This window comes from Pseudomonas sp. LB3P31 (assembly GCF_054897945.1).
Genome location: NZ_CM142710.1, coordinates 3,459,174 through 3,920,546, shown reverse-complemented (window position 1 = coordinate 3,920,546; position 461,373 = coordinate 3,459,174). Strand labels below are relative to the sequence as shown.

Below are 461,373 nucleotides of genomic sequence, written 5' to 3'. Positions count from 1 at the left end.
GGCTTCCTGATCTGCTACGACCTGGAATTCCCGGAAAACGCTCGACGCCTGGCCCTGGCCGGTGCCGAGTTGATCCTGGTGCCGACGGCGAACATGATTCCCTACGATTTCATCGCCGACGTCACGGTGCGCTCCCGGGCCTACGAAAATCAATGCTACGTGGCCTACGCCAACTATTGCGGGCACGAAGGCGATATCCACTACTGTGGGCAAAGCAGCATCGCCGCACCAGATGGCAGTCGCGTCGCTCAGGCCGGTCTCGATGAAGCCCTGATCGTCGGCGAGCTGGACCGGCAGTTGATGCTCGACTCTCGCGCCGCCAATCGCTACCTGATCGATCGTCGTCCCGAGCTTTATAGCGACCTGAACAAGCGCTGATCCACCGTTATCCGCTAGCATTAGCGCTTCTCTGTACTGGAAGTGCTCATGCCTGCGCCGAATCCCTCTCGCCCCCACACTGAAACCCTGGCCAACGGCCTGCGGGTGACGCTGCGTCATGCGCCGCATTTGAAGCGCTGCGCCGCCGTGTTGCGAGTGGCTGCGGGCAGTCACGACGTGCCGCTGGCCTGGCCAGGGCTGGCGCACTTTCTCGAACACCTGCTGTTCCTGGGCACCGGGCGCTTTCCCGCAGACCAGGGGTTGATGGCCTACGTGCAAGGGCATGGCGGGCAGGTCAACGCGCGGACTAACGAACGCACTACCGACTTTTTCATTGAACTGGCGCCGCAGGTTTTCAGCGGTGGGCTGGAGCGTCTGTCAGACATGCTCGCTCTGCCGCGTATGGATCTGGACGATCAGTTGCGGGAAAGGGAAGTGCTGCACGCGGAATTTGTCGCCTGGTCGCAGGATGCCACAGCCCAGGAGCAATTCACGCTGCTGAATGGACTGTCGGCGACTCATCTGTTGCGGGGGTTTCATGCGGGCAACCGCGACACGCTGGCGGTTGAGCAGCCCGAGTTCCAGCAAGCGCTGCGAGGCTTTCACCAGCGTTTTTATCAAACCGGGCAGATGACACTGAGCCTAGTCGGCCCGCAGGGCATTGAAGAGTTGCGGGCGTTGGCCGAAGCGTTTGACTTGGGAATTGTCAGGAGTGAAAAAGTCGAGCAGACGGCACCTGCTGCCTTGATGGCATCTGCGCACAATAGTTATCAACAGGCCGATGAACATCGCCTGCACATGCTATTCGCCCTAGAGGCGCCGCCCGACTCGTCGCCTGAGGTGTTGGCGTTTCTGTGTCATTGGTTGAATGCAGCCAAATCCGGTGGGCTGCTGGCCGAGCTACGCGAGCGTGGTATTGCTGAACAGCTTAAAGCTGCCCCGCTGTATCAATTCGCCGGGCAGGCGCTGTTGCACCTGGCGTTTACCACGACTGAACCGGCGTCAGTCATTCGCGAACCACTGCTGGATTGGCTGGGCTTTTTTGCCACGCAACAGCATCAGCCTCAATGGCGCGAAGAATACGCTGCCTTACTGCAATGCCAGCAGCGAGTCAGCAGCGCCCTGCGCCTGGCCCAATTGGACAGCGAACAAGCTGTTGAACCAGATCCCTTGGCGCTTCAGGAAATCCTCACGCAAATGGGAGCTGTGGATAACTTCAGCGGGGCATGGCAGCTACCCACTCCCAACCCTTTTTTGCGCACAGAGACTCCAACGCCCAGTGCCGGACTGATTCGCGGCCAGACCAGCAAGCATCGCGGCCTGCGCACCTTCGCCCAGGATCGCTTGCGCAGTCGTCGTGAACAGTCGGCCATGCAGTTCAGTCAGGCATTGCCAGATAATACCGATGAAGGTGCGATTCATCTTCGCTGGCGATTGGCAGCCAGGCCGCAGCGCAAACTTCAGGTGCAGCTGGAACAGCGCCTGCTGAACTTGCGCGAAGACGCGCGACAAGCAGGTGTGGACTTCTCTTTCAGCGCATCAGGCAATCAGTGGTTGCTGAAAATGACCGGCCTTCAGGACCCCATGCCCACCATCCTTGATCATGCGCTGAAAGAACTGACGAATAGCGAGTCCAATTTCCCACAGGTCGCGCCCGGTAGCCTGCCACTGATACCGATTCGACAGTTACTTGCAGCGCTGCCGGAGCACTACCTTGAGCAGGTCGCAGAGTCGGACGACCTGCACCAGCTCTGGTCGACAGCGCGCTGGGACGGCCTGGCGACCGGCCTGTCCACTCACACGCAGACAGCAATGGGTCCGGCCTTGAGCCGCGTACCAGGCATCGCCGACACTCAACCGGCACCGCCCCCCTCGTTTAGCACCCGGCACCTGTGGACAACTATCGAAACTGACTCCAGCGAACATGCCTTGTTGCTGTTCTGCCCAGTCGCGACGTCTGAGCTCGCCGATGAGGCCGCCTGGCGCTTGCTCGCGCATTTGTTCCAGACGCCCTTTTACCAGCGACTGCGCGTGGAACTGCAACTGGGATACGCGGTGTTCAGTGCGCTGCGGCAGGTGCACGGACAGGTCGGGATCGTGTTCGGGGTGCAATCGCCAAACGCAGTTCCCCACGAGCTGCTCAAGCACATCGAGACGTTTCTCAGCGAATTTGCGGCGATGATCGAAGGCGTCGACCAGGCAACCTTCGTCACCCAACGACAGGCATTGGCTGATCAGTTCGACATCAGCGTACTGGCGCCAGCACAGGCCAGCGAATGGCTGTGGCAGGCCAAGCTGGCTGTCCACTCGTCGGATTATCTGGAGCAGTTGCCCCGAGCGATTCTGGACATCGATCGCGAGACTCTGCTCGATGCGGCACGTCGCCTGAATCAGGCCGCAGGCGGTTGGCGCTGCCTGGCCAGCGCGGCCGCTCCCGGTATGCCGTGGCAAGTGGCAAAATGATCATTACCGGGGTTGCAATGAGCTTTCTCAAAGTTTCACAGGCAACAGTTCTGTAATTTTGAGTAACATAGCCACCTAACTATCTGAACATCTCCGGCTGGAGGTGGACTATATGTATAGATCTGAACGTCCCAACCACCTGAAGGAGCACTCCCATGTCCTGGTCCAAACCTGCTTACACCGACCTGCGTATCGGCTTTGAAGTCACCATGTACTTCGCCAGCCGCTAAGCTTTTTTCGCGGTATAGCGCCTCGGTCCACCGAGGCGTTTTTATTTTCGGATTGAAATGACGGAGCGGCCATGTTTGTCCAGATTCTAGGTTCCGCCGCCGGCGGTGGTTTCCCCCAGTGGAACTGCAACTGCGCAAACTGTGCTGGCTTTCGCGACGGCAGCTTGAAGGCAACCGCGCGCACCCAGTCGTCCATCGCGATTTCCGATGACGGCGTGAACTGGGTCCTGTGCAACGCCTCGCCAGACATCCGCGCCCAGCTCCAGAGCTTCGCGCCGATGCAACCGGGCCGCGCACTGCGTGACACGGGCATCAGCGCAGTCATCCTGATGGACAGCCAGATCGACCACACCACCGGCCTGCTCAGCTTGCGCGAAGGCTGCCCGCATCAGGTCTGGTGCACGGACATGGTCCATGAAGACCTGAGTACCGGTTTCCCGCTGTTCACCATGCTGACCCACTGGAACGGTGGGCTGAGCTGGAACCGCATCGAGCTCGAACAGAGCTTCACCATCGCGTCGAGTCCGAACCTGCGCTTCACCCCATTGCCGTTGCGCAGCGCCGCGCCGCCTTACTCGCCACACCGCTTCGATCCGCACCCGGGCGACAACATCGGCTTGATCGTCGAGGACCTGAACACCGGCGGCAAGTTGTTCTATGCGCCAGGCCTGGGCAAGGTCGATGCAGCGTTGCTGGAGATCATGGCTGACAGTGACTGCCTGCTGGTGGATGGCACGATGTGGGATGACGACGAAATGCAGCGTCGCGGCGTGGGCACTCGCACCGGTCGGGAAATGGGCCATCTGGCGCAGAACGGCCCGGGTGGAATGCTCGAAGTTCTGGAACAACTGCCAGAGCCGCGCAAGGTGCTTATCCACATCAACAACACCAACCCGATTCTGGATGAGGATTCGCCGGAGCGGGCGGAGCTGGTGCGGCGTGGGGTTGAAGTGGCTTATGACGGTATGAGTATTGTGTTGTAGCTGCTGGCGTCATCGCGGGCAAGCCTTGCTCCCACAGGTGCCACACTGCCTGTGGGAGCTAGAACCACTCAACCTGTGGGAGCAAGGCTTGCCCGCGATGACTCCAGACCAGACACAACAGAACCCACCGGTTGTACCCGGAGACCCGAAATGACTGACACCCCGCTGTCCCCCACAGAATTCGAAGCCGCCCTGCGCGCCAAAGGCGCCTACTACCACATTTACCACCCCTACCACGTGGCGATGTACGAAGGCCGGGCGACCCGCGAGCAAATCCAGGGCTGGGTCGCCAACCGCTTCTACTATCAGGTGAACATCCCCCTGAAAGACGCGGCGATCCTCGCCAACTGCCCGGACCGCGAAATCCGCCGCGAGTGGATTCAACGCCTGCTCGACCACGACGGCGCGCCCGGTGAAGACGGCGGCATCGAGGCCTGGCTGCGTCTGGGCCAGGCCGTTGGCCTCGACCCCGACCAACTGCGCTCCCAGGAACTGGTTCTGCCCGGCGTGCGTTTCGCCGTCGACGCCTACGTCAACTTCGCCCGCCGGGCCAGCTGGCAGGAGGCCGCCAGCAGCTCGTTGACCGAACTGTTCGCGCCACAGATCCACCAGTCACGCCTCGACAGCTGGCCGCAGCATTACCCGTGGATCGATCCCACCGGCTACGAATACTTCCGCACCCGCCTGGGTCAGGCGCGGCGCGATGTCGAGCATGGGCTGGCGATCACCCTGCAGCACTACACGACGCGGGAGGGCCAGGAGCGCATGCTGGAAATTCTCCAGTTCAAACTGGACATTCTTTGGAGCATGCTCGATGCCATGAGCATGGCCTACGAACTGAACCGACCGCCGTATCACAGCGTGACCGACCAGCGGGTCTGGCATAAAGGAATCACCCTATGAGTTTTGATCGCAGCAAGACCCCCACTTGGCGTCCGGGCTACCGTTTCCAGTACGAACCGGCGCAGAAAGGCCACGTGCTGCTCTACCCCGAAGGCATGATCAAGCTAAATGACAGCGCCGCCTTGATCGGTGGTTTGATCGACGGTGAGCGTGATGTGTCCGCGATCATCGCCGAACTGGACGCGCAGTTCCCCGGCGTGCCCGAGCTCGCTGAAGACATCGAGCAATTCATGGAGGTCGCCCGTGCTCAGCACTGGATCGAACTTGCCTGATCCCCTGTCAGACAAGTTACCGCCCAAACCTGAAATCGGCCTGCCGCTGTGGCTGCTCGCGGAACTGACCTACCGCTGCCCGCTGCAATGCCCCTACTGCTCCAATCCCCTGGATTTCGCCGAGCAAGGCAAAGAGCTGAGCACCGAACAGTGGATCAAGGTGTTTCGCGAAGCGCGGGAAATGGGCGCTGCGCAACTGGGCTTTTCCGGGGGGGAACCGCTGGTCCGCCAGGACCTCGCCGAACTGATCGCCGAAGCGCGCAAACTGGGCTTCTACACCAACCTGATCACCTCGGGCATTGGCCTCACCGAACAAAAGATCAGCGACTTCAAGAAAGCTGGCCTGGACCATATCCAGATCAGCTTCCAGGCCAGCGACGAGCAGGTGAACAACCTGTTGGCCGGCTCGAAAAAAGCCTTCGCGCAGAAACTCGAAATGGCCCGGGCAGTGAAAGCCCATGGTTACCCGATGGTGCTGAACTTCGTAACCCATCGGCACAATATCGACAAGATCGACCGCATCATCGAGCTGTGCATTGCCCTCGAGGCGGATTTCGTCGAACTCGCGACCTGCCAGTTTTACGGTTGGGCTCAGCTCAATCGAGTTGGCCTGTTGCCGACCAGGGAACAGCTGGTCCGCGCCGAACGCGTCACCAACGAATACCGCGCCAAACTGGAAGCCCAAGGGCATCCGTGCAAACTGATCTTTGTCACCCCGGACTACTACGAAGAACGCCCGAAAGCCTGCATGAACGGCTGGGGCAGCATCTTTCTTACAGTCACGCCGGATGGCACCGCACTGCCCTGTCACGGTGCCCGACAGATGCCGGTGCAGTTTCCCAACGTGCGCGATCACAGCATGCAGCACATCTGGTATGACTCGTTCGGCTTCAACCGTTTTCGCGGTTACGACTGGATGCCCGAGCCGTGCCGCTCGTGTGATGAGAAAGAAAAGGACTTCGGCGGCTGTCGCTGCCAGGCCTTCATGCTCACCGGCGACGCGAGTAACGCCGACCCGGTGTGCAGCAAGTCGGAACATCACGGCGTGATCCTCCAGGCCCGCGAAGAAGCCGAGCACGCAACCCAGACCATCGAACAACTGGCCTTTCGCAATGAACGAAACTCACGCCTCATCGCTAAAAGCTGAACCCTTCAGCGCCGCCAAAGCAGTCGCCGCCGGAGTCGACTTCGCCGAGCTGCAGCTCGGGGCGCACGGCCTGTTCTGGAACGAATATCGCCCGGAAGACGGCGCCTGCCGCATCTGGCACTGGCGCGACGGTCAGGCCCACTGCCTGACGCCGAACGGTTTCAGCGTGCGCAGTCGAGTCTACGAATATGGCGGCGGCGCGTTTTGCCTGACCGATGACGGGGTCGTTTTCGTCAACGAGGCCGATCAGCAACTGTATCGGCAATCGCTCACGGACGAAGTGCCAGTGCTGCTGACTGCGGGTGAATGCCGCTATGGCGACCTTAAGTTTGCCAATGGCCAGGTTCTGGCTGTCGAGGAGAACCAGGACCAGCATCGGTTGGTGGCCATCGATGTGGCTGACGGCACTCGTCACCTGTTGGTCGAAGGTGCTGACTTCTACGCTGCGCCGACCGTGAGCCATAACGGCCAGCGCCTGGCGTGGATCGAATGGAGTCGACCGCATCAGCCATGGACCGCAACTCGCCTGATGGTCGCCGAACACGACAGCGATGCCGCTTTCAGCCTAGCGCGCTGCGTAGCGGGTGAAGGTGTTGAAGAATCACTCCAGCAACCTCGATTTGACGACAGCGATCGCCTGTTCTGCCTGACCGATCGCGCCGGTTACTGGCAACCCTGGGCCGAGTCCGATTCAGCATTGCGCCCGCTGTCCGCCGTGGCAGCCGATCATGGGCCAGCACCCTGGCAGCTCGGCGGCTGTACCTGGTTGCCTCTGGGCGCAGACAGCTACCTCGCCAGCTGGACCGAAAACGGCTTTGGCAAGTTGGGCCTGGCCGGTACTCTCGATGAAGATTTCACCGGCGACTACAGTCGCTTTCGCCATCTCGCCATTGATGAGCAATACATCTACTGCATTGCCGCCTCGCCGATCAGCCCATCCGCCGTGATCGCGATCGACCGCTGCAGCCACGCGATCAAGGTGCTGGCGGGAGGCGTAGCGCCGCTGCCGGCCGAACAGATCAGCGTTCCACAGACCTTGCGTTATCCCAGCGGATCGGGCGAAGCCCACGGCTTCTTCTATCCGGCGATGACAGGTGACGCCAAGCCGCCCCTGGTGGTGTTCATCCACGGCGGCCCGACCTCCGCGTGCTATCCGATGCTCGACCCACGAATCCAGTATTGGGCGCAGCGCGGCTTCGCCGTGGCCGATCTGAATTACCGTGGCAGCAGTGGCTATGGCCGGGCATATCGTCAGGCGCTGCATTTGAGCTGGGGCGAGGTCGATGTCGAAGACGCTTGTGCAGTGGTGTCTTATCTGGCCGATAGTGGTTTGATCGACGGTGACCAGGCGTTTATCCGCGGCGGCAGTGCCGGTGGCTACACCACGCTGTGCGCGCTGGCGTTTCACCAGGTGTTCCGCGCCGGCGCCAGCCTTTATGGGGTCAGCGACCCCGTGGCACTTGCCCGCGCGACTCATAAATTCGAAGGCGATTACCTCGATTGGCTGATCGGCGATCCGCTACAGGATGCTGAACGCTACGCCGCACGCACCCCGTTGCTGCATGCGAGCAACATTCAGGTGCCGATGATTTTCTTCCAGGGCGAACTGGATGCCGTAGTCGTACCGCAGCAGACCCGGGATATGGTCAAGGCCTTGCAGGACAATGGCATTCTGGTTGAAGCGCATTATTACCCGGATGAGCGCCACGGCTTTCGCAAGGCGGCCAACCAGGCACATGCGCTGGAACAGGAGTGGTTGTTTTATCAGCGGGTAATGGAGCTGGATATCTGAAAACCGCAGCGTTCGTGGCTCGCCCCCTGTAGGAGCGAGCCTGCTCGCGATAGCAATCTACCCTACACCACCAATCTCAACGCTTGGCGATGATATAAACCGCATGCACGATCCCCGGAATGTAACCGCACAACGTCAGCAGAATGTTCAACCAGAACGCCCCGCCGAATCCAACCTGCAGGAACACGCCCAGTGGCGGCAACAGAATGGCAATGATGATTCGAATGAAATCCATGGGTCAGCTCCTGATTTAAGTCGGCTCCTGTGAGCCACACACCTAATCGACCCGCGCCGCTCGTCAGGGTTCACTACGGACTGCACGCCCGCCCCCTGGCACTTTTCTGCAGACAAAGAAAACCCCGCCGAAGCGGGGCTTTGCAGACTGTTTCCCTGACATCCATTTCGCTCCGCCGTCCTGGCAGAATCCTACGTGTCCGTGTTGTTGCTTTGCGCTTCCTGCGCGACGTCCATGTGAAGTAGATTAGCTCTGGATCCAATTTTCGCCTAGGGCAAATTGGCAGCACGTCATGTAAGCAAATGCTTACATGACGTTACACTCTTAAAACTGTGCCGCGTCCAGCAGGAACAACGACTCGCTGCCAGCCTTTACCGAAGCGCTCAACGAATGAATACGCGGCAGCAGGCGGGCGAAGTAGAAACGCGCGGTGCCCAGCTTGCTCGCATAGAAATCGTCCTGGCTTTCTTTGCCCAATGCAGCCTTGGCCATCAGTGCCCACATGTAGGCGTATGCCACGTAACCAAAGGCTTGCAGGTATTCCACCGACGCCGCACCGATTTCGTGCGGGTTGTTTTTGGCCCGATCCAGCAGCCACGCAGTCAGTTCATCGAGAGTGGTCACCGCGTCGTTCAGCGGCTTGGTGAATTCCGCCAGGTCAGCGCTGGCAGTCGCGGTGAAGTGACGGATCTCGTCGGCGAACAGGTTATAAAACGCCCCGCCAGTGCCAACAATCTTGCGCCCGACCAGGTCCAGCGCCTGAATGCCGTTGGTGCCTTCGTAGATCTGGGTGATACGCACGTCACGCACCAGCTGCTCCTGGCCCCACTCACGAATGTAGCCATGGCCGCCAAACACCTGCTGGCCATGCACGGTCGTTTCCAGACCCAGGTCGGTGAGGAATGCCTTGGCCACTGGCGTCAACAGCGCCACCAGGTCTTCCGCACGCTTGCGCGTAGTTGGGTCTTCGCTGAACTTGGCAGTGTCGAGTTGCATGGCGACGTAAGTGGAGAACGCACGACCGCCTTCGTTCGAGGCTTTCATGGTCAACAGCATGCGACGCACGTCCGGGTGGACGATGATCGGGTCAGCTACTTTGTCCTTGTTCTGCGCGCCAGTCGGCGAACGGCTCTGCAGACGGTCGCGAGCGTACTCGACGGCGTTCTGGTACGAGCGCTCACCAGTTGCCAAGCCCTGGATGCCAACGCCCAGTCGCTCGTAGTTCATCATCGTGAACATCGCGGCCAGGCCCTTATTGGGCTCGCCAACGATGTAGCCAACCGCCTCGTCGAAGTTCATCACGCAGGTCGCGGACGCCTGGATGCCCATCTTGTGTTCGATCGAACCGCAATTGGCCGGGTTACGCGCGCCCAGGCTGCCATCGGCATTGACCATGAACTTGGGCACCAGGAACAACGAGATACCTTTCGGTCCCGCCGGTGCGTCCGGCAGTTTGGCCAGCACCAGGTGGATGATGTTCTCGGTCAGGTCGTGTTCACCGCCCGTGATGAAAATCTTGGTGCCGCTGACTTTGTAGGAACCGTCGGCCTGCGGTTCGGCCTTGGTGCGGATGATCCCCAGGTCAGTACCGGCGTGCGGTTCGGTCAGGCACATGGAGCCTGCCCAGACACCGGCATACATATTTGGCAGGTAGGCAGCTTTCAGCGCTTCGCTGGCGTGGGCGCTGATCGACAGGCAGGCGCCCGCGGTCAACATCGGGTACAGGCCGAACGCCAGGCTGGCCGAGTTGACCATCTCTTCGACTTGCGCCGAGACCGCCTTGGGCATGCCCATGCCGCCGTAGGCCGGATCACCACCGACACCGACCCAACCACCCTCGGCGTAAGTCTGATAAGCCTGTGGGAAACCTGCCGGCGTGGTGACGGCACCGTCCGCCCAATGGCAGCCTTCTTCGTCGGCCGCACGGCTCAGTGGCGCGACACTTTTGCTGGTGACCTTGCCGGCTTCTTCGAGAATGGCTTCCACGGTTTCTGCATCGACGGTGTCGGCCAACGCCGGCAGCTGGGCCCAGAGTTTAGCGACCTCGAACACTTCATTGAGGACGAAGCGCATATCGCGCAGGGGCGCTTTGTAGTCAGCCATGGCAAACCTCGCAGGATCTATACAGTTGAATCACAGAAATGATTTTCGGATGATTCGAGTGTAACCCAACAACTTTTACGACACATAGGGTCAGCACATGACCGTTTTGTAATTTTTAGTCATCGAAAGCAGCCATCGCATACCCCCGTAGGAGCTGCCGAAGGCCGCGATCTTTTAAAATCTACAGCGCAAACAACTCCGCCGGCAACCTCATCAGACAATCACTACCCGCTTCGATAGCCGCCCGATGCGCCCCCGTTCGCGGCAGCAACCGCTTGAAGTAAAACTCACTGGTCGCCAGCTTGCCCCGGCAGTAATCCGCGTCGCCGCTGCCCTCGTCAAGCTGGGCCTGGGCCACCAGGGCCATGCGCAGCCATAGATAACCAAGGATGATGTAACCGCTGTACATCAGGTAGTCCACCGAAGCGGCGCCGACTTCGTCGGGGTTTTTCATCGCAGCCATGCCGACCTGAGTGGTCACCTCACCCCACTGCCGATTCAACTCGTTAAGTTGCGCCACGTAGCTGGACAGCTGCGGATGTGCGGCGTTGGCGGCACAGAACTTGTGCACGACTTTGGTAAAGCCCCGCAGCAGCTTGCCCTGGCTGCCAAGCACTTTGCGCCCCAGCAGGTCCAGCGCCTGGATGCCATTGGTGCCTTCGTAGATCGGCGCTATCCGGCAGTCACGCACCAGCTGCTCCATGCCCCATTCCCGAATAAACCCGTGACCGCCGTACACCTGCATGCCGAGGTTGGTCACTTCCAGGCCGGTATCGGTCATGAACGCCTTGCAGATAGGCGTCAGGAACGCCAGCAAGTCCTCGGCTTCCTGCCGCACCGTTGAATCTGCGCTCAAGTGCGCGGCGTCCAGCAGCTGCGCGGTGAAGTAGGTGAGTGCGCGGTTGCCTTCGTTGAAGGCTTTCATGGTCAGCAGCATGCGCCGCACATCCGGATGCACGATGATCGGATCGGCCGGTTTGTCCGGTGCCTTGGGGCCGGTCAGCGAGCGCATCTGCAGGCGGTCATTGGCGTACTTGATCGCACCCTGGAAGCTCGCCTCCCCCAGACACAGACCCTGCATCCCGGTGCCGAGACGCGCATGGTTCATCATGGTGAACATGCAGTTCAGGCCCTTGTTCGGCTCCCCGATCAGGTAGCCTGTGGCGCCATCGAAATTCAGCACGCAAGTGGCCGAGGCCTTGATGCCCATCTTGTGCTCGATCGAGCCGCAGGAAACGCCGTTGCGCGCGCCCGCGTCGCCGTTAGTATCGGGCAGGAACTTGGGCACGATGAACAGCGAGATGCCTTTGGTACCGGCCGGCGCATCCGGCAGTTTCGCCAACACCAGGTGAATGATGTTGTCGCTGAGGTCGTGCTCGCCGGCCGAGATGAAGATCTTGCTGCCGGAGATCGCATAGCTGCCATCCGCGGCAGGCACGGCGCGGGTCTTGATGATGCCCAGGTCCGTGCCGCAATGAGCTTCGGTCAGGCACATGGTGCCCGTCCACTGGCCGGCGGTCAGTTTGCTCAGGTAGGTGTGTTTCTGTTGTTCGGTGCCATGGGCGTGGATCGCCGACATCGCACCGTGGGTCAGCCCAGGGTACATGCCCCAAGATGTGTTGCTGGAGCCGACCATCTCGCTGATGACCAGCCCCAATGAACTGGGCAAGCCCTGGCCGCCATACGCTGGATCAGCCGCCAGACCATGCCAGCCGCCCTCGACATATTGCGCGAAGGCTTGCTTGAAGCCGGCAGGTGTCGTCACCACGCCATTGTCAAAATGGCAGCCTTCTTCGTCACCGCTGCGATTGAGCGGCGCGAGCACGTTCTCGCAGAATTTCGCGCCTTCTTCGAGGATCGCATTGACCATGTCCGGGCTGGCGTCAGTAGCACCGAGCGCCGCGTAGTTGCTGTGAAAGTCGAACACGTGATCGATCAAAAAGCGCATGTCGCGCAGGGGAGCTTTGTACTCGGGCATGGTCATTTCTCCGGCAGCAGATGACTCAAACCTACCGCCGACGAACCGCCCAGACAATCACAGTGCAGACGCTGAATGCGCCATCATCACTCAATTCGTAGCGGTGTCCATGCGCACCGCGCCGCGACGGTTCTGCCCGAAGGCCACCACGCAGTTGCGCCCGGCACCCTTGGCACTGTAGAGCGCTTCGTCAGCCGACTTGAGCACACGTTCCGGGGTGCGCTGCTCCAGCCGTTCGGCGACACCGATGCTGACAGTCACCGACACGCTTGATGCGGCTGAACCGGCGCGACGCTGGCGCCCTTGCTGATCGTCCTGAGGGCGGCTGTCCGGGTTGCGCAGGTGAATGTTGTAGGTGGCGATGGACTCGCGGATGGCTTCCAGGTGCGGCAAGCACTCCTCGAGGGTTTTCCCGGCGAACACCAGGGCAAACTCTTCTCCGCCATACCGATACGCCCGGCCACCCCCACCGACTTTCGACAGCTTGCTGGCGACCAGCCGCAGCACCTGATCGCCGACATCGTGGCCATAGGTGTCGTTGAATTTCTTGAAGTGATCGACGTCGCTCATCGCCAGCACGTAATTGCGCCCCAGGCGCTGCATACGTTCGTTCAGGGCGCGACGACCAGGCAGCCCGGTGAGCTCGTCGCGAAAAGCCATTTGATAGGCTTCATGCGCCACCGCTGCGGCGATCATCAACATCACCTGGCTGCACATGATGTTGAGGGTGAAGGGCAGGATGAAGGTCTTCGGCAACATCCAGAACAACCCGAGCAAGCCCACCAGTTGCGCGGCGTGCAAGGGCCTGGGATGACGCCAGTACTGCCAGGCCAGCAGCCCGAAGGCCGCGATGAACACCGGGTACGCCAGCTGGATCAGGCTCATCCACTCGCCATGCAGCGCCGGCCAGCGGATTTGCGCCAGCCACATCAGCAACGCCTGGGGATAACTTTGCTCCAGTCCCAATGCGACACTGCCGACCGCCAGCAATACCGCAAAGCGCGCCACCATGTCCTGGAAGAGATGAGTGCGCTCCTGCCAGGCGGCAAACACGCCGAACAGCAACGGCAGCAACAGGCAGCACAAGTGAAAAACCACCGCCGCGTCATCGCGCACCTTGCCGTTGTCGCGGTAGTAATCGGTCTGCGTGTCGAGCAGGTAGTAGGCGATGTACACCGTCAACATCAGGAACAATTCGCGCTGGCGCCGGTAGACCGCGCAGTAGGCACCACCGAGCAGCAGCACCAGGGTTGGCAGCACGTTGAACAGCGAGGTGAAAAAGACGTTGAGGTCCTTGACATACGCAGCCGCAAGCCCCGCCAGCAACAGCAGCAATGAGGGCAGGAAATGACTGAAACGTATTGCGGAAGCACGCGGCAAGGGAGGGTTCCGGCCAGTTTAGAGATGATGTCACTGTGACTTCATCGATGAAAGTCAAACACAGATTCGGCCGACATGTCATATGGCCACCCCCTGTAACGGCCCCGCCTCTACATTTCTTTATGGGAAACATGAAATATTTGTTTGCCGCGAATCACAGACGAAAAAAAACCGCCACACCCAAAGGCGCAGCGGTTTTTTCCAGCAACTTCGCTAAGGCTTAGTAGCCCAGTGCGAAGTTCTCTTCTTTCATGTCCATCAAGTTGTTCGCGCCCGACAGCATGGTCACCACGTGAGTGCGGGTACGCGGCAGGATGCGCTGGAAGTAGAAGCGCGCAGTCTGCAGCTTGGCGGTGTAGAACGCCTCTTCGGAGGTGCCGGCAGCCAGTTTTTCGGCAGCCAGGCGCGCCATGTCAGCCCAGAAATAGGCCAGGCAGGCGTAACCGGAGTACATCAGGTAGTCCACCGAGGCCGCGCCCACTTCTTCGCGGTCCTTCATGGCGGCCATGCCGACTTTCATGGTCAGCTCGCCCCACTCTTTGTTCAGTGCAGCCAACGGGGTGACGAACTCTTGAACAGCTTCGTTGCCTTCGTTGGTCTGGCAGAACTTGTGCACGATCTTGGTGAAGCCTTTCAGAGCCTCGCCTTGGGTCATCAGGACTTTACGGCCCAGCAGGTCGAGTGCCTGGATACCGGTGGTGCCTTCGTACAGCATCGAAATGCGGCTGTCGCGAACGTTCTGCTCCATGCCCCACTCGGCGATGAAGCCGTGGCCGCCGTAAATTTGCACGCCGTGGTTAGCGGATTCGAAACCGACTTCAGTCATGAAGGCTTTGGCGATTGGCGTCATGAACGCCAGCAGCGCGTCGGCTTTTTTCTTCTCTTCTTCGTCCACGCCGTACTTGACGATGTCGACCTGCTTGGCGGTGAAGTAAACCATTGCGCGGTTACCTTCAGCGAAGGCCTTCATGGTCAGCAGCATGCGACGTACATCAGGGTGCACGATGATCGGGTCAGCAGCTTTTTCCGGCGCTTTCGGGCCAGTCAGCGAACGCATTTGCAGGCGATCACGCGCATATTTCAGGCCGCCCTGGAAGCCGATCTCGGCGTGGGCCAGACCTTGCAGTGCGGTGCCCAGACGTGCGGTATTCATAAAGGTGAACATGCAGTTCAGGCCTTTGTTCGCCGGGCCGATCAGGTAACCGGTGGCCGCGTCGAAGTTCATCACGCAGGTAGCGTTGCCGTGGATGCCCATCTTGTGTTCCAGGGAACCGCAGGTCACGGCGTTGCGCGCGCCGACGGTGCCATCTTCGTTCGGCATGAACTTCGGCACGATGAACAGCGAAATGCCTTTGGTGCCAGCAGGTGCGTCCGGCAGACGTGCCAGCACGATGTGGACGATGTTGTCGGCCATGTCGTGTTCACCGGCCGAGATGAAGATCTTGGTGCCGGAGATTTTGTAGGAACCGTCGGCCTGAGGTTCGGCCTTGGTGCGCAGCATGCCCAGGTCGGTACCGCAATGCGGTTCCGTCAGGCACATGGTGCCAGTCCATTCGCCGGACACCAGCTTGGTCAGGTAAGCCTCTTGCTGCTCAGGCGTGCCGTGCTCGGAAATAGTGTTCATCGCGCCATGGGACAGGCCTGGGTACATGCCCCACGACCAGTTGGCTTCGCCGACCATCTCGCTGACTGCCAGACCCAGGGACTCCGGCAGGCCTTGGCCGCCATGCTCGACGTCATGAGCCAGGCTTGGCCAGCCGCCTTCGACGAACTGCTTGTAGGCTTCCTTGAACCCAGTCGGGGTCTTAACGCCGGATTCGCTCCAGGTGCAGCCTTCGGTGTCACCCACGCGGTTCAGCGGAGCCAGCACCTGCTCACAAAACTTGGCGCCTTCTTCGAGAATGGCGTCAACCATGTCCGGAGTTGCGTCTGCGCAAGCCGGAAGGCTCGAATAGTGCGCTTCGTAGCCGAGCAGCTCGTCACGAACGAAGCGAATATCACGCAAGGGGGCCTTGTAGTCAGGCATAGCGATAAACCTCTGCTGATGTAACCGGGGATGAACGACCGCGTGGATTTGTTGTGGCGGTCAAACAGTTGTTTGAAACATACGTTTACGACCAAATCTTGTCAAGCGCCGATCTTTTGCCGTTCGTCATCGTGGCAGTACGGCTCTGCAACACGCAGCTGTATGCGGCGGCTGACGGATTAACCCGAGCTAGAGGAAAGATTAGTTGAGCGAGAAGGACTTAGACACGAAAACGCCGCGAACAGGCGCGGCGTCAGGAGGGCGTAAATAAACAATGAGTTCAGGCGTAGGTGTCGATCAACGTGCCGAGCATTTCATCGGATGCCTTGGCGACCTTCATGCCCAGTTCGGCTTGATGCTTGCCTTGGGACATCTCGATCAGGTTGCTGGCCACGTCCGAGACTTGGCTGCTATCGACCGCACGCAAACGACCGGCCTGAATATCCGAGGACTGGCTGATCGCCGAACGTTCGAGGGTGTTGTTGGCGATCTGGCCGGCGGCCTGGTCGACTCGGTTCTGCCCGGTCTGAATGGTGCTTAGCCCGGCATAAAAAGCGCTGTTACCTGAGATTTCCATGGGAAGACTCGTCCTTGTGAAGGATCAACAATTGCCATTGAAGCAGACCCACGGGCAAAAGACCCGACAAAAACACTAATGGCACAGTGCCTTGTCATAGGCAAAAACTAGTCAAGCAGATCCAGTTGCAGATGCTCGGCGACGGCCTCTGCGGTCACCAGCTTGAGTTTTGGTACTCGTCCGAGGCACGGCGCCGGGATTCGTTCGGCCAGCGTCGCGAGGTTTTCCTCCAGACGCGAAGTCTTCGAGTCGATGATATTGGCGACCCAGCCCGCCAGTTGCAGACCATCCCGGGCAATCGCTTCTGCCGTCAACAGCGCGTGATTGATGCAGCCCAGACGTACGCCCACCACCAGGATCACGGGTAGGTTCAGCGCCTTTGCAAGGTCGGACAGATTGTCCTGGTCGGCCAATGGCACGCGCCAGCCGCCGGCCCCCTCGATCAGGGTGAAGTCGGCCTGCATGTCCAGAATCTGCCGCATCGGCGTCAGCAGCGATTGCACCGTCAGTGCCACGCCTGCTTCCCGGGCCGCCAGGTGCGGGGCGATGGCTGGTTCGAAAGCGACCGGATTGACCTGCACATAGGTCAACGGCAACGAACACTCCGCCAACAGCGCCAGCGCATCGGCGTTGCGCAAGCCCTTGGGCGTCACGTCGCAGCCGGAAGCGACCGGTTTGCCGGCTGCCGTACTCAAGCCCGCCGACCGCGCGGCATGCAGCAAGCCGGCGGCTACGGTGGTCTTGCCCACATCGGTGTCCGTACCGGTGATGAAATAGGCTGCGCTCATAAGGGTTTCTCCAGCACTGCGTAGACCACTTGATAAGTCGCCGGCAGACCTTCGGCCTGACGAAACTGCTCATAGGCCTCGATCAAGCCGAGGATTCGCGCCCGACCGGTTAAACCACCCGGTCGGCCTGGGTTTAGATTGTGTGCACCTAACGCCTTGAGTTCATGGGTCAGGCTGCGCACATCCGAGTAGTGCAGCACGTGCGCACGGGTTTGCAGGCTCGCCACGCGCAGGCCGCTGACTGCGCACAAATGCTCATATATACCCAGCTCGCGGAAGCGATTGACGTGCACCATGCCATCCACCCGGCGCCAACTGTCCCGCAACTCGAACAGCGTGCCCACACACAGACTAGCAAACGCGAAAATGCCTCCCGGTTTCAGTACCCGATGGGCTTCACTGAGCACCGCTTCAAAGTCCGCGCACCACTGCACCGCCAGGCTGGAGAAGATCAGGTCACAGGTCGAATCCTGCAGCGGCAGGCACTCTGCGTCACCGGCAATGAAATGTATCGCGCCACCCAGTGGCCGGGCATGAGTCAGCATGCCTTCGGCGATATCCAGCGCCACACCCTGACCGGCGCTGTAGCGCTCTCCCAGCGCACGACTGAAATAACCGGTGCCGCAACCCAGGTCCAGCCAGCGCTCGGGTGAAAAACCTGCAGGCAAGCGGCTCAATAGCTGGCTGCCGACATCGCGCTGCAACTCGGCCACGCTGTCGTAGGTACCTGCCGCCCGGGAAAAAGAGGCCGCCACCTGGCGCTTGTCCGGCAAACCGCCGAACAGGTTCGGGAGGGAAAGATCAGTCATCACTGCACTCATGCAAGAAAGCCTGGATCGCCCCTGCCACTCCATGAGGGTCTTCCAGAAGAAACGCGTGACCGGCCTGTTCAATCAGACCGATTTCCACATCCGGCAACAACGCCAGCAAATCGCCTGCCGCTTCCGCAGGCACCAGCCCATCCAGGCCGGCGAACAGGTGTAATTGCGGGCCGCGAAATGCCTGCAATGCCTGGCGGGTGTCCAGTTGGGCGAGCAGTTCCAGACCGCTCATCAATACTCCTGGCGAGCTGTGCGGCGCGCCACCCAGCAATAGTCGCGACAGACCGCGGGGGTCTTCGGCGCCTTGGGCGCACAGCAGCGAAAAACGCTTCAGCGTCGTTCGCGGATCATCGCGACAGCCGGCCAGGAATGCATCGAATGTTTCACCGGGCATCGCGCTGGGCCATTGTTCATGGGCGACAAACGAAGGATTACTCGCCAAGGTGATCAGCCCGCAGCAGCGATCACCGCGCCGCGCCGCCAATTCCGCGGCCAGCATGCCGCCCAATGACCAGCCGCCCAGCCAGGCGTCCTGGGCCACAGTGGAGTCGAGCTCATCCAGCCATTCTTCGAGATCGGCTGATTCCAGCTCCGGCAGCGGTTCGATTTCGACCCGCAGGTGCTCATCCAGGCCCTGCAAAGCGGCAGCCAATGGCTCCAGCGGTGAAATCCCAAGACCCCAGCCCGGCAGCAGAATCAGTCGATTACGCATGGTTTGGCTCCGGTCCCAGTTGTTGAAAACAATCTGCCAGCGTGTTTAACAATAGCTGCACCTGCGCCTCGCTGTGCGCAGCGGTCAGGGTCACCCGCAGCCTGGCGCTTCCGGCGGGCACGGTGGGTGGACGGATAGCAGTCACCATCAGCCCGCGCTCGCGCAGCATCTGCGACAGCTGCACCGCGCGACCGGCGTCGCCAATCATAATCGGCTGGATCGGTGTGAAGCTGTCCATCAACCGCAGACCGATCTGCTCGGCACCGTGGCGAAACTGACTGATCAGGGTTTTCAGGTGCTCACGCCGCCAGTGTTCACTGCGCAGCAGTTCCAGGCTTTTCAGGGTGGCACAGGCCAGCGCTGGAGGCTGACTGGTGGTGTAGATGTAGGGGCGCGCGAACTGGATCAGGCTTTCGATCAGCTCTTCGCTGCCGGCAACGAACGCTCCCGCCGTGCCAAAGGCCTTGCCCAGGGTGCCGACCAACACCGGCACATCGTCCTGGCTCAGACCGAAATGCTCGACGATGCCGCCGCCATTGGCGCCCAGCGGGCCAAACCCGTGGGCATCATCGACCATCAGCCACGCGCCTTTGGCCTTGGTTTCCCGCGCCAGCGCTGGCAGATCTGCGATATCGCCGTCCATGCTGAACACCCCGTCGGTCACCACCAAGGTGTTGCCGGTGGCCTTTTCCAGGCGCTTGGTCAGGCTTGCGGCGTCGTTATGCAGGTAGCGATTGAAGCGCGCGCCGGACAGCAGGCCGGCGTCCAGCAATGACGCGTGATTGAGCCGGTCTTCCAGCACCGTATCGCCCTGCCCGACCAACGCGGTCACAGCACCGAGGTTGGCCATGTAGCCGGTGGTGAACAGTAAGGCGCGGGGACGACCGGTCAGGTCGGCCAAGGCTTCTTCCAGCGCATGGTGCGGACTGCTGTGACCGATCACCAGATGCGAAGCGCCACCGCCTACGCCCCACTTCAAGGCGCCAGCACGCCAGGCTTCGATCACCTGCGGGTGATTGGCCAGGCCCAGGTAATCGTTGTTGCAAAACGCGAGCAGCGGCTGGCCGTCGACCACCACTTCCGGGCCCTGGGGGCTTTCGAGCAGGGGGCGCTGGCGGTAGAGGTTTTCGGCACGACGGGCAGCAAGACGTGCGCAGAGATCAAAAGACATGCAGGCCTCGGAGTTCTAATCACAAATTTCATTGTGAACACACCCCCTGTAGGAGTGAGCCTGCTCGCGATGAGGCCGGAACATTCAACATTGACGTTTAATGTTCTGACGCAATCGCGAGCAGGCTCACTCCTACAGGGTTTGGCATTTCAATCAGGGGAATCAAACAGCCGCGTTGTAGAACTGCTCGCTGCTCTTCTGCTCCACCAACGCCTGCTCGATCGCCGCCTGGTGCACTTCATCCGCGTGCTCTTCACGGGCTTCCGGCAAGATCCCCAGGCGCGAGAACAGTTGCATGTCCTTGTCAGCCTGCGGGTTGGCGGTGGTCAGCAACTTGTCACCGTAGAAAATCGAGTTTGCACCGGCGAAGAACGCCAGGGCCTGCATCTGCTCGTTCATCGCCTCACGGCCAGCGGACAGGCGCACGTGGGATTGCGGCATCATGATGCGCGCGACGGCCAGCATGCGGATGAAATCGAACGGGTCGATGTCCTCGGCATTTTCCAGCGGCGTGCCGGCAACCTTCACCAGCATGTTGATCGGCACCGACTCAGGATGCTCCGGCAGGTTGGCCAGCTGGATCAGCAGGTTGGCACGGTCATCGAGTGACTCGCCCATGCCGAGGATGCCGCCGGAACAGATCTTCATCCCCGAATCACGCACGTAGGCCAGGGTCTGCAGGCGCTCGCCGTAGGTACGGGTAGTGATGATGCTGCCGTAGAACTCCGGCGAGGTGTCGAGGTTGTGGTTGTAGTAGTCCAGGCCAGCCTGGGCCAGCGCCTCGGTCTGGTCCTGATCGAGCCGGCCGAGGGTCATGCAGGTTTCCAGGCCCATGGCTTTCACGCCCTTGACCATCTGCAGCACGTACGGCATGTCCTTGGCCGAAGGATGCTTCCAGGCCGCGCCCATGCAGAATCGGGTCGATCCGATCGCCTTGGCGCGAGCAGCCTCTTCGAGGACCTTCTGCACTTCCATCAGCTTCTCTTTTTCCAGCCCGGTGTTGTAGTGACCGGACTGCGGACAATATTTGCAATCTTCCGGGCAGGCGCCCGTCTTGATCGACAGCAGGGTCGAAACTTGCACCCGATTGGCGTCGAAATGCGCGCGGTGCACCGTCTGCGCCTGGAACAGCAGGTCATTGAATGGCTGCACGAAGAGTGCTTTGACTTCGGCCAAAGACCAGTCATGACGCAGGTTTGCAGTGGTGCTGGCGCTCATGGGCATTTCCTTGTTTTATGCTTGGCAGGCGCTGGGGCATGGAATAACCACAGGCGCGACACGGATGTTTGGCATATTTAAGGAAGAGCGATGCGCTGTCAACCACGTTACGATGGTCCGGTTTACATCTGGTTAAAAAACAAACAGCCTTGTTTGCTATGTCAGGAAGAGGTCGACGAGGCAGTGCCGATCTGCATGGCGTGCGAAACCGAGCTGCCGTGGCTGGGCGAGCAATGCCAGACCTGCGCCCTGCCCCTGCCCTCACCCGGCATGACCTGTGGGCAATGCCTGAAGCAACCACCGGCCTTCGAACAAGTTGCAGTGCCCTGGCTTTACGACTTTCCGGTCGACACCTTGATCACTCGCTTCAAACACAGCGCGAAGTGGCCATATGGGCGCCTGCTCGGCGAACTTCTCGCACAATTCCTGCAGCATCGCTACGACGAGCACATGCCACGGCCCGCTGTGCTGGTTCCGGTGCCCATGGCCACCCGTCGCTTGCGCCAACGGGGCTTCAACCAGGCAGTGATGCTGGCCAAGTGGCTTAGTGCAATTCTTGAGATAAGGTGCGATGAAAAGCTGGTCCTGCGGGTTCAGGACACCAGTGCACAGCAGGACCTGAAGGCTGATGCGCGGAAAAAAAACCTCCGCAATGCCTTCGCCCTGGCACCGGACGCGACCGTCAAAGGCCTGCACCTTGCACTGGTGGACGATGTGCTGACCACCGGCGCCACGGCGCACGCCCTGGCTCGTCTGCTGCTGAATGCTGGCGCAGCACGAGTCGACGTCTACTGCCTGGCGCGCACCCCCAAACCCGGCACAGCGCACAAAACCCCGTAGGAGCTGCCGCAGGCTGCGATCTTTTGATCTTGTTTCAAAGACAATGAAGATCAAAAGATCGCAGCCTGCGGCAGCTCCTACAGTGATCAAGGATCACCTAACTTGACTACCAGGCGCCGAGCCGCCAACGTCCATCCCATCGCCACAACCCTAAGCCGATGCCATGTCTCTGCCCACCTTGTTGTCCCAGCACATCGTCCGTCGCCCGCAGCGCATCGCCTTGCTGCAACACATCGCCGAACAGGGCTCCATCACCCGCGCCGCAAAAAGCGCAGGCCTGAGTTACAAGGCTGCCTGGGACGCCATCGACGAGCTGAACAACCTTGCGCAGAAACCCCTGGTGGAGCGCAGCGTAGGCGGCAAAGGCGGCGGTGGCGCCAGGCTGTCCAGCGAAGGTGAGCGTGTGCTGCGCTTGTATCAGAAGTTGCAAATCCTGCAGGCCCAGGTGCTGGAGACTGCCGAGGAAGCCAGCGACCTCAACCTGCTCGGGCGCCTGATGCTCAGGACCAGCGCGCGCAACCAACTGCACGGCAAAGTCGTCGCCATCGAATCCCAGGGCCGCAATGATCGCATCCGCCTGGAACTGGCCGCAGGCCTGGTGATCGATACGCAGATCACCCACGACAGTACCTTGCGCCTGGAGCTGCAAATTGGCACCGAAGTGGTCGCCTTGATCAAGGCCGGGTGGCTCGAGTTGCTGGGCGTGGATCAGCCGGCAACTCCCGGCGCCAATTGCCTGCAGGGCAAAGTCGAAGAAATCCTCGACGCCGAGGATGGCCCAAGTGAAGTGCGCATCAGCCTGCCCAACGGCCAGACCCTCTGCGCACTGGCCGAGCCGCTCCATTTGCGAACTTTGTGCCTGGCAGTCGGCAAACCGGTCCAGGTGCAGTTCGCCCCATCTAACGTTTTGCTGGGTACACCTCTCTGAAACATAAGCGTCATTAATGCGCTTTAAGGTGGCTGCAAAATCCTGCAGGGAGCCTGATGTGAGCCTATTAAAAGAAAACCAGTCCACCGACCTCGAAAAAATGGTCGGTCTCAGCCGTCGTGGCTTCATCAGCGCCGGCGCCCTCTGCGGCGCGGCCATGTTCATGGGCGGCAGCCTGCTGAGCCGCAGCGTGCTGGCTGCCAGCGTCAGCGCCGGGAACAGCACGCTGCTGGGTTTCGACAGTATTGCCGCCGCCACCAACGACGCCATCAGCCTGCCACCGGGTTACAAGTCCTCGGTGCTGATCAGCTGGGGGCAGCCGCTGCACAAGGACGGTCCGGCTTTCGACCCGAGCGGCAATGGCAGCGCCGAACATCAGGAACTGCAATTCGGCGACAACAACGACGGCATGAGTCTGTTCGAGTTTCCAGGCGAGAAAGATCGCGCGCTGATGGCTATCAACAACGAATACACCAACTATCGCTACCTCTACCCCCACGGCGGCATGCCGCAATCGGCGGCCGACGTGCACAAGGCTCTGGCCTGTGAGGGCGTGTCAGTGATCGAAGTGCAGCGCAAGGACGGCCAATGGCAGTTCGTCCAGGGCTCGCGCTACAACCGCCGCATCCATGGCAATGCACCCATCAACCTGAGCGGTCCGGCGGCCGGCCACGCCCTGGTGAAAACCAGCGCCGACCCGCAGGGCAAACATGTCCTCGGTACGTTCCAGAACTGTGCCAATGGCAAGACGCCATGGGGCACCTACCTCACCTGCGAAGAAAACTTCACCGACTGCTTCGGCAGCAGTGACGCCGAGCAGAAGTTCGATGCCGCGCAGAAACGCTACGGCGTGGTAGCCACCAGCAAGGAGATCAACTGGCACCCGCACGATGCGCGTTTCGACATGGCCAAGAACCCCAACGAACTCAACCGGCATGGCTGGGTGGTGGAGATCGACCCGTTCGATCCGCAATCGACTCCCCAGAAGCGCACCGCGTTGGGCCGCTTCAAGCATGAAAACGCCGCTCTGGCAGAAACTGCCGATGGCCACGCCGTGGTGTACATGGGCGATGACGAGCGTGGCGAATTCATCTACAAGTTCGTCAGCCGCGACAAGATCAATCACAAGAATGCCAAGGCCAACCGCGACCTGCTCGACCACGGCACCTTGTATGTCGCACGTTTCGACGCCGGCGACAGCAACCCCGATCATCCCAAGGGCCATGGCGAATGGATCGAGTTGACCCATGGAAAGAACGGCATCGACGCCAGTAGCGGCTTCGCCGACCAGGCCGAGGTGCTGATCCACGCTCGTCTGGCCGCCAGCGTAGTGCATGCCACCCGCATGGACCGTCCGGAGTGGATCGTCGTCAGCCCCAAGGACGGCCAGGTCTATTGCACCCTGACCAACAACGCCAAGCGTGGCGAAGACGGCCAGCCGGTGGGCGGGCCGAACCCTCGGGAGAAGAATGTCTACGGGCAGATCCTGCGCTGGCGCACCGACCGGGACGATCACGGCTCGAAAAGTTTTGCCTGGGACCTGTTCGTCGTTGCAGGCAATCCTGGGCTGCACGCGGGTACGCCGAAGGGTGGCTCATCGAACATTACGCCGCAGAACATGTTCAATAGCCCGGACGGCTTGGGCTTCGACGACGCTGGCAGGTTGTGGATTCTCACCGACGGCGATTCGAGCAATGCCGGTGACTTCGCGGGCATGGGCAACAACCAGATGCTCTGCGCCGACCCGGTAACGGGCGAAATCCGCCGTTTCATGGTTGGGCCGGTTGGTTGTGAGGTGACGGGCATCAGTTTCTCGCCGGACCATAAGACTCTGTTTGTCGGGATCCAGCATCCGGGAGAGAACGGCGGTTCGACCTTTCCCGAGCATCTGCCGAACGGCAAGCCACGGTCTTCGGTGATGGCAATCAGCCGGGAAGATGGCGGAATCGTCGGCGCCTGATAAATCGCCTTCGCGAGCAAGCCCGCTCCCACATTGGATCTTCAGTGAACACTCAATGTGGGAGCGGGCTTGCTCGCGAAGGCGCCCGCCCAAACAACACACAGCTCAACCCACCCCCTAAACCAGCCCCGTCTGCGCTACCATGCTTGGCCGGACGCGGCAGCCTGCTGCGCGCAGGAGTCAGCATGGCCCACCCGTTTGCAACGCTCACCCCAGATCTCGTGCTCGATGCCGTCGAAAGCATCGGCTTTCTCAGCGACGCCCGCATCCTCGCCCTCAACAGCTACGAGAACCGCGTCTATCAGGTCGGTATCGAAGACAGCGAACCCTTGATCGCCAAGTTTTACCGTCCGCAGCGCTGGACCAACGAAGCGATCCTCGAAGAGCACCAGTTCACCTTCGAACTCGCCGAGTGCGACGTCCCTGTAGTTGCACCGATGGTCCACAACGGTGCCAGCCTGCACGAGCACAATGGTTTTCGTTTCACCCTGTTCCCCCGCCGTGGTGGCCGCGCGCCGGAGCCGGGCAACCTCGATCAGCTGTATCGCCTGGGCCAGTTGCTCGGGCGCCTGCACGCGGTCGGCGCGACCAAGCCCTTCGAACATCGAGAAGCCCTGGGCGTGCAGAACTTTGGGCATGCCTCGCTGACCACCTTGCTCGAAGGCAATTTCATTCCCAAAAGCCTGCTGCCCGCCTACGAGTCAGTCGCCCGCGACCTGCTCAAGCGCGTCGAAGAGGTCTACAAGGCCACACCGCACCAGAACATCCGCATGCACGGCGATTGCCACCCGGGCAACATGATGTGCCGCGACGAAATGTTCCACATCGTCGACCTCGATGACTGCCGCATGGGCCCTGCGGTGCAGGACATCTGGATGATGCTCGCGGGCGATCGCCAGGAATGCCTCGGCCAATTGTCCGAGCTGATGGATGGCTACAACGAGTTTCACGACTTCGACCCACGAGAACTGGCGCTGATCGAACCGCTGCGGGCGCTGCGCCTGATGCACTACAGCGCCTGGCTGGCCCGGCGCTGGGATGACCCGGCGTTCCCCCATAGCTTCCCGTGGTTCGGCACGGAACGATATTGGGGCGATCAGGTGTTGGCGCTGCGTGAGCAATTGTCGGCGCTTAACGAAGAGCCTTTGAAGCTTTTTTGATTCATTCTATTTTTCTGTGGGATTGGGCCTGTGGGAGCAAGGCTTGCCCGCGATTGCGTTCGTGGAGTTTCCCTGAGAAACCGCGGCGCACCGATCGCGGGCAAGCCTTGCTCCCACAAGGGATCGGCATATTCCGACAAATCTCCTTACAATCCCCCTCTTTGTTAGCTGCCTAAGCAAGGATTCTGCATGCAAGTCGCCAACCCGCGTCGCGGGTACATCCTGGGCCTGAGTGCCTACATCATCTGGGGACTTTTCCCGCTCTACTTCAAAGCCATCGCCAGCGTACCCGCCGTGGAGATCATCATCCACCGGGTTCTCTGGTCGGCACTGTTCGGCGCCATGTTGCTGATGGTCTGGAAACATCCGGGCTGGTGGCGCGAACTGCGTGACAACCCCAAACGGCTGGCAATTCTCGCCCTGAGCGGCACCCTCATCGCAGCCAACTGGCTGACCTACGTCTGGTCAGTCAACAACGGACGCATGCTCGAAGCCAGCCTGGGCTACTACATCAACCCGCTGATAAACGTGCTGTTGGGCATGCTGATCCTTGGCGAGCGCTTGCGGCGCATGCAATGGCTGGCGGTGGGCCTGGCGGCAGTCGGCGTGGCCCAGCAGGTATGGCAAGTTGGCAGCTTGCCGTGGGTGTCGCTGGTGCTGGCATTGACCTTCGGCTTCTACGGCTTGATCCGCAAGCAGGCACCGGTCAAGGCCCTGCCCGGTCTGGTGGTCGAAACCTGGATGCTGGTGCCGATTGCAGTTGCCTGGTTGCTGTTCAACCCCGGGGCCAGCAGTGCTCAAGCCGAATTCTGGACTACCTCCGAAGCTTGGTGGCTGGTGGCTGCCGGGCCGGTGACGCTGGTGCCGTTGGTATGTTTCAACGCAGCCGCACGACACTTGCCCTACACAACGCTAGGCTTCCTGCAGTACCTGGCCCCGACCCTGGTGTTGCTGCAGGCCGTGCTGTTATTTGATGAGCACCTGTCATCCAGCACCCTGGTAGCGTTCATGTTTATCTGGGCGGGACTGGCGGTTTACAGTGTCGATGCGGTAATCAGCATGCGTCGGCGCAGCTGATCAAAAAACATACAAACTTCTGCAGGCCACGGCCCTATTGGCCTGCAAGCAACTACCCCAAGGTTATCCACAGCGTGATCCCCGGCGATTGTGCGCAAGTTATTGAAACTGCTGGTTTTTTGATCACCTTCTGAAGAAGCCCAGCCCGCCTGGGCTGGCGGCTGGTCTCTACAGGTTATCCACAGGCAGGTGCACGTTTAACTTGGATAACCTTTTCAAGGCTCGCTGCGCAGTACCAGCTCCACCATCAAATCATCCGCCAGGGTTTCCAGGCGCGACTGCAAAACATCCAGTGACAGGGTCAGCGGCACCGCGAGAATCGCCTCGGCGTGGAACAGCGGCTCGCTGCTCATGGGTGCAGGACGCACTTCGGTGACCAGTCGTTCGAGATTCACCCCCTGCTCGCTGAGCAACCGCGTGATGTCTCGTACAATACCCGGACGATCATTGCCTACCAGCTCCATGGCGATGGGCTTCCAGGTGCAGGACTGCTCAATGCCACTTTCGGCGATCAGCACGCGAATGCCGTGGGCGGACAACGCCTGCAGGGCACCGACCAGCTCGTCGTAGGCTTCGGCCGGCACCCCCACGCGAAGAATCCCGGCGAACTGCCCGGCCATCCGCGACATTCGGCTTTCCAGCCAGTTACCACCATGCTCGGCAATGCACTGGGCGATGCGCTCGACCTGCCCAGGCTTGTCCGGCGCGAAAACCGTGAGTACGAGGTGGTCCATGGCGCAGTCCTCTTTTGTTATGGAACAGGAAGTATAGGCAAGGGATGTTGCTGCGTTGACCTGCCGACGCCATCGCGAGCAGGCTCACTCCTACACTGATCGCGCGAGCCCCTGTAGGAGTGAGCCTGCTCGCGATTGCATCACCGCCGAAAAAGTTGCCCGCAACAAATCGTGTACAACTTTTTATATTTAACTGGAACAATCCATCACTTTTTTGAGAACATCCCGTTCCCCGACGCGACCGCAATGCGTCATGGGGTCGCAGAACGACGTAATTAGTCTAATTTTCACAACCGCAATTCATCATGTAGTATGCCGCAGCGCGCACTACATAACGTTGGATCGATGTCTGCCAAGGCGCAATCGCAACCCTGAAAGCCCCGTCAGCAAGGCCTTAAGCCGTTGATTGGACCACCCCAGCCGCCCGCAATGGCATGTACTGGTAGACGGGTTTGTGGTTTAAATGGCCAGAGGCTTCATTGTCATAATTGAAGAGCTGAAAAGCGAAATAGCTGAGCAGAGTGAGGCAAGCAATGACTGAACACGTTCAAGTCGGTGGCCTGCAGGTCGCCAAAGTCCTGTTCGACTTCGTTAACAACGAAGCCATTCCCGGTACCGGCCTCACCGCCGACCAGTTCTGGGCCGGTGCCGACAAGGTCATTCATGACCTGGCGCCGAAGAACCAAGCCCTACTCGCCAAACGCGATGATTTCCAGGCTCGTATCGATGGCTGGCACCAGTCCCGTGCCGGTCAACCCCATGACGCCGTGGCCTACAAAGCCTTCCTGCAAGACATCGGTTATCTGCTGCCAGAAGCGGCCGATTTCCAGGCGACTACACAAAACGTCGATGACGAAATCGCCCGCATGGCCGGCCCGCAGCTGGTAGTGCCGGTAATGAATGCCCGCTTCGCGCTCAATGCCTCGAACGCCCGCTGGGGTTCGCTGTATGACGCGCTCTACGGTACCGACGCCATCAGCGAAGCTGACGGTGCGGAAAAAGGCAAAGGCTACAACAAGGTTCGCGGCGATAAGGTCATTGCCTTCGCCCGCGCTTTCCTCGACGAAGCGGCCCCCCTGGCTGCCGGCTCCCACGTCGATTCCACTGCCTACAAGATCGTTGACGGCAAGCTGGTGGTCGCTCTCAAGGGCGGCAGCAACTCCGGCCTGCGCGACGACGCCCAGTTGATCGGCTTCCAAGGCGATGCCTCGGCACCGACTGCAATCCTGCTGAAACACAACGGCCTGCATTTCGAAATCCAGGTCGACGCCAGCACCCCGGTCGGCCAGACCGACGCTGCCGGCATCAAAGACATCCTGATGGAGGCCGCGCTGACCACCATCATGGACTGCGAAGACTCCGTCGCTGCTGTCGATGCCGATGACAAAGTGGTGATCTACCGCAACTGGCTCGGCTTGATGAAGGGCGACCTGTCGGAAGAAGTGTCCAAGGGCGGCAAGACCTTCACCCGCACCATGAACGCCGACCGCACCTACACCGGCGTCGACGGCAAGGAACTGAGCCTGCACGGTCGCTCGCTGTTGTTCGTGCGCAACGTTGGTCACCTGATGACCATTGATGCCATCCTCGACAAGGACGGCAACGAGGTACCAGAAGGCATTCTCGACGGTCTGGTGACCTGCCTGGCCGCCACGCATAGCCTCAACGGCAATAACTCGCGCAAGAACAGCCGTACCGGCTCGGTCTATATCGTGAAGCCGAAGATGCACGGCCCGGAAGAAGCCGCGTTCACCAACGAGCTGTTCGGGCGCATCGAAGACGTCCTCGACCTGCCGCGCAACACTCTGAAAGTCGGGATCATGGACGAGGAGCGCCGCACCACGGTTAACCTCAAGGCCTGCATCCAGGCGGCTGCCGAGCGCGTGGTGTTTATCAACACCGGCTTCCTCGACCGCACCGGCGATGAAATCCACACCTCCATGGAAGCCGGCCCGATGGTGCGCAAGGCCGACATGAAGGCTGAGAAATGGATCGGCGCCTACGAGAACTGGAACGTCGATATCGGCTTGAGCACCGGCCTGCAAGGTCGTGCACAAATCGGTAAAGGCATGTGGGCAATGCCTGACCTGATGGCGGCGATGCTCGAACAGAAAGTCGCTCACCCGCTGGCCGGTGCCAACACCGCCTGGGTTCCATCGCCAACCGCAGCTGCGCTGCACGCGCTGCACTACCACAAGGTCGACGTGTTCGCGCGTCAGGCCGAACTGGCCAAACGTGCGCGCGCTTCGGTGGACGACATCCTGACCATCCCGCTGGCCGTCAACCCGAGCTGGACCCCGGAGCAGATCAAGAACGAACTGGACAACAACGCCCAGGGCATTCTCGGCTACGTGGTGCGCTGGATCGATCAGGGCGTGGGTTGCTCGAAGGTGCCGGACATCAATGACGTCGGCCTGATGGAAGACCGTGCAACGCTGCGAATCTCCAGTCAGCACATCGCCAACTGGTTGCGCCATGGCATTGTCACCGAAGAACAAGTGATGGAAAGCCTCAAGCGCATGGCGCCGGTGGTTGACCGTCAGAACGCCAACGATTCGCTGTACCGCCCACTGGCACCGGACTTCGACAGCAACATCGCCTTCCAGGCGGCAGTCGAACTGGTGGTCGAGGGCACCAAGCAACCGAACGGGTATACCGAGCCGGTGCTGCATCGCCGCCGCCGTGAGTTCAAGGCGAAAAACGCGCTGTAGAGCTAGGTGCTGAACCTCAATCCCTCGGAGTTAAAAGACCGGGGGATTGTTGTTTCAGCCTCCCCGAAACAGGATTACTTCATGTGACGCATGGCATTCGCCCTGACGTAACTGGTTATTCTCGACGCATTCATGAACAACGCGAGGCCCAGGATCGTCAGGCCCAAGGCGAATAGCTTCTCGCCACCAATAGGCTCGTCCAGCACATACCACGACGTGATGATGCCTGATATCGGAACGATCACCGACAACGGTGCCACCTGACTGGCCGGATACTTTCTGATCAAGCGGTTCCACGCCCAGTAACCGAATATCGTCGCCACATAAGCCTGGAACAGGATCGATAGCAGCACCGGGGTTTTGAGGTCGGTAAACAGCGCCTCGAAGGGAACAGTGCCCTTGACCCAGTAGGTCATCAGATACAACGGAGGCGTCGCATAGAGACTCGACCAGACAACAAAGGAAAAGATATTGCCCACTTTGCATTTCTTGACCAGCACATTGCACAGACTCCAACACAAGGCTGCCAGCAGGACCAGCAACAGACCCATGTTTTCAGCATTGCCCTCGGTAACATGCACGATGAACAGGAGCCCAACCAATGCCATGAGGATACCCGTCACGTGAATCGGCGTCATTTTTTCTCCAAATAACACCACACCCCAGATAACCGTAAAGAACGCACTGAATTGCAAAAGGAGAGAGGTCACGCCGGCACTTACCCCGAGAAACATGCCGTAATTCATTAACCAACACATCCCAACACCGAATAACAATCCGTAAACAGCAAGAATGGGGGAACTGACATTTTCTGGTTTCTTGACAAAAAATACCAACGGCAAGGCGCAGAAGGTGAATCGTAGGGCTGTCAGCATGAAAGGGTCCATACCGTCGAGACCGATATCAATGACCGAAAAGTTACTGCCCCACATGATCGTCACCGCAAAAATCAGGACGAGATCGCGAACATCCATTTTTATCACGTAGCACCCTTATTGTTATTTTCGAGCCCACTCATCCATATATATCGACCGTTCGGAGGGTATCGCTATTAATGGCAGGGAAATTATTAAACTGATGTGAGCTGCAGCTCTGCTGCTGACCGACGAACGCACGAACGCACGAACGCCAAGTATCGAACTCAGATTTCAATATTTTGTGGCGGACTTCAATTTATAAATGGGCGATCACTTGAAGGCCCAACTCTGCAGGTCGAAAAAGATAACTGAAGCTGAATAAGTAATGTACCAGTTATTTGTGAAGGGTTATTACTAACATCATTAAACAGTTTTATTGCGATCAGCGCATTTCAGACACAATATATAACAACCCGCAAGCGGGAGAGTCACACGACAAAGTGTCACTATTCAATACCCAGCTCATGCTTTACCAGCGCTAACAAGCGCTCGGTATCAATAGGCTTGAGCAAGAAATCCACCACACTGAGATGCATTGCGGCAATCGCATCCTTCACGTCCGCATCTCCGGAAACAATAATGAACGGCATTGCCGCCCGAACAGACTCGCGTACCTGGCGGATAAGGTCCAGGCCGTCGACACTGCCCATCCGCAGATCGGTAATCACCAAGCCAATCGAGGGTTTCTCGCTAAGCATCTTTAGAGCGGTTTCGCCACTGGCTGCGGTCATGCAGCGAATACCATCCAGTGCCAGAATTTCCGACAATAATTCACGTGCGTCTTTGTCATCATCGACGATCAGCACCCGTTGAGGTGGCAGATCGGGTTCGAGCATGACCGCACTCAGCGCCTCGCGCTCGGCGTCACTCAGGATATCGTGGTCGGACATGGCTTTCTCAAAGGTTTCAAATCGTTCCTGGCCCACTCGTGAGACATCGCCAGGCAGGTGTTCAATGTGCACTTCGTCGGATTTATTTCCAATAGCCAAGGGGTGGGACTTTTCCCACGTTCGCGTGGGAATCTTCCGATAATTTTACAGGCAGTTGCCTACCTAGACTTACGTCCAATGGGCACCCTGCGCGCAGGGGCCGACCATGGCCGAGTCATCCGACAACAACAATTCAAAAAAGATTGCGGTAATGGTCATGAGTAAAACGGACGCCTTCACCCAGGCAGGGAAAACCGCGGTGTTGCAAAACATCCAGGGTACTTTGCAGTTTCTGCAGCGCTTCCCGCCATTCAATCAAATGGAACACGCGCACCTCGCGTACCTGGTCGAGCAATGCCAGCTGCGTTTCTATGCCCCAGGCGAGAGCATCATCAAGCCCGCCGATGGTCCGGTTGCGCACTTCTACATCGTCAAACAGGGTCGGGTCGTGGGCGAACGCCCGCATACCGCCAAGGGCGGAACCGAAACCACCTTCGAAATCACCGCGGGCGAGTGTTTTCCCCTCGCCGCACTGTTGGGCGAGCGTGCGACGCGCACTGAACACCTCGCCGCCGAAGACACCTTTTGCCTGCAGCTGAACAAGCTCGCGTTCATCAAGCTGTTCGCGCTTTCCCACACCTTCCGTGACTTTGCCCTACGCGGCGTCAGCAGCCTGCTGGACCAGGTCAACCAGCAAGTCCAGCAAAAAGCCGTGGAGACTCTGGGCACCCAGTACTCGCTGAATACCCGCCTGGGTGAACTGGCCATGCGCCACCCGGTGACCTGCAGCCCGATCACCCCGCTGCGCGAGGCCGTGACCCTGATGCACGAGCAGCAAGTCGGCAGCATAGTCGTGGTCGACGAGCAGAAAGCCCCCCTGGGTATTTTCACCCTGCGCGACTTGCGCCACGTGGTCGCAGGCGGCACCAACGACTTCAATGAAGCCATCGAAGGGCACATGACCCGGGCGCCGTTCTATCTGTCTCCGGACCACAGCGCGTTCGATGCCGCGATTGCCATGACCGAGCGGCACATTGCCCACGTTTGCCTGGTCAAGGACCAGCGCCTGTGCGGAGTGGTATCGGAGCGCGACCTGTTCTCCCTGCAACGGGTCGACCTGGTGCACCTGGCCCGGACTATCCGCAGCGCTCAGCGCTTGGAAAGCCTGGTCGCGCTGCGCGGCGAAATCGGCCAACTGGTGGAGCGCATGTTGGCCCACGGCGCGTCTTCAACCCAGATCACCCACATCATCACCCTGCTCAACGATCACACTGTGTGCCGGGTGATCGAACTGACACTGGCTGAAAAAGGCGACCCGGGCGTGCCATTCAGCTGGCTGTGTTTCGGCAGCGAAGGCCGTCGTGAACAGACGCTGCACACCGACCAGGACAACGGCATCCTGTTCGAAGCTCGGGACGCTGCGCACGCCGCAGAAATACGCGGCAAGTTGCTGCCCATCGCTCAGCAGATCAACCAGAGCCTGGCGCTGTGCGGTTTCACCCTGTGCAAGGGCAACATCATGGCCGGCAATCCCGAGCTGTGTTTGTCCCGGGCTGAATGGGCGCGGCGTTTCTCGGCGTTTATCCGCGAGGCGACTCCGGAGAATCTGCTGGGCTCAAGCATCTACTTCGACCTGCGCGTGGTCTGGGGCGACGAACAAGGCTGTGAACAGCTGCGCAGGGGAATTCTCGATCAAGTCGCCGACAATCGCCTGTTCCAGCGAATGATGGCGGACAACGCACTGCGTAACCGCCCTCCCGTAGGACGTTTCCGTGAGTTCGTGCTGGCGCGCAAGCATGGCGAAAAGGCCACCATGGACCTGAAAGTGCAGGGGCTTACACCTTTCGTCGACGGCGCCCGGCTGCTGGCGCTGGCCAATGGAATAGAAGCAAACAACACCCAGGAACGCTTCCGCCAGTTGGTCGCGAAAGAAGTCATCGACCGCCTGGACGGTGCGGCCTACGAAGAGGCGTACCATTTCATTCAGCAAACCCGCATGCAGCAACATCAACTACAGACCCGGGAGAACTTGCCTTACTCCAATCGGGTCGATCCTGAGAGCCTCAATCACCTTGACCGGCGGATCTTGCGTGAATCCCTGCGCCAGGCCCAGCGCCTGCAGAGCAGCCTGGCCCTGCGGTATCAGTTATGAGTCTGTTTTCCTGGTTACGCACAGCAGGCCCGGTGCTGTCCGGCGAACTGCTACAACGCCTGGAGCGCCTGCCAGCGATAATCGGGTTGGGCGAATGCAGCCTGCGCGAGCAACGCTGGGTGGTGCTGGATCTGGAAACCACCGGGCTGAACCTGAACAAGGATCGAGTGCTGTCGGTCGGGGCGGTGGTGATTGAGGACGGGGCCATCGACTTCAGTCAGCAGTTCGAACGAACCCTGCAATGCGCCGACATGAAACTGGCCCCCAGCGTGCTGATACATGGCTTGGGGCCCAGCGCAATCGCAGCCGGCAGCGATCCGGCGCAGGCGCTGCTCGAGTTCATGGAATTCCTGGGTGACAGCCCGGTGCTGGCCTTTCATGCGCCCTTCGATCAGCACATGCTCGGCCGAGCGTTGAAAGATCATCTGGGCTACAAGTTGCAGAATCCGTTTCTGGATGTAGCGGACATCGCACCGCTGTTGTGCCCCCAGGCGCAGATCCGCGAGGCGGGCCTGGACGAGTGGATCGACTGGTTCAAACTCGAAGTGTTCGAGCGCCACAACGCCAGTGCCGATGCTCTGGCCACGGCCGAATTGGCACTGATCCTGTTCAGCCGGGCGCGGCAACAGCAGATACACAGCCCGTTGAATCTGCAGCAGCGCTTGAGTCAGTGGAAGCGGCGGCAGCGAACACACTCCTTCTAAAGTCACGCCGTCCCGTGTAGGAGCTGCCGCAGGCTGCGATCTTTTGATTTTGGAAATCAACGTCAAAAGATCGCAGCCTTCGGCAGCTCCTACAGGGTCTTACGACAAACTCCCACCCGACCAGCGCCAATTGCTTACCTCCCCCGCCTCTGCCACAATCGCGAACAATTCTCGTTAGATAACACTTCCCAATCGGTGATGCTGCGTGTCGTCAGTCCCAAGCCCCCACAGTGAGCTAGTCGGTGCGCTCTATCGCGACCACCGCAGCTGGCTATTGGCCTGGCTTCGACGCAATGTCGCCTGCCCACAAAGGGCCGAAGACCTCAGCCAGGACACCTTCGTGCGGCTGCTGGGCCGCGATCAGCTAAACGAACCCCGCGAACCCCGGGCCTTTCTGGTGGCGATTGCCAAGGGCCTGCTGTTCGACTATTTCCGCCGCGCCGCCCTGGAACAGGCGTACCTGACCGAACTGATGCTGATTCCCGAAGACGAACACCCTTCGGTGGAAGAACAGCAAATGATCCTCGAAGACCTCAAAAACATCGATCGCCTCCTTGGCAAACTCTCGAGCAAAGCCCGCGCAGCATTCCTCTATAACCGTCTCGACGGCCTGGGCCACGCGGAAATCGCCGAGCGCCTTGGAGTATCGGTGCCACGCGTGCGGCAATACCTGGCCCAGGGCATCCGCCAGTGCTACATCGCCTTGTACGGTGAGCCGCTATGAGCCCGGTCAGCTCCAAACCGGTCTCGGCGCAAGTACTGGACGCAGCGATTGCCTGGCAGCTGACGCTGGATTGCGCCAACCCGGTAGAGCGCGAAGAGTTCGCAAAATGGCACGCTGCCCATGAGGAACACGCTCGGGCGTGGCGCCAGCTGGGCATGCTCGACCAGCGCTTCAGTATCGCCAGTGGCCCGGCCCGCGCCGCGTTGCTGCAATCGCGTGAAGGCATTCGCCGCCGCGTGCGCAAGCTCGGCAGCGGCGTGGCGAGCATCGTCGCGGTGATTGGCCTGGCGTTGTTTGCCGGCGAACGCTATCTGCCGCTCGACTACTGGCTGGCCGATCAACGCACGGCCACTGGCGAGCAGCGCACCCTGCACCTGAGCGATGGCACCGTCATCAACCTCAATACTCACAGCGCCGTGGACGTGCGCTTTGATGAGAAACAGCGCCGGGTAATTCTTCAGGACGGGGAAATACTGGTTGAAACCGGCCATGGCGATAGCCGGCCATTCATCGTCGAAACCCGCGAAGGCAGCCTGCGCGCACTGGGCACAAGATTCCTGGTCAAGCGCGAAGAGGATGGCACGCGCCTGAGCGTGTTGCAGTCAGCAGTTGCCGCCCATCCGCAGGCGAGTCCCGAAGAGCAGATTTTGCGCGAAGGCCAGCAAGTGTTGATGCGCAACAACGGGCTCGGCCCGATCATCGCCCTCAACCTCGACGCCGACGCCTGGACTCGCGGAATGCTGGTGGTGGACAACGCGCGACTGGAAGACCTAGTGCATGAGCTGGGTCGCTATCGACCGGGCTATCTGGGCGTGTCGCCCGACATTGCAGACCTGCGGATCACCGGCAGTTTCCCGTTGAAGGATACCGACAAGGCGTTGCGCGCATTACTGCCAACGCTGCCGGTGCAGATCGAGCAGCATACGCAGTGGTGGGTGACGGTGGCCAAGGCTGACCTCAAGCCCTGAAACCGGTGCTGCCTGTCAGGCCGCTATCGCGGGCAAGCCTTACTCCCACAGGTTTTATGCACCACCACAATCCTGTGAACAACGAAAATCCTGTGGGAGCAAGGCCATGCTCCCCCAGGTTCCAGGTAACACCACTATCCTGTGAACAACGAAAATCCTGTGGGAGCAAGGCTTGCCCGCGATAAGGCCGTCCGACTCGCCACAAAAGCTGAATCAAAATTATTTCCACCCACCCCTATCACTTTTGGATTCTCGTTCGGCACCTAGGCAATTGAGAAGTATTCCCTTTCAGGAGCCACTGTATGTCCCGTTCGCTAGTCACCTTGCTGCGCCCCAGTCTGCTGGCCCTCGCCATTGCCCTGAGTGCCCCGCTGGCCAGCAGCCAACTGATGGCTGCCGAGCAGGCTTCCAGCGTGCGCACCTACAACCTGCCGGCCGCGCCATTGGCCAGCACCCTCAACCAGATCGCCAGCCAGGCTGGCCTCGCGTTGTCGCTTAACCCTTCCCTCGCCGCCGGCAAAACCTCGGCACCGGTCCAGGGCCAGTACGACGCCACCGCCGCCCTGCGCGAAGCCTTGCGCGGCACCGGCCTGCAACTGGAGCAAAGCAGCGCGGGCACCTACAGCCTGGTGGCCGTGCCTGAAGGCGTGATGGACTTGCCGACGACCAACGTGACAGGCGTGGAAAACACCGAAAGCGCCTGGGGCCCGGTCGATGGCTACCTGGCTACCCGCACCGCCGCCGGCACCAAGACCGACACCGCTCTGGTCGAAGCGCCGCGCTCGATCTCGGTCGCCACGCGCCAGCAGATGGACGACCGCAACGTGCAAAACATCGACGATGCCGTGCGCTACATGCCCGGGATCGTCGCCAGCAGCTACGGCAGCGACACCCGCGCCGACTGGTTGCGCGTGCGCGGCTTCGAGCCGACCCAGTTCCTCGATGGCCTGCCGCTGCCCAAAGGCGTGTACGCCAACCCGAAACAGGAAACCTGGAACCTCGATCGCCTTGCATTGCTGCGCGGTCCAGCCTCCTCCGTGTACGGCCAGACCCCGCCAGGCGGCTTGCTGGACATGGTCAGCCGCCGGCCCAGTGCCGAGTCGAGCAATCAAATCAAGGTGGAGTATGGCAGTGACAATCATCGCCAGATCAACTTCGTTAGCACCGGCAAGATCGATGAAGAAGGTCAGTTTCTCTACGGCCTCAGCGGTGTCATCCGCGACAGCGGCACGCAGATCGACCACGTCGATAACAAGCGCTACAACATCGCACCGAGCCTCACCTGGAATATCGACGACGACACCAAATTCACCCTGCTGACCCAATTTACGCGCGACGATACCGGCATCACCAGCCAGTTTCTGCCGGTACAGGGCACCAAGATCCACTCGCCTCTGGGTGATATCTCCCATCACAAGAACCTGGGCGATCCGGACTGGGAATACTACGACCGCACCTACTACGCCCTGGGCTACGCCTTTGAACATCGTCTGAACGATGTCTGGCAGTTCAAGCAAAACCTGCGCTACACCAAGTCGGACCTGTCGTTCCAGGCGCTCACGCCGGGCGCCTACCCATTCACCCAGGTGGATGCCGAAGGCAACGTCGGCCGTTCGAGCACCATTGTCGATGAAGACATCAGCCAGTTCGCCGTGGACAACAACTTCCAGGCCGATTTCGCCACGGGTGATGTGGGTCACACCCTGTTGATCGGCCTCGATCACCAGCGCACCAACACCAACTACACCTCGATCTTTGGTGACGGTTTGACCACCAACGTCAACAACCCGATCTACGGCCAGCCGATCGTGCGGCCGCCGCGCTCCGATGCGTTCTACGACTACGATCAAAAGACCTACCAGACCGGCCTGTACGTGCAGGACCAGATGTTCATCGATCAATGGCGCCTCACCCTGGGCGGACGCGAAGACTGGGTGCATACCGGCACCAAATTCTTCAACAAGGGCGATGCCACCAACACCGAGCGCGACAAAAATTTCAGCGGCAACGCGGCGATCAGCTACGTGTTCGATAACGGCATCGTGCCCTATCTGTCGTATGCCGAATCGTTCCAGCCAACCAGCAATGCCACCGCCTCCCCCACCGATTCGATCAAGCCTACCGAAGGGCAGCAATGGGAACTGGGTATCAAATACCAACCGCCGGGCAGCAACACGCTGCTGACTGCAGCGGTGTACAACCTGACGCAGAAAAACGTATCCGTCACCACCACCAACGCCGACAACGTCTCGATCACCAGCCAGACCGGTGAAGTGAAAGTCAAAGGGCTGGAACTGGAAGCCACCTCCGACGTGACCGAAAACCTCAAGGTCATCGCCGCGTACACCCTGGCCAAATCCGAAGTGCAGGACGGCGCATTCAAGGGCAATCGCCTGCAACTGATGCCCAATCAACAAGCTTCGCTGTGGACTGACTACACCTGGCACACCGGCGCCCTGGACGGCTTTGGCGTCGGCGGTGGCGTTCGCTACACCGGCAATACCTATGGCGACCAGGCGAACACCGAACTGGGCAAGGCGGACGCCTACACCGTATTCGACGCTGCAGTTCACTACGACCTCGGCCGCCTGGACAACAGCCTCAAAGGCGCGTCCCTGGCTCTGAACGCGACCAACCTGTTCGACAAGGACTACATCTCCACCTGTGACAGCTTCTACTGCTACTACGGCGACCAGCGCAGTATTGTCGCCAGCGCTACCTACAAGTGGTAACGGTTTGACCTGACTCACCCCAAGACCCGGGCCGTCCTTCAAGGACGGCTTTGGTATTTCTGAAGGTCTGCAAATGAAGAGTAAAACCATCCGCCGCTGGTCTCTCGTCCACACCTGGACCAGCCTGATATGCACCGTGTTCCTGCTGATGCTGGCAGTCACCGGCTTGCCGTTGATCTTTCACCACGAGATCGACCACCTGCTGGGCGACGCCCCTGAGCTGAAAGAAATGCCTGCCGATACACCGCAACTGAACCTGCAGCAGCTGGTGCTGGCGGCGGAAAAACATCGTCCTGGCGAAGTCATGCAGTACTTCGGTTTCGACGAAGACGAGCCCAACGGCGCGATCGCGATCATGGCGGCCACTGCCGGTACCGAGCCCAACTCGTCCCACACCTTCATGCTCGACGCCCGTACCGGCGAAGCGCTGGAAATGCCATCGGCCAACGGCGGTTTCATGATGTTCATGCTGCGCCTGCACGTAGACATGTTCGCCGGGCTGCCGGGCAAGTTATTGCTGGCGTTCATGGGTTTGTTGTTCGTCGTCGCGATTGTGTCCGGCACCGTGTTGTACCTGCCGTTCATGCGTCGTTTGAAATTCGCCACCGTGCGCCAGGACAAATCCACCCGCCTGCGCTGGCTCGACTTACATAACCTGATCGGCGTCGTCGCCCTGACCTGGATGCTGGTGGTCGGCGTCACCGGTGTGATCAGCGCCTGCGCCGACCTGCTGATCGCCGCGTGGCGCGCAGAGGCACTCGGCGCGATGATCGCCCCCTATCGCGATGCACCGGCGCTGACGCAGCTCGCACCGGCCACCCGCCTGCTCGATATCGCCAAGGAAGTCGCGCCGGGCATGCAACCGGACTTCATCGCCTTCCCCGGCACACGGTTTTCCAGCGAGCACCATTATGCGGTGTTCATGAAAGGCAGCACGCACCTGACCTCTCACCTGCTGACACCGGTATTAATTGACGCCAGCACCCTGCAAGTCACTGCGGTGGCTGAACGACCCTGGTACATGGACGCCATGGGCATGTCGCAACCGCTGCACTTTGGTGATTACGGCGGCATGCCGATGAAGATCCTCTGGGCGACCCTGGATGTGCTGACCATCATCGTGCTCGGCAGCGGCGTGTACCTGTGGCTGGTTCGGCGCAAGGCGGCAAAAACCATCCTGGAAACTGCGGAGGCTCAGGCATGAGGCCGCGTCAGTCGAACTTCTGGAAAGTCTTCGCCATTCCCACTGTCATCGGCCTGTTCACCGCTGCCGGGTTGTTTGCGGCGTTGCTGGGGGATGGTGTGTGGGATGCATTGAGCTGGCTTGGCCTGGGCATCCCTGCCGCCTTCGCCCTGCGAGCCCTCCTGCAACGCCGATAACCCGGCACACCGCGTAGGAGCTGCCGAAGGCTCGGGCCGCGATCGGACGATCTTTTGACTTTGACTTTCAAGATCAAAAGATCGCAGCCTGTGGGAGCAAGGCTTGCCCGCGATGGCCGTGTCTCAGTCACATCAATTTCGGATGTGCTACCGTCATCGCGGGCAAGCCTTGCTCCCACAACGCCCCGACACCACCACCGACCGAGACACCGCCATGTCCACCCCGAGCATGACCCTCTACCACAACCCACTCTCCCCCTTCGTGCGCAAAGTCATGGTGCTGCTGCATGAAACCGGTCAACAGGACCGCGTCGCCCTGCACAACTGCGTACTCTCCCCAGTCGACCCAGACCCAACCCTGATCAACGACAACCCCCTGAGCAAAATCCCGGCCCTGCGCCTGGCCGACGGCACCATCATCCACGACAGTCGGGTGATCCTCGACTACCTGGACCATCAACACGTTGGCAACCCGCTGATCCCCCGCGAAGGCTCAGCCCGTTGGCGTCGCCTGACCCTGGCCTCCATGGCCGATGGCATCATGGACGCGGCCGTGCTGACCCGCTACGAACTCGCCCTGCGCGCCCCGGAAAAACACTGGGATGAATGGCTCGACGGCCAACGCGACAAGATCCGTCGCGCGCTCGCGCTACTGGAGACAGACGCCATCGCCGAGCTGACCAGTCATTTTGATGTGGCGGCGATCAGTGTGGCTTGTGCCCTGGGCTACCTGGACCTGCGCCATCCGGATCTGGCGTGGCGCGACGAAAATCCTCAATTGGCAGCATGGTATTTCGAAGTCAGCCAGCGACCTTCAATGCTGGCGACTATGCCGAAGGTTTAGATTTTCGCTGGAGGTAATGGCCTCAAAGATCGCAGCCTTCGGCAGCTCCTACAGGATGGGCTCACAACGTAGGAGCTGCCGAAGGCTCGGGCCGCGATCGGACGATCTTTTGATCTTCGCACCATGACCCTAGCAGTTCTGATAGTTGGCAAACGCTGAAAATACTTCGATGCTGTTGGCTCAGCTCCATCGACCTGTCTCGGAGTTTCAGTCAATGCCTACGCACTCACGCAATACAATCTTGCTGGCAACCGATCAACAGCGATCGGTGTTGAACGCTCTAAACACGCAAGGGCCTCATCCCATCGCTTACTCACCTTACGGTCATCGTCCAGCTGAAAATGGCTTGCTCAGCCTGCTCGGGTTTAACGGCGAACCGCCGGACCCACTGACTGGGTGTTATCACTTGGGGAATGGGTATAGGCAGTTCAATCCGGTGTTGATGCGGTTTAATAGTCCGGATAGCTGGAGTCCGTTTGGAGAGGGAGGGCTGAACACGTATGTGTACTGTGGGGGAGAACCAATTCTAAGGTTTGATCGAAACGGCCATAAATGGGGCGTAATTGCAGCGCCATTGCGAACTATGGGTTTTAGAAAATCAAGCAAACTAAAACTTTATAACGCATTTGAAAACAACCCATCAAGTTTCAGAGTAACACCAACGAGATTTTTTAATCGCGCTGCACCCAACATGGACGTGAAATTAAATTCCGCAAATCAATCTAATTTTCAAATACAGGGTTCACTCTCAAGCTTGGAGTATATCCAAGAAACCAATAAGCTGTATCTAAATAGAAGCATAACTACTGACAAATTTACATTCACAACCAAAATCCGAATAAACTCAAAAATGCAGTCCTTTGGACCTGAAAGTTTGCATACACTAACCCCACAACAGGGTTTGAATCGAGCAGACTCTCAATGGATTAACGCAATAAAAAATAAAATGAACGACTCGAAATATCTATTACAAAGTGCTGAAGTCGAAAAAATTTTACACCCGATTGTTGGGAGCAACATAGCCAGAAATCGAATGTTAAACGAACAAAAACAACGGATTAGAGACGCAGAAAATGCAAGATACAAAAATAGCAAGCGATACAAACGAGACAGAGAAGAGTATTGGGCGAATAAAAGCGGCTTTTAGAAATAAATATAACTGAGTAATAAGGGGGCCGTAATAAGGGACCGAAATGGGGACAGATTTATTTGATAAATCTGTCCCCGAGTCTTCATACCCCGCTATGCTCTACCTCGCTCGACTACCGCTAACCGGAAACAACCTAGCAATCAGAACCGCCAACTGCCTCCCCTCCCGCTGATCCTCCCGCAACCCCAACGACTGGCTCATTCCACCACCCCAATATCAAAATCCAAAGGCTTCGCCGTCCTCTGCCCAACCCCATACCAATCCAGCTTGCGCGTCAGCACCATAAACACTCCCAACAATCCGAACAGCAGCAACGACCCCATCAACAGGGCGTAATCCTCGGCAGTCAGTAACCCATAAAGCAGCCCGTACAACGCCGCCAATCCCAGGGAAAAGCTCAACCCATGTCGCACGCTGCGCAGCACATGACAAACGTAAAAGCCGATTAACAACACACACCCACTGGCGGACAACAGATACGCCAGGGCAAAGCCGATATGCTCTGACAGCGACAACAGCAGCAAGTAGAAAAACGCCAGAGCCACCCCCACCAACGCGTACTGCACCGGATGCACCGCCAGGCTTTTCAACACTTCAAACAGGAAGAAGCCGGCGAAGGTCAGGACGATAAACAGCAGGGCATATTTGATCGCCCGATCGCTTTTCAGGTACTGGTCCACAGGGTCGATGAAACTCACGCCGAAGCTGCGGCCATTGAAGGCCTCGCACCCAGTGCCGGACACACAAGCGTCCAGGGCCTCGTGCAGGTTGGTGGAGAAAAACGAAGTCTGCCAACTGGCGGTAAAGCCGCGATCATCAACTTCGCGCTGAGCCGGCAAATAGTTGCCAATAAAGCTCGGATGCGGCCAGTTGGCGGCCAGTGACACCTTGCTAGTCTTGCCCACGGGGAGGATCTGCAACTGACCGGTGCCTTGCAACTTCAGGTCGAAACCGAAGGCCAGTTCGGAGGTTTGCGTGGTGTCCAGCCTCGGCAGGGTCACGTGCACGCCCTCCCCCAACCATCCCACTTGGCTGCCAGGCACGAAATCCAGGGTCTGGCCATTGAGCTGCAGCTTCAATGCATTTTCGATACCGCGAATGTCGCTGATGCCAACCGCCAGGAATGGCTGGTCGAACTGGTAGTCGGCGAAGTTTTCCTTGATGCCCAGTTGCGCAGGGATCGAAAAATGGCCGTTGATGCGATTGTCGGCATGAAACAGCCGGGCCTCATAGATGCCCCTGGAGCGCAGTTCAGTCTCTACCTTGCCATCGAGCTCGAAGCGCTCCGGCAGGAAATACAGGCGACCGCGTTCTTCACCTAGCTCCTGATAGCGTTGATTGGTTTTTTCGTTGAGCTTCCAGGTGCGTACTACCTTGCGATACGGCACCACCATCAACGGTCCGCTTACTTGCTGGTGATAACTGGAACTGCGTGCGATGTCTTCGAGCACGCCGTCGCGCAATTCCTGGCGGTCCTGAATCAGACCGTTGATCATCATCAGCGGGATCAGCAACAACAAAATCAGCAGGGCAATGGCCCCGATTTTCAAAGTCAAATTTCGGCTCATGGGACTCTCCCTGTTTGGATGGGGAGAGTCTGCAATCGCTATATGGTGCTTTTGTGGGGGAACCATGGAGATTATGTGGAGACTGAATCCCTGTAGGAGTGAGCCTGCTCGCGATTCGGTCCTAAGCCAGCCGCAATACCACCTCAACCCCACCCTCAACATTACCAATCGACAATATCCCGCCATGTAACTCGACCACTTCTTCGACAAAGTTAAGCCCGAGGCCCGTACTCTTGCGCCCACTGTCCGGCCGTGGCAAAGAGTAAAAACGCTCACTCAATCGCGGCAACGCATAGTCGGGAATGGCCTCTGCCTGGTTGAACAATTTGAATTCGACCTGATCCCCGAAGCGCGCGGCGCTGATCCGCAGCACTCCACTCGAGGGAGTGAAATCCAGCGCATTTTCCAGCAGATTAGCCAACGCCTGACGCAACAGAAACGGCTCGCCGGTCAATGCCAGATTCATGGGAATCGCTTGTTCAATATGCAGCCGCTTGACTTCGATGCGCGCGGCCTGAGCTTGCAATAACTCATCGACCAAACCCGCCAACGGAACGGCCACCCGTTCCTCCAGCCCCTGACGCTGCTCAACCTGAGCCAGACTGAGCAATCTTTCGATCAACTGCTGCATGCGCACGCTTTCGCTGTCGATATTGCTGACGAACCGCTGCTGCTGAGCCGGCGGCATCTCGCCCTGAAGCAACTCCGCTGCTCCACGAATCGCCGCCAGCGGGCTCTTCAACTCATGGGTGAGCGTGTGCACGTAACGCTCCACGTACGCCTTGCCCTCCAGCTGCGTGCGCATGTGCTCGACCGCCGTGGCCAACTGCTCCATTTCGCCGCCACGATAATGCGGCACCTCGACCCTTCGGCCTTCGCTCACCGCCTGGGCATAAGCGGTGAGCCGTCGCAGTGCAGCGCTCAACCACCAGGACAACAGCGCGCCAAACAACAATCCAAGTCCAATCAGCCCAGCGCCGTAGCCGAGCAACCGACGCTCGGTGCGATCCACATACGGCTGCAACGAGCTGTTGGGCTTGGCCACAGTGACCACGCCGATGATCTGGCCGTTGTCGCGGATCGGCGCAGCGACGTGCATGACCGAAGAACTCGGATCATTTGGATCGCTGCGACTGGAACGCGCCCCGTACTCGCCGCGCAGGGTCAGCAACACATCGTTCCACTGCGAGTAGTCCTGACCCACAGCAACTCCGCTGGAGTCCAGCACGACCATGCCTTTGGCGTCAGTCACATAGATGCGATGGTTCACCTGATTTTTCGCCAGCCCCCAGATGCTCGCCTGCGGCTGCCGCTCGCCGTAGGCCTTGAGCAATTCGGGCCAGCGGTTCTGGTTCAGGGTGCCGGCCTTGAAGTCATCGCGCAGGATCTCGGCCATCAGGTTCGCCGTGTCCACAAGCGTTTCCTCGGTGGATTGGCGCACGCCGGGGCGGATCTCCTCCATCACGGTGTTGAGCACGAAGTAGCCGGTCAGGCCGATGAACAGCACGTAGACCAGGAAAATTCGGATCCCCAGCGACATCAGCTGCGTCCCGGACTGTAGCTGTAACCGAGGCCGCGATGGGTCTGGATCGGTTCGGCCTCAGCGTTCACCAGACGCAATTTGGCGCGCAGGCCCTTGATGTGGCTGTCGATGCTGCGCTCGTAACCAGCATCAGCTGCCACACCCAGCGCATCGAGCAATTGCTCACGGCTGAAGACCCGCTCGGGTTGTTCCAACAGGCATTGCAGCAGGCGGAATTCGTGTCGAGTCAGGCTCAGAGTTTGATTGCGATAGCTAATCTGCACGCGTTCGCTGTCGATGCGAAACGGCGCTGAAGAGGTTTCAGGCAATGCCCGCGGCAGCATGCGTTTGAGAATCGCCCGGACTCGCGCCGTCACTTCCCGAGGGCTGAACGGTTTTACCACGTAATCATCGGCGCCGATTTCCAGGCCAACCACACGGTCGATCTCAGCATCTCGAGCGCTGAGGAAAATTACCGGCACTTCGCTGAAACGCCGCAGTTGCTTGCAGGTTTCAAAACCACTGATGTCAGGCAGGCCGATGTCCAGAATGATCAGGTCGGCCGGGGTTAGACGCTGATGCTCCAGCGCCGCCGCGCCCAGGCTCACCCAGGTCGTGGTGAAGCCCTCGCCCTGCAAGGCGAAAACAAGGGTGTCGGCAATTGCGGGTTCGTCTTCGACAATCAGGATATGGGGCATGGCGTCCGAGCCTGGTGTTTGGGTGGGCGAACGGTGACTCAAGGCTGAATCGACGTCAATCCGACTGAGTTAATTTGCGTAGGGTCTGTAGTAACTAGCAGTTCAGATAGTAGGCAATGGCTGAAAAAGGACAGATGCTGAAGGAACAGCTTTTTGGACCTTGCTCGGAGCTCAGTCGATGTCTACTCCTTCACGCAAAACGATACTTCTGGCAACCGATCAACAGCAGTCGGTGTTGAACGCCCTCGACGCGAATCAACCCCACCCCGTTGCGTATACACCCTATGGCCACCGTCCACGGGAAAACGGCTTGCTCAGCCTGCTCGGGTTTAATGGCGAAATGCGCGACCCACTGACCGGGCATTATCATTTGGGGAATGGGTATCGGCAGTTTAATCCGGTGTTGATGCGGTTCAATAGTCCAGATTCTTGGAGCCCGTTTGGAGCAGGAGGATTAAATGCTTACGTGTATTGCTTCGGCGAACCGGTACTCAAGCGTGATCCTACTGGACATATGCCCTTTAAGGGGCTCATGAAAGCTATAAAAAAGGATCTGGGCATCAAGCCAAAAGGAAAAAGTAAACAACTGGCTAAAGCAGATCCCGAGCCGACAACAAACCTTTACCGCCCCGCTAACCAATCGAATAGAAACATGCTCATTTCACATCCCGACGATATAAAAGGTTCAGCGAATCATAAACAATGGCTCAAATCACAAGAAACAAATAGAAAAAAAATCCAGGCGATAAAATCAACAGACGAACCACTATCTGAGCCGCACAGCAGCAAACACCTCCATAAAAAGCAGGGACCCAACTCTGAGCCGTCACTCGACGACTATCTCAAAACTGTGCCCGACGAGGAGCTCGATCTCGTCTACAAAGAATTGATTGAGTCCACAAGAGATGCTCGATTTCCAAGTGAGTTGAAGATTTTACAGGCTATGGAGAACGAATCGTTAAACCGCGCCATCAGACGCTCTACTTAGGCTCCCTGGAGAATACACATGTTGGTGCCATTAGAATTATCAATCTCAACAATCGGGCTTATCCGCCGTAAAACGCCGAGCCGGATTCACCGCCGCACCAAACTCACGCAGCGCCTTCGCCCCAATCAACAACGGATAGTTGAAGCTACTGCGATCCGTCAGATTGACCTCAACTGTACGCTTGACGTTACCCAGGCACAGTTCCAGATCCACCACCGGTCGCTTGGTCGGCGCAGCGGACTCATCATCATCCGCATCTTCTTCCGAGCGGGTCTTGATCTTGCTGATACGCGCGATCTTGTGTTCGTAGACCTTGTTACTCGCATCCTTGGTGGCGAGGCGGAAACGTACCCACTCGTCACCGTCGCGGGTAAATGTCTCGATGTCCTTGGCCGACAGCGATGCAGTCAGGGCGCCGGTGTCCATCTTGGCCTTGAGCACTTCACCGCCGATTTCCGGCAGCGCGATGTATTCGTAGCGACCGTAGAGGGTCGGCTCGGCGGCCATGATCGGCAGGGCTACAAGGGACAGCAGTGCGAGGAGGGATTTCAATTAGTGGGCATCCTTGAAGGGTGGGCAGCGCAATTTTAGACAGCCAGCGAGGAATTCGTTCGTTCTTCAGATCCCTGCGCGAGCAAGTCCGCTCACACAGGGTCGAAAAGGACCAGCGCACCGACGCCTTGCGCGCCGGGCGCCGCTGAATCAGCTACCGGTGCCGGCGCCCCAGATTCCGCCCAGGCTTTGTAGCAGCGAACCACCAACGCCCTGTTGACCCAGATACTGCAGGATCACCGGTGCGAACTGGCCGATCATGCCGGTGTCCATGCCCAAGGCGCTGAAGGCGTTGTTCAGGTCGTTGGTGTCCTTGACGTTGCCGAGGGCATTGTCCAACCCCGCAGCCTTGCCGTTCGAGCCGAGCAAACCGGCCAGCGCGCCCAGTTCACCGCCGCCAGACAACTTGTCGATCCCCGGAACGCTCTTGGCCAGTTGCGAATAGTCGGTCGAACTCAGTTGGTTCTTCGCCAGCCCCAGCATCGCCCCGGTCCCGCCAACAGCTTGCTGAGGCGTCACGTTCAACTGGCTAAGCGCGCTGAGCAGACCGGCTGTTTCCGATGTCGGTGCAGCTGCAGCGGCCTTGTCACCGCCCTGCATCCCGGAAATGGCATTGGCCGCATCGTTCAGGTTGAACTGAGCGAAGACCGGGCTGGCCGCCAGACTCATCAGGGACGCCAGTACAAAACCACGTGAAATCTTCATTCAGACATCCTCTTGTGCCATGAAGCGGCCGAACAAGCGGTCGCACAGTTGCCGATTTGACCTCGCAACAGCGGACATGTTCCTCAGGCATGTGCCCTTTTTCAACCCCTCATCGCAACTCAGACCAACCACGGGCGGACAATTGTGATCTCGAAAACCTATAAGTAATAGGTTGCAAACTTCAACAAAGTCTAAACAACTGTCAACTATGACAGTAGCCGCATCAAATCGGTTTGTTCAATATCGAAGACGCAGGTACATCTACAGAGGTATGCATCGATGTTCACGTACAGCTATGAAGTTTTTTATAAAGACACTCCGGAAAACAAACACCGTGGCTCTATCAAAGCCAATACACCCACCGAAGCGAAGGAGATGCTCAGAGCCAAGTACCACGCCTACCCCATCGAAATTAATTTAACGCCCAATCGAGTTGATGACGACGTTGCTGCATTTGTAGTCAATAATGGCTCAGGGATCTGCAGGCCTGGTTTTTTGGATCCAGACGCACCGCTGGCGGTTTTCCCAAAATGACCACCCTCACACAATCTTGATTAAATATTCGTTAGCTGACATCCGAAATTAAAATTATAATTAAAACGGCGACCCTGGGGCCGCCGTTTTTTTTTGCGTTAAGCCTTACGCCGCACTAAACAACTTATGCGGATCAATCACAAACTTCTTCGGCACACCCGCATCAAACTCGCCATACCCACGTGGCGCATCGTCCAGGCTAATAACCTCTACACCAACGATGTCGGCAATATGAATGCGATCCCACATGATCGCCTGCATCAGCTGGCGGTTGTACTTCATCACTGGTGTCTGGCCGGTGTGGAAGCTGTGGGATTTCGCCCAGCCCAGACCGAATCGAATGCTCAGGCTGCCCATTTTTGCAGCGGCATCGACTGCACCAGGATCCTCGGTCACGTACAGGCCCGGGATGCCGATTTTGCCGGCAACACGCACCACGCCCATCAGCGAGTTGAGCACAGTGGCCGGAGCTTCGTGTTTCACCCCGTCATGACCATGACCACGTGCTTCGAAGCCAACGGCGTCGACGGCGCAGTCCACTTCAGGCTCACCCAGCAATGCGGCGATCTGTTCGTGCAGCGGGGTATCCAGGGACAGGTCGGCGATTTCGAAACCCTGGGCCTTGGCGTGCGCCAGGCGGACGGTGTTGACGTCGCCGATGATCACTACCGCAGCACCCAGCAAGCGAGCTGATGCAGCAGCAGCAAGTCCAACCGGCCCGGCACCCGCGATGTAAACGGTGCTGCCAGGGCCCACGCCGGCAGTGACAGCGCCGTGGTAGCCGGTCGGCAGAATGTCGGATAGGCAGGTCAGGTCGCGGATTTTTTCCATCGCGCGATCGCGATCAGGCAGTTTCAGCAGGTTGAAGTCTGCGTACGGCACCAGCGCGTATTCCGCTTGGCCACCGGTCCAGTCGCCCATGTCGACATAACCATAGGCGCCGCCTGGGCGCGCCGGGTTGACGCTGAGGCAGACGCCGGTGTGCATTTCCTTGCAGGAGCGGCAGCGCCCGCAAGCCACGTTGAACGGTACGGACACCAGGTCGCCGATCTGCAGGTTCTCGACGTCGCTGCCCTTTTCGATCACTTCACCGGTGATTTCGTGACCCAGCACCAGGCCGGTTTGCGCAGTGGTACGCCCGCGCACCATGTGTTGATCGGAGCCACAGATATTGGTGGAAACCACACGCAGGATGACAGCGTGGTTGATCTTTCTGCCGCGCGGGTCCTGCATTTTCGGATAGTCGATTTTCTGTATTTCGACTTTGCCGTTGCCGAGATACACCACACCACGATTGCCAGACATGCTTTCACCTCGCTGTTGTTTTTATGTAGCGGTCGCGTCGTCATGGAGCGGCGGCGCGTTGATTGCTCGGGTTATTGCCTGTGTCTCTTTACGTTGTATTTGAGGGCCTCATCGCGAGCAGGCTCGCTCCCACAGTTGATCTTTGGTGTGACCGGGATTCGCGGGCAGACGCAAATCCCTGTGGGAGCGAGCCTGCTCGCGATGGCGATCTAAAGAACGACGGTTCTGTTCGCGTTGAGAAACACCCGCCGCTCAATGTGATACCCAACAGCCCGCGCCAGCGTCAGCCCTTCAATATCGCGCCCCTTGGCGATCAGGTCTTCCGGATAATGACTGTGATCCACCGCCTCCACGCCCTGGGCAATGATCGGCCCCTCATCAAGGTCGTTGTTGATGTAGTGCGCGGTCGCGCCGACCAGTTTCACGCCCTTGTTATAAGCCTGGTGATACGGCTTGGCACCCTTGAAACCGGGGAGCAGGGAGTGATGGATGTTGATCGCCTTGCCATCAAGTTTGCGGCACAGCTCCGGAGAGAGGACCTGCATGTAGCGGGCAAGAATTACCAGCTCCGCGCCGGACTCTTCGATCACCTGCCACACCTGCCGCTCTTGGGATGGCTTGTCATTCGGGTCCAGCGGGAAGTGGTGATACGGGATCTGGTGCCAGTCGGCCAACGGCTTGAGGTCGGGGTGGTTGGAGACCACCGCGGCCACATCCATGGACAGCTGACCGATGCGCTGGCGGTAGAGCAAATCGTTGAGGCAATGATCGGCCTTGGAGACCATGATCACTACTTTCGGCCGGTAATTCGGCGCCGTCAGTTCGAAGAGCATGCCGAAGGCTTCACCACGTTCCTGCAACCCGGCGCGGAATGATTGTTCATCAAAGCCGTCAGGCTGGCGGAATTCCACCCGAATGAAAAAACGCCCGGAAAGGCGATCGTCGAAGGAGTGGTGTTCGGTGACGTAGCAGCCCTGCTCGAACAGAAAGCGCGTCACCGCGTCCACAGTGCCGAGGACGCTTGGGCAGTCGGCGGTCAGAATCCATGTGTCTGGGGCGCGGCTCATAGTGCGGTGACTCCTGTTGAATCGGTAATGAAAACACCCCCCTGTGGGAGCGAGCCTGCTCGCGATGGACGTGAACGATGACGCGTAAATTCTGATTTAACGCGTCGCCCTCAAGTCCTTCGCGAGCAGGCTCGCTCCCACACGTGATCGCCTCCATGGCGGGGTTGATCAAGCCTGAACGCTAAGGCCGTACTCGGCCGCCGCATCCTGCAACCACAACCACCAGTAATCCGAGAAGCTGCGGCGGATCAGCAGTTCCCAGGTGTCTTCGGCGGTGTGGCGGATCACCAGTTGCGACTTGGCGAACACCGTGCCGACGGCCTTGCCCACCGGAAAGCTGTTGGGATGCACGTCGTAGCTGGTGGACTTCATCAATACCTGGCGCACGTTCGGGCCGCTCAGTTCGAGGATCTGCTGGCCGCCGCTGACGTTGACGATCTGGATGTGCAAGTCGCCCAGCGCTTCGCGAAGTTTTTGCTCGGCGGCGAACTCTTCACCGGTCGGCACGATCAGCAACCATTCATCCGGGCCCATCCACTGCAGGCTGGTTTCGCCTTTGACGATCACGCTCAGGGCGCCTGGCAATTCAATGCCGAGGGCCTTGTGCACGCCGGCGCAAAACGCAGGGTCGTGGCCGTCGCCACGAATGGTCAGGTGGCCGAGAAGTTTTTTCTCACGCACGATCACGCCGGCGTTCTTGCGGCCCTTGCCGACCAGGCTGGCGAGGTCGGCATGGTGCAGCGACGACTCGGCCTTGGCGCCGGTGGTTGGGCGTTGTTGGTACACATTGGCTGTGGTCATAAAGCACCTGTTCCTGAATTAGGACTACACGCCTGTGGGAGCAAGGCTTGCCCGCGATTGGGGCGACGCGGTTCGGCTGAGACACCGCGTCATCGTTCATCGCGGGCAAGCCTTGCTCCCACAGGGGCTGTGTGATTAAACGTTCTGGCGCTCGCCTTTCGGATCGAAGAACACCGAAGAAACAATTTCCGCCTCGATCACGCTGCCATCCGCCAACGGCGCGAATACCCGTTCGCCCATGCGGCCCAGGCCGCCCTTCACTACGCCCATGGCAAACGAATAGCCCAGGGAGTTGTGCAGGTAACTGGAAGTCACGTGACCCACCATGGTCATCGGAATCGCCTGCTTGGTGTTGAACACCAGTTGCGCGCCCTCCGGCAGCCACTGGGTCGGATCGATCGGCTTGAGGCCCACCAGCTGTTTACGCTGGTCACGCACACAGTCTTCGCGGTTCATGCCTCGCCAGCCGATCCAGGAGAACGGTTTGGTGCGGCCTACGCACCAGCCCATGTTCAAGTCATCCGGGGTCATCGAGCTGTCGGTGTCCTGCCCAACGATGATGAAGCCCTTTTCGGCCCGCAACACGTGCATGGTTTCGGTGCCGTACGGTGTCAGGTTGTACTGCTTGCCGGCTTCGACAATTTTTTCCAGCACGCCCATCGCGTAGTCGGCCTGCACGTTGACTTCGTACGACAGCTCACCGGTAAACGAAATCCGGAATACCCGCGCCGGCACGCCACCGACCAGGCCTTCTTTCCAGGTCATGAACGGGAAGGCTTCGTTGCTCAGGTCGATATCGGTGACCTGGCTGAGCAGCTTGCGGCTGTTCGGCCCGGACAGGGTCATGGTTGCCCAGTGATCGGTCACGGAAGTGAAGTACACCTTCAACTCCGGCCATTCAGTCTGCGAGTAGATTTCCAGCCATTGCAGTACCCGTGCGGCGCCACCAGTGGTGGTGGTCATGACGAAATGGTTGTCTGCCAGACATGCAGTTACGCCGTCATCGAACACCATGCCATCTTCTTTGCACATCAGGCCGTAACGCGCCTTGCCCACATCGAGCTTGGTCCAGGCGTTGGTGTAGATGCGGTTGAGGAACTCACGGGCGTCCGGGCCCTGGATGTCGATCTTGCCCAGGGTCGAAGCGTCCAGCAGGCCGACGCTGTCGCGCACGGCCTTGCATTCACGCTTCACCGCAGCGTGCAGGTCTTCGCTGTTTTTCGGGAAGTACCATGGACGTTTCCATTGGCCGACATCTTCAAATTCGGCGCCGTTTTTCACGTGCCAGTGATGCAGTGCAGTGAAACGCACTGGCTCGAAGATGTGCCCACAGTGACGACCGGCCACGGCGCCAAAAGTCACTGGCGTGTAGTTCGGGCGGAACATGGTGGTGCCCATCTGCGGGATGGTCACGTTCAACGAACGGGCGGCGATAGCCAGGCCGTTGACGTTGCCCAACTTGCCCTGGTCGGTGCCGAAGCCCAGCGCGGTGTATCGTTTGACGTGCTCTACCGACTCGAAACCTTCACGGGTCGCCAGTTCAATGCCGCCAGCCGTGACGTCGTTCTGGAAGTCGACGAATTGCTTCGGCGCACGGGCGGAATTTTTCTCGTGAGGCACCTGGAACAGCGCCAGGGTCGGCTCTTCGAGGCGGCTCAGGGCTTTCGGCAAGGTGCCTTCAACCACACCAAAACCCGCTTCGCTGGCAGCACGGGCGCCGCCTTCAAAACCATCGGCCAGGGAATCACCAAGACCGTAGACGCCATTAATACCACCGACGCAAACGCGTTTCTGCGGCGCTTCGCCCGGTACAAAACCGAGGATGTCTTCGCGCCAGGTCGGCTTGCCACCCAGGTGCGAAGCCAGGTGCACCACCGGGCTGTAGCCGCCGGAGCTGGCAACCAGGTCGCAGTCCAGCCATTCCCCGGGGCTGCTGACTTTATGCCCTTTGACGTCGATCGCGGCAACTCGGGCCGCGGTAACGCGCTTGGTGCCACGGGCCTCAATCACGGCACTGCCGGTGAGAATGCGAATGCCCTTGGCGCGCGCTTCTTCCACCAGCGCACCGCGCGGGTTGCTGCGGGCATCAGCGATTGCCACGACTTGCAGGCTGGCGTCGAGCCAATCCAGCGCTACGCGATACGCGTGATCATTGTTGGTCGACAGCACCAGCTTCTTGCCTGGGGCCACGCCATAACGGCGCACGTAGGTCGAAACGGCGCCGGCGAGCATATTGCCCGGCACGTCGTTGTTGCCGTAGACCAGCGGACGCTCATGCGCTCCGGTCGCCAGCACCACACGCTTGGCGCGAACGCGGTGAATGCGCTGACGCACCTGGCCAATCGGTGCACGGTCGCCGAGGTGATCGGTGAGGCGTTCGTGAATCGTCAGGAAGTTGTGGTCGTGGTAACCGTTGACCGTGGCGCGCGGCAACAGCAGCACGTCCGGGGTGTTCTTCAGTTCGTCGATGACGCTGGCGATCCACTCCACAGCCGGCTTGCCGTCGAGGCTTTCGCGGGAGTCGAGCAGGCTGCCACCGAACTCTTCCTGCTCATCGGCGAGGATCACGCGGGCACCGCTGCGCGCGGCGGCCAACGCGGCGGCCAGGCCAGCAGGCCCACCACCGACGATCAGCACGTCGCAGTGCTGGTTCATGTAGTCGTAGGTGTCCGGATCGTTCTCAGTCGGCGAGCGGCCCAGGCCTGCAGCCTTGCGGATGTACTTTTCGTAAGTCATCCAGAACGATTGCGGGTACATGAAGGTTTTGTAGTAGAAACCCGGCGGCATCAGCTTGCCGCCGACCTTGCCGAGGATGCCCATCATGTCGTTGTTGACGCTCGGCCAGCCGTTGGTGCTGGTGGCGACCAGGCCTTGGTACAGCGCTTGTTGCGTGGCGCGCACGTTCGGAATCTGGGTGGCTTCGGTAGCGCCGATCTGCAGCACTGCGTTTGGCTCTTCCGCGCCTGCAGCAAAGATGCCGCGCGGACGCGAATACTTGAAGCTGCGACCGATAATATCCACCCCGTTGGCAATCAGCGCAGCGGCCAGGGAGTCACCTTCAAAACCTTTGTAGCTCTGGCCGTTGAAGGTGAAGCTGAGGACTTTGTTGCGGTCGATTCGTCCGCCATTGGACAGGCGATTGATCTGGCTCATACCTTCTCTCCCAGAGCCGTGGCGGCCGCTTTCGGGCTGTCGGTCTTGTCGGTGAATTGTGGCTTGGTGCCGATCTTGTAGGTCTCGAGGATCTCGTAGGTCACAGTGTCGCGAGTGGCATTGAAGTACTGGCGGCAACCGGCGACGTGATCCCACAGCTCGTGGTGCAGGCCGCGAGGGTTATCGCGGAAGAACATGTAGTCGCCCCACTCCTCGTCGGTGCAGGTCGTCGGGTCCAGTGGACGCGGAATGTGCGCCTGGCCGGATGCGTGGAATTCCTCTTCGGAGCGCAGCTCGCCGCAGTGAGGACAGAAGATATGCAACATGGGGATTTCTCCTGTTAGTGGGCAACCGCAGCAGCGCCGTGTTCATCGATCAACGCACCGTTGTGGAAACGGTCGATGGAGAAAGGTGCGGCCAGCGGGTGCATTTCACCCTTGGCCAGACTCGCGGCAAATACGTTGCCCGAGCCAGGTGTAGCCTTGAAGCCGCCGGTGCCCCAACCGCAGTTGAAGAACATGTTCGGCACCGGGGTTTTCGAGATGATCGGGCAGGCGTCCGGGGTGGTGTCGACGATGCCGCCCCACTGCCGGTTCATGCGCACACGGGACAGCACCGGGAACATCTCGACGATGGCCTGGATGGTGTGCTCGATCACCGGGTACGAACCACGCTGGCCGTAGCCGTTGTAGCCGTCGATACCGGCGCCGATCACCAGATCGCCCTTGTCGGACTGGCTGATGTAACCGTGTACGGCGTTCGACATGATGACGCTGTCGATGATCGGCTTGATCGGCTCGGACACCAGCGCTTGCAGCGGGTGGGACTCGATCGGCAGGCGGAAACCGGCGAGCTTGGCCATGTGCCCGGAGTTACCGGCCGTGACCACACCGACGCGCTTGGCGCCGATGAAACCCTTGTTGGTTTCAACGCCGATGCATACGCCGTTTTCCTTGCGGAAACCGATCACTTCGGTCTGCTGGATCAGGTCCACGCCCAAGGCGTCAGCGGCACGGGCAAAGCCCCAGGCCACGGCATCGTGACGGGCCACGCCGCCACGGCGCTGAACGGTTGCGCCCATTACCGGGTAGCGGGTGTTCTTCGAGCAGTCGAGGTACGGGATCTCGTCGGCCACTTGCTTGGCATCGAGCAGTTCGCCGTCGACGCCGTTGAGGCGGTTGGCGCTGACCCGACGCTCGGAATCACGAATGTCCTGCAGGGTGTGGCACAGGTTGTAGACGCCGCGCTGGGAGAACATCACGTTGTAGTTCAGGTCCTGGGACAGGCCTTCCCAAAGTTTCATCGCGTGTTCGTACAGGTGCGCCGACTCGTCCCACAGGTAGTTGGAGCGAACGATGGTGGTGTTGCGCGCGGTGTTACCGCCGCCCAACCAGCCTTTCTCGACCACGGCCACGTTGGTAATGCCGTGTTCCTTGGCCAGGTAGTAGGCGGTCGCCAGACCATGCCCGCCACCGCCGACGATGACCACGTCATAGACCTTTTTAGGGGTCGGCGTGCGCCACATTTTCTGCCAGTTTTCGTGATGGCTGAGGGAGTGTTTGAAGAGGCCGAAGCCCGAATACCGTTGCATAGTCATTTACTCCAAAACCGCGCTCAGCGATAAACCGGGAAGTCCGCGCACAAGGCCGTCACTTGCTGCGCGACATTGGCCTCGACATCGGCGTCGCCGAGGTTGTCGAGGATGTCGCAGATCCAGCCGGCCAGCGTCACGCACTGGGTCACCTTGAAGCCGCGAGTGGTCACCGCCGGGGTGCCGATGCGCAGGCCGGAAGTCACGAACGGCGACTGTGGATCATTCGGAACAGCGTTCTTGTTGACGGTGATGTGGGCGCGACCGAGTGCTGCATCCGCTTCCTTGCCGGTGAGGCCCTGACGAATCAGGCTGACCAGGAACAGGTGATTATCGGTGCCGCCGGACACTACATCGTAGCCGCGATTGATAAACACGCCGGCCATGGCCTGGGCGTTGTCGATCACTTGTTGTTGATAAGCCTTGAAGCCTGGCTCCAGCGCTTCCTTGAAGCACACTGCCTTGCCGGCAATCACGTGCATCAGCGGGCCGCCCTGGGCACCCGGGAACACGGCCGAATTGAGCTTCTTCTCGATTTCTTCGTTGGACTTGCACAGGATCAGGCCACCACGTGGACCGCGCAGGGTCTTGTGGGTGGTGGTGGTGACCACGTCGGCGTATGGCAGCGGGTTCGGGTACAGGCCGGCTGCGACCAGACCAGCGACGTGGGCCATGTCAACGAACAGCAAGGCACCGACTTTGTCGGCGATCTGACGGAAGCGCGGGAAGTCGAGAGTCTTCGAGTAAGCAGAAAAACCGGCAACGATCATCTTCGGCTTGGATTCAACGGCCAGGCGCTCGACTTCGTCGTAGTCGATCAGGCCGGTCCTGGTGTCGATGCCGTACTGCACAGCGTTATACAACTTGCCCGAGGACGACACTTTGGCGCCGTGGGTCAGGTGACCGCCATGGGCCAGGCTCATGCCGAGAATGGTATCGCCGGCGTTCAGCAGGGCCAGGTACACGGCGCTGTTGGCCGAGGAGCCGGAGTGCGGCTGGACGTTTGCGTAATCGGCGCCGAACAGTTGCTTGGCGCGTTCGATGGCCAAGGCTTCGACTTTGTCCACGTGCTCACAGCCACCGTAGTAGCGCTTGCCCGGATAACCTTCGGCGTATTTGTTGGTCAGGCCGCTGCCTTGCGCTTGCATCACGCGCTTGCTGGTGTAGTTCTCCGACGCGATCAGCTCGATATGATCTTCCTGACGTTGCTCCTCGGCATTCATCGCCGCCAGCAGTGCATCGTCGTAACCCTGGATCTGGTCTTGCTTGCTGAACATCGCGTCTCTCCCAGCGGCATCTGTGCGCCATTCGTCTCGGTGAGGCACAGCGTTTCGGCAGTGCCCTTTGATAGCGATGGTATGACCGGCGCAGACAGGTCAAATGCCTACGGACGCCACGCAAAGGTGCGTTTACGACATGCATCCTGAGAGCGACCTTTAATCACCGGTGAAGCAACCGCAAAGCACTGAATTCGCGCGGCCTATGTAGGAGCTGCCGAAGGCTGCGATCTTTTGATTTTTGCTTTTTAAAAGATCAAAAGATCGCAGCCTTCGGCAGCTCCTACAGGGGCTAGGTGGCGATTTGGCGGACGAGTAACAGGATGAGGAAATGCGCGGGATAGAGTGCATACGCCCAACGCCGCATCGGCGGTGGTTGCAGGTGTCGGGCATGTCGCAACAGCAACAGCCCCAGCAATGGCGCAATCAGGCAAGCCGCCATACCCAAGATCGCCGCACTGTTGCCGAACAAGGCCGCCGGATACAGCACCTGCCACTGATTACCCGCCAGACACACCAGCCCCGGCAACAGGCTGAAATACCACGTCCGCTTAAACACCAGTAGCATCGCCAACGGTAGCAGCACTCCGAAGAGCCCGAACATCAGCCGGTCCGAGAAAAGCGCCCCCAGCACCAACGCACCCGCGCCGAGCAGTCGTGATGCCACTGCCGGGCACTGCCAGCCCCGCGCCACCAGCAGCCCCAGCACCAGCGTCGGCATCACGTTCAACGTGTCGGGATCGGGCATGAACAAGCGATATGGAATCTCGCTGATAGCACTGAACAGCAGCAACCACAGCAGATAACGCCATTGAGTGCCGGCGGTGGTAGACCCCACTCGCGCCAGATTGGCGGCCATCGCCAGACAGAACCAGGGGAAGGCCAACCGCCCTGGCACAAACAGCAGATCAACGGAGTAGCCGACATATCGCAGGTGATCGAGCACCATGCTCAGAAGCGCCAGCCACTTCAGCAGATCGAGTGCACCGTCGCGCCGAGTCATGTGCATAATTGTCCGCCAAGCCTGTATTTTTCTGACAGCAACATCCCGTGTGCTCCCCGGACGATCTTCGGTAAAGTGCGCACCATCATTGACCACGAAGCTCTTCACCATAAGAGCCTCGATCACGGAAGCCGGCCATGACCGACAAGAGCCAACAATTCGCCAGCGACAACTACTCCGGTATCTGCCCCGAAGCCTGGGCCGCCATGGAGCAGGCCAACCACGGCCACCAGCGCGCCTACGGCGACGATGAATGGACCGCGCGTGCATCCGATCAATTCCGCAAACTGTTCGAAACCGACTGTGAGGTGTTCTTCGCCTTCAACGGCACCGCCGCCAACTCCCTGGCCCTGTCGTCGCTGTGCCAGAGTTACCACAGCGTGATCTGCTCGGAAACCGCCCACGTCGAAACCGACGAATGCGGCGCGCCAGAATTTTTTTCCAACGGTTCCAAGCTGTTGGTAGCACGCACCGAAAACGGCAAGCTGACCCCGGAGTCAATCCGCGAAGTCGCGCTCAAGCGCCAGGACATTCACTACCCGAAACCGCGTGTAGTCACCCTGACACAGGCCACCGAAGTCGGCAGCATCTACACCCCGGAAGAAATCCGCGCCATCAGCGTCACCTGCAAGGAACTCGGCCTGAACCTGCACATGGACGGCGCGCGGTTCTCCAATGCCTGCGCCTTTCTAGGCTGCTCGCCTGCGGACCTGACCTGGAAAGCCGGCGTGGATGTATTGTGCTTCGGCGGCACGAAAAACGGCATGGCTGTCGGCGAGGCGATTCTGTTCTTCAACCACAAGCTGGCTGAAGACTTTGACTATCGCTGCAAACAGGCTGGCCAGCTGGCTTCGAAGATGCGCTTCCTCTCGGCCCCGTGGGTCGGCATCCTGGAAAACGACGCCTGGCTCAAATATGCCCGCCACGCCAACAGCTGTGCGCAATTGCTGGCTGAATTGGTCAGCGATATTCCAGGCGTGGAACTGATGTTTCCGGTGCAGGCCAACGGCGTGTTCCTGCAACTGTCGGAACCGGCCATCACCGCACTGACCGCCAAGGGCTGGCGCTTTTACACCTTCATCGGCAACGGCGGCGCTCGGTTCATGTGCTCGTGGGACACTGAAGAAGAGCGCGTACGCGAATTGGCTGCAGACATCCGCGAAGTGATGTCGCGCTAACCCTGATATCGAAACCCTGTGGGAGCGGGCTTGCTCGCGAAGGCGGAGTGTCATTCGACATCAATGTTGACTGATCCGACGCTTTCGCGAGCAAGCCCGCTCCCACAGTGGGCTAAGGCTGTGCTTTAGAACTCGATCCGCACATCGCCCTTCGGCACGCTGCAGCACGACAGGATGAACCCCTCCGCTTCGTCTTCCTCGGTGATCCCGCCGTTGTGGTCCATCTCCACCTCGCCCCCTAGCTTCAACACTTTGCACGTGCCGCAAATTCCCATCCCGCACGCCTTCGGAATCAACAGACCAAGCTTGGCCGCCGCCGCATGCACGGTTTCCCCCGGTGCCACACGAATGCTCTTGCCGGAGGAAATGAACTCCACCTGATGCAGGTCCGCCAGGTCGACGTCCGGTGCGTCGGCGGCGATTTCCGCCTGCTCCACCGCATCCGCACGGGCTTCCGGTGGCGTCGCGCCGAACGACTCCTCGTGGTAACGCGACATGTCGAAACCCGCAGTCTCGAGCATGCGCTTGACCGCATTCATATACGGCGTAGGGCCGCAGCAGAACACTTCGCGCTCGAGGAAGTCCGGCGCCATCAGTTCCAGCATCTTGTGGTTCAGATACCCGCGATACCCGGCCCAGGGTTCACCCAGGCCATGCTTCTCGCAGATCAGGTGCAGGTTGAAGTTATCGATCCGCGACGCCATGTGCTCCAGTTCGCGGTGGTAGATGATGTCTTTCGGCGAACGGGCGCTGTGGATAAACACCATGTCGACATTGGCGTTGGTGTCATAGAACCAGCGCGCCATCGACATCACTGGCGTGATGCCCACGCCACCGCTGAGGTACAGCACCCTCGGCGCAGTGAAGTCCATGGCGTTGAACAGCCCGACCGGCCCGTGCACCGCCAGCTCCTGACCTTCATGCAGTGTGTCGTGCAGCCAGTTCGAGACCTTGCCGCCTGGCACGCGCTTGATAGTCACCGAGAAGCTGTAGGGTACCGACGGCGAGCTGGAAATGGTGTACGAACGCATGATCGGCACGCCTTCGACTTCCAGCTCCAGGGTGACGAACTGCCCCGGCTTGAAGAAGAACAGAATCGGCTGATCGGCCATGAAACAGAAGGTGCGCACGTCCCAGGTTTCCTGGATGACTTTGACGCAACGGACGATGTGTCGACCATTGGCCCAGGTCTGGGTGGTTACCGGATTCAGGAAGCTGTTGGACATGCTGTTCTCCGTAGCCGTGTGTCGGCCTTATGTTGGCGATTCTGCGTATAGCGCGAACCACCCATTTACCTATCTGCGACATTCACATACTTATCGCGACCAGCCCCCAACTACCGGGGGTTACGCGTCGGGAACAGATTGGGACATGTCGCCCATGGATAAGGTTCTGGCGGGCGCCGGCCCCACACTCGCTTCAACAGATACACGCTGTTTGTGTCTTGCGTAGCAACCGTATCAGCCACTATTTCGCCGGCCACACAGAATGGCCATGAGGATCTAATCGATGGACGTCACCGCAAAAATCAGCCTGGGCGATCCGCTGGAACCCGCACGCAAGGCCACCGCACAGATGCTGCAAGAGCGCGAACGCACGTTCTCCCTGCCGCAGCCGTTTTACTCTGACGAGCGGCTGTTTGATATCGACATGCAGGAAATTTTCCAGAAAGAGTGGTTGATCGCCGGCATGACCTGCGAGATCCCGACCAAGGGCAACTACCTGACCCTGCAGATCGGCAAGAACCCGATCATCGTGATTCGCGGTGCCGAGGGCGTGGTCCATGCCTTCCACAACGTCTGTCGCCACCGCGGTTCGCGCCTGTGCACCAGTGAGAAAGGCAAGGTCGCCAAGCTGGTGTGCCACTACCACCAGTGGACCTACGAACTGGACGGCCGCCTGCTGTTCGCCGGCGCCGAGATGGGCTCTGATTTCGACATGAAGCAGTACGGCCTCAAGCCAGTGAACGTGAAGACTGCGGGTGGCTACATTTTCATCAGCCTGGCGGAAAACCCGCCGGCCATTGATGACTTCCTGTCGACGCTGAACCATTACATGGAACCGTACGACATGGAAAACACCAAGGTGGCGATCACCACCACCTTGATGGAAAAGGCCAATTGGAAGCTGGTGCTGGAAAACAACCGCGAGTGCTACCACTGCAACGCGTCACATCCGGAACTGCTGAAAACCCTGCTGGAATGGGACGACGTCACTGACCCGCGCGCCGACCAGGCCTTCAAGGACCACGTCGCCGCCTCCGCCGCTTCCTGGGAGGCCGAGAAGATTCCCTACGCCCACGCCAGCTTCGGCCTGCGTAACCGCATCGTGCGCATGCCGCTGCTCAAGGGCACCGTGTCGATGACCCTCGACGGCAAACAGGGCTGCGCCAAACTCATGGGCCGCATCAAGAATCCGGACCTGGGCTCGATGCGCATCCTGCACCTGCCGCACTCGTGGAACCACTGCATGGGCGACCACATCATCGTGTTCACGGTCTGGCCGATCAGCGCGCAGGAAACCATGGTCACCACCAAGTGGGTCGTGCACAAGGACGCAGTTGAGGGCGTGGATTATGACGTCGACCGCATGCGTCAGGTGTGGGATGCCACCAATGACCAGGACCGTCGTCTGGCGGAAGAGAACCAGCGCGGGATCAACTCCACGGCGTATCAGCCTGGGCCGTACTCCAAGACTTACGAGTTTGGTGTGGTGAATTTTGTGGACTGGTACAGCGAGCGGCTGCTGAACAACCTCGGTGCTGAACCCGCGCCATACCTTAAAGGTGTCCCTGTTCAAGGTTAATCAAGATCAAAAGATCGCAGCCTGCGGCAGCTCCTACGGGTTCTTTGTGTATCCGATAAATCAGCGGTGCACACGATCCCTGTAGGAGCTGCCGCAGGCTGCGATCTTTTCGGCCACAACACTGACCCCAGCTAGAACTGTACGAAATATGATCTATTCCGTTCAGGCCTATACGCAGCGTGCCTTCGAGCGTTCAGCAAACAAGTTATCCACACTTCCACCCACAGCAATTGGGGACAAGTGGAAATTTTTCGCCTGCCCCCCTTAAAACTTTCAAGATAATCCGTGAGTTATCAACAGGCTAGGCCTAGAACTGAACATGATCACTTATTGATCAAAAATCTGGAGACCAAGGATTGCGCGGCATACAACGGATGACGAACAGCTTATCCACAGAAGCGCCAACAGGGACTGGGGACAAAATAGGGTCGTACTCATCATTTCATCCACAATAGGATTTCTGAAATATCATTAAAATCGAGTCACCTCTTGCGTGCCCCCAGCACCACTATTCCTTATGTTGCGAGCCTCAACATTCACTTCGCTCAGAGGGACGTCTGAAACAGCTTCAGGTGCCCTGGTAAACCTGCGTTTCACAGCCCCCGTGAGCGCATTCAAGCCACTTACTTCCTTGACTGACTCAAACGCCATGCGCGGCAGCGAGGGTCCTGTAGTCCGAGACTCCGCCAACAATTGCCTTCCCTGATGAAAGGCCTGACCGAGCCCACCTTTGAACGTAAAAACTTGGCTAACTACATTACCCCCGCTACCTATGCCCGCAGTCAGGGTGGGTACGGTGGCGCCGAGAGCGCTCGGAATTCCCAGTGGACGAGATGCCAAACCGATAACGCCGCCCCAGAACTGCTCCCTGTTAGCAGTCTGTACATTTTGGGGCAAAGGAGTTTTGTTGACATATTTAGCGAATGCCGTTCTGAATATCGCTCCAACGGCAAAGACGCCCCCCAGCATTGTGCCGACTACCTGCCCTGCAACAGGTACGATGGACCACCACCTGCCAGTGGGATCAACCCGATTAACTGGTGACCCACCGCAGTAGCAATAGCTATTGATGCCTCCTTTACCAAACGGGCTCAACCTGTCCGAACTATGGAAGCGCATCAGCACCGGGTTATACACACGGTGACCATTCCCCAAGTGGTACCAGCCAGTGGTCTGTTCCTTAATCTGCCCATTGAATCCGAGGCAAGTTCCACCCGGCAGCCGGCGAGTTTGCGATCCGTAGGCTGTGTAGGTGAATTGATTGGGACCACAGCGATCAAGCTCAGCGAGGATGCTTTGCTGCAGGTCGGTGGCCAGCAGCAACGTTCGCGGCAGGCGCAGATCTACTGATGGATCGTGCTTGGTTTTAGGGGCCATTGGCGAATTCCTGGATCCTGATAGGGTTGGAACCACCCTACCAAACGGCTCGCGTCGGCAACACTAGCAGTTCTGCTAGTGGCCCCGGCCTCACGTAGCAGCTGCCGAGTCCCGCGAGGCTGCGTTCGAGGACACCGTTCTCGCCAGCGTTTGCGGCCGTTTCCCTGTCGGACGCAGCCTCGGGGGGCTCGGCAGCTGCTACAGAAGTGTTACGGCCCTAGCGAACTACACCTTCTTCGATGAGCAGCTTGAGGATCGCCTCAGCGCCGGCTTGCGCACTCAGGCCCTTGAGCACCTGCCCGCCCCCACCACTGGCCTTGGCCGTTGCAGCTTTCATACGATCAGCACCGCTCTTGGCCTTGATCACCTTCAAGCGTTTCGGCCGGGGTTTCGCCGGCTGCAGGGTGGCAACTGCGAGCAACTCATCGTCGATCACCTCGACATCATCAGCCTGCAACCCCCCCCGCCGCGCCGGGCCGTAGGCGCTCTGACGAGGTTTCGGCGCAGCGTTATCCACAGTCGCCAGAAACGGCAAGCGCACCTTCAGTCGCCGACGCTGACCGCGCGGCAATGCCTGGAGCACCAGCGCAGAATTACCGTCTATGGATTCAACCTGCGCCAGCCCCACCACCAGCGGCCAGCCGAGGCTTTCCGCAAGCAGGAACGGCAGCATGCCCGAACCTTCGCCGGTTTCCGCCTGGCTGCCGGTCAGCACCACTTGTGCCCCAGCTTCGCGCAAATACGCGGTCAGCGCCGGCAACGCATCGGCGCCTTCCGGTTGCTCCAGCACGTGCAGCTGCTCCAGCCCCATGCCCAGATAAGCACGCAAGGCCGGCTCGCCGACGTCGCCGGCATGCAGCACCTGCAAGTTATCCCCAGCCAGTTGTAAACCCAGTTCGACCGCCCGCGCATCCTGCTCCGCGCGACGTGGCCGGCCGGAGGTCGGGTGGGCGCCAATGGACACCAGGCTGATGATTTTTGTGCTCATGACCGTTTTTCCTTCCCTTAAGCCGCATCGCGCTTGGCGTCGTTGCGATAAGCCGCTACCGCATCGATCAAGGCTTGAAGAATCTCGGCACTCTCGCCGATCACCGACAGGTCGGCTCGTTTGATCATGTCGCAACCAGGGTCGAGGTTGATCGCCACCACCTTGTCGCAGGCGCCTATGCCTTGCAGGTGCTGGATCGCCCCAGAGATGCCCACTGCCACGTAGACCCGCGCCGTGACCCAGGTGCCGGATGCGCCCACCTGACGATCGCGTGCCATTAAGCCATCATCTACTGCCACACGGGAGGCGCCTTCGGTGGCGCCGAGCGCTTCGGCGGTCCTGTGGAAAAGTCCCCAGTCCCTGACGCCGTTGCCGCCGGAGAAGATAAATTCGGCTTCAGCCATGGGAATTGCTGCTGGATCGACCGCTACCGCGCCCAGATCCTCAATACGCGACAGGCTGCGCGCCACGGTTGTGGATAACTCCACGGGCAAGGCTTCGTGACGGGTCTCGCTGACCGGTTCGGCGCATTCGACTGCGGCCAGAATCACGCGCGCAACCGGACGTGCGAGGTCCTGCAGGCCAGCGCCGGCGCGGCCGATGCACTCCTGACCCTTGACCTGCCAGACCCGCGTCGCCGGGCGTTCGCCCAAGGCTGCGGCGAAGCGGCGGCCGAGTTCTCCACCGCCAGTCCGGCTGTCCGGCAGCAACCAGTGACGCGGATTGAACTGGTTATCCACAGCCCGCAGGCCCTGCACCCGTTGTTCCGGTGCATAACCGCTGAACTCCTCGCCATCGAGCACCAACAGGCGATCGACGCCGGCAGTGGCGAAAGCGTTTTCCTTGTGTTCGCCGAAGACCACGGCCAATACAGTACCCTCTTGGCCGGCCAGTTGATGCGCCAGGCCGAGCAGGTCGCGGTCATGGCTGCTCAAGCGGCCGCCGACCATGTCCGGCACCACGCTGATGTAGAACGTCGGTTGTGGCACCTGGTGCAGCGGCAGTTGCACTTCAACAGCCGCGGACCGTTTGGTCGCACCGCCCTGCTGCGCGCCGCTGCGATCGATGCGCTTGAGACCGTTGGGGCCGATAAATCCGATCCCGTGCGGATTCTTGCGGATGACCCCGTTAGGCCCCATCCAGCTGTGTTGCGCCGGCTGCATGGCCGCGTGCAGCGGATGCAGGCGGTTGCGGGCGATCCATTCAGCGCGCGGATCGCGGCGGATAATGTCGCTCATCAGTGGGCCTCCGCAGGTTCTTCACGTTTGACCGGGGCATTCGGTTTGCTCGGAGCCGAGTCTTCGAGCAAAGCGTCGGCCACCAGTTCGGCGATGTCCTTGATCAGCGGACGTGGTTCGACCACGCCTTCGAGCATCGCGGTGCACTGCGGGCAACCCACAGCCACCAGTTCGGCACCGGTTTCGCGGATGTCTTCCATGCGCATGTCGGGAATCCGTTGTTTCCCTGGGATGTCAGTGATCGGCGCACCGCCTCCGCCGCCGCAGCAGCGCGAACGGAAGCCGGAGCGTTGCATCTCTTTCACTTCAATTCCGAGGGCGCGCAGTACTTCACGCGGCGCCTCGTATTCGCCGTTGTAGCGACCGAGGTAGCACGGGTCGTGATAGGTCACGCTGCTGCCTTTGTGCTGGCCGAGGCTGAGGGCGCCAGCGCCGATGATTTCTGCCATGTAGGTGCTGTGATGCTGCACGAGGTAGTTGCCGTCGAAGGCGCCGTACTCGTTTTTCAGCACGTGAAAACTGTGCGGGTCGCAGGTGACGATGCGGTTGAAGCTGTATTTGGCCAGAGTCTGGATGTTGCGCTTGGCCAGCAACTGGAAGGTCGCTTCGTCGCCCAGACGCCGGGCCACGTCACCGCTGTCGCGCTCTTCAAGGCCCAGCACGGCGAAGTCGACCTTAGCTGCTTTGAGCACTTTGACGAAGGCGCGCAGGGTGCGCTGGTTGCGCATGTCGAAGGCTCCGTCGCCGACCCAGAACAGCACGTCGACGGATTTCTTTTCGCTGAGCAGGTTTAGGTTCAAATCCGCCGCCCAGTTCATCCGCCCACCCGGGGCAAAGCCGCCCGGGTTGTCGGTGGCGATCAGGTTTTCCAGGACTTCGGCACCCTTGTTCGGGGTCGCGCCTTTTTCCAGGGTCAGGTGACGGCGCATGTCGACGATGGCATCGACGTGCTCGATCATCATCGGGCATTCCTCGACGCAGGCGCGGCAGGTGGTGCAGGACCACAGGGTTTCGGCGTCGACCAGACCGTTGACGATCGGTTGATGAGGATTACCGGCGTGCTCACCGACGGGCTTACCTGGATACGGGCTGCCGGCGAACTTGGCATCGGTGCCCCCAGCCAGGCCGACCACCATGTCCTGGATGAGTTTTTTTGGGTTCAGCGGCTGGCCGGCGGCGAAGGCCGGGCAGGCTGCTTCGCACTTGCCACACTGCACGCAGGCGTCGAAGCCGAGCAACTGGTTCCAGGTGAAATCCTTGGGTTTTTCCACACCCAGCGGCGCGCTTGGGTCGTTGAGGTCCAGCGGCTTTAAGCCAGTGGAACGACCACCCCCAAAGCGCTCGGCGCGACGGTGCCAGGCCAGGTGCAAGGCACCAGCGAAGGCGTGCTTCATCGGCCCGCCCCAGGTCATGCCGAGGAACAGTTCCGATACGCCCCACAGCACGCCAACCATCAGGATGGCTGCCAACACCCAACCGCCGAAGTCCTGCGGCAGTATGCCTGCCACCGGAAGGGTCAACAGGAAGAAGCTCGCCGAGAACGCCAGCAGGCTTTTCGGCAGGCGCATCCACGGCCCTTTGGACAAACGAGCCGGCGGGTTGCGCCGGCGCAGGTACATGAAGATCGCGCCGCCGAACATTACTGCCGACGCAATCAGCAAAGCAAAACCGAGGATGCGACTGTGCAGGCCGAGACCGTGCACCAGTAGCGCCAGGACGATCGACGCCACCGCACCACCCGCCGTGGCCACGTGGGTGTTGGCGATGTATTTGTCCCGCGCCACCACATGGTGCAGATCGACCATGTAGCGCTTGGGCATGGCGAACAGGCCGCCGATCAGGTCAACCTTGGAGGCTCGACCTCGACGCCACATGGCCACCCGCCGAAACGCGCCAAGGACAGCGAGGCCCAGGGCGGCGAACAGCAGGATTGGAAGAAGGGTGTTCAACATAGGTGAAGCTCCCACCGATACAACTTGAAGACGCGGTCGGTGTAAGAGCTGCCGCAGGCTGCGATCTTTTGATCTTTGGAAATCGCGACATCTAAGATCAAAAGATCGCAGCCTTCGGCAGCTCCTACAGGGGGTTAGCCAGGCTTAGAAATCCTTGCACAACCGCAACGCGTCATAGATCGCCGCGTGCACGTTGCGCTGCGCCACACAGTCGCCGATGCGGAACAGCAGGTAGCCCTCGCCACTCTGCTCCAGGCACGGCTGCGGCTTGATCGCGAACAAGGCTTCGACGTCGATCTGGCCCTTGTTGCGCGAGGCTTCCTTCAGCGCGTAGTAGATCTCCTCGTCCGGACGCACGCCGTTTTCCACAACCACCTGGTCCACCACCCGCTCCTCTTTGGCGCCGGTGTATTCGTTTTCCAGCACCGCCACCAGCTTGTCGCCTTCGCGGTAGACCTTCTCCAGCATCATGTCGCCGGTCATGATCACTTCTTTCGGGTACATGCTGCGGTAGTAGGTCGGGAACGATGTGCCGCCAATCGCCACGCCCGGCTTGATGTCGTCGGTGACGATCTCGACCTGGCTGCCCTTGTCTGCGAGGAAGTCGGCGGTCGACATGCCGGTGAATTCACAGATGGTGTCGTACACCAGCACGTTCTTGCCCGGTGCAACCTTGCCATCCAGCACGTCCCAGCTGCTGACCACCAGGCCTTCAGCCGCACCCCAATGTTCGTTCTGTTCGAGGAATGGATGACCGCCAACAGCGAGCACCACCACGTCCGGACGCAGGTCGAGAATGGTCGGAGCATCGGCCGCCACGCCCAGGCGCAGGTCGACTTTCAAGCGCGCCAGTTCCAGCTGGTACCAGCGGGTAATACCGGCGATCTGGTCGCGCTGCGGCGCTTTCGAAGCCGTGGTGATCTGCCCGCCGATGAATTCTTTTTTCTCGAACAGGGTCACGTCGTGGCCACGTTCGGCGGCTACACGCGCAGCTTCCATCCCGGCAGGACCGGCCCCCACCACCACCACCTTGCGTTTGACCCCGGTAGTCTTTTCGATGATGTGCGGCACGCCCATGTATTCACGGGAGGTCGCGGCGTTCTGGATGCACAGCACATCCAGGCCTTGATACTGCCGGTCGATGCAATAGTTGGCGCCGACGCACTGCTTGATCTGGTCGATCTGGCCCATCTTGATCTTGGCAATCAGGTGCGGGTCGGCGATGTGCGCGCGGGTCATGCCGACCATGTCGACGTAGCCGCCTTCCAGGATACGCGTCGCCTGGTTCGGGTCCTTGATGTTCTGCGCGTGTAGGACAGGGGCCTTGACCACTTCCTTGATACCGGCGGCCAGGTGCAAAAATGGCTCCGGTGGATAACTCATGTTCGGGATCACGTTGGCCAGGGTGTTGTGAGTGTCGCAACCCGAGCCCACCACACCGATGAAGTCCAGCATGCCGGTGTCGTCGTAGTACTTGGCGATCTGTTTCATGTCCTCGTGGGACAAGCCGTCCGGGTGGAATTCGTCACCGCACAAACGGATGCCGACGCAGAAATCGGGGCCGACTTCGGCGCGCACGGCTTTTAAAACTTCGAGACCAAAGCGCATGCGATTCTCGAAGCTGCCGCCCCATTCATCGGTACGTTTGTTGACCCGCGGGCTCCAGAACTGGTCGATCATGTGCTGGTGCACGGCCGACAGTTCGACCCCATCCAGGCCACCGGCTTTGGCGCGGCGCGCGGCCTGGGCATAGTTGCCGATCACCCGCCAGATTTCTTCCGGCTCGATGGTCTTGCACGTGGCACGGTGCACCGGCTCACGCACGCCGGACGGCGACATCAGAGTCGGCCAGTTAAAGCCGTCCCAGCGCGAGCGGCGGCCCATGTGGGTAATCTGGATCATGATCTTGGCGCCGTGCTTGTGCATGGCGTCGGCGAGGTTCTGGAAGTGCGGAATAATGCGGTCGGTGGACAGGTTCACCGAGCTCCACCACTCCTGCGGGCTGTCGATGGCTACCACGGATGAACCGCCGCAAATCGCCAGGCCGATCCCGCCCTTGGCTTTCTCTTCGTAATACTTGACGTACCGATCGGTGGTCATGCCGCCGTCGGTCGCGTAGACCTCGGCGTGCGCCGTGCTGAGCACACGGTTGCGGATGGTCAGTTTGCCGATCTGGATCGGCTGGAACATTGCTTCGAAAGCCATGGCGGGGTCCTCGTCTTACAACGGCTTGACGGTGAACAAACCGTCTTCGTGGCCTTCTTCGGAGCCACCGTAAACCTGTTCGGCAACCGTGCGGATATTGCTGCCGCGGGCTTGCAGAATCTGGTCCATGGCGCCGGCAAACCAGCCGGTGAACATGTAGTCAACTTTGCGCCCGACTTTGCCGTACACGTAGACGAATGCCGAGTGTTCGAGCTTGACGCTGGCGGTGCCTTTGTCGAGGTCGATGTCCTGAATCTTGAACAGGCCCCAGCCGCGTTGCGACAAGCGTTTCATGTAGTGCTCGAACACCGCGACGCCTTCCAGGCCGTGGCACTCGGCTTCTTTTTCACACCAGTGCCAGGCGGATTTGTAGCCGGCCTTGTAGAGGATTTCCGCGTAGGCGTCGGCGCCCAGCACTTCCTCGATACCGATGTGGTTATTGACGAAGAAATGGCGCGGCACGTACAGCATCGGCAAGGCGTCGGAAGTCCAGACACCGGTCTCGCTGTCGACTTCGATAGGCAATTGCGGGGCGATCTTGGCCATGGAAAATTAACTCCAGAAAATTCGTGATCAGTGCGAAACAAAGCTTTTGCTTTGCTTTGCTTTTATAAACAAGCCGTGTGAATGACTTTGGAGCCGTAGCGAGCACGTCGAGAGCAAGGAAGGACCGGAGCGACAAGCGAGACAGTACGAGACGTACGGCGAGTTTGGCGCGAGGACCTGACGCAGCTATCGGCGAGCGGAGTAGGCTCCAGAGTTATTCACTCGCCCCAGACGTCCTTGAGGACATTGACCCAGTTCTCGCCCATAATTTTGCGCACCACGCGCTCGGAATGGCCGCGCTTGAGCAGGGTTTCGGTCAGGTTCGGGAACTCGCCGACTGTGCGGATGCCCAGCGGGTTGATGATCTTGCCGAAGCTGGTCAGGCGGCGGGCGTAGCCCTTGTCGTGGGTCAGGTATTCGAAGAAATCCTGGCCATGGCCCTGGGTGAAGTCGGTGCCGATGCCGATGGCGTCTTCGCCGACGATGTTCATGGTGTATTCGATGGCTTCGGCGTAGTCGTCGATGGTCGAGTCGATGCCCTTGGCCAGGAACGGCGCGAACATGGTCACGCCGACAAAACCGCCGTGATCAGCAATAAACTTGAGCTCTTCATCGGACTTGTTGCGGGGGTGAATCTTCAAACCCGACGGCAGGCAGTGCGAGTAGCACACCGGTTTTTTCGATTCGAGGATGACTTCTTCGGAAGTTTTGGAGCCGACGTGGGACAGGTCGCACATGACGCCAACACGGTTCATCTCGGCGACGATTTCCCGTCCAAAACCCGACAGGCCGCCATCGCGCTCGTAGCAGCCGGTGCCCACCAGGTTCTGGGTGTTGTAGCACATCTGCACGATACCAACGCCGAGCTGCTTGAACACCTCGACATAGCCGATCTGGTCTTCGAAAGCATGGGCGTTCTGGAAGCCGAACAGGATGCCGGTCTTGCCCTGCTCCTTGGCCTTGCGGATATCGGCCGTGGTGCGCACCGGAATCACCAGGTCGCTGTTTTCGCGAATCAACTTCTGGCTGGCGGCGATGTTGTTGACGGTGGCCTGGAAGCCCTCCCACACCGATACGGTGCAATTGGCTGCGGTCAGGCCGCCCTTGCGCATGTCTTCGAACAGCTCACGGTTCCACTTGGCGATAATCAGCCCGTCGATAACGATACTGTCGGCGTGCAATTCGGCTGGGCTCATCAGGCTGTCCCCTATTGTCGATTCATACGCCGAATCGTGTGTCGGCGCTTTGGGGCCAGCATATGCCTGAGTACCGGGACAGCCGGGTGCAAAAACGACAGGGGAATTGCCGAAAGCGTCAATCCGCGACAAAGGGTCGTTGCCAGGCCAGATCGTGCGCCTGTTCAAGCCCGTTCGCTTGCGCCAGAATCCGTGCACGACGCAATGCTCACTTGGCTCTATTGGAATAAGGGACGGCAGCGCAATGAAAATGATCTTTCTGGTTCTGGCATTGATCGCCACGGGCGTGCACGCGGAAGAAGAGTCCGAGATCACCCCCTGCGACGCTGTCGAAAACGACGTCCAGACCCTCGAGTGCTCGGTCTATGGCCGAACCACCGCCGAAGACCTGCTCAAGGAAAACTACCAGACCCTGGCCGAGCGCATGCAAACGCTCTACGGCAAGAACCCGGCCCAGCTGGCAGACATCACCGCAAAAATCAAAGCGGCGCAGCAGCAATGGCTGAAGACCCGGGACGCCGACTGCGCGGTCGAAGCTTTCCCGGCGACGACAGGCAGCAAAGCCTTCACGATCGCGCAAAATGATTGCGTGGCGCGGATGAGTGATGAACGGTCGGAGTTTCTGGAGTCGATTGGGCAGGAGTGAGGCTCTGAATCGGGGCAATATGCCGATACGCTTGATTGCTTGGCCTTTGCGGAAATATAAGTAAAGATTTGAAAATCTTATAAAAGACTTATATTCTTCCATGAACAGTATTCACTGGACCCGCAAAGCCGTTAAGCAGCTGTTGAAATTGCACTCCAGCCATCAAGTTCAGGTCCGTGACGCTGTCACGATCCTGGCTTGCATGCCGGATGTGAACAATGTCAAAGCGCTGGTTGGACATGAATTCGCTTACCGACTGCGAGTGGGTAATTATCGGGTCATGTTCGACTGGGATGGCGCAATCAAGGTGGTCAGTATCCAAGAGGTCAAGAAACGCGATGAACGCACCTACTGAGGTTCAAATCATCAACGACGCGGATGGCAACCCCGCTTTCGTAGTCATCCCATACGCCCAATATGTCGCGCGCAAGATTGAACCTGACCTCATTCCCCACGAGGTAGTCAGTCGTATCGTTGACGGCGCGACGCCGATTCGTGCCTGGCGTGAGCATCTGAACCTCACCCAGGATGAAGTAGCCAAACGCATGGGTATCACCCAGCCGGCCTTCGCCCAGCAGGAAACCGTTGCCAAGCCTCGAAAGGCGACCCGAGAAAAAATCGCTGCGGCGTTTGGAATACGCGCCAACCAACTCGAACTGTAGATAGGCCTGCGTAGGAGCTGTGTAGGAGCTGTCGAGTGCAACGAGGCTGCGATCTTTTGATCTGACAATAAAGACACCCAAAACTGGTGGAGGAACCCGCCCCACCAGCCACCCCCTACCCAATCACTTCGAGAACCACTGGATCGCCGAGGACAGTCGACCACGCTGTAGCACTCAAGCCGTGACTTCACCGCGAGGCTGCGCCACCATCACACCTCATCGACTGAAAGGACCTGAAATGAAAATCTGCGGCATTGAAATCAAAGGCAGCGAAGCCATCATCGCCGTCGCGTCCCTCGATGATCAGGCACTGAGCCATCTGCCCCTGGCCACCAAGAAGATCGCCCTGGACGATGATGACGAAGCGGCGAACGTCAAAGTGTTTGCCGCGCACGTGGCGTCGCTTGTTCGGGAGAATTCCATCGACCGGATCGTGATCAAAAAGCGCAGCAAGAAAGGTGAATTTGCCGGTGGACCGACCACATTCAAGATCGAGGGCATTTTCCAGCTGCTGGAGAGTTGCGAGGTGACGCTGCTGTCGCCACAGACAATCAACGCGCAGGCGAAGAAGCACAATTTTGAACTGCCGGGGACGCTGAACAAGTATCAGCATGAGGCGTACAAGGCCGCGTGTTCGGCCTTGGTAAAAAAATAGGTTTTATACTGTAGGAGTGAGCCTGCTCGCGATTGCGGTGGCTCAGTCGACATCGATATGAATGATCCACCGCAATCGCGAGCAGGCTCACTCCTACAGGGGTTCTCGGGTGTTTATGCTTTTGCGGTACGCCTGTCTTCCCGCGGACACCGCTCATACTTCGCCCGATAACTTCGGGTGAAATACGACGGCGACTCAAAACCGCACGCAATGCTCACTTCCAGCACGCTCATGTCCGTCTGGCGCAACAACTGCCGCGCCTTCTCCAGGCGCAGGCGCAGATAAAAATTGCTCGGCGTGTCGTTCAGGTGCAAGCGAAACAAGCGTTCCAGCTGCCGCCGCGTGACCTTGATCGACTCCGCCAGCGCCAGGGTGCTCAGCGGCGGCTCGCTGTGCTGCTCCATCTCACCGATCACCTGCACCAGTTTCTTGTTGCGAATGCCGTAGCGACTGGCGACTTCCATGCGCTGGTGGTCTTTGCGCGGGCGGATGCGCCCGAGTACGAATTGTTCGCTGACCTCGATCGCCAGCTCCGGACCATGGGCCTGGCTGATGAGGTCGAGCATCAGGTCGATTGAGGCCGTGCCGCCCGCCGAGGTGATGCGCTTGCGATCGATCTCGAACAACTCCTGGGTGACGCTGAGCTGTGGATAAGATTCCTTGAACGCATCGATCGCTTCCCAGTGCAGAGTCAGCCGATGGCCGTCGAGCAGGCCCGCCTCGGCGAGGACAAAACTGCCGGTATCGATGGCGCCCAGGGTCACGCCCTCACCGTCCAGCCGCCGCAGCCAGTGTTCAAGCGCCGGGGTGGCGAATTTCAGCGGTTCGAAACCGGCGACCACCAACAGCGTCGCACCCTTGCTCAGCGGCTCCAGCGCCGCATCGGCGTTCACTGACATGCCATTGCTGGCCAGTACCGCCCCTCCGTCGGCACTCAGCACGTGCCAGCGATACAGCTCGCCACGAAAGCGATTGGCGACCCGCAGCGGTTCGATGGCCGAGATGAAACCGATGGCGGAAAAACCCGGCATCAACAAGAAGTAGAAATCCTGGGACATGGAGCGCACTCGACTGACAGATAACGTGAGGGCGGGAAACGTGTGGACGTTGATACGCCAGTTGTCTGCGGCATTCAAGAGCACAGGTCGCTCCAGTGCAAGAGCTGGTCGCCGTAGTGCGCGTTGACCGGGGCCGAGCTGCGTAACTTGGCATCACCGGCACATAGATACCGGAACCCACAATAACGTCTGCCGAGGAACCCGACATGAAACGACTGATCAGCAGCTGCGTTCTTGCACTTAGCGGTACCGCCTTGTTAAGCGCAAGCGTCATGGCGGCCGAACCGGCGTCCTGCCAGAACGTGCGCATGGGCGTGGTGAACTGGACCGACGTGATCGCCACCAGTGCCATGACCCAGGTCCTGCTCGACGGCCTCGGCTACAACACCAAACAGACCAGCGCGTCCCAGCAAATCATCTTCGCCGGGATTCGCGACCAGCGCCTGGACCTGTTCCTGGGCTACTGGAACCCGCTGATGACCCAGACGATTACTCCATTTGTCGACGCCAAGCAGGTCAAGGTGCTGGAAGCGCCAAGCCTGAAAGATGCCCGCGCGACCCTGGCCGTTCCGACTTACCTGGCAGACAAGGGCCTGAAAACTTTTGCTGATATCGCCAAATTCGAGAAGGAACTGGGCGGCAAGATCTACGGCATCGAGCCAGGCTCGGGCGCCAACACCCAGATCAAGGCGATGATTACCAAAAACCAGTTCGGCCTCGGCAAGTTCCAGCTGGTGGAATCCAGCGAGGCCGGCATGCTCGCGGCGGTGGATCGCGCCGTGCGACGCAAGGAAGCCGTAGTGTTCTTCGGCTGGGCGCCGCACCCGATGAACGTCAACGTGCAGATGACCTACCTCACCGGCAGTGAAGATGCCCTGGGCCCGAACGAAGGCATGGCCACGGTCTGGACCGTCACTGCGCCGAACTACTCACAGCAATGCCCGAACATCGGCCGCTTGCTCAGCAACCTGACCTACTCCGCCGAGGACGAGAGCCGGATGATGCAGCCGCTGCTGGATCACAAGGACGCCTTTGAATCGGCCAAACAATGGCTCAAGGATCACCCCCAAGACCAACAGCGCTGGCTCGAAGGCGTCACCACCTTCGACGGCAAACCGGCGGCTGAAAACCTCAAACTGACCAGTAAATAAACCCTGATTTAACCGCCGAATCGCAGCCCGGCCGGGCTGCGAACGGAATCATCACGCCTGCAAGGAACCCGCCTCATGAATCACGACGTCATCATCACCTGCGCACTCACCGGTGCTGGCGACACGACCGCCAAGAGCCCACACGTGCCGGTCACCCCGAAACAAATCGCCGCCGCTGCAGTGGAAGCCGCCAAGGCCGGCGCCACCGTGGTCCATTGCCACGTGCGCAACCCCGAAACCGGCAAGTTCAGCCGTGACGTCGCGCTGTACCGCGAAGTGATGGAGCGCATCCGCGAGGCGGACGTCGACATCATCGTCAACCTCACCGCCGGCATGGGCGGCGATTTGGAAATTGGCGCTGGCGAGAACCCGATGGAGTTCGGTCCCAATACTGACCTGGTCGGGCCGTTGACTCGACTGGCGCACGTCGAAGCGCTGCTGCCGGAAATCTGCACCCTCGATTGCGGCACCCTAAACTTCGGCGATGGCGACACCATTTACGTGTCCACCCCCGCGCAACTTCGCGCCGGCGCCAAACGCATCCAGGAGCTGGGGGTGAAGGCCGAGCTGGAAATTTTCGACACCGGCCACCTGTGGTTTGCCAAGCAGCTGATCAAGGAAGGCTTGCTCGATGATCCGCTGTTCCAGCTGTGCCTGGGCATTCCATGGGGTGCACCGGCGGATACCACCACCATGAAAGCCATGGTCGACAACCTGCCGGCCAATGCGGTCTGGGCCGGCTTTGGCATCGGGCGCATGCAGATGCCGATGGCGGCACAAGCGGTTCTGCTGGGCGGCAACGTGCGGGTCGGGCTGGAAGACAACATCTGGCTGGACAAGGGCGTGCTGGCGACCAATGGCCAACTGGTCGAACGCGCCAGCGAGATCCTCAGCCGCCTGGGTGCGCGGGTCCTGACGCCGGCAGAAGGCCGGGCAAAAATGGGCCTGACCAAGCGCAGCTGACGCCAAATATCCCCCCGTAGGAGCTGCCGAAGGCTGCGATCTTTTGACTTTGGCTTTTAAAAAACAAGATCAAAAGATCGCAGCCTTCGGCAGCTCCTACGGGGTTCACCGAATACTTTCAGGGAATCGCCATGACGTTTATCACCGAAATCAAAACCTTCGCCGCCCTCGGCAGCGGTGTCATCGGCAGCGGCTGGGTATCCCGCGCCCTCGCCCACGGCCTCGACGTAGTGGCCTGGGACCCGGCGCCCGGCGCCGAAGTTGCCCTGCGCAAACGCGTCGCCAATGCCTGGGGCGCCCTGGAAAAACAAGGACTAGCCCCTGGCGCGTCGCAAGACCGCCTGCGCTTTGTCGCGACCATTGAAGAGTGCGTTCGCGACGCCGATTTCATCCAGGAAAGCGCCCCTGAGCGGCTGGACCTGAAACTCGAACTGCACAGCAAAATCAGCGCGGCGGCCAAACCCGACGCCCTTATCGGCTCCAGCACTTCGGGCCTGCTACCCAGTGAGTTTTACGAGAGCTCGACCCACCCGGAACGCTGCGTGGTCGGGCACCCGTTCAACCCGGTTTATCTGCTGCCCCTGGTGGAAGTGGTGGGCGGAAAAAACACTGCTCCCGAGGCCGTGCAGGCGGCGATGAAAGTCTACGAATCCCTGGGCATGCGGCCGCTGCATGTGCGCAAGGAAGTGCCAGGGTTTATCGCCGACCGTTTGCTTGAAGCGTTATGGCGAGAGGCGCTGCACCTGGTCAACGACGGCGTGGCAACCACCGGCGAGATCGATGATGCGATTCGCTTTGGTGCGGGGTTGCGCTGGTCGTTCATGGGCACGTTTTTGACTTATACCCTGGCAGGCGGCGATGCGGGCATGCGCCATTTCATGGCGCAGTTCGGTCCGGCATTGCAGCTGCCGTGGACCTACCTGCCGGCGCCGGAGCTGACGGACAAGTTGATTGATGATGTGGTAGATGGCACCAGTGATCAGCTGGGGACACATAGCATTTCGGCGCTGGAGCGCTATCGTGATGATTGCCTGCTGGCGGTGCTGGAGGCGGTGAAGACTACCAAGGAGAAGCATGGGATGGCCTTCAGCGAATAACCCCCCTACTGATCGTTCCCACGCTCTGCGTGGGAATGCCTCAATGGACGCTCTGCGTCCGGTCTTGGGACGCGGAGCGTCCGGGGCTGCATTCCCACGCGGAGCGTGGGAACGATCATGACCTCAGGATTTGATGACATGCCCAAACTGACCACCTACCAAACCACAATTATCCCCGACTGGGTCGACTACAACGGTCACCTGCGCGACGCTTTCTACCTGCTCATCTTCAGCTACGCCACCGACGCCCTCATGGATCGCCTCGGCATGGACAGCAGCAACCGCGAGGCCAGCGGCAACTCGCTGTTCACCCTCGAACTGCACCTCAACTACCTGCACGAAGTGAAGCTCGACGCCGAGGTTGAAGTGCGTACGCAGATCATCGGCCACGACAGCAAACGCCTGCACCTCTATCACAGCCTGCATCTGGTGGGTGATGACAAGGCGCTGGCTGGCAATGAGCAAATGCTCCTGCACGTCGACCTCGCCGGCCCGCGATCGACCCCCTTCAGCGCCCACACCCTGGGCAGGCTCCAGGCGATCGCCGCTGAACAGACCGACCTGCCTGCACCCGACTACATAGGCCGAGTGATTGCCCTACCCGCAAAAAAATAATCAGGAGATCGCCATGAACACCGCCACCGCTGTTGCCGACTTCCGTACCTATCCATTAATCAGCGCGTTGACCGCCGTGCACTCCCTGGCGGACCGGGTTCAAGTGATCTGGGCTGACGCACGCATCAGCCCTTTCCATCACCAGTGGCTGCGGGACAACTGTCCGTGCCCGCTGTGCGTCTACACCGTGACCCGCGAACAAGTGCTGGAAATCGTCGACGTAGCCGAAGACCTCAAACCCGGCGCAGCGCGCATCGATGCCGACGGCTGCCTGTTTGTCGATTGGCAGGATGGCCATCTCAGCCGCTTCGATCCTGGCTGGTTGCGCGCCCATGCCTATGACGACGATTCCCGTGCCGAACGCCGGGCCGGCAAACCTAAAACCAGGCTGTGGCGCAGTGATCTGCAGCTGCCGGTGTTCGAGTATTCAGCGCTGATGGATGACAACGACGCGTTGCTGAAATGGCTGCTGGCGGTGCGTGACATCGGCTTGACCCAAGTCCGTGGCGTGCCCACCGAGCCGGGGTCCCTGAAGCTGATTGCGCAACGGATTTCCTTCATCCGCGAGAGCAACTTCGGCGTGCTGTTCAATGTGCAATCCAAGGCTGATGCCGACAGCAACGCTTACACCTCATTCAACCTGCCGTTGCACAGCGACTTGCCGACCCGGGAGCTGCAACCGGGGCTGCAGTTTCTGCATTGCCTGGTGAATGACGCTGAAGGTGGCGAGAGTATTTTCGTTGATGGTTTTGCCATTGCCGATGCGTTGCGCGAGGAAGATTCGCAAGCGTTCGCGGCGCTGTGCGAGATCCCGGTGGAGTTTCGCAACAAGGACCGGCATAGCGATTACCGCTGCCTGGCACCGATCATTGCTGTGGATGCGTTGGGACAGGTCACGGAGATTCGCATGGCGAACTTTTTGCGTGGGCCGTTTGATGCCTCGGTGGAGCAGATGCCGAGGCTTTATCGGGCGTACCGACGCTTTATTGCGATGACTCGCGAGCCTCGGTTCAGGCTGATGCAGAGGCTCAATCCCGGTGAGCTGTGGTGCTTTGATAACCGTCGCACCCTTCACGCACGCAATGCGTTCGACCCTGCAACGGCCGCCCGGCATTTTCAGGGGTGTTATGTGGATCGGGATGAATTGCTGTCGCGGATCCTGGTTTTACAAAGGTAGACCGCGTCATCGTTCGTCGCGGGCAAGCCTTGCTCCCACAGATTTAATGTCAATCACAAAACCCAGGATAGGCCCACTCCTGTGGGAGCAAGGCTTGCCCGCGATGGGGCCCGGACAGACAACACACAAGGCAAAAAAAACCCCGATCAAGCCGTGACAGGATCGGGGCAGAGGTGGGTACTGTTGAGGAGCCGCCGTGCGAGGGTGACCAAACCTTCGTGAAGCCAGCTGAACCCAGTTTGCCCGCTCCCCTGTCGATCCAGTTAGCCGAAAACGACCTGTTCATAGGTATCGCGGCCATCATGACAAATCGCCCTTGCCGCCACTCCACGCCCCTACCAGAATCGAGCCACGACACCGTTCCCTGAAGAAGGATTGCGTCATGATGTACGCTGATTTGATTGACCAGGAAGACCTGTTGGGCCAGTTGAAGTCATTGGGCTTTCAAGTGCCGAGCGGCGCTACCGCCGAGCAGGCTTGCGAGTGTGCAGTGCGGGGCTTGAACGATGAACGGGCGATGACGCTGCGGACTATGGTCAAGCAGATGTACACCAGCAGCGCGACTATTCTGCCGGCTGTGCGTCAGGCGATCGACAGGCAGTTACTGCCAGCGTTAGCGGCGTATCAGCAGACCCGTAGTGCCTGACAGGACGCCATCGCGGGCAAGTCTTGCTCCCACAGTTTATAATCCTTGTGGGAGCAAGGCTTGCCCGCGATGAAGGCGACTCGGTTTAGAGCCTTACACTGGCAAAAGTCGACTCATTACGCGCCTGACTCAACGCCGACAACGGCCCCGACAATGGTGACAACACCAGCGCCTGCGGCAGCGGCATCATCGCCACCTGCTGCGTAGTGTTGGAACCAACGCGTTCATCACGCGGTGGGATGCCGAAGTACTCGCGATAGCACTTGGAAAAGTGCGGAGTGGAAACAAAGCCGCACACCGAAGCCACTTCGATGATCGACATCGGCGTCTGCTTGAGCAACTGCCGGGCGCGGATCAGGCGCAGTTTCAGGTAGTAACGCGACGGCGAGCAATGCAGGTATTTCTGGAACAACCGCTCCAGCTGACGCCGGGAAACAGCGACATACACCGCCAGCTCGTCCAGGTCGATCGGCTCTTCCAGATTGGCCTCCATCAACGCGACGATTTCCTGCAACTTCGGCTGGTTGGTGCCAAGCATATGTTTGAGCGGCACGCGCTGGTGATCCTGCTCGTTGCGGATGCGCTCGTAGACGAACATCTCCGAAATCGCCGCGGACAGTTCACGCCCATGATCACGGCTGATCAGGTGCAGCATCATGTCCAGCGGCGCAGTGCCGCCGGAGCTGGTGAACCGGTTACGGTCGAGGGTGAACAAGCGGGTGCTCATGGCTACGCGCGGGAAAGCTTCCTGCATCGAGGCCAGGCATTCCCAGTGCACGCTGCAATCAAAACCGTCCAGCAGACCGGCGCAAGCCAGGGCCCAGCTGCCGGTGCAGACCGCGCCGAGACGACGCGACTGACGCGCCTGGCTCTGCAGCCATGACACGTGCTCGCGGGTAACGGTGCGCTGAATGCCGATGCCGCCGCAGACAATGATGGTGTCCAGCGCGGGCGCCTTGTGCATGGAGCAATCGGGAGTGATCTGCAGGCCGTCACTGGCCCAGACCTGACCGCCATCAACAGTGAGTGTGCTCCAGCGATACAGCTCACGGCCGGACAACTGGTTGGCCATGCGCAGCGGTTCAACTGCGGACGCCAGGGAAATCAGCGTGAAATTGTCCAGCAGCAAAAAGCCGATGGATTGAGGCGCACGGTTCTGGGGTTGGGCCCCGGAGTTGAACGTCGTCATCGCGGTATCTCCTCACACAAAGCGGGTGATGGCCTCAGGCGGAGGCTCTTGTTATTGCCATCAATCTCGCGTGGGAGACGGGCTTTGTAATGACAGAGCAATTGCCATGCCTAAATTTGAATGCGCGTTCAATAACTCCTGAAAACGACGTCGGAATATGTCCGGATGCTTCTACAAAAGGACGCGCGGAGAGTAGGGATTTAAAGTGCCATCAGGCGGGGCTGGGCACTGCTGCGCTGGGGGGTGAGCAAATCGGTAGCACTTGTGGGAACGGCGCCGCGGGTGGTTGGAAAAGAGTGTCACCACAGGCACGGGTGACGAGTGGTCGATCGGTACCTCGGTTATTTGATGGACTTATCTGTAAGCGACGCGCCATAAGGTGGCGCGCGCAGAATAGAGTGTTCACTTAGCGCGCAGTTTTGACTGGTCTGACGTCATCGCGAGCAGGCTCACTCCTACAGGTGAGCGCGGTCCCTGTAGGAGTGAGCCTGCTCGCGATAGGGTCGACTCGGTATCAACACTCCACCGCACTAACCGCCAACCCACCCCGCGAAGTCTCTTTATATTTGTCATGCATATCCGCCCCGGTATCACGCATGGTGCGGATCACCCGGTCCAGCGAGATAAAGTGCTGCCCATCCCCGCGCAACGCCATCTGCGCCGCATTGATCGCCTTCACTGCCGCAATCGCATTACGTTCAATGCACGGCACCTGCACCAGCCCACCCACCGGGTCGCAAGTCAGGCCAAGGTTGTGTTCCAGGCCAATCTCCGCCGCGTTGCACAGTTGTTCCGGTGTGGCGCCAAGAATCTCCGCCAACCCCGCTGCCGCCATGGCGCAAGCCGATCCGACCTCACCCTGGCAACCGACTTCCGCACCGGAAATCGAAGCGTTCTTCTTGCACAAAATCCCAACCGCCGCCGCGCTGAGGAAGTAATCGACCACATTGGCTTCAGTCACCACTTCGCTGAACTTCATGAAGTAATGCAGCACCGCCGGGATGATCCCCGCCGCGCCATTGGTCGGCGCCGTGACCATGCGCCCGCCCGCAGCGTTTTCCTCGTTGACCGCCAGGGCGAACAGGTTGACCCATTCCATGGCACTCAGGGTCGAGCCGATCACATTCGGTTTGCCCAGTTCCTGCAGGCTGCGGTGCAACCTGGCCGCCCGCCGCCGCACGTTCAGGCCGCCGGGCAGGATGCCTTCGTGCTTGAGGCCCTGCTCTACACAATCCTGCATGGCTCGCCAGAGTGTCATCAGGCCGGACCGGATTTCGTCTTCGCTGCGCCAAACCTTCTCGTTGGCCATCATCAGTTCGGCCACTCGCAGATTGTGTTTCTGGCACAGGCTCAGCAACTCGACCGCACTGGAAAAATCATACGGCAGCACAGTGCGGTCCATGTCCACCACGCCGCTGCTGGCCTGCGCTTCATCCACGACAAAGCCACCTCCGACCGAATAGTAGGTATCGCGATGCAGCTCGCCGGCATCACCCTCGACGATCAGGGTCATGGCGTTGGGATGAAATGGCAGGTTTTCGTCGATCAAGCGCATGTCCCGGGCCCAGATGAACGGCACCGGCAAATGACCATCGAGCAACAACTGTTCGGTTTCGCGCAGGGTGGCGATGCGAATGCCGATTTGCGACGGATCGATCGCGTCCGGCCACTCACCCATCAAACCCATGATCACCGCATTGTCGCTGCCGTGACCGATGCCGGTGGCGGACAGCGAACCATACAGCTGCACTTCCACGCGCCGCACCTGCTCCAGCAGCCCTCGCTCACGCAGGTTCTGGACGAACAGCGCGGCGGCACGCATGGGCCCTACGGTATGCGAACTGGAAGGGCCAATGCCGATTTTGAACAGGTCGAAAACGCTGATAGCCATTACTGCCGAACTCCTGGATATGCCCAACTCCAGGCGCAAAAGCGCCCAGTGACGAAGCTGCTACGCTGAAGCTGCAATCCGCCGATATGGCTGCATCATCAAGCTTTTACCCGGTCGTTCGACGTCTCGAACCGACGCACTCTTGTCCAGCAACGCCGCGAGTCGCCAACGCTACGGTTTCGCCGTTTTTTTGCGGCGCAGCGGGACAAACAGGGCTGAAAAAAGCTGTAAACGACGTCACCGACACTGGATGCGACCATCCCTGTACTGGTTACGACGCCCCCTGTAGGCGTCAGATTTTCACTGGTACATGATCGTATCGACTCGATTGCAAGGCGCCGTGGTAGAGCTCTCTCAAAACGCCATCCAACCGCAACCTATAAGTGCGGTGGTCCAGTCGGAACACTGCCAAAAAAAACACCAAGGAGTCAGTCAATGAAAGGTTCCCCGTCGTTGTTGTTGGCCGCCATGCTTAGTCTGCCGGTTCTGGCACAAGCTGCAGAACCGGCCCAATGCAGCACCGTAAACTTCTCTGATGTCGGCTGGACCGACATCACCGTCACCACCGCGACCACCAGCGTCGTGCTCGACGCACTGGGCTACAAGACCAAAACCACGATGATCTCGGTCCCGGTGACCTACAAGTCTCTGGCCGACGGCAAGAACATGGACGTGTTCCTGGGTAACTGGATGCCGACCATGGAGAACGACATCAAGGCCTACCGCGATGCCGGCACTGTGGAAACCTTGCGCGCTAATCTGGAAAACGCGAAATACACCCTCGCCGTCCCCGAAGAGTTGTATAACAAGGGTCTGAAGGATTTTGCCGACATCGCCAAGTTCAAGAAGGAACTCGACGGCAAGATCTACGGCATCGAACCGGGTAACGACGGCAACCGTCTGATCCAGAGCATGATCGACAAGAACGCCTTCGGCCTTAAAGACGCCGGCTTCAAGGTGGTCGAGTCCAGCGAGGCAGGCATGCTCTCGCAAGTCGATCGCGCCCAGCGCCGCAACACCGCCGTGGTGTTCCTGGGCTGGGAACCACACCCGATGAACACTCGCTTCAAGATGAAGTACCTGACCGGAGGCGACGACTTCTTCGGCCCGAACTTCGGCCAGGCGACCATCTTCACCAACACCCGCAAGGGCTACGCCCAGGAATGCAGCAACGTCGGGCAGCTGCTGAAGAACCTGGTGTTCACCCTCGACATGGAAAGCACGTTGATGGGCAACGTCCTGGACGACAAGCAGAAGCCTGACGCGGCCGCCCGAGCCTGGCTGAAGAATAATCCACAGGTGCTCGATACCTGGCTCGCTGGCGTGACCACCATTGACGGTAAACCAGGCCTGGAGGCCGTGAAAGCCAAACTCGCACAGCCTTGAGTTCAGGAGCATCGCTTATGCCGGGCAGGCTTGCCTGCCCGGGCTGTTATTTCCTTGCATGCGGACGTTCAATACCATGCTGATTGATCAGAAAATCCCTTTAGGCCAGTACATCGCGGGCTTCGTCGAATGGTTGACGCAACATGGCGCCAACACCTTCGACGCAATCGCCGTGTCACTGGAAACGATGATCCACGGCGTGACTTTTGCGCTGACCTGGTTCAACCCGCTGGCATTGATCGGCCTTATCGCCCTACTCGCGCATTTCATTCAACGAAAGTGGGGCCTGACGGTGTTCGTCATCGCCTCCTTCCTGCTGATCCTCAACCTGGGGTACTGGCAGGAAACCATGGAAACCCTGGCCCAGGTGCTGTTCGCCACCCTGGTCTGCGTGGTCATCGGCGTGCCGTTGGGCATCGTCGCCGCGCACAAGCCGATGTTCTATACCCTGATGCGTCCGGTGCTCGATCTGATGCAGACCGTACCGACCTTCGTTTACCTCATTCCTACCCTGACCCTCTTCGGGCTGGGTGTGGTCCCGGGCCTGATCTCCACGGTGGTGTTCGCGATTGCCGCGCCGATCCGCCTGACCTACCTGGGTATCCGTGATGTTCCCGCAGAATTGATGGACGCCGGCAAAGCCTTCGGCTGCTCGCGCCGTCAACTGCTCGCACGCATCGAGTTGCCCTACGCCATGCCCAGCATCGCGGCCGGCATCACCCAGTGCATCATGCTGTCGCTGTCGATGGTGGTGATCGCCGCACTGGTCGGCGCCGACGGCCTGGGCAAACCCGTGGTCAACGCACTGAACACTGCTGATATCGCCCTGGGCTTCGAAGCGGGCCTGGCGATCGTATTGCTGGCGATCATGCTCGACCGTATCTGCAAACAACCCGACGCCAAGGTAGGGGGTGACGCATGAGCATTATTCGCTTCGAAGACGTCGACGTAATCTTTTCCAAGGACCCGCGCGAGGCGTTGAAACTGCTCGACCAGGGCATGACTCGCGACCAGATCCTGAAAAAAACCGGGCAGATTGTCGGTGTGGAAAAAGCCAGCCTGGACGTGGAAAAAGGTGAAATCTGCGTGCTGATGGGCTTGTCCGGTTCCGGCAAATCCAGCCTGCTGCGTTGCATCAACGGCCTCAACACCGTCAGCCGCGGCAAGTTGTTCGTCGAGCATGAAGGCAAGCAGATCGATATCGCTTCCTGCACCCCGGCAGAACTGAAAATGATGCGCACCAAGCGCATCGCCATGGTGTTCCAGAAGTTTGCCCTGATGCCCTGGCTGACGGTGCGCGAGAACATCAGCTTCGGCCTGGAAATGCAGGGCCGCCCGGAGAAGGAACGCAAGAAACTGGTCGATGAAAAACTCGAACTGGTGGGCCTGACCCAATGGCGCAACAAGAAGCCCGATGAGCTGTCCGGCGGCATGCAGCAGCGTGTCGGCCTGGCCCGCGCGCTGGCGATGGATGCCGACATCCTGCTGATGGACGAACCCTTCTCGGCACTCGACCCGCTGATCCGCCAGGGCCTGCAGGATGAATTGCTGGAACTGCAAAGCAAGCTGAACAAAACCATCGTCTTCGTCAGCCACGACCTCGATGAAGCGCTGAAGCTCGGCAGCCGCATCGCGATCATGAAAGACGGTCGCATCGTCCAGTACAGCAAGCCGGAAGAGATCGTGTTGAACCCGGCAGACGATTACGTGCGCACCTTCGTCGCCCACACCAACCCGTTGAACGTGCTGTGCGGCCGCAGCCTGATGCGCACGCTGGACAACTGCAAACGCATCAACGGCTCGGTATGCCTCGACCCGGGTGGCGATTCGTGGCTGGACCTTGCCGAGGGCAACACCATTAAGGGTGCCCGCCAGAACGGGGCGAGCATGGACCTGCAGAACTGGGTGCCCGGTCAAGCGGTGGATGGCCTGGGACGTCGGCCAACGCTGGTGGACTCCAATATCGGCATGCGTGACGCGCTGCAGATCCGCTATCAGACGGGCAACAAGCTGGTGCTGCACGACAACAATCGGGTGGTGGGGATTCTTGGCGACAGCGAGCTATATCACGCGCTGCTCGGCAAGAACCTGGGGTAAGGCAACAGACACAAAAACGCCGCGAAAGGATCGCGGCGTTTTTGTTTACAGAGAAGATCAAAAGATCGCAGCCTACGGCAGCTCCTACAGGGGAACGCAATCCAATGTAGGAGCTGCCGAAGGCTGCGATCTTTTGAAGGGCAACGCGGTGTCACTGAGACACCGCAGCACTTCACAACTCAGCTATAAACCCGGCCAAGGAGCTGCCGATGGCTTTCAAACTGATCGAGCACGTCACGGGTGATCTGATCCTGGGTGAAACCCATCAAGTCGTAATCCTGGCTGCCGTTGTGCAGGTACACCTCGGCGCGGTAGTAACGTGCTCGCGGTTCCTCGGCACTGTCAGCCGCGGCCGTGTCACTCGCCCCCGCCAGATAACCATCGAGGCTCACTTCGTAGACAAACGGATTACCTTCTTCCATCTCGATCCGCAGGCCCATGCAGCGCTTGGCCTTGCCCAGCAAGGTCTGCACCTCCAGACCCTGACCACGCAACAGAACCGCCGCTTCTTCCAGCGCCGGGGTCACCTGCTTGTCCATGAAACGCTGGACGATCGACTGGTTCGGCTGCAGATCCAGCTGCGTCAGGCGCTCGCTGAAACCACGACGCCCACGTGCTGCAAGTTCCGCCTGCTCCTGTTCGATCTGCACGTCCTGGCGCATGGCCTTGTGCAAGCCGAACATGAAGAACACCAGCACCACCGAGAACGGCAGGCCCGCCAGCACCACCATGGTTTGCATGGCTTCGAAGTTACCGGCAAACAGCAGGCCGATGGTCACCAGGGTGATCACCGCCGACCAGAAAATCCGCAGCCAGTGCGGCGCATCCTCGTCGACATTGCCGCCCTTGCACGACAGGTTGGCCATCATCACCGCGCCGGAATCCGCCGGGGTCAGGAACAGCACGAAACCGACGAAGATCGACACGCCGATCACAATCTTCGACGCCGGGTAATGCTCAAGCAATTGGTAAATCGCCATCGACGGCTGTTCCAGCGCCGTCTTCCCGAGCTCCACCGCCCCATGGTTCATCACCAGGTCCAGGGCCGAGTTACCGAAAATCGACAGCCACGCCAGGGTGAAGCCCAGGGGAATCAGCAGCACGCCGGCGACCAGTTCGCGCACCGTGCGCCCACGGGAAATACGCGCGATGAACATGCCCACGAATGGCGCCCAGGAAATCCACCAGGCCCAGTAGAACAGGGTCCACAGGCCCATCCAGCGTTCGGTTTTCTCGGCGCTGCCTTCGTACACATAGAGGTCGAAGGTTTTCAACACGATACCGTTGAGGTAGTCACCGAGGTTCTGCACGAAGCCATTGAGCAGGTGCAGAGTCGGGCCGAACAGCAGGACAAAAATCAACAGGCCGCTGAACAGGACGATGTTCAGGTTGGACAGGCGGCGGATGCCGTTTTCCACACCCGACACGGCAGCGATGGTCGCCACGGTGCTCATCACGATGATCACGATCAGCAGGTTGGTGTTGCTGTGTTCCATGCCGAACAGATTTTCCAGCCCCGAGGATACTTGCAGCGAACCGATCCCCAGGTTGGTGACCAGGCCCAGCAGGGTCACGAACATGCCGAAGCCGTCCACCGCATGACCGGCCGCGCCCTTGACCCAGCGCTCACCCACCAGTGGATACAACGCCGAGCGCAACGCCAGCGGCTGATTATGCCGATAGGCGAAATAAGCCACGGCCAGACCGACCAGCGCATAAATCGCCCAGCCATGCAGGCCCCAGTGCAGGAACGTCAGCTGTACGGCCTGACGTGCTGCCATGTTGCTGCCGGCCACGCCTTCGGGCGGGTTGAAGTAGTGATCCAGCGGCTCGGATGCACCGAAGTACAACAGCGAGATGCCGATACCCGACGAGAACAGCATTCCCGCCCAGGCGCCATAGCTGAAGTCCGGGGTATCGTCCTTGCTGCCCAGCTTGAGTTTGCCATAGGACGAGAACGCCAGGCCGATGACGAATATCAGGTAGGCGGCAATCACCACCATGTAGTACCAGCCGAAGCTGCGGGACAACCAGGCCTGGGCGATGCCGAGCAGTCTGCCGGCCTCTTGCGGGGCGATGATCAGAATGGCGGTCAACAACAGGATCAGCGCGGTAGAGGTGTAGAACACCCAACCGTTGACCGTCACCTTCTCGGGCGGGGTCTTTATAAGAGAGGCAGAACTCATGGCACAGATGCTCCGGGCAGTGCGAGAGAAGAACACAAGGCAAAGCGGTACCCGACCAATCGGTTAGTTGGCAGCCGACCAGCGGGTGATATAAAGACACCCCGAAAATGCCGGAAAGCCCGCAAGCACCGGGGCGCGCAGGTTTCGAGCGGATTTGGATGTCGGATTGTCGCCATCTGCATGTAGGAAAAATCTGAAAACAGCGACGATTTGTCGCAGAGCTTATTCTTTGTTGATTGAACGTTCAATCAAAACAAAATAGACTGGCCCTCAATCCGATAGACGTTCGCCGTCTGCCGGAAGGCCTAAGGAGATGTGCAAGATGCCCAAGGTCGGTATGCAACCCATCCGCCGTCAGCAATTGATCGAAGCCACTTTGCTGGCCGTCGATCAGGTCGGGATGGGGGACGCCAGCATTGCGCTGATCGCCCGTTTGGCCGGTGTCTCGAATGGCATCATCAGTCACTATTTTCAGGACAAGAATGGCCTGATCGCCGCCACGATGCGGTATCTGATGAGCGTCCTCAGCGAGAACGTCACCGCGCGCCGATTGGCGCTGACAGATGACAGCCCACGGGCGCATCTGCAGGTGATCATCGAAGGCAACTTCGACGCCAGCCAGGTCAATGGCCCGGCAATGAAAACCTGGTTGGCCTTCTGGGCCACCAGCATGCACCAGCCGTCTTTGCACAGGTTGCAGCGGATCAACGATCACCGCCTGTATTCCAACCTGTGCTGCCAGTTCCGCCGTGTATTGCCGCTCGATGACGCGCGCAGTGCAGCCCGAGGCCTGGCAGCCCTGATTGACGGTTTGTGGTTGCGCGGCGCGCTGTCGGGAGACGCGTTCGACACCGAGCAGGCGCAACAGATCGCTTACGAATACATGGATATCCAATTGGCCAAGCAGGTGAGTTAGAGCACACATAACCGCTCAACCCCTGAACTGCTACTGAACAGCGTTGCCACAACCTTATGGGACTGGCTTCACCTCAGTGCTTACCGCCAACCCACTTATGCTCTTGCGAGGACTTTATGGCCCGTTTCGAACTGCAAAAACTCTACATTGATGGCGGCTACAGCGACGCCAGCAGCGACGCTACTTTCGAAGCCATCAACCCGGCTAACGGTGAAGTCCTCGCAAACGTCCAGCGTGCGACCAAGGAAGACGTGGAACGCGCGGTAGTCAGCGCCGAAAAGGGCCAGAAAATCTGGGCCGCGATGACCGCCATGGAGCGTTCGCGCATCCTGCGTCGCGCCGTCGACATCCTGCGCGAGCGCAACGATGAACTGGCCGCCCTGGAAACCCTGGACACCGGCAAGTCGTTCTCCGAAACCAAGTATGTCGACATCGTCACCGGCGCTGACGTGCTGGAGTACTACGCTGGACTGGTTCCGGCCATCGAAGGCGAGCAGATCCCGCTGCGCGATACCTCTTTTGTCTACACCCGTCGCGAGCCGCTGGGCGTCGTGGCCGGTATCGGCGCGTGGAACTATCCGATCCAGATCGCCCTGTGGAAATCCGCCCCGGCCCTGGCAGCCGGCAACGCGATGATCTTCAAGCCAAGCGAAGTCACTTCCCTGACCACGCTGAAACTGGCCGAGATCTACACCGAAGCGGGCCTGCCGGCTGGTGTGTTCAACGTCCTGACCGGCAGCGGCCGTGAAGTCGGCACCTGGCTGACCGAGCACCCGCGCATCGAAAAAATCTCCTTCACCGGCGGCACCGACACCGGCAAGAAAGTGATGGCCAGCGCTTCCGCGTCTTCGCTCAAAGACGTGACCATGGAACTGGGCGGCAAATCCCCGCTGATCATTTTCGACGACGCCGACCTCGATCGCGCCGCCGACACCGCGATGATGGCCAACTTCTACAGCTCCGGCCAGGTCTGCACCAACGGCACTCGCGTGTTTGTCCCGACTCACCTGAAAGCGGCTTTTGAAGCCAAGATCGCTGAACGCGTAGCGCGCATCCGCATCGGCAACCCGGAGGACGAGAACACCAACTTCGGTCCACTGGTGAGCTTCGCCCACATGGAAAGCGTGCTGGGCTACATCGCCAAGGGTAAGGAAGAAGGCGCTCGCGTGCTGTGCGGCGGCAGCCGTCTGACCGAGGGTGATTTCGCCAAAGGCGCATTCGTGGCACCGACCGTGTTCACGGACTGCACCGACGGGATGACCATCGTTCGCGAAGAAATCTTCGGCCCGGTGATGGCGATCCTGACCTACGACACCGAAGAAGAAGTGATCCGTCGTGCCAACGACACCGACTTCGGCCTGGCTGCCGGCATCATCACCAAGGACCTGAACCGCGCTCACCGCGTGATTCATCAACTGGAAGCCGGTATCTGCTGGATCAACGCCTGGGGCGAGTCCGACGCGAAGATGCCGGTTGGCGGCTACAAGCAGTCCGGTGTTGGCCGTGAGAACGGCATCAGCTCGCTGAACAACTTCACTCGCATCAAATCGGTACAGGTTGAGCTGGGCGATTACGCCTCGGTTTTCTAAAGCTCCCGATAGGCGTCGCCCGTGATGCCGTCATCGCGGGCAAGCCTTGCTCCCACAGAATTGAGGAGTGCCTCAGGTTTGTGGACGACACCACATCTGTGGGAGCAAGGCTTGCCCGCGATCGAGTGCGAAGCACTCGCCGAGGCCTGACCTGAACCAACTTCAAAGAGGGTGCATTTATGTCCCAAGAATTCGATTACATCATCATCGGTGCCGGCTCTGCCGGTAACACCCTGGCGACCCGTCTGACTGAAGACGAAGGCGTCACCGTCCTGCTGCTCGAAGCTGGCGGCCCGGACTATCGCCTGGACTTCCGCACGCAGATGCCGGCAGCCCTGGCGTTTCCGCTGCAAGGCCGTCGCTACAACTGGGCCTACGAAACCGATCCTGAGCCATACATGGACGGTCGCCGTATGGAATGCGGTCGCGGCAAGGGCCTGGGTGGCTCTTCGCTGATCAACGGCATGTGCTACATCCGCGGCAACGCGATGGACTACGACAACTGGGCCAAGCTGCCAGGCCTGGAAGACTGGGATTACCTGAACTGCCTGCCGTACTTCCGCAAGGCGGAAACCCGTGACATCGGCGCGAACGACTACCACGGTGGCGAAGGTCCGGTCAGCGTGACCACACCCAAAGCCGGCAACAACCCGCTGTTCCACGCGATGGTTGAAGCAGGCGTGCAGGCCGGTTACCCACGTACCGAAGACCTCAACGGCTACCAGCAGGAAGGTTTCGGCCCGATGGACCGCACCGTGACGCCGAACGGCCGTCGCGCCAGCACCGCTCGCGGTTATCTGGACACGGCCAAGAAGCGCTCGACCCTGACCATCGTCACCCACGCCCTGACCGACAAGATCCTGTTCGAAGGCAAGCGTGCTGTTGGCGTGCGTTACCTGATCGGTGCTGCCGAAGAACGTGTTGAAGCCCGTGCCCGCAAGGAAGTGCTGCTGTGCTCCGGCGCGATCGCTTCGCCGCAGATTCTGCAACGCTCCGGCGTCGGCCCGGCCGAGCTGCTGAACAAGCTCGAAATCCCGGTGGTCCACGACCTGCCAGGCGTCGGCGAAAACCTGCAGGATCACCTCGAGCTGTACTTGCAATACTCTTGCACCCAACCGGTCTCGCTGTACCCGTCGCTGCTCTGGTACAACCAGCCAGCCATCGGTGCCGAATGGCTGTTCAACGGCACCGGCATCGGCGCCAGCAACCAGTTCGAAGCCGGCGGTTTCATCCGTACCCGTGAAGACTTCGATTGGCCGAACATCCAGTACCACTTCCTGCCGGTCGCGATTAACTACAACGGCAGCAACGGCGTGAAAGAGCACGGTTTCCAGGCACACATGGGTTCCATGCGCTCGCCAAGCCGTGGTCGCATCCAGGCCAAGTCCAAGGATCCGCGCGAGTACCCGAGCATCCTGTTCAACTACATGGCCACCGAGCAGGACTGGCAGGAATTTCGCGACGGCATCCGCCTGACCCGCGAAATCATGCAGCAGCCGGCGCTGGATCAGTACCGTGGCCGCGAAATCAGCCCGGGCATCGAAGTGCAAACCGATGAGCAGCTGGACCAGTTCATCCGCGAACACGCCGAAACCGCGTTCCACCCTTCCTGCTCGTGCAAGATGGGCACCGACGAGATGGCGGTGGTCGATGGCGAAGGTCGCGTGCATGGCCTGCAGAGCCTGCGAGTGGTCGATGCTTCGATCATGCCGATCATCACCACCGGCAACCTCAACGCACCAACGATCATGATCGCCGAGAAAATCGCCGACAAGATCCGCGGTCGCCAGCCGCTTCCGCGCAGCACGGCTGATTACTACGTGGCCGGTGATGCACCGGTGCGTGGCAAGCCGATGCGGGATGTGACCCTTACTGCTCAGTAAGACACAACACCGAGGCGCTGCCTTCGCGAGCAAGCCCGCTCCCACAATGGATCTTCAGTGAACACAAATTATGTGAACACCCTAAATCCACTGTGGGAGCGGGCTTGCTCGCGAAGGGGCCCGTCCCAACGACACATCTGCTCCTGATACACCTACCAATCCCGTCGCACCCTTGATCCCACCCCCCGCACAGGCCTAATCTAGCGCCACGCAAACGTTTCACCCCCTCCGCCACACCGCTGCACCGCCACTCCATACCAGGGAGGTCCCCGAATGTTCGATTTCCACCCCCAGCTCAAGCAGCGCTTCGCCGCCTTGCGCACGGGCGCTGAATTCTTTTCGCTGCGATATGTGCGCGAGTCCGGCCAATACCTGTCAGTGCGCAAGAACGTTGCCGAACCGCCAAGCCTGAGTCGTGACGAAGGGGCGATGCTCACCGCGCGCGTCAACGGAGTCGAAGCCTATGCCGCGACCAACGACCTGTCGCCCCAAGGCCTGCAAGCCGCGCTCGACAAAGCCGAGCAACAAGCCCGGCAGCTTAAGCCCCACGCCTTGCTCGACCTGCGCGAACAAGCAGTCTCCAGCGATCGCGCCGATTACTTTTCGCCCAACCTCGACCAGCCCTTCCCGTCCCTAAGCGACTGCTACCAGCTGCTTGGCGCCGAGTCCGCCGCCGTACCCAAGGATGAACGGCTGGTGAGCTGGCAGGTGAGCATCGGCATCACCCATGTCGAGCAGATCTACCTCAACAGCGCCGGTGCCGAGTTGCGCCAGGCCCAACGTTTCGTCTACCCGGGCCTCGACGTCACCGCCTACGATGGAAACGACAGCCAGACCCGCAGCCTGGGCCGCGAGAACTTCGGCCAGCAGGGTGGCGCCGACGTAATCAGCCGCTGTGGCCTGGTGGGTGCCGGCCCGCAAGTCGCCGATCAGGCCCTGCAACTGCTGCTGGCACCCAACACCCCGCAAGGTCCGCGCGACCTGCTGTTGATGCCCGACCAGATGATGCTGCAGATCCATGAGTCTATCGGTCACCCGCTGGAACTGGACCGCATCCTCGGTGATGAACGCAATTACGCCGGCACCAGCTTCGTCAAGGCCGAAGACTTCGGTCACCTGCAATACGGTTCGAAGCTGCTCAACGTCACCTTCGACCCAGACATTCCCGAACAACTCGCCAGCTACGGGCATGACGACGATGGCAGCGCCGCGAGCAAACAGTTTTTGATCAAGGAGGGCTTGCTGCTGAAGCCACTGGGCGGTGCACTTTCGCAATTCCGCTCCGGCATGGAAGGCGTTGCCAACAGCCGCGCCTGCGGCTGGAATCGCCCGCCAATAGATCGCATGGCCAACCTCAATATCGAGTCCGGCGATCAACCGCTGGAGCAACTGATCGGCAACATCGAACACGGCATCCTGATGAGCACCAACCGCTCCTGGTCGATCGACGATGCGCGCAACAAATTCCAGTTCGGCTGCGAATGGGGCCAGTTGATCGAGAACGGCGAACTCAAGGGCGTGGTGAAAAACCCGAACTACCGGGCGATTTCCGCGCAATTCTGGAAAAACCTCAGCGCCGTGGGCGACGCCAGCACGTTCAAGGTGCTCGGCACTCCTAACTGCGGCAAGGGCGAACCGAACCAGGTGATCCGCGTTGGCCATGCTTCACCCGCCTGTGTGTTCAGTCATGTCGATGTGTTTGGAGGAGACGCCTGATGAGTACGTCCATAAATCAGGCCCAGACGTTCAAGGCATTGGTGACCTGGCTGCGCGAGGCCATTCGCGAGCCGGAACAGTTCACCCTGAGCTACGCCGCCGAGTCCTCGGCCTTCGTGCGTTTCAACCATGGCAAGGTGCGTCAGGCTGGCCAGGTGCAGCAGGCGAGTGTCGGTTTCAAACTGATCAACCAGGGTCGCCACGCCGACCTCGACATCACTCTATCGGATGACCCGCAGGTGGATATCCAGCGTCTGGCCGAAGGCCTGCAACAGCTGCGCGAAACCTTGCCGCTGCTGCCGGAAGATCCGTACCTGCTGCTCAACTTCAATGGCTGGCAGAGCAACAACGTCCAGGATCATCCGCTGCCGGATACCGCCCAGGCCGTGGCTGAAATCACCCAGGCAGCGCGAGGCCTCGACCTCGTCGGCTTTTACGCAGCTGGCCCGATCAGCCGCGGTTTTGCCAGTTCTTCGGGAGCGTTTGGCTGGCATCAGGCGAACAGCTTCAACTTCGACTTCAGCCTGTTCCACCAAAACGGCCAGGCGGTGAAAGCCAGCTACGCCGGGCATGACTGGAGCAGCGAAGGGTTTGCCAAGCGCTTCCAGCAGGCCCGCGAGCAGCTGGAGTTTCTTGGTCGTCCGCTGCGCACCCTGGCGCCGGGGCAGTACCGCGCCTACCTGGCTCCGGCGGCGCTGGAAGAAATCATCGGTATGTTGAGCTGGGGCGGTTTTTCCGCGCAGTCGATTGCCAGTAAAAGCAGCCCGCTGCAGAAGCTCTACGCCGGTGACTTGGCGTTCAGTCCGCTGGTGTCGCTGGAAGAAAAAGTCAGTGGCTCGTTGAGCCCGGCGTTTTCCGGTGAAGGGTATCCGCGCAGCGATCTGAAGCTGATCGTTGAAGGCCAGGCCGGTGAGCAATTGGTCGGCTCGCGCAGCGCCGCCGAATACGGCCTGACGGCCAATGGCGCTGGTGGCGGTGAATCGCCCAGTGCGGTGAACATGGCACAAGGGACCTTGCCGGATGCCGACATTCTCGAGCAGCTGGGTACGGGCCTGTACATCAGCAACCTGTGGTACCTCAACTACTCGGATCAACCCAACGCGCGCATGACCGGCATGACCCGGTTTGCCACATTCTGGGTCGAGAACGGCGAGATCCAGGCGCCAGTGAGCACCATGCGTTTTGATGACACGGCCTACAGTTTGCTCGGCTCGCAGCTGGAAGCGTTGACTGAAGAGCGGGAACTCCTGCTGTCGGCCAGCACCTACAGTCAGCGCGCGACGGCTTCGGCGTTGTTGCCGGGGGCGCTGATCAGCAAACTGACCTTGACCCTGTAAAAGCATCGCGGGCAAGCCTTGCTCCCACAGGATTGAGGTTGCCGCAGGACCTGTGGGAGCAAGGCTTGCCCGCGATGAATTCACCACGGACCACCCGCCTTACACTGACAAGAGGTCCCATGCCCAACCGCCAACCTCTCGACCCCGTCACCGCCCGCTGGTTGCCGTGGGTCGTGGCCATCGCCTTTTTCATGCAGTCCCTCGACGGCACTATTCTCAACACCGCCCTGCCCGCCATGGCCCGCGACCTGGCGGAAGATCCGTTGCGCATGCAAGGCGTGATCATCGCCTACATGCTAACCGTGGCCCTACTGATCCCCGCCTCTGGCTGGATCGCCGACCGCTTCGGCACCAAGAAAATCTTCTTCGGCGCGATCCTGCTGTTCAGCCTCGGCTCATTGCTCTGCGCGCTGTCCAGCAGCCTGGGCATGCTGATCGGCGCCCGGGTCATCCAGGGTCTCGGCGGTGCGCTGATGCTGCCGGTCGGGCGCTTGGTGGTGCTGCGCGCCTATCCGCGCTCGGAGCTGGTGCGTATCATGGGCTTCATCACCATTCCCGGTTTGCTCGGTCCATTGCTAGGGCCGACAACGGGTGGCTGGATGGTTGAGTACCTGTCCTGGCACTGGATCTTCCTGCTCAACCTGCCAGTCGGCGTCATCGGCTGCTACGCGGTGTGGAAATTCATTCCCGACCTGCGCGGCACCGAGCGCACCCGTTTCGACAGCCTCGGTTTCCTGCTGTTTGGTGCGGCCATGGTGCTGATCACCATCGCCATGGAAGGCCTGGGCGAATTGCACCTGCCGCATTTGCGCGTGATGTTGCTGCTGTTCGGCGGCATGGCCTGCCTCGCGGCGTATTGGCTGCGGGCCGGGCATATCGACAATCCGCTGTTTGCGCCGTCGCTGTTCAAGACCCGGACCTTCGCCGTGGGCATCCTCGGCAACCTGTTCGCCCGCCTCGGCAGCGGCGCATTGCCCTTTCTGGTGCCGCTGCTGCTGCAAGTGGCACTGGGTTACTCGCCGTCCCAGGCCGGTATGAGCATGTTGCCCCTGGCCGCTGCAGCCATGGTCGCCAAATCGGTGGCACGGCCGCTGATCGAACGTTTGGGCTATCGCATCGTACTGACGGGCAACACCCTGGCACTGGGGATAATGCTGGCAAGCATGGGCCTGGTCAGTGAGCAGACGCCCTATTGGTTACTGCTGGGGATGCTGGCGATCCTCGGAGCGATCAACTCGCTGCAGTTCACCGCGATGAATACCGTGACCCTGATCGACCTCGACGACGCCAGCGCCAGCAGCGGTAACAGCTTGCTGTCGGTGGTCGCGCAATTGTCCCTGAGCCTTGGCGTTGCCTGCGCTGGTGCGCTGCTTGGCGGGTTCACGGCAGAAGTCGGAAACGATGGTGTGGATACGGTACTGGGAGCCTTCCAGCTGACCTTTGTGACCGTTGGAATCATGGCGATGCTGGCCGCGACGATCTTCTCGCAACTCTCCAAGGATGACGGACGGCGTGTCAAACGTCCGGAACAACACATCGAACCTTAGGGCCAATGGCCACGGGACTGATACACTGCGCGACATTTTGTTTTGCAGGCCAGTCCCGTGACCACCATCGCCACCGCTTTTAATACTTTGCCGCTGTCCGCCGCCATGCTGGCTAACCTCGACTCCCTCGGTTATGCCCAGATGACGCCGATCCAGGCGCAAAGCTTGCCGGTGATCCTCAAGGGGATGGACCTGATCGCCCAGGCCAAGACCGGCAGCGGCAAGACCGCCGCCTTCGGTGTCGGCCTGTTGAACCCGATCAATCCGCGCTTCTTCGGTTGCCAGGCGCTGGTCATCTGCCCGACTCGCGAGCTGGCTGACCAGGTCGCCAAGGAAATCCGTCGCCTGGCCCGTGCCGAAGACAACATCAAGGTCCTGACCTTGTGCGGCGGCGTGGCTTTCGGCCCGCAGATCGGCTCCCTGGAGCACGGCGCGCACATCATCGTCGGCACCCCGGGCCGTATCCAGCAGCACCTGCGCAAAGGTTCGCTGATCCTGCATGGCCTGAACACGCTGATCCTCGACGAAGCCGACCGCATGCTCGACATGGGTTTCTACGACTCCATCGAAGAAATCATCGCCCAGTGCCCGGAGCGCCGCCAGACCCTGCTGTTCTCGGCCACTTACCCGGTAGGCATCAAGCAGCTCGCGTCGAAATTCATGCGCAACCCGCAGATTGTGAAGGCCGAAGCCTTCCACGACGACACGCAAATCGAGCAGCGGTTCTACGAGATCTCCCCTGAAGAACGCATGGACGCCGTGGTCAAGGTCCTCGCGCATCACCGCCCGGCTTCGTGCGTGGCGTTCTGCTTCACCAAGCAGCAAGTGCAGGAAACCGTTGATCACCTGACCTCCAAAGGCATTTCCGCCGTCGGCCTGCACGGCGACCTGGAACAGCGTGATCGCGACCAGGTACTGGCGATGTTCGCCAACCGCAGCACTTCGGTACTGGTTGCCACCGACGTCGCCGCGCGCGGCCTGGACATCGACGCACTGGACATGGTGATCAACGTCGAGCTGGCCCGTGACTCGGAAATCCACATTCACCGAGTTGGCCGTACAGGTCGTGCTGGCGAGAAAGGTATCGCGATCAGCCTGGTGGCGCCGTCCGAAGCGCACCGTGCCCAGGCCATCGAGCAACTGCAGAAGTCGCCGTTGAGCTGGGATCAGCTGGACAACCTCAAATCCCAGGGCGGCGCACCACTGCTGCCGGTGATGAGCACCCTGGTGATTGGCGCTGGTCGCAAGGACAAGGTTCGCCCGGGCGACATCCTCGGCGCACTGACAGGTGATGCGGGCATTCCGGGGGCCCAGGTTGGCAAGATCGCGATTTTCGATTTCCAGGCCTATGTGGCAGTCGAACGCGGCATCGCCAAACAGGCGTTGCAGCGCTTGAACGACGGCAAGATCAAAGGCCGCTCGCTGCGCGTGCGTATCCTGTAAAAACGACGCAATTCCCCCTGTGGGAGCGAGCCTGTGGGAGCAAGGCTTGCCCGCGATGGCGGTGCCACATCCGAAATTGAAGTGACTGACACACCGCAATCGCGGGCAAGCCTTGCTCCCACAGGTCTTGCTCCCACATTGGTTATGTGGTGAAACAGAGAGGACACCGTTTTGCGCTCTACCGAAGTCGTGATCATTGGCGCAGGCGCCGCAGGTTTGATGTGTGCGCTGACCGCCGCCGGGCGCGGGCGCGAGGTCCTGTTGCTGGACCACGCCAACAAGGCCGGCAAGAAAATCCTGATGTCGGGCGGCGGACGTTGCAATTTCACCAACATGTACACCGAACCCAACAACTTCCTGTCGCAGAACGAACACTTCTGCAAATCCGCACTGGCGCGCTACACCCAGTGGGACTTCATCGGCATGGTCGCCAAGCACGGCGTGCCGTATCACGAGAAAAAACTCGGCCAGTTGTTCTGCGATAACAAATCCAGCGACATTCTCGAGATGCTGCTCAACGAGTGCGACCAGGTCGGCGTCAGCCTGCACCTGGACACCTCGATCCAGACCATCGAGAAGCTCGAAAGCGGCTATCTGCTGGACACCACAATGGGCCAGGTAAGCTGCCAGTCCCTAGTAATTGCCACCGGCGGCCTGTCGATTCCAACCTTGGGCGCTACCGGCTTCGGTTATCAGGTCGCCAGGCAATTCGGTCACGAGTTGCTGCCGACCCGCGCCGGCCTGGTGCCGTTCACCATCACCGATCAGCTCAAGGAACTGTGCACCGAGCTGTCCGGCACTTCGGTGGATTGCCTGGTGAGTTGCAACGAGCAGAGTTTCCGCGAAAACATCCTGTTCACTCACCGCGGCCTCAGCGGTCCGGCGATCCTGCAGATATCTTCGTTCTGGGAATCGGGCGACACGGTTGAGATTAACCTGATGCCCGATCACGACGTGCCAGGCTGGCTGCAACAGCAGCAAACCGAACGTCCGAACAGCGAGCTGAAGACTTTGCTGGGGGAAATCTTCACCAAGAAGATGGCCAACCTGTTGGCGGATAACTGGTTTGTGTCCAAGCCGATGAAGCAATACACCCATGCGGAAATTGCCGACATCGCGGAAAAGCTGGCCAGCTGGAAAGTGGTTCCGGCCGGGACTGAAGGTTATCGCACGGCCGAAGTGACCTTGGGCGGAGTCGACACCCGCGAGGTTTCGTCGAAGACCATGGAATCGCTGAAAAGCCCGGGCCTATATTTTATTGGCGAAGTGCTTGATGTTACCGGCCACCTGGGCGGCTTCAACTTCCAGTGGGCCTGGGCTTCCGGCTACGCCGCCGCGCAATACGCCTGACCAAGTCCCCCTGTAGGAGCTGCCGAGAGAAACGAGGCTGCGATCTTTTGATCTTAATGATCAAGATCAAGATCAAAATCAAGATCAAAATCAAAAGATCGCAGCCTTCGGCAGCTCCTACGGGGACCGCGCTCTGCCGGACAAGGAACAGATTTTGCTGTCAGATGTGATCGACGCCATTGCGTCGACGTCATTACTGGCTCAATTTAGCGTCATTGCCTCGGAAGGCCTCCGCACTTCATGTCATCAAGCTCATTTAGTCAGTCATTGCGTCGCCTCTGGGCGCTGGATAAATTCAGCTACAGCGTGCGGGTGTTCATTGCCCTGACCGGCAGCATGGCGCTGTGCTGGTATCAGGATCAGATGGGCCTGCTGATCCCGCTGTTCCTCGGGATCATCGCCAGCGCCCTGGCCGAAACCGATGACAGCTGGCAAGGCCGTCTCAACGCCCTGGCGGTGACGCTGGTGTGCTTCAGCGTCGCCGCACTCTCGGTCGAATTGCTATTCCCCTACCCCATCGTCTTCGTCTTCGCCCTGGCACTGGCCAGCTTCGGCCTGACCATGCTCGGCGCCCTGGGCGAACGCTACGGGGCGATTGCCTCAGCGACCCTGATTCTGTCGGTCTACACCATGATCGGCGTGGACCAGCGTGGCGGCGCAGTGACCGATTTCTGGCATGAACCGCTGTTGCTGGTAGCCGGCGCTGCCTGGTACGGCCTGCTCTCGGTACTGTGGCAGGCGATGTTTTCCAATCAGCCGGTGCAACAAAGCCTGGCGCGGTTGTTCCGCGAGCTGGGTTTTTACCTGAAGCTGAAATCGTCGCTGTTCGAGCCGATCCGGCAGATGGACGTGGAAGCCCGTCGCCTGGAACTGGCCCAGCAGAATGGCCGGGTGGTGGCAGCCCTGAACGCCGCCAAGGAAATCATCCTGCACCGGGTCGGCAATGGTCGCCCGGGCTCGAAAGTCAGCCGTTACCTGAAGCTGTATTTCCTCGCCCAGGACATCCACGAGCGCGCCAGCTCCTCACACTACCCCTACAACGCCCTGGCCGACGCGTTCTTTCACAGCGACGTGCTGTTTCGCTGTCAGCGCCTGCTGCGCCAGCAAGGCAAAGCCTGCCGCGCCTTGGCCGAATCGATCCAGATGCGCCAACCGTTCGTCTACGACGCCAGCTTTGCCGAAGCACTGAGCGACCTGCACGCCTCGCTCGAACACCTGCGAGTGCAAAGCAACCCGGCCTGGCGCGGCCTGTTGCGTTCGCTGCGAGCGTTGGCTGCGAACCTCGGCACGCTCGACCGCCTGCTCAGCGATGCCAGCAACCCCGACGCCCTGGCCGACGCTACCGACAGCAGCCTGCTCGACCGCTCGCCCCGCAGCCTCAAGGACGTCTGGATTCGCCTGCGCACGCAGCTGACACCGACCTCTCTGCTGTTCCGTCACGCCCTGCGATTACCCCTGGCGTTGAGCATCGGCTACGGCATGGTGCATTTGATCCACCCGTCCCAGGGCTACTGGATCATCCTCACCACGCTGTTCGTCTGTCAGCCGAACTACGGCGCCACTCGCCGCAAACTCGGCCAGCGGATCATCGGCACTGCGATTGGCCTGACCGTGGCCTGGGCGCTGTTCGACCTCTTCCCCAATCCGTTGGTGCAGTCGTGCTTCGCGATTGCCGCCGGGGTGGTGTTCTTTATCAATCGCACCACCCGCTACACCCTGGCAACCGCCGCGATCACCCTGATGGTGCTGTTCTGCTTCAATCAGGTGGGTGATGGCTACGGCCTGTTCCTGCCGCGGCTTTTCGATACCTTGCTCGGCAGCCTGATCGCCGGCCTCGCGGTATTCCTGTTCCTGCCCGACTGGCAGGGCCGCCGTCTGAACAAGGTCCTGGCCAATACCCTGACCTGCAACAGCATTTATCTGCGCCAGATCATGCAGCAATACGCCGCGGGCAAAAGCGACGACCTGGCGTATCGCCTGGCCCGGCGCAATGCGCATAACGCCGATGCGGCGCTGTCGACGACGCTGGCCAATATGCTGATGGAGCCTGGGCATTTCCGTAAGGAGGCCGATGTTGGCTTCCGTTTCCTGGTGCTGTCGCACACCTTGCTCAGTTATCTGTCAGGGCTGGGCGCGCACCGTGAAACGCAGCTGCCGACCGACGTGCGCGAACAGTTGATCGAGGGTGCCGGCGTCAAGCTGGCCGCCAGCATCGACGAGATCGCCCAGGGCCTGGCCAGCAAGACGCCGATCGCGATTCAGAGTGACGAGGAAGAGGCATTGGCCAATGAGCTTGAGCTGATGCCGGACGAGATCGATGAGGGGCAGCGCCTGGTGCAGACTCAATTGGCATTGATCTGCCGCCAGCTCGGGCCGTTGCGGACCTTGGCGGCGCATTTGATCAAGGACAGCAGCGAGGCTTGAATTGTGGGTGCCTGGGCTGGCCTCATCGCGGGCAAGCCCGGCTCCCACAATGTCCGTGGTGTATGAACAGTTTGTGTCCACCTGAAACCCTGTGGGAGCCGGGCTTGCCCGCGATGAGGCCGGAAGCTTCACCATAAAAACAGCTCCCAACCCTACATCCCATGCTGCCTGAACAGCCGCTCATAACTCCCATCCGCCTTCATCGCCGCAATCGCCCGATCAAACCCGGCAACGATCTGTTCATGCCGCGGGTTCTTCAGGCTGACCAGGATGTGCAGGCTGTTCTCGCTCAAAGGCTTGGGCAAAAACTCTACGGCGTTACGCACTTTGGCGGACTCGCGCGACAGGTAATAGCGCGCCACGAACTCATCTTCCAGAGTCAGTTTTACCCGGTCGGCGGCGAGCATGCGCACCGCCATCGCAAAGCTGTGGACCGGGACTTTCTGCAGCGATGCATCGTCATCGAACACCTTCGAATAGGCATAACCGCGCACCACCGCGATCGGGTAGGTGTGCAGTTGCTGCAGATTGTTGTATTCGATGGGCGCATCCTTGCGCTTGAGAAAGCGCACACGGTTCAGCAGATACTCACCGGAAAACTGCCCGATCCGGGTGCGTTCATCGTTGTACCAAGCATTGATCAGCACGTCGTAGCGGCCTTCCCCGACCCCCAGCAAGGCCCGCGCCCACGGCACTTGCTCGAAATCGCTGGCATAACCGGCGCGGGCCAACGCAGTGCTGACAATGTCCGTGGCCAGCCCGCCGTTAATCAGCGTGGCATCGGTAAAAGGCGGCCAGGCATCAGCCACCAGCCGCAATTTTTCCGCCGCCGCATCCTGAAACAGCAGCAGCAGTCCAATCAGGGCAAAGGCTCGATGCACTCGCGGCATGCTGGAAAATCCTTGGCGGGCGGGCGGTCATCGAAGATTACACAAACCGGACTGGGCCGCACGAATTGAATGATGGCATTTTGGCCTTTGTCACAGATTTCCTTGTCATCAAGACATCTTCCGCCCAGGCGCTTAGTATCAGAGCGATGTTGATCAAGGAATCTGAAGATGACAGTTGAATGGGTCTGCAAACACCACAGCGATCTGGGCAAAGAGCAGCTATACGCCATTCTGCAACTGCGGGCGGAAGTTTTCGTCGTCGAGCAGAAATGCGTGTACCAGGACATCGATGGCCAGGACCTGGAAGGCGACACCTGCCACCTGATGGCCTGGAACGAGGACCGCCTGGTGGCCTACCTGCGCCTGCTGGATCCGGAGCTGCAGGGCGGTGATGTGGTGATCGGCCGGGTCATCATTGCGCCCCAGGTGCGCGGCACCGGGCTGGGACATGAGCTGATGGCGCAGGCGCTGAAACAGGCGCAAAAGCGCTGGCCGGATATGCCGATCTATCTGTCGGCGCAGGCGCATTTGCGGGGGTATTACGGGGCGTATGGGTTTATCGTGGCGGGAGAGGAATATGTGGAGGATGGTATTCCACATATAGGTATGCGGCGACCTTGAGGGACCCATCGCGAGCAGGCTCACTCCTACATTGGATCTTCACTGAACACGGATTTTGTGAACGACCGCGATCAGTGTAGGAGTGAGCCTGCTCGCGATGACGTCATTTCCAGCACCACCTGATCAGGGATATTCCAGCACCGCTTTAATCTGCTGCAAATTACCCTCAATCCACCCCCGGTCTATCGCCCCCCAATCCCGAATCCGATAACCCCCGGCATGATTGCGCGCGCCCTCCTCCTGCTCGAATTCGCAGACAATGTCGAGATCGGCCAATGCCGCAATAGTGTCCTGCGCCGTGCGCCGGGGCATGCCCGTCGCTTCGGTCAGCGCCGGGACGCTGCTGGCCAGGCCGCTGTCGATCAGGTAGGCCACGTACAGGCGGCGGTAGAAGCTGGTTTTGGTCTTGCTCACGTTCGGTCCTTGTTATTTGGAAGATCAAAAGATCGCAGCCTCCGGCAGCTCCTACGTTGGAATGCGTTCCACGGTAGGAGCTGCCGGAGGCTGCGATCCGTTGATCTTCATTGCATATCCCGCCACGTCAGATACACCCGCAGATCAAACTCCACCTGGTGATACCCCGGCAACATGTGTTCGCACAACTTGTAGAACGCCTTGTTGTGATCCGATTCCTTGAAATGCGCCAATTCGTGAACCACGATCATCCTCAGGAACTCTGAAGGCGCTTCCTTGAATAACGCGGCTACCCGGATCTCTTTCTTGGCCTTGAGCTTGCCGCCCTGCACTCGGGAAATGGTGGTGTGCAGTCCGAGGGCGCGATGGGTCAGGTCCAGACGGTTGTCGAACAGCACCTTGTCGATCGCCGGAGCATTGCGCAGGTATTCCTGCTTTAGGTCCAGGGCATAGGTGTACAGCGCCTTGTCGCTCTGCACTCCGTGTTTTTCCGGGTAGCGCTTACTCAGGTAGTCGCCCAGCCGCCCCTCGGCGATCAGCTGGCGAATCTGGTCCTGCAAAGCGGCGGGATAGGCCTGGAGGTATTTCAACGCGGTCATGGGCGAGGCAACATCAATCACGAACAGGTCACCAGTGTAGCGAATTCACCGGAGCAGCGCGTCCCAGTCGAATGGCTGGACGAATGCGCCGACGTCCTCGGCCATCATCGGCCGCGCCACCAGGTAGCCCTGTACGTACGCGCATCCATGAGTCTGCAGCCATTCATATTGCGCAACGGTTTCCACGCCTTCGGCGATGACCAGGATCCCGTACTGGCGGCACAGCTCAATCACATTGCTGACCAGCGCCGCATCACGCGATGACTGGGGCAACCGCGCGATTACATGTCGATCAATTTTCAACGTATCCAGCTCCAGGTCGCGCAGATGCGCCAGCGAGCAGGCACCGGAACCGAAATCATCCAGCGCGATCCGCACCCCAAGGTTGCGCAGCAGGTGCAGTTGCTTGCGGGTTTCCTCGGGGTTCTGTGCCAGCGCCTCCTCGGTGATCTCCACTTCAAGATGCCGCGCTTGCAAGCCATGGCGCTCCAGCACCTGACGCAATTCGGTGACCAGATTCGGCATGCCGAACTGCGTGCTGCTCAAACTGACACCCAGTACCAGGTCTTCGGCAAACAGGGTTTCCCACGCCTTGCGCTGGCCCGCTCCGCGCTGGTAGATCCAGCTGCCCAGGCGACTGATCAGCCGCGCTTCTTCCAGCAACGGCAAAAACAACCCTGGCGGCACATCGCCGACACTCGGATGCTGCCAGCGCAACAAGGCTTCGAATCCGCGGATCTGCCCGCCGTCAATCGCCACCTGAGGCTGGTAGACCAGATTGAAATCACGGTTCTCGATGGCGTCGCGCACACTCTCTTCAAGCATCAATCGCGACCGCGCACGGCCATTCATTTCGTGGTCGTAGAAGCGATACTGCTGGCGCCCGGCCCGCTTGGCTTCGTACATGGCAATATCCGCCGCGCGCAGCAGACCATCGAGGCTGGAGCCGCAATCCGGAAAGGTAGCGATGCCGATGCTGGCACCCAGCGCCACATCCAGCCCGTCGATCTGCTGGCAGACCGACACCCGCTCGATGAGCTTCTCGGCAATCCTCGCTGCCTGCTCGGGAAACTCCAGGTCAAGTAGCGCCGTGAACTCGTCGCCGCCCATCCGCGCGAGAATATCAAGGGGCTGCAAGCAGGCCTTCAATTGCTCGGAAACCCAACGCAGCACCCGATCCCCGGCGTCATGGCCAAGAGAATCGTTGACCCGTTTAAAGCCATCCAGGTCCAGATACAGCAGCACCCACGCGCTATCGGAGCGCTCGCCACGCAGCAGCAGGTTTTCAACGGTTTGATAAAAACCCCGGCGGTTGAGCAACCCGGTCAGGGGATCGGTGATGGCCTGGAATTCCAGCTGCTGATGCAGGTGGCGCACCACCGACATGTCGAGCACCGTCACCACCATCGCGTGCTGCTCCGCGGGCAGTGGCGCGCAGGACAGGGCAACCGGCACCTGCTGATTGGGTGCAGTGCGCAGCACCGCATCGTGCAGGCGCAGGGTTTCACCCCTCTTGTAGCCAGCCAGCAGATCGGAATCCGCCCATAGCGCAATGTGTGGTTTCTGCAGGAAATCCAGGAACTCCTTGCCCTGCAGTTCCTGCACGGTGGCGCTGAGCATTCGCGACATGGCCGGGTTGGCAAAACGAATCAGGCCCCCCTCATCGACCACCAGAATGCCTTCGGCGGCGTTATCCAGCACGGATGCGTTGAAGGCGCGGGCGAGCTCCAGGTCATGGCTGAGGCGCTGCAGGGCACGACGATTGCGTTGATGTTCAAGGAGTGCATGGACTTTCGGCTTGAGGATCTGCGGATCGAATGGCTTGAATAGGTAATCCACCGCACCGCTGGCATAGCCCTTGCGCACGGCGTCCTGGGACTGCTCGTTGGCAGTGAGGAAAATGATCGGCGTCAGGCGAGTGCGCTGGCTGCCACGCATCAGACGCGCTACTTCGAAGCCGTCCATGCCGGGCATCTGCACGTCCAGCAGCACCAGATCGACGTCATGTTCGAGCATCAGGCCAAGCGCTTCGAAACCCGAGGCAGCGGTCATGACTTGCCAGTCCTGGCGCTCCAGCAACGCACGCATGCTGACCAGATTCTCCGGGTAATCGTCGACGATCAACAGGATTGAATGGCCGTCACCTGGCGTAAGTTGCCCGCGTTCCATGCTGCTTCTCTTCGTTCGGGGAGTCAGGCCGGTTTCTTGTCAAAACCGGACAAACCAAGCCATCACTCTAGACCTGGATCCAGGAAAGCAGTAGGTGTCAGAGCGCCATCATGTAACTAAAGCGTAAATTCGCCGACTAACGGTCACGGCTGCAGGCCGCTAAAACCGGGGGAGATGGCCTTTTAACAGGATTTTGACGTCATCCATCTGTCAGTTTTGCGTTAACAACGCCGCTTTCTACGCTTATAAAGACCGCCTCCAAGGTGCGTGCTAGAGCGTCTGGTACGTGCGTGCAGCAAAATTTGTGGAAGCTTTGTCTATGATCGATCTCGCAACCTGGAACCTCAGTGTTCCCGTCGGCAACCCGCCCTACACCGTAGAAACGGCAAAACTGGTGAAGGGCTTCAAGGATCAATACTTCCATTCCGACACCGGCACCTTGTTCTTCTGGTCACCGGTGACCGGCTCCCGCACCGAAAACGCGAAGTACCCGCGCACCGAACTTCGTGAGACCTACAGCAACGGCACACTACGCAATTGGCTATACCCCGACGCCGACAACTCCCTGCGCGCTACCCTCGCGGTGAACCAGGTGCCCAGCTCGGGCAAGCTGGTGATCGGCCAGATCCACGCGTATGAAAGCCAGAAACCGATGGTGAAACTGGAGTACCAGTACAAAACCAAAACTCAGTCGGGAAACATCGTCGCCAAAGTGCGCATGCACCCCGATGACGGCGAAGGTCGGGTGATCACCGTTGCGACCGGCATCAAACTTGACCAGCAGTTCTCCTACCTGATCCACCTCAGCCCCGGCGGAGCACTAGGCATCAGTGCGGCAGGCTATCAATGGGATACCAACATCAGCGCCACGTGGCGGGTTAAACCGCTGTACTTCAAGGCGGGGGTTTATGTGCAGGACAATACTGGCTACAAAAGCGAAGGGGCGAAGGTCACTTTCAGCAAGCTGGATATTGATCACGACAAGTAAGCAGCCTTCTTGATCAATCCCAAGAGCGCAACCATGCCGCATCCTGTAACCGCTGCCGAGCCCGCGAGGCTGCGTTCGAGGACTAAGTCCTCGCCTGCTGCCGGCCTGGTCGCGCACCAAAATGTGCACTTACACAACGCCAATCACTCCATTAGCATTTTTGTAGGACGATCTGCACCTCATCCGCGCAATTGCCCGCTACAAAATGTCATGGAGACTCGCCCGATGCACCGAAGCCGTAGCTTGCTTGCCCTCACTCTGGGTAGCCTCATACTGTTAAACCCAGCCATCGCCGCACCGTCGCAGCCGAACATTGATGGCGTCCGCCAAGCCGACATCAAAGCCGGCAACGCCTGGGTCGAAATCAACAAAACGGCCTTCTAACATAATATTCGTACCCTGCAAACAGTTCTCGCCGACCAGTCAAAACTCTGCGCTGTGCTCAAGGCCGACGCTTATGGTCACGGTATCGGCCTGCTTGCTCCGTCCGTGATCGCCTTGGGTGTGCCGTGCGTGGGTGTTGCCAATAATGCAGAAGCCAGAGCCGTGCGTGATAGCGGCTTCAGCGGACAGTTGGTCCGTGTTCGCACCGCTGGCCTGTACGAGTTGGAGGGCGCCCTTCCCTATAATCTGGAGGAGTTGGTGGGGAATCTGGACTTCGTGATGCATGCCAGCTCGGTTGCACAAAAACACGGCATCCCACTGGTCGTACATCTGGCTTTGAACAGCGGGGGAATGAGCCGCAATGGAGTGGACCTAACCACACCCGAAGGTCGCCATGACGCTGTCGCCATTACCCAGGTCCCGAACCTGGAGGTACGGGGGATCATGACCCACTTCCCCTTCGAGGACAGTGCCGACGTGCGCACAGGCCTTGCAACCTTCAGCAAGCAAGCGGCTTGGCTGATACAGGAAGCTCAGCTTGATCGCAGCAAAATCACCCTGCACGCAGCCAACTCCTTCGCCACTCTTGAAGTACCGGAGTCGCACCTGGACATGGTTCGGCCTGGCGGAGCGCTATTCGGCGACACCACCCGCACCGAGTACCAGCGCGTGATGCAATTCAAATCCACAGTCGTCTCGGTCAACGCGTACCCAAAAGGCAGCACTGTCGGCTACGACCGCGCCCACACCCTGACCCGGGACTCGAAACTGGCCAACGTTACTGTGGGCTACTCAGACGGCTATCGCAGCGCATTCACGGACAAAGGCCACGTGTTGATCAACGGTCATCGCGTGCCCGTGGTGGGCAAAGTGTCGATGAATACGCTGATGGTCGACGTCACCGACATGAACGATGTCAGAGGCGGCGACGAGGTGGTGCTGTTCGGAAAGCAAGGTGATGCCGAAATCACCCAGGCCGAAATCGAAGACGTCACTGGTGTGCTGTTGGCGGAGCTTTATACCTCGTGGGGCTCCTCGAACCCGCAGGTGCTGGTCGATCATTAGCCGCGCATCGCGCGCAGGACCATGGATTTCAGACACTACGACACCCGCAGCTATGCGGATTCTAAGGCTCTTTGATATGTGCGCCAAACCGAGAAATACGGCCAACGTCGACTATTTGATCTGTTTATTCTTGCCACATCATCCTGCAACGATCCTGCTGTCCGGTTGCAGCCATCAGGTTCGCCGCTTATAGTTCGTCCCGTCATCGACAGCAGTCGGCGGCAGGGTTTCGCAGCCCTTACGATACGTGTAGTTACCGAGCATCATAAAAAGCAACGACGGTCGCTTCCCAGCCCGTAGTCCGTTTTATGGTGGCTGTGTGTGGGAGACCTTCGGGTCTGCCGGGTTCCTCGTATCCTCGGTCTGCGAACCCGCACACAGCTACCACCCGATTCGTTTCGCAGCGAATGGCAGTAGCTCTTCCTATAGATTCGAGGAGCTTCATGACAATTAACAATCCGCCCCGCCGCTTCACCCCCATGTCCCAATTCACCACCGACTATCCCGTCCTGCTCATCGACAGCGACGCCCCGCTACGCGAGCTCCACAATTGCGTTAGCGAACGACTGAATGCAGTTCTTCATTATCTACACTTGATGGCTTGCACCAGTCAGCCCGACTGCACCGAAAACGACGTCAATACTGTGACCAACGTGGCCAGAATCCTGCTTCAGGATGTGAGCGATATTTTCCGCGTGATTGAACAGCGCGGGCTTGATATGGCCGACGAGCGATAATCGATATTTAAATACAAAAACCCGCATCGCTGCGGGTTTTTCTTAATTATAAAATCTCTATCTGAGCATCTGCTTTCCCACCCGCAGCTGCTGGTCGATCAGTACTCGCGCAACGCGCAGCGCAGATAGATCTGTCAACAATATAAAACGGGGCCAACCCGGCTTATGTAATCTTTTTGTTCAAGTCGATCACGACAGGTTTGCGCCTGAGCCTTGGGGTTATCGACTCATTCAGCGCCATTAGGCGTCCTGCATCCCATTCAGTTTGCATATCCGAAAACAGCTCACTGTCTATACGGTGTCGATTGGTTTCCAGCGCGCCAGTCATTGCCTCGGCAATCCGCTCAATAATTACCGCCGGCCTATCGACCGCACAATGCTTGCGACCAAATTCAATCAACTGCTGTCGGTCTGGATAAGTTTTTACTTTGTTCATCTTGATGGCCAAGGTGCGATCCACCAACGACCGTCCGGACTTGGGGTTGTAGTTCTGGTAAACCGTCGTAGTAGTCACATCAAAAACGGGGGCCAGGCGTACAGACTCCAGCGCCTCGGGATGGGTGTAGATCACACCGAAATTCTTCAAATGTGCGTCACCATTGCGAACCATGACGGACAGACAGACCGAGGAAAAAAACCGTTCAAGTTCACGGACCGGTTCGCCGTACCGGCACACCTGACCAATGACAGCCGCCAGCGTCTCATAGCTCTGGGAGTACTTGTAGTTGTCGTGGGGGTCTTTGTTCAGACTCAGTAAAACTGCCATGTCTTCAAACCCAAGCCGACCGGACGCAGTCAGGTCGAACCGCTCCATAACAAACAGATCACCACTTTCAGAAAGCCAGAAGGGCGGGGTTTCCAGGCCGGCAAGACGCGCGGCTTCCAGGCAGAGAAATTCGTTCTGAGCGAGATGTGCGTACTCGTCAGCTCCCGACTTAACAATCAGGTCGGAGCTGAGCATGGTTTTTCGGCCACCCGCCAGCTTGTCCAGATCCGGCACCAGTACTTTAGGCTGCACGCCCGAGATACCCGACTCGAAGTAAGTATCAACAAGGAAGTCGAAGACACCTTGTGAGGTATTGGACGACAGGATTTCTTGTAGCCCAACCTGAGCCCGGACGGCGGCTGATGCCTCTGCCGGATTTTGATAAGTGAGGCGTCCGATCTGATTTCCACCTATCACCGATAGCAGGCGCATCTCATCCACTTGCATGTGCTTGGCCATGCGACGCTTAATCTGATCGGCCAGAAAACCCTCAGGCACGTTCATATCGAATATCGGATGCAACACGTTGCTGACAGAAGGTGTTGGGTCATAGGGCATGACCAGCGAGACCTCGCGCTTCGCATCCGCAGACGTGTAGGCATACGAAAACTGAGATCCTCTGGAAAGCACGCCCGATTGCCCTTGGGGGGTCATCACGTTGAGCAGTTTGACCTTACTCATAGTGCTCTACCAAATCAGAGAGAGATTTGAGGTCTATTCGTTTGTCGACAATTTCGAGCGCCATGCCTAACGCCGAAATTACTCTGAACAAGGTGTAAATGGCGACATTCTCCCCAGCTTCCAGGTCAATAATGGTTTTGCGGTTACAGTTGGCCTTGTCCGCTAGCTGCTCCTGGCTGAAGCCTTTGGCGCGACGCAACGCACGTATTCTCTTGCCGAGTGCCGGCGGGCTCAGGATAAGCATAATGTTACCTATATCGGACTTTTGACTATTCCTAGGCGATTATGTCCCCTATAACGGACATTTAAATGACCTTTCGTCAGAGAAATTACAGGACAAAAAAAACCCGCATCGCTGCGGGTTTTTTTAGATGCCAACTGAAGCCCAGGCTTAATTGACCTTGGCGTTCAGCTCACCCTTCAGATAACGCTGATACATCCCTTCCAGGGAGATCGGCTTGATCTTCGAAGCGTTGCCTGCGGTACCGAAGGCTTCGTAGCGAGCGATGCACACGTCGCGCATGGCGATGACGGTGGCGCCGAAGAATTTACGCGGGTCGAATTCGCTCGGGTTGGTGGCCATCAGGCGACGCATCGCGCCGGTGGACGCCAGGCGCAGGTCGGTGTCGATGTTGACCTTGCGCACGCCGTGCTTGATGCCTTCGACGATTTCTTCAACCGGTACGCCGTAGGTTTCTTTGATGTCGCCGCCGTACTGGTTGATGATCGCCAGCCAGTCTTGAGGCACCGAAGACGAACCGTGCATCACCAGGTGGGTGTTCGGGATGCGTTTGTGGATCTCTTTGATGCGGTCGATGGCCAGCACGTCGCCGGTAGGTGGCTTGGTGAACTTGTAGGCGCCGTGGCTGGTGCCGATGGCGATGGCCAAGGCATCGACCTGAGTGCGCTTGACGAAGTCAGCGGCTTCTTCCGGATCGGTCAGCATCTGGCTGTGATCCAGCACGCCTTCGGCGCCGATGCCGTCTTCTTCGCCGGCCATGCCGGTTTCAAGCGAACCCAGGCAACCCAGCTCGCCTTCAACCGAAACGCCACAGGCGTGAGCCAAGGCTACGGTTTGTTGAGTTACGCGGACGTTGTAGTCGTAGTCGGTCGGGGTCTTGCCGTCTTCGCCCAGGGAACCGTCCATCATCACCGAGCTGAAGCCCAGTTGGATGGAGCGCTGGCAGACGTCAGGGCTGGTGCCGTGATCCTGGTGCATGCACACCGGGATGTGCGGGAACTCTTCGATGGCGGCCAGGATCAGGTGACGCAGGAACGGTGCGCCGGCGTATTTGCGAGCACCGGCCGAAGCCTGGACGATCACCGGGGAGTCAGTCTTGTCAGCGGCTTCCATGATGGCGCGCATCTGCTCAAGGTTGTTGACGTTGAAGGCTGGAACGCCGTAGCCGAATTCGGCTGCGTGGTCCAACATCTGGCGCATGCTGATAAGTGCCATTGTGTGTGTCTCTCCCGGTTTGGGTCGTTAATCGTGCCAGCCTGCCGTAGCGGCGGCGGCTATTCAAGTTATTGCAGATCGGGGGTTAGTCCGGGCTGCGAATTCGGTGTTACGCAGACCCCCTGTAGGAGTGAGCCTGCTCGCGATAGCAGTCTGGCATTCAACAGTGCAGCGACTGTCGGACCGTTATCGCGAGCAGGCTCACTCCTACATTGGATCTGTGGTGTGTCAATTACGGCGCTTTACACCCACGGCCAATCAAATCATTGGTGGCGACCCAGTAAACCAGGCCTTCCTCACCTTTCATGTGAAACGCCAGCATGTCGTTGCTATACAGCGCACCCGACGCACCCGGCTCCTGCTTCAGGCGGTAGACCTGATCGGCGCCGCCCAGGCGAACGTCGACTGCCTCACGGCTCGGATCGGTAAACCGCCATAGCACCTTGGCCTGGCTGTCGCAGGTCCAGGTTGTCCAGCTGTCTGTCGATTCGGCAGGCGTGAACAGGTTGAAATTCGAACAACCTGCCAGCAATGCCAGCGCCGTAATGGCGATAAAACCTTTCATCCGCGTTCCTCGACCGACGACATGCGCCGCCAGCCCTGGGTAAAGAGTCAGACCCATCAAGGGCAACCACGTTCCTTGGCCGGGGTCTGTGTCTCATATTTGTCCAGGCCATCAGGCCCGGAACGCTTGTTGATCACCGGGTTGGTTTCGGCTTGCCAGTCAGCCTGGTAGCAGCCTTTTTCCACCTCGGACGGAGCAGGCTCCGGCTTGGCTTTCGGGTTACTCCCGCAAGCCGCCAGCGACACCGCGACGATCAATAGCGCTAACGTCTTGACCATGTGAACACTCCCTTTCCTGGTCAACTGAGCCTACTCAGGCCTTGGCCCGGCTTTCCAGGACTTCAACAGCCGGCAGCACCTTGCCTTCGACGAATTCGAGGAACGCACCGCCGCCGGTAGAAATGTAGGAGATCTTGTCGGCAACGCCATACTTATCGATCGCCGCAAGGGTGTCGCCACCGCCGGCGATGGAGAACGCCGAGCTTTCAGCGATGGCCTGGGCCAGCACCTTGGTGCCGTTACCGAACTGGTCGAATTCAAATACGCCGACCGGACCGTTCCACAGGATGGTTTTCGAGGACTTCAGCAGTTCGGCGAAGTTCGCCGCAGTCTGCGGGCCAATGTCGAGGATCATATCGTCGGCCGCGACGTCGGCAATCAGCTTGACGGTCGCCGTCGCGCTCTCGGCAAACTCCTTGGCCACCACCACGTCCACCGGCAACGGCACGCTGACCTTGGCGGCGATTTCACGAGCGGTGTCCAGCAGGTCCGGTTCGTAAAGGGACTTGCCGACCGGATGACCGGCAGCAGCGAGGAAGGTGTTGGCAATGCCGCCGCCGACGATCAGCTGGTTGCAGATCTGGCTCAGGCTGTTGAGCACGTCGAGTTTGGTCGAGACCTTGGAGCCGGCAACAATGGCAGCCATTGGCTGAGCCGGGGCGCCCAGGGCTTTGCCCAGTGCGTCCAGTTCGGCGGCCAGCAACGGGCCAGCGGCCGCGACTTTGGCGAACTTGGCCACGCCATGGGTCGAACCCTCGGCGCGGTGAGCGGTGCCGAAGGCATCCATCACGAACACGTCGCATAGGGCAGCGTATTGCTGGGCCAGTTCGTCAGCGTTCTTTTTCTCGCCCTTGTTGAAGCGCACGTTTTCGAACAGGACGATGTCGCCAGCCTTGACGTCGACGCCACCCAGGTAATCAGCTACCAGCGGCACTTCGCGGCCCAAGGCCTTGCTCAGGTAGTCGGCGACTGGCTTGAGGCTGTTCTCGGCCGAGAACTCACCTTCGGTCGGACGGCCAAGGTGCGAGCAGACCATCACGGCCGCGCCTTTTTCCAGGGCCAGCTTGATGGTCGGCAGCGAGGCCAGGATACGCGCATCGCTGGTGACAACACCGTCCTTGACTGGGACGTTGAGGTCTTCGCGAATCAGTACGCGCTTACCTTGCAGATCGAGGTCGGTCATCTTCAACACGGTCATGGGTCGCATTTCCTGAGTTACGGCTTTTGAGAAGCAGAGAGTGGCGAAGCTGCTTGCAGATAGTGTTCTGCAACGTCCAGCATTCGGTTGGCAAAACCCCATTCGTTATCGAACCAGGCCAGGATGTTCACCAGCTTGGGGCCGGAAACGCGGGTCTGACTCGCATCGACGATCGCCGAATGTGGGTCGTGGTTAAAATCACAGCTGGCGTGCGGCAACTCGGTGTAGGCCAGAAGCCCCTTGAGCGGGCCGCTGGTGGCCGCCTCGCGCAGGATCCGGTTGATCTCGGTGGCATCGGTGGCGGTGGCAGTCTGCATCGTGATGTCGAGGCAGGACACGTTCACCGTCGGCACCCGCACGGCTTTGGCCTGAATTCTGCCGGCAAGTTCCGGCAGCAGGCGTTCGATGCCACGCGCCAGACCAGTGGACACCGGAATCACCGACTGGAACGCCGAACGGGTGCGGCGCAGGTCTTCGTGGTGATAGGCGTCGATCACTGGCTGATCGTTCATCGCCGAGTGAATGGTGGTGATCGACACGTAATCCAGGCCGATAGCCTTGTCCAGCAAGCGCAACAGCGGCACGCCGCAGTTGGTGGTGCAGGACGCGTTGGACACCAGCAGCTCGGCGCCGGTCAGGCAATCCTGGTTCACGCCATAGACGATGGTAGCGTCGACATCCGCCTCGCTGGCCATCGGCTGGGAAAACAGCACTCGCGGTGCGCCAGCATTGAGGAAACGCTGGCCGTCTTCGCGGGTGTGGTAGGCACCGGAGCATTCGAGCACCAGATCGACGTCCAGCGACGCCCAATCGATGCCTTCGGGGGTGGCACTGCGCAGGACCTTCACGCAGTTGCCATTAATATGCAGACAATCGCCGTCGACTTTCACTTCCCCGGGAAAACGCCCGTGGGTGGAGTCGAAGCGTGTCAGGTATTCGATGCTGGCCATGTCCGCCAGATCGTTGATCGCGACAATTTCAAACCCGGCCTTCTCGCCTCGCTCGAACAACGCACGCAAGACGCAACGACCAATGCGGCCGTAGCCGTTGAGTGCAACTTTGTAGGGACGCGGTTGGGGCATGGGGTTCTCGATAAGCTCGCGTTAACAACACAACCCCTGTAGGAGCTGCCGAGTGAAACGAGGCTGCGATCTTTTGATCTTTATAAGATCAAGATCAAAAGATCGCAGCCTTCGGCAGCTCCTACAGGGATCGCGGCGGTCCAAAACCGCCGCGTTGCGTCTTAGTCTTCCAGCAGCTCTTCAGCCTGACCCAGGATGTTTTCCAGGGTGAAGCCGAACTCTTCGAACAAGGCTGGCGCAGGCGCCGACTCGCCGTAGGTGGTCATGCCGATGACGCGTCCTTCCAGGCCCACGTACTTGTACCAGTAGTCCGCGTGCGCGGCTTCGATGGCGATACGGGCGCTGACCTGCAACGGCAGAACCGATTGCTTGTAGTCGGCATCCTGGGCATCGAACACGCTGGTGCAAGGCATCGATACCACACGCACGTTGCGACCTTGGGCGGTCAGCTCGTCGTAAGCCTGAACCGTCAGGCCCACTTCCGAACCGGTGGAGATCAGGATCAGCTCAGGCTCGCCCACGCAATCTTTCAACACGTAACCGCCACGGGCGATAGCGGCGATCTGGCCGGCATCACGTTCCTGATGCTGCAGGTTCTGACGCGAGAAGATCAGCGCCGAAGGGCCGTCCTTACGCTCGATCGCCAGTTTCCAGCACACCGCCGATTCCACGGCATCGGCTGGACGCCAGGTGTCGAGGTTCGGCGTGCTGCGCAGGCTGGTCAATTGCTCGATCGGCTGGTGAGTCGGGCCGTCTTCGCCCAGGCCGATGGAGTCGTGGGTGTAGACGAACACCACGCGCTTTTTCATCAGCGAGGCCATGCGCACGGCGTTGCGTGCGTATTCCATGAACATCAGGAACGTCGCGCCGTAAGGCACCAGGCCGCCGTGCAGGGCGACCCCGTTCATGATCGCGCTCATGCCGAACTCGCGAACGCCGTAGTACACGTAGTTGCCGCTGGCGTCGTCGGCGGTAACACCTTTGCAACCTTTCCACAGGGTCAGGTTGGAACCCGCCAGGTCAGCGGAGCCGCCCAGCAGTTCAGGCAACAGCGGACCGTAGGCATTCAGGGCGTTCTGGCTGGCTTTGCGGCTGGCGATGGTTTCGCCCTTCGCAGCAACTTCAGCAATGTACTCGTCTGCAGCAGCGGAGAAGTCGAGTGGCAGATCACCGTTGAGACGACTCATCAACTCAATCGCCAACGCCGGGAATTCTGCGGAATAATCGTTGAAACGCTTGTCCCACTCGGCTTCGGCAGCCGCACCGGCTTCCTTGGCGTCCCACTCGGCGTAGATGTCAGCCGGAATTTCGAACGGACCGTGGTTCCAGTTCAGCGCGGTGCGAGTCAGTGCGATTTCCGCATCACCCAAAGGAGCGCCGTGGCAGTCTTCTTTACCCTGCTTGTTCGGCGAACCGAAGCCGATGGTGGTCTTGCAGCAGATCAGCGTCGGCTGCGCGCTTTTGCGGGCAGTCTCGATGGCTGTCTTGATTTCTTCAGGGTCGTGACCGTCGACGTTGCGGATCACCTGCCAGTTATAGGCTTCGAAACGCTTTGGCGTGTCGTCGGTGAACCAGCCTTCGACTTCGCCGTCGATGGAAATGCCGTTGTCATCGTAGAAGGCGATCAGCTTGCCCAGGCCCAAAGTACCGGCCAGGGAGCCGACTTCGTGGGAAATGCCTTCCATCATGCAGCCATCACCCAGGAACACGTAGGTGTGGTGGTCGACAACGTTGTGCCCTGGACGGTTGAACTGCGCCGCCATGACTTTTTCTGCCAGGGCGAAACCCACGGCATTGGCCAGGCCTTGGCCCAATGGACCGGTGGTGGTTTCAACGCCCGGGGTGTAGCCGAGTTCCGGGTGGCCCGGAGTGCGGCTGTGCAGCTGGCGGAAGTTCTTCAGGTCATCGATCGACAGGTCGTAGCCGGTCAGGTGCAGCAGCGAGTAGATCAACATCGAGCCATGGCCGTTGGACAGCACGAAGCGGTCACGGTCGGCGAACGATGGATTGCTCGGGTTGTGCTTCAGGTAGTCACGCCAAAGTACTTCGGCGATATCCGCCATACCCATAGGGGCACCGGGATGGCCGCTGTTGGCTTTTTGCACAGCATCCATGCTGAGGGCACGAATGGCGTTGGCACGCTCACGACGGCTGGGCATCGCTGTTCTCCTGCGGGTTCTGAATCGAGAGTGAATAAAACGAATCGGAAAAAAGGCGAGCATTTTCCCTCACCGACCGGCCTCGGGGCAATGACAGATAGTCATCTGAGGACGTTTTTCCCACGCCAGGCAGTGGTTTCGGTGGGTGAAACCTTTCCGCTGCAGGTTTGTAGACTAAAGCAGGCGGCTGGAAGTGCCATCTATCGAGCAATATCAAAACTTTTTGATATTGCTCTTGCGATGCTTTCGACCCGTGATTAGACTGCCGGCCTTATGAATTTACGCGTGCCATCCATTCAACATGACGACTGCGATGAGTTGGCGGCCCTTTGCAAGGCCGGCGGCGATCCTTTGCGTCTGAATGTGTTGCGCGTGCTGGCCAACGACTCGTTTGGCGTGCTGGAGCTGGCGCAGATCTTCGGCATGGGTCAGTCGGGCATGAGCCACCACCTCAAGGTGCTGGCCCAGGCCGACCTGGTGGCGACACGCCGTGAAGGCAATGCGATCTTCTACCGTCGTGCCCTGCCCCACACCGACCTGCTGGGCGGAAAGCTGCATGCCGCCCTGCTCGAGGAAGTGGATAACCTGACCCTGCCTGCCGACGTGCAATCGCGGATCGGTCAGGTGCACGGGCAACGTGCCGCTGCCAGCCAGGATTTTTTCTCACGGGTTGCGGAGAAATTTCGCGCCCAGCAGGACCTGATTGCCGGCCTGCCGCAGTACCGCGACAGCGTCGTGGCACTGCTCGACAAGCTGGGTTTCGCCGAGAGCGCCACGGCCATCGAAGTCGGCCCCGGTGACGGCGCTTTCCTGCCGGAACTGGCACGTCGTTTCATGCACGTCACGGCACTGGATAACAGCCCGGCCATGCTCGAACTGGCGCGCCAGGTGTGTGAGCGCGAAGCCTTGGCCAACGTCAGCCTGCAGCTCGCCGACGCATTGAACGGGGTCAGCCTGACAGCCGACTGCGTAGTACTGAACATGGTGCTGCACCATTTTGCCGCACCGGCCGATGCTCTCAAGCACATGGCCGTTTTGCTGAAACCAGGCGGTAGCCTGTTAGTGACAGAGTTATGTAGCCACAACCAGAGTTGGGCCAAGGAGGCCTGCGGTGATCTCTGGTTGGGGTTTGAACAGGACGATCTGGCCCGTTGGGCCACCGCTGCGGGACTCGCTCCCGGGGAAAGCCTCTATGTAGGCTTACGTAATGGTTTCCAGATTCAGGTCCGCCACTTTCAGCGGCCGGCTGGCGACACTCACCATCGGTAAATTCAGGAAAACATCGAGATGAGCGAATACTCCCTCTTCACCTCCGAGTCCGTGTCTGAAGGGCATCCGGACAAAATCGCCGACCAGATTTCTGATGCGGTGCTGGACGCAATCATTGCTGAAGACAAGTTCGCCCGCGTGGCGTGCGAGACTCTGGTGAAAACGGGCGTGGCGATCATCGCCGGCGAAGTCACCACCTCGGCCTGGGTTGACCTGGAGCAGATCGTTCGTGACGTAATCACTGACATCGGCTACACCAGCTCCGACGTCGGTTTCGACGGCGCGACCTGCGGCGTGATGAACATCATCGGCAAGCAGTCCCCTGACATCAACCAGGGTGTTGACCGTGCCAAGCCTGAAGATCAGGGCGCCGGCGACCAGGGCCTGATGTTCGGCTACGCCAGCAACGAAACCGACGTGCTGATGCCAGCACCGATCACCTTCTCTCACCAGTTGGTGCAGCGTCAGGCTGAAGCCCGCAAATCCGGCCTGCTGCCGTGGCTGCGTCCGGACGCCAAGTCCCAGGTTACCTGCCGCTACGAGAACGGCAAGGTCGTCGGTATCGACGCCGTGGTGCTGTCGACCCAGCACAACCCTGAAGTGTCGTACAAAGACCTGCGCGAAGGCGTGATGGAGCTGATCGTCAAGCACGTACTGCCTGCCGAGCTGCTGCATAAGGACACCCAGTTCCACATCAACCCGACTGGCCAGTTCATCATCGGTGGCCCGGTGGGTGACTGCGGCCTGACCGGTCGCAAGATCATCGTCGACACCTACGGCGGCATGGCCCGTCACGGTGGCGGTGCGTTCTCCGGCAAGGATCCTTCGAAGGTTGACCGTTCCGCGGCCTACGCCGGTCGTTACGTGGCCAAGAACATCGTCGCCGCGGGCCTGGCCGAGCGTTGCGAGATTCAGGTTTCCTACGCAATCGGTGTAGCCCAACCTACTTCGATCTCGTTGAATACCTTCGGCACCGGCAAGATCAGCGATGACAAAATCATCAACCTGGTGCGTGAAGTGTTCGACCTGCGTCCGTATGCAATCACCACCATGCTCGACCTGCTGCACCCGATGTACCAGGAAACCGCAGCCTACGGCCACTTCGGCCGCACGCCGGAAACCAAGACCGTGGGCGACGATACCTTCACCACGTTCACCTGGGAAAAAACCGACCGCGCCGACGCCTTGCGCGCTGCTGCTGGTTTGTAAGATTTTCCCGGCGGCACCCAAAGCCCTGCACGGTTCGCCGTGTGGGGCTTTTTGTTGCCTCAAGATCGGAAGATCAAAAGATCGCAGCCTTCGGCAGCTCCTACGGGTGTACGCGATCCCACTGTAGGAGCTGCCGCAGGCTGCGATCTTTTGATCCTGCTCTTCGCAACACGCTGAACAAATACCGACATTCTCAAGAGCGAAAACTGACTAATCTCCAACCACCCCTACTGAGCAAGGACGCTCACGATGCGCCTGTTGATTGCTGTTTTTCTGACCCTCCTCTCCCTCAACACCCTCGCCGCCCAATGCCCCGACTGGCCGCTCGCCCGTGCCCAGGACGAAATCACAGCCCTGCAAAAACAGATCGACCTATGGGACGACAGCTATCATCGCCTGGGCCAGTCCATGGTTGCCGATGAACTCTACGATCAAGCCCGCGCGCAACTGACGACGTGGCAGCGATGCTACAACCTGGGCAGTTCGGCTGATCCCTTGCGCACCGCAGCTGGCACGATTCCCCACCCCATCCCACACACAGGTCTGGCAAAACTCAGTGACGGCGCCGCCGTCGAAGACTGGCTGAACGGGCGTAGCGATGTCTGGATTCAGCCCAAGGTCGACGGCGTGGCAGTCAGCCTGGTGTACCAAAACGGCCTACTGGTGCAAGCGATCAGTCGCGGCAACGGAGTTCAGGGCAAAGACTGGACCGCCCCGGCGCGGCAGATTACCGGGATCCCTCAACAGCTCTCGAAGCCGCTGGACCTGGTGGTGCAGGGTGAACTCTACTGGCGGCTGGACGGTCACATTCAGGCCAGTGCCGGCAGCCTCAATGCCCGGGGCAATGTGGCCGGGCTGATGGCCCGCAAGCAACTGAGCCCGGAGCACGCCGCAGGCATCGGTCTGTTCGTGTGGGACTGGCCAGAGGGCCCGGCGAATCTGCCTGCGCGCATCGCCGCTCTGGATGAACTGGGATTTGCCAGCACGGCGCCCTTCAGTCACCCGATCGGCGACTTTGCCGAAGTCGAACGCTGGCGTGATCGCTGGTATCGCTCGGCCCTGCCCTTTGCCAGCGACGGTATCGTCCTGCGCCAGGACCAGCGCCCTTCTGCAGATCGCTGGCAAGCCAAGGCACCCTACTGGATCGTTGCCTGGAAATATCCGTTCGCCCAGGCGCTGGCCGAAGTACGCAAGGTCCACTTCAATATCGGTCGCACTGGCCGGATCACTCCGGTGCTGGATGTGGCACCGATACAGCTCGATGACCGGCAGATCAGGCGGGTCAGCGTTGGCTCCCTGGCCCGTTGGGAAGCGTTGGACATCCGTACCGGCGACCAGGTTTCCATCAGCCTGGCCGGCCTGACCATCCCCAGGCTGGACGGAGTGGTATTGCGCAGCGTCGAGCGTGCGCATCTGGAAGTCCCAAAGGCAACGGACTATCACCCACTCAGTTGCTGGCAGCCGACCACAGGATGCGAAAGCCAGTTTCTCGCGCGCCTGACCTGGCTCAGCGGCAAGCAGGGATTGGCCATTCCCCACGTCGGCCCCGGCACCTGGGAGAAACTTCTCGAAACAGGCCGCTTGAACGGTCTGCTGGATTGGTTGACCCTCGATGCTCAAGAGCTTGCTAACATTAACGGTTTCGGCGAGCGCAACACGGCTCAGCTTTTAGACGGCTTCAACAACGCGCGACAGCGTCCCTTCGCTCGTTGGCTACAAGCGTTGGGCATGCCGCCAACCGGTCAGGTAAAACTGGCTGAATCCTGGCAGGCCCTGGCGCAACGCGAAACTGAACACTGGCAGGCCGAAGCCGGCATCGGCCCGGGACGCGCGGCGCAATTGAGCGCATTTTTCCGCGACCCGCAGGTCCTGGCCTTGAGCGAAACATTACGTATGGCGGGAGTTGACGGTTTTTAGCGGCCGGCTCGTCCGCGCATACGGGAACCCAAAGGTGTCGATCCGGCTCTAACAGCCCATCGTCACTGTGACCGATTGCTTATGCACATGGAGCATCTATGAAATTTCTTTCCCCGCTCGCCCTGCTGACTCTTTGCAGCGTGATGGCCGCTCCACTGATGGCTGCTGAAGAGGCTCCCGGCCTGACCGGTTGCGCTGCCAAGAAGCAAGGCATCATCAATCAGATCGAACTGGCCAAGTCTCACGGCAACGCGGAACAGCAGGCTGGCCTGGAAAAAGCCTTGAGTGAAGTCACAGCGAACTGCACCGACGCGTCGCTGAAGAAAGAGCGGGAGAACAAGGCTCTGGACGCCAAGCACGAAGTGAGCAAGCGCCAGGCGGATCTGGACAAGGCCATGAAGAAGGGCGACCCGGAGAAGATCAACAAACGTAAGGACAAACTCGCCGAGTCGCGCAAGGAATTGCAGGAAGCGCTGGATGTGTTGGATAAGTAAGTTTCAATAATGACTGGAGGTTTCGGTTGTCCCCACTGACGTTATCGCGAGCAGGCTCACTCCTACAGTGAACGAATTCCACCTGTAGGAGTGAGCCTGCTCGCGATGACGTCAGTCAGGACACTGCATATCAATGATCCCGAAACTCTTTATGACAGGCACTACAGGCATCTTCAACCTTCTGCACCGCCGGCCCCAGGTTGCTGGCCTTGTAGGGTTGAACCTTGCTCGCAATCACCAGCTCACCGGTGGCGGCTTCAAGGGTGCGGGCCATTTCCTGAAAACGTGCCTGCTTCTGCCAGACTTCATCCTTGGCGCTGGTGTGATCTTCTTCGCGCACCTGGGGAAAATGCTTCCAGGGCTCATGGGACAACGCATCGAGTTTCACGGCACCGTCGGCGAATTTCGCGCCATCGAATGGAATGCGTCCGCGCAGCATGCCCCCCAGGTCTTCGCCGGTCTTGAGCATCTGTTTGAAGATCGCCTTGCGCTGGCCCAGCGGCGAATTCGGGTCGACGCCGCCACAAGCAGTCAATGTCAGGCAGGCCAGCAATACAACGGAAAGTCTTTTAAGAATCATGGTGGCTTCAGGTCACGGGAACGGCGGCCAGTATCCTCGCGTCATCGGTAAAGACCAATAGCCCTATTATCAATATGGGTTGTTCGGGCGCATGGAGCACTCAAACAACCGGCAAAGGAATTACTCCATGATCAGCTGCATCAAGGCATGGCGCCCTCGCCTGTCCTGGACCCTACCGATGGTAGCCGTGCTCGCTGGCTGCACCGGCGGCGAGAGCACTCCACCGAAAACCCACGCGTTGGCGACTTACTCCAGTGCCACCTGGGAGGCCCTGCCAACGGTGTCCGATAGCGACCTGATCGCCGGTTTCGGTTCGTGGCGCAGTGCCTGCACCAGACTTAAGGCCGACGCGGTCTGGGGCGCGACCTGCGCAGCCTCCGCCAACGTGCAGCCAACGGCCAGCGAAATCCGCGGATTCCTCAAGCAACATCTGGATGTCTACGGCCTGCGTGCCGCCAACGACAATCCCAACGGCCTGATCACCGGTTATTACGAACCGGTCTACCCCGGCAGCCTGACCCAGACCACAGTCGCGAATATTCCGGTGTACGGCGTGCCGGAGGACATGATCATCGTCTCGCTGGACAGCATCTACCCCGAGCTCAAAGGCAAGCGCCTGCGCGGACGCCTCGAAGGTCGAGTGCTCAAGCCTTACGACGATGCTGCAACCATAGAGACCAAAGGGGTCAAAGCGCCCGTCGTGGCCTGGCTGACCGACCCGATGAACCTGCAATTCCTGCAGATCCAGGGCTCGGGTCGCATCCAGCTGGATGACGGTCGCCAGCTGCGCATTGCCTACGCCGATCAGAACGGTCATCCGTATCGGCCGATCGGGCGCTGGCTGGTGGAACAGGGCGAGCTGAAAAAAGAAGACGTGACCATGGGCGCCATCAGTGATTGGGCCAAGGCCAACCCGGCGCGCATCCCGGAACTGCTGGGCAGCAACCCGAGCTACGTGTTTTTCACCCGCAACCCGGACAGCAACGAAGGCCCGCGCGGCTCGCTTAACGTTCCGCTAACAGCCGGCTACAGCGCGGCAGTGGATCGCAAGGTGATTCCGTTGGGCAGTCTGTTGTGGTTATCCACCACTCGCCCGGACGGTACGGCGCTGGTGCGGCCGGTAGCGGCCCAGGACACGGGCGGCGCGATTGCCGGCGAAGTGCGTGCGGATCTGTTCTGGGGTACTGGCGAAGCGGCCGGGCAACTGGCTGGAGATATGAAACAGCAGGGGCAGATATGGATGTTGTGGCCGAAGGGGGCGGCGTTGCCGCAGGTGCCTCAGGTGGCTGATAATCCCTGAAGGCTCTAAAAGATCGCAGCCTCGTTTCACTCGACAGCTCCTACACAGCTCCCTGTAGGAGCTGTCGAGGGCACCGAGGCTGCGATCTTTTGACCTTATGCCGACACCACAAACAAACTCACAATCAACCCCATCCCCACAAACCACACCAGCGACCGCAAGATCGCCCAGTCCGCCAGATAACAAATGATGTAGAGCAACCGGCTGGTAATGAACAACACCGACAGCACATTGATCGTCACCAGCTCCGCATTGCCCGCCAGGTGCGCCACGATCACCGCCGCAGCAAATGCCGGGGTTACTTCGAAGCTGTTCAGTTGCGCCGCATGGGCGCGCCGACCCAGACCATTCAACGAGTCGAGAAAATCCCGGGGATCATGGTTGTCTTTCAACCTGTACCCACCACTGATCTTGGCCACGCCCACACACAGGTAGGGCAGGAAAATCGCGATCAAGATGCACCACAGAGCAACCGTCATAAAGCAGTCCCTTTTCAAGTTCCAGAATTGTTTTCAGCGTTAAAACTTCATCACCAGTATGCCAATCATTACCAGCCCACAGGCTAAGAGCCGCAGTCGGCCGAAAGGTTCTTTCAGGTAGCGCATGCCGAACAGCACCACCAGGATTACGCTGATCTCGCGCAATGCCGCCGCTTCGGCAATCGAGCCCAGCTGCATGGCCCATAGCATCAGAGCGTAGCTGAACAACACGCAGAATCCGACCGCCAACCCCAACCACCACTGTTCACGCCAGAACAGCATGAACGCCGGCCGCTTGCTTACCAGCGCCAGCAGCGGGAAAGGCCAGGCGCTGATCAACGTGACCCAGACCAGGTAATCCAGCGGATGTGACCAGCGCCGCAACGCCTGGCCATCGATGAAGGTGTAGCAACCAATGCACAGGCCGATCAACGCCACCACCGGCAGCATCGACCAGGGCAGACGCGCCCCGCCCCCACCCTGCCACAGAAGGCAGAGCATGCCGATCGGGATCAGCAAAATGCCGAAGATCTGCTGATGCGTCAGCACCTCCCCGGCGAAAATCAGGGTCAGCGCCAGCACCACCAGCGGCGACAAACCGCGCATCAGCGGATACACCAGCCCGAGATCGCCGACCAGATAAGCCTGGATCAACAGATAACGATAAAGCAGCTCGAAGGCCGCCGATGCCAGAATCCACGGCCAGATCTCCAGCGGTGTCAATTTGAAGATCACGACCCTGTAGCAGCTGACGAAGCCTGCGTTCGGCTACTACAAGAACCGGGCCGGGGCGATATAGCCGAATGGGCACTCTACTGGCAATGCCACCACCTGCCGTGATGAGCCTGCGCCAGCGGCACAGGCCGGGCATCACTGATTACTTTTCAGGCTTTTGCGGATCAGGCTGCTGATCCGCACCCTGTTTCGGCGGGCCACTCTCGCTGCGGATTTGCGCATGACTGAGTAGCGCAAAGATAAAGCTGCCGCCGATGATATTGCCTGCCAACGTCGGCCCGGCAAACACCATCCAGAAATCACTCCAGGACAACTCGCCGGCAAATACCAGGTATGAGACCTCGGCCGACCCGACCACGATGTGAGTGAAATCCCCCAGCGCCATCAGGTACGTGATGAGGATAATGATCCACATCTTGGCGCTTTCCATCGAAGGAATCATCCAGACCATGGTGGCGATCATCCAACCGGAAACGATGCCTTTGGCGAACATCTTACTGGCATCGTTCTCCATGACCTTGCGCCCGATATCGAGGAAAGCCAGGTCGGTCTTGGTGTCGAAAATCGGCAGGTGCAGCATGACGTAGGCGACCAGCAGCGTGCCACACAGGTTGCCTACCAGCACCACGCTCCATAGGCGCAGCAGCCGTCCGAAATTATTCAGCGTGGGCTTGGTCATCACCGGCAGCACGGCCGTCAGAGTGTTTTCGGTAAACAGCTGCTGGCGGGCGAGGATCACCGCGAGGAACCCGGCGCAGTAGCCGAAGCTGGCGATCACCTTGAAGGCTTCGCCGTCCGGCAGACGGGAGTTGAGCAAGCCCATGGCCATTAGCGACAGACCCATGGTCAGGCCGGCGGCGAGGGCTGACCACCAGAGTGCAGCGACGCTGCGTTCCAGCTCCTGATCACCCTGGGTGCGGATGATTTCGTGCAGCACCGCGGCGCGCGGCGGCTGGTTCTTGTCGACGTCGTGTTTTTCCTGGGCCGAGAGATTCGGGGTCTTGCCGTCTTTTTGAGTGTCCATAGAGCTCCGAAACCGGTGACGTGAGATGTAGATACGACATGCGCGTTTCGGAGCTGTTCACTGACCTCGGCAGATCATTCCCTGTGGGAGCAAGGCTTGCCCGCGATGGGTTCACCTCGTTTCCCCGGTGTGGCCGATGACGCCATCGCGGGCAAGCCTTGCTCCCACAGGTTGCTCCCACTCGTTGCTGCCAAAGATGGGTTTGTCCTAATCCTGGAATTGGTCTTTGACGTACAGGATCTCGGTGCGGCCGTGGGGCGCAGGCAACCCGTCTTCACCCAGGTTGACGAACACCATCTTCTCAACCGTCAGGATGCTTTTGCGGGTGATTTTGTTGCGCACTTCGCAGGTCAGGGTGATAGACGTACGGCCGAACTCGGTGGCGGTAATGCCTAGTTCGATGATGTCGCCCTGACGCGAGGCGCTGACGAAGTTGATTTCGGAAATGTACTTGGTGACCACGCGCTGATTGCCCAACTGGACGATGGCGTAGATCGCCGCTTCTTCGTCGATCCAGCGCAACAGGCTGCCGCCGAACAGCGTGCCGTTGGGGTTCAGGTCTTCGGGTTTTACCCATTTGCGGGTGTGGAAATTCATATTCACTCCTGAGCGTCTTGCCGAATGATGGTTAGCATCATGGCAGAGCCCGGGCTAGAGCTCTATTCACCATCGACTATGGGGTCGATTACCGTTCAGACATTGACCTGCAGAAAGGCTTTGGAAGATCAGCATAGCCCGCTATAATCGCCTCCGTTTCAAAACGGTAAAGATCCATTGCTACCGTTTTCCCGCCACCTGTCCGAGGGGCGCTGCAGCAGGTTCAACCTGTCAGGCTCGGATGGGGCGTTGCCTGGTCACCGCGACCGGACACTAAACGCACAACGGCGCCCATTCGCATACATTACGAATGGAGGCTCTTCATGAGCGCTGTTATCACGCCTGCAGATTTTACCGATTACAAAGTCGCCGACATGTCCCTGGCTGCCTGGGGCCGTCGCGAAACCATTATCGCCGAATCGGAAATGCCAGCCCTGATGGGTCTGCGCCGCAAGTACGCCGGTGAGCAGCCGCTCAAGGGCGCGAAGATTCTCGGCTGCATCCACATGACCATTCAGACTGCCGTGCTGATCGAAACCCTGGTTGCCCTGGGTGCCGAAGTGCGCTGGTCGTCCTGCAACATCTTCTCGACTCAGGATCAGGCCGCTGCCGCTATCGCCGCTGCCGGCATCGCGGTTTATGCCTGGAAAGGCGAGACCGAAGAAGAGTACGAGTGGTGCCTGGAGCAAACCATCCTGAAAGATGGCGCGCCATGGGATGCCAACATGATCCTCGACGACGGCGGCGACCTGACCGAGCTGCTGCACAAGAAGTACCCGGCGATCCTCGACCGCGTCCACGGCGTGACCGAAGAAACCACCACCGGCGTTCACCGCCTGCTGGACATGCTGGCCAAAGGCGAGCTGAAAATCCCGGCCATCAACGTCAACGACTCGGTGACCAAGAGCAAGAACGACAACAAGTACGGCTGCCGTCACAGCCTGAACGACGCGATCAAGCGCGGTACTGACCACCTGCTGTCCGGCAAGCAAGCGCTGGTCATCGGTTACGGTGACGTGGGCAAAGGCTCCGCTCAGTCCCTGCGTCAGGAAGGCATGATCGTCAAGGTTTCCGAAGTCGATCCGATCTGCGCCATGCAGGCCTGCATGGACGGTTTTGAGCTGGTTTCGCCGTTCCTCGACGGGATCAACGACGGTACCGAAGCAAGCATCGACAAAGCGCTGCTGGGCAAGATCGACCTGATCGTGACCACCACCGGCAACGTCAATGTCTGTGACTCGAACATGCTCAAGGCTCTGAAGAAGCGCGCTGTTGTCTGCAACATCGGCCACTTCGACAACGAAATCGACACGGCTTTTATGCGCAAAAACTGGGCATGGGAAGAAGTGAAGCCACAGGTGCACAAGATCCATCGCACAGGCGCTGGTGCATTCGATGCCCAGAACGACGACTACCTGATCCTGCTGGCCGAAGGCCGTCTGGTAAACCTGGGCAACGCCACTGGCCACCCGAGCCGCATCATGGACGGTTCGTTCGCCAACCAGGTTCTGGCGCAGATCTTCCTGTTCGGCCAGAAGTACGCCGACCTGTCGCCAGCCCAGAAAGCCGAGCGCCTGACTGTGGAAGTACTGCCGAAGAAACTCGACGAAGAAGTGGCCCTGGAAATGGTCCGCGGCTTTGGTGGTGTTGTGACTCAACTGACCAAGCAACAGGCTGATTACATCGGCGTGACTGTTGAAGGTCCGTTCAAGCCGCACGCTTACCGCTACTGATCGGTCCTGCTGCCTGCTCTCCCTGTGGGAGCGGGCTTGCTCGCGAATGCGGTGTGTCAGTCGATATCAATGTTGAATGTCACACCGCATTCGCGAGCAAGCCCGCTCCCACATGGGATGTGCAAGCCTCACAGGTTTACGTGTTTCCAAGGATATGACCATGTCCCAAGACCGTCGCTACAGCTTCGAGTTCTTCCCTACCAAGACCGACGCTGGGCATGAAAAGCTGCTCGCCACTGCCCGTCAGCTGGCTACGTACAACCCCGATTTCTTCTCCTGCACCTACGGCGCGGGCGGTTCGACTCGTGATCGCACGATCAACACCGTGTTGCAGCTCGAAAGCGAAGTCAAAGTCCCGGCCGCTCCGCACTTGTCGTGCGTTGGTGACAGCAAGGACGACCTGCGCGGCCTGCTGACCCAGTACAAGGCTGCCGGCATTACCCGTATCGTTGCCCTGCGCGGCGACCTGCCTTCGGGCATGGGCATGGCGAGCGGCGAATTGCGTCACGCCAATGACCTGGTTGAATTCATTCGTGAAGAAACCGGCGATCATTTCCACATCGAAGTGGCTGCTTACCCGGAGATGCATCCGCAAGCACGCAACTTCGAGGACGATCTCGCCAATTTCGTGCGCAAGGCCAATGCTGGCGCCGACAGCGCGATCACCCAATACTTCTTCAACGCCGACAGCTACTTCTACTTCGTCGAGCGCGTGCGGGCACTGGGCGTGAACATCCCGATCGTGCCGGGCATCATGCCGATCACCAACTACAGCAAGTTGGCGCGCTTCTCCGATGCTTGCGGTGCGGAAATCCCGCGCTGGATTCGCAAGCAGCTGGAAGCCTATGGCGACGACACTCGGAGTATTCAGGGCTTTGGCGAGCAGGTCATTACCGAGATGTGCGAACGGTTGCTGCAAGGTGGAGCGCCTGGGTTGCACTTCTATACGTTGAACCAGGCTGAGCCGAGCCTGGCGGTGTGGAATAACCTGAAGTTGCCGCGTTAAGTAAAAAGCAAGATCGAAATAAAAGGCAAGATCAAAAGATCGCAGCCTTCGGCAGCTCCTACGCCGGGTTTGTTTAATCCCTGTAGAAGCTGCCGAAGGCTGCGATCTTTTGCTTTTAACGCCCTTTTATTGTGCGTCAATCCACGGAGATAGAGCTTCTCGATCCAGTTTCTGGCTCTTTCCGGTTTCTCGTCGTAATCTCAAGCCATGCCTTTGATCTCACAGTTACTGACGGTGATTTTATTCACGTGCCTGAGCTTTACAGCTCGGGGCGAGAAACTGCGCATTGTCACCGAGCCTTGGGCACCTTATGTGTACGAGGAGAACGGCAAGGCAATGGGGCTGGACTATGAAACCACCGACATTGTCTTCCAGCGCCTGGGCATTGAAGTGCAATGGCAATTCCTGCCCTGGAAGCGTTGCCTGTCGATGCTGGAGCAAGGCCAGGCGGACGGGGCGCTGGACATTTTTCACAGTGACGAGCGCGACGCCACCCTGCTCTACCCCAGCGAGCCGCTGTCGCAAGTACAATTCGTGATGTTCTACGCCAACGCCCGCCCTCACCCGTTCAAATCTCTCGAAGCGCTGCGTGGCCTGACGATTGGCACCTCGCCGGGCTACCTGTACAGCCCCGATTTCAGTGAATCGACACTGTTCACTAGGGAGCCGGCGCCCAGCCACGAGGCCAACTTCGGCAAATTGGTACGGGGGCGGATCGATCTGTTGATCACCGACCGCCGAGTGGGCCAGCACCTCATTGACGAATTGAACATTCGCGACCAGATCACCGAAAACCCATTGATTATCAGTGAACAGAGCCAATATCTCGCAGTGCGCCGCAATGCGGGCATGGATTTGCTGGTGCAGCGTTTCGGTGCCGAACTCAAGCGTTTCAAGCGCGAGCCCGCCTACGCCGAGTTAAGCGCCCGCTACGGCGCCGGACCGGCCAGCGCGATGCCCGCGAACGGCGTCACCGCCGCCAGCGGAAAAACCGTTGAGCAGCAGGAAAGCAGCGCTCAGTGATTGCTCTGTTATACTCCCGCCTTCCCGCCAGGCTCACGCCCGGACGCTCGGAATTGTTCAAGGCATCTCGACCCCGCTACAGCGCAGCTTTCAGCCCGCGCGAGCGCTCCAGACGAGCTTTTCAAACCCAGCAGGACCGGACGGGATTGCGTTCCTCTTAAACGCCATTCGCGCCAGGCAAGACTCCCATTGGGCCAAGCCCTAACTAAAACAGGATTACTCATGTCCTTTGCTTCCCTCGGTCTCTCCGAGGCTTTAGTCCGCGCCATCGAGGCGGCGGGCTATACCGAGCCTACTCCGGTGCAACAGCGGGCCATTCCCGCCGTGTTGCAAGGTCGCGACCTCATGGTTGCGGCACAGACAGGTACTGGTAAAACCGGCGGCTTCGCCCTTCCGATCCTGGAGCGGTTGTTCCCTAACGGTCACCCGGACAAATCCCAGCGTCACGGCCCGCGCCAACCGCGCGTACTGGTCCTGACCCCTACTCGCGAACTCGCGGCCCAGGTTCACGAGAGCTTCAAGGTCTATGCCCGTGACCTGAAGTTCGTCAGTGCCTGCATTTTCGGCGGCGTCGGCATGAACCCACAGGTTCAAGCCATGTCCCGTGGTGTCGACGTGCTGGTGGCCTGCCCTGGTCGCCTGCTCGACCTCGCCGGTCAAGGCAGCGTCGATTTGTCCCACGTGGAAATCCTCGTGCTGGACGAAGCCGACCGCATGCTCGACATGGGCTTCGTGCATGATGTGAAGAAGGTCCTGGCTCGCTTGCCGAGCAAACGTCAGAACCTGCTGTTCTCGGCGACCTTCTCCAAGGACATCACCGATCTCGCCGGCAAGCTGCTGCACAACCCGGAACGCATCGAAGTCACTCCGCCGAACACCACGGTCGAGCGCATCGAACAACGCGTATTCCGCCTGCCTGCCAACCACAAGCGCTCGTTACTGGCTCACCTGATCACCGCAGGCGCCTGGGAACAGGTCCTGGTGTTCACCCGCACCAAGCACGGAGCCAACCGCCTGGCCGAGTACCTGGACAAGCATGGCCTGAGCGCCGTCGCGATCCACGGCAACAAGAGCCAGAACGCGCGCACCAAAGCCCTGGCCGATTTCAAGGCCGGTGAAGTGCGCATCCTGGTTGCCACCGACATCGCCGCTCGCGGCCTCGACATCGACCAACTGCCACACGTGGTCAACTTCGAACTGCCGAACGTCGACGAAGATTACGTGCACCGTATCGGCCGTACCGGCCGTGCCGGTCGTTCGGGCGAGGCGATCTCGCTGGTTGCCCCCGACGAAGAAAAGCTGCTGAAAAGCATCGAGCGCATGACCCGGCAGAAAATCGCCGACGGCGACCTGATGGGCTTCGATTCCAGCGCTGTGGAAGCCGAGAAACCTGAAGTTCGCGAGCGTCCGGATGTGCGTAACCCGCGCAACCCACGTGGCCCGCGCGGCGATGGTCCGAACGGCGGCGGCGGTGGTGGCGGTCGTAAAGACAAGGGCAAGGACAAGGGCGGCAAGGAAAAACCTGCCGCCGCTGCCCGCGGCGAGCGTCCGGCACGTGAACACAAACCACGTGAAGGCACTCCAGCTCGCGAGCAACAGCGCCCGGCACCTCGTGCTTCCGCTGACCGTGCCCCGGACGAGTTCCTCGACGACGATGTGGATAACTTCGGCAATCGCGTTGACTACGTTCCACAGGCCAAGCCAGCCCAGGGCCGCGGTCGTCGTCCAGGTGCCCCGGCACCCGGCGCGGCAGCCGGCGCAGGTGCTGGTGCTCCACGCAGTGGCGGCAAACCTCAGGGTCGTCAGAGCGGTCCGCGCAGCAGCGACGGCGCTACCACCGGCACTCCGCCGGCCAAGCGCAGTGGCCCACGCAGCGGCGCTCCACGTGACGGCCAGGCCCGTCGCGAAGAAGGTCGCAACCGACGCCCGGCACGTGATGAGCAGCCTCGCTCGGAACCAGCCGTGCAGAACCCGCGTGGCCCGGCCCCGAAGATCATTCACAAGGAGTCGAAAACCGATCGTTTCCCGACACCTGAACAGCTTGATCAATTGCCAGGCCGTCCACGCGGTGAGAAACCTGCGCTGCTGACTCGCAATCGCTGAGTTGACGCTGCAATAAAAAATGCCCCGGATCTCAAGATTCGGGGCATTTTTGTTTCTGAGGTAACACTATTCCTCAAACCACCACAGATCCCCCTGTGGGAGCGGGCTTGCTCGCGAAGGCGGTGTGTCAGGCAACCAAATTTTGACTGAGAAACCGCCTTCGCGAGCAAGCCCGCTCCCACAGGGGATTGCATTGGTTGTTCAGAATTTACAAGGCAACAAAAAACGCCCGCGATCGTGAGATCGCGGGCGTTTTTGTTTAAGCGGCGAAAATTACTTCGCTTTCACGCCTTCAAACGAGATGTACAGCTCAACTGCGTCAGACTTCGGACCCAGGTCTTTCTGCTTGCCGAAATCGGAACGCTTGATGCTGGTGGTGCCTTCAAAGCCGGCACGGTAGCCGCCCCATGGATCCTTGCCTTCACCCAGGAAGGTGGCCTTGACCACGATTGGCTTGGTCACGCCCAGCAGGGTCAGGTTGCCCGTCACGTCAGCAGTATTTGCGCCGGTGGACTTTACGCTGGTGGAAACGAAAGTGGCTTTGCTGCCGTCGAGGAAATCTTTGCTGGCAATGTGCTTGTCACGTTCAGCGTGGTTGGTGAATACGCTGGCGGTGTTCACATTGAACTCGATCTTGCTGTCTTCAGGCTTGGCCGCATCGAAGCTGAACTTGCCGTCGATGTCCTTGAAGGTACCGGTAATGAAGCTGTAGCCCAGGTGGCTGATCTTGAAGTCGACGAAGGCGTGCTGACCTTCCTTGTCCACTACATAATCAGCTGCCATCACGTTGCCGGACAGCAGGGCGGAACCGATTGCCAGAGCGGCGAGAGTCTTTTTCAACATGCTTTCTATTCCTTTGGAGTCGAGGTTGAACTTCAGGCTTTGCGGCCGAGCATTCGAGTCAGGGTCGCATCACGGTCAATAAAGTGGTGCTTCATTGCTGCCAACGCATGAAGGCCGGAAAAAATTACCAGCGCCCATGCCAGGTACAGATGAATCACACCGGCGGTATCTGCCTGGTCCGGTAGCCCGGAGACCAGTGCAGGCACTTCAAACAAGCCAAACACCGGAATCCCGACACCGTCTGCGGTGGAAATCAGGTAACCGGCAATCATCACAGCGAACAAACCGACATACAGGAACGAGTGGCCAAACTTGGCGCCAAGGCGCGTCATGCGGCTGTAGCTTTCCAGGGTAGGCGGAGGTGGGCTGATGAAACGCCAGAGCACCCTCAACAGCATGACTGCAAACAACACCAGGCCAATGCTTTTGTGCAGGTCCGGCGCGTCTTTGCGCCAGAGGCTGTAGTAGTCCAGGTCGATCATCCACAAGCCCAGCGCAAACAATCCGAAGACCGCCAGTGCCACCACCCAGTGAATGAAGACGCTGATCCAACCGTAGCGCGAAGAAGAGTTACGTAGCTGCATTGCCCAAATCCTGTGAGAACTGCGACCAAGACTAACGACTTATCTATCGAATTAAAGCCGAAAATTTCGCTTTGAAATATCGAGAAATACGATGATCAGTGTGAAATAGGCGTGTTAAGGAAAGATTAAAGGACAAAGTGTGGCGGCATGTTAGTGCCTAGCTGGTTAAATTTGTCGAGCTGTTGGGACCCATCGCGAGCAGGCTCACTCCTACAGAGGATTCTTGGTGCTCGCAAGAACGTGCCTGACACGCAACCCTGTAGGAGTGAGCCTGCTCGCGATAGCTTTCTGAAAGGCAAAAAAAAGCGCGACCCTGGAGCCGCGCTTCTATGCACCACCAGGCTACTGAGCCTTGGCTTCAGTAGTAGCAGCCGGTTTGGCCGCTGGCTTCTTGGCCGGCTCAGCCTTCTTCACCGGAGCTTTCTTGGCCTCGGTTTTAGCCGCAGGCTTCTTCACCGGCGTCTTGGTCGAGGCCTTCTTCGCTGGCTCGGCTTTCACCGGCGCCCCAGGCTTCGCTGCTTCCACCGGCGCTGGTGCAGGCGTCGGTACCGGAGCGGGGGTTGGCGCAGCCGGAGCAACGGGCGCTGGCGCCTTCACTGGCTCAGGCTTCTTCTCTTCATCGCCACCACCAAACAAATTGGTGAAGAAGTTGCCCTTCTTCGCCGCAACCGCACCCGCCGCCGCAGCAGCAGCCACCGGCACAACCTTCGCCGGTTCAAACGACTTGCCTGCCGCCAGGTCTTCAACCTGACTGGCTGCGCGCTGACCCGTACGCAAGGCGCCTTCCAGGGTGCCCGGGTACAAGGTGTCGGTGTGTTCGCCCGCGAAGGTTACGCGCTGCAGCGGGCGCTCCCACAGGCGCCAGTATTTGCTGATCTGACCAGGACCGAAGGCCAGGTAGGCGCCGCCCATGGATGGGTCGGTGCTGTAGCGGCGGATTTCATAACCGGTGAACGAGCCGCGGGCCTGTGGATAAAACGCGTGCAGGCGGATCAGCACCTGATCGACCATCTGTTTGTCGCCAAAAGCCTGCATCACGCGGGAGTTGTCGCCGGACAGGTTGATCACCACGTTGGCGCCACCCTTCAATGCCGGCTCGACCCACAACATGCCGAGGCCGGTGTTGCTGTAGATCTCACCGGACATGCGCGCCTTGCTTTCCCACACCGGCGTCTTGAATTTCAGCATGATCTGGTCGCGCCAGCCGTAGTTGGTGCCCTTGATCGCGCCCATGTGCTGGGCGTCCATCGCCGGGGTCATCTGAATCTTGCTCAGCGCGCGCAATGGCACTGCTACCACCACGTAGTCAGCCTGATAACCAACGCTGCCGACCTTGACGGTCACGCCGTCCTTGTCCTGGAGGATGGCCGACACCGGGGAGCTGGTTTTGATGGTCTTCAGCTGCTTGACGAACGCCTGTGCCAGCACCGGGCTGCCACCGAGCAAGCGCGAAGCGCGCAAGTCACGATCGGAGACGCCCAGGTACACACGGCTCTGTTGTGCGAAGTACAGCAGCGACAGGCGCGACGGTTCGTCGTAGCGGGTACGAATTTGCTGGTTGATCAACTGGCGCGCCGTAGGTGGCAGCGACAAGCGGTCAAGCCAGTTGGATACGTTGATCTGATCCAGGGCGTGCAGGGTGCTGTTCGCCGACGGGTTCTGCGGGTCTTCGATTGAGCGCGCCAGGTCGTCCACGGTCTTTTCGTAGCGTTTGAGCGCTTCGGCAGTGGTCGGATCCTTGGTCGCCAGGTCGGCCGAGGTGTAATACACGCCGTCGATCAGGTAACCAGGAATGCGCACGAATTCCGGGGCCGGCGTGGTGCCGAGCTTGAAGGTCGAGACGTACTTGTTCAGCACCGGCTGGGTCTTGTCGTTGCCGATCCACTCACTGGTGGCCATGCCCGAGCGACCGCCCAGGGCCGGCTTGGCTTCCAGCAGGGTGACCTGCCAACCCTTGTTTTGCAGTTCGTAAGCAGCCGTGAGGCCGGACAGCCCGCCGCCGATCACGATCGCTGTTTTATCCTTGGCCAGCGCAGACACGCTGAACAGCCCCAACATCACCAGCGCACAGGCGCGCAGCCAACCAGCAGACATTCAGCGAACTCCGGAAATACACGAGGGAAAACAGTTATGCGAGTCAGACGACTCAAGGAACGGCGAAGAATACGTCAGCCATCAAATGGCCGCCAGCGACGTCTATCGCCCCACTCAATGTAGTTCAATTGCCGCAATGGGTTGTTCCGCGGCGAGCCATTGCATAGGCTTGCGCGATTGTGTGTCCGCGTTTGTCACGGACTGCCTCGAGGAGACTGAACATGGGCCTGAATAATCAGTGGATGCAACGCGATCTCGCCGTGCTGTGGCATCCGTGCACCCAGATGAAAGACCACGAACAGCTGCCGCTGATCCCGATCAAGCGCGGTGAAGGCGTGTGGCTTGAGGACTTCGAAGGCAAACGTTACCTCGATGCGGTCAGCTCCTGGTGGGTCAACGTATTCGGCCATGCCAACCCGCGCATCAACCAGCGCATCAAGGATCAGGTCGATCAGCTGGAACACGTGATCCTCGCAGGCTTCAGCCACCAGCCGGTAATCGAGTTGTCCGAGCGCCTGGTGAAGATGACACCCGAAGGCCTGACCCGGTGCTTCTACGCCGATAATGGTTCGTCCTGCATTGAAGTCGCATTGAAAATGAGCTTTCACTACTGGCTCAACCGCGGCCAGCCGAATAAAAAGCGTTTTGTCACCCTGACCAACAGCTACCACGGCGAAACCATGGCGGCGATGTCGGTGGGCGACGTGCCGCTGTTCACCGAAACCTATAAGGCGCTGCTGCTGGACACGATCAAGGTGCCCAGCCCGGATTGCTACCTGCGCCCCCAAGGTATGGGCTGGGAGGAGCACTCGCGCAACATGTTCGCCGCCATGGAGCAGACCCTGGCCAAGCACCACGACACGGTCGCGGCGGTGATCGTCGAGCCGTTGATTCAGGGCGCTGGCGGCATGCGCATGTATCACCCGGTGTACCTCAAGCTATTGCGTGAAGCCTGTGATCGGTATGGCGTGCACCTGATCCACGATGAAATCGCCGTGGGTTTCGGCCGCACCGGGACGATGTTTGCCTGCGAACAGGCGGGCATCCGTCCGGACTTCCTGTGCCTGTCCAAGGCCCTGACCGGCGGATACTTGCCGTTGGCGGCCTGCGTCACCACGGAAGATGTCTATAGCGCGTTCTACGACGACTACCCGACCCTGCGCGCCTTCCTGCACTCCCACAGCTACACCGGCAACCCGCTGGCCTGTGCGGCGGCGTTGGCAACCCTGGATATTTTCGAAGAAGACAACGTCATCGAGAACAACAAAGCCTTGGCACAGCGCATGGCTACCTCCACAGCACACCTGGCCGATCACCCGAACGTTTCGGAAGTGCGCCAGACCGGCATGGTCCTGGCCATTGAGATGGTCAAGGACAAGGCCACCAAAGAAGCCTATCCGTGGCAGGAGCGCCGTGGCCTCAAGGTGTTCCAGCATGCGCTGGAGCGCGGGGCCTTGTTGCGCCCCCTGGGCAGCGTGGTGTATTTCCTGCCGCCGTACGTGATCACTCCTGATCAGATAGACTTTCTGGCGGAAGTGGCCAGCGAAGGGATCGACATTGCGACGCGTGATAGCGTCAGCGTGTCGGTGCCGGAGAACTTCCACCCGGGGTTTCGTGATCCGGGTTGATTGGTTTCCCTTGGGCTTGCAGGTGCCTGGTCCGCCGTCTTCGCGAGCAAGCCCGCTCCCACAGGAGTAACGCATTCCAATGTGGGAGCGGGCTTGCTCGCGAATGAAGCCACCACCGATTCAGCTGATTAAATACTTTCCAGAGACCAAGAATGAGACTGTCCCGCTTCTTTACCGACGCCCCCCTGAGCATTGGCGAGCACGAATTGCCCGAGGCCCAGGCGCACTACATCAGCCGCGTGCTGCGCATGGCGGAGGGTGATGCGCTGCAACTGTTCGACGGCTCGGGCCTGGAGTTTCGCGCCCGGCTGGCAGAGGTCGGCAAGAAGCGCGTGGTGGTGCAGGTCGATGAAAGCTTCGAAGGCCAGATCGAGTCGCCACTGCAGATCCATCTCGGCCAGGGCCTGTCCCGCGGCGAGCGGATGGATTGGGCGATTCAGAAAGCCACTGAACTGGGCGTCAGCGAAATCACCCCGATCTTCACCGACCGCTGCGAAGTCCGCCTCAAAGACGAACGCGCTGATAAACGCCTGCTGCACTGGCGCCAGGTGGCGATCAGCGCCTGCGAGCAATGCGGGCGGTCGAGAGTGCCCGTGATTCATCCGCCGCAGCTGTTGGCTGATTGGTTGAAGCAGACTGAAGCCGAGTTGAAGCTGGTGCTGCACCCGGTGGCCGAGCCGCTGGTGAGTCATGCGAAGCCGGGCACGCTGGCATTCCTGATTGGCCCCGAAGGCGGGTTGTCGGATGTCGAGGTCGAACAGGCCAAAGGCGCGGGTTTTCATGCTGCGCGGCTGGGTCCGCGGGTGCTGCGTACCGAGACGGCGCCGGTGGTGGCACTGGCGGTGGCTCAGCAGCTTTGGGGGGATTTCTAACATCAAAAGATCGCAGCCTGCGGCAGCTCCTACAGTAGAGCGCACTCCCCCGTAGGAGCTGCCGCAGGCTGCGATCTCTTGATCTTGCTTTTGATTTTCTAGTCACAACACATAAAACAAGATCGCCACGAAGTGCAGCAAACTCCCCGCAATCACAAACAAATGCCAGATCCCATGGGCATGCCGCAGCCGATGGTCCAGCGCAAAAAAGATGATCCCCACGGTGTACAACACCCCGCCCGACGCCAGCCAGGCGAAACCGGTAGTGCCCAGCGCCGCCATTAATGGCTTGACCGCCACCAGCACGATCCAGCCCATCACCGCATAGATCACGATCGACAGCACCCGTGCTTCCGAGCGCGGCTTGATCTCCTGCAGGATGCCGATCACCGCCAGGCCCCAGACGATCCCGAACAGTGTCCAGCCCCAGGGCCCGCGCAGGGTCACCAGGCAAAACGGCGTGTAGCTGCCGGCGATCAGCAAATAGATCGAAAAGTGATCAACTTTCTGCATGATCGCTTTTTTGTGCCCGCGCACGCTGTGGTAAACGGTCGAGGCGCTGTAGAGCACCAGCAAGGTGAAACCATAGATCGCCACGCTGACGATCTTCCACGGACTGCCGTCCATGCTGGCAATCACCAGCATCCACACCACACCGATAAACGCGGCTACCGCCCCGACCAAGTGCGTCCAGGCGTTGAGTTTTTCCCCGTGATACATGTATTGCCTACCTCGAAATCCACTGCGACAGTGCGCAAGGCTCAGGCTTGAAGCCTGAAAGCGCAATGATTCAGACCGCATCATCGGCATTAAAAATCCGCTACGTGTGCATTCCTACACACTGCTGTAGGACCATTCGACGCCTTCCTAGGAGGGTTCCCACAGCGCTTTCAGGTTGCCCCTCAGACACGCCGGGCCTAACGTTACAGTTCGATGACAACTCATCGATCGGGTGTAAAAACCCGCACCTATGCGGCACCGGACGCAGCAACGGAGATCGACATGTCCACAGCCATTTTTCAGCACCCCGACACCCAATCAGTCACGCCCTATGCCTCAATGGGCTCGAAAAAACTCCACGAAGCGGCCGACCGCGCGCTCAATCATTACTTGAACCCACCCAACGAGGAAAAGACCTCAGCCCAACCCGCCACACTGTTTGTCGTCGCCCCCGATGTCGATTCCTCGAAACTGCTGTCGATGGCGCGCGACAGCCTGGCATCGGCCAGCCTGCTGGTCAGCGATTTTGTGGGGTACCTGGAGGGCTCCCAGCGCCACACAGCCCTGGCCATCCAGCAAATCATCATGCTGGCGGAGTTGGCGGTGAATCGGGTGGCGGACAGTGCGGATGGGCCGCTCTCTGCGAGCAGTCTGTAGTTGGTGTATTGGCAGGACTGACGCCATCGCGGGCAAGCCTTGCTCCCACAGTATCTGAGTAGGGCTGATAACTTCATTCACCTGCAGAAACCTGTGGGAGCAAGGCTTGCCCGCGATGGCATACTTCAGACCAACCCAGCAGCTACAAGTAACTCTTCCAGCGCCAGCAAGTCCGGCACCTTGGCTACCTGATCCCCGACTTGCACCGCCGCCTGCTCCAAAGGACATAAAGGCACATCGACATAGCTCAGCTGACTATCGAGCTTGCACGACCGCGGAATGCCCTGGACCAGAAGCGCGATAAATTTCAGCTCGGCGCGTCCTCCCAGTGCGTTGAGAATCACGATCCGCACCCGCTCGCCCATGACGATTTTCTGGCCACACGCAGACTCGAAGCTGAGCAAGTGAATCTGCCGGTTGCGCCACCCTACCCGCCCCAGGTACCAAGGCGGCGTATCCAGGTCGAAGGCGCCAGGCTGATAGTCGATCAGTTCGGCGACCGCCACGTTGGGCAGGATGAGGTTGCGATCGGCCAAGGGCAGCAGCAGCCCAATGAGGTTGCTGGTGCGGTGTTCAAGCATGGGGTTTGCTCCAGTGCGCGATGCTTTCGAGCAGCACCGATTCCTGATAAGGCTTGCCAAGGTAGTCGTTGACGCCAATCGCCATGGCGCGGTCGCGGTGCTTCTGCCCGGTGCGTGAAGTGATCATGATGATCGGCAGATGCCGCGTGCGTTCATCGGCTCGCACTTGCGTGGCCACCTCGAAGCCATCCATGCGCGGCATTTCGATATCCAGCAGCATCAGATCGGGCAGGTGCTCTTCGAGCAGTGCCATGGCATCGACTCCATCCTTGGCGGTCAGCACATTCATGCCGTGGCGTTCGAGCAGACGACTGGTGACCTTGCGCACGGTGACCGAGTCATCGACCACCAGGACCAGCAATGGTTTGTGCGGCTCGGGCTCGGCTCCGTGCACTGCAGTCTGGCGCGGTAGCCGGGCCTGCATGGCGCGGATCGGCGCCAGCAGGTCCAGAATCAGCACCACCCGGCCATCACCGAGGATCGTCGCTCCGGACAACCCCTGGACGGCGGCGAATTGCGCACCCAGGCTCTTGACCACGATCTCCCGGGTGCCAGCCATGGCGTCGACCTGCACGGCGATGTGGCGTTCGTTGCACTGCACCAGCAACACCGGCAGTGGCAGGTTTTGCCCCAGCAGTTTCGGACGGCCGCTGGTCTTCAGCAGCTCGCCGAGGTAGCACAATTCATAGTGCTGCCCGGCGTATTTATAGGTCGGCGGATCCAGGCGGTAATGGCCTTCGAGTTCGTTGGGCAGAACCCGAACGATACCGTCAATGGTGTTCAACGGAATCGCATACTGGTCTTCAGCGCATTGCACCATCAGCGCCCGGTTAACCGACACGGTGAACGGCAGGCGAATGCGAAAATGCACACCCTGCCCCGAGACCGAGTCAATGATCATGCTCCCCCCCAGTTGCCGGACCTCTTCGTGGACCACGTCCATGCCCACGCCGCGCCCGGAAATCTGAGTGATTTTTTCCGCCGTGGAAAACCCCGGCTGAAGGATGAATTGCAGTACGTCGCGGTCGCTGATATCGCTGTCGGGCGCCAGCAAGCCACGCTTGATCGCCTTGCGGCGCACCGCGTCCAGCGGCACGCCAGCGCCGTCGTCGCGGATATCGAAAATGATATCCCCGCCCTCGCGTGACAGGTCCAGGGTGATGGTGCCCTGCGCCGGTTTGCCCGCTGCAATGCGCACCTCGGCAGACTCCAGACCGTGGTCGACGGCGTTGCGCAGCATGTGCTCAAGCGGCGCCGCCATGCGTTCAAGAACGTTACGGTCCATTTCGCCTTCGGCATTGCCAACGATGAACTGCACGTCCTTGCCCAATTCGCTGGAGACCTGGCGAACGATGCGCTTGAGGCGCGGCATCATCCGTTCGAACGGCACCATGCGCGTGCGCATCAGGCCTTCCTGCAATTCGGTATTGATGCGCCCCTGCTGCTGCAGCAGGTTCTCCGCATCCTGATTACGCCGGTCGAGGGTTTCCTTGAGATCGAGCAAGTCGGAGGCGGACTCGAACAGCGCTCGGGACAGTTGCTGCAACTGCGAGTGGCGGTCCATCTCCAGCGGATCGAACTCCTCGTAACCCAGGTGCTCGGCGTCCACCTGCTGGCGGCTGAGGATTCGTCCCTGGGTTTCCGTATCGAGGCGGCGCAACTGGTCGCGCATGCGCTCGATGGTGGTTTCCATTTCGCTCAAAGCCACCCGCGCATCGCTGACCTGCTGCTCGATGCGCCCGCGAAAAATCGACGTTTCTCCCGCCAGGTTGACCAGATCATCCAGCAGCTCCGCCGAGACCTTGACCATGTCGGCGCCGGCGTCAGGCTGCAGTGCCGGTGGTTCCGGCTTGAGTAATGCGGGGGCAGGAACAGGCTCTTCCAGTACCGTCGGGTGACTGCAGTTGCGGATCGACTCGATCAACTGATCCGCTGGCGGCAGGCGCTGGCCGGCCCGGGCCGCGTCGAGCATTTGCGCCAGTCGGTCATGGCTGCTCTGCAACAGCCCGAACATCGCAGGAGTCGGTTTCAGTGCGCCCGCCGACAACCCTTCGTAAAGAAACTCCAGCTCATGGGCCAGGTCACCGATCGGCGCGATTTCGACCATGCGCGCGCCACCCTTCAGGGTGTGCAAATCACGCAGCAGGTTTTCCACTTCCTGGCGATTCGCCGGCTCGGCCTGCCAGCGCACCAGGGCCGCGCCGGAGTTTTCGATGATGTCGAAACCTTCTTCGAGGAAGATTTCCAGTAGCTCCGGATCATGGCCTGGAGAGTCGATCATCAGGGGCGTTTCAGCCGCTTCGGCACTACTGAGATTGTTCTGGCGAAACTCGCGGATGGCCTCGATCAGCTCGCCTGGATCGCTCAGCGGCTGGTGGTCGCCTAGCTGCTCAAGCATTTGCGCCAGGCGGTCATGGCTGCGTTGCAGCAACTGCGCCAGCCCATCGTTGTGGTGGTAGCGGCGGTCCACCAGGCCTTCATACAGACCTTCGAGCTCATGAGCCAGATCACCGACTGGCCCGACTTCGGCCATCCGCGCTCCGCCCTTGAGGGTGTGCAGGTCACGCTGCAGCGACATCAGCGGCGCGGCGTTGTCCGGCTCGCCCAACCACCGGTGCAGCGCCTGGCCCGAGCTTTCGAGGATATCCAGCGCTTCTTCGAGGAAGATCGACACGATCGCGTCGTCTGGATCAAGCCGCGATTCGGACTGCGCCAGTTCCGCAGTGGCGCTGCCCAGCTCGCGAATGCTCAGGGTGCGGCTGCCGTCGCTGCGAATCAGGCCGGTCGCCGATGGGTCCAGGCTTTCATCCAGCAGGCCCCGCAAGGCGCGCACGCGCTCTGGCTGCGGGCTGACTTCCTGGCCCGCAGCCAGCTCATCGAGCATGTTGATCAGCGCTTCGTGGGCACTTTGCGCCTCGCGGAAAAACCCCGGGCTGACCGCCAGGCTGCTCTCCTCGACCGCACCGTACAGATCGAGCAAGGCTTCACACAGCTCATCCACCGGGTGCAGGTCGGCCAGGTGTGCGCCCTCGCCCAATGTAGTCAACTCGTCCAGCAGCGCGCTGAGCTCCTGACGCTCGCCGGGGTGTTGCTGCCACCGTTGCAGCAGGCTTTCGGCGTCCAGCAGGATATCCATGCCTTGGGCGAGGAAGTTGTTGATCAGTTGCGGATCACGCTTGATCCGCAGTCGATCATGGGGCGCGCTCATGAGGGTTTGCAGGCGCTCGGCCAGCAGCGCCTGGGCGCGCTCGATCAAACTACGTGCGCCAGGAATCTGCGCCAGCGGGTCGTTCCTGAGCTGACGCAGGCCTAGCCGGAACAGGCCTTCGGCTTCCAGCAGCAGCTCGACTTCATCCAGGTCCAGCGCGATCAGGTGCGCCTTGTACTCGCGGGCCAACTGATCCAGCGGCGCCGCGAGTTCGGCGATCGGCAGCACGCCGGCCATCGAGGCGCTGCCCTTGAGGGTATGCAAGGCGCGCTGCAGTTCATCACTGGCCTGCAACGGCACGTGCTCGGCGGCCTGGTCGAGGAAGCGATTGATGCTGCCCAAATGGGTTTCTGCTTCGTTGCGAAATATCTCAAGGAGCAGCGGATCCAGGGCCGCGACGTCCTGCACGTCTTCTTCCGCCGGGGCTGGATCGCCCTTGGCCAACGCATGCGCTCGGGCAGCCAGATGGTCGACATCATTGCGCTGGCGCTGCGCATCGTGGGCGAATTCCGCGACCAGCTCCGGCAACAGGTCCAACACATCGGCCAACAGTTGATGCACTGCAGGCCCTGGCTGAACACTATGTTCGAGCACTCGGTTGAGCAGGTTCTCCACTGCCCAGGCCAACTCGCCGAGGATCAGCGCCCGAACCATGCGGCCGCTGCCTTTGAGGGTGTGAAAAGCCCGGCGCAGCTCACTCAGCGTGGATGTATTGCGGGGGTCGGCGACCCAGCGCGGCAGATATTCCTGGAGGATTTCCAGCACTTCTGCGGTTTCTTCGAGAAACACTTCGCGCAGTTCATCGTCCACCGGAGGTTCGCCCGGCGGCGGCGGTAGCAAGCTGCCGGGCGTGTGCAGCGCCGGCGGATTCACAGCGGACACCGGGGCGGCCAGGACATCCGCGAGGGTCTGCACCACGTCCGGGCCACCGAACGCCTGCAGTTCCTGCATTAACTGCGCTTCAGTCGGGTTCGGCGCCTCTTCAAGCAGCTGTGCATGCCCGGCGCTGGGGAGAAAACCCAGTGCGGCCAGGCCCTTCTGCGCCACATCCAGCACCTGCTCCCCGGACGACTCGGGGTCATCGCTAAGACGCTCCAGGTAATATTCGATGCTGGTCATCACGTCGGCCAGGCTGTCGAGCTCCTGCCAGCCGGGCTGCCCCGGATCCAGCAACAGATGCTCGCGGATGAACTGGTTGCATGCCTCGACCAGGCTGGCCGCACGGCTCAATGGGATCATCGCCAGTGCGCCGCGGATCTGCGTCAACAAAGCCGGCAGGGTCTGCAAGTGCTGGCGGTCCCAGTCAGCGTCGATGTAGTCGACGATCATGTCCTTGGCCTGCTGCAGGCAGATGCGCGCTTCGCGGATGACGATCTGGTGAATCTGCGTCAGGTCGGTGGTGGGCAGGCGGCTGTCCTCCTGGCTTTCCGGCTCCAGATTGCCAACCATGCCGGCCAGGTTCGCTTCGACGTAGAGCAAGGCGCCGGCGACGTCCATGAGGATGGCGTCGCTGGGTTCGCGTTGGCCCTGGGCCAGGCTCAGCACCACCGCCAGCTGATCGATGATGACCTTGCGCGGCTGGCCAAAACCCAAAACCGCCAGGGTGTCGGCGATCTGCCGCAGGGGTGACAGCAGGCTGTCGAGATCGGCAATGTGCTGGCGGTCGCTGCGCACGAACAAGTCCAGGCCTTCCTTGACCCGCACCAATTCCTCGCACAGCGCCACCAGCACTGAACGCATGGCGTCGCGGTCGGGACCGGCCAGCCGGGCGCGCTCTTCATCAACCATTGCGCTGTCGGGCAACGCGTCCTCGAGGGAGTAGCGATCTTTCATGGTCTGCATGCGCCCTGTGGGGTGTTCGGCCTTGGCAATGTAGAACAGCAAACTCTTGAGCAGCTCTGGCGGTGCCGGTTGATTGATGCCGCGCATGCCCTCTTCGAGCAGGCGCTTGAGTTGCTTGTCAGCGTCCTTGAACAGGCTGCGCAGCGCCGGGCTGTTGCCGATCGCACCACTGCGCATGCCTTCCACCAACGCTGACGCCACCTGCCATAATGGGCTGAGCGGCGCCTGACCGCAGATGCCTTCAAGTCGTGCAAACACCTTGGCCAGATACCCTAAGTGAGTGTCATCATCCTGTTCACGCATTAAGCCAACCAGTGCCATTTGCAGCATCTGCCGCAACTTGCGTAACACATTGGCAAATTCCGCCGGCTCCAGCAGTGCAAGCGCTTCTTCGTCCAGCGCTGGCAGCTCCGGTAGTTGCGGGCTGAACAGGCTGGTCTCGGACAACAGGCTCTCGCCCCGAGCGCTGCGCAAATCGTTGATCAGTGGCAGCACCACCAGCGGCAAGTCGCGGCGCGCACCTTGCACCCGGTCGAGATACACCGGTAGTTGCGCCAGCGCCTGCAACAGCAAATGCATCGCTTCATCGCGATGGCTCACGCGGTTGTGCTGCAAGGCCTGGGTCAGCTGTTCCATTTCCTCGGCCAGCAGCGCCGCACCGTAAAATTCGACCATCTGCAAACTGCCGTGAACCTGATGAATGCAGGCCAGGCATTCGGCGAGTGCGTGGGGCGTCTGCTCTTCGTCGATGGCCATGCTCTCCAGGTGGAGCGCCGCCTGCCTCAGCGTTTCGGCAATCTCGCCCTTGACCCACTCGAGGGCCACATAGTCGTGACGATCACCCATAACCACTCCACTCAAAAAAAGCCTGCGCCTGCACCGCTCTATATTTTATCAGCAGCCTGCGCACTCGCCGCCGGCAAGGTAAAACCGGACACAGAGCGCCGCAGCTGGCTGGCCATCTTTGCCAGGTTGCCGATGCTTTCGGCGGTGGCAGTGGAGCCGGACGATGTCTGTGAGGTGATCTGCTGGATCACGTTCATCGTCAGGGAAATCTGTCCGGCGGAAGACGTCTGCTGCTGGGCAGCGTTGGAAATACTCTGGATCAGTGCCGCGAGCACCTTCGACACGCCTTCGATTTCCTCCAGGGCCACCCCGGCATCCTGCGCCAGGCGTGCACCGCGCACCACTTCGGTGGTGGTCTGCTCCATGGAAATGACCGCTTCATTGGTGTCGGTCTGAATCGCCCTGACCAGGGTCTCAATCTGTCGGGTCGCCGCAGATGAGCGTTCGGCCAGGCGCTGCACTTCATCGGCGACCACCGCAAAACCGCGCCCGGCGTCACCCGCCATCGAGGCCTGGATGGCCGCGTTCAAGGCGAGGATGTTGGTCTGGTCGGCGATGTCGTCGATCAGGCTGACAATGTCGCCGATTTCCTGGGAGGATTCGCCAAGGCGCTTGATCCGCTTGGCGGTGTCCTGGATCTGCTCGCGAATATTGTCCATGCCATGGATGGTGTTATGCACCACCTCGTTACCCTTGTTGGCGATTTCCACCGAACGCTCGGCCACTGCCGAAGACTCGGCCGCGTTGGCCGACACCTGGTCGATGGACTGGGCCATGTCGTTGATGGCGGTGGACGCTTCAGATATCTGCTGGGCCTGATGTTCCGAGGCCTGTGCCAGGTGCATGGCGGTGGCCTGGGTTTCCTGTACGGCGGCCGCTACCTGCCCGGCAGTCAGGTTGATGGTTGCCACCAGGTCGCGCAGTTGGTCCACGGAGTAATTGATCGAGTCGGCAATGGAGCCGGTGAAGTCTTCCGTCACCGAGGCCGTTACCGTCAGGTCGCCGTCGGCCAGGTCTTCGATCTCGTCGAGCAGACGCATGATCGCGTTCTGATTGCGCTCGTTCTTCTCGGCGGTCTCACGCAGCTGGCGATTGGTTTCGCGCACCATTACCAAACCGATCAGGATGATCGAGGCCAACGCCAGCAAGCCCAGGACGTAACCACCGATGGTGTAGGTGTGACGCCCGCCGGCGAGGTTTTCAAAACCGTTGGCCAGGTGCGAGGCTTCGTCCAGCAGGGTTTGCGACAGGCTGAAGATGTTGGTGGCCGATTCGCGGACCTTGAACAGCTCCGGCGAGGTTTCGAGAATTTCGTCGACCGAGCCCGAGACGAATTCAAACAGCTCGGAAATCTCGACCAGCCGGGCCCGGGCATCGCGGTCCTCGACCTGGCTGACTTTGAGCGCCGGATTACCCTGCAGCATGCCCGTGAGTACCAGGCCAAAGCGTGCTGCATCACGGCCAAACACGTCGGCGGCCTGTTGCGAGTTTTCATCCCCGGACAGCACGGTATTCACCGCACCGAGGATTCGCTCGGCCAGCAGCGATTGACGTTGAGCCATCGCGACCTGGGCGGCTGGGGCGCCGCGTTGCAGCAAAATTTCAACGACTTTTTCGTATTCGACCTGCAACTGCGGGACGGTCTCGGCCAGGGTCGCGGCAACCTGGTGCAGCGACAAAACGGTCTGCTCACTGGTGAGAATGGCGTCGGTATTTTTTAGCAGGCGCTCCCAATCCAACTGCACCGCACGCATTTCCGGGCGCACGGCGGACGGCGCGGGGGGCAGCCCGGTGGACGGGTCGCCTTGCTTGAGATAGCTCCAGCGCTGGGCGAAGTCATTGCGCGCATCGCTGAGCAGCTTGAACGCAGCGGACTTGCCGGCGGCCGCCTCGGTAGCATTCTTGGCGATGCGCTGGGACAGCACCCGCAGCTCGCCGGCGTGGCCAATGTACTGTTTGTCGTACGTGGCCTGGGTGTTGAGGTACGCGAAATTGGCGAACAACAGCATGATGAAGATGATCAGCGCGATGAACAGCACGATGATCTGCGAGCGGCTGCGCGACCCTTCCATTGGCTTGCCTGTTTTTGCTTTTATCATCGGTCCTCGCCTGTTAACCAACCTCTATAACCCGCCGCAGATCCCCTGTAGGAGTGAGCCTGCTCGCGATGGAGTATCAGTGACATTGACGTAGCTGACACACCATCGCGAGCAGGCTCACTCCTACAGGGTTCAGTGTTTACAAAGCCACGTGCATAAAAGCCTGCGACTGCGCCAACGCAAACGGGCTGAACACCTGCCAGTCCTGCTCACGCTGAAACCGGCCCTGGATGAACGGCGCAATCGGCCCGCTCAAATTATCCACCGTCGCCAGGCTGCCTTGGGCAAAATGCTGCAGGCCGAACACCTCATCCACCATCAACCCGGCGAACACCTCGCCGTGTTCCACCACCAGCACCCGCCGCTGCTTGCGCACCGCCGACAGCTCAAGGCCGAAGAACCCGCAGATATCCATGATCGGCAGCAAGCGCCCGCGCAAGTTGGCCACACCCTTGACCCAGGGCTTTACCCCGGGCAACTGAGTGAGTCGCGGTTCGTGCAGGACTTCGCTGATTTCGCCCATGGGCGCAACATACCAGTGCTCGCCCAGACGAAAACCTATGCCGCTCCAACTGTCCTGCCGGGTGGGCTGGGACGGTAGATCCGCTGCCAGCACTCGGCAGCGCTGATCGATCTGCAGCAACAGTTCGAAGGCAGTCAGCGATTCGCTCATGGCCCGACGATCAACCGGCCAGCACTTTATTAAGGGTTTCGATCAGAGTGTCTTCGTCGACCGGCTTGGTCAGGTAATCCCTGGCGCCCTGGCGCGTGCCCCAGACCTTGTCGGTTTCCTGATCCTTGGTGGTGATGATGATCACCGGGATGTGTCCGGTTTCCGGGTCCTTGGTCAGCTGCCGGGTGGCCTGGAAGCCGTTGAGGCCGGGCATGACGATGTCCATCAGTACCGCGTCAGGTTTTTCCTGGCGAGCCAGGGCCACGCCGTCGGCGCCGTTTTCGGCTTTCAAGACTTCATGACCGTGCTTTTCCAGCATGCCGGTCAGTTTGTACATTTCGGTCGGCGAGTCATCGACGATCAGAATTCGTGCCATGGTCTTCCCCATTCTTGTCGGCGCCGGGCCCGCTGGCCGAGCGTCACTGTGCGTATCCTACTGCGGCAAAACGGCGGCAAACCCCGGAACATGGGCCTGGATCGCGTTCAGCAATTCTTCCTTGCTGAAAGGCTTGGTCAAAAACTGGTCGGAGCCGACGATGCGTCCCTTGGCCTTGTCGAACAGCCCGTCCCTGGACGACAGCATGATCACTGGCGTGGACTTGAACGCATGGTTGTTCTTGATCAGGGCACAGGTCTGATATCCATCCAGGCGCGGCATCATGATGTCGACAAAGATGATGCCGGGGTGGTTGTCGACGATCTTCGCCAGCGCATCAAAACCATCGATGGCGGTGATGACCTCGCAGCCCACGTTTTTCAACAAGGTTTCGGCGGTGCGGCGAATCGTCTTCGAATCGTCGATCACCATGACTTTCAAGGCGCTGGAACGCTGATCCATATTTGCTCTACCGTCGCCTTTGCGAATCAAATTGTCCGTTTTCGGATCTTCTCGGGCTCGAAACCCTTGATGCTCAAGGGCCAAGCCTTTTTAGCACAGTCTCCAAATCCAATCTATCGGCCGACGGAGGCAGTGGTTTTTCCTTGACCGCAAACACGCCCGGCGCCACTCTGACGCCACTTTTATATAGCCCTGCGACCCGATCCAATGTGGGAGCGAGCTTGCTCGCGAAGGCGGCGTGTCAGCCAATTCAAGTGGTGACTGACACACCGTATTCGCGAGCAAGCCCGCTCCCACAGGGAATCGGCATAGCCCCCCAAATTCGAGGAATAACCCATGAGCGTTCGCGTCGGGATTGTCATGGATCCCATTGCCGGCATTTCCTATAAAAAGGATAGCTCGCTGGCCATGCTGCTGGCCGCACAGAAGCGCGGCTGGGAACTGTTCTATATGGAGCAGCGCGATCTGTATCAGGGCGAAGGTGAAGCCCGGGCGCGGATGCGCCCGCTGAAAGTCTTCGCCAACCCGGAAAAATGGTACGAGCTGGAAGCCGAAACCGACGCGCTGCTGAGCGATCTGGATGTGATCCTGATGCGTAAGGATCCGCCGTTCGACATGGAGTTCGTCTATTCTACCTACCTGCTCGAGCAGGCAGAGCGCGCCGGCGTGCTGATCGTCAACAAGCCGCAAAGCCTGCGCGACTGCAATGAAAAGCTGTTCGCCACGCTGTTCCCGCAGTGCACGCCGCCGACCGTGGTCAGCCGCCGAGCCGACGTGCTGCGCGAATTCGCTACCAAGCACGGCGATGTGATCCTCAAGCCGCTGGACGGCATGGGCGGCACCTCGATCTTCCGTCATCGCGCGGGCGATCCGAACCTGTCGGTGATCCTCGAAACCCTGACCGCGCTGGGCACCCAGCAGATCATGGGCCAGGCCTACCTGCCGGCGATCAAGGACGGCGACAAGCGCATCCTGATGATCGACGGCGAGCCTGTGGATTACTGCCTGGCGCGGATTCCGGCAGCCGGCGAAACCCGCGGCAACCTGGCAGCCGGTGGCCGTGGTGAAGCCCGTCCGCTCAGCGACAAGGATCGCTGGATCGCTGCCCAGGTGGGCCCGACCTTGCGCGAGAAAGGCCTGCTGTTCGTCGGCCTGGACGTGATTGGCGAGCACCTGACGGAGATCAACGTCACCAGCCCGACCTGCATTCGCGAGATCGACAATGCCTTCGGCACCGACATTGGCGGCCTGTTGATGGATGCGATCGAGAAGAAGCTGCAGGCGGTCAGCCTCAAGCCGCAAGCTTGAAGCACGCGACATACAGCTTGTCGCTTGTAACTTGAAGCTTGAAGCTAAAAACCAACATTGCGTTATCATGCCGGGCCCGTAAAAACGCGATGTTGGTTTTTTTGCCATGACCCTCCCGTCCGATCTGCCCGCCGAACTCGCCCACCGTGGTGTACGCCCGGCCGATCGCCTCGGATTTACCCTGTTTCTCGCGGCATTGATTCACCTGGCATTGCTGCTGGGCGTCGGCTTCAGCATGGTCGAGCCCAAACAAATCAGTAAAACTCTGGAAATCACCCTCGCCACCTTCAAAAGTGAAAAGAAGCCCGAGAAAGCCGATTTCCTTGCCCAGGAAAATCAACAGGGCAGCGGCACCCTGGACAAGAAGGCGATTCCCAAGACCACCGAGGTCGCGCCGTTCCAGGACAACAAGGTGCAGAAAGTCACGCCTCCGCCAGCCGCCAAACCTGAAGTTCAGGAAGCGCCGCCCAAGGCTGCGGTGACCACTGTCGCACCCAAGCCGAAAAAAGCCCCGGCAAAAACCGAAGCGCCCAAGACCGAGGCCAAACCCAAGGTGGCCGCGCCGACGTTCGACAGTGAGCAGCTGTCCAGCGACATCGCCAGCCTGGAAGCGGAACTGGCCAACGAACAACAGCTGTATGCCAAGCGCCCGCGCATCCACCGCCTGAGCGCCGCCTCGACCATGCGCGACAAGGGCGCCTGGTACAAGGATGAATGGCGCAAGAAGGTCGAGCGCATCGGCAACCTGAATTACCCCGACGAAGCCCGGCGCAAGCAGATCTACGGCAATTTGCGCCTGATGGTCTCGATCAACCGCGACGGCTCGCTGTATGAAGTGCTGGTGCTCGAGTCTTCCGGGCAGCCGCTGCTGGACCAGGCGGCCCAGCGCATCGTGCGGCTGGCAGCGCCGTTTTCCCCCTTCACCGGCGACCTCTCGGACATCGACCGCCTGGAAATCATCCGCACCTGGAAGTTCGCCCGCGGCGACAGGTTGTCCAGTAATTGACCACCGCAAATCCCCTGTGGGAGCGGGCTTGCTCGCGAAAGCGGTGTATCAGATAGCAATGATGCTGGCTGATCCACCGCCTTCGCGAGCAAGCCCGCTCCCACATTTGATCCGCGTGTACTGCCAAATTACGGCATCCCCAGCTTGTCAGTTCGCCCCTCCAACGCCACACTAGCGCTCATGAAAAACGTCAGCCCCAGCTACCTCAAGCATCATTTCCTGATCGCCATGCCGCACATGGCCGACCCGAACTTTGCCCACACCTTGACCTATATAGTCGAGCACACGGCCAATGGTGCCATGGGGCTGGTGGTCAACCGTCCGCAAGACCTGAGCCTGGCCGATATCCTCGAGCAATTGCGCCCCGATATCGAACCTCCAGCGCTGTGCCAGCATGTGCCGATTTTCATCGGCGGCCCGGTGCAGACCGATCGCGGCTTTGTCCTGCACCCTTCAGGGCAGAACTACCAGGCGACCGTTGATCTGGAAGGCGACCTGTCGCTGTCCACTTCCCAGGACGTGCTGTTCGCAATTGCCGACGGAGTCGGTCCGGCGAAAAGCGTGATTACCCTCGGTTACGCCGGCTGGGAAGCCGGGCAGCTGGAGTCCGAACTGTCCGACAACGCCTGGCTGACCTGCCCGTACAATGCCGACATCCTGTTCAACACCAGCAGCGAACTGCGCCTCGAAGCTGCGGCCCGGGACCTGGGGATCAACCTCAGCCTGCTGACCAGTCAGGCGGGGCACGCCTGATGGCCTTGCGGTTGATTCTCGGGTTTGACTACGGCACCAAACAGATCGGCGTTGCGGTCGGCCAGGTGATTACCGGCCAGGCTCGCGAGCTGTGCACCCTCAAGGCGCAGAATGGCATTCCCGACTGGAACCAGGTCGAAGCCCTGATCAAGGAGTGGAAGCCCGACGCGGTCGTGGTCGGCCTGCCTTTGAACATGGACGGCACGCCCAGCGACATGTGCTTGCGTGCGGAAAAATTCGCCCGCCGCCTCAATGGCCGCTACAACCTGCCCTTCTATACCCACGACGAACGCCTGACCACCTTTGAAGCCAAAGGCGAACGGCGTGATCGGGGCGGACAAAAAGGCAGTTACCGCGACAACCCAGTCGATGCGATCGCCGCCGCCCTGCTGCTGCAAGGCTGGCTCGACGAAAACGGCGCGCTGTTCGAATCCCAATCCTGAAGAGCCGCCATGCGACTCTCTTAGCTGCAACCCGGGCCACCGCTCAAGCAGAATCTGGCCCGGGACCAAGAAGGAGCAACCATGAGCCTACCCAATCCCGTCGAACTGATCAGCCAGATGGCGACCCGTCTCAAGGCGCACCTGGAACATCGCGGCATCAGCGAACCGCGCTACATCGGCATTCGCACCGGCGGAGTCTGGGTCGCCCAGGCCTTGCTCGATGAATTGGGTTGCGACGCGCCCCTGGGCACCCTGGACGTGTCCTTCTACCGTGATGACTTCAGCCAGAACGGCCTGCACCCGCAAGTGCGCCCTTCGGCGCTGCCTTTCGAGATCGAAGGCCAGCACCTGGTGCTGATCGATGACGTTCTGATGAGCGGCCGGACCATCCGCGCCGCCCTCAACGAGCTGTTCGACTACGGTCGCCCGGCCAGCGTGACGCTGGTCTGCCTGCTGGACCTGGACGCCGGCGAGCTGCCGATCCGCCCGAACGTGGTCGGTGCGACTCTGTCGCTGGCCGCCCATGAGCGGGTGAAACTGTCTGGCCCTTCGCCGCTGGTGCTGGAACTGCAAGACTTCGACCTTTAATTCGCCCTATTGAGAGTCCCCCTCGCGATGACGCCTCCAGACACCAAGCGCCCGCTGCAGCTCAATGATCAGGGCCAGCTGCGCCACTTCCTCTCGCTCGACGGTTTGCGCCGCGAGTTGTTGACGGAAATCCTCGACACCGCCGACTCGTTCCTCGAAGTCGGCGCCCGGGCGGTGAAAAAAGTCCCGCTGCTGCGCGGCAAGACCGTGTGCAACGTGTTCTTCGAAAACTCCACCCGCACCCGCACCACCTTCGAACTCGCCGCCCAGCGTCTGTCGGCAGACGTTATCACCCTGAACGTGTCGACCTCGTCGGCCAGCAAGGGCGAAACCCTGCTCGACACCCTGCGCAACCTCGAAGCCATGGCCGCCGACATGTTCGTCGTGCGCCACGGTGACTCCGGCGCGGCGCACTTCATCGCCGAGCATGTGTGCCCGCAGGTCGCGATTATCAATGGCGGCGACGGCCGTCATGCCCACCCGACCCAAGGCATGCTCGACATGCTGACGATCCGTCGGCACAAAGGTGGTTTCGAAAACCTGTCGGTAGCCATCGTCGGCGACATCCTGCACTCGCGGGTCGCGCGCTCGAACATGCTCGCGCTGAAAACCCTTGGCTGCCCGGACATCCGCGTGATTGCGCCAAAGACCCTGCTGCCGATCGGCATCGAGCAATACGGCGTGAAGGTCTACACCGACATGACCGAAGGCCTGAAAGACGTCGACGTAGTGATCATGCTGCGCCTGCAGCGTGAGCGCATGACCGGCGGCCTGCTGCCGAGCGAGGGCGAGTTCTACCGCCTGTTCGGCCTGACCACCGCGCGCCTGGCCGGGGCCAAGCCGGATTGCATCGTCATGCATCCGGGCCCGATCAATCGCGGGGTGGAGATCGAGTCCGCAGTGGCCGATGGCCCGCACTCGGTGATCCTCAACCAGGTGACCTACGGGATCGCCATTCGCATGGCCGTGCTGTCCATGGCCATGAGCGGGCAGACTGCCCAGCGCCAATTCGAGCAGGAGAACGCCCAGTGAAGCTCAGTATTCTCGGCGCCCGCGTGATTGATCCGGTCAGCGGGCTGGATCAAGTCACCGATATCCACGTTGAAGCCTGCAAAATTATCGCCCTGGGCGCCGCTCCTGCCGGTTTCGTCGCGGTCGATACCATCGACGCCCAAGGCCTGGTGGCCGCGCCTGGCCTGGTCGACCTGAATGTCGCCCTGCGCGAACCCGGCTACAGCCGCAAAGGTTCAATCATCAGCGAAACCCGTGCGGCGGCTGCCGGCGGCGTGACCAGCCTGTGCTGCCCGCCCAAGACCAAACCGGTGCTGGACACCTCGGCCGTTGCCGAACTGATACTCGACCGTGCCCGCGAGGCCGGCAACACCAAGGTGTTCCCGATCGGCGCCCTGAGCAAAGGCCTGGACGGTGAACAGCTGGCCGAGCTCGTTGCCCTGCGCGATGCCGGTTGCGTAGCTTTCGGCAACGGCCTGGAGAGTTTCCGCAATACCCGCACCCTGTGCCGGGCATTAGAATATGCAGCGACCTTCGACCTGACGGTAATCTTCAACTCCCAGGACCATGATCTGGCCGAAGGCGGCCTGGCCCACGAAGGCCCGACCGCAAGCTTCCTCGGTCTGCCGGGGATTCCGGAAACCGCAGAAACCGTGGCCCTGGCCCGGGACCTGCTGCTGGTCGAGCAAAGCGGCGTGCGTGCGCACTTCAGCCAGCTCACCAGCGCACGTGGTGTAGCTCTGATTGCCCAGGCTCAGGCGCGCGGCCTGCCGGTGACCGCCGATGTCGCTTTGTACCAGCTGATCCTGACGGACGAAGCGCTGATCGATTTCAGCAGCCTTTATCACGTCCAGCCGCCGCTACGGACTCGTGCCGACCGTGACGGCCTGCGCGAAGCGGTGAAATCCGGCGTGGTGTCGGCTATTTCCAGCCATCACCAGCCCCATGAGCGTGACGCCAAGCTGGCGCCATTCGGCGCCACCGAGCCGGGCATCAGCAGCGTCGAGTTGCTGCTGCCGCTGGCGATGACACTGGTTGAGGATGGTTTGCTGGACCTGCCAACACTGTTGGCGCGCCTGAGTGCCGGTCCGGCCGAGGCATTGCGCCTGCCGGCGGGCAAGCTGGCGGTAGGTGGGCCGGCGGATATCGTGCTGTTTGACCCAGCGGCCTCGACTGTGGCCGGGGAGAACTGGCTGTCGAAGGGTGAGAATTGCCCGTTCATTGGGCACAGTTTGCCGGGGGTGGTGCGGTATACGCTGGTGGATGGGCGGATTAGTCACCAGGCGTAACACCGAGTTGCCCCAATCGCGAGCAAGCTTTGCTCCCACAGTGGTTTTAGATCCTTGTCGGACCTACTGTGGGAGCAAGGCTTGCCCGCGATGACTTACTGGAAAGCGCCGCGATTCTGCGCGTTGCGCACCGACACCTGGTCATTCAAGGTCCAGAAGTCATACAGCACCCCTATGAAGAACAACCCACCCGTCACCAGGTACAACAACCCGCTGATCCATTTGCCCTGATACATCCGGTGCACACCAAACACACCAAGAAAGGTCAGCAAAATCCACGCAACGTTGTACTCGATCGGCCCCGCAGTAAAACGCAGGTCCGCTTCGCGATCCATGGCCGGAATCAGAAACAGGTCGATCAGCCAGCCAATCCCAAGCAGTCCAAAGGTGAAAAACCAGATCGTCCCGGTCACCGGCTTGCCGTAATAAAACCGGTGGGCGCCGGTAAAACCAAGGATCCACAGCAGATAGCCGATTACCTTGCTGTGGGTGTTCTGGTTGGGAACTGGGTGTTGATAGGTATTCATGAATGACCTCGATTCACACGATAGATAAATATTCTTTAATTCTTTGTGACTTTTTTACGCGTGGCCGACGTATGGCAAATGTTATCCTGTCGCTCGCTAAAGTCTTGTCGCATAAGGCATTTGTTATTTGCCTGACGTACATCTGCGGCCAATTTGGTTCCCTTGAGACTTCGGCGAATCGACCAACGGGTCCGGAATGGACAAAAAAGCTGTTATAAAGTTGCGCGCTAACCAATATAGAGCCCTGCCGAATGCGTCCATTTTTCAAGACATGGCTAACCATTTGCCTTTTGATGCCACTGGCCGCCCACGCCACCAATCGTGAGCAACGTCTTCCTAACGTTAATGGTTACACCCCGAAATCCCACGCTTCTGCTCCTTCGAGCAAAAGCAAAAAGACCGCTCCAACACTGACCAGCAAAAGCAGCCTGGTTCCGCCGATGGCGAGCAAGGAAAGCAGCAACGTGCTCAGCCGTGCGGTGAATGTGCTCGGTACCCCCTATCGTTGGGGCGGTAGCAGCCCAAGTAAAGGGTTCGATTGCAGCGGCCTGGTGAAATACGCGTTCAACGACGCGACATTTGACCTGCCTCGCACCTCGAACGCCATGGCCAGTGGTCATGGCGAGAAGGTCGATCGCAACGATCTGAAGCCTGGCGATCTAATTTTCTTCAATCTCAAGAGTCGCCGGGTCAATCACGTTGCCATCTACCTGGGTAACGACCGCTTTATCCACGCACCGCGTCGTGGCAAGTCGGTGAGTATCGATACTCTGAAAAAACCGTATTGGGAAAAACACTACGTGGTTGCCAAGCGGGTTCTGCCGAAAGAACAGAACGCGTTGCGGGTTGTTCAGCGCTGATTCGACGCAAGATCAAAAGATCGCAGCCTTCGGCAGCTCCTACAGGGATACGCGTCCTCCTGTAGGAGCTGCCGCAGGCTGCGATCTTTTGACTTTCAGCCTTCAGAAATTATCCGGCGACCGCGCCTTCTCCCGCGCATGCTCACGGCTGATCAGCCCCTTGCTCACCAGCTCCTTCAAGCACATATCCAGCGTCTGCATCCCCAGATTGCCCCCGGTCTGAATCGACGAGTACATCTGCGCAACCTTGTCTTCCCTGATCAGGTTACGGATCGCCGACGTTCCCAGCATGATCTCATGTGCCGCGATCCGTCCGCCGCCGATCTTCTTGATCAACGTCTGCGACACCACCGCCAGCAACGATTCCGACAGCATCGAGCGCACCATCGATTTCTCTTCACCCGGAAACACGTCCACCACCCGGTCGATAGTTTTAGCCGCCGAAGTGGTGTGCAGCGTTCCAAACACCAGATGCCCGGTCTCCGCTGCCGTCAGCGCCAGGCGGATGGTTTCCAGGTCGCGCATCTCCCCCACCAGAATGACATCCGGATCCTCGCGCAATGCCGAGCGCAGGGCCGTGGCAAAGCTGCGGGTATCGCGGTGCACTTCACGCTGATTGATCAGGCATTTACGCGACTCATGGACAAATTCGATAGGGTCTTCGATGGTCAGGATATGGTGATGACGATGGTTGTTCAGGTAATCGATCATGGCCGCCAGCGTGGTCGACTTGCCGGAACCGGTAGGCCCGGTGACCAGGACCAGGCCGCGCGGGGCATCGGTGATCTTGCGAAACACCTCGCCCATGCCCAGGTCATCCATGCTGAGCACCTTGGAGGGGATGGTTCGAAACACCGCCCCGGCCCCACGGTTCTGGTTGAAAGCATTGACCCGAAAGCGCGCCACTCCGGGTGCATCGAAGGAAAAGTCGGTCTCCAGGTGCTTCTCGAACTCCACGCGCTGGGTGTCGTTCATGATCGCGTATATCAGCTCCTGCACCTGCTTGTGGTCCAGCGCAGGCAGGTTGATGCGGCGAACATCGCCATCGACCCGAATCATTGGTGGCAGGCCGGCGGACAAATGCAGGTCGGACGCGCCCTGTTTGGCGCTGAAGGCCAGCAGCTCAGTGATATCCATAGCGCTCCTCAATTCCAGTAGAATGCCGCCAACCTCAGAACCGCCGGCGCCTCTTGAATGTCCACGATAGCAGACAACATCGCTCAGGTTAGCTCGCGCATCCGTGCCGCCGCCCAAGCCGCTCACCGCGACGAGCATAGTGTGCAACTGCTCGCCGTGAGCAAGACCAAGCCTGCCCAAGCCCTGCGCGAAGCGCATGCCGCCGGGATTCGCGACTTCGGCGAGAACTATCTGCAGGAAGCCCTGGGCAAACAGCTCGAATTGGCCGACCTGCCCTTGATCTGGCACTTCATCGGCCCCATTCAATCGAACAAGACTCGCGCTATCGCCGAGCATTTCGCCTGGGTGCATTCCGTGGATCGATTGAAAATCGCACAACGCCTGTCCGAACAGCGTCCCGCCGATTTGCCGCCACTGAATATCTGCATCCAGGTCAACGTTAGCGGTGAAGCCAGCAAATCCGGTTGCACCCCTGAAGATCTGCCGGCGCTGGCCCAGGCCATCAGCCAATTGCCGCGCATCAAGTTGCGTGGGTTGATGGCGATTCCCGAACCCACTGACGACCGCGCTGCCCAGGACGCTGCCTTTGCTGCCGTTCAGCAACTGCAAGCCAGCCTGGGTCTGCCGCTCGACACACTTTCCATGGGCATGAGCCACGACCTCGAGTCGGCCATCGCTCAAGGCGCCACCTGGGTCCGTATCGGTACGGCCCTGTTTGGCGCCCGTCATTACAGCCAGCCTTGACGGCTTTCTTTATAAGGACCTGACATGAGCAAGACTCGTATTGCCTTTATCGGTGCCGGTAACATGGCCGCCAGCCTGATCGGCGGCCTGCGCGCCAAAGGTCTGGAAGCAGCGCAGATCCGCGCCAGCGATCCGGGCGCGGAAACCCGATTGAAAGTGACTGCCGAACACGGTATCGAAGTCTTTGCCGACAACGCCGAGGCCATTCAGGACGCCGACGTGGTCGTACTGGCGGTCAAACCCCAGGCGATGAAGGCCGTGTGTGAAGCGATTCGTCCGAGCTTGAAACCAGATCAACTGATCGTGTCGATTGCCGCCGGCATCACCTGCGCGAGCATGAACAATTGGCTCGGTGCCCAGCCAATCGTGCGCTGCATGCCCAATACTCCGGCGCTGTTGCGTCAGGGCGTGAGCGGTTTGTTTGCCACCGCAGAAGTCAGTGAGGAGCAGCGCCAGCAGGCGCAGGAGCTGCTGTCTGCTGTCGGCCTGGCCCTGTGGCTGAATGAAGAGCAGCAACTGGACGCAGTGACCGCCGTGTCCGGCAGCGGCCCGGCTTACTTCTTCCTGTTGATCGAAGCGATGACCGCCGCCGGGGTGAAACTCGGCCTGCCAGCAGATATCGCCGCCCAGCTGACCTTGCAAACCGCGCTGGGCGCCGCGCACATGGCAGTCGCCAGTGATGTCGACGCGGCCGAACTGCGCCGTCGCGTCACGTCGCCGGCAGGCACCACTGAAGCTGCAATCAAATCGTTCCAGGCTGGCGGCTTCGAAGCGCTGGTAGAAAAAGCACTTGGCGCCGCTGCGTACCGCTCGGCCGAGATGGCAGAGCAACTCGGTCGCTAATCAGCTCTCATAAAGGAATCAACAATGCTCGGACTCAATGACGCTGCCGTTTTCATCATCAAAACCCTGGGCAGCCTGTACCTGCTGATCGTGCTGTTGCGCTTCATCCTGCAACTGGTCCGGGCAAACTTTTATAACCCGCTCTGCCAGTTCATCGTCAAAGCCACCCAGCCGCTGCTCAAGCCGCTGCGCCGGGTCATCCCGAGCATGTTCGGGCTGGACATGTCGTCGCTGGTATTGGCGCTGATCGTGCAGATGGTGTTGATCGCGGTGATCCTGTCGCTCAAAGGCTTCATGGTCGACTGGGTGTTGCTGGTGCCTTGGTCACTGATTGCACTGTTCTCGCTGTTTTTGAATATTCTGTTCTACGCGATGATCATCAGCGTGATCCTGTCCTGGGTCGCCCCTGGGAGCCACAATCCGGGCGCCGAGCTGGTCGCGCAGATTACTGAACCTGTACTCGCCCCGTTTCGCCGGATCATTCCGAACCTGGGCGGCCTCGACATCTCGCCGATCTTTGCGTTTATCGTAATCCAGCTGCTGCAAAGCTGGCTGATCCCGCGCCTGGCCTACTTTGCGCTGATGCCGCAGGGGTTACTTGGGTTGATCTGAGACCGCGTTATCGTTCATCGCGAGCAGGCTCACTCCTACAGGCGGACGCGCTCCACTGTAGGAGTGAGCCTGCTCGCGATGAATGCACCCCGGTACATCTGAATGTAATCAGCGCCGGCCTTTGCTTGCCGCTAACCCCACCGGTCTTTAGACTTACGCCTCATTTCAACGAGAGCAGGGTCGATGCCAACTGCCTTTCCCGCCGATTCTGTTGGTCTGGTGACGCCGCAAGTGGCGCACTTCAGCGAACCCCTGGCCCTGGCCTGTGGCCGTTCGCTCCCAGCCTATGACCTGATCTACGAAACCTACGGCACGTTGAACGCCTCGGCGAGCAACGCCGTGCTAATCTGCCATGCCTTGTCCGGACACCACCACGCGGCCGGCTTTCACAGCCCCGACGACCGCAAACCCGGTTGGTGGGACAGCTGCATCGGCCCCGGCAAGCCGATTGATACCAGTAAATTCTTCGTGGTCAGCCTGAACAACCTGGGCGGCTGCAATGGTTCCACCGGCCCGAGCAGCATCAATCCGGACACCGGCAAGCCATTCGGCGCCGACTTCCCGGTACTTACCGTGGAGGACTGGGTGCACAGCCAGGCGCGTCTGGCCGACCTGATCGGCATCGGCCAATGGGCCGCCGTAATCGGCGGTAGCCTGGGCGGCATGCAGGCGATGCAATGGAGCATCACCTACCCTGAGCGCATCCGGCATTGCCTTGCCATCGCCTCGGCGCCCAAGCTGTCGGCGCAAAACATCGCGTTCAACGAAGTGGCGCGCCAGGCGATCCTCACCGACCCCGAATTCCACGGCGGTTCGTTCCAGGAAGCCGGCGTGATCCCCAAACGCGGCTTGATGCTGGCTCGGATGGTCGGGCACATCACCTACCTGTCCGATGATTCCATGGGCGAGAAATTCGGCCGCGGCCTCAAGAGCGAAAAGCTCAACTACGACTTCCACAGCGTCGAGTTCCAGGTCGAAAGCTACCTGCGTTATCAGGGCGAGGAATTCTCCGGGCGGTTCGACGCCAACACCTATCTGCTGATGACCAAGGCCCTGGATTACTTCGACCCTGCGGCGAATTTTGAAGATGACCTGGCGAAAACCTTCGCCAACGCCCAGGCCAAGTTCTGCGTGATGTCGTTCACCACCGACTGGCGCTTCTCCCCTGCCCGTTCGCGGGAGTTGGTAGACGCGCTGATGGCGGCCAAGAAAGACGTGTGCTACCTCGAGATCGACGCTCCGCAAGGCCACGACGCCTTCCTGATTCCGATCCCGCGTTACCTGCAGGCGTTCAGCAACTACATGAACCGAATTTCGCTTTGAGGACATCATGAGAGCCGATCTGGAAATCATCCAGGAATGGATCCCCGCCGGCAGCCGCGTGCTCGACCTCGGTTGCGGCGACGGAGAACTGCTGACCTGGCTGCGCGACAACAAGCAGGTCACCGGCTATGGCTTGGAGAACGACCCGGACAACATCGCTGAATGCGTGGCCAAGGGCATCAACGTCATTGAGCAGGACCTGGACAAGGGCCTGGGCAACTTCGCCAGCAACAGTTTCGACATCGTGGTCATGACCCAGGCGTTGCAGGCGGTGCATTACCCGGACCGGATCCTCGACGAAATGCTGCGGGTCGGCCGCCAGTGCATTATTACCTTCCCCAACTTCGGCCATTGGCGCTGCCGCTGGTACCTGGCGAGCAAGGGCCGCATGCCGGTTTCCGATTTCCTGCCATACACCTGGTACAACACGCCAAACATCCACTTCTGCACTTTCGGTGACTTTGAAGAGCTGTGTCGCGAACGTGAAGCCAAGGTCATTGATCGGCTTGCCGTGGATCAACAGCATCGCCACGGGTGGGCCAGTAAGCTATGGCCTAATCTATTAGGTGAAATCGGCATCTACCGCGTCAGCAGCCCAGGGCTGCAAGACCACAAGATTGCGGTGTGACACACGACATTTCGAGGAGAACCAACATGGGTCGTCTAGCGCTGTTTGTACTTACTGCCTGCCTGAGCATGACAGCCATGGCCGCTGAAACCATCAAGGGTGACCGCCAGGAGAAATTCGGCGACGTGACGGTGCACTACAACACCTTCAATTCCACCTTCCTGACCCCGGACATCGCCAAAGCCGCAGAGCTTACCCGCAGCAAAAACCAGGGAGTGATCAACGTCTCGGTGCTCAAGGACGGCAAACCGCAGATGGCCCAGGTCAGCGGCACCATCAAGGACCTGACCAGCCAGAGTGTGAAGCTGAACTTCCGCCAGATCACCGAACAGGGCGCGATCTACTACATCGCGCAGTACCCGGTGGATCAGCAGGAAGTGCGCACCTTCGAAATCAAGGTGCAGAACGGCGATAAAATCAACACCATCAACTTCAACCAAGAGCTTTTCCCCGGCCAATGATGAACTTCACCCAACTCGTACTGGCCAGCCACAACGCCGGCAAACTCAAGGAACTCCAGGCCATGCTCGGCGACTCGGTGCAATTGCGCTCGATCGGCGAGTTCAGCACTGTCGAGCCTGAAGAAACCGGCCTGTCCTTCGTCGAGAACGCCATCCTCAAGGCCCGCAACGCTGCACGCATCTCCGGCCTGCCAGCCCTGGCGGACGACTCGGGCCTGGCGGTGGACTTTCTTGGCGGTGCGCCGGGTATCTATTCAGCGCGCTACGCTGATGGCCAGGGCGACGCGGCGAACAACGCCAAGCTGCTCGACGCCTTGAAGGAAGTGCCAGAAGCCGAGCGCGGCGCGCAGTTCGTCTGCGTCCTGGCACTCGTGCGTCACGCTGACGACCCGTTGCCGATCCTCTGCGAAGGCTTGTGGCAAGGGCGCATTCTGACCCAGGCGAGCGGCGAGCACGGGTTTGGCTACGATCCGCTGTTCTGGGTCCCGGAACGCGACTGCTCCAGCGCCGAGCTGAGTCCAGGCGACAAGAACCAGATCAGCCACCGCGCCCGTGCAATGGATCTGCTGCGCCAGCGTTTGGGCTTGAAATGACCCACGACTCCTCTGCGTCGCCGCTGATCTACGGCGGCGCCGCACAATCGCCTAGGGCTGCGCTTCCCGTGTTGCCGCCCCTGGCGTTGTACATCCACATTCCGTGGTGTGTACGCAAATGCCCTTATTGCGATTTCAACTCCCACGCGGCCAGCCCGGTGCTGCCGGAGGAAGAGTATGTCGATGCGTTGCTGGCCGATCTCGATCAGGACTTGCATGCAGTCTACGGCCGCGAGCTGAGTTCAATTTTCTTCGGCGGTGGCACGCCAAGCCTGTTCAGCGCCGCTGCTTTGGGTCGCCTGCTCAAAGGCGTCGAGCAGCGCATAACGTTTGCCAGCGACATCGAAATCACCCTGGAAGCCAACCCCGGGACGTTCGAGCAAGAGAAATTTGTTGCCTACCGTGCGCTTGGCATCAATCGCCTGTCGATCGGCATCCAGAGCTTCCAGGAACAGAAACTCAAGGCCCTGGGGCGGATTCATAACGGTGACGAAGCCTTGCGTGCCGCCGGGATGGCGCGCCAGGCCGGGTTCGACAACTTCAACCTGGACCTGATGCACGGCTTGCCCGATCAGTCCCTCGACGATGCGCTGAGCGACCTGCGCCAGGCCATCGCCCTGAAGCCGACCCACTTGTCCTGGTACCAACTGACGCTGGAGCCGAACACGGTGTTCTGGAACCAGCCGCCGACTCTGCCCGAAGACGACACGTTGTGGGACATCCAGGAAGCGGGCCAGGCATTGCTGGCCGAGCACGGTTACGCGCAATACGAAGTTTCGGCGTATGCCCAGACTGGCCGCGCCGCGCGGCACAATCTCAATTACTGGAGTTTCGGCGACTTCATCGGCATTGGTGCCGGCGCCCACGGCAAGCTCAGTCATCCGGACGGGCGCATCGTGCGCACCTGGAAGACCCGCCTGCCCAAGGATTACCTCAACCCGGCGAAAAAAAACTTTCAGGCCGGCGAGAAAACGCTGACCAACGAAGAGCTGCCGTTCGATTTCCTGATGAACGCCTTGCGCCTGACTGATGGCGTTGAATCGCGGCTGTACCCGGAACGCACCGGCCTGTCTCTGGAAAGCCTTGCTGATGGCCGGCTGGAGGCAGAACAAAGTGGCTTGTTGCAGGTCGAACCGTCACGCCTGGCAGCCACCGAGCGCGGCCAACTGTTCCTCAATGACTTGCTGCAGAAATTTCTGAGCTGATTTCGGACCTAAGGAAAATCCATGGATTTTGTACTCGACCTGCTAGCCACGGTATCTCGCTGGAGCCGCAGTAACCTATCGGAAATCGCCCTGGCGCTGGTGGGTTGCCTGCTGGTGTTGTTTGGTGCGGATTTCAAAGGCTGGGTCGAGCAACGCCTGGGCAGCGTCGCGGGCGCCTTGCGCGTGCCGATGATGGCCCTGCTGTGCATGGTCGGAAGTGGTGCTGCGCTGATTTATGCCACGCCGTGGATCATCAAGGGCTTGAGCCAGTTCAACAACTACAGCCTGGCACCGGTGCTGGTGGTGGTGCTGGTGTTGATTGGCGTAGTAGCTGACCGCCGCTAATTTAGACACCACACAAAACAAATGTGGGAGCGGGCTTGCTCGCGAAGGCGGTGTGTCATTCAACTTGATGTCGACTGACACACCGCCTTCGCGAGCAAGCCCGCTCCCACATTTTGGTTCAGCGTACGGCTCAGGACTGCTTTTCGAACTTCAGATCCCACACCCCATGCCCAAGTCGTTCGCCGCGGCGTTCGAACTTGGTGATCGGCCGCTCGGCCGGGCGTGGCACGCATTTGCCGTCTTCGGCCAGGTTGCGATAACCCGGCGCGACATTCATCACTTCCAGCATGTATTCAGCATAGGGTTCCCAGTCGGTAGCCATGTGCAAGACTCCGCCGACCTTCAACTTACTGCGCACCAGCTCAGCGAACGACGCCTGAACGATCCGGCGCTTGTGGTGACGGCTCTTGTGCCATGGATCCGGGAAAAACAGCATCAGGCGATCGAGGCTGTTGTCGGCGATGCAGCGGTCAAGCACCTCGATCGCGTCGCAATCGTAGACCCGCAAGTTGGTCAGGCCCTGGGTCAGCACGCCATTGAGCAGCGCGCCGACACCCGGACGGTGTACCTCGACGCCAATGAAATCCTGCTCCGGCGAAGCCGCAGCCATTTCCAGCAGCGAATGGCCCATGCCAAAACCGATTTCCAGCGAACGCGGTGCCGAGCGACCGAACACCTGATCGAAGTCCACCGGCGAGTCAGCCAGCGGCAGGACGAACAGCGGCGTGCCCTGGTCGAGGCCTTTTTGCTGGCCCTCGGTCATGCGCCCGGCGCGCATCACAAAACTCTTGATGCGGCGATGTTGGCGCTCTTCGCCTTCTTCCGGCTGGATAGGCGTTTCGTTTGATTCAGTCATCAATGGCTCTTACTTGATCAGACCATCCAGCGGCGAGGAGGCGCTGGCATAGAGTTTTTTCGGCATGCGACCGGCGAGGTAGGCCAGGCGGCCCGCGACGATCGCATGTTTCATGGCTTCGGCCATCATGACCGGCTGCTGGGCGTGGGCGATGGCCGAGTTCATCAGCACCGCCTCGCAACCCAGCTCCATGGCGATAGTGGCGTCGGAGGCGGTACCCACACCGGCATCCACCAGCACCGGGATCTTGGCTTCTTCAAGAATGATCTGCAGGTTGTACGGGTTGCAGATCCCCAGGCCCGTGCCGATCAGCCCGGCCAGCGGCATCACCGCGATAACGCCGATTTCCGCCAGCTGACGGGCAATGATCGGGTCATCGCTGGTGTAGACCATCACGTCAAAACCTTCCTTGACCAGCACTTCGGCGGCCTTGAGGGTTTCGATCACGTTGGGGAACAGGGTTTTCTGGTCCGCCAGCACTTCAAGCTTCACCAGATTGTGGCCGCCGAGCAGCTCACGGGCCAGGCGACAGGTGCGCACGGCCTCGGTCGCATCGAAGCAACCGGCGGTGTTGGGCAGGAAAGTGTAGCGATCCGGCGACAGGACTTCGAGCAGGTTCGGTTCGCCCGGGTTCTGGCCGAGGTTGGTACGGCGCACGGCAAACGTGACGATCTCGGCACCCGAGGCTTCGATGGCCAGACGGGTTTCTTCCATGTCACGGTACTTGCCAGTGCCTACCAGCAAACGCGACTGGTAAGTACGACCGGCCAGGACGAAGGGCTTGTCGCTACGAACGATGCTCATGGGAAATCCTCTGTAGGGGTGAGGTTCTTGCAGAATTCTGTGCCCGTTCAGGCCGTGGAACTAGCCGCCGCCGATGGCGTGTACCACTTCGACGTTGTCGCCGTCGTTCAGCGTGGTGTCGGCATGCTGGCTGCGCGGGACGATATCCAGATTGAGTTCGACCGCCACCCGGCGTCCGGTCAGTTCCAGACGGGTCAGCAGGGCCGCAACGGTTTCACCGTCGGGCAATTCAAGGGATTCGCCGTTCAACTGAATGCGCATGCCGCAAGCCACCATCATTTTTAGGGGCTGGCATTCTAGCCCGATCAGTCAGATCGACCCAAGCCATTCGTCTTGAAATGCAATCCCTCCCGTAGGAGCTGCCGCAGGCTGCGATCTTTTGATCTGGCTCTTTTAAGATCAAAAGATCGCAGCCTGCGGCAGCTCCTACGGGAATCGGGACAATTCAGGTGAGTCGCCAGGCGGCGAGGCCAAGACACAGCCAGCCCACCAGGAACGCCAGCCCGCCAAATGGCGTGATGATCCCGAGCTTGCTGATACCCGTCATGGTCAACACATACAGGCTTCCGGAAAACAGCAGAATGCCGATGGCAAAAGACGCGCCGGCCCAGGTAGCCAGGCGTCCCGGTATCTGCGCGGCCAGCAGCGCCACGCCCAGCAGCGCCAGGGTGTGCACCAGTTGATAGGTCACGCCTGTATGAAAAATCGCCAGATACTCAGGTGTCAGGCGGTTTTTCAGGCCGTGGGCAGCGAAGGCGCCAAGGGCTACGCCGGTAAAGCCGAAAAAAGCGGCCAGCATCAGAAAGCCACGCAGCATGAGAACTCCAGTCAGACTCGATCAACAGGGTCTGTATAATGGCCCGCTCAACGGGTTCGGCCAAGCCATCTCTATGCTGCGTTTATTTCTAAGACGATTCACCAAGGCCGTGCTCTGGTTCGCGGGCGGCAGCGTATTGCTGGTACTGATTTTTCGCGTGGTGCCACCACCGGGGACGGCCTTGATGGTCGAGCGCAAGGTCGAATCCTGGTTCGACGGCGAGCCGATCGACCTGCAGCGTACCTGGAAACCCTGGGATGAAATCTCCGACGACCTGAAGGTCGCGGTGATTGCCGGCGAGGATCAGAAATTCCCCGAACACTGGGGCTTCGACTTCGGGGCGATTCAGAAAGCCCTGGCTCACAACGAGTTGGGTGGATCCATTCGCGGCGCCAGCACCCTGAGCCAGCAGGTTTCGAAGAATCTGTTCCTGTGGTCCGGCCGCAGCTGGCTGCGCAAGGGCCTGGAAGCCTGGTTTACCGGGCTGATCGAGGTGCTGTGGCCCAAGCAGCGGATTCTTGAGGTGTACCTCAACAGTGTTGAGTGGGATGAAGGCGTATTTGGCGCTGAAGCGGCGGCGCGGCACCACTTTGGTGTCAGCGCCAAGGGCCTCAGTCGCCAGCAGTCGAGCTTGTTGGCAGCTGTGCTGCCCAACCCGCGAGTCTGGAGCGCGAGCCACCCGACCAACTACGTCGCGCGCCGCGCCGGCTGGATTCGCCAGCAGATGAGTCAGCTGGGGGGTGACAGCTACCTCCTAGGGCTGAACGATTCGCGCAGGGTGCCTTGGGCTCCGTAAGCCTCAAAATCACAAGATCGCAGCCTTCGGCAGCTCCTACAGGTGTACACATTCCACTGTAGGAGCTGCCGAAGGCTGCGATCTTTTGATCTTCCAAACAAAAACGCCCCGATCAATGATCGGGGCGTTTTTTACTGCCGGGCGCGGAAATTAAGCCGCAATCGACAACTTCAGCTTATTCATCGCACTCTTCTCAAGCTGACGAATACGCTCGGCCGACACGTTGTACTTCTGCGCCAGGTCATGCAGCGTGGCCTTCTCTTCAGCCAACCAGCGCTGATAGAGAATGTCGCGACTGCGGTCGTCCAGCACTTCCAGTGCTTCGTGCAGGTTGTGGTTGGAGTTGTCGCTCCAGTCGGCATCTTCCAGTTGACGAGCCGGGTCGTACCGGTGGTCTTCCAGATAGTTGGCCGGCGATTGGAAAGCACTGTCGTCGTCCGCTTCCGCAGCCGGGTCGAAGGCCATGTCATGGCCGGTCAGGCGACTCTCCATCTCACGCACTTCCCGCGGCTCAACGCCGAGGCTTTCCGCCACACGGTGGACTTCCTCGTTGTTCAACCAGGCCAGACGTTTCTTCTGGCTGCGCAGGTTGAAGAACAGCTTGCGCTGGGCCTTGGTGGTCGCGACTTTCACGATGCGCCAGTTGCGCAGGATGAACTCGTGAATTTCCGCCTTGATCCAGTGCACAGCGAACGAAACCAGACGCACACCCATTTCCGGGTTGAAGCGTTTCACGGCCTTCATCAGGCCGACGTTGCCTTCCTGGATCAGGTCAGCCTGAGCCAGGCCGTAGCCGGAATAGCTACGGGCAATGTGTACAACAAAACGCAGGTGGGCGAGCACCATCTGCCGAGCCGCCCCCAAATCCTGCTCATAATAGAGACTCTCGGCCAGTTCACGCTCCTGCTCCGGAGTCAGCAATGGAATGCTGTTCACGGTGTGCACATAGGCTTCCAGGTTCGCACCCGGGACCAGAGCATATGCAGGTTGCAAAGAATTGGTCATACGAAAAAACCTCCGTCTTACATAACTCGTGCAGTTCAGCACTGCGAAAATTGACCGGAAACCGAAGAACAAGTTCCCATAAACGCTGAAAGGTCAATACGAGCAAAATGATATTACTTGGGCGCCAGCTCCCGCAGGTGGCGAGCGACTGCAATCCATGCACCGATATAACCCAACAGCACCGCGCCAAGCAAGAGTGACAGACCATCGGCAACCGGAACCCCGGCCAACGCGAAATCACTACCGTACAAACCGGCCAGGCCGACCACCGCATCGTTCAGCCAATCCAGCCCGAACGCCAACAGCCCCCACGAAAAAACCCCTGCACCCAAGCCATACAGCGCGCCCATGTACAAAAAGGGCCTGCGTACATAACTGTCAGTGCCGCCGACGAGTTTAATCACTTCTATCTCTGTGCGGCGGTTTTCAATATGAAGACGAATGGTATTGCCTATCACCAAAAGTAATGCAGAAACCAGCAGCACAGTCAGACCGAACACAAAACGGTCACCCAGCTTGAGGATCGCTGCCAAACGCTCGACCCAGACTAGATCAAGTTGCGCCTGCTGTACCTTCGGCAACTCGGATAGTTTTTGTCTTAATGCTTCAAGCGCTGGCTTGTCGACTTCGTTCGGCGTCACCAGGATCACGCCCGGCAGCGGGTTTTCCGGCAATTCCTTGAGTGCATCACCCAGTCCGGACTGCTGCTGGAACTCTTCCAGCGCCTGATCGCGGCCAACGTATTCGGCCTCGGCGACGCCCGGGATGGCCTTGATCTGCTCTCGCAACGCTTCCCCTTGCTCAGGGCTGGCATCGAGTTGCAGGTACAGGGAAATCTGCGCCGCGCGCTGCCAGGAACCGCCAAGACGCTCGACGTTACCTAGCAGAAGTGACAGGCCCATGGGCAGGCTCAAGGCAACTGCCATCACCATGCAGGTAAAAAAGCTGCCGATAGGCTGTTTGCCCAAGCGGCGCAAACTGTCCATCAGGCTGGCGCGATGACTTTCGATCCAGGCATGGAACTGCGTGGCAAAGTCGGGACCGTCATCGTCGTCGCGTTTTTTCTTTTTCGGCTGGGGGTCGGCGGCCTTCGGGGCCACGCGCTCGGAAACTTTGGGGCTGCGAGTAGCACTCATACGCCGGCCTCCCCGTCGCCGATCAGTCGGCCACGCTGCAGGGTCAGCATGCGGTGACGCATGCGGGCGATCAGTGCCAGGTCGTGACTGGCGATCAGCACGCTTGTGCCCAGGCGGTTGATGTCTTCGAACACGCCCATGATCTCGGCCGCCAGGCGCGGGTCGAGGTTACCGGTCGGTTCGTCCGCCAGCAGCAAGGCCGGGCGGTGCACGATGGCGCGGGCGATGCCGACGCGCTGTTGCTGACCAGTAGACAGGTCGCCAGGGTACAGATCGGTCTTGTCGGACAGCGCCACACGCTCGAGGGCGGAGTCCACGCGCTTGACGATCTCGGCCTTGGACAGCCCGAGAATCTGCAGCGGCAAGGCGATGTTATTGAATACCGTGCGATCGAACAGCAGCTGGTGATTCTGGAACACCACGCCTATCTGGCGACGCAAGTAGGGAATCTGCGCATTGCTGATGGTAGCGAGGTCCTGCCCGGCCAGCAGCAATTTGCCGGTGGTCGGGCGCTCCATGGCCAACAGCAGCCGCAGTAATGTGCTTTTACCGGCGCCGGAATGCCCGGTAACAAACAAGAACTCGCCTCGACGAACCCGAAAGCTCAGTTCATGCAAGCCAACGTGACCGTTCGGATAGCGTTTACCGACCTGTTCGAAACGAATCATGAACGCTCCCGCTCGGCAAACAGTGCCTGGACAAAGGGTTCTGCTTCAAAAGTACGCAAGTCATCGATGCCTTCGCCGACGCCGATGTAGCGAATGGGCAAGCCGAACTGCTTGGCCAGGGCGAAAATCACCCCACCCTTGGCGGTGCCATCAAGCTTGGTCAGCGCCAGACCGGTCAGTTCGACGGTCTGGTTGAATTGCTTGGCCTGGTTGATCGCGTTCTGTCCGGTACCGGCGTCAAGCACCAGTAACACCTCGTGCGGCGCGTCGGCGTCGAGTTTGCTGATGACCCGGCGGACCTTCTTCAGCTCTTCCATCAGGTTGTCTTTGGTGTGCAGGCGACCAGCGGTGTCGGCGATCAGCACGTCAATGCCACGGGCCTTGGCGGCCTGCACGGCATCGAAGATAACCGAAGCCGAGTCGGCACCGGTGTGCTGGGCGATCACCGGGATCTTGTTGCGCTCGCCCCAGACCTGCAATTGCTCGACCGCAGCGGCACGGAAGGTGTCACCGGCGGCCAGCATGACCTTCTTGCCTTCCAGTTGCAGCTTCTTCGCCAGCTTGCCAATGGTGGTGGTCTTGCCCGCGCCGTTGACGCCAACGACCAGAATCACGAACGGCTTGTTTTGCGAGTTGATTTTCAGCGGCTGCTCGACCGGCTTGAGCATCGCCGCCAATTCAGCCTGCAGCGACTTGTACAGCGCATCGGCGTCGGTCAGTTCCTTGCGCGCAACCTTCTGGGTCAGGCGCTGGATGATCACCGAAGTGGCTTCGACGCCGACGTCGGCGGTCAACAAACGGGTTTCGATGTCTTCAAGCAGCTCGTCATCGATGATCTTCTTGCCGAGGAACAGGCTGGCCATGCCTTCGCCAATGCTGGCGCTGGTCTTGGACAAGCCTTGCTTGAGCCGGGCGAAGAAGCCCGCCTTGGATTCTTCGGTACGTGCCGGTTCAGCGGCAGGTTCGATGACAGCAACTGGCGCCTCGACTACCGAGGCGAGGACCGGAGCCGGTACAGGCTCGGGTGCGGCAACTACTACTGGCTCTGGCTCTGGCGCTGGCTCTGGCATCAGCGCTACCGCAACCGGCTCAGGCTCGGTCAACACCACCGGATTGACAGCGGGTTCAACAAACAGCGCCTGCTCAGGTTCAGGAGCAACAAACGTCGGCGCCGGAATCGGTGGCGGCAGGTGGGGTGCCAATTCATCCTCAACCAACGCCACAGGCTCTTCCGCCACGGGCAGCTTCAACCAGGCCTCGGCCGCCTGGGTTGGAATCGGAGCCTGTTCAGCCACGACTTCAGGCTCAGGCTCGGCGATCGGTTGCAGCACCGGCTCGGCGATCGGCAGGACTATCGGCGCAGGTTCCTCGTCCAATACTGGCTCGGGTACCGGCTCAGGAAGTGGCTGTGGCTGTTCGACGACGGTTTCCTGCGGCTTTTTGCGCAGCCATCCGAACAGGCCTTTTTTCTCGCCAGCCGCAGCTGGGGTCTTCTTGTCGTCGTTGGAACCAAACATGGAGGACGGCTATCTCACGGTAGCGAAGCGCCCACAGGCGCCCCGACAAATAAATATTCGATGCTGAACAGACTGCGATTGATCGAGCTTGTTCACGCGCAACATTTGTAGAGGTGCACACGACACCTCAGGAAAACGATTTAACACAGGACTAAGGCGGCAAAATCGGCGAAAAAGTAGAACTCTGCTGATAACTGTCGAATTCCCGTGACGAACCCATACAACCTGATCAAGCATCAAGGCCTGATAGGCGTGGCCGCCGCTAAAACGGATCAGTATCCTAGCACCCTCTCGCCCGCCGACGCTAAGACCAAGCGGGCAGCTCAACAGGTTTAAAAACGAATGAATGCTCTTGCTCGCCGCGCTGCAGGCCTGCTGCTCAGCACAGTTTGTCTGCCACTTTCAGCCATGGCTGCCGATCCCCAACCTACCCATGAATTCACTCTGGACAACGGCCTGAAGGTCGTCGTGCGCGAAGACCATCGTGCGCCGGTGGTCGTTTCCCAGGTCTGGTACAAGGTCGGCTCCAGCTACGAGACCCCGGGGCAGACCGGCTTGTCCCACGCACTCGAACACATGATGTTCAAGGGCAGCGAAAAAGTCGGCCCAGGTGAAGCCTCGCTGATCCTGCGCGACCTGGGTGCCGAAGAGAATGCGTTCACCAGCGACGACTTCACCGCGTACTACCAGGTACTGGCCCGGGATCGCCTGGGCGTGGCCTTCGAGCTGGAAGCCGACCGCATGGCCAGCCTGCGTCTGCCGCCCGACGAATTTGCCCGCGAGATCGAAGTCATCAAGGAAGAGCGCCGCCTGCGCACGGATGACAAGCCGATGTCGAAAGCCTACGAACGCTTCAAGGCCATGGCTTACCCGGCCAGCGGCTATCACACGCCGACCATCGGCTGGATGGCTGACCTCGACCGCATGAAGGTCGAGGAGCTGCGGCACTGGTATCAGTCCTGGTATGTGCCGAACAACGCCACGCTGGTAGTGGTAGGCGACGTCACCCCCGACGAAGTCAAAACCCTGGCTCAGCGTTACTTCGGCCCAATCGCCAAGCGTGACGTGCCGTCAGCGAAAATACCGCTGGAACTGGCTGAACCCGGTGAACGGCAGATTACCCTGCATGTGCAGACTCAATTGCCGAGCCTGATGCTGGGCTTCAACGTGCCAAGTATCGCCACTGCCGAAGACAAGCGTTCGGTGAATGCCTTGCGCCTGATCTCGGCTCTGCTGGATGGTGGCTACAGCGGTCGTATCCCGACTCAACTGGAGCGCGGCGAAGAGCTGGTGTCCGGCGGTTCGTCGAGCTACGACGCCTACACCCGCGGCGACAGCCTGTTCACCTTGTCGGCAACACCCAACACCCAGAAAAACAAGACCATCACCCAGGCCGAAGCCGGTTTGTGGAAATTGCTCGACCAGCTGAAGACCACAGCGCCTACCGCTGAAGAACTGGAGCGGGTACGTGCCCAGGTCATCGCCGGCCTGGTCTACGAGCGCGACTCGATCACCAGCCAGGCCACCGCCATCGGCCAGCTGGAGACGGTAGGCCTGTCATGGAAGCTGATGGACACCGAACTCGCCGACCTCGAAAGCGTGACCCCGGAAGACATCCAGAAGGCCGCCAAGCTGTATTTCACCCGCGAACGTCTCAGCGTCGCCCATGTACTGCCAGAGGAGACGACTCATGAGTGAGCGTAATAAACCGCGCCTGGCGCTGATCGGCTTGATCGTCGTCGCCCTGATCGGCGCCGCAACTGTTTACCTGCTGCGCTCCGACGACTCGACGGCCAGCGAGGCTCTCGACAAGGCCAAGTCCAGCCAGAAGCTGCAATCCCTGGCCGAGCTGGACGGCAAGGCGCCGAGCCATCGCACGCTCAATGTGCAGACCTGGAACACCGCCGAAGGCGCCAAGGTACTGTTCGTCGAAGCCCGCGAGCTGCCGATGTTCGACCTGCGCCTGATTTTTGCCGCCGGCAGCAGCCAGGACGGCGACGCACCCGGCCTGGCCCTGCTGACCAACGCGATGCTCAACGAAGGCGTTGCAGGCAAGGACGTCGGTGCTATCGCCCAAGGCTTCGAAGGCCTGGGTGCAGACTTTGGCAATGGCGCATTCAAGGACATGGCTCTGGCCTCCCTGCGCAGCCTCAGCGCAGCGGATAAACGCGCTCCAGCCCTGGAGTTGTTTTCCGAGGTAGTGGGCAAACCGACCTTCCCTGCCGACTCCTTTGCACGCATCAAGAACCAGATGCTCGCCGGCTTCGAATATCAGAAGCAGAACCCCGGCAAACTCGCGGGCCTGGAGCTGATGACCCGGTTGTACGGCGATCACCCCTACGCGCATTCGAGCGACGGCACGGCGAAAACCGTTCCTGCCATTACCCTGGCGCAACTCAAGGCCTTCCACGAGAAAGCCTACGCGGCTGGCAACGTGGTGATTGCCCTGGTGGGCGATCTGTCCCGTGCCGATGCCGAGGCAATTGCCGCGCAGGTCTCCAGCGCCCTGCCGAAAGGCCCGGCACTGCCGAAAATCGCGCAGCCTGCAGAACCCAAGGCCAGCATCGGCCATATCGAGTTCCCGTCCAAGCAGACCAACCTGATGCTCGCGCAACTGGGCATCGACCGGGACGATCCGGACTATGCCGCGCTGTCCATGGGCAACCAGATCCTCGGCGGTGGTGGTTTTGGCACTCGCTTGATGACCGAAGTCCGCGAGAAACGCGGCTTGGCCTACGGTGTCTACTCCGGCTTCACGCCAATGCAGGCACGCGGCCCGTTCATGATCAACCTGCAGACCCGCGCCGAAATGAGCGAAGGCACGCTGAAGCTGGTCCAGGACGTCCTCGCCGACTACCTCAAGACCGGTCCGACGCAAAAAGAACTCGACGACGCCAAGCGCGAACTGGCCGGCAGCTTCCCGCTGTCGACTGCCAGCAACGCTGATATCGTCGGCCAGCTGGGCGCCATGGGGTTCTACAACCTGCCGCTGAGCTACCTGGACGACTTCATGCGCCAGTCGCAGAGCCTGACCGTCGAACAGGTCAAGGCTGCATTGAACAAACACCTGAGCACGGACAAAATGGTCATCGTCAGCGCTGGCCCGACCGTGCCGCAAAAGCCGTTACCGGCCCCTACTGATAAACCTGCCGAGCAACCGCTCGGGGTTCCGGAGCATTAATGGCCAGTTCTCGTCCTAAAAAACCCGTTCACAATGTGCACAACGGCGTGAATCAATTGCGCATCATCGGCGGCGAATGGGGCAGCCGCAAGCTGAGCTTCCCCGATGCCCCAGGCCTGCGCCCAACGCCGGACCGGGTGCGTGAAACCCTGTTCAACTGGCTCGCGCCTTACGTCGCCGGGGCGAAAGTATTCGACCCCTTCGCCGGCAGCGGCGCGCTGTTCCTCGAAGCGCTATCCCGTGGTGCAGCCATGGGTCAGGCGTTGGACGCCAGCAACATCGCGGTATCGAGCATCAAGGAACATCTGGGCACGCTGCGCTGCACCACCGGCCAGATCCAGACGGCCGACGCCTTGCGCTACCTGGAAACCCAGACCGCTGTGGCCTACGACGTGGTGTTCCTCGACCCGCCGTTCAACCAGAATCTGCTGCCGACTGTTTGCACACTGCTTGAAGAGCGCCAGTGGCTCGCCGATGAGGCCTGGATCTACACCGAGAGCGAAAACGCCCCCTCGAGCCTTGGCCTGCCGGGCAACTGGCGCCTGCACCGCGAGCAGAAGTCCGGGCGAGTGTATTACGCGTTGTGGCAACGAAGTGCTGCAACTACCGTTTAAAACCGGTAATAGTTTTTGCCTGGCTCGAAGCAAGTTGTTTAGTCCATTGTGAACGCGCGAAATAACTCGCACGGACGCAAAGGACTGACAACGGAATGAACACATCAACTGCAACATCCTCCAGGCCTACTTACCAATTCACATTGGATAACGGCTTGAGAGTTATCGTACGCGAAGATCATCGCAGCCCCGATATCTGCTCTTCGTTGCTGTGGAACGTCGGGGCTAGCTATGAACTAGCCGATGAGCCTGATTTTAGCCATATCGTCATGAACGTTTTGGCCGATGACTTCGACCCGGCTTTTATAGAGGAGATGGGTGGCGAAGCAGCTGTCCTGTGCGGCGAAGACAACTCTTTCTTCTCGCTAAAATTGCCACGAGAGCACCTGAAAACAGCGCTTGAACTTCAGTCCGAAGCTTTTAAAGTCGAACCGTCGAACGAAGTATTCCAACGTCGGTTGGATGAGCGAATTAGCGACCGTGAAACTTTGTCATCTACGGACAGCTTTGACGACTTCACCACACCGGAACTGCAAGCATTGATACACCGGGGAACCAGCTACTACAAGCCTGCAGAAGGCACTATCGACCGACTGAAACGTGTGAGTCTGGAACAACTCCGCCAATGGGGTAATACGTGGTATGGACCTGAGAATGCAGTGCTTTCAGTCGCCGGCGATGTCACGCTTGAGGAAGTTAAGCGACTTGTACAACAAACTTTCGGCGATATAGAGAAGGGCAAGGTGCCGCACCGCCCCTTTACACACGGACCGGCAGAGCCGGGATATCGGCAGTTAACGCAGCATCTGGATATCACTGAGCCGATGCTGGTGATTAGCTTGAACGTACCGAGCGAGACTTCCCTTACAAAACTGCAGTCAGTAAGGGCACTGCAGGTCATGGATGCAGCTCCTCTGGATGCGGACTACCTCGGTGGAAACCTTTCATCCCCAGCCACTCGAATGCCTCGACTCAATCGCGGCGACACTGTCCTGACACTTGCATTCGGCTACATGAGTAGCGCAGAGGAAGCTGAAGCAGATTTCTGGGCTGCAGTGGAGAAGCTGAAAAACACACCGCTGACCACCACTGAACTCAACGTAGCAATAAAAGTAGCGTCTGATCAGGCACACGAACGCAACGACGACGTCATGGGGCAAGCAGAGAGCATCGCTGGCCTGGTTGCCAACGGACTTCCGTGGCAACTGATAGACCAGGAAATCGAGCAACTGGAAAGCGTATCACCTCAAGATATCCAGAATGCAGCCAAAACTTACCTGATACGTGAGCGGGCTACTGTTGGATATTTGTTACCCCGGTAGGCAAGGAGTTATCGGATCGATTGATGACGGCAAGGTGTATCGTAAGATCGTCAGCTAACCGATCAGAAAAGGTGCGCACGAGTTGCGCACCGCTACATTGAGATTTCATTGTGTCCCTGTCTCCATCACCCTTCATACCCGCCTTCGGCCTTGGCAACCCGCACCTGCAGACGTTGTGGGGACCGCTGTGGCGCAAAACCACCCATATTGAACGTGAGCGCGAACGCCTGTGGCTTGAGGACGGCGACTTTCTTGACCTCGACTGGCATGGCCCGCATAGCGCCAATGCACCCCTGGTGCTGGTACTACACGGGCTGACCGGGTCGTCGAACTCACCTTATGTCGCTGGCGTGCAAAAGGCGCTGGCGGATCAGGGCTGGGCCAGTGTTGCGCTGAACTGGCGCGGGTGTTCGGGGGAACCGAATCTGCTGCCACGCAGCTACCATTCCGGCGCCAGTGAAGACCTGGCCGAAGCTCTCAAACACCTGCGCGCCAAGCGGCCGCTGGCACCGCTGTATGCGGTCGGTTACTCCCTGGGCGGCAATGTGCTGCTCAAATACCTCGGGGAAACCGGTGATGACAGTGGGTTGCAGGGAGCGGTGGCGGTCTCGGTACCCTTTCGCCTCGATCAATGCGCGGATCGTATCGGCCAGGGATTTTCAAAGGTCTATCAGGCGCATTTCATGCGTGAGATGGTGGCCTACATCAGGAACAAGCAGCGCCAGTTCCAGCATGACGGGCGCGAGGATGGGCTGGCGTCCCTGGCGGCCCTGGGTTCGCTGGAAAACATGCGTACGTTCTGGGATTTCGATGGCCGGGTCACGGCACCGCTGCACGGCTACGTCGATGCCGAGGATTACTATCGCCGGGCGTCGAGCCGCTATTTCCTGGGGGCGATTCGTACGCCAACGTTGATGATCCAGGCGGCTGATGATCCATTTGTATTTCCTCATAGCCTGCCGCAGGCGGACGAGTTGTCGGAGTTCATCCAGTTTGAATTGCACGCGAAAGGCGGGCATGTCGGCTTTGTCGATGGCTCGTTCAGGCGACCGAGTTATTACCTTGAACGCCGAATCCCGGCATGGCTGGCCGCTCGATGAACCAATAGCGATACCCCTGTGGGAGCGGGCTTGCTCGCGAAGAGGCCTTCACATTCAGCATCCTGGCTAGCTGACACACCGCTTTCGCGAGCAAGCCCGCTCCCACAGGTTCTGTGGTTTAGTCAGCTTTGTGGTCGACCCTGAGGTTTTGTGCTTATTCGCCTTTGGCGACGCCCCGCGCAGGATCATTGATCCACTCGCTCCACGACCCCGCATACAACGCCCCAAGCGGATAACCCGCCAGGCACAAGGCGAACAGGTTGTGGCACGCGGTCACGCCCGACCCGCAATACGCCACCAGCTCCTCCGGCGAGCGATCAGCGAGCTTCGCGGCAAAGCGCTGCTTGAGTTGGTCGGCCGGCAAGAAGCGCCCGTCGCTGCCCAGGTTATCGGTGAAGGCCGCACACTGGGCCCCGGGAATGTGTCCGGCCACCGGATCGATAGGCTCCACTTCACCTTTGAAACGCGGCAAGGCGCGGGCGTCGAGCAAGGTCAGCGCCGGCTGCTCGAGACGCTGCTGCAACTGTTCGGCGCTCAACACCAGCGCGTCATCCGGGTTACCGCTGAAAGTGCCACGTTCGTGGCCGGGAGCATCCAGGCTCAGCGGCAGACCCGCCGCGTGCCAGGCCTTGAGTCCGCCATCCAGAATGAATACGCCATCGCGCTTGCCGAGCCAGGCCAGCAACCACCAGGCACGTGCGGCGAAAGCGCCGGGGCCGTCGTCATACAGCACCACTTCGCTGTCGGCGTCGATGCCCCAGGCCTGCAGGCGTTCGATCAGCTCTTCGGGTTGGGGCAACGGATGCCGCCCGGTGACTCCCCGGTTCACCGCACCACTCAAATCCCGCTCAAGATCGGCGAAGCTCGACCCGGCGATGTGGCCTTCTGCATAACTGCGCTGGCCATAATCCGGGTCTTCCAGGGCAAAACGACAATCGAGGATCACCAGCCCCGGCTGATCCTTCTTCAGGTCCAACGCTTGTGGGCTGATCAACTGCGCAATAGGCATAACGGGCTCCCGTGATTAAAGCGGTTGTGATTCCTCGTGCGCTTCTTCAAGCGCCTGACCCAGAGGCACATAAAATTCTTCGTACAACGCATCGACTGCTTCGCGCGCCTGATCGGTGACGAAACCGGCTTCGAGCACCAGCACCTGGTAGACCCCGCGCTTGATAGCCTGCTCACTCAGGTGATTGGAATTTTCCCGCGTGGTGCACAGAAAGCGCACCCAGGAAGTCAGGATGATCCAGGCATTGAGCGTCAGGGACTCGATCTGCACCTTGTCCATCCGCAGGATGCCGGCGTCGACGAAGCCCGCGTAGATGTGCGTGCCATAAATCAGGCAGCGCTGAGAAAACCGCCGGTAGCGCGCCGCCAGTTCCGGATCGCTGTCGAGCAGGTGTTCGAGATCGCGGTGCAGAAACCGGTATCGCCACATCGCTGCCAGCAATTCCTTGAGGTAGAAACGCTTGTCTTCAACCGTCGATGCTCGGCCTTGGGGCGGGCGCAGGAAGCTGTCCACCAGGCTTTCGTACTCACTGAACAGCACGGCGATAATCGCCTGCTTGTTAGGGAAGTGGTAGTACAGGTTGCCCGGGGAAATTTCCATGTGGGCGGCGATGTGGTTGGTGCTGATGCTGCGTTCGCCTTGCTGATTGAACAGCTCGAGGCTGTTTTGCACGATGCGCTCGCTGGTTTTTATTCGAGGGGCCATGGCTTGAGCTTTAATTCAGAAGTGCGATGAAGAGCATCTTACGGCCTATCCGTAACCGGATAAAACAAAGCTGCACCAGGATGTCATTTGACTTTATAGAGCATAGACTCTAAAAAGTTATGCAGTAAAATAAAAATCCGGAGCTGACCATGACCGCTGACATCGCCTACCTGCAAAATCTGCAGCAGCCGCTGGATGAATTACGGAGCTTGTTTGATGCTCAGCGCGCTGCGTACGCGGCCAACCCGATGCCACCTGCGGCTCAGCGCCAGCAATGGTTAAAAGCATTACGCGATCTGCTCAGCCATGAGCGCCAGGCCCTGATCGACGCGATCAGCACGGACTTCAGCCATCGCAGCGCCGATGAAACCCTGCTCGCCGAACTGATGCCCAGCCTGCATGGCATCCACTACGCCAGCCAGCACCTCAAAGGCTGGATGAAACCTTCGCGGCGCAAGGTCGGCGTCGCGTTCCAGCCCGCGTCCGCCAAGGTCGTGTACCAGCCATTGGGTGTGGTTGGCGTTATCGTGCCGTGGAACTACCCGCTATACCTGGCCATCGGGCCGCTGGTCGGTGCACTCTCGGCAGGTAATCGGGTGATGCTCAAGCTCAGCGAATCCACCCCTGCCACCGGGTTGTTGCTCAAGGAACTGCTGGGGCGAATCTTTCCCCAGGATCTGGTCTGCGTGATGCTGGGTGAAGCCGATATCGGCGTGGCGTTTTCCCGCCTGCGTTTTGACCACCTGCTATTCACCGGCGCCACCAGCATCGGCAAGCACGTGATGCGCGCGGCAGCAGAGAACCTGACTCCAGTCACCCTGGAACTGGGCGGCAAGTCTCCTGCGATCGTCTCCCATGACGTACCGCTCAAAGACGCAGCGGAGCGCATCGCGTTCGGCAAGACACTCAACGCCGGGCAAACCTGCGTGGCGCCGGACTACGTGCTGGTGCCGGAAGACCGGGTTGGAGGTTTCGTCGAAGCTTATCGTCAGGCCGTTCGCGGGTTTTATCCGACGCTGGCGGACAACCCGGACTACACCGCCATCATCAATGACCGGCAACTGGCGCGTCTCAACGGCTACATCAGTGACGCCACCAGCAAGGGCGCGCTGCTGATTCCGCTGTTCGAACAGGGCCAGGGCCGCCGCATGAGCCATAGTCTGCTGCTCAACGTCAGCGATGACATGACGGTGATGCAGGACGAAATCTTCGGCCCGGTGCTGCCGATCGTGCCCTACAAAGATCTTGACCAGGCATTTGCCTACATCAACCAGCGCCCTCGCCCACTGGCGCTGTATTACTTCGGCTACAACAAACGTGAACAGCAACGTGTGCTTCAGGAAACCCATTCCGGCGGGGTCTGCCTTAACGACACCTTGCTGCACGTCGCTCAGGACGACATGCCTTTTGGTGGCATCGGCGCATCGGGCATGGGCCATTACCACGGCCACGAAGGTTTTCTGACCTTTAGCAAAGCCAAGGGTGTGCTGATCAAGCAGCGTTTTAATGCGGCAAAACTGATTTACCCGCCCTATGGCAAGGCCATCCAGAAGCTGATTCAGAAACTGTTCATTCGCTAATCAACGTCGCCGGGTAATAACAATAATGAGCCCCAGCCTGTCCGATACACCCGCACTGTCACGCCGCGGCCTGCTGAAGTTCAGCGTTGGCGCCACTGCTTTCCTGGCCACGGCCGGACTGGGCGTGAGCCTCAGTGGCTGTTCCTCATCCAACCCGGCGAGTGGTTTCGCGACCCTGCGTCGGGGCGACCTGTTGTTCTTGCGGGCACTGATCCCGGTCATGCTCGACGGCGCAGTGGCTACCGACAAAATGCCCCTGGCGGTGGATAACACCCTGAAGAATCTGGATAACAGCCTCAATCATCTGTCGCCGGAAATGCTCAAGCTGACTCAGCAATTGTTCGATGTACTCGGCTTGACCGTCACTCGCGGGCCGCTGACCGGGGTCTGGGGGAGCTGGGAGAATGCCAGCGGTGATGCGATTCGGCGGTTCCTCGAGCGCTGGGAAAACAGTTCGCTGAGTTTGCTGCGCATGGGGCATAGCTCGTTGCTGCAGTTGGTGATGATGGCTTGGTATGGCCGGCAGGAGTCTTGGGCACATTGCGGGTATCCGGGGCCGCCTTCGGTTTGAGACCGAGGCGACGCCATCGCGGGCAAGCCTTGCTCCCACAAAGCCTTGCTCCCACAGAGCCTTGCTCCCACAGGATCAAGTTGGAATTAAGTTCTGTGGAAGCCACAAAACCTGTGGGAGCAAGGCTTGCCCGCGATGGGGCCAGTAGCTTCACCACAAAACCAAAACAATAACGAGAACCAGAACATGCCCGTACCCGATCCGTTCCGCGAAGGCCTGGCCCGTGGCTGGAAAACCTACAACGGTTCGCAACTGACCCAGGACCTGACCCTGGAAGCCGACGTAGCGATCATCGGCAGCGGCGCTGGGGGCGGCACCACTGCGGAAATTCTCAGCGCCGCCGGATACAAGGTGTTGCTGATCGAAGAAGGCCCGCTCAAGACCAGCAGCGATTTCAAGATGCTCGAAGACCAGGCCTACACCAGCCTGTATCAGGAAGGCATCGGCCGCATGAGCAAGGATGGCGCCATCACCATTCTGCAAGGTCGCGCAGTCGGCGGCACCACGCTGATCAACTGGACATCGAGTTTCCGCACCCCGACCCCAACGCTTGAACACTGGGCCCAGGAGCACGGCGTCAAAGGCCATAGCGCCGTCGACATGGCGCCCTGGTTCGAAAAAATGGAGCAGCGCCTGGGCGTTGCCCCATGGATGGTGCCGCCCAACGCTAACAACGACGTGATCCGCAAAGGCTGCGAGAAACTTGGCTATAGCTGGCATGTGATTCCGCGCAATGTGCGCGGCTGCTGGAACCTGGGCTATTGCGGCATGGGCTGCCCAACCAACGCCAAGCAGTCGATGCTGGTGACGACCATCCCCGCGACTCTGGAAAAAGGCGGAGAATTGCTTTATCTGGCCCGCGCCGAACAGCTCATGATCAAGAACGGCAAGGTCACGGGCCTGAGTTGCGTTGCGATGGATGAGCGCTGCGTGGCGCCCACCGGCCAGAAAATCACGGTCAAGGCGCGGCATTACGTACTCGCGGGCGGCGGAATCAACAGCCCGGCGCTGTTGCTGCGCTCAGACGCCCCCGATCCGCATGAACGGCTGGGCAAACGCACCTTCCTGCACCTGGTCAACATGTCTGCGGGCCTCTTTGATGAGGTGATCAACCCGTTCTACGGAGCGCCGCAGTCTATTTACTCCGACCATTTCCAGTGGCAGGACGGCGCCACCGGCAAGATGGCCTACAAACTGGAGGTGCCGCCGCTGCATCCCGCTCTCGCCTCCACCCTGCTCGGCGGGTTTGGCGAAGAAAACGCCCGGCACATGGAAAATCTGCCGCACACCCACGCCATGCTGGCGCTGCTACGGGATGGCTTCCACCCGGACAGCCCGGGTGGCAGTGTCGAATTGCGCGGTGACGACACGCCTGTGCTCGACTATCAGGTCTCCGCCTATGCCTGGGACGGCCTGCGCCGGGCGTTCCACAGCATGGCCGAAATCCAGTTTGCCGGCGGTGCCAAGGCGGTGATGCCGATGCACGCCGATGCTCGATATGTAAAAAATCTGGCCGAAGCGCGCACGTTGATCGATGGTTTAAGCTTGGAGCTGTATCGCACGCGCTTGGGCAGTGCCCATGTGATGGGCGGTTGCGCCATGGGTGAAGACCCGAAAAATGCCGTGACCGACAGCCTCGGCCGTCACCACCAGATCAGCAACCTGTCGATCCACGACGGTTCATTATTCCCCACCAGCATTGGCGCAAACCCGCAATTGTCGGTGTACGGGCTGACCGCACAATTGGCCACCGCTCTCGCTGAACGTTTAAAAAACCCGTGAAAAGGTGGAATATTCTCATCGTCTATAGTGCTTTCTTACACAACAGGCGACTTTCCCGACCGGGAAGGCTGCGATACCATCCGACTCCCCAACGGACTCCCGCCAGGACGACGCGATGAACCGAGTGTTGTACCCAGGTACCTTCGACCCTATTACCAAGGGCCATGGCGATCTGGTCGAACGCGCCGCGCGCCTGTTCGATCACGTGATCATTGCCGTCGCCGCCAGCCCGAAGAAAAACCCCTTGTTTCCCCTGGAACAACGGGTGGAGCTGGCTCGCGAGGTCACCAAACATCTGCCGAACGTGGAAGTGGTCGGTTTTTCGACGCTGTTGGCGCATTTCGCCAAAGAGAAAGACGCCAATGTCTTTCTCCGCGGATTGCGCGCAGTGTCGGACTTCGAATACGAATTTCAGCTGGCTAACATGAACCGTCAGTTGGCCCCGGATGTGGAAAGCCTGTTCCTGACGCCATCCGAGCGCTATTCGTTTATCTCCTCGACGCTGGTCCGTGAAATTGCGGCCTTGGGCGGTGATATCACCAAGTTCGTGCACCCTGCGGTAGCGGATGCGCTGACCGAACGCTTCAAGAAGTAAAACCTGTAGGAGCCAGCCTGCTGGCGATTTAACGATGACGAGACTGCGTGGGTAAACCTGGCTCTCTCCCGTCCATCGCAAGCAAGCTGGCTCCTACAGCGCCAATACGGCACAATTGCGCGCATTGGTTTATAGCGCCCGGGTCTTCCACCCTGGCTGGAGTTAGCATGTCCCTGATCATCACCGACGATTGCATCAATTGCGACGTCTGCGAACCCGAGTGCCCGAACGCCGCCATTTCCCAAGGCGAAGAGATCTATGTGATTGATCCCAACCTGTGCACGCAGTGCGTCGGCCACTACGACGAACCGCAGTGCCAGCAAGTGTGTCCGGTGGATTGCATTCCGCTGGATGAAGCGCATCCGGAGACTGAAGAACAGTTGATGGCGAAGTATCGGGTGATTACCGGTAAGGTTTGATTTTTTAGTGTATGGGCTGGCCTCATCGCGAGCAGGCTCACTCCTACAGGGGATATGTGTGGCAATCAGATTGGCTGACCACAGGAAATCCATTGTAGGAGTGAGCCTGCTCGCGATGAGGCCCTCAGCTCCACCAAGAATGTAACTGCCTTCACTCCCGCTGCTCAAACCCCTCCCCAATACACCCCAGACACCGCACAAACGCCGCCCTCGCCGGATCCACCACCAGCGCTTGCCCCGCATCACCAATGCCCCCACCCAACGCGGTAAACGGTAGCGACACCACAAACGCCCCGACCCCGATCACTGTCGCCACCACCAGCAAAGGCCGGGCGATCAGCAGGTCGCCAAGCATCGCGTAGGCTGGGGGATTCTGGATGCTGTAGCGCGGGTCGCCGCTGCCGTTGCTGGCTGCCAGCACCGGCGCAGTGGTGCTCAGCAGCAACACGATGACAAGGGTTCGAAACGAATTCATGGCACGGTCCTTCGGCTAGGCAGTGAACTCTGACTATAGCCCGTCGAACCTGTCAGCTTTGACAACGAGGGCAAAAGACGCTGGCGCGCTGCCCCAGCTTCACTTCCCGCAACCCGGTCCCACAGACCTTGCAGTGCTCGCCGCCGCGGCCATAAACGAACAATTCCTGCTGGAAATAGCCAGGCTGGCCGTCCCCGCCGATAAAGTCGCGCAGAGTGGTGCCGCCGCGCTCGATGGCGTGGATCAGGATGCGCTTGATCTCGATCGCCAGTTTCAAGTAACGCGCCCGGGAAATGCTCTTGGCCTCGCGCCGCGGATCGATGCCGGCAGCGAACAATGCTTCCGTTGCATAGATATTGCCCACCCCCACCACTACCGCGTTGTCCATGATGAACGGCTTGACCGCCATGGAACGCCCGCGGGATTGTTGAAACAGGCGCTCGCCGTCGAACAGCTCGGTCAGCGGCTCCGGCCCCAGGCGAATCAGCAGTTCGTGATTGAGCGGGTCCAGGCTCCAGAGCATGGCCCCGAATCGGCGCGGGTCGGTGTAACGCAGAGCCAGGCCCGACTCCAGTTCGATGTCCACGTGTTCATGCTTGGCCGCTGGCGTGCCGATCTCCACCAGGCGCAAATTGCCGGACATGCCCAAGTGGCTGATCAAGGTGCCAACTTCGGCGTTGATCAGCAGATACTTGGCGCGCCGCTCCACCAGCACGATGCGTTGCCCCGATAGCCGCACGTCCAGATCCTCCGGGATCGGCCAGCGCAACCGCCGTTCACGCACGATCACCCGGCTGACGCGCTGACCTTCCAGGTGCGGCGCGATCCCGCGGCGAGTGGTTTCAACTTCTGGCAGTTCAGGCATGGCACGCTCGAATCAGGACTGGATCAGAGAAGAATCAACAATCAGCGATGATTGCCAAGGTCGCGAATCATTTGCTTGAGGGTCTCGAAGTCGTAGTCCGAGAGGCCGACATAATCGAGTACCAGATGGCTGATGCTGTTCCATTCGTGGTCAATTTTCTGGTTGCCCAACACCCGATACGACGCACAGATATGCTCGGCCATCTTCAGGATCGCCAGCAGGTTCTTCAACTGGCTGTTGCGTGACGACTCATCGCTGAAGATCGCCAGGGCATTGTGATGGTTGGCGATCGCGTGGGATACGTGCTCCGGCAGTCGCCAGGACTTGGCCGTGTAATAGCCGACCACCGCATGGTTGGTGTTGAAACGGCTGTTCTCCGTATCGACCACTCGGCATTCCGCGCTGGCGTTGGCGTAGGCCTCCTCCAGCACATTCATGTAGTCGGGGAAACGCTGCAGCATCAGCGGCACGCCGCAGTCATGGAACAGGCCCAAGGCGTAGGCTTCGTCGCCGGCCTGGCCGCCGATGCGCTTGGCCAGGGTAAGGCAGGTCATCGCCACGTCCTGGGCGGTGTCCCAGAAACGGTTCAAGGTGACGATGGTGTCATCGTTCATCTCGCCCTTGATCGACATCGCATTGATCAGGTTGATGACCGAACGACTGCCGAGCAGATTCACCGCGCGCTGGATCGAGGCGATCTTGTTGCTCAGGCCGTAGTACGGCGAGTTGACGATTTTCAACAGCGAACCGGACAGGCCGGGGTCCTGGGAGATCAGCTTGGCGATCACTTCCAGATCCGGGTCAGGCATGTACTGCTCCATCTGCAAATCCACCATGATCTGCGGCTGGGCCGGCACGCTAATGCCTTGCAGGGTCTGTTGAATCTGTTCGGTGGTCAGCTCTTGGGACATAAGTACACGCTCTGGGACAGGCGGCGATTCTACCCTTTCTGAAGTTGGATCCGACACACCAGCGGGCACATCGCAGGAACTTTCATCCGCGCCCCGGCTTCGGACTGAGTAATGCCCACCGGCAAACACTTACTCATATCTGGAGCGCAATCATGACCAATTCCTTGAGCGGCAAGCGCATCGCAATTCTTGTAACCGATGGTTTCGAACAGGTCGAGCTCACCGGGCCGAAACAGGCGCTGGAGGAAGCCGGCGCCCAGGTCGATATCCTTTCGGCCGAGGAAGGTCAGGTCAAAGGCTGGAATCACGACAAACCCGCAGACGACTTCAAGGTCGACGGTACTTTCAAGGCCTCCAGCGTCGATCATTACGACGCCGTGGTCCTGCCGGGCGGCGTGCAGAACTCCGACACCATCCGCATCGACCAGGATGCCCAGCATCTGGTAAAGACCGGAACCTCGGCCGGCAAGCCGATCGCCGTGATCTGCCATGGCGGCTGGCTGCTGGTGTCTGCCGGGCTGGTCAACGGCAAGACCATGACCAGCTACAAGACCCTCAAGGATGACCTGGTGAATGCCGGGGCCAATTGGGTCGACAAGGAAGTGGTCAGGGATGGCAACCTGATCAGCAGCCGCCAGCCGGATGATATTCCGGCGTTTAATCGGGAGTTGATTAGCGCGCTTTCTGAGTAAGATTCAAAATTGCTATCGCGAGCAGGCTCACTCCTACAGGGTTCGGCGTCTAACGCAAATCATGCGTACACAGCAGATCCCCTGTAGGAGTGAGCCTGCTCGCGATGGCGTCATCAGCGTTTCATCGCCCCCAAGCCCGCCGCTGACCCCAACACGCTATACTCCCGCTCTTTTTTCCGGAGCGACGTCATGTCCCTGCCTAGCCTGCGCCTCAAAGCCAACGCCGACCGTCGCCTGCGAAACGGCCACCTATGGGTCTACAGCAACGAAATCGACGTAGCCGCCACCCCTCTGCACGGCTTCAAGGCCGGCGACCAGGCGATTCTCGAAGCCGCCGGTGGCAAGCTGTTGGGCATCGTGGCCATGAGCCCGAACAACCTGATCTGCGCCCGCCTACTGTCGCGCGACATCAAGTTGCCGCTGGACAAGTCGCTGCTGGTGCACCGCATCAACGTCGCCCTGTCCCTGCGCGATCGCCTGTTCGACAAGCCGTTCTATCGCCTGGTCTACGGCGATTCCGACCTGCTGCCAGGTCTGGTAGTCGACCGCTTCGGCGACATCCTGGTGGTGCAGATCGCCTCGGCGACCATGGAAGCCCATAAGGAAGACGTAATCGCCGCGTTGACCCAAGTGCTCAAGCCAAGTGGCATCCTGTTCAAGAACGACTCCGCAGCTCGTGACGCCGAAGGCCTCAACCGCTACGTTGAAACCGTATTCGGCCTGGTGCCGGAGTGGGTTGCCCTGGAAGAGAACGGCGTGAAGTTCGAAGCGCCGGTCATTCAAGGCCAGAAAACCGGCTGGTTCTACGACCACCGCATGAACCGCGCACGCCTGGCGCCTTACGCCAAAGGCAAGCGTGTCCTCGACCTGTACAGCTACATCGGCGGTTGGGGCGTGCAAGCAGCTGCGTTCGGCGCCAGTGAAGTATTCTGCGTCGATGCTTCGGCCTTCGCCCTCGACGGCGTGGAGCGCAACGCCGCACTGAACGGCGTCGCCGAGAAAGTAACCTGCCTCGAAGGCGATGTGTTTGATGCCCTGAAAGAGCTGAAAGCCAGCGAAGAACGTTTCGACGTGATCGTGGCCGATCCTCCGGCGTTCATCAAGCGCAAGAAAGACATGAAAAATGGCGAAGGCGCCTACCGTCGCCTGAACGAGCAAGCCATGCGCCTGCTCACCAAGGACGGCATCCTGGTCAGCGCCTCGTGCTCGATGCACCTGCCGGAAGACGATCTGCAAAATATCCTGCTGACCAGTGCCCGCCACCTGGACCGCAACATCCAGATGCTGGAACGCGGCGGCCAGGGCCCGGATCATCCGGTGCATCCGGCGATTGCCGAGACGCGTTACATCAAGAGCATTACTTGCCGGTTGCTGCCGAACAGCTAACCATTCAAATCCTGTAGGAGCTGGCGATCTTATGATTGTCATGGCTGCGAAAAGATCGCAGCCTTCGGCAGCTCCTACAGAGGTTTCAGAAGCTTCCTACGCCCCTCTGCATTGACTTCCATCTTCATCAAGCCAACTCTCGACCTCCCCTCACGGACCGAGAGCGCTGTCGATGATCCCTGCCCCGCACTCTGCGAAAAAATCTTCGCTGATCCTGCTGTTGATGACCATGACGCTGTTGGGCGTTTTCCCGCTGGATGTCGTCCTGCCGTCCTTTCCTGCGCTGTCTGATTACTTCCAGACTTCAGCGTCGGACATTGCCCTGTCTGTCAGCCTGTTCGCCATTGGCCTCGGTGCATCCGTAGTGCTGGTGGGGCCGTTGTCGGATTTATGGGGACGCAGGCAACTTCTACTGGTTGGTATCGTTATCTCGATGATCGGTGCAGCGGGTTGCCTGATGACCCGCGACTACAGCTGGTTCCTGGTATTTCGCGTCGTCCAGGCAGTGGGCTGCGGCACCTTCGTGCTGTCCCAGGCTTTGATCCAGGATCTGTTCGTCGGCCGGGAGCAGGAGCGCATCAGAATCTGGATGACAACGGCAGCCGGCGTGTTCATTTCAATTTCGCCACTGCTCGGCACCTGGCTGCAAATGCATCTAGGCTGGGAGGGCAGCTTTTATGCATTTATTGCGCTGGCGCTCTTTGTCGGTATAAAGACTGGCGTGCTGCTCAAGGAAACCCCGCGCGTTCGCAACGCCGCGCCCGGGCGCTTTTTTGGCGCCTACTGGCGCCTGTGTTCCGACCCGCGCTTTATGGGCTACTGGCTGATTTCGGCATTGGCCTTTGCCTGCCACTTCTCGTTTATCGTCATCTCGCCGATCATCTTCATGGAACGCCTGGTGCTCACGCCCTACCAATTCGCGTGGGTAATGCTGTTGTACGGCGTTGCTTACATAGTTGGCGGGCTAATCGCCAGCACGCTGCATCGGCGCCTGCAGGCCAATACGCAGATTATCGTTGGCCTGGGGCTGATCGCCCTGTCGGGGTTGGTCATGTTGTGGCTGGCCAGGCAGTTCGGGCTCACTGCCGCAGCCGTGCTGATACCCATGCTGATTTGTACCGCCGGCACCACCATTGCCCGGCCGATCGCCAACTCCAAGGCCATGACCATCCACCCGCAGGATGCTGGCACGTCCTCCTCGGTCGGCGGGGTGATGATCTTCATGTGTGGCGGTGTGATCAGCGTGGTGATCAATCTTGCGTCCGAGGATCTGACCACGGCGCTAGCCTCGTGTTTCCTGGTCTTGAGCGCTGCGGGCATGGCCGTGAATGCGCTGATCACCCAGCACAATCCGGCATTGAACGTGAGCTGATATCGGAGCTGACAATGGAACCCTGTAGGAGCTGCCGCAGGCTGCGATCTTTTGATCTTTCTATGGCGCGGCCGGTGAAGATCAAAAGATCGCAGCCTGCGGCAGCTCCTACGCCAGATAGCGCTGTTTACGCTTCCGCACGTCTCGTAAGCGCTGTCTCAACACGTCCCACCATTCCCTCCCGCCGCCAGCCGTGTAGAATCGGCTGATTCATCGCCAGTCATCCCCCGGCGGGTTTATGAGCTCAAGCTGAAGCGCGCGGCGATCCCGCAAAGTTATCGGCAACTTCCGGACACACGGCCATTTCTGAGTGTTCCAGACGTCAATAGAAGCTCACTTCCCTTTTGATACCTGATTAGCCGCCCGGAGTGCTTCATGCCTGATTACCGCTCGAAAACATCCACCCATGGCCGCAACATGGCCGGCGCCCGCGCACTGTGGCGCGCAACGGGGATGAAAGATGACGACTTCAAAAAGCCGATCATCGCCATTTCCAACTCCTTCACCCAGTTCGTACCGGGCCACGTCCACCTCAAGGACCTGGGCCAACTGGTCGCCCGCGAGATCGAACGCGCCGGCGGAGTGGCAAAAGAATTCAACACCATCGCCGTGGATGACGGCATCGCCATGGGCCACGACGGCATGCTGTATTCGCTGCCGAGTCGCGAGATCATCGCCGACTCCGTCGAATACATGGTCAACGCCCACTGCGCCGACGCCATCGTCTGCATCTCCAACTGCGACAAGATCACCCCTGGCATGCTGATGGCCGCGCTGCGCCTGAACATCCCGGTGATCTTCGTTTCCGGCGGCCCTATGGAAGCCGGCAAGACCAAACTCGCTTCCCACGGCCTCGACCTGGTCGATGCCATGGTAATCGCCGCCGACTCCAGCGCTTCTGACGAGAAAGTCGCCGAGTACGAGCGCAGCGCCTGCCCGACTTGCGGTTCGTGCTCCGGCATGTTCACCGCCAACTCGATGAACTGCCTGGTTGAAGCCCTGGGCCTGGCATTGCCGGGCAACGGTTCGACCCTGGCGACCCACAGCGACCGCGAGCAGTTGTTCCTGCAGGCCGGCCGCACCATCGTCGAGCTGTGCAAGCGTTACTACCACGACAACGACGAGTCGGTTCTGCCGCGCAACATCGCCAACTTCAAGGCGTTCGAAAACGCCATGACGCTGGACATCGCCATGGGCGGTTCCACCAACACCATCCTGCACTTGCTGGCTGCCGCCCAGGAAGCCGAGATCGATTTCGACCTGCGCGACATCGACCGTCTGTCCCGTCACGTGCCGCAACTGTGCAAAGTCGCGCCGAACATCCAGAAGTACCATATGGAAGACGTGCACCGTGCCGGCGGGATCTTCAGCATCCTCGGCTCGCTGGCCCGCGGCGGCTTGCTGCACACCGACCTGCCGACCGTGCACAGCAAGACCCTCGCCGAAGGCATTGCCAAGTGGGACATCACCCAGACCGACGACGAAGCGGTGCATCACTTCTTCAAGGCCGGTCCAGCGGGCATTCCGACGCAAACCGCGTTCAGCCAGTCGACCCGCTATGAAACTCTCGACGATGATCGTGAAAACGGCTGCATCCGCAGCGTCGAACACGCCTACTCGAAAGAAGGCGGCCTGGCCGTTCTCTACGGCAACATCGCCGTGGACGGCTGCGTGGTGAAAACCGCCGGGGTCGACGAGTCGATCCACGTGTTCGAAGGCAACGCGAAGATCTTCGAAAGCCAGGACAGCGCCGTACGCGGCATCCTCGCCGACGAAGTGAAGGCCGGCGATATCGTGATCATCCGTTACGAAGGCCCGAAAGGCGGCCCGGGCATGCAGGAAATGCTGTACCCGACGTCGTACCTGAAATCCAAGGGCCTGGGCAAAGACTGCGCCCTGCTCACCGACGGTCGTTTCTCTGGCGGCACTTCGGGCTTGTCCATCGGCCACGCTTCGCCGGAAGCGGCAGCGGGTGGTGCGATTGGTCTGGTGCAGGACGGCGACAAGGTGCTGATCGACATTCCGAACCGCTCGATCAACCTGTTGATCAGCGACGAGGAACTGGCCGGGCGCCGTGCCGAGCAGGATCAGAAAGGCTGGAAACCGGTGGAAAAACGTCCACGCAAGGTGACCACGGCACTGAAGGCTTACGCTCTGTTGGCGACCAGCGCTGACAAGGGTGCTGTGCGTAACAAGGCGATGCTTGATGGGTTGTAATGCTTAACTGTTGAACAAAAAATGCCCCGCCATGTGCGGGGCATTTTGTTTACAGAGATCCCCTGTAGGAGCTGCCGCAGGCTGCGATCTTTTCCGGGTACCGCGCAGGCCTCGGAAAGATCAAGATCAAAAGATCGCAGGCTTCGCCAGCTCCTACTGGATTTCTGCCGGCGTCACGATCACCCAATTCTTGTCCGCAGTCACCGGCAACCCTTCCTTAGCCTGGGCCGCAGCATGCTTGGCCATCATGCCGTTAATCTGGGTCATGTATTTGTCCTTGCGGTTGACCCACAGGTGGATACCACCCTTGGCCACGTCGACGCTGTGGAACAACATGAAACCATCGCTGGTTGGCGTGTCGCCGCCGACCAGCACCGGTTTTTTCCACTCATCGATGTAAGTCAGGATCGCCGCCTGCTTGCCCGCCATCCAGGTCGCAGGAGTCCACAGGTACGGGGTCAACTCAAGGCCCAGGTTGGCCTTCTCATCATACTTGCCGGCGGTGATCTGCTTGCGTGCGGTGGTCAGTTCGCCGGTCTTGGGGTCCTTGAGCAGCAGGCTCACGCCGATCACGTTCTGCGGCTTGACGTTGTAGCCGTACTGCGGGTCTGAGGCGACCATGCGTACCAGCTCTTCCGACGCGGCGGTCATCACGTAGACCTCGATGCCGTTCTCCATGAGCTTGTTGTAGAGCTCTTTCTGACCGGTGAAGATTTTCGGCGGGTTGACGTCGAGGTTCTTCACCACGTCGCCTTCATAATAAGTGGCCGGTACCGGTTTGCCCGACGCCATCAACTCGTCGACATAACCCTTGAGCTCTTTGAGAGTGAAGCCGGAGAACACCTGCGCGACCCATGGATAGCAGACCATGTCGTCGAGCTCGCAAAGACGGTAGTAATAACTGAAGAGGCTTTCCTTGTGCTCGGCGGTGTCTTTGAACGGGATCAGCTTCAGGGAGGGATCGAGCTTGTCGCGGGTGATCAGGCCTTTGTTCTCCATGAACGGCAGCAACGACTCTTCAAGGTCATAGCGGTAACTGGTGTTGTCCATGTCGAACACCGCGTAGTTACCCTTGTTGGCATTGGCAGCAATCATCGCGTCCAGCGCCTTGGCCTGATCGGCCGGCCAGTGCTTCAGATCCGTGGCAAAAGCCTGGCCAGCAAGGCCCAGGCAAAGTGCTGCGAGCAAAAATTTCGGTGCTAGCTTCATCTTCTGTTCTCCCTGATTCAAAGAGTTCGACGCTACCAAATTGGTGTGACAGTCCCCGCCTGCCTGCGACCGCCCACGTCCCTATTGCGCCAGCTGCATTCCCCAGAGCGACAAGTGCTTATTCCAAAAACGACAGTTGCCATGCGTTTTTGATATTAAATCATTAGTTTTCAAGCTGTTAGGCTTGCCGGTTCGCAGCTGCCCCACGAGGCAGCGAGCACAAGTCTCTCTCGGAGTTTTCATGAATCTGCCGCTGATCCTCAATCTGCTGGTATTCCTTGCCTTGCTCTTCGGCCTGGCGCAAACCCGTCACTCCAACTGGAGCCTGGCCAAGAAGGTCTTGCTCGCTTTGGTGTTGGGCGTGGCGTTCGGTGTGGCGTTGCACACCATTTATGGCGCTGGCAACCCGGTACTGAAAGCCTCGATAGGCTGGTTCGATTTGGTGGGCAACGGCTATGTGCAATTGCTGCAGATGATCGTGATCCCCTTGGTGTTCGCCTCGATCCTCAGCGCAGTGGCACGCCTGCACAACGCTTCGTCGCTGGGCAAGATCAGCTTCCTCACCATCGGCACGCTGCTGTTCACCACGGCCATCGCCGCGCTGATCGGTATCGGCCTGACCAACCTGTTTGGCCTGACGGCTGAGGGCCTGGTCGCCGGCACTCAGGAAATGGCCCGCCTGCAAACCATCCAGACCGACTACGCCGGCAAGGTCGCGGACCTCAATGTGCCGCAGCTGCTGCTGTCGTTCATCCCGCAGAACCCGATTGCCGACCTCGCGCGCGCCAAGCCGACTTCGATCATCAGCGTGGTGATCTTCGCCGCCTTCCTCGGGGTCGCTGCCTTGCAGTTGCTCAAGGATGACGTCGAGAAAGGTCAGAAAGTGATCAACGCCATCGACACCCTGCAAGCCTGGGTAATGCGCCTGGTGCGCCTGGTGATGAAGCTGACCCCTTACGGTGTGCTGGCGCTGATGACCAAGGTGGTCGCCGGTTCCAACTTGCAGGACATCATCAAGCTCGGCAGTTTCGTAGTGGTTTCGTACATCGGCCTGGGCCTGATGTTCGTGGTGCATGGCGTGCTGGTGTCGGCGGCCGGGATCAACCCGCTGCGCTTCTTCCGCAAGATTTGGCCGGTGCTGACGTTTGCTTTCACCAGCCGCTCGAGTGCTGCGACGATTCCGTTGAGTATTGAAGCGCAGACCAGCCGCCTGGGCATTCCGCAGTCCATCGCCAGTTTCGCCGCTTCGTTCGGTGCGACCATTGGCCAGAATGGCTGTGCCGGCTTGTACCCGGCGATGTTGGCGGTGATGGTGGCGCCAACCGTGGGTATCAATCCGCTGGATCCGCTGTGGATCGCGACGCTGGTGGCGATTGTCACGTTGAGTTCCGCTGGAGTGGCCGGGGTTGGCGGAGGCGCGACATTCGCCGCACTGATCGTGCTGCCGGCGATGGGCTTGCCGGTGTCACTGGTGGCGCTGCTGATCTCGGTTGAGCCGCTGATCGACATGGGCCGCACGGCGTTGAACGTGAGTGGTTCGATTGCAGCGGGCGCGGTGACCAGCCAGATCATGCAGCAGACGGATAAAGAGCTGCTGGATGCGGATGAGCATTCGGAGTTGGCTCAGGCCTGATACACAAGATCAAAAGATCGCAGCCTTCGGCAGCTCCTACAGGGTGTAGCGGTGTTCACGCAATATGTGATCCACCGCTGTAGGAGCTGCCGCAGGCTGCGGTCTTTCAGGCCTTTTCCCAAACCTCAAAGCTGTACGCCGGCTTGTCGCCTTCTGCGGGGTTTGGCACGTTCGACACCAGCTGCCACTGCCCCAGATCAAACTCAGGAAACCACGCATCACCCTCCGGGCTCAACGCCACACGGGTCAGATACAAACGATCCGCCTGCGTCATCCCCTGCGTATACAACTGCGCCCCGCCAATCAACATCACCTCATCGACACCCTGCTCGTTCGCCCATTCCTGCGCCCGAACCACCGCGGCCTCCAGCGACGGATAAACCTCCGCGCCCTCCAGTTGCAAATCGGCCTGACGGCTGACCACGATGTTTAACCGCCCCGGCAGCGGGCGACCCAGGGAATCCCAAGTCTTGCGACCCATGATGATCGGCTTGCCCAGGGTGGTGGCCTTGAAGTATTTGAAGTCCCCCGGCAAGTGCCAGGGCATGCTGTTGTCGACGCCGATCACACGGTTTTCACCGAGGGCTGCGATCAGGCTGAGGGGGAGTGATTTAGTCATGCCGGCGAGGATACCAGAGCCTCAGCTTCTCGCAATGTAGCCCCCCGACAAGCGCTGCAGCGGTTATGCTCACCGCTCAATTGAGCGACGGGATGCCGCGTGACTGAACTGACTAACCTCTGGCTGACGGAAACCATCCGCCTGCGTGAAGAACACGCCGGGGCCCTGGATGATCTGGAAGCCAACCGAATTGCTCGCAACGCGGGCGGTGACCTGCCGGCACGGATTCAACGCCGGGCGCTGTGGCTGGCGGAACGCGACGGCCTGTCCAGCGCCCTCACCCATTGGCTGCAAGGCGCGCGACTGGCGCTGATCGTCCTTGCCGTACTGGCAATCATCAGCGGCGCCGGCCTGGCCTTTGCCGCGCTGGGCGACGGACAGCCCCCGGTCAACGTGTTCTGGGCCTTGGGCAGCCTGCTCGGGCTAAACCTGATCTTGTTGCTGAGCTGGGCGCTTGGCCTGATATTCGCCGGTGAGCACGGCGCCAGCCTCGGGCGCTTGTGGCTGTGGCTCAGTGAAAAACTCGCGCGGGACGCCAAGGCTGCACAACTGCCGCCTGCGTTGCTGCTGCTGTTACAACGGCAGAAGCTCAATCGCTGGGCAATCGGCCTGCTGGTCAACGGCCTATGGTTGCTGGCGATGCTCAGTGCGCTGGTAATGTTGCTGACGCTGATGGCCACCCGGCGTTATGGCTTCGTCTGGGAAACTACCCTGCTCAGCGCTGACACCTTCGTCGCCATGACTCAAGCCCTGGGCGCCCTGCCCGCCTTGCTCGGCTTCAACATTCCAACGGTCGAGATGATTCGCGCCAGCGGCGATGCGGCGCTGAACATCGAAAGCGCCCGGCAGGCTTGGGCCACCTGGCTGGTTGGCGTATTGGTGGTCTACGGGGTGTTGCCGCGCTTGCTGCTGGCCCTGTTCTGCCTGTGGCGCTGGAGAACCGGTCAGGCGAAATTGCGCCTGGACCTGAACCTGCCGGGGTACGCCCAGCTGCGCGAACGGCTGATGCCCAGCAGCGAACGACTGGGCATCAGCGATGCCGCGCCGGAGCAACTGCATCAAGTGCAAAGCAGCACCAGCGAACTGCAAAGCGAGGGCGCGTTGCTGGTGGCGATCGAGCTGGACAATCAGCGCCCGTGGCCGCCACAACTGCCAAAAAACGTCAGCGACGCCGGGATCCTCGACAGCCGTGAATCGCGCCACAAACTCCTCGAACAACTGAGCCGCTTTCCACCCGCGCGCCTGGCCATCGCCTGCGATCCACGCCGCTCACCGGACCGCGGCAGCCTGGCGCTGATCGCGGAACTGGCGCGTAACGCTGGCGCCACCCGCGTCTGGCTGCTGCAGGCGCCACCTGGCGAGGCGCTGGATGCCGAGCGTCTAGGCGATTGGCATGGGGCACTGCAACAGCTGGACCTGCCGTTCGCTGACAGCGCGCCATTGAACTGGCTGGAGACTGGCCATGACTGACTCGCGACAACCACCACTGAAACTGGCCGTGGTGGGGCACACCAACGTTGGCAAGACCTCGTTGCTGCGTACCCTGACGCGGGACGTCGGGTTCGGCGAAGTCTCGCATCGGCCCAGCACTACCCGGCATGTCGAAGGGGCGCGCCTGTCGGTGGATGGCGAGCCGTTACTGGACCTGTTCGACACCCCGGGCCTGGAAGACGCCATCGCCCTGCTCGATTATCTCGAACGCCTGGAGCGCCCTGGCGAACGCCTCGATGGCCCGGCGCGGCTGGCCCGATTCCTGGAAGGCAGCGAGGCCCGGCAGCGTTTCGAACAGGAAGCCAAGGTGCTGCGCCAGCTGCTCACCTGCGATGCCGGCCTGTATGTGATCGATGCCCGGGAACCGGTGTTATCCAAATACCGCGATGAGCTAGAGGTATTGGCGAGTTGCGGCAAACCGCTGTTGCCGGTGCTGAACTTTGTCAGCAGCGCCAACCATCGCGAGCCGGATTGGCGCGAAGCGCTGGCGCGATTGGGTCTGCATGCCCTGGTGCGTTTCGATAGCGTCGCGCCGCCGGAAGATGGCGAACGGCGCCTGTATGAAAGCCTCGCACTGCTGCTGGAAAACGCCCGGCCGCAACTGGAGCGCCTGATCGCCGATCAGCAAGCCCAGCGCCTGGCCCGCCAGCAGAGTGCTGCGCGATTGATTGCCGAGTTGTTGATCGATTGCGCCGCGTGCCGACGCAGTGTGGTCGCCGAAGCTGAACAGGAACAGCAGGCGATCAGCGAACTGCGCAAGGCGGTGCGCCAGCGTGAACAGCGCTGCGTCGAGGCGCTGCTCAAGCTCTACGCATTCCGCCCGCAAGATGCCGCAGCCAGTGAATTGCCGTTGCTCGATGGGCGTTGGGGTGATGACCTGTTCAACTCCGAAACCCTCAAGCAACTGGGGGTGCGGGTGGGCGGTGGCATCGCCGCCGGTGCAGCGGCTGGCGCCGGGGTCGATCTGCTGGTCGGTGGCCTGACCCTGGGCGCCGCAGCCCTGGCCGGAGCAATCGCCGGCGGCGCCCTGCAAACCGCGCGTAGTTACGGCAGCCGCCTGCTGGGCAAGATCAAGGGCCAGCGCGAGCTGACGGTGGATGACAGCGTGCTGCGTTTGTTGGCGTTGCGCCAGCGACAGCTGCTGCAAGCGCTGAACGTGCGCGGGCATGCGGCGATGGAGAGCATCCAGGTCGCGACGCCACTGGACAAGACCTGGCGCGAAGGCAAACTGCCCGACCCCCTGAACAAGGCTCGGGCGCATCCGCAATGGTCGTCGCTGAATCCGCACGCGAGATTGAATCATGCAGAAAGGCAAGAGCAAATCGAAGTACTGGCGCAGCAAATATGAATAGAGTTCAGGCAATCATTTCCAGCGAAACTTGAGGAAGACCTCGGCCAGTCGCTGCACCAGACGATCATCCACATCGTCAATGACCCCGTCCTGATTGATGTCGTGGTGAATGTTCCATTCAAGCTTGCCGTCATTGTCCAGATCATAAGCCGCATGCCAGGACACCAGGCTGGTCTTGTCTGCGACAGGCCCTCCTTCATGAAGATGCAGTCGTACCGTATCCGGGGTGCCATCGGCATAAAAATCTTCGGCATAAATTTTAAGGTATCGATGCCAGATCGCTCCGCGATTGAACCAGTTCAATTTCAGGTAAATATTGGCGAAACTTTCCAGCAGCCGTTCGTCTGCCGTGTTCTCTCGGCCATTGTTTGTCACATCCCCTATCTTGAACTCGACTTTGCCGTCGCCATTAATGTCGAGCGCGAACGCCGTGTTGCCGGGAATTACTGCCCCTCCCGCTTCGGGCTGCTCCAAAAAGTGCAGAAACACGGTATCCGCAGCTCCATTACGAAGACGATCCTGGGCTGTCACGTGCAAATAGCGCATAAGAACTCCATCCAAATTGAGAAAACCCAACGCTATTCTTTGCGGCAGTTGTGCGATGCAGTCCTCAGCACATGGACCGTGTCGGAAAATTCTGCTTTTTTATGACGACTTAGGAAGGCTCAGCCCACTCGCCGGACAACAAGTTCGCGGCTTTGCGTTTCAACACCTCAAGATCAATCACCGGCACCCACATTTCCTTCGCCAACTCATCCCAGTGCCGCATGCGCAAACTGACGGCACACAGCGGGTCCTGTTCAAACGCCTCAGCCTCCGCCGCAGTCATAACCCCCCCCTGGTAATCCAGGGTCCGACGGCTGGCCTCACTCAGTCGCTCGTAGTACCCCGGCGTTGCAAGTGTCAGATAACGCTTGGCCTGAACGTGATTTTCCACCAATCGCGCCATGCGTTCGCTGAAACCTGCGCGACGCAAGTAATCGGCGCCCAACCGCTCGTGGCTCACCGTACCGAAACCGCCCATGTTCTGCGCGCTGTCGGTACAGATGTGCCCGATGTCATGGAAAAACGCCGCGAGCACCACCTCATCATCGAAGCCCTCAGCCATCGCCAGCTGGGCCGCCTGGGACATGTGTTCGATCTGCGACACCGGCTCGCCGATGTAATCGCTGTCGCCAAATCGCTCGTACAACCCGAACACTTCGTCGATCACTTGCTCATTGCGGCCCATCTTCATTCCCCCAACAAGGTCGCGACATTACGTTCGGCCATGGCCGGCCCGACACTCATGCCGACTCCACTGTGCATCAACGCCGCACTCACGCCCACTGCCGGGCGCAGGAACGAAAATGGCGCCGGCCCTCGTGAACCATAGACACCCTGCCACCGCTCCACCACCTTGATCTTGCAGCCCAGCGTCTGCTCAGCCAGTTCGATCATGTAGTCATCCACCTGCTCGGTATTAAAGGGCGAAGCATCGCTGCCGTAGTGGTGCGAATCGCCAATGATCAACTCGCCATAAGGCGTCGGGCTGATCAGCAGGTGAATACCGTTTTCATGCAGGTGCGGTGCCTCGCGCAGAATCTGCGCCTGCACTGGCGCTGCTTCCGGCAGATCGGCGAATGCGCCGTAGTGCACGCAGCTCAGGCCGGTGAGCAGCGCATGCTGCAGGTTGAGGTTGACCTGCGGGCGCGCCCGCAGCATTTGCAGGCGGCAGATTTGCGGGTTGAGCTCGGCGATGGGCCCGGCCAGCAAGGTCTGATAATCGTGACCGGAGCAGACGATGATCTGCCCGGCACTGAAGGTGCCGGCGGTGCTATGCAAACGGCCTGGTTCAATTTCGCGCACCAGGGTCGAGAAGTGAAACTCGACACCGAGTTCGCGGCGCAGGTAGTCGATCAACGCCGGAATCGCTTCCCGGGAATACAGCTGCTGATCCTCCAAACCATGCAGCGCGGCCCGGTGATGGCGGAACTGCCCACCGTACAGATCGCGCAGAGCTGCGCCGCGCAACAGGTCTACCCGGTAATCATGTTCCACAGCGCGGCCGGCGCAGAAGGCTTCGAGCAATGCTTCTTCTGCTTCAGTGCGGGCGAACAGGTATGAGCCGTTGCGCTTAAGCTGCAGGCCGGCGAGTTGCGCCCATTGGCCCCAGATATCACGGCTGGCCTTGGCCAGTTTGAGCATCTGGCCGGGTGGCTGGCCGGTGACCAGAGCCTGGCCGAAGTTGCGCACCGAGGCGCCCAGAGGGGTTTCGCTGCGCTCGAAAACCCGGACCTTGAGGCCGCGTCGGGCGGCGGCGTAGGCATGGGACAGGCCGAGGATGCCGGCGCCTATGATCAGCATGTCGTTGTGTTGTGTCATGGAGATTATCCAGAGTTCGGAACCGCCTTCGCGAGCAAGCCCGCTCCCACAGGGGATTCATGTCGATCATAAATCCAATGTGGGAGCGGGCTTGCTCGCGAAGAGGCCCTATCAGCCAATAGAGATCTTACTTGGCAGCCACTTTCTCGGACTTGCCGTCATACCGCTTGCGCCACTCGGTCAAAATTTCATCGCGATTCTTCGACGCCCAGGCAAAGTCGTTCTTGATCAAACGCTGCTCGTAATCCGCCGGCAATTCAGTCTGCGGTTTGGCAATCCCCGGTTGCGCCAGCACCGCGAAGTTCTCTTTATAAAGCTCCATCGCCGCCGGACTGGCGGAGAAATCAGCCAGTTTCTTCGCCGCCTCTTCGTGCTGAGTGCCCTTGATTACCGCAGTAGCCTCGATCTCCCAGCCCAGGCCTTCCTTGGGCAGGATGATGTCCAGCGGAGCGCCCTGGCGCTTGAGTTGAACGGCCGGGTATTCAAACGAAATACCGATCGGGAATTCACCGGACGCCGCCAGTTTGCAAGGCTTGGAACCGGAGTGAACGTATTGCCCGATGTTCTGGTGCAGGCCGTCCATGTAGGCCCAGCCCTGCTTCTCACCGAACGTCTGCAACCAGGCGCTGACGTCGAGGAAACCGGTGCCGGACGACGCCGGGTTCGGCATCACGATCTTGCCTTTGTACTCAGGCTTGGTCAGGTCCTGCCAGCTCACCGGCTTGGTCAGGCCCTGCTTCTCGGCTTCGACCGTGTTGAAGCAGATGGTCGCGGCCCAGACATCCATGCCGACCCAGGCCGGCGGGTTGGCAGCGTCACGGTAATTGGCGCCGATCTTGCCCAGGTCTTTCGGTGCGTAGCTCTGCAGCATGCCTTGCTGGTCGAGAATCGCCAGGCTCGACGCGGCCAGGCCCCAGACGGCATCCGCCTGCGGGCGAGCTTTTTCGGCGAGCAGCTTGGCAGTGATGATGCCGGTGGAGTCGCGTACCCACTTGATCTCGACGTCAGGGTTGGCTTTCTCGAACGCCTCTTTGTAGGTCTTGAGTTGCTCGGCTTCGAGAGCGGTGTACACCGTCAACTCGGTTTTCGCCGCGAAGGCGTTCAGGCTGAAAGCGGTGAGGACAGCAGCGGCCAGGGCCAGGGGCTTGAACATGATCTTTTCCTGTTGAGTTGAGGTTGCGGGAGTGGAAATCAATTGCCAGGCGCAGTCTGCCGCCAGGCCTGGGACCGGCGCAGCAAGCCGCGCGAAGCCCAGGCCAGCAGCAGGGATACGCCCGCCGAGGTGAACAGAATCAGAGTCGACATTGCTGCGGCACCACCGACGTTGCCGGCGTCATCCATGTTCAGCACCGCCACCGCCGCGAGGATGGTGTCGGGGCTGTAGAGGAAGATTGCCGCCGAGACGGTGGTCATTGCCGAGACGAAGAGGTAGCGCACGATGTCCAGCAGCGCCGGCAGGCAGATCGGCACGGTGACCCGCAGGTAGTGCCGGTACAGCGGCGCCTTGAGCGACAGCGCGGCGGCTTCGAACTCGGCGTCCAGCTGACGCAGCGCGGTGGTGGCGGTCATTTGTGCGGTGGTCAAATAGTGCGCAATCGTGCACACCACCAGCAGCGTCATGGTGCCGTAGAGCACATGCAGCGGGTTGCCGGTGAGATTGAAGAAGAAGACGTAACCCAAGCCAAGTACCAGGCCTGGCACCGCCATCGGTACAAAACTGAGCATGCGCAGGGTCAGGTTCAACCCGCGCTGGCCCTTGGTTTTTTCCATCAGGTAGGCGCCGGTGAAGATCAGCACGCTGCCGATCAGCGCAGTGCACAAGGCCATCTTCACGCTGTTGCCGTAGGCCAGCCAGCCACCGCCCGCCGTGTCGTTGAACTGGTAATGGTTGAGCGACAGCGACAGGTTGTACGGCCAGAATTTCACCAGCGACGAGAACACCGCCATGCCGAACACTAGCAACAGCACCGCGCAGATCAGCATCACGATCGCCAGGTAGCAGTTGTCCCGCAGCTTCGATGGCAGCGGTTTGAAGACCTGGGCCCGCCCGCTCATGGAGTCGCCGTGACGGCGACGCAGCCAGGCATCGACGCCAAAGCTGAAGAGGGCAGGCAGCAGCAGGACCATGCCGATCAGCGCGCCGCGACCGAACTGTTGCTGGCCGACGACCGCCTTGTAGGCTTCCAGTGCCAGCACTTGATAGTCGCCGCCAACCACCACGGGCACGCCGAAGTCGGTAATGGTCAGGGTGAACACCAGGCAGAACGCCGCGAATACGGCCTGACGCGTCGCCGGCCAGGTGATGCTGCGAAAGGCTTTCGCCGGGCTCGCGCCCATGCTGGAGGCGGCGTCGAACAGTCGCGCATCCGCCAGGGACAGGGCTGAGAGCAAAATCATCAGAGCGTGTGGAAAGGTGTAGATGACCTCGCCGAGCACGATGCCCCAGAAGCCGTAGATGTTGTCCGAGAGCAAGCCGCGCAGCATGCCCTGGTTGCCGAACAGATACACCAGGGCAATCCCTGGCAGCATCGAGGGAGCCATCAGCGGCAGCAGGGAAATGCCGCGCCAGATGCCTTTGCCCGGAACCAGCGTACGTTGCAGCGCGTAGGCAAACAGGTAGGCCAGCGGTACGACAATCGCCGCAACGCTGAGGGAAACTTTCAGGCTATTGCCCAACAGCCAGTGGAAATTCGCGCTGGTCACCAGTTCACGGGCAGCGACCAGGCCACCGCCCTGCCCGGCCTCGGAGCTGAAACCGCGCCAGAAGATCGCCAGCAATGGCATCAATACCGCGACGGCGAGCAGCACCAGCAACACAACCTTGCCGCCCACCACGAACAGCCGGTCACCGATCTCGGCGCGGGAGGCCTGCCGAACCTGCTTGCGCGGTAGCGGCAGCGCGATGTTCGCACTCATCAGGCAAACACCTGGAGGCTACGCGGCGGCAACGCGACCATGATTTGCTGAGCGCCTAGACGCGGCATGGCTTCCGGCGCCAGTTCGGCCAGCAATGCATGACCCGGCAGTTGATCGAGTTCAAAGCTCATGCGGCAGCGATTGCCGAGGAAGGTGATCTCGCGCACCTTGGCCGGGAACAGGTTTTCCTCATGCACCGGCGGGTTGACGTTTATGGCCTCGGGGCGGCAGAACAAACGACCCGAGGCGGTTTTTGCGCTGCCTTCGGCCAGGCGCATGTTCATCCCGCCGACCTGGGCATGGCTGTCACTGCTGCGGCTGAACGGCAGCCAGTTGCCCTGGCCAACGAACTCCGCGACAAAGGGCGTGGCCGGACGGTCGTAGATCTCCTGCGGAGTGGCGTACTGCTCGACCTTGCCGTTGTTCATCACGGCAATGCGGTCGGCCATCAGCATGGCCTCATCCTGGTTGTGGGTGACCATCAGGGTGGTAATGCCGAGGTTGCGCTGCAGTTGGCGCAGCTCGGTGCACAGGTGCTCGCGAACCCGGGCATCGAGGGCCGACATCGGCTCATCCAGTAGCAGCAGCGAAGGCGATGGCGCCAATGCCCGGGCCAGTGCGACACGTTGCTGCTGGCCGCCAGACAGCTGGCCTGGGTACTTTTTCTCGCTGCCGATCAGACCGACCAACTCCAGCATCTGCCCCACACGTTTGCGCACTTCATCACGACCACTGCCGGCGAGGCCATACGCGATGTTGGCCTCGACGGTGAGATTGGGAAACAAGGCGTAGGACTGAAACAGAATGCCGTAGTCCCGGGCCTGGGGCGCCAGGTGTGAGACGTCGCGATCACCGAGGTACAGCTCGCCGCTGTCCTGTTGCTCCAGGCCGGCGATGCAGCGCAGCAAGGTGGTCTTGCCGCAACCCGATGGACCCAGCAGGCACACCAGCTCGCCGGCTGCCACGTCGAGGGAAACGTTATCCAGCGAGGTAAAAGCGCCAAAGCGTTTCTGCACGCCGCGCACTTTCATCGGAGCGCCGGGGTTAGTCAGGGCAGTTGCGATCGAGTGGTTCATGGATGGACCTCATCAAGCAGATGAGAGTCATCCTAGGGATGTAATGCGTACGTCATGTGGCAGTGAGGCAAAAAAGGCCGATAGTGGTATTCAGGGATTTGGGTTCAAGAGTTCAAGTCTTGCGCTGCCTGACCCGACGCCTTCGCGGGCAAGCCCGCTCCCACAGTGGTCAGTGGTGTCCAAAAATCTGGTGTTCACCACCGAACCCTGTGGGAGCGGGCTTGCCCGCGAAGAGGCCGGCAGCGGCAATGAGAATCTCAGGCCGGAGCCATTTCCTGCGCCAACCCCAGAAACGCTGCCGGCAACCGCGCGCCCTTGCGCTCCTTGAGGCAATACAGATACTCCGGAATCTGCGGTGCATTCTCGATGGTCAGCACCCGCAACTGCGGGTCATGCGGCACTTCCTGACGAGCAATGATGCTGATGCCAATGTTGCGCAGCACCGCCTCGCGGATCGATTCGCGGCTGCCGATCTCCAGCAGCGGCCCGAAACCCACCCCGGCACTGGCCAGCAACTCCTCGGTCATCCGCCGGGTAGTCGAGCCCGGTTCACGCATCAACAAAGTATGCCCGGCCAGCGCGCTGAGCGGCACATGATCGTGCACCGCCAGCGGATGATTGCGATGCACCGCCAGCACCAGCGGATCGGTGCCAAGCACCCGACGGATCAAGCGCGCATCGTCCAGCAACTGCGAAGACGCGGCGACGTCGACGCGGTATTCCTCCAGCGCTTCAAGCACCTGCTGCGAGTTGCCGATCTCCACTGACACTTCCACCTGAGGCAAGCGCTCGCGAAAGGTCTTCACCAGATCAAGAATGTAATAGGGTGCCGTGGCCGCAATGCGCAGGGTGCCTTGAACCTGGCCGCTGTTGCGCAGAAAGAACTCGATGTCCGCCTCCTGCTGCATCAGCGCCTTGACCATCGGCAGCAGCCGCGCGCCTTCGTCGCTGACCGTGAGGCGGCGACCGCCACGGTAGAACAGCTCGACCGAGTACTGGCTTTCCAGATTACGAATCTGCGTGGTCACCGTGGGCTGGCTGAGGCCGAGCTTTTTCGCCGCCTGGGTGATGCTGCCCAGGCGGGCCACCATGTAAAACGCCTTCAGCTCGGCACTCAGCACACCCATCCCTCATCGCTTATTTGCGCAACAGGCGCAAACCGTTGAACACCACCAACAGGCTCACGCCCATGTCGGCGAACACCGCCATCCACATGGTGGCGATCCCGGCGAAGGTTACCCCAAGAAAGATCGCCTTGATCACCAATGCGAGCGCGATGTTCTGCTTGAGAATGCTCGACGTCTGGCGCGACAAGCTAATGAACGCAGGGATTTTGCGCAGATCGTCGTCCATCAGGGCGACATCTGCGGTCTCGATGGCAGTATCGGTACCGGCCGCCGCCATGGCGAAACCGATCTCGGCCCGAGCCAGTGCCGGTGCATCGTTGATGCCGTCGCCGACCATGCCGACGTGATGCCCCTGTGCATAAAGTGCTTCGATGGCCTGCAATTTCTCGGTCGGCAGCAGATCGCCCTTGGCTTCGTCGATGCCGACTTGTGCGGCAATCGCCTGGGCGGTGTGGACGTTGTCGCCGGTCAGCATCAGGGTCTTGATGCCCAGGGCGTGCAGTTGCTGGATCGCTTCGCGGCTGGACTCCTTCACCGTATCAGCCACTGCGAACAGCGCCAGCGGACCTGAAGCGTCCAGCAGCAGCACCACGGACTTGCCCTGTTTTTCCAGGGCAAACAGCTTTTCTTCCAGCTCGGGCGAACACAGGTTCAGCTCTTCCACCAGCCGGTGGTTGCCCAGATGGTAGGTCTGCCCATTGATCTCGCCGCGTACGCCGCGACCGGCCAGGGCTTCGAAGTTATCCACAACCAGCGGCGCAAATTGTTTATCCACAGCCGCACTGGCAATCGCCAGCGATACCGGGTGGTCCGAACGCCCTGCGAGTGCTGCCGCAATCGCCGGCGCCGAGGCGTCGGCGGTCGGGTCGAGCGACAGGTAGTCAGTCTGCACCGGCTTGCCATGGGTGATGGTGCCGGTCTTGTCCAATGCCAGGTAGTCGAGCTTGTAGCCGCCCTCGAGGTAGACCCCGCCCTTGACCAGAATGCCTTTGCGCGCCGCTGCCGCCAGGCCGCTGACGATGGTCACCGGAGTGGAAATCACCAGCGCACAAGGGCAGGCGACCACCAGCAACACCAGCGCTCGGTAGATCCAGTCAAACCACACCGCGCCCATGAACAACGGAGGAATTATCGCGACGGCCAGGGCCAGCACAAACACCGCAGGGGTGTAGATTTTCGAGAACTGATCGACGAACCGCTGAGTCGGCGCCCGCGCTCCTTGCGCCTGTTCGACGGCATGGATGATTCGCGCCAGCGTCGAATTGTCGGCCGCAGCGGTGACGGAATACTCCAGTGAGCCGGCCTGATTGATGGTGCCAGCGAACACCTTGTCACCGACGCCTTTCTCTACGGGCAGGCTTTCGCCAGTGATCGGCGCTTGATCGATGGTCGAGTTGCCCGACACCACGACACCGTCCAGGCCAATCCGCTCGCCGGGCCGCACCCGCACCCGCGAGCCCAGTTCGATGGTTTTGACCTCCTGTTCAATCCAGTTGCCGTCGACCTGCTGCACCGTGGCCTGCTCGGGCGTCATTTGCATCAAACCACTGATGGCGTTGCGCGCCCGATCCAGGGACTTGGCCTCGATCAACTCGGCCACGGTGAACAGGAACATCACCATCGCCGCTTCCGGCCACTGACCGATCAGGATCGCGCCAGTCACCGCGATGCTCATCAGCGCGTTGATGTTCAGGTTGAGGTTCTTCAGCGCGATCCAGCCCTTTTTATAGGTGCTCAGGCCGCCGCTGAGGATCGAGACCAGCGCGATGACTGCCACCACCCAATCAGGTGCCGCACTGGTGAAGTGGATGACTTCAGCGGCCAGCGCGCTGACCCCGGACAGCGCTAACGGCCACCATGGTTTTTTCTCGGCCGCCGGCGCGGGGGCATCAACGCCCGCCTCCAGTGGCTCGGCCTGCATGCCGAGGGACTTGATCGCCTCGATGATTGGCGCAGTGCTCGGCAGGTCATGGGTTACACCCAGCACACGGTTGATCAGATTGAACTCGAGCTGCTGCACACCTGCCAGTTTGCCGAGTTTGTTCTGGATCAGCGTCTGTTCGGTAGGGCAGTCCATCGCGTCGATGCGGAAACTGCTCAGCCGCGCGCCGTCAGTCGGCTTTGCGCTCAACTTGATCAGCGAAGGCGTAGCCGCTTTGGAGGAACAGCAGGAATCGCCATGACTGCCGTGGTCGTGCTTTTGCACAGGCTGCTTGGGGCCATGATCGTGGGGATGGTCATGGTCGTGATCATCACCGGGTTTGTGGATGTGCTGGGAATCGCTCATTGGTTGCGTCCATGTAGGTGCCTGTTGCCAAGTAAAGACCCTGTAGCCACTATAGGGTCAAGCACCTATTTGGAGATTGCCGCCATGAAGATCGGAGAGCTGGCCAAACTGACCGACTGCGCCGTGGAAACCATCCGCTATTACGAGCGCGAGAGCTTGCTGCCGGAGCCGGCGCGCAGTGACGGTAACTATCGCGTCTACACCCAGGCCCACGCCGAGCGCCTGACCTTCATCCGCAACTGCCGCACCCTCGACATGACCCTCGAGGAAATCCGCAGCCTGCTGGCATTGCGCGACAGTCCGCAGGATCAGTGCGAAAGCGTGAACGCGCTGGTGGACGAGCACATTCATCACGTCAAGGCGCGGATCGACGGGTTGCTGGCATTACAGGCACAACTGCTCGACCTGCGCCAACGCTGTAGCGAGGGGCCCGGGAGTGAGCAGTGCGGGATTTTGCAGCGGCTGGAAGTGAGTGGTGGTGTGGTGGCGACGGAGGTGGAGCATTCGCATGTAGGCCGAAGCCACGGTCACTGAAACACCACAATCCCCACTGTAGGAGCTGCCGAAGGCTGCGATCTTTTGATCTTGGCTACAGCGGCGACACCGAATATCAAGATCAAAAGATCGCAGCCTTCGGCAGCTCCTACAGGGGAGAGTGTTCGGGCTTAGACCGCCATCGGCGCGGTCATTGGCGCGTGGTGCTGGTAGCCTTCCAGCGAGAAATCGCCAGGCTCGATCAACTCCAGCCACTCCGGCTGATAGACACCGGTCTTGGCAAACTCCGGCACACGGTCGCTGATTACCAGTTTCGGCATCGGGAACGGCTCACGCGTCAGCTGTTCGTTGAGCATGTCCAGGTGGTTCTCGTACACGTGCGCATCACCAATGAAATAGGTGAACCAGCGCGGCGTGTAGCCGGTCAGGCGGCCGATCAGGCTCAGCAGCGCGGCGCCCTCGGTGAGGTTGAACGGAGTGCCCAGGCCCAGGTCGTTGGAACGGATGAACAAAGTCAGGGAAATCTCCCTGGTCTCCACGTTCGGGTGGAACTGGTACAGCAGATGGCACGGCGGCAAGGCCATTTCATCCAGCTGCGCGACGTTCCAGCCGTGGAACAGGATACGCCGGCTACCCGGGTCCTTGATGATGGTGTCGACGCACTGGCGGATCTGGTCGATCGCCTTGTACAGCACCACGTAAGCCTGGCCGCCTTCTTCGCCTGCTGCGATCTGCCGGTAACCCTGGTTCAAGGTCTGCTCGATGGCCGCCTGGTTGCTGACCGGGATCTGCTTGTACGCCGGCCATTTGCGCCATTGCACGCCATAGATCTCGCCGAGGTCGTCCTCACCCTGGCGGAACGGGTTGGCCAGCCACTGCGCATTTTCGTTGGCGTTCTGGTCCCAGACTTTGCAGCCCAGCGCGCGGAACTCGGCGGCGTTGTTCACCCCACGCAAGAAACCACACATTTCGCCGATGGCCGACTTGAAGGCCATGCGGCGGGTGGTGATCGCCGGAAAACCTTCCTGCAGGTCGTAACGCAGCATCGCACCGGGAAAGCTGATGGTGTTCACGCCAGTACGGTTGGCCTGTTTGGTGCCGTTCTTGATGACGTGGGCGACCAGTTCAAGATATTGCTTCATGAGTTACCTGTGTCCTTGAACCCGGGACCGCGGTCCCGGGGTTCGAATTTATACAGCTGCCGCCGGAGCTGCCGGGGCGCGGTAATACGCCAGCCAGATCAGGAACAACCCGCCGACAATCATCGGCACGCACAGCACCTGACCCATGGTCAGCCAGTTCCAGGCCAGATAGCCCAGTTGCGCGTCCGGTACGCGGACGAATTCGACGATGAATCGGAAGATGCCGTAGAACAGCGCGAACATTCCGGATACCGCCATGGTTGGCCGCGGCTTGCGGGAGAAAATCCACAGGATCGCAAACAGCGCCACGCCCTCCAGGGCGAACTGGTACAGCTGCGACGGGTGACGGGCCAATTGCGCCGGGTCGGTAGGAAACACCATCGCCCACGGCACGTCGGTGGCCTTGCCCCACAATTCGGCGTTGATGAAGTTGCCGATACGCCCGGCACCCAGGCCGATCGGCACCATCGGCGCGATGAAGTCCATCAGCTGGAAGAACGACTTGTTGTTCTTCTTACCAAACCATAACGCTGCCAGCATCACGCCGATAAAGCCGCCGTGGAACGACATGCCGCCCTTCCACACTTCGAAAATCAGCGTCGGGTTGGCCAGATAGGAGTGCAGGTCGTAGAACAACACATAGCCCAGGCGCCCGCCGACGATCACGCCCATCGACATCCAGAACACCATGTCGGAGAGCTTCTCCTTGGTCCAGGTCGGGTCGAAGCGGTTCAGCCGGCGCGATGCCAGCCACCAAGCGCCGCCGATGCCGATCAGGTACATCAGACCGTACCAGTGGATTTTCAGCGGACCGATGGCCAGGGCCACCGGGTCGATCTGCGGGTAAGGCAGCATTGCGACTCCTCGTTAGAGTTGAAACCTTCAAAAATTCCCCGGTGACGCTGTCACGCCAGGATTAAGCCAGCATTGCGCAGCGCTTCAAAGCAGGAAGCTCAGTCCCACGCAGAACAGCAAAGCGGCAAACAGTCTTTTCAGCAACTTGGGCGACAACCGGTGAGCCAGTCGCGCACCCACCCGGGCGAAGAACATGCTCGTCAGGGCAATGCCCAGCAACGCCGGCAAGTAAATAAAACCGAGACTATGGGCTGGCAACAATGGATCGTGCCACCCCAGAATCATGAAACTTAAAGCACTGGCCAACGCAATCGGCAGTCCGCACGCCGACGAGGTCGCCACCGCCTGCTGCATCGGCACGCTGCGCCAGGTCAGGAACGGCACGGTCAACGAGCCGCCGCCAATGCCGAAAATAGCCGACGCCCAGCCGATCACGCTGCCGGCCAGGGTCAGACCGACTTTCCCGGGGACCGTTCGGCTGGCCTTGGGTTTGACATCCAGGGCGAGCTGCGCGGCGATCACCAGGGCAAATACACCGATGATTTTCTGCAGGTTCGGCCCGGAGATCGCTTCGGCCGTCAGTGCACCGAAACCGGCGCCCATCAGGATGCCAACGGTCATCCAGGCGAAGATCGGCCAACGCACGGCGCCACGGCGATGATGCTCGCGGACGGCATTGACCGAGGTGAAGATGATCGTCGCCAGGGAAGTACCGACTGCCAGGTGAGTCAGGATCGAGGAGTCGAAACCCTGCAGGGTGAAACTGAACACCAGCACCGGGACGATAATGATCCCGCCGCCCACTCCGAACAGCCCGGCCAGCACGCCCGCACAAGCGCCCAGCGCCAGGTAGAGCAGAAATTCCATGGCCGTATCCCTAGCATCGTCAAAACAGGTGCGGCATGGTAACGGATGCAGGGGCAAAGGCTCCACTGTGCAAGGCGATGGATCGACGGACGATGACTGGGTAGAGTGGACAAAAAACGCCCAGGACTACCCTATGTGCCTCATTGTTTTTGCCTGGCGGCCAGGTCACACCCAGCCGCTGATCGTGGCGGCCAACCGCGACGAGTTCTACGCACGCCCCAGCCTGCCCCTGGCCCAGTGGCCGCAAGCACCGCATGTGCACGCCGGTCGCGACCTGGAGGCCGGCGGTACCTGGCTGGGTATTGGTGCCAATGGCCGCTTTGCGGCGCTGACCAATATCCGTGACCCTCATCAACCGCCGGCGCGCAAATCCCGTGGCGAACTGGTGGCGCGTTTTCTCAGCGGCGATACGCCGATTGATGACTATTTAGCCGACGTTGTCGGACGTTCGGTGGAATATGCCGGGTTTAACTTACTGATTGGCAACAGTCACGAGCTGTGGCATTTCAATGCCCGGGAGTTCGAGGCAGTGATGTTGCAGCCGGGTGTCTATGGGTTATCCAATGCCGGGCTCGACACCCCTTGGCCGAAGCTGCTCAAGGCCCGGGCGGCGCTGGAGCGGAACCTGGAGGATCCGCAGCCGGAGGCTCTGCTTGAACTGCTGAACGACTCGCAGACGGCGAGCTTTGCCGAGCTGCCGGATACCGGAGTGGGGCTGGCGACCGAGACGTTGTTGTCGAGCGTGTTTATTGCCAGCCCGACTTATGGGACCCGGGCGAGTACGGCGTTGATTGTGCAGGCGGATGGGACGCGGTTGATGGTTGAGAGGAGTTTTGGGCCGTATGGGGGGCGGTTGGGGGAGGTTGAGGTCAGCGTTTAGATTTGCGCTGTCAGGACTGGCGCTATCGCGAGCAGGCTCACTCCTACAGGTTTTGTGGCCGGCACAGGAGCCGGCTCGCATAAATCCACTGTAGGAGTGAGCCCTGCTCGCGATGAGGCCATCAGACTTTTAAACAACCTTCGCAGTCGCCGGATTATTGATCCGCGCCAACCCGAGGTTCTTCAGCGCCAACTGCAGCGAGCTGTGAATCACCTGCGGATTATCGATGGTCATCAGCTCGGCCAGCAATTCCTTGGCCTTGCTCAGATTGATCTGGCGCAGCATCCACTTCACCTTCGGCAAGTTGGTGGCGTTCATCGACAGGCTGTCGAAACCCATCGCCATCAACAACACTGCCGCGGCCGGATCACCGGCCATCTCGCCGCAGATACTCACCGGCTTGCCTTCGGCATGGGCGTCACGCACCACGCTCTGCAAGGCTTGCAGTACTGCAGGGTGCAGGTAGTCGTAGAGGTCGGCGACCCGCGGGTTGTTGCGGTCCACCGCCAGCAGGTACTGGGTGAGGTCGTTCGAACCGACCGAGAGGAAATCCACTTGCCGTGCCAGTTCCTTGGTCTGGTAAACCGCCGCCGGAATCTCGATCATCACGCCGATTGGCGGCATAGGCACGTCGCAGCCTTCGTCGCGCACCTCACCCCAGGCCCGGTGAATCAGGTGCAGGGCTTCTTCGAGTTCGTGGGTGCCGGAGATCATCGGCAGCAGGATGCGGAGGTTGTTCAAGCCTTCACTGGCCTTGAGCATCGCCCGGGTCTGCACCAGGAAAATTTCCGGGTGGTCGAGGGTGACACGAATACCGCGCCAGCCGAGGAACGGGTTGTCTTCCTTGATCGGGAAATACGACAGCGACTTGTCACCGCCGATATCCAGGCTGCGCATGGTCACTGGCTGCGGATGGAAGGCGGCGAGCTGTTCGCGATAGATCGCCAGCTGCTCTTTCTCGCTCGGGAAGCGCTGGTTGATCATGAACGGCACTTCGGTGCGGTACAGGCCCACACCTTCGGCGCCACGCTTCTGCGCCCGCGCCACGTCCGCCAGCAGGCCGGTGTTGACCCACAGCGGCATGCGGTGGCCATCGAGGGTCACACACGGCAGGTCGCGCAGGGAGTCGAGGCCCAGGGCCAGTTGTTTCTCTTCTTCCACCACCTCGGCGAATTGCTTGCGCAGCACGTCGCTGGGGTTGGTGTAGACCTCGCCGCGGTTACCGTCGACGATCAGTTCGATGCCGTCGACCTTGGCGTACGGCAGGTCGACCAGACCCATCACCGTCGGAATACCCATGGCCCGGGCCAGGATCGCGACGTGGGAGTTACCCGAACCCAGAACCGAGACCAGGCCGACCAGCGTGCCTTCCGGCACCTCGCCGAGCATTGCCGGCGTCAGTTCTTCGCTGACCAGAATGGTTTTTTCCGGGTAGACCAGGTTTTGCTGACGCTCTTCCTGCAGGTAGGCGAGCAGGCGTCGGCCAAGGTCCTTGACGTCCGACGCACGCTCACGCAGGTAGGCGTCGTCCATCAGTTCAAAACGGTTGACGTGATCGGTCACTACCTGACGCAATGCGCCCTGGGCCCACTGCCCGGTCTTGATCACGGTGGTGACTTCGCTGCCCAGCGCGGCATCGTCGAGCATCATCAGGTAGACGTCGAACAGCGCGCGCTCTTCCGGGCGTAGCTGGGTCGCCAGCTTGGCCGACAGCGCACGCATGTCGGCGCGCACACCCTCAATGGCAGTCTTGAACAGCCCGAGTTCGGCGTCGATGTCGGTGATGGTCTTGTCCGGCACCACGTCGAGATCCGCCGGCGGCAGCATGACCACCGCGGTACCGACCGCCGCACCCGGCGAACCTGGCACGCCGACGAACTTTGCTTCCTGGATGCCCTTGCCCTGGCGCCCCAACCCGCGGATCGAGCCGGTGGCCTCGGCATGGGCGATAACGCCGGCGAGCTGTGCGCTCATGGTCACGAGGAAGGCTTCTTCACCTTCATCGAACTGGCGACGTTCTTTTTGTTGGATGACCAACACGCCGACAACGCGGCGGTGGTGAATGATCGGTGCGCCGAGGAAGGAGGCGTAGCGTTCTTCGCCGGTCTCGGCGAAGTAGCGGTAGCGCGGGTGATCCGCCGCGTTCTCGAGGTTCAGGGGTTCTTCACGCGTGCCGACCAGGCCAACCAGACCTTCGTTGGGCGCCATGCTGACCTTGCCGATCGAGCGCTTGTTCAAGCCTTCGGTGGCCATCAGGACGAAGCGGTTGGTTTCGGGGTCAAGCAGATAGACCGAGCAGACCTGGCTGCCCATGGCCTCTTTTACGCGCAACACAATAATCCCCAACGCCGCCTTGAGATCCTTTGCGGAGTTAACTTCCTGGACGATCTTGCGCAGCGTATTGAGCATGGCTCGGGGTCGAACTCCGTCGTCAGTCGCGCGTTAAAAGGCGCGGGGCAAGCTCTTTGAGAGCGCGTCGATACACCTCGCGCTTGAATGTCACCACCTGGCCCAACGGATACCAATAGCTGACCCAGCGCCAGCCATCGAACTCCGGTTTACCGGTCAAATCCATCCGCACCCGCTGCTCGTTGGAGATCAGGCGCAGGAGAAACCATTTCTGTTTCTGGCCGATGCACAGCGGTTGGCTGTGCGTCCTGACCAGACGTTGCGGCAAACGATAGCGCAACCAGCCCCGGGTACAGGCGAGAATTTCAACATCTTCGCGTTCCAGGCCCACTTCTTCGTTCAACTCGCGATACAAGGCGTCTTCCGGCGTCTCCTGGGGATTGATTCCACCCTGGGGAAACTGCCAGGCATCTTGATTGATACGGCGAGCCCATAGCACCTGTCCGGCATCATTCGTGAGAATGATCCCGACATTGGGGCGGAAACCATCGGGGTCGATCACGGCAACAACCTCGCAAACGCATGTCACCGCATTGTTCCACAAAGGTTGTGAAGGCGGCAACGCGCCGGCCTACGTTATGTGCACTCTTGTGAAAAGTCCGTATTCTGGAGACCTTTCTACAGACTTTTCAGCGAGTAACTGCAATGCGCCTGGCTTTATTCGACTTGGACAACACACTTTTGGGCGGCGACAGCGATCATGCCTGGGGCGATTACCTGTGTGAGCGCGGGTTTCTCGACGCCGTTGCCTACAAGACACGCAACGACGAGTTCTACCAGGATTACCTGGCCGGCAAGCTGGACAACGCCGCTTACCTGAATTTTTGCCTGGAAGTGCTCGGCCGCACCGAGATGGCCACGCTGGCTCAGTGGCACCAGGACTACATGCGCGACTGCATCGAGCCGATTGTGCTGCCCAAGGCCATGGAATTGCTGGCCAAACACCGCGAAGCGGGTGACAAGCTAGTGATCATTACCGCGACCAACCGTTTTGTGACCGCACCGATTGCCGAGCGTTTGGGCGTTGAAACCCTGATCGCCACCGAGTGCGAGATAGTTGAGGGCCGTTACACCGGACGCAGCACCGACGTGCCGTGCTTCCGTGAAGGCAAGGTCACCCGGCTGAACCGCTGGCTGGAAGAGACCGGGCATTCGCTGGAAGACAGCTACTTCTATAGCGACTCGATGAATGACTTGCCGTTGCTGGAGCAGGTGGTGAATCCGGTGGCTGTCGATCCGGATCATAACTTGCGTGCTGAAGCTGAGAAGCGTGGCTGGCCGGTAATCTCTCTACGCGGCTGATACCGCCATCGCGAGCAGGCTCACTCCTACATTGGAAAGCGTTCCACTGTAGGAGTGAGCCTGCTCGCGATGGCGACGATGCGGTCTCAAGCCTTAAACCGGCTTGGCGCCCATCAACCCGGAAATGGCGATCAAACACACAAAACTGACCAACGCCAAGGCAAAGGTAAACTTGCCATTGCCCCCCGGCGCCTTGCGCAGCTTGTTCAGCCGCACCAGCAGCCAGAACCAGGCCAACGCCGCCACGGTGTAAAGCACGCTGGATGCCAGCAACCACAACTGCCCCAGCGGCCAGCCCACCAGGTGCACCATCCACCAGCCGGTGAACGGCATGCTCAGCAACGCCAGCCCCATCAACAGCCAGACAAACACCCGTGGCCGTTGTAACGTGCGTGCCGGAGCAGTCGCGTCGCCACTACGCCGCGCTTGCCAAACCCATATCCCCAGGCCAAGCGCACAGCCCAACAAGATCGCCGTCGCCGCGGTGTGCGCCATTTTCAGGGCGGTTAACGTTTCCATTGTTCGATTTCCTTATGACTTGCCCAACAGCGTAGCCGCTCAACCAAGAAACATCAGATAGGCCGGGTTGTCGCTTTCATCCCAATACGGATAGCCAATCTCTTCCAACGCCGCAGGTACCAGGTGGCGTTCGTCATGCGGCACCTGCAAGCCCGCGACGACCCGGCCATCCGCAGCGCCATGGTTGCGATAGTGGAACATCGAGATGTTCCAGCGCCCTCCCAGCTTGTTCAGGAAGTTGAACAGCGCGCCAGGACGCTCCGGGAATTCAAAACGCAGGATCACCTCGTCGACTACATGCGCCGCGCGCCCGCCGACCATGTGGCGGATGTGCAACTTGGCCAGCTCGTTGTCAGTCAGGTCGAGCACCGGAAAGCCTTGCTCGCCAAGGCTGGCAATCAACGCGCTGCGCGGATCGGTGTCCGGGTGGGTTTGCACCCCGACAAAGATGTGGGCTTCGCTGCCGGTGTTGTAGCGGTAGTTGAATTCGGTGATCTGGCGCTTGCCGATGGCTTCGCAGAACGCCTTGAAGCTGCCCGGCTTCTCGGGAATGGTCACGGCGATGATGGCCTCGCGCCCCTCACCCAGCTCGGCGCGTTCGGCTACATGGCGCAGGCGGTCGAAGTTGACGTTGGCCCCGGAGTCGATGGCGACAAAGGTATGCCCGGTAACGCCGTTATGCTCGACGTACTTCTTGATCCCGGCCACGCCCAACGCGCCGGCAGGCTCGGTGATGGAACGGGTGTCGTCGTAGATATCCTTGATCGCCGCGCAGATTTCATCGGTGCTGACGGTGATGACTTCGTCGACATAGTCTTTGCAGATGTCGAACGTGTGCTGGCCAATCTGCGCCACCGCCACGCCATCGGCGAAAATGCCCACGGTCGGTAATACCACGCGCTCACCGGCGGCCATGGCCGCTTGCAGGCAGTTGGAATCGTCCGGCTCGACGCCGATGATCTTGATTTCAGGCCGCAGGTATTTCACATAGGCCGCGATCCCGGCGATCAGGCCGCCGCCGCCCACCGGAACGAAAATCGCATCCAGGCGCCCCGGATGCTGGCGCAGAATCTCCATGGCCACCGTGCCCTGCCCGGCAATGGTATGGGGATCGTCGTAGGGGTGAATGTAGACGTAGCCTTTTTCGTCGACCAGTTTCAGCGAGTAGGCCAGAGCTTCCGGGAACGAATCCCCGTGCAGCACCACTTTGCCGCCACGCGAGCGCACGCCTTCGACCTTGATCTCCGGGGTGGTCTTGGGCATCACGATGGTCGCTTTCACGCCCAACACCTTCGCCGCCAGGGCCAGGCCCTGGGCATGGTTGCCGGCGGAGGCGGTCACCACGCCACGCGCGCGCTCTTCATCGCTCAGCTGGGTGAGCTTGTTATAGGCGCCCCGAATCTTGAACGAGAACACCGGTTGCAAGTCTTCGCGCTTGAGCCAGATGTTGTTGCCCAGCCGCTCGGAGAGCTGGCGAGCAGTCTGCAACGGGGTTTCTACGGCAACGTCATAAACGCGCGAGGTGAGGATTTTCTTGACGTACTGTTCGAGCATCGGAAAGCATCACTGGGCGGGTTGGGCAGGGCCAAGGAGTCTAACCCGGCTACGCGCCGGACGACCACATCCCAATCCAAACCTGTGGGAGCAAAGCTTGCTCGCGATAGGGTTTGCCATTCAACATCTCGCTACCTGACAGACCGCTATCGCGAGCAAGCTTTGCTCCCACAGGAATTTCTCACAGGGCTTCCAAAGGGATTTCCCGCAGGGTTGTACCCACTCAGGTTTGAGCATGACCTTCCCCGCCCCGCAGCTTATAATGCCGACCTTTCGTCCCCTCCTTCGGCACTTCGGAGCCCGCATGACCCAGGATCAACTCAAACAGGCAGTGGCCCAGGCCGCCGTCGACTTCATCCTCCCGAAACTCGACGACAAGAGCGTCGTCGGGGTCGGCACCGGCTCCACCGCCAACTGCTTCATCGACGCCCTGGCGCAACACAAGGGCGCGTTCGATGGCGCAGTCGCCAGTTCCGAAGCCACCGCCGCGCGCCTCAAGGGCCACGGGATCCCGGTGTACGAACTGAATACGGTCAGCGACCTGGAGTTCTACGTCGACGGCGCCGATGAAAGCGACGAGCACCTGAACCTGATCAAGGGCGGTGGCGCTGCCCTGACCCGCGAGAAGATCGTTGCCGCCGTGGCCAAGACTTTCATCTGCATTGCCGACGCCAGCAAACTGGTGCCGGTGCTCGGCGAGTTCCCGCTACCGGTGGAAGTGATCCCGATGGCCCGCAGCCACGTGGCCCGGGAACTGGTCAAGCTGGGCGGAGACCCGGTTTACCGCGAAGGCGTGCTGACCGACAACGGCAACATCATCCTCGACGTGTTTAACATGCAGATCACCAACCCGGTGGAGCTGGAGCAGCAGATCAATGCGATCGTCGGCGTGGTAACCAACGGTTTGTTCGCTGCGCGGCCCGCGGATTTGCTGCTGTTGGGTACCAGTGAAGGCGTGAAGACCCTGCGCGCGAAGTAAGCGTGGCTGCCTATTTTTGTGTGGACAACTGAAATACCTGTAGGAGTGAGCCTGCTCGCGATGCGGACGGTCAGTTGACGTTGATGTCGGCTGACACACCGCTATCGCGAGCAGGCTCACTCCTACAGGGTTATGTGTTTGAAGTTAAGGTTGGGCTGGCTTCTTGAACACGTAAAACAGGTTCGGCTCACTCACCAGGTACATCGTACCCTCGTCATCCATGGCGATCCCTTCCGCTTGCGGCACAGTCTTTTGCAAACCCTGACGCCCCTTGTTCAACGACATGGTGCTCAGCGGTCGACCGTCCACATCCAGCTCCAGAATCAGCCGCGATTCGTCGGACAGCGCCAGCAGATGGCCGCTGCGTTCGTCGTATTGCAGGCTCGACAGATCCCGCACAAACATCCCGGCATCGCGCTTGGGGTTGTTGATCACGTGCACTGCGTAGGATTTTTCCGGGTTGTAGTGCGGAAAACCCTGCACTTCGTAAATCAGCATCGGGTCGCGCTCCTTGGCGACAAACAAACGCTTGCCCACGGAGTCGTACGCCAGGCCTTCAAAGCCCTTGTTGCTGGCCATGTGCACGCCAAGGGATATCTGCTCGGCATCTGCCGCATCGAGGAAGGTGGTGTCCATTTCCAGGCGAATCTTGATCAACCGCTGCTCGCGCTCGTCGGTGATCACATAGGTGTCGGCACTGATGTATTCCACCGCTTCCGGATCGCCAAAACCGATCAGCGAAACGCGCCGGATGATCTGGCCGTCCAGTGACAGCTCGATCAGTTCGGAATTCTTGTTGGTCACCGTGAACAGGCTTTTGCGCACCGGATCGAAAGTCAGGGCCGATACATCGTCATCCAGGCCTTCGATGACCCGCGCCTCGACAGTCACCTGATAACGATCCAGGCCAATGGAAAGCTCATTTTCGGGCTGCCACAGCGCATGCAGGTTGAACCAGCCGCGCTCGAACAGGCGCAGGTATTGGCCCATCGCGATCAACGCCAGCAGCGCGACTACTGCGAAGATCAGGATCAGAGGTTTGGGACGGGCAAATCGACGCATTCTGGCGGCTCGGATTCAGGACTGGCGGATGAAATATCACGTCTGTCTGAACTGAAGCTTAATGGCCACTTGCGCTGTCCTACAACCGTGCAGAAGTAATCCTACACGGCATCGTCATCAATTCTGCTTTTCGAAGCGATAAAACAGGTTGGGTTCGCTCACCATGTACAGGTTGCCGGCTTCGTCCATGGTCACGCCTTCGGCCCGGGGGATGGTCTTCTTCAAACCGTTGAAGCCCCCCAGCAGAGTCATGAAGCTGACCTGCTCGCCCTTCTCGTCCAGCTCCAGCAACAAGTGGGAATCGGCTGACAACACCAGAGTGTGGCCGGTGCGCGGGTCGATGGCCAGGGCTGACAAGTTGCGGATGTCCAGCTCGTCACTGTCGAGCTTCTGCTTGTCGCCGGTCAGTGAAACGCCGTCGCTGCTTTTCCAGGTGAACAGCGCCGGAGGGCGTTCTTCACCCAGCAGCATCTGCTGATTGTGCGAGTCCCAGACGATGGCTTCGAACGCCTTGTTCTGGTCCTTCGAAGGACCCAGGTCGTACTTCGGGAAATCAGCGATGTTCAGTTCGCGGGTGTCGGCATCGACCTTGACGATCGACAGCTGGTGATCGCGCTCATCGACGATGGCCAGCAGGCCATTGCCCATGACCGTCAGGCCTTCCGGGTTGCTCCAGCCGACCAGAGGCATTTTGCGCAACACGTCGCCCTGCAACGACAGTTCGACCAGGAACGGATTTTTGCCCATGACCGAGAACAGCGTTTTGGTTTGAGCGTTGTAGGCCAGGTCGGAGGCTTCGTCCTTTTCCAGGCCGGGCAGCAATTTGGCGTCGATCACTGCCGTGTAATTCGGCAGCCAGATACTTTCCTGACGCTCGGCCTGGCTCTCGAAACGCTCCTTCAACCAGAGCACACCACGGTCGTCCCAATGCATGGCAATGGCCAGGCCATAGGCTACGGCGGCGACCAGCAACAGCCAGTAGTACCAGCGCATGGAAAAACGCGGGCGGCGGGAAGGTTTGAGCGTGGGCAGCGGTTGGTTGGCCATTAAAGGATGGGTTCCGGAAATTCAAGAATAGAGGTCATGGCGAACAATCCTGGTGGGAGCAAAGCTTGCTCGCGATGAGGCCTTCGCATGCAACATTGATGCTGGATGGTAGACCGCTGTCGCGAGCAAGCTTTGCTCCCACAGTAAGTTTTGCTCCTACAGTAAGCTTTGCTCCCACAGGTAAGCGGTGCTTCCACAGGAAGTCTTAGCGAACGCTGGTGGTGAAGCTGCTGGCGCCTGGCAATTCAATCACCAGTTCGTCACCAACATTCAGCGGGCCAACGCCCACCGGCGTGCCGGTCAGGATCACGTCACCGGCCTGCAGCGAGAAGCAGCCCGCCATGTGCTGGATCATCGGCACGATCGGGTTGAGCATCGCGCTGCTGTTGCCATCCTGGCGAACTTCACCGTTGATGGTCAGGCAAATGCCGATATCGGTCAGGTCGGCGAAACTGCCCACAGACACGAACGGCGCAATGACCGCAGCACCGTCGAACGACTTGGCGATTTCCCACGGCAGGCCCTTGGATTTCAGCTCGGCCTGCTTGTCGCGCAGAGTCAGGTCCAGGGCCGGAGCGAAACCGGAAATGGCATCCAGCACCTCCTCCCGGCTTGGTTTGGTCGACAGCGGCTTGCCGATCAACACGGCAATCTCTGCCTCGTAATGCACGGAACCGCGCTCGGTCGGAATGCTGAAACCACCCTCCAGCGGCACCACGCAGCTACCTGGCTTGATGAACAGCAGCGGTTCGCTAGGCACCGGATTGTCCAGTTCCTTGGCGTGTTCGGCGTAGTTGCGCCCGATGCACACCACTTTCCCCAGTGGAAAGTGAATACGCGTACCGTCGACATACTGGTGCTGATAGCTCATTGACCGGCTCCTGGTTCGTAGCGCTTAAGTTCGAAAGTCAAACAGCGAAAATCTTGCCCGGGTTCATGATGCCGTTCGGGTCGAACACCGCTTTGACGGCTTTCATGTACTCGATCTCAACGGGCGAGCGGCTGTAGGTCAAGTAATCCCGCTTGGTCATGCCTACGCCGTGTTCGGCGGAAATCGAACCGTTGTACTTCTCGACGGTTTCGAACACCCACTTATTGACGGTGGCGCACTTGGCGAAGAACTCGTCCTTGCTCAGGTTATCCGGCTTGAGGATGTTCAGGTGCAGGTTGCCGTCGCCGATGTGGCCGAACCAGACGATTTCGAAGTCCGGGTAGTGTTGGCCGACGATCGCGTCGATTTCCTTGAGGAATGCCGGTACTTTCGACACGGTCACCGAAATGTCGTTCTTGTATGGAGTCCAGTGGGAGATGGTCTCGGAGATGTACTCACGCAGCTTCCACAGGTTTTGCAGCTGGGTTTCGCTCTGGCTCATCACGCCGTCCAACACCCAGCCCTGCTCCACGCAGTGCTCGAAGGTTTCCAGGGCATGATTGGCCACTTCTTCGGTAGTCGCCTCGAATTCCAGCAACGCGTAGAACGGGCAATCGGTTTCGAACGGCGCGGGCACATCGCCGCGCGCCATGACCTTGGCCAAAGCCTTGTCAGAGAAAAATTCGAATGCAGTCAGGTCGACCTTACTCTGAAACGCGTGCAGCACGGGCATGATCGAATCGAAATCGGCGGTACCGAGCACCATGGCGGTGAGGTTTTTCGGCGCACGGTCCAGGCGCATGGTCGCTTCGACCACAAAACCAAGGGTGCCTTCAGCGCCGATGAACAGCTGGCGCATGTCGTAGCCGGTGGCGTTCTTGATCAGGTCGCGGTTCAGTTCCAGCACATCGCCCTTGCCGGTGACGACCTTCATGCCCGCCACCCAGTTGCGGGTCATGCCGTAGCGAATCACCTTGATCCCGCCGGCATTGGTGCCGATATTGCCGCCAATCTGGCTGGAACCGGCCGAAGCGAAGTCCACCGGGTAGTACAGACCTTTTTCTTCAGCAACGTTCTGCAGGTGCTCGGTGACCACGCCAGGCTGGCACACGGCGGTGCGATCAACGAGGTTCACTTCGAGAATCTGGTTCATGTAGTCGAACGACACGACGACTTCGCCGTTGGCTGCCACCGCTGCCGCAGAAAGCCCGGTACGACCACCGGACGGCACTAGCGCCACCTTGTGTTCATTGGCCCAACGGACAATGGCTTGAACCTGCTCGGTGGTCTTGGGGAACACGATGGCGGTGGGCGCCGGGGCGAAATGCTTGGTCCAATCCTTGCCATAAGCATTCAGGGAGTCGGCATCGGTCAGCACCTTGCCAGGCTCAACCAGGGTCTTCAGCTCATCAATCAGGGCAGGATTGGTCATCGACAGAACTCTCGAACAATTCATGGTCATCCTGAGAACGCTTCACGTCGCAGGAATGAGTGTTTAGCGGGGCGCCTATGCTAGCATACCGACCCCGCAGGATAGTGCTCAAAGGCTGTTCTGCGGCGACGGCTTTCCTGCCGTCCGGGTCAGCTCCAGGCTGCTCCATTTCCTGCCATTTTTCTCCGGGATACAGGGTTTACGCAGATGAGCAAGACTTCTCTCGATAAGAGCAAGATCAAGTTCCTTCTTCTCGAAGGCGTCCACCAATCGGCTGTCGACGTCCTCAAGGCGGCAGGCTACACCAGCATCGAGTACCTCACAGGTTCTCTGCCGGAAGCCCAGCTGAAGGAAAAGATCGCTGATGCGCACTTCATCGGCATTCGCTCCCGCACTCAACTGACCGAGGAGATCTTCGACAACGCGAAGAAGCTCGTCGCAGTCGGCTGTTTCTGCATCGGCACCAACCAGGTCGACCTGAACGCGGCTCGCGAACGCGGGATCGCCGTGTTCAACGCCCCGTACTCCAACACTCGCTCCGTAGCCGAGCTGGTGCTGGCCGAAGCGATCCTGTTGCTGCGCGGCATCCCAGAGAAGAACGCTTCCTGCCACCGTGGCGGCTGGATCAAGAGCGCAGCCAACTCCTTCGAAATCCGCGGCAAGAAACTGGGCATCGTCGGTTACGGCTCGATCGGTACTCAGTTGTCGGTCCTGGCTGAAGGACTGGGCATGCAGGTGTATTTCTACGACACCGTGACCAAATTGCCTCTGGGTAACGCGACCCAGGTCGGCAACCTGAACGAACTGCTGGGCATGTCCGACATCGTTACCCTGCACGTTCCGGAAACCGCTGCGACCCAGTGGATGATCGGCGAGAAGGAAATCCGCGCCATCAAGAAAGGCGGCATCCTGATCAACGCTGCTCGCGGCACTGTGGTTGAACTGCAGGCCCTGGCAGACGCAATCAAGGACAAGCACCTGATCGGCGCGGCCATCGACGTGTTCCCGGTGGAGCCGCGCTCCAACGACGAAGAGTTCGAAAGCCCGCTGCGCGGCCTGGACAACGTGATCCTGACCCCGCACATCGGTGGTTCCACCGCCGAAGCGCAGGCCAACATTGGTCTGGAAGTGGCGGAAAAACTGGTCAAGTACAGCGACAACGGTACTTCGGTATCGTCGGTAAACTTCCCGGAAGTGGCCCTGCCGGCTCACCCTGGCAAGCACCGCCTGCTGCACATCCACGAGAACATCCCGGGTGTGATGAGCGAGATCAACAAGGTCTTCGCCGAAAACGGCATCAACATCTCCGGTCAGTTCCTGCAGACCAACGAGAAAGTCGGCTACGTCGTGATCGACGTCGACGCCGATTACTCCGAGATCGCTCAGGAGAAGCTGCAGCACATCAACGGCACCATTCGTTGCCGGGTGTTGTTCTGACAGCGATTTGAGCGACAAAAAAGGGAGCCCTCGGGGCTCCCTTTTTCATGCCTGGTGAAAATTCACTTTACCGTCACGGTGATTTTCTTCGACACGATTGGCGGATCGAACGGAATGTGGCCGCTGTCGCCCAGCTCAAGCTGCAAGGTGTGCTTGCCTGGCGGCAGCTTGATGGTGGCTTCGGTCTGCGCCTTGCCGAAATGCATGTGATTGGCGTCGGTCGGAATCGGCTGGCCGGCGGCAGGAAGGTCTTTGACGTCGATCAGCAGGTGGTGGTGACCGGTGTGTTTGGTGACATCGCCCGCCGGGGCCAGAGAGATGTCCTTGACGCCGAACTTGACCTTGAACTCTTGACCCACCGTGGCACCGTCTTCCGGCGAAACGATGAACGCTTCCGCTCCCTCGGGAGCCGGAGTGGCTGCCGTTGCCAGCATCGAAGCCCCCATCAACAGGCCAGCCAATGCTGCTCGTGACATAAAGGTTTTCATTCTCTTCTCCAGTTTTTACGTAAAATCTGCGCAGTCATGACAACTTCATGACCATTTGTTGTCGAAGGCTCCGACAACCATAGCAAAGCGAGCCGACCCAGAGCCTCGCAATAATGAATTCAAAGGAGTGACCATGCGCTTTTTGCCTGGCCTGATCTGCCTGCTACCCCTTTTGAGCCCATTGGCTCATGCCGAGTTGATTGACGATATCAACGACCGTGGCGAACTGCGCATTGCTCTTGAGGCTAATACACCGCCCTTCAATTTCAAGGACGACGGCAAATTGACCGGCTTTGAAGTCGAACTGGGCCAGCTGCTGGCCCAAGAGCTGGATGTACGCGCCGATTTCGTGGTCACCGATGCCAGCGAGCTATTGCCCGGGGTTGAGAGCGGCAAGTTCGACGTTGCCATCAACCACATAGCACTGACCCCGGATCTCAAGGATCGTTTCGACTTCAGCGAGCCTTATAGCTACGCCAAGGCCGATTTGATCGCGCAGAAAGAACCGGAGCCGCGCTCGATGCTGCTGGTGCAGACGCTCGCGCAGGAAAAACCGAAAGCGGCTGCGCCGGTGAGCCTGGCAATCCCGTTCCAGAAGGGTAACCCGGCGTTTCATGCCAGCCTGGAGAATGCGTTGGGAAGGATCAAGGCGGATGGGCGGCTGGAGGCGTTGTCAGAGAAGTGGTTTGGCGCGGACACCAGCGTGGCCCCCAAGCCCTGATCTCAGACTCGTTGCAAAACCCTGTGGGAGCGAGCCTGCTCGCGATGAGGCCTCAACATTCAGCATCATAGTTGGCTGTGAGACCGTCATCGCGAGCAGGCTCACTCCTACAGGCCAGCGCCGCGGCGGCTTGCGGTAATTCGAGCTCACTGAAGACCTGCACGCCATTACGCCTGAGCAACGCCGCGGTCACGCCCTCGCCGCTGACTTTCACCCCGCTGAAAGTCCCGTCATAGGTCAATAGATTCCCGCACGACGGGCTGTTGGCCTTGAGCACTGCGATCCGGATGCCGTGCTTTTGCACCAGTTCCAGTGCCTGATAAGCCCCTGAGAGGAATTCGGCGCTAACATCCGCGCCGTCGGTGGTGATGACCGCCGCCTGCCCATCCAGCACCTCGCCGCCCTGCCCTCCGGGAATTTCCGCAGCAGCCCGGGGCGTCGGCAAGCCACCGGCCACCTCGGGGCACAAGGGTACGACGCGACCTTCATCCACCCACTGCTGCAGCTGATCAAATGGCCCACTAGCACCGCCGTCGTAGCGAACGCGATGGCCCAGAAGGCAGCGGCTGACCAGAATCTTCTGCATGATCAGAACGGCTCGTTGCCGCGACGGCGGAACCATCCTGTCACCGACAGCCGATTGCGGCTCGCGGGCAGGACTTCGTGAGGCACTTCACCCGAAAGAAATACCACCAGGCAACCGCCGGTGGGCACTACGTCGTGCTCCACACCTTCGTCCAGGTACATGCGCAACTGGCCGCCATGCTCGGGCAGCCAGGCATCATTGAGGTAGACCACCGCCGAGACCATGCGCCGGTCATCATCGCGAAAGCGGTCGACATGCTTGAGGTAGAAGGCACCCGGCGGGTACAGCGCAAAATGGCTTTCGAAATCTTCCAGGCAAAGAAACAGGCCCCGATTCATCGCCTCGCGCAGGCTGTCCATCAGCTCTAAATAACAGTTACAAGCCAGCGAATCGCCCGGCTCGATCCACTGGATGTGATCGCCGCGAATGCCCTCACGGATCTCCGAAGTAGGTCCGCGACCCACTGCGGCGGGGGTCAATTCGCCTTCGGCTGCACGTTTATGGCACTCAGCAGCCAGTTCCCGGGTCAGACCCAGAGGCAGGAAAATATTCTGCTGCGACCAGCCGTGTGTGGCGAGGTCATCGACGATTCGTAACAGCAGCGGATGATCCGAGGATATTTGCATGGCGCGCATAGTATTCCTGTGTCTGCAAATCCGACAGAGCCGTGCAGCGGCTTGATACGAATTCTCGACAAGTCCGAATGCCACACGGAGAATAGTCGCCTGCTGACAGGAGTCCCTATGCGCCGTTTGCTTTTCTCACTGTTGATGTTCTGCGTCATGCCTGCCTGGGCAGACGGCTACGATCAGTTGTACAAGGTCGCCGGCTGGCCGGAACAACGCGCGCATTTCAACGATGCCCTCTCGGCCGCCCAGCAGCGTTACCAGAACAGCCTGCCACCGGCGGTGTTCCAGGCGTTGGTGAACAACAGCAACCAGCGTTTTGCGCCCCAGGCGGTCGATCAGCGCGCCGAGGCACAACTGCGCAAGACCCTGGCCGATCCCAAGCCGGCACTGGCGTTTTTCCAGTCGCCGCTGGGCAAGAAAATTGTCGCGGCGGAACTGCTGGCGACCCGTCGTGATCAACTGGCGAAAAATGTCAAGGGTCTGCCGAAGATCGAAGCCAGCGACACCCGCCTGCTGATCATCGGCCACCTGGCCCAGGCCCTGCCTGCACGTGAAGCGGGTGCCGAGGTCAGCCTGGCGATTGCCGGCGTCGCTGCCGACAGCCTTAGCTCGATGATTCCCGGGCTGCTGGGCGGTGGGCAGGCGCAAGGCATGTTGAATGGTCAGCGCCAGCGCCTGATGGACCAGATTGGCAGTGATCTGAACAACACGCTGCTTTACGTATATCGCGACCTGTCGGACACCGAACTGGAAGAGTTTGCGACCTTTGCCGAGTCGGCGGAGGGCAAGGCGTATTACCAGGCGGCGCTGGCGGCGATTCGGGCGGGGTTGGCGGTGGGGCAGACTAACCTCAGCCAGTAATCTTCAGTGCCTGATGGGGCCTCTTCGCGGGCAAGCCCGCTCCCACAGGTTTTCGGGTGTGTATGAAATTTGTGCAACTCAGCCAACCCTGTGGGAGCGGGCTTGCCCGCGAAGAGGCCCCCACAAGCGCTACAAATTCCGGCCCTTGATCCGCTTGGTCAAAAACCCAAAATACTCCGCCCGCAACGCCAAAGTCTCATTCGCCAAATGATGCCGCGCCTCCGGCAGCATCAACACCTGCGGCCGATCAAACTTGGCTCGCAACACCCCAAGGTTATGCTGCCAATCCACCGTCATATCCGCCTGGCCCTGCACAATCAGCGGCCGACGCGGACTGTTGGGTGCCGCCTCAATGCGCTTGATCCAGCGGGCCAGCGCGCCGACCCAGGCAGTCGGCAGTCGCAGCGGTTGCAGCGGGTCGGCTTGCAGGAAAGGCAGGAAATCCGGGTCGTTCGAGTTTTCGCTGAAGCGCCGCGCGATAGCTTTGACGAAAGGCCTGAGCAGGTAATAACTCAGCTGCGACCAGCCCCACGCTCGCGGCCGAACCAGCGGCGACAACAGAATCACCTGGCCCTGGGCCGGGCTATCCACCCCCGCGTTGAGCACGTGATCAATCACGATCGCCCCACCCGTACTTTGCCCGCACAGGTGCCACGGCTGTGGCAGCCCGATGGACAATGCCTCGGCAAACAACCCTTGCAGTGTGTCCTGGTACTCGGCGAAATCCCTGATGCTCGCCCGTTCGCCGCTGGACAGGCCATGTCCCGGCAAATCGCAGGCAATCACCGCAAAGCCTTGCTCCAGCGCCCAGTCGATCACGTGCCGATACAACCCGGTGTGATCGTAGAAACCGTGGAACAGGAACAACGTCGCCTTCGCCCGCTCCGGCCACCAGAACTGGCTGACTACCTGATAACTGCCCACGTCGAATCTACCCAGACCACTGCGCAGTTCGCGCCCAGGAAAATCCAGCCCGTAAAACCGCTGATACGCCTGCCCTTCCTCCGACAATGGCCGGCCTTGGGCCAATGGCCGCAGGCTGGCGCGCAAGTGATCGGGGGCGAAAGTGGCAGACATGAGCAAATTCCAGCGAACGAAACGGACTTTATCGGCCTGCGATATTCATCTGTCCCGGCAAGCATGGCAAGCTAGCCGACCTCAAAGGAATGCAATCCATGCACCCGGCCTACCGCACCACACTGCTCGCCAGCCTGCTCGCCCTCGTATGCGCCGCCGTTTTGTGGGCGGCCTACGACTGGTTTCAGGGGCGCTACCTGCGCGCTTTCAGTGAACACACGGCGGTTTTCTCAGGCGACCCCTTGCGCCTGCCGGATGACCTCGCAGGCCCGGGGGCCATTCGCCTGGTGCACTTCTGGGACCCGGCGTGCCCCTGCAATGTCGGCAACCAGCAACACCTCAGCGAACTGGTCGAGCGGTATGTGCCGCAGGGCATCGAGTTCTACTCGGTGCAAAAGCCGGGTACTCACGGCCAGCTACCAGGCACCTTGAGCAGCCTGAAAAATATCAGCGTATTGCCCGGCTCCGAGCAGATCCCCGCCAGCCCCGCAGTCGCGATCTGGGACCGCGCGGGCAAGCTGGCGTATTTCGGCCCCTACAGCGAAGGTCTCACCTGTAATTCGAGCAACAGTTTCATCGAACCGATCCTGCAGGCGTTGAACGAAGGCCGCGCCGTGAGTGCGACCCACACACTAGCGGTGGGGTGTTACTGCCCCTGGACCGAGGCTGCCACGAAGTAGCGACAAATCCGGCAATACGAATCCCTCCTAAGGGCGATGGGCCGTTTCGGCATGTCGTGTTAAACAGTGTCGCCAGGGAATAGCTGCCACTCATAACAAGAACAAGGAATCATCATGAAACGCCTCCTGACCGCTCTCGTTCTGCTGGTTGTCGTGCTCGCTGCAGGCGCCGGCTGGTACGTCTACAGCAAACAGCCGACGCGTAAGGGCATGGTTGAGCTGCCGCACCTGCAGGGCGCGGTCACGGTGCGCTACGACGAGCGCGGAGTGCCGCACATTCGCGCCGAAAACGAACCAGACCTGTATCGAGCGCTGGGTTATGTGCAGGCCCAGGACCGGCTGTTCCAGATGGAAATCCTGCGCCGCCTCGCTCGCGGCGAGCTGGCCGAAGTGCTGGGGCCAAAACTGCTCGATACCGACAAGCTGATGCGCAGCCTGCGCATCCGCGAGCGCGCTGAAACCTACCTCGCCAACCTCGATAAACAATCTGCGGCATTCATCGCCATGCAGGCCTACCTGGACGGCATAAATCAATATCAGGACAACCATCCGCGGCCGGTCGAGTTCGACGTGCTGGGCATCCCCAAGCGCCCTTTCACCGCCCAGGACACCATCAGCATCGCCGGCTACATGGCCTACAGTTTTGCTGCGGCGTTTCGCACCGAGCCCCTGCTGACCTACGTGCGCGATCAACTCGGCTCGAACTACCTGAGCGTCTTCGATCTCGACTGGCAGCCCAAAGGGGTGCTGGCAAAACAACCCGGCGGTGCTGGCGCCGCCCATGCCAGCATCGACTGGAAGGACCTCAACGCCCTCGCCCGCCTGAGCGAACAGGCCCTGGCAGATAACGGCCTGCCGCAGTTCGAAGGCAGCAACGCCTGGGTCGTTGCCGGCAGCCGCACCAAAAGCGGCAAGCCGCTGCTAGCCGGTGACCCGCATATTCGCTTCTCCGTGCCTTCAGTGTGGTACGAGGCGCACCTTTCGGCCCCGGGCTTTGAACTCTACGGCCACTATCAGGCGCTGATGCCCTTTGCATCGCTTGGACTCAATCACGACTTCGGCTGGAGCATCACCATGTTCCAGAACGATGACCTCGATCTGATAGCGGAGAAGGTCAACCCGGACAACCCCAACCAGGTCTGGTACCGCGGCAAGTGGGTGGACATGGTCTCCAGCGAGCAGCAGATCGCCGTGAAGGGCCAGGCACCGGTGACGCTGGTGTTGCGCCAGTCGCCCCACGGGCCGATCGTCAATGATGCGCTGGGGGCCAACGCCGGCAAGACGCCGATCGCCATGTGGTGGGCCTTCCTCGAAAGTCAGAACCCGATTATCGAAGGCTTCTACCAGCTCAACAGTGCCGACACCCTCGCCAAGGCCCGCAGTGCGGCGGCCAAGGTCCAGGCGCCGGGTCTGAACATCGTCTGGGCGAATGCCAGGGGTGATATCGGCTGGTGGGCGGCCGCCCAACTGCCCAAGCGCCCTGCCGGCGTGCGCGGCGACTTCATTCTCGATGGCAGCACGGCTGAATCGGAGAAAGACGGCTTCTACCCGTTCAGCGCCAACCCCCAGGAAGAAAATCCGCCACGGGGATATATCGTCTCGGCCAATTTCCAGCCGGTGTCACCAACCGGCATTGATATTCCCGGGTACTACAACCTGGCGGATCGCGGTCAGCAACTCAATCGTCAGCTTGGCGACAAGTCGGTCAAATGGGACCTGGATGCCAGCCAGAAACTGCAACTGGGTACCACCACCAGCTACGGCCCGTGCTTTCTTGCCCCACTGTTGCCGGTGTTGCGCGAAGTGGTCAGCGATCCTGCGGAGCTGAAGCTGGTCGAGCAACTGGCCCAGTGGCCAGGCGATTACCCGCTGGATTCGACCAGTGCCACTTTGTTCAACCAGCTGCTGTTCAACCTGGCTGACGCGACCATGCACGACGAGCTGGGCGATGCATTCTTCGAAACCCTGCTCTCGACACGGGTGATCGATGCCGCACTGCCGCGCCTGGCAGCCAACGCCGACTCGCCGTGGTGGGACAACCGCAACACTCCAGCCAGGGAAACTCGCGCCGACACGGTCAAGGTGGCCTGGCAAGCGAGTCTGGCGCAACTGCGCACCACCCTCGGCACAGACGTCACGCAGTGGCAGTGGGGCAAGGCGCATACGCTGACTCATGGTCATCCGCTTGGGCAGCAGAAGCCGCTGGACCGGATCTTCAACGTCGGCCCGTTCGCCGCACCTGGCACCCATGAAGTACCGAACAACCTCTCGGCGAAGATCGGCCCGGCGCCCTGGCCTGTCACCTATGGCCCGTCGACCCGGCGCCTGATCGACTTCGCCGACCCGGCGCACAGCCTGACTGTCAACCCGGTGGGCCAGAGCGGCGTGCCTTTCAACAGCCACTATGAAGACCAGGCCGAGGCATATATCGAAGGGATGTATTTTCAGGCTTACCTCAATGAAGAGGAAGTTGCGGCGAATACGCGGAGTACGTTGAAGTTGGTGCCCAAGGCCCAATAATTTGTGTTGACCGGGCGGGCCTCATCGCGGGCAAGCCCGCTCCCACAGTTGACTGAGTTGTCCATCCGAATACGGTCCAAATGTGGGAGCGGGCCTGCTCGCGATTACGGCCTGACATTCAACATCATCGTTGAATGTCATGCCCTCATCGCGAGCAGGCTCGCTCCCACAATGGATTTGTGATCGGCCTTAGACCGCTTCCGGCGCCTGCGCGCGACGCACGTCCGGTTGCTTCCACGAGTCGGCTGCGCTTTCCTCGATCGCCTGCTGGATCGCTTTCTTGCGCGACTCTTCTGCACGCCGGCTGAAGAACCACACCAGGAACGTCACCAGCGACACCGCCAGCAGAATCAGGCTGGCCACGGCGTTGATCTCCGGTTTCACACCCAGGCGCACTGCCGAGAACACTTCCATCGGCAAGGTCGTCGAACCCGGGCCGGAAACGAAGCTCGCCAGTACCAGGTCATCCAGGGACAGCGCGAAAGACATCATGCCCCCCGCCGCCAGCGATGGCGCGATCATCGGGATGGTGATCAGGAAAAACACCTTCCACGGTCGGGCGCCAAGGTCCATGGCAGCCTCTTCGATCGACAGGTCCAGCTCACGCAAGCGCGCCGACACCACCACCGCCACATAGGCCGCACAGAACGTCGTGTGGGCGATCCAGATGGTGACGATGCCACGTTCCTGCGGCCAGCCGATCATCTGCGCCATCGCCACGAACAGCAGCAACAGCGACAGACCGGTGATCACCTCGGGCATTACCAGCGGCGCGGTGACCAGGCCACCAAACAGCGTGCGTCCCTTGAAGTGGGTGATACGGGTCAGGACGAAGGCAGCCAATGTGCCCAGCGCCACCGCCGCTACCGCCGTGTAGCAGGCGATTTCCAGCGAGCGCACCACCGAGCCCATCAGTTGCGTGTTGTCCATCAAGCCGACGTACCACTTGATCGACCAGCCGCCCCAGACCGTCACCAGCTTGGAGGCGTTGAACGAGTAGATCACCAGAATCAGCATCGGCAGATAAATAAACATCAGCCCCACTACCAGCATGAAACTCGAGAAACGGAAGCGCTTCATTCCTTGCCCTCCATCTCTTTGGCCTGGCTACGGTTGAACAGGATGATCGGCACGATCAGGATCGCCAGCATCACCACCGCCAGGGCAGAAGCCACCGGCCAGTCACGGTTGTTGAAGAATTCTTGCCAGAGCACTTTACCGATCATCAGGGTTTCCGGACCGCCAAGCAGTTCCGGGATCACGAACTCACCCACCACCGGGATAAACACCAGCATGCAGCCGGCAACGATGCCGTTCTTGGACAACGGAATGGTGATTTTCCAGAAGCTGTTGAACGTGCTCGACCCGAGGTCGGAGGCCGCCTCCAGCAGGCTGTTGTCGTGCTTCACCAGGTTGGCGTAGAGCGGCAGGATCATGAACGGCAGGTACGAGTAAACCACGCCGATATAGACCGCCAGGTTGGTGTTGAGGATCTGCAGCGGTTCGTTGATCCAGCCCATGGTCATCAGGAAGCCGTTGAGCAGGCCGTTGTTGCTGAGGATGCCCATCCACGCATACACGCGGATCAGGATCGCGGTCCAGGTCGGCATCATGATCAGCAAAACCAGCACCGTCTGCATCTCTTTGCGGGCACTGGCGATGGCGTAGGCCATCGGGTAGCCGATCAGCAGACAGAGGACGGTGCTGATCAGAGCCATCTTCAACGAGCCGAGGTAGGCGGCGATGTACAACTCGTCGCCGGCCAGCATCGCGTAGTTGCCGAGGTTAAGCAGCAGCTGCAACTTCTGTTCGGCGAAGGTATAGATCTCGGTGTACGGCGGAATAGCGACGTCGGCTTCGGCGAAGCTGATCTTCAGGACGATGAAGAACGGCAGCATGAAGAACAGGAACAGCCAGATGAACGGAACCCCGATGACCAGTTGGCGGCCACCGGGAATTATTCGATTGAGGCGGCGTTTGAATTTGCGCATGTTCATGAGCGAAGCACCACGCCGCTGTCGTCTTCCCAGTACACGTAAACCTGATCACCCCAGGTTGGGCGCTGGCCACGGCGTTCGGCGTTAGCCACGAACGATTGCACCAGCTTGCCGCTTGGCAACTCGACGTAGAACACCGAGTGACCGCCGAGGTAGGCGATGTCGTGGACCTTGCCGCTGGACCAGTTGTATTCGCAGGTCGGCATGTCGGCGGTGACCAGCAGCTTCTCCGGACGGATCGCGTAGGTGACCGACTTGTCCTGCACCGAGGTGCTGATGCCGTGGCCCACGTAGATTTTCCGATCCAGGTCCTTGCAGGTAATGATCGCGTGGCCTTCCGCGTCGTCGATGACTTCGCCTTCGAAGATGTTGACGTTACCGATGAATTCGCAGACCAGGCGGCTGGTCGGGGTTTCGTAGATGTCGATCGGGCTGCCGATCTGGGCGATCCAGCCCAGGTGCATGATCGCGATGCGCTCGGCCATGGTCATGGCCTCTTCCTGGTCGTGGGTCACCATGACGCAGGTTACGCCGACTCGCTCGATGATCTCGACCAGCTCCAGCTGCATTTGCGAACGCAGTTTCTTGTCCAGAGCACCCATCGGCTCGTCGAGCAGCAACAGCTTGGGCCGCTTGGCCAGGGAGCGCGCGAGCGCCACACGCTGACGTTGACCGCCGGACAGTTGATGCGGCTTGCGCTTGGCGTACTGGCTCATCTGCACCAGCTTGAGCATTTCGGCCACGCGGGCGTCGACTTCAGCGGCAGAAATCTTGTCCTGCTTGAGGCCGAAGGCGATGTTCTGCGCCACGGTCATGTGTGGGAACAGGGCGTAGGACTGGAACATCATGTTGATCGGCCGCTCATACGGCGGCATGTCGGTGATGTCTACGCCGTCGAGGAAAATGCGCCCCTCCGTGGGCCGTTCAAAACCGGCGAGCATGCGCAGCAAAGTGGACTTGCCCGATCCCGATCCGCCGAGCAGGGCGAAGATCTCGCCTTTCTTGATTTCCAGGGACACATCGTCCACGGCAATCGTCTCGTCGAACTTCTTCGTGACCCGGTCGATTTTGACCAGCACCTGTTTAGGTGTCTGGTCGCCCTCGAGGGCTTTCTTATAGGCGCCGGAGGCAACTGCCATTTACGAAACTCCCAGAAAAAAAGAGTGCAGTTCGCTCAAGGTGAGCCAACCTTGGATAGTTTGAGCCTTGAAGCTATTTACCCGACTTGACCTTGGTCCAGCTGCGGGTCATCAAACGCTGAATATTGGGCGGCAACTCGATGGACACGTAGGTCTTGTCGAGAACTGCCTGCGGTGGATAAACCGCCTCGTCGGTGCGAATGGACTGCTCCATCAGCTTGTCCGACCCGGGATTCGGGTTGGCATAACCGACGTAGTCACTGACCTGGGCGATCACCTCAGGTTTCAGCAAATAGTTGATGAACGCGTGAGCTGCTTTGACGTTGCTGGAGTCTTTGGGAATCGCCAGCATGTCGAACCACAGCGCGCCGCCTTCCTTGGGAATCGAGTAGGCGATGTTCACGCCCTTCTTCGCTTCTTCCGCACGGTTCTTGGCCTGGAACATGTCGCCGGAGAAACCGATGGCGATGCAGATGTCACCGTTGGCCAGGTCCGAGATGTATTTGGAGGAGTGGAAGTAAGTTACGTAAGGACGCACGGCCAGCAATTTGGCTTCAGCCTTCTTGTAGTCTTCCGGGTTGGTGCTGTTGGCGTTGAGGCCCATGTAGTTGAGGACTGTCGGCATCATTTCATCGGCGGAATCGAGGAAGGCTACGCCGCAGCTGTGCAGCTTCTTGATATTTTCCGGCTCGAATAGCACGGACCAGGAGTCGATCTTGTCGACGCCCAGCACGGCCTTGATCTTGTCGACGTTGTAGCCGATGCCGTTGGTGCCCCACAGATAAGGCACGGCATAGAGGTTGCCCGGATCGTTCTGTTCCAGGCGCTTGAGCAGCACCGGGTCGAGGTTCGAGTAATTAGGCAACTGCGACTTGTCGAGCTTCTGGAATGCGCCGGCCTTGATCTGCTTGCCAAGGAAGTGATTGGACGGCACCACCACGTCGTAGCCGGTGCGACCGGCCAGCAACTTGCCTTCCAAGGTTTCGTTGGAATCAAAGACGTCATACACCGGCTTGATACCGGTCTCTTTCTGGAAATCTTCCAGGGTGGTCTGACCGATGTAGTCCGACCAGTTATAAATATGCACCGTACCGGCGGCCTGGACACTGGCAGCAACTGTCAGTCCGGCAGCAACCAGCAGGGCATTGCGCAACAAAGAAGAAATAGGCAAGTGGAGGTCCTCTGAAATTAGTTGGGCCCAAGTTGCCCCGCGCTACATGACAGCCTCAACTGCCCGGCAACAAACCGGCGCGCAACTTACCCTCGAATAACCCTTCCAGCAAAACTTTTATGCAGATACCCCTGTAGGAGCGAGCCTGCTCGCGATGGTCGCCATCGATAACGAGGGGTATCGACACCCCTCGGTGTTGCAGCTTTTTTCGCGAGCAGGCTCGCTCCCACAGGGTCAGTTTCTTATTTACCCGATTTGATCTTGGTCCAGCTGCGAGTCAGGATTCGCTGGGTAGCAGCCGGCAAGTCGGCGATCGCGTACAGCTTGGCCAGGACGTCGGCTGGTGGATAAACGCCAGGGTCACCGGTGATGTCTTTATCAACCAGCGGCGTTGCAGCGGCGTTACCGTTCGGGAAGCGCACCGCGTTGGTGATCTCGGCCATGATTTCCGGCTTCATCAGGAAGGTCATGAACTTGTAGGCGCCTTCAACGTTTTCGGCATCTTTAGGGATGGCGACCATGTCGTAGAAGCTGCCGGCACCTTCTTTCGGAATGTTGTAGCTGACTTTCACCTTGTCACCGGCTTCAGCCGCGCGGGACTTGGCCTGGTAGATGTCACCCGAGTAACCGATCGCCACGCAGATGTTGCCGTTGGCCAGGTCGGAAATGTACTTGGACGAGTGGAAGTAGCCGATCGAAGGACGGACTTTGAGGAACAGCGCTTCGGCTTCGGCCAGTTGCTTCTTGTCCTGGCTGTCGGTTGGATAGCCCAGGTAGTGCAACGCAACCGGAATCATCTCGGTTGGCGAGTCGAGGACGCTGATACCGCAGGATTTCAACTTGGCGGCATTTTCAGGTTTGAAGATCAGGTCCCAGGAATTGGTCGGTGCATCGGCACCCAGTGCAGCCTTGACCTTCTCGGCGTTGAAGCCGATACCGATCGAACCCCACATGTACGGGAACGCATGTTCGTTGCCCGGATCGCTGACCGATACCGCCTTGAGCAGGTCAGGATTGAGGTTGTTCCACAGGGGCAGCTTGGACTTGTCGAGCTTCTGGTAGACGCCAGCCTTGATCTGCTTGGCCAGGAAGTTGTTCGACGGCACGACGATGTCGTAGCCGGACTTGCCTGCCAGCAACTTGGCTTCCAGGGTTTCGTTACTGTCGAATACGTCGTAGACCACCTTGATGCCCGACTCGGCCTCGAACTTCTTCACGGTATCGGGGGCGATGTAGTCGGACCAGTTGTACACGTGCAGAACCTTGTCGTCCGCCTGAACTGCGCCTGCCATCACGCCCATCAGGGACATGGCGAGGAGGGTCTTGCCAGCTATCTTCATACCTAATGCCTTCATGGGTATTGCTCCAATTTTTTCTTTTTAACCACGTGCTCAGCGGCCTTTGCCGGGCATCTGAAACAACCGGTAGTCTGGCAAGATCCGAGGCGGGCTTTCAAGGAAAGACCCATCCTTTGTTTGCCCTGAGCGAAATGCAAACCTTGCACCCCGCTCAGAGCCTAGCACTTAGCCCTGCAGCGCACTCAGTGTCAGGTCCAGGCACTTGCGAGCCTTGGTCACCAGCTCATCGATTTCCGCCTTGGTGATCACCAGTGGCGGAGCGATGATCATGGTGTCACCGACGGCGCGCATGATCAGGCCGTTATCGAAGCAGAACGTGCGGCAAATCATGCCAGCACCACGGCCTTCGTAACGCTTGCGAGTGGCCTTGTCCTGCACCAGCTCGATCGCCCCCAGCAGCCCTTCCCCGCGCACTTCACCCACCAGCGGATGATCCAGCAGTTCCCGCAAGCGACTTTGCAAATACGGTGCCGTTTCTGCCTTAACGTTCTCGATGATTTTTTCATCGCGCATGATGCGGATGTTTTCCAGCGCCACTGCAGCGGCAACCGGGTGGCCGGAGTAGGTGAAACCGTGGTTGAAGTCGCCGCCCTCATTGAGGACCGCCACCACTTCGTCGCGCACGATCAGGCCACCCATTGGGATGTAGCCGGAAGTCAGGCCCTTGGCGATGGTCATCATGTCGGGCTTGAGGTCGTAGAAATCGCTACCAAACCACTCGCCGGTACGGCCGAAACCACAGATCACTTCGTCCGCCACGAACAGGATGTCGTACTTGGCGAGGATTTCCTTGATACGCGGCCAGTAGGTCGCAGGCGGAATGATCACGCCGCCGGCGCCCTGGATCGGCTCGGCAATAAAGGCACCGACGTTATCCACGCCGACTTCGAGAATCTTCTCTTCCAGCTGATTGGCCGCCCACACGCCGAATTCTTCAGGCGTCATGTCGCCACCTTCGGCAAACCAGTACGGCTGGGCGATGTGGACGATGCCCGGAATCGGCAAATCGCCCTGTTCGTGCATATAAGTCATGCCACCCAGGCTCGCGCCGGCCACGGTGGAACCGTGATAGCCGTTCTTGCGACTGATGATGACTTTCTTGTTCGGTTGACCCTTGATCGCCCAGTAGTGACGCACCATCCGCAGCATGGTGTCGTTGCCTTCGGAACCGGAACCGGTGAAGAACACGTGGTTCATGCCCTGCGGCGCGATGTCGGCGATGGCCTTGGCCAGTTCCAGCACCGGCGGGTGAGCGGTCTGGAAGAACAGGTTGTAGTACGGCAGCTCGCGCATTTGCTTGCTGGCGGCGTCGGCCAGTTCGTCACGACCGTAACCGATCGCTACACACCACAGGCCGGCCATGCCGTCGAGGATCTTGTTGCCTTCGCTGTCCCAGAGGTAAACACCCTTGGCGCTGGTGATGATGCGCGGGCCTTTTTCCTTCAGCTGCTTGAAGTCACTGAACGGTGCCAGGTGGTGGTCGTTGCTCAGTGCTTGCCACTCACGGGTTTGCGGATTGTTGCTGGTCATGCGAATTCTCCTAAGTTTGCAATGAGGGCGCGGCTATTTCCTGCCGCGCCGCAGCGCATCAGACGGCGAAGAGCAGGAATTCCCGCTCCCATGAACTGATCACGCGCTTGAAGTTTTCATGCTCGGCCCGCTTGACCGCGACGTAGCCAGTGATGAATTTCTTGCCCAGGTATTTCTCGACGGTGGCGCTGTTTTCCATGCGTTCCAGCGCGTCTTCGATGGTCAGTGGCAGGCGCAGGTTGCGACGCTCATAGCCACGTCCTACCACTGGCGCACTCGGGTTCAGCCCTTCGACCATGCCGATGTAACCGCAGAGCAGGCTCGCGGCGATCGCCAGGTACGGGTTGGCATCGGCCCCCGGCAAGCGGTTTTCCACCCGACGATTCTGCGGGCCGGCATCCGGTACGCGCAGGCCCACGGTGCGGTTTTCTTCGCCCCATTCCACGTTCACCGGCGCCGAGGTATCCGGCAGGAAGCGGCGGAACGAGTTGACGTTGGGTGCGAACAGCGGCAGCAATTCCGGGATCAGTTTCTGCAGGCCACCGATGTGATGCAGGAACAGCTGGCTCATGGTCCCGTCTTCATTGGAGAAGACGTTCTTGCCGGTCTCGATGTCGATGATGCTCTGGTGCAAGTGCATCGCGCTGCCCGGCTCGCCGGTCATCGGCTTGGCCATAAAAGTGGCGGCCACGTCGTGCTTGAGCGCGGCTTCACGCATGGTGCGCTTGAAGATCAGGATCTGGTCGGCCAGGGACAGGGCGTCGCCGTGACGGAAGTTGATTTCCATCTGCGCCGTGCCGTCCTCGTGGATCAAGGTGTCGAGGTCCAGCTCCTGCAGTTCGCACCAGTCATAGACGTCTTCGAACAGCGGGTCGAATTCGTTCGCCGCTTCGATGGAGAACGACTGGCGACCGATTTCCGGGCGCCCGGAACGGCCAATCGGCGGTTGCAACGGGTAGTCCGGATCGTCACTGCGCTTGGTCAGGTAGAATTCCATTTCTGGCGCCACGATCGGCTGCCAACCTTTGTCGGCATAGAGTTTCAGCACTTTCTTGAGCACGTTACGCGGCGACAGCTCGATCGGGTTGCCTTGCTTGTCGTAGGTATCGTGGATCACCTGGGCGGTCGGCTCGACAGACCAGGGCACCAGGAACACCGCGTTCTGGTCGGGGCGGCAGATCATGTCGATGTCGGCCGGGTCGAGCAGTTCGTAATAGATGTCGTCTTCGACATAGTCGCCGGTCACGGTCTGTAACAGAACGCTTTCGGGCAGACGCATGCCTTTTTCCGCAATGAACTTGTTGGTCGGCGAAATCTTGCCCCGGGTGATACCGGTCAGATCGGCGATCATGCATTCGACTTCTGTGATCTTGTGGTCTTTCAACCAATCGGTGAGCTGGTCGAGGTTGTGACTCATAAATGCCTCTTAGGCTGAGTTTCCGGACTCTGGTAAGTCAGGCGTTGTTGGACGCATCGGCGCCGTGTGATACAGATTGCCCCTGCAATTGCCGGGCACATGAATGCTCGCCTTGAAGGAAGCGCGCAGCAACAGGTATGTGGGCGACACGTGCAGAATCACCAGAAGTTCCCGACACAGTGTGTAGGCCGCTATAGTGAAACGGTTCTATATTGGAAGTAGAGGCAGTAAAGATACTGCCATCCAGCCCGTCCAGAATATCGGACGCTGCCAACTGATCGGTCTGCGTTGAGCAGCCGGTGACGCCGATTATCGGCAGGCGAGACATGAAACACCCCGGTATTATTGCTGTTATGGGTTTGATTCGAGCTTAGCCTTGTTCATTTTTTTACACAACACCCCCGTAAAAAATACAACACGGCCCGCTCAAGCCCGCGGCCGGCAATACGTCCAAGGGCCAAAAAATGCCCCAAAGTGCCTCAAAAAAGCCTTATGAGCGCTTTTTTAGGGCAAAAAAGGCCTCGCTTGACTTCGGCATGCCGTTCGGGTTGACTGAAACCCGAAGAGATCAATGATTGATATTTTTAACAACAAAGGTGTTGCATCATGTCGGTACCCCCGCGTGCCGTTCAGCTTAACGAAGCGAACGCGTTCCTTAAGGAACATCCTGAGGTTCTGTACGTTGACCTTCTGATTGCGGATATGAATGGTGTGGTGCGCGGCAAGCGCATCGAACGCACCAGTCTCCACAAGGTTTACGAGAAAGGCATCAACCTGCCGGCCTCTCTATTTGCTCTGGATATCAATGGCTCTACGGTGGAAAGCACCGGCCTGGGCCTGGACATCGGCGATGCTGACCGAATCTGTTATCCAATTCCTGACACGCTGTGCAACGAGCCTTGGCAGAAGCGCCCTACCGCGCAACTGTTGATGACCATGCACGAACTCGAAGGCCAGCCGTTTTTTGCTGACCCGCGAGAAGTGCTGGCCAACGTCGTGCGCAAGTTCGACGAAATGGGCCTGACCATCTGCGCTGCGTTCGAACTGGAGTTCTACCTGATCGACCAGGAGAACGTGAACGGTCGTCCGCAACCACCACGCTCGCCGGTATCCGGCAAACGCCCGCACTCGACACAGGTCTACCTGATCGACGACCTCGACGAATACGTCGACTGCCTCCAGGACATTCTGGAAGGTGCGAAGGAGCAAGGCATTCCTGCCGACGCGATCGTCAAGGAAAGTGCCCCGGCGCAGTTCGAAGTGAACCTGCACCACGTGGCCGACCCGATCAAGGCCTGCGACTACGCAGTCCTGCTCAAGCGCCTGATCAAGAACATCGCCTACGACCATGAGATGGACACCACCTTCATGGCCAAGCCTTATCCGGGCCAGGCAGGTAATGGACTGCACGTCCATATCTCGATCCTTGATAAAGATGGCAAGAATATTTTTGCCAGTGAGGATCCCGAGCAGAACGCCGCACTGCGTCACGCGATCGGCGGTGTGCTCGAGACCCTACCGGCGCAGATGGCTTTCCTCTGCCCGAACGTCAACTCCTACCGTCGTTTCGGCGCACAGTTCTACGTGCCGAACGCACCGTGCTGGGGCCTGGACAACCGGACTGTAGCGGTGCGTGTACCGACCGGTTCCGCCGACGCGGTCCGCCTGGAACACCGCGTTGCCGGCGCCGATGCCAACCCGTACCTGCTGATGGCTTCCGTTCTGGCTGGCGTGCACCACGGCCTGGTCAACAAGATCGAGCCAGGGGCGCCCGTGGAAGGCAACTCCTACGAGCAGAACGAGCAAAGCCTGCCGAACAACTTGCGTGATGCGCTGCGCGAGCTGGACGACAGCGAAGTCATGGCCAAGTACATCGATCCAAAATACATCGACATTTTTGTCGCGTGCAAAGAGAGCGAGCTGGAGGAGTTTGAACACTCCATCTCTGATCTTGAGTACAACTGGTATCTGCATACTGTTTAATTGGTTGCAGTGACAAAGAAACGCCGTTGGCCTCCAAGCCAGCGGCGTTTTTTTATGGGTTTCTTTCAAAGGGACCGAGGTGCCTGCTTCGCGAGCAAGCCCGCTCCCACATTGGATTTCTATCGTATGCAGAATCTGTCTACACAGGAGATCTACTGTGGGAGCGGGCTTGCTCGCGAAGGCGCCCGACAAGACAACAGATAACCTGCCTCGTACAATGCCCCCTGCCCCGCAGGAGTCTCCAATGACGCGCACCGCCACCGTTCGCAAACCCCGCGCCCGCAGCCAGGCGCGGATCGATTCCATACTCGACGCCGCACGCACGCTGCTGGCCGCCGAAGGCGTGGGCAGCCTGTCTATCTACAGCGTTGCCGAGCGCGCGGAGATCCCGCCCTCCTCGGTCTACCACTTTTTTGCCAGCGTACCGTCCCTGCTCGAAGCGCTGACGGCCGACGTCCACGCCGCTTTCCGCGCCTGCCTGCAAGCACCCATCGACCACGCAGCCCTCAATAGCTGGCGCGACCTGTCGCGGCTGGTGGAACAGCGCATGCTGGCGATCTACAGCGAAGACGCTGCTGCCCGGCAGTTGATTCTCGCGCAGCACGGATTGACCGAAGTGACACAAGCTGACCGCCAGCACGACATTGAGTTGGGGGACCTGATGCACAAGCTGTTCGATCATCACTTTGAATTGCCGAAGCTGCCGGACGATGTTGACGTGTTTGCGCTGGCGATGGAGCTTGGCGATCGGGTATATGCACGCTCTGTGCAACAGCATGGGCAGATCACACCGCGCATGGCGGAGGAAGGGATGCGAGTGTTTGATGCTTATCTTGGATTGTATTTGCCGCCGTATCTGTCGAAGCGCGTCATCCCAGCCTGATTTTTGCTGGATTCACCGGCCTCTTCGCGAGCAAGCCCGCTCCCACAGTTGGAATGCGTTCCTCCTGTGGGAGCGGGCTTGCTCGCGAAGGCCGCACCGCCGAACCTACTGACGATGCACGTTCTTAAAGCTTGGCAATCGACACTTCAGTGGATTTCACGAATGCAATCACTTCACTGCCAACCACCAGCTCAAGCTCTTTTACCGAGCGAGTGGTGATCACCGAAGTGACAATGCCCGAAGCGGTCTGCACGTCGATTTCCGACAAAACATCACCCAGTACGATTTCCTTGATCGAGCCTTTGAACTGGTTACGAACGTTGATGGCCTTGATAGTCATGATGTTGATTCCTGTCATTGGATAAGGTGAGTTATTGCGCCCAACGCAATTGCGTAGGCAGTGGTGAAACAGGTTCCGGTTCCGGCGGTTCGCCGGGTAGCGACAGCACACGGTTGAGGACTTCGGTTTCCAGCGCCGCCAGCCGGTGAGAACCGCGAACCCTGGGGCGCGGCAGTTCCACGTGCAGGTCGAGGCCGACTTCGCCCTCTTCGATCAGGATCACCCGATCGGCAATCGCTACCGCTTCACTGACGTCGTGGGTCACCAGCAACACGGTGAAGCCGTGCTTCTGCCACAGTCGTTCGATCAGTTGCTGCATCTCGATGCGCGTCAGGGCATCCAGCGCGCCCAGGGGCTCGTCGAGCAACAGCAAGCGCGGTTGATGGATCAGCGCGCGCGCCAGGGCCACACGCTGCTTCTGCCCACCGGACAGGGCCGCCGGCCACTCATTGGCGCGGTCTGCCAGGCCGACCGACTCCAGGGCTTCCAAAGCTTGCGGCCGCCAGTTGCCGGAGAGGCCGAGGCCGACGTTGTCGATGACCTTTTTCCAGGGCAGCAGGCGCGCTTCCTGGAACATCAGCCGGGTGTCTTCCAGCGCATCACTCAACGGCGCCGAGCCCGCCAGCAGTTCACCGCCAGTGGGTTTGTCGAGGCCGGCGAGCAGTCGCAGCAAAGTGCTTTTGCCGCAGCCACTACGTCCGACCACAGCGACGAACTGGCCCGCCGGAATGTGCAGGTCGATCTCGCGCAGCACCTGCCGCGAGCCAAAGGTTTTCTGCAGCTTGCGTACTGCCAGCGGAATTCCGCGCAGCAGGCGTGGAGGTTGAGCGGTCATGCGGCACCTCCCTTGGCAACCTGATAGGCCGGATGCCAGCGCAGCCAGACTCGTTCCAGCCCACGGGCGGCGAGGTCGGCGAGTTTGCCCAGGGCGGCGTACAGCAGAATCGCCAGTACCACCACGTCGGTCTGCAGGAATTCCCGGGCATTCATCGCCAGGTAGCCAATCCCGGAGCTGGCGGAAATGGTCTCGGCCACGATCAGCGTCAGCCACATGAAGCCCAGCGCGAAACGCACACCGACCAGAATCGACGGCAGTGCACCCGGCAGGATCACCTGGCGGAACAGGCTGAAACCCGACAAGCCGTAACTGCGGGCCATTTCCACCAGCGCCGGATCGACGTTGCGGATGCCGTGATAAGTGTTGAGGTAGATCGGGAACAAGGTGCCCAGCGCCACCAGGAAAATCTTCGCCGACTCGTCGATGCCGAACCACAGGATCACCAGGGGAATCAGCGCCAGGTGCGGCACGTTGCGGATCATCTGCACTGAACTGTCGAGCAGGCGCTCACCCCATTTCGACAGGCCGGTGATGAAACCCAGCACCAGGCCGATGCTGCCACCAATGGTAAAGCCCAGTGCCGCGCGCCAGCCGCTGATCGCCAGGTGCGTCCAGATCTCGCCACTGCGCACCAGGCTTACACCCGCTTCAATCACCGCAACGGGCGCGGGCAATATCCGGGTCGACAACCAACCCGCCGACACCGACAACTGCCACACCGCCAGCAGCAGCACCGGCAGTGCCCAGGGCGCCAGGTTATGGATAATTCTGTTCATGGCGCACCTCAGCTCTGAGACGCGGCTTTAGGGAGGATATCGTTGGCGACCATCTCGCCGAACGGGCTGACGAAGTTGGCACCCTGTGGCGCTTGCGGACGCTCGATGTCGAGGTGCGGGAACAGCAATTCCGCAACCCGATAGGACTCTTCCAGGTGTGGATAACCGGAGAAGATAAACGTATCGATGCCCAGGTCCGCGTATTCCTTCACGCGAGCAGCCACGGTCGGTCCGTCGCCGACCAGGGCCGTGCCCGCGCCACCGCGCACCAGGCCAACACCGGCCCAGAGGTTGGGGCTGACTTCCAGATTGTCGCGACTGCCACCGTGCAGCGCGGCCATGCGTTGCTGACCAACCGAATCGAAGCGCGACAGAGAAGCCTGGGCGCGGGCGATGGTTTCGTCATCTACATGGGAGATCAGCTTGTCCGCCGCCTGCCAGGCTTCGGCATTGGTTTCGCGAACGATCACGTGCAGACGAATCCCGAAGCGCACGGTGCGCCCCAGCTTGGCGGCCTTGGCCCGCACCTGTTCGATCTTCTCGGCTACAGCGGCCGGCGGCTCACCCCAAGTCAGGACCATTTCCACCTGCTCCGCGGCCAGGTCTTGCGCCGCTTCCGACGAGCCACCGAAGTACAGCGGTGGACGCGGTTGCTGGATCGGCGGGTAGAGCAGTTTGGCGCCCTTCACGCTGATGTGCTGACCGTCGTAATCGACAGTTTCGCCTTCCAGTACCCGACGCCAGATCCGGGTGAATTCCACCGAGGCCTGATAACGTTCTTCGTGGCTCAGGAACAGACCATCGCCAGCCAACTCTTCCGGATCACCGCCGGTGACCAGGTTGAACAGCGCCCGACCGCCGGACAGCCGATCCAGGGTAGCGGCCTGACGCGCTGCCACCGTCGGGGAAATGATCCCGGGGCGCAGGGCGACGAGGAATTTCAAACGCTGGGTCACCGGGATCAGCGACGCAGCCACCAGCCACGAGTCTTCGCAGGAGCGTCCAGTGGGGATCAGCACCCCGCCGAAGCCCAGGCGATCTGCTGCCTGGGCGATCTGTTGCAGGTAACCGTGGTCGACGGCGCGAGCGCCTTCGGCGGTGCCAAGGTAATGGCCGTCGCCGTGGGTAGGCAGGAACCAGAAGATATTGAGGCTCATGGAGTGGTCTCCTTAGGGATTCGAATTACTGTGCTTTGGCAACGGCAGCCGGTGGCGTCCAGATCACGTCCTTGATACTCAACAGCTTCGGAATCAGCTTGAGCTGATAGAAGCTGTCGGCGATTTTCTGCTGGGCGGCGACCACTTCCGGGGTCAGGAACAGCGCGCCGTAACCCTGGCGTTTCACCGAGGTCAGGGTGATGTCCGCTGGCAGGCCGAGCAGTGGCGAGACCTGTTTGGTCACGTCCTCAGGATTGGCCTTGGACCATTCACCGACCGCGCGCACTTCTTCCACCAGGGTCTTGATCACCTCGGGATTTTTCTGTGCATAAGGCTTGGTCGCCAGGTAGAACTGGTGGTTGTCGACGATGCCCTGGCCGTCACGCAGAGTGCGCGCTTGCAGTTGCTGTTCGGCGGCAGCCTGGTACGGGTCCCAGATGACCCAGGCGTCGACACTGCCACGCTCGAAGGCGGCACGGGCATCGGCTGGCGGCAGGAACACGGTCTGGATGTCGCTGTACTTGAGGCCGGCATCTTCCAGCGCACGGACCAGCAGGTAGTGAACGTTGGAGCCTTTGTTCAGGACGACTTTCTTGCCCTTGAGCTCCTGCACCGATTTGATCGGGGAGTTCTTCGGCACCAGGATCGCTTCGCTGTGCGGCGCTGGAGGTTCATACGCCACGTAGAGCAGATCGGCACCGGCAGCCTGGGCGAACACTGGTGGGGTTTCGCCTGTCACGCCGAAGTCGATGGAGCCGACGTTCAGGCCTTCAAGCAGTTGCGGGCCACCCGGGAATTCAGTCCATTGCACATCCACGCCTTGGGCGGCGAGGCGTTTTTCCAGAGTGCCCTTGGCTTTGAGCAGCACCAGGGTGCCGTACTTCTGATAGCCGATTCGCAGAGTCTCGGCCTGAGCTTGAGTAATGGCGCCGAAGGTTACAGCCGCAGCAAACAGAGCGACCAGACCACGACGCAAAATAACAGGGCGCATGGCGCTCTCCTTTTTGCAGTTGGGTTTTGGCTGCACCTGCTTGGCCGTTGGCGGCTGAGTAAGGTTCAGTGAAGCAAATTCAGGGGTGGATTAAGTGCGGGCTCAAATGCTCCAGCGCGCACTCAACAAACGTTCATTCAACAGGTTTGGATCGATCGGCTTCGGCCGTCGCGCCATGGCGCTGAAAAACAGCTCCAGCGATTCATTCAAACGTTGTTCCAGCTCCGGTGCCAACTGCGCCTGGGCACTGCCCTCGCCGTAGGCAATCTGGCTGTCTTCAGCGAAAATTCCGTGCAGCATTTCCTGGGCTTTGAGCGCCGATAACACCGGTTTCAAGGCGTAGTCCACGGCCAGCATGTGCGCGATGCTGCCGCCGGTGGCCATCGGCAGTACCACCTTGTGCGCCAGGGCGCGCTCGGGCAGCAGGTCCAGCACGGTCTTCAAGGCACCGGAGAACGAGGCCTTGTAGACAGGAGTGGCGATCAGCAGGCCGTCAGCGTTGGCAATCTGTTGCAGCAGGTCGACCACCTTGGGGCTATCGAAGCGTGCATGCAGCAAGTCTTCGGCCGGGAAGTCCCGTACCTGGTAACTCACCACTTCTACACCTTGCTCCTGCAGCCAGCGCTGAGAGCGGTCCAGCAGCACTCCTGAACGGGAGCGTTGGCTAGGGCTGCCACCGAGTGAGACGACCAGCATTCGGCAAATTCCTTGAACAGTTGGCGATTCGCAGCGCGCGATCTCGCTTGGATGGGAGTGACCTTAACAGCTGATTGTTATATCCATAAATCATATTTATTCATTTGGTTATGCGATTAGGAGATATACGGGAGTGAATTTCCAGGCGAAAAAAAAAGGCCGTCGAAACGGCCTGAAATCCCCTGCTTGATGGATGCAATTCGATCCGGCACCTATGCTGCTGGTTACGGCCTCATCGCGAGCAGGCTCACTCCCACAGTGGGTCGGTGTGAATTGAAGATCTGCACACACCACATTCCCCTGTAGGAGTGAGCCTGCTCGCGATGGCGGCCGTCAGAACAGCACAAATACCTGAATTACCTATTCGGTTGCGGCGTCAGGCGCAGGTACGGCTTCACCGCACGATACCCCTTGGGAAAGCGTTTGTTGATTTCATCTTCATCCTTGAGCGATGGCACGATCACCACTTCATCACCGTCCTGCCAGTTAGCCGGGGTCGCCACCTTGTAGTTGTCGGTGAGTTGCAGCGAGTCGATCACCCGCAGGATTTCATGGAAGTTGCGACCAGTACTCGCCGGATAAGTGATGGTCAGACGCACCTTCTTGTTTGGATCGATCACAAAAAGCGAACGCACGGTCAGGGTGTCATTGGCATTCGGGTGAATCAGGTCATACAGGTCCGACACCTTGCGATCGGCGTCAGCCAGGATCGGGAAGTTGACCTGCGTGTCCTGTGTTTCGTTGATGTCCTCGATCCACTTGTGGTGCGAGTCCACCGGGTCCACGGACAGCGCGATCGCCTTGACGCCGCGTTCGGCAAACTGCTCTTTCAACTTGGCGGTAAAGCCCAGCTCGGTGGTGCACACCGGAGTGAAATCCGCTGGGTGGGAGAACAGCACGCCCCAGCTGTCGCCCAGCCATTCATGGAAACGGATGGTGCCGGCGCTGGAATCCTGTTCGAAGTCGGGGGCGATATCGCCAAGTCTGAGGCTCATGGTGCTGCTCCTGGTGAGTGCTTGATGAGCTCAACTGTGCCTGTGTTTTTTATCTATTAAAAAGAATAAATATCGATTTGTTTAGACCTAAAATGCATATATAAATCGGTCTTTAAAAACGCAAAAAGCCCCGCCCGGCAAGGTGCCGGGCAGGGCTTTTTTACTTCAGTTACTCGAGCGCTATTACAACAGCGGGATCGAGTAGCTGACGATCAGGCGGTTTTCATCCTGGTCACGTTGACCCGGGATGTCGTTGCGCCACGAAGCGTTTTTCCACATCAGGCCCAGGTTCTTCAGCGGGCCTTCCGGCACCACGTAAGCCACGGTCAGGTCGCGCTCCCACTCGGAGTTACCCGAACCGTTTTCACGACCATTCGCGCCCACGGTGTCGATGTTGTCACCGCGCAGGTAAACGATGCCGGCGGTTGCACCTGGCAGGCCAACTTTGGCGAAGTCATACGAGTAGCGTGCTTGCCAGGTTTTCTCGCCGGCACGGCCGAACTTCTGGATCTGCATGTCGGTGATGGTGTAGTTCGACGAACCGTCGCCCTGGTTCAGCCAAGGGAAGTCGCTGCTGCCGTTGCTGACCTGGTAACCGCCACCGAAGGTGTGGCCGGCAACGGAGTACAGGAACAGGCCGCTGTACAGGTTGTTGTCGACTTTGCCGCGACCGCCTGCAGTACCGGTGTAGTTACCGTTGCTGTAGTAAGCCGGAGTGTTGCCGTTGGCGCCGTCATCGGAGCTGTTGAAGTAACGGAAGTCCGACTTCAACACGCCCGGGCCGATTGCCCAGTTGTGAACCAGACCCAGGAAGTGCTGTTTATAGAAGTCTTCCAGGTTGCCGTAGTAGTACTGGGCAGTCAGGTCCTTGGTGATTTTGTAGTCACCGCCGGCATAGAGGAACTTGTTGCTGTCGCGACCGCTGATGGTCGGGCTGTTAGCACCGCCGATCGACAGTTGCTCATTGTTGCTGGAGTTACGACCTTTCACAGCTTCGATCTGACCGCCAACCAGTGTCAGGTCCTTGATCTCGCCGGAAGTGATCTGGCCGCCCTGCCAGGTTTGTGGCAGCAGACGACCATCGTTGGTGGCGATCACCGGGTTTTTCGGCTGCAAGGTACCCAGTTTCAATTCTGTCTGGGAGATCTTGGCTTTGGCGGTCAGGCCCAGGCTGGAGAAGTTATCAACCGCTTCGCCGTTGGACTTGCTCGGGAACACGGTGCCACCGTAAGAGGTAGCGGTCGCGCCGTTGGTGCCACCACCGGAATCCAGCTTGACGCCCAGCAGGCCGATAGCGTCGATACCGAAGCCGACGGTACCTTGGGTGTAGCCCGAGATGAAGCGCAGGTCGAAGCCTTGGCCCCACTCTTCGTTCTTGCTTTGAACGCCTGCCGCAGTGCGGGCAGCCGAATCACGGTTATCGGTGTTGATGTAGAAGTTACGCAGGCCCAGGGTGGCCTTGCTGTCTTCGATGAAACCGGCGGCGCCTGCCTGCTGCGCAATCACCCCAACGGCCACGGCCAGGGCCAAGGTCGACTTGTTCATTGTTTCGCTCCTATCGTTTCTAATTTTTCGGTTCGGAGTCGAACGCTCCGGATCCTGAAAATGCGCGTTTACCGCAAACCACCCTCTACCGGCCACCGCACTGACGTGTCTAAGTCGGGGGTCTGTCCAGGAAGAATGGGGCCCGCATGGTAAACGTATAAAAATTTATTTCATGCTTTTCATGCCATTCCGCGATAAAAAAATGCCATTTAATCGCGCTGTGACCCTGACATCGGCCCCGGAGGGATGCACTTTAGGGCTTTAGATTAAAAGCTAAAAAGAATAATAAATTACAACATAAGACCGAACTGGAATATGCAAAAAAAAGCCGAAAAAAACCCCGCCATTCAGCAGGGTTTTTTTGCAGCTTTTTACAGGAAGCTATAGGTGTAGTTGAAGATCACGCGGGTCTGGTCCTGAGCGGAGATGTTAGTGTCGCCGCGGTAGGTACCGTGACGCAGGGTCGTACCGAACCCTTTCAATGCGCCAGTCTGGATCACGTAATCCACGCGAAGGTCACGCTCCCATTCGGTCTGGTCCTTGCCAATGCCGTTGGTGGCCTTGATGTTTTCGCCACGCAGGTAAGCGGCCGAAGCCTTCAGGCCTGGAACGCCCAGGGAGGCGAAGTCAAAGGTGTACTGACCGAATGTGGTGTTCTCGCCGGCACGCACAAAGCCGTTAACCATGGCATCGGTGAACAGGTAGAAGCTGGCACCGCCGGCTCCTTCGTTGCGACCGTTGCCATCGACCACGCTGCCCTGGTTGAGGTAAACGAAACCACCGTCATCGCTCACGCGCTGATGGCCCAGCAGGAAGGCGTTCGAACCCAAGGTGTAGGTGAACATGGCACTCCAGGTCTGGTTATCCACCTCGCCCGGGTTCTTCGCGTAGCCGCCGTTGTTGTTGAAGCGGTAACCCACATCACCATTCTTGCCGTCGGAGCTGCTGTCGAAATAGCGCAGGTCAGTCTTGAACGACTGGTTGGCGCTGATCGGATAGACGTGCACCAGGCCGAGGAAATGCTGCTTGTAGTAGTCTTCAAGGTTCGCGTAGTAGTACTGCAGCATCAGGTCTTTGGTGACCTTCCAGTCTCCACCGGCGTAACGGAACTTGTTGCTTTCTTCGGTACCGCCAGCCACAGCGAGACCGGTGGTGTTCGACGAAGCGCGACCGGCGGCGTGTTCGAGTTGACCGACGTTGAACGTGACGTTGTCGATTTCCTTCGAGGTGATGGTGCCGCCTTCAAAGGTCTGCGGCAGCAGACGGCTGTCGTTCGCGATCAGTACCGGCATGCTCGGCTGCAAAGCGCCACCCAGGTGAGCCTCGGTTTTCGAGATGCGAGCCTTGACGTTACCTGCAACGCGGCTCCACGAATCGGACGCCGAACCATCGCTATCGCTCGGGAAGAAAGAGTTGTTGTCCGGGTGATGACCACGGCCGCCGTCCAGATGGATGCCTACCAGAGCCTGGGCATCAAAACCAAAGCCGACCGTGCCCTGCGTGAAGCCGGACAGGTAATCGAATTTAAAGCCTTGGGCAGTTTCCCGCTGATCATTGGCAGTGCCTTCGCGGGTGTCGGCGTTGAAGTACATGGTGCGAGAACTGACGGAAGCCTTGCTGTCTTCGATGAAACCTGCGGCGCCTGCCTGCTGCGCCATAACCCCTACGGCCACGGCCAGGGCCAAGGTGGACTTGTTCATTATGAAGCTCCTCTCGTTTCTAATTCTTGTGTTCCTGGCCCTGGGTCGAATGCCCGTGATCCTAGGATTTGCGATTAGCGCCAGACCGTGACCTGTAAGTCAATCGTAACCGTATGTGACTACGACCATGGTCTAACACCCGTCAATCCGGCGTCCTGAGACCTACGCTCTGGGCATAAAGCCAATAGGAAGCATCCGATGTTTTTTTATACTCTTTAGGAATTACGTTTGACTTGCCAGGTCGTTGAAACAGGACCTCTGGCTAATTCCTAAATGGTATTTTTTGATCATTTTTTAGTTCGATCAAATTTAACGGAAACCCACACTCCATCTGATCGAAGGCGACGCCTAGAAGATCAAGCGCGCACTATCCAGACCAATTGTTACAGTTTGTGTATCGGTTTTAATTTGTCTTAGTGGCCCGATGGACTTCAGGTCGCAGCAGACTAGCGCGCTGCTGGAGAGCGGCACGGAAACGACGAAGTAAGGAACAGGGGAAGGTTGAGACGGTGCGCGCAATTTCCCTGTAGGAGCTGCCGCAGGCTGCGATCTTTTGATCTTAAAAACAAATCAAAAGATCGCAGCCTGCGGCAGCTCCTACAGGGGACCGTGCTTACAGAGTCTTTTCGAAGATCTTCGAATTGCGCTGATAGTTGTACAGCGACGCTCGCGCCGACGGCAAGCGGTCTACGCTGCTCGGCACGAAGCCGCGTTCGCGGAACCAGTGGGCGGTGCGGGTCGTCAGGACGAACAGGGTTTTCAAGCCCTGGGCCCGGGCGCGAGTCTCGATGCGCTCCAGCAGCTCATCGCCACGCTTGCCGTGGCGGTATTCAGGGTTCACCGCCAGGCACGCCAGCTCACCCGCATCCGAATCGGCAATCTGATAAAGCGCGGCGCAGGCGATGATCATGCCTTCGCGTTCGACCACGCTGAATTGCTCGATCTCACGCTCCAGTACCTCGCGAGAACGACGCACCAGAATCCCCTGCTCTTCCAGCGGGCTGATCAGGTCGAGCAATCCGCCGACGTCTTCGATAGCCGCTTCACGCACGATCTCGAATTGTTCCTGGGCGACCAGGGTACCGCCACCGTCGCGGGTGAACAGCTCGGTCAATAGTGCACCGTCTTCGGCGTAGCTGACGATATGACTGCGCGCCACGCCGCCACGGCAGGCTTCGGCGGCGGCATCGAGCAATTCACCCTGATAATTGCTGCCCAGGCGCAGCAAATGCGCCGGCACCTGTTGCGGACGCAACTCGCGCACCAGCCGGCCGTTTTCATCGATCAGGCCCAGGTCCGCACCGAACAACAGCAGTTTATCGGCGCCCAAATCGATGGCGGCACGGGTGGCCACGTCTTCGCAAGCGAGGTTGAAAATTTCGCCGGTTGGCGAGTAGCCCAATGGCGAGAGCAACACGATGGAACGCTCGTCCAGCAGGCGATTGATGCCTTTGCGGTCGACCCGGCGCACTTCGCCGGTGTGATGATAATCGACCCCTTCAAGCACGCCGATCGGCCGTGCAGTCACCAGGTTGCCGCTGGCCACCCGCAGGCGCGAGCCCTGCATCGGCGACGAAGCCATGTCCATCGACAGCCGCGCTTCGATGGCGATCCGCAACTGGCCGACGGCATCGATCACACACTCAAGGGTCGCCGCATCGGTGATGCGCATCCCGTGGTGGTAATGCGGGGTCAGGCCACGAGCGGCCAGGCGGGTTTCGATCTGCGGACGGGAGCCGTGGACCAGCACCAGGCGCACACCCAGGCTGTGCAGCAGCACCAGGTCGTGGACGATATTGCCGAAGTTCGGATGCTCCACGCCATCGCCGGGCAGCATGACGACAAAGGTGCAATCGCGGTGGGCGTTGATGTATGGGGAAGCGTGACGAAGCCAATTAACGTATTCGGGCATGAACCTGGGCCTGTAATAAATAGCAGCCAAAAAATGGGCGAAACGCAACAACGCACAGCGGGCTGGTGGTTATCGTCGGAACAGGCTTGGCGACACGCGAGCTCTCCTCATGGATACGGGTTGGATCAACATCAATTTAAAGGCCCCCCCCCGTAGGAGCTGCCGCAGGCTGCGATCTTTTGATCTTGCTCTTTAAGATCAAAAGATCGCAGCCTGCGGCAGCTCCTACGGGGGGATTTGCGTTTAGCCGACAGGTTGGGCCGGTGTCAGGCAGTAATGTTCAATCAGTTGACGTAATAGATGCACCGTAGGCTGCAAACGTGACATTTCGAGGTATTCCCCCGGCTGGTGCGCACAGGCGATGTCCCCCGGGCCAAGCACCAATGTTTCACAGCCAAGGCGCTGAAGATAAGGCGCTTCGGTGCCGAACGCCACTGCTTCGGCCTTGTGACCGGTGAGCTTTTCGGCGATCTGTACCAGTTCCGCGTCTTCGGCCTCCTCGAATGGTGGCACTTCGGGAAACAGCGGGGCGTAGTCGATTTTCACTTGATGGCGCTCGGCAACCGGCTTGAGTCTCTGCAGGATCTCCGCGCGCAAGGCCTTGGGATCCATGCCCGGCAACGGTCGCAGATCGAACTCCAGGGAACACTGCCCGCAGATCCGGTTGGGGTTATCGCCGCCGTGGATGCAGCCGAAGTTCATGGTCGGCGTCGGCACGCCGAATTGCGGGTTGCGAAACTCGCGCTGCCACAACAGGCGCAGGCCGCGCAGTTCACCCATGGCATCGTGCATCGCTTCGAGGGCACTGTGACCCAGGCGCGGGTCGGAGGAATGGCCGCTCTGCCCGAGAATATCGATGCGCTCCATCATGATGCCCTTGTGCATGCGGATCGGCTTCAAACCGGTCGGCTCGCCGATCACTGCCGCGCGGCCCAGGGGCCGTCCGGCTGCGGCCAGTGCACGGGCACCGGACATCGAGCTTTCTTCATCGCAGGTGGCGAGGATCAGCAATGGCTGCTTGAACGGCTGATCGAGCAAAGGTATGACGGCTTCGATAGCCAGGGCGAAAAAGCCTTTCATGTCGCAACTGCCCAAGCCCACCCAGCGGCCGTCGACTTCGGTGAGTTTCAGCGGATCGGTCTGCCACAACGCGCCATCGAAGGGCACGGTGTCGCTATGCCCGGCGAGTACCAGGCCGCCGGGGCCAGAACCGAAGCTGGCGAGCAGGTTGAATTTGCCGGGGCTGACCTGCTGAATATCACAGGCAAATCCGAGGTCGCCGAGCCAGGTGGCCAGCAAGTCGATCACCGGGCGGTTGCTCTGATCGAGGCTGGCCTGGGTGCAGCTGACGGACGGTGCGGCGATCAGCGCAGCGAACTGATCTTTCATGGACGGCAAAGGCATCGCTGACTCCAACTCCCGAATTGACGTCCATCATAGAGCCATCCAGTCACAGGAATAAACCGTCGCGGACTCTACCTCGTCACAGTCCTGTACACTGCACGGCCTTGGCAGCCACACATTCCCCTGGCTGCGCTCCCGATCCTGGATTTTCCGGCCATGCAGAAAGAAACCGAAATCAAGCTCCGCGTCAGCCGCGAAACCCTCGCTGCGCTGCGCGAGCACCCGCTACTGAAGAAACGCAACAAAAGTGGCTGGGAACGCCGTGAACTGATGAACCAGTACTTCGACACGCCTGAGCGCGATCTGGCTCGTGCCAAGGTTGCCCTGCGCCTGCGCCGCGATGGCGAAGAAGTGATTCAGACCCTCAAGACCCGCGGCCAAAGCGTTGCCGGCCTGTCCGAGCGTAATGAATACGACTGGAACCTGCCCAAAGCCAAGCTCGATGTGAAAAAACTCGACGGCGAATGCTGGCCTGAAGAGCTGGCCGAGCTGGACAAGAAAACCTTGAAAGCCATCTTCACCACCGATTTCGTCCGCGAGCGCGCTGAAATCGCCTGGGGCCGCGGCAAGACCAAAGTGGTCATCGAAGCCGCACTGGACCTGGGCCACGTGGTAGTCGGCAAGCAGAAGGAAGAAATCTGCGAGCTGGAGCTGGAATTGCGCGAAGGCGAACCTGCCGCACTGCTGGAACTGGCAGCCGAACTGGCCGCGACCCTGGCGTTGATGCCGTGTGATATCAGCAAGGCCGAGCGCGGTTATCGCCTGTATGACGCCAACAGCTATTCGCTGAGCCTGCCAGCGCCACAGATCAGCGCCGAAACGCCGCTGGACGATGCATTCGCAGCACTGTGCTGGCATTTGCTGGGCAGCAGCCAACGCCTGGCCGAGCAGTATCGCTTCAATGGCCACTGGCGCCTGCTGCTGGACTGGGTCGAGAACCTGGCCGAAATGCGCGCGTTGCTCAGCAGCCTGGGGCAAGCCGCTCCGCGTCAATCGACCCACGACTTGCGAGTGGCACTGGATGCCTTGCTCGAAGACTGGCGTCCACTGGTGCAAGCCGGCCTGGATGACGAAGACGTGCGCAAGGCCGCGCCAGAGCAGTTCCTCGAAGAACTGGAAGACCCGCGTTGGGGCCTGTTCTCCCTGACCACTTCGCGCTGGTTGCTGGCTCGCACCTGGACCGCCGAGCGCAACGTGCGCGGCAATCGCCAGGGCGCAGCGCAACTGGGCAGCTGGCTGCCGCGCCTGCTGGGCGAAGAAGCCACGTCCCTGCAGCTGCAGCGTTATCAGCAGCAACCGGAAGATTTGGCCGAGCAACTGCCGCGCATCGAACGCATCCAGGCCTGGCTGCACCATGCCCGTGGCGTGCTGGAGATCCCGGAAATGGATCGCCTGTACGGTGAGCTGAAGCAGCTGGCGCAACTGGCCAACGAGCCGATCACCGATGAATCGCTGGATGCGCGCAAGCAGCAGGCGATTGCGGTCTATCAGAATCGTGCCTGGAAGATGTTGCTGCGCATGTAAGGACGCCATCGCGAGCAAACTCACTCCTACATTCGACCGCGCTCGCTCAGGCAACTCGGTCAATTGTAGGAGTGAGCCTGCTCGCGATGAGGCCAGCAGCAACACCGCAAAAACCTCAGACCGGCACACTAATCCCTCAAACCGCCAGCTGAAACCCCTCGACACGGCTTCGTCGGGTAGTGGCCCAACGGTTGACGGCTGCGCGTCTATCCTTTGCGCACTGTTGTTCATGAGGAGCCCGCATGTCCGTTCAACTCGCCATTCAGGACCGCTGGCTGGATCTCAATGATTTGCTGCGCGAACTGGTCGCCCAGGGTTTCATCAGCCAGGATTCAGCCGAACTCGCACTCAATGCCCGGCGGCGCCATGCAACTAATGGCCAACTGCACCCTTTGGAGTTCATTGCCGGCCAGCATCTCGACGATCTCAGCCGCCCCGGCAAACATCTCGACCTGGAAAGCCTGACCCTGTGGCTGTCACAGCAGGCCGGCCAGCCGTACCTGCGAATCGACCCGCTGAAGATCAACGTCGCGGCCATCACGCCGCTGATGTCCTACGCGTTCGCCCAGCGCCACAAGATTCTTGCGGTCTCGGTCGACCGCGACGCCGTGACCGTGGCGAGTGCCCAGCCCTACGTCAACGGCTGGGAGGCCGACCTGACCCACGTGCTGAAATTGCCGATCAAACGGGTGGTGGCCAACCCGGTGGACATCCAGCGCTTCAGCGTGGAGTTTTTCCGCCTGGCCAAATCAGTCAGCGGGGCAACCACTGGCGATCAGCAGATCAACTCCATGGGCAACTTCGAACAGTTGCTCAATCTTGGCGCCAGCGACCAAGAGCCGGACGCCAACGACGCGCACATCGTCAACATCGTCGACTGGCTGTTCCAGTACGCCTTCCAGCAACGCGCCAGTGATATTCACATCGAGCCCCGGCGCGAACAGGGAACCGTGCGCTTTCGCATCGACGGCGTGCTGCACAACGTCTATCAATTCCCGCCGCAGGTGACCATGGCGATTGTCAGTCGCCTGAAGAGCCTTGGCCGTATGAACGTTGCGGAAAAGCGCAAACCCCAGGATGGCCGGGTGAAGACCAAGACCCCGGACGGCGGTGAAGTCGAGCTGCGGCTGTCGACCTTGCCGACGGCGTTCGGCGAAAAAATGGTCATGCGCATCTTCGACCCGGAAGTGCTGCTCAAAGACTTCGATCAGCTGGGCTTCTCCGCCGAAGACCTGCGACGCTGGCAGGACATGACCCGCCAACCTAACGGCATCATCCTGGTAACCGGCCCGACCGGCTCCGGCAAGACCACTACGCTCTACACCACCCTCAAGAAGCTGGCGACGCCCGAGGTCAACCTCTGCACCATCGAGGATCCGATCGAAATGGTCGAGCCGGCGTTCAACCAGATGCAGGTCCAGCACAACATCGACCTGACCTTTGCCGCCGGCGTTCGTGCACTCATGAGGCAAGACCCGGACATCATCATGATCGGCGAGATCCGCGACCTCGAAACCGCTGAAATGGCAATCCAGGCGGCGCTCACCGGCCACCTGGTGCTGTCGACACTGCACACCAACGACGCACCCAGCGCCATCAGCCGCCTGCTGGAACTCGGTGTGCCGCATTACCTGATCAAGGCGACAGTGCTTGGCGTCATGGCCCAGCGCCTGGTGCGCACTCTGTGTCCGCACTGCAAGGCGCCGCTGAACCTGGGCGAAGACGACTGGCAGACCCTGACCAAGCCCTGGCAGGCGCCTCTGCCGGGTAACGCCCAGCGCGCCATCGGCTGCCTGGAATGCCGGGACACCGGCTACCGCGGGCGCGCGGGGGTTTATGAAATCATGCAGCTGACAGACGGGATAAAGTCGCTGATCAGTCCCGACACAGACCTGCTGGCGGTACGCCGGCAGGCTTTCAAGGAAGGCATGCGCAGCCTGCGCCTGTCGGGGGCGCAGAAGGTCGCAGCCGGGCTGACAACCATCGAAGAGGTGCTGCGGGTCACGCCGCAGAGCGAGCAGAAGTAAGTCCTGATGATGCGAGAGTACGGTTGCGGTTTTTATCCGCGACCGGCACCGCTACACTTCGGCGGTCGAGAATTCATTGATGCACTCAACAGGGAATTGTTATGCAGATCGGTACCGTGCTTTTACTGTTTGTCGGCCTGGTGGTCGCCATCCTGTTCATGGGTTTCAAAGTCGTACCCCAGGGTTATCAATGGACGGTCGAACGCTTCGGCCGTTACACCAACACCCTCAAACCCGGCCTGAACATCATTATTCCGGTCATGGACCGCATCGGTCGCAAGATCAACGTGATGGAAAGCGTGCTGGATATTCCGCCCCAGGAAGTCATCACCGCCGATAACGCCACGGTGCAGATCGATGCCGTGTGTTTCTTCCAGGTGGTCAACACGGCGCAGGCGGCCTACGAGGTCAACAACCTCGAACACGCGATCCGCAATCTGCTGCAGACCAACATCCGTACTGTCCTCGGCTCCATGGAGCTGGATGCGATGCTCAGCCAGCGTGACGGGATCAACGAAAAACTCCTGCGTACCGTCGATGAAGCCACGGCGCCGTGGGGCATCAAGATCACCCGGATCGAAATCAAGGACATCAGCCCACCCGCCGACTTGATGGCGGCGATGTCCGGGCAGATGAAGGCCGAGCGGATCAAGCGCGCCCAGATTCTTGAAGCCGAAGGCCTGCGTGCCGCCGCAATCCTCACCGCCGAAGGCAAGAAACAGGCGCAGATCCTCGAGGCAGAGGGTGGTCGCCAGGCTGCGTTCCTCGAAGCTGAAGCCCGTGAGCGTCAAGCCGAAGCCGAAGCCCAGGCGACCAAAGTGGTGTCTGAGGCCATCGCGGGCGGTAACGTGCAAGCGGTCAATTACTTCGTCGCCCAGAAGTACATCGACGCGCTGGGCAAATTGGCCTCGGCCAACAACAGCAAAGTGATCCTGATGCCACTTGAGGCCAGCTCGATGATTGGCGCAGTCGGGGGCATCGGCGAAATCGTCAAGGCTACGTTCGATAACAAGAAGGCCTGAGGCATACCATGTGGGCATTCCTGCAAAACCTGTCGTTCTGGGACTGGCTGGCCTTCGGCACCGTGCTACTGATTCTTGAAGTGTTCGGTGCCGGCGGCTATCTGCTGTGGATCGGCATGGCGGCAGCCGCTGTCGGCGTGTTGACCTTCCTGCTGCCCGTCATGTCCTGGGAAGTGCAGTTCCTGCTGTTCGGCCTGCTCTCGATCGCCACGGCGCTGTACTGGTGGCGACGCCAGCGCAGCGCAGTACGCCAGAGTGACGAGCCGAACCTTAACCTGCGGGGCCAGGAGCTGATCGGCAAGACCTTTGTGGTGCATGAAGCGATCATCGACGGGCGCGGCAAGATCAAGGTCGCCGACGGCGTGTGGATGGCCCGCGGCCCCGATGCGGCCTCGGGCAGTCGCGTCCGGGTGACAGGGCAGCAAGGGGCAATCCTGCTAGTGGAACCGTATGAGTAAGCCAGCACGGAACCGGATTGGCAGATTGACGATCCAACGCGCTAGTTAATCCAGTGGAGTCACCCATCATGCGTTTCAAGTTTGCTGTCGCTACCCTCGCCGTGTTGTCCCTTCCAGTTGGATCGGCGATGGCCGATAGCTTTTGGCGTAACGTCCTCTCGTCCGGTGCGACCACCGGCTCGACTTACCTGACGTTCAAGGATCACAAGCTGATTATTGCCGCTCAAGACGACGCCGGCAGCTTCGTCGCCAGCGACGGCGGCATCCGCGGTCCGTACCTGGAAGCGGCGATGCAGAAAGTCCGTGCCGACAATCCTGGCCTGCAAGCTACGGACATGGAACTGGCGAATGCGATTTTGGCGAAGAATGCTGTTGCGTCGGAATAAGCCTGTTTGCTGAACCAGAAATGCCGCTCCCATGAGCGGCATTTTTTTACCCAGTACAAATTATTCTGTTGAAACCCCTGTAGGAGTGAGCCTGCTCGCGATGGGGCCGGCACCTTCAAAATTTTCCTCGGCTGACACTCCGTCATCGCGAGCAGGCTCGCTCCTACAGTGGGAATGCGCGGATGGTGCTTCAGCGATAATCATCCACCGGCACACACGCGCAGAACAGGTTGCGGTCGCCGTACACATTGTCCACTCGGTTTACCGCCGGCCAATACTTGTGCAGGCGGGTATGGGCATCCGGGGTCACCGCCTGTTCGATGCTGTAAGGTCGCTCCCACACCCCGATGATATCCGCCAGCGTATGCGGCGCGCCCTTGAGCGGGTTGTTCTCGGCGGGCCAGTTGCCGTTCTGCACCTCGGTGATTTCCGCCCGAATGCTGAGCATCGCGCCAATGAAGCGATCCAGCTCCGCCTTCGACTCACTTTCGGTAGGCTCCACCATCAAGGTTCCAGGCACTGGAAACGACATGGTCGGCGCGTGGAAACCGTAATCCATCAAGCGCTTGGCGACGTCTTCTTCGCTGATCCCGGTGAGCGCTTTCAAGGGTCGCAAATCGAGGATGCACTCGTGCGCCACCCGGTCGTTGCGGCCGGTGTAGAGCACTGGAAATGCCCCTGACAAGTGTTGAGCCAGGTAGTTGGCCGCAAGAATTGCCACCTCGCTGGCGTCCGCCAACTGCGGCCCCATCATCGCGATGTACATCCAGCTGATCGGCAAAATGCTCGCACTGCCCCAGGGCGCAGCGCTGACCGCATCATTGTGCGGCAACGGCCCATCGATCGGCACCACAGGATGATTGGCCACGAACGGCGCCAGGTGCGCCCGCACTCCGATCGGCCCCATGCCCGGACCGCCGCCGCCATGGGGAATGCAGAAGGTCTTGTGCAGGTTCATGTGCGAGACATCGGCGCCAATGTCCGCCGGCCGCGTCAGCCCGACCTGGGCGTTCAGGTTGGCGCCATCCATATACACCTGGCCGCCGTGGCTGTGGACAACCTCGCAGATCTCGCTGATCCCTTCCTCGTACACGCCATGCGTCGACGGATAGGTCGCCATCAGGCAGGCGAGCTTATCCCCCGCCGCTGCGGCCTTGTCCTTGAGGTCGTCGAGGTCAACGTTGCCCGCCTCGTCGCATTCGACGATCACTACGCGCATCCCGGCCATCTGCGCCGACGCCGGGTTGGTGCCGTGGGCCGAAGAGGGAATCAGGCAGATATCCCGCGCGCCCTGGTGCCGGCTCTCATGGTATTTGCGAATCGCCAGCAGCCCGGCGTACTCGCCTTGGGCCCCGGAATTGGGTTGCATGCAGATCGCGTCAAAGCCGGTAATCGCGCAGAGCCAGCGCTCCAGCTCCTCGATCATCAAGGTATAACCCATCGCCTGCTCCCTGGGCACGAAGGGGTGCAGGTTGGCGAATTCCGGCCAGGTGATGGGGATCATTTCGCTGGTGGCGTTGAGCTTCATGGTGCAGGAGCCCAGCGGGATCATCGACTGGTTGAGCGCCAGGTCCTTGTTCTCCAGCTGCTTGAGGTAGCGCAGCATTTCGGTTTCGCTGTGATGCGCGTTGAACACCGGGTGGCGCAGATAGGGTGAGGTGCGCAACAGACCCTCTGGAATACCGTTGGCCAGGGATTCGGCATCCAGTTCGGCGACATTCAGCCCATGATCGGCGCCGAGAAATACATCGAACAAGCGGGCGACGGTATCTTCGTCGCAAGTTTCATCCAGGCTCAGGCCCAGTCGCCCGCGACCGAGAATGCGCAGATTGATCTGCGCTGCTCGGGCGCTCTCGATGATCGCAGTTTGAGTGCCACCGACTTCCAGGGTCAGGGTATCGAAGAAGTGCTGGTTCAGCCGGGTAATGCCGTGGCGCTCCAGCCCCGCTGCCAGAATGCAGGTCAGGCGATGGACCTTCTGCGCAATCCGTTTCAGCCCTTCCGGCCCGTGATAGACCGCGTAACAGCTGGCAATGTTGGCCAGCAGGACCTGCGCGGTGCAAATGTTCGAGTTGGCCTTCTCGCGCCGGATATGTTGCTCGCGGGTCTGCAGGGCCATGCGCAAGGCAACGTTGCCACGTGCGTCCTTGGACACGCCGATGATGCGCCCCGGAATCGCCCGCTTGTACTCTTCACGACTGGCAAAGAACGCTGCATGGGGCCCGCCGTAGCCCATTGGCACGCCAAAGCGCTGGGACGAACCGAACACTACGTCGGCCCCCAGCTCTCCCGGCGGAGTCAGCATCAGCAGGCTCAGCAGGTCCGCCGCCACACAGGCCAGGGCCTGCTGGGCATGCAAGTGATCGATGAGCGGGCGCAGATCGCGTATCTCGCCATGGGTATCGGGATACTGCAGGAGCGCACCGAACACCTGATGCTGGTTGAGGTTTTCTGCGGAGTCGATGATCAGCTCGAAACCGAAGCCTTCGGCACGGGTTTTCACCACGGAGATGGTCTGCGGATGGCAGTTTTCATCGACGAAAAACAGATTGCTCCGCGACTTGGCCACTCGTTTGGCCAGCGCCATGGCTTCCGCCGCAGCGGTGGCCTCATCCAGCAGCGAAGCATTGGCCAGTTCCAGCCCGGTCAGGTCGATGGTCAGTTGCTGGAAATTCAGCAGCGCTTCCAGCCGGCCTTGAGCGATTTCTGGTTGATAGGGGGTATAGGCCGTGTACCAACCGGGATTTTCCAGAACGTTGCGCAATATCACCGCAGGCGTGAGGGTGCCGTGATAGCCCATGCCGATCAGGCTGGTCCACACCTGATTCTGCTGGGCATAGCCGCGCAGCTTGGCCAGTGCGGCTACTTCGTCAAGGGCGGGAGGCAGGTCGAGGGCACGGTTGAGGCGAATTCCCGGCGGCACCGTCTGCTCGATCAGCTCGACGCGACTGCCGACACCCAGGCTATCGAGCATGGCTTGCTGCTCGGCGGCATCGGGGCCGAGGTGCCGGCGAAGGAAGGCGTTAGGGTCGCGTAACTGGCTGAGGGACGGCAACTGGGACATGACGGGCTCTCTCTTGAGTGGCGCTCGGCGTCGATGTAACACGGTCAAACCAGCATAGCAGGCACTGTCGCGGAACCCGCGAAGATCAAAAGATCGCAGCCTTCGGCAGCTCCTACACGGAATCGCGTCCCCTGTAGGAGCTGCCGCTGGCTGCGATCTTTTGATCTAAAAAAAAGCCCCGACAGGTCGGGGCTTTGGGGTGACGCCTTGAAGCTTACTCGCCGATGGCGGCCTTGTAGGCCGCTGCATCGAGCAGTTTGTCCAGGTCAGCAGGGTTACTCGGCTTCAGCTTGAAGATCCACGCGCCGTACGGGTCAGTGTTGAGCAGCTCAGGCGAACCGCCCAGTTCTTCGTTGACCGCGATCACTTCGCCGGCAACCGGGGAGTAGATGTCAGAGGCGGCCTTCACCGACTCGACCACACCCGCCTGGTCTTCTGCAGCGAAGACTTTGCCGACTTCGGTCAGCTCAACGAACACCACGTCACCCAAGGCTTCCTGAGCGTGATCGCTGATGCCCACGGTGACGGTGCCATCAGCTTCAAGACGGGCCCATTCATGACTTTCGGCAAAACGCAGGTCGGCAGGGATATCGCTCATTTGTGTGTCCTCAAGAATAAATGTCAGCGGTCGTTGCCCGCTAAAAAATTTGTTAGATCAAGGTTTTGCCATGGCGTACGAAGGTCGGTTTGACCACTCGGACCGGGTACCACTTGCCACGGATTTCCACTTCTGCGCGGTCGGCAGTTGCCATCGGCACGCGCGCCAGTGCAATCGACTTGCTAAGCGTAGGAGAGAAACTACCACTGGTGATCTCCCCTTCGCCAACATTGGCTATCCGGACCACCTGATGGGCACGGAGCACCCCGCGTTCTTCCAGCACCAGGCCGACCAATTTGTGCTGTACGCCGCCTGCCCGCTCGGCTTCCAGGGCCGCACGGCCGACGAACTGGCGAGCGGCCGGTTCCCAGGCGATGCTCCAGGCCATGTTCGAGGTCAGGGGCGATACTTCCTGATCGATATCCTGGCCATACAGATTCATGCCGGCTTCGACGCGCAAGGTATCCCGCGCGCCCAGGCCGATCGGCGAAATGCCCGCGCCCACCAGGTCGTTGAAGAAACCCGGGGCCTGACAGGCAGGCAGCACGATTTCCAGGCCATCTTCGCCGGTGTAGCCGGTGCGGGCGATGAACCAGTCACCGTCGGCCCGGCCTTCAAACGGCTTGAGCAGTTGGATCAGGTTGCCACGGGACTGGGAGACGAGTTCGCCGATCTTGTGCCGGGCCTGGGGCCCTTGAATGGCCAGCATGGCCAGTTCCGAGCGCTCGACCAGCTGTACGTCGAACCCGTCGAGATGCGCCTGCATCCAGGCCAGGTCCTGGTTACGAGTGGACGCATTGACCACCAGCCGGTAACCGTCTTCGAGTCGATAGACCAGCATGTCGTCTACGATACCGCCACGCTCGTTGAGCATGGCGCTGTACAAGGCACGGCCAGGGCTGTGCAGGCGTTCGACGTCATTGGCCAGCAGAAACTGGAGCCAGTCCTTGGCCTGGGGGCCGCTGATATCGATCACGGTCATGTGGGATACATCAAAAACCCCGCAATCGCGACGCACCTGGTGGTGCTCCTCGACCTGCGAGCCGTAATGCAGAGGCATATCCCAACCGCCAAAATCGACCATCTTCGCGCCGAGGGCGAGATGAAGGTCATACAGAGGCGTACGCTGTCCCATGGGTTTCTCCTTCCGGGCGTGGCGAAGGTGCGGGCAAGTACTGGACGGACTGAAAGCCTTGATTTAGAGGGCTTACAGCCGTTTGCAGCGACTTGGTCTGTAGGACATACCGCACCGAATGCCGCGCATTGTAGCTGCAAGGTGTAGGACTGGCACCTAGGCGTTTCGATGCGCTGAGCGCCTGATCAATCCGATGACCGGTAACAGTCCGACCAAAACCAGGGTCAGCGCCGGCAATGATGCCCGCGCCCACTCACCTTCGCTGGTCATCTCAAAGATCCGAACGGCCAGCGTGTCCCAGCCAAACGGGCGCATCAGCAGGGTCGCGGGCATTTCCTTGAGCACGTCGACGAATACCAGCAGGGCGGCGCTCAAGGTTCCCGGCAGCAACAACGGCAGATACACCTTGAAAAACAGTCGTGGACCACTGACGCCAAGGCTACGTGCCGCTTCGGGCAAAGATGGCCGTATACGCGCCAGGCTGCTTTCCAGGGGGCCGTAGGCCACTGCAATGAAACGCACCAGATAGGCCAGCAACAATGCGCTCAGGCTGCCCAGCAGCAAGGGCTTGCCCGCACCGCCCAGCCAACCGGACAGCGGAATTACCAACTCGCGATCCAGGTAACTGAATGCGAGCATGATCGACACCGCCAGGACCGAGCCCGGCAAGGCGTACCCGAGGTTGGCCAGGCTCACGCCTGAACGGATCGCCCGAGTCGGCGCCAGGCGGCGGGCAAACGCCAGCACCAGCGCCACGCTGACGGTGATCAACGCCGCCATGCCGCCCAGGTAAAGGGTATGTACGATCAGCCCGGCGTAGCGCTCGTCGAGGTCGAAGCGCCCGCGCTGCCAGAACCACACCACCAGTTGCAGCATCGGGATGACGAAGGCGCAGGCGAACACCAGCCCGCACCAGCTCATGGCCGCCACGGCCTTGAACCCGCGCAGGTGATACAGCGCCTTGACCCGCGGTCGCTCATTGCTCGCCCGGTTGGCGCCACGTGCCCGCCGCTCGCCGTACAGCACCACCATCACCACCAGCAACAACAGGCTGGCCAGCTGGGCTGCGGTCGACAGGCTGAAGAAGCCGTACCAGGTCTTGTAGATCGCCGTGGTGAAGGTATCGAAGTTGAACACCGACACCGCACCGAAGTCCGCCAGGGTCTCCATCAATGCCAACGCCACACCCGCGCCGATCGCCGGGCGGGCCATCGGCAATGCAACTCGCCAGAACGCCTGCCACGGCGACTGCCCAAGGACTCGCGCCGCTTCCATCAGGCCCTTGCCCTGGGCGAGGAACGCGGTGCGCGCCAGCAGGTACACGTAGGGATAAAACACCAGCACCAGCACCAGGATGACGCCGCCGGTCGAACGCACTCGCGGCAGGCGCAGGCCCGTGCCGAACCAGTCACGCAGCAAGGTTTGCACGGGGCCGGCGAAGTCCAGCAGCCCGATAAAGACAAAGGCCAGCACGTACGCAGGAATCGCGAACGGCAGCATCAAGGCCCAATCCAGCCACCGGCGCCCGGGGAATTCACAGAGGCTGGTCAGCCAGGCCAGGCTGACGCCCAGCAGAGTAACGCCGATACCGACGCCCAGCACCAGGGTCAGCGTATTGCCCAGGAGTCGCGGCATCTGGGTAGCCCATAGGTGCGACCAGATCTGCTGATCGATGGTTTGCCAAGACAGCAGCAAGACACTGAGGGGCAGCAAGACCAGCGCAGCGATGGCGAAGACCAGGGGATACCAGCGGCGTTGGGCGGGGTGGGCCAAGGAAGCGCTCTCGCGGGGAAATCGTGCAGTTTAGGGAAAATGCAAAAAGATCGCAGCCTCGTTTCACTCGACAGCTCCTACCTGGGGTTTCGCTTTCCCCTGTAGGAGCTGTCGAGTGAAACGAGGCTGCGATCTCTTGACCTTTCGCTCTTTAAACGAGCAATAGCAAACTCAGTTCCAGCCAGCCCGATCCATCATCCGGATCGCTTCCGCCTGACGCTTGCCAGCAATCTCGACGGGCAAGGTATCGGCAACAAACTTACCCCAGCTAGCCACTTCGGCAGACGGCGCAACGGCCGGGTTGGCCGGGAATTCCTGATTCACGTCAGCAAAGATTTTTTGCGCTTCCGGTGTGGTCATCCACTCAATCAGTGCCTTGGCAGCTTCTGGATGCGGCGCATGTTTGGTCAGGCCGATGCCCGACAGGTTGACGTGCACCCCACGATCACCCTGGTTAGGCCAGAACAGTTTCACCGCCAGGTCAGGCTTCTGCTTGTGCAGGCGGCCGTAGTAGTAGGTGTTGACGATGCCGACGTCGCACTGGCCAGCGTTGATTGCTTCCAGCACGGCAACGTCGTCGGAGAACACGTCAGTGGACAGGTTGCTCACCCAGCCCTTGAGGATCTGCTCGGTCTTGGCGGCGCCATGGACTTCAATCATGGTGGCCGTCAGGGACTGGTTGTAGACCTTTTTCGCCGTGCGCAGGCACAGGCGGCCTTCCCAATTCTTGTCGGCCAGGCCTTCGTAGGTGGTCAGCTCGCCGGGCTTCACTCGCTCGGTGGAGTAGGCAATGGTCCGCGCGCGCAGGCTCAGGCCGGTCCAGGCGTGGGCCGAGGAACGGTATTGCAGCGGGATGTTGGCGTCGATCACCTTCGAGGTGAACGGTTGCAGGATGCCCATCTGCTCGGCCTGCCAAAGGTTGCCGGCGTCGACGGTGAGCAGCAGGTCGGCCGTGGCATTCTCGCCCTCGGCCTTGATGCGCTGCATCAGCGGCGCTTCCTTGTCGGTGATGAACTTGACCTGCACCCCGGTTTTGGCGGTGTAGGCATCGAAGACCGGCTTGATCAGCTCATCGATGCGCGAGGAGTAGACCACCACCTCGTCGGCGGCCTGGACGACGGTGCTGCCGATCAGGGTCAGGGCGAGTGCAGTCAGTAGACGCTTCGGTGCCAACATGGGAGCGGTCTCTCGATCAAAAATGTGAGGGCAAATGATAAGGACTCACATTAGCCTTCTCAATCGATGAGTGGGTGGAGGAGTTACCAGATGTTGCATGAGCGGGATTTGTGGTGGATGGGCCTCCGCCATCGCGAGCAGGCTCACTCCTACAGGGATTACGCCTCTAACCACTGTAGGAGTGAGCCTGCTCGCGATGAGGCCATCAGCCCCGACGAAGCTTCAGGCCTTGGCCAACGCCGGCAAATCCCCCGTCAACCCCAGCGCCTCACGCACAAACAGCGCCTTCGCCTCAGGCAGCTGGTCCACCAGCTTCAGTCCGGCGTTACGCAACCAGCGCACCGGCAACGGATCGGCCTGGAACAGCCGTTCAAAACCTTCCATCGCCGCCATCAGCGCCAGGTTATGCGGCATACGCCGACGCTCGTAGCGGCTCAGTACTTTCGGGTCCGCCAAGCGCTCGCCCCGTTCCAGGGCTTGTAGCAGCACCTCGGCCAGCACCGCCGCATCAAGGAAGCCCAGGTTTACACCCTGGCCAGCCAACGGGTGAATGGTGTGCGCTGCATCGCCGATCAATGCCAGGCCTTCAGCGACATAACGCTTGGCATGGCGCTGGCGCAACGGCACGCACAGCCGCGGATCGGCGCTGATCACCTGGCCCAGGCGGCCTTCGAAGGTCCGCTCCAGCTCGCGACAGAAGCCTGACTCATCCAGCGCCATCAAGCGCTCGGCTTCGCCAGGGGTGGTCGACCAGACAATCGAGCACCAATCCTGCTGACCATCGCGCTCCAACGGCAAGAAGGCCAGCGGGCCGTGGTCAGTGAAACGTTGCCAGGCAGTCATCTGGTGCGAATTCGAGCTGCGTACGCTGGTGACGATTGCGTGGTGCAGGTAATCCCACTCGCGAGTCGCCACGCCAGTCAGGCGCCGAACCGCCGAATTGGCACCGTCTGCTGCGATTACCAGCGGCGCGCGCAACGTGCGACCGTCGGCCAGGGTCAGCAGCCAGTCATCCCCGGAACGGCGCATCTGCTCCAGGCGTGCATTGGCGAGCAGGCCCAGGTCGCAGTCGTGCAGGCGATCAAGCAAGGCGTCCTGCACCACCCGGTTCTCGACGATATGCCCAAGCACTTCGGCATGTACGCTGGCGGCCGAGAAATGAATTTGCCCGGTGCCGCTGCCGTCCCACACGTGCATGTCGGTGTAAGGGCTGGTGCGCCGATTGGCGATGCCTTCCCACACGCCCAGGCGCTCGAGAATCCGTTGGCTGGCGGCCGACAGCGCACTCACTCGAGGCTCGAACGGCGCCTGGTTGTCGAAGGGTTTGACGCTCATGGGGCTGCCGTCCAGCAGCAGCACTTCCAACCCGCTGTCCTGTAACGCCAGCGCCAGGGCACTGCCGACCATTCCGGCCCCGACAATCAGCAGATCTGCGCGCATTTCCATGCTTATGCCTGTCTCGCTTGCGGCTTGAGCCGCACGTAAAGGGTTTTCCCGACCCGGGCCACCAACTGGCCGGCGCCGTCATGGATATCGACCTGCAACTGCGGCAGGTATTTTTCGCCATCGGCCGTCTGCCGACGGATCTCATCGAGCAAGGTGTCGTCGATGGTGAAGCGGGCGAACACCGGGCCTTTGCCCGGCGAAATGAAATCGATGTCGGCGGCCTTGTCCCAGACGATGTATCGATGGCCAAGATTCTCCATCAGCATCAACATGAAGAACGGATCGACCATCGAGTACAGGCTGCCGCCAAACTGGGTCCCGACATAATTGCGGTTGTACCAGCCCAGCCCCATGGACACCCGAACATCGCGAAAGTCGTCACTGATGTGCTGTACCCGAACTCCAGCCCCAAGATATGGCGGGTAGCAGGTCATCGCCCAACGCATCAGCCGGGCCTTGCCAAACTTGCTGGTCAGCCACTTAAGCATCGGGACGGGTACCTATGCCCATGGCCTGCCGGGCGAACCAGCGCTTGGCCGGCGGTAACAGGTCCAGGCCAAGCAGGCCAAGGTTGCGCCCCAGGGACACCAGCGGCTGGGTGCTGCCGAACAGGCGGGTGACCTGGTCCGAGAAGCCGACTGTCAGGTTCTGGTCCAGCCGCTGACGCTCGCGATAAGCCTGTAGAATGGCGAAATCGCCGGGCAACGTTTCACTCGCCAGCAGCGCATCGGCCAAGGCCTGGGCATCCCGCAGGGACAGGTTGAAACCCTGGCCGGCAATCGGGTGCAGGCTGTGGGCCGCGTTGCCCAGAATCGCCAGATGCGGCCGCACCTGTTCCTCCGCCTCAATCAGGGTCAAGGGGTACAGGTGCCGCGCGCCGACCTGCTTCAGAGTGCCGAGGCGGTAACCGAACACGCCCTGCAGCTCACTGAGAAACGCACGCTCGTCCAATGCCGCCAGTCGCTGCGCGTCCATGCCCAGGCGGGTCCAGACCAATGCACAGCGGTTGTCCGGCAAAGGCAGCAGCGCCATCGGGCCGTCATCGGTGAAACGCTCGAAGGCCACGCCGTTATGGGATTCACTCGGAGTGATGTTGGCGATCAGCGCGCTCTGGTTGTACGGGCGCTTGCGGATACCAACGCCCAATTGCTCGCGCAGCCCCGAGCGCCCGCCATCAGCCAGTACGGCGAGGTCGCACTCAAGGGTGGTTTCGTCGTTGAGGGTCAGGCGATAGCCATCGGTCAGCGGCTCCATGCGAGTCACTTCCGCCGGGCATCGCCAGGTGATCACGTCCTTGTCCAGCGCCTGCCACAGGCACTGCCCGAGCCAGGCATTTTCCACGACGTAACCCAGGGCCGGCACGCCCTCTTCCATCGCCGACAAGCGTGCGGTGGAGAAACGCCCACGGTCAGACACGTGAATCTGCTTGATCGGCTCCGCGCGGCGGGAGATGTCCTGCCACACGCACAGCCGTTGATAAATCTGTTGGGCACCGTAGGACAGTGCCGAAGAGCGTGCGTCGTAGCTTGGCTGGTAACTGTCGCCCGGGGCAAAGGGTTCGATCAGCACAATTTTCCAGCCGCGGGCCTTGGCTCCGGCCTGCAACGCCAAGGCAAGGCTGGCGCCAACCAGCCCCCCACCGATGATTGCCAGATTCGCTCGGCTCATGCCGCTTGTGCCCGTGCTGCGGCCATCAAGGCCTCGATCTCGGCGACCGTTTTCGGCACGCCTTTGGTCAGGATTTCACAACCGGTCTTGGTCACTACCACGTCGTCCTCGATGCGCACGCCAATGCCGCGCCATTTTTTCGCTACTTTCTGATTGTCCGCAGCGATGTAGATACCCGGTTCCACCGTCAGCGCCATGCCGACTTCCAGCACTCGCCACTCACCGCCGACCTTGTATTCGCCGACGTCATGCACATCCATGCCCAGCCAATGCCCGGCGCGATGCATGTAAAACGCCTTGTACGCCTCACTCGCGATCAGCTCATCGACGTCGCCCTGCAGCAGTCCCAGTTTCACCAGGCCCGAGGTAATCACCCGGACTGTAGCTTCGTGAGCCTGATTCCAGTGCTTGTTCGGGGCAATTTCGGCAAAGGCGGCTTCCTGGGAAGCCAGCACCAGCTCGTAGATCGCCTTCTGTTCCGCAGAATACTTGCCGTTGACCGGCCAGGTACGAGTGATGTCGCTGGCGTAGCAGTCGATCTCGCATCCGGCGTCGATCAACACCAGGTCACCATCCTTGAGCACCGCGTCATTCTGCTGGTAGTGCAGGATGCAGCTGTTGCGCCCGGCCGCGACGATCGAGCCGTAGGCCGGCATCTTCGCCCCGCCCTTGCGGAATTCGTAGTCCAGTTCGGCTTCCAGGCTGAATTCATGCAGCCCCGCGCGGCTGGCCTGCATCGCGCGGATGTGCGCCTGGGCGGAAATCCGCGCAGCTTCGCGCATCACCTTCACTTCTGCCGCCGATTTATACAGGCGCATGTCGTGCAGCAGATGATCCAGGGCAACAAATTCGTTCGGTGGCTGGGCGCCAAGGTGCGCCTTGGAGCGGATCACGTTGATCCAGTCCATCAGGTGCCGATCAAATTCCGGATTGCTGCCCATGGCCGAATACACCCGGTCACGACCTTCGATCAGGCCCGGCAGGATGTCGTCGATATCGGTGATGGGAAACGCGTCGTCGGCGCCGAATTCGCTGATCGCGCCTTCCTGACCGGCGCGCAGGCCATCCCATAATTCGCGCTCGGCACTACGCTCGCGGCAGAACAGGATGTACTCGCCATGCAGACGTCCAGGCATCAGCACCAGCACGGCCTGGGGCTCGGGAAAACCGCTCAGGTACTGGAAGTCGCTGTCCTGGCGATAGACATGCTCGACATCTCGATTGCGAATGGCCACCGCAGCAGCCGGCAGGATCGCGATGCTGTTGGGTTCCATCTGCGCCATCAGGGCCTTGCGGCGACGGCCGTATTCCGACTTCGGGATATGAATCATGGGCAGATGGCTTTCCCTGGCAAACGATTAATGCAGTGACGGCTTGGCGGCAGCCGGCGCTTCCGGCTTGCGGGTCTCGGAGAACAGCAGCAGCGGAGCCACTCGCAGGTACTCCATCACTTCCATGTAGTCGCTTTCACCGTCGTCGGACTCTTCCAGGGCGTCTTGCACCTGGGAAATCGCCGCCAGATCCTGCAACACTTCAGTGGCTTCGGTGCTCAGCATGCTGCTGTCACGGCAGTTCAAGCCAAAACCGCTAAGGAAACCCTGGCACCATTGGCCCAGAGCAGCGGCGCGGTCAGCCAGTGGCTCGTCGTCGGTCGGCAGCAGCAGGACAACAGTTACGTCGTCGCCGGTGAGTTCGCCCTTGACCATCTCCTGCAAGCCGATCAAGGCATTGCGGACGGTGTCCTGCGGCTCGCTTTCGAGCAGTTCGGCGGCATCGATCAGCCATTCGTCGGCATCGAAGCCGGCACCGGCGCAGCTGCGACCGAGCAACAGGCCGTGCAGTTCGGCAGGCGAGACGTTATGACCGCTGGAAGTCAGCAGGGTGGCGAAGGCTTGATACGGGGAATTCTGAATGGGCATGGGCAGCTAGGCGCCAGACGGCGCTATGTCTAGAATGAAGGCCTTGTATCCTACATCGACTACCCCTGTAGGAGCGAGCTTGCTCGTGATGAACTCGAGAACGCAGCGGGGTATCAGGCTCCCAGTGTTATCGTTGACGTCCATCGCGAGCAGGCTCGCTCCTACAGTAATAAACACCATCAGACATTTTCAGTGGACCCAATGGAAGACACCGACCTGCAAGCGCTGATGGCGAGACTCGAGTTGCTAATTAACCGGGTCGAGCAACTAAAGAGCCAAAACGGACTCCTATTAGCTCAGGAAAAGTCCTGGCGCGAGGAACGCGCGCACCTCATTGAAAAAAATGAAATCGCCCGCCGTAAGGTCGAATCGATGATTTCGCGCCTCAAGGCCCTGGAGCAAGACTCATGAGTTCAAGCAATAGCGTTACCGTGCAGATCCTCGATAAAGAATATTCGATCATCTGCCCCCAGGAAGAGCGCAGCAATCTGGTGAGTGCCGCCCGTTACCTGGACGGCAAGATGCGCGAAATACGCAGCAGCGGCAAAGTCATCGGCGCCGATCGTATCGCCGTGATGGCCGCGCTGAACATCACGCACGACCTCCTGCACAAGGAAGAACGCCCGGATGTGCAGGCGAGCGGCTCGACCCGCGAGCAGGTTCGCGACCTGCTCGATCGCGTCGATCTGGTGCTGGCTACCGATCCGGACGTCACCAAGGGCTGATTCGTGCGACCGCTTGGGGTATACTCGCATCACTCCCTGGGGTGCTTGCCAGTTGACCACGTCCCTGAGCCGATTCGCACTACCCTGGAGGTTGCACGTTGGGCTGGTGTGCATGTCCGCTAGACGGAAAGCCTTAAAGCCTACTGCATCTTCCACCTTGAACTTTCGGGTTCAAGGGCTAAGTCAGCAGCGGTTCATCCGGGGAGCCTGATTCCAGTCCGATGCCGGTTTCATTACCGGCATCGGCTTTTTTACGGATACGATTCAGTCATCCGCATTGCCGAAGCCCGAATTCATGACCGAACCTGCGCTGCTGCCCCGCCCGCAACTTCGACGCATGCTGCGCAAGGCCCGCCGTGCTCTGACAGCCAGTCAGCAGCGCCAGGCCGCTCGCGGGCTGTACACGCAATTGGCCCAACACCCGCTGTTTCGCCGCGCCAAACATATCTCGCTGTACCTGCCCACCGACGGTGAAATTGATCCGCGCCTGCTGCTGCGTGCGGCTCAGCGTCGGGGCAAGGTCACCTACCTGCCCGTGCTCAGTGCCTGGCCGCGCACGCGGATGGTGTTCCAGCGAATTCGCCCCGGCGAGCAGCTCAAGCCCAATCGCTTTCGGATTCTCGAACCCCGGCCCAACCTCGCCAGGCAACGCAAAGTCTGGACCCTGGATCTGGTCCTGCTGCCGTTGGTAGGGTTTGACGACGTGGGCGGACGCCTGGGCATGGGTGGCGGCTTTTACGACCGCAGCCTGGCGTACCTGGCGCGCCGCAAAAGCTGGCGCAAGCCGACGCTGCTGGGGCTGGCCCATGAATGTCAGAAGGTCGAGCGATTGGCTCAAGCGAGCTGGGATGTGCCGCTGCAGGGAACGGTGACGGACAAGGCCTGGTATTTCGCAGGGTAGACGCCACCGGGGTCAGCGGCGTCGGGAAGCACAGATCAGCGCTTGAAGGCCGATTGCGGTTGTTGCTGCTGTGTCAGCTCGATAGGCGCATCGGTCTTGTTACTCCACAGACTTTGGGCATAGCCGGTGGTCACGACGCCGAGACCGAACAAAATAACCAATATCCATAGTAAATCCGGTTTGCGTTTCATCGATTGCCCCCCAAAGGCACATCAACACGATGACAGCAGCGGTTTCCATTGTAGGCCGTGCAGCAGCGTCAAGCTAAGAAGGCCGGCATTTTGCGACAACGTGACCCTACACGCAAACGCTGGCGTCAACCGACCGTCGGTTTGTCATAAAATTGCCCGACAACTTGCCCACTCACTTCGCAAGGAGCAAAAACCATGGCCTATTGGCTGATGAAATCCGAGCCCGACGAGCTCTCCATCAAGGACCTGGCGAAGCTGGGCAAAGCGCGCTGGGACGGGGTTCGCAACTATCAGGCACGCAATTTCCTGCGGGCGATGGCGGTGGGCGACGAGTTTTTCTTCTATCACTCCAGCTGCCCGGAACCGGGGATTGCCGGGATCGGCAAGATCATCGAGGCGGCGTATCCGGACCCGACGGCGCTGGAGCCTGAAAGCCATTACTACGATCCGAAGGCCAGCGTCGAGAAGAACGCCTGGAGCGCGATCGATGTGGCGCATGTCGAGACGTTTACCCGGGTGTTGAAGCTGGACTATCTGAAGCAGCAGACGGCGTTGGCGGAGATGCCATTGGTGCAGAAGGGTTCGAGATTGTCGGTGATGCCGGTGACGGCGGAGCAGTGGGCGGCGGTGATTGCGTTGCGGCCTTGAGCCATATAGTGGTTACAAGAATGCCTTCGCGAGCAAGTCGAATCGTCGCACCGCCGCTCCCACGGGAGATATGCGGTGAACACATAATTGTGCTTCCACACATTCCCCTGTGGGAGCGGGCTTGCTCGCGAAGGGGCCAGCCCAAACAACACAAAACTTACTGAATAATCAGGTTGTTAAACAACAGATCCTCAACCACCGGCTTCCCAGTCTCGTCATTCATGATCTGCTGAGTCTGCTTCAAAGCTTCCTGCCGCAGCTTCTCCTTCGCCTCCACATTGTTCATCGCCTCGGTGGTCTGCTGCGCGAACAGCGCCACCAGCTGATTGCGAATCAACGGTTCGTTGGCCTTCACCAGCTTGGTCGCCTCGTCCCCGGTCACTCTCAAGGCCACGTCAGCCTTGTACACCTTGAGCTTCGGCGTGCCGTCCAGCCCGTAGTTGCCCACGAATGGCGGGGTCAGGGTGATGTAGTTGACCTTCGGCGCTGCATCTTCCTTGGCTTCTTCGGCCATCGCTGCCACGGGCAGAGACAGGGCCAGCATCAATACGATCCACGCTTTCACAATTCGCTCCTTATCCGGTTTGCGGCCTAGCATAACGACCCACTGCGCCAGCACAAGCTTATGGCTGACTATCAGGGTGGGGCATGCTCGTTGACCCGTTGACTCACACACCTACACTTATCGGCCATCACTCCCAAAGGAATAGCCCTGATGAAAGCCGTGCTGTGCAAAGCCTTCGGCCCTGCCGAATCGCTGGTGCTGGAAGAAGTCGCCAGTCCTGTCGCGAAGAAGAACGAAATCCTGCTGGACGTGCACGCCGCCGGGGTCAATTTCCCCGACACGCTGATCATCGAGGGCAAATACCAGTTCAAGCCGCCCTTCCCGTTTTCCCCGGGCGGCGAAGCGGCTGGCGTAGTCAGCGCGGTGGGCGAAAAGGTCAGCCACCTGAAAGTCGGTGACCGGGTGATGGCGCTGACCGGCTGGGGCAGCTTTGCCGAACAGGTCGCAGTGCCCGGCTACAACGTGCTGCCCATTCCGCCTGCCATGGACTTCAATACCGCTGCTGCCTTTAGCATGACCTACGGCACCTCGATGCACGCCCTCAAACAAAGGGGCAATCTGCAACCGGGTGAAACCCTGCTGGTACTCGGCGCTTCCGGTGGAGTCGGCCTCGCCGCCGTGGAGATCGGCAAAGCCATGGGTGCGCGGGTGATCGCCGCCGCCAGCAGCGCGGAAAAACTCGCCGTGGCCAAGGCCGCCGGCGCCGATGAACTGATCAATTACAGCGAAACCAGCCTCAAGGACGAAATCAAGCGCCTCACCGATGGCCAGGGCGCCGACGTGATATACGACCCGGTCGGCGGCGACCTGTTCGACCAGGCCATCCGCGCTATCGCCTGGAACGGCCGCCTGCTGGTCGTCGGTTTCGCCAGCGGACGCATTCCCGAACTGCCGGTGAACCTGGCGCTGCTCAAGGGCGCCGCAGTGATCGGGGTGTTCTGGGGTTCGTTCGCCCAGCGCCAGCCGCAGGACAATGCGGCAAACTTCCAGCAGCTGTTCGGCTGGTTCGCCGAGGGCAAATTGAAGCCGCTGGTGTCGCAGGTATACCCGCTGCGCAATGCGGCCCAGGCGATCAATGACCTGGGTCAGCGCAAGGCGGTCGGCAAGGTGGTGGTGCAGGTTCGCTGAGCCTATTAGGGGCTGGCTTGCCAGCGATTGCGATGGTGAATATTACGCCGCCATCGCTGGCAAGCCAGCTCCCACAAGTTGTGTTGATTTGCCCCTCGCTACAGCAATTCCCGAATATTCTGCGGCAAATACCTCGCGAACCGGGCGATCGGATTGTTCAGGCACTGCCGTGCAATGACCGGCACTTGCCTGTTCAACCTGGCGATCATGCCCAGGCGCTCCTCGTTCGACATCTGTACCTGGAGCAGTCCACTAGACAAATACGCACGGGTGTATTGAAACGCCGGCAGGTCCGGCCAACTCTGTTCGGCGGCGCGCACCAGCCCTTCGTTGACCTCGCGACACTTCAGCTCCTTGAGCCAGGCATTGATTCCACTGGGTGCCTCAAGGCCAAACACCATCGGCGCGATGACTTCCTGCCGTGCCGGACGGTCGCCTTCCACTACCCAGGGTTTGAACCGCCACTTTGCGATTGCGACCTTTGTCGCTTCGGCCAGGTCCGGGTGATCGCTTTGCAGGATCTTCACGTCACTGACAGAGCCGTCAGCATTGGCGTAAAAGCTGACCCGTACGCTTCCTGCAATTCCAGCCCTGGAGAGCGCTTTGGGGTAATCCGGCTTGGGATTGGCCTCCGGTATCAGGAACACCTCTGCCCCCTTCGCCTCAAAAGACACCATCACCAACAACAGCAAAAATGAAATCCACCGCATAACCCCTCCTCCGTGATGCACATTCGCAAACTGCTTCCTGCATAGGCTACGGAGCAAAACCTTGAAAAAGAACGTGATGGCTTCCGGTACGAACGCGGGACTTTTCCCAAAGCCCGAGGCTAAAACCGGCAGCCTGATGCCCGAATGAGGCTTCGGTAATCTTTCCTACAGCGTCCTTCACTTACGTCTGAGCGACATGTTCGTAAAAGAACATGCGATCTCGAATATTTCCGCTATTTGGTCAATGGGAACCAGTGCTATTTTCGGTAACGAAACTGTAACATTCGCATCCGCAGTCAAAACAAGAATCAGGAGCTCTTGAATGTTTGCTTTCTTTCGTCCTGCCGCACATCAGGCTCCATTGCCTGACGACAAAATAGACAGTGCCTACCGCCGTCATCGCTGGCAGATCTTTGCCGGGATTTTCATCGGCTACGCCGGTTACTACCTGCTGCGCAAAAACTTCTCGCTGGCCATGCCCTACCTGATCGAAGAAGGTTACACCCGCGGTGAACTGGGCCTGGCGTTGTCTGCCATCGCCATTGCCTACGGTTTGTCGAAGTTCCTGATGGGCATCGTCTCCGACCGTTCGAACCCGCGCTTCTTCCTGCCGTTCGGGCTACTGGTGTCGGCTGGAGTCATGTTCATCTTCGGTTTCGCGCCCTGGGCGACGTCCAGCGTGACCATCATGTTCATCCTGCTGTTCATCAACGGGTGGGCCCAGGGCATGGGTTGGCCGCCGAGTGGCCGGACGATGGTGCACTGGTGGTCGCAGAAGGAACGCGGCGGCGTGGTGTCGCTGTGGAACGTCGCGCACAACGTCGGTGGTGGCTTGATCGGCCCGCTGTTCCTGCTGGGCATGGGCCTGTTCAATGACTGGCATGCGGCATTCTATGTGCCGGCAGCTGTAGCGCTGGCGGTGGCGGTGTTTGCCTTCGCCACCATGCGCGACACTCCGCAATCGGTTGGCCTGCCGCCTATCGAGAAGTACAAGAACGATTACCCGGAAGGCTACGATGCCAGCCATGAAGAAGAATTCAGCGCCAAGGAAATCTTCGTCAAGTACGTGCTGCGCAACAAGATGCTCTGGTACATCGCCCTGGCCAACGTCTTCGTCTACCTGCTGCGCTATGGCGTGCTGGACTGGGCACCGACCTACCTCAAGGAAGCCAAGGGTTTCAGCGTGGATAAAACCTCGTGGGCCTACTTCTTCTACGAGTGGGCCGGTATCCCGGGCACGCTGCTGTGCGGCTGGATGTCGGACAAGATCTTCCGTGGCAACCGCGGCCTGACCGGCATGGTGTTCATGGCCTTGGTGACTGTGGCAACGCTGGTGTACTGGCTGAACCCGGCAGGCAACCCGACCGTGGACATGATCGCGCTGGTGTCGATTGGCTTCCTGATCTATGGCCCGGTCATGCTGATCGGCCTCCAGGCACTGGAGCTGGCACCGAAAAAGGCCGCGGGTACGGCGGCAGGCTTCACCGGCCTGTTCGGCTACCTGGGTGGTTCCGTCGCGGCCAGTGCAGCCATGGGCTACACCGTGGACCATTTCGGCTGGGACGGCGGCTTCGTGCTACTGATCGGCGCGTGCCTGCTGGCCATGGCCTTTCTCGCACCGACCTTGTGGCACAAGCAAATCGCCAGTCAGAGCCGCGAAGCGGTCGCCTGATCAGCCGATGATTTGCAGCGTCTGAGCCGCGCCTCCAGATTGCGGTCTGGCATGGCGTGGCTACGCAGGGCGTGTGCGGTCTGCTCGACATAATCGCGAGTAGTGCCGTAGCGCCCGCAAGCACTTTCGAATACCTGGCTCAGCACATGATCCGGCAGGTTGCCGGCATAGCTGGGCAGGTGTCGCTCCAGAACGAATCCTAATGCCTGAACCTGGCTGCCATCCTCAAGACGGCAGTTGAGCCAGTGTGGGCGATAGGATGGAAAGGGCATTTCGCGCTGCCACAGGGCGTACAGCGAAGCATCGAGCTGTTCTTCAGGCAGGCGATAGGCGAACCCGCTGCAGGAGCCGCCGCGATCCAGGCCAAATACCAGGCCCGGTACTTCCGGCGTGCCGCGATGCTCGTGGGACCACAAGTACAAACCGCGATGATAGCCATGCACTCGACCGCGTACCCGTTCTACCGCCGGGCACTCGGGCCGCCAGATCAATGATCCGTAAGCGAACAGCCAGACCGGCCCGCCCTTGTGGCGCGCCATGGTGGACTGCATCGAGCTGAGCAATTGTTCGTGAGTGAGCTGCGGCCCCAGATCGAGCTGCGGAGGGTAAGCCAGATTCAAAAAAGCAGATTCTATAGCGCTCATGGCGATTAGCGTTCAGCTCCCCGCGGGTAAAGAATTACTTAATAGAACGCACCGCTGCAACAATAAGGCACATATGTTTTCAAGTAATTGAAGCGCATTGGCGCAACTCTTAATTAATTACTTGAATGACATATAACTTACCGGCATTCATCTGATTTTATAAATACCGATCGGCTATATAGGGAGGTATAAGGATACGAACCGTAGGAGCTGCCGGAGGCTGCGATCTTTTGATCTTAAAAACAGAGTCAAAAGATCGCAGCCTGCGGCAGCTCCTACAAAGGCAAGATCAAGATCGCGGATCAAGATCGCGGATCAAGATCGCGGCGCGTACGCAAACACATCAGCACGCATCTGATGAGCATCCATCCCCGCCTCGACCAGCGCATCAAGGGTGCCGTAGACCATCGCCGGCGAGCCACTGGCATAGACATGCAGGGCCTTGAGCTCGGAAAAATCTTCGCAAACCGCCTCATGCAGCATGCCGCAGCGCCCTTCCCAGCCGCACTGATCGCTGACGACTTTATGCAGGAACAGGTTGGGCAGCTTCAGCCATTCGTCCCAATGCTCGATCTCGTAGAAATCTTCGGGCCGACGCACGCCCCAATACAGGTGCACCGGATGCTTGAAACCCGCGGCGCGACAATGTTCGATCAGGCTATGGATCTGGCCCATGCCAGTGCCTGCGGCGATCAGCACCAGCGGACCGTCGGGCAGCTCCGCGAGGTGGGTGTCACCGAACGGCATCTCGATGCGCACCATCGGCTGGCGTTGCAGCTGATCAATCAGGCTCAACGCACTGCTTTCGCGCGCCAGCACATGAATCTGCAGGTCCCGACCAGCGTGGGGAGCCGAGGCCAGGGAGAAGGCGGATTTCTCGCCATTCTCGCGCTCGATCATCAGGTACTGGCCGGCGTGATAACGCGGCGGCTTGCCAGCTGGCGCTCGCAGGCTGACACGCCAGGTGTCGCCACCCACGTCCCGGCACTCGATGACCTGACACGCCAAGCTGCGCACCGGTAATTCTCCCAGCGAGAGCACGCCATCCCACAGCACGATGCAGTCTTCCAGCGGTTCCGCAATGCAAGTGTAGAACTCACCATGGTCGCGCACATCGCCGCCCTGTTCGACACTGCCTTCCACCAGCAAGGCCGCGCACACGTGGCAATTGCCGTTGCGACAGCTCTGCGGGCAGTCATAGCCCAGACGCCGCGCCCCATCGAGAATCCGCTCGCCGGGCAGAATCTCTAGCACTGCTCCGGAAGGCTGCAAGGTTACACGCATCAATCTATTCCTAACTGATTCCAGATGGCATCGATCCGCTGGGTCACGGCTTCGTCCTTGACGATTACCCGGCCCCACTCGCGAGTGGTTTCGCCGGGCCACTTATGCGTAGCATCGAGCCCCATCTTCGAACCCAGGCCGGAGATCGGCGAGGCGAAGTCGAGGTAGTCAATCGGCGTGTTGTCGATCATCACCGTGTCGCGCTTGGGGTCCATGCGCGTGGTAATGGCCCAGATCACGTCGTTCCAGTCCCGTGCGTTGATATCGTCGTCAGTGACGATAACGAACTTGGTGTACATGAACTGTCGCAAAAACGACCAGACACCGAGCATTACCCGCTTGGCATGGCCCGGATAGGACTTCTTCATGGTCACGATGGCCATGCGGTACGAGCAGCCCTCGGGCGGCAGGTAGAAGTCGGTGATCTCCGGGAACTGCTTCTGCAGGATCGGCACGAACACTTCGTTCAGGGCCACGCCAAGAATCGCCGGTTCATCCGGCGGACGACCGGTGTAGGTGCTGTGGTAGATCGGCTTGATGCGGTGAGTGATGCGCTCGACGGTGAATACCGGGAAGCTGTCGACTTCGTTGTAGTAGCCGGTGTGGTCGCCGTAAGGGCCTTCGTCAGCCATCTCACCAGGATGGATCACGCCTTCAAGGATGATCTCGGCGGTGGCCGGCACTTGAAGGTCGTTGCCGCGGCACTTCACCAGCTCGGTGCGATTGCCACGCAACAGGCCAGCAAAGGCATACTCGGACAGGCTGTCCGGCACCGGCGTCACGGCGCCGAGGATTGTCGCCGGGTCAGCGCCCAGCGCCACGGACACCGGGAACGGCTGGCCAGGATGCTTTTCGCACCACTCGCGATAATCCAGCGCGCCGCCACGGTGGCTCAGCCAGCGCATGATCACCTTGTTGCGGCCGATCACTTGCTGACGGTAGATACCGAGGTTCTGGCGATCCTTGTTCGGGCCCTTGGTCACGGTCAGGCCCCAGGTAATCAGCGGGCCGACGTCGCCTGGCCAGCAGGTCTGCACGGGCAGCATCGCGAGGTCGACGTCGTCGCCTTCGATGACCACTTCCTGGCACACCGCATCCTTGACGACTTTTGGCGCCATGGCGATGATCTTGCGGAAAATCGGCAGTTTGGACCAGGCATCTTTCAGCCCCTTGGGCGGCTCGGGCTCCTTAAGGAAGGCCAGCAGCTTGCCGATCTCGCGCAATTCGCTGACGGCCTCGGCCCCCATGCCCAGCGCCACGCGCTCGGGCGTGCCGAAGAGGTTGCCGAGCACCGGAATGTCATAACCCGTCGGGTTTTCGAAGAGCAGCGCCGGGCCCTTGGCGCGCAAGGTGCGATCACACACCTCGGTCATTTCCAGCACAGGGGACACCGGAACCTGGATGCGCTTGAGTTCGCCGCGATGTTCCAGACCGCTGATAAAGTCGCGCAAGTCGCGATACTGCATGCGTGAGCCTCGTTTTGGCCGTGGCGTTCGGGGGTGGCAGTTTAGCGCCGAACCCCTCTGTTCAGAACCACGAACTGCCATTGATCAAAAATCAGATAGCAAAAAGCCGGGTTTCCCCGGCTTTTGCTGGCCTATCGACTTACTTGCGTTTCATCGACAGGAAGAACTCATCATTGGTCTTGGTCGTTTTCAACTTGTCGACCAGGAACTCGATGGCAGCGATCTCGTCCATCGGGTGCAGCAGCTTGCGCAGGATCCACATGCGCTGCAACTCGTCATCGGCGGTCAGCAACTCCTCGCGGCGGGTGCCGGAACGGTTGATGTTGATGGCCGGGAACACGCGCTTCTCAGCGATACGACGATCCAGCGGCAGTTCCATGTTGCCCGTGCCTTTGAATTCTTCGTAGATCACTTCATCCATCTTCGAGCCGGTTTCAACCAGCGCGGTGGCGATGATGGTCAGCGAACCGCCTTCCTCGATGTTCCGCGCAGCGCCGAAGAAACGTTTCGGTTTCTCCAGGGCGTGGGCATCGACACCACCGGTGAGTACCTTGCCGGAGCTCGGGATCACGGTGTTGTAGGCACGTGCCAGACGAGTGATCGAGTCGAGCAGGATCACCACGTCTTTCTTGTGCTCGACCAGGCGCTTGGCCTTTTCGATCACCATTTCGGCAACCTGCACGTGGCGGGTTGGCGGCTCATCGAACGTCGAGGCAACCACTTCGCCGCGCACGGTGCGCTGCATTTCGGTTACTTCTTCCGGACGTTCGTCGATCAGCAATACGATCAGGTGAACTTCAGGATTGTTACGTGCGATGTTGGCTGCGATGTTCTGCAGCATGATGGTCTTACCGGCTTTCGGCGGAGCAACGATCAGGCCGCGCTGGCCTTTGCCGATCGGTGCGCATAGGTCGATGACCCGACCGGTCAGGTCTTCGGTGGAACCGTTGCCGGCTTCCATCTTCATGCGCACAGTCGGGAACAGCGGCGTCAGGTTCTCGAAGAGAATCTTGTTTTTCGCGTTCTCGGGACGATCGTAGTTGATCGTGTCGACCTTGAGCAGGGCGAAATAACGCTCGCCTTCCTTGGGAGGGCGGATCTTGCCAACGATGGTGTCACCGGTGCGCAAGTTGAAGCGACGGATCTGGCTCGGCGAGACGTAGATATCGTCTGGGCCGGCAAGATAGGAAGCGTCAGCGGAGCGAAGGAAGCCGAAGCCGTCCTGGAGAATCTCCAGCACGCCATCACCGGAGATTTCCTCGCCGCTTTTAGCGTGCTTTTTGAGCAGGGAGAAAATCACGTCCTGCTTGCGCGAACGGGCCATATTTTCTATGCCCATCTGTTCGGCCAATTCGAGCAGTTCGGTAATCGGCTTTTGCTTGAGTTCAGTCAGATTCATATAGGAATGACGTAATCATTTATGGAGGGGGGAAATTAAGCTTTTGGCTTAATGAGGCCGCGCCGCAGAGAAGGCGACAGGATCGCGTACTTATTCGAAAAGGAGTGCGTCGGCGACGGCTAGCAGGGGGCAATGGAGAAACCAGTGCGGGGCCGAATGTACCACCTGAGTTTCGGAGCGTCTAGCCCTCAATAACGAAAAAGCCCCGCAGATAGCGGGGCCTTTTTCGGACACTTTATTACGACGCTTAGATGTTGGCGTCGAGGAAAGCCGCCAATTGCGACTTCGACAGTGCGCCGACCTTGGTCGCTTCAACGTTGCCGTTCTTGAACAGCATCAGTGTCGGGATACCACGCACGCCATGCTTGGCCGGGGTTTCCTGGTTTTCGTCGATGTTCAGCTTGGCAATGGTCAGCTTGCCTTTGTAGGTCTCTGCAATCTCGTCCAGGACAGGAGCGATCATTTTGCAAGGGCCGCACCACTCAGCCCAGTAGTCGACCAGCACAGCGCCTTCGGCCTTCAGTACATCGGCCTCGAAGCTAGCGTCGCTAACGTGTTTGATAAGATCGCTGCTCATGGAAAGTCTCCAGGTTGTAAGCAAAAAAACGTGGCCCATCATAGCTGCCCTTCCCCCGTTCAGGAAGCTGCAGATGATTGAGTCTCGCTATGGTGTTGCATGAGTTTGGGTATAGCGCAATTCGAGCATTCGGGTAACTAACCTCCGCCTACCGCACCATTGCGATGCAGGTTTGTGCGCATCCCTTCGCCTGAAAGACCGCTATCGCGAGCAGGCTCACTCCTACATTGGCGTTGTGTTGGCCTCTAGAATGGGGCAACACAAAACCCTGTAGGAGTGAGCCTGCTCGCGATTGGCTGCGCAGCAGCCACCGGCTTTCCTGCTCAGGATCAAGGCTTTGAATGTTGCGCGTTGGCGTCAGCCTTTGATCGTGGCACGATGTCGAGGTTATCGACCGAGACCCCCAGACCATGCCGCAATCCCAAGCCAAGAATCTGTCCCTGATCGCCGCAATCGACCTGGGCTCCAACAGCTTTCACATGGTCGTGGCCAAGGCCCAGAACGGCGAAATCCGTATTCTCGAGCGTCTCGGGGAGAAGGTTCAGCTGGCCGCAGGCATCAACGACGAGCGCCAGCTCAACGAAGAATCGATGCAGCGCGGGCTGGACTGCCTGAAGCGCTTTGCCCAACTGATCAACGGTATGCCGCCTGGCGCCGTGCGGATCGTCGGCACCAACGCCCTGCGCGAAGCGCGCAATCGCAACGAATTCATCCGTCGCGCCGAGGAAATCCTGGGCCACCCGGTAGAAGTCATTTCCGGTCGTGAAGAAGCGCGTCTGATTTACCTGGGCGTATCCCATACCCTCGCCGACACCCCGGGCAAACGTCTGGTGGCCGACATCGGCGGCGGCAGCACCGAGTTCATCATCGGCCAGCGCTTCGAGCCACTGCTGCGCGAAAGCCTGCAGATGGGCTGCGTCAGCTTCACCCAGCGCTACTTCAAGGACGGCAAGGTCACGCCTGCCCGCTACGCCCAGGCCTACACTGCTGCGCGCCTTGAGATCATGAGTATTGAACATGCCCTGCACCGCCTGACCTGGGATGAGGCCATCGGCTCCTCGGGCACCATTCGCGCCATCGGCCTGGCGCTGAAGGCTGGTGGACACGGCACCGGTGAGGTCAACGCCGAGGGCTTGGCCTGGCTCAAGCGCAAGCTGTTCAAGCTGGGTGATATCGACAAGATCGACTTCGAAGGCATCAAGCCCGACCGCCGGGCGATTTTCCCGGCCGGCCTGGCGATTCTCGAAGCGATCTTCGATGCCCTCGAACTGCAACGTATGGACCACTGTGAAGGCGCACTGCGTGAAGGCGTGCTCTATGACCTGCTGGGCCGTCATCATCACGAAGACGTCCGTGAGCGCACCCTCAGCTCGCTGATGGAGCGTTACCACGTTGACCTTGAGCAAGCGGCGCGAGTGGAACGCAAGGCACTGCACGCATTCGACCAGGTCGCCGAAGACTGGGAACTGGATGACGGCGTGTGGCGCGAACTGCTCGGCTGGGCCGCCAAGGTCCATGAAGTGGGCCTGGACATCGCCCACTATCATTACCACAAGCACGGTGCGTACCTGATCGAGCACTCGGACCTCGCCGGTTTCTCCCGCGAAGACCAGCAAATGCTTGCGCTGCTGGTGCGTGGCCACCGCCGCAACATTCCCCGGGACAAGTTCGCCGAGTTCGGCGATGACGGCATCAAGCTGATCCGCCTGTGTGTGCTGCTGCGGTTTGCGATCCTGTTCCACCACATCCGCGGCACCCAGGAAATGCCCCAGGTCGTCCTGCGCGCCAATGGCGATAGCCTGGATGTGTTGTTCCCGGCGAACTGGCTCGATGAAAACCAGCTGACCCAGGCCGATTTCGCGCTTGAGGCGGAATGGCTGACGCGGGTGGGCTTCGCCTTAAACGTCAGATAAAAATTTGGCAAACGGAACGCGGTCCCGTAGGAGCTGCCGAAGGCTGCGATCTTTTGATCTACAAGCAAGATCAAAAGATCGCAGCCTTCGGCAGCTCCTACAGGGGTTGTGGCGATCTTGCGAATGCCATCGCGGGCAAGCCTTGCTCCCACAGGAACAGGCGAAAAAAATGGCGATCCGCAGGGATCGCCATTTTTTATGCCTTATGAGGCTTAACGCACTGCCAGGATCGGACTGCCCAACCGCTCCAGCAACGTCGCCTGCGCGCTGCGCGGATTCTGGTTGCCGGTTGGCGTGTTGCGGATGTAGCGACCGTCCGACTGCAGGCTCCAGCTGTGGGTGTTGTCGGTCAGGTACAGCTCCAGCTCTTTCTTGACCCGCATGATCAGCTTCTTGCCTTCCACCGGGAAACAGGTCTCAACCCGCTTGTCGAGGTTGCGCTCCATCCAGTCGGCACTGGACAGGAACATCTGCTCTTCGCCGCCGTTGAGGAAGTAGAAGACCCGGGTGTGCTCCAGGAAGCGCCCGATGATCGAGCGCACATGGATGTTGTGCGAAACCCCGGCGATGCCCGGCCGCAGGCAGCACATGCCACGCACCACCAGATCAATGCGCACGCCTGACTGGCTGGCCTTGTACAGCGCGCGAATGATCTTCGGATCAGTCAGCGAGTTGAACTTGGCGATGATGTGCGCCGGTTTGCCGTCCAGGGCGAACTGCGTCTCTCGGGCGATCATGTCGAGCATGCCCTTTTTCAGGGTAAACGGAGCATGCAGCAGCTTCTTCATGCGCAGGGTCTTGCCCATGCCGATCAACTGGCTGAACAGCTTGCCGACGTCTTCGCACAAGGCGTCATCGGAGGTCAGCAGGCTGTAGTCGGTGTACAGCCGGGCGTTGGCCGCGTGGTAGTTGCCCGTGCCCAAGTGCGCGTAACGCACAATCTCGCCCGCCTCGCGACGCAGGATCAACATCATCTTGGCGTGGGTCTTGAAGCCGACCACGCCGTAGATCACCACCGCACCGGCCGCTTGCAGGCGGCTGGCCAGTTGCAGGTTGGATTCTTCATCGAACCGCGCACGCAACTCGATCACCGCAGTGACTTCCTTGCCGTTACGCGCGGCATCCACCAGCGCATCGACGATTTCCGAGTTGGCACCGGAGCGGTACAGGGTCTGGCGCACGGCCAGCACATGCGGGTCTTTCGCCGCCTGGCGCAACAGGTCGACCACCGGCGTGAACGATTCGAACGGGTGCAGCAACAGGATGTCCTGCTTGCTGATCACGCTGAAGATGTTCTCGCTGTTCTGCAGCAGTTTCGGAATCTGCGGCGTGAACGGCAGGTATTGCAGGTCGCGTTGGCTGTCGAGGCCGGTGATGCTGAACAAACGGGTCAGGTTGACTGGCCCGTTGACCTGATACAGCTCGGTCTCGTGCAGGTTGAACTGCTTGAGCAGGTAGTCGGACAGGTGTTTGGGGCAAGTGTCAGCCACTTCCAGGCGCACTGCGTCACCGTAACGACGGGAGAACAACTCGCCGCGCAGCGCGCGGGCCAGGTCTTCGACGTCTTCGGTATCGACCGCGAGGTCGGCGTTACGGGTCAGGCGGAACTGGTAGCAGCCCTTGACCTTCATACCCTGGAACAGGTCATCGGCGTGTGCGTGGATCATCGACGACAGGAACACGTAGTTGTCGCCCGAACCGCCGACCTCTTCCGGCACCTTGATCACTCGGGGCAGCAGGCGCGGGGCCGGGATGATCGCCAGGCCCGAATCACGGCCAAACGCATCGATACCCTCCAGCTCGACGATGAAGTTCAGGCTCTTGTTCACCAGCAGCGGGAACGGGTGAGTCGGATCGAGGCCGATCGGCGTGATGATCGGCGCAATCTCGTCGCGGAAGAAGCGGCGCACCCAGGTCTTGATCTTGGTGGTCCAGTGACGGCGACGGATGAAGCGGACCTGATGTTTCTCCAGTTCCGGCAACAGAATATCGTTGAGGATCGCGTACTGGCGGTCAACGTGACCGTGCACCAGTTCGCTGATCCGGGCCAGGGCCTGATGCGGTTGCAGGCCATCGGCGCCAGCTTGTTCACGGGCGAAGGTGATCTGCTTCTTCAGGCCGGCCACACGAATCTCGAAGAACTCGTCCAGGTTGCTGGAGAAGATCAGCAGGAACTTCAGCCGTTCCAGCAACGGGTAGGACTCATCCAGCGCCTGCTCCAGCACGCGGATGTTGAACTGCAGCTGCGAAAGCTCGCGATGGATGTACAGGCTGCTGTCATCCAGGCCGGGGATGGCAATCGCCGGCGCCGTGGAGACGGCCTCGACCACTACCGCGGGTGGAGATGGCTCCAGCTCCGGCGGTGTTTCGACGATTTGCTCGACCACGGGCTGAGCATCTTTTACGGCAACTTCAGTGAGTCCTTCGGTATTCATGGAATGTTCCTGGGAGGGCTATTTCTGCTCTCGTAACAATTGAGCGGCACGGACGGCAAAGTAGGTCAGGATGCCATCGGCGCCTGCGCGTTTAAAAGCGGTCAGGGATTCGAGGATCACCCCTTCGCTCAACCAGCCATTCTGGATCGCCGCCATGTGCATGGCGTATTCGCCGCTGACTTGATAAACAAACGTCGGCACTTTGAATTCTTCTTTGACCCGCCAGAGGATGTCCAGATACGGCATGCCTGGCTTGACCATGACCATGTCCGCGCCTTCTGACAAGTCCGCCGCGACTTCGTGCAGGGCTTCGTTGCCGTTGGCCGGGTCCATCTGGTACGAGGCTTTGTTGGCCTTGCCCAGGTTCAGCGCCGAACCCACCGCATCGCGGAACGGGCCGTAATAGGCGCTGGCGTATTTCGCCGAGTAGGCCATGATCCGCACGTTGACGTGATCGGCCAGCTCCAGCGCCTCGCGGATCGCCTGGATGCGCCCGTCCATCATATCGGACGGCGCCACTACCTGGGCGCCGGCTGCAGCGTGAGACAGGGCCTGCTTGACCAGTGCATCGACGGTAATGTCGTTCTGCACGTAGCCTTCTTCATCAAGAATGCCGTCTTGACCGTGGGTAGTGAACGGGTCGAGGGCTACGTCGGTAATCACCCCCAGCTCCGGGAACTGCGCGCGCAATGCACGAGTGGCGCGCTGGGCAATACCGTCGGGGTTCCAGGCTTCAGCGGCGTCCAGGGACTTGAGTTCTGCCGGCGTGACCGGGAACAGTGCCAGCGCCGGAATGCCCAACTCGACCCACTTGACCGCTTCTTCAAGCAACAGGTCGATGCTCAGGCGCTCGACGCCCGGCATCGACGCCACTGCTTCGCGACGATTCTCACCGTCGAGCACGAATACCGGCAGGATCAGGTCGTCGACTGTCAGGACGTTTTCACGGACCAGTCGACGCGAAAATTCATCACGACGGTTGCGTCGCAGACGGGTGGCGGGAAACAGGCGGTTGGCGGGGGTAAAGCTCACGGCAGACTCCTGAGCCCGCGCTGGCGGGCGAGCGTGACAGTTATAAGCTGCCATTATGACCGTCGTATTACAGTTATGTGCACCCCTGTGTCAGGTAGGCGCAATCCATTGTCCTTGTAGGAAATGTTCACGTCGAGACACATTTGGACACTTTCATGAATGTGCCCGAAGGGTTAGGCTGCGCGTTCATTTCGCCAGCACCCAGACAATGCTCCAGCAATTTCTTCAGGAATTCGGGTATTTCGCCCTCTTTCTCGGCACGTTCTTCGAAGGCGAAACCATCCTGGTGCTCGCGGGCTTCCTCGCGTTCCGCGGATACATGGACATCAAGATCGTCACGATAGTGGCGTTCTGTGGCAGTTATGCAGGCGATCAGCTGTGGTATTTCCTCGGCCGCAAGCACGGGCGCAAGTTGCTCGCGCGCAAGCCGCGCTGGCAATTGATGGGCGACCGGGCGCTGGAACATATCCGCAAGCACCCGGACATCTGGGTGCTGAGCTTCCGCTTTGTCTATGGCTTGCGCACAGTCATGCCGGTGGCGATTGGCCTGTCGGGTTATCCACCGGGCCGCTATCTGCTACTGAACGGAATTGGCGCGGCGATCTGGGCGTCGGCATTGGCGGCTGCCGCCTACCACTTCGGCGCCGTGCTGGAAGGTATGCTCGGCAGCGTGAAGAAATACGAGCTGTGGGTGCTTGGTGCCCTGTTGATACTGGGTGTCGGCCTGTGGCTGCGCCGGCGCTTCAAGAATGCCCGGCTGGCGAAGAAGGTCTACGCCGACGAGCAGGCACTCAAGGCCGAACAAGCCAAGGCTGCACCTCCTAAGACGCCAATCGAGTGAAGCGGTCTCTGCAACAGTAGAGACCTATACCGCTCAACAGGCTGTAACTCAGCAGGCCAACCCAGCCCAGCGCCCCGGCAGGCCACAGCCCGACCAATGGTGCGAGCCAGACCAGTGGCAGGTTCGACGCCAGCCGCATCAGCTCCATTTTCATCGCCCACGGGCGATTCTCCAGGGCCACGCCCAAGCTGAACAGACCCAGCGCCACAGCGCCCCAGCCGAGCACCAGGGCTGCTACGGGCAGGCTGCGCTCCAGATTCATCAAGTAACTGCCCAGCCCGATGTAGACGCAGAACTGCGCGGCCACATACAGCTGCTGACGCGAGTCCAGCGCGATCTCGAATTTGCGGAACTGGCTCAGGTCCGGTTTGGTCAGCGGATACCTGGCCGCGACATCCGCCGGCCGCCACCCGGTGCGCATGAACCAGATTCGCAGCTTGTCCCACTTGCTCTGCGCCCGGCGCGCGTCGTCCCACAACTGCGCGTAAAACTGCACGTTGGCCCACAGCGGATTCCAGCTCGCCAGCGGCGTGGTCACCCCGAAAACCACCGGCTCGTTATCGTCCTCTTCCTGGAACGAGCCAAATAGACGGTCCCAAATAATGAACACCCCGCCGTAGTTGCGATCCATGTAGAGAGCGTTCTGCGCATGGTGGGCCCGATGATTGGACGGTGTGACGAAAAACCACTCGAACCAGCCAAGCTTGGGGATGTGTCGGGTGTGCACCCAGAATTGATACAGCAAGTTGAGCGCAGCAACACTGACGAACACCAGCAGCGGTATGCCGAGCACGGCCATGGGCAGGTAGAAAATCCAGCTCAGCAGGAAGCCGGTGCTGGTCTGGCGCAGGGCCGTGGAGAGGTTGTACTCCTCGCTCTGGTGATGCACCGAATGCGCCGCCCAGAGGATGTTGCGCTCATGCCCCAGGCGATGCAGCCAGTAGTAGCAGAAGTCGTAGAGGACGAAGGCCCCCAGCCAGACCCAGACGCTGTCTGCCGAGAGCTGAAACAGCGCCACGTGCTCTAGGGCGAATGCATAGGTCAGCAGGCCGACGCCTTTGGTCAACAGGCCCGTGGTGGTCGACAACACGCCAGTGCTGATGCTGTTGATCGCGTCGGCGACCCGGTAGCTGTTCATGCCGCGCCAACGGTCGGCGAGCAGTTCCACGGCTATCAGCACGAAGAAAAACGGTACCGCGTACAGAATGAAGTCCATGACGCGCCCTGAACGGAATATTGAGTTCCAAGCCTAGTTGTAACTGCACGTTATCCCTATGGCAACGAGTGACAAATTAGTGGACATTTAGCGCCATGTATAAGGAGAAAAGCCCATGAGCAAAAAAATTGCAGTGATCCTTTCCGGCTGTGGCGTCTACGACGGCGCCGAGATCCACGAAAGCGTGATCACCCTGCTGCGACTGGACCAACGTGGCGCTCAGGTGCAGTGTTTCGCCCCCAACATCGCGCAGATGCATGTGATCAACCATCTGACCGGCGAAGAAATGCCCGAGTCGCGCAACGTGCTGGTGGAATCGGCGCGAATTGCCCGGGGCAATATCAAGGACATTCGCGAGGCTAGCGTCGAGGACTTCGATGCGCTGATCGTGCCTGGCGGATTTGGTGCGGCCAAGAATCTGTCGAACTTTGCCACCGACGGCGCCGGCTGCACGGTGCAACCGGATGTTCTGGCGCTGACCGAGGCGTTTGCCGAAGCGGGCAAACCGGTTGGGCTGATCTGTATCTCGCCGGCACTGGCGGCGAAAATCTATGGCCCAGGGGTGACTTGTACCATCGGTAACGATGCCGACACTGCAGCGGCGATGAACAAGATGGGCGCCACGCATGCGGAGTGTGCGGTGACCGATATCGTCGAGGACAAGGCGCGCAAGCTGGTGAGTACGCCGGCCTATATGCTGGCGCAGTCGATCAGTGAGGCGGCTTCGGGGATTAACAAACTGGTGGATCGCGTGCTGGAACTGACCCACGAAAACGATGGCTGACACCTTGTGAAATATGGCGATGGACACTGTAGGAGTGAGCCTGCTCGCGATAGCGGTGTAACTGTTGGCGTTGATGTTGGGTGTGCTGGCCTCATCGCGAGCAGGCTCACTCCTACAGGGGTGGCGTCAGGCTCAGGGTTTATGGGTTAGCCGGGTCAGGATCCGGTCCAGCGCGTTGGCAAACGCCTGCTTTTCGCGCTCGCCAAACGGCGCCGGGCCACCGCTCATCTGGCCTTGCTCACGCAGGTCGGTGAACAGGTTGCGCACCGCCAGCCGATCGCCCATGTTCTGCGCGTCGAATTCCTTGCCGCGCGGGTCCAGGGCGGCGACGCCCTTTTTCACCAGGCGGTCGGCCAGGGGCACGTCGCTGCAGATCACCAGTTCGCCAGGGACTGCGTGTTCCACCAGGTAGTCATCTGCCGCATCCGGGCCGCTGGGCACCACGATCAGCTTCACCAGCGACAGGCCCGGCTTGGTCTGCGGCTGTCCGGCCACCAGCACCACTTCGAACTGGCGCTTGAGGGCGAACTTCACCACCAGGTCCTTCGCCGCCCGGGGGCAGGCGTCGGCATCGATCCATACGCGCATCATTTTTCCTCCGATTGAAAGCATCGCGGGCAAGCCTTGCTCCCACAGGGGTGATCCCATGTAGCTTGCTCCTACAGGGGCAATCCCATGCCGTCTGTTCCCACAAGGGAAATCCCATGCAGCCTTAACCCTACAGATAATGATACCTGTGGGAGCAAGGCTTGCCCGCGATTATGAGCGCAGCGAATGCTTTAAGAGACCTGAACCCGCCGCTTCTCCGCCAACCAGCTACGCCCATACAGCACGCTGATCGCAATGATCGCCACCGCCTGGGCCGCCAGCGAATACGCATCAGCGTGAATGCCCAGCCAGTCGAAGTCAAAGAACGGCACCGGACGCGTGCCGAAGATCCCGGCTTCCTGCAACGCCTTGACGCCATGCCCGGCAAACACCACCGACAGCGCGCACAACAGCGCGGCGTTGATGCTGAAAAACAGCGAAAGCGGCAACTTGGCCGAGCCGCGCAGGATCACCCAGGCCAGGCCCACCAGCAACACCAGCGCCGTCGCACCGCCGGCCAGCACCGCGTTGTGGCCTGCGGGCCCTGCCTGCAGCCACAGGGTCTCGTAGAACAGGATCACCTCGAACAGTTCGCGATACACCGAGAAGAACGCCAGGGTCGCAAAGCCGAACCGCCCGCCGCCGCCCACCAGGCTGCTCTTGATGTAATCCTGCCAGGCAGCGGCGTGGCGCCGATCGTGCATCCACACGCCAAGCCACAACACCATCACGCTGGCAAACAGTGCAGTGGCACCTTCGAGCAATTCGCGCTGCGAACCGCTGACGTCGATGACATAAGCGGCCAGGCCCCAGGTGGCGAGACCCGCCAGCAACGCCAGGCCCCAGCCCGCGTTGACACTGCGTACCGCCGATTGCTGGCCGGTGTTGCGCAGGAACGCGAGGATCGCCGCCAGCACCAGGATCGCCTCCAGGCCTTCGCGCAACAGAATCAACAGCCCGGAAATGTAGCTCAGGGACCAGCTCAAACCATCGCTGCCCAGCAGACCGGCAGACTCCTTCAACTTGGCTTTCGCAATATCCAGCCGTTGCTGGGCCTGGGCCACCGGCAAGCCATCCTGCAAGGATTGGCGGTAAGCCATCAGGGATTTCTCAGTGTCCTTGCGTACGTTGGCGTCGACGTTGTCCAGGGAGCTCTCGACCAGTTCGAAGCCTTCAAGGTACGCCGCTACCGACAAGTCATAGGCCTGGTCGTGATCACCAGAGCGGTAGGCGGCAATGCTCTTGTCCAGGGTGGCTGCGGTGTAGTCCAGCAGTTGCGCCGGGCCGCGCTTGACCTGCGGCGGCTGGGCGCGTTGCGCTCGATAGTTGGCGGCAGCCTGCGGACCTTCGGCGGCTTGCACTTCGGCGGGGGTTTGGCGGGCCAGGTCGGCGATGTTGTAGGTCTTTTCGGCAACGGCGGCAGCCGGCTCGGCGCTGAAGCTGGCGATATAGGTCGCCAGATCCCAGCGCTGACGGTCATCCAGCTGATCGGCGAACGCCGGCATGTCGGTGCCTTCGATGCCCTGGCCCAGGGTGCTGTAGATCGCATAGAGGCTCAGGTGATCCATCCGCGCGCTATCACGCAGATTGGACGGTGGCGGCGTCAGGCCGACCCCCGCAGGGCCATCACCGGCTCCCGCGTCACCGTGGCACACCGAGCAATGCTGGACATACAGCGGCGCGCCACGGGTCGGATCCGGAGTAATGATCGGCGCCTGGCTGATTTCATAGGCCACCGCCAGTTTCGCCCCGAGTTGCCGCGCCTGGCGGGCTACTTCGGTGCCGTCCTGACGCTCGCTGACGGCACTGCGCAGCGTGGTGATGCCCTGCACCAACCCGGCTTGCTCCGGTTTGGCCGGCAGTTTGCCGAGCAGATCCTGCAGTGCTTTCAACGAATCCAGCTGATCCCGGTACTCGGATTCACTGACGACCTTGCCTGCCTGCACTGTCTGCGGGTAGTCCGCGCCAATGTAATCAAGCAGATGCAGCGCCTGTGGTGCGCCGTCCACGGTATCGGCCAGCAGTTGGGCACTGCCGAGGACTGCGAGGGGGAATAACAGCCAGGCCAGGAATCGCGACGGGGCAATCATGAATGAATCTCAATGGGAAATACGAAGTTACATATTGTTCACTTCGAATGAGATTCACTCAAGCTTTGTTCGTTGGGTTGGTGGTGATTATTTTGTTGGTGCGACTGCTGCGCAGTCGGACGCAGCCTTCGGCAGCTGCTACAGGGGGTGGGGATTTAGTGAAAAGGCGGCTTGGAGGCCGCCTTCTTCAATACAGGAGGGTTTACGCGGCGGCTTTGCGCAACGTCGCCATGAACGCGGCCGCGCCGATGAACAGGCCGGCGAACGTACGGTTCATGCGTCTTTGCTGCTTGGGTGTGCGCAGCATGCGCAGCACCTTGGACGCGAGGCCGGTATAGCCGGCCATAACGATCAGGTCAACGCAGACCATGGTGCCACCGATGATCAGGTACTGGATCAGCAGCGGCGCGTGCGGGTTGATGAACTGCGGCAGCACCGCCAGCATGAACACCAGGGCCTTGGGGTTGCTAATGTTCACCAGGAAGCCACGGAACACCAGGGCCAGCGGCTTGCCGATCGGGCGTACCGCAGCGTCGTCGCTCATGTCACTGGGCAGTGCGCGCCATTGCTTGATCGCGAGAAACACCAGGTAAGCCACGCCAAACCATTTGATCGCGTGGAAGGCTGTCGCAGAAGCCGTGAGGATCGCGCCCACTCCGGCACCGATGATTGCGATCTGCACCGCCAGGCCTATTTGCAGGCCGAGGGCGTTCCAGTAACCGCGCCAGAAGCCGTATTGCAGTCCGCTGGACATCGACGCAATGGCGCCGGCGCCGGGAGACAGACTGATCACCCAGCAGGCGGCGAAAAACGCCAGCCATGTTTGAAGCTCCATCGCACACCTCGATTCGGACTCTTGTGACAGGTGTCTAAGCTAATGCGGCGCGCAGGGAAAAGCAAAAGATCGCAGCCTGCGGCAGCTCCTACAGGGATCGCATTCCAAAGTAGGAGCTGCCGCAGGCTGCGATCTTTTGATCTTGAGATCTACTTCTCAAACCCGCTCGACGGAAACACATCACTCCCCCGCCACCGCCGAACCGAGCGCTGGAAGAACAGGCTGTTAGGCACCTGCACCATCGCACTGCCGGTGCCAAGCTCCTCAGCTTCGATCAAGGTGGTGTAGAGCAGATTGATCGCGACCACCCGCCCCTTCACGCCAGGCTTGTCGGTGGTGTCGACCAGTTCGACCACGTCGCCAATGCGAAACGGCCCGACGGTGAAAATCAGGATCGCGCACAGCAGGTTGGACAGCACGCTCCACATGGCAAAGAACGCCACCGCCGCGACCGCAACAAAACCGGACAATGCGGTCCACAGTACGGTAGCGGAAACGCCGAGGCGTTCCAGCACGAAGATCAGTGCACTGCCCATGATCAGCCAGCGCAACCCGCCTCGCAGCGGCAGCAATAGCTGCGGCGGAAACGGGTAGCGCTCACCCAGCCGGTTCAGGCATTTGGCGACAAAGCGCTGGGCGAAATAACCTGCCAGCAATATCAGCAGAATCTGCAGCACCAGCCACAGCGGCTCGATCCACACAGCTGACAGCGGCAGCCGGAAGACGTCCATCAGGACAACGCCTCCAGCTCCGCCTGCATGCTTTCAAGCAGCTCGAGGGCTTCCATCCAGGACTCTTCCAGTTCGGCTTCACGCACCTTCAGCTTGGCCTGTTCAGCCAGCAGGTCACGCAGATCGTTCTTGCGCGCCGGTTCGTAGATGTCGCTGTCACCCAGACTGACATCGATCTTCGCCAGCTTCTCGTGCAGCTTGCCCAGTTCGGCTTCGAGCTTGTCGGCTTCGCGCTTATGCGGCGCCAGTTGCTGACGCAGTGCTGCGGCGGCCTGGCGCTGTGCTTTCTTGTCGGTCTTGTCCGGATTGACCGGGGTGTTGCTGACCGGCGCGTTACGCTGGCGATACTCCACCAGCCAACGGGTGTAGTCCTCCAGATCGCCGTCGAACTCCTCGACCTTGCCATCGGCAACCAGGTAGAAATTGTCGGTGGTGCTTTTGAGCAGATGGCGATCGTGAGAGACCACCAATACCGCACCACTGAATTCCTGCAGGGCCATGGTCAGCGCCAGGCGCATTTCAAGGTCGAGGTGGTTGGTCGGTTCATCGAGCAGCAACAGGTTTGGCCGGTCCCACGCGATCAAGGCCAGGGCCAGGCGCGCTTTCTCGCCGCCGGAAAAATTCAGCACTGGCTCGTCGATGCGCGCTCCGCGGAAGTCAAAACCACCGAGGAAGTCGCGCAGCGTCTGCTCGCGCTCGGTCGGCGCCAGTCGCTGCATGTGCAGCAAGGGGCTGGCCTTGGCATCCAGGGAGTCGAGCTGATGTTGCGCAAAGTAACCGACGACGGTGTTTTCGCCACGGGTCAGTCGACCGGCCAACGGTTCAAGCTCACCTGCGAGGTTTTTGATCAGGGTCGATTTACCGGCACCGTTGGGGCCGAGCAAACCGATCCGCGCGCCAGGGGTCAGTTGCAGTCTGACCTTCTCCAGCACGGTCTTGTCGCCGTAGCCCAAACGGGCATCGGACAGGTCGATCAGCGGGCTGGAAATCTTCGTCGACTCACGGAAGACAAAGTCGAACGGCGAATCGACGTGCGCGGCGGACAGCTCTTCCATCCGCTCCAGTGCCTTGATCCGGCTCTGCGCCTGACGGGCCTTGGTGGCCTGGGCCTTGAAGCGGGCGATGTAGCTTTCCATGTGCGCACGTTGCACCTGTTGCTTCTCGTACGCCTGCTGTTGCTGGGCGAGACGTTCGGCGCGGGCGCGTTCGAAAGCGGTATAGCCACCCCGATACAGGATGATCTTGCGTTGGTCGACGTGGGCCACGTGATCGACCACGGCGTCGAGGAAATCCCGGTCGTGGGAAATCAGCAACAAGGTGCCGGGGTAGCTTTTCAGCCACTCTTCGAGCCAGATGATCGCATCCAGGTCCAAGTGGTTGGTCGGTTCGTCGAGCAGCAACAAGTCCGAGGGGCACATCAGCGCCTGCGCCAGGTTCAGGCGCATCCGCCAGCCGCCGGAGAAATCGCCGACCTGCCGGTCCATCTGCTCGTTGGTGAATCCCAGGCCGGCCAGCAACTTGCGGGCCCGGGCATCGGCGGTGTAACCATCGGCGCTATCGAGTTCCGAGTGCAGGCGGGCCTGAGCGGCACCGTCGTGGGCCGCTTCGGCCGCGCCGAGGTCCCGTTGCACCTCACGCAGGCGCAGGTCACCATCGAGCACGTAGTCGACCGCGAGGCGTTCGAGCGTCTCGATTTCCTGGCGCATATGGGCGATGCGCCAGTCTGCCGGCAGGAAGCAGTCACCCGAGTCCGGGTGCAGCTCACCCCGAAGCAGGGCGAACAGGCTCGATTTGCCGGCGCCGTTGGCACCAATAAGGCCGGCTTTGTGGCCGGCGTGCAGGGTCAGCTCGGCGTCTTCTAGCAGACGTTGCGGGCCACGCTGTAAAGTCAGGTTCTGAAGTCGAATCATAATGGCGGCGGAGTCTACCAGCTTCGCTCGCAACTGGCGCGAGTAGCACTATGTCCTCTGACCTGTGGAGCTTTTCCCTGAACGCCTATGCCAGGCCCGGCGCCGAGCAGGCGTGCCTGCTGCTGCAGTCTGCAGGTGCGAACGTGTGCCTGCTGCTGTGCGGGTTGTGGCTGGAACAACGAGGGGTCGTTTACAACGAACTGCGACTGCGACAACTGACTGAAGTGACCAAGAGCTGGGATGCGCAGGTCGTGCAGCCGCTGCGTACGTTGCGCGGCAAATGGAAAGCCGACGCGGCTGACGATGCCGAGCTGCGTAAGTTGCGTGAGAAAGTGAAGGAGCTGGAAGTTGAAGCCGAACGGGTTCTTTTGTTGCGCCTGGAAAAAACCGCGCAGCAGTGGCCGCAGAATGAACAGACCGAATCAGCGGCCTGGCTGGAAGGTGTCGCGGCGGACACCACCAACGTTGGCCGCGACGCGCTGCATCAGCTGCGCGTCGCGGTGACCGGCACTTAGGAAGCGCTGGTTGGGGTAGTGCTTGGGCTCGACGACGGAGCTGGCGTTGGCGCCGCTGTAGTGGTCGAAGTGCTGGCCGGAGCTGGCGAAGCCGAGGCCGACGATGTCGCAGGCGCTGCTGGCTTGGTAGCAGGTGCCGGAGCTGGCTTCGCTGCAGCAGGTTTTTTCACTGCTGGTTTGGCTGCGGGTTTTACAGCTGGCTTGGCAGCGGCAGGTTTTGCAGCAGCTGCTGGCTTGGCGGCGGCAGCTGGTTTTGCAGCAGCGATTTTAACAGCAGGCTTGGTGGCCGGTTTCGCCGCAGGTTTTGCTGCGGCAGTTTTAGCTGCAGCAGGTTTCGCGGCCGCAGTTTTAGCAGCTGGCTTGGCTGCTGCGGTTTTTGCGGCAGCCGGTTTGGCCGCGGCAGGTTTGGCAGGTGCTTTTGCAGCAGCAGATTTTGCAGCAGCAGTTCTAGCAGCAGGCTTGGCCGCTGGTTTCGCTGCAGCGCTTTTAGCCGCCGGCTTGGCAGCAGTTTTTGCGGCAGTTTTAGCAGCAGGTTTTGCTACAGCAGTTTTAGCCGCTGGCTTGGCAGCAGGTTTTGTTGCGGCCGATTTAGCAGCCGGTTTGGCAGCGCTGGCAGCCACTGGCTTTTTAGCAGCAGCTTTCACCGGTGCTTTGGCGGCTGGCTTGGCAGCAGACTTGGCCGGTGCTTTTGCAGCAGTCGCTTTGGTCGCAGCTGGCTTGGCCGAACGCAGGGACAACGCCTTGCCGACAGCCTCTTGAACACGACCAACACCTTGGGCCAGTTTCAGGCTTTCCTGGGCATCGCGCTTGAGTTGCAGAATGTAGTTGCGGGTTTCGGATTGACGATCCTTGAGGGCATCGAGCAGCTCCTCAAGTTCCTTGACTCCACCCTTGGCCTTGGCTTGTGCCTTGGCTTTGCCGGCCGCCGCAGCGTCCTGCAATTTGGTGCGGGATTTGTGCAGTTTTTCCTGCGCTTTTCCGCGTTGCTTTTCCAGCTTGGCGAGCAGTTTTTCAGCATCAGCCAAGGCTTGCGAACAAGCGGTTTCCAGATGCTCGAGCAAGCTGCCCGACAATTGTTGGAGTAAGTGCAACGGAGTATTTACAGGCTTCTTGGTGGCCGACATGGTTTACCTCCTGGCTGACGTGGGTGCGGCTCATACTAGACCTCTGCAGACACCGCCGCTAGGTCATGTTGACAGTATCGAATGCGTTGCGTTGCAACGAGCGCGAAAACTTCTGCTCCAGTGCAAAAGCAGTTCACCGTTGAATGCATTCTCACTGGCATAATCGGCCGCATCTCAGGCCGGAGAGTGCCCATGTCGCGTTACCTTTTTTTATCCTTGTGCGTGTTTTTTTCAGTGGCCCAGGCAGCGGAAAAAACCAGCGAAACCGACGCCCACGATCTCGCCTACAGCCTCGGCGCGAGCCTCGGTGAACGCTTGCGTCAAGAGGTGCCCGACCTTCAATTACAGGCATTACTGGACGGTTTGCAGCAGGCCTATCAAGGTAAACCCCTGGCGCTGAAAGACGAACAGATCGACCGGATCCTGGCCGAGCACGAAGCACAAATTGCCGAGGAACCAGCGGTGCCGCAAAGCGAAGTCGCGCTCGAAAAAGAACAGCGTTTTCTCACCGAGGAAAAGGCCCGTCCCGGCGTTCGTGAACTCGCCGACGGGATTCTGCTGACCGAGCTCGCACCCGGCACCGGAGCAAAGGCCGGCCCGAACGGCAAGGTCCAGGTGCTGTACGTCGGCCGCCTTCCGGATGGCACGGTGTTCGACCAAAACAGTCAGCCGCAATGGTTCAGCCTCGACAGTGTGATCTCGGGCTGGCGTACCGCGCTGCAAGACATGCCGGTAGGGGCAAAATGGCGGCTGGTGATTCCCTCGGCTCAAGCCTATGGGGCCGATGGTGCCGGTGACCTGATCGCACCGTTCACACCCCTGGTGTTCGAGGTGGAACTGCGCGGGGCGAAGGGCTGAATCGCAGGCACAAAAAAGGCGCGCAGAGCGCACCGTTTTTCGTGTGTTGCGGGGGGAATATCAGGCCTGAACCGGATCCTCTTCCTTGTGAGCGGTGTGCAGCACTTCGATCAGGCAGTCTTCCAGTTCAAAGCGTTCGTGCAACAGGCCTCCGAGCTCCTTGAACTTCTCCGCCACGCACTGCCCGGCATCGCACAGGTCGTTGAACGCAAGCAGCTTCTCGGTGATGACGTCGATGCGCGGGTAAATGGTCTCGGCCAGTTCCAGCCCACGCTTGTCATTGAAGGCCTTGGCCTCCCCTGTCAGCTGTTCGTAGATTTCGAAATGCCCGGCTGAAACGTAGTCGACAAGCACTCCACAGAACTCCTGCAAAGGCTTACGGTTCTCGCTTAGCGCCTCGGGCTTTTCGCCGAGATCATCATAAGCCCGTACCAGTTCGTGACGCTCCTGCAACCAGCGATCGATCAGCAGATGCACTCCACCCCATCGTTCTTGAGCATTCTGACAACTTTCGAGCATGGTGATCTCTCTTCCCTTGTGGGTCATGCTGCCCTACACCTGTCACGCACTTGAAGGTCAAGGATCGGCAGGCAGAGCGTCATTCGAGCAACATAATTCCAATGACACGTGCGGGCCAGATTATGCCCGCGCGACTGTGGCTTCAAGGTACGCAGGAGATAAAGTTCATACAAGTGTTTAATCGTGCACCGGCGCCGGGTGCGACGACTCGCCGCTGAGTGGTCGCCGAAGGGTCAGCCATAACAGCCTCAGCGGTTGATAAACAACCACAATTGTCAGCGCAAAGAAAAACAACAGGCTCCACTCCGGGATACTCAGGTCAAATAATGTCCAGGAAATCTCCGCGCAATCGAAGGTGCCTTCGAACATCATTTTTACCGCCTGAGCCCAGGGCGTAATGGCTAATGCCTCCGCCAGGTTCGACGAACAGTCGGACAAATGATGCAGCGGATCACTCTGCAATATCACTTGTCGCCACGCCGTGATCGTCCCCGCCAGGCTGCCGACCAGCACGAGCAGCCAATACAGCAACGTGCCGAGGCGTCCGGGGCCATGCACCGAAGCTGACAGGCATGCCGCCGTGAGCAGGAAAAGGCTGCCACGCTGCAAGATACACAGGCCGCAAAGCCTGAGGCCGACCGCGTATTCCAGGTAATAGGAAATGCCCAACGCCAGGGCACCTGCGACGAAAGCCATGAAGAACAAGGAGCGTGAGCGAGCCAAAGACATGGCATTTCCGTAACAGTAAGAGACAGGCGTTAACGTTAGAGGAAAGAGCGCAAACCTTTCAAGGCAGTACAGCAGGGAGAGTTCTACAGTGAAGGAGGGAAATGCCGACAGGGGTATTAGGACTAGATGTAATCGGCTGTAGGACTTTGCCGATTGAGCATTTTATAGCGAAGAATCTGACAGCCGCGGACGATTTTTGCGACGAGGGAGCAAGCCCCCTCGTCCGTACATCAAGCGTGGATCGGTACCGGCAGCGGTGCTGCCAGCAGACGTTCGTCGAGTAGGCCGAGGCCTTCCTGGAACAGCTGATTGCTGCGCTCGGTGTCACCCAATTGCGCCAGTAACCGCGCCAGTTCCGCACAGGCTTCCGGATTGCGCTGCGCGCGCAGGCTGCTTTCCAGGTAATCGCGCGCCTTGCCCCACAGGCTACTTTGCAGGCACAGGCGGCCCAGGGTCAGAAGCAGGCTTGGGTCGGCAGGATGGTCCTTGAGCCAGCCCTCGGCGGTCTGCAGTTGGCGCGCTGGGTCACTGCCCCGAACCAGTCCGTAAAGACGCGCCAGATGACTGTTGTAGTCGCGCTTGAGCGCCGTGCGCAGAACCTCTTCAGCTTCAACCTGGGCACCCAGCTGGCGCAGTTGCTCGGCGTAGGCCAGGACCAATTGCGGCTCCTGGCGCTGCGCCGACGTCAGCTTCTGCCAGGCGCTGTTCAGCGACTGCAAGCCGATAGTGCCGTCCTCTTCCCGATGTGCCGCCAGCGACAGGTTCTCACCCCAGGCGCGGCGCTCCAGATCAGCCAGTTCGGCTGGTGGCAACACTTTGTCCTTGCGCAGCTCCGGCAACAGCCGGATTACCGCAGACCAATCGCCCCGCTGTTGATGCAAGCGCTGCAGCTGACGCAATGTTTGCACGTTATGCGGATGGCGCTCGTGCATGGCTTGCAGCGTCGCCAGGGCTCCCTCGGTGTCGCCACGGTCGGTCTGCAGCTGCGCATGATTGAGGGCAATCGCCAACTCGGCCTGAGGCTGGCGCTCAAGCGCGCGCTCGAGCAGGTTATCGCTCTCTTCGTATTTACCTTGTTCGTTGGCCGCGCGGGCCGCACCGAGGTAGTACAGCAGCGGTTGGCGTTCGGCTTCGGCAGCTCGGTGCAAATGACGCTGCGCGCTGGCCCAGCGGCCTTCTGCCAGGTCCAGTTGACCGTGTTCGATCGCGACCTGCACCCGTCGACTGCGATTGCGCCGCGACCAGGGATTGACCACGCCACTCGACGTCATCACCAATTCGATCAGCGCCTTGATGCCCCACACCACCAGCCACAGCACTGCGACCAGCGCGAGGGTGGCCCACAGGCTCGATTCGAAACGGAAGCTCTTGTAGGCGACCAGCACGTAGCCGGAGTGCTCGGCAATCGCCAGGCCCAGCGCGGCAGCAGCGGCAATCACCAGGAACACGATCACATAGAGACGTTTCATGGCGTAGCCTCCTGCGCAGCGTCTGCGGCAGGCTTGGCCATCGGCTTGATCGAATCCTCGGCGTTGACGTTGCGGCGCTCCAGATAACCTTGCACAGCGCTCAACGTGCCGGTGAGGTCAGGGGTGACCACAGTCACCGGCTGTTTGCTCAGCTCGCCGACTTGCTCAAGCATTACTTTGCTCTGCGGGTTGTCCGGGTTGAAGTTGCCCTTGAGCACATCCCGCGCTTCGGCCAGGGCCTGGGTGTAAACCGGGCCTTGACCGTTCAGTGCGGCCCACTGGGCCTGTTCCAGGGCCAGGCTCAGGGCCAGGCGCACCTGGCTGAGGCTCTGGCCTGCCAGCAATGGACGGACATTCTTGTCAGCATTGAAATCGATGCGGATGTAGCGCGAGATCTGGTCCCACCACTGCGCCCAGCGGCTGGCGCCATCACCATCGGCGGTCAGCCCCAGCAGCGACTCGCCGCGGTCCTTGTACTCCGGCGCGAGTTCCGTGAGGTTGATCACCTGATCGCGCAATGCGCCCAGGCGCAGGAACAATCCGGTGCGGTCCGGCTGTTCAGTACTGCGCAGCGCCACCAGGGTTTTGGCGACCTGCTCACGGGCGGCGAAGGAACCCGGATCGTTCTGCTCGCGAAGAATCTCGTCGGCACCCTGGACCAGGGCCTGGGCGCTGCTGATGTCCTGCAAGGCAGACAAACGCAGGCTGGCGAGGCGCAGCAGGTGTTCGGCCTCCGCCAGGCGCCAGTCCTTGCGGCTGGCTCCAAGCACAGTTTCCAGGCGCTGGTTCAGGCGCTGCTGATCGCCCTGCAGCTGCACCACCAGGCGGCTACGAGCTTCCAGCTCATCCGCCGGGGGCAATTGTTCAAGCCGCGCGCTCAGGCGCTGTTCGTTGAGCTTCAGGCTCTGCGCCTGATCGTTCAACGCCTGCACCTGACTCAGCTGTTGCTGGTTATTGGCTTGCAGGTGACGCACCTGCCAGACACCCCATCCGCCAACGGCGACACCAGCAGCACCCAGCAGCAGCGCGACGATTGCCAGGCCGTTGCCGCGGCGCTGCACTGGCGCAGGGGAAGCGGTATCAATCGGGTCTTCAACCGGAGCTTGAAGCACGGGCTGGACGTCATCTTTTGGCAAGGCTGTTTCGCTCACGTATCCATCCTTTGCATTAGAGAACGGGTTCGGGATGCTCCCGCAACGCCGTCAGCAAAGCCGCGGCACTGGCGCCACGACAATCCACAACTATTTGCGCCCCGGCGGCACGTGCCATTTCGGCAACCCTGGGGCTTGGTACAAACAACGGCAACCGCGCCAATCGGGGCCAGGTATCGCCCGCCAATTGATGCAGGTGCTCAAAACCCTGTCCACTGCTGACCACCAGCCCGTTCAAGCGTTCCGCCCGGATCCGCTCGGGCAGTGCCGCCGGCGGATAGCTCGGCAACTCGCGACGGTACAATTGCAGATACTCGACACTAGCACCAAGCTCACGCAAACGCTCAGCCAGCAGCTCGCGCCCGCCCTCCCCGCGCATGATCAGCACGCGCGCATGGGGCCCGGCAATAGCCTGGCGAAACAAGGCGTGCTCAAGCAGGGCTTCGCTGTCGTCACCCGCTTCGGGGTAGCTGACGTCCAGGCGATGATTGTCGAGGATCTGCGCGGTAGCCGCGCCGACGCTGAACCACTTCAGGGTCGGTGGCTGGGGCCAGTTCTGGCTGAGCAATTCAACGGCAATGCGGGCGGCCGGTTTGCTGACCACAATGACTGCATCGAAGCGATCCAGACGCTGGATCATCTCGCGCATAGTGGCAGAGACTGGCAGCGGCTCTATATCCAAAAGCGGCAAGCTGCTGCTGAAAACACCCGCATCCGCCAAAGCACTGGCCAGCGCTGCCGATTCATCCGCAGGACGCGTCAGCAGCAGGCGCCAGCCAGTCACTCGTGGCCTGCCTCGCCATAGACCGCTTTCAAGATGTCATCGGCACCCTGGCTCAGCAGGTCTTCGGCCACTTGTACGCCCAAGGATTCAGCTGCGCTGCGTGGGGCGCGAGCATCGGCACTGAGCAACAGGCCGCCGCTCGGGTCACCGACCAGCCCGCGCAACCAGATCTGCTCGCCTTCAAGCACGGCGTAGCAGGCGATCGGCACCTGGCAGCCGCCGTTCAAATGCTTGTTGAGGGCCCGTTCGGCGGTGACCCGGGTGGCCGTGTCCAGATGGTGCAATGGCGCCAGCAGAGCATGGATTTGCGTGTCGACGCTGCGGCATTCGATGCCCACTGCGCCCTGCCCACCCGCCGGCAGGCTATCGTCGACGCTGATGGCCGAGGTAATGCGGTCTTCGAAACCCAGGCGAATCAGACCGGCAGCCGCCAGGATGATTGCGTCATATTCACCGGCATCGAGCTTGGCCAATCGTGTGTTGACGTTACCGCGCAGGAAACGGATTTCCAGGTCCGGGCGACGGGTCAACAGCTGGGCCTGACGGCGCAGGCTGGAGGTCCCGACGATGCTGCCTTGGGGCAACTCATCCAGGCTGGCATAGGTGTTGGAAACAAAGGCGTCGCGCGGGTCTTCGCGCTCGCAGATGCAAAACAGTCCGAGACCTTCAGGGAAGTCCATCGGCACGTCTTTCATCGAATGCACGGCGATGTCGGCTTCGTTTTCCAGCAGCGCGGTTTCCAGTTCCTTGACGAACAGGCCTTTGCCACCAATTTTCGAGAGTGGCGAGTCGAGCAGCTTATCGCCGCGACTGACCATGGGCACCAGCGTTACGAGCAGACCGGGATGGGCCTGTTCCAGACGGGATTTGACGTATTCGGCCTGCCACAGGGCGAGAGCACTTTTACGGGTGGCGATGCGGATTTCGCGAGAGGACATGGATCAATCCGTACTGAATAGATACGGCGGATAATAACAGCTCAGTCAAATCCACTTTGACTTGTATCAGAAACGAAGTGGCCTCCCTGGCCTCGGATTCCTGCAACCGGCTCGATAACGCGCTTGTGAATGACGGGTTAAAGCTGTTGCATCATTTTTCGCACACCGGCCACGTGGCGACGGCTGACGATCAGCGCATCACCGTTCAAGCCCTTGAGAAACAGCTGGAAATGGCCCAAAGGCGTGCGTTGCAAGCGTTCGATGCGCTCGCGGGCGACCAGCGCATTGCGGTGGATACGCACGAACCGGTCGCCAAATTCATCCTCAAGTGCCTTCAGCGGCTCATCGAGCAGCACTTCGCCGCCTTCGTGGCGCAAGGTCACGTATTTGTGATCGGCAATAAAATAGACCACCTGGCCCAGCGGAATCAGCTCGATGCCTTTTCGGGTTCGGGCGCTGATATGGCTTCGTGGGCCGCTGCCGGTCTCGGCGGCAGGACGGGTGAGTGCAGCCAGCTGAACGCGATTGGGCCGTTCGGCTTTCTTCAATGCTTCATGTAACTGTTCGGTGCGCACAGGTTTCACCAGATAGCCTACGGCGCTGGCCTGTAAGGCTTCCACGGCAAATTCATCGGGCCCTGCGCAGAACACCACGGCCGGCGGGGTTTCGCGTTCGCACAATCGGGCAGCCACTTGCAGGCCATCAAGGCCTGGCATGCCGATATCGAGCAACACGATATCCGGCTTATGGCTGTCGATCAGTGCCAACGCCTCTTCGCCGTTCGTGGCGCTGGGCTCCAGGACGCTGTATCCCTCGAGTTCGCCGACCATTCGGCTCAGGCGCTCGCGGGCCAAGGGTTCGTCATCAACGATCAGGACATTCATATTGCGCTGGATTCCTGCGTGAGTCTCGCACAAGGATAGCGTAGACAGGTGAAGTGACATCCGTCACCGCGATCCACGCTAAGACTAGCGCGAGGGCCAAAAAGTGCCGCTGCGACGACGGCTAAATTTTCTTCTTCCGGGCATTTGTTGGCCCAGGCCCGCGTGGGCGAGGTACCGCCGTAGGGTTTGCTGATCGACAATATGAACATCCCCCTTCTTATAGTCAGTTACAGCGCCCGGAAGTGCGCTGATCCTCTGTCCAACTGTAGACGGTTGCCGGGACGATATTGCTCAATCGAAAAATATCGTTGCGGTTATTGTTAATACGCTGTGCCGAGCACTAACCGCAACAAGAGAAAATATTCGTATCGACCAGTGTCAGCGACAGACTTTGCAACCCTGTTATTATCCGCGACAGCTTTCAACGTCACTTTATTTCACCCGATACGAGCGAATTCATGAGCACTGACAAGACCAATCAGTCCTGGGGCGGCCGCTTCAGTGAACCCGTCGACGCCTTCGTCGCCCGCTTCACCGCCTCCGTCACCTTCGACCAGCGCCTGTATCGCCACGACATCATGGGCTCGATCGCCCACGCCACTATGCTGGCCAAGGTCGGCGTCCTCACCGATGCCGAACGCGACAGCATCATCGATGGCCTGAACACCATCCAGGGTGAAATCGAAGCCGGCCAGTTCGACTGGCGCATCGACCTCGAAGACGTGCACATGAACATCGAGGCACGCCTGACCGACCGCATTGGCGTGACCGGTAAAAAACTGCACACCGGCCGCAGCCGTAACGACCAGGTTGCGACCGATATCCGCTTGTGGCTGCGTGACGAAATCGATCTGATCCTCGCCGAAATTACCCGACTGCAACAAGGGTTGCTGGAGCAGGCCGAGCGTGAGTCCGGCAGCATCATGCCCGGCTTTACCCACCTGCAGACTGCGCAGCCGGTGACTTTCGGGCACCACATGCTGGCCTGGTTCGAAATGCTCAGCCGCGACTATGAGCGTCTGGTCGACTGCCGCAAGCGCACCAACCGCATGCCCCTGGGCAGCGCCGCACTCGCGGGCACCACCTACCCGATCGACCGCGAGTACACCGCGCAGCTGCTGAATTTCGACGCCGTCGGCGGCAACTCGCTGGACAACGTTTCCGATCGCGACTTCGCCATCGAATTCTGCTCGGCCGCGAGCATCGCGATGATGCACCTGTCGCGTTTCTCCGAAGAGCTGGTGCTCTGGACCAGCGCGCAGTTCCAGTTCATCGACCTGCCGGACCGCTTCTGCACTGGCAGCTCGATCATGCCGCAAAAGAAAAACCCGGATGTGCCGGAGCTGGTTCGCGGCAAGACCGGCCGGGTATTTGGCGCGCTGATGGGCCTGCTGACCCTGATGAAAGGCCAGCCATTGGCCTACAACAAGGACAACCAGGAAGACAAGGAACCGCTGTTCGACGCGGCCGATACGTTGCGTGATTCGCTGCGGGCATTTGCCGACATGATCCCGGCGATCAAACCCAAGCACGCGATCATGCGCGAAGCGGCGTTGCGTGGTTTCTCCACGGCGACTGACCTGGCCGACTACCTGGTACGTCGTGGCCTGCCGTTCCGTGACTGCCACGAGATCGTTGGGCATGCCGTGAAGTACGGCGTGGAAAGCGGCAAGGATCTGGCGGAAATGAGTCTGGAAGAGCTGCGCAAATTCAGCGACCAGATTGATCAGGACGTGTTTGCGGTGCTGACCCTTGAGGGCTCGGTGAATGCCCGTGACCATATCGGCGGGACTGCGCCGGCGCAGGTGAAAAAGGCTGTGTTGCGCGGTCAGGCGCTGCTCGCCAACCGCTAGGCCGCCAGAAGCATCGCGAGCAGGCTCACTCCTACATTGGATCAGTGGTGTACACCACTGTAGGAGTGAGCCTGCTCGCAATGATTCACTTCAGAACACCGCAAATCTACTTCTTGGAAGCAATCATCGCCATAAACGCCGGCATCGCCGCTTCCCTGTCCTTCGCAATCCGCTGCACATGCGGGTTCTGCTCCAGACGCTCCAGCAGTGCCTTCGCCGCCGGCATCTCAGCCAGCAGGTCCAGATCAAACAGCTTCTTCGCTACCGCACAGGCCAGCGGCACGCTGTAGAGGAAATACAGATCCGCCACGCTCAGACTCGTGCCCGCCACATAAGGGGCGAACTTGCCGTGCCGGCCCAACGAGGCAAACCCCAGCAGCAACTCGGCCTTGGTCTTCTCCTTGATCGCATCCGCCACCGGCATGCCGAAAAATGCCTCGCCATAACAAGCGCGGCCCGGCAATTCAATGTACAGCTCGATTTCCTTGGCCAGCGCCAAAACCTGGGCCCGCTCGAACGGATCCTCCGGCAACAGCGGCGTGCCTTTCTGGCTCTGTTCGATGTACTCCAGGATCACCGCGGTTTCATTGACGAAACCCTGTTCTACGCCCAGCACCGGCACTTTGCCGCGCGGGCTGATGGCCAGGGCTTCGGCGCTGGTGCCTGCATAAAACGGCACCTCTTCGAATGGAAGGCCCTTTTCCAGCAGCGCCAGTTTGACCATGTTGTAATAGTTGCTGACAGAAAATCCGTAAAGCTTGAGCATCACAAAGCCTCCAGGCCGTGCAGGGGGTTGGCCACGCCAGTTATAGAACGCCCCGACACTTCTCGCCAGCAGCATCACAGTGCTGAATGCAGGTAAACTGGCCGCCTTAACTTGAGGAGCCTGCCATGAGCGAGCCAACTGATATCGAGATTGACGAAGAAGAGTTCGCCGAGAATACCCTGGTCGAAGCCATCGAAAACCAGATCGAAAGCGACAACCCACCTGCCGCCAAGGCCACCTTCAACAAGCTGACGCTGGTGGGTTACGAGCGCGAAGAAATCCTCAATCTGATGGCCCACGTGCTCGCAGTAGAAATCGACGCGATCCTCGAAGAAGACCGCGCGTTCAACACCGAATGGTACGAAACCGCCCTGCGCGCGCTGCCAGAGCTGCCACCAGAAAAGAAATAACCCCCCCTTTCCTGTGGGAGCAAGGCTTGCCCGCGATGAACGATGACACGGCTCATCTGCCAGACCGCAGCGTGGCAATCGCGGGCAAGCCTTGCTCCCACAAGTCAAAAACCGGGGAATGCTCGCCAACTCGAAAAAACCCTGCTCCAGGCACTGGACATGCCGCACAACTCGGCTCACCTTAGTGGCGCTGTCGTCCAATTCCTAGAAAGTCTGGAGTCCTTATGTCGCTTACCCCTGAGTTGGTTGCCGAACTGGAAATCCTCGCACTCTTCAACCTGGACAGTTCCCAGGAAGGTTTGAAAATTCATCAGACCGCTGCCCCTAAAGCCATTGCCGCTGCCCGTCGCCTGTACGAGAAAGAGCTGATCGACCAGCCAGACGGCGGTTATTTGACCAGCCTCGGTCGTGATGCCGCGCAAAGTGTGCAAATTCTGCTGACCATCCTGAACGTCGAAGAAACCGCCTGAATTCAACTGCATCGCCCCCGGAAACCCCTGTCATGGGATTTCCGCGGGCACCCTCTTCTGCACATCGCCCGCAGACGATAAAAATCTGACGCCAGAAAAACCAAATCAGCCTAAATATCCCGGGGCCGAGAAGCTAAACTGCGCTTATCCCGAGATAACTTGCGTCCGAGCCTTCCGAGCCGGTTTGAGCTGACATGACCCGCAACCATGAAATCCGCCCCGACCTGGACGAAGGCATCGACCGCAAGGTGCTCAGCCAACTGCGCGCACGTTTTCTAGCGCTCAATGAGGCGCGAACGGCCCGCGCTCTGGAAGGGCTGTCGGGCCGGCAGCAAACGGTACTGACGCTGCTGCCGCTGTTTTTCCACGTTAACCATCCGCTACTGCCCGGTTATGTCTCGGGCAGCACGCCGGCCGGGCTGTCGAATTACGAGCCGGACGCTACAACCCTTGCCGAAGCCCAGCGCCTGACCCGATCGTTCTCCTATAAGCCGCGCCACGGCAGCAATCCGCCCCGGCCCATCCATGGCCTGTTTCTGATGGGCAGCCTCGGCACCCTGGCCCAGGCCGACCAGAGCGATATGGACGTCTGGGTCTGCCACGCAGCGGACCTCGGCGAGAACGAACTCGCCGAACTGCGCAAGAAGTGCCAGCTGCTGGAAAACTGGGCCGCGAACCAGGGCGCCGAGGCGCACTTTTTCCTGATCGACGCGACACGCTTCGTACGCGGCGAGCGGGATAACCAGCTCAGCTCCGAAGACTGCGGTGCTACTCAACACTACCTGTTGCTAGACGAGTTCTATCGCACCGCCATCTGGCTGGCGGGGCGCACCCCGATCTGGTGGCTGGTGCCGGTGTACGAAGAAGCCAACTACGATCGGTACATCCATACGCTGATCTCCAAGCGCTTCATCCGCGCCGACGAAACCCTGGACCTGGGACACCTGGCCTATATCCCGCCAGGCGAATTCATCGGGGCGGGGCTGTGGCAGCTGTTCAAGGGCATCGATTCGCCGTACAAATCCGTGCTCAAACTGTTGTTGATCGAGGTCTATGCCAGCGAACACCCCAGGGTCAATTGCCTCAGCCTGCGCTTCAAGCAGGCGGTGTTCGCCAATCAGCTCGACCTCGACGAGCTGGACCCTTACGTCGTGGTCTACCGGCGCATCGAAGAGTACCTGATCGCCCGGGGCGAGCTGGACCGCCTGGAGCTGGTGCGTCGCGCGTTGTACCTGAAGGTCAACCGCAAGCTGACCGCGAGCAACTCGCGCACCCAGGGCTGGCAACGCTCGCTGCTCGAGCGCCTGGCCCGTGAGTGGAGCTGGGACCCGCGGCAACTGGCCCTGCTCGATAGCCGCAGTCAATGGAAAGTCCGCCAGGTCGGCACTGAGCGCCGCGCCTTGGTAACTGAGCTGAATCACAGCTACCGCTTCCTGACCCGCTTCGCTCGCGATGAACAAAGCGCCAGCCTGATCAACAAGCGTGACCTGAACGTGCTGGGCCGCCGGCTCTATGCAGCCTTCGAGCGCAAGTCGAACAAGGTCGAATTCCTCAACCCGGGGATCGCTCCGGACCTGGCCGAAGACACGCTGACGCTGGTTTACGCACCGAACAAGAAGGAGCCGGGGCAAACCCAATGGGGCCTGTACAACGGCAGCCTGGCCGTTCATGAGTGGGAGCATTTCGCGCCGATCAAGCGCAGCCGCCACCTGCTGGAATTGCTCACCTGGTGCCATCGCAACGGCGTGATCGACAACAGCACACGCCTGGCCTTGCACCCTGGCGCCAGCGACCTGAGCGAGTTCGAGCTGTTCAACCTGCTCGGCAGCCTGCAACAGAGTATCGCCCTGCCCCTGACCATCGTTGCCGAAGACGCGCTACTGCGCGCCAGCGTGCCAAGCGAGGTGCTGATCCTGGTAAACGTCGGCATCGATCCGCTCAAGCATCATCGCGACCTGAACATCCTGATGACCACCGAACGTACCGACTCGCTGAGCTACGCCGGAGTACGGGAAAACCTGGTGCTGACCCTGGACCAGGTCACGCTCAATAGCTGGAATGAAGTGCTGGTCAACCGTTTCGACGGCCCTCACGCCTTGCTCGACTGCCTGTGCGACTACCTCAACCACTTGCCGAGCGGCCCGCAGCAACCGCGCTTGCGCGTGCGCTGCTTCTGCCACAACCGCGCGCAGTTCATCGCCCAGCGGGTCGAGGAAATCATCGACAACGCACAGGACCTGCTGCTGAGTGGCCTCAATCATCGCTACCTGGTTCAGGTCCAGCAGCACTACCACGTGCTGGAACTGGTGCCGGGCCAGGTCCGGCATATTGCCCTCAGCACACTGGCCGAACTGATCGACTACCTTGCCCGGGAGCAATCCAGCTACAGCCCACTGCACCTGGACCCCATGGCACTGGCTGACCACGATCTGGCGCTGATTCTGCCAATGGGCCAGCCTGCGTGCATTCAGGTGTTTTTCCGCATCCACGATGACCAGGCGGATCTCTACGTCCTGGATGAATTCAACGCCCTGTGGCAGCAGCGCCTGCCCTATCACGACGAGCAAAGCCTGCTGGTGCCGCTGCAGCGCTTCCTGCACTCGATCCAGTTTCGCCGCGAAGCGTTGCTGCCGATGAATGCCGCCCAGCCGTCGAGCCTGGAAATACAGTATTACCAGGTGTTGCCATCGGGCCCCGCGCGCGCTCGCCGGGTCGAGATCCGGCCAGCACCGCAGACTCCGATCAACCAGCCGTTCTATGACGTACACGCCATCGTCAGCAAAGCCGGAGCCGGCAGGGTGCAGGTCACCCTGTACTGTAATCAGCGCGAGTTTTCGGAGTTGGAGTTTGGCGATCAGCTGTTCAGCGTGGTCGCCCGGGAAATCGTCGAGCAACGCCGGGAGACCGCGCGTTATCGCTGCTACATCACCGATCTGGACCTGTCAGGCCTGCCCGGTGATGGTCAGGGCTCAAGCAATGCGTACCTGGGTTACAAAGCCGACCTGGAGCGCGCATTGAACGAGGCGCTCGGGCAGGTCTGAGGGAGCTTATTCCGGAAAGGCGCCGCCGTTGGCAGGCTGGGATTCGACTTCCAGCAGGGTCAGCTTCAGGGTCTTGCCACCCGGTGCTGGCCAGTCGATGTGCTGACCGACCTTGAGGCCCAGCAGCGCGCTGCCAACAGGAGCCAGGATGGAAATCTTGCCTTCGTCGGCGTTGGCATCCTTGGGATAGACCAGGGTCAGGTGATAGTCCTTGCCGCTGCTTTCCTCTCGGCAATGCACTGTGGAGTTCATGGTCACGACATCGGCAGGCACATCTTCGTGTCCAACCAGGGTATCGGCGCGATCTAGTTCGGTTTGCAGCGCGATAACGCCCGGCAGCGTGTCATCCAGGCTGTCGATCAGGCGCTCCAGACGTTGTACGTCCAGACGGGTAAGGGTGATGGAAGGTGCGGTCATGATCAGGGCAGACTCCTTTCTTCTGCACGAAAAAAGCAAAACCCCGCCAGAAAAAGGCGGGGTTTTCACGAGCCTCGATGGGTTGAGGCGTACCCGGACACTATCACAGCTCAATAAATATACAAGCCGGTGGGGCATCCAGCCCCGTAGGAGCTGCCGCAGGCTGCGATCTTTTGATCTTGTTTTTGACGAATCTGCAATCTCTGAAGATCAAGATCAAAAGATCGCAGCCTGCGGCAGCTCCTACAGGGCAGTGTTTGGCTTGCGATTGGCAGCTTGGGTGCAGATCACCCGCCGCCGCGCATCATCCGCCGAGCGCCATTCGCGGATGTCTTCGACATGGCGAAAACACCCCAGGCACACTTTCTGCTCGTCCAGCCGGCACACACCGCTGCACGGTGACGGGACCGCCGGGCTGACGTTGCTGTAGAGCGGCTTGGGGGCGCGAAGGGGTGCAGGCTCAGTCACGCGCTTACAGACCTTCGAAGTCGAAATCAGCGCCGGCTTGCTGCTTGACGATGCGCTCGAGCATCTCGCCCAGCTGCTCTTCGCTCTTGTCGCACATCCAGCGTTCGCTCTCTTCGTCGTAGTCGAAGTGAAAACCACCGGACACTGCCGCCAGCCACAGCTGACGCAGGGGTTCTTGACGGCTGAAGATCAACTGGCTGCCGTTTTCGAACTTCACGGTCAACACGCCAGCCGAACTCTCCAGATCGATATCCAGGTCGCTCTCGTCGAAAACATCCTCCAGCGTTTGCTGGGTGGCATCGACCAGATCGTGGAAACGGGCTTCGGTCAAACTCATTACGGCAACCTCAAAAAGTGTCTACTCGCGCTCAAGCGCCGCAAGATACGGGCGAGGCCTGGGGATTGCAAAGGATAACCGACAGATCACTGAACCTGTAGGAGTGAGCCCTGCTCGCGATGGCGGTGTGTCAGGCAAAATCAATAGTGACTGGACGGCAGCCATCGCGAGCAGGCTCACTCCTACAGGGATTACACAATCCACGCAGCCCCGCCAGACGGGAGGGCCGTCGCATAGGCAAGCTGCCGGGTGGCCGGTATACTCCGGCGCAATTAAAGCATTTTCAAGGATTTCGCCATGAAGCGCCTGATCTCTTCCCTTGCTGCGCTCGCTGCGGTTGCCTGCCTGTTGTCGGCCTGTGGGCAAAAAGGCCCGCTGTACCTGCCTGACGACACCCAGGATCCTGCCGAGCAGGCCAAGTCGTCGCAACAGCAGCCTGCGTCGAAAGCCCACAAGCACGACGTCTATCAATAAGGGAACCTCATGGACGCTTTTAACTACCGTGACGGTGAACTGTTCGCCGAAGGTGTTGCCCTGTCTGCCATCGCCGAACGTTTCGGCACGCCGACCTACGTCTACTCCCGTGCACACATCGAAGCCCAATACCTGGCTTACGCCGACGCGCTGGCCGGCACGCCGCACCTGGTCTGCTATGCAGTCAAGGCCAACTCCAACCTGGGTGTACTGAATGTCCTGGCGCGTCTCGGCGCCGGTTTCGACATCGTCTCCCGTGGCGAACTGGAGCGTGTGCTGGCCGCTGGGGGCAGCGCTGACAAGATCGTGTTCTCCGGCGTCGGCAAGACCCGTGACGACATGCGTCGCGCCCTGGAAGTCGGCGTGCACTGCTTCAACGTCGAATCCACCGATGAGCTCGAGCGCCTGCAAGTCGTGGCCGCCGAACTGGGCGTTCGCGCGCCGATCTCGCTGCGCGTCAACCCGGACGTCGATGCGGGCACTCACCCGTACATCTCCACCGGGCTCAAGGAAAACAAGTTCGGCATCGCCATCGCCGATGCCGAAGACGTCTACGTCCGCGCAGCCCAGCTGCCGAACCTGGAAGTGGTCGGCGTCGATTGCCACATCGGTTCGCAGCTGACCACCCTGCCGCCCTTCATCGATGCCCTCGACCGCCTGCTGGGCCTGGTCGACCGCCTGGGTGATTGCGGCATCTACCTGCGTCACATCGATCTCGGTGGCGGCCTGGGTGTGCGTTATCGCGATGAAGAGCCGCCATTGGCTGCCGACTACATCAAGGCCGTGCGCGAGCGTCTCGACGGTCGTGACCTGGCGCTGGTGTTCGAGCCGGGCCGCTTCATCGTGGCCAACGCCGGCGTGCTGCTGACCCAGGTCGAGTACCTCAAGCACACCGAACACAAAGATTTCGCCATCGTCGATGCGGCCATGAACGACCTGATCCGCCCGGCGCTGTATCAGGCCTGGATGGACGTCACCGCCGTGCGCCCACGCGATACTGCTGCTCGTGCCTACGACATCGTCGGACCGATCTGCGAGACCGGCGACTTCCTGGCCAAGGATCGTCAGCTTGCCCTGGAAGAAGGTGATTTGCTGGCCGTGCATTCGGCTGGCGCCTACGGGTTTGTCATGAGTTCCAACTACAACACTCGCGGCCGCGCCGCTGAAGTCTTGGTGGACGGTGATCAGGCATTTGAAGTGCGTCGCCGTGAAACGGTAGCCGAGTTGCTCGCTGGCGAAAGCCTGCTGCCGGAGTAAGACCATGCTGCTGCGTTTTACCAAGATGCACGGCCTGGGCAACGACTTCATGGTCCTCGACCTGGTCAGCCAGCACGCGCATATTTTACCCAAGCACGCCAAGCAATGGGGCGATCGACACACCGGCATCGGTTTCGACCAGTTGCTGATCGTCGAAGCCCCGAGCAACCCGGACGTGGACTTCCGTTATCGGATCTTTAACTCCGACGGCTCCGAAGTGGAACAGTGCGGCAACGGTGCGCGCTGTTTTGCCCGCTTCGTGCTCGACAAGCGCCTGACCGCAAAACGGCAGATCCGCGTCGAGACCAAAAGCGGCATCATCGAACTGGATATCCGCAGTGACGGCCAGATCGGGGTGAACATGGGCGCGCCACGCCTGGTGCCGGCCGACATCCCGTTCGAGGCGCCGGAACAGGCGGTGAGCTACCAGATTGAAGTCGACGGTAATCCGATCGACCTGGCCGCCGTGTCCATGGGTAATCCCCATGCGGTGCTGCGGGTCAGTGATATCAACAATGCACCGGTGCATGAGTTGGGACCGAAGATCGAACACCACCCGCGCTTTCCGGCGCGGGTCAATGTCGGCTTCCTCCAGATCATCGACCGCAATCGCGCGCAACTGCGCGTCTGGGAACGCGGCGTCGGGGAAACCCAAGCCTGCGGTACCGGTGCTTGCGCAGCTGCAGTGGCCGCGATCAGCCAGGGGTGGATGGATTCGCCGCTATTGATCGACCTGCCCGGCGGGCGTCTGTCCATTGAATGGGCAGGCCCTGGCCAACCGGTGATGATGACCGGTCCGGCAGTCCGTGTTTATGAAGGACAAGTACGTCTTTGAGTGAGTCAAACCGATGACCGACAAGCCCCAGGTTCCCGCCCTACAGCCCGACGAATCGCCTTCCGAAAGCCTTGAGGCGGCGGCAATTGCCGCGTACCTGGAGGCTCATCCGGACTTCTTCATCGAGCACGAAGAACTGCTCCCGGCCTTGCGAATTCCGCACCAGCGCGGCGACACCATCTCGCTGGTCGAACGCCAGATGACCATCCTGCGCGACCGCAACATCGAGCTGCGGCATCGCCTGTCGCACTTGATGGACGTGGCACGGGACAACGACCGCCTCTTCGACAAGACCCGCCGCCTGATCCTCGCGCTGATGGATGCCACCAGCCTCGAAGATGTGGTGATCAGCGTCGAAGACAGCCTGCGCCAGGACTTTCAGGTGCCCTTTGTCAGCCTGATCCTGCTCGGCGACAACCCGATGCCGGTGGGCCGCTGGGTGACCCACGCCGACGCTCAGACCGCCATTGGCGGCTTGCTGTCCGAGGATAAGAGCGTCGCCGGCAGCCTGCGCGAACACGAACTGGATTTCCTGTTCGGCGAAGAGCAACGCAAGCAGATCGGCTCCACCGCCGTCGTCGCCATCAGTCATCAGGGCATCCATGGCGTGCTGGCCATCGCCAGCCGCGATCCGCAGCACTACAAGAGTTCGGTGGGGACGCTGTTCCTCAGCTACATCGCCGAAGTCATGGGCCGCGTGTTGCCACGGGTCAACAATTCCCTGCGCTCGGTACGCTGATCGTGGAGCGGCAACTGGACGCTTACTGCGAACATCTGCGCAGTGAGCGGCAGGTGTCGCCGCACACGTTGCAGGCCTATCGTCGCGACCTCGACAAAGTCCTCGGCTGGTGCGTCAAACAGAACATTGGCAGCTGGTCGTCCCTGGATATCCAGCGCCTGCGCGGCCTGATTGCCCGCCTGCATGCCCAGGGTCAATCGTCGCGCAGCCTCGCGCGCCTGTTGTCGGCGGTACGCGGGCTTTATCACTACCTGAACCGCGAAGGCCTGTGCGATCACGACCCGGCCAATGGCCTGGCGCCGCTCAAGGGTGAGCGGCGCCTGCCGAAAACCCTCGATACCGATCGTGCGTTGCAACTGCTTGAGGGCGGGGTGGAAGATGATTTCCTGGCGCGACGCGATCAGGCGATCCTCGAGTTGTTTTATTCCTCCGGGTTGCGCCTGTCGGAGCTGACCGGGCTCAATCTGGATCAGCTGGACCTCGCCGACGGCATGGTCCAGGTCCTCGGCAAAGGCAGCAAAACCCGCCTGCTGCCCGTCGGTACCAAGGCCCGTGAAGCGCTGGAGCTGTGGTTGCCGTTGCGCGCAATGACCAACCCGGCGGATGACGCAGTGTTTGTCAGCCAACAGGGGCGGCGCCTGGGCCCCAGGGCGATTCAGGTTCGGGTGAAAGCGGCGGGTGAACGCGAACTGGGGCAGAACCTGCACCCGCACATGCTCCGGCATTCCTTCGCCAGCCATTTGCTGGAGTCTTCGCAAGACCTGCGTGCCGTGCAGGAATTACTCGGCCACTCGGACATCAAGACCACCCAGATCTACACCCACCTGGACTTCCAGCACCTGGCGACGGTCTATGACAGTGCCCACCCACGGGCCAAACGCATTAAGGGCGATGATTCATGACGATTCAATTGATCACTTTCGACCTCGACGACACCCTGTGGGACACCGCCCCGGTGATTGTCAGCGCCGAAGCCGTGCTGCGTGAGTGGCTCACCGAACACGCACCAAACCTGGGCGCCGTGCCGGTTGAGCATTTGTGGGCAATTCGCGAGCGCATCCTGGGCAGCGAGCCTGGCCTCAAGCACCGCATCAGCGCCTTGCGCCGTCGGGTGTTGTTCCATGCGCTGGAAGAAGCCGGGTACGACCATGGTCAGGCGTCCGACCTTGCTGACCAAAGCTTTGAAGTGTTCCTGCACGCCCGGCACCAGCTGCAAATCTTTCCCGACGTGCAACCGACCCTGGAGGCCCTGGCCAATCATTACGCCTTGGGCGTGGTCACCAATGGCAATGCCGACGTGCGCCGACTGGGGCTGGCGGACTACTTCAAGTTCGCCTTGTGTGCCGAAGACATCGGCATCGCCAAGCCCGACGCACGCCTGTTCCACGAGGCCCTGCAACGTGGGGGCGCGACGGCGCAGACGGCGGTGCATATCGGTGATCATCCGGGGGATGACATTGCCGGAGCGCAGCAGGCGGGGTTGCGGGCCATCTGGTTCAACCCGGCGGGCAAAGCGTGGGAAGCCGAAAAGGCCCCGGATGCCGAGATCCGCAGCCTGACCGAGCTGCCGGTGTTGTTGGCAGGGTGGAACTCACACCACCAGCCTTGAAAACACCGCCCGCCCCTGTAGGAGTGAGCCTGCTCGCGATGGCGGTGGATCAGCCAACATCTTCGTTGAATGTGAGGCTGCATCGCGAGCAGGCTCACTCCTACAGAAGATCGGTGCAGGAATTCAATTTCTACACCCATAAAAAAGCCCGCAGCGACGGCGGGCTTTTTCAGCAAGCAAATGCAGGCGCCTAGATAGGACGGCTGCCATACTTGTTGTCCGGCTTCTTGGGAGGATCGGCGACCACATTGGCCTCCACTTCCTGCACCCTTCCACCCTTGGCCAGGAATTCTTCCATGGCCTTGGCGAGCGCATCGCGCTCTTTATTCTTCGCTTCCACGCTCGGCAGCTCATCGACCGAAACCGCAGCCTTGGCCTTGCCTTTGGCGGCAGGAGCGGGCGTGTCACCGCCGTCGTCTTCAGCGACGTCTTCCGCCGCTGCTTCCAGACCTTCTTCGGTTTCGTCGTCGCCTACTTCGAGGTCGTCGTTTTCCAGATCATCGTCGCTCATGTTCTACCTCATGACTTGCGAAAAGCAGATTAGTTATAGCCCAGCTTTGCCGTCTGTCGACGGCTGCCAGAAAAAATTCAACCGCCATTGATGACCAATGGCTTATGCCTCTTCACCGTGCAAGGTGGCGAGGACTTTACGAGCACCGCCATGATCACGGTGCTCGCCCAGATAAACGCCTTGCCAGGTTCCCAGCGCCAGTCGGCCTGCCGTTATCGGCAAACTGATCTGACAGCCAAGCACGCTGGCCTTGAAGTGCGCCGGGAGGTCGTCCAGGCCTTCGTCGTTATGCTCAAAGCCGTCTGCGCCTTGTGGGATCAGACGATTGAAAAATCGTTCGAAGTCGCGACGTACCGCCGGATCGGCGTTCTCGTTGATGGTCAACGACGCCGAGGTATGCTGCAGCCACAAGTGCAACAGACCGACCCGGCATGCCCTAAGTTGAGGCAAACCAGCGAGTAACTCGTCCGTCACCAGATGAAAGCCCCGGGGCCTCGCCCGCAGGGTAATCAGAGTCTGTTGCCACATACAGTTCTCCGCACGTTCGGGGCGCATTCTAGCGCGCTCTGGGAAAAAACAAAGGCCCTAATATTCCTTCATTGCTGTAAGCCATTGGCCGCACAAAATCAGTCGGCATAAAGGGAGCGAAAGCTCTGGGAAAAAACCTTTCAGCTTCACCTGCAGTGACAAATTCCGGGCAAAAAAATGCCCGGCGAACCGGGCATTATTTTTACGCTGGCTTACAAGTTGTAGCCGCGCTCGTTGTGCAGAGCCAGGTCGATACCGACCGCCTCTTCTTCCTCAGTCACACGCAGACCCATGACAGCGTCCAGGACCTTGAGGATGAGGTAAGTGATAATCGCGGTGTAGATCACCGTGAAACCTACGCCCTTGAGCTGAATCCAGACCTGTGCACCGATATCGGTGACAGTACCGAAACCACCCAGGGCCGGTGCCGCGAACACACCGGTGAGGATCGCGCCGAGAATACCGCCGATACCGTGTACACCGAAGGCGTCCAGGGAGTCGTCGTAGCCGAGCTTGCGTTTCAGGGTAGTGGCGCAGAAGAAACACACCACGCCCGCTGCCAGGCCGATCACCAAGGCGCCCATCGGGCCCACGGTGCCAGCGGCAGGAGTGATCGCAACCAGACCTGCGACCACACCAGAAGCAATACCCAGTGCGCTTGGCTTGCCGTGGGTGACCCACTCGGCAAACATCCAGCCCAGAGCAGCGGCGGCGGTAGCGATCTGGGTGACCAGCATCGCCATGCCGGCTGTGCCGTTGGCCGCAGCAGCGGAGCCGGCGTTGAAGCCAAACCAGCCGACCCACAGCATCGCAGCGCCCATCAGGGTGTAGCCAAGGTTATGCGGAGCCATCGGAGTGGTCGGGAAACCTTTGCGCTTGCCCAATACCAGGCAGCAGATCAGGCCAGCCACACCGGCGTTGATGTGCACCACGGTGCCGCCCGCGAAGTCGAGCACGCCCCAGTCCCACATCAGGCCGCCGTTGCCGGACCAGACCATGTGCGCGATCGGTGCATAAACCAGGGTGAACCAGATACCCATGAAGATCAGCATGGCGGAGAACTTCATCCGCTCGGCGAACGCACCGACGATCAACGCAGGGGTAATGATGGCGAAGGTCATCTGGAAGGTGATGAACACCGCCTCAGGGAACAGCGCCGCAGGACCGGTCAGGCTCGATGGCGTGACACCGGCGAGGAACGCCTTGCCCATGCCGCCGAAGAACGAGTTGAAGTTGACGACGCCCTGCTCCATGCCGGTAGTGTCGAACGCAATGCTGTAGCCATAAATGACCCACAGGATGCTGATCAGACCGGTAATGGCGAAGCACTGCATCATCACGGAAAGAATGTTTTTCGACCGAACCATGCCGCCGTAGAACAGCGCGAGGCCGGGAATGGTCATAAACAGCACAAGGGCTGTCGAGGTCAACATCCAGGCGGTGTCGCCGGAGTTGAGGACTGGGGCCGCCACTTCGTCTGCCGCCATAGCCAGGCTGGGCATTACGAGGGACAACAGGGCTCCTAGCCCTGCGAAGTTACGCAGAGTCATATTGTTTTCTCCTGGGGCGTTGGGTTTGTGGCGGCTTAGATTGCGTCGGTATCGGTTTCGCCCGTACGGATGCGAATCGCCTGTTCCAGATTGACCACGAAGATCTTGCCGTCACCGATCTTGCCGGTGTTGGCCGCCTTGGTTATCGCCTCGATAACCCGGTCAAGATCCTTGTCGTCAATGGCGACATCGATCTTCACCTTTGGCAGGAAATCGACCACATACTCCGCGCCGCGATACAGCTCGGTGTGACCCTTCTGCCGACCGAAGCCCTTGACCTCAGTAACGGTAATGCCCTGCACGCCGATCTCGGACAACGACTCGCGTACATCGTCCAGTTTGAACGGCTTGATGATGGCAGTGACTAGCTTCATGAAAACTCTCTCCCGAATTGGTGGACTTGCCCCAGGAAAACAAACCCGACTCAAGTCTAAGCGCAGTGCCTGGCTTTGTAACGCATCGTCGGCCCTACCTGCCCGCCCGACGCCAGTTAACCGCTCCTGACGAAACACTTCCCCGTTCCGCCCGGCGCACTGCATTCGTCACAGCGACTGCATCAGTGCATGGGTTACAAGGCTATTAGCAGAAAGCTTGCCATCTCTTGAAAAGTGCCTGAATTCAGTCCCTTGGCCTGACCCGCAGCCAGCAAGGCGGAAAACATGCGATGGTTACGCACCACATCGGTGCGTAACCGTTCGTCCGCCTGCGCGAAAACCGTGCGCTGCCGTGGTCGGGATTGACTATAGACACTGCGTGATACACTGCCCGCCATTGTTTCCAGGACCCTTTCCCATGCTCGCGCCCAAAGACTTCCTCGACGCCCTGACGGGTACCGCCTCCCGCCTCTTCAGCGGTGACACGCCGTTGCCGAAAAGCGAAATCGAAAGCCAGTTCAAGGCGCTGCTGCAGAGCGGCTTCAGCAAACTGGACCTGGTGAGCCGGGAAGAATTCGATAGCCAGATGGTCGTCCTGGCCCGCACCCGCGCCCGCCTGGAAAGCCTCGAAGCGAAAGTGGCCGAGATGGAAGCGAAGCTCACGCCACCGACCGAATAAACACCGAAGCCCCCCTGTAGGAGCTGCCGAAGGCTGCGATCTTTTGATCTTAAGCCTCACAACAATCTCGGCAACATCCTACAAACATCACCACCGCCGTCCGATTGCGTCGTACCCCTCCAACTTCTAATCTCCCCCACTGCTGAATGTTCAGCACTGGGTTTGGCGACCTGGAAACCTCGACGCAACGCGACCACATTCGAACAGGGAATCCTCCCGTCTCGAGTTATGGCGGCTCTGCGTGGGAGACCCTCGGGTCTGCCGGATTTCGGGGTTCACCGGTTCGCCAACCCGCGCATAGCTGCCACCCTTTTCGTTTGGCGACGATCAAAGGCAGTAGTCTTCACTCGACCCCGAGAACTGCACCATGGACGAAAACTATTTAACCCCCGAAATTTTCACCCGCCACAAACTCCACCTCCACGCCCTCCTCCTGCAAAACCAACCCTGGTTCAGCGCCCGCGACCTCGGCCGCTTCCTGCGCCTCTACCTCGACGAACGCGCCCTGCGCAAGCTCGACCCAGACCAGCACCAAACCGCGCAAACACTCACCCACGGCAACATCGAAAACACGCTGCTCATCAGCGAGTCCGGCGTCTACGCATTACTGGTCTATCACTACTGCCCCGAATACCGAGGCCTGCGCGAATGGCTGACCCACGAAGTCGTACCCGCCCTCAGGGACGCTCAAGCATCCGCCTCAACCGAACGCCCAACGCTCAGCCGCCTGAACTGGCCAGAGATGTCGCTGAGCCTGCTGCGCTGGAACAACCAACCCTGGATTCGACTGCAGGATGTGCCATACATGCTGCCCAATGACGCCCCAGCAAACCGCGCAGTCAAAATGCCCTGGTGGAAAAAAGCGTCGCAAGCATTGCAGTCGTTTTAACCAACCTAACCACGCTCGATATCGCCACTGCGCGATTCGTAATTCGATCGCAGATTTAGCCAGAAATCGGGCGTGGTATCGAAGTGAGCGGCCAGCACCCTGGCAAGATCCGAACTGACGCCTGTGCTCTGCGCTACAAACCTTGTCAGTTCAATTTCGAACTCAGGAAACTGCCAGGCATTGTCTGCAAAGTCGGCGCTCAGCAGCTCAATAAACTCCCGCTCAAGAATGTCCTTCCGATGAATCGACCGCATTCCATTAGTGTTCATGTTCTCCGCTCTGGATGGCCTGATCTGCCCCGATCATAAGCAGCACCCCCCGGCATACAAGAGCGTCCAGGCTATTCAGGCAATGCCCTTCAAACATTTCAGAATGGTCCTACAAAAACTGCGCCCCACAGCTGATTTTGCGTCCACTCCTACTTGGCTAGCTTGTGCGTTCAGATCCCAAACGAGGTTTATATGAGTCAAAAACAGCGAACGAAAAAGCTACTAAGAATCGTTGAATTTCAAGCAGAAGCACTCCGCTTAGCCGGAAATGTATCGGCCAATCAACGGCGTTTTCTCGAAGTAGCTGCTGCTCATGGCAAAGAACTTGAGCCCAGTGGCGTTCTTGCGGGCGGGAAAGCATGAATTCCGCTCAGTGACAGACCCCTTCAGGTCATCAGCTCAATTGTTCACAGGCGAACCGGAAAAACGGATCGCAACATCCAGTGAAAACTTTGTTCCGTCTCCGCTCCACCAAATCCCTCACTCCCGTCTACCCTTGAAAACACCGCAGGAAGCGGCCTCCGTCAGCTCAAGGAACGACCATGTCCCTCTCCATCGTCCACAGCCGCGCCCAGATTGGCGTGGATGCGCCCGCCGTCACCGTGGAAGTCCATCTCGCCAATGGCTTGCCGTCGCTGACGATGGTCGGATTGCCTGAAACAGCCGTGAGAGAAAGCAAAGACCGGGTGCGCAGTGCGATCATCAATTCGGGACTGCAGTTTCCAGCGCGACGTATCACGCTCAATCTCGCTCCGGCAGATTTACCCAAGGATGGTGGACGATTTGATTTGGCGATTGCCTTGGGGATTCTGTCGGCCAGTGTCCAGGTGCCCGCGCTGGCGCTGGACGATGTGGAATGCCTGGGGGAGCTGGCGTTATCTGGTGCGGTGCGGGCCGTGCGCGGCGTGTTGCCGGCAGCCCTGGCGGCGCGCAAGGCTGGACGGACGCTGCTGATACCACGGGCGAATGCCGAGGAAGCATGCCTGGCTTCGGGCCTGCAGGTGATTGCCGTAGATCATTTGCTGGAAGCTGTGGCTCACTTCAATGGGCACAAACCTATCGCACCTTATGTTTCGGACGGGCTGATGCACGCCAGCAAACCCTATCCTGATCTGAGTGAAGTGCAGGGCCAGCTCGCGGCAAAACGGGCGTTGTTGATCGCTGCGGCGGGCGCTCACAACCTGCTGTTCAGCGGGCCTCCGGGAACCGGGAAAACTCTGCTGGCGAGTCGTTTGCCGGGCCTGTTGCCGCCCTTGGCCGAAAGCGAGGCGCTGGAAGTCGCCGCCATCCAATCGGTCGCCAGTTGCGTGCCTTTGAGCCACTGGCCGCAGCGACCGTTTCGCCAGCCTCATCACTCGGCGTCGGGCCCGGCGCTGGTGGGGGGTGGCTCAAAACCACAACCCGGTGAAATCACCCTTGCCCATCATGGCGTGCTATTTCTTGATGAACTGCCGGAGTTTGATCGCAGGGTATTGGAGGTGCTGCGCGAGCCGATGGAGTCTGGCCATATCGTGATTTCCCGCGCCAGGGATCGCGTGCGCTTTCCGGCGCGCTTTCAACTGGTCGCGGCAATGAATCCCTGCCCCTGTGGATATCTTGGCGAACCGACTGGAAAATGCTCATGCACCCCGGACATGGTCCAGCGCTATCGCAACAAATTGTCCGGGCCGCTGCTGGATCGCATCGACCTGCACCTGACCGTCGCACGGGAAGCCACGGCGCTAAATCCTTCAGCTAAACCCGGCGATGACACCGCCAGCGCCGCCGTGCTGGTCGCCGACGCCAGGGAACGACAGCACAAGCGCCAAGGCTGCGCCAACGCCTTCCTTGACCTGCCAGGCCTGCGCAAGCACTGCAAGTTATCCACAGCCGACGAAACCTGGCTGGAATCCGCCTGCGAAAGACTGACCCTGTCGCTACGCTCGGCCCATCGATTGCTCAAGGTAGCGAGGACGCTGGCCGACCTTGAGCAAATCGATTGCATCCAACGCGAGCATTTGGCTGAAGCACTTCAATACAGGCCGTCGAGCGCCTAGTTAGTAAGCGTTTTTTTCAAAAAACATCATTTTGTAAGCGTTTTTTTACTGGGATAAGTCTTTTTGTGCAGATTTACCTAAATCTAAGCGCTATCAACCGTTAACCCATGCTTGGGGCACTGATCGAGTTGGCGAGCGTATCCCGCCCCCTCAGGGATCACTCCTTGCTCAAATCCACCAACGGCACTTGCCGCACCTCAGTCTCACGCCCGCCCTGAATCTCGCTCACTCGTTTCAGCGCCTGATCCACCGCGCCTTTATCTGCCAGCAAGCTGTAGCTGATCTGAAAATGTTTCTGCTCTTTCGGCGCGATCGTCGGCACCAGGCCCAGTGGCCGTTGATACCGGCGGTTGTAGGAAAAGCTCGTGCCGGGCTCAAGGCCTGTGACATAGCCCTGCCCTTGGGTATCGGTGTTTTTCCACAGGGAGAACACGGGGAGGGTTTGCGTGTTGAAACCTACCGCGACACCCAGGCTGCCGGCCTTGTTGTGCAGTACCGTCAACGTATCGCCTTTTGCATCGGCATACGGCACCACGTTGTAGACCGTCTCGTCATAGTCCTTGGTGGGCCCGCGGTAGGTTTGCCAGTCCGCCAGTTCGTTCTTCGCCTTGTCGTTAAACGGCGACACCTGTTTTACCGGTGCGGCGAACTGGGCGCCCTGCTCCAGGAATGGCGTGCTGAAGTTACTGTGATAGAGCGCCTGGTATTCCTTCGGATAGTCGCCGTTGTTGGTCAATGTGTCGTTAAGGCTGAAGCGCACGCTGCCGGGCTCGGTGACCAGTTCAGTGGCGACAGAGAAGTCGACTTTCTTGAATGCCTGTTCCTTCAACTCGCCGCGCAGGCTGATGGCGTAAGGCGGTTTTTCGTCGATGTGCAGGGTGACTTTGCTGGCCGGGATGTTGGCGGCGCGACCGTGCAGGGTCAGCAGCTCGCCGTTATCCATGCCGGGATGGCCGACCCATTCGTAACCGCAGCGGGTGACCAGTTCGTTGAAGCCTTCCAGCCAGCCCAGCCCACCGCGACCATTAAGTTCGATGAAGGCCGGGTTGACCACTTCCTTGACCGGCGAGTCCCAGCCCATGCGCACGTCGCCGACCGAGGCTTGCAGCACGTTCATCCCGCGGGTCGGTACCACAGAAAGCTTCATGGTGCCGTTATCGATGTCGACGATGCTGACACCCTCCTGGCGACCGCCGTGCAAGGTGCGCAGGGTCACGGAGAAGGGTTTGTCGGTTTTCACCCCGAGCTGCTGGCTGCTGATTGTCCAGTTTTCCGCAGCTTTGTCGGAGTCGAGCAGGGTGTAATCCCAGGCCATGGCTTGGGAGGCAGCGGACAGTGCGCTGAGGGCGATGAAGAGTTTGAGCGGAGTCATGGCAGGAGCCTTTCTTGGAGTTGTGCCATTTTTATAGTCTTGCTGAAACGGTTCATCAAGCTCAAAAGCAAAGAATCGATTTGCGGTCTTGGTACAAGCTCAAGAAAGTGGGGCCCCTATCGCGAGCAGGCTCACTCCTACAGTGGAGCGTCGGCGGTCACGGAATTTGTGAGCGCCACATAGCACCGTAGGAGTGAGCCTGCTCGCGATAGCTATGTCAGCGAACCCTCAACGAAACCGATCAACCTCATGCCGCAATTCCGCCGCCAGATTCTCCAGTTCCTTGGCGGTCACAGCCAGATGCGACACCACCTCACGTTGCTCGCTATTGGCCAGCGCAATGCTTTGCAAGTTGCTGCTGAGCAACGTCGCGGTGCTGCTCTGCTCCTGGGTCGCTGTGGTGATCGCCGAGAACTGCTGGCCGGCCGAACGGCTCTGCTCGTCAATGCGCGCCAGGGCCGCAGCGACATTGGCGTTACGCGACAAGCCTTCCTGCATCAGCACATTGCCCTGTTCCATGGTGCTGATGGCATTGCCGGTTTCCTGCTGGATGCTCTGGATCATCAGCGAGATCTCATCGGTCGCCTGGCGAGTGCGTGAAGCCAGGTTGCGCACCTCATCGGCCACCACCGCAAAACCGCGGCCCTGCTCACCGGCACGGGCGGCTTCGATCGCTGCGTTAAGGGCCAATAAATTGGTCTGCTCGGCGATGGAGGTAATGACCCCGACGATGCCGCCGATTTCCTGAGAGCGCTGGCCCAGAGTGTTGATCACCGTGGCGGTGCTGTTCAGCGCGCCGGCGATTTGTTCAAGAGAAGAAGAGGCTTCGTCCATCGAAGTACGGCCGATCCGGGTTTGCTGGGCGTTCTCCTGGGCGAGTAGCTGGGTGCTGCCCATGTTGTCGGCGATGTTCAGGGAAGTCGCGCTGAATTCCTCCACCGCACCGGCCATGCTGGTGATTTCCCCCGACTGCTGCTCCATGCCTTCGTATGCGCCGCCGGACAGCCCGGACAAGGCCTGGGCCCGGCTGTTGACCTCTTGCGAGGCTTTGCGGATGTGCTCGACCATGGTCGACAAGGCCTGGCTCATCTGGTTAAACGCGCGAGCCAGCTGGCCGATTTCATCATGGCTGGATACGTTCAGGCGAACGCTCAAATCACCGGCACCCAAGGCTTCGGCCTGGCGCACCAGATCACCCAGCGGCGCAAGTTTGCTGCGCAACAACCACACCGCCGCCCCCACGGCAATCAACATCGCCAGCAGGCTGCCAATCGCCAATTGAATGCCGACGCTCCAGGTCACGGCGCGAATCTCCGCTTGCGGCATGCTCGCCACCACGGACCACGGGCCACCTTCGAACGGCACGGCCACGCTGTAGAAGTCTTCGGACTTGTCGCTCCAGAACTCGCCCTTACCCGGGATTTTCGCCAGGGCGACGAGGCTCGGCACCGCCTGCTCCAATGCCTGTACGCCAGCGATCGGCACCAGCCATTTGCCCTGCTCATCCAGCAAGGCCAGAGAGCCGGTCTGGCCGATGCGGAAGCGCTTGAGGTTGGCAAACTGCGCGTTCTGCGCATCGGTGTAATCGAATCCTACAAACAGCACGGCAATCACCCTGCCGCCGCTATCGCGTACGGGAGTGTACTGAGTCATGTAGGACCGCTCGAAGAGCAAGGCACGGCCGACGTAGTTCTGCCCGGCCATCAGGCGCGCATAAGCCGGGTGCGCGTGATCCAGCAACGTGCCGATGGCCCGCGTGCCGTCCTGTTTGCTCAGCGAGGTGCTGACGCGAATGAAATCTTCACCGTTACGCACGAACAGTGTGGCCACCCCGGCCGTCATCTGCTTGAACTCGTCCACTTCCTGGAAGTTGTTGTTCAGCACTTCGCTGCCAAGGTGCAAGCCCGGAGTCTGTACGCCTGCGACGGTTACCGGTTGATCTGGGTGCAGACTCAGGCCGGCGCTGAAACGCTTCTCGAACAGGCCGCTAAGACGCTGGGTGCTTTCGCGCAGCGTGCCATGGAAGGTGCTCAACTGATCGGCCAGCAACCGGGCCTCGCTGGCCAGGTGTTCTTCGCGGGTAGCGAGGTTGGCGGTGTCCAGCGAGCGCAGGGCGAACAGGGTGCTGCAGCTGATGACGATTGCCAGTATCACGGCGAGCGCGATACCCAGCTGAGAGGCGATCCGGGCGCGAGGTTGAGACATGACAGCTCCTGGCCAAGCGTCCGAATCCTCCTTGATCGGGTTGCACACTCAGCGAAATTTCTAATATTGGGGGTTGCGCGAAACCTGCACGAAGGTTCCACCTGCAGCTCTTCGGCGGCAAAACCCAATACTTGAGCTTTTTACCGGGATATAACCGCAGCCCGGCGCTGCAACCGCTCTATCGATTCAGCTCAGATGCTCGACGTCCGGCAGCTCCATGGCCCTGACCTCACTTTGCAGGAAGTCACTGAGCCGGCGCATGCGCTCTCCGCCGGGGCGGGTTTTCGGCCACACCAGGTAATACTTCTCACCGCTGGCAACCGCAGTCGGCCACGGCAAACTCAATCGTCCCTGGGCGACATCCTCGGCCACCATCAGCAGGTCGCCCATCGACACACCATACCCGCGGGCGGCAGCGATCATGCCTAATTCCAACGTATCGAACACTTGCCCGCCCTTGAGCGACACCTGTTCGGCCAGGCCCATGCGTTCCAGCCAGTTGCGCCAGTCGCGACGGTCCGGCGTCGGGTGCAGCAGTTCAGTGTGGGCCAGGCGCGTCACATCCCAGGGCTGTTCGTTCAGCAGATTCGGCGCGCCCACTGGGATCAGCTCTTCGGGAAACAGGTAGCTCGCCTCCCAATCCGGCGGAAAGTGCCCATTGCTCAACAGCACGGCACAGTCGAACGGCTCGTCGTTGAAATCCACTGAGTCGACGTCCATCCAGGCGCTGGTCAGTTGCACCTCGTTGCCCGATTGCAGGTGGCGGAATCGACTGAGGCGCGCCAGCAACCAGCGCATGGTCAGGGTCGAGGGCGCTTTCATGCGCAGGATGTCGTCCTCGGCGCGCAGGGTGTTGCACGCCCGCTCGAGGGCGGTAAAGCCTTCGCGGATGCCCGGCAGTAATAGCCGGGCCGATTCGGTCAGCTGCAGGTTGCGGCCACTGCGATGAAACAGTCGGCAGGCAAAATGCTCTTCGAGCGTACGAATATGCCGGCTGACCGCACTCTGGGTGATCGACAACTCTTCGGCCGCACGGGTGAACGAACTGTGGCGTGCGGCCGCTTCAAACGCCCGCAGCGCATATAAGGGAGGAAGACGACGAGACATGCAGAAAGCTCCTACAGCGCAATGACATCAACTTAGCAGAAACTCATCATGATGAGTTTTAGTCATGCCACCCATCCTTTTTATCCCTTTGTGAAATTCCCCCGGAGCGCCGAAAATCGACGGTCTGCTGTTCCCTTTGAAAATCGAGCGTGATGATCATGAAGCATCCAGCGCGTATTGAACTCTTGGCCATCCTGCGGCTGTCGGGGCCGTTGATTGCCTCGCAGTTGGCGCACATGCTGATGGTCCTCACTGACACCCTGATGATGGCGCGCCTCAGTCCCGAGGCGCTGGCCGGCGGTGGCCTGGGCGCGGCCACCTATTCGTTCGTGTCGATCTTCTGCATCGGCGTGATTGCTGCCGTCGGCACCCTGGTGGCGATCCGACAGGGCGCAGGCGATATCGTCGGCGCGGCGAAGCTGACCCAGGCAGGTTTGTGGCTGGCGTGGTTGATGGCGCTGGTTGCAGGCCTGCTGCTGTGGAACCTCAAGCCGGTGTTGTTGCTGTTCGGTCAGACGCCAGCCAACGTCCAGGCGGCCGGGGAGTTTCTGTTGATCCTGCCGTTTGCCCTGCCCGGCTACCTGAGTTTCATGGCCCTGCGCGGTTTCACCAGTGCGATTGGCCGGGCCACGCCAGTGATGGTCATCAGCCTCGCCGGTACGGTGGCCAACTTCCTGCTCAACTATGCGTTGATCACCGGCATGTTTGGCCTGCCGAAGATGGGCCTGGTAGGGATCGGGCTGGTCACGGCCATTGTCGCCAACCTGATGGCACTGGCGCTGGCGCTGCACATTCGGCGGCATCGCGCGTACGACGCTTATCCATTGCGCGAGGGTCTGTCGCGGCCCAACCGCCAGTACCTCAAAGAGCTGTGGCGGCTCGGCCTGCCCATTGGCGGCACCTATGCGGTGGAAGTCGGGCTGTTTGCCTTCGCGGCTCTGTGCATGGGCACCATGGGCAGCACGCAAATGGGTGCACACCAGATCGCCCTGCAGATTGTCTCTGTGGCGTTCATGGTGCCCGCAGGCATGTCCTACGCGATCACCATGCGCATTGGCCAGCACTACGGCGCCGGGCAATTGCTGCAGGCGCGGTTGGCAGGACGGGTCGGGCTGGTGTTCGGGGCGGCGGCAATGCTCGGTTTCGCGATGGTGTTCTGGCTGCTGCCGAATCAGCTGATTGGCTTGTTCCTGGACCACAACGACCCGGCATTTCGTCCCGTGATCGAACTGGCGGTGAGCCTGCTGGCGGTCGCCGCCTGGTTCGAGCTGTTCGACGGCACGCAGACCATTGCCATGGGCTGCATTCGTGGGCTCAAGGATGCCAAGACCACGTTCCTGGTGGGACTGGGCTGTTACTGGCTGATTGGCGCTCCGGCGGCCTGGTGGATGGCCTTCCATCTGGATTGGGGCCCAACGGGCGTGTGGTGGGGCCTGGCCCTGGGTCTGGCGTGCGCGGCGGTGAGCCTGACGCTGGCGTTTGAGTGGAAGATGAAGCGGATGATTAGGCGGGAGCCGGCTGGGCAGCGTTTCGACTTAGCCCAGACCGAGTGAGATCCCCCTGTAGGAGTGAGCCTGCTCGCGATAGCGGTGTGTCAGGTCACACTGTGTTGACTGACACATTGCTATCGCGAGCAGGCTCACTCCTACAGGGGTTTTGGGTCAGATCACGTATTCGATCATCGGCTGCTGACTGCTACCAAATGTCAAATACTCCACCAGCTCCGCCAACGGCAACGGCTTGCTGATCAGATATCCCTGCACCTGATCACAGCCGAACCCGCGCAACAGATCCAGCTGCTCCGGCGTTTCCACGCCTTCGGCGACCACTTCCAGATTGAGGTTGTGCGCCAGGTTGATCATCGCGTGCACCAGCTTGCGGTTCTCCTCGCGCTCCTCCATGCCACCAACAAAACTCTTGTCGACCTTCAACAAGGCGATCGGCAGGCTGTTGAGGTGGACGAATGACGAGAAGCCGGTACCGAAGTCATCCAGGGAAAACCGCACGCCCAGGCGCCCGAGAGCATCCATGGTCTGCTTGACCAGATCACTGCGGCGCATCACTGCGGTTTCCGTCAGTTCGAACTCCAGCCACTGCGCATCCACCCCGCGCTCGACGATCAGGCGGCTCAGCGTGGGCAACAACTGGCTGTCCTGAAACTGGCGGAACGACAGGTTGATCGCCATGTGCAACGCCGGCAGCCCGCGCTCGCGCAGCGCCTGCATGTCGCGCAGTGCCCGGGAAATCACCCAGTAACCCAGCGGCACGATCAAGCCGCTCTGCTCGGCCAGCGGCACGAATTCGCTTGGCGGCAACAGCCCGCGCTCGGCATGCCGCCAGCGCACCAGCGCTTCAAGGCCAACGATCTGCCCGTCTTCGAGGTTCAGCCGAGGCTGGTAATGCAGTTCCAGCTCATCGCGACGCAGCGCCCGGCGCAGCTCACTTTCGAGGTCGGCCATGCTGCGGGCATTGCGGTTGATGCGCTCATTGAAGATGTGGAAGGTGCAACCTTGAGTACTCTTGGCTTGCTGCATGGCGATGTGCGCGTGCCACATCAGCGGGTCGGCTCCGGCCTGGGCGCGGGCGTGGGCAATGCCCAGGCTCGAGCCTATCAACAGGCTTTCGCCGTCGACCCAGTAAGGCTCGGCCAGCGCTTCGGTGATTCTTTCGGCCATCCACTCGGCGCGCTGGGGGGCGCGGCGAGTGTCGATCAGCAAGGCAAACTCGTCGCTGCCCAGCCGCGCCAATTGATCGCCGACCTCAAGCTGGCTTTTCAGCCTGGCGACCACTTGCAGGATCAACCGATCGCCCGCCTGATGCCCCAAGGCGTCGTTGGCGTGGCGGAAGTTGTCGAGGTCCAGGTGTCCCAGCGCCAGGCCACGGCCGTCGTTTTCCACCAGGCGCGCCGCCAGCAGGGTCTGGAAACCCTGGCGATTGGCGATGCCGGTCAACGGGTCCTGCTCGGCCAGCCGTTGCAGGGTGGTCTCCAGCAAACCGCGCTCGCGCACATGGCGCAGGCAACGGCGCAACATGCCGGAATCCAGCAGATCGCGCACCAACCAGTCGCTCACTCCATCGGGCGGCGACGGCGGCTCGTGTTCGAGCAGCAATACCGTCGGCAAGGTGCAACGACCGGGCAGTGGCTGCAGCGCAGGGATCGTCAACAACACCGCGCTGCGGTTGTCATCGAACAGACTGCTGACAGACTCCCAGTTCGGAGCGCTGATAAGCACGGCCGAGCTCCCCATCGGAGCCAGACACTCGCGCAACAACGCTGCCCACGCCGGCTCTTCGGCCAGTAGCAGCAAACGCAAGGGTTCGACAGGCGTAGACAAGCTAGCTCCCTAGACTCTGCAATGGGGTTGGCGACGGACATTATGCCGCGCCACCCACCAATGACCAAATGACATCAGTTATCAGACGTGGCTTTTGTATCAGGAATTACGAACATTAGACGCAAATACATTACGTATCCTGCGTGAAAGTAACAAAACCGGCAAATACAGTTAGCGAGGTGCGTCACAAGTCGGAGAGAGCAGCACAAATCGCTGAGCCTGTTAAAATGCCGGCCCATTTCGCAAACGACTCCTGATTTCGTATGTCCCGACTCAATCCCCGGCAGCAAGAAGCCGTGAGCTACGTCGGCGGCCCTCTTTTGGTGCTCGCCGGCGCAGGCTCCGGCAAGACCAGCGTGATCACGCGTAAAATTGCGCACCTGATCCAGAACTGCGGCATCCGCGCCCAGTACATCGTCGCCATGACCTTCACCAATAAGGCCGCGCGCGAGATGAAGGAACGGGTCGGCACCCTGCTCAAGGGCGGCGAAGGTCGCGGCCTGACGGTTTGTACTTTCCACAACCTGGGCTTGAACATCATCCGCAAGGAACATGCTCGCCTGGGCTACAAGCCGGGCTTCTCGATCTTCGACGAAACCGACGTCAAGTCGCTGATGACCGACATCATGCAGAAGGAATACTCGGGCGACGACGGCGTCGACGAGATCAAGAACATGATCGGCTCCTGGAAAAATGACCTGATCCTGCCGGCCGAAGCCCTGGAAAACGCGCGCAACCCCAAGGAGCAGACCGCCGCCATCGTCTACACCCACTACCAGCGCACGCTCAAGGCGTTCAATGCGGTGGACTTCGACGACCTGATCCTGCTGCCGGTAAAGCTGTTCCAGGAACACGCCGATATCCTCGAAAAGTGGCAGAACAAGGTCCGCTACCTGCTGGTGGACGAATACCAGGACACCAACGCCAGCCAGTATCTGCTGGTGAAGCTGCTGATCGGCACGCGCAACCAGTTCACCGTGGTGGGCGACGATGACCAGTCGATCTACGCCTGGCGTGGCGCGCGCCCGGAAAACCTGATGCTGCTCAAGGACGACTATCCGTCCCTGAAAGTCGTCATGCTCGAGCAGAACTATCGCTCCACCAGCCGCATCCTGCGCTGCGCCAACGTGCTGATCTCGAACAACCCCCACGAATTCGAAAAGCAACTGTGGAGCGAGATGGGTCACGGCGACGAGATCCGCGTGATCCGCTGCCGCAACGAAGACGCCGAAGCCGAGCGCGTTGCCGTCGAGCTGTTGACCCTGCACCTGCGCACCGACCGGCCCTACAGCGATTTCGCGATCCTGTATCGCGGCAACTACCAGGCCAAGCTGATCGAGCTGAAGCTGCAGCACCACCAGATTCCGTATCGCCTGTCCGGCGGCAACAGCTTCTTCGGGCGCCAGGAAGTAAAAGACCTGATGGCCTACTTCCGCCTGATCGTGAACCCGGATGACGACAACGCCTTCTTGCGGGTAATCAACGTGCCGCGCCGGGAAATCGGTTCGACTACCCTGGAAAAACTGGGTAACTACGCCACCGAACGCAAGATCTCGATGTACGCCGCCACCGACGAAATCGGCCTGGGCGAAACCCTGGACGCGCGCTTCACCGATCGCCTGTCGCGCTTCAAGCGCTTCATGGACCGGGTCCGCGAGCAGTGCGCCGGCGAAGATCCGATCTCGGCGCTGCGCAGCATGGTCATGGACATCGACTACGAGAACTGGCTGCGCACCAACAGCTCCAGCGACAAGGCCGCCGATTACCGCATGGGCAACGTCTGGTTCCTGATCGATGCGTTGAAAAATACCCTGGAGAAGGACGAAGAAGGCGAGATGACTGTCGAGGATGCCATCGGCAAGCTGGTCTTGCGCGACATGCTCGAACGTCAGCAGGAAGAAGAAGACGGCGCCGAAGGTGTGCAGATGATGACCTTGCACGCATCCAAGGGCCTGGAATTCCCCTACGTGTTCATCATGGGCATGGAGGAGGAAATCCTCCCGCACCGCTCCAGCATCGAAGCCGACACCATCGAAGAAGAGCGCCGCCTGGCCTACGTCGGGATCACCCGCGCGCGCCAGACCCTGGCCTTCACCTTCGCTGCCAAGCGCAAGCAGTATGGCGAGATCATCGATTGCGCACCGAGCCGCTTCCTCGATGAACTGCCGCCGGACGACCTGGCCTGGGAAGGCACCGACGACACACCGGTTGAAGTCAAAGCCGTTCGCGGCAATACCGCACTGGCCGATATACGCGCGATGTTAAAGCGCTAGAATTGAGCAATTTTTAACCCACGCGTTTTTAACCGAACACTTTTTGACCAGCTAGGCGCATACCGCGCCAGTAGAGGAAAGCTTCATGGAAGCACTGCACAAGAAAATTCGCGAAGAAGGCATCGTGCTTTCCGATCAGGTCCTGAAGGTCGACGCCTTCCTGAACCACCAGATCGACCCGGCCCTGATGAAGCTGATCGGCGACGAATTCGCCGCGCTGTTCAAGGATTCTGGCATCACCAAGATCGTCACCATCGAAGCCTCGGGCATCGCCCCGGCGATCATGACCGGCCTGAACCTCGGCGTACCGGTGATCTTCGCTCGCAAGCACCAGTCCCTGACCCTGACTGAAAACCTGCTGTCGGCGACCGTCTACTCGTTCACCAAGCAGACCGAAAGCACCGTGGCAATCTCCCCGCGCCACCTGACCAGCAGCGACCGCGTGCTGATCATTGATGACTTTCTGGCCAACGGTAAGGCGTCGCAGGCGCTGATCTCGATCATCAAACAGGCCGGCGCGACCGTGGCTGGCCTGGGGATCGTGATCGAGAAGTCGTTCCAAGGTGGACGTGCAGAGCTGGATTCGCAGGGTTATCGGGTTGAATCGCTGGCGCGGGTGCAGTCGCTGAAGGGTGGCGTTGTCACCTTCATCGAGTAACCCGCGGCCCCCTGTAGGAGTGAGCCTGCTCGCGATAAGGCCATCACATTCAACATCATTGTCGACTGTGACACCGCCATCGCGAGCAGGCTCACTCCTACAGGGGTGTGTGTTGTTGGTTAGATCGCGCTGGCCTTGAGGCCAGTCAGCAACAACCGCTGATACAAATCCTCCTTCAAACCCTCCGGATTAGTCAGCTGCATCCGCTCCAGGTGCACCGCAAACTCCGACGGCTCCGGCGCATCCAGCGCGGCCTTGCCCAGTTCCAGAATCTCCGTCAGCTTGAACTTGCTCTTCAACCAGTTCAAAGCCCGCAACAGATCTCGCTCCACTTCAGTGAAATCACAGCCCAGCGGATACTCCGGAAACAACTGCGGATGCCGTGACTGAATCGCCAGCAAGCGTTGCGGACTGTTGTCGGCAAAACGCGGATCGATGCGGAAATCTTTCGGCAGCTTGCCAACCTTCTGCGCCTGCTCGATCAAGCCCTGCTGAAAGCGTGAATCGCTGATGTTCAGCAGCGCTTCAATCACCGCCGCATCGGTTTTGCCACGCAGATCGGCGATGCCGTACTCGGTGACCACGATATCGCGCAGGTGTCGCGGGATGGTGCAATGGCCGTACTCCCAGACGATGTTGGAGCTGACCTCCCCGCCCGCTTCGCGCCAGCTGCGCAAGATCAGCACCGAGCGCGCACCTTCCAGTGCATGCCCCTGGGCGACGAAGTTGTATTGCCCGCCGACTCCGCTGAGCACACGCCCATCTTCCAGTTGGTCGGCCACGCCGGCGCCCAACAGGGTCATGGTGAACACCGTGTTGATAAAACGCGCATCCAGGCGCTGCAGGCGCTTGAGTTCCTCCTGGCCGTAGAGCTCGTTGATGTAGCTGATGCGGGTCATGTTGAATTCGAGGCGCTTGCTCTGCGGCAACTCGCGCAGGCGCTCGTAGAAGCTGCGCGGCCCGAGGAAAAAACCGCCGTGCACTGAGATGCCGTCAGTCTGCGCCGCTTCATCCAGCGTGCCGGCATTCGCCTGCTGCTGGGTCGGCACGTCCGGGTAGACCTTGCGCCGCACGATCCCGGCATCGGCCAGCACCAGCAGGCCGTTGACGAACATTTCGCTGCAGCCGTACAAGCCCCTGGCAAACGGTTCGACGCCACCTTCGCGTTCGATCAATTGTGCCCACTGGCTGAGATTGATGTCGGCCAGCAAGGCCTTGTAGCCGTCATTATCGGCCTGGCGTGCGAGCAGCGCGGCGGTGAGTGCATCGCCCATGGAACCGATGCCAATCTGCAACGTGCCGCCGTCACGCACCAGCGTGCTGGCGTGCAGCCCGATGAAGTGGTCCTGGAAACCCACCGGCATGTTGGGCGTGGAAAACAGCGTGGTCTCGTCCTTGGCATCGATCAACAGGTCGAAGGTGTCGATGCCGACTTCTGCGTCGCCAGGCATATACGGCAGATCGTTGTGCACCTGCCCTACCACCAGGATGGTCTCTCCCGCGGCGCGGCGTTTTTCAACCATCGGCAGCAAATCGAGAGTGATGTCCGGGTTGCAGCTCAGGCTCAAGCGGTCGGGATGTTCGTTGTGGCTGGCCACCATCTGCGCGATCAGGTTCAAGCCGGCGGCATTGATGTCGCGGGCAGCGTGGCTGTAGTTGCTGCTGACGTAATCCTGCTGGGCCGACGCGCTATGCAGCAGGCTGCCTGGCTGCATGAAGAATTGCTGCACATGGATATTGGCCGGCAGGCTGTCCTTGAGCAGGTCTGCCAGGAAATCCAGTTCTGGATAGTCGCCGAATACCCGCTCGATGAAAGGCTTGAGGAAGCGCCGTTGCAGCCCATCACCCAGCACCGGCCGGCCGAGGCACAAAGCGGTGTAGACGGTCAGCTGACGCTCGGGCAGCTGCGCCACGCGGTTATACAGCGCGTTGACGAAGTGGTTGGGTTTGCCCAGCCCCAGGGGCAGGCCCATGTGAATGTGCGCCGGCAACCGTGCCAGGACATCATCGACCGCTTGCTCGATAGAACACAGCTGAACCATCTGACCTTCCCTTACATTCCGTGAATTGGGGTTGGACCGAGCTTGCCCGCTCTTTGCTGCATTGAACAGTCGCAATAGCCAAATCGCGCGCACAAAAAAGCCGCTCGAAAGCGGCTTTTTGCTGAAAATGAACGCTTATTTCAAGCCAGACATTTTCTCGATGGCGGCTTTGAGATCAGCATCCGAGCAATCGGCACAGGTGCCTTTTGGCGGCATTGCATTGATCCCGGTGATCGCCTTGGCAAGGATGCCGTCGAGGCCGCCCTGGTGGTCGGCACGTTCTTTCCAGGCTGCAGTGTCACCAATTTTTGGTGCACCCAAGAGGCCGGTGCCATGGCAAGCGTTGCAATGTTTTGCAATGATCGAGTCAGGTGTCTTGGCATCACCGCCGCCTACCGAAGCAGCGACTTCCATGCCCTTGCACTCTTGCCCAGTTACACAAACCTGGCCAACTGGCGCCAGGCGCTTGGCAATATCATCATTCGTCGCAGCTTGAGCGCTGACAGCCCATAGGGCCAGTACGGTTGCTGGTACAGCCAGCATTTTCATAATTAGATTCACGCGTTCACCCTCAATGGTGGCTAGTCACGCCCACGGCCACGGTTCGCAGGCGGGCGCAAGTATAGCGGTAAGCCCGCCACACTGAAACAACCCCAAAGTCGAAGGGGTCTTGTTCCACGGCGTTAAAACGGTTCGGGCGCCTCGGCAGTACTGGCAGGAAGCCTCTTCTCTTAGAAATTCGCCGGTGTCGCTGCGCTGATTAGTCGCGCCGGGGCATCGAACGGATTACGGAAACGGTGCGGCTTGGTACTTTCAAAGTAGTAGCTGTCGCCGGCTTCGAGCACAAATGTTTCAAGGCCCACCACCAATTCCAGCCGCCCCTCGAGCAAAATCCCGGTTTCCTCACCCTCGTGGGTGAGCATTTCGTCACCGGTGTCGGCGCCTGGCGGGTAGATTTCGTTGAGGAACGCGATAGCGCGGCTCGGGTGAGCCCGGCCGACCAGTTTCATGGTGACTGCACCATCGGAAATATCGATCAGCTCGTTGGCTTTGTAGACGATCTGAGTCGGTTTTTCCTGCAGGATTTCTTCGGAAAAGAACTCGACCATGGACATGGGAATTCCGCCCAGCACCTTGCGCAACGAACTGATCGAGGGGCTGACACTGTTCTTCTCGATCATCGAAATGGTGCTGTTGGTGACGCCCGCGCGTTTGGCGAGCTCACGCTGGGAGAGGCCTTTGAGCTTACGGATCGATTGCAGTCGTTCACCGACGTCCAATGCTTGCGCCTCCAGGAATTCAGGTAGTTGAATATTGAGCGTTATCATGGCGACAGCGTTCAATATTTACAACACTTGGCCCTGAATCCCATTGAGCGAGACAATTTCCGGTTCGCTGAGTTGCGCTTTAAACCCCGGAATAGAGCTTTGGCACCCGACGCAGGTTGCAAAAGATCTGGTAAGGAATCGTGTCCGCGGCCGCAGCCACTTCGCTGGCGAGGATGTTTTTTCCCCACAGCTCGACGGTGGAGCCGAGGCCGGCCTGGGGCACATCGGTCAAATCCACGCACAGCATGTCCATCGACACCCGGCCGATCAACTGGCTGCGCTGGCCGGCAACCATGACCGGCGTGCCGGTTGGTGCCTGACGCGGATAACCATCGGCATACCCCATGGCGACCACGCCGACGCGCATCGGCCTCGGGGTGACAAAACGGGCGCCATAACCAATCGGCTCACCGGCCGGAAGCTCACGCACGCAGATCACTTTCGATTCGAGAGTCATCACCGGTTGCAGGCGCGAGGCCACTCTGTTGGCTTCTTCGAACGGGGTTGCACCGTATAACATGATCCCCGGGCGGACCCAGTCGCTGGGAATCTGCGGCCAGCCCATCACGGCCGGCGAGTTGCGCAGGCTGATCTCAGCCGGCAAACCCTGGCGCGCAGCTTCAAACACCGCGACCTGATCGGCACTGGCTTGATCATGCAACTCATCGGCCCGGGCGAAGTGGCTCATCAACACCACCTTCGAGACCTTGCCGCTGGCCAGCAAACGCTGATAAGCCGCCTGGTAATCCGCCGGATGCAAGCCGACCCGGTGCATGCCCGAATCCAGCTTAAGCCACACCGTGATCGGTTTGCCCAGTGCAGCCTTTTCGATCGCCTCAAGTTGCCACAGCGAATGCACCACACACCAGAAATCGTGCTCGACGATCAGCGACAGCTCATCGGCTTCGAAGAAACCTTCCAGCAACAACACCGGCGCCCGAATGCCTGCAGCGCGCAGTTCCAGGGCTTCCTCGATGCAGGCCACGGCAAACCCGTCTGCCTCAGACTCAAGGGCCTGGGCACAACGCACCGCGCCATGTCCGTAGGCATCTGCCTTGATCACTGCGAGAGCCTTGGCCCCCGTGACTTCACGGGCCAGTTGGTAGTTGTGACGCAGGGCTTGAAGGTCGATCAGGGCACGGGCAGGACGCATGGCGGCAGACTTCTGGTCAGTCATTGGAATAAAAACCGGTGCTGGCTCGCGGCGTGAACCGCCAGTAGCACCGGGAGAGGGATCTTGCTTATGGCAGCGCGGCTACAACCGACAGCTCCACCAGGATTTCCGGCTCGCACAGCTTCGATTCAACTGCGGCTCGGGCTGGCGCGACGCCTTTTGGCAGCCACTTGTCCCAGACCGAATTCATGCCGGCGAAATCTGCATCGATGTCTTTCAGGTAGATCGTTACCGAGAGCAGACGACTCTTGTCAGTCCCGGCCAGATCCAGCAAACGCTCGATATTGGCCAGTGTTTCACGGGTCTGCTGTTCAATCCCGGCGCTCATGTCGTCGCCGACTTGCCCTGCCAGATACACGGTACCGCTATGGACGACGATCTGGCTCATGCGCTCATTGGTGAGCTGGCGCTGGATTGACATGTTTTGCGGACTCCTGGATTTTGTTGCCGTAACGGGAAATATCGAGGCCTTCGGCACTGATCTGCGGCGTTCTCTTGGCCATAAGATCGGCCAGCAAGCGACCGGAGCCGCACGCCATGGTCCAACCGAGCGTGCCGTGACCGGTGTTCAAAAACAGGTTGCTGAACGGGGTGGCGCCGACGATCGGCGTACCGTCCGGAGTGGTCGGACGCAGGCCGGTCCAGAAACTCGCCTGGGCCAGGTCGCCGCCCTGAGGATAGAGGTCGTTGACGATCATCTCCAGGGTTTCACGTCGACGCGGATTCAGCGACAGGTCAAAACCGGCGATTTCCGCCATGCCGCCGACGCGGATGCGGTTGTCGAAACGGGTGATCGCAACCTTGTAGGTCTCGTCGAGAATGGTCGAAGTTGGCGCCATCGCCGGGTTGGTGATCGGCACAGTCAGGGAGTAACCCTTGAGCGGATACACCGGAGCCTTGATGCCCAGCGGCTTGAGCAGCTGCGGCGAGTAGCTGCCGAGCGCGAGCACATAGCGGTCGGCGGTTTCCAGCTTGCCGTCGATCCACACGCCATTGACGCGATCGCCAGCGTAGTCGAGCTTCTGGATGTCCTGGCCGAAGCGGAATTCAACACCCAGTTTAACGGCCATTTCGGCCAGGCGGGTGGTGAAGATCTGGCAGTCGCCAGTCTGGTCATTCGGCAGGCGCAGGGCGCCGGCGAGTATGTTGGTGACGCTGGCCAGGGCCGGTTCGACCCGGGCGATACCGGCACGATCGAGCAGCTCGAACGGCACGCCGGACTCCTTCAGGACGGCAATATCTTTCGCCGCGCCGTCCAGTTGCGCCTGGGTGCGGAACAATTGGGTGGTGCCGAGGCTGCGGCCTTCGTAAGCAATGCCAGTTTCGGCGCGCAATTCATCGAGGCAGTCGCGGCTGTACTCGGACAGACGCACCATGCGCTCCTTGTTCACCGCATAACGGCTGGCGGTGCAGTTGCGCAGCATTTGCGCCATCCACAGGTACTGGTCGATATCAGCGGTAGCCTTGATCGCCAGCGGGGCATGGCGCTGCAGCAGCCACTTGATGGCCTTGAGCGGAACGCCCGGGGCGGCCCACGGCGACGCATAGCCCGGCGACACCTGCCCGGCGTTGGCGAAACTGGTCTCCATGGCAGCGGCCGGCTGACGATCCACGACCACCACTTCAAACCCGGCTCGAGCCAGATAATAAGCACTGGCGGTACCGATGACGCCGCTACCCAAGACCATAACGCGCATTTTCATATCCCTCATCGCGGCTTGCCGCTGACGTTTGTTGTGTTCGAGCAATGTTGTGCGCAGTGTAAAAAAGATTAGGCAGTGCTTTTCACTATATAAGTGCCTATATTTGGCGACAATTCTCGGCAAAAACCCTTTTCACGGAGGCGCATCCCCTATGCGTACCAACACTCAAACCAAACGTGAGCTGGACAAGATCGACCGCAACATCCTGCGGATCCTGCAAGCGGATGGACGTATCTCGTTTACCGAGCTGGGGGAAAAGGTCGGCCTGTCGACCACGCCCTGTACCGAGCGGGTGCGCCGACTGGAGCGCGAAGGGATCATCATGGGCTACAACGCCCGGCTTAATCCGCAGCATTTGAAGGGTAGTCTGCTGGTGTTCGTCGAGATCAGCCTCGACTACAAATCCGGCGACACTTTCGAAGAGTTCCGGCGGGCGGTGCTGAAACTGCCCCATGTGCTGGAGTGCCATCTGGTGTCAGGGGATTTCGACTATCTGGTGAAAGCGCGGATTTCCGAGATGGCTTCGTATCGCAAACTGCTGGGGGATATTTTGCTCAAGCTGCCGCATGTGCGTGAGTCCAAGAGCTATATCGTGATGGAAGAGGTGAAGGAGAGTTTGTGTTTGCCGATTCCGGATTGAATCTGGAAGATCAAAAGATCGCAGCCTGCGGCAGCTCCTACAGGGGAACGCGGAACTCCTGTAGGAGCTGCCGCAGGCTGCGATCTTTTGCTGACGACGCTCAAACCAGCACTTGTCGGGTACTGGCCATATACTCATGAATCTGCTTCTCCACCCGCGGATGAATCAGCTCCACCGGCCCCCGGCCATTGGGGCACGGCAAGGTCTTCGTGGTACCAAACAACCGGCAGATCAGCGGCCGCTCGTCATAGACCGTGCAACCATTCGGGCCCAGGTGCACGCAGTTGAGCTCGTCCATCGCCGCATCCTGCTCGGCGCGGGTCTTGCGCGGCAGGCGCGACATTTCTTCCGGCGAAGTGGTCACTGGCCCGCAGCAGTCATGGCAGCCAGGTACACACTCAAACGAGGGTATCTGCTGGCGCAGGGTGCGAATTTTCTGACTGTTGCAGCTCATCGAAACAGTGGCCAAAGCAGCGGAATAGAGCGCAATTGTGCAGCATAAGTGCCGATCCAGACAGCGCCAGCCGACCAGTGTTGCCCGCTCGCAAAGCTCCGGCTTATGCTCCGTCACATTTTCCAGACATCAGAATCAGGAACACGCACATGAATGCCCGTGCTCAGCAACCTGTCCAAAGCCAGCAGCACCCGCGCTCCTACTATGCCGCCAGCAGCCTGCCGCAGCCCGACCATCCGGTGCTGCAGGGCGAAATAGTGGCTGACGTGTGCGTGGTCGGTGGTGGTTTCTCCGGGCTGAACACAGCACTGGAACTGGCCGAGCGCGGGCTCAACGTGGCGCTGCTGGAGGCTCATAAAATCGGCTGGGGAGCCAGCGGTCGCAACGGCGGGCAATTGATTCGCGGGGTCGGTCATGGCCTCGATCAATTCGCCAACGTGATCGGTACCGACGGCGTGCGTCAGATGAAGCTCATGGGCCTTGAAGCGGTGGAAATAGTCCGCCAGCGAGTCGAGCGTTTTAACATCGCGTGCGACCTGACCTGGGGCTACTGCGACCTGGCCAACAAGCCCGGCGACCTGCAAGGTTTCGCCGAAGACGCTGCAGAGTTGCGCAGCCTCGGTTATTGCTACGAAACCCGGCTGCTGCAAGCCAATGAGATGCACGAAGTGGTCGGGTCGGATCGGTATGTCGGCGGCCTGATCGACATGGGCTCCGGCCACCTGCATCCGCTCAACCTGGCGCTGGGCGAAGCCGCTGCCGCGCAGCAACTGGGCGTGCGGTTGTTCGAACACTCGGCGGTGACTCGCATCGACTACGGCCCGCAGGTCACCGTCCACACCGCCCAAGGCTCGGTTCGCGCCAAGACTCTGGTGCTGGGCTGCAATGCCTATCTGAATGAACTCAACCCCGAACTCAGCGGCAAAGTGTTGCCGGCAGGCAGCTACATCATCGCCACCGAGCCCCTGAGCGAAGCACAGGCTCACTCATTGCTGCCGCAGAATATGGCGGTGTGTGATCAACGGGTGGCACTGGACTATTACCGACTCTCGGCGGATCGGCGCCTGCTGTTTGGCGGTGCCTGCCATTATTCAGGACGGGATCCGAGCGATATCGCGGCGTACATGCGGCCGAAAATGCTCGAGGTGTTCCCGCAACTGGACAGCGTGAAGATCGACTATCAATGGGGCGGGATGATCGGCATTGGCGCCAACCGGCTGCCGCAGATTGGCCGACTCAAGGATCAACCGAATGTGTATTACGCCCAGGCGTATTCGGGGCATGGGGTGAATGCCACGCACCTGGCGGGCAGGCTGCTGGCGGAGGCTATCAGCGGGCAGCAAGGTGGTGGGTTCGATCTGTTTGCCAAGGTGCCGCACATTACTTTCCCTGGTGGCAAGCATTTACGCTCGCCGTTGTTGGCGTTGGGGATGTTGTGGCATCGGCTGAAAGAGTTGGTCTGAGCAGTTGTCTGTGTTGCTAAAGCCCTCATCGCGAGCAGGCTCACTCCTACAGGGGATTTGTGAGTGACACAGCCCCTGTAGGAGTGAGCCTGCTCGCGATGGGGCCGTCATTAACGGGGCAATCATCAGATCCGCCAAAACGGTTTCAGCCCCTCCTCCCGCGCCTGCTCCCGGCTCAAGCCAACATCCTTGAGCTGGTCAGCCGTCAGCGTCAGCAACGCCCTGCGCGTATGCACCCGACGCCAGAACAGACCCCAGCGACCCAGGCCGGACGGCGCATTGCGCATGTTCGCCCCGCGAGTACCGTGATCCTGTCCTTTCGCCAGTTCCTGACTCCGTAACGTCAGCCGCACATCGCTCAAGCCGTTCATTGTGGTGACTCCTGTTTACTTGGGTAGCAAGAGGTTTCATGATGCGCGGGCGAGCAAAACCATTACAGATTCAACCAAGCTGTATTAACCCCATACAGAATTGCCAATCTTCACTCTGAATCGTCGATTTGTGCACCATCTGTACTGGTCTACCGAATCACCCACCTCGAGACTGCGCCATGACTCTCTACGTCAACCTTGCCGAATTGCTCGGCACGCGTATCGAACAGGGCTTTTATCGCCCGGGTGATCGGCTGCCGTCAGTGCGGGCGCTGAGTGTCGAACACGGGGTAAGCCTGAGCACGGTGCAGCAGGCTTATCGAGTACTGGAAGACAGCGGGCTGGCGATGCCCAAGCCCAAGTCCGGCTACTTCGTGCCCGCCAGTCGCGAACTGCCGGAGTTGCCGGCCATCGGGCGTCCGGCGCAACGTCCGGTAGACATTTCCCAGTGGGACCAGGTGCTGGAATTGATTCGCGCGGTACCCCGCAAGGACGTAATCCAGTTGGGCCGCGGCATGCCCGACATCACCACGCCGACCATGAAACCCCTGCTGCGCAACCTCGCGCGGATCAGCCGCCGGCAGGACATGCCCGGCCTGTATTACGACAACATCCACGGCACGCTCGAACTGCGCGAACAGATTGCGCGCCTGATGCTCGATTCCGGATGCCAGTTGAGCGCCAGCGACCTGGTGGTAACCACCGGCTGCCATGAAGCCCTGTCGACCAGCATCCGCGCGATTTGCGGGCCCGGCGACATCGTGGCGGTGGATTCGCCGAGTTTTCACGGCGCCATGCAGACCCTCAAGGGCCTGGGCATGAAGGCCCTGGAGATTCCCACCGACCCGATTACCGGGATCAGCCTCGATGCGCTGGAACTGGCCCTGGAGCAATGGCCAATCAAGGTCATACAGTTGACCCCCAACTGCAACAACCCCCTGGGCTACATCATGCCGGAGTCGCGCAAACGCGCGTTGTTGACACTGGCCCAGCGTTTCGACGTGGCGATCGTCGAGGACGATGTGTATGGAGAACTTTCCTACACCTACCCGCGACCGCGCACGATCAAGTCCTTCGACGAAGACGGCCGGGTTCTGCTGTGCAGTTCGTTCTCCAAAACCCTCGCGCCGGGCCTGCGCATTGGCTGGGTAGCGCCGGGGCGCTATCTGGAACGGGTGCTGCACATGAAATACATCAGCACCGGCTCCACCGCGCCGCAGCCGCAGATCGCGATTGCCGAGTTCCTCAAGGCGGGGCATTTCGAGCCCCATCTGCGGCGGATGCGCAGCCAGTATCAACGCAATCGCGACCTGATGATCGACTGGGTCACCCGCTATTTCCCCACCGGTACCCGCGCCAGTCGCCCTCAGGGCAGCTTCATGCTTTGGGTCGAGCTACCGGACGGTTTTGATACGCTGAAACTGAATCGTGCCCTGCACGACCAGGGCGTACAGATTGCCGTGGGCAGTATTTTTTCCGCCTCCGGCAAGTACCGCAATTGCCTGCGAATGAACTACGCTGCCAAACCAACGCCACTGATCGAGGAAGCGGTGCGCAAGGTCGGCGCGGCGGCGACCAAGCTGCTGGCAGAAACCGGTCACATCCACGACTGACCTTTCTGCGCAAACCGGCGTCCATATAACGACCCCAGCCGCCAAACGGAACGATCCTACGTGAGAGTCAGACATTCGCTGCTCGCTTTTCTGCTTCTCGCTTCGCTGCTTGGCGGCTGCGCCAGCCTTGATGTGACACGCGAACCCAGCCAGGCCCTGCCGGCCAGTGACTCGGCGTTCGGCCGGTCGATCCAGGCCCAGGCGGCGCCCCACGAAGGCAAATCCGGTTTTCGCCTGCTGTCCAATAGCAGTGAAGCCTTCATGGCGCGCGCCGAGCTGATCCGCAATGCCCAGAGCAGCCTCGACCTGCAGTACTACATCGTCCACGACGGCATCAGCACGCGGATGCTGGTGGAAGAACTGCTGAAGGCGGCGGATCGTGGCGTGCGGGTCAGAATCCTCCTGGACGACACCACCAGCGACGGCCTGGACTGGATCATCGCGACCCTGGCAGCGCACGAACACATTCAAATCCGCCTGTTCAACCCGCTGCATTTGGGCCGCTCCACTGGCGTCACGCGCAACATGGGCAGGCTGTTCAACCTGTCGCAGCAACATCGGCGCATGCACAACAAGCTGTGGCTGGCAGACAACAGCGTGGCCATCGTCGGCGGACGCAACCTGGGTGATGAGTATTTCGACGTCGAGCCCAACCTGAATTTCACTGACATCGACATGCTCAGCGTCGGCCCGGTCGCCGAGCAGTTGGGGCACAGCTTCGATCAGTACTGGAACAGCGCGCTGAGCAAGCCCATAGACCAGTTCCTCTCGAGCAGGCCGACCCAGAAAGACCTGCAAGACACCCGCTCCCAGCTCGAACAATCCTTGGAAGAAACCCGCAAGCAGAATCACGCGCTCTATCAGCATCTGATGACCTACAACACCAACCCGCGCATGGACGTCTGGCGCCGGGAGCTGATCTGGGCCTGGAACCAGGCGCTGTGGGATGCACCGAGCAAGGTGCTGGCCAAGGGGGAGCCCGATCCACAGCTGCTGCTGACCACTCAACTTGCGCCTGAACTGAACGCGGTGAGCAAAGAGCTGATCCTGATCTCGGCCTATTTCGTGCCGGGCCAGCCGGGCCTGGTGTACCTGACCGGCCGGGCTGATGCCGGTGTCTCGGTAACCCTGCTGACCAACTCGCTGGAGGCCACCGATGTGCCAGCGGTGCACGGCGGCTATGCGCCTTATCGCAAGGCGTTGCTGGAACATGGCGTGAAGCTCTTCGAGTTGCGCCGCCAACCCGGCGAGGGCGGCGGCAGCGGGCCGAATCTTTTCTCCAGCAAGTCCTACCGTGGCTCTGATTCAAGCCTGCACAGCAAAGCGATCATTTTCGATCAGCAGAAGTCGTTCATCGGCTCCTTCAACTTCGATCCGCGCTCGGTGTTGTGGAATACCGAAGTTGGAGTCTTGGTGGACAGCCCCGAACTCGCCGCACATGTACGCAAATCGGCGCTGGAAGGCATGGCGCCGCCCTTGAGCTATCAAGTGGAATTGCAGAACGAACAGATCGTCTGGGTCACCGAGGACAACGGCAAGATGCACGTGCTAACCAAAGAACCGGGTAGCTGGTGGCGCCGGTTCAACGCCTGGTTCAGCACAGCGGTGGGCCTGGAGCGGATGCTATAGCTGCTTTGAGCTCTAGGCCGGCTCGGCGATCTCGCCAAACGCCCCTTGGCGCAGCAACAAAATCACCAACCCCAACGCCCCCGCCGCCATCAACAACGGCAACGCATGGCCACTGATCCACTGGCTGCCCGCACCGGCCACCAGCGGCCCGACGAGACAGCCGATCCCCCACAGCTGGGCGATATGGGCATTGGCGCGCACCAGTGCGTCGTCGCGGTAGCGCTCGCCAATCAGGATCAGCGACAAGGTGAACAAGCCACCCGCACTCGCGCCGAACAGCACCCACAACGGCCAGATCAGCAGCGTGTCGATCAACAACGGGATCGCCAGGCTCGACACCAGCAGAATCACCGCACAGCCAGTGAACAGCGTGCGCCTGGACAAGCGATCCGCCAGCGCACCAATCGGCAGCTGCAGCAACGCATCGCCCACCACCACAGTGCTGACCATCGCCAGGGCGATTTCCGTAGTGAAGCCCTGGCGCAGGCAATACACCGGCAGCAACGTCAGGATCATCGCTTCGAACGCCGCGAACAGCGACACCGCCCAGGCAATCGCTGGCAAACCGCGGCAGAAAACCAGCAGATCCTTGAAGGTCACGCTACAGGCTTCGCTGCTGGGCGCCCCGCTGCGCCCCAACAACAGCAGCGGCGCGACCATCAGCAACGCCACACCGACCCAGAATCCGTAGTCATGATCGGTGCCCACAGCCCCCAGCAGCAGCGGGCCGGCCAGCTGACTCAATGCGTAGGCGCTGCCATACAGGGCCACCAAGCGTCCGCGCCATTGCTCGATGACCAACTGATTGATCCAGCTTTCACCGAGGATAAACACCAGGGTCAGGATTACCCCGATCATCAGCCGCAACACCAGCCAGATCGGATAGCTCGGCAATAGCGCCAGCAAACCAATGGACAGCGCCCCGGCCCACAGGCACAGGCGCATCAGATTCGCCGTGCCAAAGCGCGCCGCCAGGTGGCTGCAAATTTTCGCCCCCAGCAATACGCCAATGGCCGGCATCGCCGCCATCACGCCAATCGCGAACGAACCGTAGCCCCAGCCTTCCAGGCGAAACGACACCAGCGGCATGCTGACACCCAGGGCCAGGCCGACACTCAAGACAGACGCCAACACGGCGAAATACGTCGCCCAACGCATGTTCCACGCTCCTGTGGATATTATTTTTCACACATCACACAAAACAAAGTGGGAGCGGGCTTGCTCGCGAAGGCGCCAGCACATTCAACATCAATGTTGACTGTTACACCGCCTTCGCGAGCAAGCCCGCTCCCACAATGGATCTTCGTTGTTTAGAGAGCCTGGTTTGCGCAGGCGCCCTTAACGGCTTACAACTTGATCCAGGTCGCCTTCAGTTCGGTGTACTTGTCGAACGCGTGCAGCGACTTGTCGCGACCATTACCCGACTGCTTGAACCCGCCAAACGGCGCAGTCATATCACCGCCGTCGTACTGGTTGACCCAGACGCTACCAGCGCGTAGCGCCTTGGCGGTCAGGTGCGCCTTGGAAATGTCCGCAGTCCATACCGCAGCAGCCAGGCCGTACGGCGTGTCGTTGGCGATCTGCACCGCTTCCTCGGCGCTGTCGAAGGTGATGACCGACAGTACCGGGCCGAAGATCTCTTCCTGGGCGATTTTCATCGCATTGCTTACGCCGTCGAAAATCGTCGGCTCAACGTAGGTGCCGCCAGTTTCCTGAAGAACCCGCTTGCCGCCCGCCACCAGCTTGGCGCCGTCGGTATGGCCGGATTCGATGTAGGACAGCACGGTGTTCATTTGCTGGGTATCCACCAGCGCACCCACGTTGGTCTCAGGGTCCAGCGGGTTGCCCGGCTTCCAGGTTTTCAGCGCCTCGATCACCAGCGGCAGGAATTTATCCTTGATCGAACGCTCGACCAGCAGGCGCGAACCGGCAGTGCAGACTTCGCCCTGGTTGAAGGCGATGGCACCAGCCGCCGACTCGGCAGCCGCCTGCAGGTCCGGAGCATCGGCGAATACGATGTTCGGGCTCTTGCCGCCGGCTTCCAGCCAGACGCGTTTCATATTCGATTCGCCGGAGTAGATCAGCAGTTGCTTGGCGATCTTGGTCGAACCAGTGAACACCAGCGTGTCGACATCATTGTGCAGAGCCAGCGCCTTGCCAACCGTGTGACCGTAACCCGGAAGGACGTTCAGCACGCCTTTCGGGATGCCGGCTTCAACCGCCAGGGCGGCAATGCGGATGGCGGTCAGCGGCGACTTCTCGGACGGCTTGAGGATCACCGAGTTGCCGGTGGACAGCGCCGGGCCGAGCTTCCAGCACGCCATCATCAGGGGGAAGTTCCAGGGCACGATGGCGGCGACGACGCCCACCGGCTCGCGGGTCACCAGGCCCAACTGGTCGTGCGGGGTGGCGGCGACTTCGTCATAGATCTTGTCGATCGCTTCACCGCTCCAGCTTAGGGCTTGCGCCGCGCCTGGAACGTCGATGTTCAGGGAATCGCTGATCGGCTTGCCCATGTCCAGGGTTTCAAGCAGGGCCAGCTCTTCGGCGTGCTGTTTCAGCAGGCCGGCGAAACGGATCATGGTGGCTTTGCGTTTGGTCGGCGCCAGGCGCGACCACACACCGGAATTGAAGGTGGCGCGGGCGTTTTCAACAGCGCGCTGGGCATCGGCGGCGTCGCAGCTGGCGATCTTGCCCAGCAGCCGGCCATCGACCGGGCTGATGCACTCGAAGGTCTCGGCAGAGACGGCATCGGTGTATTCACCATTGATGTAGGCGCGGCCTTCGATCTTCAGGTCGCGAGCCCGTTGTTCCCAATCGGCACGAGTCAGGGTGGTCATACGAGTGTCCTCCTCTTGTTGAATACGAGCGCCCTGCGTTCTTCGCGGACGTTCTCAGGAATTCCGCCAGGCCATCCCGCATGTTCGGCCCAAGGCAACCGCCACCCTAAACCAGCGGCAGGTGAAGTTTCAATATATTTGACATAAGGCCGGCAAACGGCCTTGCGATGTTCATTTTAATAAACATAGACTTCGGGCTTTCCAACGCAATCACTGGGGATTAGAACAATGAACATCCAGGACATCGCCGATTTCAGCCAGGCCGACATCCAGCCCGATCGCTATCGGCCGGACGACGCCAAAATTCTCAAGGGCGAGCCCGATCAAGCGGTGTACAACCACTACAACAGCCCCTGCGGCCAGTTGAGTGCAGGCGTCTGGGAAGGCGCAGTCGGCCAGTGGCTGGTGAACTTCACCGAGCATGAGTACTGCGAAATCGTCCAAGGCGTCTCAGTACTGCGCGACAACGACGGCAACAGCAAAACCGTGCGCGCGGGTGATCGTTTTGTCATCCCTGCGGGCTTCAAAGGCACCTGGGAGGTGCTGGAGTCATGCCGCAAGATTTACGTGGCGTTCGAACCGAAGGCGTAGAGCCAAGCCGCCTCAGCACCAAAGCCCGTCCTGGTGATGGGCTTTTTCATGTCCGGTAAAAAATCCAAACACCGAGACACATTCCATCGAGTGATAAATCCGCGAGGTTGCTCCAGTATCTGGCCACGTCACCCACGACGGGTGACGGGAGCACATTCGCTCCAGACCACTATCGCAAGGAAGCACTTCATGAGCACCGATTTGAACCAACACCTGGTCACTGCCAATCAGTACGTAGGCAAACAGTATTCCGAGGAACTGCGTGCAGAACTGGTCAAGAAGACCGGTTTGGCAGTACGCCCGCGCGGTGACGGCTACATCATGACCAAGGACTACAACCCGGCGCGCATCAACCTGCTGGTAGAAAACGAAATCATTACCCATGTGACCATGGGCAACTGATCTACTGGGTGTTAGCCCAGGCAACAAAAAAGGCCCGTATCTCGCGATAGGGGCCTTTTTCGTAAGAGAGAGAAAATCAATTACTTGATTTTGCCTTCTTTGTAGATCACGTGCTTGCGAACAACCGGATCAAATTTCTTGATCTCGATTTTGTCCGGAGTAGTACGCTTGTTCTTGTCGGTAGTGTAGAAGTGACCAGTACCGGCGCTCGAAATCAAACGAATCAATTCACGCATGATTAGCTCCCTTAGATCTTGCCAGCTTTGCGGATTTCGGCCAGCACGACAGTGATGCCACGCTTGTCGATGATACGCATGCCTTTGGCAGATACGCGCAGACGCACGAAACGTTTCTCTTCTTCAACCCAGAAGCGGTGATGCTGCAGGTTCGGCAGGAAACGACGACGGGTTTTGTTGTTTGCGTGGGAAATGTTATTCCCAGTCACCGGACCCTTACCGGTAACTTGACATACTCTCGACATGCCTCAGCCCTCTAAAACCACATGCCCAACCCGGCATGGGTTGGCCGCTTAATCTCTCAGTCATTTGGCGCCAGGCGCCGCGTTTCTTTAGAGGTCTTACCGGCTACACCTACAGTGAAGGAACCGGGCCCCTAGAAAAGAGCGCTGCTTTATACCAGAAAGACCGCAGAGCAACAACATTCCGTGTGCGCAGAGTTGATAAAAACCCTGTTTTTTTGGCTTAGAGCGCTTTGGACAAAGGCTATGGCCAATATTGACCGCTCGTCGCAGAGAATCAGCCAACGGGCTGATTCAGGGTTTCGCCCAATCGCCGCACACGGAAATCAGTCGCACATAGTCCCCCGAAAATGAAAATGGGGATAGTCATTTGCGAGGGAGCCATCTAGGGTAGCCTTTTCCAGACTGCTCTTGCAGATGGGCCTTCGATCTGTAAAGGAATCCGACCATGCGCCTCGCTGCCCTACCGCTGTTGCTCGCCCCTCTTCTGCTGAGCCCGCAAGCCATGGCTGCGGCCTTGAGCGTCTGCACCGAGGCCAGCCCTGAAGGGTTCGATGTGGTGCAATATAATTCGCTGACCACCACCAATGCCTCAGCCGATGTACTGATGAATCGCCTAGTGGACTTCGACACGGCCAGCGGCAAAGTGGTCGCCGGCCTGGCAGACAGCTGGGAAGTCTCTCCCGACGGCCTGAGCTACGTCTTCAAATTGCATCCGCAAGTAAAATTCCACCGCACTGAGTACTTCGCGCCCACTCGCGACCTGACCGCCGAAGACGTTAAATTCAGCTTCGACCGCATGCTCGACCCGGCGAACCCCTGGCACAAAGTAGCGCAGAGCGGCTTCCCGCATGCGCAGTCGATGCAACTGCCCGCGCTGATCAAGAAGATCGATGCCCTGGACCCGCTCACCGTGCGCTTCACCCTGGATCACCCGGATTCGACCTTCCTGCCGACCCTGAGCATGGGCTTCGCCTCGATCTATTCCGCCGAATATGCGGACAAACTGATGAAAGCCGGCACGCCGGAAAAGCTCAACAGCCAGCCGATCGGCAGCGGCCCGTTCATCTTCACGCGCTTCCAGAAAGACGCCTCGATCCGCTACAAGGCCAACCCTGACTATTTCCGTGGCAAGCCTGCGGTCGACCCGCTGATATTTGCGATCACCCCGGACGCCAACGTGCGCCTGCAGAAACTGCGTCGCAACGAGTGCCAGATCGCCCTGTCGCCCAAGCCGCTGGACGTACAGGTGGCTCAGAAAGAGCCGACCCTGAAAGTGGAAAAGACTGACGCCTTCATGACGGCGTTCGTCGCGATCAATAGCCAGCATCCCCCCCTGGACAAGCCGGAAGTGCGCCAGGCGATCAACCTCGCCTTCGACAAGGCCAACTACGTCAAGGCGGTGTTCGAAGACACGGCCGAGCCCGCCACCGGCCCCTACCCGCCAAACACCTGGAGCTACGCCAAAGGCCTGCCGGGCTACCCGCACGATGTCGCAAAGGCCAAGGCACTGATGGCCAAGGCCGGGCTCAAGGACGGCTTCCAGACCACCATCTGGACCCGTCCTTCCGGCAGCCTGCTGAACCCCAACCCAAGTCTTGGCGCGCAGATGTTGCAGTCGGACCTGGCGGAAATCGGCATCCAGGCCGAGATTCGCGTGATCGAATGGGGCGAAGTCATCCGCCGCGCCAAGGCTGGCGAGCATGACCTGTTGTTCATGGGCTGGGCCGGTGACAACGGCGACCCGGACAATTTCCTCACCCCGCAATTTTCCTGCGCGGCGGTCAAGTCCGGCACCAACTTCGCCCGCTACTGCAACCAGGACCTGGACAAGTTGATCAGCGCCGGCAAGACCACGTCCGAACAAGGGGTGCGTACCAAGCTGTATGAACAGGCCCAGGCGCAAATCCAGCAGCAGGCACTGTGGCTGCCGCTGGCGCACCCGACCGCGTTTGCGTTGCTGCGCAAGGATGTCGAGGGGTATTCGGTGAGTCCGTTTGGGCGCCAGGACTACTCCAAGGTCAGCGTCAAGTAACCGAAACCACTGCACAACTTGTGGGAGTGAGCCTGCTCGCGATAGCGTCCATTCAGACACTGAAACGTTGCCTGACATGACGCCATCGCGAGCAGGCTCGCTCCCAAGGGTTTTACTCAACTGCGAACCATTGCTTACATCCACCCATACTCAGCCATCGACAACGGATCCCCGTCACCTACGATAAAATGGTCGAGTATCCGCACGTCGATCAACTGCAAGGCCTCCTGCAGCCGCTTGGTCAGCTTGCGGTCGGCCTGGCTGGGGGTGGCGTTGCCCGAGGGGTGGTTGTGGCACAGGATCAACGCAGCGGCGTTGTTGGCCAGTGCGCGCTTGACTACCTCCCGGGGATGCACGCTGGTGCTGTCGATGGAGCCGCGAAACAGCGCTTCGAAGGTCAGCACCTGGTGCCTGGAGTCCAGAAACAGGCAGCCAAAAACTTCCTGTTGCTCGTGCCGCAGCATCGATTTCAAGTAGTCACGAACCGCCTGGGGATTTTCCAGCGCCGAACGCACGCGCAGGCGCTCTGCCAAATGCCGCCGGTTCATTTCCTGCACCGCCTGCAGTTGCGCAAACTTCGCCGGACCCAGCCCCAGCTCGCCGCTGAACGTCGGTTGGTCGGCCTCCAGCAATGCCCGCAGGCTGCCAAATTTGCTCAACAGGTGACGCGCCAGGTCCACTGCGCTTTTACCAGCCGCACCGGTTCGTAGAAAGATTGCCAGCAACTCTGCGTCGGAAAGGCTCGCCGAACCCAGTTCCAGCAGCTTTTCCCGTGGTCGCTCGGCCATCGGCCAATCACGAATACTCATAGCACCTCCCTGTCTGTGGGCGCCGCTGTTCCATAGCGGTCGCTGTGATATCTTAGCCCATCTTTTTTGCGGGCGAGTTCATCCCTGGGGAGGGGGTTTCGCCATGCAGTCACCAACGAATTGAAAGGCTGACCTATGCAGCGGCTGTATCGGAAACGCATTGTTCTGGGCGTCGGCGGCGGCATCGCTGCCTACAAGAGCGCCGAGCTGGTTCGCCGACTGATCGACCAGGGCGCCGAAGTGCGCGTGGTCATGACCCGTGGTGGCAGTGAATTCATCACGCCGTTGACCATGCAGGCGTTGTCCGGACATCCGGTGCACCTGGACCTGCTCGACCCCGCCGCCGAAGCGGCGATGGGCCACATCGAGCTGGCCAAATGGGCTGATCTGGTACTGATCGCCCCGGCCACCGCCGACCTGATCGCCCGTCTGGCACAGGGAATCGCGAACGACCTGCTGACCACGCTGGTGCTGGCTACTGACGCTGTCGTGGCCGTGGCCCCGGCAATGAACCAGGCCATGTGGCGCGACCCGGCGACCCAGGCCAACCTGCAAATTATCGAAAGCCGCGACCTCAAGGTCTTCGGTCCGGCTTCCGGCAGCCAGGCCTGCGGCGACGTCGGCATGGGGCGGATGCTCGAAGCTAACGACCTCGTCCAGTGCGCAGCGGACTGCTTTCAGCGCCAGGCCCTGACTGGCAAGCACGTGCTGATTACGGCCGGCCCGACCCAGGAAAACATCGACCCGGTGCGCTACATCACCAACCACAGCTCGGGGAAAATGGGTTTTGCACTGGCTGAAGCCGCTGTCGAAGCCGGTGCCCGAGTCACCCTGATCACCGGCCCGGTGCACCTGCCGACCCCGGATCGTGTCACCCGCATCGATGTGGTCAGCGCCCGCGACATGCTCGCCGCCTGTGAAGCCGCGATCCCCTGCGACCTGTTCATCGCCTCTGCGGCAGTCGCCGACTACCGGCCTGAGGTCGTCGCACCACAAAAACTCAAGAAAGATCCTACAAGCGGCGACGGCTTGTTGCTGCAGATGGTGCGCAATCCAGACATTCTGGCCTCCATCGCCACCCGCCCTGACCGACCCTTCAGTGTCGGCTTCGCCGCCGAGACCGAACACCTGCTCGATTACGCTGCACGCAAGTTGAAGGACAAGAACCTCGACCTGATCGTCGCCAACGACGTCGCGAACCCGAGTATTGGCTTCAACAGCGAAGAAAACGCCTGCAGCGTGATTGACCGCCAGCTCCACGCCACACTTTTCGCCCAGACCAGCAAGAGCAAGATTGCTCGCCAGCTGATCACTTTTATCGCCGAACGTCTGAACCAGGTTTAATTTACATGCACGCTTTGCAAGCCAAGATCCTCGACCCCCGCATCGGTACCGACTTTCCGCTACCGCAGTACGCCACCCCAGGCTCCGCCGGCCTCGACCTGCGCGCCATGCTGGAACAGGACACCGTGATCAAGCCAGGCGAAACCCTGCTGATCCCTACAGGCCTGTCCATCTACATCGGCGATCCGGGCCTCGCGGCGTTGATCCTGCCGCGCTCGGGCCTGGGCCATAAGCACGGCATCGTGCTGGGCAACCTGGTGGGCTTGATCGACTCCGATTACCAGGGCCCGCTGATGGTCTCCTGCTGGAACCGCGGGCAGAGCGACTTCACTATGGTGGTGGGTGAACGCCTGGCCCAACTGGTGCTGGTGCCGGTGGTTCAAGCGCATTTCGAGATGGTCGAGGAATTCGTCGAAACCGAACGCGGCGCAGGTGGATTCGGGCATACCGGTACCCGTTGATCGAAAGAAAGCACACCCCTGTAGGAGCTGCCGAAGGCTGCGATCTCTTGATCTTGAGAAACACAATCAAAAGATCGCAGCCTTCGGCAGCTCCTACAGTACAGGGATCTAGCGACCAATCGGGCGCCAATTTCGGCGCAATTTATAGCTCTAAAAACCAAGGCAACGGACGGCCAAATGCTCACTGAAAACGCTGGCATGGCCTTTTCGCACCACGAACTCTCTGTGGAAAACGCCGTCATACCCTTCAGTTTGAACCCGCCGACGAGTATTTCGCAGGCCAGTCCAGCCACTTTCGAGATGGAGCATTTTTACAGATGAGCACCCCAGCCCAAGTCGCACCGACATTCCCCGACAGCATTTTCCGCGCCTACGACATTCGCGGCACAGTCCCGGAATTTCTCAACGCTGAGACCGCTTACTGGCTCGGTCGCGCCATCGGCGCGCAAAGCCTGGCGCAAAACGAACCCAACGTTTCCGTCGGTCGCGATGGACGCCTATCTGGCCCCGAGCTGGTCGAACAATTGATCAAGGGCCTGGCTGACAGCGGTTGCCAGGTCAGCGACGTCGGCCTGGTGCCGACGCCTGCGCTGTACTACGCCGCCAACGTCCTGGCCGGCAAATCCGGAGTGATGCTCACCGGTAGCCACAACCCGTCGAACTACAACGGCTTCAAGATCGTCATCGCCGGTGACACCCTGGCCAACGAACAGATCCAGGCCCTGCATGACCGCCTCAAGACCAACAACCTGAGCAGTGGCAAGGGCAGCATCACCCAGGTCGAAATCCTCGACCGCTACAACACCGAAATCGTTCAGGACATCAAGCTGGCCCGCCGCCTGAAAGTCGTGGTCGACTGCGGCAATGGCGCCGCTGGCGTGATCGCTCCACAACTGATCGAAGCCCTGAACTGCGAAGTCATTCCGCTGTTCTGCGAAGTCGACGGCAATTTCCCGAACCATCACCCGGATCCGGGCAAGCCTGAAAACCTCGTCGACCTCATCGCCAAGGTCAAGGAAACCAACGCCGACCTCGGCCTGGCGTTCGACGGCGACGGCGACCGCGTTGGCGTCGTGACCAACACCGGCAGCATTGTCTACCCGGACCGTCTGCTGATGCTGTTTGCTCGCGATGTACTGGAGCGCAACCCGGACGCGGAAATCATCTTCGACGTCAAATGCACCCGCCGCCTGACACCGCTGATCAAGGAATACGGCGGTCGCCCGCTAATGTGGAAGACCGGTCACTCGTTGATCAAAAAGAAAATGAAACAAACCGGCGCGCTATTGGCCGGTGAGATGAGCGGGCACATCTTCTTCAAGGAGCGCTGGTTCGGTTTTGACGACGGCATTTACAGCGCTGCGCGTCTGCTGGAGATCCTCAGCAAGGAAAAATCCACTGCGGAAGAGCTGTTTGCGACCTTCCCGAACGATATTTCCACGCCGGAAATCAATATCCATGTGACCGAAGAGAGCAAATTCAGCATCATTGATGCATTGCACGACGCGAAATGGGGCGAAGGCGCCGACCTGACCACCATCGACGGCGTGCGAGTCGACTACGCCAAAGGCTGGGGCCTGGTGCGCGCATCCAACACCACACCGGTGCTGGTGCTGCGTTTCGAGGCCGATGACGAGGCTGAACTGCAGCGCATCAAGGACGTGTTCAAAGTCCAGTTGAAGCGTGTTGCACCTGATCTCCAACTACCGTTTTGATGTATTGAAGCGCCATTTATCGAAGTGCCGGAGCCCTGAATGACCCTCGAACGCGAAGCCGCCGCCAACACCGCCAAGGTCCTGTCCGAAGCGCTGCCTTACATCCGCCGTTACGTCGGCAAGACGCTGGTGATCAAATACGGCGGCAACGCGATGGAAAGCGAGGAGCTGAAAACCGGCTTCGCCCGCGACATCGTGCTGATGAAAGCCGTGGGCATCAACCCGGTGGTGGTTCACGGCGGCGGCCCGCAAATCGGTGACCTGCTCAAGCGTCTGTCGATCGAGAGCCACTTCATCGACGGGATGCGAGTGACTGACGCGCAGACCATGGACGTGGTGGAAATGGTCCTTGGCGGCCAGGTCAACAAGGACATCGTCAACCTGATCAACCGCCACGGCGGCAGCGCCATCGGCTTGACCGGCAAGGACGCTGAGCTGATCCGTGCGAAAAAACTCACCGTAACCCGCCAGACGCCGGAGATGACCCAACCGGAAATCATCGACATCGGGCAGGTGGGCGAAGTGGTCGGGATCAACACCGACCTGCTGAACCTGCTGGTCAAAGGTGACTTTATCCCGGTGATCGCGCCAATCGGCGTCGGTGCCAATGGCGAGTCGTACAACATCAACGCCGATCTGGTGGCCGGTAAAGTGGCCGAAGCGCTGAAGGCTGAGAAGCTGATGCTGCTGACCAACATCGCCGGCCTGATGGACAAGTCGGGCACGGTCCTCACCGGCCTGACCACTCAGCAGGTCGACGAGTTGATCGCTGACGGCACGATCTACGGCGGCATGCTGCCGAAGATTCGCTGCGCACTGGAAGCGGTCCAGGGCGGCGTGGGCAGCTCGTTGATCATTGATGGACGGGTGCCGAACGCGATTCTGCTGGAAATCTTCACCGATACCGGTGTGGGCACGCTGATTAGCAATCGCAAACGTCCGTAAGCGATCGCGCATACAAAAAGACCCCGCTCAGCCTGGCTGAGCGGGGTCTTTTTTTGCCCAATCCCCTGTAATGGGGATATACACAATCCTGTAGGAGCTGCCGCAGGCTGCGATCTTTTGACTTTGACCTTTGAAAACAAGATCAAAAGATCGCAGCCTTCGGCAGCTCCTACAGATCGCGTTACACGCCGAACTGGGCGCGGTAGGCCTCAACCGCCGGCAGATGCTGCTTGAGCTGCGGATCATCCGCCAGGAACTCCAGCACCTGGTTCAGCGAAACAATGCTGATCACCGCAATACCGAAGTCACGCTCCACTTCCTGAATCGCCGACAGCTCGCCATTGCCACGCTCCTGGCGGTTCAGCGCGATCAACACGCCCGCTGCCTTGGCACCGTCCTGGGAAGCGATGATCTGCATCACTTCGCGGATCGCGGTGCCTGCGGTGATCACGTCGTCGATGATCAGCACTTCGCCGGTCAATGGCGCGCCGACCAGGCTACCGCCTTCGCCGTGGGCCTTGGCTTCCTTGCGGTTGAAACACCAAGGCAGGTCACGGTCATGATGCTCGGCCAGGGCCACCGCAGTGGTCGCCGCCAGAGGGATGCCCTTGTAGGCCGGACCGAACAGCACGTCGAACGAAATTCCGCTCTCGATGATCGCCTGCGCATAGAACCGACCCAGCTGCGCCAGGGCCGAGCCCGAGTTGAACAGGCCGGCGTTAAAGAAGTAAGGACTGGTGCGCCCGGACTTCAGGGTGAACTCGCCGAAGCGCAAAACGCCGCGATCGATGGCAAAACGAATGAAATCGCGCTGATACGCTTGCATGAAAAAAACCCCAAATACCACGGATTTAGCTAATTAGGTTGACGCCGTGTATCATACACGCACGCGATTTTTGGGGCCATTTATGCGGATCATCAGTGTGAACGTCAATGGTATTCAGGCTGCAGTGGAGCGAGGGTTGCTCAGTTGGCTGCAAGCACAGAATGCCGACGTCATCTGCCTGCAGGACACCCGCGCCTCCGCCTTTGAACTGGACGATCCAGCCTTCCAACTGGATGGCTACTTCCTTTATGCCTGCGAAGCCGAAGTTCCCGCCCAGGGTGGCGTGGCTTTGTATTCGCGGTTGCAGCCGAAGGCAGTCATCAGCGGTCTCGGCTTCGAGACGGCCGACCGCTACGGGCGCTACCTGCAAGCCGATTTCGATAAGGTCAGCATCGCGACCTTGCTGCTCCCTTCGGGGCAGAACGGCGATGAAGACTTGAACCAGAAGTTCAAGCTAATGGACGATTTCGCCCGTTATCTGGATAAACAGCGACGCAAACGTCGCGAGTACATTTACTGTGGCTCGCTGTACGTGGCGCAACAGAAGCTGGATATCAAGAACTGGCGCGACAGCCAGCAATCCCCGGGTTTCCTGGCGCCTGAGCGTGCCTGGATGGACGAGATTGTCGGCAACATGGGATATGTCGATGCCCTGCGCGAAGTCAGCCGTGAAGGCGACCAGTACAGCTGGTGGCCAGACAACGAACAGGCAGAGATGCTCAACCTGGGCTGGCGTTTCGACTACCAGCTGCTGACTCCAGGCCTGCGCCGCTTTGTTCGCAGCGCACGCCTGCCGCGCCAGCCACGGTTTTCGCAGCATGCTCCGCTGATCGTCGATTACGACTGGACGCTGACTATCTAGGCGTCGTTTCGCAGACACAAAAAAGCCGACAGTGATGTCGGCTTTTTTGTGCACGATGATTTCCCAGCGTAAAAAACTTCACAATGTGGGAGCGGGCTTGCTCGCGAAGGCGGCGTGTCAGTCAGCATAAGTGTCGACTGATCCACCGCCTTCGCGAGCAAGCCCGCTCCCACAAGGGGAATCTGTGCTGATCGCTATTTGATCAACCGCCAGGTAAACGGATACCGGTAAGGCACCCCTTCATTGGCTTTAACCCCTGCAATGATCGTCAGCACCAGCGCACCAATCGCAACCAGACCCAGCAGGAAGAACCCGACGATCACCACCATCAGCAGGAAGCTGATCGCCGAGGCAATGGCGACGGTGATCTGAAAATTCAGCGCCTCCTTGCCTTGGGCATCGACGAACGGGTCCATTTCACGCTTCATCTGCCAGAGAATCAGCGGGCCGATCAGGGTGCCAAATGGAATCCATATCCCCAGCAAGGCGGACAGGTGACAAAACATCGCCCACTGCCGAACTTCCTTGCTCGGGATGGGAAGCAGCTCTTGTTCGTCACTCATGGCGTCCTCCTGGCTGGAAACGGGCCGATCAGTCGGCCAATGCAGCTTTCTGCAGTTCAAAGATTTCGCTCATGCCTTTCTTCGCCAGTTCCAGCATGGCGTTCAGCTCTTCAGGCTGGAACGGCGCGCCTTCGGCAGTGCCCTGCACTTCGATGAAGCCACCGGTGCTGGTCATCACTACGTTCAGGTCAGTCTCGGCAGCCGAATCTTCGAGGTAGTCGAGGTCAAGCACAGGCTCGCCCTGGTACATGCCGACCGAAACGGCAGCGATCATCTGCTTGAGCGGGTCGCCGCCTTTCAGGCCGCCGCGCTTCTTGATCACTTTCAGTGCATCGACCAGCGCAACCATGGCGCCGGTGATGGACGCAGTGCGGGTGCCGCCGTCAGCCTGGATCACGTCGCAGTCGACGTACAGGGTCACGTCGCCCAGCTTGGACATGTCCAGCGAAGCGCGCAGCGAGCGACCGATCAGGCGCTGGATTTCCAGGGTGCGGCCACCTTGCTTGCCGCGGCTCGCCTCACGCTGGTTACGCTCGCCAGTGGCGCGTGGCAGCATGCCGTATTCGGCAGTCAACCAGCCTTGGCCCTGGCCCTTGAGGAAACGCGGCACGCCATTCTCGACGCTGACGGTGCAGATGACCTTGGTATCACCAAACTCGACCAGCACAGAACCCTCGGCGTGTTTGGTGTAGTTGCGGGTAATGCGGATCGAGCGGAGCTGATCGGCAGCGCGACCACTTGGACGTTTCATAGGGGATACCTGTACTGGGGACGGAAAACTGCCGAGCATTATAGAGCCGCGCGCCGTGAGTGGGCACTTCTAAAAAATCCGCCCGACGATTGAAGGCGCTGACCAGAGCTTAGAACAACGCTTTACCGACGGCCTGCAGCCCTTTGTCACACCGTGTGTTTGGGCGCATCCGCCTCACTGCGCTACAATCCTGCGCCTTTACTGCCTGTCGGCTTAAATTCATAGATAGCGGGTCTTGGGTAACGCTGGGATCTGCATTGCGAGGTACCTCCATGGTGCACAGCATGACCGCTTTCGCCCGCGTCGAAAAAGCCGGCACCCAAGGCACCTTGAGCTGGGAGCTGCGCTCGGTCAACAGCCGCTACCTGGAACCGCACCTACGCCTGCCGGAGTCGTTCCGCGACCTCGAAGGCGCGGTCCGCGAGGCGTTGCGCCAGGGTCTGTCCCGGGGCAAGCTGGAGTGCACCCTGCGCTTCACTGAAGAAAACACTGATAAACCGCTGCAGGTGGATCGCGAGCGAGCCGCTCAACTGATCGCGGCTGCCGAGACCATTGCCGGCCTGATCAACAATCCAGCGGCGCTGAATCCCCTGGAAGTCCTGGCCTGGCCCGGCGTGCTGGTGGGCGATGCGAGCGACCCGCAAGCGTTGAACGCCGAAGCGCTGGCGCTGTTCAACGAAGGCCTGAAGGAGCTCAAGGCCGGCCGCGAGCGCGAAGGCGCGGAGCTGGCACGGCTGATCAACGATCGTCTGAGCTCGATTGAAGGCGACGTGGTGACCTTGCGTGAACTGGTCCCGCAGATGCTCGCCACCCAGCGCCAGAAAGTCCTCGACCGCTTTGCCGACATGAAAGCCGAGATGGACCCGCAGCGCCTGGAGCAGGAAATGGTCATGCTCGCCCAGAAGAGCGACGTCGCCGAAGAACTGGATCGCCTGAGCACCCACATCATTGAAGTTCGCCGGGTTCTGAAGTCCGGTGGCGCAGCCGGCCGGCGCCTGGACTTCCTGATGCAGGAGCTCAACCGCGAAGCCAACACACTGGGCTCCAAGGCCTTCGACCCGCGCAGCACACAGGCTGCGGTCAACCTCAAAGTGTTGATCGAGCAGATGCGCGAACAAGTGCAGAATATTGAGTAAGGCTACCTCCGACATGACCCACAGCACCGGCACCCTGTACATCATTTCCGCCCCTTCGGGCGCGGGCAAGAGCAGCCTGGTCAAGGCCCTGACCGACGCCGACCAGGAAATCCGCGTCTCCGTCTCGCACACCACCCGCGCCATGCGCCCCGGTGAAGAGAACGGCGTGAACTATCACTTCGTCTCGCGTGAAGCATTCGTGAAGATGGGTGAACATGGCGACTTCCTGGAGCGCGCCGAAGTGTTCGGCAATCTCTACGGCACTTCGCAAAGCCACCTGCAGCAGACCCTGGATGCGGGTCACGACCTGATTCTGGAGATCGACTGGCAAGGCGCCGAGCAAGTACGCAAGTTGATGCCCCAGGCGCGCTCGATCTTCATCCTGCCGCCATCCCTGGAAGCCTTGCACCAGCGCCTGACCAATCGCGGCCAGGACAGTGACGAGATCATCGACGGGCGGATGCGCGAAGCTGTCAGCGAGATGAGCCACTACGTCGACTACGACTACCTGATCATCAACGACGATTTCGCCCAGGCGCTCAGGGATTTGCAAGCCATTTTCCGCGCCAACCAGCTGCATCAGAAGCGACAGCAGCAGCGCAATGGAAAACTTTTGGCTGAATTGCTCGGCTAAACAGCTCTTCCCAAAACCGCTGCGGGGGCTTTACATTGGCACTTGCAGCGCGTTGAAGGGCTTGGTCAAAAAATCAGCGCTTCCCTAAACGCTGGTGATTTTTTAAACTGTTGAGTCCGCTCGCCCAACCGGGCAGCGCGCATATTGCATTCGCTCCGAGGAATACCATGGCCCGCGTAACCGTTGAAGACTGCCTGAACCACGTGGAAAACCGCTTTGAGCTGGTCATGCTGTCCACCAAGCGTGCCCGTCAACTGGCCACCGGCGGCAAAGAGCCACTGGTCCAGTGGGAAAACGACAAGCCTACCGTAGTAGCCCTGCGTGAAATCGCGGAAGGCCTGATGAGCTACGAGTTCATCGCCAACGCAGAAATCGTCGAAGACGAACCGCTGTTCGCAGCGTTCGAGGACGAGTCCAACGAGGCCGTCTAAGCCTATGCCTGGTCGACGTAGCACGGCGCGGGGTCACAGCGAACGGCAGGAGTCATCATGCCGAGCATAGACGCCCTCGCCGATCGCTTATCGGCCTACCTCGGCAAGGACCAGGTCAATCTGGTCCGCCGAGCGTATTTCTACGCCGAACAAGCCCACGACGGCCAACGCCGCCGCAGCGGCGAGGCTTACGTCACGCATCCCCTTGCGGTGGCGAATATTCTTGCCGACATGCACATGGACCATCAGAGCTTGATGGCTGCGATGCTGCATGACGTGATCGAAGACACCGGTATTGCCAAGGAAGCGCTGCAAGCGCAGTTCGGCGAAACCGTGGCCGAACTGGTCGATGGGGTCAGCAAACTGACCCAGATGAATTTCGAGACCAAGGCTGAAGCCCAGGCCGAAAACTTCCAGAAAATGGCCATGGCCATGGCGCGCGACATTCGGGTGATCCTGGTCAAGCTGGCCGACCGCCTGCACAACATGCGCACGCTGGAAGTGCTGTCCGGCGAAAAGCGCCGGCGCATCGCCAAGGAAACCCTGGAAATCTATGCCCCCATCGCCAACCGGCTGGGCATGCACGCCATACGCATAGAATTCGAAGACCTCGGCTTCAAGGCCATGCACCCGATGCGTTCCGCGCGGATCTACCAGGCGGTCAAGCGCGCCCGGGGTAACCGCAAGGAAATCGTCAACAAAATCGAAGAGTCGCTGAGCCATTGCCTGGCGATTGACGAGATTCAGGGCGAAGTCAGCGGCCGGCAGAAACACCTCTACGGCATTTACAAGAAAATGCGCGGCAAGCGTCGGGCCTTCAACGAGATCATGGACGTCTACGCGTTCCGGATCATCGTCGACAAGGTCGATACCTGCTACCGCGTACTGGGTGCTGTTCATAACTTATATAAACCACTGCCGGGACGCTTCAAGGATTACATCGCGATCCCCAAGGCCAACGGCTATCAGTCGCTGCACACCACGCTGTTCGGCATGCACGGCGTACCGATCGAGATCCAGATTCGCACCCGGGAAATGGAAGAGATGGCCAATAACGGCATCGCCGCCCATTGGCTGTACAAATCCAGCGGCGACGAGCAGCCCAAAGGCACTCACGCCCGCGCGCGCCAGTGGGTCAAGGGCGTGCTGGAAATGCAGCAACGTGCCGGCAACTCGCTGGAATTCATCGAAAGCGTGAAGATCGACCTGTTCCCGGACGAGGTCTACGTGTTCACGCCCAAAGGCCGGATCATGGAGTTGCCCAAAGGCTCCACGGCGGTCGACTTCGCCTACGCGGTGCACACCGACGTCGGCAACAGCTGCATTGCCTGTCGGATCAATCGTCGTCTCGCACCGCTGTCCGAGCCGCTGCAAAGTGGCTCCACGGTCGAGATCGTCAGTGCTCCGGGCGCTCGCCCGAACCCGGCCTGGCTCAATTTCGTGGTCACCGGCAAGGCGCGTACGCACATTCGTCATGCGCTGAAACTGCAGCGCCGTTCGGAATCCATCAGCCTCGGCGAACGCCTGCTGAACAAGGTGCTCAACGGTTTCGACAGCTCCCTGGACAAGGTCCCGGCCGAGCGAGTCAAGGCGATGCTCGCCGAGTACCGCCTGGAACTGATCGAAGACCTGCTGGAAGATATCGGCCTGGGCAATCGCATGGCCTATGTGGTCGCGCGGCGCCTGCTGGGCGAAGGCGAGCAGTTGCCGAGTGCCGAAGGCCCGCTGGCGATTCGCGGTACCGAGGGCCTGGTGCTCAGCTATGCCAAGTGCTGCACGCCGATCCCAGGCGACCCGATCGTCGGCCACCTGTCTGCGGGCAAGGGCATGGTCGTGCACCTGGATAACTGCCGCAATATCAGCGAAATTCGCCACAACCCGGAAAAATGCATCCAGCTCTCGTGGGCCAAGGATGTCACCGGAGAATTCAACGTCGAGCTGCGCGTCGAGCTGGAACACCAACGCGGCCTGATCGCGTTGCTGGCCAGCAGCGTCAACGCAGCCGACGGCAACATCGAAAAAATCAGCATGGACGAACGCGACGGTCGCATCAGCGTGGTCCAACTGGTGGTCAGCGTGCACGACCGTGTGCACCTGGCCCGCGTGATCAAGAAACTGCGCGCCCTGACCGGGGTGATTCGCATCACCCGCATGCGCGCCTAAAGCCATTCATTACAAGGAGTCATTCATGACCAAGACAGTTATCACCAGCGACAAGGCCCCAGCCGCCATCGGTACCTACTCCCAGGCGATCAAGGCCGGCAACACCGTCTACATGTCCGGTCAGATTCCACTGGACCCGAAGACCATGGAACTGGTTGAAGGCTTCGAAGCCCAGACCGTCCAGGTTTTCGAGAACCTGAAGTCCGTGGCTGAAGCAGCCGGCGGTTCCTTCAAGGACATCGTCAAACTGAACATCTTCCTCACCGACCTGAGCCACTTCGCCAAGGTCAACGAGATCATGGGCAAGTACTTCGAGCAGCCTTACCCTGCCCGCGCCGCCATTGGCGTGGCTGCCCTGCCAAAGGGTTCGCAGGTCGAAATGGATGCCATTCTGGTCATCGATTAATGCATCTGGCGCAGCCCCGCGGGCTGCGCCGCTGATGTTGTAAAGATAGCGTTCTGAAAGGATTCCACCATGCGCCATGCGCTAGCCCTCTCGCTGGTCGCCCTACTCCTGGGCGGATGTGCCAGCAACCCTGCCGACCGTGATATCAGCGGCACCTGGATCAATCAGGTGGCTATCGATGCCGCCGCCAAAGGCAGCCCATTGCGTGAAGCTCTCCAGGCTTATGGCCCGAATCTGGAATGGGACGTCAACACCAAAGCCGCCCAGGCTCGCTACACCAACGGTTTCGAAAACGTCGACGGCAAGTTGCTCGGCGAAGAGTCCGGTGCCTGGAAAGTCGATTTTTACGGCAGCTCCGCCAGCGAGCTCAAGCGCGACGGCAAGCAGCTGAGCCAGGCCGCCAGCGACAACGAACCCGAGCAGGTCTTTGACCGCGCCGTGATCCCCGTACCGGAAGGCGCACCGCTGGGCGCCAGTTTCGAACGCGCACTGTATACCGCGTACATGGGTGGCAGCTGGCAAGTTGTCAACGGCCCCGGAGAAGGCAATACCGTGCAGTTCCAGGCTGACGGCCAGGTTGCCGGCTTGCCCGGCGCTGATCGCTACGCCCTGTGCCTGGCGGGCGATTGCGCATCGATGAGCGGCGGCAACGACAATATGTGGCTGCAACAGAATGGCCAGGGCACGACCTGGATCTTTGCGCGCAAGGGCAAGGAAATGGAGATTTTCCAGGCCAACAACACCGCCCGCTCAGACGAAATGCCACAGTTCACGCCGGGCGATCGCAAGTGGTTGCTGGAGAAGCAATAACCCGCTCCCAGCTGCAACATTTGCCCCTGTGGGAGCGAGCCTGCTCGCGATAGCGGTCTGACAGTCGACGCATGAGTCGCTTGATGTACCGCTTTCGCGAGCAAGCCCGCTCCCACAGTTGGCCAACTGTCAGCAGCGCCCCTCCAGAATCGCCGCATACCCTTCCCGATAAGTCGGGTACTTCGGTTCCCAGCCCAAAGCCTTGGCCCGCGCATTACTGCACTGCTTGCTCCCCGCCCGCCGCACGCTCGCGTCCTCGGCCCATTCAGTCACGCCGAGATACTCACGCAACCAGCCCACCACCTCGGCCAATGGCGCCGGCGCATCATCGACGCCGATGTACACATCATCCAGCGCCACGCCCTGCTGAGCCTTTTCCAGCAGAAACGCCAGCAACCCCGCTGCATCGTCCGCGTGAATCCGGTTGCCATACAAAGGTGGGTCAACTGCCACGCGATAACCGCGACGAACCTGAGTTAGCAGCCACTCACGCCCCGGACCATAAATACCAGTCAAGCGCACAATGCTGGCCGGGATCCCGCTCTGCAGCGCCACTTGCTCGGCCTCCAGCATTAGCCGGCCGGAATAACCGCCCGCCACGGTCGGTGAAGTTTCGTCGACCCACTCCCCGTCCTGCTGGCCATAAACACTGCTACTGGAAACAAATAGCAGTCGATCCGGCACCTGCCCATAGTCGTCCAGCCAGCTCAGCACGTTCTGCAAGCCCTGCACATAAGCGGCGCGATAACCCGCCTCATCGTGATCAGTGGCCGCGGCGCAATAGACCAGGTAATCCACCGCACCGATCGGCCAGGTCTCTGGGCAATCTTCGTTGAACAAGTCGCCCGCCACGCCGATGACACCCTCGGGCAGCCGCGAGATATCCCGGCGCAGACCATGAACTTCCCAGCCGCGAGCCAGCAATTGCGTGGCCAGGCGGCTACCTACATCGCCGCAACCGGCAATCAGAACAGATGGCGCGGACATCAGAAAACTCCTCTGGCAAAGACACAGACTAGCGCCCACAAAGGACGAGCGGCTAGTAATGCAGGAAAAAAAGATACTCTATTACTTCTGTTAACAAGAATTACTTGCAATAATGCCCGCCACTTTTGTTCTCGGCCTCGCGAGGCCTGGAAGAACATTTACCCTCTTTTTTCTCTCAGGTCCGGCCAGCATGACACGCAATCAATCCCTCGCTTCGCCAACCAAACGACCTCGCGCCTGGAGCGCAATGGCCGCCCTGCTGCTCAGTGTATTGCTGGCTCCGACTGCCGCTTTCGCCGACGCCCAGGCGCCTGCCACCCCGGCCGCAGCCGAGGCTCCTGCAGCCGCACCAACCGCCGCCCCCGTCGTGACGCCCGTCGCCACTGACCCGACCCAGGCCGTAGACGCCAGCGCCGCAGACGCTCCGCAAGTGCTCGAAGCCGACAACACCCTGGGCATGGCCCACGACCTGTCGCCATGGGGCATGTACCAGAACGCCGACATCATCGTGAAGATCGTGATGATCGGCCTGGCCATCGCTTCGATCATCACCTGGACCATCTGGATCGCCAAGGGCTTTGAGCTGATGGGCGCCAAGCGTCGTCTGCGCACCGAAATCATCCACCTGAAAAAAGCCACCACACTCAGAGAAGCCAGCGCCACGGCCACCAAGCCAGGCACTCTCGCCAATGTGCTGGTGCATGACGCCCTGGAAGAGATGCGCCTTTCGGTCAACAGCCGCGAAAAAGAAGGTATCAAGGAACGTGTGGCGTTCCGTCTTGAGCGCCTGGTCGCGGCCTGCGGTCGCAACATGAGCAGCGGCACCGGCGTGCTTGCCACCATCGGTTCGACTGCGCCCTTCGTCGGCCTGTTCGGTACCGTCTGGGGGATCATGAACAGCTTCATCGGCATCGCCAAGACTCAGACCACCAACCTTGCAGTCGTGGCCCCCGGCATCGCCGAAGCCCTGCTGGCAACGGCACTGGGCCTGGTAGCAGCGATTCCTGCGGTCGTTATCTACAACGTGTTCGCCCGCTCCATCGCCGGTTACAAGGCGCAAGTCTCCGATGCCTCTGCTGAAGTCCTGCTGCTGGTCAGCCGTGACCTCGATCACCAGCCGACCACCGAGCGCGCCACGCAACCCCACGTGGTCAAAGTAGGGTAATCAGCCATGGGCTTGCATTTGAAAGAAGGCGCGGACGACGATCTCGCCGAGAACCACGAAATCAACGTCACGCCGTTCATCGACGTGATGCTGGTGCTGTTGATCATCTTCATGGTCGCCGCTCCCCTGGCCACCGTGGACATCAAGGTCGACCTGCCGGCCTCCAGCGCCAAGCCGGCGCCGCGGCCAGAGAAGCCGGTGTTCCTCAGCGTGAAGGCTGATCAACGCCTGTACCTTGGCGAAGACGAAGTGAAAGCCGAGACACTGGGCGCCACGCTGGACGCCAGGACCAAGGGCAAGAAAGACACGACAATCTTCTTCCAGGCCGATAAAGGCGTGGACTACGGCGACCTGATGAGCGTGATGGACGCGCTGCGCGCTGCCGGTTACCTGAAGGTTGGTCTGGTCGGACTCGAGACGGCAGCCAAGAAATGATCACGACGCGCCATAAGCTGACGCGTTACAGCGGGAGCCTGGCCGTGGTGCTGGGCGTTCACGCGCTGGCCATCGCGCTGGCGCTGAACTGGACCTCGCGCCCACCGATCGAGTTGCCACCGCAGGCAATGATGGTCGAGTTGGCGCCAGTGCCGGCCCCGCCGCCACCGGCCCCGCCGAAGGTGATAACGCCGCCACAACCACCGGCTCCGGTGGAAGATCTGCCGATCCCGAAACTGGCTGAAGCGCCAAAGGCCGAGATTGCCGTGCCCAAGCCGGTCAAGCCCAAGCCGAAGCCGCAACCGCCCAAGCCCGTGGAGAAGAAGCCGGAACCGCCGAAGGAAAAACCTTCCGAGGAAAAACCGAGCGAAGCACAACCGACCCGGGCCCCAACGGAGAAATCCGCCCAACCGGCACCAGGTCCTTCGGCGGCGCAGCAAGCGGCCAAGGCCAGCTGGCAAGGCACCCTGCTCGCTCACTTGGCCAAGTACAAAAAGTACCCGGCCAGTGCTCAGGCTCGGGGCAAGGAAGGCATGAACCGCCTGCGTTTTGTGGTGGATGCTGAAGGCAACGTGCTCTCATTCGAACTGGTGGGGGCTTCCGGCAATGCCGATCTGGACCGGGCCACCATGGAAATGATCCGTCGCGCCCAGCCGCTGCCCAAACCACCGGCTGACATGCTGAACAACGGCTCGATCGAAATCGTTGCACCCTTTGTCTATTCCCTGGACAAGCGCCGCCGGTAGGACATTACACCCCCCCTGTGGGAGCGAGCCTGCTCGCGATGAGGCCATCACATTCAACATCATCGCTGACTGTGACATCGCTATCGCGAGCAGGCTCGCTCCCACAGGGTCCCCCACAGGACTCTCCGCCTGCCGCAATTACTCTGTGTCACCCACCACTCCCATTCTGATAACGTGCGTCTATCGATTGCAGCCGGTATGCTTGGCGCGCAACTTCATGGACGCCTGCTATGACCCTCACAGAATTACGCTACATCGTTACTCTCGCCCAAGAGCAGCACTTCGGCCATGCCGCCGAGCGTTGCCACGTCAGTCAGCCGACGTTGTCGGTGGGCGTGAAAAAGCTTGAAGACGAACTCGGTGTGCTGATTTTCGAGCGCAGCAAGAGCGCTGTGCGCCTGACTCCGGTCGGCGAAGGCATTGTTGCCCAGGCACAGAAAGTTCTGGAGCAGGCCCAAGGCATCCGTGAACTGGCCCAGGCCGGCAAGAACCAGTTGACCGCCCCGTTGAAAGTTGGCGCCATCTACACCGTCGGCCCATACCTGTTCCCGCACCTGATTCCACAACTGCACCGGGTCGCCCCGCAGATGCCGTTGTACATCGAAGAAAACTTCACCCATATCCTGCGGGACAAGCTGCGCAACGGCGAACTCGACGCGATCATCATTGCCCTGCCGTTCAATGAAGCCGACGTGCTGACCCTGCAACTCTACGACGAGCCGTTCTACGTCCTGATGCCCGCCCAGCACGCCTGGACGCAAAAGGAGTCGATCGACGCCAGCCTGCTCAACGACAAGAGCCTGCTGCTGCTTGGCGAAGGTCACTGCTTCCGCGACCAGGTGCTGGAAGCCTGCCCGACCCTGGCCAACGGCAAGGACGGCGCCAAACACACGACGGTGGAATCCAGCTCCCTGGAAACCATTCGGCATATGGTCGCTTCCGGCCTGGGCATTTCGATCCTGCCGCTCTCGGCCGTCGACAGCCATCACTACGCTCCCGGCATACTGGAAGTGCGCCCTCTGACGCCGCCCGTGCCGTTCCGCACCGTGGCCATCGCCTGGCGCGCAAGCTTCCCGCGGCCCAAAGCCATTGAAATCCTCGCTGACTCGATCCGCCTGTGCTCGGTGGCCAAGCCGCCAGCGCCGGTGGTTGCCGGTTAAGTCGCTGCCATGACCGAGTTGTCGCAAGTGTCGGTGACGGCACTCAAGGGTGTCGGCGAGGCCATGGCCGAGAAGCTGGCCAAGGTCGGCCTGGAGAACCTCCAGGACGTGCTGTTTCACCTGCCGTTGCGCTATCAGGACCGCACTCGCGTGGTCCCGATCGGCCACTTGCGACCCGGTCAGGACGCAGTGATAGAAGGTACCGTCAGCGGTGCCGATGTGGTCATGGGCCGCCGCCGCAGCCTGGTCGTGCGCCTGCAGGACGGCACCGGCGGGCTCAGCCTGCGCTTCTACCATTTCAGCAACGCCCAGAAAGAAGGCCTCAAGCGTGGCACGCGGATTCGCTGCTACGGCGAAGCCCGGCCCGGGGCGTCGGGCCTGGAGATCTACCACCCGGAATATCGCGCCATCACCGGCGACGAACCGCCGCCCGTGGATGAAACCCTGACTCCGGTCTACCCGCTCACCGAAGGTCTGACCCAGCAGCGCTTGCGCCAACTGTGCATGCAGACCCTGACGTTGCTCGGGCCCAGCAGCCTGCCCGACTGGCTGCCGGACGAACTGGCCCGCGACTATCAGCTCGCGCCGCTGGCCGATGCGATCCGCTACCTGCATCACCCGCCCGCCGATGCCGATGTCGATGAACTCGCCCTCGGCCACCATTGGGCCCAGCATCGCCTGGCCTTCGAAGAACTGCTTACCCATCAGCTGTCCCAGCAGCGCCTGCGCGAAAGCATGCGCTCGCTGCGCGCGCCGGCGATGCCCAAGGCGACGAAACTGCCAGCCAAATACCTGGCCAATCTCGGCTTCGCCCCCACAGGCGCGCAACATCGTGTCGGCAATGAGATCGCCTACGACCTCAGTCAGCACGAACCCATGCTGCGCCTGATTCAGGGAGACGTGGGCGCGGGTAAAACCGTGGTCGCCGCACTGGCTGCCTTGCAGGCGCTGGAAGCTGGCTATCAGGTGGCGCTGATGGCGCCCACCGAGATCCTCGCCGAGCAACACTTCATCACCTTCAAGCGCTGGCTCGAACCCCTGGGTATCGAAGTCGCGTGGTTGGCCGGCAAGCTCAAGGGCAAGAACCGCGTGACCGCACTGGAGCAAATCGCCAGCGGCACCCCGATGGTGGTGGGCACCCACGCGCTGTTCCAGGATGAAGTGAAATTCAAGAACCTGGCACTGGTGATCATCGACGAACAGCACCGCTTCGGCGTCCAGCAGCGTTTGGCGCTGCGGCAGAAGGGCGTCGGCGGACGCATGTGTCCGCACCAGCTAATCATGACCGCCACGCCGATCCCGCGCACCCTGGCCATGAGCGCCTACGCCGACCTCGACACCTCGATCCTCGACGAACTGCCGCCCGGGCGTACTCCGGTAAACACCGTGTTGATCACCGACACCCGGCGCGTTGAAGTCATCGAGCGAGTGCGCGGTGCGTGCGCCGAAGGTCGTCAGGCCTACTGGGTATGCACCTTGATTGAAGAGTCGGAAGAACTGACCTGCCAGGCCGCCGAAACCACTTACGAAGACCTCACCGCCGCTCTCGGCGAGCTCAAGGTCGGGCTGATTCACGGGCGCATGAAGCCTGTGGAAAAAGCTGCGGTCATGGCCGAATTCAAAGCCGGTAACCTGCAACTGCTGGTGGCAACCACCGTGATCGAAGTGGGCGTCGACGTACCGAATGCCAGCCTGATGATCATCGAAAACCCCGAGCGCCTGGGCCTCGCGCAGCTCCATCAGCTGCGCGGTCGGGTGGGCCGAGGCAGCGCCGCCAGCCATTGCGTGCTGCTGTATCATCCGCCGCTGTCCCAGATCGGCCGCCAGCGTCTGGGCATCATGCGCGAAACCAATGACGGTTTTGTGATCGCCGAAAAGGACCTGGAGCTACGCGGCCCGGGTGAAATGCTCGGTACCCGCCAGACCGGCCTGCTACAATTCAAGGTCGCCGACCTGATGCGCGATGCCGACCTGCTACCCGCCGTCCGCGATGCGGCCCAGGCATTGATCGAGCGCTGGCCGGAACACGTCAGCCCGCTGCTCGACCGCTGGCTTCGACATGGGCAGCAATACGGCCAAGTGTGAGCACCGTCGCAGTTTCCGGACCACCGCGTTAAACATGATGGTTATACTCTGGCAACTGTTTGAGAACGGATCCAACCCATGATCGACGCTGCCCTCGCCCCCGAAACCCCGCACGCACCGTCTGCAGTTCGGCTGCTGCTGAGCAAGTTGGGCATAGCTTTCGAAGAAGTCCTCGACCACCACGGCCTCAATGCCGCGCGCAAAGTGCAGGCAGTGCTGGTGGACGATGCCGTCGGCTCGCTCATGGTGTTGTTTGCGCAAAGCCAGTTGCTGGACCTCAATCGCCTCGCCGAGTTGACCGGGCGCCGCCTCACTGCGGTGTCCCCGGAACGCCTGGAGCGCATGCTCGGCAAGCACAGCCTGAGCCTGCTGCCGGGCCTGCCGGCGCTGACCAGCGCGCCGTGCCTGTATGAAGACAGCCTGCTGCGCCAACCCAAGTTGCTGATCAATTCGGGCGAGCCAGGCGTGCTGCTGGAAATTGCCTGCGACGATTTCAAGACCATGCTGACCAAAGCCAGCGCCGCCCACTTCGGTGAAGCGCTGACCAGCATCCGCCCCAACTTGGATCGCCCTCACGACGACCGCGAGGAAATCACCCAGGCCGTCCAGGCCTTCACGGCGCGCCGCATCCAGCAGCGCCTGGAAGCGACCATCGAGATTCCGCCGCTGGCCTCGACCGCCCAGAAAATCATCAAGCTGCGAGTAGACCCCAACGCCACCATCGATGACATCACCAGCGTCGTCGAAACCGACCCGGCCCTGGCCGCACAAGTCGTCAGCTGGGCCGCGTCGCCGTACTACGCTTCGCCGGGCAAGATTCGTTCGGTAGAAGATGCGATCGTCCGCGTGCTGGGTTTTGACCTGGTAATCAACCTGGCGCTGGGCCTGGCCCTGGGCAAAACCCTGAGCCTGCCCAAGGATCATCCACAACACACCACGCCTTACTGGCAACAGTCGATCTATACCGCCGCCGTCATCGAAGGCCTGACACGCGCCATGCCCCGCGCACAGCGCCCGGAAGCCGGCCTGACCTACCTGGCCGGGCTGCTGCACAACTTCGGTTACCTGCTGCTGGCACACGTATTCCCGCCGCACTTCTCGCTGATCTGCCGGCACCTGGAGGTCAACCCGCACCTGTGCCACAGCTACATCGAGCAACACCTGCTGGGCATCAGCCGCGAGCAAATCGGCGCATGGCTGATGCGCTACTGGGACATGCCCGACGAACTGGCCACCGCCCTGCGCTTCCAGCACGACCCAAGCTACGACGGCGCCTACGCCGAATACCCGAACCTGGTGTGCCTGGCCGTACGCCTGCTGCGCAGCCGCGGCGTGGGCTCCGGCCCGATCGAAGAAATCCCCGATGCCCTGCTGGAACGCCTGGGCTTGACCCGCGAGAAGGCCAACGACGTGACCAGTAGAGTGCTGGATGCGGAAGTGTTGTTGCGGGAGTTGGCTTCGCAGTTCGGCCAGCCTTGAAAGCAATCGCGAGCAAGCTTTGCTCCCACAGGGGGTGATTTCAATCCTGTGGGAGGACTCACAAAGGTGATGCCAATCCTGTGGGAACACTCACTAGGATGATCCAAATCCTGTGGGAACACTCACTAGGATGATCCAAATCCTGTGGAAACACTCACTAGAATGTCCAAATCCTGTGGAAACACCCACAAAGGTGGTGCCAGTTCTGTGGGAGCAAGGCTTGCCCGCGATGGCCGCAACTCGGTCTAGGCTTGCCTCAGCTTTCCCGAGCTATCGCTCTGTCTCAGGCCTTCGCTTTGGCTTTGGCTTTGCGCGGCTTCAGATACTTGGTCAAACCCTGGAACCAAATCACCAGCGCCGGGTTACCCTTGATCTGGATCGACTTGTCCTGAATCCCCGTCATGAACGCCAACTGCTTGTTCTTTGCCTGCATCGTGGCGAAGCCGTACGCGGCGTCTTTAAACGCAATCGCGAATGCAGGCTCTGCATACACACCGGACTTGCTGGTAATCCGCTGATCCTTCACCCGGAAATGCCGCGCCACTTTGCCATCCAGAGTCTGTAGCTGAAATACCAGATCCTTGTCACCCAATTGCTGTTGGAACGCAGGATTTTTCCTACTGGCCTTAGCCATCAACAAACCCAGCATCCACAGCAGCAAACGAAATTTCATGCGCACAGCCTCAAGAGAAAAATGAACGGCCGGCGCAGTGTAGCGGCTCCGCACAGGAACGCCACCGTCACGTAGCGTTAGCGGAAGATGCCCATATTTTTGACGCCAATGACCACCAAGTCAGCCACCACTGTAGGAGCTGCCGAAGGCTGCGATCTTTTGATCTTAATCCCTCAACCCCCTCGGAAATTTCCTGCAATACGCAGCGGCGTCCATGAACTACCCGCCCATTCCATTCACCGATAACCTCTATCCGTCACCTAAAAACCGGTGACACGGACGTGCAAGTCCGGTGGAGCACACAATCGGTTATGGCAATTCGTCGAGCATTTTCCTATGCTCGCGGATCGTTATGGCTGCTGTGTATGGGAGACCTCCGGGTCTGCCGGTTTAACTCCACCGGTCTTGCACACCTATACGCAGCCGCCACCTTTTTCGAAGTGCAAGCGAACTGGTGCAGGCTCCTTCATACGGAGTTAGAACCATGATCAAACCAACACCCAATCCCCCCAGATCCACAATCCGCAACGGCCAACTCTTCACCGTCTCCCCCGACATCCACACCGAATCCCTCCTGGCCAACGCCTCCGAAGACCTGCTATCCATCAGCGCCATCGCCGCAGACCTCGCCGATCACGTAGAAGGCCGAAGCCGCTCAGTCGCCCTGGCCATCAGCAGAATGGCCGACGGCGTGCATCTTCTGGTGGAGCGAGCGCTGGATCACATCGACTTACCAACTCCACCACAGCAACCAGCCACTACATAAAATAGATCGGGCAATAGTAGGAGCTAAGTTGCTTCTACTATTCCAGGTAAAACATCAGCTCGTATCAGGGAAGTTATAGTCAGTATTCCTGCACCATGGCGAACAACAAATAAAGGAAGCTTCCTACTTTATAAAGCGAAACGTCCTACATATCCCCTTTCAATAACTTGCTAGCGTACTTCGGCATTGGACACCGCAAGTAACAGGTCCACCAGCAAGCGAATTGTCAGGGAGACTCTCGAATGTTCTTATGGAACATCGTACCCACGTGGCACGAGATAGAAGAGCGTATATCGCACCAGATGGGCTACCAAGGGGGAGCCAGCTACCGCACGCACTTCAACCAACAAGTGCCATCCCTCGCGCTTAACATCCGCCGTATCAACAGCGTCCGGACAGCGTTTATCCACGCCGAGTGGGAGGCCGGCCATTTATTGAGGCAACGCTTCTCCGACCTCGACATCTCCAGCATCCTCAATGAGCTGATCGACACTGTCAGCCAAATGGCAATGATCGTTGCCGGCAGCGTACTGACCGGCGGGACGATCGGAGCGGCAGCAGGCGCTTTTCTTGGAGGCGCTGGCGCCATACCCATGGGAGCGGCCGGCGCCGCGATGGGCTTGCAGGTCAGCACATGGATATTGGGAATCCTCGGCCTGACGTCCATCGCCGAGTTTTTCGTCGAAGGCTTGCCACGCATTGGCGAGTACTACCTGACCGGCATCGACATCGCCTGGGAAGGCCCGCGCGGCGAAGAAGGCCTCAGCCCATTCGGCCATGACGACCCGTCCGCCCAAAACAGGGCCTCGCATCACATCGCACAGGGGCATGTGGAGGTAGTCGTCCTGCTGCTGGGAGCCATCGTTGCGTATTTCGGCCCATCGTGACCGCCCGTTTCGGTACATTGTGACCGACCATTTCGCTAACGCGTGACCGCTCATTTCGCTAACAACGTGACCGATTTCCGCCTGTTCCGAAACAGCCGGTCACGCCCTTACCGAAATGACCGGTCACGTTGTTAGCGAAATACCCTCCACTCCGTTGCGCATGACCTGACGCGCCGCCACCCTCAGTCCCATTTCGGGGAATCGAAGGATGGCGGCGCAGCGAGTAGCCATGCGTAATATCAAAGAATGCCTGCGCCTCAAGTTCGAGGCCGACCTGTCCCTCGAGAAAATCGCCCGTGCCTTACAACTGTCCAAGGGCGTTGTCAGCAAGTACATCAAGGCGGCGCGCGACACCGGCATCGAATGGCCCGCGCTGGCTCTACTGGATGAGGTGGCGCTCGGCGCCGCCCTGGTGCCCGCCGCCAAGATCGTCCACACACGCGGCGACCGCGTGTTGCCCGACGTGATCACCTTGCACCGCGAACTACGTCGCAAAGGCGTGACGCTACAACTGCTGTGGGAGGAATACACCACCGCTCATCCCGACCAGCCGACCTACCGCTACACCCAGTTCGTCGAGCATTACCGCAGCTACGCCAGGACACTCAAACGTTCGATGCGCCAGCAGCACCGCGCGGGCGAAAAGCTGTTCATCGACTACGCCGGGCCTACGTTGCCGGTGATCGACGCCGCCACCGGCGAGATCCGCCAGGCGCATATCTTTGTCGCGGCCCTCGGCGCCTCGAACTACACCTACGCGTGCGCCACGCCAGGCGAGACCCAAGTGGACTGGCTGACGGCGCTGAGCCAGGCCCTCAGCTACTTCGGTGGCGTCCCCGAAATGATCGTACCGGACAACCCGCGCGCCCTGGTCGCCCGGCCTGACCGTTATGAGCCTGGCCTGAACCGCGCCGCACTGGAGTGCGCCCAGCACTACGGCGCCATCATGCTCCCGGCGCGACCGCGCAAGCCGCAGGACAAAGCCAAGGCAGAGGTGGCGGTGCAGGTGGTCGAGCGCTGGATCATGGCGCGGTTGCGGCATCAGCAGTTCTTCAGCCTGCATGCCCTCAATCAGGCCATCGCTGGCTTGCTGGAGGACTTGAACCGTCGCCCTTTCAAAAAGCTCGACGGATGCCGACGGGACTGGTTCGAACGACTCGACCAGCCGGCGCTGAAACCGTTACCGGCGCACCCTTACGAGGTCGTGACCTTCAAACGCTGCAAGGTCAACATCGACTACCACGTCGAAGTGAATGGCGGCTTTTACAGCGTGCCCTCGGCCTTGGCCCGGCAAAGCGTCGACGCCAGAGTGAGCGCCCATACCGTCGAAATCCTGCATGGCCACCGGCGAGTCGCCAGCCACCTGTTGCTCCCGCGGCGCGGCGCCTACAGCACCCAGAGCGAACACATGCCGGCCTCGCACAAGGCCCATCGCGACTGGACACCCCAGCGCCTGCTCGACTGGGGCGAGCGGATCGGCCCACACGTCCGGCAGATCGTCGAACATCAACTGACCCACAAACCCCATCCGGAGATGGGCTACCGATCCTGCCTGGGGCTGCTCTCGCTGGCTCGCCAGTACAGCAACGAGCGCCTTGAAGCGGCGGCCCATCGCGCCGTCCAGCTGCGCGCGCTCAACAGCCGCACCGTACGCAACCTGCTCAAACAAGGGCTCGACCAGCAACCGCTGCCTAAGGCCACCGCCGCCGCCTATCCAAGCCGCCACGAGAACGTGCGCGGTGCTGACTATTACACCCAAAAGGAGCTGTTCAATGATGACGCAACACACCCTTAACCAGATGCATCAACTGCGCCTCAGCGGCATGGCCAAGGCGCTGGAAGAGCAATGGAAACTGCCGGCCTGCCACAGCTTGAGCTTCGATGAGCGGCTCGGCCTGCTGCTCGACCGCGAGTTGGCCTGGCGCGACAACAAACGCCTGGAGCGACTGCGCAAACAAGCCAAGCTCAAATACGCCGGCGCCGGCTTGGAAGACCTCGACCGCCGCCAAGGCAGAAGCCTGGACGAACGCCAGCTCGCAACCCTGGCCAGCGGTGACTGGATCCGCCAACAGCACAACCTGTTGCTGACCGGCCCAACCGGCGTCGGCAAAACCTGGCTCGCCTGTGCCTTGGGCAACCAAGCCTGCCGCCAAGGCTACAGCACGTTATACCTGCGCACGCCGCGCCTGCTGGAACAACTGCGCATCGCCCACGGAGACGGCAGCTTCGGCCGTACGCTGCAACAACTGGCCAAAGTCGACGTGCTGATCCTGGACGACTGGGGTCTGGCACCGCTGGAAGAAAACGCCCGGCACGACCTGCTGGAAGTGATCGACGACCGAGCCGGCTCGCGGTCGACGGTACTGACCAGCCAACTGCCGGTCGATCACTGGCACGGCTGGATCAACGACCCGACCGTGGCCGACGCCTTGCTGGATCGGTTGGTGCACAGTGCGTATCGAATCGTGATGAAGGGCGAGTCACTGCGACGTAAAAAGACGGAAGAAGAAGCGGCATCGTGACCGATGCGGTTAGAATTTAGACCCCGCGCAATCGGGTGGAGAAACCGGTCACGTTGTTAGCGAAATGACCGGTCACGATGAGCGAAATACGCACCATCGTCGCTCACATCACCCGTGGCAGAGGAAATGCCAACGTCCTTGCTCAGGAAATGCGAGCAAGCCCCAAGGGTGCGCGGCTGGGTGCGTGGATGCTGAAGCATGAGGATGCTCTAAAAAAAAAAACGACCCGACCTGCAAACCTCAGGACCAAGTAAAGGAGCGCTAGGCCACCAAGAGCCCACGCCACCAGGAAACCGCCCATCAGGCAAAGATAAGCCGAACGGCATGCCACTCCATAAAGTCGAATGTTTTAAAGCCGACAAGATGCCAGCGTCTAAAATCGGAGAGTTCGATCGGCAGTTGAAAGGGCAGGAAAACGGGCTGAATCGGCTGACAATCGACGAATATCTTGAGAATATCGCCAATCCGGTGAAACGTAGCCAAAAAGCAGCAAAACAGGCTCGGATAGATCTTCAAGATAGATTGCAAAAACGTTTGCAAGATGAATATCTTAAAACTATGGGCCCAAGAGCGGCGCAAACGGAGAGTATGAAAAAAGCCAAGGAAACAATGGCAAGTCTTGCAGGACTGCACAATCCAGATCTCAGCGCAGGCGGTAGAGACATAATCGCAGACTTTGGAGATAGGCAGGTGAACTCTAGTATAGGCCCGCAGTGGAGGCCGAAAATTGCAAACTTGAAAAAGTCTGCAGAGGTCGTACCAGAGCACTTACGAGGCCAAACCTTTCTCAACGTTAAACTTCATAGGTGTTAAGGGGTAGCGTATGGATGAGTTTTTTTCCATTTTTTTAGAAACTTTTGGTGGTCCGGTAGATCGGCAGGAGGTACCACCCTCAAGTATAGACCGCTATAGAGGTAAGCTACCCGATCAGTTATTGGACTACTGGTCCGAACACGGCTGGTGTGGTTACGGGCATGGTATTTTTTGGATAGTCAACCCCCAAGAATATGAAGACGTGGTGAAATCTTGGCTTGGGGGGACGGAATTTGAGACGCTTGATACTTATCATCTTATTGCTCGCGGCGCCTTTGGCGATTTATATCTTTGGGGTGAAAAAACAGGATTTTCGCTTAAAATCACTGGCGTACTTAGTCGGGTCGTTGTCAATGACCTCAAAAACAACATAGGCGATCTGGACCGCGCCGTACAAAGTTTCATACTTTCAAGAAATGTTGAATCTAACGATTATGGCGAGCTGTTCGAACCCGCTAAGAGAGCGCTCGGCACCCTACGCCACGATGAAATGTACGGATTCGTCCCAGCGCTGATGTTTGGCGGTCCGGACACCCTCGATCATCTGGAGAAAGTGAAAGCGGTAGAACACCTGACAATATTGTCGCAAATCGCTGAACTTCAGCCCTACAATTTTCCCGACCTCTAAGAAAGCGACATATACCTAATGCCGTTTCACAAATGCTAAAAACCTAGCCGATAAGGAAACATCGCATGGATGAAGTTTTTGCTGAATTTTCAAAAACGTTTGGTGCCCCGATTGATCGAAGGGAAGTACCTCTTTCCAGTATCGAGCGTTACAGAGGAAAGGTGCCGAATTTGTTACTGCAATACTGGGCTGAACACGGCTGGTGCGGATACGGCGAGGGGATCTTCTGGATTGTTAATCCGCAAGAGTACGAAGGGGTGGTAGCGTCTTGGTTGGAGGGGACGGAATTTGAGGAACGTGACACCTGCCACCTGATCGCTCGAAGTGCCTTCGGCGACTTGTACTTATGGGGAGAAAAAACAGGTTTCTCACTTAAAATTGACACCTGCATTGCTCGTTGTGTTGTCGAAGACTATGCGATCACGGCGGACGACATGGACCAGGAACTTAAAAATTTCCTTTTATCGGCAGAAATTGAGTACAACGATTTTGACGATCTGTTTCAACCTGCCAAGAAGAAGCTCGGTGTTCTGCGCCACGATGAGATGTACGGCTTTGTCCCGGCACTGATGCTCGGCGGCCTGGAAACCCTCGACCATCTGGAAAAATTAGACGCAGTGGTACACTTGACGATTCTGTCCCAGATCGCCGAACTTCAGCCTTACAATTTTCCCGATATCTAGGTCAGCGATCATGATGTCCATGCGTGACACCAAAGTCCAGATGCTCGCTGACAGGGAAACATCGCGTGGACAGAGTATTTGCTAGATTTTTAGAGAAAGTTGGTGCGCCCGTTAGCCCGCGGGAAGTTCCGCCATCAAGTATCGAACGATACAAAGGAAAGCTGCCAAGCCAATTATTAGATTACTGGTGCGAGCACGGCTGGAGCGGTTACGGAGACGGTTTATTTTGGACAGTTAATCCTCAGGAATATGAGGGGGTAGTAAAGTCCTGGCTTGAAGAAACAAATTTGCAACCCGCTGAAAGTTATCACCTAATTGGCCGGGGTGCCTTTGGCAATCTGTACCTATGGGGGGAAAAAACGGGAGCTTGCTTGTACATCACGAGCCAACTTTCCCGATATGCAATACACGAGTCCCGATACACTGGCGATCAGATGAACAAGGGGTTTCATTCCTTTTTGCTATCAATCGACGCAGATCTAAACAACTACGGCGACCTATTCCAACCCGCCAAGAAAAAACTCGGCCCCCTACGCCACGACGAAATGTACGGCTTCGTCCCCGCACTAATGCTCGGCGGCCCCGACACCCTCGATCACCTAGAGATAGTAAAAGCAGTAGAACACCTGACATTCCTCTCACAAATCGCCGACCTTAAGCCCTACAGCTTCTCCGATTTCTGAAACGCACCACCAAGCCCCAATTAACACAAAGTTCCAAAGTACAACTTTCGACATCTCGGAAATTTCATACAGGCTTTCAAGACCCCTCCTACATCAATCCTTCAAACGCCTTGTTAGCGTGCATGGAATTTTCTCGACTTGCTCAAGCCGAGCGCGGCTCAAGCGTCGCGAATTTCTCTCCAGCTTAAGGACAAGCTAAAAAACAAAAGGATAAGCGCATGTTCGCTCCGGCCAACGCTGCCGATTTGACAATCCCGCCTGATTACCACAAATGCCTGCCCATCGAGTTGCGCAGTCAAGCGGATGAATTTATCCGTTATCTGCACGAGCTACCTAATAAACCACTGGTCGAATGCCCGCAGTGTGGTCATCCACGCTTCAGAGTGGAGACCATGCCCAACCTGCGTCTGCCGTTCTACCGCTGTGCAGCTTGCAATAAAGACTTTAACTGTCTGACGAAAACTCCATTTTCGGGTTACGGGCGTATGCACCTCTGGTCCGTCTACGGACAGTACCTCTTGGCGGGTTGGTCTATGCCCAATATTGCCAAAGCGATGGGTATTTCCCCGAGTACCACGTGGCGCTGGATCAAACCCTGCCGCGCGGTAATGGCTAAAGAGTTGCCAGCATTGTACCGCTGGTGGTCTGCGCGACAAGATCGAACCGACCTGAAACCGCCGCCACATATTTTGGCCCAGGCCCAGGCATTCCTTGGCGGGTTAGAGCATTTACTGACGACTCAACAGGCTGTTTGCTCAAGGTGTGGGTCGCGGGATATGAAGCGGGTCGATGAGCGACGCCCTGATTTTCGCTGCTCTGGCTGCTCAAGTACGTTGAGTTTACTAAGTGGCACGGTGCTCTCCCGATTGGGTTATCCGGAACACTGGCTGGGTTTTGCGCAAGGATTAATCAATGGCGAAAGCCTGGTTGATTTGCAACGCCGCACAGGGCTTTGCGGAGTTGCCTGCAAGCGTTGGCATGTGCGTTTTACACAGATGTTGGAACAGCAGGGGCACACCGAGTTGATCCGGTGGATTACCTGGCTGCGCAGTCGCCGGGTGAAAGAGGTCAGTGACTTCGTGCGTGAAGGTGGGCGAATGGAGGCTGTAACCGGTTCTCGCTATTCCGCCAATTCAAATCGGCGGTTCGCGTTTTGGCCAAATCGCTTGCGCGACCAGCACTGACGACATTTCGAGCAGGACGACCGTGCAACTCTGCACGACGAGAAAAACCCGAATGGGCACCCAACCAGGTTGGCGTGCCCATTCTATATTCTGCTCCCCCGCTATGCGGGATCGGGACGCGAATTATGGATTAACACTGTCCTTCAACGACTTGCCTGGCTTGAACGCAACCGTGTTGCTGGCCTTGATTTTGACTGGCTCACCGGTCTGCGGGTTTTTGCCGGTGCGGGCGCCGCGGTGGCGTTGCAGGAAGGTGCCGAAGCCTACCAGCGTGACGCTGTCCTTGCGGTGCAGGGCGCCGGTGATTTCTTCGAGGACGGCGTTGAGGACGCGGTTGGCCTGCTCTTTGGTGAGATCTGCTTTTTCAGCGATTGCTGCGGCGAGGTCTGGTTTACGCATTAGTGAAGCCCCTTTGACGGTTTTTTGTTGTTATGTCCGTGCTGTTCTCGTTGGAACAGCGCCAAAAGCGCCGCAGGTGCTCTACTCTGCGGCAGACGGGAGTGAGGATGGCACGCAGCGGGAAGCCGCGCCAGTCTCGGCGCGACGTTTGTGGGGGCAAACCCGGGGTGATTCCGACAGAACGACCAGTATTTACGCCAGCAGCGCGGGAAGCTCTTTGTTCAGTGCCATTTTTTCCATAACGGCCGTGCCTGTGAGGGCGTAACCGAGCAGTTTGCCGCTGGCGTCGCGGCACAGGGCCTTGATGTCCGGGCCCCGCCCTTCCACGGTCCAGACGCCTTCCAGACCGCGCGGCGGCGGAGAAACCACCAGGGGGCAGATGGGCGTTTTGACGGTGATCGGCATTGCGCCGTAGTTCACCGGAGTCGGGTTGCCGGCCAGGGTCTGGGCCAGCGCTCTCGCACAACTCATGAGGGGCATGACGTACAGCAAATTCAGCCCATCGACCTCGGCGCAGTCGCCCAGGGCGTAGATGTTGGCGTGGGAAGTCTGCAGGTGGCGGTCGACCACCACGCCGCGATTGACCTGCAAGCCCGCTGCGGCAGCCAGGTCGATGCGCGGGCGCAAGCCGATGGCGGACACCACCAGGTCGCAGGCAAGCACCTGGCCATCGGACAGGTGCGCTTCCAGCCCGTCAGCGACGCGTTGCAGGCGGTTGAGCACCGGCCCGAGATGGAAGCGCGCACCAAGGCTCTCCAGGCCGGCCTGGACTGCAGCGGCCGCCGCCGGGTGCAGCAAGGTGGGCATGACCTGCTCACAAGGGGCAACCAGTTGCACTTCGTAACCGCCAGCGATCAGGTCGTTGGCAAATTCGCAGCCGATCAGCCCGGCGCCCAGCAGCAAGACCCGGTGTTTGCCGGCGGCGGCTGCACGAAAGCGCGCGTAGTCTTCGAGGTCGTTGATCGGGAACACGCAGTCCGCCGCATCGCCTTCGATAGGCACGCGCACGGTTTCTGCGCCCCAAGCCAGCACCAGGTCGCGGTAGATCACTGATTCTTCGCCGATCCACAGGCGCTTGTGGCCAGGGTCGATGCCGCTGATGCGGGTGTGGGTGCGCACCTCAGCCTTCAGCTGCTCGGCCATGGCCCCGGGCTCGGCCATGCTCAGGCCGTCGGCGTCCTTGTTCTTGCCGAAGCCGGTGGACAGCATCGGCTTGGAGTAGGAACGTCCGTCATCTGCGGTAATCAGCAGCAGCGGGGTTTCGCCATCGAGTTTGCGAAACTCCCGGGCCAGGTTGTAGCCAGCCAGCCCGGTGCCGACGATCACGACAGGTGCGTTCATTCTCTACTCCTCTAATGTCTTAGTTGATTTCGATCATTTCGAAATCCATCTTGCCGACGCCGCAGTCCGGGCACAGCCAGTCTTGCGGCACGTCCTGCCACAGGGTGCCCGGCGCAATGCCGTCGTCCGGCCAGCCGTCGGCTTCGTTATAGATCAGGCCGCAGACCACACATTGCCACTTTTTCATTCAGGTATTTCCTCAGGTTTCAGGCTTTTGCCGGCGCGAACGGTCGATGGTTGCAGCACTGCCGTCCGGCTCAGGGCGTTTTGTACTGATCGAGCCGGGCAGATGCAAGCCTGTTCGACGCAACGCCATGCCCGATCAATCAAAATCGCCGAGCGACATGGTAAGCTCGCCGCCTCATTTGCTGCCAATAATGACTCACTGTGCCGCACTCAACTCTCCCCCGCACGGCCCCGCTCTGGCTCCTTCAAGGCCAGCTCGCCCCCCTCCCCGACTTATCCACGCTCGACTGGCTGTTCGACGAAGGCTCGTTGACCCGGCGCCTGACGCGCCTGTCGAATGACGGATTCAGCGTCACGCCGCTGTTCGAAGGCTGGCAGCCTCTGCGCGCCGATGAATGCGCCGCGCTGGACCTGGCCGAGGGCAGCGAAGGCTGGGTGCGCGAGGTGTATTTACGCGGGCATGGCGAGGCCTGGGTGTTTGCCCGTAGCGTGGCGTCGCGCAGTGCGCTGCAGGGTGACGGGCTGCACATGGACGAACTGGGCAGCCGCTCGCTGGGCGAGTTGCTGTTTTGCGACCAGGCGTTTCAGCGTCGCGCCATCGAGGTGTGTCACTACCCTGAGCAGTGGCTGCCGCTGGATTGCCGCGCACCGCAGCTGTGGGGCCGGCGCTCGCGTTTTGATCGAGGTGCGCTGAGCGTGCTGGTGGCCGAAATTTTCCTGCCGACCCTGTGGACGGCTGCCCGCGCCCATCCGGAGAATTGCTGATGTATCAGAGCCTGCTCAAGTCCCTGAACCGTCTGAACCCGAGGGCGTGGGATTTCGTCCAGCTGACCCGCATGGACAAGCCAATCGGCATTTACCTGCTGTTGTGGCCGACCCTGTGGGCATTGTGGATCGCCGGCAAGGGTTCGCCGTCCCTGGCCAATATCGTGATTTTTGTCCTCGGCGTGGTGCTGACCCGTGCCGGTGGTTGCGTGATCAATGACTGGGCGGACCGCAAGGTCGATGGCCACGTCAAACGCACCGCACAACGCCCGTTGGCCGCCGGCAGGATCAGCTCGAAAGAGGCGCTGGTGTTCTTTGCGCTGCTGATGGGCCTGAGCTTTCTGCTGGTGCTGTGCACCAATGCCCCGACGATCTGGTTATCGTTTGGAGGCCTGGCGCTGGCGTTCACCTATCCATTCATGAAGCGTTACACCTATTACCCGCAGGTGGTACTGGGCGCAGCATTTTCCTGGGGGATGCCGATGGCGTTCACCGCCGAGACCGGCGAGTTGCCGGCCGCAGCCTGGTTGCTGTGGATCGCCAATCTGCTGTGGACCGTGGGTTACGACACTTATTACGCGATGACTGACCGCGACGACGACCTGAAGATCGGGGTGAAATCCACCGCCATTCTGTTTGGCGAAGCGGACCGGGTGATTATCCTGACGCTGCAAGGTTTGGCGTTGGGCTGCCTGTTGCTGGCCGGTTCCAAGTTCGAACTTGGAGGCTGGTTCCACCTCGGACTGCTGGCAGCAGCGGGCTGTTTTGCCTGGGAATTCTGGTACACCCGGGGCAAGGACCGGATGCGCTGCTTCAAGGCGTTCCTGCACAACCACTGGGCGGGGCTGGCGATTTTTGTCGGGATTGTTCTGGATTACGCGCTGCGCTGAGCCTGCACACGCCTTTGTGCAGCAGCTGGCGAAGGCTGCGTCCGGCTGCGAAGCAGTCGTAAAACATGCCCACGCGGTTCGTCGGGTGCACCGCGCGCGTAGGGTTTACGACTGCTTCGCAGCCTAACGCAGCCTTCGGCAGCTGCTACAGGGGTTACGAGTTCCAGGGGTTACATCTTAGGCCCTTGGAGCACGTGCCACTTGTCCATTTTCTTGTCGCCAGTCATGTCTCCTGGCTTCTTGTCCTGGACGAAGTAGTACAGCGGCTTGCCGTCGAACGCCCACTGCATCGTGCCGTCATCACGCTTGATAGTGGTCCACTTGCCTTCGGACTTATCGGAATCGGTGGCTTTGAGCGGCGGCCAGTTTTCTGCGCACTTACCGGTACAGGCCGATTTGCCGCCCGTGTCATTATCGAAGGTGTACAACGTCATACCCTTGTGGTCAACCAACATGCCATCCTTGACCATGCCCGGATCTGCAGCGAAGGCCATTGTTGGCAGCGTTAGCGCTGCCGTAACCAGTAGCGCCTTCCAGGATTGAGCGATGTGCTTCATGGAAACCTTCCTTTTGTGGTTGTCAGGATTCGGACTTAGAGCTTAGTTCAGGATCCCCACAAACGCTGGTGGACTAAAATACTGTCACACGACTGCAATAATTCCGTTATCTAATGCGGCGCAAGACAGGTAAATGACAAGAGGATTTAGGCATGGTTGGCAGGAGCATTCTGATCGTCGACGACGAAGCGCCCATTCGCGAAATGATCGCCGTTGCGTTGGAAATGGCCGGCTATGACTGCCTGGAGGCTGAGAACTCCCAGCAGGCCCACGCCATCATCGTCGACCGCAAGCCGGACCTGATCCTGCTCGACTGGATGCTGCCCGGCACATCCGGTATCGAACTGGCCCGCCGTCTCAAGCGCGACGAGCTGACCGGGGACATCCCGATCATCATGCTCACCGCCAAAGGCGAAGAGGACAACAAGATCCAGGGTCTTGAAGTCGGCGCCGATGACTACATCACCAAACCGTTTTCCCCACGCGAACTGGTGGCGCGCCTCAAGGCCGTGCTGCGCCGCGCCGGCCCGACTGATGGCGAGACGCCGATCGAAGTCGGCGGCCTGCTGCTGGACCCGATCAGCCACCGCGTGACCATCGACGGCAAACCCGCCGAGATGGGCCCGACCGAATACCGCCTGCTGCAATTCTTCATGACCCACCAGGAACGCGCCTACACCCGCGGCCAGCTGCTGGATCAGGTCTGGGGCGGCAACGTCTATGTCGAAGAACGCACCGTCGACGTGCACATCCGTCGCCTGCGCAAAGCCCTCGGCGATGCCTACGAAAATCTGGTACAAACCGTGCGCGGCACCGGTTACAGGTTTTCCACCAAGGCCTGACCCCGGATAGTTCCCGCCCGATAAGCTGACAAGGACGCGCTTCACGTGAACCAAAACTGGCATGGCACCCTGATTCGCCACATGCTGCTGCTGGTCACCGCTTGCCTGGTGATCGGCCTGATTACCGGCTATTACGGCTGGAGCCTCGCCGCAGGCCTGGGCCTGTACCTGGCCTGGACCCTCAAGCAATTGCTGCGCCTGCACGAGTGGCTGCGCCTGCACAAACCCGATGAAGCACCGCCCGACGGCTACGGCCTGTGGGGCGAGGTGTTCGACAGCATTTATCACCTGCAGCGCCGCGACCAACGAGTACGTGGGCGCCTGCAAGCGGTGATCGACCGGGTGCAGGAATCCACGGCGGCGCTCAAAGACGCGGTGATCATGCTCGACACCGACGGCAACCTGGAATGGTGGAACCGCGCCGCCGAAACCCTGCTGGGCCTCAAAACCCCACAGGACAGCGGCCAGCCGGTGACCAACCTGGTGCGTCATCCGCGCTTCAAGGAATATTTCGAGCAGGACAGTTACGCCGAGCCGCTGGAAATTCCGTCGCCGACCAACGATCGGCTGCGCATCCAGCTGTACATCACTCGCTACGGCAACAACGAGCACTTAATGCTGGTACGCGACGTAACGCGCATTCATCAGCTGGAGCAGATGCGCAAAGACTTCATCGCCAACGTTTCCCACGAGCTGCGCACGCCGCTGACGGTGATCTGTGGTTACCTGGAAACGCTGCTGGATAACGTCGAGGAAGTGAACCCGCGCTGGTCCCGAGCCCTGCAGCAGATGCAGCAGCAAGGTGGGCGGATGCAGACCTTGCTCAACGACCTGCTGTTGCTGGCGAAGCTGGAGGCCACCGATTACCCCTCGGACAACGCGCCAGTGGCCATCGACGGCTTGTTGCAGTCGATCAAGAGCGACGCGCAGCAGCTGTCCGGCCAGAAAAACCAACACATCACCCTGGAAGCCGACCCGACCATTCTGCTCAAGGGCAGTGAAGCGGAACTGCGCAGCGCGTTTTCGAATCTGGTGTTCAACGCGGTGAAGTACACACCGGCCGAAGGCAACATCCGCATTCGCTGGTGGGCCGATGAGCAAGGCGCGCACCTGAGCGTGCAGGACTCTGGCATCGGCATCGACAGCAAACACCTGCCGCGCCTGACTGAACGCTTCTACCGGGTCGACTCCAGCCGCAACTCCAACACCGGCGGCACCGGCCTCGGCCTGGCCATCGTCAAGCACGTGCTGTTGCGCCACCGCGCACGGATGGAAATCAGCAGCGTGCCAGGGCACGGCAGTACGTTTACCTGCCATTTCGCCCCGGCCCAGGTCAGCAAATCCGTGCTCATCGACACAGCCGACTGATACCGGCCAGCACGCGCCACTAGGCAATCGACCAGTCAGCCGCTACATTGGCTGACTGGCGCCTGCCTTTCAGGTGCACTGCTTTCCTTTCTTTCGAATACACGGAACCCGCAAAACTCCATCATGGACCCATCCCCTGGCTTGACCCTCGCGACACTCTTCGCCGATTTCGGCATGATTCTTTTTGCTCTGATCCTGGTTTTGCTCAACGGCTTCTTCGTTGCGGCGGAATTTGCCATGGTCAAACTGCGCTCGACCCGGGTCGAAGCCATTGCAGAAAAGAACGGCTGGCGCGGACATATCCTGCGCACTGTTCACAGTCAGCTCGACGCGTACCTCTCGGCGTGCCAGTTGGGTATCACCCTGGCTTCCCTTGGCCTCGGCTGGGTCGGTGAGCCGGCGTTTGCGCATATTCTCGAACCGCTCCTGAGCGCTGTGGGCGTCGAGTCTGCCGAAGTGGTCAAAGGCGTGTCGTTCTTCACCGCGTTTTTCATCATCTCGTACCTGCACATCGTGATCGGCGAGTTGGCCCCGAAATCCTGGGCCATCCGCAAACCCGAACTGCTGTCGCTGTGGACTGCGGTGCCGCTGTACCTGTTCTACTGGGCCATGTACCCGGCCATCTACCTGCTGAACGCCAGCGCCAACTTCATCCTGCGGATTGCGGGCCAGGGTGAACCCGGCCCGCATCACGATCATCACTACAGCCGCGAAGAACTGAAGCTGATCCTGCACTCCAGCCGTGGCCAGGACCCGAGCGACCAAGGCATGCGTGTATTGGCCTCGGCCGTGGAAATGGGCGAGCTGGAAGTGGTCGACTGGGCCAACTCCCGGGAAGACCTGGTGACGCTGGAGTTCAACGCGCCGCTCAAGGAAATCCTGGCGATGTTCCGTCGCCACAAATTCAGCCGTTACCCGGTGTACGACAGTGACAGCCAGGAGTTCGTCGGCCTGCTGCACATCAAGGACCTGCTGCTGGAACTGGCGGCGCTGGACCATATTCCCGAGTCGTTCAACCTCGCCGAACTGACCCGTCCGCTGGAGCGCGTATCGCGTCACATGCCGCTTTCGCAGCTGCTGGAGCAGTTCCGCAAAGGCGGCTCGCACTTTGCGCTGGTTGAGGAAGCAGACGGCAATATCATCGGCTACCTGACCATGGAAGACGTGCTGGAAGTGCTGGTGGGTGATATCCAGGACGAGCACCGCAAGGCCGAGCGCGGGATCCTTGCGTATCAACCGGGCAAGTTGCTGGTGCGCGGCGATACTCCGCTGTTCAAGGTGGAGCGACTGCTGGGCATCGACCTGGACCACGTTGAAGCCGAGACCCTGGCCGGGTTGGTCTACGACAGCTTGAAGCGGGTGCCGGAGGAGGAAGAGGTGCTGGAGGTCGAGGGTCTGCGGATCATCATCAAGAAGATGAAAGGGCCGAAGATTGTGTTGGCCAAGGTGTTGATGCTCGACTGAATGCGACGCGGGAGACCGCGTTGATCCCAAAAGATCGCAGCCTTCGGCAGCTCCTACGGGCGTACACCTGACCCTGTAGGAGCTGCCGGAGGCTGCGATCTTTTGCTTCTAAGGCCCAAGCGCAAAGTTGGGCAACGCGCCGACTGGTTGATTGAACTGGTACGGTATCGACACCAGCCCCATCCCGGTATTGCGCTGCACCACAAAGTGCAGGTGCGGCCCGCTGCTGTTGCCGGTATTGCCCGACAGCGCCAGGGCACTGCCCACCGCCACCCGCTGACCTTCCCGAACGCTGACCGAGCCCTGCATCAGGTGCAGGTACACGCCCATGGTCCCGTCATCGTGCAGCACCCGCACGAAATTGCCTGACGGATCGGTACCCCGCCCGGTCTGGCTATTTTCGGTCTTCACCACCATGCCGCCCCTGGCCGCGATGATCGGCGTGCCTTCGGGCATGGCGATGTCCATGGCGTAACGGTTTTTGGCACCGTAGTGGCTGTATTGACCATTGGCGCCCTGACTCAGGCGAAACGGTCCGCCTCGCCACGGCAATGGGTAGCGGTAGGCCATGGCGGCGCCTGCCGGGTCACCCAGGGAATATTTGAACATCGGGGTATACACCAGAGGTCTGCCCGCGCGAGTCGCCGTGAGCAGCGCCAGACGCAGGTTGCTGCGCGCCGGTAGCACCCGGCGAATCGGTCGGCTTGGCGCGCCAGTGATGTTTTTCAGACCGACAAAATTCAATTCGATCTCGACCGGCGCGTACAGGTCGTTGCGCGCGAACACGCTGTCGGCGCCCTGCTGTTTCTTGATGTCGAGATACACCTGGCCTTCAAGGCGCTCGACCATGCGATCACGAAAGACGAAGACCTTGGCGCCTTTGGAGGGGCGGTCGCTGTAGGAAACCACGCCGTTGGCGTCCTTGGACTTGTAGATAGTCATGGCCACGACCGAAGTGGAGGCCAGGAAAAGACCACAGAAAAACAGCAGGCGCGCGAGCATGGGCAAAGGTTCTGTCGGGGGAAGGCCTGGGAGGGAGCCTAGCAGCTGCAATGGACCTGGGTGGGGGGGCAGATGTTTCAAAATCGGCGGATCGATGGATGTGTGGTGATTTTGCTGGCGTCTTCGCGAGCAAGCCCGCTCCCACAGGGATCCTCTCTGTGCTGGAGATCCAGTTCACAGAGGAAATTTCCTGTGGGAGCGGGCTTGATCGCGAAGGCGTCCCTTGAGGCTATGAAAGATCAAGCACCCGGCACAAAATGCTTCTGTACCGTACCACGTGCTATCAATCGCGATATGTAATCGAGCTTCTGCGCGTCCTGGTCCACAAAACGGAAGGTCAGCTGCAACCACTCGCTGTCAGGCTTGGGTTCGTAGGCGACGATGGCATGCAGGTAACCATTCAGACGTGCAACCTCAGCGTTGTCCCCCTGCTCCAGATCGAGCACAGCGCTGTCGAGCACCTGCGGCAGCGTGTCGGTACGTTTCACTACCAACAACGCTTCCTTGAGACTCAAGGCCTTGATCACGCACTGCTGATTGCCACTCGACAGGCGCAGCTGCCCATGGCCGCGGCCACCGGAGGCAGCGGTCGGCGCAGCAGGCTTGGTCGTTGGAGTATTGAGCAGGCCACGCGATGGTGCGGGGGACGCAGGCGCAACCACCACGGTTGCCTGCCCACCGGTGAGCGCGTTCAGGGAGTCGTTGCCGAAGGCCGAGCTGATCTTGGCCGGCGCGCTGTTCATCAACGCATCGAGCTTGCCGATCTTGTTCAGGGCCTGCTTGACCTTGGTCAGCAACTGCTCGTTGTTGAAGGGCTTGCTGACGTAGCCGGAAACCCCCGCCTGGATCGCCTGGACGACGTTCTCCTTGTCGCCACGGCTGGTCACCATCACAAACGGCATGGTCTTCAGACGGTCCTGCTCGCGGCACCAGGTGAGCAATTCCAGGCCGGACATTTCCGGCATTTCCCAATCGCACAGCACCAGGTCGAACGTTTCCTTGGCCAACAGGGCCTGGGCCTTCTTGCCGTTGACTGCGTCTTCGATCCGGATGCCCGGAAAGTAATTACGCAGGCATTTTTTCACCAGGTCACGAATGAATGACGCATCGTCCACGACCAACACACTGACCTTACTCATCCATCACCCCTTACAAAACCCCGGCAAGCACAGCGACTTGCTGATGGCACACTGCCATAAACTCTCAGTCACGCCGGGACTTTTCGTTCTCGGGGTGCTGCTTCGAATTCGTACGCCGCAAACAAAAACGCCCGACCAAAAGGCCGGGCGTTTCTCTTGGGCAAACTTACTTATCGTCAGCTACACCCGGAACATTAGCGGTTTCGCCACTTGTGCCTTCAACTTCTTCTTTCATCCGCTTCAAGCCCAGGTGACGCACGTCGGTGCCGCGTACCAGGTAGATCACCAGTTCGGAGATGTTGCGTGCGTGATCGCCGATCCGCTCCAGCGAGCGCAGAACCCAGATGATGCTCAAGACCCGCGAGATAGAGCGCGGATCTTCCATCATGTAGGTCGCCAGCTCACGCAGGGCGGTCTTGTACTCGCGGTCGATGATCTTGTCGTACTGGGCCACCGACAACGCCAGGTCGGCGTCGAAGCGGGCAAAGGCGTCCAGGGCGTCGCGAACCATGTTGCGCACCTGGTCGCCGATGTGACGGACCTCGACGTAACCGCGCGGCGCTTCGCCTTCTTCGCACAACTGGATGGCGCGGCGGGCGATCTTGGTCGCTTCATCACCGATGCGCTCCAGGTCGATCACCGATTTGGAGATGCTGATGATCAGGCGCAGGTCGGAGGCCGCAGGCTGACGACGGGCCAGGATGCGCAGGCACTCTTCGTCGATGTTGCGTTCCATCTGGTTGATCTGGTCATCAATCTCGCGAACCTGCTGGGCCAGGCCCGAATCGGCCTCGATCAGCGCGGTGACGGCATCGTTGACCTGCTTTTCCACCAGCCCGCCCATGGCCAGGAGGTGGCTGCGCACTTCCTCGAGCTCGGCGTTGAACTGCGCGGAGATGTGATGGGTAAGGCCTTCTTTACTAATCATGTTGGCGTCCTTGGAGCGTCCGGTAAGGTGCGGTGGACCGCAGCGTCAGTTCAGTGAGCAACCACAAGTCCTAGCCGTAACGACCGGTAATGTAGTCTTCGGTCTGCTTCTTCGCCGGATTGGTGAACAGGGTATCGGTATCGCCGAATTCCACCAGTTTGCCCATGTACATGAACGCCGTGTAGTCGGAAACCCGCGCGGCCTGTTGCATGTTGTGGGTCACGATAACAATGGTGAACTTCGATTTCAGTTCGTAGATCAGTTCTTCGACTTTCAGCGTGGAGATCGGGTCGAGTGCCGAGCAGGGTTCGTCGAGCAGCAGCACTTCCGGTTCCACGGCGATGGTGCGGGCGATCACCAGACGCTGCTGTTGACCACCGGACAGGCCCAGTGCCGACTCGTGCAGACGGTCCTTGACCTCGTCCCACAGGGCGGCGCCTTTCAACGCCCACTCGACGGCTTCATCCAGCACGCGCTTCTTGTTGATGCCCTGGATGCGCAGACCGTAGACCACGTTTTCGTAAATGGTCTTCGGAAACGGGTTGGGCTTCTGGAACACCATGCCGACACGCCGACGCAGCTCTGCGACGTCTTCGCCCTTACGGTAGATGTTGTTGCCGTACAGGTTTATGGCGCCTTCTACGCGGCAACCGTCGACCAGGTCGTTCATGCGGTTGAAGGTGCGCAACAGCGTGGACTTGCCGCAGCCGGACGGGCCGATAAAGGCGGTCACGCGCTGTTTCGGAATGTTCATGCTGACGTCGAACAGCGCCTGCTTGTCGCCGTAGAACAGGCTCAGCCCCGGCACTTCGATGGCCACGGTTTCCTGCTCGAGGGTCAGGCTCTGCTTGTCGCGGCCCAGGGCGGACATGTTGATGCCGTGGGTATGTGTTTCGTGCTGCATGGGAGGCTCCCTGTGCTAACAAATTCGGTTCGGTTTTGTGGGAGTGAGCCTGCTCGCGATTCAGGCGGCGCGGTTTAACTCGGAAACCGCAGTGAAGCCATCGCGAGCAGGCTCGCTCCCACATAGAAATCAGTGTTGATCAGCTATCCAGCGCCTTATATTTTTCGCGCAGGTGGTTACGGATATATACGGCCGAAAGGTTCAATGTCGCGATCACCAGCACCAGCAGCAGCGCCGTGGCGTACACCAATGGCCGCGCTGCTTCGACGTTCGGGCTCTGGAAGCCGACGTCATAGATGTGGAAGCCCAGGTGCATGATTTTCTGATCAAGGTGAAGGTACGGATAGTTGCCGTCCAGCGGCAGCGAAGGCGCCAGTTTCACCACACCCACGAGCATCAGCGGCGCCACTTCACCGGCGGCACGAGCCACGGCGAGGATCATGCCGGTCATCATCGCCGGGCTGGCCATTGGCAGCACGATCTTCCACAGGGTTTCCGCCTTGGTCGCACCGAGGGCCAACGAGCCTTCACGCACGGTGCGGGGAATCCGCGCCAGACCTTCTTCAGTGGCCACGATCACCACCGGCACCGCCAGCAGCGCCAGGGTCAGGGAAGCCCAGAGCAGTCCCGGAGTACCGAAAGTCGGCGCCGGCAATGCTTCAGGGAAGAACAACCGGTCCACCGAGCCACCCAGCACATACACAAAGAAGCCCAGGCCGAACACGCCGTAAACGATCGCCGGAACACCTGCCAGGTTGTTCACCGCAATGCGGATCAGGCGAGTCATGGTGTTCTGCTTGGCGTACTCACGCAGGTACACCGCAGCCAGCACGCCAAACGGTGTCACGATCATCGCCATGATCAACGTCATCATCACGGTGCCGAAAATCGCCGGGAAGATCCCGCCTTCGGTATTCGCTTCACGCGGGTCGTCGCTCAGGAACTCCCAGACCTTGCTGAAGTAGAAGCCGATCTTGGTCATCGTGCCCATGGCGTTCGGCTGGTAGGCGTGAACCACTTTGCCAATGCCGATTTCGAGCTCTTTGCCGTTCGCGTCGCGGGCCGTCAGGCTGTCGCGGTTGAACTGGGCGTGCAGGTCGGACAGGCGCGCTTCGATGTCCTGGTAGCGGGCATTGATTTCGGCACGCTCGGATTCCATGTCGGCTTGTGCGGTTGCGTCCAGCTTGCCGGCCAATTCGAGTTTGCGGCCATGCAGGCGGATGCGCTCCAGACCGGCGTTGATCTCGCCGATGTCGGATTTTTCCAGGGTCTTGAGCTCGCCAGCCAGCCTGTTGACGCGGTCGACACGCGCCTGCAACTCAGGCCACGCTGCCTCGCCCTCAGCGATGACTTTGCCATCCTGTTTGACGTTGACCAGGTAGCCGTAGAAGTTGCCCCACTCGCGGCGCTCGATCGCCATCAACTCGGGCGGCGTCGTCTGGTTGGTCAGCCACTCGCCGACGATCCAGGTGAAATCGTTGCCATTCAAGTCACGGTTGCCGACCTTGATCAGCTCGCGGGTCATGAACTCCGGGCCCTGTTCAGGCACCGGCAGGCCAGCGCTTTTCAGGCGCTCGCGGGGCACTTCTTCTTTCTGCACCACTTCGCCAACCACCAGGTGGTTGGCTTGGCCAGGCACGTTGTAGCTGGCGTGGACCAGGTCCGCCGGCCAGAAGTGACCCAGACCGCGCACGGCGATCACGGCCAGCAAGCCGATGGTCATGATGACCGCGATGGACACCGCGCCACCGCTGATCCAGACGCCCGGGGCGCCGCTCTTGAACCATCCATTCAGGGAGTTCTGTTTCACAGACTTCTACCTTTCTTAAAGCGACGAGTATTTCTTGCGCAGACGCTGACGAATCAGTTCCGCGAGGGTGTTCATGACGAAGGTGAACATCAGCAGCACCAAGGCCGAAAGGAACAGCACGCGGTAGTGGCTGCCGCCGACTTCCGATTCGGGCATTTCCACCGCGACGTTGGCGGCCAGTGTGCGCAGGCCTTCGAACAGGTTCATTTCCATGACCGGGGTGTTACCGGTGGCCATCAGCACGATCATCGTTTCACCGACCGCGCGGCCCATGCCGATCATCAGCGCCGAGAAAATACCCGGGCTGGCAGTCAGGATCACTACGCGAGTCATGGTCTGCCAAGGCGTGGCGCCGAGTGCCAGGGAGCCCAGGGTCAGGCCGCGTGGCACGCTGAACACGGCGTCTTCGGCGATCGAGTAGATGTTCGGGATCACCGCGAAACCCATGGCCAGGCCGACTACCAGGGCGTTGCGCTGGTCGTAGGTGATGCCCAGGTCGTGGGAGATCCACATGCGCATGTCGCCGCCAAAGAACCAGTTCTCCATGTATGGGCTCATGTACAACGACAGCCAGCCCACAAACAGAATCACCGGGATCAGAATGGCGCTTTCCCAGCCGTCCGGCACTTTCAGGCGGATGGATTCAGGCAGGCGACTGAAGACGAAGCCCGCCACCAGAATGCCGATCGGCAACAGCATCAACAGGCTGAAAATGCCCGGCAAGTGGCCTTCCACATAAGGTGCCAGGAACAGGCCGGCGAAGAAGCCGAGGATCACCGTCGGCATCGCTTCCATCAGCTCGATCACCGGCTTGACCTTGCGGCGCAGGCTCGGCGCCATGAAGTAGGCGGTGTAGATCGCAGCCGCTACGGCCAGTGGAGCAGCCAGCAGCATGGCGTAGAACGCGGCTTTCAGGGTGCCGAACGTCAGCGGCGAGAGGCTTAGCTTGGGTTCGAAATCGGTGTTGGCGGCGGTCGATTGCCAGACGTATTTAGGCTCGTCGTAGTTCTCGTACCAGACCTTGCTCCAAAGTGCGCTCCAGGAGACTTCCGGGTGCGGGTTGTCGAGCAACAGCGGTTGCAGCTTGCCGTTGGCTTCGACGATCACGCGGTTGGCCCGTGGCGACAGGCCAAAAATGCCCTGGCCGTCGACCACCTGGTCCACCAGCAGGGTGCGGTGCGCAGTACTGTGGAACACGCCGAGCTTGCCGGACGCATCAAGGGCGATGAAGCCTTTGCGACGCTCTTCGGCAGTGATTTCGACGATGGGTGTGGTGCCCATCTGGAACGTGCGAATCTGTTTCAGGCGCTGCTCGCCATCCGGGTCGCGGGCCATGAACCACTGGGCCAGGCCGCCTTTGGAGTCGCCGAGGATCAGCGAGATACCGCCCACCAGCTGGGTGCTGGCAGTGATCTGCGCTTCGCCGTCTTCAAGCAGTTTGTAGCGACCGTTGAGGCTCTTGTCGCGCAGGCTGAACACGTCGGCCTGGGCACGCCCGTTGATCACGTACAGCCACTGCTGGCGCGGGTCGACGAAGATGTTCTTCACCGACTCGGTCATCTGCGGCAGCTCGATGCGCTTCTGCTCGTTGGTGACTTCGCCGGTCATCATGTTTTCTTCGCGGGTCAGCGACAACACGTTGAGCTGCGAACCGGTGGAGCCCACCAGCAACAGGGTCGAATCGGTGGCGTTGAGGCTGACGTGCTCCAGCGCCCCACCCGCCTCGTTCAGCGCGATCGGAGTCTCGCCATACGGATATTCAATGGCCGGCGAGATGGTCTTCTTGCCGTCTGGATAGGTGACTTTGTAGGTGTGGCGGAACACCAGGGCCTGGCCGTTGGAAAAACCCACCGCGACCAATGGCGAGCCAGGCTGGTCTTCGCCGATGGAAGTCACCTGGCTACCGGCCGGAACCGGCAGATCGACACGGCGCAGTTCGGCACCGCTGTCGAGGTCGAAGAACAACGCCTGGCCCTTGTCGGAAACGCGCATGGCCACCTGGTTCTGTTCTTCCAGGGAGATCATCAGCGGCTTGCCGGCGTCTTGCATCCAGGCAGGCGTGATCGAGTCCTTGGCCGTCAGGTCGGCGCCCTGGAACAGCGGCGCAACAATGTAGGCCAGGAAGAAGAAAATCAGTGTGATCGCCCCGAGCACGGCAAGGCCGCCAATGAGGACGTACCAACGCGTCAGGCGGTCTTTAAGCGCGCGCATCTTGCGCTTGCGTTGCAACTCAGGCGTATTGAAATCAATTCGCTTGGGGGGATTTGTAGTCATTGTGGAATTGGCCAGATCATTCATTCGCACACCCTAGCGATCCTGTATGACAGAAAGATGACAGTGCAGTGACGCAACAAATCCGCCGCCAGTGGAGACTGGCAGCGGAGCGGAAAATTTGGGGTGGTCCGGGGCGCGCCCCGGACCTAGGGTGTTACTTCTTTGCTACGTTGCCACCTTCGGACAGGCCCAGGTCAGCCAGTGCCTTTGCGGCAACTTTGGCTGGCAGTGGGATGTAGCCGTCTTTCACTACAACTTCCTGGCCCTGTTTCGACAGAACCAGTTTCACGAACTCAGCTTCCAGCGGGGCCAGAGGCTTGTTCGGCGCTTTGTTGACGTAAACGTAGAGGAAGCGCGACAGCGGATACTTGCCGTTCAGGGCGTTTTCTTCGGTGTCTTCGACGAACTCTGTGCTGCCTTTCTTGGCCAGGGCGACTGTCTTGACGCTAGCGGTCTTGTAGCCGATACCCGAGTAACCGATGCCGTTCAGCGAGGAGCTGATCGACTGCACGACCGAGGCCGAACCTGGTTGTTCGTTGACGTTCGGTTTGAAGTCGCCTTTGCACAGGGCTTCTTCCTTGAAGTAGCCGTAGGTGCCGGATACGGAGTTACGACCGAACAGCTGAACCGGCTTGTTCGCCAGGTCGCCGGTCACACCCAGGTCGCCCCAGGTTTTAACGTCGGTTTTGTTACCGCACAGACGAGTGGACGAGAAGACTGCGTCGACTTGTTCCATGGTCAGGTGCTGGATCGGGTTGTCCTTGTGGACGAATACGGCCAGGGCGTCCACGGCAACCGGGATAGCGGTTGGCTTGTAGCCGTATTTGGTTTCGAAGGCTTGCAGCTCGTTGTCCTTCATTTTGCGGCTCATCGGGCCCAGGTTAGCGGTGCCTTCAGTCAACGCAGGTGGCGCAGTGGAAGAACCAGCGGCCTGAATCTGGATGTTTACGTTCGGGTATTCTTTTTTGTAGTTCTCGGCCCACAGGGTCATGAGGTTGGCCAGGGTATCGGAGCCGACGCTGGACAGGTTGCCCGACACACCAGTGGTCTTGGTGTAGCTCGGGATCGACGGGTCAACAGCGGCAACCGCGTTGGCAGTCGCAACGCCAGCAGCGACAAAAGTCATTGCCGCCATCAAACGCTTCAGTTTCATGCCTTACTCCTAGCAGATAGGGTGTGTTAAGTCGGGGCCAAGTATCGGCAGGCCGTATGAACACTCTATGGCTGAAATATGACAATTGGATGAAAGGCCAGCATTGAGTTTTATGCCGGACGACCGCGTTATCGTTCTTCGCGAGCAAGCCCGCTCCCACCCTGGACTCAATTGGACATATTTCCTGTGTAAAGGCGCAGATCCGATGTGGGAGCGGGCTTGCTCGCGAAGGCGTCCTGATTAGCGCCCTTTCTTCCAGAGATATCCGCCGACCACGATCCCAACCCCACAAATAATCGCCACGTAATAAGCCGGCCCCATCGGGCTTTCCTTGAGCAGCAGCGTAACAACCATCGGCGTCAGGCCACCAAAGATGGCGTAAGCCAGGTTGTAGGAGAACGACAGCCCGCTGAAGCGCACCACCGCCGGGAAGGCTTTGACCATCACGTACGGCACCGCACCGATGGTGCCCACCAGCAAGCCAGTCAAGGCATACATCGGGAACAGCCAGTCCGGGTGGTTGAACAGGCTGTGGTAGAAGGTCCACGAGCTGATCAACAGCGCTGCACTGCCGAACACGAATACCCGGCCGGCGCCGAAGCGGTCAGCCAATGCACCGGAGGCGACGCAGCCCAGGCTCAGGAACACGATTGCCAGGCTGTTGGCCTGCAGGGCGGTGGTTGGCGCGAAGTGATAGACGGTCTGCAGCACGGTCGGGGTCATCAGGATGACCACGATGATCCCGGCAGAGAGCAACCAGGTGAGCAGCATGGAAATCAGGATCGCGCCGCGATGGTCCCGCAGTACTGCTTTGAGCGGCACTTCTTCGGCCAGCGCCTTGCGCAGTTGCAGTTCGGCAAATACCGGGGTTTCGTGCAACCAGCGACGCAGGTACACCGAAAACAGGCCAAACACGCCGCCCAGCAAAAACGGGATCCGCCAGGCGTAATCGGCGACTTCGGTCGGGGTGTAGAGGCTGTTGATGGCGGTTGCGACCAGCGAGCCCAGAAGGATGCCCGCAGTCAGACCGCTGGTCAGGGTGCCGCAGGCGTAGCCGATGTGCCGCTGTGGCACGTGTTCGGAAACGAAGACCCACGCGCCAGGCACTTCCCCGCCGATGGCGGCGCCCTGGATCACTCGCATCAGCAGCAGCAGGATCGGCGCCCACATGCCGATCTGCGCGTAAGTTGGCAGCAGGCCCATGATCAGGGTCGGTACCGCCATCATGAAAATGCTCAGGGTGAACATCTTCTTGCGCCCCAGCAGGTCGCCGAAGTGCGCCATGACGATGCCACCCAGCGGCCGCGCCAGGTAACCGGCGGCGAAGATGCCGAACGTCTGCATCAGCCGCAGCCACTCGGGCATGTCGGCCGGGAAAAACAGCTTGCCCACCACCGTGGCGAAGAATACGAAGATGATGAAGTCATAGAACTCCAGCGCACCGCCGAGGGCAGACAGCGAAAGGGTCTTGTAGTCATTGCGGGTCAGCGGACGTGCGGGTTGTGTTGGCTGCGCGATGCTCGAGGGCGCTGTGGTCATGGCAAGGGCTTCTCTTATAGTCGGATCTGCAACCTCAACAGCTCTGGCGGAGGCTTGGGCAGGTCCGGCACCATAGCAAATTGTTCGAAAAAGCACATGGATGTGCACTTTTGACGGTCTAAATGAGAACCGGACGGTCGTCTAGGAGTCTACCGACCGATATACTCGCGATCTTGCAAAGATTTGACAGGGTTGCTGCGCGAAAACGCCTGCCGGGGTACATAGGCGATTTCGCAGAGTTTCCCTTTAGGCGCCTTACGAAAAACGTGACGAACGTAGTATGTTCGGGGCTGAATCGTTTTTTCATAGGACGGCCATTCACCTGAAGTACTAATGAAGAGTCACGGGTCAGAGGCACCCCCGGCATGATAGAGCTCGAACAAGAAGATCCAATCCCGCAAGGCGACCTGGCCCTGCAAATCACCGCATTGCCGCGCGAAACCAACGGTTTCGGCGACATTTTCGGTGGCTGGCTAGTGGCGCAGATGGATTTGGCTGGCACCGCAATGGCCAGCAAGGTGGCGGGTGGTCGCGTGGCCACCGTGGCGATCGACCGTATGGCGTTCCTGGTTCCGGTGGCGGTGGGCGCTCAGCTCTCCTTTTATACCCAGGCCCTGGAAATCGGCCGTAGCTCGATCCAGATGATGGTCGAGGTGTGGAGCGACGATCCGCTGTCCAGCGAATGGCGCAAGGTCACTGAAGCGGTGTTTGTGTTCGTTGCCATAGATGGCAGTGGTCGCACCCGTTCGGTTCCGTCTAGAGCGCGGTAATCAGAAAGGCGTCAAACGCTGCCGGCGTTTTGCGGTCCATTGCAGTACTGTTCCAGATTGAGAGTTGCCCCATGAGCACGCCTAACGTTGAAGCCATGAAGCTGGATGAACTGAACTGCTGGCGCATCCGCCACGGTCAGGCTGAACTGCTGGTAGCACAGCAAGGCGCGCATATCCTCAGTTATCAAGTGGCCGGCCAACCGCCGCTGATCTGGCTCAACGATGAGGCCGTGTTCAAGGCCGGCAAGAGCATTCGTGCCGGTGTGCCGGTTTGCTGGCCGTGGTTCGGCAACTTGGCGCGCAATCCGCAGACCGTACAAGCGATGCGCATCAGTCAGGAACCGCCGACGGCCCATGGGTTTGTGCGCACGATGGACTGGGAGCTGGCCGGTATCGAGACCGAGGGTGAAAGCCTGCAGGTGGAGTTCGTGCTGCCCTACCCTGAAGGCGGATTTGCGGGCTGGCCGCATGAGGTGGATCTGAAGCTGGGCATTCGCCTGGATCAGCAGCTGCACATCAGTTTGACCAGTCATAACCGCGGTAGCGACAGCGTCGCGATCAGCCAGGCTTTACACAGTTATTTCGCAGTCAGTGATGTGCGCAACGTGCACGTCGAGGGTCTGGATGGTCTGGACTACATCGAGACGCTGGATGACTGGAAAACCGTGAAACAGAACGGCGACCTGGGTTTTTCCGGGGAGACTGATCGCATTTATCTCAATACCCCCGTGAAGCTGAGCATTGTCGATCCGACGTGGGAGCGCCGCATTGAGCTGACCAGCAGCGGCTCGCGCTCGGCAGTGATCTGGAATCCGTGGATTGAACGCGCGGCAGCGCTCAGCGATATGGCCGACGATGGCTGGCAGCACATGCTGTGCATCGAGACGGCAAATGTGATGGATGATGTGGTGGTGTTGGCGCCGGGGGCTAGTCATACGCTTGGTGTGAGTATCGGTAGCAAGCCGCTTTAAAAGCATCGCGGGCAAGCCTTGCTCCCACAGGACAGAATGAGACCTGTAGGAGTGAGCCTGCGCGCCGTGGGAGCAAGGCTTGCCCGCGATGGCGGTGGCATTCACAACTCCGATCTGACAGGCAGACCGCTGTCGCGAGCAGGCTCACTCCTACAGTTGAATTTCTACAGATCTGACTCTTGCACCACCCGCACCTTCGAAGCATCCAGCGCATACGCCGCATCGGCCAGGTCGTTGTTGACCTTCTCGACCTTCAGCGTGCCCGTCACCCACAGCGGCGTGTAGATATCATCCAGCTTCAAGCCCTTGGGATAGCGCACCAGCACCAGTTGATTGGGTGGCGGTGGCGGTACGTGGATGCAGGCGCCCGGGTACGGCACCAGGAAGAACAGCGTACTGCGGCCCTTGGCGTCGCTCTCCAGCGGTACCGGGTATCCGCCAATGCGTATGTTCCTGTCGTTCATCGACGCGACGGTCTTGGTCGAATACATCACCGCCGGCAAGCCCTTGCTCTGCTTCATGCCACCCTTTTCGGTAAAGGTGCCATCGCTTTCCGGGGAGTTGTGGTCGATTTCAGGCATGGCCTCGAGGGCTTTCTGGTCCGACTTGGGCATCAGTTCCAGCCAGTCGGTTTCCGGCAGTTCGCCGCCATGGGCAAAGCCGGCGCCCAGTAGAAGTACAGTCAACAGAATACGGCGCATGAAGGTGCTCGGAATGGAGGGGACGTTGCAACGCCGAGCATTCTAGCCCTCTCTACGCGCCGCGCAGAGAGGGCTTTGTCGCGTGCATCAGTTCTTTTTGATCAAGCCGTAGATCACCAGCAATATCACCGCACCAACCAGCGCACCGAGGAAACCTGCGCCTTCGCCGGCGTGGTAGAAGCCCAACGCCTGGCCGCCGTAGGTGGCTGCCAGCGAACCGCCGATACCGAGCAGGATGGTCATGATCCAGCCCATGCTGTCATCGCCCGGTTTCAGGAACCGAGCCAGCAGGCCGACGATCAAGCCGATAAAGATGGTTCCAATAATTCCCATGACATTTCCCTCTGATTGAATGGCTATGCAGAAGCCTAGTCAGACTTTTGCATACTGCCATGAGAGAACGGCGGCCCCTGAATGGTTCCGCCGCTGTCAGGTGAAACTATTCGGCGATGAGCGCCTGGACCTTGATGATCTGCTGCTCGAGCGTGGCCTTGTCAGCGCAGCGCAGGTTGGCGTGACCGACCTTGCGACCCGCCTTGAACGCCTTGCCGTAGTGGTGCAGATGGCAATCGCCGATAGCGATCACTTTCTCAACGGCAGGCACGACGCCGATGAAGTTGAGCATTGCGCTCTCACCGACCTTGGCCGTCGAACCCAACGGCAGGCCGGCAACGGCGCGCAGATGGTTTTCGAACTGGCTGCACTCGGCGCCTTCAGTGGTCCAGTGCCCGGAGTTGTGGACACGCGGGGCGATTTCGTTGGCCTTGAGGCCACCGTCAACTTCGAAGAATTCGAAGGCCATAACGCCGACATAATCCAGCTGCTTGAGCACCCGACTGGAATAATCTTCGGCCAGGCTCTGCAGTGGATGGTCGGTACTGGCAACGGACAGCTTGAGGATGCCGCTGTCATGGGTGTTGTGCACCAGCGGGTAGAACTTCGTTTCGCCATCGCGTGCACGCACGGCGATCAGCGAGACTTCGCCGGTGAACGGCACAAAACCTTCCAGCAGGCAGGCCACGCTGCCCAGCTCGGCGAACGTATCCACGACATCTTCAGGTTTGCGCAGGACTTTCTGACCCTTGCCGTCGTAACCCAGCGTGCGGGTTTTCAGCACGGCAGGCAGGCCAATGGCAGCCACTGCAGCGTCCAGGTCGGCTTGCGACTGGATGTCGGCGAAGGCCGGGGTCGGAATGCCCAGGTCCTTGAACATGCTCTTCTCGAACCAGCGATCACGAGCGATGCGCAGGGCTTCGGCACTCGGGTAGACCGGGACGAATTGCGAGAGAAATGCCACGGTTTCAGCCGGCACGCTTTCAAATTCGAAGGTGACCAGGTCGACTTCATCCGCCAGCTGGCGCAGGTGGTCCTGATCGCCGTAATCGGCCCGCAGATGCTCACCCAACGCGGCTGCGCAAGCATCCGGCGCCGGGTCCAGGAAAGCGAAGTTCATGCCCAGCGGGGTACCCGCCAATGCCAACATGCGACCCAACTGGCCGCCACCGATTACACCGATCTTCATCGTCAACAACCTCAGGCGATGCGTGGGTCTGGATTTTCCAGGACGCTGTCTGTCTGCTCAGCACGGAAAGTTTTCAGCACCGCGTGGAACTGCGGGTGCTTGGCGCCCAGGATGCTCGCCGAGAGCAACGCTGCGTTGATCGCACCGGCCTTGCCGATGGCCAGGGTGGCAACCGGAATGCCCGCAGGCATCTGCACGATGGACAGCAGCGAATCGACGCCCGAAAGCATCGACGACTGCACCGGTACGCCCAGCACCGGCAGGTGCGTCTTGGCCGCACACATGCCCGGCAAGTGGGCCGCGCCGCCGGCACCGGCGATGATCACCTCGATGCCACGCGCTTCGGCCTCTTCGGCGTACTGGAACAGCAGGTCCGGGGTGCGGTGGGCAGAGACCACTTTCACCTCGTAAGGGATGCCGAGCTTTTCCAGCATATCGGCGGTGTGGCTAAGGGTGGACCAATCGGACTTGGAGCCCATGATCACGCCAACCAATGCACTCATCGTCGTGCCTCTTCTCTCTGGGCGCCCGCAGGCGCATCAAAAAACAACAAGCCACGCAAAAATGCGTGGCTCGATTGTATGAATTATGGCCAGTCAAGCCGGCCGAAGGCCGCGCAGTATACCTCACTGAAGCAGATAAACAGCACCCGTAACGACCATCTGTCATGGAAACGCCAAAAGCACGGGATGTTGACTGCGCAGTCAACTTGACATCGACCCTGATCAGCTATTAACAGCAACTAATTGGAGACCACACTAAGTCATTTAAATAGTCTCGCTAGTTCAAGATTGGTAACCAGCGCAATACTTGAAACAGTTTTAAGCTCGATTACACAACGAACGGCAGGTAATTTTGACGAACACGAACCTCCACAAGGAATCAATAATGAAAAAACCAATTACAATCATGGTCGTTATTCATAACGACCTTCAAGACTATTCCCGAGAAAAGTTGTACGACGATCATTTCAGTTGGCTCCAGACTGAATTAGAGGACATTTCCGGACGCCCGGTATTCATACACATGTCCGACAAGAATGACGTGCCTGAGCTCTCTGACTACAGTTACAGGAACACCGACGTAGGCGCTGCTGCGGAAGGCTGGAAACAAAAAACAGGCGATCTACACAATTCGATGTCGCAACAGCAAAGCTTCCATAGCGGCTTGGTAAAAATTCTTTTGCTAACCCGAAATAACGTCGATGAAACGCTATGGGGCCTCCTTGGGAGTGTCGGGGGCGTAACGTTTATGAAAAGCTACGCTGGCATCGCTGCCATTACTTCTCGCCAGGCAGCCGCACATGAAATAGGACATATGCTTGGCGCAACCCATGAAGACAGTGAAGTGCATTACGATGGCTGGTGGAAAGACAGCGTAATGCTGGCTGATCAAGGCTCTCAATTCCGCGGGAACAGCGATAGATTCAGCGACAAAAACCGACAAAATATTCGCGACTATCTCGCAAAGTTTCCGTAACTGCCTGAATGGGGCTTAATCATGCTCCGCTCGCAGCACCACCTTCCAGTTTGCGCCACAACAACCGTACATTCGCTTTGCGCACCAGCGCACAACGATACAACCGGATCTCCAACGGAACATGCCACTGCGGGCCACCGCACACCACCAGCTCCCCGCGCGCCAATTCGGCGCGCACGCTGAGTTGCGGCACCCAGGCGATCCCCAGGCCTTCCAGCGCCATGCTCTTGAGGCTGTCGGCCATGGCCGTCTCATAGATGGTAGTGAAACGCAGCGCGCGCTGACGCAGCAGCATGTTGACCGAGCGCCCGAGGAATGCCCCGGCGCTGTAGGCCAGTAGCGGCACACTGCCTTCGCCTTCCAGGTCGAACAGCGGCTTGCCGTTGGCATCGGCGGCGCAGACCGGGAGCATTTCGGTCTGGCCCAGGTGCAATGAGGGGAAAATCTCCGGGTCCATCTGCATCGCGGCGTCGGGGTCGTAGAACGCCAACATCAGGTCGCATCCACCTTCGCGCAACGCATGCACTGCGTCGCCGACGTTGGTGGCGACCAGGCGCGTGGCAATGTTCAGGCCTTCGTTGCGCAGCTGCGCGATCCAGCGCGGAAAAAAGCCCAGGGCCAGAGAATGCGCGGCAGCCACTTGCATGACCTCGCCCTGCCCGCCTTCCAGGTGATGCAGGTGGCGCAGTACCTCACCCAGTTGCTCGACCACAGTGCGCGCGGTAACCAGAAACAACTGTCCTGCGGCAGTCAGTTCGATCGGCGTGCGCGAGCGATTGACCAGCTGCAGGCCCAGCGCAGTCTCCAGGCTGCGGATCCGCCGGCTGAAAGCTGGCTGCGTTACAAAACGGCGTTCGGCGGCCTGGGAGAAGCTACGGGTGGCGGCCAGGGCACTGAAATCCTCGAGCCATTTACTTTCCAGATTCATCAAGTCCTCCCGGATACGCACCAATTTAGGTCACACGCTCGTCACAAACACGGCGTCACATCTGCATTATGCCGAATTTGCATAGGCCAGTGCTTAACAGCATTGGCCGAAATTCCTCCACAAGCCTAGCATTTGCAGTGTTCCGGCACAGACCGGGTCCATATCGAGATGATTTCTATCATGTCCTCCGCTGCATCTTTCCGCACAGAAAAAGACCTGCTTGGCGTACTCGAAGTACCAGCTCAAGCGTATTACGGCATCCAGACCCTGCGAGCGGTGAATAACTTCCGTCTCTCCGGCGTTCCGATTTCGCATTACCCGAAGCTGGTAGTCGGCCTGGCAATGGTCAAACAGGCCGCCGCTGACGCCAACCGCGAGTTGGGTCACCTGAGCGAAGCCAAGCACGCTGCCATCAGCGAAGCCTGTGCACGATTGATCCGCGGTGATTTCCACGACGAGTTCGTGGTGGACATGATCCAGGGCGGCGCTGGCACTTCAACCAACATGAATGCCAACGAAGTCATCGCCAACATCGCGCTGGAGGCCATGGGTCACCAGAAGGGCGAATACCAATACCTGCACCCGAACAACGACGTGAACATGGCGCAGTCGACCAACGACGCCTACCCGACCGCGATCCGTCTGGGTCTGCTGCTGGGTCACGATGCGTTGCTGGCCAGTCTCGACAGCCTGATCCAGGCGTTCGCCGCCAAAGGCCAGGAATTCAGCCACGTACTGAAGATGGGTCGTACCCAGCTGCAAGACGCTGTGCCGATGACCCTGGGTCAAGAATTCCGCGCTTTCGCCACCACGCTGGGCGAAGACCTGGCGCGTCTGAAGACACTGGCTCCTGAGCTGCTAACCGAAGTGAACCTGGGCGGCACCGCGATTGGCACCGGCATCAACGCCGACCCACGCTACCAACTCCTGGCCGTTCAGCGTCTGGCACTGATCAGCGGTCAACCGCTGGTTCCAGCCGCCGACCTGATCGAAGCCACCTCCGACATGGGTGCCTTCGTGCTGTTCTCCGGCATGCTCAAGCGCACCGCCGTGAAGCTTTCGAAGATCTGCAACGACCTGCGCCTGCTGTCCAGCGGCCCGCGCACCGGCATCAACGAAATCAACCTGCCGGCACGTCAGCCAGGTAGCTCGATCATGCCCGGCAAGGTCAACCCGGTGATCCCGGAAGCAGTGAACCAGGTGGCGTTCCAGATCATCGGCAACGACCTGGCCCTGACCATCGCGGCCGAAGGCGGCCAGCTGCAACTGAACGTGATGGAGCCGTTGATCGCGTTCAAGATCTTCGACTCCATCCGCCTGCTGCAACGGGCCATGGACATGTTGCGCGAGCACTGCATCGTCGGCATCACCGCCAACGAAGCGCGCTGCCGCGAACTGGTCGAGCACTCGATCGGCCTGGTTACCGCGCTGAACCCGTACATCGGCTATGAAAACGCTACCCGCATCGCCCGTATCGCCCTCGAAAGCGGCCGCGGCGTGCTGGAACTGGTGCGCGAGGAAGGCTTGCTCGACGACGAAATGCTCGCCGATATCCTGCGCCCGGAAAACATGATCGCTCCACGCCTGGTCCCGCTTAAAGCCTGACCCCGACGCGTAATTTGCAGCACCGCTCACCAGGTCGAGGGACTAGACACCTCTCACCTTTTGAGGGCTTGGGGATTTGATCCCCAGGCCCTTTTTTTTAACTTTTGCAGGCTCGCGTGCCTGAATCGACTTCCGTGGGAGCAAGGCTTGCCCGCGATGACATCCTCAAGATCGCCATCGCGGGCAATCCTTGCTCCCACAAGAGAGGGAACCTCGAATCGTCGCTCGCACCACAACTGTGCAGACTGGCGCAGCACTGATCGGTATAGTGCCGCCCCTCTTCGCATGAGAGGTCGTCGGTAACGAGGCCCAAACCCATGCGAAACCCGACCTAATAACAAACCCGCGATTTGGAACCGGGACGGAATCATCGCCTCGCCTGTTTTGCCGTGTGCAAACCGGTGTAACTCGATGTTTCAGCCCCGCCCAGCATTTGCCTACACAACAAACAGCGAGGAATAAGCCATGCTCGAAGTCATCAACGACTTCCTCTCAGGGAAAGTACTGATCGTGCTCATTGTCGGGCTCGGTAGCTACTTCACGATCCGCTCGCGTTTCGTCCAACTGCGCCACTTCTTCCACATGTTCGCGGTGTTCCGCGACAGCCTTAAAAGCAGCGCTGGCCAGCTCAGCTCGTTCCAGGCGCTGATGCTCAGCCTTGCCGGCCGCGTCGGTGCAGGCAACATCGCCGGTGTCGGCATCGCCGTGACCCTCGGGGGCCCGGGTGCGGTGTTCTGGATGTGGGTGACCGCGCTGGTCGGCATGTCCAGCAGCTTCTTCGAATGCTCCCTCGGCCAGCTCTACAAGCGCTGCGACTCCGAAGGCCAGTACCGTGGCGGCCCGTCCTACTACATCCAGCACGGCCTGCAGAAACGCTGGCTGGGCATGATCATGGCGTTCCTGCTGCTGATCACCTTCGGCTTCGCCTTCAACGGCCTGCAATCCCATGCGGTCACTCACTCGCTGAACAACGCCTTTGGCCTCGACACCACCTACACCGGTATCGGCCTGGCAGTGTTGCTGGGCCTGGTGTTCGTCGGCGGGATCAAGCGCATCGCCAAAGTGGCCGACCTGCTGGTGCCGGTGAAAACCTTGGTGTACATCGGCGTGACCATCTACGTGATCGTGCTGCAATTCGATCAAGTGCCAGGCATGTTGATGACCATCGTCAAAAGCGCGTTCGGTCTCGACCAGGCGTTCGGTGGTCTGATCGGCAGCGCAATTGTCATGGGCGTGAAGCGCGGCGTGTTTGCCAACGAAGCCGGTCTGGGCAGTGCGCCCAACGTGGCTGCGGTGGCGTCGGTCGAGCACCCGGTGGCGCAAGGCGTGGTCCAGGCGTTCAGCGTGTTCCTCGATACGTTCGTGATCTGTACCTGCACCGCCCTGCTGATCCTGCTCTCGGGCTTTTACACCCCAGGCTTCGAAGGCGACGGCATTGCCCTGACCCAGAACTCGCTGGCGGCAGTAGTGGGTGACTGGGGCCGGATGTTCATTTCCGTGGCACTGGCACTGTTTGTGTTCACCTCGATCCTCTACAACTACTACCTGGGCGAGAGCAACCTGCGCTTCCTGATCGGTGAAAACCGCAAGGCGCTGATCGGGTATCGCGCGCTGGTGCTGGTGTTGATCTTCTGGGGTGCGATCGAAAACCTCGGCACGGTATTCGCTTTCGCCGACATCACCATGACCATGCTGGCGTTCGTCAACCTGATCGCGTTGTTTCTGCTGTTCAAGGTCGGCATGCGCATCCTGCGTGACTACGATGACCAGCGCGCTGCCGGGATCAAGACGCCGGTATTCGATTCGAGCAAGTTTCCGGATCTGGACCTCGACCTGAAAGCCTGGCCAGCCAATCCCCCAGCCCCGGCCAATCAGGCGAAAGCTGAGGCGCAAGGCGTACCCGCAGCGCAACGCTGATCGGTTAAAGTGCGACAAACTGTGTAGGAGTGAGCCTGCTCGCGATGAGGGCCTGTCAGTCGGCGTTAATGCTGGCTGACAGACCGCTATCGTCGGAACGCCGCCCGGAGCAGGCTCACTCCTACATTGGGAATGCGTTCCTTCTCGGAGAACCCCATGAATTCCTCGACCTACCCCGCCGCCCAGCACGTCATGGTGCTCTACACCGGTGGCACCATCGGCATGCAGGCCAGTGCCAACGGCCTGGCCCCGGCGTCCGGTTTCGAAGCGCGGATGCGCGAATACCTGCACAGTCAGCCTGAGCTGGTGGTGCCGCAGTGGCGCTTTCGCGAGATGTCGCCGCTGATCGACAGTGCCAACATGAACCCGGCGTACTGGCAGCAACTGCGTGAAGCAGTGGTCGACGCAGTGGATGCCCAAGGCTGCGACAGCGTGCTGATTCTGCACGGCACCGACACCCTCGCCTACAGCGCGGCAGCGATGAGCTTCCAGTTACTGGGCCTGCAGGCCCGCGTGTGTTTCACCGGCTCGATGCTGCCGGCCGGTGTGACCGACAGCGATGCCTGGGAAAACCTCGGTGGCGCACTGGTTGCGTTGGGTCATGGCCTGGCGCCCGGCGTGCACCTGTACTTCCACGGAGAATTGCTGGACCCGACCCGCTGCGCGAAGGTGCGCAGTTTCGGTCGGCATCCGTTCAAGCGCCTTGAGCGTCAGGGCGGCGGTGTGAAAGCGCCTGCCTTGCCGGCGCAGCTTGGTTATGACCAGCCTAAACAGTTGGCGAAGATTGCCGTGTTGCCGCTGTTCCCTGGCATTGCTGCCGAGCAACTGGACGCTGTGCTCAACAGCGGCATTCAAGGCCTGGTGCTGGAGTGCTACGGCAGCGGCACAGGACCGAGCGACAACCCCGAGTTTCTCGCCGCACTTGCGCGAGCCCGGGATAATGGCGTGGTGGTGGTCGCGGTGACGCAGTGTCATGAAGGTGGCGTTGAGCTGGATGTCTACGAAGCGGGCAGCCGGTTGCGCGGAGTTGGCGTGCTTTCGGGGGGCGGGATGACCCGTGAAGCGGCATTCGGCAAGCTGCACGCGCTGCTGGGTGCGGGGCTCGATACCGCTGAAGTGCGGCGCCTTGTAGAACTCGACCTCTGCGGCGAGTTGAGCTGACACCACTCAAAATCCTGTGGGAGCGGGCTTGCTCGCGAAAGCGGTTTAACATCCAGCATTGATGCAAGCTGACACTCCGTATTCGCGAGCAAGCCCGCTCCCACAGGTTTACCGCCCGGCATGCAACTTGCTGGGTTCCAGCGGTCCCCAGGCTGGAACATCCCATGCTCCACTCCCACCTCACCACCCTCAACGCTGTTTCCCTTGTGCTCAACGCCTTCAAGGCCGACGGCCTGCCTAGCGAAGCCCTGCTCGCCGGCAGCGGTATCAGCGTGGCGGATCTGCACCGGGCGGATACGCGTATTACCACCAACCAGGAGATGCAGGTCTGCGCTAATGCGGTCGCGCTGAAACGGGACATCGGCCTGGAACTGGGCCGGCGGATGCATGTTTCATCCTACGGCATGCTCGGTTATGCTTTGCTCACCAGTGCCACCTTCGGTGACGCTTTGCGCCTGGCGATGCGGTATCCGGCGCTGTTGGGAACACTTTTCGAGCTGAGGCTGGAAGACGATGGCGAACGCACCTGGTTCGTCGCCGCCGATTACCGCGAGAACCCGGCATTGGCAGTATTCAATGCCGAGTTCTGCCTGGTGTCGCTGAAAGTCATCTGCGATGACCTGCTCGGACATCCGCTGCCGTTGCTCGCCGCCCGCCTGGAACATGCGGCGCCAGACTATCAGGCCACCTACGCCGAACACTTCAACTGCCCGCTGCACTTTGCCGCGCGAGACAACGCGTTCGCTTTCGACAAGCGCTGGCTGGAGCATCCCCTTCCCCTTGCAGACACCATCACCCATCAGGCCATGGCCGAACGCTGCCGCAAACAGAACCTCGAGTTCACGGGGCGGCAAGCGTGGCTCGGGCGAATCCGGCAGTTGCTTCGTGCGCAACTGAATGCAGCGCCGGGACTGGAAGGTCTGGCGCAGCAGATGAATTGTTCAGCGCGCACATTGCGTCGCCATCTCAAGGAACTCGGGTGCAGCTATCAGGAACTGCTCGACGAGTTACGCTTCGAGCAGGCCAAGCTTATGCTGTGCGAAGACCAGATGCCGATCTACCGGATCGCGGAGGCGCTGGGGTTTAGCGAGACCGCGAGTTTCCGTCATGCGTTTGTGCGCTGGAGTGGCGTGGCACCGAGTCAGTTCCGACCCTGAAACACCACAGCCCCCGGCCCCCCTTGCCCCTGGAACAGTGGAACCCTGTGGGAGCAAAGCTTGCTCGCGATTGCAGCGCCGCGTGTTTACAGATAGACCGCAGCCGGCCGATCGCGAGCAAGCTTTGCTCCCACAGGGTTGGGGGTGTGGGTTGAGGGTGTGAGTTGAAAACAGAACGAGACAGGGGCGAATTTCGGTCAGTGTTTTTGGCCGTATCGATCCCCTTTTGGCCTTTTCTGCCGTTTTCCAATCACCGATAGCGGGCAAGACTGTGATCAACCGAATCAGCCTGCGGAGAACAAGAAATGCTGACCATCTACTCGGACGATCACCACCTGCACCACGGCCGCTGCGAATTGATCGACGGGCAACTCAAGCCCTGCTTTGAAATGCCTTCCCGTGCAGACCATGTCCTGCAACGAGTCCAGCACCAGAACCTCGGTCCCGTGCAAGCACCGACGGACTTCGGCCTCGAGCCAATCGCGCGTATCCATAGCCGCGACTACCTGGACTTCTTCAAGGGTGCGTGGGCGCGCTGGACTGAATTCAATACCGACGGCGACTTGCTCCCATACACCTGGCCGGCGCGTACCCTGCGGGCAATCAAGCCCACCAGCCTGCATGGCCAGCTCGGCTACTACAGCTTCGACGGCGGTGCTCCGATTACCGCCGGCACCTGGCAAGCGGCCTACAGCGCAGCGCAAGTTGCGCTGACCGCGCAGGCAGAAATCCAGCGCGGCGCCCGCAGTGCCTTCGCCCTGTGCCGCCCACCAGGGCACCACGCCGCTGGCGATTTGATGGGTGGTTATTGCTACCTCAACAACGCCGCCATCGCCGCCCAGGCCTTCCTCGACCAAGGCCACAGGAAAGTCGCGATCCTCGACGTCGACTACCACCACGGTAACGGCACTCAATCAATTTTCTACGAGCGTAGCGACGTGCTGTTCACCTCGATCCACGGCCATCCGGAAGCGGAATTTCCGTTCTTCCTTGGCTACGACGATGAGCTGGGTGAAGGCGCCGGCGAAGGCTTCAATTTCAACTATCCGCTGCCCGCAGGTAGCGGCTGGGATGCCTGGAGCGCGGCGCTGGAACAAGCTTGCAAGGAAATCGAATCCTACGGCGCCGACATTGTCGTGGTATCCCTGGGCGTCGACACGTTCAAGGACGACCCTATCTCCCAGTTCAAGCTCGACAGCCCGGATTACCTGGCGATGGGTGAGCGCATTGCCAAGCTCGGCGTACCGACGCTGTTCGTGATGGAAGGCGGTTATGCGGTGGAGGAAATCGGCGTCAACGCCGTAAACGTTCTTGAAGGCTTCGAAAGCGCTTAATGAGGAAACCAAAACAATGAACAGGCTCAAGCGTTTTATCGCGCCAGTACTGTGGCGCCAACGTGCGCGGACTCGGGCCTGGACCAAAATCAAGTCAGGCGCCTGAAGCAACGCTTGAAGAAGAGACCCGTCAACCCGCGGGTCTTTTTTTGCCTGCGGTATTTATGTACCGCCATGCTGCCCGGACCGCTCGCTACCGTCACCTGACAAGCGCTACGCATCAGCAGTGGCGCATCCCCAGTCAGGATACGGCCATGCCCGAAATCGATATCACCCCGAGCTCAGAAAATGTACTGACCCAACTGATCACCGGCCCCTTGATCCGAGAGGTCGCAGCGACGGTATTGAGTCCTGCGCTCAACGCGCTTTATCCGCGATTGAAGATTGATCCGATGCTGGCGATGGTCGTCACGCCCACCTGGATTGACACCGGTAGCGAAGTCATACCGGGCGATTACCTGTTTGAATCCCTGACTGATGTATTGGTGCGGCTCGGGTTGTCGGGTATGACGGTCACGTTTATCGATGGCGAGCATTTCCTCACACTGCAGCCCGGTAGTGAACCGCCGGCTCAACTCCCGGTGAAAATCAACGCCATCGGATCGCTGGTCAATGCGCTGGCTCCGCAGTTGTTTCTCGCTTATCAACAACAGCAACTGGATTACTGGAATCAGCTCACCAGCGCCGAGAACCCGCGCTGGCACGAGCTCTCGAAAGCGCTGCAGGACGTCTGGGGCCACAATGGGCCGACAGATTGGGACGCGGATCAGAAAGCCATGGCCCTTGCCGTGTTCGACCAACCGGACCGTGCAACACGACGCCCTCAGGACAAGTACCTGACCAAGGCCTGCCTGATCGACACCGAACGCGTTGAAGACGCCATGAGCGCCCATTTGCGGGTGCTGGACATCGCAGTGTTTGTGGGCACGCTGGGCAGCCGAACCCTGGTGCTGGCTCATTCGATTACCGACGGGTTCAGTCGCTACGACTCGGTCGCGGCATTGGGCGCGAAACTGTTCAACAACCCTGGGAGATCAACCAGCAAACTGACGCTGCAGTGGCGCCTGTTTGAACCCGAGGGCAACTTCTTCCATCACCAGGCCTGCGCACTGATTGCACTTGAGGCTGAAGCCATCGCGGCCTTCGACGCCTACTTGAACGCCGGCTCGATAAAGCTTTCCCCGCAGGTCAGTGCGGCAGCCAAAAGCTTCGCTGAATTTGAAGCCCTGCCCTCCTCGCGCTTCAACAAGGTTCAGGGACTACTGACAGACTGGATGAAAAACGCCTCGTCCGCAGAACTGACCCGCTACAGCCGACACTTGATGGACCTGGCGCAACTACGCGAGCAGGATGCCGGAAAAACCTTTGACGAAGGCATCCCGTCGCTGGCGGAATTCGCGCTGCAAACCCTGCAGGAGCAAATGGTCAAAGATTATCCGGCTGCCGCTGACCTCGATCTCAGAGACATTCAGATCAGCATCGCCAGCATCCTGGTACTGGGTGCTGTGGTGATACCCAAGACACAGACCGTCACCTTGTCCCTGGTGGACCTGGCGTTGCAAAACCTGATTGCCGAACCGCTGGGCAACAAGTCCGTGCAGTACAAAAACGGCGCATCAGTGCCCGGCTGGATGACACCTGCCTATCTTGAACAGCTCGTCACCCAGGTGGACATCGGCGCGGTTTACCCCGCGCTGATCAAGCGCAAGCTGCTCGACGACTCGCGGGAAACCTTGCGTCGGCAAGCCTTGTACCTCCGGAATCTACGCGTCCAGCTGCCACTGCAGGCGCTGCAACACAAGATGCGCGGCGAATTCGGGATTGATGAACGTGGCTACCAATACGTGATCGCGTGCATGCGTGAAAGCGACTCCAGCCGCCTGGTTGACGGCCAGGAAATCATCATTCGCCCGTTGGCCTTCGTCACCGGTGATCGCGCCGACGGCAAGGGCGATGAAGTCGCCAACATGTTCATCATTGGCCCGCGGGCTACCGATCAGGGACCGTGCCTGCTTTACCGACCCTTGCTCGTTCCGTCGCTGCTGCAATACCCCGCCGAGGCCAATCTGCTGTACGCCCTCAAGCATGCAAAACCCCTTCGCCAATCAATCCTCGCGTGGCTGGACGACGACGTGCGCTTCAACTACTCCCAGTATGTGTTTTGCGGTGAGCTGCCGTCGGCGTGGACCCTGACCCAGTTGCTGGTCGATCCCACTTCAGCGCTGGGCAAGATGGGCTCGGTGTCGCTTAGCTCCACCGCCCTGGATGACGCGTCGCTGGCGCCATTGTTCAAGGCCAATGCCAACGCGATGATCACCTTGGCAGACCGTCAATCGGTTTCCAATGCCCAGGCTCGCTGGGAAACCCTCAAGCATGGTGCGTGGATGCTGTTCAATGTCGCGTTGCCGTTCCTCGGCCGCACCGCCGGGGTTGCCGCCTGGATCTGGCAAATCATGGATGACCTGCAGGAAATCACCGATGCCGCAGAAAGCGGGGACAGCCAACCGGCCTGGTCGGCCCTGACCGACCTGCTGTTAACGCTCGGCATGGTACTGGCGCATCGCGCGGCCTCTCGCCATAAACCCCTGGCGCGGGTGGTCGAAAAAATCCCGCCACCGATCACCCCTGACATCAAGCCTGAACACGCCATCAAGGTCACTCACGCGGCCGACCTCGATCAGTTGCCCCGCTCCCATGAAACGTCTCTACACGCCACCGCCGCACTGCCGACATCATCGCTGGGCACCTTGCTCGATGAGCTGGCCATCGCCGAACCCAAAGGCATGGCGGCCGCCTCCACAGCGGTCGGCCCCTACCAGCACCTCGGTTCTCTGAGTGGAAAATGGTATGCGAAGGTCGGACTGCGCTGGTTTGAAGTCACCCTCAACGCTAACCACGACGTGCAGATCATTGATTCGCGCCAGGCCCCCACGCGCACCGGGCCGTTGCTGGTCAAGAATGCTCAAGGCGAATGGTTCATCGATACGCGCCTGCGACTCAGGGGCGGAGGCCGGGAGAAGCAGCGGCTGGAACAGCAAAACCGCCAGCGCCAGGCTGAGCTGAAGGAGCAGATGACCGAGTTTGAACGCCTCGAAAACAGTCGCGAAACCGAGCTCAAGGAAGCACAGGCAAAAGCCCAGGCGCCTGGCGCCTGGCGCCACTGCCGACCATCGCCGCCTGTACCTGGAAATGCTCGATTCGCAGATGTCATTCATCAGCACCAACATTGAACAGATGAAAGCCTTCAATGCGCGCGAAGCCATCCCCAACTACCGGAGGGCAATGGTCAGTCGCCTGGATGTGCAGCTGTCACTGGTTGAGAAATGGTTCGTCCACCAGCGCCCGATTTTTGATCGGCAAATGCGCCTGACCCTCGAGGTGCTCGATTCAGGTTCGATCGAAAACCTCCAGGACGCTCGGCAGACCTATCAGCTCATGAGTGAGCTGACCGAAAGCTACATCGAGAAAATCGAGTTCGCCCACTCGCGATTCGAACAGCTGAATCTGCTTGGCAAAGAAGCCGTTGAAGTAATCCGCGACGTCAAAACCAACATGCCGGCGTTCGATCTGCAGGACCTCAAACTGTTCCAGATCACTCTGGGCCAGGAGTTGTGCGTCGAGCCCACGGTCGCGGCCACGCATGAAGCCCGCCCGGCGCTGGAAGAAGTAGTGGAAAACGCAGTGTTGGCCATCCAGGCGTCGCTGGACCTGGTGGCAGACGACGAGGTACTGCGCTTGCCGGAGCGAATCGAAGGGCTGAGTGACCTGGTGGAACAGCTCTCGGTGTCCGACCAGCGCATCCTTGATCTGCCTGCGGAGTTTCCCGATCAGTTCCTGCAACCGTCGCTGGACCTTATGCGTGAACGAATCGAAGGATTCCAGCAGCGTACTGTGAAGCACCTGGCAAGCCTGCTGCGCGAACGCAAGGCACTCGAACCGCACGCAGGGCCCTCCCGCCTGCCAACTGCTCCGGCCAGGAAAATAATCAAGACTCGCTACAACGGTACGATGGTGGGTCAGCTGCGTGCAGACCCGGCAGCACAAGGGGCGGAGCTGGTCGATGTGACCTCGTCGCTGACGGGTAAGGTCATCACGACATTTCACGAAAAATCGCCGGGGGTCTGGGTTGAACGGGTGGCCGCAAAAGCGCCTGGCCCTGCCGTAGCCCAGCCCGATCTGCCTGCTGGCATTGTTCAGGGTCAGGCCTTGCTGGACGGACTGGAAGCATTTATCCGTCGAACAGATACCCACTCCAAAGGGGCTCGGCGCATCCCCGTTGAAATAGAGGAAATGTTCCATCAACAGGCCCTCCGAATGCAGGAGGCCGCCAGAGTAATCGAAGCAGCGTTGGTTTCCAGCAACTCCACCGACAGCGGCCCGGGCTCGGCCGTTACAGTGGTCAAGCAATTGAATGAGGGGGCGGTCAGGCTCTACGATAAGGGGCGCGAAACCCGAATCAGCATGACCAAGCTGCAGCCGCCGACGGCCGAGCGCGTTCAGTGGTTGCAGCACGAAGGCCAGGTCACCATCGTCAAGCTGACGGGCCGACGCTTGCTCAAGAACCGCAGGAAAGACTACCTCGAAGAATATGAGATCCGCGACCATGGCAGCAACAGTGTTCTGTGGTATGCCCACTTCCACTATTCGCAGCCCGCTTCGCCCGTCCAGGCGTTTACGGCGGCACACCTGAAAACTGTACAACAACGGTTGCTGGGCGGCGCGACTGAGGCGCGCAGTGCAAACGATGATATGCAGGCCATTTCCGTCTACCGCAGTGAGATCAGCCCGCGACTGGCGAACCTGCTGTTCTTCGCCAAGCCCCGGCCAGCGGCTTCAGGCTCGTAAGCCTGCACCAAACTGAAGACCCGCACTCGCGGGTCTTTTTTGGCCGGCGATATACATCTACCACCTTGCAGACAGGCCGCGCGATTACTTTCAGCGCATCAAGAGACTGTCCCGGTCTCGTCACTGTCCCAAGGTATTGCGCATGAGTTCCCACACTTCACAGCCTCAGAATGACTCGACGCCACTGGTAGAGACCAACGATCTGGTAAACCAGACCAGCCACGGCCCGGTACTCCATGAGGTGGCGTCGCAACTGCTGCGCCAGGCCTTGGACAAGGCATACCCGCAACTGCGCATCGACCCGGAACGTGCCACGCTGGGTACCCCGCAATGGTTGATAGTGGAAGACCACGTCGAGGCGGGCGCGACCCAGTTTGACTTGTTGACCACCGTACTGGTGCGCCAGAGTCTGTTTGGAACCAAGGCCAATTTTCTTGAAGGCGAGCATTTCCTCACCTTGGAGCCTGATGTCAGCAACCCCGTGCACCTCGCCGTGAGCATCGAGGAAATCGCGAAAATTCTTAACAATCTGGCGGTCATGCTGTTTGTCGAACTGCAAGTTCGGCAACTGGATTTCTGGAACGCCAAGGGGCACAAGATTGCCCGCTGGCAGGAGTTATCCGACACGTTGCGCAAGATGATGAATGTGCAGAAGGTCAAGAGCTGGGACGCAGACGAATGCGCCATGGCCCGAGAAGTGTTTCGCGATCCGGACCGCACCTCCCGTAAAAATGTGAACAGTGAATTCTCCGCCATTCAGGCCTGCCTGATCGATATCGACATTGCGGGAGAAAGCATCGATAACCATCTCCTGATCGGTGGTGCCCTGGTACTCAAGGCCACCTATCGCAAGCGCCCGTTGCTGGTGATGTACACCATCGAGCGAGCGTATGAGTCTTTCAGTTCGATGGAAGAACTGGGTAACTCGCTCCCCGAACGCCTGGAAGATCTGCCGGAAGAACATGCCCTGACATGGCGACTTCATGAGCCTGAAGGCAACATCTTCGATCACATGGCGTGGGCGCTGGTGTCATCACAACTGGATGCCATCAACGCCCTGCAGTTTCTCGACAAGACAGGCGACAAGTCTCAACCCGAGCCTGGGCTCGACCTCGAGGAAAAAGCCCGCTTCCTGCAAATCAATACTGCAATTCCTGATTGGCTGCGCAACGCGCCAGCTGGCGATATTCATGATTACAGCCGATACATCAGTGCCTTGGGTCTGTTATATCGCCGGCCTGCCAGCAAACTGGCCAGAGCCGAGATTCCGCCCATTTCCGACTATGCCCAGGGCCAGATGCGCGATGCGATCATTGCTGATCCGTCGGCAGTGGACGCTGAGGACCTTCCCCTTGATGACCTGCGGATCAAGATCACCAACAGCTTTACCACTGGCAATTTCACGCTGCCCAACCCGCTCGACCAGCACCTTGAAACACTGGCCGACTTCGCCTTGGAGAACGTAGCGCCCTATCAGGCAGCAATCTCCTTTGTGGGTGGCGAGACGGTGCCGCAATGGCTCACACCCGACCTGCTTACCACCCTGTCAGCGCGAGTTGACATCGGCAAGACCTATCCCGACCTGATCAAGCCCAGGCTGCTGGGTGATCCGGTGACCTCTCGACGTCAGGAGGATTTCTATCGCGAGCAGTTGCGCCTATTGCTGCCGATGCAGGCGCTGGAGGCCAGGTTCAAGCCAGAGACCGGCGTTGACGAACGCGGCTATCAATACGTCTGCGAATTGCTCGACAAGAATCTCGACGCCAAAACCATCGCCCTGTATCCGCTGACGCTGACTCCGCAGCATCGCCTGACCAGCACCAGCGACACCGTGGCCAATATGTTCATCATCAGCCCACGAGTAGCCCACAACGCACCCTGCCTGCTGTATCGACCGATGTTCGATGAACCCCTTCTGCAATATCCTTCAAGACAGAATTTGCTATACGCCTTGCATCAGCCAGGCGACCTCAGGGACTCGGTGCTGGCCTGGCTACCGGACAAAACTCTGAGCTTTGAATACGCCCAATATGTGTTTCCCACCGGGCTGCCGTCGCCGTGGCTGGTGGTGGAGGAACTGGTCAATCCATTTCAACATTCGGCCTCGTTCGGCCGGGCTGTCATGGAAAGCGTAGAGGTCAGCGGCGACCCGTTGTTGGCGCTGTTCAAAAGCAATGCGCAGGCGCTGGTCGATTTCGCCGATCGGCAATCGCAATCCAACGCCGAACAGCGCTGGAGTGTGTTGAAGGACAGTGCCTGGGCCCTGTTCGACATCGCCTCGAACTTCCTCAGCGGCGCGGTCGGAACTGCCGTCTGGGTCTGGCAGACCATCAACCAGATTCAGCAGGCACTCGATGCCCGTGAACGGGGAGACAGTTTCATCGAGTGGACTTCGGTGTCCGATATTTTGCTGGCGGTGGGGATCATCCTCAGCCATCACGCAGTGATGCGGCGGCAGAAGGTTTCCACCGAGCCGCGAGTTGAAAAATTGCCGACGCAGAAAGCGCCCACAGCCCGCGTTGAGCCTGTGAGCATCAAGCTCAACCCCGACGCGCTGCCTGCTGACCTTCCACTGAGCCATATTTCGGCGCTGGACCTCGCCGGCTCGGTGCCGCGTCGCACGTCGACGGCCCTGGGCGCCTATCTGGATACCCTGAAAGTCGCGGCGCCGGATCTCTCCAGCGCAAGTGTGACAAGGTTGAAGGATGCGCCCCCGCACATTTACCGGGATGCCACTCGCAACTACGCCCAAGTGGGTGAGCGGTGGTTTCATGTCCGCTTGCAAGGCGACGACGACGACGTTTACATCCTCGATCCGAATCAGCCAGAACGAACCGGGCCGAAGCTGGCGATCTCCGGTCAGGGCCAGTGGGTGCTCGACCTGCGCCTGCGCTTGCGTGGAGGTTCCGGCAATGCAATGAGTCGTCATCAGGAAGCGGCTGACCAGCAACGCCTGAGTACTCTGGATGACGCGCTGAAGTCTTTTAAACTTCTGCAAAACAGCAAGGAAGCCGAACTGACCCGGTTGCACGACGCTATCCAGCTGGCCAGTACCGAAGACTACGACGCGCAAACAGCGCTGTACGTCGAAAAACTCGACACCACTATCGACGAGTATCGCCAGGTACTGCAACAGCTCAGCGAGTGGCGCAGCCTCGGCGGAACGGAAAACTATCAGGAAGACCTGCTGCGCATGAGTATCGCGCTGCAGAGGAATCTGTCGTTGTGGTTTGTCATCAAGCGGGCCGAGTATGGGCAGGCGATCAGTGTCATGACCCGGGCCGGGCAAAAAGAAGCGGTGCCCAGGCAAACCTACGTCGACAATGTGCAAAAAGCCTCCACCCTTGGTCAGGAGATGGTGGAAAAGCTGGCCCTGTCGACCTCGACTCTTGAAGGCATGCGTGCAGCCGGAAAGTCCGGCACTGAAAGCGCGATGAAGATTCGCAAACTCACGCCTTCGTTTACCGAGCTCGACCTCAAAGCCAACGAGATCGGCATGGCTCAGGAGCTATGCCTCAATGAACTGGCCAATCCGCTGATGCAGCAAGCGCGAATTGCAGTGGGCAAGATCGTGGTCAGCGCCGCAAAGGCGGCCATTATGATCGCAGATCTGATGAAGACTAGAGGTGCGCCTCCCGACCCGCAGGTACGCATCGAGGCATTAAGCACACTGGTAGAAGTTTTCGCAGATGCCAACCAGCGCATCCGGGAACTGCCAGGCGCCTACCCCGGCATTGTCAAACAGCCCAAACTCAATCAGCTGCGCAATCTGATCGACGAGTTTTCCCTGCTGGCACAAAAGCGCCTCGATGCGTTGTTGCCGGAATCAGCGGACATAACCGAGCGGCTGACAGTTGATCGAGCGCAGCCGGGACCATCACGGCAACCGGTCAAGGTGCGCAAGACGCGGCCACGGGAGCCCGGCAAAGTCGAACCGGAAAAGACCCCCGAAGAGCCGCTCAAGCCTTTTACGCCGGCCATTTACCAGCAACCAGCTCGGAGCCTGAGTGATCAGGAAACAATAGAAACCGGCATCGAGCTGAATCTGGACACGGGTAAATTCATCGAACGTACTCGCAAGGATGCGTTGCTGCCAAGGCGCATTCCTGCCGATATTCAGGATGTGTTCGATCAGCAGGCAACGAAGCTGGAGCAAGCCGCCAAAGGCGTCGATCAAGCCGTAATCAACATCAAGGAGGCCGATGATACCGACCTCCCGGTAGGTAGCTTGAGTTCCGAGCTGAGCGCAGGCGCCATTCACCTGCGCAACGAGGGCGTCAGGGTTCGAGCCGATCTGTACACGCGGCGCAAACCGACCCAAAGCATTTTCCAGTGGATGCATGACAACGACCAAGTCGATATCAGCCGCGACCGCCGGGGTCGGATCCAGACCAAGGGGCTAGGTGATTTTTTCCAGGAATACCGGATTGCCGACAAGACCCGCAACAAACCGTTATGGGTGGCGCACTTCCACTACGACACCCTGCACAGCCTGGCAAACGCGCCCACGGCGGCGCATCTGAAGATTTCGGAGGATTACCTGAAAACCCTGGCGCCAGACCTGCAAAAGGTTCTGAACACTTTCGAACCGATCGATGGTGTATTCCGCAAGATCAGCGACCCTGCACTGCGCAAACTGTTCCTCGACCTAGAGCCGGTGGCGCAAATCGGCTCATAACCACTTAGCGCCGCCACACCAGCTCCAGTCGCCCGAGTGCCATCTTGATAGCTGCCTCGGGCACGGCGGCGAAACCCAGGACCAGCCCGGCGCGCTGGTCCATCGGCGTTAGCGAGTCCGCTAGCCAGTAGCTGCTCAACCCATTGATCTCGACATCGACGCTGGCGGCTTGCTCGATCAGTTCGGCCTCTCGCGCCTGTGAATCTACCGCCACCGTCAGATGCAACCCAGCGGCGACGCTCGGCAGACTGCCTATACCTGGAATGCCCTGTGGCCAACCCGCCAGCAGGGTATTACGACGGCTCAACGCAGCCCGCCGCATGCGACGGATATGCCGCTGGAAATGCCCGGCGGCCATGAACTCGGCCATCACCGCCTGGGTGCTGACCTCGGAATGGCGTACGTCCACTGCCCGACGCTGGGAAAACGCCTGCACCAGCGCCGGTGGTAGCACCAGGTAACCCAGGCGTAGCGCCGGAAAGGCGACTTTGCCGAAGGTGCCGACGTACAAGACCCGTCCTTGGCGATCCAGGGCCGCCAGCGGCGCCAGGGGAGCGCCGCTGTAGCGGTACTCGCCATCGTAGTCGTCCTCAACGATCCAGCCTTGTGCGCGCTCAGCCCAGGCCAGCAATTCCAGGCGCCGCGCCAGGCTCATCACTACTCCGGTGGGGTATTGATGCGAAGGCGTCACGTACGCCAGTCGGCAGTCGTCGAGCCCTGCCAGCTGAGTGCAGTCGATTCCCTCGCTGTCCACCGCCACCCCGTGCAATCGCGCACCCGCCACGGCGAACGCATGCCCCGCCGCCCGGTACCCCGGATTTTCCAGCGCGACCCCGTCGCCGGGCTCCACCAGCAGCTGTGCACAAAGGCTAATTCCCTGCTGTGCGCCACTGGTGATCACTATTTGCTCAGCTGCGCACTGCATGCCGCGAGAACTGCGCAAATACGCTGCGATCATTCCGCGCAGTCGCGCATCGCCGGCCGGATCGCCATAACACAACTGCTGTAAATCAGGTTTGCGCCAGAAAGCCGCATTCAGCTTGGCCCAGACCTCGAAAGGAAACAGATCAAAGGCGGGTACACCTACTCGAAATGCTCGAGGCGGGCCGCTGGGCGGAGTGGCCAAATGATTGTTTTGTAACCGGGCAAGCGCGCCATTGTGGATAACTTTACTGGATGAAATCACAGGTAAATCCAGCCAATTTGTGGATAAGGCTGTGGGTAACCCTGTTGAAAACCCTGTGGATACTTTTGTGGATAGTTTTTCTACCAGTTCGCTCGTTTGGGGCAATTGCGCGACATAAGTCCCGTCCCCTACCCGTCCCTCGATAAAGCCCTCTGCGTAAAGCTGGTCATAGGCGCGCACCACGCTGTTGCGGGATATCGCCAGCGCTGCGGCAAGATCGCGACTTGCCGGCAATCGAGTACCGCTGGCCAGCCGACCATCCAGTACTCGCAGCCGCAGCGCCTGATACAGCTGGCGACTGAGGCCCTGGCGTCGATCGAGTTCGATGCCAGCAGGGTTGAACGACAGCGAAAGCGGCGTTTGGCTCACGGCAATGGACCTATGAAATTGGTCATTAATGGCTCTTACAACAGACCAATAGCCTGCCTAGGATGAACGCATTCGCCAAGGAATCTTTTCATGTACAACCCCAGCAGCTTTGCCATCACAGATTTGGCCGACATGCAGCAGCAGATACATGGCACCCGCCTCGCCCTGGTGATCACCCATGGCGAGCAGGGCTTGCAAGCCAGCCACCTGCCACTGCTCCTGCGTCCAGACGAAAGTCCGAATGGCACGCTCTACGGTCACTTCGCCAAGGCCAATCCGCAGTGGAAGGAATTGCAGAATGGCGCTGAAGCCCTGGTGATTTTTGCCGGCGCCGATGCCTACATCAGCCCGGGGTTTTATCCGAGCAAAACCGAGCATGGCAAAGTAGTCCCGACCTGGAACTACGTTGCCGTGCACGCTTATGGCACCGCCGAAGTGTTCACCGATGCCGATCGACTGCTCAACCTTGTCAGCGCACTGACCGATCGTCACGAAGGCGCTCGCGAGCAACCGTGGAAAGTCACCGATGCTCCCGCCGACTACATTGACGGGATGCTCAAGGCCATCGTCGGTTTTGCTTTACCCATCCAGCGCCTGGAAGGCAAACGCAAACTCGGGCAGAACCGCAGCACCGCAGACATCGCCGGCGTGCGCGAGGGGCTCAGCGCCAGCCCCGATGCGCAAGACCAAGCCCTTGCCCACTTGATGCGTTAAGGAATCCACATGAGTCAGCTCGACATCCGTCAGGTTACCGCCCCCGATCACGCAGCCTGGCTACCCCTGTGGCAGGCCTACCTGAGCTTCTACAATACCGAACTGCCTGAGGCAGTCACCCAAAGCACCTGGCAGCGCATGCTCGATCCAGGCGAACCGACTCACGCCGCGCTGGCCTGGGCCGACGGCAAGGCGGTGGGCATGGTGCATTTCATCTACCATCGATCAAACTGGAGCATCGAAAACTCCTGCTATCTGCAGGACCTGCTGGTTGCGCCACAAACCCGCGGTACCGGGGTCGGCCGCCAGTTGATCGAATTCGTCTACGCCACCGCGAAAAACGATGGCTGCTGCAAAGTCCACTGGTTGACTCACGAAACCAATGCCACCGCGATCCAGCTCTACGAGCGAATCGCCGAACGCCCGGGTTTCATCCAATTTCGTAAAGCCCTTTAACGTTCAAGGAGAACAACATGTCGACTTCACTCGCAGACTGGAAAGGCGTCCCGGCACCCTCGGTTCAAACCATCGAAGGGCGGTTTATCCGCCTTGAAAAGCTCGATCCGGCCAGGCATGCGGATGGCTTGTTCAAAGCCCTGCAAGGTCCCGGTGCCGATCCGAAGCTGTGGGACTACCTGCCTTACGGTCCGTTCCCAGAGCGCGGCGCATTCGACGATTGGCTGAACAACCACGCGGCCCACAGCGACCCGTATTTCTTCAGTGTGATCGATCGCGCCAGCGGCGAAGTACAGGGCATTCTCAGCCTGATGTCGATCGTCCCGGCTCAGGGCCGTATCGAAATCGGCCACGTGACCTTCGGCGCACCGATGCAACGCTCACCGAAAAGCACCGAGGCGGTGTACCTGCTGGCCAGGGAATCCTTCGCTCTGGGTTACCGTCGCCTGGAGTGGAAGTGCAACAACGGCAACGCCCGCTCCAAGTACGCAGCCGAGCGGCTGGGGTTCAGCTTTGAAGGCGTGTTCCGCCAGCACATGGTAGTGAAGGGGCAGAACCGCGATACCGCCTGGTATTCGATTCTGGACTCGGAATGGCCGACACTCGGCGCCGGGTTCGAGCGGTGGCTGTCCGAGGAAAACCAGACGGCTTCGGGTCAGCTGAAAACGCTGGCGGAGTGCCGCAGCTAGGAAAAAAAGTCAAAAGATCGCGTAGGAGCCACGTAGGAGCTGCCGAGAGCAACGAGGCTGCGATCTTTTGATCTTGAACTTTCATCCAATATCCCGCCGAATCCGCACTACCCCCATCTTCATGCCAAACGGCTTGAACACAGCGTTCAGCGATTTCAGGGTCTGGTTCCCCTCCCCATGCTCGATATGCACGAGCGTACGCACGGAGATCTTGCACATCCTGGCAAATTGCGTTTGATGCAACCCCGTGACCTCCAGGCGCAGTCGACGAACTGCCTCGCCGATCTCAAGAGTGCCTTGGGCAAGTGCCTCCCGGATGCTTGCGATGAGCACTACGCGCTCGGCGACGGTCATGCTCATGTCAAATCCTGCTCAAAAGGGGTGGTACGTCTGCATTATAATGCAGTCAAACCACCGTCCTGGCGTCAATATACGCAAAAGATTGCATATCAACCTTGGTGTAACGTTCAACCTGCGGGAGCAAACCCTGCTTCGCACGACTATCCAAAAATGCCAATTGCCCAGAGAGCAGCCATAAAAAAAGGGGAGCAAATGCCCCCCCGAGGTTTAAAGCGGTGTATCGAGGCTGTTGATCAGCCTTCGATCTCGATCAAAATTTCGCCAGGGTTAACCCGGTCGCCCTTGGCCACGTGAATGGCAGTGACTTTACCGGCGATGGCGGCCTGGACTTCGGTTTCCATCTTCATCGCTTCGGTGATCAGTACGGCCTGGCCGGCTTTGACGCTGTCACCTTCCTTGACCAGCACGTCGACGATGTTGCCCGGCATGGTGGTGCTAACGTGCCCCGGCGCGGTGGCTTGCTTGCGCTTGCTGCTGCCGCCGCTGACGAACTCGTTGAGCGGCTCGAACACCACTTCTTCCGGCATCCCGTCGATGGACAGGTAGAAGTGACGCTTGCCTTCAGCCTTGACGCCGACGCCAGTGATGTCGACGCGGTAGGTTTCACCGTGTACGTCGATCACGAACTCGGTCGGCACGCCTTCGCCACCGGCGGAGGTCACGCCACCCGCTTCCGGGATCGGCAACAGCACTTCTGGAGTCAGGGTGCCCGCAGCACGTTCTTCGAGGAATTTGCGCCCGATGTCCGGGAACATGGCGTAGGTCAGCACGTCTTCTTCAGACTTGGCCACCGAGCCGATTTCGGCGCGCAGCTTGGTCATTTCCGGCTTGAGCAGGTCCGCTGGACGGACGTCGATAACTTCCTCGTTGCCGATCGCCTGACGACGCAATTTTTCGTTTACGGTGCCCGGCGCCTTGCCGTAGCCGCCTTGCAGGTAGAGCTTCACTTCGTTGGTGATGGTCTTGTAGCGCTCACCGGCCAGTACGTTGAAGAACGCCTGGGTACCAACGATTTGCGAAGTCGGGGTGACCAGCGGCGGGAAGCCGAGGTCTTCGCGAACCCGCGGGATTTCGGCCAATACTTCGGCCATGCGGTTCAGCGCGCCCTGCTCTTTCAACTGGTTGGCCAGGTTGGAAATCATCCCGCCCGGTACCTGGTTGACTTGCACACGGGTGTCGACGGCGGTGAACTCGCTTTCGAACTGATGGTACTTCTTGCGCACGGCGTAGAAGTACAGGCCAATTTCCTGCAGCAGTTCCAGGTTCAGGCCGGTGTCGTACTCGCTGCCTTTAAGGGCGGCAACCATCGACTCGGTGCCTGGGTGGCTGGTACCGGAAGCGAAGCTGGAGATGGCAGTGTCGATATGGTCGGCACCGTTCTCGATGGCTTTGAGCTGGCACATGGTGGCCAGGCCAGCGGTGTCGTGGGAGTGGATGAACACTGGCAGCGACTGCTCGGCTTTTAATGCCCGGACCAATTCGCCAGTGGCGTACGGGGTCAACAGGCCGGCCATGTCCTTGATCGCCACCGAATCGCAACCCATGGCTTCCATCTGCTTGGCCTGGGCCACGAACGCGTCGATGGTGTGCACCGGGCTGGTGGTGTAAGCGATGGTGCCCTGGGCGTGTTTGCCGGCAGCTTTTACCGCTTCGATGGCGGTGCGCAGGTTACGCACGTCGTTCATCGCATCGAAGATGCGGAACACGTCGATGCCGTTGACCGCCGCCTTGGCGACGAAGGCCTTGACCACATCGTCGCTGTAGTGGCGGTAGCCCAGCAGGTTCTGGCCGCGCAGGAGCATTTGCAGGCGAGTGTTAGGCAATGCCGCACGCAGTTGGCGCAGACGCTCCCACGGGTCTTCCTTGAGGAAGCGTACACAGGCGTCGAATGTCGCGCCGCCCCAGCACTCCAGCGACCAGTAGCCGACTTTGTCGAGCTTGTCGCAGATCGGCAGCATGTCTTCGGTGCGCATGCGGGTGGCGAGCAGCGATTGGTGGGCGTCGCGCAGGATGGTGTCGGTAACGTGGATTTTCTTGGACATTATTCTTTCCTCACAGGCCTGCGTGGGCGGCGATGGCGGCGGCGATGGCCAAGGCCAGCTCTTCGGGTTTGCGCTTGATCGAGTAGTTGGTCAGTTCAGGATGGCTTTCAACGAAGCTGGTATTGAACTGGCCACTACGGAATTCCGGGTTACGCAGGATTTCCTGATAGTACGCGGCGGTGGTCTTGACCCCTTGCAGACGCATGTCGTCGAGGGCGCGCAAGCCGCGGTCCATCGCTTCTTCCCAGGTCAGCGCCCACACCACCAGTTTCAGGCACATGGAGTCGTAAAACGGCGGGATGGTGTAGCCGGTGTAGATCGCTGTGTCGGTACGCACGCCAGGACCGCCGGGGGCGTAGTAGCGAGTGATCTTGCCGAAACTCGGCAGGAAGTTGTTCTTCGGGTCTTCGGCGTTGATCCGGAATTGCAGCGCGAAACCGCGATGCTGGATATCTTCCTGTTTCACCGAAAGCGGCAGGCCCGATGCAATGCGGATCTGCTCACGGACGATGTCGATGCCGGTGATTTCTTCGGTGATAGTGTGTTCCACCTGCACCCGGGTGTTCATCTCCATGAAGTACACCTCGCCCTCGGCGAGCAGGAACTCCACGGTCCCGGCATTCTCGTAACCCACGGCCTTGGCGGCACGCACCGACAGGTCGCCGATGTAGGCGCGCTGTTCCGGGGTCAGTTGCGGGCTCGGGGCAATCTCGATGAGCTTCTGGTTGCGACGCTGGATCGAGCAGTCGCGCTCGAACAGGTGCACGACATTGCCGAAACTGTCGCCGAGAATCTGCGCTTCGATGTGCTTTGGATTGACGATGCACTTTTCCAGGAACACTTCTGCGGAACCGAATGCCTTGGTGGCTTCGGAGATCACTCGCGGGAATGCCTGTTCGAGTTCTTCGCGGCTGTCGCAGCGACGGATACCACGACCACCACCACCGGAAGTCGCCTTGAGCATCACCGGATAACCGATGCGCTCGCCTTCTAATAACGCTTCGGCGATATCCGCGACGTTGCCTTCGGTCCCCGGCGTAACCGGTACCCCGGCCTTGATCATGCTGCGACGGGCTTCGGTCTTGTCGCCCATGCGGCGGATCACTTCAGCCGATGGACCGATGAATTTGATCCCGCGCTCTGCGCAGATATCTGCCAGTTCAGCATTTTCCGAGAGAAAACCGTAGCCGGGGTGCAGTGCATCGCAACCGGTTTCGACTGCCAGATTCACCAGCTTGCGCGCATTCAGGTAACCGGCCAATGGTTCGGCACCAATGCTGTGAGCCTCATCCGCACGCTTCACATGCAGGGCATGGCGGTCGGCGTCGGAATAGATCGCGACCGAGCGAATGCCCATCTCGGCGCAGGCACGTACGATTCGTACGGCAATCTCACCACGGTTGGCGATCAGGATCTTTTTTATCACTTGGAATTTCCCTTGAGCCGGTGGCACCCACAACCTGCTAGACCAGGTCGACGTGACCAAATGTTTCAATCTGGTCGCGAACCCACACTAGCGCTCACAAGGGATTAACAAAAATGAATAATTATTGGGTTAGCCATAAGTAAAGACTTATAGTCATTCTATCGGCCCGGGCTCAGAGTGAGGATAAAATGCGTAAGTCACTGATGCGTATGACATTACGGCAATTACAGATCTTCAATGAGGTCTGTGATCTACGGTCGTATAGCCGCGCAGCCGAGGAAATGTCCCTCACTCAGCCGGCGGTTAGTTTGCAGATCAGGCAGATCGAAGAGCTGATCGGGCAGCCATTATTCGATTATGTCGGCAAAAAACTCTACATGACCGAAGCGGCAGAAGCACTTCAGCGCGCCAGCCGGGACATTTTCGGGCGCCTGGAAAACCTCGACATGCAGCTCTCGGACATGCAGGGATCGCTGCAGGGGCAGCTCAAGCTGGCGGTGGAATCCAGCGCCAAGTATTTCGTGCCACACCTGTTTGCCGCGTTCAAACGCCAGCACCCGGAGGTCAATCTGCAGCTGACGGTGGTCAATCGCGGGCAAGTGATCCGTCGGCTTTCCGATAACCGCGACGACCTGGTGATCATGTCCATGGTGCCGCAGGACATGGGACTGGAATTCCTGCCCTTCCTCAACAATCCGATTGTTGCCGTGGCGCCGCCGGATCATCCGCTATGCCACATGGGCCCGCTGCGCCTGCAGGACCTGGAACCCTACACGCTGCTGCTGCGCGAACCCGGTTCCGGCACGCGCCTGGCGTGTGAAGAGTATTTCAAGGAAAAGCGCGTGCACTTCAACCAGACCCAGGAAGTCTCGTCAGCTGAAGCCCAGCGGGAATGTGTATTGGCGGGTTTGGGCGTGGCGCTGTTGACACGTCACGCCCTGAACCTGGAGCTGGCGACCGGCGGATTGATCGAGCTGCCGGTAGAGGAACTGCCGCTGTACCGCAGTTGGTGCCTGGTGCAGGCCAAGGCGAAACGCCTGTCACCGGTGGCTCACGCATTCCTTGCGTTTATCCGCAGCGAGCGAGTGCAGATCAGCGCCCTGGTTGAGCGCTTCGACGGGAAGCTGCGGGCGCTGCCTGCCAGTAGTTGAGTTGCAGATCGTCAGCAAAGCCGCTGATTTCGGCCAGCAGTTGGCGGCGCTCGCAGCGGTCTTCGATGGCGCGGCGAAACTCCATGCGGCGCTGGTCTTCCTGCTGACGACGGGTTTTGACGGCGCTGTTGCGTTCTTCGTAGGGCTGGGCCATTTCGAGTCTCCCAAGGCGATTACGGGAGTTTCAAGATAGGCGCGGGGGATGACGGTTTGGCGGCTGGGACATTACAGGGATGTGAATATTGGCGCCTTCGAGAAAGCCATCGCGAGCGCAGGCTCACTCCCACAGGATTCGTGGCGCCTACAGGATTGGCGCAACACCGATAATCAAATGTGGGAGTGAGCCTGCTCGCGATAAGGTCGGCACGACCTTCCGGCGATTGCGGCTCAGAATCAATCGTCCAGCGCCTTCACCGACTTGGGCGACAACCGCAAACTGCGCAGGCTGCGCTTCACGCTCTTGAGGTGATTGACCAGGCTCGGTCCGCGCGCCATGGCCACGCCCATCGCCAACACATCGATCACCACCAGGTGGGCAATACGCGAAGTCAGCGGTGTGTAGATTTCGGTGTCTTCATGCACATCGATCGCCAGGTTGACGGTCGACAGCTCGGCCAATGGGGTCTGGCTCGGGCACAAGGTGATCAGCGAGGCACCGCTTTCGCGCACCAGGTTCGCCGTGATCAACAGGTCCTTCGAGCGCCCGGATTGGGAAATGCAGATCGCCACATCAGTCGGTTTCAGCGTTACGGCCGACATCGCCTGCATGTGCGGGTCGGAATACGCCGCCGCCGTCAGCAGCAAGCGGAAGAATTTGTGTTGGGCATCCGCCGCCACTGCACCTGACGCGCCAAAGCCGTAGAACTCAACCCGCTGCGCCAGGGACATCAGCGTGACCGCACGCTGCAACTCAATCGGGTCGAGGCGCTCGCGCACCTCCATCAGCGTATGCAGGGTGGTGTCGAAGATTTTCAGGCTGTAGTCGGCGACGGAATCGTCTTCGTGAATCGCGAACTGGCCAAAACTCGCACCCGCCGCCAGGCTCTGCGCCAGCTTGAGTTTGAGGTCCTGGAACCCGGAACAGCCGATGGCACGGCAAAACCGCACGATGGTCGGCTCGCTGATGCCTACGCTGTGGGCCAGGTCGGCCATGGAACTGTGCATCACCGCCGCGGGGTCAAGCAGCACGTGGTCGGCGACCTTGAGCTCCGACTTGCGCAAGAGGTGGCGTGACTGGGCGATGTGTTGCAACAGATTCAAAGGTCTGGACTCTTTGTTATTGGCTGGCGCCGGGATGTAGCGCGCTTGTAGTTATACTACATGAATCGGCTTTTTGCCTGCTCAATCCGTAACCGAATCCCTCGTTTTCAGCCGTGCGCGCCGGATGTAGCAGTGTTGGCGTGTGCACTGGTGGCATAGGCAGGGTCAGCGTACTCGAGGTACTCAGTGGGTCTTAGCCGTCGGACAGAGCGTCCTGGGGCGTGGTCTCCTTGATCAGGCGGCCCAGCAGGTCGTAGGCAAAATCGAGTTTCACCGCGCTGACGCCGAGTTTTTTGCCGTTGGCGGTGGGCAGGCGTTCGATGGTGAGCAAGCGGTCTGCGTCGTCGTAGGTGTAGTCCTGCCGTGCGTCGGCGTTGAGTTTGGCCAGCAATCGACCAATCGGATCCCGCTCAAATTCGGTACTGCGTTGTGGGCGTTCGGCACGTTCGCCGTAGCCGATTTCGTTGACTCGCTCAGGTGTCCGCCCAGGTTGTAGCTGAACTGACGGGTCAGGTTGTCGATGCGCTTTTCTTCCACCAGGCGGTCTGAATTATCATAGGCAAACTGGTAGGTCGCGTTGCTTTCGTTGACCAGCGCGGTCAGGCGGATCTGGTCGTTTCTTCAAACCTTTAAAATTTACTTACCTATAACATATATCCCTTACAAATTTTTGCTATAACACTGACATTTCTTGCGCCCTTAACTCTCTTGGCAAGCTCATCCATCATAACGATTAAAACAGCGACTTCTTCGTGCGTGACTGCCTCCTCATCATAAAATTCGTCTTTTTCATAATGAATAAGATCTATATTATCAATTGCCAAAGAAACAGATTTTTCAAAATCCTCGAACTGTTCACTTGCGGAAAATTTTAGTAGATAGAGCAAGGCTATCAACAAATTTTGGGCATAAGCACCCTCCTGCTCACCATACTCTTCGGTATCAGGAATATTATTTTCCACTTCTTTCAAGTGCGAAAATGCCTTGCCCCTGCCTTCCAAGCAAGCCGCAATCCCGGTCTCAAATAGTGACGACAGTTGCTCACTGTAGACTTTATCAAAGTCCTCTATAAGTCTTTTTTGCCGATACAGATAAGCGGCTCCCAAAAAAATTTTATCTTTACCATCTAACGAAGCTATTTTACTAGCCACAACCGCAGATTCAAATATCAAACTATATTGCACGTGCCCCCCCGATGCGTTTTTTACTTTTTTTACCAGTAGCGTGAGTGTCGGTCTTAACGTTATGCTCTTTCATTAAATTTTCACAATCCAAGCAAACACCTCTTGAAGCATCTATATTAGTAGCGCCTTTCCCAGCCTTGATGATCGTTTCCTCAGCATGGCCGACACCGTTTACCACGCCAATACCCTTAGACTGAGCCCAATCCCTCTGCATCTTAGGCACAGTTTTATCACTAGATGCAACAAACAACCCCCCATCTGTGGCGATTCCGATCGCTGTAGTTTTAAACTTTTGCGCTGTTTTATCCAGCAATCCGTGTGCTTCGTTTACTAATGCTAATAGTTCTGATAGTCCCCAAGGGTCGACCCGACCGATCGGGTTCGAGACATACCCATAGAGATTACTGCCGCCTAACAAACCAATCGGATCCTGCGTTAAGAATCGCCCCAGCTCCGGATCATAGTACCGAAACGTATTGTAATGCAGCCCCGTCTCATCATCGAAATACTGCCCCTGAAACCGCAGATTCTGCTCGACCTCATTAACCTCAAGCTTCTCCATCGCCCCCCAGGCCTTATACGTCGCCTGCCAGACAATCTGCCCCTCCCGGTCAGTCATCTCCAGCGGCGTACCAATCTGGTCAGTATGGAAGTAATAAAGCGCCTGCTCCCCACCCTCATCCTGATCTACCCGCGCTAACGGTGCATAGCTCCCAGGCTCGTACAGATAAAGGTTGCTCCGCCCCGGCGTCTCTTCGCGCAGCATGCGCAGGCCTTGCCAGAGGAAATTCTTGTGCTGGGTTTTTCCGGAAACTGTTGAGGTCTTGCTAACTCGTCGACCGAGGCTGTCGTAACGATATTCGCCAGTACTCTCCAGCTTCCCCTCCAGCAACGTCTCAGCCCGAACCAGCCGATTTTCACAGTCATACTTGAACGTCTGCAGCTTGCTGATACCGCTCCATTTTTCAATCAGGTTGCCCCAGGGGTCGTAACTGTATTCCTGATCTCGCCACTGTTTGATCCGGTTGTCCTTCACGTGATCAAACTTGCTGGTGTTGAAATTCAAGCGGTTCGCCGCCGCGTCGTACCTGAACTCTTCGCTGTCCACCAACCTGCCGGTGTCACGGCTGTGCAGCTGCCCGTTGGCTTCGTATTGGTACTTGATCTCACCGCGCAGTTTGTCCAGCGTGCGGGTCAATTCGCCAGCGGGATCGTACTGGTGGCGGCGGTGGATCGGGTTGTAGGCGTGCTCGACCAACAGAGCAGGCTGGATGCCTGGGTTTTGAATCTGCGAGAGCTTTTCTGCCGGCAGGGTCGAGGCGAATTGCCAGGCTTTGCGCCCCATCGCGTCATAGCCGAAGCAACTGGTGAGTTTGCCTTGGGTACGCAGCACCTCGCGGTGCAGGTCATCGCGCTCCATGTCGCTGATTAGTTGGCCGTCGAGGTTGAGTTGGTGCAGATGGCCGCTGCCGTAGTACAGGTGATTCAGGTGCTGGCCGGTAGGCAGAGTCAGGGTGGTCAGGTTGCTGAGTGGATCGTAGTCGTAGGACAGAGCGCCTTGGGGCGTGGTTTCCTTGATCAGGCGACCCAGCAAGTCGTAGGCAAAATCGAGTTTCTCCGCGCTGACGCCGAGTTTCTTGCCGTTGGCGGTGGGCTTGCGCTCAATGGTGAGCAAGCGGTCTGCGTCGTCGTAGGTGTAGTCCTGGCGTGCGTCGGTGTTGAGTTTGGCCAGGAGGCGGCCGATGGCATCTCGCTCGAATTCGGTACTGCGTTGTGGGCGTTCGGCACGTTCCCCGTAGCCGATCTCGTTAACCCGCGTGGACCAAGCAGCATAGGAACACTACACAACGTAAAAGTTAAATCCGCCACAATAACACCAACGCCGAAGTGATATATCTCGCCAAAGCAGTACTAAGACTATTCTTTCAAAGTAATTCGCTTCGATCATGCAGTGTTTAAATAGATGCACATGGCGCCCTCACTAACCCTCTATAGAATAACTGACCCGGATCAAAATTCCAGCTTAGCATCATATATATAATCTGATAATGGCGTTAAACTAATACCTTTGAGCTCACACTCAGTGATCATTGCTGCAAGCGCATCTGAAATCACGTACTCATCCTTCAGCATCTCCGATGCAACAAAGATATCTAACGGACATATATTTTCAATTAACTGGAAGTCTGATATCACATCAAATATTAACCTACCCGAGTGATAACCATCTTCCTCCGGAGCTTTGGTAACTGGGTCGCGTCGAAACTCATACGTAGATTTTGTCAAATCTAGAATTTTGTGGACCTCTCGGCTCCGCACCAAATAGTATTTTTTTGAAGCTAGCGGAAACGCTTTGTTTTGTTGATGCAACCGAACATCTCTAATATCTACATCCCCGCAGTTACTATCAATTACTAATCGAAGCAAAAACTCAGAACAGATAAACTCGCTACCAAAATAAAAAAAATCCGAATCTACGACTCGATGCTGCGCATGAAAATCTAAAATTGTTCCGACTGACGGAAAGTTTCTGTCTGCAAAATCATTTGAATTCCAATTATACCCAACCAATTCCCCATAGATACTATTGTCGGGACAACCATCACCACCACCCTTATAACTGATTATATACATCACACCCTCCTAAAACTTAACAAAGCCGACCTTTAGCGTTAGTTGGTACATTCTTGGCCAAAATATTCGATCGCCATTTATTCTGAATAGATTTCAACCCTAGCGCAAGGTCCATATCAGACAATCGCCCTGCCCTAAAGGCAGTATTGAGTTTACTCACATCGCTTTCAACTAGAGCAGTGTAGTCTACGTGATTGCTCCAATGGCCAGGAAGATCAAGGGATTTAGCCAAATCTTTTGTTCGAGGCAACTCGATACCGTTGGACGGTCCATCAGGCATAAATCCAAACGTTTTCGCTTTGTCGAACATTTGTGGATACTTCTTCATCACTTCTTCGGGAATAATGTGATGAGCTGCGTGCATATCTCCAGGCCGCATACCTAGTTCAACACGTAAGTCGGCACTCGACAATCCTTGAGGGTCAATCCACCCCATCGAGTTGAGCACGTAAAAGTAAAGATTTCCTCCGCCCAACAACCCTATCGGATCCTGCGTAATAAACCGCCCAACCTCCGGATCATAATACCGAAACGTATTGTAATGCAGCCCCGTTTCGTCATCGAAATACTGCCCCTGAAACCGCAGATTCTGCTCGACCTCGTTCACTTCCAGCTTTTCTACCGAGCCCCACGCCTTATACGTCGCCTGCCAGACAATCTGCCCCTCCCGGTCAGTCATCTCCAGCGGCGTACCAATCTGGTCAGTATGGAAGTAATAAAGCGTCTGCTCCCCACCCTCAACCTGATCCACCCGCGCTAACGGCGCATAACTCCCCGGCTCGTACACATAAAGGCTGCTCTGCCCCGGCGCCTCTTCGCGCAGCATGCGCAGACCTTGCCAGAGGAAATTTTTGTGCTGGTTTTTTCCGGAAACTGTTGAGGTCTTGCTAACTCGTCGACCGAGGCTGTCGTAACGATATTCGCCAGTACTCTCCAGCTTCCCCTCCAGCAACGTCTCAGCCCGAACCAGCCGATTTTCACAGTCATACTTGAACGTCTGCAGCTTGCTTATACCGCTCCATTTTTCAATCAGGTTGCCCCAGGGGTCGTAACTGTATTCCTGATCTCGCCACTGTTTGATCCGGTTGTCCTTCACGTGATCAAACTTGCTGGTGTTGAAATTCAAGCGGTTCGCCGCCGCGTCGTACCTGAACTCTTCGCTGTCCACCAACCTGCCGGTGTCACGGCTGTGCAGCTGCCCGTTGGCTTCGTATTGGTACTTGATCTCACCGCGCAGTTTGTCCAGCGTGCGGGTCAATTCGCCAGCGGGATCGTACTGGTGGCGGCGGTGGATCGGGTTGTAGGCGTGCTCGACCAACAGAGCAGGCTGGATGCCTGGGTTTTGAATCTGCGAGAGCTTTTCTGCCGGCAGGGTCGAGGCGAATTGCCAGGCCTTGCGCCCCATGGCGTCATAACCAAAGCAACTGGTGAGTTTGCCCTGGGTACGCAGCACCTCGCGGTGCAGGTCATCGCGCTCCATGTCGCTGATTAGTTGGCCGTCGAGGTTGAGTTGGTGCAGATGGCCGCTGCCGTAGTACAGGTGATTCAGGTGCTGGCCGGTAGGCAGAGTCAGGGTGGTCAGGTTGCTGAGTGGATCGTAGTCGTAGGACAGAGCGCCTTGGGGCGTGGTTTCCTTGATCAGGCGACCCAGCAAGTCGTAGGCAAAATCGAGTTTCTCCGCGCTGACGCCGAGTTTCTTGCCGTTGGCGGTGGGCTTGCGCTCAATGGTGAGCAAGCGGTCTGCGTCGTCGTAGGTGTAGTCCTGCCGAGCGTCGGCGTTGAGCTTGGCGAGCAGGCGGCCGATTGGGTCACGCTCGAATTCGGTACTGCGCTGTGGGCGTTCACCGCGTTCGCCGCAGCCGATTTCGTTGACTCGAGTCAGGTGCCCGCCCAGGTTGTAGCTGAACTGGCGAGTCAGGTTGTCGATGCGTTTTTCTTCGACAAGGCGGTCTGAGGCGTCGTAGGCAAATTGGTAAGCGGCATTGTTTTCGTTGACCAGCGCGGTCAGGCGTATGGCTTGGTCGTATTCATAGCGAATGCGCTGGCCCTTGGCGTCCCGACGGCTGCTCGGCAGGCCGCGAGCGGTGCGCAGCAGGTGCGTGGTCTGGCCTTTGCCGTCGGTGTGCGTCATCACTTGGCCGAGGGCGTTGTAGGTGAAGGACTCGGCGCTGCCGTCGGGGTGCTGGATGCGCAGCACTTCGCCGTCGGGCTTGCGCTCAAGGGTGGTGGTCTGATTCAGCGCATCCGTAACGGCGAGCAAATGCTGCCGCTCGTCATAACGGTAATACGTATTTTTGCCCGAGCAATCCTGGAAGCGCTCGACCTGGGCCAGGGTGTTCCACCACAGGTATTTGGATTTTTCCGTGGCGTCGATGATGGTGTGCGGCAGGCCGTCGTCGCTGTTGAGGTATTCGGTTTTGTGGCCCAGCGCATCAACTTCGGCGATGAGGTTGCCCTTGGCGTCGTAGCGGGCTTTCCAGGTGCTGCCGTCGGGGTAGTCGACCTGGGTGACCAGCGTCGTCAGGTGGTGATACTGATATTTGATCTTTCGCCCGAGCGGGTCGGTTTCTTCCAGCAGCCGCGCGTACTCGTCGTACTTGAGCTTGACGACATTGCCGTCGGGCAGTGTAAGACCGGTCATGTTGCCGGTGTCGTCGATCTGGATGACGTAGTGCTCGCCACCGAAGTCGCGGCTGGCGGTGACGCGGTGATCGCTGTTGTAGTGGATCTCGGCTTCGCGCCCCAGCACGTCGGTGATCCAGGTGGTGCGGGCGTTTATGTCGTAGCGAAAATGAAAATGCTCGCCATCGCTGGTCCAGTGTTCCACCACGCGGGGCTGGTCGCCGATAGTCTGCCAGCGGTAGTTGCAGGTCAGGCCGAGGGCGTTACTGTGGCTGGCCATGACGCCATCGATGTAGCTGAAGCGGCGGACCGAATCGCGGTTGCGATTGATCACTTCGCGAAGCTGGCCGTTATCGTCATAACGATATTGCACCAGGGTTTCAACGGCCTGGTTATCAACGATGCGTTTAACGTCGGTCAGGCGACCCAATGGGTTGTCGTAATGCAGGTGCACCCGTACGCCGCCGGTGGCGCTGATGTCGGTGAGCTTGCCGTCAACGGTGTGGGTGAAATGCAGGAAGTGCCCGAGGGCGTTTTCGATGCGCTGCAGCGGTACCGGCGCGTTATTGCTGGGTACTTCGCCGAAGTAGAAGAAGATGTTATCGAGGGTTTGCAGCAGGTAATGGCCGCCTTCGGTGCAAACCAAGTAGACCTGTTCGTGAGGATTGTAAACGCGCTCGCCCGGCTGCACGTCGACGAAGGGTACGGTGCGCCCCTGGTTGTCGGTCAGGTAAACGAAACGGCCGCTGCGCCGCAGGTTTTGTTCCCAAGGCAGCACCCACCCCTTGCCGAGCACACTGTCGACGGTCAGGTCGCTGGCGTAGAAGCGTGACCATTCGATGGGCATCAGGCCCGGGAGGCTGAAATCGGTTTCGTCAGGAATGACCTTGCGCCCGGTGGTGGCGTCGACCGGATTGCCGACCAGACCGCCCACTGCGCGCTCGATGGCCGGCCCCACGACATAACGACTGGCGACCTCACCGGCGACGAAACCGGCAGTGAATTTCAGCACGCAGGGCATGACCGCTTTCATGCCGGCCTGGGTTCCGGCCTTGATCAGTTGGGCGATACCGCCCGCTGCACCGGCGACCGCCATCAGGATATCGACCGTGGTGCGCAGCCAGCCCGGAATTTCGTCGTCTACCGGCAGGTAACGGTGGGTGCCACCACCAATAAAGACGTTGCCAGAGCCGCTGGAAATCGTGGCTCCGCAGGTGATTTTGTCACCCTTGCGCGCCGCCGCCGTACCGTTGATGAAGACGTTGGTCGAGCCTTCGGCAACTTGCACCGGACCGGGATGTTTGTCGCAGGCACCAATGCTTTTTTCGACATGAGCGGCCTTGCGACCATTGATGAAGACATTCGCCGACGCGAGGATGATGGTCCCGGAGGGTGAGGAAAAACTACTGCCTATTGCCTCCCCCAACGACGTCAGCAGGCTACCTCCGACGCCTGCGGCCAAGCCCGCCAACAGGGCCACACCGAACCCACAGGTGAAGGTCGCGATGGCGACCGTGGCAACCAGGGCAATTCCGAGTGCGGCCCCGATCAGGAACCCGCCCAGGGCACTGGTGTGGGCGATTTCATCGCCAAACCTTGCGGCTTCGAACATGACCGTTACTCCTGTTCGCTGGAGTCGGTCTTGTCTACACCGGGCTGGCGCGGCTGGAAACTCGCCAGCAGGTCTACCCAGTTCTGGTTCTGCTCACTGCTGAAGTCAGCCTGGGCGGTGGTGGAGAAAATGATGGCGCGCCCTCGCTCGATCAGGAACGCCGCCTGACGCTGATAGAACGGCCGGCCATCGGTCGTGTAATACGCGTCGATCTGAACGCCTTCGATCGGTGCAGTCCTGGAAAGCTCGACCGCCTTTTTGCCCAGCAAGGTGTAACCACGCAGCTTGGACGCGAGCATTTTCACCTGACGATCGACGTAGGCCTTGAGCGCTTCGTCGGGCAGCAGCATGTCCCTGGAAATGGTGATGCTCAACGGCGCAGGAATGCTCGCCCCCAGCACAAACATATTGACCGTGCGGTCCTGAAAACCCTGCGGCAACGCGATGCTGCCTTCCTGCAACTCGTAATCCATGTGAGTAAATTCCTTAATTCAAAAAATAGGTATCAGCGGGCCGCGAGGCCTTCGAGCATGCTGTCGAAATCAACCAGCCAAAGGCTCAGCGCAGGCTTCGTCGGGTCAATCACGCAGGCGATATCCAGCCATTGCACCTCGTCACTGCCGGCCACTGGAACAATGGCGCCGACCAGGCGTCCGTGGCGTTCGGCGTGACCGATTTTGCAGTGAAAATCCAGGCACTTCGCGGCACTGCCCGCCACGCTGTAGTCGCGCTGACGGATGATGCGCAAGTCCGGATGAAGCGTGCGCAGCGTCTGCACGCCGGCATCGAAAAGTTGCTGCAGATTCTGGCCCTGCATCACCTCTCGACGCTTGATGGTCAGGATGATCGGCTCGCCTTCATGTTCGAGGGTGGTCTGAGTCTCGCGGAAATGGAAACCCGCTGGGAATACCAGATTAAAACCACCGAAGTTGAAGCTGCTGGGGATGTTTTGCAGTGCAACGACAGCAACGGGTTCAGGCTCGGGCGCTGGCACAACGAGGGGCGCATTCAGCTGCTCGAGACGCGCGGCTTCCTCCAGTGCAATGCGCTTGGCGGAGATACGATCATAGATACTCGTTCTGGTCATTGGCCGGCGTTCCTAGTCATTGACCCGAACTCCGGAGCCGGTGATTTGGGTGGTGCCTGGACTTGTCGTGTTCTGAAAGCATTGGCGGCAACGTCCATCAACATGTGTCTCTCCTTGAAAGCAGTGAGGAAAGCTACCGCCCTCGCCAAACACTGCGCATAACGAATCTGACTGAAGGGTCAGTGACCCGATTGCAGCAACATCAACCGCATAAACCAGCGTCCATAACGCGAACTTGCAAAAATCAACAGCGCAACTTTGTGTGAATTTTCCTACATATTTTCCCATCACGTTTCTGCAGTCCGCCATATTTACGGAGACGGGAACGGTAACTGCTAAAGCGACAGCAGAAATTAAAGGGATGTCACATTCTCAGCGTATTTATAGTACCGCGAAGGCGGCAAAGGAAACACCCTCGCCCGATAGAGTGTCAACCCCTGACTGGCATTTAAGTTGCGCCACAGAATGTGGCTGGTAGTTTAAGAATTTGTTTTTGCGTGCAGAGAGACAGAAAAACTCGATATATCAAGGGCGAACGCCAGTTAAACGGGATCGAGAAAATTGCTGTTGCCTTATTGACATCATTGCCGAGTGTTACGAGATTAAGAAGCAAATAGGATCCGCATTGCATTTATTATGCGGGCCCAGTCAAGATAGTGGCTAATAGCCATTACTCACCCTCGGAACCATCCAGGTGAGCTCCGAATGGGCAGCTATTAGGTTTTTCGGGATTTCAGACAGAGCTTGGTTAATCAACAATAGTTTAAACTTCACTTACAATTACCCCGGATACAATCACTTCCAATTGACGCTGACTCCGATATATTGCTTTCGCAGGACGCAATCAATCTAATTACAGGAGTTACACACCATGAGCATTAAAACCAAAGACTGGATCGCACAAATCAACCGAATGCCCGGCGACCCATTTTTCCGCACGTTTTGTACTGTAACCGTTGCAAACTCTGGCGTGACGCCACGACTGGTAATGTCGGCCACGCAAGACAAAACCACCAACTTGCGCCTGGAGCTGCTACTGGAAAAGTCCGACGGCATGTCATTGCAAGTCTTAACGGAAAAGTTCGTCCAATATAAAGAGCAGGGAGACTCTAATGTTACCGGCGTCAGCATTTTCTATAATGGTGAAAAAATCCACCATATAAAAGACATCATGATTACCCACTAAGCTTGAATGCGCCTTCCCTTCACTGGCATGAAGCGAAGGCGTTATTGATCGATGCTATTTCAATCCGCGCATTGCCCCCGAAGCAACTCCGCCAGCCCACTCGCCTCAATCGGCCGACTGATCAGGTAGCCCTGCACCTCATCACAGCGCTCGCGACGAAGAAATTCTAGCTGCTCGCGCCGTTCGACCCCTTCCGCCACCACCTTCAACGACAAACCATGGGCCATGGCAATGATCGCCCGGGTAATCGCTGCATCCATTTGCCCCTCCCCCAGGCCGCGAATGAACGTCTGGTCGATTTTCACGTAGTCCACAGGAATGCGCTTGAGGTAACTGAGGGAGGAATAGCCGGTGCCGAAGTCGTCGATCGCCAGTTTCACCCCCAGACCGCGCAACTGCTGGAACGTCGAGATGATGTGCTCGACGCTGTCCAGCAACTGGCTTTCCGTCAGCTCCAGTTCGAGGTACTGCGGCGCCAACCCGGTTTCTTCAAGAACCTGCCGCACCAGGCTGACCAGCTTGCCCTGGCGCAACTGATGCACCGACAGGTTGACCGACACCCGGATCGGCTCTAGCCCCTGACGCTGCCACTCGCACGCTTGCCAGCAGGCCTGGCGCAACACGAACTCGCCGATCGCGCCGATCAACCCTGTTTCCTCAGCGAGGCCGATGAATTCCGCAGGCGGCACTCGCCCTCTGGTTGGATGATCCCAACGCACCAACGCCTCGGCAGCGTTCAGCCGGCCCGAGGCGAGGCAGAGTTTCGGCTGGTAGAACACCTTCAGCTGCTTTTTCTCAATTGCTTTGCGCAACTGGTTTTCCAGCTGCAAGCGTTCCAGGGTGCTGGCCTGCAGGCTCTCGGTGTAGAACTGGAAATTGTTGCCGCCCAGATGTTTAGCATGTTGCATGGCCATATTCGATTGGCTGACCAGCGCCGATATTTCCCGGGCATTGTCCGGCAACATGCTGATGCCCATGGACGCATTGACCACCAGCTCGTGACCTTCGATGTTCACCGGCAAACGCAACTTGGCGGACAATCGGGTCGCCACTCGCACCAGGCTGGAGAGGCTGGCATAACTGTCGAACAACACCGCAAACTCATCGCCGGACAAGCGCGCAATGGTGTCCGCCTCCGGCAGCGCACTCACCAGCCGCCGGGCCATTTTCTGCAACAGCTCATCGGCGATATCGTGGCCAAGGCTGTCGTTGAGCAACTTGAAGCGGTCCAGGTTGATGTGCAGCAACGCCAGGCTGCGGCCACCCTGCCGCACCCGTTGATGAGCTTCACGCAATCTCTCGCGAAACAGCGACCGGTTGGCCAGGCCCGTCAGTTCGTCGTAGTGAGTGAGAAACCGCATGCGCTCCTCGGATTCGCGCCGCGCCGATAGATCGGCGAAGAACCCTACGATATGGCTCACATTTCCCCGGGAATCGCGTACCGCGTTCAATTGCAGCCACTGCGGATAGAGCTCGCCGTTTTTGCGAGTCTCCACCAGTTCACCCTGCCAACTACCGTGTTGCTCCAGCGCCTGGCGGATAGCGCTGTAGTGTCGGCGGGCATCGCGGCTGCAAGGCAACTCGACGACACTGAGCCCGAGCATGTCGTCGAGTTCATAGCCGGTGACCCGGCTGAAGGCCTGATTGGCCGCGATCAGGGCGTAATTCGGATCGAAAATCACGATTCCTTCGCTCGCTGCTTCGAACACCGTCGCTGCCAGTTGGTGTTGTGCCTCCAGGCCTTTGCTCACGCTGATGTTGCGGCGAGTGCCGACCATGCGCACCACCCGGCCATTATCGCCGCGCTCCACCGCCCGCCCGCGATCTTCGATCCACACCCAGTGACCGTCGCCGTGACGCACGCGGTACTCGATCTGATAATCCTCACTACGCCCTTTCAGATGCTCAACCAGCGCGCGCTTGAGGGCTGGCAGGTCATCGGGATGCAGGCGTGGCTTGAGATGGCCGAGCATGGCCGTGACGAGCTCCGGCTCCAGGCCGAACAGCTCCTGCAGCTGTGTGTGATGAACTTCGTCGGTCTGCAGGTTCCAGTCCCACAACCCCAGCTCGCTGGCTTTCAATGCCAGCGCCAGGCGCGCCTCGCTTTTACTCAGTGCCTGGTTAGCCAGATCAAGTTCGAGGCTGCGCTGGGCAACACGACCTTCCAGCCCGGCCTGGATTTTGCGCAGTTCCGCTTCAGCGCAGCTTCGCTGCTCCACCTCCCTGGCCAGCTTCTGATTAAGCTGATCGCTGCTGCTTTGTGCTTGCTGCAGGTGCTCGATCAGCGCCTGATTTTGAAAGCGCCGCAACAGACCTCGATCAATCAGCCGGTTGACCTGCCAGGCCACCACACTCAACGCACCGAGCAGGATCAGACCAAACCAGCCCCAGCCTTGTCCTTGCTCATCGCCTCCCCAGAACAGATAAGCAATCGCCGGCAACAGACAGGGCAAGGTAAAAGAGAGAAATGCCGGCAGGCTGACGGCGTAGGCCACACTGGCCGACAAGGCGGCGGCACCGATCAGGCCGAACACCCAGGCTTGCTGGATAAAGGTGTCCGCCGGAACCAGCGCGATGCCGGCACCCGCCAGGGTCAAGCCGGTCAGGCTGGAGCCCAGCAAAAACATGCGGCGCCACACCGGATGGGCCTGGCGGTTGGGAATCGCCGAATCGAAGGCGGCGACCTGGATTACTCGCAGCGCCACCAGAGACAGCAACCACACCAGCCAGACGCTGACCAGGAAGTAGCGCTGCGGGCTCCAGAGCAAGCCGGCACACACCATACCATTGATCAGCATGAACAGCGTGGGCAGCAACGAACCCTGATAAAGCAGACGCGTGCGCTCGACCGCCATTTCCATGGCGTACTGTCTGCGAATAACCCGCGGCTCCACGGAGGGCCCCGCCAGGTCGATGCTGAGGGTCATAGGCAAGATTCTTGTTCTTATAATGATGAGCTTGAGCCCGAAACGTCGACCGAGCATACACAAGCACGTGCCTGGACCAAACCGCTGCAAACTATAAAAAAGATGAAATTTGCCTTCACTGTCAGTCCCTGAAAACCCGCAGAGCAAGCCCCGCCAGGGCTTGCAGGCAGTGACTGACCGGTCGTCATCCGTGCGTCTTTCATCGGCAAATACAAAGCTCGGTTTGCCCGGTGTGACGGCGCACCCTAGAATGCCCCGATGCGCGATGATCTCTCCCTTCTGCTGAACTCCCTCAACGATGCCCAACGCCAGGCCGTAGCTGCCTCCGTGGGTCGTCAGTTGGTCCTGGCCGGTGCTGGTTCCGGTAAAACCCGAGTGCTGGTGCACCGTATCGCCTGGTTGATCCAGGTCGAGAACGCCTCGCCCCACTCCGTCCTGTCGGTGACATTCACCAACAAGGCCGCTGCCGAGATGCGCCATCGCATCGAGCAGTTGATGGGTATCAACCCGGCCGGCATGTGGGTCGGCACCTTCCACGGCCTGGCGCACCGCTTGTTGCGGGCGCATTGGCAGGAAGCCGGGCTGAGCCAGACCTTCCAGATTCTCGACAGCGACGACCAGCAGCGGCTGGTCAAGCGGGTGATCCGCGAGCTGGGGCTGGACGAACAACGCTGGCCAGCGCGCCAGGCCCAATGGTTCATCAATGGGCAGAAAGACGAAGGTCTGCGCCCACAACACATCCAAGCCAGCGGTGACCTGTTCCTGGCGACCATGCGCAGCATCTACGAAGCCTACGAGGCCGCGTGCCTGCGCGCCGGCGTCATCGACTTCTCTGAACTGCTGCTGCGTGCCCTCGACCTGTGGCGCGATCACCCCGGCCTGCTGGCGCACTATCAGAAGCGCTTCCGCCACGTGCTGGTGGACGAATTCCAGGACACCAACGCCGTGCAGTACGCCTGGTTGCGCCTGCTGGCCAAGGGCGGCGACAGCCTGATGGTGGTGGGCGACGACGATCAGTCGATCTACGGCTGGCGTGGCGCGAAAATTGAAAACAT

411 protein-coding genes, 1 other RNA gene, 10 pseudogenes and 1 riboswitch (2 of these 423 running past the window's edge) are annotated in these 461,373 nt (G+C 59.9%); of the genes and pseudogenes, 200 read left to right on the top strand and 222 right to left on the bottom strand.

The features are described from left to right. The 8 genes from ACYZTK_RS17730 to ACYZTK_RS17695 form a co-directional block, all read left to right on the top strand. A protein-coding gene (locus ACYZTK_RS17730) for a carbon-nitrogen hydrolase family protein (RefSeq protein ID WP_462011070.1) crosses the window boundary here: on the top strand, positions 1–378 show its 3' portion. The gene continues 417 nt to the left of window position 1, outside the view; 378 of the gene's 795 nt are visible here — the last part of the coding sequence; its start codon lies beyond the left edge, outside the window; it ends in the stop codon at positions 376–378. A gap of 48 nt (positions 379–426) precedes the next feature. After that, positions 427–2,841, top strand: a complete 2,415-nt coding sequence (gene pqqF / locus ACYZTK_RS17725) for a pyrroloquinoline quinone biosynthesis protein PqqF (RefSeq protein ID WP_462011069.1) — start codon at positions 427–429, stop codon at positions 2,839–2,841. 155 nt (positions 2,842–2,996) lie between these two features. Further along, entirely contained in the window at positions 2,997–3,071 is a 75-nt protein-coding gene (pqqA, locus tag ACYZTK_RS17720) for a pyrroloquinoline quinone precursor peptide PqqA (RefSeq protein WP_009045898.1), read from the top strand. A gap of 71 nt (positions 3,072–3,142) precedes the next feature. Beyond that, positions 3,143–4,054 carry a pyrroloquinoline quinone biosynthesis protein PqqB gene (gene pqqB / locus ACYZTK_RS17715; RefSeq protein WP_462011068.1) on the top strand — a complete coding sequence of 304 codons (912 nt, stop codon included), beginning with the start codon at positions 3,143–3,145 and terminating at the stop codon, positions 4,052–4,054. Between the two features lie 150 nt (positions 4,055–4,204). Further along, positions 4,205–4,957, top strand: a complete 753-nt coding sequence (gene pqqC / locus ACYZTK_RS17710; protein ID WP_462011067.1) for a pyrroloquinoline-quinone synthase PqqC — start codon at positions 4,205–4,207, stop codon at positions 4,955–4,957. After that, entirely contained in the window at positions 4,954–5,229 is a 276-nt protein-coding gene (gene pqqD, locus ACYZTK_RS17705; RefSeq protein WP_462011066.1) for a pyrroloquinoline quinone biosynthesis peptide chaperone PqqD, read from the top strand. The genes pqqC and pqqD overlap by 4 nt, the downstream gene beginning before the upstream one ends. 4 nt (positions 5,230–5,233) lie before the next feature. Continuing rightward, a complete protein-coding gene (gene pqqE, locus ACYZTK_RS17700) occupies positions 5,234–6,376 on the top strand; it encodes a pyrroloquinoline quinone biosynthesis protein PqqE (protein ID WP_462014926.1) in 1,143 nt (380 codons plus the stop codon). Beyond that, entirely contained in the window at positions 6,342–8,168 is a 1,827-nt protein-coding gene (locus tag ACYZTK_RS17695) for a S9 family peptidase (RefSeq protein WP_462011065.1), read from the top strand. The genes pqqE and ACYZTK_RS17695 overlap by 35 nt, the downstream gene beginning before the upstream one ends. Positions 8,169–8,244: 76 nt before the next feature. Here ACYZTK_RS17695 and ACYZTK_RS17690 read toward each other — a convergent pair whose 3' ends face one another. The 11 genes from ACYZTK_RS17690 to bioB all read right to left on the bottom strand — a co-directional run bounded on the left by ACYZTK_RS17690 (position 8,245) and on the right by bioB (position 21,177). Next, the gene (locus tag ACYZTK_RS17690) at positions 8,245–8,403 is read right to left on the bottom strand and encodes a YqaE/Pmp3 family membrane protein (RefSeq protein WP_003228885.1); all 159 of its coding nucleotides are present in this window, start codon (positions 8,401–8,403) and stop codon (positions 8,245–8,247) included. 324 nt (positions 8,404–8,727) lie between these two features. After that, on the bottom strand, positions 8,728–10,506 hold the full coding sequence (locus ACYZTK_RS17685; protein ID WP_462011064.1) for an acyl-CoA dehydrogenase C-terminal domain-containing protein: 1,779 nt from the start codon (positions 10,504–10,506) through the stop codon (positions 8,728–8,730). A 181-nt stretch (positions 10,507–10,687) separates the two neighbouring features. Next, positions 10,688–12,484 carry an acyl-CoA dehydrogenase C-terminal domain-containing protein gene (locus ACYZTK_RS17680; RefSeq protein ID WP_462011063.1) on the bottom strand — a complete coding sequence of 599 codons (1,797 nt, stop codon included), beginning with the start codon at positions 12,482–12,484 and terminating at the stop codon, positions 10,688–10,690. 90 nt (positions 12,485–12,574) lie between these two features. Next, the gene (locus ACYZTK_RS17675) at positions 12,575–13,864 is read right to left on the bottom strand and encodes a GGDEF domain-containing protein (RefSeq protein ID WP_462011062.1); all 1,290 of its coding nucleotides are present in this window, start codon (positions 13,862–13,864) and stop codon (positions 12,575–12,577) included. A gap of 220 nt (positions 13,865–14,084) precedes the next feature. Then, positions 14,085–15,890 carry a phenylacyl-CoA dehydrogenase gene (locus tag ACYZTK_RS17670; protein WP_462011061.1) on the bottom strand — a complete coding sequence of 602 codons (1,806 nt, stop codon included), beginning with the start codon at positions 15,888–15,890 and terminating at the stop codon, positions 14,085–14,087. 280 nt (positions 15,891–16,170) lie between these two features. Next, complete coding sequence (locus ACYZTK_RS17665; protein ID WP_462011060.1) at positions 16,171–16,467, bottom strand: pyrroloquinoline quinone biosynthesis protein PqqE; 297 nt, start codon at positions 16,465–16,467, stop codon at positions 16,171–16,173. A 107-nt stretch (positions 16,468–16,574) separates the two neighbouring features. Next, positions 16,575–17,255, bottom strand: a complete 681-nt coding sequence (bioD, locus tag ACYZTK_RS17660) for a dethiobiotin synthase (protein WP_462011059.1) — start codon at positions 17,253–17,255, stop codon at positions 16,575–16,577. Continuing rightward, positions 17,252–18,064 (bottom strand): malonyl-ACP O-methyltransferase BioC, encoded by an 813-nt coding sequence (gene bioC, locus ACYZTK_RS17655; RefSeq protein ID WP_462011058.1) that lies wholly within the window; start codon positions 18,062–18,064, stop codon positions 17,252–17,254. The genes bioD and bioC overlap by 4 nt, the downstream gene beginning before the upstream one ends. Continuing rightward, positions 18,057–18,788, bottom strand: a complete 732-nt coding sequence (locus ACYZTK_RS17650; RefSeq protein ID WP_462011057.1) for an alpha/beta fold hydrolase — start codon at positions 18,786–18,788, stop codon at positions 18,057–18,059. The genes bioC and ACYZTK_RS17650 overlap by 8 nt, the downstream gene beginning before the upstream one ends. Further along, positions 18,781–19,959, bottom strand: a complete 1,179-nt coding sequence (gene bioF, locus ACYZTK_RS17645) for an 8-amino-7-oxononanoate synthase (RefSeq protein ID WP_462011056.1) — start codon at positions 19,957–19,959, stop codon at positions 18,781–18,783. The genes ACYZTK_RS17650 and bioF overlap by 8 nt, the downstream gene beginning before the upstream one ends. Positions 19,960–20,121: 162 nt before the next feature. Further along, the gene (bioB, locus tag ACYZTK_RS17640) at positions 20,122–21,177 is read right to left on the bottom strand and encodes a biotin synthase BioB (RefSeq protein WP_462011055.1); all 1,056 of its coding nucleotides are present in this window, start codon (positions 21,175–21,177) and stop codon (positions 20,122–20,124) included. A 90-nt stretch (positions 21,178–21,267) separates the two neighbouring features. Here bioB and ACYZTK_RS17635 point away from each other — a divergent pair, with 90 nt between their 5' ends. From ACYZTK_RS17635 to rarD, 5 genes are all read left to right on the top strand, one after another. Beyond that, complete coding sequence (locus ACYZTK_RS17635) at positions 21,268–22,017, top strand: ComF family protein (RefSeq protein WP_462011054.1); 750 nt, start codon at positions 21,268–21,270, stop codon at positions 22,015–22,017. 163 nt (positions 22,018–22,180) lie between these two features. Further along, positions 22,181–22,945, top strand: a complete 765-nt coding sequence (locus tag ACYZTK_RS17630) for a TOBE domain-containing protein (protein WP_462011053.1) — start codon at positions 22,181–22,183, stop codon at positions 22,943–22,945. A gap of 58 nt (positions 22,946–23,003) precedes the next feature. Next, the gene (locus ACYZTK_RS17625) at positions 23,004–24,905 is read left to right on the top strand and encodes a PhoX family protein (RefSeq protein WP_462011052.1); all 1,902 of its coding nucleotides are present in this window, start codon (positions 23,004–23,006) and stop codon (positions 24,903–24,905) included. A 185-nt stretch (positions 24,906–25,090) separates the two neighbouring features. Next, entirely contained in the window at positions 25,091–26,065 is a 975-nt protein-coding gene (locus tag ACYZTK_RS17620) for a serine/threonine protein kinase (protein ID WP_462011050.1), read from the top strand. A 189-nt stretch (positions 26,066–26,254) separates the two neighbouring features. Beyond that, positions 26,255–27,142, top strand: a complete 888-nt coding sequence (gene rarD / locus ACYZTK_RS17615) for an EamA family transporter RarD (RefSeq protein ID WP_462011049.1) — start codon at positions 26,255–26,257, stop codon at positions 27,140–27,142. A 215-nt stretch (positions 27,143–27,357) separates the two neighbouring features. Here the strand turns inward: rarD and ACYZTK_RS17610 are convergent, their stop codons facing one another. Further along, positions 27,358–27,876, bottom strand: a complete 519-nt coding sequence (locus tag ACYZTK_RS17610) for a glycine cleavage system transcriptional repressor (protein ID WP_462011048.1) — start codon at positions 27,874–27,876, stop codon at positions 27,358–27,360. A gap of 533 nt (positions 27,877–28,409) precedes the next feature. Here ACYZTK_RS17610 and ACYZTK_RS17605 point away from each other — a divergent pair. Continuing rightward, positions 28,410–30,587: a malate synthase G gene (locus ACYZTK_RS17605; RefSeq protein ID WP_462011047.1), complete on the top strand. Its 2,178-nt coding sequence runs from the start codon at positions 28,410–28,412 to the stop codon at positions 30,585–30,587. A 74-nt stretch (positions 30,588–30,661) separates the two neighbouring features. Here ACYZTK_RS17605 and ACYZTK_RS17600 read toward each other — a convergent pair whose 3' ends face one another. Together ACYZTK_RS17600 and ACYZTK_RS17595 are read right to left on the bottom strand one after the other, a co-directional pair. Next, a complete protein-coding gene (locus ACYZTK_RS17600; protein WP_462011046.1) occupies positions 30,662–31,561 on the bottom strand; it encodes an EamA family transporter in 900 nt (299 codons plus the stop codon). Between the two features lie 389 nt (positions 31,562–31,950). Continuing rightward, a complete protein-coding gene (locus ACYZTK_RS17595; RefSeq protein WP_462014925.1) occupies positions 31,951–32,394 on the bottom strand; it encodes a response regulator in 444 nt (147 codons plus the stop codon). 250 nt (positions 32,395–32,644) lie between these two features. On the opposite strand from ACYZTK_RS17595, the gene ACYZTK_RS17590 reads away from it, so the two are divergent. From ACYZTK_RS17590 to ACYZTK_RS17550, 9 genes are all read left to right on the top strand, one after another. Next, positions 32,645–34,585: a DUF294 nucleotidyltransferase-like domain-containing protein gene (locus ACYZTK_RS17590; RefSeq protein WP_462014924.1), complete on the top strand. Its 1,941-nt coding sequence runs from the start codon at positions 32,645–32,647 to the stop codon at positions 34,583–34,585. Next, positions 34,582–35,289, top strand: a complete 708-nt coding sequence (locus ACYZTK_RS17585; RefSeq protein WP_462011045.1) for a 3'-5' exonuclease — start codon at positions 34,582–34,584, stop codon at positions 35,287–35,289. Before ACYZTK_RS17590 ends, ACYZTK_RS17585 begins: the two co-directional genes overlap by 4 nt. A 205-nt stretch (positions 35,290–35,494) precedes the next feature. Next, positions 35,495–36,013 (top strand): RNA polymerase sigma factor, encoded by a 519-nt coding sequence (locus ACYZTK_RS17580; protein ID WP_462011044.1) that lies wholly within the window; start codon positions 35,495–35,497, stop codon positions 36,011–36,013. Further along, positions 36,010–36,981 (top strand): FecR domain-containing protein, encoded by a 972-nt coding sequence (locus tag ACYZTK_RS17575; protein WP_462011043.1) that lies wholly within the window; start codon positions 36,010–36,012, stop codon positions 36,979–36,981. The genes ACYZTK_RS17580 and ACYZTK_RS17575 overlap by 4 nt, the downstream gene beginning before the upstream one ends. 302 nt (positions 36,982–37,283) lie before the next feature. Continuing rightward, on the top strand, positions 37,284–39,713 hold the full coding sequence (locus tag ACYZTK_RS17570) for a TonB-dependent siderophore receptor (RefSeq protein ID WP_462011042.1): 2,430 nt from the start codon (positions 37,284–37,286) through the stop codon (positions 39,711–39,713). Positions 39,714–39,786: 73 nt separating this feature from the next. Beyond that, complete coding sequence (locus tag ACYZTK_RS17565; RefSeq protein ID WP_462011041.1) at positions 39,787–40,917, top strand: PepSY-associated TM helix domain-containing protein; 1,131 nt, start codon at positions 39,787–39,789, stop codon at positions 40,915–40,917. Beyond that, entirely contained in the window at positions 40,914–41,093 is a 180-nt protein-coding gene (locus ACYZTK_RS17560; protein WP_462011040.1) for a hypothetical protein, read from the top strand. The genes ACYZTK_RS17565 and ACYZTK_RS17560 overlap by 4 nt, the downstream gene beginning before the upstream one ends. Before the next feature lie 214 nt (positions 41,094–41,307). Beyond that, complete coding sequence (locus ACYZTK_RS17555; RefSeq protein ID WP_462011039.1) at positions 41,308–41,937, top strand: glutathione S-transferase; 630 nt, start codon at positions 41,308–41,310, stop codon at positions 41,935–41,937. Positions 41,938–42,151: 214 nt separating this feature from the next. After that, entirely contained in the window at positions 42,152–43,084 is a 933-nt protein-coding gene (locus ACYZTK_RS17550; RefSeq protein WP_462011038.1) for an RHS repeat-associated core domain-containing protein, read from the top strand. Between the two features lie 200 nt (positions 43,085–43,284). On the opposite strand, the gene creD is transcribed toward ACYZTK_RS17550, so the two are convergent. The 3 genes from creD to creB form a co-directional block, all read right to left on the bottom strand. Next, positions 43,285–44,655 (bottom strand): cell envelope integrity protein CreD, encoded by a 1,371-nt coding sequence (gene creD / locus ACYZTK_RS17545; RefSeq protein WP_462011037.1) that lies wholly within the window; start codon positions 44,653–44,655, stop codon positions 43,285–43,287. A gap of 121 nt (positions 44,656–44,776) precedes the next feature. After that, complete coding sequence (gene creC, locus ACYZTK_RS17540; RefSeq protein WP_462011036.1) at positions 44,777–46,195, bottom strand: two-component system sensor histidine kinase CreC; 1,419 nt, start codon at positions 46,193–46,195, stop codon at positions 44,777–44,779. Continuing rightward, the gene (creB, locus tag ACYZTK_RS17535) at positions 46,195–46,875 is read right to left on the bottom strand and encodes a two-component system response regulator CreB (RefSeq protein ID WP_462011035.1); all 681 of its coding nucleotides are present in this window, start codon (positions 46,873–46,875) and stop codon (positions 46,195–46,197) included. The genes creC and creB overlap by 1 nt, the downstream gene beginning before the upstream one ends. A gap of 196 nt (positions 46,876–47,071) precedes the next feature. Between creB and ACYZTK_RS17530 the strand changes: the two are divergent. Further along, a pseudogene (locus ACYZTK_RS17530) lies at positions 47,072–47,399 on the top strand (RHS repeat-associated core domain-containing protein); the annotation flags it as partial. Between the two features lie 509 nt (positions 47,400–47,908). Here ACYZTK_RS17530 and rloA2 read toward each other — a convergent pair. After that, complete coding sequence (gene rloA2, locus ACYZTK_RS17525; protein WP_462011034.1) at positions 47,909–48,415, bottom strand: retropepsin-like aspartic peptidase RloA2; 507 nt, start codon at positions 48,413–48,415, stop codon at positions 47,909–47,911. A 150-nt stretch (positions 48,416–48,565) separates the two neighbouring features. Beyond that, positions 48,566–49,120: a DUF2780 domain-containing protein gene (locus ACYZTK_RS17520; RefSeq protein ID WP_462011033.1), complete on the bottom strand. Its 555-nt coding sequence runs from the start codon at positions 49,118–49,120 to the stop codon at positions 48,566–48,568. Positions 49,121–49,399: 279 nt separating this feature from the next. On the opposite strand from ACYZTK_RS17520, the gene ACYZTK_RS17515 reads away from it, so the two are divergent. Then, positions 49,400–49,654 (top strand): hypothetical protein, encoded by a 255-nt coding sequence (locus ACYZTK_RS17515; RefSeq protein ID WP_462011032.1) that lies wholly within the window; start codon positions 49,400–49,402, stop codon positions 49,652–49,654. Positions 49,655–49,759: 105 nt separating this feature from the next. On the opposite strand, the gene fdhA is transcribed toward ACYZTK_RS17515, so the two are convergent. The 8 genes from fdhA to ACYZTK_RS17475 form a co-directional block, all read right to left on the bottom strand. Beyond that, positions 49,760–50,959 (bottom strand): formaldehyde dehydrogenase, glutathione-independent, encoded by a 1,200-nt coding sequence (gene fdhA, locus ACYZTK_RS17510; RefSeq protein ID WP_247291052.1) that lies wholly within the window; start codon positions 50,957–50,959, stop codon positions 49,760–49,762. Between the two features lie 209 nt (positions 50,960–51,168). Beyond that, positions 51,169–52,026, bottom strand: a complete 858-nt coding sequence (purU, locus tag ACYZTK_RS17505; RefSeq protein WP_462011031.1) for a formyltetrahydrofolate deformylase — start codon at positions 52,024–52,026, stop codon at positions 51,169–51,171. Between the two features lie 168 nt (positions 52,027–52,194). Further along, positions 52,195–52,827 (bottom strand): sarcosine oxidase subunit gamma, encoded by a 633-nt coding sequence (locus ACYZTK_RS17500; RefSeq protein ID WP_462011030.1) that lies wholly within the window; start codon positions 52,825–52,827, stop codon positions 52,195–52,197. 135 nt (positions 52,828–52,962) lie between these two features. Beyond that, entirely contained in the window at positions 52,963–55,980 is a 3,018-nt protein-coding gene (locus ACYZTK_RS17495; RefSeq protein ID WP_462011029.1) for a sarcosine oxidase subunit alpha, read from the bottom strand. Further along, a complete protein-coding gene (locus tag ACYZTK_RS17490) occupies positions 55,977–56,306 on the bottom strand; it encodes a sarcosine oxidase subunit delta (protein ID WP_059407449.1) in 330 nt (109 codons plus the stop codon). Before ACYZTK_RS17490 ends, ACYZTK_RS17495 begins: the two co-directional genes overlap by 4 nt. 14 nt (positions 56,307–56,320) lie before the next feature. Continuing rightward, on the bottom strand, positions 56,321–57,571 hold the full coding sequence (locus ACYZTK_RS17485; RefSeq protein ID WP_007947735.1) for a sarcosine oxidase subunit beta: 1,251 nt from the start codon (positions 57,569–57,571) through the stop codon (positions 56,321–56,323). 23 nt (positions 57,572–57,594) lie between these two features. Further along, positions 57,595–58,848, bottom strand: coding sequence for a serine hydroxymethyltransferase (gene glyA / locus ACYZTK_RS17480; protein ID WP_462011028.1), 1,254 nt, complete (start codon positions 58,846–58,848; stop codon positions 57,595–57,597). A 292-nt stretch (positions 58,849–59,140) separates the two neighbouring features. Then, positions 59,141–59,857 (bottom strand): TraX family protein, encoded by a 717-nt coding sequence (locus tag ACYZTK_RS17475; protein WP_462014923.1) that lies wholly within the window; start codon positions 59,855–59,857, stop codon positions 59,141–59,143. 131 nt (positions 59,858–59,988) lie between these two features. Between ACYZTK_RS17475 and ACYZTK_RS17470 the strand changes: the two genes are divergently transcribed. Further along, the gene (locus ACYZTK_RS17470; RefSeq protein ID WP_462011027.1) at positions 59,989–61,029 is read left to right on the top strand and encodes a threonine aldolase family protein; all 1,041 of its coding nucleotides are present in this window, start codon (positions 59,989–59,991) and stop codon (positions 61,027–61,029) included. A 125-nt stretch (positions 61,030–61,154) separates the two neighbouring features. On the opposite strand, the gene gbcB is transcribed toward ACYZTK_RS17470, so the two are convergent. Further along, entirely contained in the window at positions 61,155–62,255 is a 1,101-nt protein-coding gene (gene gbcB, locus ACYZTK_RS17465) for a glycine-betaine demethylase subunit GbcB (protein WP_462011026.1), read from the bottom strand. Between the two features lie 283 nt (positions 62,256–62,538). Between gbcB and gbcA the strand changes: the two genes are divergently transcribed. After that, positions 62,539–63,834, top strand: a complete 1,296-nt coding sequence (gbcA, locus tag ACYZTK_RS17460) for a glycine-betaine demethylase subunit GbcA (protein ID WP_462011025.1) — start codon at positions 62,539–62,541, stop codon at positions 63,832–63,834. Between the two features lie 471 nt (positions 63,835–64,305). Here gbcA and ACYZTK_RS17455 read toward each other — a convergent pair whose 3' ends face one another. The 7 genes from ACYZTK_RS17455 to ACYZTK_RS17425 all read right to left on the bottom strand — a co-directional run bounded on the left by ACYZTK_RS17455 (position 64,306) and on the right by ACYZTK_RS17425 (position 73,336). Further along, on the bottom strand, positions 64,306–65,211 hold the full coding sequence (locus tag ACYZTK_RS17455) for an RHS repeat-associated core domain-containing protein (protein ID WP_462011024.1): 906 nt from the start codon (positions 65,209–65,211) through the stop codon (positions 64,306–64,308). Between the two features lie 217 nt (positions 65,212–65,428). Next, positions 65,429–66,199: an electron transfer flavoprotein subunit beta gene (etfB, locus tag ACYZTK_RS17450; protein ID WP_462011023.1), complete on the bottom strand. Its 771-nt coding sequence runs from the start codon at positions 66,197–66,199 to the stop codon at positions 65,429–65,431. A gap of 17 nt (positions 66,200–66,216) precedes the next feature. Next, on the bottom strand, positions 66,217–67,437 hold the full coding sequence (gene etfA, locus ACYZTK_RS17445; protein ID WP_462011022.1) for an electron transfer flavoprotein subunit alpha: 1,221 nt from the start codon (positions 67,435–67,437) through the stop codon (positions 66,217–66,219). Continuing rightward, on the bottom strand, positions 67,437–69,389 hold the full coding sequence (gene dgcB / locus ACYZTK_RS17440) for a dimethylglycine demethylation protein DgcB (RefSeq protein ID WP_462011021.1): 1,953 nt from the start codon (positions 69,387–69,389) through the stop codon (positions 67,437–67,439). The genes etfA and dgcB overlap by 1 nt, the downstream gene beginning before the upstream one ends. Positions 69,390–69,533: 144 nt before the next feature. Continuing rightward, positions 69,534–71,594, bottom strand: coding sequence for a dimethylglycine demethylation protein DgcA (gene dgcA / locus ACYZTK_RS17435; protein ID WP_462011020.1), 2,061 nt, complete (start codon positions 71,592–71,594; stop codon positions 69,534–69,536). 15 nt (positions 71,595–71,609) lie between these two features. After that, entirely contained in the window at positions 71,610–72,140 is a 531-nt protein-coding gene (locus ACYZTK_RS17430) for a DUF5943 domain-containing protein (protein ID WP_462011019.1), read from the bottom strand. 218 nt (positions 72,141–72,358) lie between these two features. Then, on the bottom strand, positions 72,359–73,336 hold the full coding sequence (locus ACYZTK_RS17425; protein WP_008033250.1) for a dipeptidase: 978 nt from the start codon (positions 73,334–73,336) through the stop codon (positions 72,359–72,361). A gap of 244 nt (positions 73,337–73,580) precedes the next feature. Between ACYZTK_RS17425 and ACYZTK_RS17420 the strand changes: the two genes are divergently transcribed. The 4 genes from ACYZTK_RS17420 (at position 73,581) to ACYZTK_RS17405 (ending at position 75,299) form a co-directional block, all read left to right on the top strand. Beyond that, positions 73,581–73,982, top strand: coding sequence for a lysozyme inhibitor LprI family protein (locus ACYZTK_RS17420; protein ID WP_462011018.1), 402 nt, complete (start codon positions 73,581–73,583; stop codon positions 73,980–73,982). A 100-nt stretch (positions 73,983–74,082) separates the two neighbouring features. Next, positions 74,083–74,337, top strand: a complete 255-nt coding sequence (locus ACYZTK_RS17415; protein ID WP_462011017.1) for a type II toxin-antitoxin system RelE family toxin — start codon at positions 74,083–74,085, stop codon at positions 74,335–74,337. Further along, positions 74,321–74,644, top strand: coding sequence for a helix-turn-helix domain-containing protein (locus ACYZTK_RS17410; protein WP_462011016.1), 324 nt, complete (start codon positions 74,321–74,323; stop codon positions 74,642–74,644). Before ACYZTK_RS17415 ends, ACYZTK_RS17410 begins: the two co-directional genes overlap by 17 nt. A gap of 238 nt (positions 74,645–74,882) precedes the next feature. Continuing rightward, the gene (locus ACYZTK_RS17405; protein ID WP_462011015.1) at positions 74,883–75,299 is read left to right on the top strand and encodes a DUF3010 family protein; all 417 of its coding nucleotides are present in this window, start codon (positions 74,883–74,885) and stop codon (positions 75,297–75,299) included. Positions 75,300–75,412: 113 nt separating this feature from the next. On the opposite strand, the gene ACYZTK_RS17400 is transcribed toward ACYZTK_RS17405, so the two are convergent. Then, positions 75,413–76,357 carry a GlxA family transcriptional regulator gene (locus tag ACYZTK_RS17400; protein WP_462014922.1) on the bottom strand — a complete coding sequence of 315 codons (945 nt, stop codon included), beginning with the start codon at positions 76,355–76,357 and terminating at the stop codon, positions 75,413–75,415. Positions 76,358–76,563: 206 nt separating this feature from the next. Between ACYZTK_RS17400 and ACYZTK_RS17395 the strand changes: the two genes are divergently transcribed. The 6 genes from ACYZTK_RS17395 to ACYZTK_RS17370 all read left to right on the top strand — a co-directional run bounded on the left by ACYZTK_RS17395 (position 76,564) and on the right by ACYZTK_RS17370 (position 82,006). Beyond that, on the top strand, positions 76,564–77,508 hold the full coding sequence (locus ACYZTK_RS17395; protein WP_462011014.1) for a choline ABC transporter substrate-binding protein: 945 nt from the start codon (positions 76,564–76,566) through the stop codon (positions 77,506–77,508). A gap of 75 nt (positions 77,509–77,583) precedes the next feature. Beyond that, positions 77,584–78,471, top strand: coding sequence for a beta-keto acid cleavage family enzyme (locus tag ACYZTK_RS17390; protein ID WP_462011013.1), 888 nt, complete (start codon positions 77,584–77,586; stop codon positions 78,469–78,471). Between the two features lie 131 nt (positions 78,472–78,602). Further along, positions 78,603–79,568, top strand: coding sequence for an L-carnitine dehydrogenase (locus tag ACYZTK_RS17385; protein WP_462011012.1), 966 nt, complete (start codon positions 78,603–78,605; stop codon positions 79,566–79,568). Positions 79,569–79,706: 138 nt separating this feature from the next. Then, a complete protein-coding gene (locus ACYZTK_RS17380) occupies positions 79,707–80,183 on the top strand; it encodes a thioesterase family protein (RefSeq protein WP_462011011.1) in 477 nt (158 codons plus the stop codon). Between the two features lie 13 nt (positions 80,184–80,196). Then, positions 80,197–81,360, top strand: coding sequence for a gamma-butyrobetaine dioxygenase (locus ACYZTK_RS17375; RefSeq protein WP_462011010.1), 1,164 nt, complete (start codon positions 80,197–80,199; stop codon positions 81,358–81,360). Between the two features lie 382 nt (positions 81,361–81,742). After that, positions 81,743–82,006, top strand: a complete 264-nt coding sequence (locus ACYZTK_RS17370) for a hypothetical protein (RefSeq protein ID WP_462011009.1) — start codon at positions 81,743–81,745, stop codon at positions 82,004–82,006. A gap of 85 nt (positions 82,007–82,091) precedes the next feature. Here the strand turns inward: ACYZTK_RS17370 and gbdR are convergent, their stop codons facing one another. Together gbdR and ACYZTK_RS17360 are read right to left on the bottom strand one after the other, a co-directional pair. Then, the gene (gene gbdR, locus ACYZTK_RS17365; RefSeq protein WP_449645638.1) at positions 82,092–83,195 is read right to left on the bottom strand and encodes a choline metabolism transcriptional regulator GbdR; all 1,104 of its coding nucleotides are present in this window, start codon (positions 83,193–83,195) and stop codon (positions 82,092–82,094) included. Positions 83,196–83,709: 514 nt separating this feature from the next. After that, positions 83,710–85,086 (bottom strand): L-serine ammonia-lyase, encoded by a 1,377-nt coding sequence (locus ACYZTK_RS17360; RefSeq protein WP_462011008.1) that lies wholly within the window; start codon positions 85,084–85,086, stop codon positions 83,710–83,712. 435 nt (positions 85,087–85,521) lie between these two features. On the opposite strand from ACYZTK_RS17360, the gene ACYZTK_RS17355 reads away from it, so the two are divergent. The 3 genes from ACYZTK_RS17355 (at position 85,522) to choV (ending at position 88,569) form a co-directional block, all read left to right on the top strand. Then, a complete protein-coding gene (locus tag ACYZTK_RS17355) occupies positions 85,522–86,472 on the top strand; it encodes a choline ABC transporter substrate-binding protein (protein ID WP_462011007.1) in 951 nt (316 codons plus the stop codon). 76 nt (positions 86,473–86,548) lie between these two features. After that, a complete protein-coding gene (choW, locus tag ACYZTK_RS17350; protein ID WP_109635476.1) occupies positions 86,549–87,394 on the top strand; it encodes a choline ABC transporter permease subunit in 846 nt (281 codons plus the stop codon). Beyond that, a complete protein-coding gene (gene choV / locus ACYZTK_RS17345; protein ID WP_462011006.1) occupies positions 87,391–88,569 on the top strand; it encodes a choline ABC transporter ATP-binding protein in 1,179 nt (392 codons plus the stop codon). The genes choW and choV overlap by 4 nt, the downstream gene beginning before the upstream one ends. 179 nt (positions 88,570–88,748) lie before the next feature. On the opposite strand, the gene ACYZTK_RS17340 is transcribed toward choV, so the two are convergent. Continuing rightward, positions 88,749–90,698, bottom strand: a complete 1,950-nt coding sequence (locus ACYZTK_RS17340) for a BCCT family transporter (protein WP_462014921.1) — start codon at positions 90,696–90,698, stop codon at positions 88,749–88,751. A gap of 379 nt (positions 90,699–91,077) precedes the next feature. Here ACYZTK_RS17340 and betI point away from each other — a divergent pair, with 379 nt between their 5' ends. The 9 genes from betI to yccS all read left to right on the top strand — a co-directional run bounded on the left by betI (position 91,078) and on the right by yccS (position 104,960). Beyond that, positions 91,078–91,671: a transcriptional regulator BetI gene (gene betI, locus ACYZTK_RS17335; protein ID WP_462011005.1), complete on the top strand. Its 594-nt coding sequence runs from the start codon at positions 91,078–91,080 to the stop codon at positions 91,669–91,671. A gap of 116 nt (positions 91,672–91,787) precedes the next feature. After that, positions 91,788–93,260: a betaine-aldehyde dehydrogenase gene (gene betB / locus ACYZTK_RS17330; protein ID WP_462011004.1), complete on the top strand. Its 1,473-nt coding sequence runs from the start codon at positions 91,788–91,790 to the stop codon at positions 93,258–93,260. 179 nt (positions 93,261–93,439) lie between these two features. Then, complete coding sequence (gene betA, locus ACYZTK_RS17325) at positions 93,440–95,143, top strand: choline dehydrogenase (RefSeq protein ID WP_462011003.1); 1,704 nt, start codon at positions 93,440–93,442, stop codon at positions 95,141–95,143. Between the two features lie 273 nt (positions 95,144–95,416). After that, a complete protein-coding gene (locus tag ACYZTK_RS17320) occupies positions 95,417–96,859 on the top strand; it encodes a TldD/PmbA family protein (protein WP_462011002.1) in 1,443 nt (480 codons plus the stop codon). Then, the gene (locus ACYZTK_RS17315; RefSeq protein WP_462011001.1) at positions 96,859–98,196 is read left to right on the top strand and encodes a TldD/PmbA family protein; all 1,338 of its coding nucleotides are present in this window, start codon (positions 96,859–96,861) and stop codon (positions 98,194–98,196) included. The genes ACYZTK_RS17320 and ACYZTK_RS17315 overlap by 1 nt, the downstream gene beginning before the upstream one ends. A gap of 119 nt (positions 98,197–98,315) precedes the next feature. Then, complete coding sequence (gene mdtD, locus ACYZTK_RS17310; protein ID WP_462011000.1) at positions 98,316–99,743, top strand: multidrug transporter subunit MdtD; 1,428 nt, start codon at positions 98,316–98,318, stop codon at positions 99,741–99,743. 105 nt (positions 99,744–99,848) lie between these two features. Beyond that, positions 99,849–101,186 (top strand): ATP-dependent RNA helicase DbpA, encoded by a 1,338-nt coding sequence (gene dbpA, locus ACYZTK_RS17305; protein ID WP_266009688.1) that lies wholly within the window; start codon positions 99,849–99,851, stop codon positions 101,184–101,186. 171 nt (positions 101,187–101,357) lie between these two features. Beyond that, the gene (locus tag ACYZTK_RS17300) at positions 101,358–102,536 is read left to right on the top strand and encodes a BaiN/RdsA family NAD(P)/FAD-dependent oxidoreductase (protein WP_462010999.1); all 1,179 of its coding nucleotides are present in this window, start codon (positions 101,358–101,360) and stop codon (positions 102,534–102,536) included. 240 nt (positions 102,537–102,776) lie between these two features. Then, on the top strand, positions 102,777–104,960 hold the full coding sequence (yccS, locus tag ACYZTK_RS17295) for a YccS family putative transporter (protein WP_462010998.1): 2,184 nt from the start codon (positions 102,777–102,779) through the stop codon (positions 104,958–104,960). A 152-nt stretch (positions 104,961–105,112) separates the two neighbouring features. On the opposite strand, the gene ACYZTK_RS17290 is transcribed toward yccS, so the two are convergent. Next, a complete protein-coding gene (locus tag ACYZTK_RS17290; protein ID WP_462010997.1) occupies positions 105,113–105,850 on the bottom strand; it encodes a substrate-binding periplasmic protein in 738 nt (245 codons plus the stop codon). A gap of 168 nt (positions 105,851–106,018) precedes the next feature. Here ACYZTK_RS17290 and ACYZTK_RS17285 point away from each other — a divergent pair, with 168 nt between their 5' ends. After that, positions 106,019–106,471 (top strand): GNAT family N-acetyltransferase, encoded by a 453-nt coding sequence (locus ACYZTK_RS17285; RefSeq protein ID WP_462010996.1) that lies wholly within the window; start codon positions 106,019–106,021, stop codon positions 106,469–106,471. A 123-nt stretch (positions 106,472–106,594) separates the two neighbouring features. Here ACYZTK_RS17285 and ACYZTK_RS17280 read toward each other — a convergent pair whose 3' ends face one another. The 3 genes from ACYZTK_RS17280 to ACYZTK_RS17270 form a co-directional block, all read right to left on the bottom strand. Further along, entirely contained in the window at positions 106,595–106,885 is a 291-nt protein-coding gene (locus ACYZTK_RS17280; RefSeq protein ID WP_462010995.1) for a winged helix-turn-helix domain-containing protein, read from the bottom strand. A 107-nt stretch (positions 106,886–106,992) separates the two neighbouring features. Beyond that, complete coding sequence (locus ACYZTK_RS17275) at positions 106,993–107,484, bottom strand: M48 metallopeptidase family protein (RefSeq protein WP_462014920.1); 492 nt, start codon at positions 107,482–107,484, stop codon at positions 106,993–106,995. 45 nt (positions 107,485–107,529) lie between these two features. Beyond that, entirely contained in the window at positions 107,530–109,653 is a 2,124-nt protein-coding gene (locus ACYZTK_RS17270) for a putative bifunctional diguanylate cyclase/phosphodiesterase (protein WP_462010994.1), read from the bottom strand. Positions 109,654–109,972: 319 nt separating this feature from the next. Between ACYZTK_RS17270 and ACYZTK_RS17265 the strand changes: the two genes are divergently transcribed. The 3 genes and pseudogenes from ACYZTK_RS17265 (at position 109,973) to ACYZTK_RS17255 (ending at position 112,827) form a co-directional block, all read left to right on the top strand. Further along, positions 109,973–110,641, top strand: coding sequence for a polysaccharide lyase family 7 protein (locus tag ACYZTK_RS17265; protein WP_462010993.1), 669 nt, complete (start codon positions 109,973–109,975; stop codon positions 110,639–110,641). 225 nt (positions 110,642–110,866) lie between these two features. After that, positions 110,867–112,090: pseudogene (gene alr, locus ACYZTK_RS17260) on the top strand (alanine racemase). 443 nt (positions 112,091–112,533) lie between these two features. After that, on the top strand, positions 112,534–112,827 hold the full coding sequence (locus ACYZTK_RS17255) for a fructose-bisphosphate aldolase (RefSeq protein WP_462010992.1): 294 nt from the start codon (positions 112,534–112,536) through the stop codon (positions 112,825–112,827). A gap of 163 nt (positions 112,828–112,990) precedes the next feature. On the opposite strand, the gene ACYZTK_RS17250 is transcribed toward ACYZTK_RS17255, so the two are convergent. The 8 genes from ACYZTK_RS17250 to tkt form a co-directional block, all read right to left on the bottom strand. Continuing rightward, complete coding sequence (locus ACYZTK_RS17250) at positions 112,991–114,274, bottom strand: type II toxin-antitoxin system HipA family toxin (protein WP_462010991.1); 1,284 nt, start codon at positions 114,272–114,274, stop codon at positions 112,991–112,993. After that, positions 114,267–114,518, bottom strand: coding sequence for a helix-turn-helix transcriptional regulator (locus tag ACYZTK_RS17245; RefSeq protein ID WP_462010990.1), 252 nt, complete (start codon positions 114,516–114,518; stop codon positions 114,267–114,269). The genes ACYZTK_RS17250 and ACYZTK_RS17245 overlap by 8 nt, the downstream gene beginning before the upstream one ends. Before the next feature lie 147 nt (positions 114,519–114,665). Continuing rightward, a complete protein-coding gene (gene fba, locus ACYZTK_RS17240; RefSeq protein ID WP_462010989.1) occupies positions 114,666–115,730 on the bottom strand; it encodes a class II fructose-bisphosphate aldolase in 1,065 nt (354 codons plus the stop codon). Between the two features lie 232 nt (positions 115,731–115,962). Further along, positions 115,963–116,295 (bottom strand): MliC family protein, encoded by a 333-nt coding sequence (locus ACYZTK_RS17235; RefSeq protein WP_462010988.1) that lies wholly within the window; start codon positions 116,293–116,295, stop codon positions 115,963–115,965. A gap of 56 nt (positions 116,296–116,351) precedes the next feature. Then, complete coding sequence (locus tag ACYZTK_RS17230) at positions 116,352–116,573, bottom strand: hypothetical protein (RefSeq protein ID WP_462010987.1); 222 nt, start codon at positions 116,571–116,573, stop codon at positions 116,352–116,354. A gap of 34 nt (positions 116,574–116,607) precedes the next feature. Beyond that, the gene (locus ACYZTK_RS17225; protein WP_462010986.1) at positions 116,608–117,771 is read right to left on the bottom strand and encodes a phosphoglycerate kinase; all 1,164 of its coding nucleotides are present in this window, start codon (positions 117,769–117,771) and stop codon (positions 116,608–116,610) included. Between the two features lie 17 nt (positions 117,772–117,788). After that, complete coding sequence (gene epd, locus ACYZTK_RS17220) at positions 117,789–118,853, bottom strand: erythrose-4-phosphate dehydrogenase (protein ID WP_462010985.1); 1,065 nt, start codon at positions 118,851–118,853, stop codon at positions 117,789–117,791. A gap of 161 nt (positions 118,854–119,014) precedes the next feature. Further along, positions 119,015–121,012: a transketolase gene (gene tkt, locus ACYZTK_RS17215; RefSeq protein WP_462010984.1), complete on the bottom strand. Its 1,998-nt coding sequence runs from the start codon at positions 121,010–121,012 to the stop codon at positions 119,015–119,017. Between the two features lie 273 nt (positions 121,013–121,285). Here tkt and ACYZTK_RS17210 point away from each other — a divergent pair, with 273 nt between their 5' ends. From ACYZTK_RS17210 to ACYZTK_RS17195, 4 genes are all read left to right on the top strand, one after another. Continuing rightward, complete coding sequence (locus ACYZTK_RS17210; protein WP_462010983.1) at positions 121,286–122,281, top strand: ArsR/SmtB family transcription factor; 996 nt, start codon at positions 121,286–121,288, stop codon at positions 122,279–122,281. Between the two features lie 18 nt (positions 122,282–122,299). Next, positions 122,300–123,490: a methionine adenosyltransferase gene (metK, locus tag ACYZTK_RS17205; protein WP_462010982.1), complete on the top strand. Its 1,191-nt coding sequence runs from the start codon at positions 122,300–122,302 to the stop codon at positions 123,488–123,490. 249 nt (positions 123,491–123,739) lie between these two features. Next, on the top strand, positions 123,740–125,407 hold the full coding sequence (gene ligB, locus ACYZTK_RS17200) for an NAD-dependent DNA ligase LigB (protein WP_462010981.1): 1,668 nt from the start codon (positions 123,740–123,742) through the stop codon (positions 125,405–125,407). Positions 125,408–125,505: 98 nt separating this feature from the next. After that, entirely contained in the window at positions 125,506–125,901 is a 396-nt protein-coding gene (locus ACYZTK_RS17195) for a DUF1090 domain-containing protein (RefSeq protein ID WP_462010980.1), read from the top strand. 130 nt (positions 125,902–126,031) lie between these two features. Here the strand turns inward: ACYZTK_RS17195 and ACYZTK_RS17190 are convergent, their stop codons facing one another. Further along, positions 126,032–126,481, bottom strand: coding sequence for a c-type cytochrome (locus tag ACYZTK_RS17190; protein WP_462010979.1), 450 nt, complete (start codon positions 126,479–126,481; stop codon positions 126,032–126,034). A 127-nt stretch (positions 126,482–126,608) separates the two neighbouring features. Here ACYZTK_RS17190 and mltA point away from each other — a divergent pair, with 127 nt between their 5' ends. After that, the gene (mltA, locus tag ACYZTK_RS17185) at positions 126,609–127,781 is read left to right on the top strand and encodes a murein transglycosylase A (protein WP_462010978.1); all 1,173 of its coding nucleotides are present in this window, start codon (positions 126,609–126,611) and stop codon (positions 127,779–127,781) included. A 95-nt stretch (positions 127,782–127,876) separates the two neighbouring features. On the opposite strand, the gene ACYZTK_RS17180 is transcribed toward mltA, so the two are convergent. The 4 genes and pseudogenes from ACYZTK_RS17180 to ACYZTK_RS17165 all read right to left on the bottom strand — a co-directional run bounded on the left by ACYZTK_RS17180 (position 127,877) and on the right by ACYZTK_RS17165 (position 130,616). Beyond that, positions 127,877–128,260 (bottom strand): MAPEG family protein, encoded by a 384-nt coding sequence (locus ACYZTK_RS17180; RefSeq protein WP_462010977.1) that lies wholly within the window; start codon positions 128,258–128,260, stop codon positions 127,877–127,879. Positions 128,261–128,299: 39 nt separating this feature from the next. Continuing rightward, positions 128,300–128,977, bottom strand: a pseudogene (locus ACYZTK_RS17175) (EamA family transporter); the annotation flags it as partial. Between the two features lie 160 nt (positions 128,978–129,137). Beyond that, positions 129,138–130,019, bottom strand: coding sequence for a formate/nitrite transporter family protein (locus tag ACYZTK_RS17170; protein ID WP_462010976.1), 882 nt, complete (start codon positions 130,017–130,019; stop codon positions 129,138–129,140). Positions 130,020–130,226: 207 nt separating this feature from the next. Continuing rightward, on the bottom strand, positions 130,227–130,616 hold the full coding sequence (locus ACYZTK_RS17165; protein ID WP_462010975.1) for an acyl-CoA thioesterase: 390 nt from the start codon (positions 130,614–130,616) through the stop codon (positions 130,227–130,229). A gap of 198 nt (positions 130,617–130,814) precedes the next feature. Further along, a riboswitch (S-adenosyl-L-homocysteine riboswitch) is annotated at positions 130,815–130,916 on the top strand. Between the two features lie 23 nt (positions 130,917–130,939). Here ACYZTK_RS17165 and ahcY point away from each other — a divergent pair. From ahcY to ACYZTK_RS17145, 4 genes are all read left to right on the top strand, one after another. Continuing rightward, complete coding sequence (ahcY, locus tag ACYZTK_RS17160) at positions 130,940–132,349, top strand: adenosylhomocysteinase (protein WP_462010974.1); 1,410 nt, start codon at positions 130,940–130,942, stop codon at positions 132,347–132,349. 160 nt (positions 132,350–132,509) lie between these two features. Further along, a complete protein-coding gene (metF, locus tag ACYZTK_RS17155; RefSeq protein ID WP_045059849.1) occupies positions 132,510–133,355 on the top strand; it encodes a methylenetetrahydrofolate reductase [NAD(P)H] in 846 nt (281 codons plus the stop codon). Between the two features lie 207 nt (positions 133,356–133,562). Next, complete coding sequence (locus ACYZTK_RS17150; RefSeq protein ID WP_462010973.1) at positions 133,563–134,378, top strand: substrate-binding periplasmic protein; 816 nt, start codon at positions 133,563–133,565, stop codon at positions 134,376–134,378. A gap of 222 nt (positions 134,379–134,600) precedes the next feature. Next, positions 134,601–136,481, top strand: a complete 1,881-nt coding sequence (locus tag ACYZTK_RS17145) for a DEAD/DEAH box helicase (RefSeq protein WP_462010972.1) — start codon at positions 134,601–134,603, stop codon at positions 136,479–136,481. Between the two features lie 273 nt (positions 136,482–136,754). On the opposite strand, the gene ACYZTK_RS17140 is transcribed toward ACYZTK_RS17145, so the two are convergent. The 3 genes from ACYZTK_RS17140 to ACYZTK_RS17130 all read right to left on the bottom strand — a co-directional run bounded on the left by ACYZTK_RS17140 (position 136,755) and on the right by ACYZTK_RS17130 (position 140,002). Next, a complete protein-coding gene (locus tag ACYZTK_RS17140) occupies positions 136,755–137,324 on the bottom strand; it encodes a YceI family protein (RefSeq protein ID WP_462010971.1) in 570 nt (189 codons plus the stop codon). A 32-nt stretch (positions 137,325–137,356) separates the two neighbouring features. Further along, a complete protein-coding gene (locus tag ACYZTK_RS17135) occupies positions 137,357–137,908 on the bottom strand; it encodes a cytochrome b (protein WP_462010970.1) in 552 nt (183 codons plus the stop codon). Positions 137,909–138,250: 342 nt separating this feature from the next. Beyond that, positions 138,251–140,002 (bottom strand): FAD-dependent oxidoreductase, encoded by a 1,752-nt coding sequence (locus tag ACYZTK_RS17130; RefSeq protein ID WP_462010969.1) that lies wholly within the window; start codon positions 140,000–140,002, stop codon positions 138,251–138,253. A gap of 221 nt (positions 140,003–140,223) precedes the next feature. Here ACYZTK_RS17130 and ACYZTK_RS17125 point away from each other — a divergent pair, with 221 nt between their 5' ends. Continuing rightward, entirely contained in the window at positions 140,224–141,630 is a 1,407-nt protein-coding gene (locus ACYZTK_RS17125; RefSeq protein WP_462010968.1) for an adenosylmethionine--8-amino-7-oxononanoate transaminase, read from the top strand. A 152-nt stretch (positions 141,631–141,782) separates the two neighbouring features. Continuing rightward, the gene (locus ACYZTK_RS17120; RefSeq protein WP_462010967.1) at positions 141,783–142,502 is read left to right on the top strand and encodes a 16S rRNA (uracil(1498)-N(3))-methyltransferase; all 720 of its coding nucleotides are present in this window, start codon (positions 141,783–141,785) and stop codon (positions 142,500–142,502) included. A gap of 102 nt (positions 142,503–142,604) precedes the next feature. On the opposite strand, the gene trhA is transcribed toward ACYZTK_RS17120, so the two are convergent. After that, positions 142,605–143,222, bottom strand: a complete 618-nt coding sequence (gene trhA / locus ACYZTK_RS17115; RefSeq protein ID WP_462010966.1) for a PAQR family membrane homeostasis protein TrhA — start codon at positions 143,220–143,222, stop codon at positions 142,605–142,607. Positions 143,223–143,504: 282 nt separating this feature from the next. Between trhA and ACYZTK_RS17110 the strand changes: the two genes are divergently transcribed. Further along, on the top strand, positions 143,505–143,879 hold the full coding sequence (locus tag ACYZTK_RS17110) for a DUF6124 family protein (protein ID WP_462010965.1): 375 nt from the start codon (positions 143,505–143,507) through the stop codon (positions 143,877–143,879). A gap of 125 nt (positions 143,880–144,004) precedes the next feature. Here the strand turns inward: ACYZTK_RS17110 and ACYZTK_RS17105 are convergent, their stop codons facing one another. The 6 genes from ACYZTK_RS17105 to pilG all read right to left on the bottom strand — a co-directional run bounded on the left by ACYZTK_RS17105 (position 144,005) and on the right by pilG (position 153,966). Beyond that, positions 144,005–144,460, bottom strand: a complete 456-nt coding sequence (locus tag ACYZTK_RS17105) for a chemotaxis protein CheW (protein ID WP_462010964.1) — start codon at positions 144,458–144,460, stop codon at positions 144,005–144,007. Continuing rightward, positions 144,453–150,356 (bottom strand): Hpt domain-containing protein, encoded by a 5,904-nt coding sequence (locus tag ACYZTK_RS17100; protein WP_462010963.1) that lies wholly within the window; start codon positions 150,354–150,356, stop codon positions 144,453–144,455. Before ACYZTK_RS17100 ends, ACYZTK_RS17105 begins: the two co-directional genes overlap by 8 nt. A 38-nt stretch (positions 150,357–150,394) precedes the next feature. Then, positions 150,395–152,455, bottom strand: coding sequence for a methyl-accepting chemotaxis protein (locus ACYZTK_RS17095; protein WP_462010962.1), 2,061 nt, complete (start codon positions 152,453–152,455; stop codon positions 150,395–150,397). A gap of 139 nt (positions 152,456–152,594) precedes the next feature. Beyond that, positions 152,595–153,128 (bottom strand): chemotaxis protein CheW, encoded by a 534-nt coding sequence (locus ACYZTK_RS17090; protein WP_462010961.1) that lies wholly within the window; start codon positions 153,126–153,128, stop codon positions 152,595–152,597. Between the two features lie 10 nt (positions 153,129–153,138). Continuing rightward, on the bottom strand, positions 153,139–153,504 hold the full coding sequence (pilH, locus tag ACYZTK_RS17085) for a twitching motility response regulator PilH (RefSeq protein ID WP_462010960.1): 366 nt from the start codon (positions 153,502–153,504) through the stop codon (positions 153,139–153,141). Positions 153,505–153,561: 57 nt separating this feature from the next. Next, on the bottom strand, positions 153,562–153,966 hold the full coding sequence (pilG, locus tag ACYZTK_RS17080; RefSeq protein WP_462010959.1) for a twitching motility response regulator PilG: 405 nt from the start codon (positions 153,964–153,966) through the stop codon (positions 153,562–153,564). 336 nt (positions 153,967–154,302) lie between these two features. Between pilG and gshB the strand changes: the two genes are divergently transcribed. The 7 genes from gshB to ACYZTK_RS17045 all read left to right on the top strand — a co-directional run bounded on the left by gshB (position 154,303) and on the right by ACYZTK_RS17045 (position 160,364). After that, a complete protein-coding gene (gshB, locus tag ACYZTK_RS17075) occupies positions 154,303–155,274 on the top strand; it encodes a glutathione synthase (RefSeq protein ID WP_462010958.1) in 972 nt (323 codons plus the stop codon). 106 nt (positions 155,275–155,380) lie between these two features. Next, positions 155,381–156,280 carry an energy transducer TonB gene (locus ACYZTK_RS17070; protein WP_462010957.1) on the top strand — a complete coding sequence of 300 codons (900 nt, stop codon included), beginning with the start codon at positions 155,381–155,383 and terminating at the stop codon, positions 156,278–156,280. A 180-nt stretch (positions 156,281–156,460) separates the two neighbouring features. After that, positions 156,461–157,033, top strand: a complete 573-nt coding sequence (locus tag ACYZTK_RS17065) for a YqgE/AlgH family protein (RefSeq protein WP_462010956.1) — start codon at positions 156,461–156,463, stop codon at positions 157,031–157,033. Continuing rightward, positions 157,033–157,476 carry a Holliday junction resolvase RuvX gene (ruvX, locus tag ACYZTK_RS17060; RefSeq protein ID WP_462010955.1) on the top strand — a complete coding sequence of 148 codons (444 nt, stop codon included), beginning with the start codon at positions 157,033–157,035 and terminating at the stop codon, positions 157,474–157,476. Before ACYZTK_RS17065 ends, ruvX begins: the two co-directional genes overlap by 1 nt. An 81-nt stretch (positions 157,477–157,557) precedes the next feature. Then, on the top strand, positions 157,558–158,064 hold the full coding sequence (gene pyrR / locus ACYZTK_RS17055; RefSeq protein ID WP_462010954.1) for a bifunctional pyr operon transcriptional regulator/uracil phosphoribosyltransferase PyrR: 507 nt from the start codon (positions 157,558–157,560) through the stop codon (positions 158,062–158,064). A 27-nt stretch (positions 158,065–158,091) separates the two neighbouring features. Continuing rightward, positions 158,092–159,096 (top strand): aspartate carbamoyltransferase catalytic subunit, encoded by a 1,005-nt coding sequence (locus ACYZTK_RS17050; protein ID WP_310868145.1) that lies wholly within the window; start codon positions 158,092–158,094, stop codon positions 159,094–159,096. After that, a complete protein-coding gene (locus tag ACYZTK_RS17045) occupies positions 159,093–160,364 on the top strand; it encodes a dihydroorotase (RefSeq protein WP_462010953.1) in 1,272 nt (423 codons plus the stop codon). The genes ACYZTK_RS17050 and ACYZTK_RS17045 overlap by 4 nt, the downstream gene beginning before the upstream one ends. A 95-nt stretch (positions 160,365–160,459) precedes the next feature. Here ACYZTK_RS17045 and ACYZTK_RS17040 read toward each other — a convergent pair whose 3' ends face one another. Beyond that, on the bottom strand, positions 160,460–160,891 hold the full coding sequence (locus ACYZTK_RS17040; protein WP_462010952.1) for an NINE protein: 432 nt from the start codon (positions 160,889–160,891) through the stop codon (positions 160,460–160,462). A 251-nt stretch (positions 160,892–161,142) separates the two neighbouring features. Here ACYZTK_RS17040 and ACYZTK_RS17035 point away from each other — a divergent pair, with 251 nt between their 5' ends. Continuing rightward, a complete protein-coding gene (locus ACYZTK_RS17035; RefSeq protein WP_462010951.1) occupies positions 161,143–161,751 on the top strand; it encodes a C40 family peptidase in 609 nt (202 codons plus the stop codon). A 102-nt stretch (positions 161,752–161,853) separates the two neighbouring features. Here ACYZTK_RS17035 and ACYZTK_RS17030 read toward each other — a convergent pair whose 3' ends face one another. Beyond that, positions 161,854–162,888 (bottom strand): type IV pilus twitching motility protein PilT, encoded by a 1,035-nt coding sequence (locus ACYZTK_RS17030; protein WP_462010950.1) that lies wholly within the window; start codon positions 162,886–162,888, stop codon positions 161,854–161,856. 57 nt (positions 162,889–162,945) lie between these two features. Here ACYZTK_RS17030 and ACYZTK_RS17025 point away from each other — a divergent pair, with 57 nt between their 5' ends. From ACYZTK_RS17025 to ACYZTK_RS16985, 9 genes are all read left to right on the top strand, one after another. After that, on the top strand, positions 162,946–163,632 hold the full coding sequence (locus ACYZTK_RS17025; protein ID WP_462010949.1) for a YggS family pyridoxal phosphate-dependent enzyme: 687 nt from the start codon (positions 162,946–162,948) through the stop codon (positions 163,630–163,632). A gap of 24 nt (positions 163,633–163,656) precedes the next feature. Next, positions 163,657–164,475, top strand: a complete 819-nt coding sequence (gene proC, locus ACYZTK_RS17020; protein ID WP_462010948.1) for a pyrroline-5-carboxylate reductase — start codon at positions 163,657–163,659, stop codon at positions 164,473–164,475. Positions 164,476–164,499: 24 nt separating this feature from the next. Continuing rightward, positions 164,500–165,087: a YggT family protein gene (locus tag ACYZTK_RS17015; protein ID WP_462010947.1), complete on the top strand. Its 588-nt coding sequence runs from the start codon at positions 164,500–164,502 to the stop codon at positions 165,085–165,087. A 183-nt stretch (positions 165,088–165,270) separates the two neighbouring features. Further along, entirely contained in the window at positions 165,271–166,410 is a 1,140-nt protein-coding gene (gene metX, locus ACYZTK_RS17010) for a homoserine O-succinyltransferase MetX (RefSeq protein WP_462010946.1), read from the top strand. Between the two features lie 7 nt (positions 166,411–166,417). Then, positions 166,418–167,038 (top strand): methionine biosynthesis protein MetW, encoded by a 621-nt coding sequence (gene metW, locus ACYZTK_RS17005; protein WP_045059822.1) that lies wholly within the window; start codon positions 166,418–166,420, stop codon positions 167,036–167,038. Positions 167,039–167,064: 26 nt separating this feature from the next. Continuing rightward, positions 167,065–167,499, top strand: a complete 435-nt coding sequence (locus ACYZTK_RS17000) for a DUF4426 domain-containing protein (RefSeq protein ID WP_462010945.1) — start codon at positions 167,065–167,067, stop codon at positions 167,497–167,499. Then, positions 167,496–168,092, top strand: a complete 597-nt coding sequence (gene rdgB / locus ACYZTK_RS16995; protein WP_462010944.1) for an RdgB/HAM1 family non-canonical purine NTP pyrophosphatase — start codon at positions 167,496–167,498, stop codon at positions 168,090–168,092. Before ACYZTK_RS17000 ends, rdgB begins: the two co-directional genes overlap by 4 nt. Then, a complete protein-coding gene (gene hemW / locus ACYZTK_RS16990; protein ID WP_462010943.1) occupies positions 168,089–169,297 on the top strand; it encodes a radical SAM family heme chaperone HemW in 1,209 nt (402 codons plus the stop codon). The genes rdgB and hemW overlap by 4 nt, the downstream gene beginning before the upstream one ends. A 21-nt stretch (positions 169,298–169,318) precedes the next feature. Next, a complete protein-coding gene (locus ACYZTK_RS16985; protein ID WP_462010942.1) occupies positions 169,319–169,642 on the top strand; it encodes a DUF3392 domain-containing protein in 324 nt (107 codons plus the stop codon). Between the two features lie 130 nt (positions 169,643–169,772). Here the strand turns inward: ACYZTK_RS16985 and trmB are convergent, their stop codons facing one another. The 4 genes from trmB to ACYZTK_RS16965 form a co-directional block, all read right to left on the bottom strand. Further along, a complete protein-coding gene (gene trmB, locus ACYZTK_RS16980) occupies positions 169,773–170,498 on the bottom strand; it encodes a tRNA (guanosine(46)-N7)-methyltransferase TrmB (RefSeq protein ID WP_462010941.1) in 726 nt (241 codons plus the stop codon). A gap of 9 nt (positions 170,499–170,507) precedes the next feature. Next, positions 170,508–171,302 (bottom strand): thiazole synthase, encoded by a 795-nt coding sequence (locus ACYZTK_RS16975; RefSeq protein ID WP_027926552.1) that lies wholly within the window; start codon positions 171,300–171,302, stop codon positions 170,508–170,510. A 60-nt stretch (positions 171,303–171,362) separates the two neighbouring features. Next, positions 171,363–171,563 (bottom strand): sulfur carrier protein ThiS, encoded by a 201-nt coding sequence (gene thiS / locus ACYZTK_RS16970; protein ID WP_165557463.1) that lies wholly within the window; start codon positions 171,561–171,563, stop codon positions 171,363–171,365. Between the two features lie 184 nt (positions 171,564–171,747). Further along, a complete protein-coding gene (locus tag ACYZTK_RS16965) occupies positions 171,748–172,119 on the bottom strand; it encodes a DUF423 domain-containing protein (protein ID WP_462010940.1) in 372 nt (123 codons plus the stop codon). A gap of 73 nt (positions 172,120–172,192) precedes the next feature. On the opposite strand from ACYZTK_RS16965, the gene mtgA reads away from it, so the two are divergent. After that, positions 172,193–172,915 carry a monofunctional biosynthetic peptidoglycan transglycosylase gene (mtgA, locus tag ACYZTK_RS16960; protein ID WP_462010939.1) on the top strand — a complete coding sequence of 241 codons (723 nt, stop codon included), beginning with the start codon at positions 172,193–172,195 and terminating at the stop codon, positions 172,913–172,915. Between the two features lie 150 nt (positions 172,916–173,065). On the opposite strand, the gene rpoH is transcribed toward mtgA, so the two are convergent. The 4 genes from rpoH to ftsY form a co-directional block, all read right to left on the bottom strand. Then, on the bottom strand, positions 173,066–173,920 hold the full coding sequence (rpoH, locus tag ACYZTK_RS16955) for an RNA polymerase sigma factor RpoH (protein ID WP_007897890.1): 855 nt from the start codon (positions 173,918–173,920) through the stop codon (positions 173,066–173,068). Between the two features lie 113 nt (positions 173,921–174,033). Further along, complete coding sequence (ftsX, locus tag ACYZTK_RS16950) at positions 174,034–175,056, bottom strand: permease-like cell division protein FtsX (RefSeq protein WP_462010938.1); 1,023 nt, start codon at positions 175,054–175,056, stop codon at positions 174,034–174,036. Beyond that, positions 175,053–175,724: a cell division ATP-binding protein FtsE gene (gene ftsE, locus ACYZTK_RS16945; RefSeq protein ID WP_131061112.1), complete on the bottom strand. Its 672-nt coding sequence runs from the start codon at positions 175,722–175,724 to the stop codon at positions 175,053–175,055. Before ftsE ends, ftsX begins: the two co-directional genes overlap by 4 nt. Continuing rightward, positions 175,721–177,241 (bottom strand): signal recognition particle-docking protein FtsY, encoded by a 1,521-nt coding sequence (ftsY, locus tag ACYZTK_RS16940; RefSeq protein ID WP_462010937.1) that lies wholly within the window; start codon positions 177,239–177,241, stop codon positions 175,721–175,723. Before ftsY ends, ftsE begins: the two co-directional genes overlap by 4 nt. Positions 177,242–177,583: 342 nt before the next feature. On the opposite strand from ftsY, the gene ACYZTK_RS16935 reads away from it, so the two are divergent. From ACYZTK_RS16935 to ACYZTK_RS16915, 5 genes are all read left to right on the top strand, one after another. Beyond that, a complete protein-coding gene (locus ACYZTK_RS16935) occupies positions 177,584–178,939 on the top strand; it encodes a M16 family metallopeptidase (RefSeq protein WP_462010936.1) in 1,356 nt (451 codons plus the stop codon). Further along, positions 178,932–180,422 (top strand): M16 family metallopeptidase, encoded by a 1,491-nt coding sequence (locus ACYZTK_RS16930; RefSeq protein WP_462010935.1) that lies wholly within the window; start codon positions 178,932–178,934, stop codon positions 180,420–180,422. Before ACYZTK_RS16935 ends, ACYZTK_RS16930 begins: the two co-directional genes overlap by 8 nt. Further along, positions 180,422–181,036, top strand: coding sequence for a 16S rRNA (guanine(966)-N(2))-methyltransferase RsmD (rsmD, locus tag ACYZTK_RS16925; RefSeq protein ID WP_462010934.1), 615 nt, complete (start codon positions 180,422–180,424; stop codon positions 181,034–181,036). Before ACYZTK_RS16930 ends, rsmD begins: the two co-directional genes overlap by 1 nt. Positions 181,037–181,131: 95 nt before the next feature. Continuing rightward, positions 181,132–182,358 carry a M16 family metallopeptidase gene (locus ACYZTK_RS16920; RefSeq protein WP_462010933.1) on the top strand — a complete coding sequence of 409 codons (1,227 nt, stop codon included), beginning with the start codon at positions 181,132–181,134 and terminating at the stop codon, positions 182,356–182,358. Between the two features lie 116 nt (positions 182,359–182,474). Then, a complete protein-coding gene (locus ACYZTK_RS16915) occupies positions 182,475–183,458 on the top strand; it encodes a hydrolase (RefSeq protein ID WP_462014919.1) in 984 nt (327 codons plus the stop codon). Positions 183,459–183,612: 154 nt separating this feature from the next. On the opposite strand, the gene ACYZTK_RS16910 is transcribed toward ACYZTK_RS16915, so the two are convergent. Together ACYZTK_RS16910 and ACYZTK_RS16905 are read right to left on the bottom strand one after the other, a co-directional pair. Further along, the gene (locus ACYZTK_RS16910) at positions 183,613–184,467 is read right to left on the bottom strand and encodes a sulfurtransferase (protein ID WP_462010932.1); all 855 of its coding nucleotides are present in this window, start codon (positions 184,465–184,467) and stop codon (positions 183,613–183,615) included. Positions 184,468–184,482: 15 nt separating this feature from the next. Next, complete coding sequence (locus ACYZTK_RS16905; protein ID WP_462010931.1) at positions 184,483–185,172, bottom strand: TetR/AcrR family transcriptional regulator; 690 nt, start codon at positions 185,170–185,172, stop codon at positions 184,483–184,485. A gap of 149 nt (positions 185,173–185,321) precedes the next feature. On the opposite strand from ACYZTK_RS16905, the gene ACYZTK_RS16900 reads away from it, so the two are divergent. The 5 genes from ACYZTK_RS16900 (at position 185,322) to ACYZTK_RS16880 (ending at position 190,119) form a co-directional block, all read left to right on the top strand. Next, positions 185,322–186,752: a coniferyl aldehyde dehydrogenase gene (locus tag ACYZTK_RS16900; RefSeq protein ID WP_462010930.1), complete on the top strand. Its 1,431-nt coding sequence runs from the start codon at positions 185,322–185,324 to the stop codon at positions 186,750–186,752. A gap of 25 nt (positions 186,753–186,777) precedes the next feature. Then, the gene (locus tag ACYZTK_RS16895; RefSeq protein ID WP_462010929.1) at positions 186,778–187,323 is read left to right on the top strand and encodes a twin-arginine translocation pathway signal protein; all 546 of its coding nucleotides are present in this window, start codon (positions 186,778–186,780) and stop codon (positions 187,321–187,323) included. Positions 187,324–187,509: 186 nt separating this feature from the next. Further along, positions 187,510–189,105, top strand: coding sequence for a GMC family oxidoreductase (locus ACYZTK_RS16890; RefSeq protein ID WP_462010928.1), 1,596 nt, complete (start codon positions 187,510–187,512; stop codon positions 189,103–189,105). A gap of 115 nt (positions 189,106–189,220) precedes the next feature. Continuing rightward, a complete protein-coding gene (gene coaD, locus ACYZTK_RS16885) occupies positions 189,221–189,700 on the top strand; it encodes a pantetheine-phosphate adenylyltransferase (protein WP_140664250.1) in 480 nt (159 codons plus the stop codon). Positions 189,701–189,867: 167 nt separating this feature from the next. Next, complete coding sequence (locus ACYZTK_RS16880; protein WP_028621174.1) at positions 189,868–190,119, top strand: YfhL family 4Fe-4S dicluster ferredoxin; 252 nt, start codon at positions 189,868–189,870, stop codon at positions 190,117–190,119. Between the two features lie 151 nt (positions 190,120–190,270). Here ACYZTK_RS16880 and ACYZTK_RS16875 read toward each other — a convergent pair whose 3' ends face one another. Genes ACYZTK_RS16875 through ACYZTK_RS16865 form a run of 3 tightly spaced genes read right to left on the bottom strand, consistent with a single transcriptional unit; the run spans position 190,271 to position 192,316 of the window. Then, positions 190,271–190,594 (bottom strand): multidrug transporter, encoded by a 324-nt coding sequence (locus tag ACYZTK_RS16875; RefSeq protein WP_462010927.1) that lies wholly within the window; start codon positions 190,592–190,594, stop codon positions 190,271–190,273. Positions 190,595–190,646: 52 nt separating this feature from the next. After that, positions 190,647–191,459 (bottom strand): bifunctional DNA-formamidopyrimidine glycosylase/DNA-(apurinic or apyrimidinic site) lyase, encoded by an 813-nt coding sequence (gene mutM, locus ACYZTK_RS16870; RefSeq protein WP_462010926.1) that lies wholly within the window; start codon positions 191,457–191,459, stop codon positions 190,647–190,649. Positions 191,460–191,500: 41 nt separating this feature from the next. Then, a complete protein-coding gene (locus ACYZTK_RS16865; protein WP_462014918.1) occupies positions 191,501–192,316 on the bottom strand; it encodes an HDOD domain-containing protein in 816 nt (271 codons plus the stop codon). A gap of 206 nt (positions 192,317–192,522) precedes the next feature. Here ACYZTK_RS16865 and ACYZTK_RS16860 point away from each other — a divergent pair, with 206 nt between their 5' ends. The 4 genes from ACYZTK_RS16860 to ilvD all read left to right on the top strand — a co-directional run bounded on the left by ACYZTK_RS16860 (position 192,523) and on the right by ilvD (position 198,037). Beyond that, positions 192,523–193,062 (top strand): type 1 glutamine amidotransferase domain-containing protein, encoded by a 540-nt coding sequence (locus tag ACYZTK_RS16860; protein ID WP_462010925.1) that lies wholly within the window; start codon positions 192,523–192,525, stop codon positions 193,060–193,062. A gap of 189 nt (positions 193,063–193,251) precedes the next feature. Next, entirely contained in the window at positions 193,252–194,448 is a 1,197-nt protein-coding gene (locus tag ACYZTK_RS16855) for a class I SAM-dependent rRNA methyltransferase (protein ID WP_462010923.1), read from the top strand. Positions 194,449–194,620: 172 nt separating this feature from the next. Next, positions 194,621–195,820, top strand: a complete 1,200-nt coding sequence (locus ACYZTK_RS16850) for an MFS transporter (RefSeq protein WP_462010922.1) — start codon at positions 194,621–194,623, stop codon at positions 195,818–195,820. A 375-nt stretch (positions 195,821–196,195) separates the two neighbouring features. Then, positions 196,196–198,037: a dihydroxy-acid dehydratase gene (gene ilvD, locus ACYZTK_RS16845; protein WP_462010921.1), complete on the top strand. Its 1,842-nt coding sequence runs from the start codon at positions 196,196–196,198 to the stop codon at positions 198,035–198,037. A 153-nt stretch (positions 198,038–198,190) separates the two neighbouring features. On the opposite strand, the gene ACYZTK_RS16840 is transcribed toward ilvD, so the two are convergent. Then, complete coding sequence (locus ACYZTK_RS16840) at positions 198,191–199,246, bottom strand: HAD family hydrolase (RefSeq protein WP_462010920.1); 1,056 nt, start codon at positions 199,244–199,246, stop codon at positions 198,191–198,193. A 241-nt stretch (positions 199,247–199,487) separates the two neighbouring features. Between ACYZTK_RS16840 and ACYZTK_RS16835 the strand changes: the two genes are divergently transcribed. Next, positions 199,488–200,879 (top strand): L-cystine transporter, encoded by a 1,392-nt coding sequence (locus ACYZTK_RS16835; RefSeq protein ID WP_462010919.1) that lies wholly within the window; start codon positions 199,488–199,490, stop codon positions 200,877–200,879. 106 nt (positions 200,880–200,985) lie between these two features. On the opposite strand, the gene ACYZTK_RS16830 is transcribed toward ACYZTK_RS16835, so the two are convergent. Next, positions 200,986–201,498: a dihydrofolate reductase gene (locus ACYZTK_RS16830; RefSeq protein WP_462010918.1), complete on the bottom strand. Its 513-nt coding sequence runs from the start codon at positions 201,496–201,498 to the stop codon at positions 200,986–200,988. Positions 201,499–201,597: 99 nt separating this feature from the next. Between ACYZTK_RS16830 and ACYZTK_RS16825 the strand changes: the two genes are divergently transcribed. Next, on the top strand, positions 201,598–202,968 hold the full coding sequence (locus ACYZTK_RS16825; protein ID WP_462010917.1) for a DUF2868 domain-containing protein: 1,371 nt from the start codon (positions 201,598–201,600) through the stop codon (positions 202,966–202,968). Further along, on the top strand, positions 202,961–204,337 hold the full coding sequence (locus ACYZTK_RS16820) for a GTPase/DUF3482 domain-containing protein (RefSeq protein WP_462010916.1): 1,377 nt from the start codon (positions 202,961–202,963) through the stop codon (positions 204,335–204,337). Before ACYZTK_RS16825 ends, ACYZTK_RS16820 begins: the two co-directional genes overlap by 8 nt. A gap of 15 nt (positions 204,338–204,352) precedes the next feature. Here ACYZTK_RS16820 and ACYZTK_RS16815 read toward each other — a convergent pair whose 3' ends face one another. The 8 genes from ACYZTK_RS16815 to ACYZTK_RS16780 all read right to left on the bottom strand — a co-directional run bounded on the left by ACYZTK_RS16815 (position 204,353) and on the right by ACYZTK_RS16780 (position 214,110). After that, complete coding sequence (locus ACYZTK_RS16815) at positions 204,353–204,886, bottom strand: hypothetical protein (RefSeq protein ID WP_462010915.1); 534 nt, start codon at positions 204,884–204,886, stop codon at positions 204,353–204,355. Positions 204,887–204,995: 109 nt separating this feature from the next. After that, positions 204,996–205,571: a phosphonate degradation HD-domain oxygenase gene (locus tag ACYZTK_RS16810; protein WP_462010914.1), complete on the bottom strand. Its 576-nt coding sequence runs from the start codon at positions 205,569–205,571 to the stop codon at positions 204,996–204,998. A 2-nt stretch (positions 205,572–205,573) separates the two neighbouring features. Continuing rightward, on the bottom strand, positions 205,574–206,704 hold the full coding sequence (locus ACYZTK_RS16805; RefSeq protein WP_462010913.1) for a TIGR03364 family FAD-dependent oxidoreductase: 1,131 nt from the start codon (positions 206,702–206,704) through the stop codon (positions 205,574–205,576). A gap of 127 nt (positions 206,705–206,831) precedes the next feature. After that, on the bottom strand, positions 206,832–207,857 hold the full coding sequence (locus tag ACYZTK_RS16800; protein WP_462010912.1) for a putative 2-aminoethylphosphonate ABC transporter substrate-binding protein: 1,026 nt from the start codon (positions 207,855–207,857) through the stop codon (positions 206,832–206,834). 38 nt (positions 207,858–207,895) lie between these two features. Continuing rightward, positions 207,896–209,620, bottom strand: a complete 1,725-nt coding sequence (locus tag ACYZTK_RS16795; RefSeq protein ID WP_462010911.1) for a putative 2-aminoethylphosphonate ABC transporter permease subunit — start codon at positions 209,618–209,620, stop codon at positions 207,896–207,898. Continuing rightward, complete coding sequence (locus ACYZTK_RS16790) at positions 209,620–210,696, bottom strand: putative 2-aminoethylphosphonate ABC transporter ATP-binding protein (RefSeq protein ID WP_462010910.1); 1,077 nt, start codon at positions 210,694–210,696, stop codon at positions 209,620–209,622. The genes ACYZTK_RS16795 and ACYZTK_RS16790 overlap by 1 nt, the downstream gene beginning before the upstream one ends. 257 nt (positions 210,697–210,953) lie before the next feature. Next, complete coding sequence (locus ACYZTK_RS16785) at positions 210,954–211,817, bottom strand: LysR family transcriptional regulator (RefSeq protein ID WP_462014917.1); 864 nt, start codon at positions 211,815–211,817, stop codon at positions 210,954–210,956. Positions 211,818–211,833: 16 nt separating this feature from the next. Next, the gene (locus tag ACYZTK_RS16780) at positions 211,834–214,110 is read right to left on the bottom strand and encodes a heavy metal translocating P-type ATPase (RefSeq protein ID WP_462010909.1); all 2,277 of its coding nucleotides are present in this window, start codon (positions 214,108–214,110) and stop codon (positions 211,834–211,836) included. An 84-nt stretch (positions 214,111–214,194) separates the two neighbouring features. On the opposite strand from ACYZTK_RS16780, the gene cadR reads away from it, so the two are divergent. Continuing rightward, on the top strand, positions 214,195–214,644 hold the full coding sequence (cadR, locus tag ACYZTK_RS16775; protein ID WP_462010908.1) for a Cd(II)/Pb(II)-responsive transcriptional regulator: 450 nt from the start codon (positions 214,195–214,197) through the stop codon (positions 214,642–214,644). Positions 214,645–214,775: 131 nt separating this feature from the next. Here cadR and ACYZTK_RS16770 read toward each other — a convergent pair whose 3' ends face one another. The 3 genes from ACYZTK_RS16770 to ACYZTK_RS16760 all read right to left on the bottom strand — a co-directional run bounded on the left by ACYZTK_RS16770 (position 214,776) and on the right by ACYZTK_RS16760 (position 217,469). After that, positions 214,776–215,747: a thymidylate synthase gene (locus ACYZTK_RS16770; protein WP_462010906.1), complete on the bottom strand. Its 972-nt coding sequence runs from the start codon at positions 215,745–215,747 to the stop codon at positions 214,776–214,778. A 48-nt stretch (positions 215,748–215,795) separates the two neighbouring features. After that, the gene (gene lgt, locus ACYZTK_RS16765; RefSeq protein ID WP_462010905.1) at positions 215,796–216,602 is read right to left on the bottom strand and encodes a prolipoprotein diacylglyceryl transferase; all 807 of its coding nucleotides are present in this window, start codon (positions 216,600–216,602) and stop codon (positions 215,796–215,798) included. An 84-nt stretch (positions 216,603–216,686) separates the two neighbouring features. After that, the gene (locus ACYZTK_RS16760) at positions 216,687–217,469 is read right to left on the bottom strand and encodes a sulfite exporter TauE/SafE family protein (RefSeq protein ID WP_462010904.1); all 783 of its coding nucleotides are present in this window, start codon (positions 217,467–217,469) and stop codon (positions 216,687–216,689) included. 133 nt (positions 217,470–217,602) lie between these two features. Between ACYZTK_RS16760 and ACYZTK_RS16755 the strand changes: the two genes are divergently transcribed. After that, positions 217,603–218,349, top strand: coding sequence for an NRDE family protein (locus ACYZTK_RS16755; RefSeq protein ID WP_462010903.1), 747 nt, complete (start codon positions 217,603–217,605; stop codon positions 218,347–218,349). A 129-nt stretch (positions 218,350–218,478) separates the two neighbouring features. Here ACYZTK_RS16755 and ptsP read toward each other — a convergent pair whose 3' ends face one another. Then, positions 218,479–220,758 carry a phosphoenolpyruvate--protein phosphotransferase gene (ptsP, locus tag ACYZTK_RS16750; protein WP_462010902.1) on the bottom strand — a complete coding sequence of 760 codons (2,280 nt, stop codon included), beginning with the start codon at positions 220,756–220,758 and terminating at the stop codon, positions 218,479–218,481. A gap of 22 nt (positions 220,759–220,780) precedes the next feature. Then, positions 220,781–221,260: an RNA pyrophosphohydrolase gene (locus ACYZTK_RS16745; protein ID WP_007945562.1), complete on the bottom strand. Its 480-nt coding sequence runs from the start codon at positions 221,258–221,260 to the stop codon at positions 220,781–220,783. Positions 221,261–221,403: 143 nt separating this feature from the next. Between ACYZTK_RS16745 and ACYZTK_RS16740 the strand changes: the two genes are divergently transcribed. Next, positions 221,404–222,060 (top strand): histidinol-phosphatase, encoded by a 657-nt coding sequence (locus ACYZTK_RS16740; protein ID WP_462010901.1) that lies wholly within the window; start codon positions 221,404–221,406, stop codon positions 222,058–222,060. A gap of 93 nt (positions 222,061–222,153) precedes the next feature. Here ACYZTK_RS16740 and ACYZTK_RS16735 read toward each other — a convergent pair whose 3' ends face one another. Together ACYZTK_RS16735 and ilvA are read right to left on the bottom strand one after the other, a co-directional pair. Then, positions 222,154–222,579, bottom strand: a complete 426-nt coding sequence (locus ACYZTK_RS16735; RefSeq protein ID WP_462010900.1) for a DUF2269 domain-containing protein — start codon at positions 222,577–222,579, stop codon at positions 222,154–222,156. Between the two features lie 39 nt (positions 222,580–222,618). Further along, entirely contained in the window at positions 222,619–224,133 is a 1,515-nt protein-coding gene (gene ilvA / locus ACYZTK_RS16730; protein WP_462010899.1) for a threonine ammonia-lyase, biosynthetic, read from the bottom strand. 304 nt (positions 224,134–224,437) lie between these two features. On the opposite strand from ilvA, the gene rpiA reads away from it, so the two are divergent. Continuing rightward, positions 224,438–225,112 (top strand): ribose-5-phosphate isomerase RpiA, encoded by a 675-nt coding sequence (rpiA, locus tag ACYZTK_RS16725; RefSeq protein ID WP_462010898.1) that lies wholly within the window; start codon positions 224,438–224,440, stop codon positions 225,110–225,112. A gap of 144 nt (positions 225,113–225,256) precedes the next feature. Here the strand turns inward: rpiA and ACYZTK_RS16720 are convergent, their stop codons facing one another. From ACYZTK_RS16720 to ACYZTK_RS16705, 4 genes are all read right to left on the bottom strand, one after another. Beyond that, on the bottom strand, positions 225,257–226,174 hold the full coding sequence (locus tag ACYZTK_RS16720) for an SdiA-regulated domain-containing protein (RefSeq protein WP_462010897.1): 918 nt from the start codon (positions 226,172–226,174) through the stop codon (positions 225,257–225,259). A 117-nt stretch (positions 226,175–226,291) separates the two neighbouring features. After that, on the bottom strand, positions 226,292–227,221 hold the full coding sequence (locus ACYZTK_RS16715; RefSeq protein ID WP_462010896.1) for an SdiA-regulated domain-containing protein: 930 nt from the start codon (positions 227,219–227,221) through the stop codon (positions 226,292–226,294). Between the two features lie 205 nt (positions 227,222–227,426). Then, complete coding sequence (locus ACYZTK_RS16710; protein ID WP_462010895.1) at positions 227,427–228,092, bottom strand: fumarylacetoacetate hydrolase family protein; 666 nt, start codon at positions 228,090–228,092, stop codon at positions 227,427–227,429. A gap of 37 nt (positions 228,093–228,129) precedes the next feature. Continuing rightward, entirely contained in the window at positions 228,130–229,524 is a 1,395-nt protein-coding gene (locus ACYZTK_RS16705) for an FAD-binding oxidoreductase (RefSeq protein WP_462010894.1), read from the bottom strand. 207 nt (positions 229,525–229,731) lie between these two features. Here ACYZTK_RS16705 and serA point away from each other — a divergent pair, with 207 nt between their 5' ends. Beyond that, a complete protein-coding gene (gene serA / locus ACYZTK_RS16700; protein WP_462010893.1) occupies positions 229,732–230,961 on the top strand; it encodes a phosphoglycerate dehydrogenase in 1,230 nt (409 codons plus the stop codon). A gap of 62 nt (positions 230,962–231,023) precedes the next feature. Here the strand turns inward: serA and ACYZTK_RS16695 are convergent, their stop codons facing one another. Further along, entirely contained in the window at positions 231,024–231,449 is a 426-nt protein-coding gene (locus ACYZTK_RS16695) for a DUF4399 domain-containing protein (protein ID WP_462010892.1), read from the bottom strand. Positions 231,450–231,582: 133 nt separating this feature from the next. On the opposite strand from ACYZTK_RS16695, the gene ACYZTK_RS16690 reads away from it, so the two are divergent. Further along, positions 231,583–232,170, top strand: a complete 588-nt coding sequence (locus ACYZTK_RS16690; protein WP_462010891.1) for a transporter substrate-binding domain-containing protein — start codon at positions 231,583–231,585, stop codon at positions 232,168–232,170. Between the two features lie 52 nt (positions 232,171–232,222). Here the strand turns inward: ACYZTK_RS16690 and ACYZTK_RS16685 are convergent, their stop codons facing one another. Together ACYZTK_RS16685 and ACYZTK_RS16680 are read right to left on the bottom strand one after the other, a co-directional pair. Then, the gene (locus ACYZTK_RS16685; protein ID WP_462010890.1) at positions 232,223–232,756 is read right to left on the bottom strand and encodes a 2-thiouracil desulfurase family protein; all 534 of its coding nucleotides are present in this window, start codon (positions 232,754–232,756) and stop codon (positions 232,223–232,225) included. A 2-nt stretch (positions 232,757–232,758) separates the two neighbouring features. After that, entirely contained in the window at positions 232,759–233,391 is a 633-nt protein-coding gene (locus ACYZTK_RS16680; protein WP_462010889.1) for a 2OG-Fe(II) oxygenase, read from the bottom strand. Positions 233,392–233,499: 108 nt separating this feature from the next. On the opposite strand from ACYZTK_RS16680, the gene ACYZTK_RS16675 reads away from it, so the two are divergent. Then, positions 233,500–234,246 carry a DUF2059 domain-containing protein gene (locus tag ACYZTK_RS16675; protein WP_462010888.1) on the top strand — a complete coding sequence of 249 codons (747 nt, stop codon included), beginning with the start codon at positions 233,500–233,502 and terminating at the stop codon, positions 234,244–234,246. Positions 234,247–234,375: 129 nt separating this feature from the next. Here the strand turns inward: ACYZTK_RS16675 and bipL are convergent, their stop codons facing one another. Beyond that, positions 234,376–235,323: a phospholipase BipL gene (bipL, locus tag ACYZTK_RS16670; RefSeq protein ID WP_462010887.1), complete on the bottom strand. Its 948-nt coding sequence runs from the start codon at positions 235,321–235,323 to the stop codon at positions 234,376–234,378. A 98-nt stretch (positions 235,324–235,421) separates the two neighbouring features. Here bipL and ACYZTK_RS16665 point away from each other — a divergent pair, with 98 nt between their 5' ends. Continuing rightward, the gene (locus tag ACYZTK_RS16665) at positions 235,422–236,003 is read left to right on the top strand and encodes a DUF6436 domain-containing protein (RefSeq protein ID WP_462010886.1); all 582 of its coding nucleotides are present in this window, start codon (positions 235,422–235,424) and stop codon (positions 236,001–236,003) included. A 114-nt stretch (positions 236,004–236,117) separates the two neighbouring features. Then, a complete protein-coding gene (locus tag ACYZTK_RS16660) occupies positions 236,118–238,523 on the top strand; it encodes a penicillin acylase family protein (RefSeq protein WP_462010885.1) in 2,406 nt (801 codons plus the stop codon). Positions 238,524–238,712: 189 nt separating this feature from the next. On the opposite strand, the gene ACYZTK_RS16655 is transcribed toward ACYZTK_RS16660, so the two are convergent. The 8 genes from ACYZTK_RS16655 to ACYZTK_RS16620 all read right to left on the bottom strand — a co-directional run bounded on the left by ACYZTK_RS16655 (position 238,713) and on the right by ACYZTK_RS16620 (position 247,463). Continuing rightward, positions 238,713–239,603, bottom strand: a complete 891-nt coding sequence (locus ACYZTK_RS16655; protein ID WP_462010884.1) for an ABC transporter permease subunit — start codon at positions 239,601–239,603, stop codon at positions 238,713–238,715. Beyond that, entirely contained in the window at positions 239,600–240,481 is an 882-nt protein-coding gene (locus ACYZTK_RS16650; protein ID WP_462014916.1) for an ABC transporter permease subunit, read from the bottom strand. The genes ACYZTK_RS16655 and ACYZTK_RS16650 overlap by 4 nt, the downstream gene beginning before the upstream one ends. 35 nt (positions 240,482–240,516) lie before the next feature. Then, complete coding sequence (locus ACYZTK_RS16645) at positions 240,517–241,659, bottom strand: ABC transporter ATP-binding protein (protein ID WP_462010883.1); 1,143 nt, start codon at positions 241,657–241,659, stop codon at positions 240,517–240,519. A gap of 73 nt (positions 241,660–241,732) precedes the next feature. After that, a complete protein-coding gene (locus tag ACYZTK_RS16640) occupies positions 241,733–242,830 on the bottom strand; it encodes a polyamine ABC transporter substrate-binding protein (RefSeq protein ID WP_462010882.1) in 1,098 nt (365 codons plus the stop codon). A 242-nt stretch (positions 242,831–243,072) separates the two neighbouring features. Continuing rightward, positions 243,073–244,170 (bottom strand): polyamine ABC transporter substrate-binding protein, encoded by a 1,098-nt coding sequence (locus tag ACYZTK_RS16635; RefSeq protein WP_462014915.1) that lies wholly within the window; start codon positions 244,168–244,170, stop codon positions 243,073–243,075. A gap of 183 nt (positions 244,171–244,353) precedes the next feature. Then, positions 244,354–245,718, bottom strand: a complete 1,365-nt coding sequence (locus ACYZTK_RS16630; RefSeq protein ID WP_462010881.1) for an aspartate aminotransferase family protein — start codon at positions 245,716–245,718, stop codon at positions 244,354–244,356. A gap of 58 nt (positions 245,719–245,776) precedes the next feature. Next, positions 245,777–247,135, bottom strand: coding sequence for a glutamine synthetase family protein (locus ACYZTK_RS16625; protein ID WP_462010880.1), 1,359 nt, complete (start codon positions 247,133–247,135; stop codon positions 245,777–245,779). A 37-nt stretch (positions 247,136–247,172) separates the two neighbouring features. Continuing rightward, positions 247,173–247,463 (bottom strand): hypothetical protein, encoded by a 291-nt coding sequence (locus tag ACYZTK_RS16620; protein ID WP_462010879.1) that lies wholly within the window; start codon positions 247,461–247,463, stop codon positions 247,173–247,175. Positions 247,464–247,741: 278 nt separating this feature from the next. On the opposite strand from ACYZTK_RS16620, the gene ACYZTK_RS16615 reads away from it, so the two are divergent. Then, positions 247,742–249,118 carry a glutamine synthetase family protein gene (locus ACYZTK_RS16615; protein WP_462010878.1) on the top strand — a complete coding sequence of 459 codons (1,377 nt, stop codon included), beginning with the start codon at positions 247,742–247,744 and terminating at the stop codon, positions 249,116–249,118. A gap of 244 nt (positions 249,119–249,362) precedes the next feature. Then, positions 249,363–250,001, top strand: coding sequence for a TetR/AcrR family transcriptional regulator (locus ACYZTK_RS16610; protein WP_462010877.1), 639 nt, complete (start codon positions 249,363–249,365; stop codon positions 249,999–250,001). A gap of 124 nt (positions 250,002–250,125) precedes the next feature. Here the strand turns inward: ACYZTK_RS16610 and ACYZTK_RS16605 are convergent, their stop codons facing one another. The 11 genes from ACYZTK_RS16605 to argE form a co-directional block, all read right to left on the bottom strand. Next, the gene (locus ACYZTK_RS16605) at positions 250,126–250,341 is read right to left on the bottom strand and encodes a TOBE domain-containing protein (RefSeq protein WP_003229256.1); all 216 of its coding nucleotides are present in this window, start codon (positions 250,339–250,341) and stop codon (positions 250,126–250,128) included. A 31-nt stretch (positions 250,342–250,372) separates the two neighbouring features. Next, a complete protein-coding gene (ssuB, locus tag ACYZTK_RS16600; RefSeq protein ID WP_462010876.1) occupies positions 250,373–251,176 on the bottom strand; it encodes an aliphatic sulfonates ABC transporter ATP-binding protein in 804 nt (267 codons plus the stop codon). Then, positions 251,173–251,955, bottom strand: coding sequence for an aliphatic sulfonate ABC transporter permease SsuC (gene ssuC / locus ACYZTK_RS16595; protein ID WP_462010875.1), 783 nt, complete (start codon positions 251,953–251,955; stop codon positions 251,173–251,175). The genes ssuB and ssuC overlap by 4 nt, the downstream gene beginning before the upstream one ends. Positions 251,956–251,963: 8 nt before the next feature. Further along, positions 251,964–253,112, bottom strand: coding sequence for an FMNH2-dependent alkanesulfonate monooxygenase (ssuD, locus tag ACYZTK_RS16590; RefSeq protein ID WP_462010874.1), 1,149 nt, complete (start codon positions 253,110–253,112; stop codon positions 251,964–251,966). Positions 253,113–253,137: 25 nt separating this feature from the next. After that, on the bottom strand, positions 253,138–254,103 hold the full coding sequence (locus ACYZTK_RS16585; RefSeq protein ID WP_462010873.1) for a sulfonate ABC transporter substrate-binding protein: 966 nt from the start codon (positions 254,101–254,103) through the stop codon (positions 253,138–253,140). Between the two features lie 102 nt (positions 254,104–254,205). Then, the gene (gene ssuE, locus ACYZTK_RS16580) at positions 254,206–254,799 is read right to left on the bottom strand and encodes an NADPH-dependent FMN reductase (protein ID WP_462010872.1); all 594 of its coding nucleotides are present in this window, start codon (positions 254,797–254,799) and stop codon (positions 254,206–254,208) included. A gap of 356 nt (positions 254,800–255,155) precedes the next feature. Beyond that, a complete protein-coding gene (locus ACYZTK_RS16575; protein WP_462010871.1) occupies positions 255,156–255,794 on the bottom strand; it encodes a peroxiredoxin in 639 nt (212 codons plus the stop codon). Positions 255,795–255,977: 183 nt separating this feature from the next. Continuing rightward, positions 255,978–257,339, bottom strand: coding sequence for an OprD family porin (locus ACYZTK_RS16570; RefSeq protein ID WP_462010870.1), 1,362 nt, complete (start codon positions 257,337–257,339; stop codon positions 255,978–255,980). A 371-nt stretch (positions 257,340–257,710) separates the two neighbouring features. After that, the gene (locus tag ACYZTK_RS16565; RefSeq protein ID WP_462010869.1) at positions 257,711–259,039 is read right to left on the bottom strand and encodes an OprD family outer membrane porin; all 1,329 of its coding nucleotides are present in this window, start codon (positions 259,037–259,039) and stop codon (positions 257,711–257,713) included. Positions 259,040–259,652: 613 nt separating this feature from the next. Then, positions 259,653–260,951, bottom strand: a complete 1,299-nt coding sequence (argA, locus tag ACYZTK_RS16560; RefSeq protein ID WP_462010868.1) for an amino-acid N-acetyltransferase — start codon at positions 260,949–260,951, stop codon at positions 259,653–259,655. 243 nt (positions 260,952–261,194) lie between these two features. Continuing rightward, positions 261,195–262,355, bottom strand: a complete 1,161-nt coding sequence (gene argE / locus ACYZTK_RS16555) for an acetylornithine deacetylase (protein WP_462010867.1) — start codon at positions 262,353–262,355, stop codon at positions 261,195–261,197. A 156-nt stretch (positions 262,356–262,511) separates the two neighbouring features. Here argE and ACYZTK_RS16550 point away from each other — a divergent pair, with 156 nt between their 5' ends. The 5 genes from ACYZTK_RS16550 (at position 262,512) to ACYZTK_RS16530 (ending at position 267,772) form a co-directional block, all read left to right on the top strand. Beyond that, positions 262,512–263,879, top strand: coding sequence for a CYTH domain-containing protein (locus ACYZTK_RS16550; protein ID WP_462010866.1), 1,368 nt, complete (start codon positions 262,512–262,514; stop codon positions 263,877–263,879). A 242-nt stretch (positions 263,880–264,121) separates the two neighbouring features. Further along, on the top strand, positions 264,122–265,906 hold the full coding sequence (locus ACYZTK_RS16545) for a GspE/PulE family protein (RefSeq protein ID WP_462010865.1): 1,785 nt from the start codon (positions 264,122–264,124) through the stop codon (positions 265,904–265,906). A 101-nt stretch (positions 265,907–266,007) separates the two neighbouring features. Next, positions 266,008–266,928: an SPFH domain-containing protein gene (locus ACYZTK_RS16540; RefSeq protein WP_045059637.1), complete on the top strand. Its 921-nt coding sequence runs from the start codon at positions 266,008–266,010 to the stop codon at positions 266,926–266,928. Between the two features lie 8 nt (positions 266,929–266,936). Then, positions 266,937–267,386 carry an NfeD family protein gene (locus ACYZTK_RS16535; RefSeq protein WP_462010864.1) on the top strand — a complete coding sequence of 150 codons (450 nt, stop codon included), beginning with the start codon at positions 266,937–266,939 and terminating at the stop codon, positions 267,384–267,386. Positions 267,387–267,454: 68 nt separating this feature from the next. Next, positions 267,455–267,772 carry a DUF2388 domain-containing protein gene (locus ACYZTK_RS16530; protein ID WP_462010863.1) on the top strand — a complete coding sequence of 106 codons (318 nt, stop codon included), beginning with the start codon at positions 267,455–267,457 and terminating at the stop codon, positions 267,770–267,772. Between the two features lie 190 nt (positions 267,773–267,962). Here ACYZTK_RS16530 and gcvP read toward each other — a convergent pair whose 3' ends face one another. The 10 genes from gcvP to ACYZTK_RS16480 all read right to left on the bottom strand — a co-directional run bounded on the left by gcvP (position 267,963) and on the right by ACYZTK_RS16480 (position 280,551). Then, entirely contained in the window at positions 267,963–270,836 is a 2,874-nt protein-coding gene (gene gcvP, locus ACYZTK_RS16525) for an aminomethyl-transferring glycine dehydrogenase (RefSeq protein ID WP_462010862.1), read from the bottom strand. Between the two features lie 214 nt (positions 270,837–271,050). Continuing rightward, positions 271,051–271,434 carry a glycine cleavage system protein GcvH gene (gene gcvH, locus ACYZTK_RS16520; protein WP_462010861.1) on the bottom strand — a complete coding sequence of 128 codons (384 nt, stop codon included), beginning with the start codon at positions 271,432–271,434 and terminating at the stop codon, positions 271,051–271,053. Positions 271,435–271,486: 52 nt separating this feature from the next. Then, positions 271,487–272,569, bottom strand: coding sequence for a glycine cleavage system aminomethyltransferase GcvT (gcvT, locus tag ACYZTK_RS16515; RefSeq protein WP_462010860.1), 1,083 nt, complete (start codon positions 272,567–272,569; stop codon positions 271,487–271,489). Between the two features lie 156 nt (positions 272,570–272,725). Then, complete coding sequence (locus ACYZTK_RS16510; RefSeq protein WP_462010859.1) at positions 272,726–274,342, bottom strand: ABC transporter permease; 1,617 nt, start codon at positions 274,340–274,342, stop codon at positions 272,726–272,728. Positions 274,343–274,513: 171 nt separating this feature from the next. Then, positions 274,514–275,518, bottom strand: a complete 1,005-nt coding sequence (locus tag ACYZTK_RS16505; protein ID WP_462010858.1) for an extracellular solute-binding protein — start codon at positions 275,516–275,518, stop codon at positions 274,514–274,516. A gap of 222 nt (positions 275,519–275,740) precedes the next feature. Next, entirely contained in the window at positions 275,741–276,958 is a 1,218-nt protein-coding gene (locus ACYZTK_RS16500) for a 2-octaprenyl-3-methyl-6-methoxy-1,4-benzoquinol hydroxylase (RefSeq protein ID WP_462014914.1), read from the bottom strand. An 8-nt stretch (positions 276,959–276,966) separates the two neighbouring features. Continuing rightward, positions 276,967–277,452: a DUF4442 domain-containing protein gene (locus ACYZTK_RS16495; protein ID WP_462010857.1), complete on the bottom strand. Its 486-nt coding sequence runs from the start codon at positions 277,450–277,452 to the stop codon at positions 276,967–276,969. Next, on the bottom strand, positions 277,445–278,632 hold the full coding sequence (gene ubiH, locus ACYZTK_RS16490) for a 2-octaprenyl-6-methoxyphenyl hydroxylase (RefSeq protein ID WP_462010856.1): 1,188 nt from the start codon (positions 278,630–278,632) through the stop codon (positions 277,445–277,447). The genes ACYZTK_RS16495 and ubiH overlap by 8 nt, the downstream gene beginning before the upstream one ends. Next, a complete protein-coding gene (pepP, locus tag ACYZTK_RS16485) occupies positions 278,629–279,963 on the bottom strand; it encodes a Xaa-Pro aminopeptidase (RefSeq protein ID WP_462010855.1) in 1,335 nt (444 codons plus the stop codon). The genes ubiH and pepP overlap by 4 nt, the downstream gene beginning before the upstream one ends. A gap of 27 nt (positions 279,964–279,990) precedes the next feature. Further along, positions 279,991–280,551 carry a YecA/YgfB family protein gene (locus ACYZTK_RS16480; RefSeq protein WP_462010854.1) on the bottom strand — a complete coding sequence of 187 codons (561 nt, stop codon included), beginning with the start codon at positions 280,549–280,551 and terminating at the stop codon, positions 279,991–279,993. A 201-nt stretch (positions 280,552–280,752) separates the two neighbouring features. On the opposite strand from ACYZTK_RS16480, the gene ACYZTK_RS16475 reads away from it, so the two are divergent. The 4 genes from ACYZTK_RS16475 to ACYZTK_RS16460 all read left to right on the top strand — a co-directional run bounded on the left by ACYZTK_RS16475 (position 280,753) and on the right by ACYZTK_RS16460 (position 282,177). Next, a complete protein-coding gene (locus tag ACYZTK_RS16475; RefSeq protein ID WP_462010853.1) occupies positions 280,753–280,962 on the top strand; it encodes a TIGR02449 family protein in 210 nt (69 codons plus the stop codon). Further along, entirely contained in the window at positions 280,959–281,276 is a 318-nt protein-coding gene (locus ACYZTK_RS16470) for a cell division protein ZapA (RefSeq protein ID WP_007942435.1), read from the top strand. The genes ACYZTK_RS16475 and ACYZTK_RS16470 overlap by 4 nt, the downstream gene beginning before the upstream one ends. A gap of 30 nt (positions 281,277–281,306) precedes the next feature. Further along, a non-coding RNA gene (gene ssrS, locus ACYZTK_RS16465) (6S RNA) lies at positions 281,307–281,485 on the top strand. Between the two features lie 86 nt (positions 281,486–281,571). Further along, positions 281,572–282,177, top strand: coding sequence for a 5-formyltetrahydrofolate cyclo-ligase (locus tag ACYZTK_RS16460; protein WP_462010852.1), 606 nt, complete (start codon positions 281,572–281,574; stop codon positions 282,175–282,177). Positions 282,178–282,212: 35 nt separating this feature from the next. On the opposite strand, the gene ACYZTK_RS16455 is transcribed toward ACYZTK_RS16460, so the two are convergent. Continuing rightward, on the bottom strand, positions 282,213–282,368 hold the full coding sequence (locus ACYZTK_RS16455; RefSeq protein ID WP_462010851.1) for a hypothetical protein: 156 nt from the start codon (positions 282,366–282,368) through the stop codon (positions 282,213–282,215). A 195-nt stretch (positions 282,369–282,563) separates the two neighbouring features. Between ACYZTK_RS16455 and ACYZTK_RS16450 the strand changes: the two genes are divergently transcribed. Then, a complete protein-coding gene (locus ACYZTK_RS16450; RefSeq protein ID WP_462010850.1) occupies positions 282,564–283,016 on the top strand; it encodes an EVE domain-containing protein in 453 nt (150 codons plus the stop codon). Between the two features lie 157 nt (positions 283,017–283,173). Here ACYZTK_RS16450 and ACYZTK_RS16445 read toward each other — a convergent pair whose 3' ends face one another. Beyond that, entirely contained in the window at positions 283,174–283,581 is a 408-nt protein-coding gene (locus tag ACYZTK_RS16445; protein ID WP_462010849.1) for a flagellar basal body-associated protein FliL, read from the bottom strand. A 150-nt stretch (positions 283,582–283,731) separates the two neighbouring features. Between ACYZTK_RS16445 and ACYZTK_RS16440 the strand changes: the two genes are divergently transcribed. Further along, positions 283,732–284,709 (top strand): NADPH:quinone oxidoreductase family protein, encoded by a 978-nt coding sequence (locus ACYZTK_RS16440; protein ID WP_462010848.1) that lies wholly within the window; start codon positions 283,732–283,734, stop codon positions 284,707–284,709. A gap of 98 nt (positions 284,710–284,807) precedes the next feature. Here the strand turns inward: ACYZTK_RS16440 and ACYZTK_RS16435 are convergent, their stop codons facing one another. Next, positions 284,808–285,401, bottom strand: a complete 594-nt coding sequence (locus ACYZTK_RS16435; protein ID WP_462010847.1) for an energy transducer TonB — start codon at positions 285,399–285,401, stop codon at positions 284,808–284,810. 340 nt (positions 285,402–285,741) lie between these two features. Between ACYZTK_RS16435 and glpT the strand changes: the two genes are divergently transcribed. Then, positions 285,742–287,091, top strand: a complete 1,350-nt coding sequence (gene glpT / locus ACYZTK_RS16430) for a glycerol-3-phosphate transporter (protein WP_462010846.1) — start codon at positions 285,742–285,744, stop codon at positions 287,089–287,091. Here glpT and ACYZTK_RS16425 read toward each other — a convergent pair. The 5 genes from ACYZTK_RS16425 to trxA all read right to left on the bottom strand — a co-directional run bounded on the left by ACYZTK_RS16425 (position 287,067) and on the right by trxA (position 292,461). Then, a complete protein-coding gene (locus tag ACYZTK_RS16425) occupies positions 287,067–287,735 on the bottom strand; it encodes a gamma-glutamylcyclotransferase (protein ID WP_462010845.1) in 669 nt (222 codons plus the stop codon). The two genes, glpT and ACYZTK_RS16425, sit on opposite strands and share 25 nt — an antisense overlap. Positions 287,736–288,050: 315 nt before the next feature. Then, a complete protein-coding gene (locus ACYZTK_RS16420; protein ID WP_462010844.1) occupies positions 288,051–289,019 on the bottom strand; it encodes a CDP-6-deoxy-delta-3,4-glucoseen reductase in 969 nt (322 codons plus the stop codon). Beyond that, positions 289,019–290,485: a 4-hydroxy-3-polyprenylbenzoate decarboxylase gene (gene ubiD / locus ACYZTK_RS16415; RefSeq protein WP_462010843.1), complete on the bottom strand. Its 1,467-nt coding sequence runs from the start codon at positions 290,483–290,485 to the stop codon at positions 289,019–289,021. Before ubiD ends, ACYZTK_RS16420 begins: the two co-directional genes overlap by 1 nt. Positions 290,486–290,624: 139 nt before the next feature. Then, entirely contained in the window at positions 290,625–291,884 is a 1,260-nt protein-coding gene (gene rho, locus ACYZTK_RS16410) for a transcription termination factor Rho (protein WP_007942421.1), read from the bottom strand. A 247-nt stretch (positions 291,885–292,131) separates the two neighbouring features. Next, positions 292,132–292,461: a thioredoxin TrxA gene (gene trxA / locus ACYZTK_RS16405; protein WP_003177349.1), complete on the bottom strand. Its 330-nt coding sequence runs from the start codon at positions 292,459–292,461 to the stop codon at positions 292,132–292,134. Between the two features lie 410 nt (positions 292,462–292,871). Between trxA and ppx the strand changes: the two genes are divergently transcribed. Beyond that, positions 292,872–294,374 carry an exopolyphosphatase gene (gene ppx, locus ACYZTK_RS16400; protein WP_462010842.1) on the top strand — a complete coding sequence of 501 codons (1,503 nt, stop codon included), beginning with the start codon at positions 292,872–292,874 and terminating at the stop codon, positions 294,372–294,374. 212 nt (positions 294,375–294,586) lie between these two features. On the opposite strand, the gene ppk1 is transcribed toward ppx, so the two are convergent. Together ppk1 and hemB are read right to left on the bottom strand one after the other, a co-directional pair. Continuing rightward, positions 294,587–296,809 (bottom strand): polyphosphate kinase 1, encoded by a 2,223-nt coding sequence (gene ppk1, locus ACYZTK_RS16395; protein WP_462010841.1) that lies wholly within the window; start codon positions 296,807–296,809, stop codon positions 294,587–294,589. Between the two features lie 18 nt (positions 296,810–296,827). Beyond that, positions 296,828–297,841 carry a porphobilinogen synthase gene (hemB, locus tag ACYZTK_RS16390; RefSeq protein WP_462010840.1) on the bottom strand — a complete coding sequence of 338 codons (1,014 nt, stop codon included), beginning with the start codon at positions 297,839–297,841 and terminating at the stop codon, positions 296,828–296,830. 208 nt (positions 297,842–298,049) lie between these two features. On the opposite strand from hemB, the gene ACYZTK_RS16385 reads away from it, so the two are divergent. Next, positions 298,050–298,682: a DedA family protein gene (locus tag ACYZTK_RS16385; protein WP_462010839.1), complete on the top strand. Its 633-nt coding sequence runs from the start codon at positions 298,050–298,052 to the stop codon at positions 298,680–298,682. Here ACYZTK_RS16385 and ACYZTK_RS16380 read toward each other — a convergent pair. After that, on the bottom strand, positions 298,663–299,898 hold the full coding sequence (locus tag ACYZTK_RS16380) for a sterol desaturase family protein (protein WP_462010838.1): 1,236 nt from the start codon (positions 299,896–299,898) through the stop codon (positions 298,663–298,665). The two genes, ACYZTK_RS16385 and ACYZTK_RS16380, sit on opposite strands and share 20 nt — an antisense overlap. 115 nt (positions 299,899–300,013) lie before the next feature. On the opposite strand from ACYZTK_RS16380, the gene elbB reads away from it, so the two are divergent. Next, on the top strand, positions 300,014–300,682 hold the full coding sequence (elbB, locus tag ACYZTK_RS16375; RefSeq protein ID WP_462010837.1) for an isoprenoid biosynthesis glyoxalase ElbB: 669 nt from the start codon (positions 300,014–300,016) through the stop codon (positions 300,680–300,682). A 132-nt stretch (positions 300,683–300,814) separates the two neighbouring features. Here elbB and ACYZTK_RS16370 read toward each other — a convergent pair whose 3' ends face one another. The 5 genes from ACYZTK_RS16370 to ACYZTK_RS16350 form a co-directional block, all read right to left on the bottom strand. Further along, positions 300,815–301,270 carry a YaiI/YqxD family protein gene (locus ACYZTK_RS16370; RefSeq protein ID WP_462010836.1) on the bottom strand — a complete coding sequence of 152 codons (456 nt, stop codon included), beginning with the start codon at positions 301,268–301,270 and terminating at the stop codon, positions 300,815–300,817. A gap of 191 nt (positions 301,271–301,461) precedes the next feature. Further along, complete coding sequence (locus tag ACYZTK_RS16365; RefSeq protein WP_462010835.1) at positions 301,462–303,360, bottom strand: FTR1 family protein; 1,899 nt, start codon at positions 303,358–303,360, stop codon at positions 301,462–301,464. A 202-nt stretch (positions 303,361–303,562) separates the two neighbouring features. After that, complete coding sequence (locus ACYZTK_RS16360) at positions 303,563–304,195, bottom strand: LysE family transporter (protein ID WP_462010834.1); 633 nt, start codon at positions 304,193–304,195, stop codon at positions 303,563–303,565. A 149-nt stretch (positions 304,196–304,344) separates the two neighbouring features. After that, complete coding sequence (locus ACYZTK_RS16355; RefSeq protein WP_462010833.1) at positions 304,345–304,926, bottom strand: mechanosensitive ion channel domain-containing protein; 582 nt, start codon at positions 304,924–304,926, stop codon at positions 304,345–304,347. Continuing rightward, positions 304,926–306,836 (bottom strand): ATP-binding cassette domain-containing protein, encoded by a 1,911-nt coding sequence (locus ACYZTK_RS16350; RefSeq protein WP_462010832.1) that lies wholly within the window; start codon positions 306,834–306,836, stop codon positions 304,926–304,928. Before ACYZTK_RS16350 ends, ACYZTK_RS16355 begins: the two co-directional genes overlap by 1 nt. A gap of 50 nt (positions 306,837–306,886) precedes the next feature. On the opposite strand from ACYZTK_RS16350, the gene ACYZTK_RS16345 reads away from it, so the two are divergent. Further along, positions 306,887–307,351, top strand: a complete 465-nt coding sequence (locus ACYZTK_RS16345) for a TIGR02444 family protein (protein ID WP_462010831.1) — start codon at positions 306,887–306,889, stop codon at positions 307,349–307,351. On the opposite strand, the gene ACYZTK_RS16340 is transcribed toward ACYZTK_RS16345, so the two are convergent. Continuing rightward, a complete protein-coding gene (locus ACYZTK_RS16340) occupies positions 307,348–308,475 on the bottom strand; it encodes an AlgP family protein (protein WP_462010830.1) in 1,128 nt (375 codons plus the stop codon). The two genes, ACYZTK_RS16345 and ACYZTK_RS16340, sit on opposite strands and share 4 nt — an antisense overlap. A 192-nt stretch (positions 308,476–308,667) precedes the next feature. Between ACYZTK_RS16340 and ACYZTK_RS16335 the strand changes: the two genes are divergently transcribed. Beyond that, positions 308,668–309,333, top strand: a complete 666-nt coding sequence (locus tag ACYZTK_RS16335; protein ID WP_462014913.1) for an FKBP-type peptidyl-prolyl cis-trans isomerase — start codon at positions 308,668–308,670, stop codon at positions 309,331–309,333. Between the two features lie 60 nt (positions 309,334–309,393). Here ACYZTK_RS16335 and rsd read toward each other — a convergent pair whose 3' ends face one another. From rsd to ACYZTK_RS16295, 8 genes and pseudogenes are all read right to left on the bottom strand, one after another. Next, positions 309,394–309,852 carry a sigma D regulator gene (rsd, locus tag ACYZTK_RS16330; RefSeq protein ID WP_122841027.1) on the bottom strand — a complete coding sequence of 153 codons (459 nt, stop codon included), beginning with the start codon at positions 309,850–309,852 and terminating at the stop codon, positions 309,394–309,396. 177 nt (positions 309,853–310,029) lie between these two features. After that, a complete protein-coding gene (locus tag ACYZTK_RS16325; RefSeq protein WP_462010829.1) occupies positions 310,030–310,581 on the bottom strand; it encodes a disulfide bond formation protein B in 552 nt (183 codons plus the stop codon). A gap of 230 nt (positions 310,582–310,811) precedes the next feature. Beyond that, positions 310,812–312,050, bottom strand: coding sequence for a heme biosynthesis HemY N-terminal domain-containing protein (locus tag ACYZTK_RS16320; protein ID WP_462010828.1), 1,239 nt, complete (start codon positions 312,048–312,050; stop codon positions 310,812–310,814). Then, positions 312,047–313,201: a uroporphyrinogen-III C-methyltransferase gene (locus ACYZTK_RS16315; protein WP_462010827.1), complete on the bottom strand. Its 1,155-nt coding sequence runs from the start codon at positions 313,199–313,201 to the stop codon at positions 312,047–312,049. The genes ACYZTK_RS16320 and ACYZTK_RS16315 overlap by 4 nt, the downstream gene beginning before the upstream one ends. A gap of 16 nt (positions 313,202–313,217) precedes the next feature. Continuing rightward, on the bottom strand, positions 313,218–313,985 hold the full coding sequence (locus ACYZTK_RS16310) for a uroporphyrinogen-III synthase (RefSeq protein ID WP_462010826.1): 768 nt from the start codon (positions 313,983–313,985) through the stop codon (positions 313,218–313,220). Beyond that, a complete protein-coding gene (gene hemC / locus ACYZTK_RS16305; RefSeq protein WP_462010825.1) occupies positions 313,982–314,923 on the bottom strand; it encodes a hydroxymethylbilane synthase in 942 nt (313 codons plus the stop codon). Before hemC ends, ACYZTK_RS16310 begins: the two co-directional genes overlap by 4 nt. 137 nt (positions 314,924–315,060) lie before the next feature. After that, positions 315,061–315,807, bottom strand: coding sequence for a LytR/AlgR family response regulator transcription factor (locus ACYZTK_RS16300; protein WP_462010824.1), 747 nt, complete (start codon positions 315,805–315,807; stop codon positions 315,061–315,063). Further along, positions 315,804–315,917, bottom strand: a pseudogene (locus ACYZTK_RS16295) (sensor histidine kinase); the annotation flags it as partial. The pseudogene ACYZTK_RS16295 and the gene ACYZTK_RS16300, both read right to left, overlap by 4 nt. 348 nt (positions 315,918–316,265) lie before the next feature. Between ACYZTK_RS16295 and argH the strand changes: the two are divergent. After that, a complete protein-coding gene (gene argH / locus ACYZTK_RS16290; protein ID WP_462010823.1) occupies positions 316,266–317,660 on the top strand; it encodes an argininosuccinate lyase in 1,395 nt (464 codons plus the stop codon). 106 nt (positions 317,661–317,766) lie between these two features. Here the strand turns inward: argH and ACYZTK_RS16285 are convergent, their stop codons facing one another. Beyond that, positions 317,767–318,426 (bottom strand): glutathione S-transferase family protein, encoded by a 660-nt coding sequence (locus ACYZTK_RS16285; RefSeq protein ID WP_462010822.1) that lies wholly within the window; start codon positions 318,424–318,426, stop codon positions 317,767–317,769. Between the two features lie 125 nt (positions 318,427–318,551). Here ACYZTK_RS16285 and ACYZTK_RS16280 point away from each other — a divergent pair, with 125 nt between their 5' ends. The 3 genes from ACYZTK_RS16280 (at position 318,552) to ACYZTK_RS16270 (ending at position 322,347) form a co-directional block, all read left to right on the top strand. After that, positions 318,552–318,836, top strand: a complete 285-nt coding sequence (locus tag ACYZTK_RS16280; protein ID WP_045059685.1) for a hypothetical protein — start codon at positions 318,552–318,554, stop codon at positions 318,834–318,836. Positions 318,837–319,060: 224 nt separating this feature from the next. Continuing rightward, positions 319,061–319,306, top strand: a complete 246-nt coding sequence (locus tag ACYZTK_RS16275; RefSeq protein ID WP_462010821.1) for a TIGR02647 family protein — start codon at positions 319,061–319,063, stop codon at positions 319,304–319,306. Positions 319,307–319,500: 194 nt separating this feature from the next. Further along, the gene (locus ACYZTK_RS16270) at positions 319,501–322,347 is read left to right on the top strand and encodes a class I adenylate cyclase (protein ID WP_462010820.1); all 2,847 of its coding nucleotides are present in this window, start codon (positions 319,501–319,503) and stop codon (positions 322,345–322,347) included. A gap of 6 nt (positions 322,348–322,353) precedes the next feature. On the opposite strand, the gene rnk is transcribed toward ACYZTK_RS16270, so the two are convergent. The 3 genes from rnk to cyaY all read right to left on the bottom strand — a co-directional run bounded on the left by rnk (position 322,354) and on the right by cyaY (position 323,569). Then, positions 322,354–322,764 (bottom strand): nucleoside diphosphate kinase regulator, encoded by a 411-nt coding sequence (rnk, locus tag ACYZTK_RS16265; RefSeq protein WP_462010819.1) that lies wholly within the window; start codon positions 322,762–322,764, stop codon positions 322,354–322,356. A gap of 243 nt (positions 322,765–323,007) precedes the next feature. After that, positions 323,008–323,232: a DUF1289 domain-containing protein gene (locus ACYZTK_RS16260; protein WP_462010818.1), complete on the bottom strand. Its 225-nt coding sequence runs from the start codon at positions 323,230–323,232 to the stop codon at positions 323,008–323,010. A 4-nt stretch (positions 323,233–323,236) separates the two neighbouring features. After that, positions 323,237–323,569 carry an iron donor protein CyaY gene (gene cyaY, locus ACYZTK_RS16255; protein ID WP_462010817.1) on the bottom strand — a complete coding sequence of 111 codons (333 nt, stop codon included), beginning with the start codon at positions 323,567–323,569 and terminating at the stop codon, positions 323,237–323,239. Positions 323,570–323,866: 297 nt separating this feature from the next. On the opposite strand from cyaY, the gene lptM reads away from it, so the two are divergent. The 6 genes from lptM to ACYZTK_RS16225 are packed head-to-tail and all read left to right on the top strand — an operon-like array spanning position 323,867 to position 328,483. Beyond that, positions 323,867–324,043, top strand: coding sequence for an LPS translocon maturation chaperone LptM (lptM, locus tag ACYZTK_RS16250; protein WP_462010816.1), 177 nt, complete (start codon positions 323,867–323,869; stop codon positions 324,041–324,043). Positions 324,044–324,052: 9 nt separating this feature from the next. After that, complete coding sequence (gene lysA / locus ACYZTK_RS16245; RefSeq protein WP_462010815.1) at positions 324,053–325,300, top strand: diaminopimelate decarboxylase; 1,248 nt, start codon at positions 324,053–324,055, stop codon at positions 325,298–325,300. Positions 325,301–325,304: 4 nt separating this feature from the next. Continuing rightward, entirely contained in the window at positions 325,305–326,135 is an 831-nt protein-coding gene (gene dapF, locus ACYZTK_RS16240) for a diaminopimelate epimerase (protein WP_462010814.1), read from the top strand. 13 nt (positions 326,136–326,148) lie between these two features. Then, on the top strand, positions 326,149–326,874 hold the full coding sequence (locus ACYZTK_RS16235) for a DUF484 family protein (protein ID WP_462010813.1): 726 nt from the start codon (positions 326,149–326,151) through the stop codon (positions 326,872–326,874). A gap of 2 nt (positions 326,875–326,876) precedes the next feature. After that, positions 326,877–327,776: a tyrosine recombinase XerC gene (gene xerC / locus ACYZTK_RS16230; RefSeq protein ID WP_462010811.1), complete on the top strand. Its 900-nt coding sequence runs from the start codon at positions 326,877–326,879 to the stop codon at positions 327,774–327,776. Beyond that, the gene (locus tag ACYZTK_RS16225) at positions 327,773–328,483 is read left to right on the top strand and encodes an HAD family hydrolase (RefSeq protein ID WP_462010810.1); all 711 of its coding nucleotides are present in this window, start codon (positions 327,773–327,775) and stop codon (positions 328,481–328,483) included. Before xerC ends, ACYZTK_RS16225 begins: the two co-directional genes overlap by 4 nt. 190 nt (positions 328,484–328,673) lie before the next feature. Here the strand turns inward: ACYZTK_RS16225 and sutA are convergent, their stop codons facing one another. From sutA to glnK, 4 genes are all read right to left on the bottom strand, one after another. Continuing rightward, positions 328,674–328,994 carry a transcriptional regulator SutA gene (gene sutA / locus ACYZTK_RS16220; RefSeq protein ID WP_462010809.1) on the bottom strand — a complete coding sequence of 107 codons (321 nt, stop codon included), beginning with the start codon at positions 328,992–328,994 and terminating at the stop codon, positions 328,674–328,676. A gap of 102 nt (positions 328,995–329,096) precedes the next feature. After that, positions 329,097–329,522, bottom strand: a complete 426-nt coding sequence (locus ACYZTK_RS16215; RefSeq protein WP_462010808.1) for a secondary thiamine-phosphate synthase enzyme YjbQ — start codon at positions 329,520–329,522, stop codon at positions 329,097–329,099. A 212-nt stretch (positions 329,523–329,734) separates the two neighbouring features. Continuing rightward, on the bottom strand, positions 329,735–331,072 hold the full coding sequence (locus tag ACYZTK_RS16210; protein ID WP_462010807.1) for an ammonium transporter: 1,338 nt from the start codon (positions 331,070–331,072) through the stop codon (positions 329,735–329,737). A gap of 35 nt (positions 331,073–331,107) precedes the next feature. Continuing rightward, complete coding sequence (gene glnK / locus ACYZTK_RS16205) at positions 331,108–331,446, bottom strand: P-II family nitrogen regulator (protein ID WP_002555808.1); 339 nt, start codon at positions 331,444–331,446, stop codon at positions 331,108–331,110. Between the two features lie 418 nt (positions 331,447–331,864). On the opposite strand from glnK, the gene ACYZTK_RS16200 reads away from it, so the two are divergent. Both ACYZTK_RS16200 and ACYZTK_RS16195 read left to right on the top strand, forming a co-directional pair. After that, entirely contained in the window at positions 331,865–332,125 is a 261-nt protein-coding gene (locus ACYZTK_RS16200) for an accessory factor UbiK family protein (protein ID WP_162436681.1), read from the top strand. Between the two features lie 367 nt (positions 332,126–332,492). Beyond that, on the top strand, positions 332,493–333,014 hold the full coding sequence (locus tag ACYZTK_RS16195) for a BRO-N domain-containing protein (protein ID WP_462010806.1): 522 nt from the start codon (positions 332,493–332,495) through the stop codon (positions 333,012–333,014). A gap of 5 nt (positions 333,015–333,019) precedes the next feature. Here the strand turns inward: ACYZTK_RS16195 and ACYZTK_RS16190 are convergent, their stop codons facing one another. After that, positions 333,020–333,283 (bottom strand): helix-turn-helix transcriptional regulator, encoded by a 264-nt coding sequence (locus ACYZTK_RS16190; RefSeq protein WP_462010805.1) that lies wholly within the window; start codon positions 333,281–333,283, stop codon positions 333,020–333,022. A gap of 192 nt (positions 333,284–333,475) precedes the next feature. Between ACYZTK_RS16190 and ACYZTK_RS16185 the strand changes: the two genes are divergently transcribed. Both ACYZTK_RS16185 and ACYZTK_RS16180 read left to right on the top strand, forming a co-directional pair. After that, entirely contained in the window at positions 333,476–333,646 is a 171-nt protein-coding gene (locus ACYZTK_RS16185; protein ID WP_462010804.1) for a hypothetical protein, read from the top strand. Positions 333,647–333,825: 179 nt separating this feature from the next. Continuing rightward, complete coding sequence (locus ACYZTK_RS16180) at positions 333,826–335,319, top strand: YifB family Mg chelatase-like AAA ATPase (protein ID WP_462010803.1); 1,494 nt, start codon at positions 333,826–333,828, stop codon at positions 335,317–335,319. A 157-nt stretch (positions 335,320–335,476) separates the two neighbouring features. Here the strand turns inward: ACYZTK_RS16180 and ACYZTK_RS16175 are convergent, their stop codons facing one another. The 3 genes from ACYZTK_RS16175 to ACYZTK_RS16165 all read right to left on the bottom strand — a co-directional run bounded on the left by ACYZTK_RS16175 (position 335,477) and on the right by ACYZTK_RS16165 (position 340,003). After that, the gene (locus ACYZTK_RS16175) at positions 335,477–336,691 is read right to left on the bottom strand and encodes an aldose 1-epimerase family protein (RefSeq protein ID WP_462010802.1); all 1,215 of its coding nucleotides are present in this window, start codon (positions 336,689–336,691) and stop codon (positions 335,477–335,479) included. 228 nt (positions 336,692–336,919) lie between these two features. Continuing rightward, on the bottom strand, positions 336,920–338,896 hold the full coding sequence (locus tag ACYZTK_RS16170) for a methyl-accepting chemotaxis protein (RefSeq protein WP_462010801.1): 1,977 nt from the start codon (positions 338,894–338,896) through the stop codon (positions 336,920–336,922). Positions 338,897–339,082: 186 nt separating this feature from the next. After that, a complete protein-coding gene (locus ACYZTK_RS16165; protein WP_462010800.1) occupies positions 339,083–340,003 on the bottom strand; it encodes a LysR substrate-binding domain-containing protein in 921 nt (306 codons plus the stop codon). Between the two features lie 158 nt (positions 340,004–340,161). On the opposite strand from ACYZTK_RS16165, the gene ACYZTK_RS16160 reads away from it, so the two are divergent. After that, positions 340,162–341,556 carry a NorM family multidrug efflux MATE transporter gene (locus tag ACYZTK_RS16160; protein ID WP_462010799.1) on the top strand — a complete coding sequence of 465 codons (1,395 nt, stop codon included), beginning with the start codon at positions 340,162–340,164 and terminating at the stop codon, positions 341,554–341,556. A gap of 108 nt (positions 341,557–341,664) precedes the next feature. On the opposite strand, the gene ACYZTK_RS16155 is transcribed toward ACYZTK_RS16160, so the two are convergent. Continuing rightward, positions 341,665–343,338, bottom strand: coding sequence for a putative bifunctional diguanylate cyclase/phosphodiesterase (locus ACYZTK_RS16155; RefSeq protein ID WP_462010798.1), 1,674 nt, complete (start codon positions 343,336–343,338; stop codon positions 341,665–341,667). 263 nt (positions 343,339–343,601) lie between these two features. On the opposite strand from ACYZTK_RS16155, the gene rep reads away from it, so the two are divergent. Next, positions 343,602–345,611: a DNA helicase Rep gene (gene rep / locus ACYZTK_RS16150; protein ID WP_462010797.1), complete on the top strand. Its 2,010-nt coding sequence runs from the start codon at positions 343,602–343,604 to the stop codon at positions 345,609–345,611. Positions 345,612–345,696: 85 nt separating this feature from the next. After that, a complete protein-coding gene (locus tag ACYZTK_RS16145) occupies positions 345,697–346,269 on the top strand; it encodes a xanthine phosphoribosyltransferase (RefSeq protein ID WP_462010796.1) in 573 nt (190 codons plus the stop codon). 119 nt (positions 346,270–346,388) lie between these two features. Here the strand turns inward: ACYZTK_RS16145 and ACYZTK_RS16140 are convergent, their stop codons facing one another. The 6 genes from ACYZTK_RS16140 to dadA form a co-directional block, all read right to left on the bottom strand. Next, positions 346,389–348,311, bottom strand: a complete 1,923-nt coding sequence (locus ACYZTK_RS16140; RefSeq protein WP_462010795.1) for an acetyl-CoA hydrolase/transferase C-terminal domain-containing protein — start codon at positions 348,309–348,311, stop codon at positions 346,389–346,391. Between the two features lie 135 nt (positions 348,312–348,446). Continuing rightward, positions 348,447–348,860, bottom strand: a complete 414-nt coding sequence (locus ACYZTK_RS16135) for a c-type cytochrome (RefSeq protein WP_462014912.1) — start codon at positions 348,858–348,860, stop codon at positions 348,447–348,449. 182 nt (positions 348,861–349,042) lie between these two features. After that, a complete protein-coding gene (locus tag ACYZTK_RS16130; protein WP_008150195.1) occupies positions 349,043–349,591 on the bottom strand; it encodes a cupin domain-containing protein in 549 nt (182 codons plus the stop codon). 127 nt (positions 349,592–349,718) lie between these two features. Beyond that, complete coding sequence (gene alr / locus ACYZTK_RS16125; protein ID WP_462014911.1) at positions 349,719–350,792, bottom strand: alanine racemase; 1,074 nt, start codon at positions 350,790–350,792, stop codon at positions 349,719–349,721. Between the two features lie 88 nt (positions 350,793–350,880). After that, positions 350,881–351,234 carry a RidA family protein gene (locus tag ACYZTK_RS16120; RefSeq protein WP_462010794.1) on the bottom strand — a complete coding sequence of 118 codons (354 nt, stop codon included), beginning with the start codon at positions 351,232–351,234 and terminating at the stop codon, positions 350,881–350,883. Further along, positions 351,206–352,510, bottom strand: coding sequence for a D-amino acid dehydrogenase (dadA, locus tag ACYZTK_RS16115; RefSeq protein WP_462010793.1), 1,305 nt, complete (start codon positions 352,508–352,510; stop codon positions 351,206–351,208). The genes ACYZTK_RS16120 and dadA overlap by 29 nt, the downstream gene beginning before the upstream one ends. 157 nt (positions 352,511–352,667) lie before the next feature. Here dadA and ACYZTK_RS16110 point away from each other — a divergent pair, with 157 nt between their 5' ends. Continuing rightward, positions 352,668–353,156, top strand: a complete 489-nt coding sequence (locus ACYZTK_RS16110; RefSeq protein ID WP_010465173.1) for an Lrp/AsnC ligand binding domain-containing protein — start codon at positions 352,668–352,670, stop codon at positions 353,154–353,156. 100 nt (positions 353,157–353,256) lie between these two features. Here ACYZTK_RS16110 and ACYZTK_RS16105 read toward each other — a convergent pair whose 3' ends face one another. After that, positions 353,257–353,610, bottom strand: a complete 354-nt coding sequence (locus ACYZTK_RS16105; RefSeq protein ID WP_007947437.1) for a YkgJ family cysteine cluster protein — start codon at positions 353,608–353,610, stop codon at positions 353,257–353,259. A gap of 149 nt (positions 353,611–353,759) precedes the next feature. On the opposite strand from ACYZTK_RS16105, the gene ACYZTK_RS16100 reads away from it, so the two are divergent. After that, positions 353,760–355,073 carry an NAD(P)/FAD-dependent oxidoreductase gene (locus tag ACYZTK_RS16100; RefSeq protein ID WP_462010792.1) on the top strand — a complete coding sequence of 438 codons (1,314 nt, stop codon included), beginning with the start codon at positions 353,760–353,762 and terminating at the stop codon, positions 355,071–355,073. Between the two features lie 125 nt (positions 355,074–355,198). On the opposite strand, the gene ACYZTK_RS16095 is transcribed toward ACYZTK_RS16100, so the two are convergent. Next, a complete protein-coding gene (locus ACYZTK_RS16095; RefSeq protein ID WP_462010791.1) occupies positions 355,199–355,444 on the bottom strand; it encodes a DUF1127 domain-containing protein in 246 nt (81 codons plus the stop codon). A 179-nt stretch (positions 355,445–355,623) separates the two neighbouring features. Here ACYZTK_RS16095 and ACYZTK_RS16090 point away from each other — a divergent pair, with 179 nt between their 5' ends. After that, entirely contained in the window at positions 355,624–357,057 is a 1,434-nt protein-coding gene (locus ACYZTK_RS16090) for an aminotransferase-like domain-containing protein (RefSeq protein WP_462010790.1), read from the top strand. Positions 357,058–357,117: 60 nt separating this feature from the next. Further along, entirely contained in the window at positions 357,118–358,686 is a 1,569-nt protein-coding gene (locus ACYZTK_RS16085; protein WP_462010789.1) for a phospholipase D family protein, read from the top strand. Positions 358,687–358,698: 12 nt separating this feature from the next. Here the strand turns inward: ACYZTK_RS16085 and ACYZTK_RS16080 are convergent, their stop codons facing one another. Both ACYZTK_RS16080 and ACYZTK_RS16075 read right to left on the bottom strand, forming a co-directional pair. After that, positions 358,699–359,844 carry an MFS transporter gene (locus ACYZTK_RS16080; protein WP_462010788.1) on the bottom strand — a complete coding sequence of 382 codons (1,146 nt, stop codon included), beginning with the start codon at positions 359,842–359,844 and terminating at the stop codon, positions 358,699–358,701. A 188-nt stretch (positions 359,845–360,032) separates the two neighbouring features. Continuing rightward, positions 360,033–361,526 carry an aldehyde dehydrogenase gene (locus ACYZTK_RS16075; protein WP_462010787.1) on the bottom strand — a complete coding sequence of 498 codons (1,494 nt, stop codon included), beginning with the start codon at positions 361,524–361,526 and terminating at the stop codon, positions 360,033–360,035. Between the two features lie 228 nt (positions 361,527–361,754). On the opposite strand from ACYZTK_RS16075, the gene ACYZTK_RS16070 reads away from it, so the two are divergent. Both ACYZTK_RS16070 and ACYZTK_RS16065 read left to right on the top strand, forming a co-directional pair. Beyond that, on the top strand, positions 361,755–362,117 hold the full coding sequence (locus tag ACYZTK_RS16070) for a cupin domain-containing protein (protein ID WP_462010786.1): 363 nt from the start codon (positions 361,755–361,757) through the stop codon (positions 362,115–362,117). A 189-nt stretch (positions 362,118–362,306) separates the two neighbouring features. Then, complete coding sequence (locus ACYZTK_RS16065) at positions 362,307–362,519, top strand: hypothetical protein (protein WP_462010785.1); 213 nt, start codon at positions 362,307–362,309, stop codon at positions 362,517–362,519. Between the two features lie 80 nt (positions 362,520–362,599). Here the strand turns inward: ACYZTK_RS16065 and rpmG are convergent, their stop codons facing one another. Both rpmG and rpmB read right to left on the bottom strand, forming a co-directional pair. Continuing rightward, positions 362,600–362,755: a 50S ribosomal protein L33 gene (gene rpmG / locus ACYZTK_RS16060; RefSeq protein ID WP_007894709.1), complete on the bottom strand. Its 156-nt coding sequence runs from the start codon at positions 362,753–362,755 to the stop codon at positions 362,600–362,602. Positions 362,756–362,766: 11 nt separating this feature from the next. Next, positions 362,767–363,000 (bottom strand): 50S ribosomal protein L28, encoded by a 234-nt coding sequence (rpmB, locus tag ACYZTK_RS16055; RefSeq protein ID WP_007894701.1) that lies wholly within the window; start codon positions 362,998–363,000, stop codon positions 362,767–362,769. Between the two features lie 445 nt (positions 363,001–363,445). Here rpmB and ACYZTK_RS16050 point away from each other — a divergent pair, with 445 nt between their 5' ends. Beyond that, positions 363,446–365,032: an ABC transporter substrate-binding protein gene (locus ACYZTK_RS16050; protein ID WP_462010784.1), complete on the top strand. Its 1,587-nt coding sequence runs from the start codon at positions 363,446–363,448 to the stop codon at positions 365,030–365,032. A gap of 134 nt (positions 365,033–365,166) precedes the next feature. Here the strand turns inward: ACYZTK_RS16050 and radC are convergent, their stop codons facing one another. After that, positions 365,167–365,841, bottom strand: coding sequence for a RadC family protein (gene radC, locus ACYZTK_RS16045; RefSeq protein WP_462010783.1), 675 nt, complete (start codon positions 365,839–365,841; stop codon positions 365,167–365,169). A gap of 135 nt (positions 365,842–365,976) precedes the next feature. On the opposite strand from radC, the gene coaBC reads away from it, so the two are divergent. From coaBC to argB, 4 genes and pseudogenes are all read left to right on the top strand, one after another. Beyond that, complete coding sequence (gene coaBC, locus ACYZTK_RS16040; RefSeq protein ID WP_462010782.1) at positions 365,977–367,185, top strand: bifunctional phosphopantothenoylcysteine decarboxylase/phosphopantothenate--cysteine ligase CoaBC; 1,209 nt, start codon at positions 365,977–365,979, stop codon at positions 367,183–367,185. Between the two features lie 5 nt (positions 367,186–367,190). After that, positions 367,191–367,646 carry a dUTP diphosphatase gene (gene dut, locus ACYZTK_RS16035; RefSeq protein ID WP_462010781.1) on the top strand — a complete coding sequence of 152 codons (456 nt, stop codon included), beginning with the start codon at positions 367,191–367,193 and terminating at the stop codon, positions 367,644–367,646. 338 nt (positions 367,647–367,984) lie between these two features. Continuing rightward, positions 367,985–369,361 (top strand): annotated as a pseudogene (locus tag ACYZTK_RS16030) (phosphomannomutase/phosphoglucomutase); the annotation flags it as partial. A gap of 39 nt (positions 369,362–369,400) precedes the next feature. Then, positions 369,401–370,306: an acetylglutamate kinase gene (gene argB, locus ACYZTK_RS16025; RefSeq protein WP_045059191.1), complete on the top strand. Its 906-nt coding sequence runs from the start codon at positions 369,401–369,403 to the stop codon at positions 370,304–370,306. A gap of 181 nt (positions 370,307–370,487) precedes the next feature. Here the strand turns inward: argB and pyrE are convergent, their stop codons facing one another. Beyond that, a complete protein-coding gene (pyrE, locus tag ACYZTK_RS16020) occupies positions 370,488–371,132 on the bottom strand; it encodes an orotate phosphoribosyltransferase (RefSeq protein ID WP_462010780.1) in 645 nt (214 codons plus the stop codon). An 82-nt stretch (positions 371,133–371,214) separates the two neighbouring features. On the opposite strand from pyrE, the gene ACYZTK_RS16015 reads away from it, so the two are divergent. Beyond that, positions 371,215–371,994, top strand: coding sequence for an exodeoxyribonuclease III (locus ACYZTK_RS16015; protein ID WP_007934608.1), 780 nt, complete (start codon positions 371,215–371,217; stop codon positions 371,992–371,994). Between the two features lie 194 nt (positions 371,995–372,188). Here the strand turns inward: ACYZTK_RS16015 and ACYZTK_RS16010 are convergent, their stop codons facing one another. Both ACYZTK_RS16010 and rph read right to left on the bottom strand, forming a co-directional pair. Then, positions 372,189–372,557, bottom strand: coding sequence for a DUF4870 domain-containing protein (locus ACYZTK_RS16010; RefSeq protein WP_462010779.1), 369 nt, complete (start codon positions 372,555–372,557; stop codon positions 372,189–372,191). 28 nt (positions 372,558–372,585) lie between these two features. Next, positions 372,586–373,308, bottom strand: a complete 723-nt coding sequence (gene rph / locus ACYZTK_RS16005; RefSeq protein WP_046045041.1) for a ribonuclease PH — start codon at positions 373,306–373,308, stop codon at positions 372,586–372,588. A gap of 272 nt (positions 373,309–373,580) precedes the next feature. Between rph and ACYZTK_RS16000 the strand changes: the two genes are divergently transcribed. From ACYZTK_RS16000 to ACYZTK_RS15975, 6 genes are all read left to right on the top strand, one after another. Further along, entirely contained in the window at positions 373,581–374,444 is an 864-nt protein-coding gene (locus tag ACYZTK_RS16000; RefSeq protein ID WP_462010778.1) for a YicC/YloC family endoribonuclease, read from the top strand. Positions 374,445–374,457: 13 nt separating this feature from the next. After that, complete coding sequence (gene gmk, locus ACYZTK_RS15995; RefSeq protein WP_462010776.1) at positions 374,458–375,078, top strand: guanylate kinase; 621 nt, start codon at positions 374,458–374,460, stop codon at positions 375,076–375,078. Positions 375,079–375,245: 167 nt separating this feature from the next. Continuing rightward, entirely contained in the window at positions 375,246–375,509 is a 264-nt protein-coding gene (gene rpoZ, locus ACYZTK_RS15990) for a DNA-directed RNA polymerase subunit omega (protein WP_007894670.1), read from the top strand. 57 nt (positions 375,510–375,566) lie between these two features. Next, a complete protein-coding gene (spoT, locus tag ACYZTK_RS15985) occupies positions 375,567–377,672 on the top strand; it encodes a bifunctional GTP diphosphokinase/guanosine-3',5'-bis pyrophosphate 3'-pyrophosphohydrolase (protein WP_462010775.1) in 2,106 nt (701 codons plus the stop codon). 25 nt (positions 377,673–377,697) lie between these two features. After that, on the top strand, positions 377,698–378,078 hold the full coding sequence (locus tag ACYZTK_RS15980) for a RidA family protein (protein WP_462010774.1): 381 nt from the start codon (positions 377,698–377,700) through the stop codon (positions 378,076–378,078). A gap of 69 nt (positions 378,079–378,147) precedes the next feature. Further along, positions 378,148–378,888: a hypothetical protein gene (locus tag ACYZTK_RS15975; RefSeq protein ID WP_462010773.1), complete on the top strand. Its 741-nt coding sequence runs from the start codon at positions 378,148–378,150 to the stop codon at positions 378,886–378,888. 129 nt (positions 378,889–379,017) lie between these two features. Here the strand turns inward: ACYZTK_RS15975 and ACYZTK_RS15970 are convergent, their stop codons facing one another. Continuing rightward, complete coding sequence (locus tag ACYZTK_RS15970; RefSeq protein ID WP_462010772.1) at positions 379,018–379,875, bottom strand: SDR family oxidoreductase; 858 nt, start codon at positions 379,873–379,875, stop codon at positions 379,018–379,020. A gap of 190 nt (positions 379,876–380,065) precedes the next feature. Between ACYZTK_RS15970 and exbB the strand changes: the two genes are divergently transcribed. The 6 genes from exbB to ACYZTK_RS15940 all read left to right on the top strand — a co-directional run bounded on the left by exbB (position 380,066) and on the right by ACYZTK_RS15940 (position 386,945). Continuing rightward, complete coding sequence (exbB, locus tag ACYZTK_RS15965) at positions 380,066–381,040, top strand: tonB-system energizer ExbB (RefSeq protein WP_462010771.1); 975 nt, start codon at positions 380,066–380,068, stop codon at positions 381,038–381,040. A 6-nt stretch (positions 381,041–381,046) separates the two neighbouring features. Continuing rightward, a complete protein-coding gene (gene exbD / locus ACYZTK_RS15960; protein ID WP_462010770.1) occupies positions 381,047–381,475 on the top strand; it encodes a TonB system transport protein ExbD in 429 nt (142 codons plus the stop codon). After that, positions 381,472–382,221, top strand: a complete 750-nt coding sequence (locus ACYZTK_RS15955) for an energy transducer TonB family protein (protein WP_462010769.1) — start codon at positions 381,472–381,474, stop codon at positions 382,219–382,221. Before exbD ends, ACYZTK_RS15955 begins: the two co-directional genes overlap by 4 nt. A 230-nt stretch (positions 382,222–382,451) precedes the next feature. Then, positions 382,452–383,381, top strand: a complete 930-nt coding sequence (locus ACYZTK_RS15950) for a hydrogen peroxide-inducible genes activator (protein ID WP_462010768.1) — start codon at positions 382,452–382,454, stop codon at positions 383,379–383,381. A 9-nt stretch (positions 383,382–383,390) separates the two neighbouring features. Beyond that, positions 383,391–385,466: an ATP-dependent DNA helicase RecG gene (recG, locus tag ACYZTK_RS15945; RefSeq protein ID WP_462010767.1), complete on the top strand. Its 2,076-nt coding sequence runs from the start codon at positions 383,391–383,393 to the stop codon at positions 385,464–385,466. Between the two features lie 78 nt (positions 385,467–385,544). Further along, complete coding sequence (locus ACYZTK_RS15940) at positions 385,545–386,945, top strand: HDOD domain-containing protein (protein ID WP_462010766.1); 1,401 nt, start codon at positions 385,545–385,547, stop codon at positions 386,943–386,945. 283 nt (positions 386,946–387,228) lie between these two features. Here the strand turns inward: ACYZTK_RS15940 and ACYZTK_RS15935 are convergent, their stop codons facing one another. After that, the gene (locus tag ACYZTK_RS15935) at positions 387,229–387,618 is read right to left on the bottom strand and encodes a helicase (RefSeq protein WP_462010765.1); all 390 of its coding nucleotides are present in this window, start codon (positions 387,616–387,618) and stop codon (positions 387,229–387,231) included. Between the two features lie 451 nt (positions 387,619–388,069). Here ACYZTK_RS15935 and ACYZTK_RS15930 point away from each other — a divergent pair, with 451 nt between their 5' ends. The 9 genes and pseudogenes from ACYZTK_RS15930 to ACYZTK_RS15890 all read left to right on the top strand — a co-directional run bounded on the left by ACYZTK_RS15930 (position 388,070) and on the right by ACYZTK_RS15890 (position 395,784). Further along, entirely contained in the window at positions 388,070–388,384 is a 315-nt protein-coding gene (locus ACYZTK_RS15930; RefSeq protein ID WP_462014910.1) for a DUF6124 family protein, read from the top strand. A 242-nt stretch (positions 388,385–388,626) separates the two neighbouring features. Further along, a pseudogene (locus tag ACYZTK_RS15925) lies at positions 388,627–389,256 on the top strand (DUF6861 domain-containing protein); the annotation flags it as partial. A 223-nt stretch (positions 389,257–389,479) separates the two neighbouring features. Then, positions 389,480–391,024 (top strand): annotated as a pseudogene (gene istA / locus ACYZTK_RS15920) (IS21 family transposase); the annotation flags it as partial. 19 nt (positions 391,025–391,043) lie between these two features. Further along, on the top strand, positions 391,044–391,793 hold the full coding sequence (gene istB / locus ACYZTK_RS15915; RefSeq protein WP_462010764.1) for an IS21-like element helper ATPase IstB: 750 nt from the start codon (positions 391,044–391,046) through the stop codon (positions 391,791–391,793). Positions 391,794–391,888: 95 nt separating this feature from the next. Then, positions 391,889–392,606: pseudogene (locus ACYZTK_RS15910) on the top strand (polymorphic toxin type 15 domain-containing protein); the annotation flags it as partial. A gap of 10 nt (positions 392,607–392,616) precedes the next feature. Continuing rightward, positions 392,617–393,234, top strand: coding sequence for a GAD-like domain-containing protein (locus ACYZTK_RS15905; RefSeq protein WP_462010763.1), 618 nt, complete (start codon positions 392,617–392,619; stop codon positions 393,232–393,234). A 65-nt stretch (positions 393,235–393,299) separates the two neighbouring features. Next, positions 393,300–393,917, top strand: a complete 618-nt coding sequence (locus ACYZTK_RS15900; RefSeq protein ID WP_462010762.1) for a GAD-like domain-containing protein — start codon at positions 393,300–393,302, stop codon at positions 393,915–393,917. Positions 393,918–393,982: 65 nt separating this feature from the next. Next, entirely contained in the window at positions 393,983–394,600 is a 618-nt protein-coding gene (locus ACYZTK_RS15895; protein WP_462010761.1) for a GAD-like domain-containing protein, read from the top strand. Positions 394,601–394,818: 218 nt separating this feature from the next. Beyond that, positions 394,819–395,784, top strand: coding sequence for a transposase (locus tag ACYZTK_RS15890; protein WP_462010760.1), 966 nt, complete (start codon positions 394,819–394,821; stop codon positions 395,782–395,784). A gap of 123 nt (positions 395,785–395,907) precedes the next feature. On the opposite strand, the gene ACYZTK_RS15885 is transcribed toward ACYZTK_RS15890, so the two are convergent. The 3 genes from ACYZTK_RS15885 to ACYZTK_RS15875 form a co-directional block, all read right to left on the bottom strand. After that, complete coding sequence (locus ACYZTK_RS15885) at positions 395,908–396,183, bottom strand: HU family DNA-binding protein (RefSeq protein WP_003195589.1); 276 nt, start codon at positions 396,181–396,183, stop codon at positions 395,908–395,910. A 192-nt stretch (positions 396,184–396,375) separates the two neighbouring features. After that, positions 396,376–397,524: an NAD(P)/FAD-dependent oxidoreductase gene (locus ACYZTK_RS15880; RefSeq protein ID WP_462010759.1), complete on the bottom strand. Its 1,149-nt coding sequence runs from the start codon at positions 397,522–397,524 to the stop codon at positions 396,376–396,378. Positions 397,525–397,543: 19 nt separating this feature from the next. Next, positions 397,544–397,711 carry a rubredoxin gene (locus ACYZTK_RS15875; RefSeq protein ID WP_221731915.1) on the bottom strand — a complete coding sequence of 56 codons (168 nt, stop codon included), beginning with the start codon at positions 397,709–397,711 and terminating at the stop codon, positions 397,544–397,546. A 200-nt stretch (positions 397,712–397,911) separates the two neighbouring features. Between ACYZTK_RS15875 and ACYZTK_RS15870 the strand changes: the two genes are divergently transcribed. Together ACYZTK_RS15870 and ubiA are read left to right on the top strand one after the other, a co-directional pair. Continuing rightward, entirely contained in the window at positions 397,912–398,475 is a 564-nt protein-coding gene (locus ACYZTK_RS15870; protein ID WP_462010758.1) for a chorismate--pyruvate lyase family protein, read from the top strand. After that, positions 398,475–399,365 (top strand): 4-hydroxybenzoate octaprenyltransferase, encoded by an 891-nt coding sequence (gene ubiA / locus ACYZTK_RS15865; protein WP_462010757.1) that lies wholly within the window; start codon positions 398,475–398,477, stop codon positions 399,363–399,365. The genes ACYZTK_RS15870 and ubiA overlap by 1 nt, the downstream gene beginning before the upstream one ends. A gap of 170 nt (positions 399,366–399,535) precedes the next feature. Here the strand turns inward: ubiA and ACYZTK_RS15860 are convergent, their stop codons facing one another. Further along, a complete protein-coding gene (locus ACYZTK_RS15860) occupies positions 399,536–399,922 on the bottom strand; it encodes a COG4315 family predicted lipoprotein (protein WP_462010756.1) in 387 nt (128 codons plus the stop codon). A gap of 152 nt (positions 399,923–400,074) precedes the next feature. On the opposite strand from ACYZTK_RS15860, the gene phoB reads away from it, so the two are divergent. The 3 genes from phoB (at position 400,075) to ACYZTK_RS15845 (ending at position 403,596) form a co-directional block, all read left to right on the top strand. After that, entirely contained in the window at positions 400,075–400,764 is a 690-nt protein-coding gene (gene phoB, locus ACYZTK_RS15855) for a phosphate regulon transcriptional regulator PhoB (RefSeq protein ID WP_008150066.1), read from the top strand. 81 nt (positions 400,765–400,845) lie between these two features. Continuing rightward, the gene (gene phoR, locus ACYZTK_RS15850; RefSeq protein ID WP_462014909.1) at positions 400,846–402,132 is read left to right on the top strand and encodes a phosphate regulon sensor histidine kinase PhoR; all 1,287 of its coding nucleotides are present in this window, start codon (positions 400,846–400,848) and stop codon (positions 402,130–402,132) included. A gap of 123 nt (positions 402,133–402,255) precedes the next feature. Beyond that, positions 402,256–403,596 (top strand): hemolysin family protein, encoded by a 1,341-nt coding sequence (locus ACYZTK_RS15845; RefSeq protein WP_462010755.1) that lies wholly within the window; start codon positions 402,256–402,258, stop codon positions 403,594–403,596. Between the two features lie 108 nt (positions 403,597–403,704). Here the strand turns inward: ACYZTK_RS15845 and ACYZTK_RS15840 are convergent, their stop codons facing one another. From ACYZTK_RS15840 to ACYZTK_RS15805, 8 genes are all read right to left on the bottom strand, one after another. Next, positions 403,705–404,598 carry a peptidoglycan DD-metalloendopeptidase family protein gene (locus tag ACYZTK_RS15840; RefSeq protein WP_462010754.1) on the bottom strand — a complete coding sequence of 298 codons (894 nt, stop codon included), beginning with the start codon at positions 404,596–404,598 and terminating at the stop codon, positions 403,705–403,707. A gap of 239 nt (positions 404,599–404,837) precedes the next feature. Then, a complete protein-coding gene (locus ACYZTK_RS15835; RefSeq protein ID WP_462010753.1) occupies positions 404,838–405,737 on the bottom strand; it encodes a response regulator in 900 nt (299 codons plus the stop codon). Positions 405,738–405,903: 166 nt separating this feature from the next. Beyond that, positions 405,904–406,665 (bottom strand): phosphate signaling complex protein PhoU, encoded by a 762-nt coding sequence (gene phoU / locus ACYZTK_RS15830; RefSeq protein ID WP_045057807.1) that lies wholly within the window; start codon positions 406,663–406,665, stop codon positions 405,904–405,906. 70 nt (positions 406,666–406,735) lie between these two features. Continuing rightward, entirely contained in the window at positions 406,736–407,569 is an 834-nt protein-coding gene (gene pstB, locus ACYZTK_RS15825; RefSeq protein WP_462010752.1) for a phosphate ABC transporter ATP-binding protein PstB, read from the bottom strand. Positions 407,570–407,708: 139 nt separating this feature from the next. After that, a complete protein-coding gene (pstA, locus tag ACYZTK_RS15820; protein WP_462010751.1) occupies positions 407,709–409,379 on the bottom strand; it encodes a phosphate ABC transporter permease PstA in 1,671 nt (556 codons plus the stop codon). A gap of 15 nt (positions 409,380–409,394) precedes the next feature. Further along, positions 409,395–411,428: an ABC transporter permease subunit gene (locus ACYZTK_RS15815; RefSeq protein ID WP_462014908.1), complete on the bottom strand. Its 2,034-nt coding sequence runs from the start codon at positions 411,426–411,428 to the stop codon at positions 409,395–409,397. 379 nt (positions 411,429–411,807) lie between these two features. After that, positions 411,808–412,806, bottom strand: a complete 999-nt coding sequence (locus ACYZTK_RS15810) for a phosphate ABC transporter substrate-binding protein PstS (protein ID WP_462010750.1) — start codon at positions 412,804–412,806, stop codon at positions 411,808–411,810. A 240-nt stretch (positions 412,807–413,046) separates the two neighbouring features. Further along, positions 413,047–414,345 (bottom strand): MFS transporter, encoded by a 1,299-nt coding sequence (locus ACYZTK_RS15805; protein ID WP_462010749.1) that lies wholly within the window; start codon positions 414,343–414,345, stop codon positions 413,047–413,049. Positions 414,346–414,710: 365 nt separating this feature from the next. Here ACYZTK_RS15805 and ACYZTK_RS15800 point away from each other — a divergent pair, with 365 nt between their 5' ends. Further along, positions 414,711–415,115, top strand: a complete 405-nt coding sequence (locus tag ACYZTK_RS15800; protein ID WP_003176975.1) for an acyl-CoA thioesterase — start codon at positions 414,711–414,713, stop codon at positions 415,113–415,115. Between the two features lie 71 nt (positions 415,116–415,186). Further along, a complete protein-coding gene (locus ACYZTK_RS15795; RefSeq protein WP_462010748.1) occupies positions 415,187–416,086 on the top strand; it encodes a D-hexose-6-phosphate mutarotase in 900 nt (299 codons plus the stop codon). A 164-nt stretch (positions 416,087–416,250) separates the two neighbouring features. Here ACYZTK_RS15795 and ACYZTK_RS15790 read toward each other — a convergent pair whose 3' ends face one another. From ACYZTK_RS15790 to purE, 4 genes are all read right to left on the bottom strand, one after another. Beyond that, the gene (locus tag ACYZTK_RS15790) at positions 416,251–416,787 is read right to left on the bottom strand and encodes a DUF3299 domain-containing protein (RefSeq protein WP_462010747.1); all 537 of its coding nucleotides are present in this window, start codon (positions 416,785–416,787) and stop codon (positions 416,251–416,253) included. 87 nt (positions 416,788–416,874) lie between these two features. Then, positions 416,875–417,120, bottom strand: a complete 246-nt coding sequence (locus ACYZTK_RS15785; RefSeq protein ID WP_462010746.1) for a GlsB/YeaQ/YmgE family stress response membrane protein — start codon at positions 417,118–417,120, stop codon at positions 416,875–416,877. A 106-nt stretch (positions 417,121–417,226) separates the two neighbouring features. Then, complete coding sequence (locus ACYZTK_RS15780) at positions 417,227–418,309, bottom strand: 5-(carboxyamino)imidazole ribonucleotide synthase (protein WP_462010745.1); 1,083 nt, start codon at positions 418,307–418,309, stop codon at positions 417,227–417,229. Positions 418,310–418,320: 11 nt separating this feature from the next. Then, on the bottom strand, positions 418,321–418,812 hold the full coding sequence (gene purE / locus ACYZTK_RS15775; RefSeq protein WP_017341565.1) for a 5-(carboxyamino)imidazole ribonucleotide mutase: 492 nt from the start codon (positions 418,810–418,812) through the stop codon (positions 418,321–418,323). Between the two features lie 385 nt (positions 418,813–419,197). On the opposite strand from purE, the gene ACYZTK_RS15770 reads away from it, so the two are divergent. After that, a complete protein-coding gene (locus ACYZTK_RS15770) occupies positions 419,198–419,788 on the top strand; it encodes a reprolysin-like metallopeptidase (RefSeq protein WP_462010744.1) in 591 nt (196 codons plus the stop codon). A 19-nt stretch (positions 419,789–419,807) separates the two neighbouring features. On the opposite strand, the gene ACYZTK_RS15765 is transcribed toward ACYZTK_RS15770, so the two are convergent. Next, positions 419,808–420,716, bottom strand: coding sequence for a LysR substrate-binding domain-containing protein (locus ACYZTK_RS15765; RefSeq protein ID WP_462010743.1), 909 nt, complete (start codon positions 420,714–420,716; stop codon positions 419,808–419,810). A 180-nt stretch (positions 420,717–420,896) separates the two neighbouring features. On the opposite strand from ACYZTK_RS15765, the gene aspA reads away from it, so the two are divergent. The 8 genes from aspA to ACYZTK_RS15725 all read left to right on the top strand — a co-directional run bounded on the left by aspA (position 420,897) and on the right by ACYZTK_RS15725 (position 437,413). After that, entirely contained in the window at positions 420,897–422,321 is a 1,425-nt protein-coding gene (gene aspA / locus ACYZTK_RS15760; RefSeq protein WP_462010742.1) for an aspartate ammonia-lyase, read from the top strand. A 465-nt stretch (positions 422,322–422,786) separates the two neighbouring features. Further along, a complete protein-coding gene (locus tag ACYZTK_RS15755; protein WP_462010741.1) occupies positions 422,787–424,238 on the top strand; it encodes an alanine/glycine:cation symporter family protein in 1,452 nt (483 codons plus the stop codon). Positions 424,239–424,394: 156 nt separating this feature from the next. After that, positions 424,395–425,399 carry an asparaginase gene (locus tag ACYZTK_RS15750; protein WP_462010739.1) on the top strand — a complete coding sequence of 335 codons (1,005 nt, stop codon included), beginning with the start codon at positions 424,395–424,397 and terminating at the stop codon, positions 425,397–425,399. 164 nt (positions 425,400–425,563) lie between these two features. Then, entirely contained in the window at positions 425,564–426,556 is a 993-nt protein-coding gene (locus ACYZTK_RS15745; protein WP_462010738.1) for an AraC family transcriptional regulator, read from the top strand. Between the two features lie 305 nt (positions 426,557–426,861). Beyond that, entirely contained in the window at positions 426,862–427,890 is a 1,029-nt protein-coding gene (locus ACYZTK_RS15740) for a histone deacetylase family protein (RefSeq protein WP_462010737.1), read from the top strand. A gap of 254 nt (positions 427,891–428,144) precedes the next feature. Then, on the top strand, positions 428,145–431,120 hold the full coding sequence (locus tag ACYZTK_RS15735; RefSeq protein ID WP_462010736.1) for a dermonecrotic toxin domain-containing protein: 2,976 nt from the start codon (positions 428,145–428,147) through the stop codon (positions 431,118–431,120). Continuing rightward, entirely contained in the window at positions 431,095–432,735 is a 1,641-nt protein-coding gene (locus tag ACYZTK_RS15730; RefSeq protein WP_462010735.1) for a hypothetical protein, read from the top strand. The genes ACYZTK_RS15735 and ACYZTK_RS15730 overlap by 26 nt, the downstream gene beginning before the upstream one ends. Before the next feature lie 142 nt (positions 432,736–432,877). Then, positions 432,878–437,413 carry a dermonecrotic toxin domain-containing protein gene (locus tag ACYZTK_RS15725; RefSeq protein ID WP_462010734.1) on the top strand — a complete coding sequence of 1,512 codons (4,536 nt, stop codon included), beginning with the start codon at positions 432,878–432,880 and terminating at the stop codon, positions 437,411–437,413. Between the two features lie 4 nt (positions 437,414–437,417). On the opposite strand, the gene pdxR is transcribed toward ACYZTK_RS15725, so the two are convergent. After that, on the bottom strand, positions 437,418–438,968 hold the full coding sequence (gene pdxR, locus ACYZTK_RS15720; RefSeq protein ID WP_462010733.1) for a MocR-like pyridoxine biosynthesis transcription factor PdxR: 1,551 nt from the start codon (positions 438,966–438,968) through the stop codon (positions 437,418–437,420). A 90-nt stretch (positions 438,969–439,058) separates the two neighbouring features. Between pdxR and ACYZTK_RS15715 the strand changes: the two genes are divergently transcribed. Genes ACYZTK_RS15715 through ACYZTK_RS15705 form a run of 3 tightly spaced genes read left to right on the top strand, consistent with a single transcriptional unit; the run spans position 439,059 to position 440,827 of the window. Next, complete coding sequence (locus ACYZTK_RS15715; RefSeq protein ID WP_462010732.1) at positions 439,059–439,682, top strand: FMN-binding negative transcriptional regulator; 624 nt, start codon at positions 439,059–439,061, stop codon at positions 439,680–439,682. A 9-nt stretch (positions 439,683–439,691) separates the two neighbouring features. Then, positions 439,692–440,138, top strand: a complete 447-nt coding sequence (locus tag ACYZTK_RS15710) for a GNAT family N-acetyltransferase (protein WP_462010731.1) — start codon at positions 439,692–439,694, stop codon at positions 440,136–440,138. Positions 440,139–440,155: 17 nt separating this feature from the next. Further along, the gene (locus ACYZTK_RS15705) at positions 440,156–440,827 is read left to right on the top strand and encodes a GNAT family N-acetyltransferase (RefSeq protein ID WP_462010730.1); all 672 of its coding nucleotides are present in this window, start codon (positions 440,156–440,158) and stop codon (positions 440,825–440,827) included. An 81-nt stretch (positions 440,828–440,908) separates the two neighbouring features. Here the strand turns inward: ACYZTK_RS15705 and ACYZTK_RS15700 are convergent, their stop codons facing one another. From ACYZTK_RS15700 to ACYZTK_RS15690, 3 genes are all read right to left on the bottom strand, one after another. After that, a complete protein-coding gene (locus ACYZTK_RS15700; RefSeq protein ID WP_462010729.1) occupies positions 440,909–441,187 on the bottom strand; it encodes a helix-turn-helix domain-containing protein in 279 nt (92 codons plus the stop codon). Between the two features lie 233 nt (positions 441,188–441,420). Next, positions 441,421–443,229, bottom strand: a complete 1,809-nt coding sequence (gene oadA, locus ACYZTK_RS15695; RefSeq protein WP_462010728.1) for a sodium-extruding oxaloacetate decarboxylase subunit alpha — start codon at positions 443,227–443,229, stop codon at positions 441,421–441,423. Between the two features lie 10 nt (positions 443,230–443,239). Then, positions 443,240–444,655, bottom strand: a complete 1,416-nt coding sequence (locus ACYZTK_RS15690) for an acetyl-CoA carboxylase biotin carboxylase subunit (protein WP_462010727.1) — start codon at positions 444,653–444,655, stop codon at positions 443,240–443,242. A 188-nt stretch (positions 444,656–444,843) separates the two neighbouring features. Between ACYZTK_RS15690 and ACYZTK_RS15685 the strand changes: the two genes are divergently transcribed. Next, positions 444,844–445,806 (top strand): LysR family transcriptional regulator, encoded by a 963-nt coding sequence (locus ACYZTK_RS15685; RefSeq protein WP_462010726.1) that lies wholly within the window; start codon positions 444,844–444,846, stop codon positions 445,804–445,806. Here the strand turns inward: ACYZTK_RS15685 and ACYZTK_RS15680 are convergent. From ACYZTK_RS15680 to ACYZTK_RS15640, 9 genes and pseudogenes are all read right to left on the bottom strand, one after another. Beyond that, positions 445,748–445,960, bottom strand: a complete 213-nt coding sequence (locus ACYZTK_RS15680) for a PA3496 family putative envelope integrity protein (RefSeq protein ID WP_462010725.1) — start codon at positions 445,958–445,960, stop codon at positions 445,748–445,750. The two genes, ACYZTK_RS15685 and ACYZTK_RS15680, sit on opposite strands and share 59 nt — an antisense overlap. A gap of 239 nt (positions 445,961–446,199) precedes the next feature. Next, a complete protein-coding gene (hexR, locus tag ACYZTK_RS15675) occupies positions 446,200–447,066 on the bottom strand; it encodes a transcriptional regulator HexR (RefSeq protein ID WP_462010724.1) in 867 nt (288 codons plus the stop codon). A gap of 196 nt (positions 447,067–447,262) precedes the next feature. Next, a pseudogene (locus tag ACYZTK_RS15670) lies at positions 447,263–447,675 on the bottom strand (type IV secretion protein Rhs); the annotation flags it as partial. Between the two features lie 35 nt (positions 447,676–447,710). Next, entirely contained in the window at positions 447,711–448,250 is a 540-nt protein-coding gene (locus ACYZTK_RS15665; protein ID WP_462010723.1) for a hypothetical protein, read from the bottom strand. After that, positions 448,240–450,069 (bottom strand): annotated as a pseudogene (locus ACYZTK_RS15660) (RHS repeat domain-containing protein); the annotation flags it as partial. The pseudogene ACYZTK_RS15660 and the gene ACYZTK_RS15665, both read right to left, overlap by 11 nt. A gap of 191 nt (positions 450,070–450,260) precedes the next feature. After that, positions 450,261–450,884: a hypothetical protein gene (locus ACYZTK_RS15655; RefSeq protein WP_462010722.1), complete on the bottom strand. Its 624-nt coding sequence runs from the start codon at positions 450,882–450,884 to the stop codon at positions 450,261–450,263. A gap of 16 nt (positions 450,885–450,900) precedes the next feature. Further along, the gene (locus ACYZTK_RS15650; RefSeq protein ID WP_462010721.1) at positions 450,901–455,118 is read right to left on the bottom strand and encodes an RHS repeat-associated core domain-containing protein; all 4,218 of its coding nucleotides are present in this window, start codon (positions 455,116–455,118) and stop codon (positions 450,901–450,903) included. Positions 455,119–455,123: 5 nt separating this feature from the next. Then, a complete protein-coding gene (locus ACYZTK_RS15645) occupies positions 455,124–455,591 on the bottom strand; it encodes a DcrB-related protein (RefSeq protein ID WP_462010720.1) in 468 nt (155 codons plus the stop codon). A 32-nt stretch (positions 455,592–455,623) separates the two neighbouring features. Further along, positions 455,624–456,205 (bottom strand): hypothetical protein, encoded by a 582-nt coding sequence (locus ACYZTK_RS15640; RefSeq protein WP_462010719.1) that lies wholly within the window; start codon positions 456,203–456,205, stop codon positions 455,624–455,626. Between the two features lie 871 nt (positions 456,206–457,076). On the opposite strand from ACYZTK_RS15640, the gene ACYZTK_RS15635 reads away from it, so the two are divergent. Continuing rightward, positions 457,077–457,391 carry a hypothetical protein gene (locus ACYZTK_RS15635; RefSeq protein ID WP_462010718.1) on the top strand — a complete coding sequence of 105 codons (315 nt, stop codon included), beginning with the start codon at positions 457,077–457,079 and terminating at the stop codon, positions 457,389–457,391. A 59-nt stretch (positions 457,392–457,450) separates the two neighbouring features. Here the strand turns inward: ACYZTK_RS15635 and ACYZTK_RS15630 are convergent, their stop codons facing one another. Then, positions 457,451–460,318 (bottom strand): putative bifunctional diguanylate cyclase/phosphodiesterase, encoded by a 2,868-nt coding sequence (locus ACYZTK_RS15630; protein WP_462010717.1) that lies wholly within the window; start codon positions 460,316–460,318, stop codon positions 457,451–457,453. Between the two features lie 258 nt (positions 460,319–460,576). Between ACYZTK_RS15630 and uvrD the strand changes: the two genes are divergently transcribed. Continuing rightward, positions 460,577–461,373: the 5' end (the start) of a DNA helicase II gene (gene uvrD, locus ACYZTK_RS15625; RefSeq protein ID WP_462010716.1), read on the top strand. Its footprint extends 1,384 nt past the window's final position; 797 of the gene's 2,181 nt are visible here — the first part of the coding sequence; its start codon is at positions 460,577–460,579; the stop codon falls past the right edge of the window.

Coding starts and splice junctions, on each gene's coding strand:
- pqqF (WP_462011069.1), top strand. CDS start 427: ATGCCTGCGCCGAATCCCTCTCGCCCCCACACTGAAACCCTGGCCAAC.
- pqqB (WP_462011068.1), top strand. CDS start 3,143: ATGTTTGTCCAGATTCTAGGTTCCGCCGCCGGCGGTGGTTTCCCCCAG.
- pqqC (WP_462011067.1), top strand. CDS start 4,205: ATGACTGACACCCCGCTGTCCCCCACAGAATTCGAAGCCGCCCTGCGC.
- pqqD (WP_462011066.1), top strand. CDS start 4,954: ATGAGTTTTGATCGCAGCAAGACCCCCACTTGGCGTCCGGGCTACCGT.
- ACYZTK_RS17695 (WP_462011065.1), top strand. CDS start 6,342: ATGAACGAAACTCACGCCTCATCGCTAAAAGCTGAACCCTTCAGCGCC.
- ACYZTK_RS17690 (WP_003228885.1), bottom strand. CDS start 8,403: ATGGATTTCATTCGAATCATCATTGCCATTCTGTTGCCGCCACTGGGC.
- ACYZTK_RS17685 (WP_462011064.1), bottom strand. CDS start 10,506: ATGGCTGACTACAAAGCGCCCCTGCGCGATATGCGCTTCGTCCTCAAT.
- ACYZTK_RS17680 (WP_462011063.1), bottom strand. CDS start 12,484: ATGCCCGAGTACAAAGCTCCCCTGCGCGACATGCGCTTTTTGATCGAT.
- ACYZTK_RS17670 (WP_462011061.1), bottom strand. CDS start 15,890: ATGCCTGACTACAAGGCCCCCTTGCGTGATATTCGCTTCGTTCGTGAC.
- ACYZTK_RS17665 (WP_462011060.1), bottom strand. CDS start 16,467: ATGGAAATCTCAGGTAACAGCGCTTTTTATGCCGGGCTAAGCACCATT.
- bioD (WP_462011059.1), bottom strand. CDS start 17,255: ATGAGCGCAGCCTATTTCATCACCGGTACGGACACCGATGTGGGCAAG.
- bioC (WP_462011058.1), bottom strand. CDS start 18,064: ATGACTGATCTTTCCCTCCCGAACCTGTTCGGCGGTTTGCCGGACAAG.
- ACYZTK_RS17650 (WP_462011057.1), bottom strand. CDS start 18,788: ATGCGTAATCGACTGATTCTGCTGCCGGGCTGGGGTCTTGGGATTTCA.
- bioF (WP_462011056.1), bottom strand. CDS start 19,959: ATGTCTTTTGATCTCTGCGCACGTCTTGCTGCCCGTCGTGCCGAAAAC.
- bioB (WP_462011055.1), bottom strand. CDS start 21,177: ATGAGCGCCAGCACCACTGCAAACCTGCGTCATGACTGGTCTTTGGCC.
- ACYZTK_RS17635 (WP_462011054.1), top strand. CDS start 21,268: ATGCGCTGTCAACCACGTTACGATGGTCCGGTTTACATCTGGTTAAAA.
- ACYZTK_RS17630 (WP_462011053.1), top strand. CDS start 22,181: ATGTCTCTGCCCACCTTGTTGTCCCAGCACATCGTCCGTCGCCCGCAG.
- ACYZTK_RS17620 (WP_462011050.1), top strand. CDS start 25,091: ATGGCCCACCCGTTTGCAACGCTCACCCCAGATCTCGTGCTCGATGCC.
- rarD (WP_462011049.1), top strand. CDS start 26,255: ATGCAAGTCGCCAACCCGCGTCGCGGGTACATCCTGGGCCTGAGTGCC.
- ACYZTK_RS17610 (WP_462011048.1), bottom strand. CDS start 27,876: ATGGACCACCTCGTACTCACGGTTTTCGCGCCGGACAAGCCTGGGCAG.
- ACYZTK_RS17605 (WP_462011047.1), top strand. CDS start 28,410: ATGACTGAACACGTTCAAGTCGGTGGCCTGCAGGTCGCCAAAGTCCTG.
- ACYZTK_RS17600 (WP_462011046.1), bottom strand. CDS start 31,561: ATGGATGTTCGCGATCTCGTCCTGATTTTTGCGGTGACGATCATGTGG.
- ACYZTK_RS17595 (WP_462014925.1), bottom strand. CDS start 32,394: ATGTCCGACCACGATATCCTGAGTGACGCCGAGCGCGAGGCGCTGAGT.
- ACYZTK_RS17590 (WP_462014924.1), top strand. CDS start 32,645: ATGGTCATGAGTAAAACGGACGCCTTCACCCAGGCAGGGAAAACCGCG.
- ACYZTK_RS17585 (WP_462011045.1), top strand. CDS start 34,582: ATGAGTCTGTTTTCCTGGTTACGCACAGCAGGCCCGGTGCTGTCCGGC.
- ACYZTK_RS17575 (WP_462011043.1), top strand. CDS start 36,010: ATGAGCCCGGTCAGCTCCAAACCGGTCTCGGCGCAAGTACTGGACGCA.
- ACYZTK_RS17570 (WP_462011042.1), top strand. CDS start 37,284: ATGTCCCGTTCGCTAGTCACCTTGCTGCGCCCCAGTCTGCTGGCCCTC.
- ACYZTK_RS17565 (WP_462011041.1), top strand. CDS start 39,787: ATGAAGAGTAAAACCATCCGCCGCTGGTCTCTCGTCCACACCTGGACC.
- ACYZTK_RS17560 (WP_462011040.1), top strand. CDS start 40,914: ATGAGGCCGCGTCAGTCGAACTTCTGGAAAGTCTTCGCCATTCCCACT.
- ACYZTK_RS17555 (WP_462011039.1), top strand. CDS start 41,308: ATGTCCACCCCGAGCATGACCCTCTACCACAACCCACTCTCCCCCTTC.
- ACYZTK_RS17550 (WP_462011038.1), top strand. CDS start 42,152: ATGCCTACGCACTCACGCAATACAATCTTGCTGGCAACCGATCAACAG.
- creD (WP_462011037.1), bottom strand. CDS start 44,655: ATGAGCCGAAATTTGACTTTGAAAATCGGGGCCATTGCCCTGCTGATT.
- creC (WP_462011036.1), bottom strand. CDS start 46,195: ATGTCGCTGGGGATCCGAATTTTCCTGGTCTACGTGCTGTTCATCGGC.
- creB (WP_462011035.1), bottom strand. CDS start 46,875: ATGCCCCATATCCTGATTGTCGAAGACGAACCCGCAATTGCCGACACC.
- ACYZTK_RS17520 (WP_462011033.1), bottom strand. CDS start 49,120: ATGAAGATTTCACGTGGTTTTGTACTGGCGTCCCTGATGAGTCTGGCG.
- ACYZTK_RS17515 (WP_462011032.1), top strand. CDS start 49,400: ATGTTCACGTACAGCTATGAAGTTTTTTATAAAGACACTCCGGAAAAC.
- fdhA (WP_247291052.1), bottom strand. CDS start 50,959: ATGTCTGGCAATCGTGGTGTGGTGTATCTCGGCAACGGCAAAGTCGAA.
- purU (WP_462011031.1), bottom strand. CDS start 52,026: ATGAGCCGCGCCCCAGACACATGGATTCTGACCGCCGACTGCCCAAGC.
- ACYZTK_RS17500 (WP_462011030.1), bottom strand. CDS start 52,827: ATGACCACAGCCAATGTGTACCAACAACGCCCAACCACCGGCGCCAAG.
- ACYZTK_RS17495 (WP_462011029.1), bottom strand. CDS start 55,980: ATGAGCCAGATCAATCGCCTGTCCAATGGCGGACGAATCGACCGCAAC.
- ACYZTK_RS17490 (WP_059407449.1), bottom strand. CDS start 56,306: ATGTTGCATATCTTCTGTCCTCACTGCGGCGAGCTGCGCTCCGAAGAG.
- ACYZTK_RS17485 (WP_007947735.1), bottom strand. CDS start 57,571: ATGCAACGGTATTCGGGCTTCGGCCTCTTCAAACACTCCCTCAGCCAT.
- glyA (WP_462011028.1), bottom strand. CDS start 58,848: ATGTTCAGCAAGCAAGACCAGATCCAGGGTTACGACGATGCACTGCTG.
- ACYZTK_RS17475 (WP_462014923.1), bottom strand. CDS start 59,857: ATGCACATGACTCGGCGCGACGGTGCACTCGATCTGCTGAAGTGGCTG.
- ACYZTK_RS17470 (WP_462011027.1), top strand. CDS start 59,989: ATGACCGACAAGAGCCAACAATTCGCCAGCGACAACTACTCCGGTATC.
- gbcB (WP_462011026.1), bottom strand. CDS start 62,255: ATGTCCAACAGCTTCCTGAATCCGGTAACCACCCAGACCTGGGCCAAT.
- gbcA (WP_462011025.1), top strand. CDS start 62,539: ATGGACGTCACCGCAAAAATCAGCCTGGGCGATCCGCTGGAACCCGCA.
- ACYZTK_RS17455 (WP_462011024.1), bottom strand. CDS start 65,211: ATGGCCCCTAAAACCAAGCACGATCCATCAGTAGATCTGCGCCTGCCG.
- etfB (WP_462011023.1), bottom strand. CDS start 66,199: ATGAGCACAAAAATCATCAGCCTGGTGTCCATTGGCGCCCACCCGACC.
- etfA (WP_462011022.1), bottom strand. CDS start 67,437: ATGAGCGACATTATCCGCCGCGATCCGCGCGCTGAATGGATCGCCCGC.
- dgcB (WP_462011021.1), bottom strand. CDS start 69,389: ATGTTGAACACCCTTCTTCCAATCCTGCTGTTCGCCGCCCTGGGCCTC.
- dgcA (WP_462011020.1), bottom strand. CDS start 71,594: ATGGCTTTCGAAGCAATGTTCCAGCCGATCCAGATCGGCAAACTGACC.
- ACYZTK_RS17430 (WP_462011019.1), bottom strand. CDS start 72,140: ATGGCCAAGATCGCCCCGCAATTGCCTATCGAAGTCGACAGCGAGACC.
- ACYZTK_RS17425 (WP_008033250.1), bottom strand. CDS start 73,336: ATGAGCCCAGCCGAATTGCACGCCGACAGTATCGTTATCGACGGGCTG.
- ACYZTK_RS17420 (WP_462011018.1), top strand. CDS start 73,581: ATGAAAATGATCTTTCTGGTTCTGGCATTGATCGCCACGGGCGTGCAC.
- ACYZTK_RS17415 (WP_462011017.1), top strand. CDS start 74,083: ATGAACAGTATTCACTGGACCCGCAAAGCCGTTAAGCAGCTGTTGAAA.
- ACYZTK_RS17410 (WP_462011016.1), top strand. CDS start 74,321: ATGAACGCACCTACTGAGGTTCAAATCATCAACGACGCGGATGGCAAC.
- ACYZTK_RS17405 (WP_462011015.1), top strand. CDS start 74,883: ATGAAAATCTGCGGCATTGAAATCAAAGGCAGCGAAGCCATCATCGCC.
- ACYZTK_RS17400 (WP_462014922.1), bottom strand. CDS start 76,357: ATGTCCCAGGATTTCTACTTCTTGTTGATGCCGGGTTTTTCCGCCATC.
- ACYZTK_RS17395 (WP_462011014.1), top strand. CDS start 76,564: ATGAAACGACTGATCAGCAGCTGCGTTCTTGCACTTAGCGGTACCGCC.
- ACYZTK_RS17390 (WP_462011013.1), top strand. CDS start 77,584: ATGAATCACGACGTCATCATCACCTGCGCACTCACCGGTGCTGGCGAC.
- ACYZTK_RS17385 (WP_462011012.1), top strand. CDS start 78,603: ATGACGTTTATCACCGAAATCAAAACCTTCGCCGCCCTCGGCAGCGGT.
- ACYZTK_RS17380 (WP_462011011.1), top strand. CDS start 79,707: ATGCCCAAACTGACCACCTACCAAACCACAATTATCCCCGACTGGGTC.
- ACYZTK_RS17375 (WP_462011010.1), top strand. CDS start 80,197: ATGAACACCGCCACCGCTGTTGCCGACTTCCGTACCTATCCATTAATC.
- ACYZTK_RS17370 (WP_462011009.1), top strand. CDS start 81,743: ATGATGTACGCTGATTTGATTGACCAGGAAGACCTGTTGGGCCAGTTG.
- gbdR (WP_449645638.1), bottom strand. CDS start 83,195: ATGACGACGTTCAACTCCGGGGCCCAACCCCAGAACCGTGCGCCTCAA.
- ACYZTK_RS17360 (WP_462011008.1), bottom strand. CDS start 85,086: ATGGCTATCAGCGTTTTCGACCTGTTCAAAATCGGCATTGGCCCTTCC.
- ACYZTK_RS17355 (WP_462011007.1), top strand. CDS start 85,522: ATGAAAGGTTCCCCGTCGTTGTTGTTGGCCGCCATGCTTAGTCTGCCG.
- choW (WP_109635476.1), top strand. CDS start 86,549: ATGCTGATTGATCAGAAAATCCCTTTAGGCCAGTACATCGCGGGCTTC.
- choV (WP_462011006.1), top strand. CDS start 87,391: ATGAGCATTATTCGCTTCGAAGACGTCGACGTAATCTTTTCCAAGGAC.
- betI (WP_462011005.1), top strand. CDS start 91,078: ATGCCCAAGGTCGGTATGCAACCCATCCGCCGTCAGCAATTGATCGAA.
- betB (WP_462011004.1), top strand. CDS start 91,788: ATGGCCCGTTTCGAACTGCAAAAACTCTACATTGATGGCGGCTACAGC.
- betA (WP_462011003.1), top strand. CDS start 93,440: ATGTCCCAAGAATTCGATTACATCATCATCGGTGCCGGCTCTGCCGGT.
- ACYZTK_RS17320 (WP_462011002.1), top strand. CDS start 95,417: ATGTTCGATTTCCACCCCCAGCTCAAGCAGCGCTTCGCCGCCTTGCGC.
- ACYZTK_RS17315 (WP_462011001.1), top strand. CDS start 96,859: ATGAGTACGTCCATAAATCAGGCCCAGACGTTCAAGGCATTGGTGACC.
- mdtD (WP_462011000.1), top strand. CDS start 98,316: ATGCCCAACCGCCAACCTCTCGACCCCGTCACCGCCCGCTGGTTGCCG.
- dbpA (WP_266009688.1), top strand. CDS start 99,849: ATGCTGGCTAACCTCGACTCCCTCGGTTATGCCCAGATGACGCCGATC.
- yccS (WP_462010998.1), top strand. CDS start 102,777: ATGTCATCAAGCTCATTTAGTCAGTCATTGCGTCGCCTCTGGGCGCTG.
- ACYZTK_RS17290 (WP_462010997.1), bottom strand. CDS start 105,850: ATGCCGCGAGTGCATCGAGCCTTTGCCCTGATTGGACTGCTGCTGCTG.
- ACYZTK_RS17285 (WP_462010996.1), top strand. CDS start 106,019: ATGACAGTTGAATGGGTCTGCAAACACCACAGCGATCTGGGCAAAGAG.
- ACYZTK_RS17275 (WP_462014920.1), bottom strand. CDS start 107,484: ATGACCGCGTTGAAATACCTCCAGGCCTATCCCGCCGCTTTGCAGGAC.
- ACYZTK_RS17270 (WP_462010994.1), bottom strand. CDS start 109,653: ATGGAACGCGGGCAACTTACGCCAGGTGACGGCCATTCAATCCTGTTG.
- ACYZTK_RS17265 (WP_462010993.1), top strand. CDS start 109,973: ATGATCGATCTCGCAACCTGGAACCTCAGTGTTCCCGTCGGCAACCCG.
- ACYZTK_RS17255 (WP_462010992.1), top strand. CDS start 112,534: ATGACAATTAACAATCCGCCCCGCCGCTTCACCCCCATGTCCCAATTC.
- ACYZTK_RS17250 (WP_462010991.1), bottom strand. CDS start 114,274: ATGAGTAAGGTCAAACTGCTCAACGTGATGACCCCCCAAGGGCAATCG.
- ACYZTK_RS17245 (WP_462010990.1), bottom strand. CDS start 114,518: ATGCTTATCCTGAGCCCGCCGGCACTCGGCAAGAGAATACGTGCGTTG.
- fba (WP_462010989.1), bottom strand. CDS start 115,730: ATGGCACTTATCAGCATGCGCCAGATGTTGGACCACGCAGCCGAATTC.
- ACYZTK_RS17235 (WP_462010988.1), bottom strand. CDS start 116,295: ATGAAAGGTTTTATCGCCATTACGGCGCTGGCATTGCTGGCAGGTTGT.
- ACYZTK_RS17230 (WP_462010987.1), bottom strand. CDS start 116,573: ATGGTCAAGACGTTAGCGCTATTGATCGTCGCGGTGTCGCTGGCGGCT.
- ACYZTK_RS17225 (WP_462010986.1), bottom strand. CDS start 117,771: ATGACCGTGTTGAAGATGACCGACCTCGATCTGCAAGGTAAGCGCGTA.
- epd (WP_462010985.1), bottom strand. CDS start 118,853: ATGCCCCAACCGCGTCCCTACAAAGTTGCACTCAACGGCTACGGCCGC.
- tkt (WP_462010984.1), bottom strand. CDS start 121,012: ATGCCCAGCCGTCGTGAGCGTGCCAACGCCATTCGTGCCCTCAGCATG.
- ACYZTK_RS17210 (WP_462010983.1), top strand. CDS start 121,286: ATGAATTTACGCGTGCCATCCATTCAACATGACGACTGCGATGAGTTG.
- metK (WP_462010982.1), top strand. CDS start 122,300: ATGAGCGAATACTCCCTCTTCACCTCCGAGTCCGTGTCTGAAGGGCAT.
- ligB (WP_462010981.1), top strand. CDS start 123,740: ATGCGCCTGTTGATTGCTGTTTTTCTGACCCTCCTCTCCCTCAACACC.
- ACYZTK_RS17195 (WP_462010980.1), top strand. CDS start 125,506: ATGAAATTTCTTTCCCCGCTCGCCCTGCTGACTCTTTGCAGCGTGATG.
- ACYZTK_RS17190 (WP_462010979.1), bottom strand. CDS start 126,481: ATGATTCTTAAAAGACTTTCCGTTGTATTGCTGGCCTGCCTGACATTG.
- mltA (WP_462010978.1), top strand. CDS start 126,609: ATGATCAGCTGCATCAAGGCATGGCGCCCTCGCCTGTCCTGGACCCTA.
- ACYZTK_RS17180 (WP_462010977.1), bottom strand. CDS start 128,260: ATGACGGTTGCTCTGTGGTGCATCTTGATCGCGATTTTCCTGCCCTAC.
- ACYZTK_RS17170 (WP_462010976.1), bottom strand. CDS start 130,019: ATGGACACTCAAAAAGACGGCAAGACCCCGAATCTCTCGGCCCAGGAA.
- ACYZTK_RS17165 (WP_462010975.1), bottom strand. CDS start 130,616: ATGAATTTCCACACCCGCAAATGGGTAAAACCCGAAGACCTGAACCCC.
- ahcY (WP_462010974.1), top strand. CDS start 130,940: ATGAGCGCTGTTATCACGCCTGCAGATTTTACCGATTACAAAGTCGCC.
- metF (WP_045059849.1), top strand. CDS start 132,510: ATGTCCCAAGACCGTCGCTACAGCTTCGAGTTCTTCCCTACCAAGACC.
- ACYZTK_RS17150 (WP_462010973.1), top strand. CDS start 133,563: ATGCCTTTGATCTCACAGTTACTGACGGTGATTTTATTCACGTGCCTG.
- ACYZTK_RS17145 (WP_462010972.1), top strand. CDS start 134,601: ATGTCCTTTGCTTCCCTCGGTCTCTCCGAGGCTTTAGTCCGCGCCATC.
- ACYZTK_RS17140 (WP_462010971.1), bottom strand. CDS start 137,324: ATGTTGAAAAAGACTCTCGCCGCTCTGGCAATCGGTTCCGCCCTGCTG.
- ACYZTK_RS17135 (WP_462010970.1), bottom strand. CDS start 137,908: ATGCAGCTACGTAACTCTTCTTCGCGCTACGGTTGGATCAGCGTCTTC.
- ACYZTK_RS17130 (WP_462010969.1), bottom strand. CDS start 140,002: ATGTCTGCTGGTTGGCTGCGCGCCTGTGCGCTGGTGATGTTGGGGCTG.
- ACYZTK_RS17125 (WP_462010968.1), top strand. CDS start 140,224: ATGGGCCTGAATAATCAGTGGATGCAACGCGATCTCGCCGTGCTGTGG.
- ACYZTK_RS17120 (WP_462010967.1), top strand. CDS start 141,783: ATGAGACTGTCCCGCTTCTTTACCGACGCCCCCCTGAGCATTGGCGAG.
- trhA (WP_462010966.1), bottom strand. CDS start 143,222: ATGTATCACGGGGAAAAACTCAACGCCTGGACGCACTTGGTCGGGGCG.
- ACYZTK_RS17110 (WP_462010965.1), top strand. CDS start 143,505: ATGTCCACAGCCATTTTTCAGCACCCCGACACCCAATCAGTCACGCCC.
- ACYZTK_RS17105 (WP_462010964.1), bottom strand. CDS start 144,460: ATGCTTGAACACCGCACCAGCAACCTCATTGGGCTGCTGCTGCCCTTG.
- ACYZTK_RS17100 (WP_462010963.1), bottom strand. CDS start 150,356: ATGGGTGATCGTCACGACTATGTGGCCCTCGAGTGGGTCAAGGGCGAG.
- ACYZTK_RS17095 (WP_462010962.1), bottom strand. CDS start 152,455: ATGATAAAAGCAAAAACAGGCAAGCCAATGGAAGGGTCGCGCAGCCGC.
- ACYZTK_RS17090 (WP_462010961.1), bottom strand. CDS start 153,128: ATGAGCGAATCGCTGACTGCCTTCGAACTGTTGCTGCAGATCGATCAG.
- pilH (WP_462010960.1), bottom strand. CDS start 153,504: ATGGCACGAATTCTGATCGTCGATGACTCGCCGACCGAAATGTACAAA.
- pilG (WP_462010959.1), bottom strand. CDS start 153,966: ATGGATCAGCGTTCCAGCGCCTTGAAAGTCATGGTGATCGACGATTCG.
- gshB (WP_462010958.1), top strand. CDS start 154,303: ATGAGCGTTCGCGTCGGGATTGTCATGGATCCCATTGCCGGCATTTCC.
- ACYZTK_RS17070 (WP_462010957.1), top strand. CDS start 155,381: ATGACCCTCCCGTCCGATCTGCCCGCCGAACTCGCCCACCGTGGTGTA.
- ACYZTK_RS17065 (WP_462010956.1), top strand. CDS start 156,461: ATGAAAAACGTCAGCCCCAGCTACCTCAAGCATCATTTCCTGATCGCC.
- ruvX (WP_462010955.1), top strand. CDS start 157,033: ATGGCCTTGCGGTTGATTCTCGGGTTTGACTACGGCACCAAACAGATC.
- pyrR (WP_462010954.1), top strand. CDS start 157,558: ATGAGCCTACCCAATCCCGTCGAACTGATCAGCCAGATGGCGACCCGT.
- ACYZTK_RS17050 (WP_310868145.1), top strand. CDS start 158,092: ATGACGCCTCCAGACACCAAGCGCCCGCTGCAGCTCAATGATCAGGGC.
- ACYZTK_RS17040 (WP_462010952.1), bottom strand. CDS start 160,891: ATGAATACCTATCAACACCCAGTTCCCAACCAGAACACCCACAGCAAG.
- ACYZTK_RS17035 (WP_462010951.1), top strand. CDS start 161,143: ATGCGTCCATTTTTCAAGACATGGCTAACCATTTGCCTTTTGATGCCA.
- ACYZTK_RS17030 (WP_462010950.1), bottom strand. CDS start 162,888: ATGGATATCACTGAGCTGCTGGCCTTCAGCGCCAAACAGGGCGCGTCC.
- ACYZTK_RS17025 (WP_462010949.1), top strand. CDS start 162,946: ATGTCCACGATAGCAGACAACATCGCTCAGGTTAGCTCGCGCATCCGT.
- proC (WP_462010948.1), top strand. CDS start 163,657: ATGAGCAAGACTCGTATTGCCTTTATCGGTGCCGGTAACATGGCCGCC.
- ACYZTK_RS17015 (WP_462010947.1), top strand. CDS start 164,500: ATGCTCGGACTCAATGACGCTGCCGTTTTCATCATCAAAACCCTGGGC.
- metX (WP_462010946.1), top strand. CDS start 165,271: ATGCCAACTGCCTTTCCCGCCGATTCTGTTGGTCTGGTGACGCCGCAA.
- metW (WP_045059822.1), top strand. CDS start 166,418: ATGAGAGCCGATCTGGAAATCATCCAGGAATGGATCCCCGCCGGCAGC.
- ACYZTK_RS17000 (WP_462010945.1), top strand. CDS start 167,065: ATGGGTCGTCTAGCGCTGTTTGTACTTACTGCCTGCCTGAGCATGACA.
- rdgB (WP_462010944.1), top strand. CDS start 167,496: ATGATGAACTTCACCCAACTCGTACTGGCCAGCCACAACGCCGGCAAA.
- hemW (WP_462010943.1), top strand. CDS start 168,089: ATGACCCACGACTCCTCTGCGTCGCCGCTGATCTACGGCGGCGCCGCA.
- ACYZTK_RS16985 (WP_462010942.1), top strand. CDS start 169,319: ATGGATTTTGTACTCGACCTGCTAGCCACGGTATCTCGCTGGAGCCGC.
- trmB (WP_462010941.1), bottom strand. CDS start 170,498: ATGACTGAATCAAACGAAACGCCTATCCAGCCGGAAGAAGGCGAAGAG.
- ACYZTK_RS16975 (WP_027926552.1), bottom strand. CDS start 171,302: ATGAGCATCGTTCGTAGCGACAAGCCCTTCGTCCTGGCCGGTCGTACT.
- thiS (WP_165557463.1), bottom strand. CDS start 171,563: ATGCGCATTCAGTTGAACGGCGAATCCCTTGAATTGCCCGACGGTGAA.
- ACYZTK_RS16965 (WP_462010940.1), bottom strand. CDS start 172,119: ATGCTGCGTGGCTTTCTGATGCTGGCCGCTTTTTTCGGCTTTACCGGC.
- mtgA (WP_462010939.1), top strand. CDS start 172,193: ATGCTGCGTTTATTTCTAAGACGATTCACCAAGGCCGTGCTCTGGTTC.
- rpoH (WP_007897890.1), bottom strand. CDS start 173,920: ATGACCAATTCTTTGCAACCTGCATATGCTCTGGTCCCGGGTGCGAAC.
- ftsX (WP_462010938.1), bottom strand. CDS start 175,056: ATGAGTGCTACTCGCAGCCCCAAAGTTTCCGAGCGCGTGGCCCCGAAG.
- ftsE (WP_131061112.1), bottom strand. CDS start 175,724: ATGATTCGTTTCGAACAGGTCGGTAAACGCTATCCGAACGGTCACGTT.
- ftsY (WP_462010937.1), bottom strand. CDS start 177,241: ATGTTTGGTTCCAACGACGACAAGAAGACCCCAGCTGCGGCTGGCGAG.
- ACYZTK_RS16935 (WP_462010936.1), top strand. CDS start 177,584: ATGAATGCTCTTGCTCGCCGCGCTGCAGGCCTGCTGCTCAGCACAGTT.
- ACYZTK_RS16930 (WP_462010935.1), top strand. CDS start 178,932: ATGAGTGAGCGTAATAAACCGCGCCTGGCGCTGATCGGCTTGATCGTC.
- rsmD (WP_462010934.1), top strand. CDS start 180,422: ATGGCCAGTTCTCGTCCTAAAAAACCCGTTCACAATGTGCACAACGGC.
- ACYZTK_RS16920 (WP_462010933.1), top strand. CDS start 181,132: ATGAACACATCAACTGCAACATCCTCCAGGCCTACTTACCAATTCACA.
- ACYZTK_RS16910 (WP_462010932.1), bottom strand. CDS start 184,467: ATGCCTATTGCGCAGTTGATCAGCCCACAAGCGTTGGACCTGAAGAAG.
- ACYZTK_RS16905 (WP_462010931.1), bottom strand. CDS start 185,172: ATGGCCCCTCGAATAAAAACCAGCGAGCGCATCGTGCAAAACAGCCTC.
- ACYZTK_RS16900 (WP_462010930.1), top strand. CDS start 185,322: ATGACCGCTGACATCGCCTACCTGCAAAATCTGCAGCAGCCGCTGGAT.
- ACYZTK_RS16895 (WP_462010929.1), top strand. CDS start 186,778: ATGAGCCCCAGCCTGTCCGATACACCCGCACTGTCACGCCGCGGCCTG.
- ACYZTK_RS16890 (WP_462010928.1), top strand. CDS start 187,510: ATGCCCGTACCCGATCCGTTCCGCGAAGGCCTGGCCCGTGGCTGGAAA.
- coaD (WP_140664250.1), top strand. CDS start 189,221: ATGAACCGAGTGTTGTACCCAGGTACCTTCGACCCTATTACCAAGGGC.
- ACYZTK_RS16880 (WP_028621174.1), top strand. CDS start 189,868: ATGTCCCTGATCATCACCGACGATTGCATCAATTGCGACGTCTGCGAA.
- ACYZTK_RS16875 (WP_462010927.1), bottom strand. CDS start 190,594: ATGAATTCGTTTCGAACCCTTGTCATCGTGTTGCTGCTGAGCACCACT.
- mutM (WP_462010926.1), bottom strand. CDS start 191,459: ATGCCTGAACTGCCAGAAGTTGAAACCACTCGCCGCGGGATCGCGCCG.
- ACYZTK_RS16860 (WP_462010925.1), top strand. CDS start 192,523: ATGACCAATTCCTTGAGCGGCAAGCGCATCGCAATTCTTGTAACCGAT.
- ACYZTK_RS16855 (WP_462010923.1), top strand. CDS start 193,252: ATGTCCCTGCCTAGCCTGCGCCTCAAAGCCAACGCCGACCGTCGCCTG.
- ACYZTK_RS16850 (WP_462010922.1), top strand. CDS start 194,621: ATGATCCCTGCCCCGCACTCTGCGAAAAAATCTTCGCTGATCCTGCTG.
- ilvD (WP_462010921.1), top strand. CDS start 196,196: ATGCCTGATTACCGCTCGAAAACATCCACCCATGGCCGCAACATGGCC.
- ACYZTK_RS16840 (WP_462010920.1), bottom strand. CDS start 199,246: ATGAAGCTAGCACCGAAATTTTTGCTCGCAGCACTTTGCCTGGGCCTT.
- ACYZTK_RS16835 (WP_462010919.1), top strand. CDS start 199,488: ATGAATCTGCCGCTGATCCTCAATCTGCTGGTATTCCTTGCCTTGCTC.
- ACYZTK_RS16830 (WP_462010918.1), bottom strand. CDS start 201,498: ATGACTAAATCACTCCCCCTCAGCCTGATCGCAGCCCTCGGTGAAAAC.
- ACYZTK_RS16820 (WP_462010916.1), top strand. CDS start 202,961: ATGACTGACTCGCGACAACCACCACTGAAACTGGCCGTGGTGGGGCAC.
- ACYZTK_RS16815 (WP_462010915.1), bottom strand. CDS start 204,886: ATGCGCTATTTGCACGTGACAGCCCAGGATCGTCTTCGTAATGGAGCT.
- ACYZTK_RS16810 (WP_462010914.1), bottom strand. CDS start 205,571: ATGGGCCGCAATGAGCAAGTGATCGACGAAGTGTTCGGGTTGTACGAG.
- ACYZTK_RS16805 (WP_462010913.1), bottom strand. CDS start 206,704: ATGACACAACACAACGACATGCTGATCATAGGCGCCGGCATCCTCGGC.
- ACYZTK_RS16800 (WP_462010912.1), bottom strand. CDS start 207,857: ATGTTCAAGCCCCTGGCCCTGGCCGCTGCTGTCCTCACCGCTTTCAGC.
- ACYZTK_RS16795 (WP_462010911.1), bottom strand. CDS start 209,620: ATGAGTGCGAACATCGCGCTGCCGCTACCGCGCAAGCAGGTTCGGCAG.
- ACYZTK_RS16790 (WP_462010910.1), bottom strand. CDS start 210,696: ATGAACCACTCGATCGCAACTGCCCTGACTAACCCCGGCGCTCCGATG.
- ACYZTK_RS16780 (WP_462010909.1), bottom strand. CDS start 214,110: ATGAGCGATTCCCAGCACATCCACAAACCCGGTGATGATCACGACCAT.
- cadR (WP_462010908.1), top strand. CDS start 214,195: ATGAAGATCGGAGAGCTGGCCAAACTGACCGACTGCGCCGTGGAAACC.
- ACYZTK_RS16770 (WP_462010906.1), bottom strand. CDS start 215,747: ATGAAGCAATATCTTGAACTGGTCGCCCACGTCATCAAGAACGGCACC.
- lgt (WP_462010905.1), bottom strand. CDS start 216,602: ATGCTGCCTTACCCGCAGATCGACCCGGTGGCCCTGGCCATCGGTCCG.
- ACYZTK_RS16760 (WP_462010904.1), bottom strand. CDS start 217,469: ATGGAATTTCTGCTCTACCTGGCGCTGGGCGCTTGTGCGGGCGTGCTG.
- ACYZTK_RS16755 (WP_462010903.1), top strand. CDS start 217,603: ATGTGCCTCATTGTTTTTGCCTGGCGGCCAGGTCACACCCAGCCGCTG.
- ptsP (WP_462010902.1), bottom strand. CDS start 220,758: ATGCTCAATACGCTGCGCAAGATCGTCCAGGAAGTTAACTCCGCAAAG.
- ACYZTK_RS16740 (WP_462010901.1), top strand. CDS start 221,404: ATGCGCCTGGCTTTATTCGACTTGGACAACACACTTTTGGGCGGCGAC.
- ACYZTK_RS16735 (WP_462010900.1), bottom strand. CDS start 222,579: ATGGAAACGTTAACCGCCCTGAAAATGGCGCACACCGCGGCGACGGCG.
- ilvA (WP_462010899.1), bottom strand. CDS start 224,133: ATGCTCGAACAGTACGTCAAGAAAATCCTCACCTCGCGCGTTTATGAC.
- rpiA (WP_462010898.1), top strand. CDS start 224,438: ATGACCCAGGATCAACTCAAACAGGCAGTGGCCCAGGCCGCCGTCGAC.
- ACYZTK_RS16720 (WP_462010897.1), bottom strand. CDS start 226,174: ATGCGTCGATTTGCCCGTCCCAAACCTCTGATCCTGATCTTCGCAGTA.
- ACYZTK_RS16715 (WP_462010896.1), bottom strand. CDS start 227,221: ATGGCCAACCAACCGCTGCCCACGCTCAAACCTTCCCGCCGCCCGCGT.
- ACYZTK_RS16710 (WP_462010895.1), bottom strand. CDS start 228,092: ATGAGCTATCAGCACCAGTATGTCGACGGTACGCGTATTCACTTTCCA.
- ACYZTK_RS16705 (WP_462010894.1), bottom strand. CDS start 229,524: ATGACCAATCCTGCCCTGATTGATGAGCTGAAGACCCTGGTTGAGCCT.
- serA (WP_462010893.1), top strand. CDS start 229,732: ATGAGCAAGACTTCTCTCGATAAGAGCAAGATCAAGTTCCTTCTTCTC.
- ACYZTK_RS16695 (WP_462010892.1), bottom strand. CDS start 231,449: ATGAAAACCTTTATGTCACGAGCAGCATTGGCTGGCCTGTTGATGGGG.
- ACYZTK_RS16690 (WP_462010891.1), top strand. CDS start 231,583: ATGCGCTTTTTGCCTGGCCTGATCTGCCTGCTACCCCTTTTGAGCCCA.
- ACYZTK_RS16685 (WP_462010890.1), bottom strand. CDS start 232,756: ATGCAGAAGATTCTGGTCAGCCGCTGCCTTCTGGGCCATCGCGTTCGC.
- ACYZTK_RS16680 (WP_462010889.1), bottom strand. CDS start 233,391: ATGCGCGCCATGCAAATATCCTCGGATCATCCGCTGCTGTTACGAATC.
- ACYZTK_RS16675 (WP_462010888.1), top strand. CDS start 233,500: ATGCGCCGTTTGCTTTTCTCACTGTTGATGTTCTGCGTCATGCCTGCC.
- bipL (WP_462010887.1), bottom strand. CDS start 235,323: ATGTCTGCCACTTTCGCCCCCGATCACTTGCGCGCCAGCCTGCGGCCA.
- ACYZTK_RS16665 (WP_462010886.1), top strand. CDS start 235,422: ATGCACCCGGCCTACCGCACCACACTGCTCGCCAGCCTGCTCGCCCTC.
- ACYZTK_RS16660 (WP_462010885.1), top strand. CDS start 236,118: ATGAAACGCCTCCTGACCGCTCTCGTTCTGCTGGTTGTCGTGCTCGCT.
- ACYZTK_RS16655 (WP_462010884.1), bottom strand. CDS start 239,603: ATGAAGCGCTTCCGTTTCTCGAGTTTCATGCTGGTAGTGGGGCTGATG.
- ACYZTK_RS16645 (WP_462010883.1), bottom strand. CDS start 241,659: ATGGCAGTTGCCTCCGGCGCCTATAAGAAAGCCCTCGAGGGCGACCAG.
- ACYZTK_RS16635 (WP_462014915.1), bottom strand. CDS start 244,170: ATGAAGATAGCTGGCAAGACCCTCCTCGCCATGTCCCTGATGGGCGTG.
- ACYZTK_RS16630 (WP_462010881.1), bottom strand. CDS start 245,718: ATGACCAGCAACAATCCGCAAACCCGTGAGTGGCAAGCACTGAGCAAC.
- ACYZTK_RS16625 (WP_462010880.1), bottom strand. CDS start 247,135: ATGAGTCACAACCTCGACCAGCTCACCGATTGGTTGAAAGACCACAAG.
- ACYZTK_RS16620 (WP_462010879.1), bottom strand. CDS start 247,463: ATGTCTCGCCTGCCGATAATCGGCGTCACCGGCTGCTCAACGCAGACC.
- ACYZTK_RS16615 (WP_462010878.1), top strand. CDS start 247,742: ATGTCGGTACCCCCGCGTGCCGTTCAGCTTAACGAAGCGAACGCGTTC.
- ACYZTK_RS16610 (WP_462010877.1), top strand. CDS start 249,363: ATGACGCGCACCGCCACCGTTCGCAAACCCCGCGCCCGCAGCCAGGCG.
- ACYZTK_RS16605 (WP_003229256.1), bottom strand. CDS start 250,341: ATGACTATCAAGGCCATCAACGTTCGTAACCAGTTCAAAGGCTCGATC.
- ssuB (WP_462010876.1), bottom strand. CDS start 251,176: ATGACCGCTCAACCTCCACGCCTGCTGCGCGGAATTCCGCTGGCAGTA.
- ssuC (WP_462010875.1), bottom strand. CDS start 251,955: ATGAACAGAATTATCCATAACCTGGCGCCCTGGGCACTGCCGGTGCTG.
- ssuD (WP_462010874.1), bottom strand. CDS start 253,112: ATGAGCCTCAATATCTTCTGGTTCCTGCCTACCCACGGCGACGGCCAT.
- ACYZTK_RS16585 (WP_462010873.1), bottom strand. CDS start 254,103: ATGCGCCCTGTTATTTTGCGTCGTGGTCTGGTCGCTCTGTTTGCTGCG.
- ssuE (WP_462010872.1), bottom strand. CDS start 254,799: ATGCTGGTCGTCTCACTCGGTGGCAGCCCTAGCCAACGCTCCCGTTCA.
- ACYZTK_RS16575 (WP_462010871.1), bottom strand. CDS start 255,794: ATGAGCCTCAGACTTGGCGATATCGCCCCCGACTTCGAACAGGATTCC.
- ACYZTK_RS16570 (WP_462010870.1), bottom strand. CDS start 257,339: ATGAACAAGTCGACCTTGGCCCTGGCCGTGGCCGTTGGGGTGATTGCG.
- ACYZTK_RS16565 (WP_462010869.1), bottom strand. CDS start 259,039: ATGAACAAGTCCACCTTGGCCCTGGCCGTGGCCGTAGGGGTTATGGCG.
- argA (WP_462010868.1), bottom strand. CDS start 260,951: ATGCCCGAATACGTTAATTGGCTTCGTCACGCTTCCCCATACATCAAC.
- argE (WP_462010867.1), bottom strand. CDS start 262,355: ATGCCTTTGCCGTCCATGAAAGATCAGTTCGCTGCGCTGATCGCCGCA.
- ACYZTK_RS16550 (WP_462010866.1), top strand. CDS start 262,512: ATGCAGAAAGAAACCGAAATCAAGCTCCGCGTCAGCCGCGAAACCCTC.
- ACYZTK_RS16545 (WP_462010865.1), top strand. CDS start 264,122: ATGTCCGTTCAACTCGCCATTCAGGACCGCTGGCTGGATCTCAATGAT.
- ACYZTK_RS16540 (WP_045059637.1), top strand. CDS start 266,008: ATGCAGATCGGTACCGTGCTTTTACTGTTTGTCGGCCTGGTGGTCGCC.
- ACYZTK_RS16535 (WP_462010864.1), top strand. CDS start 266,937: ATGTGGGCATTCCTGCAAAACCTGTCGTTCTGGGACTGGCTGGCCTTC.
- ACYZTK_RS16530 (WP_462010863.1), top strand. CDS start 267,455: ATGCGTTTCAAGTTTGCTGTCGCTACCCTCGCCGTGTTGTCCCTTCCA.
- gcvP (WP_462010862.1), bottom strand. CDS start 270,836: ATGTCCCAGTTGCCGTCCCTCAGCCAGTTACGCGACCCTAACGCCTTC.
- gcvH (WP_462010861.1), bottom strand. CDS start 271,434: ATGAGCGATATCCCTGCCGACCTGCGTTTTGCCGAAAGTCATGAATGG.
- gcvT (WP_462010860.1), bottom strand. CDS start 272,569: ATGGGACAGCGTACGCCTCTGTATGACCTTCATCTCGCCCTCGGCGCG.
- ACYZTK_RS16505 (WP_462010858.1), bottom strand. CDS start 275,518: ATGTTGGCACCGAAGCGTCTACTGACTGCACTCGCCCTGACCCTGATC.
- ACYZTK_RS16500 (WP_462014914.1), bottom strand. CDS start 276,958: ATGCGCGCAGATCTGCTGATTGTCGGGGCCGGAATGGTCGGCAGTGCC.
- ACYZTK_RS16495 (WP_462010857.1), bottom strand. CDS start 277,452: ATGCTTAAGTGGCTGACCAGCAAGTTTGGCAAGGCCCGGCTGATGCGT.
- ubiH (WP_462010856.1), bottom strand. CDS start 278,632: ATGAGCCGAGCGAATCTGGCAATCATCGGTGGGGGGCTGGTTGGCGCC.
- pepP (WP_462010855.1), bottom strand. CDS start 279,963: ATGATTCATATCCCGAAGTCGGAATACGGCCGTCGCCGCAAGGCCCTG.
- ACYZTK_RS16480 (WP_462010854.1), bottom strand. CDS start 280,551: ATGCCCATTCAGAATTCCCCGTATCAAGCCTTCGCCACCCTGCTGACT.
- ACYZTK_RS16475 (WP_462010853.1), top strand. CDS start 280,753: ATGGAAGACACCGACCTGCAAGCGCTGATGGCGAGACTCGAGTTGCTA.
- ACYZTK_RS16470 (WP_007942435.1), top strand. CDS start 280,959: ATGAGTTCAAGCAATAGCGTTACCGTGCAGATCCTCGATAAAGAATAT.
- ACYZTK_RS16460 (WP_462010852.1), top strand. CDS start 281,572: ATGACCGAACCTGCGCTGCTGCCCCGCCCGCAACTTCGACGCATGCTG.
- ACYZTK_RS16455 (WP_462010851.1), bottom strand. CDS start 282,368: ATGAAACGCAAACCGGATTTACTATGGATATTGGTTATTTTGTTCGGT.
- ACYZTK_RS16450 (WP_462010850.1), top strand. CDS start 282,564: ATGGCCTATTGGCTGATGAAATCCGAGCCCGACGAGCTCTCCATCAAG.
- ACYZTK_RS16440 (WP_462010848.1), top strand. CDS start 283,732: ATGAAAGCCGTGCTGTGCAAAGCCTTCGGCCCTGCCGAATCGCTGGTG.
- glpT (WP_462010846.1), top strand. CDS start 285,742: ATGTTTGCTTTCTTTCGTCCTGCCGCACATCAGGCTCCATTGCCTGAC.
- ACYZTK_RS16425 (WP_462010845.1), bottom strand. CDS start 287,735: ATGAGCGCTATAGAATCTGCTTTTTTGAATCTGGCTTACCCTCCGCAG.
- ACYZTK_RS16420 (WP_462010844.1), bottom strand. CDS start 289,019: ATGCGTGTAACCTTGCAGCCTTCCGGAGCAGTGCTAGAGATTCTGCCC.
- ubiD (WP_462010843.1), bottom strand. CDS start 290,485: ATGCAGTATCGCGACTTGCGCGACTTTATCAGCGGTCTGGAACATCGC.
- rho (WP_007942421.1), bottom strand. CDS start 291,884: ATGAATCTGACTGAACTCAAGCAAAAGCCGATTACCGAACTGCTCGAA.
- trxA (WP_003177349.1), bottom strand. CDS start 292,461: ATGAGCAGCGATCTTATCAAACACGTTAGCGACGCTAGCTTCGAGGCC.
- ppx (WP_462010842.1), top strand. CDS start 292,872: ATGCCGCAATCCCAAGCCAAGAATCTGTCCCTGATCGCCGCAATCGAC.
- ppk1 (WP_462010841.1), bottom strand. CDS start 296,809: ATGAATACCGAAGGACTCACTGAAGTTGCCGTAAAAGATGCTCAGCCC.
- ACYZTK_RS16385 (WP_462010839.1), top strand. CDS start 298,050: ATGCTCCAGCAATTTCTTCAGGAATTCGGGTATTTCGCCCTCTTTCTC.
- ACYZTK_RS16380 (WP_462010838.1), bottom strand. CDS start 299,898: ATGGACTTCATTCTGTACGCGGTACCGTTTTTCTTCGTGCTGATAGCC.
- elbB (WP_462010837.1), top strand. CDS start 300,014: ATGAGCAAAAAAATTGCAGTGATCCTTTCCGGCTGTGGCGTCTACGAC.
- ACYZTK_RS16370 (WP_462010836.1), bottom strand. CDS start 301,270: ATGCGCGTATGGATCGATGCCGACGCCTGCCCCCGGGCGGCGAAGGAC.
- ACYZTK_RS16365 (WP_462010835.1), bottom strand. CDS start 303,360: ATGATTGCCCCGTCGCGATTCCTGGCCTGGCTGTTATTCCCCCTCGCA.
- ACYZTK_RS16360 (WP_462010834.1), bottom strand. CDS start 304,195: ATGGAGCTTCAAACATGGCTGGCGTTTTTCGCCGCCTGCTGGGTGATC.
- ACYZTK_RS16355 (WP_462010833.1), bottom strand. CDS start 304,926: ATGGACGTCTTCCGGCTGCCGCTGTCAGCTGTGTGGATCGAGCCGCTG.
- ACYZTK_RS16350 (WP_462010832.1), bottom strand. CDS start 306,836: ATGATTCGACTTCAGAACCTGACTTTACAGCGTGGCCCGCAACGTCTG.
- ACYZTK_RS16345 (WP_462010831.1), top strand. CDS start 306,887: ATGTCCTCTGACCTGTGGAGCTTTTCCCTGAACGCCTATGCCAGGCCC.
- ACYZTK_RS16340 (WP_462010830.1), bottom strand. CDS start 308,475: ATGTCGGCCACCAAGAAGCCTGTAAATACTCCGTTGCACTTACTCCAA.
- ACYZTK_RS16335 (WP_462014913.1), top strand. CDS start 308,668: ATGTCGCGTTACCTTTTTTTATCCTTGTGCGTGTTTTTTTCAGTGGCC.
- rsd (WP_122841027.1), bottom strand. CDS start 309,852: ATGCTCGAAAGTTGTCAGAATGCTCAAGAACGATGGGGTGGAGTGCAT.
- ACYZTK_RS16325 (WP_462010829.1), bottom strand. CDS start 310,581: ATGTCTTTGGCTCGCTCACGCTCCTTGTTCTTCATGGCTTTCGTCGCA.
- ACYZTK_RS16320 (WP_462010828.1), bottom strand. CDS start 312,050: ATGAAACGTCTCTATGTGATCGTGTTCCTGGTGATTGCCGCTGCTGCC.
- hemC (WP_462010825.1), bottom strand. CDS start 314,923: ATGTCCTCTCGCGAAATCCGCATCGCCACCCGTAAAAGTGCTCTCGCC.
- ACYZTK_RS16300 (WP_462010824.1), bottom strand. CDS start 315,807: ATGAATGTCCTGATCGTTGATGACGAACCCTTGGCCCGCGAGCGCCTG.
- argH (WP_462010823.1), top strand. CDS start 316,266: ATGAGCACTGACAAGACCAATCAGTCCTGGGGCGGCCGCTTCAGTGAA.
- ACYZTK_RS16285 (WP_462010822.1), bottom strand. CDS start 318,426: ATGCTCAAGCTTTACGGATTTTCTGTCAGCAACTATTACAACATGGTC.
- ACYZTK_RS16280 (WP_045059685.1), top strand. CDS start 318,552: ATGAGCGAGCCAACTGATATCGAGATTGACGAAGAAGAGTTCGCCGAG.
- ACYZTK_RS16275 (WP_462010821.1), top strand. CDS start 319,061: ATGTCGCTTACCCCTGAGTTGGTTGCCGAACTGGAAATCCTCGCACTC.
- ACYZTK_RS16270 (WP_462010820.1), top strand. CDS start 319,501: ATGACCCGCAACCATGAAATCCGCCCCGACCTGGACGAAGGCATCGAC.
- rnk (WP_462010819.1), bottom strand. CDS start 322,764: ATGACCGCACCTTCCATCACCCTTACCCGTCTGGACGTACAACGTCTG.
- cyaY (WP_462010817.1), bottom strand. CDS start 323,569: ATGAGTTTGACCGAAGCCCGTTTCCACGATCTGGTCGATGCCACCCAG.
- lptM (WP_462010816.1), top strand. CDS start 323,867: ATGAAGCGCCTGATCTCTTCCCTTGCTGCGCTCGCTGCGGTTGCCTGC.
- lysA (WP_462010815.1), top strand. CDS start 324,053: ATGGACGCTTTTAACTACCGTGACGGTGAACTGTTCGCCGAAGGTGTT.
- dapF (WP_462010814.1), top strand. CDS start 325,305: ATGCTGCTGCGTTTTACCAAGATGCACGGCCTGGGCAACGACTTCATG.
- ACYZTK_RS16235 (WP_462010813.1), top strand. CDS start 326,149: ATGACCGACAAGCCCCAGGTTCCCGCCCTACAGCCCGACGAATCGCCT.
- ACYZTK_RS16225 (WP_462010810.1), top strand. CDS start 327,773: ATGACGATTCAATTGATCACTTTCGACCTCGACGACACCCTGTGGGAC.
- sutA (WP_462010809.1), bottom strand. CDS start 328,994: ATGAGCGACGATGATCTGGAAAACGACGACCTCGAAGTAGGCGACGAC.
- ACYZTK_RS16215 (WP_462010808.1), bottom strand. CDS start 329,522: ATGTGGCAACAGACTCTGATTACCCTGCGGGCGAGGCCCCGGGGCTTT.
- ACYZTK_RS16210 (WP_462010807.1), bottom strand. CDS start 331,072: ATGACTCTGCGTAACTTCGCAGGGCTAGGAGCCCTGTTGTCCCTCGTA.
- glnK (WP_002555808.1), bottom strand. CDS start 331,446: ATGAAGCTAGTCACTGCCATCATCAAGCCGTTCAAACTGGACGATGTA.
- ACYZTK_RS16200 (WP_162436681.1), top strand. CDS start 331,865: ATGCTCGCGCCCAAAGACTTCCTCGACGCCCTGACGGGTACCGCCTCC.
- ACYZTK_RS16195 (WP_462010806.1), top strand. CDS start 332,493: ATGGACGAAAACTATTTAACCCCCGAAATTTTCACCCGCCACAAACTC.
- ACYZTK_RS16190 (WP_462010805.1), bottom strand. CDS start 333,283: ATGAACACTAATGGAATGCGGTCGATTCATCGGAAGGACATTCTTGAG.
- ACYZTK_RS16185 (WP_462010804.1), top strand. CDS start 333,476: ATGAGTCAAAAACAGCGAACGAAAAAGCTACTAAGAATCGTTGAATTT.
- ACYZTK_RS16180 (WP_462010803.1), top strand. CDS start 333,826: ATGTCCCTCTCCATCGTCCACAGCCGCGCCCAGATTGGCGTGGATGCG.
- ACYZTK_RS16175 (WP_462010802.1), bottom strand. CDS start 336,691: ATGACTCCGCTCAAACTCTTCATCGCCCTCAGCGCACTGTCCGCTGCC.
- ACYZTK_RS16170 (WP_462010801.1), bottom strand. CDS start 338,896: ATGTCTCAACCTCGCGCCCGGATCGCCTCTCAGCTGGGTATCGCGCTC.
- ACYZTK_RS16165 (WP_462010800.1), bottom strand. CDS start 340,003: ATGTCTCGTCGTCTTCCTCCCTTATATGCGCTGCGGGCGTTTGAAGCG.
- ACYZTK_RS16160 (WP_462010799.1), top strand. CDS start 340,162: ATGAAGCATCCAGCGCGTATTGAACTCTTGGCCATCCTGCGGCTGTCG.
- rep (WP_462010797.1), top strand. CDS start 343,602: ATGTCCCGACTCAATCCCCGGCAGCAAGAAGCCGTGAGCTACGTCGGC.
- ACYZTK_RS16145 (WP_462010796.1), top strand. CDS start 345,697: ATGGAAGCACTGCACAAGAAAATTCGCGAAGAAGGCATCGTGCTTTCC.
- ACYZTK_RS16140 (WP_462010795.1), bottom strand. CDS start 348,311: ATGGTTCAGCTGTGTTCTATCGAGCAAGCGGTCGATGATGTCCTGGCA.
- ACYZTK_RS16135 (WP_462014912.1), bottom strand. CDS start 348,860: ATGAAAATGCTGGCTGTACCAGCAACCGTACTGGCCCTATGGGCTGTC.
- alr (WP_462014911.1), bottom strand. CDS start 350,792: ATGCGTCCTGCCCGTGCCCTGATCGACCTTCAAGCCCTGCGTCACAAC.
- ACYZTK_RS16120 (WP_462010794.1), bottom strand. CDS start 351,234: ATGTCAATCCAGCGCCAGCTCACCAATGAGCGCATGAGCCAGATCGTC.
- dadA (WP_462010793.1), bottom strand. CDS start 352,510: ATGCGCGTTATGGTCTTGGGTAGCGGCGTCATCGGTACCGCCAGTGCT.
- ACYZTK_RS16110 (WP_010465173.1), top strand. CDS start 352,668: ATGCGTACCAACACTCAAACCAAACGTGAGCTGGACAAGATCGACCGC.
- ACYZTK_RS16105 (WP_007947437.1), bottom strand. CDS start 353,610: ATGAGCTGCAACAGTCAGAAAATTCGCACCCTGCGCCAGCAGATACCC.
- ACYZTK_RS16100 (WP_462010792.1), top strand. CDS start 353,760: ATGAATGCCCGTGCTCAGCAACCTGTCCAAAGCCAGCAGCACCCGCGC.
- ACYZTK_RS16095 (WP_462010791.1), bottom strand. CDS start 355,444: ATGAACGGCTTGAGCGATGTGCGGCTGACGTTACGGAGTCAGGAACTG.
- ACYZTK_RS16090 (WP_462010790.1), top strand. CDS start 355,624: ATGACTCTCTACGTCAACCTTGCCGAATTGCTCGGCACGCGTATCGAA.
- ACYZTK_RS16080 (WP_462010788.1), bottom strand. CDS start 359,844: ATGCGTTGGGCGACGTATTTCGCCGTGTTGGCGTCTGTCTTGAGTGTC.
- ACYZTK_RS16075 (WP_462010787.1), bottom strand. CDS start 361,526: ATGACCACCCTGACTCGTGCCGATTGGGAACAACGGGCTCGCGACCTG.
- ACYZTK_RS16070 (WP_462010786.1), top strand. CDS start 361,755: ATGAACATCCAGGACATCGCCGATTTCAGCCAGGCCGACATCCAGCCC.
- ACYZTK_RS16065 (WP_462010785.1), top strand. CDS start 362,307: ATGAGCACCGATTTGAACCAACACCTGGTCACTGCCAATCAGTACGTA.
- rpmG (WP_007894709.1), bottom strand. CDS start 362,755: ATGCGTGAATTGATTCGTTTGATTTCGAGCGCCGGTACTGGTCACTTC.
- rpmB (WP_007894701.1), bottom strand. CDS start 363,000: ATGTCGAGAGTATGTCAAGTTACCGGTAAGGGTCCGGTGACTGGGAAT.
- ACYZTK_RS16050 (WP_462010784.1), top strand. CDS start 363,446: ATGCGCCTCGCTGCCCTACCGCTGTTGCTCGCCCCTCTTCTGCTGAGC.
- radC (WP_462010783.1), bottom strand. CDS start 365,841: ATGAGTATTCGTGATTGGCCGATGGCCGAGCGACCACGGGAAAAGCTG.
- coaBC (WP_462010782.1), top strand. CDS start 365,977: ATGCAGCGGCTGTATCGGAAACGCATTGTTCTGGGCGTCGGCGGCGGC.
- dut (WP_462010781.1), top strand. CDS start 367,191: ATGCACGCTTTGCAAGCCAAGATCCTCGACCCCCGCATCGGTACCGAC.
- argB (WP_045059191.1), top strand. CDS start 369,401: ATGACCCTCGAACGCGAAGCCGCCGCCAACACCGCCAAGGTCCTGTCC.
- pyrE (WP_462010780.1), bottom strand. CDS start 371,132: ATGCAAGCGTATCAGCGCGATTTCATTCGTTTTGCCATCGATCGCGGC.
- ACYZTK_RS16015 (WP_007934608.1), top strand. CDS start 371,215: ATGCGGATCATCAGTGTGAACGTCAATGGTATTCAGGCTGCAGTGGAG.
- ACYZTK_RS16010 (WP_462010779.1), bottom strand. CDS start 372,557: ATGAGTGACGAACAAGAGCTGCTTCCCATCCCGAGCAAGGAAGTTCGG.
- rph (WP_046045041.1), bottom strand. CDS start 373,308: ATGAAACGTCCAAGTGGTCGCGCTGCCGATCAGCTCCGCTCGATCCGC.
- ACYZTK_RS16000 (WP_462010778.1), top strand. CDS start 373,581: ATGGTGCACAGCATGACCGCTTTCGCCCGCGTCGAAAAAGCCGGCACC.
- gmk (WP_462010776.1), top strand. CDS start 374,458: ATGACCCACAGCACCGGCACCCTGTACATCATTTCCGCCCCTTCGGGC.
- rpoZ (WP_007894670.1), top strand. CDS start 375,246: ATGGCCCGCGTAACCGTTGAAGACTGCCTGAACCACGTGGAAAACCGC.
- spoT (WP_462010775.1), top strand. CDS start 375,567: ATGCCGAGCATAGACGCCCTCGCCGATCGCTTATCGGCCTACCTCGGC.
- ACYZTK_RS15980 (WP_462010774.1), top strand. CDS start 377,698: ATGACCAAGACAGTTATCACCAGCGACAAGGCCCCAGCCGCCATCGGT.
- ACYZTK_RS15975 (WP_462010773.1), top strand. CDS start 378,148: ATGCGCCATGCGCTAGCCCTCTCGCTGGTCGCCCTACTCCTGGGCGGA.
- ACYZTK_RS15970 (WP_462010772.1), bottom strand. CDS start 379,875: ATGTCCGCGCCATCTGTTCTGATTGCCGGTTGCGGCGATGTAGGTAGC.
- exbB (WP_462010771.1), top strand. CDS start 380,066: ATGACACGCAATCAATCCCTCGCTTCGCCAACCAAACGACCTCGCGCC.
- exbD (WP_462010770.1), top strand. CDS start 381,047: ATGGGCTTGCATTTGAAAGAAGGCGCGGACGACGATCTCGCCGAGAAC.
- ACYZTK_RS15955 (WP_462010769.1), top strand. CDS start 381,472: ATGATCACGACGCGCCATAAGCTGACGCGTTACAGCGGGAGCCTGGCC.
- ACYZTK_RS15950 (WP_462010768.1), top strand. CDS start 382,452: ATGACCCTCACAGAATTACGCTACATCGTTACTCTCGCCCAAGAGCAG.
- recG (WP_462010767.1), top strand. CDS start 383,391: ATGACCGAGTTGTCGCAAGTGTCGGTGACGGCACTCAAGGGTGTCGGC.
- ACYZTK_RS15940 (WP_462010766.1), top strand. CDS start 385,545: ATGATCGACGCTGCCCTCGCCCCCGAAACCCCGCACGCACCGTCTGCA.
- ACYZTK_RS15935 (WP_462010765.1), bottom strand. CDS start 387,618: ATGAAATTTCGTTTGCTGCTGTGGATGCTGGGTTTGTTGATGGCTAAG.
- istB (WP_462010764.1), top strand. CDS start 391,044: ATGATGACGCAACACACCCTTAACCAGATGCATCAACTGCGCCTCAGC.
- ACYZTK_RS15905 (WP_462010763.1), top strand. CDS start 392,617: ATGGATGAGTTTTTTTCCATTTTTTTAGAAACTTTTGGTGGTCCGGTA.
- ACYZTK_RS15900 (WP_462010762.1), top strand. CDS start 393,300: ATGGATGAAGTTTTTGCTGAATTTTCAAAAACGTTTGGTGCCCCGATT.
- ACYZTK_RS15890 (WP_462010760.1), top strand. CDS start 394,819: ATGTTCGCTCCGGCCAACGCTGCCGATTTGACAATCCCGCCTGATTAC.
- ACYZTK_RS15885 (WP_003195589.1), bottom strand. CDS start 396,183: ATGCGTAAACCAGACCTCGCCGCAGCAATCGCTGAAAAAGCAGATCTC.
- ACYZTK_RS15880 (WP_462010759.1), bottom strand. CDS start 397,524: ATGAACGCACCTGTCGTGATCGTCGGCACCGGGCTGGCTGGCTACAAC.
- ACYZTK_RS15875 (WP_221731915.1), bottom strand. CDS start 397,711: ATGAAAAAGTGGCAATGTGTGGTCTGCGGCCTGATCTATAACGAAGCC.
- ubiA (WP_462010757.1), top strand. CDS start 398,475: ATGTATCAGAGCCTGCTCAAGTCCCTGAACCGTCTGAACCCGAGGGCG.
- ACYZTK_RS15860 (WP_462010756.1), bottom strand. CDS start 399,922: ATGAAGCACATCGCTCAATCCTGGAAGGCGCTACTGGTTACGGCAGCG.
- phoB (WP_008150066.1), top strand. CDS start 400,075: ATGGTTGGCAGGAGCATTCTGATCGTCGACGACGAAGCGCCCATTCGC.
- phoR (WP_462014909.1), top strand. CDS start 400,846: ATGCTGCTGCTGGTCACCGCTTGCCTGGTGATCGGCCTGATTACCGGC.
- ACYZTK_RS15845 (WP_462010755.1), top strand. CDS start 402,256: ATGGACCCATCCCCTGGCTTGACCCTCGCGACACTCTTCGCCGATTTC.
- ACYZTK_RS15840 (WP_462010754.1), bottom strand. CDS start 404,598: ATGCTCGCGCGCCTGCTGTTTTTCTGTGGTCTTTTCCTGGCCTCCACT.
- ACYZTK_RS15835 (WP_462010753.1), bottom strand. CDS start 405,737: ATGAGTAAGGTCAGTGTGTTGGTCGTGGACGATGCGTCATTCATTCGT.
- phoU (WP_045057807.1), bottom strand. CDS start 406,665: ATGATTAGTAAAGAAGGCCTTACCCATCACATCTCCGCGCAGTTCAAC.
- pstB (WP_462010752.1), bottom strand. CDS start 407,569: ATGCAGCACGAAACACATACCCACGGCATCAACATGTCCGCCCTGGGC.
- ACYZTK_RS15815 (WP_462014908.1), bottom strand. CDS start 411,428: ATGCAAGACGCCGGCAAGCCGCTGATGATCTCCCTGGAAGAACAGAAC.
- ACYZTK_RS15810 (WP_462010750.1), bottom strand. CDS start 412,806: ATGAAACTGAAGCGTTTGATGGCGGCAATGACTTTTGTCGCTGCTGGC.
- ACYZTK_RS15805 (WP_462010749.1), bottom strand. CDS start 414,345: ATGACCACAGCGCCCTCGAGCATCGCGCAGCCAACACAACCCGCACGT.
- ACYZTK_RS15800 (WP_003176975.1), top strand. CDS start 414,711: ATGATAGAGCTCGAACAAGAAGATCCAATCCCGCAAGGCGACCTGGCC.
- ACYZTK_RS15795 (WP_462010748.1), top strand. CDS start 415,187: ATGAGCACGCCTAACGTTGAAGCCATGAAGCTGGATGAACTGAACTGC.
- ACYZTK_RS15790 (WP_462010747.1), bottom strand. CDS start 416,787: ATGCGCCGTATTCTGTTGACTGTACTTCTACTGGGCGCCGGCTTTGCC.
- ACYZTK_RS15785 (WP_462010746.1), bottom strand. CDS start 417,120: ATGGGAATTATTGGAACCATCTTTATCGGCTTGATCGTCGGCCTGCTG.
- ACYZTK_RS15780 (WP_462010745.1), bottom strand. CDS start 418,309: ATGAAGATCGGTGTAATCGGTGGCGGCCAGTTGGGTCGCATGTTGGCA.
- purE (WP_017341565.1), bottom strand. CDS start 418,812: ATGAGTGCATTGGTTGGCGTGATCATGGGCTCCAAGTCCGATTGGTCC.
- ACYZTK_RS15770 (WP_462010744.1), top strand. CDS start 419,198: ATGAAAAAACCAATTACAATCATGGTCGTTATTCATAACGACCTTCAA.
- ACYZTK_RS15765 (WP_462010743.1), bottom strand. CDS start 420,716: ATGAATCTGGAAAGTAAATGGCTCGAGGATTTCAGTGCCCTGGCCGCC.
- aspA (WP_462010742.1), top strand. CDS start 420,897: ATGTCCTCCGCTGCATCTTTCCGCACAGAAAAAGACCTGCTTGGCGTA.
- ACYZTK_RS15755 (WP_462010741.1), top strand. CDS start 422,787: ATGCTCGAAGTCATCAACGACTTCCTCTCAGGGAAAGTACTGATCGTG.
- ACYZTK_RS15750 (WP_462010739.1), top strand. CDS start 424,395: ATGAATTCCTCGACCTACCCCGCCGCCCAGCACGTCATGGTGCTCTAC.
- ACYZTK_RS15745 (WP_462010738.1), top strand. CDS start 425,564: ATGCTCCACTCCCACCTCACCACCCTCAACGCTGTTTCCCTTGTGCTC.
- ACYZTK_RS15740 (WP_462010737.1), top strand. CDS start 426,862: ATGCTGACCATCTACTCGGACGATCACCACCTGCACCACGGCCGCTGC.
- ACYZTK_RS15735 (WP_462010736.1), top strand. CDS start 428,145: ATGCCCGAAATCGATATCACCCCGAGCTCAGAAAATGTACTGACCCAA.
- ACYZTK_RS15730 (WP_462010735.1), top strand. CDS start 431,095: ATGTCATTCATCAGCACCAACATTGAACAGATGAAAGCCTTCAATGCG.
- ACYZTK_RS15725 (WP_462010734.1), top strand. CDS start 432,878: ATGAGTTCCCACACTTCACAGCCTCAGAATGACTCGACGCCACTGGTA.
- ACYZTK_RS15715 (WP_462010732.1), top strand. CDS start 439,059: ATGTACAACCCCAGCAGCTTTGCCATCACAGATTTGGCCGACATGCAG.
- ACYZTK_RS15710 (WP_462010731.1), top strand. CDS start 439,692: ATGAGTCAGCTCGACATCCGTCAGGTTACCGCCCCCGATCACGCAGCC.
- ACYZTK_RS15705 (WP_462010730.1), top strand. CDS start 440,156: ATGTCGACTTCACTCGCAGACTGGAAAGGCGTCCCGGCACCCTCGGTT.
- ACYZTK_RS15700 (WP_462010729.1), bottom strand. CDS start 441,187: ATGAGCATGACCGTCGCCGAGCGCGTAGTGCTCATCGCAAGCATCCGG.
- oadA (WP_462010728.1), bottom strand. CDS start 443,229: ATGTCCAAGAAAATCCACGTTACCGACACCATCCTGCGCGACGCCCAC.
- ACYZTK_RS15685 (WP_462010726.1), top strand. CDS start 444,844: ATGCGTAAGTCACTGATGCGTATGACATTACGGCAATTACAGATCTTC.
- ACYZTK_RS15680 (WP_462010725.1), bottom strand. CDS start 445,960: ATGGCCCAGCCCTACGAAGAACGCAACAGCGCCGTCAAAACCCGTCGT.
- ACYZTK_RS15655 (WP_462010722.1), bottom strand. CDS start 450,884: ATGTATATAATCAGTTATAAGGGTGGTGGTGATGGTTGTCCCGACAAT.
- ACYZTK_RS15650 (WP_462010721.1), bottom strand. CDS start 455,118: ATGTTCGAAGCCGCAAGGTTTGGCGATGAAATCGCCCACACCAGTGCC.
- ACYZTK_RS15645 (WP_462010720.1), bottom strand. CDS start 455,591: ATGGATTACGAGTTGCAGGAAGGCAGCATCGCGTTGCCGCAGGGTTTT.
- ACYZTK_RS15640 (WP_462010719.1), bottom strand. CDS start 456,205: ATGACCAGAACGAGTATCTATGATCGTATCTCCGCCAAGCGCATTGCA.
- ACYZTK_RS15635 (WP_462010718.1), top strand. CDS start 457,077: ATGAGCATTAAAACCAAAGACTGGATCGCACAAATCAACCGAATGCCC.
- ACYZTK_RS15630 (WP_462010717.1), bottom strand. CDS start 460,318: ATGACCCTCAGCATCGACCTGGCGGGGCCCTCCGTGGAGCCGCGGGTT.